General features: G+C 63.7%; 421 protein-coding genes, 1 tRNA gene and 8 pseudogenes (2 of these 430 cut by a window edge). 191 read left to right on the top strand and 239 right to left on the bottom strand.

The window, feature by feature from the left end:
* Positions 1-1,292: the 5' portion of a peptide ABC transporter substrate-binding protein gene (locus AB7G19_RS09005; protein ID WP_063981449.1), read on the bottom strand. Its footprint begins 400 nt before the window's first position; the window shows 1,292 of its 1,692 coding nt (coding positions 1-1,292); it begins with the start codon at positions 1,290-1,292; the stop codon falls past the left edge of the window.
* Positions 1,293-1,495: 203 nt separating this feature from the next.
* Between AB7G19_RS09005 and AB7G19_RS09000 the strand changes: the two genes are divergently transcribed.
* The 3 genes from AB7G19_RS09000 (at position 1,496) to AB7G19_RS08990 (ending at position 4,924) form a co-directional block, all read left to right on the top strand.
* Complete coding sequence (locus AB7G19_RS09000; RefSeq protein WP_063981448.1) at positions 1,496-2,128, top strand: cupin domain-containing protein; 633 nt, start codon at positions 1,496-1,498, stop codon at positions 2,126-2,128.
* Between the two features lie 134 nt (positions 2,129-2,262).
* The gene (locus tag AB7G19_RS08995) at positions 2,263-4,113 is read left to right on the top strand and encodes an ATP-binding protein (RefSeq protein WP_441267755.1); all 1,851 of its coding nucleotides are present in this window, start codon (positions 2,263-2,265) and stop codon (positions 4,111-4,113) included.
* 163 nt (positions 4,114-4,276) lie between these two features.
* Positions 4,277-4,924 carry a hypothetical protein gene (locus AB7G19_RS08990; RefSeq protein WP_187387948.1) on the top strand — a complete coding sequence of 216 codons (648 nt, stop codon included), beginning with the start codon at positions 4,277-4,279 and terminating at the stop codon, positions 4,922-4,924.
* Positions 4,925-4,987: 63 nt separating this feature from the next.
* On the opposite strand, the gene AB7G19_RS08985 is transcribed toward AB7G19_RS08990, so the two are convergent.
* Positions 4,988-6,013: an AraC family transcriptional regulator gene (locus AB7G19_RS08985; RefSeq protein WP_084795337.1), complete on the bottom strand. Its 1,026-nt coding sequence runs from the start codon at positions 6,011-6,013 to the stop codon at positions 4,988-4,990.
* A 186-nt stretch (positions 6,014-6,199) separates the two neighbouring features.
* Here AB7G19_RS08985 and AB7G19_RS08980 point away from each other — a divergent pair, with 186 nt between their 5' ends.
* The 4 genes from AB7G19_RS08980 (at position 6,200) to AB7G19_RS08965 (ending at position 10,527) form a co-directional block, all read left to right on the top strand.
* Positions 6,200-6,649, top strand: coding sequence for a cupin domain-containing protein (locus AB7G19_RS08980; RefSeq protein ID WP_063981444.1), 450 nt, complete (start codon positions 6,200-6,202; stop codon positions 6,647-6,649).
* Between the two features lie 88 nt (positions 6,650-6,737).
* Positions 6,738-8,249 carry a flavin-containing monooxygenase gene (locus AB7G19_RS08975; RefSeq protein WP_187387947.1) on the top strand — a complete coding sequence of 504 codons (1,512 nt, stop codon included), beginning with the start codon at positions 6,738-6,740 and terminating at the stop codon, positions 8,247-8,249.
* Between the two features lie 102 nt (positions 8,250-8,351).
* A complete protein-coding gene (locus AB7G19_RS08970; protein WP_063981442.1) occupies positions 8,352-9,425 on the top strand; it encodes a hypothetical protein in 1,074 nt (357 codons plus the stop codon).
* Between the two features lie 319 nt (positions 9,426-9,744).
* Complete coding sequence (locus AB7G19_RS08965; protein WP_063981441.1) at positions 9,745-10,527, top strand: hypothetical protein; 783 nt, start codon at positions 9,745-9,747, stop codon at positions 10,525-10,527.
* A 113-nt stretch (positions 10,528-10,640) separates the two neighbouring features.
* On the opposite strand, the gene AB7G19_RS08960 is transcribed toward AB7G19_RS08965, so the two are convergent.
* Positions 10,641-11,984, bottom strand: coding sequence for a cytochrome-c peroxidase (locus AB7G19_RS08960; RefSeq protein ID WP_063981440.1), 1,344 nt, complete (start codon positions 11,982-11,984; stop codon positions 10,641-10,643).
* A gap of 16 nt (positions 11,985-12,000) precedes the next feature.
* Positions 12,001-13,740, bottom strand: coding sequence for a phospholipase C (locus AB7G19_RS08955; protein WP_166102303.1), 1,740 nt, complete (start codon positions 13,738-13,740; stop codon positions 12,001-12,003).
* A 270-nt stretch (positions 13,741-14,010) separates the two neighbouring features.
* Between AB7G19_RS08955 and AB7G19_RS08950 the strand changes: the two genes are divergently transcribed.
* Positions 14,011-15,186, top strand: a complete 1,176-nt coding sequence (locus tag AB7G19_RS08950; protein WP_063981439.1) for a beta-propeller fold lactonase family protein — start codon at positions 14,011-14,013, stop codon at positions 15,184-15,186.
* A 39-nt stretch (positions 15,187-15,225) separates the two neighbouring features.
* On the opposite strand, the gene AB7G19_RS08945 is transcribed toward AB7G19_RS08950, so the two are convergent.
* Both AB7G19_RS08945 and AB7G19_RS08940 read right to left on the bottom strand, forming a co-directional pair.
* Positions 15,226-15,714, bottom strand: coding sequence for a GNAT family N-acetyltransferase (locus AB7G19_RS08945; RefSeq protein WP_441267754.1), 489 nt, complete (start codon positions 15,712-15,714; stop codon positions 15,226-15,228).
* Between the two features lie 43 nt (positions 15,715-15,757).
* Positions 15,758-16,549 carry an ABC transporter substrate-binding protein gene (locus tag AB7G19_RS08940; RefSeq protein ID WP_283017518.1) on the bottom strand — a complete coding sequence of 264 codons (792 nt, stop codon included), beginning with the start codon at positions 16,547-16,549 and terminating at the stop codon, positions 15,758-15,760.
* Between the two features lie 240 nt (positions 16,550-16,789).
* Here AB7G19_RS08940 and AB7G19_RS08935 point away from each other — a divergent pair, with 240 nt between their 5' ends.
* The gene (locus AB7G19_RS08935; RefSeq protein WP_063981436.1) at positions 16,790-17,983 is read left to right on the top strand and encodes an efflux RND transporter periplasmic adaptor subunit; all 1,194 of its coding nucleotides are present in this window, start codon (positions 16,790-16,792) and stop codon (positions 17,981-17,983) included.
* Positions 17,984-17,996: 13 nt separating this feature from the next.
* Entirely contained in the window at positions 17,997-21,155 is a 3,159-nt protein-coding gene (locus tag AB7G19_RS08930; protein WP_283017519.1) for an efflux RND transporter permease subunit, read from the top strand.
* 280 nt (positions 21,156-21,435) lie between these two features.
* Here AB7G19_RS08930 and AB7G19_RS08925 read toward each other — a convergent pair whose 3' ends face one another.
* A complete protein-coding gene (locus tag AB7G19_RS08925; protein ID WP_063981434.1) occupies positions 21,436-22,608 on the bottom strand; it encodes an MFS transporter in 1,173 nt (390 codons plus the stop codon).
* Positions 22,609-22,659: 51 nt separating this feature from the next.
* On the opposite strand from AB7G19_RS08925, the gene AB7G19_RS08920 reads away from it, so the two are divergent.
* From AB7G19_RS08920 to AB7G19_RS08905, 4 genes are all read left to right on the top strand, one after another.
* Positions 22,660-23,466, top strand: coding sequence for an AraC family transcriptional regulator (locus AB7G19_RS08920; protein ID WP_371497412.1), 807 nt, complete (start codon positions 22,660-22,662; stop codon positions 23,464-23,466).
* Between the two features lie 268 nt (positions 23,467-23,734).
* Positions 23,735-25,087: a malonyl-CoA decarboxylase gene (locus tag AB7G19_RS08915; RefSeq protein ID WP_063981433.1), complete on the top strand. Its 1,353-nt coding sequence runs from the start codon at positions 23,735-23,737 to the stop codon at positions 25,085-25,087.
* A 208-nt stretch (positions 25,088-25,295) separates the two neighbouring features.
* Positions 25,296-26,744 (top strand): MmgE/PrpD family protein, encoded by a 1,449-nt coding sequence (locus AB7G19_RS08910; RefSeq protein ID WP_063986129.1) that lies wholly within the window; start codon positions 25,296-25,298, stop codon positions 26,742-26,744.
* A gap of 189 nt (positions 26,745-26,933) precedes the next feature.
* Entirely contained in the window at positions 26,934-28,079 is a 1,146-nt protein-coding gene (locus AB7G19_RS08905; RefSeq protein ID WP_063981432.1) for a DUF418 domain-containing protein, read from the top strand.
* A 147-nt stretch (positions 28,080-28,226) separates the two neighbouring features.
* Here the strand turns inward: AB7G19_RS08905 and AB7G19_RS08900 are convergent, their stop codons facing one another.
* The 6 genes from AB7G19_RS08900 to AB7G19_RS08875 form a co-directional block, all read right to left on the bottom strand.
* On the bottom strand, positions 28,227-28,427 hold the full coding sequence (locus AB7G19_RS08900) for a hypothetical protein (protein WP_371498107.1): 201 nt from the start codon (positions 28,425-28,427) through the stop codon (positions 28,227-28,229).
* Positions 28,428-28,462: 35 nt separating this feature from the next.
* Entirely contained in the window at positions 28,463-29,632 is a 1,170-nt protein-coding gene (tarD, locus tag AB7G19_RS08895; protein WP_063981430.1) for a D(-)-tartrate dehydratase, read from the bottom strand.
* Positions 29,633-29,828: 196 nt separating this feature from the next.
* On the bottom strand, positions 29,829-30,086 hold the full coding sequence (locus tag AB7G19_RS08890) for a DUF3297 family protein (RefSeq protein ID WP_015684132.1): 258 nt from the start codon (positions 30,084-30,086) through the stop codon (positions 29,829-29,831).
* Positions 30,083-30,559, bottom strand: coding sequence for a glutathione peroxidase (locus AB7G19_RS08885; RefSeq protein ID WP_063981429.1), 477 nt, complete (start codon positions 30,557-30,559; stop codon positions 30,083-30,085). The genes AB7G19_RS08890 and AB7G19_RS08885 overlap by 4 nt, the downstream gene beginning before the upstream one ends.
* Positions 30,560-30,561: 2 nt before the next feature.
* A complete protein-coding gene (locus tag AB7G19_RS08880) occupies positions 30,562-31,962 on the bottom strand; it encodes an amidase family protein (protein ID WP_063981428.1) in 1,401 nt (466 codons plus the stop codon).
* A 212-nt stretch (positions 31,963-32,174) separates the two neighbouring features.
* On the bottom strand, positions 32,175-32,432 hold the full coding sequence (locus tag AB7G19_RS08875; protein WP_063981427.1) for a DUF6894 family protein: 258 nt from the start codon (positions 32,430-32,432) through the stop codon (positions 32,175-32,177).
* Between the two features lie 248 nt (positions 32,433-32,680).
* Between AB7G19_RS08875 and pqqA the strand changes: the two genes are divergently transcribed.
* From pqqA to AB7G19_RS08825, 10 genes are all read left to right on the top strand, one after another.
* Positions 32,681-32,761, top strand: a complete 81-nt coding sequence (gene pqqA / locus AB7G19_RS08870; RefSeq protein ID WP_007595659.1) for a pyrroloquinoline quinone precursor peptide PqqA — start codon at positions 32,681-32,683, stop codon at positions 32,759-32,761.
* 124 nt (positions 32,762-32,885) lie between these two features.
* Entirely contained in the window at positions 32,886-33,815 is a 930-nt protein-coding gene (gene pqqB / locus AB7G19_RS08865) for a pyrroloquinoline quinone biosynthesis protein PqqB (protein ID WP_063981426.1), read from the top strand.
* 20 nt (positions 33,816-33,835) lie between these two features.
* Complete coding sequence (gene pqqC, locus AB7G19_RS08860; RefSeq protein WP_175618535.1) at positions 33,836-34,591, top strand: pyrroloquinoline-quinone synthase PqqC; 756 nt, start codon at positions 33,836-33,838, stop codon at positions 34,589-34,591.
* A gap of 12 nt (positions 34,592-34,603) precedes the next feature.
* A complete protein-coding gene (pqqD, locus tag AB7G19_RS08855) occupies positions 34,604-34,915 on the top strand; it encodes a pyrroloquinoline quinone biosynthesis peptide chaperone PqqD (RefSeq protein ID WP_028147039.1) in 312 nt (103 codons plus the stop codon).
* Entirely contained in the window at positions 34,912-36,105 is a 1,194-nt protein-coding gene (pqqE, locus tag AB7G19_RS08850; protein WP_063981424.1) for a pyrroloquinoline quinone biosynthesis protein PqqE, read from the top strand. Before pqqD ends, pqqE begins: the two co-directional genes overlap by 4 nt.
* Entirely contained in the window at positions 36,095-37,081 is a 987-nt protein-coding gene (pip, locus tag AB7G19_RS08845; protein WP_063981423.1) for a prolyl aminopeptidase, read from the top strand. The genes pqqE and pip overlap by 11 nt, the downstream gene beginning before the upstream one ends.
* A gap of 143 nt (positions 37,082-37,224) precedes the next feature.
* A complete protein-coding gene (locus AB7G19_RS08840; RefSeq protein ID WP_063981422.1) occupies positions 37,225-37,902 on the top strand; it encodes a DUF4286 family protein in 678 nt (225 codons plus the stop codon).
* Positions 37,903-38,137: 235 nt separating this feature from the next.
* On the top strand, positions 38,138-39,937 hold the full coding sequence (locus tag AB7G19_RS08835; protein ID WP_063981421.1) for an FAD-dependent oxidoreductase: 1,800 nt from the start codon (positions 38,138-38,140) through the stop codon (positions 39,935-39,937).
* Positions 39,907-41,754, top strand: a complete 1,848-nt coding sequence (locus AB7G19_RS08830) for a 2-oxoacid:acceptor oxidoreductase subunit alpha (RefSeq protein ID WP_441267753.1) — start codon at positions 39,907-39,909, stop codon at positions 41,752-41,754. Before AB7G19_RS08835 ends, AB7G19_RS08830 begins: the two co-directional genes overlap by 31 nt.
* Positions 41,751-42,806, top strand: a complete 1,056-nt coding sequence (locus AB7G19_RS08825) for a 2-oxoacid:ferredoxin oxidoreductase subunit beta (protein WP_063981419.1) — start codon at positions 41,751-41,753, stop codon at positions 42,804-42,806. The genes AB7G19_RS08830 and AB7G19_RS08825 overlap by 4 nt, the downstream gene beginning before the upstream one ends.
* On the opposite strand, the gene AB7G19_RS08820 is transcribed toward AB7G19_RS08825, so the two are convergent.
* From AB7G19_RS08820 to AB7G19_RS08810, 3 genes are all read right to left on the bottom strand, one after another.
* Positions 42,807-43,253, bottom strand: a complete 447-nt coding sequence (locus AB7G19_RS08820; RefSeq protein ID WP_063981418.1) for a DUF4399 domain-containing protein — start codon at positions 43,251-43,253, stop codon at positions 42,807-42,809.
* Positions 43,254-43,270: 17 nt separating this feature from the next.
* Positions 43,271-44,887 carry an SUMF1/EgtB/PvdO family nonheme iron enzyme gene (locus AB7G19_RS08815; protein WP_063981417.1) on the bottom strand — a complete coding sequence of 539 codons (1,617 nt, stop codon included), beginning with the start codon at positions 44,885-44,887 and terminating at the stop codon, positions 43,271-43,273.
* 262 nt (positions 44,888-45,149) lie between these two features.
* Positions 45,150-45,734: an STM3941 family protein gene (locus tag AB7G19_RS08810; protein ID WP_063981416.1), complete on the bottom strand. Its 585-nt coding sequence runs from the start codon at positions 45,732-45,734 to the stop codon at positions 45,150-45,152.
* 209 nt (positions 45,735-45,943) lie between these two features.
* On the opposite strand from AB7G19_RS08810, the gene AB7G19_RS08805 reads away from it, so the two are divergent.
* The 6 genes from AB7G19_RS08805 to AB7G19_RS08780 all read left to right on the top strand — a co-directional run bounded on the left by AB7G19_RS08805 (position 45,944) and on the right by AB7G19_RS08780 (position 48,598).
* Positions 45,944-46,564, top strand: a complete 621-nt coding sequence (locus AB7G19_RS08805; RefSeq protein ID WP_063986128.1) for a hypothetical protein — start codon at positions 45,944-45,946, stop codon at positions 46,562-46,564.
* A 39-nt stretch (positions 46,565-46,603) separates the two neighbouring features.
* Positions 46,604-47,053 carry a DsrE family protein gene (locus AB7G19_RS08800; protein WP_063981415.1) on the top strand — a complete coding sequence of 150 codons (450 nt, stop codon included), beginning with the start codon at positions 46,604-46,606 and terminating at the stop codon, positions 47,051-47,053.
* Between the two features lie 87 nt (positions 47,054-47,140).
* Positions 47,141-47,464, top strand: coding sequence for an ArsR/SmtB family transcription factor (locus AB7G19_RS08795; RefSeq protein ID WP_028147048.1), 324 nt, complete (start codon positions 47,141-47,143; stop codon positions 47,462-47,464).
* Positions 47,461-47,892 (top strand): SRPBCC family protein, encoded by a 432-nt coding sequence (locus AB7G19_RS08790; protein WP_063981414.1) that lies wholly within the window; start codon positions 47,461-47,463, stop codon positions 47,890-47,892. Before AB7G19_RS08795 ends, AB7G19_RS08790 begins: the two co-directional genes overlap by 4 nt.
* A gap of 44 nt (positions 47,893-47,936) precedes the next feature.
* Positions 47,937-48,155: a hypothetical protein gene (locus AB7G19_RS08785; protein WP_063981413.1), complete on the top strand. Its 219-nt coding sequence runs from the start codon at positions 47,937-47,939 to the stop codon at positions 48,153-48,155.
* 2 nt (positions 48,156-48,157) lie between these two features.
* Positions 48,158-48,598: a DUF1801 domain-containing protein gene (locus AB7G19_RS08780; protein WP_063986127.1), complete on the top strand. Its 441-nt coding sequence runs from the start codon at positions 48,158-48,160 to the stop codon at positions 48,596-48,598.
* A 231-nt stretch (positions 48,599-48,829) separates the two neighbouring features.
* On the opposite strand, the gene AB7G19_RS08775 is transcribed toward AB7G19_RS08780, so the two are convergent.
* The 4 genes from AB7G19_RS08775 to AB7G19_RS08760 form a co-directional block, all read right to left on the bottom strand.
* On the bottom strand, positions 48,830-50,365 hold the full coding sequence (locus AB7G19_RS08775; protein ID WP_028147051.1) for a SpoVR family protein: 1,536 nt from the start codon (positions 50,363-50,365) through the stop codon (positions 48,830-48,832).
* A complete protein-coding gene (locus AB7G19_RS08770) occupies positions 50,362-51,645 on the bottom strand; it encodes a YeaH/YhbH family protein (protein WP_063981412.1) in 1,284 nt (427 codons plus the stop codon). Before AB7G19_RS08770 ends, AB7G19_RS08775 begins: the two co-directional genes overlap by 4 nt.
* A 22-nt stretch (positions 51,646-51,667) precedes the next feature.
* Positions 51,668-53,611, bottom strand: coding sequence for a PrkA family serine protein kinase (locus AB7G19_RS08765; protein WP_063981411.1), 1,944 nt, complete (start codon positions 53,609-53,611; stop codon positions 51,668-51,670).
* Positions 53,612-53,910: 299 nt separating this feature from the next.
* Entirely contained in the window at positions 53,911-54,585 is a 675-nt protein-coding gene (locus AB7G19_RS08760; RefSeq protein WP_283017522.1) for an STM3941 family protein, read from the bottom strand.
* 302 nt (positions 54,586-54,887) lie between these two features.
* On the opposite strand from AB7G19_RS08760, the gene AB7G19_RS08755 reads away from it, so the two are divergent.
* The 6 genes from AB7G19_RS08755 to AB7G19_RS08730 are packed head-to-tail and all read left to right on the top strand — an operon-like array spanning position 54,888 to position 62,411.
* Positions 54,888-57,737, top strand: coding sequence for a bifunctional transaldolase/phosoglucose isomerase (locus AB7G19_RS08755; RefSeq protein ID WP_063981409.1), 2,850 nt, complete (start codon positions 54,888-54,890; stop codon positions 57,735-57,737).
* Between the two features lie 12 nt (positions 57,738-57,749).
* The gene (gnd, locus tag AB7G19_RS08750; RefSeq protein ID WP_028160653.1) at positions 57,750-58,748 is read left to right on the top strand and encodes a phosphogluconate dehydrogenase (NAD(+)-dependent, decarboxylating); all 999 of its coding nucleotides are present in this window, start codon (positions 57,750-57,752) and stop codon (positions 58,746-58,748) included.
* Between the two features lie 47 nt (positions 58,749-58,795).
* Entirely contained in the window at positions 58,796-60,307 is a 1,512-nt protein-coding gene (gene zwf, locus AB7G19_RS08745; RefSeq protein WP_063981408.1) for a glucose-6-phosphate dehydrogenase, read from the top strand.
* Complete coding sequence (gene pgl, locus AB7G19_RS08740; RefSeq protein WP_063981407.1) at positions 60,307-61,056, top strand: 6-phosphogluconolactonase; 750 nt, start codon at positions 60,307-60,309, stop codon at positions 61,054-61,056. The genes zwf and pgl overlap by 1 nt, the downstream gene beginning before the upstream one ends.
* On the top strand, positions 61,043-61,573 hold the full coding sequence (locus AB7G19_RS08735) for a gluconokinase (RefSeq protein ID WP_014492792.1): 531 nt from the start codon (positions 61,043-61,045) through the stop codon (positions 61,571-61,573). Before pgl ends, AB7G19_RS08735 begins: the two co-directional genes overlap by 14 nt.
* Positions 61,574-61,598: 25 nt before the next feature.
* Positions 61,599-62,411 (top strand): Cof-type HAD-IIB family hydrolase, encoded by an 813-nt coding sequence (locus tag AB7G19_RS08730; protein WP_063981406.1) that lies wholly within the window; start codon positions 61,599-61,601, stop codon positions 62,409-62,411.
* Positions 62,412-62,466: 55 nt separating this feature from the next.
* On the opposite strand, the gene AB7G19_RS08725 is transcribed toward AB7G19_RS08730, so the two are convergent.
* Positions 62,467-64,269: a glycoside hydrolase family 15 protein gene (locus AB7G19_RS08725; RefSeq protein WP_063981405.1), complete on the bottom strand. Its 1,803-nt coding sequence runs from the start codon at positions 64,267-64,269 to the stop codon at positions 62,467-62,469.
* A 30-nt stretch (positions 64,270-64,299) separates the two neighbouring features.
* Positions 64,300-66,261 (bottom strand): 4-alpha-glucanotransferase, encoded by a 1,962-nt coding sequence (gene malQ, locus AB7G19_RS08720; protein WP_063981404.1) that lies wholly within the window; start codon positions 66,259-66,261, stop codon positions 64,300-64,302.
* Between the two features lie 204 nt (positions 66,262-66,465).
* On the opposite strand from malQ, the gene AB7G19_RS08715 reads away from it, so the two are divergent.
* Genes AB7G19_RS08715 through treY form a run of 6 tightly spaced genes read left to right on the top strand, consistent with a single transcriptional unit; the run spans position 66,466 to position 80,474 of the window.
* A complete protein-coding gene (locus AB7G19_RS08715) occupies positions 66,466-68,412 on the top strand; it encodes a maltotransferase domain-containing protein (protein ID WP_063981403.1) in 1,947 nt (648 codons plus the stop codon).
* A 10-nt stretch (positions 68,413-68,422) separates the two neighbouring features.
* Positions 68,423-71,713 (top strand): maltose alpha-D-glucosyltransferase, encoded by a 3,291-nt coding sequence (gene treS / locus AB7G19_RS08710; protein ID WP_063981402.1) that lies wholly within the window; start codon positions 68,423-68,425, stop codon positions 71,711-71,713.
* Positions 71,706-73,853 carry a 1,4-alpha-glucan branching protein GlgB gene (gene glgB, locus AB7G19_RS08705; protein ID WP_063981401.1) on the top strand — a complete coding sequence of 716 codons (2,148 nt, stop codon included), beginning with the start codon at positions 71,706-71,708 and terminating at the stop codon, positions 73,851-73,853. Before treS ends, glgB begins: the two co-directional genes overlap by 8 nt.
* A gap of 3 nt (positions 73,854-73,856) precedes the next feature.
* Positions 73,857-75,935 (top strand): glycogen debranching protein GlgX, encoded by a 2,079-nt coding sequence (glgX, locus tag AB7G19_RS08700; RefSeq protein ID WP_063981400.1) that lies wholly within the window; start codon positions 73,857-73,859, stop codon positions 75,933-75,935.
* The gene (gene treZ / locus AB7G19_RS08695; protein ID WP_085405233.1) at positions 75,932-77,686 is read left to right on the top strand and encodes a malto-oligosyltrehalose trehalohydrolase; all 1,755 of its coding nucleotides are present in this window, start codon (positions 75,932-75,934) and stop codon (positions 77,684-77,686) included. The genes glgX and treZ overlap by 4 nt, the downstream gene beginning before the upstream one ends.
* Position 77,687: 1 nt before the next feature.
* Positions 77,688-80,474, top strand: a complete 2,787-nt coding sequence (gene treY, locus AB7G19_RS08690) for a malto-oligosyltrehalose synthase (protein ID WP_085405234.1) — start codon at positions 77,688-77,690, stop codon at positions 80,472-80,474.
* Between the two features lie 3 nt (positions 80,475-80,477).
* Here treY and AB7G19_RS08685 read toward each other — a convergent pair whose 3' ends face one another.
* Positions 80,478-80,795, bottom strand: a complete 318-nt coding sequence (locus AB7G19_RS08685) for a polyhydroxyalkanoic acid system family protein (protein ID WP_085405235.1) — start codon at positions 80,793-80,795, stop codon at positions 80,478-80,480.
* Between the two features lie 182 nt (positions 80,796-80,977).
* On the opposite strand from AB7G19_RS08685, the gene AB7G19_RS08680 reads away from it, so the two are divergent.
* Positions 80,978-81,142 (top strand): DUF3309 family protein, encoded by a 165-nt coding sequence (locus tag AB7G19_RS08680; RefSeq protein ID WP_007595743.1) that lies wholly within the window; start codon positions 80,978-80,980, stop codon positions 81,140-81,142.
* 106 nt (positions 81,143-81,248) lie between these two features.
* Here AB7G19_RS08680 and ligD read toward each other — a convergent pair whose 3' ends face one another.
* Positions 81,249-83,915 (bottom strand): DNA ligase D, encoded by a 2,667-nt coding sequence (gene ligD, locus AB7G19_RS08675; RefSeq protein ID WP_354078001.1) that lies wholly within the window; start codon positions 83,913-83,915, stop codon positions 81,249-81,251.
* 117 nt (positions 83,916-84,032) lie between these two features.
* Between ligD and ku the strand changes: the two genes are divergently transcribed.
* Positions 84,033-84,917 (top strand): non-homologous end joining protein Ku, encoded by an 885-nt coding sequence (gene ku, locus AB7G19_RS08670; RefSeq protein WP_085405237.1) that lies wholly within the window; start codon positions 84,033-84,035, stop codon positions 84,915-84,917.
* A gap of 140 nt (positions 84,918-85,057) precedes the next feature.
* On the opposite strand, the gene AB7G19_RS08665 is transcribed toward ku, so the two are convergent.
* The 6 genes from AB7G19_RS08665 to AB7G19_RS08640 all read right to left on the bottom strand — a co-directional run bounded on the left by AB7G19_RS08665 (position 85,058) and on the right by AB7G19_RS08640 (position 93,209).
* A complete protein-coding gene (locus tag AB7G19_RS08665; protein ID WP_028147071.1) occupies positions 85,058-85,747 on the bottom strand; it encodes a response regulator in 690 nt (229 codons plus the stop codon).
* Positions 85,744-88,467 (bottom strand): sensor histidine kinase, encoded by a 2,724-nt coding sequence (locus AB7G19_RS08660; protein ID WP_085405238.1) that lies wholly within the window; start codon positions 88,465-88,467, stop codon positions 85,744-85,746. Before AB7G19_RS08660 ends, AB7G19_RS08665 begins: the two co-directional genes overlap by 4 nt.
* A gap of 40 nt (positions 88,468-88,507) precedes the next feature.
* On the bottom strand, positions 88,508-89,113 hold the full coding sequence (locus AB7G19_RS08655) for a K(+)-transporting ATPase subunit C (RefSeq protein ID WP_085405239.1): 606 nt from the start codon (positions 89,111-89,113) through the stop codon (positions 88,508-88,510).
* Between the two features lie 57 nt (positions 89,114-89,170).
* Complete coding sequence (kdpB, locus tag AB7G19_RS08650; protein ID WP_085405240.1) at positions 89,171-91,285, bottom strand: potassium-transporting ATPase subunit KdpB; 2,115 nt, start codon at positions 91,283-91,285, stop codon at positions 89,171-89,173.
* An 18-nt stretch (positions 91,286-91,303) separates the two neighbouring features.
* Positions 91,304-93,007, bottom strand: coding sequence for a potassium-transporting ATPase subunit KdpA (gene kdpA / locus AB7G19_RS08645; RefSeq protein ID WP_085405241.1), 1,704 nt, complete (start codon positions 93,005-93,007; stop codon positions 91,304-91,306).
* A 112-nt stretch (positions 93,008-93,119) separates the two neighbouring features.
* Positions 93,120-93,209, bottom strand: coding sequence for a K(+)-transporting ATPase subunit F (locus tag AB7G19_RS08640; RefSeq protein ID WP_041953522.1), 90 nt, complete (start codon positions 93,207-93,209; stop codon positions 93,120-93,122).
* Between the two features lie 615 nt (positions 93,210-93,824).
* Here AB7G19_RS08640 and AB7G19_RS08635 point away from each other — a divergent pair.
* From AB7G19_RS08635 to dapA, 4 genes are all read left to right on the top strand, one after another.
* The gene (locus AB7G19_RS08635; RefSeq protein ID WP_085405242.1) at positions 93,825-94,292 is read left to right on the top strand and encodes a hypothetical protein; all 468 of its coding nucleotides are present in this window, start codon (positions 93,825-93,827) and stop codon (positions 94,290-94,292) included.
* A 20-nt stretch (positions 94,293-94,312) separates the two neighbouring features.
* Positions 94,313-94,591, top strand: a complete 279-nt coding sequence (locus AB7G19_RS08630; RefSeq protein WP_081369150.1) for a hypothetical protein — start codon at positions 94,313-94,315, stop codon at positions 94,589-94,591.
* A gap of 133 nt (positions 94,592-94,724) precedes the next feature.
* Positions 94,725-94,979: a hypothetical protein gene (locus tag AB7G19_RS08625; protein ID WP_063981387.1), complete on the top strand. Its 255-nt coding sequence runs from the start codon at positions 94,725-94,727 to the stop codon at positions 94,977-94,979.
* 17 nt (positions 94,980-94,996) lie between these two features.
* Positions 94,997-95,914, top strand: coding sequence for a 4-hydroxy-tetrahydrodipicolinate synthase (dapA, locus tag AB7G19_RS08620; protein ID WP_135214836.1), 918 nt, complete (start codon positions 94,997-94,999; stop codon positions 95,912-95,914).
* 36 nt (positions 95,915-95,950) lie between these two features.
* Here the strand turns inward: dapA and AB7G19_RS08615 are convergent, their stop codons facing one another.
* A complete protein-coding gene (locus tag AB7G19_RS08615; RefSeq protein WP_161495938.1) occupies positions 95,951-96,244 on the bottom strand; it encodes a hypothetical protein in 294 nt (97 codons plus the stop codon).
* 201 nt (positions 96,245-96,445) lie between these two features.
* On the opposite strand from AB7G19_RS08615, the gene AB7G19_RS08610 reads away from it, so the two are divergent.
* The 5 genes from AB7G19_RS08610 to AB7G19_RS08590 all read left to right on the top strand — a co-directional run bounded on the left by AB7G19_RS08610 (position 96,446) and on the right by AB7G19_RS08590 (position 99,671).
* Positions 96,446-96,637: a hypothetical protein gene (locus AB7G19_RS08610; protein ID WP_085405245.1), complete on the top strand. Its 192-nt coding sequence runs from the start codon at positions 96,446-96,448 to the stop codon at positions 96,635-96,637.
* Between the two features lie 17 nt (positions 96,638-96,654).
* Entirely contained in the window at positions 96,655-97,053 is a 399-nt protein-coding gene (locus AB7G19_RS08605) for a hypothetical protein (protein ID WP_085405246.1), read from the top strand.
* A gap of 90 nt (positions 97,054-97,143) precedes the next feature.
* Positions 97,144-97,272: a hypothetical protein gene (locus tag AB7G19_RS08600; RefSeq protein WP_256478590.1), complete on the top strand. Its 129-nt coding sequence runs from the start codon at positions 97,144-97,146 to the stop codon at positions 97,270-97,272.
* Positions 97,273-97,430: 158 nt separating this feature from the next.
* The gene (gene upp / locus AB7G19_RS08595) at positions 97,431-98,066 is read left to right on the top strand and encodes a uracil phosphoribosyltransferase (RefSeq protein WP_085405247.1); all 636 of its coding nucleotides are present in this window, start codon (positions 97,431-97,433) and stop codon (positions 98,064-98,066) included.
* A gap of 33 nt (positions 98,067-98,099) precedes the next feature.
* The gene (locus AB7G19_RS08590) at positions 98,100-99,671 is read left to right on the top strand and encodes an AMP-binding protein (RefSeq protein WP_085405248.1); all 1,572 of its coding nucleotides are present in this window, start codon (positions 98,100-98,102) and stop codon (positions 99,669-99,671) included.
* A gap of 30 nt (positions 99,672-99,701) precedes the next feature.
* Here AB7G19_RS08590 and AB7G19_RS08585 read toward each other — a convergent pair whose 3' ends face one another.
* From AB7G19_RS08585 to AB7G19_RS08565, 5 genes are read right to left on the bottom strand one after another with little or no spacing between them, the layout of a single operon-like run.
* Positions 99,702-100,934 (bottom strand): acetyl-CoA hydrolase/transferase family protein, encoded by a 1,233-nt coding sequence (locus tag AB7G19_RS08585; protein WP_085405249.1) that lies wholly within the window; start codon positions 100,932-100,934, stop codon positions 99,702-99,704.
* Between the two features lie 31 nt (positions 100,935-100,965).
* Positions 100,966-102,132: an acyl-CoA dehydrogenase family protein gene (locus AB7G19_RS08580; RefSeq protein WP_071910096.1), complete on the bottom strand. Its 1,167-nt coding sequence runs from the start codon at positions 102,130-102,132 to the stop codon at positions 100,966-100,968.
* Positions 102,133-102,161: 29 nt separating this feature from the next.
* Positions 102,162-103,451, bottom strand: coding sequence for a TRAP transporter large permease (locus AB7G19_RS08575; RefSeq protein ID WP_071910094.1), 1,290 nt, complete (start codon positions 103,449-103,451; stop codon positions 102,162-102,164).
* Positions 103,452-103,465: 14 nt separating this feature from the next.
* Positions 103,466-104,020, bottom strand: coding sequence for a TRAP transporter small permease (locus tag AB7G19_RS08570; protein ID WP_028147088.1), 555 nt, complete (start codon positions 104,018-104,020; stop codon positions 103,466-103,468).
* Between the two features lie 40 nt (positions 104,021-104,060).
* Positions 104,061-105,089, bottom strand: coding sequence for a TRAP transporter substrate-binding protein (locus AB7G19_RS08565; RefSeq protein WP_085405250.1), 1,029 nt, complete (start codon positions 105,087-105,089; stop codon positions 104,061-104,063).
* A 225-nt stretch (positions 105,090-105,314) separates the two neighbouring features.
* On the opposite strand from AB7G19_RS08565, the gene AB7G19_RS08560 reads away from it, so the two are divergent.
* The 4 genes and pseudogenes from AB7G19_RS08560 to AB7G19_RS08545 all read left to right on the top strand — a co-directional run bounded on the left by AB7G19_RS08560 (position 105,315) and on the right by AB7G19_RS08545 (position 108,627).
* The gene (locus AB7G19_RS08560) at positions 105,315-106,517 is read left to right on the top strand and encodes a CaiB/BaiF CoA transferase family protein (RefSeq protein WP_085405251.1); all 1,203 of its coding nucleotides are present in this window, start codon (positions 105,315-105,317) and stop codon (positions 106,515-106,517) included.
* A 30-nt stretch (positions 106,518-106,547) separates the two neighbouring features.
* Positions 106,548-107,015 (top strand): annotated as a pseudogene (locus AB7G19_RS08555) (MaoC family dehydratase); the annotation flags it as partial.
* Positions 107,015-107,866 (top strand): HpcH/HpaI aldolase/citrate lyase family protein, encoded by an 852-nt coding sequence (locus AB7G19_RS08550; RefSeq protein WP_085405322.1) that lies wholly within the window; start codon positions 107,015-107,017, stop codon positions 107,864-107,866. The pseudogene AB7G19_RS08555 and the gene AB7G19_RS08550, both read left to right, overlap by 1 nt.
* Before the next feature lie 17 nt (positions 107,867-107,883).
* Positions 107,884-108,627, top strand: coding sequence for an IclR family transcriptional regulator (locus tag AB7G19_RS08545; protein ID WP_063981375.1), 744 nt, complete (start codon positions 107,884-107,886; stop codon positions 108,625-108,627).
* Between the two features lie 10 nt (positions 108,628-108,637).
* On the opposite strand, the gene AB7G19_RS08540 is transcribed toward AB7G19_RS08545, so the two are convergent.
* The 10 genes from AB7G19_RS08540 to AB7G19_RS08495 all read right to left on the bottom strand — a co-directional run bounded on the left by AB7G19_RS08540 (position 108,638) and on the right by AB7G19_RS08495 (position 118,816).
* Positions 108,638-109,060 (bottom strand): hypothetical protein, encoded by a 423-nt coding sequence (locus AB7G19_RS08540; protein ID WP_135214837.1) that lies wholly within the window; start codon positions 109,058-109,060, stop codon positions 108,638-108,640.
* A 144-nt stretch (positions 109,061-109,204) separates the two neighbouring features.
* The gene (locus tag AB7G19_RS08535; RefSeq protein WP_085405253.1) at positions 109,205-109,996 is read right to left on the bottom strand and encodes a transporter substrate-binding domain-containing protein; all 792 of its coding nucleotides are present in this window, start codon (positions 109,994-109,996) and stop codon (positions 109,205-109,207) included.
* Between the two features lie 83 nt (positions 109,997-110,079).
* Complete coding sequence (locus AB7G19_RS08530; protein ID WP_085405254.1) at positions 110,080-110,871, bottom strand: fumarylacetoacetate hydrolase family protein; 792 nt, start codon at positions 110,869-110,871, stop codon at positions 110,080-110,082.
* A gap of 88 nt (positions 110,872-110,959) precedes the next feature.
* Positions 110,960-111,778 carry an alpha/beta fold hydrolase gene (locus tag AB7G19_RS08525; RefSeq protein WP_085405255.1) on the bottom strand — a complete coding sequence of 273 codons (819 nt, stop codon included), beginning with the start codon at positions 111,776-111,778 and terminating at the stop codon, positions 110,960-110,962.
* Positions 111,778-112,566, bottom strand: coding sequence for an SDR family NAD(P)-dependent oxidoreductase (locus tag AB7G19_RS08520; RefSeq protein ID WP_085405256.1), 789 nt, complete (start codon positions 112,564-112,566; stop codon positions 111,778-111,780). Before AB7G19_RS08520 ends, AB7G19_RS08525 begins: the two co-directional genes overlap by 1 nt.
* 9 nt (positions 112,567-112,575) lie before the next feature.
* Positions 112,576-113,547, bottom strand: a complete 972-nt coding sequence (locus AB7G19_RS08515; protein WP_441267752.1) for a Bug family tripartite tricarboxylate transporter substrate binding protein — start codon at positions 113,545-113,547, stop codon at positions 112,576-112,578.
* Between the two features lie 40 nt (positions 113,548-113,587).
* Complete coding sequence (locus tag AB7G19_RS08510) at positions 113,588-115,024, bottom strand: MmgE/PrpD family protein (protein ID WP_441267751.1); 1,437 nt, start codon at positions 115,022-115,024, stop codon at positions 113,588-113,590.
* Positions 115,025-115,041: 17 nt separating this feature from the next.
* Positions 115,042-116,496, bottom strand: coding sequence for an MmgE/PrpD family protein (locus AB7G19_RS08505; RefSeq protein WP_063981368.1), 1,455 nt, complete (start codon positions 116,494-116,496; stop codon positions 115,042-115,044).
* Positions 116,486-117,520, bottom strand: a complete 1,035-nt coding sequence (locus tag AB7G19_RS08500) for a PdxA family dehydrogenase (RefSeq protein WP_441267750.1) — start codon at positions 117,518-117,520, stop codon at positions 116,486-116,488. The genes AB7G19_RS08505 and AB7G19_RS08500 overlap by 11 nt, the downstream gene beginning before the upstream one ends.
* An 18-nt stretch (positions 117,521-117,538) precedes the next feature.
* The gene (locus AB7G19_RS08495) at positions 117,539-118,816 is read right to left on the bottom strand and encodes a cation:dicarboxylate symporter family transporter (protein ID WP_245344272.1); all 1,278 of its coding nucleotides are present in this window, start codon (positions 118,814-118,816) and stop codon (positions 117,539-117,541) included.
* A gap of 167 nt (positions 118,817-118,983) precedes the next feature.
* Here AB7G19_RS08495 and AB7G19_RS08490 point away from each other — a divergent pair, with 167 nt between their 5' ends.
* Both AB7G19_RS08490 and AB7G19_RS08485 read left to right on the top strand, forming a co-directional pair.
* On the top strand, positions 118,984-119,952 hold the full coding sequence (locus AB7G19_RS08490; RefSeq protein ID WP_085405262.1) for a LysR family transcriptional regulator: 969 nt from the start codon (positions 118,984-118,986) through the stop codon (positions 119,950-119,952).
* Positions 119,949-121,487 carry a hypothetical protein gene (locus AB7G19_RS08485; RefSeq protein WP_085405263.1) on the top strand — a complete coding sequence of 513 codons (1,539 nt, stop codon included), beginning with the start codon at positions 119,949-119,951 and terminating at the stop codon, positions 121,485-121,487. The genes AB7G19_RS08490 and AB7G19_RS08485 overlap by 4 nt, the downstream gene beginning before the upstream one ends.
* Before the next feature lie 6 nt (positions 121,488-121,493).
* Here the strand turns inward: AB7G19_RS08485 and AB7G19_RS08480 are convergent, their stop codons facing one another.
* On the bottom strand, positions 121,494-122,795 hold the full coding sequence (locus AB7G19_RS08480; protein ID WP_085405264.1) for an MFS transporter: 1,302 nt from the start codon (positions 122,793-122,795) through the stop codon (positions 121,494-121,496).
* A 375-nt stretch (positions 122,796-123,170) separates the two neighbouring features.
* Here AB7G19_RS08480 and AB7G19_RS08475 point away from each other — a divergent pair, with 375 nt between their 5' ends.
* The 3 genes from AB7G19_RS08475 to AB7G19_RS08465 are packed head-to-tail and all read left to right on the top strand — an operon-like array spanning position 123,171 to position 126,940.
* A complete protein-coding gene (locus tag AB7G19_RS08475) occupies positions 123,171-124,385 on the top strand; it encodes an ABC transporter substrate-binding protein (protein WP_135214840.1) in 1,215 nt (404 codons plus the stop codon).
* A gap of 7 nt (positions 124,386-124,392) precedes the next feature.
* The gene (locus AB7G19_RS08470; protein WP_085405266.1) at positions 124,393-126,126 is read left to right on the top strand and encodes an FAD-dependent oxidoreductase; all 1,734 of its coding nucleotides are present in this window, start codon (positions 124,393-124,395) and stop codon (positions 126,124-126,126) included.
* A 19-nt stretch (positions 126,127-126,145) separates the two neighbouring features.
* Complete coding sequence (locus AB7G19_RS08465; RefSeq protein ID WP_085405267.1) at positions 126,146-126,940, top strand: IclR family transcriptional regulator; 795 nt, start codon at positions 126,146-126,148, stop codon at positions 126,938-126,940.
* Positions 126,941-126,946: 6 nt separating this feature from the next.
* Here the strand turns inward: AB7G19_RS08465 and AB7G19_RS08460 are convergent, their stop codons facing one another.
* Positions 126,947-129,097 (bottom strand): ADP-ribosylglycohydrolase family protein, encoded by a 2,151-nt coding sequence (locus AB7G19_RS08460; RefSeq protein WP_135214841.1) that lies wholly within the window; start codon positions 129,095-129,097, stop codon positions 126,947-126,949.
* Positions 129,098-129,133: 36 nt separating this feature from the next.
* Positions 129,134-130,189 carry a LacI family DNA-binding transcriptional regulator gene (locus AB7G19_RS08455; protein ID WP_085405269.1) on the bottom strand — a complete coding sequence of 352 codons (1,056 nt, stop codon included), beginning with the start codon at positions 130,187-130,189 and terminating at the stop codon, positions 129,134-129,136.
* A gap of 77 nt (positions 130,190-130,266) precedes the next feature.
* Here AB7G19_RS08455 and AB7G19_RS08450 point away from each other — a divergent pair, with 77 nt between their 5' ends.
* From AB7G19_RS08450 to AB7G19_RS08440, 3 genes are read left to right on the top strand one after another with little or no spacing between them, the layout of a single operon-like run.
* Entirely contained in the window at positions 130,267-131,607 is a 1,341-nt protein-coding gene (locus AB7G19_RS08450; protein WP_063981357.1) for an ABC transporter substrate-binding protein, read from the top strand.
* A gap of 6 nt (positions 131,608-131,613) precedes the next feature.
* Positions 131,614-132,462, top strand: coding sequence for a carbohydrate ABC transporter permease (locus tag AB7G19_RS08445; RefSeq protein WP_085405270.1), 849 nt, complete (start codon positions 131,614-131,616; stop codon positions 132,460-132,462).
* Entirely contained in the window at positions 132,459-133,286 is an 828-nt protein-coding gene (locus tag AB7G19_RS08440) for a carbohydrate ABC transporter permease (RefSeq protein ID WP_081369148.1), read from the top strand. The genes AB7G19_RS08445 and AB7G19_RS08440 overlap by 4 nt, the downstream gene beginning before the upstream one ends.
* A 4-nt stretch (positions 133,287-133,290) precedes the next feature.
* On the opposite strand, the gene AB7G19_RS08435 is transcribed toward AB7G19_RS08440, so the two are convergent.
* The 10 genes from AB7G19_RS08435 to AB7G19_RS08390 all read right to left on the bottom strand — a co-directional run bounded on the left by AB7G19_RS08435 (position 133,291) and on the right by AB7G19_RS08390 (position 142,604).
* Positions 133,291-134,070, bottom strand: a complete 780-nt coding sequence (locus tag AB7G19_RS08435; RefSeq protein WP_038934859.1) for an SDR family NAD(P)-dependent oxidoreductase — start codon at positions 134,068-134,070, stop codon at positions 133,291-133,293.
* A 57-nt stretch (positions 134,071-134,127) separates the two neighbouring features.
* Positions 134,128-134,718 carry a thiamine pyrophosphate-dependent enzyme gene (locus AB7G19_RS08430; RefSeq protein ID WP_071910051.1) on the bottom strand — a complete coding sequence of 197 codons (591 nt, stop codon included), beginning with the start codon at positions 134,716-134,718 and terminating at the stop codon, positions 134,128-134,130.
* Positions 134,718-135,260 (bottom strand): thiamine pyrophosphate-binding protein, encoded by a 543-nt coding sequence (locus tag AB7G19_RS08425; protein ID WP_063981353.1) that lies wholly within the window; start codon positions 135,258-135,260, stop codon positions 134,718-134,720. Before AB7G19_RS08425 ends, AB7G19_RS08430 begins: the two co-directional genes overlap by 1 nt.
* A 326-nt stretch (positions 135,261-135,586) precedes the next feature.
* A complete protein-coding gene (locus AB7G19_RS08420) occupies positions 135,587-136,279 on the bottom strand; it encodes a GntR family transcriptional regulator (RefSeq protein WP_225005418.1) in 693 nt (230 codons plus the stop codon).
* A gap of 120 nt (positions 136,280-136,399) precedes the next feature.
* Positions 136,400-137,143, bottom strand: coding sequence for an aspartate/glutamate racemase family protein (locus tag AB7G19_RS08415; protein WP_071910045.1), 744 nt, complete (start codon positions 137,141-137,143; stop codon positions 136,400-136,402).
* A 9-nt stretch (positions 137,144-137,152) separates the two neighbouring features.
* Complete coding sequence (locus AB7G19_RS08410; RefSeq protein WP_085405271.1) at positions 137,153-138,418, bottom strand: NAD(P)/FAD-dependent oxidoreductase; 1,266 nt, start codon at positions 138,416-138,418, stop codon at positions 137,153-137,155.
* A gap of 3 nt (positions 138,419-138,421) precedes the next feature.
* Entirely contained in the window at positions 138,422-140,083 is a 1,662-nt protein-coding gene (locus AB7G19_RS08405) for a thiamine pyrophosphate-binding protein (protein WP_085405272.1), read from the bottom strand.
* Positions 140,080-141,306, bottom strand: a complete 1,227-nt coding sequence (locus AB7G19_RS08400) for a pyridoxal phosphate-dependent aminotransferase (RefSeq protein WP_085405273.1) — start codon at positions 141,304-141,306, stop codon at positions 140,080-140,082. Before AB7G19_RS08400 ends, AB7G19_RS08405 begins: the two co-directional genes overlap by 4 nt.
* A gap of 9 nt (positions 141,307-141,315) precedes the next feature.
* The gene (locus AB7G19_RS08395; protein WP_085405274.1) at positions 141,316-141,669 is read right to left on the bottom strand and encodes a RidA family protein; all 354 of its coding nucleotides are present in this window, start codon (positions 141,667-141,669) and stop codon (positions 141,316-141,318) included.
* A 17-nt stretch (positions 141,670-141,686) separates the two neighbouring features.
* Positions 141,687-142,604 (bottom strand): NAD(P)-dependent oxidoreductase, encoded by a 918-nt coding sequence (locus AB7G19_RS08390; protein ID WP_085405275.1) that lies wholly within the window; start codon positions 142,602-142,604, stop codon positions 141,687-141,689.
* 237 nt (positions 142,605-142,841) lie between these two features.
* On the opposite strand from AB7G19_RS08390, the gene AB7G19_RS08385 reads away from it, so the two are divergent.
* From AB7G19_RS08385 to AB7G19_RS08370, 4 genes are read left to right on the top strand one after another with little or no spacing between them, the layout of a single operon-like run.
* A complete protein-coding gene (locus AB7G19_RS08385; protein WP_135216109.1) occupies positions 142,842-143,678 on the top strand; it encodes a transporter substrate-binding domain-containing protein in 837 nt (278 codons plus the stop codon).
* Positions 143,679-143,688: 10 nt separating this feature from the next.
* Positions 143,689-144,351: an amino acid ABC transporter permease gene (locus AB7G19_RS08380; protein ID WP_085405276.1), complete on the top strand. Its 663-nt coding sequence runs from the start codon at positions 143,689-143,691 to the stop codon at positions 144,349-144,351.
* The gene (locus AB7G19_RS08375) at positions 144,348-145,106 is read left to right on the top strand and encodes an amino acid ABC transporter ATP-binding protein (protein ID WP_441267749.1); all 759 of its coding nucleotides are present in this window, start codon (positions 144,348-144,350) and stop codon (positions 145,104-145,106) included. The genes AB7G19_RS08380 and AB7G19_RS08375 overlap by 4 nt, the downstream gene beginning before the upstream one ends.
* 39 nt (positions 145,107-145,145) lie before the next feature.
* Entirely contained in the window at positions 145,146-145,874 is a 729-nt protein-coding gene (locus AB7G19_RS08370; protein ID WP_085405278.1) for an aspartate/glutamate racemase family protein, read from the top strand.
* Between the two features lie 16 nt (positions 145,875-145,890).
* On the opposite strand, the gene AB7G19_RS08365 is transcribed toward AB7G19_RS08370, so the two are convergent.
* Positions 145,891-146,109, bottom strand: a complete 219-nt coding sequence (locus AB7G19_RS08365) for a hypothetical protein (RefSeq protein WP_135216107.1) — start codon at positions 146,107-146,109, stop codon at positions 145,891-145,893.
* Between AB7G19_RS08365 and AB7G19_RS08360 the strand changes: the two genes are divergently transcribed.
* From AB7G19_RS08360 to AB7G19_RS08350, 3 genes are read left to right on the top strand one after another with little or no spacing between them, the layout of a single operon-like run.
* Positions 146,108-146,569, top strand: coding sequence for a (2Fe-2S)-binding protein (locus tag AB7G19_RS08360; RefSeq protein ID WP_167768222.1), 462 nt, complete (start codon positions 146,108-146,110; stop codon positions 146,567-146,569). The two genes, AB7G19_RS08365 and AB7G19_RS08360, sit on opposite strands and share 2 nt — an antisense overlap.
* Before the next feature lies 1 nt (position 146,570).
* Positions 146,571-148,820 carry a xanthine dehydrogenase family protein molybdopterin-binding subunit gene (locus tag AB7G19_RS08355; protein WP_085405279.1) on the top strand — a complete coding sequence of 750 codons (2,250 nt, stop codon included), beginning with the start codon at positions 146,571-146,573 and terminating at the stop codon, positions 148,818-148,820.
* 8 nt (positions 148,821-148,828) lie between these two features.
* Positions 148,829-149,461, top strand: coding sequence for a hypothetical protein (locus tag AB7G19_RS08350; protein ID WP_028160721.1), 633 nt, complete (start codon positions 148,829-148,831; stop codon positions 149,459-149,461).
* A 15-nt stretch (positions 149,462-149,476) separates the two neighbouring features.
* Here the strand turns inward: AB7G19_RS08350 and AB7G19_RS08345 are convergent, their stop codons facing one another.
* Positions 149,477-150,229, bottom strand: coding sequence for a metallophosphoesterase family protein (locus AB7G19_RS08345; RefSeq protein WP_085405280.1), 753 nt, complete (start codon positions 150,227-150,229; stop codon positions 149,477-149,479).
* Positions 150,230-150,491: 262 nt separating this feature from the next.
* On the opposite strand from AB7G19_RS08345, the gene AB7G19_RS08340 reads away from it, so the two are divergent.
* Both AB7G19_RS08340 and AB7G19_RS08335 read left to right on the top strand, forming a co-directional pair.
* The gene (locus AB7G19_RS08340; protein ID WP_085405281.1) at positions 150,492-152,189 is read left to right on the top strand and encodes a GMC family oxidoreductase; all 1,698 of its coding nucleotides are present in this window, start codon (positions 150,492-150,494) and stop codon (positions 152,187-152,189) included.
* Between the two features lie 21 nt (positions 152,190-152,210).
* On the top strand, positions 152,211-152,684 hold the full coding sequence (locus AB7G19_RS08335; protein ID WP_321576295.1) for a GNAT family N-acetyltransferase: 474 nt from the start codon (positions 152,211-152,213) through the stop codon (positions 152,682-152,684).
* Here the strand turns inward: AB7G19_RS08335 and AB7G19_RS08330 are convergent.
* Positions 152,677-153,285, bottom strand: coding sequence for a TetR/AcrR family transcriptional regulator (locus AB7G19_RS08330; RefSeq protein WP_085405324.1), 609 nt, complete (start codon positions 153,283-153,285; stop codon positions 152,677-152,679). The genes AB7G19_RS08335 and AB7G19_RS08330 overlap by 8 nt on opposite strands.
* Positions 153,286-153,364: 79 nt before the next feature.
* On the opposite strand from AB7G19_RS08330, the gene AB7G19_RS08325 reads away from it, so the two are divergent.
* Positions 153,365-154,264: an NmrA family NAD(P)-binding protein gene (locus tag AB7G19_RS08325; RefSeq protein WP_085405282.1), complete on the top strand. Its 900-nt coding sequence runs from the start codon at positions 153,365-153,367 to the stop codon at positions 154,262-154,264.
* 18 nt (positions 154,265-154,282) lie between these two features.
* On the opposite strand, the gene AB7G19_RS08320 is transcribed toward AB7G19_RS08325, so the two are convergent.
* Together AB7G19_RS08320 and AB7G19_RS08315 are read right to left on the bottom strand one after the other, a co-directional pair.
* Positions 154,283-155,776 carry a carboxylesterase family protein gene (locus AB7G19_RS08320; RefSeq protein WP_085405325.1) on the bottom strand — a complete coding sequence of 498 codons (1,494 nt, stop codon included), beginning with the start codon at positions 155,774-155,776 and terminating at the stop codon, positions 154,283-154,285.
* A 21-nt stretch (positions 155,777-155,797) separates the two neighbouring features.
* Positions 155,798-157,138, bottom strand: a complete 1,341-nt coding sequence (locus AB7G19_RS08315; RefSeq protein ID WP_085405283.1) for an MFS transporter — start codon at positions 157,136-157,138, stop codon at positions 155,798-155,800.
* 208 nt (positions 157,139-157,346) lie between these two features.
* Between AB7G19_RS08315 and AB7G19_RS08310 the strand changes: the two genes are divergently transcribed.
* Complete coding sequence (locus AB7G19_RS08310) at positions 157,347-157,997, top strand: TetR/AcrR family transcriptional regulator (RefSeq protein ID WP_085405284.1); 651 nt, start codon at positions 157,347-157,349, stop codon at positions 157,995-157,997.
* Between the two features lie 198 nt (positions 157,998-158,195).
* On the opposite strand, the gene AB7G19_RS08305 is transcribed toward AB7G19_RS08310, so the two are convergent.
* From AB7G19_RS08305 to AB7G19_RS08280, 6 genes are read right to left on the bottom strand one after another with little or no spacing between them, the layout of a single operon-like run.
* Entirely contained in the window at positions 158,196-158,981 is a 786-nt protein-coding gene (locus tag AB7G19_RS08305; protein ID WP_085405285.1) for an ABC transporter permease, read from the bottom strand.
* Positions 158,978-159,835, bottom strand: coding sequence for an ABC transporter permease (locus AB7G19_RS08300; protein ID WP_244623317.1), 858 nt, complete (start codon positions 159,833-159,835; stop codon positions 158,978-158,980). The genes AB7G19_RS08305 and AB7G19_RS08300 overlap by 4 nt, the downstream gene beginning before the upstream one ends.
* A 24-nt stretch (positions 159,836-159,859) precedes the next feature.
* The gene (locus AB7G19_RS08295; RefSeq protein WP_167768221.1) at positions 159,860-160,906 is read right to left on the bottom strand and encodes an ABC transporter substrate-binding protein; all 1,047 of its coding nucleotides are present in this window, start codon (positions 160,904-160,906) and stop codon (positions 159,860-159,862) included.
* Between the two features lie 27 nt (positions 160,907-160,933).
* Positions 160,934-162,241, bottom strand: a complete 1,308-nt coding sequence (locus AB7G19_RS08290; RefSeq protein WP_085405327.1) for an NAD(P)/FAD-dependent oxidoreductase — start codon at positions 162,239-162,241, stop codon at positions 160,934-160,936.
* Between the two features lie 15 nt (positions 162,242-162,256).
* A complete protein-coding gene (locus tag AB7G19_RS08285) occupies positions 162,257-162,970 on the bottom strand; it encodes an HAD family hydrolase (protein ID WP_085405287.1) in 714 nt (237 codons plus the stop codon).
* 36 nt (positions 162,971-163,006) lie between these two features.
* The gene (locus AB7G19_RS08280; RefSeq protein ID WP_085405288.1) at positions 163,007-164,089 is read right to left on the bottom strand and encodes an ABC transporter ATP-binding protein; all 1,083 of its coding nucleotides are present in this window, start codon (positions 164,087-164,089) and stop codon (positions 163,007-163,009) included.
* Positions 164,090-164,301: 212 nt separating this feature from the next.
* Here AB7G19_RS08280 and AB7G19_RS08275 point away from each other — a divergent pair, with 212 nt between their 5' ends.
* Entirely contained in the window at positions 164,302-165,240 is a 939-nt protein-coding gene (locus AB7G19_RS08275) for a LysR family transcriptional regulator (protein WP_085405289.1), read from the top strand.
* Positions 165,241-165,260: 20 nt separating this feature from the next.
* Here the strand turns inward: AB7G19_RS08275 and AB7G19_RS08270 are convergent, their stop codons facing one another.
* From AB7G19_RS08270 to AB7G19_RS08240, 7 genes are all read right to left on the bottom strand, one after another.
* Positions 165,261-166,412 (bottom strand): alpha-hydroxy acid oxidase, encoded by a 1,152-nt coding sequence (locus AB7G19_RS08270; RefSeq protein WP_063981332.1) that lies wholly within the window; start codon positions 166,410-166,412, stop codon positions 165,261-165,263.
* A gap of 114 nt (positions 166,413-166,526) precedes the next feature.
* Positions 166,527-167,717, bottom strand: coding sequence for a mannonate dehydratase (gene uxuA / locus AB7G19_RS08265; protein ID WP_085405290.1), 1,191 nt, complete (start codon positions 167,715-167,717; stop codon positions 166,527-166,529).
* Between the two features lie 72 nt (positions 167,718-167,789).
* Positions 167,790-168,839, bottom strand: coding sequence for an L-idonate 5-dehydrogenase (locus tag AB7G19_RS08260; protein ID WP_085405291.1), 1,050 nt, complete (start codon positions 168,837-168,839; stop codon positions 167,790-167,792).
* Positions 168,836-170,242: a TRAP transporter large permease gene (locus AB7G19_RS08255; RefSeq protein ID WP_085405292.1), complete on the bottom strand. Its 1,407-nt coding sequence runs from the start codon at positions 170,240-170,242 to the stop codon at positions 168,836-168,838. Before AB7G19_RS08255 ends, AB7G19_RS08260 begins: the two co-directional genes overlap by 4 nt.
* Before the next feature lie 4 nt (positions 170,243-170,246).
* Entirely contained in the window at positions 170,247-170,825 is a 579-nt protein-coding gene (locus tag AB7G19_RS08250) for a TRAP transporter small permease (RefSeq protein ID WP_085405293.1), read from the bottom strand.
* Between the two features lie 233 nt (positions 170,826-171,058).
* The gene (locus tag AB7G19_RS08245) at positions 171,059-172,018 is read right to left on the bottom strand and encodes a sialic acid TRAP transporter substrate-binding protein SiaP (RefSeq protein ID WP_071917185.1); all 960 of its coding nucleotides are present in this window, start codon (positions 172,016-172,018) and stop codon (positions 171,059-171,061) included.
* 89 nt (positions 172,019-172,107) lie between these two features.
* Positions 172,108-172,917, bottom strand: a complete 810-nt coding sequence (locus AB7G19_RS08240) for a FadR/GntR family transcriptional regulator (RefSeq protein ID WP_441267748.1) — start codon at positions 172,915-172,917, stop codon at positions 172,108-172,110.
* A 146-nt stretch (positions 172,918-173,063) separates the two neighbouring features.
* Between AB7G19_RS08240 and AB7G19_RS08235 the strand changes: the two genes are divergently transcribed.
* Positions 173,064-174,548: a mannitol dehydrogenase family protein gene (locus AB7G19_RS08235; RefSeq protein ID WP_441267747.1), complete on the top strand. Its 1,485-nt coding sequence runs from the start codon at positions 173,064-173,066 to the stop codon at positions 174,546-174,548.
* Positions 174,549-174,646: 98 nt separating this feature from the next.
* Positions 174,647-175,054: a nuclear transport factor 2 family protein gene (locus AB7G19_RS08230; RefSeq protein WP_085405295.1), complete on the top strand. Its 408-nt coding sequence runs from the start codon at positions 174,647-174,649 to the stop codon at positions 175,052-175,054.
* Positions 175,055-175,078: 24 nt separating this feature from the next.
* Here AB7G19_RS08230 and AB7G19_RS08225 read toward each other — a convergent pair whose 3' ends face one another.
* A complete protein-coding gene (locus AB7G19_RS08225; protein WP_085405296.1) occupies positions 175,079-175,834 on the bottom strand; it encodes an HAD family hydrolase in 756 nt (251 codons plus the stop codon).
* 143 nt (positions 175,835-175,977) lie between these two features.
* On the opposite strand from AB7G19_RS08225, the gene AB7G19_RS08220 reads away from it, so the two are divergent.
* Both AB7G19_RS08220 and AB7G19_RS08215 read left to right on the top strand, forming a co-directional pair.
* Positions 175,978-176,826, top strand: a complete 849-nt coding sequence (locus tag AB7G19_RS08220; protein WP_085405297.1) for an NAD-dependent epimerase/dehydratase family protein — start codon at positions 175,978-175,980, stop codon at positions 176,824-176,826.
* A gap of 121 nt (positions 176,827-176,947) precedes the next feature.
* Complete coding sequence (locus tag AB7G19_RS08215) at positions 176,948-178,216, top strand: serine hydrolase domain-containing protein (protein ID WP_085405298.1); 1,269 nt, start codon at positions 176,948-176,950, stop codon at positions 178,214-178,216.
* A 58-nt stretch (positions 178,217-178,274) separates the two neighbouring features.
* On the opposite strand, the gene AB7G19_RS08210 is transcribed toward AB7G19_RS08215, so the two are convergent.
* Complete coding sequence (locus tag AB7G19_RS08210; protein WP_085405299.1) at positions 178,275-179,162, bottom strand: dienelactone hydrolase family protein; 888 nt, start codon at positions 179,160-179,162, stop codon at positions 178,275-178,277.
* Positions 179,163-179,263: 101 nt separating this feature from the next.
* A complete protein-coding gene (locus AB7G19_RS08205; RefSeq protein ID WP_244623319.1) occupies positions 179,264-180,490 on the bottom strand; it encodes an MFS transporter in 1,227 nt (408 codons plus the stop codon).
* Between the two features lie 545 nt (positions 180,491-181,035).
* Here AB7G19_RS08205 and AB7G19_RS08200 point away from each other — a divergent pair.
* Positions 181,036-181,617, top strand: coding sequence for a MarR family winged helix-turn-helix transcriptional regulator (locus AB7G19_RS08200; protein ID WP_028147146.1), 582 nt, complete (start codon positions 181,036-181,038; stop codon positions 181,615-181,617).
* A 14-nt stretch (positions 181,618-181,631) separates the two neighbouring features.
* Here AB7G19_RS08200 and AB7G19_RS08195 read toward each other — a convergent pair whose 3' ends face one another.
* Complete coding sequence (locus AB7G19_RS08195) at positions 181,632-182,564, bottom strand: hypothetical protein (RefSeq protein ID WP_071909990.1); 933 nt, start codon at positions 182,562-182,564, stop codon at positions 181,632-181,634.
* Between the two features lie 817 nt (positions 182,565-183,381).
* Here AB7G19_RS08195 and AB7G19_RS08190 point away from each other — a divergent pair.
* Positions 183,382-184,152, top strand: a complete 771-nt coding sequence (locus AB7G19_RS08190; RefSeq protein ID WP_028147148.1) for a response regulator transcription factor — start codon at positions 183,382-183,384, stop codon at positions 184,150-184,152.
* Between the two features lie 122 nt (positions 184,153-184,274).
* On the opposite strand, the gene AB7G19_RS08185 is transcribed toward AB7G19_RS08190, so the two are convergent.
* The 38 genes from AB7G19_RS08185 to motA all read right to left on the bottom strand — a co-directional run bounded on the left by AB7G19_RS08185 (position 184,275) and on the right by motA (position 216,180).
* Positions 184,275-184,733, bottom strand: coding sequence for a hypothetical protein (locus tag AB7G19_RS08185; RefSeq protein WP_014492689.1), 459 nt, complete (start codon positions 184,731-184,733; stop codon positions 184,275-184,277).
* On the bottom strand, positions 184,730-185,242 hold the full coding sequence (locus AB7G19_RS08180; protein ID WP_063981320.1) for a hypothetical protein: 513 nt from the start codon (positions 185,240-185,242) through the stop codon (positions 184,730-184,732). The genes AB7G19_RS08185 and AB7G19_RS08180 overlap by 4 nt, the downstream gene beginning before the upstream one ends.
* Positions 185,243-185,281: 39 nt before the next feature.
* On the bottom strand, positions 185,282-185,767 hold the full coding sequence (locus AB7G19_RS08175; RefSeq protein WP_085405301.1) for a rod-binding protein: 486 nt from the start codon (positions 185,765-185,767) through the stop codon (positions 185,282-185,284).
* Complete coding sequence (locus AB7G19_RS08170; protein ID WP_085405329.1) at positions 185,764-186,183, bottom strand: hypothetical protein; 420 nt, start codon at positions 186,181-186,183, stop codon at positions 185,764-185,766. Before AB7G19_RS08170 ends, AB7G19_RS08175 begins: the two co-directional genes overlap by 4 nt.
* Before the next feature lie 5 nt (positions 186,184-186,188).
* Positions 186,189-186,941 carry a flagellar biosynthesis protein FliR gene (fliR, locus tag AB7G19_RS08165; RefSeq protein ID WP_063981318.1) on the bottom strand — a complete coding sequence of 251 codons (753 nt, stop codon included), beginning with the start codon at positions 186,939-186,941 and terminating at the stop codon, positions 186,189-186,191.
* Positions 186,938-189,019, bottom strand: coding sequence for a flagellar biosynthesis protein FlhA (gene flhA, locus AB7G19_RS08160; protein WP_071909981.1), 2,082 nt, complete (start codon positions 189,017-189,019; stop codon positions 186,938-186,940). Before flhA ends, fliR begins: the two co-directional genes overlap by 4 nt.
* A 76-nt stretch (positions 189,020-189,095) precedes the next feature.
* A complete protein-coding gene (fliQ, locus tag AB7G19_RS08155) occupies positions 189,096-189,362 on the bottom strand; it encodes a flagellar biosynthesis protein FliQ (RefSeq protein ID WP_014492683.1) in 267 nt (88 codons plus the stop codon).
* Positions 189,359-189,778, bottom strand: coding sequence for a flagellar hook assembly protein FlgD (flgD, locus tag AB7G19_RS08150; protein ID WP_071909979.1), 420 nt, complete (start codon positions 189,776-189,778; stop codon positions 189,359-189,361). The genes fliQ and flgD overlap by 4 nt, the downstream gene beginning before the upstream one ends.
* A 15-nt stretch (positions 189,779-189,793) precedes the next feature.
* Positions 189,794-190,213, bottom strand: a complete 420-nt coding sequence (flbT, locus tag AB7G19_RS08145; protein ID WP_063981315.1) for a flagellar biosynthesis repressor FlbT — start codon at positions 190,211-190,213, stop codon at positions 189,794-189,796.
* Positions 190,213-190,557: a flagellar biosynthesis regulator FlaF gene (gene flaF, locus AB7G19_RS08140; protein WP_063981314.1), complete on the bottom strand. Its 345-nt coding sequence runs from the start codon at positions 190,555-190,557 to the stop codon at positions 190,213-190,215. Before flaF ends, flbT begins: the two co-directional genes overlap by 1 nt.
* A 54-nt stretch (positions 190,558-190,611) precedes the next feature.
* The gene (locus tag AB7G19_RS08135) at positions 190,612-191,658 is read right to left on the bottom strand and encodes a flagellar hook-associated family protein (protein WP_085405302.1); all 1,047 of its coding nucleotides are present in this window, start codon (positions 191,656-191,658) and stop codon (positions 190,612-190,614) included.
* 3 nt (positions 191,659-191,661) lie between these two features.
* Positions 191,662-193,137: a flagellar hook-associated protein FlgK gene (flgK, locus tag AB7G19_RS08130; protein ID WP_085405303.1), complete on the bottom strand. Its 1,476-nt coding sequence runs from the start codon at positions 193,135-193,137 to the stop codon at positions 191,662-191,664.
* A gap of 34 nt (positions 193,138-193,171) precedes the next feature.
* The gene (locus tag AB7G19_RS08125; RefSeq protein WP_063981311.1) at positions 193,172-194,404 is read right to left on the bottom strand and encodes a flagellar hook protein FlgE; all 1,233 of its coding nucleotides are present in this window, start codon (positions 194,402-194,404) and stop codon (positions 193,172-193,174) included.
* Between the two features lie 97 nt (positions 194,405-194,501).
* Positions 194,502-195,083, bottom strand: a complete 582-nt coding sequence (locus tag AB7G19_RS08120) for a transglycosylase SLT domain-containing protein (RefSeq protein ID WP_085405304.1) — start codon at positions 195,081-195,083, stop codon at positions 194,502-194,504.
* On the bottom strand, positions 195,034-196,359 hold the full coding sequence (gene fliK / locus AB7G19_RS08115) for a flagellar hook-length control protein FliK (protein ID WP_085405305.1): 1,326 nt from the start codon (positions 196,357-196,359) through the stop codon (positions 195,034-195,036). The genes AB7G19_RS08120 and fliK overlap by 50 nt, the downstream gene beginning before the upstream one ends.
* Positions 196,356-197,543 carry a chemotaxis protein gene (locus AB7G19_RS08110; RefSeq protein WP_085405306.1) on the bottom strand — a complete coding sequence of 396 codons (1,188 nt, stop codon included), beginning with the start codon at positions 197,541-197,543 and terminating at the stop codon, positions 196,356-196,358. Before AB7G19_RS08110 ends, fliK begins: the two co-directional genes overlap by 4 nt.
* Positions 197,540-198,880, bottom strand: a complete 1,341-nt coding sequence (locus AB7G19_RS08105) for a MotB family protein (protein ID WP_085405307.1) — start codon at positions 198,878-198,880, stop codon at positions 197,540-197,542. Before AB7G19_RS08105 ends, AB7G19_RS08110 begins: the two co-directional genes overlap by 4 nt.
* A 6-nt stretch (positions 198,881-198,886) precedes the next feature.
* Entirely contained in the window at positions 198,887-199,588 is a 702-nt protein-coding gene (locus AB7G19_RS08100; RefSeq protein ID WP_085405308.1) for a hypothetical protein, read from the bottom strand.
* Positions 199,585-201,213, bottom strand: coding sequence for a flagellar basal-body MS-ring/collar protein FliF (gene fliF, locus AB7G19_RS08095; RefSeq protein ID WP_063981305.1), 1,629 nt, complete (start codon positions 201,211-201,213; stop codon positions 199,585-199,587). The genes AB7G19_RS08100 and fliF (AB7G19_RS08095) overlap by 4 nt, the downstream gene beginning before the upstream one ends.
* 309 nt (positions 201,214-201,522) lie before the next feature.
* Positions 201,523-202,431: a flagellin N-terminal helical domain-containing protein gene (locus AB7G19_RS08090; RefSeq protein ID WP_063981304.1), complete on the bottom strand. Its 909-nt coding sequence runs from the start codon at positions 202,429-202,431 to the stop codon at positions 201,523-201,525.
* 272 nt (positions 202,432-202,703) lie between these two features.
* Positions 202,704-203,615 carry a flagellin N-terminal helical domain-containing protein gene (locus AB7G19_RS08085; protein ID WP_063981303.1) on the bottom strand — a complete coding sequence of 304 codons (912 nt, stop codon included), beginning with the start codon at positions 203,613-203,615 and terminating at the stop codon, positions 202,704-202,706.
* Positions 203,616-203,883: 268 nt separating this feature from the next.
* A complete protein-coding gene (locus AB7G19_RS08080) occupies positions 203,884-204,789 on the bottom strand; it encodes a flagellin N-terminal helical domain-containing protein (RefSeq protein WP_071909957.1) in 906 nt (301 codons plus the stop codon).
* A 261-nt stretch (positions 204,790-205,050) separates the two neighbouring features.
* Positions 205,051-205,791 (bottom strand): flagellar type III secretion system pore protein FliP, encoded by a 741-nt coding sequence (gene fliP / locus AB7G19_RS08075; RefSeq protein WP_071909955.1) that lies wholly within the window; start codon positions 205,789-205,791, stop codon positions 205,051-205,053.
* Complete coding sequence (locus AB7G19_RS08070) at positions 205,788-206,231, bottom strand: flagellar basal body-associated FliL family protein (RefSeq protein ID WP_085405330.1); 444 nt, start codon at positions 206,229-206,231, stop codon at positions 205,788-205,790. Before AB7G19_RS08070 ends, fliP begins: the two co-directional genes overlap by 4 nt.
* A 42-nt stretch (positions 206,232-206,273) precedes the next feature.
* Positions 206,274-206,969, bottom strand: a complete 696-nt coding sequence (gene flgH / locus AB7G19_RS08065) for a flagellar basal body L-ring protein FlgH (RefSeq protein ID WP_028153467.1) — start codon at positions 206,967-206,969, stop codon at positions 206,274-206,276.
* The gene (locus tag AB7G19_RS08060) at positions 206,970-207,740 is read right to left on the bottom strand and encodes a MotE family protein (RefSeq protein WP_063981300.1); all 771 of its coding nucleotides are present in this window, start codon (positions 207,738-207,740) and stop codon (positions 206,970-206,972) included. It lies immediately after the preceding gene.
* A gap of 67 nt (positions 207,741-207,807) precedes the next feature.
* Entirely contained in the window at positions 207,808-208,938 is a 1,131-nt protein-coding gene (gene flgI / locus AB7G19_RS08055; protein ID WP_063981299.1) for a flagellar basal body P-ring protein FlgI, read from the bottom strand.
* On the bottom strand, positions 208,935-209,390 hold the full coding sequence (flgA, locus tag AB7G19_RS08050) for a flagellar basal body P-ring formation chaperone FlgA (protein WP_063986113.1): 456 nt from the start codon (positions 209,388-209,390) through the stop codon (positions 208,935-208,937). Before flgA ends, flgI begins: the two co-directional genes overlap by 4 nt.
* Positions 209,391-209,425: 35 nt before the next feature.
* On the bottom strand, positions 209,426-210,214 hold the full coding sequence (flgG, locus tag AB7G19_RS08045; protein ID WP_085405310.1) for a flagellar basal-body rod protein FlgG: 789 nt from the start codon (positions 210,212-210,214) through the stop codon (positions 209,426-209,428).
* A 17-nt stretch (positions 210,215-210,231) separates the two neighbouring features.
* On the bottom strand, positions 210,232-210,561 hold the full coding sequence (locus tag AB7G19_RS08040; protein WP_085405311.1) for a flagellar hook-basal body complex protein FliE: 330 nt from the start codon (positions 210,559-210,561) through the stop codon (positions 210,232-210,234).
* A gap of 2 nt (positions 210,562-210,563) precedes the next feature.
* Positions 210,564-210,980 (bottom strand): flagellar basal body rod protein FlgC, encoded by a 417-nt coding sequence (flgC, locus tag AB7G19_RS08035; protein ID WP_014492659.1) that lies wholly within the window; start codon positions 210,978-210,980, stop codon positions 210,564-210,566.
* 11 nt (positions 210,981-210,991) lie between these two features.
* On the bottom strand, positions 210,992-211,372 hold the full coding sequence (flgB, locus tag AB7G19_RS08030) for a flagellar basal body rod protein FlgB (protein WP_014492658.1): 381 nt from the start codon (positions 211,370-211,372) through the stop codon (positions 210,992-210,994).
* 85 nt (positions 211,373-211,457) lie between these two features.
* On the bottom strand, positions 211,458-212,543 hold the full coding sequence (flhB, locus tag AB7G19_RS08025; protein WP_039153365.1) for a flagellar biosynthesis protein FlhB: 1,086 nt from the start codon (positions 212,541-212,543) through the stop codon (positions 211,458-211,460).
* Positions 212,544-212,556: 13 nt separating this feature from the next.
* The gene (locus AB7G19_RS08020) at positions 212,557-213,597 is read right to left on the bottom strand and encodes a flagellar motor switch protein FliG (RefSeq protein ID WP_014492656.1); all 1,041 of its coding nucleotides are present in this window, start codon (positions 213,595-213,597) and stop codon (positions 212,557-212,559) included.
* A 2-nt stretch (positions 213,598-213,599) separates the two neighbouring features.
* A complete protein-coding gene (gene fliN / locus AB7G19_RS08015) occupies positions 213,600-213,974 on the bottom strand; it encodes a flagellar motor switch protein FliN (RefSeq protein WP_063981297.1) in 375 nt (124 codons plus the stop codon).
* A gap of 76 nt (positions 213,975-214,050) precedes the next feature.
* The gene (locus AB7G19_RS08010) at positions 214,051-214,365 is read right to left on the bottom strand and encodes a hypothetical protein (RefSeq protein WP_063981296.1); all 315 of its coding nucleotides are present in this window, start codon (positions 214,363-214,365) and stop codon (positions 214,051-214,053) included.
* On the bottom strand, positions 214,346-215,287 hold the full coding sequence (locus AB7G19_RS08005; RefSeq protein WP_028153460.1) for a flagellar motor switch protein FliM: 942 nt from the start codon (positions 215,285-215,287) through the stop codon (positions 214,346-214,348). Before AB7G19_RS08005 ends, AB7G19_RS08010 begins: the two co-directional genes overlap by 20 nt.
* Entirely contained in the window at positions 215,284-216,180 is an 897-nt protein-coding gene (gene motA, locus AB7G19_RS08000) for a flagellar motor stator protein MotA (RefSeq protein ID WP_085405312.1), read from the bottom strand. The genes AB7G19_RS08005 and motA overlap by 4 nt, the downstream gene beginning before the upstream one ends.
* 142 nt (positions 216,181-216,322) lie before the next feature.
* Here motA and AB7G19_RS07995 point away from each other — a divergent pair, with 142 nt between their 5' ends.
* From AB7G19_RS07995 to AB7G19_RS07965, 7 genes are all read left to right on the top strand, one after another.
* Positions 216,323-217,123, top strand: a complete 801-nt coding sequence (locus AB7G19_RS07995; protein ID WP_085405313.1) for a DUF1217 domain-containing protein — start codon at positions 216,323-216,325, stop codon at positions 217,121-217,123.
* Positions 217,124-217,126: 3 nt separating this feature from the next.
* Positions 217,127-217,855, top strand: a complete 729-nt coding sequence (flgF, locus tag AB7G19_RS07990) for a flagellar basal-body rod protein FlgF (RefSeq protein WP_071909949.1) — start codon at positions 217,127-217,129, stop codon at positions 217,853-217,855.
* 36 nt (positions 217,856-217,891) lie between these two features.
* Positions 217,892-219,217, top strand: a complete 1,326-nt coding sequence (gene fliI, locus AB7G19_RS07985) for a flagellar protein export ATPase FliI (RefSeq protein WP_063981292.1) — start codon at positions 217,892-217,894, stop codon at positions 219,215-219,217.
* 849 nt (positions 219,218-220,066) lie between these two features.
* Positions 220,067-220,702, top strand: coding sequence for a MarR family winged helix-turn-helix transcriptional regulator (locus tag AB7G19_RS07980; protein WP_028153455.1), 636 nt, complete (start codon positions 220,067-220,069; stop codon positions 220,700-220,702).
* Positions 220,703-222,062: 1,360 nt separating this feature from the next.
* Positions 222,063-223,127, top strand: coding sequence for a ketopantoate reductase family protein (locus AB7G19_RS07975; RefSeq protein WP_085399601.1), 1,065 nt, complete (start codon positions 222,063-222,065; stop codon positions 223,125-223,127).
* Positions 223,128-223,369: 242 nt separating this feature from the next.
* Complete coding sequence (locus AB7G19_RS07970) at positions 223,370-224,188, top strand: YkgJ family cysteine cluster protein (protein WP_063981257.1); 819 nt, start codon at positions 223,370-223,372, stop codon at positions 224,186-224,188.
* Between the two features lie 105 nt (positions 224,189-224,293).
* Positions 224,294-225,805, top strand: a complete 1,512-nt coding sequence (locus tag AB7G19_RS07965; protein ID WP_028154285.1) for an ATP-binding protein — start codon at positions 224,294-224,296, stop codon at positions 225,803-225,805.
* A gap of 6 nt (positions 225,806-225,811) precedes the next feature.
* On the opposite strand, the gene AB7G19_RS07960 is transcribed toward AB7G19_RS07965, so the two are convergent.
* From AB7G19_RS07960 to AB7G19_RS07915, 10 genes are all read right to left on the bottom strand, one after another.
* On the bottom strand, positions 225,812-228,127 hold the full coding sequence (locus tag AB7G19_RS07960) for a TonB-dependent receptor (RefSeq protein WP_085399606.1): 2,316 nt from the start codon (positions 228,125-228,127) through the stop codon (positions 225,812-225,814).
* Positions 228,108-229,181, bottom strand: coding sequence for a HoxN/HupN/NixA family nickel/cobalt transporter (locus AB7G19_RS07955; protein WP_085399600.1), 1,074 nt, complete (start codon positions 229,179-229,181; stop codon positions 228,108-228,110). The genes AB7G19_RS07960 and AB7G19_RS07955 overlap by 20 nt, the downstream gene beginning before the upstream one ends.
* A 254-nt stretch (positions 229,182-229,435) precedes the next feature.
* Complete coding sequence (locus AB7G19_RS07950; protein WP_063981254.1) at positions 229,436-230,176, bottom strand: ABC transporter ATP-binding protein; 741 nt, start codon at positions 230,174-230,176, stop codon at positions 229,436-229,438.
* Complete coding sequence (locus AB7G19_RS07945) at positions 230,173-231,021, bottom strand: ABC transporter ATP-binding protein (protein WP_085399599.1); 849 nt, start codon at positions 231,019-231,021, stop codon at positions 230,173-230,175. The genes AB7G19_RS07950 and AB7G19_RS07945 overlap by 4 nt, the downstream gene beginning before the upstream one ends.
* The gene (locus AB7G19_RS07940; RefSeq protein WP_085399598.1) at positions 231,018-232,841 is read right to left on the bottom strand and encodes an ABC transporter permease; all 1,824 of its coding nucleotides are present in this window, start codon (positions 232,839-232,841) and stop codon (positions 231,018-231,020) included. Before AB7G19_RS07940 ends, AB7G19_RS07945 begins: the two co-directional genes overlap by 4 nt.
* Before the next feature lie 56 nt (positions 232,842-232,897).
* A complete protein-coding gene (locus tag AB7G19_RS07935; RefSeq protein ID WP_085399597.1) occupies positions 232,898-234,055 on the bottom strand; it encodes an ABC transporter substrate-binding protein in 1,158 nt (385 codons plus the stop codon).
* Positions 234,056-234,114: 59 nt separating this feature from the next.
* A complete protein-coding gene (locus tag AB7G19_RS07930) occupies positions 234,115-234,699 on the bottom strand; it encodes an alkylhydroperoxidase domain protein (protein ID WP_085399596.1) in 585 nt (194 codons plus the stop codon).
* Between the two features lie 12 nt (positions 234,700-234,711).
* A complete protein-coding gene (locus AB7G19_RS07925; RefSeq protein WP_085399595.1) occupies positions 234,712-235,335 on the bottom strand; it encodes a CMD domain protein in 624 nt (207 codons plus the stop codon).
* A 37-nt stretch (positions 235,336-235,372) separates the two neighbouring features.
* Positions 235,373-236,407 (bottom strand): putative FMN-dependent luciferase-like monooxygenase, encoded by a 1,035-nt coding sequence (locus AB7G19_RS07920; RefSeq protein WP_085399594.1) that lies wholly within the window; start codon positions 236,405-236,407, stop codon positions 235,373-235,375.
* 123 nt (positions 236,408-236,530) lie between these two features.
* Positions 236,531-237,313: a MetQ/NlpA family ABC transporter substrate-binding protein gene (locus AB7G19_RS07915; protein WP_038944047.1), complete on the bottom strand. Its 783-nt coding sequence runs from the start codon at positions 237,311-237,313 to the stop codon at positions 236,531-236,533.
* A gap of 170 nt (positions 237,314-237,483) precedes the next feature.
* Between AB7G19_RS07915 and AB7G19_RS07910 the strand changes: the two genes are divergently transcribed.
* Positions 237,484-237,762, top strand: a complete 279-nt coding sequence (locus AB7G19_RS07910; RefSeq protein WP_085399593.1) for a hypothetical protein — start codon at positions 237,484-237,486, stop codon at positions 237,760-237,762.
* Here AB7G19_RS07910 and AB7G19_RS07905 read toward each other — a convergent pair.
* A complete protein-coding gene (locus AB7G19_RS07905; protein ID WP_085399592.1) occupies positions 237,736-239,181 on the bottom strand; it encodes an MATE family efflux transporter in 1,446 nt (481 codons plus the stop codon). The two genes, AB7G19_RS07910 and AB7G19_RS07905, sit on opposite strands and share 27 nt — an antisense overlap.
* A 143-nt stretch (positions 239,182-239,324) precedes the next feature.
* Between AB7G19_RS07905 and AB7G19_RS07900 the strand changes: the two genes are divergently transcribed.
* A complete protein-coding gene (locus AB7G19_RS07900) occupies positions 239,325-239,903 on the top strand; it encodes a TetR family transcriptional regulator (protein ID WP_085399591.1) in 579 nt (192 codons plus the stop codon).
* A gap of 58 nt (positions 239,904-239,961) precedes the next feature.
* On the opposite strand, the gene AB7G19_RS07895 is transcribed toward AB7G19_RS07900, so the two are convergent.
* Positions 239,962-240,516 (bottom strand): hypothetical protein, encoded by a 555-nt coding sequence (locus AB7G19_RS07895; RefSeq protein ID WP_144030657.1) that lies wholly within the window; start codon positions 240,514-240,516, stop codon positions 239,962-239,964.
* 261 nt (positions 240,517-240,777) lie between these two features.
* On the opposite strand from AB7G19_RS07895, the gene AB7G19_RS07890 reads away from it, so the two are divergent.
* Positions 240,778-242,565 carry a peptide ABC transporter substrate-binding protein gene (locus AB7G19_RS07890; RefSeq protein ID WP_085399589.1) on the top strand — a complete coding sequence of 596 codons (1,788 nt, stop codon included), beginning with the start codon at positions 240,778-240,780 and terminating at the stop codon, positions 242,563-242,565.
* Here the strand turns inward: AB7G19_RS07890 and AB7G19_RS07885 are convergent.
* Positions 242,528-243,505 carry an AraC family transcriptional regulator gene (locus AB7G19_RS07885; protein WP_161495777.1) on the bottom strand — a complete coding sequence of 326 codons (978 nt, stop codon included), beginning with the start codon at positions 243,503-243,505 and terminating at the stop codon, positions 242,528-242,530. The two genes, AB7G19_RS07890 and AB7G19_RS07885, sit on opposite strands and share 38 nt — an antisense overlap.
* 221 nt (positions 243,506-243,726) lie before the next feature.
* Here AB7G19_RS07885 and soxC point away from each other — a divergent pair, with 221 nt between their 5' ends.
* The 6 genes from soxC (at position 243,727) to AB7G19_RS07855 (ending at position 249,639) form a co-directional block, all read left to right on the top strand.
* Positions 243,727-244,998: a sulfite dehydrogenase gene (gene soxC, locus AB7G19_RS07880; protein WP_085399587.1), complete on the top strand. Its 1,272-nt coding sequence runs from the start codon at positions 243,727-243,729 to the stop codon at positions 244,996-244,998.
* The gene (locus tag AB7G19_RS07875; RefSeq protein ID WP_085399586.1) at positions 244,985-245,533 is read left to right on the top strand and encodes a c-type cytochrome; all 549 of its coding nucleotides are present in this window, start codon (positions 244,985-244,987) and stop codon (positions 245,531-245,533) included. The genes soxC and AB7G19_RS07875 overlap by 14 nt, the downstream gene beginning before the upstream one ends.
* Before the next feature lie 10 nt (positions 245,534-245,543).
* Positions 245,544-246,011, top strand: a complete 468-nt coding sequence (locus tag AB7G19_RS07870; protein WP_085399585.1) for a DUF302 domain-containing protein — start codon at positions 245,544-245,546, stop codon at positions 246,009-246,011.
* Between the two features lie 34 nt (positions 246,012-246,045).
* Positions 246,046-246,363, top strand: a complete 318-nt coding sequence (locus AB7G19_RS07865) for a hypothetical protein (RefSeq protein ID WP_085399584.1) — start codon at positions 246,046-246,048, stop codon at positions 246,361-246,363.
* 142 nt (positions 246,364-246,505) lie between these two features.
* Positions 246,506-246,856, top strand: a complete 351-nt coding sequence (locus AB7G19_RS07860; protein ID WP_144030656.1) for a hypothetical protein — start codon at positions 246,506-246,508, stop codon at positions 246,854-246,856.
* Between the two features lie 857 nt (positions 246,857-247,713).
* Complete coding sequence (locus tag AB7G19_RS07855) at positions 247,714-249,639, top strand: sigma-54-dependent Fis family transcriptional regulator (protein ID WP_085399582.1); 1,926 nt, start codon at positions 247,714-247,716, stop codon at positions 249,637-249,639.
* A 94-nt stretch (positions 249,640-249,733) separates the two neighbouring features.
* Here the strand turns inward: AB7G19_RS07855 and AB7G19_RS07850 are convergent, their stop codons facing one another.
* The 10 genes from AB7G19_RS07850 to AB7G19_RS07805 all read right to left on the bottom strand — a co-directional run bounded on the left by AB7G19_RS07850 (position 249,734) and on the right by AB7G19_RS07805 (position 259,313).
* Positions 249,734-251,362: a molecular chaperone GroEL gene (locus tag AB7G19_RS07850; protein ID WP_354080098.1), complete on the bottom strand. Its 1,629-nt coding sequence runs from the start codon at positions 251,360-251,362 to the stop codon at positions 249,734-249,736.
* 78 nt (positions 251,363-251,440) lie between these two features.
* The gene (locus AB7G19_RS07845; protein WP_283808548.1) at positions 251,441-252,229 is read right to left on the bottom strand and encodes a metal-sulfur cluster assembly factor; all 789 of its coding nucleotides are present in this window, start codon (positions 252,227-252,229) and stop codon (positions 251,441-251,443) included.
* 5 nt (positions 252,230-252,234) lie between these two features.
* On the bottom strand, positions 252,235-253,278 hold the full coding sequence (locus AB7G19_RS07840) for an amidohydrolase family protein (RefSeq protein ID WP_085399580.1): 1,044 nt from the start codon (positions 253,276-253,278) through the stop codon (positions 252,235-252,237).
* Positions 253,279-253,387: 109 nt separating this feature from the next.
* Positions 253,388-253,744 carry an MmoB/DmpM family protein gene (locus AB7G19_RS07835; protein WP_028150059.1) on the bottom strand — a complete coding sequence of 119 codons (357 nt, stop codon included), beginning with the start codon at positions 253,742-253,744 and terminating at the stop codon, positions 253,388-253,390.
* A gap of 46 nt (positions 253,745-253,790) precedes the next feature.
* Positions 253,791-254,894 carry an aromatic/alkene monooxygenase hydroxylase subunit beta gene (locus AB7G19_RS07830; protein WP_063981232.1) on the bottom strand — a complete coding sequence of 368 codons (1,104 nt, stop codon included), beginning with the start codon at positions 254,892-254,894 and terminating at the stop codon, positions 253,791-253,793.
* A 49-nt stretch (positions 254,895-254,943) separates the two neighbouring features.
* Positions 254,944-255,984 carry a 2Fe-2S iron-sulfur cluster-binding protein gene (locus AB7G19_RS07825; RefSeq protein WP_085399579.1) on the bottom strand — a complete coding sequence of 347 codons (1,041 nt, stop codon included), beginning with the start codon at positions 255,982-255,984 and terminating at the stop codon, positions 254,944-254,946.
* A 102-nt stretch (positions 255,985-256,086) separates the two neighbouring features.
* On the bottom strand, positions 256,087-257,757 hold the full coding sequence (locus AB7G19_RS07820; RefSeq protein WP_028156528.1) for an aromatic/alkene/methane monooxygenase hydroxylase/oxygenase subunit alpha: 1,671 nt from the start codon (positions 257,755-257,757) through the stop codon (positions 256,087-256,089).
* Between the two features lie 150 nt (positions 257,758-257,907).
* Positions 257,908-258,105, bottom strand: coding sequence for a hypothetical protein (locus AB7G19_RS07815; protein WP_049807666.1), 198 nt, complete (start codon positions 258,103-258,105; stop codon positions 257,908-257,910).
* A 68-nt stretch (positions 258,106-258,173) separates the two neighbouring features.
* Positions 258,174-258,545, bottom strand: coding sequence for a hypothetical protein (locus AB7G19_RS07810; RefSeq protein WP_094183935.1), 372 nt, complete (start codon positions 258,543-258,545; stop codon positions 258,174-258,176).
* Positions 258,546-258,602: 57 nt separating this feature from the next.
* The gene (locus AB7G19_RS07805; RefSeq protein WP_441267746.1) at positions 258,603-259,313 is read right to left on the bottom strand and encodes a zinc-binding dehydrogenase; all 711 of its coding nucleotides are present in this window, start codon (positions 259,311-259,313) and stop codon (positions 258,603-258,605) included.
* Positions 259,314-259,369: 56 nt separating this feature from the next.
* On the opposite strand from AB7G19_RS07805, the gene AB7G19_RS07800 reads away from it, so the two are divergent.
* From AB7G19_RS07800 to AB7G19_RS07755, 10 genes and pseudogenes are all read left to right on the top strand, one after another.
* The gene (locus AB7G19_RS07800; protein WP_441267745.1) at positions 259,370-259,504 is read left to right on the top strand and encodes an alcohol dehydrogenase catalytic domain-containing protein; all 135 of its coding nucleotides are present in this window, start codon (positions 259,370-259,372) and stop codon (positions 259,502-259,504) included.
* A 353-nt stretch (positions 259,505-259,857) separates the two neighbouring features.
* Entirely contained in the window at positions 259,858-261,735 is a 1,878-nt protein-coding gene (locus tag AB7G19_RS07795) for a sigma-54-dependent Fis family transcriptional regulator (RefSeq protein ID WP_085399604.1), read from the top strand.
* Positions 261,736-261,833: 98 nt separating this feature from the next.
* Positions 261,834-262,256: an SseB family protein gene (locus tag AB7G19_RS07790; RefSeq protein ID WP_085399577.1), complete on the top strand. Its 423-nt coding sequence runs from the start codon at positions 261,834-261,836 to the stop codon at positions 262,254-262,256.
* Between the two features lie 137 nt (positions 262,257-262,393).
* Positions 262,394-262,994, top strand: a pseudogene (locus tag AB7G19_RS07785) (transposase); the annotation flags it as partial.
* A gap of 286 nt (positions 262,995-263,280) precedes the next feature.
* A complete protein-coding gene (locus tag AB7G19_RS07780; protein ID WP_028150067.1) occupies positions 263,281-264,282 on the top strand; it encodes an autoinducer 2 ABC transporter substrate-binding protein in 1,002 nt (333 codons plus the stop codon).
* Between the two features lie 112 nt (positions 264,283-264,394).
* Entirely contained in the window at positions 264,395-265,879 is a 1,485-nt protein-coding gene (locus AB7G19_RS07775) for a sugar ABC transporter ATP-binding protein (RefSeq protein ID WP_085399576.1), read from the top strand.
* Positions 265,872-266,876: an ABC transporter permease gene (locus AB7G19_RS07770; protein ID WP_085399603.1), complete on the top strand. Its 1,005-nt coding sequence runs from the start codon at positions 265,872-265,874 to the stop codon at positions 266,874-266,876. Before AB7G19_RS07775 ends, AB7G19_RS07770 begins: the two co-directional genes overlap by 8 nt.
* The gene (locus AB7G19_RS07765) at positions 266,873-267,880 is read left to right on the top strand and encodes an ABC transporter permease (protein WP_028150070.1); all 1,008 of its coding nucleotides are present in this window, start codon (positions 266,873-266,875) and stop codon (positions 267,878-267,880) included. The genes AB7G19_RS07770 and AB7G19_RS07765 overlap by 4 nt, the downstream gene beginning before the upstream one ends.
* A gap of 6 nt (positions 267,881-267,886) precedes the next feature.
* Positions 267,887-269,302: an FGGY-family carbohydrate kinase gene (locus AB7G19_RS07760; protein ID WP_085399575.1), complete on the top strand. Its 1,416-nt coding sequence runs from the start codon at positions 267,887-267,889 to the stop codon at positions 269,300-269,302.
* Entirely contained in the window at positions 269,299-270,012 is a 714-nt protein-coding gene (locus AB7G19_RS07755) for a class II aldolase/adducin family protein (RefSeq protein WP_085399574.1), read from the top strand. The genes AB7G19_RS07760 and AB7G19_RS07755 overlap by 4 nt, the downstream gene beginning before the upstream one ends.
* Before the next feature lie 90 nt (positions 270,013-270,102).
* Here AB7G19_RS07755 and AB7G19_RS07750 read toward each other — a convergent pair whose 3' ends face one another.
* From AB7G19_RS07750 to AB7G19_RS07740, 3 genes are all read right to left on the bottom strand, one after another.
* Entirely contained in the window at positions 270,103-270,279 is a 177-nt protein-coding gene (locus tag AB7G19_RS07750; protein WP_166102911.1) for a hypothetical protein, read from the bottom strand.
* Between the two features lie 428 nt (positions 270,280-270,707).
* A complete protein-coding gene (locus AB7G19_RS07745; RefSeq protein WP_085399573.1) occupies positions 270,708-271,547 on the bottom strand; it encodes a DUF1194 domain-containing protein in 840 nt (279 codons plus the stop codon).
* A 24-nt stretch (positions 271,548-271,571) separates the two neighbouring features.
* Positions 271,572-272,348 (bottom strand): hypothetical protein, encoded by a 777-nt coding sequence (locus tag AB7G19_RS07740; protein ID WP_085399572.1) that lies wholly within the window; start codon positions 272,346-272,348, stop codon positions 271,572-271,574.
* 264 nt (positions 272,349-272,612) lie between these two features.
* On the opposite strand from AB7G19_RS07740, the gene AB7G19_RS07735 reads away from it, so the two are divergent.
* Positions 272,613-274,244: a winged helix-turn-helix domain-containing tetratricopeptide repeat protein gene (locus AB7G19_RS07735; RefSeq protein ID WP_161495776.1), complete on the top strand. Its 1,632-nt coding sequence runs from the start codon at positions 272,613-272,615 to the stop codon at positions 274,242-274,244.
* Between the two features lie 2,243 nt (positions 274,245-276,487).
* Here the strand turns inward: AB7G19_RS07735 and AB7G19_RS07730 are convergent.
* Entirely contained in the window at positions 276,488-276,739 is a 252-nt protein-coding gene (locus AB7G19_RS07730; protein ID WP_135215647.1) for a hypothetical protein, read from the bottom strand.
* A gap of 839 nt (positions 276,740-277,578) precedes the next feature.
* On the opposite strand from AB7G19_RS07730, the gene AB7G19_RS07725 reads away from it, so the two are divergent.
* Positions 277,579-277,770, top strand: a complete 192-nt coding sequence (locus tag AB7G19_RS07725) for a hypothetical protein (protein ID WP_028150075.1) — start codon at positions 277,579-277,581, stop codon at positions 277,768-277,770.
* 517 nt (positions 277,771-278,287) lie between these two features.
* Here AB7G19_RS07725 and AB7G19_RS07720 read toward each other — a convergent pair.
* The 15 genes from AB7G19_RS07720 to AB7G19_RS07650 all read right to left on the bottom strand — a co-directional run bounded on the left by AB7G19_RS07720 (position 278,288) and on the right by AB7G19_RS07650 (position 292,601).
* Positions 278,288-278,476 (bottom strand): hypothetical protein, encoded by a 189-nt coding sequence (locus AB7G19_RS07720; RefSeq protein WP_223153873.1) that lies wholly within the window; start codon positions 278,474-278,476, stop codon positions 278,288-278,290.
* Between the two features lie 359 nt (positions 278,477-278,835).
* A complete protein-coding gene (locus AB7G19_RS07715; protein WP_028150077.1) occupies positions 278,836-279,366 on the bottom strand; it encodes a DUF1269 domain-containing protein in 531 nt (176 codons plus the stop codon).
* Positions 279,367-279,627: 261 nt separating this feature from the next.
* Positions 279,628-280,617 (bottom strand): dihydroxyacetone kinase subunit DhaK, encoded by a 990-nt coding sequence (gene dhaK, locus AB7G19_RS07710; RefSeq protein WP_085400593.1) that lies wholly within the window; start codon positions 280,615-280,617, stop codon positions 279,628-279,630.
* Between the two features lie 39 nt (positions 280,618-280,656).
* Complete coding sequence (locus tag AB7G19_RS07705) at positions 280,657-281,082, bottom strand: hypothetical protein (protein ID WP_038932448.1); 426 nt, start codon at positions 281,080-281,082, stop codon at positions 280,657-280,659.
* Positions 281,079-282,677: a phosphoenolpyruvate--protein phosphotransferase gene (gene ptsP, locus AB7G19_RS07700; protein WP_063981219.1), complete on the bottom strand. Its 1,599-nt coding sequence runs from the start codon at positions 282,675-282,677 to the stop codon at positions 281,079-281,081. Before ptsP ends, AB7G19_RS07705 begins: the two co-directional genes overlap by 4 nt.
* A gap of 5 nt (positions 282,678-282,682) precedes the next feature.
* Positions 282,683-282,997, bottom strand: coding sequence for an HPr family phosphocarrier protein (locus AB7G19_RS07695; protein ID WP_028150081.1), 315 nt, complete (start codon positions 282,995-282,997; stop codon positions 282,683-282,685).
* Positions 282,990-283,391: a dihydroxyacetone kinase phosphoryl donor subunit DhaM gene (gene dhaM / locus AB7G19_RS07690; protein WP_028150082.1), complete on the bottom strand. Its 402-nt coding sequence runs from the start codon at positions 283,389-283,391 to the stop codon at positions 282,990-282,992. The genes AB7G19_RS07695 and dhaM overlap by 8 nt, the downstream gene beginning before the upstream one ends.
* Positions 283,388-284,002 (bottom strand): dihydroxyacetone kinase subunit DhaL, encoded by a 615-nt coding sequence (dhaL, locus tag AB7G19_RS07685; protein WP_063981217.1) that lies wholly within the window; start codon positions 284,000-284,002, stop codon positions 283,388-283,390. The genes dhaM and dhaL overlap by 4 nt, the downstream gene beginning before the upstream one ends.
* Entirely contained in the window at positions 283,999-285,006 is a 1,008-nt protein-coding gene (locus AB7G19_RS07680; protein ID WP_354080112.1) for an ABC transporter ATP-binding protein, read from the bottom strand. Before AB7G19_RS07680 ends, dhaL begins: the two co-directional genes overlap by 4 nt.
* Entirely contained in the window at positions 284,999-286,096 is a 1,098-nt protein-coding gene (locus AB7G19_RS07675; RefSeq protein ID WP_063981215.1) for an ABC transporter ATP-binding protein, read from the bottom strand. Before AB7G19_RS07675 ends, AB7G19_RS07680 begins: the two co-directional genes overlap by 8 nt.
* Before the next feature lie 6 nt (positions 286,097-286,102).
* Positions 286,103-286,315 (bottom strand): hypothetical protein, encoded by a 213-nt coding sequence (locus AB7G19_RS07670; RefSeq protein ID WP_085400589.1) that lies wholly within the window; start codon positions 286,313-286,315, stop codon positions 286,103-286,105.
* Positions 286,312-287,265 carry a carbohydrate ABC transporter permease gene (locus AB7G19_RS07665; RefSeq protein WP_028150087.1) on the bottom strand — a complete coding sequence of 318 codons (954 nt, stop codon included), beginning with the start codon at positions 287,263-287,265 and terminating at the stop codon, positions 286,312-286,314. Before AB7G19_RS07665 ends, AB7G19_RS07670 begins: the two co-directional genes overlap by 4 nt.
* Complete coding sequence (locus tag AB7G19_RS07660; RefSeq protein WP_014492573.1) at positions 287,262-288,221, bottom strand: carbohydrate ABC transporter permease; 960 nt, start codon at positions 288,219-288,221, stop codon at positions 287,262-287,264. The genes AB7G19_RS07665 and AB7G19_RS07660 overlap by 4 nt, the downstream gene beginning before the upstream one ends.
* A 103-nt stretch (positions 288,222-288,324) precedes the next feature.
* Positions 288,325-289,671, bottom strand: a complete 1,347-nt coding sequence (locus tag AB7G19_RS07655) for an ABC transporter substrate-binding protein (RefSeq protein ID WP_063981213.1) — start codon at positions 289,669-289,671, stop codon at positions 288,325-288,327.
* A 359-nt stretch (positions 289,672-290,030) separates the two neighbouring features.
* Entirely contained in the window at positions 290,031-292,601 is a 2,571-nt protein-coding gene (locus AB7G19_RS07650; protein ID WP_085400586.1) for an ATP-binding protein, read from the bottom strand.
* A 785-nt stretch (positions 292,602-293,386) separates the two neighbouring features.
* Between AB7G19_RS07650 and AB7G19_RS07645 the strand changes: the two genes are divergently transcribed.
* Positions 293,387-293,809, top strand: a complete 423-nt coding sequence (locus AB7G19_RS07645; RefSeq protein ID WP_080586612.1) for a hypothetical protein — start codon at positions 293,387-293,389, stop codon at positions 293,807-293,809.
* A gap of 364 nt (positions 293,810-294,173) precedes the next feature.
* Here AB7G19_RS07645 and AB7G19_RS07640 read toward each other — a convergent pair whose 3' ends face one another.
* Positions 294,174-294,389: a hypothetical protein gene (locus AB7G19_RS07640; protein ID WP_085400585.1), complete on the bottom strand. Its 216-nt coding sequence runs from the start codon at positions 294,387-294,389 to the stop codon at positions 294,174-294,176.
* A 191-nt stretch (positions 294,390-294,580) separates the two neighbouring features.
* Here AB7G19_RS07640 and AB7G19_RS07635 point away from each other — a divergent pair, with 191 nt between their 5' ends.
* On the top strand, positions 294,581-294,868 hold the full coding sequence (locus tag AB7G19_RS07635) for a PilZ domain-containing protein (protein WP_085400583.1): 288 nt from the start codon (positions 294,581-294,583) through the stop codon (positions 294,866-294,868).
* 549 nt (positions 294,869-295,417) lie between these two features.
* On the opposite strand, the gene AB7G19_RS07630 is transcribed toward AB7G19_RS07635, so the two are convergent.
* Positions 295,418-295,795 (bottom strand): hypothetical protein, encoded by a 378-nt coding sequence (locus AB7G19_RS07630; protein ID WP_201266162.1) that lies wholly within the window; start codon positions 295,793-295,795, stop codon positions 295,418-295,420.
* A 373-nt stretch (positions 295,796-296,168) separates the two neighbouring features.
* On the opposite strand from AB7G19_RS07630, the gene AB7G19_RS07625 reads away from it, so the two are divergent.
* Positions 296,169-297,965 carry a flavin-containing monooxygenase gene (locus AB7G19_RS07625; protein ID WP_085400579.1) on the top strand — a complete coding sequence of 599 codons (1,797 nt, stop codon included), beginning with the start codon at positions 296,169-296,171 and terminating at the stop codon, positions 297,963-297,965.
* A gap of 222 nt (positions 297,966-298,187) precedes the next feature.
* On the opposite strand, the gene AB7G19_RS07620 is transcribed toward AB7G19_RS07625, so the two are convergent.
* Complete coding sequence (locus AB7G19_RS07620; RefSeq protein WP_201266161.1) at positions 298,188-298,649, bottom strand: hypothetical protein; 462 nt, start codon at positions 298,647-298,649, stop codon at positions 298,188-298,190.
* 50 nt (positions 298,650-298,699) lie between these two features.
* On the opposite strand from AB7G19_RS07620, the gene AB7G19_RS07615 reads away from it, so the two are divergent.
* Both AB7G19_RS07615 and AB7G19_RS07610 read left to right on the top strand, forming a co-directional pair.
* Positions 298,700-299,725, top strand: a complete 1,026-nt coding sequence (locus AB7G19_RS07615; RefSeq protein ID WP_085400578.1) for an RES family NAD+ phosphorylase — start codon at positions 298,700-298,702, stop codon at positions 299,723-299,725.
* A 52-nt stretch (positions 299,726-299,777) separates the two neighbouring features.
* Entirely contained in the window at positions 299,778-300,944 is a 1,167-nt protein-coding gene (locus AB7G19_RS07610; RefSeq protein ID WP_085400576.1) for an MFS transporter, read from the top strand.
* A gap of 410 nt (positions 300,945-301,354) precedes the next feature.
* Here the strand turns inward: AB7G19_RS07610 and istB are convergent, their stop codons facing one another.
* Both istB and istA read right to left on the bottom strand, forming a co-directional pair.
* The gene (gene istB / locus AB7G19_RS07605; protein WP_441253413.1) at positions 301,355-302,218 is read right to left on the bottom strand and encodes an IS21-like element helper ATPase IstB; all 864 of its coding nucleotides are present in this window, start codon (positions 302,216-302,218) and stop codon (positions 301,355-301,357) included.
* An 8-nt stretch (positions 302,219-302,226) separates the two neighbouring features.
* Positions 302,227-303,717, bottom strand: a pseudogene (istA, locus tag AB7G19_RS07600) (IS21 family transposase); the annotation flags it as partial.
* A 196-nt stretch (positions 303,718-303,913) separates the two neighbouring features.
* Between istA and AB7G19_RS07595 the strand changes: the two are divergent.
* Both AB7G19_RS07595 and AB7G19_RS07590 read left to right on the top strand, forming a co-directional pair.
* The gene (locus tag AB7G19_RS07595; RefSeq protein WP_144030628.1) at positions 303,914-306,898 is read left to right on the top strand and encodes a WD40/YVTN/BNR-like repeat-containing protein; all 2,985 of its coding nucleotides are present in this window, start codon (positions 303,914-303,916) and stop codon (positions 306,896-306,898) included.
* 57 nt (positions 306,899-306,955) lie between these two features.
* Positions 306,956-307,340: pseudogene (locus AB7G19_RS07590) on the top strand (transposase); the annotation flags it as partial.
* 204 nt (positions 307,341-307,544) lie between these two features.
* Here the strand turns inward: AB7G19_RS07590 and AB7G19_RS07585 are convergent.
* Positions 307,545-307,874, bottom strand: a pseudogene (locus AB7G19_RS07585) (transglutaminase-like domain-containing protein); the annotation flags it as partial.
* A 521-nt stretch (positions 307,875-308,395) separates the two neighbouring features.
* Between AB7G19_RS07585 and AB7G19_RS07580 the strand changes: the two are divergent.
* Positions 308,396-308,728 (top strand): annotated as a pseudogene (locus tag AB7G19_RS07580) (ATP-dependent DNA ligase); the annotation flags it as partial.
* 695 nt (positions 308,729-309,423) lie between these two features.
* Here AB7G19_RS07580 and AB7G19_RS07575 read toward each other — a convergent pair.
* Positions 309,424-310,647 carry an OpgC family protein gene (locus AB7G19_RS07575; protein WP_085399135.1) on the bottom strand — a complete coding sequence of 408 codons (1,224 nt, stop codon included), beginning with the start codon at positions 310,645-310,647 and terminating at the stop codon, positions 309,424-309,426.
* Between the two features lie 848 nt (positions 310,648-311,495).
* Between AB7G19_RS07575 and AB7G19_RS07570 the strand changes: the two genes are divergently transcribed.
* Complete coding sequence (locus tag AB7G19_RS07570) at positions 311,496-312,473, top strand: AraC family transcriptional regulator (protein ID WP_085399136.1); 978 nt, start codon at positions 311,496-311,498, stop codon at positions 312,471-312,473.
* 770 nt (positions 312,474-313,243) lie between these two features.
* Here the strand turns inward: AB7G19_RS07570 and AB7G19_RS07565 are convergent.
* Both AB7G19_RS07565 and AB7G19_RS07560 read right to left on the bottom strand, forming a co-directional pair.
* A complete protein-coding gene (locus tag AB7G19_RS07565) occupies positions 313,244-314,062 on the bottom strand; it encodes a BA14K family protein (protein WP_161495760.1) in 819 nt (272 codons plus the stop codon).
* A gap of 251 nt (positions 314,063-314,313) precedes the next feature.
* Positions 314,314-315,108 (bottom strand): class I SAM-dependent methyltransferase, encoded by a 795-nt coding sequence (locus AB7G19_RS07560; protein WP_014493350.1) that lies wholly within the window; start codon positions 315,106-315,108, stop codon positions 314,314-314,316.
* Positions 315,109-316,215: 1,107 nt separating this feature from the next.
* Between AB7G19_RS07560 and AB7G19_RS07555 the strand changes: the two genes are divergently transcribed.
* The 3 genes from AB7G19_RS07555 (at position 316,216) to AB7G19_RS07545 (ending at position 318,364) form a co-directional block, all read left to right on the top strand.
* Complete coding sequence (locus AB7G19_RS07555; protein WP_081369135.1) at positions 316,216-317,229, top strand: helix-turn-helix transcriptional regulator; 1,014 nt, start codon at positions 316,216-316,218, stop codon at positions 317,227-317,229.
* A gap of 199 nt (positions 317,230-317,428) precedes the next feature.
* The gene (locus tag AB7G19_RS07550) at positions 317,429-317,749 is read left to right on the top strand and encodes a hypothetical protein (protein WP_085399139.1); all 321 of its coding nucleotides are present in this window, start codon (positions 317,429-317,431) and stop codon (positions 317,747-317,749) included.
* A 36-nt stretch (positions 317,750-317,785) separates the two neighbouring features.
* Positions 317,786-318,364 carry a hypothetical protein gene (locus tag AB7G19_RS07545; RefSeq protein WP_085399140.1) on the top strand — a complete coding sequence of 193 codons (579 nt, stop codon included), beginning with the start codon at positions 317,786-317,788 and terminating at the stop codon, positions 318,362-318,364.
* Positions 318,365-318,681: 317 nt separating this feature from the next.
* On the opposite strand, the gene AB7G19_RS07540 is transcribed toward AB7G19_RS07545, so the two are convergent.
* The 4 genes from AB7G19_RS07540 to mnmA all read right to left on the bottom strand — a co-directional run bounded on the left by AB7G19_RS07540 (position 318,682) and on the right by mnmA (position 321,359).
* A tRNA-Met gene (locus AB7G19_RS07540) sits at positions 318,682-318,758 on the bottom strand.
* Between the two features lie 242 nt (positions 318,759-319,000).
* Entirely contained in the window at positions 319,001-319,363 is a 363-nt protein-coding gene (locus tag AB7G19_RS07535) for a hypothetical protein (RefSeq protein ID WP_085399141.1), read from the bottom strand.
* Positions 319,364-319,517: 154 nt separating this feature from the next.
* A complete protein-coding gene (locus AB7G19_RS07530; RefSeq protein WP_063981205.1) occupies positions 319,518-320,156 on the bottom strand; it encodes a class I SAM-dependent methyltransferase in 639 nt (212 codons plus the stop codon).
* A gap of 21 nt (positions 320,157-320,177) precedes the next feature.
* Positions 320,178-321,359, bottom strand: a complete 1,182-nt coding sequence (gene mnmA, locus AB7G19_RS07525; protein WP_085399142.1) for a tRNA 2-thiouridine(34) synthase MnmA — start codon at positions 321,357-321,359, stop codon at positions 320,178-320,180.
* Positions 321,360-321,714: 355 nt separating this feature from the next.
* On the opposite strand from mnmA, the gene AB7G19_RS07520 reads away from it, so the two are divergent.
* The 9 genes from AB7G19_RS07520 to AB7G19_RS07480 all read left to right on the top strand — a co-directional run bounded on the left by AB7G19_RS07520 (position 321,715) and on the right by AB7G19_RS07480 (position 331,391).
* On the top strand, positions 321,715-323,280 hold the full coding sequence (locus AB7G19_RS07520; protein WP_085399143.1) for a flagellar hook-length control protein FliK: 1,566 nt from the start codon (positions 321,715-321,717) through the stop codon (positions 323,278-323,280).
* Between the two features lie 13 nt (positions 323,281-323,293).
* Positions 323,294-324,001, top strand: coding sequence for a flagellar hook assembly protein FlgD (locus AB7G19_RS07515; RefSeq protein WP_085399144.1), 708 nt, complete (start codon positions 323,294-323,296; stop codon positions 323,999-324,001).
* A gap of 389 nt (positions 324,002-324,390) precedes the next feature.
* Positions 324,391-324,666, top strand: a complete 276-nt coding sequence (sciP, locus tag AB7G19_RS07510; RefSeq protein WP_002714638.1) for a CtrA inhibitor SciP — start codon at positions 324,391-324,393, stop codon at positions 324,664-324,666.
* A gap of 188 nt (positions 324,667-324,854) precedes the next feature.
* Positions 324,855-326,465 carry a flagellar basal-body MS-ring/collar protein FliF gene (fliF, locus tag AB7G19_RS07505; protein WP_028153249.1) on the top strand — a complete coding sequence of 537 codons (1,611 nt, stop codon included), beginning with the start codon at positions 324,855-324,857 and terminating at the stop codon, positions 326,463-326,465.
* A gap of 17 nt (positions 326,466-326,482) precedes the next feature.
* Positions 326,483-327,574: a flagellar motor switch protein FliG gene (gene fliG, locus AB7G19_RS07500; protein ID WP_028153248.1), complete on the top strand. Its 1,092-nt coding sequence runs from the start codon at positions 326,483-326,485 to the stop codon at positions 327,572-327,574.
* Positions 327,574-328,197 (top strand): FliH/SctL family protein, encoded by a 624-nt coding sequence (locus AB7G19_RS07495; RefSeq protein ID WP_085399145.1) that lies wholly within the window; start codon positions 327,574-327,576, stop codon positions 328,195-328,197. The genes fliG and AB7G19_RS07495 overlap by 1 nt, the downstream gene beginning before the upstream one ends.
* A gap of 3 nt (positions 328,198-328,200) precedes the next feature.
* A complete protein-coding gene (fliN, locus tag AB7G19_RS07490; RefSeq protein ID WP_018318401.1) occupies positions 328,201-328,551 on the top strand; it encodes a flagellar motor switch protein FliN in 351 nt (116 codons plus the stop codon).
* Between the two features lie 51 nt (positions 328,552-328,602).
* A complete protein-coding gene (gene flbD, locus AB7G19_RS07485; RefSeq protein WP_085399146.1) occupies positions 328,603-329,988 on the top strand; it encodes a sigma-54-dependent transcriptional regulator FlbD in 1,386 nt (461 codons plus the stop codon).
* A gap of 254 nt (positions 329,989-330,242) precedes the next feature.
* Positions 330,243-331,391: a M20 family metallopeptidase gene (locus tag AB7G19_RS07480; protein WP_085399147.1), complete on the top strand. Its 1,149-nt coding sequence runs from the start codon at positions 330,243-330,245 to the stop codon at positions 331,389-331,391.
* Between the two features lie 152 nt (positions 331,392-331,543).
* On the opposite strand, the gene AB7G19_RS07475 is transcribed toward AB7G19_RS07480, so the two are convergent.
* From AB7G19_RS07475 to AB7G19_RS07435, 9 genes are all read right to left on the bottom strand, one after another.
* Entirely contained in the window at positions 331,544-331,699 is a 156-nt protein-coding gene (locus AB7G19_RS07475) for a hypothetical protein (RefSeq protein WP_028160973.1), read from the bottom strand.
* A gap of 97 nt (positions 331,700-331,796) precedes the next feature.
* On the bottom strand, positions 331,797-332,378 hold the full coding sequence (locus tag AB7G19_RS07470) for a flavin reductase family protein (RefSeq protein ID WP_354080758.1): 582 nt from the start codon (positions 332,376-332,378) through the stop codon (positions 331,797-331,799).
* A gap of 32 nt (positions 332,379-332,410) precedes the next feature.
* The gene (locus AB7G19_RS07465; RefSeq protein WP_063981197.1) at positions 332,411-333,247 is read right to left on the bottom strand and encodes an ATP-binding cassette domain-containing protein; all 837 of its coding nucleotides are present in this window, start codon (positions 333,245-333,247) and stop codon (positions 332,411-332,413) included.
* A 7-nt stretch (positions 333,248-333,254) separates the two neighbouring features.
* Positions 333,255-334,061: an ABC transporter permease subunit gene (locus tag AB7G19_RS07460; RefSeq protein WP_085399149.1), complete on the bottom strand. Its 807-nt coding sequence runs from the start codon at positions 334,059-334,061 to the stop codon at positions 333,255-333,257.
* Entirely contained in the window at positions 334,058-335,224 is a 1,167-nt protein-coding gene (gene ssuD, locus AB7G19_RS07455) for an FMNH2-dependent alkanesulfonate monooxygenase (protein WP_085399160.1), read from the bottom strand. Before ssuD ends, AB7G19_RS07460 begins: the two co-directional genes overlap by 4 nt.
* 8 nt (positions 335,225-335,232) lie before the next feature.
* A complete protein-coding gene (locus AB7G19_RS07450; protein WP_085399150.1) occupies positions 335,233-336,195 on the bottom strand; it encodes a sulfonate ABC transporter substrate-binding protein in 963 nt (320 codons plus the stop codon).
* 38 nt (positions 336,196-336,233) lie between these two features.
* Complete coding sequence (locus AB7G19_RS07445) at positions 336,234-337,184, bottom strand: aliphatic sulfonate ABC transporter substrate-binding protein (protein WP_085399151.1); 951 nt, start codon at positions 337,182-337,184, stop codon at positions 336,234-336,236.
* Between the two features lie 376 nt (positions 337,185-337,560).
* Positions 337,561-338,019 (bottom strand): hypothetical protein, encoded by a 459-nt coding sequence (locus tag AB7G19_RS07440; protein ID WP_245343970.1) that lies wholly within the window; start codon positions 338,017-338,019, stop codon positions 337,561-337,563.
* Between the two features lie 81 nt (positions 338,020-338,100).
* Positions 338,101-339,267 (bottom strand): cytochrome P450, encoded by a 1,167-nt coding sequence (locus AB7G19_RS07435; protein WP_085399152.1) that lies wholly within the window; start codon positions 339,265-339,267, stop codon positions 338,101-338,103.
* A 568-nt stretch (positions 339,268-339,835) separates the two neighbouring features.
* Here AB7G19_RS07435 and AB7G19_RS07430 point away from each other — a divergent pair.
* Positions 339,836-340,087 (top strand): hypothetical protein, encoded by a 252-nt coding sequence (locus AB7G19_RS07430; RefSeq protein ID WP_085399154.1) that lies wholly within the window; start codon positions 339,836-339,838, stop codon positions 340,085-340,087.
* A gap of 383 nt (positions 340,088-340,470) precedes the next feature.
* On the opposite strand, the gene AB7G19_RS07425 is transcribed toward AB7G19_RS07430, so the two are convergent.
* The 6 genes from AB7G19_RS07425 to AB7G19_RS07400 form a co-directional block, all read right to left on the bottom strand.
* Complete coding sequence (locus AB7G19_RS07425; RefSeq protein WP_085399162.1) at positions 340,471-341,352, bottom strand: L,D-transpeptidase; 882 nt, start codon at positions 341,350-341,352, stop codon at positions 340,471-340,473.
* Positions 341,353-341,697: 345 nt separating this feature from the next.
* On the bottom strand, positions 341,698-342,438 hold the full coding sequence (locus AB7G19_RS07420; RefSeq protein WP_354134714.1) for a dienelactone hydrolase family protein: 741 nt from the start codon (positions 342,436-342,438) through the stop codon (positions 341,698-341,700).
* A 331-nt stretch (positions 342,439-342,769) separates the two neighbouring features.
* On the bottom strand, positions 342,770-343,558 hold the full coding sequence (locus AB7G19_RS07415) for a helix-turn-helix transcriptional regulator (RefSeq protein WP_063981189.1): 789 nt from the start codon (positions 343,556-343,558) through the stop codon (positions 342,770-342,772).
* A gap of 269 nt (positions 343,559-343,827) precedes the next feature.
* Positions 343,828-345,033: an LLM class flavin-dependent oxidoreductase gene (locus AB7G19_RS07410; RefSeq protein WP_085399156.1), complete on the bottom strand. Its 1,206-nt coding sequence runs from the start codon at positions 345,031-345,033 to the stop codon at positions 343,828-343,830.
* 56 nt (positions 345,034-345,089) lie between these two features.
* Complete coding sequence (locus AB7G19_RS07405) at positions 345,090-346,328, bottom strand: acyltransferase family protein (protein ID WP_085399157.1); 1,239 nt, start codon at positions 346,326-346,328, stop codon at positions 345,090-345,092.
* A gap of 125 nt (positions 346,329-346,453) precedes the next feature.
* Entirely contained in the window at positions 346,454-347,317 is an 864-nt protein-coding gene (locus AB7G19_RS07400) for a transglutaminase family protein (RefSeq protein WP_085399158.1), read from the bottom strand.
* Between the two features lie 329 nt (positions 347,318-347,646).
* Between AB7G19_RS07400 and napE the strand changes: the two genes are divergently transcribed.
* The 6 genes from napE to AB7G19_RS07370 all read left to right on the top strand — a co-directional run bounded on the left by napE (position 347,647) and on the right by AB7G19_RS07370 (position 353,026).
* A complete protein-coding gene (napE, locus tag AB7G19_RS07395; RefSeq protein ID WP_027532529.1) occupies positions 347,647-347,832 on the top strand; it encodes a periplasmic nitrate reductase, NapE protein in 186 nt (61 codons plus the stop codon).
* Positions 347,833-347,858: 26 nt separating this feature from the next.
* The gene (locus tag AB7G19_RS07390; RefSeq protein WP_354080745.1) at positions 347,859-348,173 is read left to right on the top strand and encodes a chaperone NapD; all 315 of its coding nucleotides are present in this window, start codon (positions 347,859-347,861) and stop codon (positions 348,171-348,173) included.
* A 17-nt stretch (positions 348,174-348,190) separates the two neighbouring features.
* Positions 348,191-350,704 (top strand): nitrate reductase catalytic subunit NapA, encoded by a 2,514-nt coding sequence (napA, locus tag AB7G19_RS07385; protein ID WP_354080743.1) that lies wholly within the window; start codon positions 348,191-348,193, stop codon positions 350,702-350,704.
* Positions 350,701-351,171: a nitrate reductase cytochrome c-type subunit gene (locus AB7G19_RS07380; protein WP_028151035.1), complete on the top strand. Its 471-nt coding sequence runs from the start codon at positions 350,701-350,703 to the stop codon at positions 351,169-351,171. The genes napA and AB7G19_RS07380 overlap by 4 nt, the downstream gene beginning before the upstream one ends.
* Positions 351,168-351,821 (top strand): NapC/NirT family cytochrome c, encoded by a 654-nt coding sequence (locus AB7G19_RS07375; protein ID WP_085398940.1) that lies wholly within the window; start codon positions 351,168-351,170, stop codon positions 351,819-351,821. The genes AB7G19_RS07380 and AB7G19_RS07375 overlap by 4 nt, the downstream gene beginning before the upstream one ends.
* A gap of 89 nt (positions 351,822-351,910) precedes the next feature.
* On the top strand, positions 351,911-353,026 hold the full coding sequence (locus tag AB7G19_RS07370) for an ATP-dependent DNA helicase (protein ID WP_085398960.1): 1,116 nt from the start codon (positions 351,911-351,913) through the stop codon (positions 353,024-353,026).
* A 177-nt stretch (positions 353,027-353,203) separates the two neighbouring features.
* On the opposite strand, the pseudogene AB7G19_RS07365 reads toward AB7G19_RS07370, so the two are convergent.
* Positions 353,204-354,849 (bottom strand): annotated as a pseudogene (locus AB7G19_RS07365) (tetratricopeptide repeat protein).
* 244 nt (positions 354,850-355,093) lie between these two features.
* Between AB7G19_RS07365 and msrA the strand changes: the two are divergent.
* From msrA to AB7G19_RS07345, 4 genes are all read left to right on the top strand, one after another.
* Positions 355,094-355,798, top strand: a complete 705-nt coding sequence (gene msrA / locus AB7G19_RS07360; RefSeq protein ID WP_063981177.1) for a peptide-methionine (S)-S-oxide reductase MsrA — start codon at positions 355,094-355,096, stop codon at positions 355,796-355,798.
* A 45-nt stretch (positions 355,799-355,843) separates the two neighbouring features.
* Positions 355,844-356,263, top strand: a complete 420-nt coding sequence (gene msrB / locus AB7G19_RS07355; protein ID WP_085398941.1) for a peptide-methionine (R)-S-oxide reductase MsrB — start codon at positions 355,844-355,846, stop codon at positions 356,261-356,263.
* Positions 356,264-356,370: 107 nt separating this feature from the next.
* Positions 356,371-356,535 carry a DUF3309 family protein gene (locus AB7G19_RS07350; RefSeq protein ID WP_014492503.1) on the top strand — a complete coding sequence of 55 codons (165 nt, stop codon included), beginning with the start codon at positions 356,371-356,373 and terminating at the stop codon, positions 356,533-356,535.
* Between the two features lie 214 nt (positions 356,536-356,749).
* Complete coding sequence (locus AB7G19_RS07345; RefSeq protein WP_063981175.1) at positions 356,750-357,043, top strand: hypothetical protein; 294 nt, start codon at positions 356,750-356,752, stop codon at positions 357,041-357,043.
* Positions 357,044-357,170: 127 nt separating this feature from the next.
* Here the strand turns inward: AB7G19_RS07345 and AB7G19_RS07340 are convergent, their stop codons facing one another.
* Both AB7G19_RS07340 and AB7G19_RS07335 read right to left on the bottom strand, forming a co-directional pair.
* Positions 357,171-357,713, bottom strand: a complete 543-nt coding sequence (locus AB7G19_RS07340; protein WP_081369133.1) for a DUF4112 domain-containing protein — start codon at positions 357,711-357,713, stop codon at positions 357,171-357,173.
* A 67-nt stretch (positions 357,714-357,780) separates the two neighbouring features.
* The gene (locus AB7G19_RS07335; protein WP_085398942.1) at positions 357,781-358,200 is read right to left on the bottom strand and encodes a DUF5413 family protein; all 420 of its coding nucleotides are present in this window, start codon (positions 358,198-358,200) and stop codon (positions 357,781-357,783) included.
* Between the two features lie 149 nt (positions 358,201-358,349).
* On the opposite strand from AB7G19_RS07335, the gene AB7G19_RS07330 reads away from it, so the two are divergent.
* From AB7G19_RS07330 to AB7G19_RS07320, 3 genes are all read left to right on the top strand, one after another.
* Positions 358,350-358,595 (top strand): cysteine rich repeat-containing protein, encoded by a 246-nt coding sequence (locus AB7G19_RS07330; protein WP_071909803.1) that lies wholly within the window; start codon positions 358,350-358,352, stop codon positions 358,593-358,595.
* A gap of 37 nt (positions 358,596-358,632) precedes the next feature.
* The gene (locus AB7G19_RS07325) at positions 358,633-358,863 is read left to right on the top strand and encodes a hypothetical protein (protein WP_071909802.1); all 231 of its coding nucleotides are present in this window, start codon (positions 358,633-358,635) and stop codon (positions 358,861-358,863) included.
* 256 nt (positions 358,864-359,119) lie between these two features.
* The gene (locus AB7G19_RS07320; protein WP_245343952.1) at positions 359,120-359,386 is read left to right on the top strand and encodes a hypothetical protein; all 267 of its coding nucleotides are present in this window, start codon (positions 359,120-359,122) and stop codon (positions 359,384-359,386) included.
* A 185-nt stretch (positions 359,387-359,571) separates the two neighbouring features.
* Here AB7G19_RS07320 and AB7G19_RS07315 read toward each other — a convergent pair whose 3' ends face one another.
* Both AB7G19_RS07315 and AB7G19_RS07310 read right to left on the bottom strand, forming a co-directional pair.
* Positions 359,572-361,197 carry a hypothetical protein gene (locus AB7G19_RS07315; protein ID WP_085398943.1) on the bottom strand — a complete coding sequence of 542 codons (1,626 nt, stop codon included), beginning with the start codon at positions 361,195-361,197 and terminating at the stop codon, positions 359,572-359,574.
* Positions 361,198-361,233: 36 nt separating this feature from the next.
* Positions 361,234-362,526: an adenylosuccinate synthase gene (locus AB7G19_RS07310; RefSeq protein WP_085398944.1), complete on the bottom strand. Its 1,293-nt coding sequence runs from the start codon at positions 362,524-362,526 to the stop codon at positions 361,234-361,236.
* Positions 362,527-362,892: 366 nt separating this feature from the next.
* On the opposite strand from AB7G19_RS07310, the gene AB7G19_RS07305 reads away from it, so the two are divergent.
* Positions 362,893-363,825, top strand: coding sequence for a DMT family transporter (locus tag AB7G19_RS07305; RefSeq protein ID WP_085398945.1), 933 nt, complete (start codon positions 362,893-362,895; stop codon positions 363,823-363,825).
* Between the two features lie 179 nt (positions 363,826-364,004).
* Here AB7G19_RS07305 and AB7G19_RS07300 read toward each other — a convergent pair whose 3' ends face one another.
* Positions 364,005-364,394, bottom strand: coding sequence for a DUF1330 domain-containing protein (locus AB7G19_RS07300; RefSeq protein ID WP_201266125.1), 390 nt, complete (start codon positions 364,392-364,394; stop codon positions 364,005-364,007).
* A 105-nt stretch (positions 364,395-364,499) separates the two neighbouring features.
* On the opposite strand from AB7G19_RS07300, the gene AB7G19_RS07295 reads away from it, so the two are divergent.
* A complete protein-coding gene (locus AB7G19_RS07295) occupies positions 364,500-365,435 on the top strand; it encodes a DMT family transporter (RefSeq protein WP_085398946.1) in 936 nt (311 codons plus the stop codon).
* Between the two features lie 90 nt (positions 365,436-365,525).
* Positions 365,526-366,503, top strand: coding sequence for a Bug family tripartite tricarboxylate transporter substrate binding protein (locus tag AB7G19_RS07290; RefSeq protein ID WP_028161006.1), 978 nt, complete (start codon positions 365,526-365,528; stop codon positions 366,501-366,503).
* A gap of 215 nt (positions 366,504-366,718) precedes the next feature.
* Here the strand turns inward: AB7G19_RS07290 and AB7G19_RS07285 are convergent, their stop codons facing one another.
* A complete protein-coding gene (locus tag AB7G19_RS07285) occupies positions 366,719-368,404 on the bottom strand; it encodes a methyl-accepting chemotaxis protein (RefSeq protein WP_071909796.1) in 1,686 nt (561 codons plus the stop codon).
* Positions 368,405-368,665: 261 nt separating this feature from the next.
* Here AB7G19_RS07285 and AB7G19_RS07280 point away from each other — a divergent pair, with 261 nt between their 5' ends.
* From AB7G19_RS07280 to AB7G19_RS07265, 4 genes are all read left to right on the top strand, one after another.
* On the top strand, positions 368,666-369,709 hold the full coding sequence (locus AB7G19_RS07280) for a C-terminal binding protein (RefSeq protein ID WP_028151051.1): 1,044 nt from the start codon (positions 368,666-368,668) through the stop codon (positions 369,707-369,709).
* A gap of 86 nt (positions 369,710-369,795) precedes the next feature.
* Positions 369,796-371,139, top strand: coding sequence for an ABC transporter substrate-binding protein (locus AB7G19_RS07275; protein WP_085398947.1), 1,344 nt, complete (start codon positions 369,796-369,798; stop codon positions 371,137-371,139).
* Positions 371,140-371,307: 168 nt separating this feature from the next.
* Positions 371,308-372,264, top strand: a complete 957-nt coding sequence (locus AB7G19_RS07270; protein WP_063981164.1) for a carbohydrate ABC transporter permease — start codon at positions 371,308-371,310, stop codon at positions 372,262-372,264.
* Positions 372,257-373,156 (top strand): carbohydrate ABC transporter permease, encoded by a 900-nt coding sequence (locus tag AB7G19_RS07265; protein ID WP_085398948.1) that lies wholly within the window; start codon positions 372,257-372,259, stop codon positions 373,154-373,156. The genes AB7G19_RS07270 and AB7G19_RS07265 overlap by 8 nt, the downstream gene beginning before the upstream one ends.
* A gap of 6 nt (positions 373,157-373,162) precedes the next feature.
* Here the strand turns inward: AB7G19_RS07265 and AB7G19_RS07260 are convergent, their stop codons facing one another.
* A complete protein-coding gene (locus AB7G19_RS07260) occupies positions 373,163-374,056 on the bottom strand; it encodes a LysR family transcriptional regulator (RefSeq protein ID WP_085398962.1) in 894 nt (297 codons plus the stop codon).
* A gap of 141 nt (positions 374,057-374,197) precedes the next feature.
* Here AB7G19_RS07260 and AB7G19_RS07255 point away from each other — a divergent pair, with 141 nt between their 5' ends.
* From AB7G19_RS07255 to AB7G19_RS07240, 4 genes are all read left to right on the top strand, one after another.
* Positions 374,198-375,169: an MBL fold metallo-hydrolase gene (locus tag AB7G19_RS07255; RefSeq protein WP_085398949.1), complete on the top strand. Its 972-nt coding sequence runs from the start codon at positions 374,198-374,200 to the stop codon at positions 375,167-375,169.
* A 54-nt stretch (positions 375,170-375,223) separates the two neighbouring features.
* The gene (locus tag AB7G19_RS07250) at positions 375,224-376,231 is read left to right on the top strand and encodes an alpha/beta fold hydrolase (protein ID WP_085398950.1); all 1,008 of its coding nucleotides are present in this window, start codon (positions 375,224-375,226) and stop codon (positions 376,229-376,231) included.
* Positions 376,232-376,250: 19 nt separating this feature from the next.
* A complete protein-coding gene (locus tag AB7G19_RS07245; RefSeq protein WP_085398951.1) occupies positions 376,251-376,709 on the top strand; it encodes a DUF6130 family protein in 459 nt (152 codons plus the stop codon).
* 80 nt (positions 376,710-376,789) lie between these two features.
* Positions 376,790-378,145 (top strand): esterase-like activity of phytase family protein, encoded by a 1,356-nt coding sequence (locus AB7G19_RS07240; protein ID WP_085398952.1) that lies wholly within the window; start codon positions 376,790-376,792, stop codon positions 378,143-378,145.
* 177 nt (positions 378,146-378,322) lie between these two features.
* Here AB7G19_RS07240 and AB7G19_RS07235 read toward each other — a convergent pair whose 3' ends face one another.
* The 6 genes from AB7G19_RS07235 to AB7G19_RS07210 all read right to left on the bottom strand — a co-directional run bounded on the left by AB7G19_RS07235 (position 378,323) and on the right by AB7G19_RS07210 (position 383,818).
* Complete coding sequence (locus AB7G19_RS07235; protein WP_085398953.1) at positions 378,323-379,150, bottom strand: TonB family protein; 828 nt, start codon at positions 379,148-379,150, stop codon at positions 378,323-378,325.
* On the bottom strand, positions 379,150-379,596 hold the full coding sequence (gene exbD / locus AB7G19_RS07230; protein WP_063981157.1) for a TonB system transport protein ExbD: 447 nt from the start codon (positions 379,594-379,596) through the stop codon (positions 379,150-379,152). The genes AB7G19_RS07235 and exbD overlap by 1 nt, the downstream gene beginning before the upstream one ends.
* A gap of 3 nt (positions 379,597-379,599) precedes the next feature.
* On the bottom strand, positions 379,600-380,376 hold the full coding sequence (exbB, locus tag AB7G19_RS07225; RefSeq protein WP_085398954.1) for a tonB-system energizer ExbB: 777 nt from the start codon (positions 380,374-380,376) through the stop codon (positions 379,600-379,602).
* A gap of 27 nt (positions 380,377-380,403) precedes the next feature.
* Positions 380,404-380,919: a heme utilization cystosolic carrier protein HutX gene (gene hutX, locus AB7G19_RS07220; RefSeq protein WP_085398955.1), complete on the bottom strand. Its 516-nt coding sequence runs from the start codon at positions 380,917-380,919 to the stop codon at positions 380,404-380,406.
* Positions 380,920-380,949: 30 nt separating this feature from the next.
* Positions 380,950-381,285 (bottom strand): antibiotic biosynthesis monooxygenase family protein, encoded by a 336-nt coding sequence (locus AB7G19_RS07215; RefSeq protein ID WP_028151060.1) that lies wholly within the window; start codon positions 381,283-381,285, stop codon positions 380,950-380,952.
* Positions 381,286-381,421: 136 nt separating this feature from the next.
* Positions 381,422-383,818: a TonB-dependent hemoglobin/transferrin/lactoferrin family receptor gene (locus AB7G19_RS07210; RefSeq protein WP_085398956.1), complete on the bottom strand. Its 2,397-nt coding sequence runs from the start codon at positions 383,816-383,818 to the stop codon at positions 381,422-381,424.
* A gap of 249 nt (positions 383,819-384,067) precedes the next feature.
* Between AB7G19_RS07210 and AB7G19_RS07205 the strand changes: the two genes are divergently transcribed.
* From AB7G19_RS07205 to AB7G19_RS07190, 4 genes are read left to right on the top strand one after another with little or no spacing between them, the layout of a single operon-like run.
* Positions 384,068-384,274 carry a hemin uptake protein HemP gene (locus AB7G19_RS07205; RefSeq protein WP_063981151.1) on the top strand — a complete coding sequence of 69 codons (207 nt, stop codon included), beginning with the start codon at positions 384,068-384,070 and terminating at the stop codon, positions 384,272-384,274.
* 6 nt (positions 384,275-384,280) lie between these two features.
* Positions 384,281-385,231: a heme/hemin ABC transporter substrate-binding protein gene (locus tag AB7G19_RS07200; protein WP_085398957.1), complete on the top strand. Its 951-nt coding sequence runs from the start codon at positions 384,281-384,283 to the stop codon at positions 385,229-385,231.
* Positions 385,228-386,322: a FecCD family ABC transporter permease gene (locus AB7G19_RS07195; protein WP_085398958.1), complete on the top strand. Its 1,095-nt coding sequence runs from the start codon at positions 385,228-385,230 to the stop codon at positions 386,320-386,322. Before AB7G19_RS07200 ends, AB7G19_RS07195 begins: the two co-directional genes overlap by 4 nt.
* Positions 386,319-387,134, top strand: coding sequence for a heme ABC transporter ATP-binding protein (locus AB7G19_RS07190; protein ID WP_085398959.1), 816 nt, complete (start codon positions 386,319-386,321; stop codon positions 387,132-387,134). Before AB7G19_RS07195 ends, AB7G19_RS07190 begins: the two co-directional genes overlap by 4 nt.
* A gap of 174 nt (positions 387,135-387,308) precedes the next feature.
* Here AB7G19_RS07190 and AB7G19_RS07185 read toward each other — a convergent pair whose 3' ends face one another.
* Positions 387,309-388,985, bottom strand: a complete 1,677-nt coding sequence (locus tag AB7G19_RS07185) for a mucoidy inhibitor MuiA family protein (protein ID WP_085400855.1) — start codon at positions 388,983-388,985, stop codon at positions 387,309-387,311.
* A gap of 185 nt (positions 388,986-389,170) precedes the next feature.
* Positions 389,171-389,791 carry a response regulator transcription factor gene (locus tag AB7G19_RS07180; RefSeq protein WP_063986095.1) on the bottom strand — a complete coding sequence of 207 codons (621 nt, stop codon included), beginning with the start codon at positions 389,789-389,791 and terminating at the stop codon, positions 389,171-389,173.
* Between the two features lie 202 nt (positions 389,792-389,993).
* Here AB7G19_RS07180 and AB7G19_RS07175 point away from each other — a divergent pair, with 202 nt between their 5' ends.
* Complete coding sequence (locus AB7G19_RS07175; protein ID WP_085400778.1) at positions 389,994-391,031, top strand: AraC family transcriptional regulator; 1,038 nt, start codon at positions 389,994-389,996, stop codon at positions 391,029-391,031.
* 2 nt (positions 391,032-391,033) lie between these two features.
* Here the strand turns inward: AB7G19_RS07175 and AB7G19_RS07170 are convergent, their stop codons facing one another.
* Positions 391,034-392,245: an NnrS family protein gene (locus AB7G19_RS07170; RefSeq protein WP_085400780.1), complete on the bottom strand. Its 1,212-nt coding sequence runs from the start codon at positions 392,243-392,245 to the stop codon at positions 391,034-391,036.
* A 141-nt stretch (positions 392,246-392,386) separates the two neighbouring features.
* Here AB7G19_RS07170 and AB7G19_RS07165 point away from each other — a divergent pair, with 141 nt between their 5' ends.
* On the top strand, positions 392,387-393,097 hold the full coding sequence (locus AB7G19_RS07165; protein ID WP_071909780.1) for a Crp/Fnr family transcriptional regulator: 711 nt from the start codon (positions 392,387-392,389) through the stop codon (positions 393,095-393,097).
* An 86-nt stretch (positions 393,098-393,183) separates the two neighbouring features.
* Here AB7G19_RS07165 and AB7G19_RS07160 read toward each other — a convergent pair whose 3' ends face one another.
* Both AB7G19_RS07160 and hemN read right to left on the bottom strand, forming a co-directional pair.
* Complete coding sequence (locus AB7G19_RS07160) at positions 393,184-393,381, bottom strand: DUF1858 domain-containing protein (RefSeq protein WP_074119546.1); 198 nt, start codon at positions 393,379-393,381, stop codon at positions 393,184-393,186.
* Between the two features lie 339 nt (positions 393,382-393,720).
* Positions 393,721-395,073, bottom strand: a complete 1,353-nt coding sequence (gene hemN / locus AB7G19_RS07155) for an oxygen-independent coproporphyrinogen III oxidase (RefSeq protein WP_085400782.1) — start codon at positions 395,071-395,073, stop codon at positions 393,721-393,723.
* A gap of 159 nt (positions 395,074-395,232) precedes the next feature.
* On the opposite strand from hemN, the gene AB7G19_RS07150 reads away from it, so the two are divergent.
* The 3 genes from AB7G19_RS07150 (at position 395,233) to AB7G19_RS07140 (ending at position 397,705) form a co-directional block, all read left to right on the top strand.
* A complete protein-coding gene (locus AB7G19_RS07150; RefSeq protein ID WP_085400783.1) occupies positions 395,233-395,439 on the top strand; it encodes a hypothetical protein in 207 nt (68 codons plus the stop codon).
* 237 nt (positions 395,440-395,676) lie between these two features.
* Positions 395,677-396,774, top strand: a complete 1,098-nt coding sequence (nirK, locus tag AB7G19_RS07145) for a copper-containing nitrite reductase (protein ID WP_063986094.1) — start codon at positions 395,677-395,679, stop codon at positions 396,772-396,774.
* 52 nt (positions 396,775-396,826) lie between these two features.
* The gene (locus AB7G19_RS07140; RefSeq protein ID WP_085400785.1) at positions 396,827-397,705 is read left to right on the top strand and encodes an SUMF1/EgtB/PvdO family nonheme iron enzyme; all 879 of its coding nucleotides are present in this window, start codon (positions 396,827-396,829) and stop codon (positions 397,703-397,705) included.
* A 98-nt stretch (positions 397,706-397,803) separates the two neighbouring features.
* On the opposite strand, the gene AB7G19_RS07135 is transcribed toward AB7G19_RS07140, so the two are convergent.
* The 3 genes from AB7G19_RS07135 to AB7G19_RS07125 are packed head-to-tail and all read right to left on the bottom strand — an operon-like array spanning position 397,804 to position 399,835.
* Positions 397,804-398,439 (bottom strand): GNAT family N-acetyltransferase, encoded by a 636-nt coding sequence (locus tag AB7G19_RS07135; RefSeq protein WP_085400787.1) that lies wholly within the window; start codon positions 398,437-398,439, stop codon positions 397,804-397,806.
* A 22-nt stretch (positions 398,440-398,461) separates the two neighbouring features.
* Positions 398,462-399,112, bottom strand: a complete 651-nt coding sequence (locus AB7G19_RS07130) for a 3-oxoacid CoA-transferase subunit B (RefSeq protein WP_085400788.1) — start codon at positions 399,110-399,112, stop codon at positions 398,462-398,464.
* Positions 399,113-399,127: 15 nt separating this feature from the next.
* Positions 399,128-399,835: a CoA transferase subunit A gene (locus AB7G19_RS07125; protein WP_028151658.1), complete on the bottom strand. Its 708-nt coding sequence runs from the start codon at positions 399,833-399,835 to the stop codon at positions 399,128-399,130.
* A 271-nt stretch (positions 399,836-400,106) separates the two neighbouring features.
* On the opposite strand from AB7G19_RS07125, the gene AB7G19_RS07120 reads away from it, so the two are divergent.
* The 6 genes from AB7G19_RS07120 to AB7G19_RS07095 all read left to right on the top strand — a co-directional run bounded on the left by AB7G19_RS07120 (position 400,107) and on the right by AB7G19_RS07095 (position 406,627).
* Positions 400,107-401,996, top strand: coding sequence for an AsmA family protein (locus AB7G19_RS07120; RefSeq protein WP_085400790.1), 1,890 nt, complete (start codon positions 400,107-400,109; stop codon positions 401,994-401,996).
* Positions 401,997-402,204: 208 nt separating this feature from the next.
* A complete protein-coding gene (locus tag AB7G19_RS07115) occupies positions 402,205-403,590 on the top strand; it encodes an ABC transporter substrate-binding protein (protein WP_028151660.1) in 1,386 nt (461 codons plus the stop codon).
* 97 nt (positions 403,591-403,687) lie between these two features.
* On the top strand, positions 403,688-404,560 hold the full coding sequence (locus AB7G19_RS07110; RefSeq protein ID WP_028151661.1) for a carbohydrate ABC transporter permease: 873 nt from the start codon (positions 403,688-403,690) through the stop codon (positions 404,558-404,560).
* Positions 404,557-405,423 (top strand): carbohydrate ABC transporter permease, encoded by an 867-nt coding sequence (locus tag AB7G19_RS07105; protein WP_028151662.1) that lies wholly within the window; start codon positions 404,557-404,559, stop codon positions 405,421-405,423. The genes AB7G19_RS07110 and AB7G19_RS07105 overlap by 4 nt, the downstream gene beginning before the upstream one ends.
* A 211-nt stretch (positions 405,424-405,634) precedes the next feature.
* The gene (locus AB7G19_RS07100; RefSeq protein ID WP_245344055.1) at positions 405,635-406,309 is read left to right on the top strand and encodes a hypothetical protein; all 675 of its coding nucleotides are present in this window, start codon (positions 405,635-405,637) and stop codon (positions 406,307-406,309) included.
* Between the two features lie 66 nt (positions 406,310-406,375).
* Positions 406,376-406,627, top strand: coding sequence for a hypothetical protein (locus AB7G19_RS07095; RefSeq protein WP_245344056.1), 252 nt, complete (start codon positions 406,376-406,378; stop codon positions 406,625-406,627).
* Here AB7G19_RS07095 and AB7G19_RS07090 read toward each other — a convergent pair whose 3' ends face one another.
* The 6 genes from AB7G19_RS07090 to AB7G19_RS07065 all read right to left on the bottom strand — a co-directional run bounded on the left by AB7G19_RS07090 (position 406,628) and on the right by AB7G19_RS07065 (position 414,375).
* Entirely contained in the window at positions 406,628-407,125 is a 498-nt protein-coding gene (locus AB7G19_RS07090; protein ID WP_085400792.1) for a DUF6622 family protein, read from the bottom strand. It abuts the gene before it with no gap.
* Between the two features lie 13 nt (positions 407,126-407,138).
* Complete coding sequence (locus tag AB7G19_RS07085) at positions 407,139-407,951, bottom strand: ABC transporter permease (RefSeq protein WP_085400794.1); 813 nt, start codon at positions 407,949-407,951, stop codon at positions 407,139-407,141.
* A gap of 4 nt (positions 407,952-407,955) precedes the next feature.
* Positions 407,956-408,870 carry an ABC transporter permease gene (locus AB7G19_RS07080; protein ID WP_085400796.1) on the bottom strand — a complete coding sequence of 305 codons (915 nt, stop codon included), beginning with the start codon at positions 408,868-408,870 and terminating at the stop codon, positions 407,956-407,958.
* Positions 408,867-410,024, bottom strand: a complete 1,158-nt coding sequence (locus AB7G19_RS07075; RefSeq protein ID WP_085400798.1) for an ABC transporter ATP-binding protein — start codon at positions 410,022-410,024, stop codon at positions 408,867-408,869. Before AB7G19_RS07075 ends, AB7G19_RS07080 begins: the two co-directional genes overlap by 4 nt.
* Positions 410,025-410,099: 75 nt before the next feature.
* Positions 410,100-411,560 (bottom strand): glycerol-3-phosphate dehydrogenase, encoded by a 1,461-nt coding sequence (locus AB7G19_RS07070; RefSeq protein WP_085400800.1) that lies wholly within the window; start codon positions 411,558-411,560, stop codon positions 410,100-410,102.
* Positions 411,561-411,696: 136 nt separating this feature from the next.
* Entirely contained in the window at positions 411,697-414,375 is a 2,679-nt protein-coding gene (locus AB7G19_RS07065) for a sensor domain-containing protein (protein ID WP_063981130.1), read from the bottom strand.
* Positions 414,376-414,577: 202 nt separating this feature from the next.
* On the opposite strand from AB7G19_RS07065, the gene AB7G19_RS07060 reads away from it, so the two are divergent.
* Positions 414,578-415,681, top strand: coding sequence for an NAD(P)/FAD-dependent oxidoreductase (locus AB7G19_RS07060; RefSeq protein ID WP_085400801.1), 1,104 nt, complete (start codon positions 414,578-414,580; stop codon positions 415,679-415,681).
* Positions 415,682-415,822: 141 nt separating this feature from the next.
* Here AB7G19_RS07060 and AB7G19_RS07055 read toward each other — a convergent pair whose 3' ends face one another.
* Complete coding sequence (locus AB7G19_RS07055; protein WP_008131172.1) at positions 415,823-416,005, bottom strand: YdcH family protein; 183 nt, start codon at positions 416,003-416,005, stop codon at positions 415,823-415,825.
* 329 nt (positions 416,006-416,334) lie between these two features.
* On the opposite strand from AB7G19_RS07055, the gene AB7G19_RS07050 reads away from it, so the two are divergent.
* The 3 genes from AB7G19_RS07050 to AB7G19_RS07040 all read left to right on the top strand — a co-directional run bounded on the left by AB7G19_RS07050 (position 416,335) and on the right by AB7G19_RS07040 (position 417,160).
* On the top strand, positions 416,335-416,541 hold the full coding sequence (locus tag AB7G19_RS07050; RefSeq protein ID WP_063986093.1) for a YdcH family protein: 207 nt from the start codon (positions 416,335-416,337) through the stop codon (positions 416,539-416,541).
* A gap of 127 nt (positions 416,542-416,668) precedes the next feature.
* Entirely contained in the window at positions 416,669-416,887 is a 219-nt protein-coding gene (locus AB7G19_RS07045) for a hypothetical protein (RefSeq protein WP_014492449.1), read from the top strand.
* Between the two features lie 21 nt (positions 416,888-416,908).
* Positions 416,909-417,160 carry a hypothetical protein gene (locus tag AB7G19_RS07040; protein ID WP_063981128.1) on the top strand — a complete coding sequence of 84 codons (252 nt, stop codon included), beginning with the start codon at positions 416,909-416,911 and terminating at the stop codon, positions 417,158-417,160.
* Positions 417,161-417,222: 62 nt separating this feature from the next.
* Here AB7G19_RS07040 and AB7G19_RS07035 read toward each other — a convergent pair whose 3' ends face one another.
* The gene (locus tag AB7G19_RS07035; protein WP_354134106.1) at positions 417,223-417,849 is read right to left on the bottom strand and encodes a GGDEF domain-containing protein; all 627 of its coding nucleotides are present in this window, start codon (positions 417,847-417,849) and stop codon (positions 417,223-417,225) included.
* Between AB7G19_RS07035 and AB7G19_RS07030 the strand changes: the two genes are divergently transcribed.
* From AB7G19_RS07030 to AB7G19_RS07020, 3 genes are all read left to right on the top strand, one after another.
* Positions 417,782-417,985 (top strand): hypothetical protein, encoded by a 204-nt coding sequence (locus AB7G19_RS07030; protein WP_259261251.1) that lies wholly within the window; start codon positions 417,782-417,784, stop codon positions 417,983-417,985. The two genes, AB7G19_RS07035 and AB7G19_RS07030, sit on opposite strands and share 68 nt — an antisense overlap.
* A 92-nt stretch (positions 417,986-418,077) precedes the next feature.
* Positions 418,078-418,566: a 5-(carboxyamino)imidazole ribonucleotide mutase gene (gene purE / locus AB7G19_RS07025; RefSeq protein ID WP_071909766.1), complete on the top strand. Its 489-nt coding sequence runs from the start codon at positions 418,078-418,080 to the stop codon at positions 418,564-418,566.
* Complete coding sequence (locus AB7G19_RS07020) at positions 418,563-419,669, top strand: 5-(carboxyamino)imidazole ribonucleotide synthase (RefSeq protein WP_085400805.1); 1,107 nt, start codon at positions 418,563-418,565, stop codon at positions 419,667-419,669. Before purE ends, AB7G19_RS07020 begins: the two co-directional genes overlap by 4 nt.
* Before the next feature lie 36 nt (positions 419,670-419,705).
* On the opposite strand, the gene aqpZ is transcribed toward AB7G19_RS07020, so the two are convergent.
* A complete protein-coding gene (aqpZ, locus tag AB7G19_RS07015; protein ID WP_071909765.1) occupies positions 419,706-420,428 on the bottom strand; it encodes an aquaporin Z in 723 nt (240 codons plus the stop codon).
* Positions 420,429-420,692: 264 nt separating this feature from the next.
* Here aqpZ and rpsU point away from each other — a divergent pair, with 264 nt between their 5' ends.
* Entirely contained in the window at positions 420,693-420,995 is a 303-nt protein-coding gene (gene rpsU, locus AB7G19_RS07010) for a 30S ribosomal protein S21 (RefSeq protein WP_071909764.1), read from the top strand.
* 144 nt (positions 420,996-421,139) lie between these two features.
* Positions 421,140-421,793 carry a tetratricopeptide repeat protein gene (locus tag AB7G19_RS07005; protein ID WP_085400807.1) on the top strand — a complete coding sequence of 218 codons (654 nt, stop codon included), beginning with the start codon at positions 421,140-421,142 and terminating at the stop codon, positions 421,791-421,793.
* 86 nt (positions 421,794-421,879) lie between these two features.
* Here AB7G19_RS07005 and AB7G19_RS07000 read toward each other — a convergent pair whose 3' ends face one another.
* The 11 genes from AB7G19_RS07000 to AB7G19_RS06950 all read right to left on the bottom strand — a co-directional run bounded on the left by AB7G19_RS07000 (position 421,880) and on the right by AB7G19_RS06950 (position 433,846).
* Complete coding sequence (locus AB7G19_RS07000; RefSeq protein ID WP_085400808.1) at positions 421,880-422,839, bottom strand: hypothetical protein; 960 nt, start codon at positions 422,837-422,839, stop codon at positions 421,880-421,882.
* A 93-nt stretch (positions 422,840-422,932) separates the two neighbouring features.
* Entirely contained in the window at positions 422,933-423,217 is a 285-nt protein-coding gene (locus tag AB7G19_RS06995) for a cupin domain-containing protein (protein ID WP_014492439.1), read from the bottom strand.
* Between the two features lie 13 nt (positions 423,218-423,230).
* Positions 423,231-424,328, bottom strand: coding sequence for a calcium:proton antiporter (locus AB7G19_RS06990; protein WP_063981119.1), 1,098 nt, complete (start codon positions 424,326-424,328; stop codon positions 423,231-423,233).
* A gap of 60 nt (positions 424,329-424,388) precedes the next feature.
* On the bottom strand, positions 424,389-425,189 hold the full coding sequence (locus AB7G19_RS06985; protein WP_085400810.1) for an alpha/beta hydrolase: 801 nt from the start codon (positions 425,187-425,189) through the stop codon (positions 424,389-424,391).
* Between the two features lie 21 nt (positions 425,190-425,210).
* The gene (locus AB7G19_RS06980) at positions 425,211-425,381 is read right to left on the bottom strand and encodes a hypothetical protein (protein WP_201266166.1); all 171 of its coding nucleotides are present in this window, start codon (positions 425,379-425,381) and stop codon (positions 425,211-425,213) included.
* Positions 425,382-425,401: 20 nt separating this feature from the next.
* Complete coding sequence (locus AB7G19_RS06975) at positions 425,402-426,799, bottom strand: NAD(P)(+) transhydrogenase (Re/Si-specific) subunit beta (protein ID WP_085400812.1); 1,398 nt, start codon at positions 426,797-426,799, stop codon at positions 425,402-425,404.
* 39 nt (positions 426,800-426,838) lie between these two features.
* On the bottom strand, positions 426,839-427,156 hold the full coding sequence (locus tag AB7G19_RS06970) for a proton-translocating transhydrogenase family protein (protein WP_014492434.1): 318 nt from the start codon (positions 427,154-427,156) through the stop codon (positions 426,839-426,841).
* Positions 427,157-427,167: 11 nt separating this feature from the next.
* Positions 427,168-428,295, bottom strand: a complete 1,128-nt coding sequence (locus tag AB7G19_RS06965) for a Re/Si-specific NAD(P)(+) transhydrogenase subunit alpha (RefSeq protein WP_085400814.1) — start codon at positions 428,293-428,295, stop codon at positions 427,168-427,170.
* 138 nt (positions 428,296-428,433) lie between these two features.
* Complete coding sequence (locus AB7G19_RS06960; protein ID WP_008136857.1) at positions 428,434-428,586, bottom strand: aa3-type cytochrome c oxidase subunit IV; 153 nt, start codon at positions 428,584-428,586, stop codon at positions 428,434-428,436.
* Positions 428,587-428,726: 140 nt separating this feature from the next.
* A complete protein-coding gene (locus tag AB7G19_RS06955) occupies positions 428,727-431,714 on the bottom strand; it encodes a cell division protein (protein WP_441267744.1) in 2,988 nt (995 codons plus the stop codon).
* A 224-nt stretch (positions 431,715-431,938) separates the two neighbouring features.
* Complete coding sequence (locus tag AB7G19_RS06950) at positions 431,939-433,846, bottom strand: M3 family oligoendopeptidase (protein ID WP_085400817.1); 1,908 nt, start codon at positions 433,844-433,846, stop codon at positions 431,939-431,941.
* 127 nt (positions 433,847-433,973) lie between these two features.
* Here AB7G19_RS06950 and AB7G19_RS06945 point away from each other — a divergent pair, with 127 nt between their 5' ends.
* The 3 genes from AB7G19_RS06945 to AB7G19_RS06935 all read left to right on the top strand — a co-directional run bounded on the left by AB7G19_RS06945 (position 433,974) and on the right by AB7G19_RS06935 (position 439,984).
* The gene (locus AB7G19_RS06945) at positions 433,974-435,470 is read left to right on the top strand and encodes a sigma-54-dependent transcriptional regulator (RefSeq protein WP_085400819.1); all 1,497 of its coding nucleotides are present in this window, start codon (positions 433,974-433,976) and stop codon (positions 435,468-435,470) included.
* A 366-nt stretch (positions 435,471-435,836) separates the two neighbouring features.
* A complete protein-coding gene (locus AB7G19_RS06940) occupies positions 435,837-438,092 on the top strand; it encodes a L,D-transpeptidase family protein (RefSeq protein WP_085400821.1) in 2,256 nt (751 codons plus the stop codon).
* Between the two features lie 284 nt (positions 438,093-438,376).
* Entirely contained in the window at positions 438,377-439,984 is a 1,608-nt protein-coding gene (locus tag AB7G19_RS06935; RefSeq protein ID WP_245344057.1) for a DUF882 domain-containing protein, read from the top strand.
* Positions 439,985-440,963: 979 nt separating this feature from the next.
* Here AB7G19_RS06935 and AB7G19_RS06930 read toward each other — a convergent pair.
* The 3 genes from AB7G19_RS06930 to AB7G19_RS06920 all read right to left on the bottom strand — a co-directional run bounded on the left by AB7G19_RS06930 (position 440,964) and on the right by AB7G19_RS06920 (position 442,317).
* Positions 440,964-441,389 (bottom strand): DUF1801 domain-containing protein, encoded by a 426-nt coding sequence (locus AB7G19_RS06930; protein WP_085400827.1) that lies wholly within the window; start codon positions 441,387-441,389, stop codon positions 440,964-440,966.
* A gap of 154 nt (positions 441,390-441,543) precedes the next feature.
* Positions 441,544-441,816, bottom strand: coding sequence for a DUF2312 domain-containing protein (locus AB7G19_RS06925; RefSeq protein WP_014492426.1), 273 nt, complete (start codon positions 441,814-441,816; stop codon positions 441,544-441,546).
* A 198-nt stretch (positions 441,817-442,014) separates the two neighbouring features.
* Positions 442,015-442,317, bottom strand: coding sequence for a DUF1244 domain-containing protein (locus AB7G19_RS06920; RefSeq protein ID WP_085400829.1), 303 nt, complete (start codon positions 442,315-442,317; stop codon positions 442,015-442,017).
* A 180-nt stretch (positions 442,318-442,497) separates the two neighbouring features.
* On the opposite strand from AB7G19_RS06920, the gene AB7G19_RS06915 reads away from it, so the two are divergent.
* Both AB7G19_RS06915 and pyk read left to right on the top strand, forming a co-directional pair.
* A complete protein-coding gene (locus AB7G19_RS06915) occupies positions 442,498-443,097 on the top strand; it encodes a DUF1036 domain-containing protein (RefSeq protein ID WP_085400831.1) in 600 nt (199 codons plus the stop codon).
* The gene (pyk, locus tag AB7G19_RS06910) at positions 443,094-444,530 is read left to right on the top strand and encodes a pyruvate kinase (RefSeq protein WP_085400833.1); all 1,437 of its coding nucleotides are present in this window, start codon (positions 443,094-443,096) and stop codon (positions 444,528-444,530) included. The genes AB7G19_RS06915 and pyk overlap by 4 nt, the downstream gene beginning before the upstream one ends.
* A 151-nt stretch (positions 444,531-444,681) precedes the next feature.
* Here the strand turns inward: pyk and AB7G19_RS06905 are convergent, their stop codons facing one another.
* Positions 444,682-445,362, bottom strand: coding sequence for a TetR family transcriptional regulator (locus AB7G19_RS06905; RefSeq protein WP_063981105.1), 681 nt, complete (start codon positions 445,360-445,362; stop codon positions 444,682-444,684).
* A gap of 447 nt (positions 445,363-445,809) precedes the next feature.
* Entirely contained in the window at positions 445,810-445,974 is a 165-nt protein-coding gene (locus tag AB7G19_RS06900) for a Flp family type IVb pilin (RefSeq protein ID WP_014492421.1), read from the bottom strand.
* A gap of 399 nt (positions 445,975-446,373) precedes the next feature.
* Between AB7G19_RS06900 and AB7G19_RS06895 the strand changes: the two genes are divergently transcribed.
* Both AB7G19_RS06895 and AB7G19_RS06890 read left to right on the top strand, forming a co-directional pair.
* Complete coding sequence (locus AB7G19_RS06895; RefSeq protein WP_085400834.1) at positions 446,374-447,861, top strand: hypothetical protein; 1,488 nt, start codon at positions 446,374-446,376, stop codon at positions 447,859-447,861.
* A 237-nt stretch (positions 447,862-448,098) separates the two neighbouring features.
* A complete protein-coding gene (locus tag AB7G19_RS06890; RefSeq protein ID WP_085400836.1) occupies positions 448,099-448,377 on the top strand; it encodes a hypothetical protein in 279 nt (92 codons plus the stop codon).
* Between the two features lie 234 nt (positions 448,378-448,611).
* On the opposite strand, the gene AB7G19_RS06885 is transcribed toward AB7G19_RS06890, so the two are convergent.
* Together AB7G19_RS06885 and AB7G19_RS06880 are read right to left on the bottom strand one after the other, a co-directional pair.
* On the bottom strand, positions 448,612-449,259 hold the full coding sequence (locus tag AB7G19_RS06885) for an HAD family hydrolase (RefSeq protein WP_085400838.1): 648 nt from the start codon (positions 449,257-449,259) through the stop codon (positions 448,612-448,614).
* A 485-nt stretch (positions 449,260-449,744) separates the two neighbouring features.
* A complete protein-coding gene (locus tag AB7G19_RS06880; protein WP_063984876.1) occupies positions 449,745-451,133 on the bottom strand; it encodes a hypothetical protein in 1,389 nt (462 codons plus the stop codon).
* Positions 451,134-451,546: 413 nt separating this feature from the next.
* Here AB7G19_RS06880 and AB7G19_RS06875 point away from each other — a divergent pair, with 413 nt between their 5' ends.
* Positions 451,547-452,212 (top strand): CPBP family intramembrane glutamic endopeptidase, encoded by a 666-nt coding sequence (locus AB7G19_RS06875; RefSeq protein WP_085400840.1) that lies wholly within the window; start codon positions 451,547-451,549, stop codon positions 452,210-452,212.
* Positions 452,213-452,405: 193 nt separating this feature from the next.
* On the opposite strand, the gene AB7G19_RS06870 is transcribed toward AB7G19_RS06875, so the two are convergent.
* Positions 452,406-452,855 (bottom strand): MaoC/PaaZ C-terminal domain-containing protein, encoded by a 450-nt coding sequence (locus AB7G19_RS06870; RefSeq protein ID WP_063981102.1) that lies wholly within the window; start codon positions 452,853-452,855, stop codon positions 452,406-452,408.
* Between the two features lie 367 nt (positions 452,856-453,222).
* On the opposite strand from AB7G19_RS06870, the gene AB7G19_RS06865 reads away from it, so the two are divergent.
* Together AB7G19_RS06865 and AB7G19_RS06860 are read left to right on the top strand one after the other, a co-directional pair.
* Complete coding sequence (locus AB7G19_RS06865) at positions 453,223-455,709, top strand: arylsulfatase (protein ID WP_201266167.1); 2,487 nt, start codon at positions 453,223-453,225, stop codon at positions 455,707-455,709.
* Positions 455,710-455,979: 270 nt separating this feature from the next.
* Positions 455,980-456,747 (top strand): annotated as a pseudogene (locus AB7G19_RS06860) (adenylate/guanylate cyclase domain-containing protein) (it continues 1,011 nt past the right edge of the window).

Raw genomic sequence — 456,747 nt, 5'->3', positions numbered from 1 at the left:
TTGACCCGCATCGCCGCGCCGATCGCGCGCCAGTCCTGGATCAGGAGCTGCTGGGTTTGCTCGCGCACCGCATTGCCCGACGTCGTCGAGTTGGTGAATTCGAGCTTGACCCCACCCTTCTCGCGGATGCCGCCGGAGCCCCGGGTCCATCCGGCCGCGTCGAGCAACGCGTTGGCCTTGGCCGGATCGTATTTGTGTTGCGGCAGGCCCTGCTGGAACGACCAGGCCTGTTGCGGCACGAAGCTCTCGGTCTGCGTCGGCAGGCCGTAGTTCAGCGCATCGATGATCGCCTGCTTGTTGATGGCAAGGTAGAGCGCCTCGCGCACCGCGCGATCGGCGAAGGGGCCGAATTCGAGATTGGGCGCGACGTGCTCCACCGACGACGTCGCGGAGACGAAGATCTTGCGGCCCTTCAGCGTCTTCGCCTCCTGCACGAAATTCGGCAAAATGCCTTGCAGGCCGGTGTAGTCGACCTGCCCCGTGCGGAACTGGGTGTAGAGGACGGTGAGGTCGGGGATGTATTTGAAGACCACGCGTTCGACGTAAGGTCCCTTGCCGTGGTAGCCGGCGTGGGCATTCAATTGAATGTGGTCGCCGGGCACGCGCTCGCCCCAGCGGAACGGCCCGGTGCCGACAGGCGCATTGTGGAACGGCGAGGCGTTCGGATCCGACAGCTTCTCCAGGATGTGCTTCGGCACGATGAAGGTGAGCGACAGGATCGACATGTAGGGCGAATAGGGAGCCTCCATCCGCCAGTGGATCTCGTCGGGCGCGACGACCTTGATGTCCTTGACGAGGTTGTGGCCGACGCGGTTGCGGACGCGGAAGTCGGGATTGTTGATCAGGTCCAGCGAGAACTTCACGTCCTCGGCCGTGAACGGCGTGCCGTCATGCCACTTCACGTCGCTGCGCAGCTTGATCTTCCAGGTCAGGCCATCGGCCGACAGGCCGCCATTCTCGATGGTCGGGACTTCGCGCGCGAGGTCGGGAACGAACTTGCCATCGGGCTCGATGAACCAGAGCGGCGAGAACACCTGCCACCAGATGCCCTGATCGACCTCGATGCCAGGCATCAGCGGATGGAAGACGGTCGGCTCCTGCGACAGCGCCGCGATCACCTGCCCGCGCGGCTTGTCCGGCGGATTGGTCGGGCGTTCGCTCTGCGCAAAGGCGTTGCCTGCAAGGGTCCATCCCGCCGCGGCACCCGCGCCGAGCTGGAAGAATTGTCGGCGATTCGGAATGCCGAGATGACGCAGTCCGCCAACGCCGAACTTGCCGGTGCTGTCTGCCATGACCAGTCTCCGTTCCCGCACACGGCACCGTCTCCCGCGCCCCCGAGACCCGGCAAAGGGACAGGAGTGGGCTTTAGTGCTTCTAAATTTTTCAGTCAAAAGTTCATCATGACTAAATACAGCTGTCAATCACATTGCTAGGATGCGCGACCTTTTCACGCCGCCGGCCATTCCGGCGGCGAGGCAATGCATGGGAGAGCGACATGGATGGTCGCGGCGAGACCAACAGCCCGAAGGACGCCCCGGCGATCGAGGCTGACGATGCGGTCGACCAGCGGCTCGGCGAAACCGTGCGGCTGCTGCGGCAGCGCGCCGGCCTCTCGATCCAGGACGTCGCCACCAAGACCGGGCTCTCCAACGGCATGATCAGCCAGCTCGAACGCGCGCGGGCCATGCCGTCGATACGGACGCTGCGCCTGCTCAGCATCGCGCTCGACGTTCCCATCTCCTATTTCTTCGAGACCACCGATCCCGCCGACGTGCAGCGCTACATCGTGCGCAAGAACAGCCGGCGCCTGTTGCGGCTCACCGCCAGCGGCGTCGTCAAGGAAGCGCTGACGCCGGCAGACGAGGGCCAGCTCGAACTCTACGAGCTGACGCTCAACCCCGGCGCCTCGTCCGGCACCGACTTCTTGCAGCACACCGGCGAGAAGGCCGGGTACATCCTGTCCGGCAGCCTGCGGCTGTGGCTCGACAACCAGGCTCATCTGCTCGAGGCCGGCGACAGTTTCCGCTTTCCGAGCATCGTGCCGCACATGTTCGACAACCCGACCCAGCAGGCCGCGCGTGTGATCTGGGTCACGACGCTGCGCCAGACCGATTCGCCGGCAGGTTGAGCGCGAGGAACGCCGGCGCCCCGCCGGAAATTGCCCCTCGACGCAGGCTCGCGGAGCCTGTAGCTGACGTGAAGCCGGAGCAATCTACAGCGCGAACGCGAGGGTCCCGCGATTGACGTCGCTGGTGTGAGACCATGAAACTCAGACCGCTTCTGACACTCGCGATGGCCGCGCAGGTCGCCGTGACCGCCGCGGCCCTCCTCGCCTCCTATGCCGGGACCGGGTTCGGCTTGGCCCAGGTCGTCGCTTTGCTGGTAAGCGGCGCCGTCGCGGTCCTGCTCGCACGGCTGTGCACGCGCGCGATCGAAACGGCGCAGGACAAACGCGCCGCCGCGCAACTGGCCGAGCAGGCCCAGGCCAGCGCACAGATGAACCAGGCCGTCATCAAGACCGCGCTCGACGCTTTCGTTCAGACCGATGCGAACGGCATCGTCCTGGAATGGAGTGTCCAGGCCGAGGCCCTCACCGGATGGACGCGCAAGGAGGCGCTCGGCGCCGACGTCGTCAACCTCCTCATCGCCGAGTCGCTCCGCGACGGCTTCAGGCAACGCATGATGCGGCTTTTGCCGGAACTGTCGGATACGCCGATCGGCATCCGGTTCGAAGCGACGCTGCTGCATCGGAACGGCGACCAGATCCTGATCGAGGCGTCGAGCACGGCGCTCCAGCTCGGCGGGCGCACCATCATCAACAATTTCGTCAAGGACGTCACCCAGAAGCGCGCCGCCGAGGAGCAGCTGATCCAGGCCCAGAAGATGGAGGCGGTCGGCCAGCTCACCGGCGGCATCGCGCACGAATTCAACAACATGCTCACCGTGATCACGGGGACGATCGAGATCCTCGCCGACGCCGTGAAGGACGACCCGCCGCTTGCGACCATCACCAAGCTGATCAGCGAAGCGGCCGATCGCGGCGCCGCGCTGACGTCGAGCCTGTTGTCCTTTGCCCGCAAGCAGGCGCTCCAGCCGGCCGAGATCGACGTCAACGAGCTGCTCGAAGAGGTGGCAAAGCTGCTGCTGGCGACCTTCGACAAGAAGATCGAGATCGTGTCCAGGCTTGACCGCAACGTCTGGCTGGCTTTCGCCGACCGCGGCCAACTGAGCGCGGCGCTGCTCAACCTCGCGATCAACGCACGCGACGCGATGCTGGATGGCGGCAAGCTCACGCTGACGACGCGCAACGTGGTGTTCGGCGTGCGCGAGGCCGTCGCGGTGGGCGCCGGCTATGCCGGCGACTATGTCGAGATCGAGATCGCCGATACCGGCACGGGCATTCCGCAAGCCATTCTCGAACGCATCTTCGATCCGTTCTTCTCGACCAAGGATGTCGGCAAGGGCACCGGGCTCGGCCTCAGCATGGTGTTCGGTTTCGTCAAGCAGTCCGGCGGCGGCATCAAGGTCACGTCCGAAGAAGGCCGCGGCACGATTTTCACGATCTACCTGCCGAAGGCCGAGACCAGTACGCTCCGTCCGGCCGGCTATGACGAGCGCAAGGTCGTGGGCGGCACGGAAACCATCCTTTGCGTCGAGGACGATCGCGACGTCCGCCAATATGTCACCGTCCAGCTCGAAAGCCTCGGCTACAAGGTCATCTCCGCCGCCAACGCGACCGAAGCGCTCGCCATCGTGGCCGACGGCGCGCCGTTTGATCTGCTCTTCACCGACATCGTGATGGCCGGCGGCGTCAACGGACGCGAGCTCGCCGAACAGATGGTGGCCGCGCGGCCCTCGCTGCGGGTGCTGTTGACGTCGGGTTATGCCTACGATTCGCTGCACGCGCAGGGGCGTGCCACCATGGGCGCGCCGCTTCTGGCAAAGCCGTACCGAAAAGCCGAGCTCGCGCGCATGCTGCGCCGCTCCCTCGACACCGCCGTTGACGCCGCGGGCGATCCGATCCCGACGCCGTACTCGGTGCAGGCGGATGTTGAGGGCTTTTTACGCAGGCAGGCATTGGAAGACGGCGCGACTCGATCGCGGAAGACGTAGGTTTCCGCTGGCCGGCCGGACCGAGCCAACGATGGCTTATGCACAATTCTCTTGCAACCTGTGCGGGCGGCCGGAATATTGTCTGCCCCGGACAACCTACCATTTCAGACGCCAGACGTTTTGAAGACCTAAGCCCTACTTGACATCATTCGAGGACCAGCCCATGGCGGACGTCGCAAATCAACAATTCAAAGAGCAAACGCCGAACACCTATAAGTGGGCACTGGGAGCAAGCGGTGTGGTCGCGGTCGCGACGACAGCGGCATTGTCGATAGCCCCCGAAGTCGCAGGTTACGCTATGGCTGGCCTGATGTTCTTCATTTTGCTGATGTTCATCGTCGTCAACTTAGAGATTGGGACGACTGCCAACGCCAATCCTCTTGCGCAAAATGCGCGGCTCCAGGTGAAGGTCTTGTCCTGGTTTGCAACCGTCGCTCTCATCCTGGGAGCGACATCGATCATGTCGTCGATCCTGCTTGGATGGCCACTACAAATATCAATTGCCCAAGACACGGGATCGAAGAAATACCTCGATTCCATCAAGCGCTATGACCTCCCGAAAAGCACCATCGAGCGAATTGCAGCCGGCGTCTGGCAAGAAAGGCTTCTGAGGGATAACTCAGCTCTCTATACATATACGGAGACGAGCTTCACACCGCACTTCCTGACATTGTGGGACGACAAGCGAAACGTGACTGTGCGAATTCCAACGCGGGGCGGCATGCTGGAATGGTCCATCAATGACAAGTTCAAGGACTGCGACGGCGAGTATTGCTGGGGTGACGTCAACCAGGCGACGATGTTTAGATGATGATGCATTGTCCTTGTCGCTCGCTTTTCGACAAAGGTTGATCGGGAAGCGCGGCGCTTTTCGCTAGCTCATCCTTCGCCGCAGCGTTGCCGACGGCGTCTCACCGAATTTTTCGCGGTAGGCACCCGCCATGCGGCCGAGATGGGTGAAGCCGAGATCGAAGGCGATCTCGGTGATGGAGACATCTGGCGAAGCCTGCGCGAGCCGGGCGTGCAGAGCAGCGAGGCGCATGTCGAGCAGCATCTCCGAGATCGACACGCCGAAGTGGCGGCGGAAGCCGAGCTGGAGCGCGCGGACGCCGATCCCGGACGCGCAGGCGAGCTGCGCGAGGTCGAGCGGCTCACCGGCATTTTCCGCAAGATGGTCCCGCGCGGCGCGCAGTGCACGCGGCAAACGCTCGGCTTGCCCCGAGAACCTCCTGATGGCATCCGACAGGCCATGGCGCTGGCCATTGAGGAGATGATCGAGCAGCACCTCGCGCCAATCGGCCATCGCGACCGGTGAAAGCCTGCCGGACGGCCCGAGACGCTCGGCGAGCAGCATCAGCTCGGCAAGGCTGGTCTGCAGGGCCTGCCCCGCCGGTGCGTCGAGGTCGATCGCGGCATCAAACTCGACCGGGCCGGCCGCCCTGCCCGACAGCGACGCAGCGCGTTGCTCGACCATGCGACGGTCGAGCAGCAGGATCGCCTGCGCACAGTCGCTCCACATCATCCGGGTCGGGATGGTCGGCGACAGCAGCGACGCCGTCCGGCCCGGCGCAGCATCGATTTCGCTGACGCCGGCACGAATGCGGGCGGTGCCGGTGAGCGGGACCTGCACCAGGAAGAAGCGCTCGAGGCAGCCGGGATCGATGCTCACCGACCCGCCATAGGCGACATAGTTGATGGAGAAGCCGTCGAACGCCGCGCAATTGTGCCGGGCGGAGAAACCGGGTCCGCGCGGCCGTACCGGCTCGAGATTGTGCGGGCAGAAGATGCGTCCGATCTGCTCTGCCGCTTCGTCGACATCGTCCGTGGTGACGCGGGCGAAGTCCGCAAGCCGTTCGGCTGCAGACGTTCTTGCGGTCATTTCCAGCACGGCTGCGGACATCATCGACCACGCTTCGCGTCACGGAATTGCTTTAAGCCTATAATGGTTCCTCGAACGCGGAAAGGGCCGCGTCGCAAAATCATCATGCTGCACGGCAACAGTCGCGTCCGGATTCGTTTAGCGGATAGACACCGACCGTCGACGGGTCGAAACTCCATCCTCGCCGGAATCCATGAGGAGCGAGCCATGACTGCACTCGAAAAGGGCATAACCGCTGTTGGCACGGGCTATGGTGGCAAGAGCTGGAACATCCTTGGTCAGGTCTATTTTCCCAAGGCCGTCACAGATTCCACCTTCGCGTTCGAGACCAACAGCGAGCCCGGCCAGTTCGTGCCGGTGCACATCCATCCGACCCAGGACGAGTTCATCCTGGTGCAGGAAGGCACGCTCGACCTCAAGCTCGACGGCCAATGGGTCAAGGCCCATGCCGGGGATCTGGTGCGCATGCCGCGCGGCATACCGCACGGCTATTTCAACAAGTCCGACAAGCCGTGCCGCGCGCTGTTCTGGGTCTCGCCGATGCAGAAGCTGGAGGCGCTGTTCAACCAGCTCCACAATCTGACCGACCCCGCCGAGGTCGTGCGCATCTCGGCGCTGCACGAGGTCGACTTCCTGCCGCCCGAGGCCAACGACTAGGCAGCGGCCTCCCCGTCCACTTTCATCTGCTTGCAGGTCCGCCGGCCGCGCATCGCGGCCGAACGTGGCCGCTTGCGCCCGAAACACATTGATCGCGAGGAATCCCATGGTCAGCCCCAAGCATGTCTGCGTGATCGGCGCCGGCGTCTCAGGCCTCGCCGCCGCAAAGGCGTTCTCCAGCCACGGCCACCGCGTCACCATCGTCGAGCGCAGTGCCGATCTCGGCGGCGTCTGGGAGCCGGCCCGCTCCTATCCTGACGTGCAGACCCAGAGCCCGAAGGAGCTCTACCGCTACACCGATCGCGCCATGCCGGACAGTTATCCGGAATGGCCCACCGGGCCGCAGGTCCATGCCTATCTCTGCGACTATGCGAAAAACTTTGGCCTCGATCACATGCTGCGCCTCAACACTGGGGTCGCCGGCATGGAGCGCCGCGCCGATGGCAAACCGGGCTGGACGCTCACGCTATCAGGCAAGGACGGCGCGACCACGAACGAGAATTTCGATTTCGTCGCGGTCTGCACCGGGCAGTTCAACGAGCCGCGCGAGCTGCATTGCCCGGGCGAGGACGGCTTTCTGGCGCAGGGCGGCCAGATCCTGCATTCGTCGACATACAGCGATCCGACGCTGGCGAAAGGGCGGCGCGTCGTCGTGCTCGGCGGCTCGAAGTCGGCGACCGACATCGCCGTGAACGCGGTGAAATCGGGCGCGCGCGAAGTCACCATCGTGATGCGCGAGCCGGTGTGGCGCATTCCCTATTTCATCGGCGGGCTCGTGAACTTCAAGCGCATCCTTTACATCCGCGCGCAGGAGGAGATGTTTCCGGGCTGGGGCGCGAGCTCCATGGCACGGCTCGCGCACCGCATCGCCGCGCCGCTGATCTGGGCGAACTGGCGCGGGCTGGAGAGCCTGCTGAAGGCGCAGCTCAAGCTGAACCGGTGCAAGATGGTGCCGAAGGAGCGGATCGAGGACGGCGTCAACTGCTCGGTGCCGATCGCAACGCCGGACTTCTACCCGATGGTCGCCGACGGCCGCATCAAGGCGGTGTTCGGCAGCTTCGACCACTATGAAGGCGACAGCATCGTGATGAGCGGCGGCGAGCGCGTCGCGACCGACGTCGCCGTGCTCGCGATCGGCTACAAGCTCGGCGTGCCGTTCCTGCCCGAGGCCTATCGGCAGAAACTTGTCGATGCGGACGGGCAGTACCGGCTCTACCGCCTGATCGCCAACCCTGATCTGCCGGAGATGGGCTTCGTCGGCTTCAACTCGTCGTTCTGCACCGTTCTCTGTGCTGATCTGGCGGCGAACTGGCTGGTGCGCTATGCCGACGGACAGCTCGCGAACCAGCCGACGGCGCAAGCGATGCGCGACAATGTCGAGATGATGCTGCACTTCAAGCGGGTCGAACGGCCGGCCGCCGGCGTCTATGGCGGCCTCTGCGTCGCGCCCTATCACTATCGCCATTTCGACGAGCTCATGGCCGATATCGGCGCCAAGAACCAGAAACGCGGCGGGCTCGCCGGACACTTCCAGCCGCCGGATGCGGATGCCTATGCGAAGTTCCTGGCGACGGCGCCGGAGTACCGGGCCACAGCGTAAGGTCGGAGAACCCGGACTGTGCGTGATTTGCAACTCGCCAGTCCGCGCGTTTGATGTTTACGATCCCGTGACCGACGAATCTCCGGCACATGGGAACCGGCCATGGGACGACGATGTCACGCCGCCATAGCCCTGGCGGTGCTTGGGCTGATCCTCACGACGTTCACAGTCAGCCACGCACAAACGCCTAACGCGAAGCAATCGGAGGCGCTCGCCACCTATGATCGCGCGCTCGGCGATTTCAAATCCATCCTTGCCGAGCGGCGCCGACACATCGAGGCGAAGGAACCGCTGCCGAACCTGCCGGGACAGGCGCTCTATCTGGCGCGCGTCGCTGTCATCAGTGCTTACAAGGATCTCACCGACGCCATGCCGTCGCGGATCGGCAAGCCCAACAAGTTCGAGATACCACCGGCCTATTTCGACGCCGACATCGAGCCGCTGATCGACGAATATTCAAAGCTGTTCGACGTCATGGAGGCGCCGCCCGCGGGCGCGCAGAACTCGGCGACGCCGTTCAAGGACGTCGTCGATCTCGCCACAGCGATCGCGCGCGCCAAGGGGCTTGCACCGGCTCACGCCGAAGCTGCGGGCCGGATCAGCCTCGGGCTGTTCTTCGCCGAGACCAACGGCAAGCAGAATGTCCGCAACGGGCGCTCGAACACCTATATGGGCAGCTTCCAGACCGGCCCGTCCGAGGACCGCAACGGCCGCAGAAAATGGGAGGCCATCAAGGGAGACATCGCGGCGGCCGACCCCGAATTGAGCGCCCGCGACGACAAGGAAGAGGCGCGCGCCCGCGGCACGGACTATCGCTTCAACCACTGGACCAACGTGCGCGACGGCCTGATGAACGCGCATGCGGAGGTCTTCCCGGAGATTCCGGGAATCGTGAAGACACTGCCCGACCCGATCGACCAGATGAAGCTGTTCGAGCTGATCCAGATCGTGCCGACCCCGACGCGGTCCGCGCTCAAGTCCGGCGATCTCCTGAATTACAGGGTGTCCAGTCCAACGATTATGAAGCACCTGCGCAACAACAGCATCTTCGCGTTTGGACAGGCCGACCGGGCGCGCAACTCGGCCAGCTTCCGGGAGATCCTCGCTGCGATGTGGCTGTTCAACCGCAAGTTCGAGCGCGCGATGGTGAAATATTCGGAGATCAAGGGGCGCTGAGGACATACAGAAGGGCGACGCCCCGCGAGACTCAGCACAATTATAGATAGAGTGTGAGCTAGTTCATATCAGCGACCCCATGCCGGGCGTAGTTTTGCAAGGAGATGTCTCGCGTCCCGGCGCCAAAGCGTTGCGGGTTTCCGGACGTCAAGCCGAGCGAACATCTGTCAATCCATAGGAGGACAGGCCATGAAGTTCGCAGCACTGCTTTTTGTTTTCACTCTCGCCGCACTCACGACGACTGTTCCTGCAGATTCGGCCAACGCGTGCGCGCGCCCCTGCGGACACTATTGTTGCGGATAATCGGCGGAGAATTCCAATGCGCCCATTGGTCAAGTGGGGGGCATTAGTCGCGATCGTGAGCATCGCACCACTGGCATCCGTGGCCGCGATACATCTACGCACGCCCCCAAATAAGCTCAACGAAGCAATCACCGCTATCGGCTTTCACCCGATAACGCCACCGGTCCTCCTGCGCGCTCCAGGCTCCATCTATCATGTCTCTCCGAACGGCCAGGATTACGACATGCTGTGCGAAGTCTCGCCGGATCGGCTGGTCGGCGTCACTCGTACTTCATCTTCAGCGACCCAGGTCACTTCGGAGCTACGAAAGACACAGTATTCGCTCGACTCAAAAGTCGTGCGTTCGATTCAGTCACATACCGATGCAAAATTGGCAGAAGCTGTAAAGCTCGAGCTTGATGACGTTCAGGTGTTGGAAATCTCACTTGAAGATCTATCAATCATCGCGGAGGAGCTGTTCCGCCGCGAGTCCTGCGATCGGGAAGTGAAACGTTATCTGGAAAACGGGGAATACGTTTGCCAGGGACAGCGGGTTCTCAAGGCGTCGACGAAATACGTCGCGGCCTATGACAATTCAGCGGCAGGCTCCGTGGAGCAAACGACGGACTTGATAAGGAATAATTTCGATCCGACTGTCAGCATACAGGGCGGTCAGAGCCTCTCTGGAGCGAACCTCTATTATGGAATGAGACTGGCACCGCGGTGCCTGTCCCTCCAGGATGCCAAAAGGCAGCCACGGCCGCCGTCCTCGCTCTGGGACAGACTGGTCAATCACTTTCCTTCGCTTGAGTTCTTTTGAATACGGCCACGCGATCCGACACGGCGGCAGGAGTGTTCATGCAGGCGATGACTGACTTTTTCGCCGCATCCGCATCCCGGAATCATGCGTCGACACTCTAATTCGTCGGCACTCTAATTCTCCGGCTTGTAGCCGTCCGTCAGTGTCTTCAGAAACGCGATGATGTCGGCTTCGTCCTGCTCCGTCATTGCCGGCTTGTCGCCGGGGTGGCGATCGAAGGGCGGATCGGTGACGTCGACATTGGCATGATATTTTTGCGGCAGGTCGTCGTATTTCCGCACCGCGCCGTCGGCGCCGCGCGGAAAAACCTTTTCCGGATTGGTGTCGCGAAAATTGTAGAAATCCAGGACCTGCTCGAGGGTACTGAAGACGCCGTTATGGAAGAAGGCGTGGCGCGTCGCCGTGTTGCGCAGCGTCGGCGTCAGGAACATGCCGCAATATTGCGTCTGCTCGGGAATGTCGGTGCGCTGCGGGCCGCAGACGCCGAGATCGAAATGGTTGGGATCGCGGTTGCCGGCGAGCGCGGCATTGCGCGGCGCGCCGAGCGCCTCGTATTGGTGGTCGGTGAACAGCGGCGGCAGGCCGTCGCGGGTCGGCGCCGAGGTGTGACAGCCGGCGCAATTGGCCTTGTCGGGGTCGTTGAACATCTGCAGGCCGCGCAGCTCGCTTTCGGACAGCCGCGCCTTGCCCTCGAGCCAGTAGTCGTACTTGCTGGTGTAGGGATGGAAGCTGACTTCCTCCACCTGATAGCGCGCAACCGCGAACATCGCCTCCGCGATCAGGAGTCGCTGATTTCCGAGCACGCCGGCGCCGAACAGCTCGACGAAGCGATTGGCGTAAGGCGCACGGCGCAGCTTGTCCGCGACGATCTCGGCACTGCCGCCGTCCATCTCGTTGGGGTCGAGCAGCGGGAACAGCGCCTGGTCCTGGAGCGTGTCGGCGCGGCCGTCCCAGAACAGGCCGCCTTGCGGCACGATGTTCGCCGATGCGCCGCTGCCGCCGGCCGTCTTCGTCGTCCGCGCAGCCTGCTGGCCGATTGCAGCCATCTGCGCGAGATCGATGACGTTGTCGTCGTCGCCCTTGTCGGGGCCGATGCTGAAATTGGGGTGGCGATCGAGATAGGTCAGCGACGGCACCGCGCGCGCGCCTTGCCGCGACAGGGCGGCGCCGCCGAGCATCACCGGCCCGTCGTTGGGCGGGCCGTAGGCGTGATCCGGGCTGTGGCAGGATGCGCAGGACAGCGCGCCGGACGACGACAGAGAGGCGTCGTAGAAGATCTCCTTGCCGAGCTGCGCCATCGCGGACAATGGCGCGACGGGCGGGCGCATGGGGCGAACCGGATTCGGGTTCGCGCCGAGCTGGCTCGTCTCCGCAAGTCCCTGCGTCCCGGCCGCAAAGACGGCGCCGGCCAGACAAAGCAGGCCGGCGCCGAGGAGCCACATGGTGCGGCTGTTCATCAAGCGTCCCGTTGGACTAGTGGTGGTGGTGCTCGTCCGGCGGGCTGGTGATCGCCGTGCCGGAGGTCGGATCGAGGAACAGCGCGTCGGTCCGGTAGTCATGGCTGTGATCCTGATCGAAGTCGAACAGGTCCATGATCGAGCCGGAGCTGGCGTCGAACGAGCCGCCACCGATACGCTGGCCGCGCAGCCAGTTGTCCTCGATGAACCGCACCACGGACGCCTGCGAGATGTAGGTGCTGCTCACGTGGTTGGTCCTGGCGTAGGGCGAGACCACGATGAACGGAATGCGCGTGCCGGGACCGCAGCGGCCGTTCACCGGCTTGCCGGAGAGACCCTTCGGTGCCGGCTGCTTCTGCGGGCCGAGGCCGCACAGGCCCGGACCGTTGACCTGATCGGCGGTCGGATCGTAAGAGGCGGTCTTCGGCGCAACGTACTGGTGGTCGTACCAGCCGTCGGAGTCGTCATAGGTGATGATGACCGCGGTTTCGCGCCACTCCGGCTGCTTCTGGAGGAAGTTGATCAGCTCGACATTGCCGACCTGCTCGTCGAGCGGATCGGAGTTGCCGGCGTGACCGTCCTGGTAGGCCGACATCTTGATGTAGGAGACGGCCGGGAAATTGCCGGCCTTCACGGCGGCGTAGAAGTCCTCGAGGTCGTAGGCGTGGTTGGCCGGATCGACGGTCTTGCCGCCCTTCTCGTAGGTGTGGCCGATCGCATCGACCGAACTCGGCCGCGCATGGGTCGGGTTGGCGGTCGACTTGTAGTACTGGAACCAGGCGTGGTGCGGGCTGTAGTCCACGATCGTGCCGTTCACGTTGCTGGAGAACGTGGTGCGCGCGCAGCCGGTGGTGCCGTTGGCATTCTTGAGCGTCAGGTCAAAGCCGCCCATGAAGCTGCCCCAGCTGATGCGCTCGTCGTTGAGCAGGTCGCCGATGTTCTTGCCTGTCATCAGCACGGTGCTGCTCGTGCTCGAGCAGGAATCGTAGGCCGGGTCGGTGTCGCCGATCAGCGTCAGGCCGCCCTGGCCGTCGGCGATCGACGCCGAGGTGCCGACGATGTTCTGCGCGCCATTGGTCTGGCCGGAAATCACCGCGAGCGCGCCCTGCGTCGACGGACCGAAAGTGTCGGTCCAGGCATTGTCGCTCATGGCGAAGTGCTGGGCGTAGTTCCAGAAGGCGGTGGTGGTGTTGCCGTCGAAATAGCCCATGACCTGACCGTTGGTGCCGAACGCACCGGCGCCGCCGGCGGTGCCGCGGCCGGTGAATTTCGGAAACAGGTCTTCCTTGCCGTTGTCCACGGCCTGTTGCTCGGGCGTGTAGGAGTGGTTCTGCGAGCGCGTGTTGGCCTGAGTGCGGTCGAGGCGGAACGGATCCGTCGCGCCGGTGCCGTTGGCCGCGCTGTTGTTCGGATTGTTCACCAGCAAATGCGCGTTGGCGAGATTGTTGACCTTCGGCGTATGCGGCTTCGGCACGAAGGGGATCGAGCCCGACGGATTGGCCGCGTTCGGATAGGTCGCGAAGTAATGATCGAACGAGCGGTTCTCGTTGAAGATGATCACGAGATGCTTGATCGGCGTCTCGGTGTGGATGTCATGCGGATGACGGTGATGATCACGGTCGTGATCGTTGTCGCGACCTTGATCATGCCCGTGATCGCGGTCACGGCCGAAGTCGTCCGCAAGGACGGGAAGAGTGCACGCGAGCGCGCTCGCGGCCGCGACAATCGCAGCCGTCGTCAGTAGTCTCGATTTCATTTTTTTTGACGCCCCGGAAATGAGGATGTTTACGATCAGAAATGTTCTAAACATCGCGAGTGACAGAGCCGTGTCAGTTTGACGCACGAGACACTTTGCGCAGTGGTCGAGGCATAATTTTTTATGCAGCCACCCGCTTCGGCCGTACCGAAGCGCGTCTTGCCGTTTTATTCCAAGGGCGAAGGCAAAAATGATCGCGTTCAGATTGTTGCGCAATGCCCCCGGTTGCATTTAGCTTTGCCGGACAAGAACAAAGTCTCAGGGGGAAACATGAAAGCCGCTGTTCACAGGCGCACGCGCGATGTCGCGTCGGCTCTGGTCGCAACGTCCTTTGCCGGCTTTGCAAATTTCGCCGCTCATGCCGAGATCGTCGTCACCGCCAATGACGGCAAGATGATGCTGGAGAACGGCAATGCCGTGGTGCGCAAGCAGCCGCTGCCGGACACGGTCAGCGTCATCGATCTCGCCGATGGCGCGCTGAAGCTTTTGGGCGAGGTCCCGGCACCCGCCAGCGTAGTCGGGCCGCCGCCGAGCGTCGCGATTGCGCCGGACGGCTCGCTTGCGCTGGTCACGGGTGCGATGAAGCTCGATCCCGCGGACACGACCAAGACGGTCCCCGACGACAAGCTCTCGGTGATCGACCTCAAATCCACCCCGCCAAAGGTGCTCGCGACATTGCAGGCCGGCCCAGGCGCCGCCGGCGTCTCGATCAACCGTGCCGGCACGCTGGCGCTGGTTGCCAACCGCAGCGAAGGCACCGTCTCGGTCTTCGCGATCAGCGGCAATACGCTGACCGCAGGCGGGAAGATTCAACTCGGCGATGCCAAGTCCGGCCCCAGCCATGTAGTGTTCTCCCGCGACGGAGCCACCGCGCTGGTCACCCGCGACGGCGACAGCAAGATCTCGCTTCTGAGCGTGGACGGGACCAAGGTCGAATACACCAAGCGCGACCTCTCCGCCGGCATCCGCCCCTACGACATCGACCTCACCGGCAGCGCGGTGGCCGTCGTCGGCAATGTCGGTGCCAGCAGCGGCGACAGTGACACGATCAGTCTGATCGACATGACCGCCAAGCCGATCCGCGTCGTCACGACGGTTACCGTTGGACAGACACCTGAGGCCGTGAAGATGTCGCCGGACGGCAGCCATGTCGCCGTCACCGTCATGAACGGCTCGAACAAGCCATCGGCCTCGCCCTTCTTCAACGATTTCGGCCTGCTCAAAGTCTACAAGATCTCGGGCACCGACCTCACGCCGGTGGCGGAGGCCAAGATCGGCCATTGGTGTCAGGGCATGGTGTGGTCAAAGGACTCAAAACATGTCGTGGCGCAGTGCATGGTCGAGAACGAGCTGATCGCGTTCTCGTTCGACGGCAAGGCGCTGACCAGGACGTCCACACTCAAGCTGCAGGTGAGCCCCGCAGGCATTCGCACCGCGGAGCCGTGAGGCCAGTCGTAACAGCAGGCGAAGAGCCTGGAATGGCCGTCAGAGCCGCTTGGTGAAATGGTAGCGACGAATGCCGCCGCCCAATGTCTTGTTGCTGGCGGCATCGGCGATCTCCTCGCGCACCTTCTCGTATCCTGCGTTTCGATACAGCGCCAGCGCATCCTGCTGAAGCTCGGACGTGCTCAGCTGCAATTGCGGACGATTGCGGCGGCGGCACTCCTCTTCCGCAAACGCCAGCATCTTTCGCGCGATACCCCGGCGCCGCGCGCCGGGAGCAACGTACATGCGCCGTAACTCCATCGCGCGTTCGCCAGAGGCCTCCAGTCCAAACATGCCGACGATTTCATCGTCATCGACGGCGACCCAGAAACCGCCGCTCCGACCCGAATAATAATCGGCGAGACGATCTATCTCCTCCGCGAGGGAGCGGGTGATGTATCCTTCAAACGCCTCCGCCAAATGCACCGGCGCCAACAGGCGATTGACCTGGATGAACAGCTCGCGCACGGCGGCCGCATCGGCCAGCAAGAAAGCGCGGATCTGAATCTCGCTTGCCATGGAGCCGCTGCCGCTACTCCGTCCGGATCGGCGTGTCCTTCAGGCCATTGTTGTCATAGGCCTTGCGCAAGGCGCCGTTCGTCACCGCCTCGTTCATGAACTTGGTGACGAACGCCAGCGCTTGGCTGTGACCGAGCGGCACGGCCACCGCCGTCACCGTTTTCTTGAAGGTCTCGTCCAGCACCTTCGTGCCCGGGATCTTCTGCGCCATCTTGTTGAGCTGGTCGCGCGACAGCGCGAAGGCGTCGATCTCGCCGCTCTTCAGGAGGCCGAAGATCTCGTCATAGGTCTGATAGCCCGTGGCTTTCGCATTCTTCAGATGCGCGATCGCGCCGCGCATGGTCGTGGTGGCGTTGACGGCCGCGACCTTGATGCCGGGTTGATCGAGGCTGGCGAAGTTGGTGATGGCTGAGCCGGGCTTGACGATGTAGGTGGCATCCGCGACCTCGTAGATCGGGCCGAACATCATTTTGGTCTCGCGCTCGGGATCTTTTGGCAGCCAGGTGACGTCCCAGGTCCCCTTCGACGCCGCGTCGGTGATCTGCCCGGAATTCTGGTGCACGACATATTCGACGGGTACGCCGAGCTGGCCGGCCATCTCCTTGCCGAGGTCGACCGGCACGCCGGCATAGCCGGCTTCGGTCTTGGTCGACCAGAACGCGCCGCCCGCCGGGCTGATCGCGATCGCGACCCGCAGCTTGCCGGTCGGCGCGATCTCGTCCTTCAGGCCATCGGCTAGCGCGGGCATGGCGACTGCCGCTGCGAAAACGAGGCCGGCAAGGGCCGCCTGGAGCGACGTGGGCATGTCATGTTCTCCTCACCTTTTCTTCTCTGCTTCTCGACCGTTTCGTTTCCGTCACTCGGCCTTTGACACAATTCTGGTCGATCATGCACCCGATGAAGAGCGGTTTGCCATGACAAACCTGTCAAAGGCCACTGCGCCGTTTACAGTGTAAGGCTGGTGACCGCCATGGCTATGGTGTTCCACGGCCGGGCATTTGTTGGTAGCCTGCCACACCGACAGACAATAATCGGGGGCCACCGAATGACCTGCGCGAATCCCGCTGATCTCGCACAACGGAACGGAGCGTGGAGACATGTCGGGCGGGCACTCGTTGCCGCGGCGGCCGTGGTGGCGCTCGCCGGCTGCGAGGACAAGAACACGTTCGTGGCGCCGCCGCCGCCGAAGGTGGACGTCGCCACGCCGGTACAGCGGGCCGTGACGCGCTATGTCGAAGCCACCGGCAACACCGCGCCGGTCAAGAGCGTCGATCTGGTGGCGCGCGTGCAGGGCTTCCTGCAATCGATCGACTATCAGGACGGCAGCTTCGTCAAGCAGGGCACCCAGCTTTTCTTAATCGAGCCTGAGACCTACAAGCTCAAGCTCGAGCAGGCGCAGGCGGCCGAGGTCGGTGCGCAGGCCACGCTCAAGCAGGCCGAGGCCGATTTCAAGCGGCAGGTCGACCTCGTGCAGCGCCAGGCTGTCTCGCAGGCGACGCTCGACACCTCGACATCCACCCGCGACAACGCCCAGGCCAGTCTCCAGCAGGCCCAGGTCAATACGAGGCTCGCCGAGGTCAATTACGGCTACACCAAGGTGAGCGCGCCGTTCGACGGCATCGTCAGCGCGCACCTGGTCTCGATCGGCGAGCTCGTCGGCGTCTCCTCCCCGACCCAGCTCGCAACCATCGTCGCGCTGGATCCGATCTGGGTGAACTTCACGGTCAGTGAGCAGGACGTCCTTCGCATCCGCGCCGAAGCGGCCCGTCGCGGGCTGACCGTGGCCGACCTCAAACAGTTGCCGATCCAGGTGGGCCTCCAGACCGAGACCGGCTATCCGCATGAAGGCCACCTCGACTACGTCTCGCCGACCCTCAATACATCAACGGGCACGCTCGCGGTACGCGGCGTCTTGCCCAACGACAAGCGAGCGCTGCTGCCCGGCTATTTCGTCCGGGTCCGGGTGCCCTTCGACCAGGACAAGAACGCCCTCCTCGTCCCCGACACCGCGCTCGGCAGCGACCAGGGCGGCCGCTATCTCCTGGTGGTCAATAGCGACAACATTGTCGAGCAGCGCAAGGTGCAGATCGGTCAGGTCGACAACGGCCTGCGCGTGATCGAAAGCGGCTTGAAGCCGGACGACCGCGTGGTGATCGCGGGGCTGCTGCGCGTGATCCCGGGTCAGAAGATCGATCCGCAACTGACGAAGATCGAGCAGCCGCAGGCGTCTGCCAAGTGAGGGGGCGCCAGCCATGATCTCGAAATTCTTCATCGAGCGGCCGGTCCTCTCGAACGTCATCGCGCTTCTGATGATCCTGATCGGCGGCGTCGCGCTGTTCAACCTCGCGGTCGCGCAATATCCCGACGTGGTGCCGCCGACGGTGCAGGTCACCACGCGCTATCCGGGCGCCAGCGCCAAGACCGTGATCGACACCGTCGCGCTGCCGATCGAGCAGCAGGTCAACGGCGTCGAGGACATGCTCTACATGCAGTCCTACAGCGGCTCCGACGGCACCTATACGCTGACCGTGACCTTCAAGATCGGCACCGACCTCAACTTCGCACAGGTGCTGGTGCAGAACCGCGTCTCCAGCGCGCTGTCGCAACTGCCATCCTCCGTGCAGAACCAGGGCGTCACCGTCCAGAAGAAGTCGACCTCGATCCTGCTGTTCGTGACGCTGACCTCGCCGGACAAGACGTTCGACAGCCTTTATCTGAGCAACTACGCCACCATCAACATCCGCGACGAGCTTTCGCGCCTGCCCGGCGTCGGCAACGTCACGGTGTTCGGCGCCGGCCAGTATTCGATGCGGGTGTGGCTCGATCCGAACAAGCTCCAGGTCCGCGGACTGATGCCGTCGGACGTCGTCACGGCGATCCAGCAGCAGAGCCAGCAGGTCTCGGCCGGCCAGGTCGGCGCGCCGCCGACGCCGCCGGGACAGGCGTTCCAGTACACGCTCAACGTCAACGGCCGGCTCGACGACACCACCCAGTTCGAGAACATCATCGTCAAGACCGGCACCAGTGGCGACGTCACGCGCGTGCGCGACGTCGGCTGGGTCGAATTGGGCGCGCAGACCTACAGCCAGATCTTCTCGCTGAACAATCAGCCGGCCACCGGCATCGGCGTGTTCCAGTCGCCGGGCGCCAACGCGCTCCAGGTCGAGCAGGCCGTCGAGAAGAAGATGGCGGAGCTTGCAAAGCGATTCCCCGAAGGCATCAAATACGACACGCCGTTCGACACCACCAAATTCGTCGAAGCCTCGGTGCACGAGGTCTACATGACGCTGATCGAGGCCGGCCTGCTGGTGCTGGTCGTGATCCTGGTGTTCTTGCAGGACTGGCGCGCAATGCTGGTGCCGGCGACCACCGTGCCCGTCACCATCATCGGCGCGTTCGCGGCGATGGCGGCGCTCGGCTTCACCATCAACATGTCGACGCTGTTCGCGATCGTGCTCGCGATCGGCATCGTCGTCGACGATGCCATCGTCGTGGTCGAAGGCGCCGCGCACAACATCGAGCAGGGCATGAACGGCCACGACGCCGCGATCAGGGCAATGGACCAGCTGTTCGCGCCGATCGTCGGCATCACCCTGGTGCTGATCTCGGTGTTCCTGCCGGCCTCGTTCCTCGCCGGCCTCACCGGGCGCATCTATTCGCAATTCGCGCTGGTGATCGCGGCGACCGCGCTGCTATCCGCCATCAACGCGGCCACGCTGAAGCCGACGCAATGCGCGCTCTGGCTGCGGCCCACGGTGCCGCCGGAGCAGCGCAACTTCTTCTACCGCGGCTTCAACGCCGTCTATAACCGTGTCGAGCGGGGCTACACGCGCCTCATCGGCGTGCTGTGCAGGAACAGCACGATCTCGGTCGCATTCGCACTGGTGCTGATCGGGATCGGCGGCTACGGCCTGTCGCGGGTGCCGACCGGCTTCCTGCCGATCGAGGACCAGGGCTATTTGATCGCCGCCGTGCAACTGCCCGACGGCGCCGCGCTGGAGCGGACCCAGACGGTGCTCGACAGAGCGAGCGAGCTGATCAAGGACACGCCTGGTGTCCAGCAGGTCATCACCATCGCCGGCATCTCCGCGCTCGACAACAGCGCCAGCCTCGCCAATGCCGGCGTCGCCTACATCATCCTGAAGGACTGGTCGGCGCGCAAAGGGCCCGGCGAAGATCTGCGTTCGCTGGTCTACGGGCTGAACGACAAGCTCGCGACCATCATGGAGGCACGCACCCTGGTGTTGCCGCCGCCGCCGATCCAGGGCATCGGCAACGCGGCCGGCTTCTCGATGCAGGTCGAGCTGCGCGACGGCAACAGCGATTTTGCAAAGCTCCAGGCCATCACCGGCGCGATGGTTTCCAACGCCCAGAGCCAGAGCGCGCTGCAGCGCGTATCGTCTTCGTTCCGCTCGTCGGTGCCGCAGTTCAACGTCGAGATCGACCGCATCAAGACCCAGACGCTGCACGTCACCACCGATCAGGTGTTCGCGGCGCTGTCGACCTATCTCGGCTCGTCCTACGTCAATCAGTTCAACAAGTTCGGACGCGTGTTCCAGGTCTATACCCAGGCCGATCCGGCATTCCGCGTCACCGAGCGCGACATCGCCAACATGCAGGTACGCAACTCGAACGGCGACATGATCCCGATCGGCACCGTCGCCACGATCACGCCGGCCACCGGTCCGTCGCTGATCAGCCTCTACAACCTCTACCCTTCCTCGACCATCGTCGGCCTGCCGGCGCAGGGCTACTCGTCCGGCCAGTCGCTGAAGCTGATGGAGGAGATCGCGGACAAGACGCTGCCGCCGGGCACGGGCTATGAGTGGACCGCGATGTCCTATCAGGAGAAGGCCGTCTCGAACCAGATCTACTGGGTGTTTGGCCTTGCCATGCTGCTGGTCTATCTCGTGCTCGCCGGCCAGTACGAGAGCTGGTACGCGCCGATCTCGGTGATCCTCGCGGTGCCGCTATCGCTGATCGGGCCCATGCTCGTCCTCAACGCCTTGAAGATCGACAACAACCTCTATTGCCAGATCGGCCTGATCCTGCTGATCGCGCTGTCGGCCAAGAACGCGATCCTGATCGTCGAGGTCGGGCTCGAGCTGCATAACCGCGACGGCAAGCCGGTGCTGGAATCCGCGATCGAGGCGGCGCGCGCCCGCTTCCGGCCGATCCTGATGACGTCGTTCGCCTTCATCCTCGGCGTGGTGCCGCTGGTGATCGCGACCGGCGCCGGCGCCAGCGCGCGCAAGTCGATCGGCATCACCGTGTTCTCGGGCATGCTGGCCTCGACCTGCCTTGCGGTGCTGTTCGTGCCGGCCTTCTTCGTGGTGGTGCAGCGCTTCGAGAACTGGCGCACGTCGAAGAAGGCGCCGAAGGCAAAGACGGCGGCCGAGGTGAAACCGTAGTTTTTCCGCGGAGGCGGGCTGCCGACAAACAAAAAAGTCGAAAACAACCCCATGCACAGTAGAACGGCGTTGATGGCATTTGAGCGTTCCGGTGCTTTGACCCGTCGGGCAAAACACCGGCAGAATGGCATTGTGGGCGGGGTGCACGATGCGCCGGTCCATCCCCCGTCATTGCGAGCGCAGCGAAGCAATCCAGAGTCCCTCCGCGGAAAGATTCTGGATTGCTTCGCTACGCTCGCAATGACGATGGGGCGAGAGGCGCCCGTCTCTCGGCAATCCCTCACGCCGGCTGCGGCGTCCTGATCTCGCGCGGCAGGATGATCGCGGCGGCGATCGCGAGCAGGCACAGGGCAGCGAAGGCGTGCAGCATGGTGACGAAGCCGCCCTGCTCATAGAGCCAGGCGACCAGGCCGACGGAGGCGCCCGCGGCGGTGAAGCCGATGAAATAGCGCACGGCATAGGCGCGCGAGCGCCATTCCTCGCTGGTGTATTTGCCGACCATGGCATCGTTCACCGTGACCTGCCCGAACGCGCCCATGACGATGCCGATCGAGACCAGGATCAGCGGCAGATTGGACAGGTTCGCGGCGAGATACAGGAACGGCGCCAGCATGAAGGACAGCGGCAGCGCCACCGTCTTCAGCGAGTAGCGGTCGAGCAGCCGGCCGATCGTGTACTGGGTCATCGCGCCGAACACGTAGACGCAGGCCGCGATGACGCCGAGCAGCGCCGGGCTTTTTGTCAAATCCGCGAGCCGCTCGGCAAACAGCTTCGGCAGCGCGACGGTAACCGCGTTGAACGTCGTCGAGATCGCGATCACGACGATCAGCAGCGACAGGATCACGCGCCACATGTCTTTCTTCGCCACGCGCGCTTGAGCTGCCGCCTGCTTCGAGCCCTTGCGGTCCTCATGCACGACCATCATCGCAAAGGCGATGCCGATCAGGATGGTGACGACACCGGGCACGATGAAGGCAAAACGCCAGCCGAGATACTGGCCGATCACGCCGGTCACCAGCGCGGAGGAGGCAACGCCGAGATTGCCCCAGACGCCGTTGATCCCCATCTCGCGGCCGAGCCGGTCGGCATAGGACACGATCATCGCGGTGCCGACGGGGTGATAGATCGAGGCAAAAATGCCGATCGCGAACAGCGCCGCGCCGAGCTGTGCCGGGGTCTGCACGAAGCCGACCGAGATCATGGAAGCACCGATGCCGACGAAGAAGATCAGCATCATGTGGCGGCGGCTCCAGCGGTCCCCGAGCCAGCCGGTGAGCAGCGAGCCGGCGCCGAAGGCGACGAAGCCCGGCGTCGCATAGGGCAGAAGTTCCGAATAGGCCATGCCGAGCGCCGGCCCCATGATGATCACGGCGGCGGCGAAAATCAGCATCGCATAATGGTCGATGAAATGGCCTGCGTTGACGAAACTGATCACCCGGCTGGGACTATTCATTCCGAATCCTCTCCTGCTCCGAAATGGGTTATATGTCGGAGCCATGACGGGATGCTGCCAATGACTGTCTTGGAAACGCCAATCCTGCGGGAGGTCCGGAGCAACCATCGCTCGCCAGCGGGTGTGCACCTCGTCGCCCGCGACTATCCCAAGGGCATGCGGATCGATCTGCACATGCACCGCGAGGCGCAGCTGATCTATGCCGCCAAGGGCACGATGCAGGTGACGACGCCCGCGGGGCGCTGGCTGGTGCCGCCGGACCGCGCCGTCTGGGTGCCGGCCGGGCTCGAGCATGCCCTCGACCTGCTCGCCGACATCGAGATGCGCACGCTGTATTTCGACCTGCCCTGGCTCAAGCGCGAACAACGCTATGAGGGGCTGACCAAGGAATTCGTGGTGCGGGTATCGCCGCTGCTCAACCAGGCGATCCTCGCGCTGTTCGACGCGCGCAACACCGAGGAGCGCACCGAGCTGCTGGTCCGCCTGGTGATGCTGGAATTGCACCAGGCGGAGGATTCCGCGACCTTCGTGCCGCTGCCGCATGAGCCGCGCTGCCGGCGCGCCGCGATGATCGTGCTCGACGATCCCACCGGCCTGCACGACATCGACACGCTGGCGCGTGAGGTCGGAACCTCCGCGCGTACGTTGTCGCGGCTGTTTTCGACCGAGACGCAATTGAGCTTCAAGAGCTGGTGCCAGCGCGCAAGGGTTGCGGCAGCGATCCAGCGGCTGTCGACCGACCCCAATGTGTCGGTGAAGCAGCTCGCCACCCAGCTCGGCTATGCCAGCGTGCCGGCGTTTTCGGCAGCATTCCGTCAGGTGACTGGGCGGACGCCGACGGAGTTTGCGGGGAAATAGTCACGGTGTCGTCGCCCGGCTTGACCGGGCGACCCAGTATTCCAGAGACGGCCGTGATTGAGCCGAGAGGCCGCGGCGTACTGGATGCCCCGGTCAAGCCGGGGCATGACAGCTTTGGTGGCACTCTCGGCCTCGCGGGGCATGACAGCTTTCCTGGTGGCGCATGGCACCACGAAAGATACAAAATTCCCCTGCTTGATTGTGATCGGCTTCCGCCTAAATCCCGTGTAAGCTTCCGCAGCGCACAAACCGGAATCGAAACGACCAGATGGCCAACGCCTTCTTCTCAGACCTGCTCGCCACCATCTCCGATCGCGGCCGCACGCTGCTGCGCCGCGGGGATTCCGCCGACGCCAAGCACGATGCCGACGGGCTGATCGAGCTCTGCGGTGCGCTGCTGTCCGGTCGTGGCGAAGCTTCGGGCACCGCCATGGCGCGTGAGGTGCTCGACATCTACCAGGAGTTGGATGCGGCAGGACGCCGCGCCTTCTTCGAAGCCCTGGTGCGCGATTTCGGCCCCGATCGCGAACGCCTGTCCAAGGCGATCGAAAAATGGCGCGCCAGTCCCAGTGACGAAGACGCGAGCTCGCTGCATTTCGCCTCCGAGCCGCGCCGGCAGGAGCTGATCCGCCGCCTCAACCGCGCGCCGGGCGGCACCGGCGATCTCGTCAACATGCGCGCCGATCTGCTCGGCATGATGAACGGTCACACCGATCTCGCCGCGCTCGATCGCGACGTCTCGCACCTTCTCTCGTCGTGGTTCAACAGGGGGTTTCTCGTGCTGCGCCGGATTGACTGGTCGACCCCGGCCAACATCCTCGAAAAGATCATCCGTTACGAAGCCGTGCACGAGATCAGCGACTGGGACGACCTGCGCCGCCGCATCGATCCGGTCGACCGGCGCTGCTACGCCTTCTTCCATCCCGCCATGGTTGACGAGCCCCTGATCTTCGTCGAGGTGGCGCTGACCGAGACGATCCCCGGTGCGATCGCGCCGCTGCTGGCGGTCGACCGCCAGCATCTGCCGATCGAGCGTGCGCGCACCGCGGTGTTCTATTCGATCTCCAACACCCAGCGCGGGCTTGGCGGCATCTCCTTCGGCAGCTTCCTGATCAAACAGGTGGTCGAAGAGCTGCGCCGCGAGACGCCAAAACTCGACACCTTCGTGACGCTGTCGCCGGTGCCGGGCTTCATGCAATGGGTGAAGCAGGACAGGGACCTGCCGCTCTCGGACGAGGACCGCGAGGTGCTGAAGCGCCTCGACGATCCCAAATGGTTCGAGAACCCCGAGACGACGACGCTGCTCCGCACCGTGATCGAGCCGCTCGCGGCCTATTACTTCCTGAAAGCGCGCACGCCGAAGGGCAAGCTGATCGATTCCGTCGCCCGCTTCCATCTCGGCAACGGCGCACGGCTCGAGCGCATCAACTGGCTCGGCGACCTCTCGCCGAAAGGCGCGCGCGAGTCCGCCGGCGTGATGGTCAACTACCTCTACCGCCTCGACGACATCGAGAAGAACCACGAAGCCTACGCCAATGACGGCGAGGTCGTGGCGTCGAGCGCGGTGAAGAAGCTGCTGAAGGGCGAGGGGCGCAGGCTGCTGGACATGCGGCTGTCGTAGGGACAATTGCGGTGTCATCGTCCGCGAAGGCGGACGATCCAGTATTCCAGAGGCCGGCGTTGGAGAAACTCGCTCTGACCACATCCGCCGCGGCGTACTGGATGCCCCGCCTGCGCGGGGCATGACAGCGGAGCGCGGCGGCTACTGGACATACCGCTATCCCAGGCGCTATCCGTTTCATCAGTTCCTGCACCAAAGACGGGACACCATGAAACGACGCGACTTTCTCAGCCTGACCGCAGCGGCGGCAACCGGCCTCTCGCTTTCGCCCGCGCGCAGTTTCGCGGAGGGATCTGGCTCCGGGCCAGAAATGACGGCGCTGTGCGACTACATGAGCGCTGCGAAAACCCGCGCGCTGCCGCCCGAAGTCGTCGAACAAGCAAAGCACCACATCCTCGACACGCTGGCGTCGATGATATCAGGATCGGAGCTGCCGCCCGGTCAGGCGGCGCAGCGCTACATTCGCGCCAATGCTGCGCAGGGGACATCGACCATTGCCGGCACATCGCTCACCGCGTCGCCAGTCGAAGCTGCGCTTGCCAACGGCGTTATGGCGCATGCCGACGAGACCGACGATTCGCACAGCCCGTCGCGCTCGCATCCCGGCAGTTCGACTGTGCCCGCGGCACTTGCGCTCGGCGAACACCTCGGAATCGACGGCGCCCATTTTCTGCGTGCGGTGACGCTCGGCTATGACGTCGGCACGCGCGTGGTGATGGCGATGGGCGGGGCCGATTTCAGCTATGAAAGCGTGCTGAGCACGCACAGCATTTCCGGTACGTTCTGCGCTTCCGCTGCGGCGGCTAGCGTCGCCGGCTTCGACGCGCACCGGATGCGCTGGGTGCTCGACTATGCCGCGCAGCAATCCTCCGGCTTCATCGTGTGGCGGCGCGACGTCGACCATATCGAGAAGGGGTTTGTGTTCGCCGGCATGCCGGCCCGAAACGGCGTGACGTCGGCACTGCTGGTGCGTTCGGACTGGAACGGCGTCGACGACGTGTTCTCAGGGCCAGACAATTACTTCCTGGCCTATGCGCCGAAGGCAGCGACCGGAAAACTCGTGGAGAAGCTTGGCGAGCGTTACGAGATCGCAGGCACCGACATCAAGAAATGGACGGTGGGTTCACCGATCCAGGGACCGCTCGATGCGGTCTACGCCATCCGCAGCAAGCAGGCGTTCGAGGCCGGAGAGGTCAAGCGCGTCACCGTACGTCTTGCGCCGTCGGTCGCCGAGGTCGTGGACAACCGCGACATCCCCGACATCTGTCTCCAGCACATGGTCGCCGTGATGCTGCTCGACAAGACCGCCTCGTTCCACGCCGCGCACGACAAGCCGCGCTTGCAGGACGCGGCGGTTTTGAAGGAGCGCGCCAAGGTGAATTTGGTGCGCGACGAGGAGCTGGCCAAACTATTGCCGGTGCGCGTCGCCGTCGTCGAGATAGAGCTCACTGATGGAAGCCGCCTCTCCGAGCGCGTCACCGCCGTGCGCGGCACGCCGCGCAACCCGATGACGCGCGACGAGGTCATCGACAAGGCGCGCGATCTGATTGCCCCAGTGGTCGGCGGCGAGAAGGCCGAGCGGTTGATCAAGTCGGTGTATGAGATTGAGGCTGTGACCGACATCCGCAGCTTGCGGCCGCTGCTGCAACGCGTGTGAGGAGCGAAATTTCGTAAGGGATGGCAGACTTTCGCCACATCGTCATTGCGAGGAGCTCTTGCGAAGAAACAATCCAGACTGCCTCCACAGAGAGATTCTGGATTGCTTCGCTGCGCTCGCAATGACGGAGCGTGTGGCAGGCATCTCGCCCCGCGCCACGCATCGTCGAGCTACAATTGGAATTCTTCCATGACATCCGATGGTGCCGCATCTCCTCGGCCAATAAGCCCCTCGGACCGGATCGACGCCATCGACGTGCTGCGGGGCATTGCCCTGTTCGGCGTCATGGCCATCAACGTGGTCATGGAATTTCGCATTTCGATCTTCGAGCAGTTTCTTGGTGCCAGGACGCTTGCTTCGCCGGTTGATCGCGCCGTCGAAACGATCCTGACGCAGGCCGTGGAGCTCAAGGCGTTTGCGCTGTTCTCGCTGCTGTTCGGCGCAGGCCTTGCCATTCAATTCGACCGGCTCGCGAACAGCGAGCGCCGCACTTTCCTGCTCCTGCGGCGGCTCGCTGTGCTGCTGGTGTTCGGCGTCATTCATTTGTGCCTGATCTGGAACGGCGATATCCTCACCGAATATGCACTGGCGGGATTCATCGTGCTGCCGTTCCTGTTTGGCCCGCGCTGGTTGCTGACGCTCGCCGCGCTGGCGTCTCTCGCGCTGTATCTGGCCATGCAGGCCTTTCCGCCCGCGGGGTTGTTTCCCGGCAGGACCGCGATCTGGCGGGACGTCATGGATGCAAATCGCATCTATGCGACGGGCGGCTTCCTCGACGTGCTGGCGTTTCGTCTCCGCGAAATTCCTCTCATCGCGTCCCTGCACGCGTTCGTCTTCTTGCGCACGATCGGGCTGTTTCTCGTCGGAGCGCTGGCCTGGCGGAGCGGCATTCTGCAAAATGCCCGCGGCCTGCTCGTCATCGCGCTTCCGGCTATCTGTCTCGGCGCGGCCTTGCTTTACGTCGGCATCGAGCCGCTCGGCAACATCCTGCTGGCGCTGGGCTATGGTGCCGCCATCCTCTTCATCGCCAGTTTCGGACGCGGCAAGAGGCTGCTCGGCTGGGCCGCGCCGCTCGGCCGGATGGCATTCACCAACTACGTCGCACAATCGCTCATCTTCGGCTGGATCTTCTACGGCTACGGCCTTGGCCTGTTCGGACGGCTCGGCATCACCCAGGCCCTCGCTATCGGCATCGCCGTCTACGTCGGACAGGTGCTGTTCAGCGCATGGTGGCTGCGCCACTGCCGATACGGCCCGATCGAATGGCTGTGGCGCACGCTGATGTATGGTGCACTGCAGCCGATGTTGTTGTCACGGGTGGAGGGCGTGCAGTGACCAAGGTCCCTCCGCCGTCATTGCGAGGAGCACATGCGACGAAGCAATCCAGACTGCCTCCGCGGAAAGATTCTGGATTGCTTCGCTACGCTCGCAATGACGGGATGAGTGGCGCCCTCTCGCCTACTACCGCCACTCCCCCTGTCGTCAGATCAGCGTCTCGTAGAGATCCGTCCAGTCCGGATTGGCGCTCTCGATCAGCGCAAGCTTCTTCGCTCTGCTGCCACCCTTGATCTGCTTCTCACGTACAATCGCATCGGTCATTGTCGCGTGCAGTTCGTACCAGACGAGAAGCTTGCAGCCGTGCCTCTGCGAAAAGACTCTGGATTGCTTCGCTGCGCTCGCAATGACGGAGAGTGTCGGCGCGGCCGTCGAGCCCAATCCTACTCCGCCAGCGCCTTCATTTCCTTGTAGAGATCGAACTTGCCTTCGAAGCCGATGCCCGGCAGGTCGGGCATGGTGATGTGGCCGTTCTCGACGCGCACACCATCCGGGAAGCCGCCGTAGGGCTGGAACAGGTCGGGATAGCTCTCGTTGCCGCCGAGGCCGAGGCCGGCTGCGATGTTGAGGGACATCTGGTGGCCGCCGTGGGGGATGCAGCGGCTCGGCGACCAGCCGTAGGTTTTCAGGACCTCCAGCGTGCGCTGGTATTCGCAGAGGCCATAGGACAGCGCGCAGTCGAATTGCAGCCAGTCGCGATCCGGGCGCATGCCGCCGTAGCGGATGAGGTTGCGCGCGTCCTGGTGGCTGAACAGGTTTTCGCCCGTGGCCATCGGGCCCGGATAGAATTCGGCGAGCGCGGCCTGCAGCGCGTAGTCGAGGGGATCGCCGACTTCCTCGTACCAGAACAGCGGATAGTCCCGCAGCATTTTTGCGTAGGCGATGCCGGTCTCGAGATCGAAGCGGCCGTTGGCATCGACCGCGAGCTGCGCGTCCTTGCCGATCTCCTTCAGCACCGCCTCGATGCGGGTGCGGTCGTCCTCGATCGACGCGCCGCCGATCTTCATCTTCACGACGTTGTAGCCGCGATCGAGATAGCCGCGCATCTCGCCGCGCAGCATCGAGAGATCCTTGCCGGGATAGTAATAGCCGCCGGCGGCGTAGACGAACACGCGCGGATTTGCTTTCACGCCGTGCCGTTCGGCGAGCAGGCGGAACAGCGGCTTGCCTGCGATCTTCGCCACCGCGTCCCACACCGCCATGTCGATGGTGCCGACCGCGACCGAGCGCTCGCCATGGCCGCCCGGCTTCTCGTTGGTCATCATCGCGCCCCAGACCTTGTCGGGGTCGAGATTGTCACCAGCCGCATTCAGCAGCGACTTCGGATCGGCCTCCAGGATGCGCGAGGCAAAGCGCTCGCGGATCAGGCCGCCCTGCCCGTAGCGGCCGTTGGAATTGAAGCCGTAGCCGACGACGCGCTTGCCGTCGCGGACGACGTCAGTGACGACGGCGACGAGGCTCGTCGTCATCTTGGTGAAGTCGATATAGGCGTTGCGGATCGGCGAAGAGATCGGCTTCGTGATCTCGCGGACGTCAACGATGCGGACGGACATGGGGTTGGCCTTTTACTTTCGACATTGCGAGGAGCGAAGCGACGAGGCAATCCAGACTGTCACGGCGGAAAGATTCTGGATTGCTTCGCTTCCGCCGTCGCTCTTCGAGCTATGGCGGACAAGTCGCTCGCAATGACGTGGAGAGAGTGTGCGCTCCTCGCAATGACGGGTGGAGAGAGCACGGCGCGCTTAGAAACTATTTCTTATCCCTGAAATACGGCTCGACCGGACCATGCACCTTGATCGTCAGCGGATTGCCGTGGCGGTCCTTGGCGTTGCCGGCGGTGACGCGGACCCAGCCTTCGCTGATGCAGTACTCCTCGACATTGGTCTTCTCGACACCCTTGAAGCGGATGCCGACGTCGCGCGAGAGAATATCCGCGTTGTAATAGGGGCTGTTCGGGTCGACCGACAGGCGGTCCGGAAATTCGTCGCTCATGATTGTCTCGCTCATAACAGGGTCTCGATTTGATTCCGCAGTCCTTCCGGCCGTGCGGTCGGCGCGTAGCGCGCGATCACCTTGCCGGCACGGTCCACGAGAAATTTGGTGAAATTCCATTTGATGGAGGCGCCCAGCAGGCCGGATTGCTGGCGTTTCAGGTACTCATACAGAGGGTGCGCATGGGCGCCGTTGACGTCGATCTTCTCGAACAGGGGAAAGGTGACGTCGTAGTTGGTCGAGCAGAAGGACTGGATCTCGCTCGCCGGCCCCGGCTCCTGCGCGCCGAACTGGTTGCAGGGAAAGCCGAGCACCGAGAAGCCGCGCGGCGAGAGGTCGCGATAGAGATCCTCGAGCCCGCGATATTGCGGTGTGAAGCCGCATTTGCTCGCGGTGTTGACGATCAAGAGCACCTGCCCTTCGAAACGGCGCATGGGCACCTCCTCGCCGAGAAGCGAGTTGGCCTTGAAGTCGTAGATCACAGACATCGCTAACCCACGGGATCGATCGGCGACGGCGGCACGCCGCCCGCCTCGATCGCTTCGCCTGCGAGCAGACACAGATCCTCGCGATAGCGGCCGGACACGATGTGCACGCCGACCGGCGCCTTGCCAACCAGACCGGTGGAGACCACCAGGCCCGGCAGTCCCATGAACGGGGTCGCGATTTGCGGCATCTGCGCCTCCCAGACGCGCTCGAAGGATTCGTTGTCCTTGCGGTCGAGATGATCCGGGAACGGCAACTCGCCGGACACCGGCGTGAGCACCACGGCATATTTTTCGAAGAACAGCATCCAGTCGCGGGTCAGCGTGGCGCGGCGCGTGAGCGCCTTGGCGTAGTCCGCCTGGTCCATCGGCGTGACCTTGGCGCGATTGCCGCGCAGGCAGGCCAGCGCACCGGGATCGCCTTCGCGCTCAGCCATCTCCAGCTGCGCCTCATAGCCGTCGCCAAGCCAGAGTTTTCTCTGCCACTCGACCGCCTCGCGCATCGGCGGCGTGTTCTCGATGACCTCGACAGTCCAGCCGGCGCGCTCCAGCCGCTTGCCGGCGTCGGTCACCGCGGCCTTCACCTCCGGTTTGGTCGCAAGCCCGTCCGGGTTGAGGCAGAGCGCGGCGCGCTTCGGCCGCGCGGGGCCCTCCAGCGGCGCCGGCACGAACCAGGGGTCGCGGATGTCGCGGGCCGACATGGCTTCGAGCGAGATCCTGAGATCGTTGACCGTGCGCGCCAGGGGGCCCGAGACGGCCATGATCTGCGGCCCGATCGGACGCTCCGGCAGCGCCGGGTTGAAGGCCGGGATGCGGCCGAGCGTCGGGCGCAGGCCGTGCACGCCGCAGGCATAGGCGGGATAGCGGATCGAGCCGGCGATGTCGGTGCCGTGGGCGATATGGCCGATGCCGGCCGCGACCGCCGAGCCGGCGCCGCCGGACGAGCCGCCCGGGGTCAGCGAGGCATCGCGGGGGTTCTTGGTGTCGCCATGGACCAGATTGGTGGTGAACCAGCGATAGGAGAAGGCCGGGCAATTGGTGCGGCCAAGCAGGATGGCGCCCGCTTTGCGGAAATTGGCGACCACCGGATTGTCCTCGCGCGCGATCAGGTCGCGCTGGAGTTTCAGGCCGTTGGTGGTGGCAAAGCCTTCCTGGTCGACATTGGCCTTGATGGTGACGGGCACGCCGGCGAGCACACCGGGATCGTCTCCCCTGGCGATGGCGGCATCGACGGCATCAGCCTGCTTGAGCACGTCCTCCGGCCGGTGGTCGATCACCGCGTTGAGCTGGGGATTGACGGCGTCCAGGCGGGCCAGACCGGCCTTGGCCGCCTCCCTGGCGGAGACCTTTTTGGATTTGACGAGGGTAGCGAGGTCGGCGGCCGACAGGCGCCAGAGATCTTGCATGGTTTGCTCCGTTTAACCGGCGTCTTTTAGCGCCGGGAACGCGGCAAAGCCATGCGGATTTCGCGGGGAGGAAGAGCGGGCTTGGCGCCGGGTGGTGCCTCATTCCCGGTCATTGCGAGCGCAGCGAAGCAATCCAGAATCCCTCCGCGGAGACAATCTGGATTGCTTCGTCGCAAGGGCTCCTCGCAATGACAGGGGAGCGCGCGGGGGCCTCAATGCCTGGTCGCGGACTGATCCGGGATGTCCAGCAGGGCCTCGGTGAAGGGGAATTCGAGCACGATCTCCCCGTCGTCGTCGGTCACCTCGATGACGGCCTCCATGAGCGCCGGCTGGGCGCCCTCCGACTTCACCACCTCCAGGATCATCTGGCGGGCGACCTCCCAGGCGCGATCGGGGTTACGCAGGTCCTCTCCGTCGGGATCCACGATCAATTCGTCGCCGATGCGGGTGTTGAAGAAGTATCTGGGCATCACGAGAGTCCAAATTGGGAGGCCTGTACCGGATTGAAAGCTGCACTGCACTCACAACTGCTTTATCAGGACAGGGTTCGCGACCGAATGCGCCACGCGCAAGGCAGCATCACGGGAAGTGATGTTCCACCATCATTTTCGCGGCGCAACATGGCTTTCTCGGGAAGATTTCACTAGCGAAGTTTTCCGCTCGCATTACTTTAACCGTTGGGCGGATACGTCCGAATTCGTGAAAATGGAGAGCCAAAATGGCTTGGAAAGCCCCGAAGATCGTCGAAGTGCCCTGTGGCATGGAAATCAACATGTATGTGAGCGCCACCCGCAAGTAAGCGGTTGGTGGTTTCTGCGCAGGTGGATCTTTCGGTCACGATCGGTTTCCGGAAGACACGAACTTTGTCGGCATCCGTGTCGGCCTGAGATCCACCTCGCGACGTTCCCTCCAGGAGACGTATTATGCTTCGCGTCGTCGTCCTGGGCGCCGGGGCCGGCGGCGGAGTCCCGCAATGGAACTGCGGGTGTGAGGGCTGCCGGGCGGCCCGTGAAAATGGCCAGGAGCTTCAGAGAACCCAAGCCTCGGTCGCTTTCAGTGGCGACGGCGAGCACTGGTTCCTGATCAACGCCTCCCCCGATCTTCGCCAGCAATTGAACGCCACGCCGCAGCTGCATCCCAAGGCCGGCGCGCTGCGCCATACACCTGTTGCAGGCGTGATCCTGACCAACAGCGAGGTGGATGCGGTCGCGGGCCTGCTGTCGATGCGCGAGGGCTCACCCTTCACGGTCTATGCGCATCAGAAGGTGCTGGCGATCCTGAAGAGCAACAGCATCTTCAACGTCCTGAACGAGAAGAACGTACAGCGCCAGCCGATTTCCATCCACGAGCCGTTCGAGCCGCGGCTGCCTGATGGCGCGCGCTCAGGACTTGAGGTGCTGCCCTTCGCGGTGCCCGGCAAGTCGGCCTGGTATCTGGAAGGTAAGGCGCATCCCGGCGGCGAGACCGGCGACGGCGATACGCTGGGACTCAAGATCACGGACAAATCAACCGGCAAGTGCTTCTACTTCATCGCCGCCTGCGCCGAGGTGACCGATGCGCTCAAGGCCGAGATCGATGGCGCAGCACTGGTGTTCTTTGACGGCACGGTCTGGCAGGATGACGAGATGATCAAGGCCGGGCTCGGCCACAAGACCGGCAAGAGCATGGGCCATGTCGCGATGTCCGGTCACGATGGCGCGATCGCGCGCCTCGCCGACCTCACTCTCGACAGGAAGATGTTTCTGCATATCAATAACTCGAATCCGGCGCTGCTGCCCGATACGCCGGAGCGTAAAGCGCTTGAGGCCGCGGGCTGGCGGATACCCGCCGACGGAACGGAGATCGTGCTGTGAATGCCGCGTCACTGACTGGAATGACCGCGCTCTCTGTTGGCAAGGACATCAGGCTCAACTCGGCCGAGGAGCTTGAGGCGACGCTGCGCCATATCGGGGCTACGCGCTATCACAGCCTGCATCCGTTCCATAAGCTGCTGCACGGCGGCAAGCTGAACAAGGGCCAGGTGCAGGCCTGGGCGCTGAACCGCTACTATTACCAGAGCACGATCCCGATCAAGGACGCCGTGGTGATCTCGCGCTTCCGCGACCGCGCTACGCGGCTGGAATGGCGCCACCGCATCGAGGACCATGACGGCGACGTCGGCAGCGAGGGCGGTATCGAGCGCTGGCTGAAGCTGACCGAAGGCCTCGGCCTCGACACGGCCTATGTGGAATCGACCGAAGGCATCTTGCCGGCGACGCGCTTCGCGGTCGAAGCCTATGTCCATTACTGCCGCGAGAAGAGCCCGCTGGAGGCGATCGCCTCCTCGCTCACCGAATTGTTCGCGCCGAACCTGCACGAGGAGCGCATCTCCGGCATGCTGGAGCACTACGACTTCGTCAATCCCGACATCATGAGCTACTTCAAGCGACGCTTAGCGCAGGCGCCGCGCGATGCCGGTTTCGCGCTCGACTACGTCAAGGCGCATGCCACGACGCCGGAGCAGCGCGCCTCCGTCTGCAACGCGCTGATCTTCAAGACCAACGTGCTGTGGGTGCAGCTCGATGCGCTCCAGCACGCCTATGTCGAGGGCCACATTCCGCCGGGCGCCTTCGTGCCCAAAGCGAGCTGAGGGATCAGAGCAATGGCCGGGCCGCGGAACATCAGCGTCAGCGAGGCAAGCCGCCCGGTGCTGCCGCGGCATGCCAAGCTGAAATATGACGAGACGCGCAAGGTCTGGGTGATCCTGGCGCCGGAACGGGTGCTGGCGCCCGACGAGATCGCGGTCGAGGTCTTGCAGCTCTGCGATGGCGAGCGCAATGTCGGCGACGTCGCCGACCAGCTGGCCGCGAAATACGCCGCGCCGCGCGAAGCGATCCTGGCGGACGTCATCGTCATGCTGCAGGATCTCGCCGACAAGGGCTTCCTCACCGAGGCCCGGGAGAAGACGTCATGAGCGACCTGCTCGGCAATCTTCCGCCCGACATCAGCGACAGCCTCGCGGTGCTGGAGAAGCAACGCTCGACAGCGGAGACGTTCGGCATTCCGCTCGCCGTATTGCTCGAGATCACGCATCGCTGCCCGCTGCAATGCCCCTATTGCTCCAATCCGGTCGAGCTCGACCGCTCCGGCAAGGAACTGACGACCGAGGAGTGGAAGAAGGTCTTGAGCGAGCTCGCCGAGATCGGCGTGCTCCAGGTGCATTTCTCCGGCGGCGAGCCGACGGCGCGGAAGGACCTCGTCGAGCTGGTCAAGCATGCCAGCGACGTCGGCCTCTATACCAATCTGATCACCTCGGCCGTGCTGCTGACGCGCGAGCGGCTGAGCGAGCTGGCGGATGCCGGGCTCTGCCATGTGCAGATCAGTTTCCAGGGCGTTGAAGAAGGTCTCGCCGACCGCGTCGCCGGCTACAAGAACGGGCATCGCAAGAAGCTCGAAGTGGCGAAATGGACGCGCGAGCTCGATCTGCCGCTCACCGTGAACGCGGTGATGCACCGGCAGAACCTGCACCAGCTCCCCGACATCATCCAGATGTCGATCGATCTCGATGCCGACCGGCTCGAGGTCGCCAATGTCCAATATTACGGCTGGGCGCTGAAGAACCGCGCCGCGCTGATGCCGACCGTGGCGCAGTTAGACGAATGCACCCGCATCGTCGAGGAGGCGCGCGAGCGGCTGAAGGGCACGCTCGCCATCGACTACGTCGTTCCCGATTATTACGCGCTGCGGCCGAAGAAATGCATGGGCGGCTGGGGCCGGCAGTTCTTCAACATCTCGCCGGCCGGCAAGGTGCTGCCCTGCCACGCCGCCGAGAGCATCACCGGGCTCGACTTCGAATCCGTGCGCTCCAATCATTCGATCGCCTGGATCTGGCAGAACTCGGACGCCTTCAACCGCTATCGCGGCACCGGTTGGATGAAGGAGCCGTGCAAGACCTGCGAATTCCGCGAGATCGATTTCGGCGGCTGCCGCTGCCAGGCCTTTGCGCTGACGGGCGACGCCGCCAACACCGATCCCGCCTGCGCGCTGTCGCCGCTGCACGAGACCATCTTCAAGCAGGCCGAGCGCGAGGCCGAGGGCGAGACCAACCGCTTCCTCTATCGCAATTTCGCCGGCGGCACTCTGGAATCCGGGAATGATGCCTGACGCCGACGCGGCCGCATCCGCCAAACGTGCCGATCCCTTTGCGCCGCTGACCTCCGACATGCTCGACGTCGGCGACGGCCACGAGCTCTATGTCGAGAGCGTCGGCCGCGCTGACGGCATCCCCGCCATCTATCTGCATGGCGGGCCCGGCAGCGGCTGCCAACCCGACCATCGCAAGCTGTTCGATCCCGAACGCTTCTGCGCGGTGCTGTTCGACCAGCGCGGCTGCGGCCGCAGCCGTCCCAAGGGATCGCGGGAAAATAACACGACGGCGCATCTGATCGCGGACATGGAGAAGATCCGCGAGAAATTCGGCTTCGACCGCTGGATGGTGGTCGGCGGCTCCTGGGGCGCGACGCTGGCGCTGGCCTATGCCGAGGCCCATCCCGACCGCATCTCCGGCATTGCGCTCCGCGCAACCTTCCTGGGCACCCGTGCCGAGGTCGAAACCGCTTTCACGTCGCGCCTGTCGCAATTCTATCCAGCGCTCCACGAGGATTTTCTCAGCGTGCTGCCGCCCGATGAGCGCGCACACCCGGTGGACGCCTATTGGCGCCGCATCCTCGATGCCGATCCGGCCCTGCATGGTCCCGCCGCGCGGGCCTGGCACGACACCGAACGCGTCCTGTCTGAGCACAAGGCGGCCAAGACGGGGCTGGACCTCGCATCGCTGAACGTGTGGCGCACGCTGCCTGCGACGCCATTCATGGAGGCACATTATTTCGTCCACGACAGCTTCATGACGGACGACCAGCTGTTGCGGAACGCCGGCAAGCTCGCTGGCATTCCCGGCATCATCGTGCAGGGCCGCTACGATCTGTTGTGCCCTCCTGAGACATCCGAGCGGCTTGCGAAAGTTTGGCCGGGTTCCGAGATTCGGATCGTGGAAGAAGCCGGACATTCGCTCTATGATGCCGGCGTGCGGGACGCGGTCATGAAGTCGATCGCCGATCTCGCGTCGAAAGCCGCGCGCTAGATCGATCTCCTCATCCTGAGGAGCGCTCCAAAAGGAACGCGTCTCGAAGGATAAGGCCCGGATCTAGCAGTGGGGCCTTCATGGTTCGCGACGCCACTTCGTGGCTCCTCGCCATGAGGGTCTGAATGGGAAGGACAAGAACAATGCCGCTCGCCGGGCAAGGCATGCTGCTGACGTCGATGAACATCGACGTTCCAGATGAGGCCGATTTCAATCGCTGGTACGATCGCGAGCATCTGGAAGAGCGCGTCGCGATCGAGGGTTTCCTGGAGGCGCGGCGCTATGTCGCGCATGCTGCCAATCCCAAATATCTCTCGCTGTACTCGACCGCGACGCTCGACGTGCTCGACAGTCCCGCCTACCGGGCCCGCCTCGCCAACCAGACCGAATGGTCGCGGCGGACCATGGCGCATTTCAAGAACATGCTGCGCGTGGTCGCGCGCATCACCATCAGCAAGGGCACCGGTCGCGGCGCAGCACTCGGGCTGGTGCGGCTGCGGCCGAGCGCCGACAATGCCGGGACATGGCGTGATGCACTGCACGAAAAGCTGACGCCCGGGGAGCGCGAGGGCATCATCTCGATGCATCTGCTCGAAAGCGAGCCGGAATTGTCGGGCGCGACCGCAGACATTCCAGCGGTGCGCAATGAGGGCGCGCGCGACTGGTTCGTGCTGATCGACGGCACGCATGTCGGCGCGGTCTCCGCGGTCATTGCCGAACGCTTCACCGGCCCCGCCGCATCGCCCTTCCCGCTTCCTGTCTCCGTCGGCACTTACAGCCTGATGTGGGATCTCGCGAAGAGCGATATCGCGTCCGGCTAGCGGCCATCCGCAACGCAACATATTGCACCGCACGCACCTTGCGTGCGGCCGTTAATGCTGAGCGCGCGCAGCACCTATGAAAGCAGGTGATCGCATAAATTTGCCGTTGTACTTCGGAATGATTCTAATAAGCTAACCCAATGACGTCATTCATAAACCAGATCGACGCGCATTAGCGTTCGCCAAGCTCAAGAAAAGGCCGCCGGGTCTTTGGGCCTGTGCGGACAGGGTAGGAATGAAACCGACCGACATCGCGGCCCCCGACTACTTTCACAAAGTGGTCGATTGCCAGTGGGCCTGTCCTGCACACACCCCGGTTCCCGAATACATCCGACTGATCGCACAAGGCCGCTACAGCGACGCCTACATGATCAATTGGAAATCGAACGTGTTTCCCGGAATTCTGGGACGCACCTGCGATCGTCCATGCGAGCCGGCGTGCCGTCGCGGACGCGTCGAGGAAACGCCGGTGGCGATCTGCCGCCTCAAGCGCGTCGCCGCCGACTTCAAGGACGACATCAGGCAGCGCCTGCCGCGTCCGTCGCCGAAGAACGGCAAGCGCGTTGCGTTCGTCGGCGGTGGCCCCGCCTCGCTGACGGTGGCGCGCGATCTTGCCCCGCTCGGCTATCACTGCACCGTGTTCGACGGCGATCCCGAGGCCGGCGGCATGATGCGCACGCAAATCCCGAAATTCCGCCTGCCCAATTCGGTCATTGACGAGGAGACCGGCTACATCCTCGATCTCGGCGTCGAATTCAAAGGCGGCCACCGCATCGAGAGCATGAAGGCGCTGCTCGCGGAGAAATACGACGCGATCTTCGTCGGCTCCGGCGCACCGCGCGGACGCGAGCTCGATGTTCCGGGCCGGAAAGAGGCTGCCGCCAACATCCATATCGGCATCGATTGGCTGTCTTCGGTGTCATTCGGCCATATCGACAAGATCGGCAAGCGCGTGATCGTGCTCGGCGGCGGCAACACCGCGATGGATTGCTGCCGCACCGCGCGCCGCCTCGGCGGCGCAGACGTGAAAGTCATTGTGCGCTCCGGCTTCGAGGAGATGAAGGCCTCGCCCTGGGAGAAGGAAGACGCGATCCACGAGGACATTCCGATCCTCAACTACATGGTGCCGGTGGCATTCAAGCATGTCGCCGGCAAGCTCATCGGCGTCACCTTCCAGCACGTCAAAGCCGAATACGACGCCAAAGGCCGCCGCAATCTGGTGCCTTCGGGCGACCCCGATCAAACCATTCCCTGCGACGACGTGCTGGTCGCGGTCGGCCAGGAGAACGCCTTCCCCTGGATCGAGCAGGATTGCGGCATCGAGTTCGACAAATGGCACATGCCCAAGGTCGATCCGAAGACCTTCGTCTCGACCAATCCGAAAGTGTTCTTCGGCGGCGACGCCGCGTTCGGCCCGAAGAACATCATCTGGGCCGTGGCGCAGGGCCACGACGCCGCGCTGTCGATCCACAAGATGCTCTCGGGCGATGACATCACCGAACGGCCGCTGCCGGAGGTGCAAATCTCCTCGCAGAAGATGGGCATCCACGAATGGAGCTATGACAACGACATCTCCAACGACAAGCGCTTCAAGGTTCCGCATCGCGACAAGGTGATTGCGCTGAAGGACATCCGAACCGAGGTCGAGCTCGGCTACGACGTCAAGCTGGCGCTGGGCGAAGCCGAGCGCTGCCTGAACTGCGACGTCCAGACCGTGTTCTCGACCTCGCTCTGCATCGAGTGCGACGCCTGCGTCGATATCTGCCCGATGGACTGCATCACCTTCACTGATAATGGCGAGGAAAGTGACCTACGCCAGCGCCTGAAGGCGCCCTCGCCACATCCCGACCAGGACCTTTACGTCTCCAGCGACCTCAAGACCGGGCGCGTGATGGTCAAGGACGAGGACGTCTGCCTGCATTGCGGGCTGTGCGCCGAGCGCTGTCCCACCGGAGCCTGGGACATGCAGAAATATTTCATCGAGATGACTTACGCAGGTTCGACATGTCCGACAAAAAGCCGCTCAGCAGCGTAAACGACTTCGTCGTCCGCTTCGCCAACGTCAACGGCTCGGGCTCGGCCAGCGCCAACGAGATGTTCGCGCGCGCGATCCTGCGTCACGGCGTTCCGGTCTCCCCCCGCAACATCTTCCCCTCCAACATCCAGGGCCTGCCGACCTGGTACGAGGTGCGGGTGACGGAAGACGGCCATCTCGGCGCCCGTGGCGGCGTCGACATGATGGTGGCGATGAACCCGCAGACCTGGGACAAGGACATCGCCGGCATCGAGCCCGGCGGCTATCTGTTCTACGATTCCACCAAGCCGATGCCGTCGACCAAATTCCGCGACGACATCACTGTGATCGGCGTGCCGCTCACCGCGATCACCAACTCGACCTACACCGATCCGCGCCAGCGCCAGCTGTTCAAGAACATCATCTATCTGGGCAGCCTCTCGGCGCTGCTCGACATGGACCCGAAGCTGATCGAACAGCTGATCGGCGAGCAGTACAAGGGCAAGGAGAAGCTGCTCTCCTCCAACGTCCATGCGCTGCATCTCGGCCGCGACTGGGCGCTGCAGAATTTGAAATGCCCGATCGGGCTGCGGGTGAAGAAAACCGACAAGGTCGGCGACCGCATCTTCATCGAGGGCAACAGCGCCGCCGCGCTCGGCGCGGTCTATGGCGGCGCCACCGTGTGCGCCTGGTATCCGATCACGCCGTCCTCGTCGGTGGCGGAGGCTTTCACCGCCCACTGCAAGAAGTATCGGCACGATCCTGAAACGGGCAAGGCGAAATACGCCATCGTGCAGGGCGAGGACGAGCTGGCTTCGATCGGTATCGTCATCGGCGCCTCCTGGAACGGCGCCCGCGCCTTCACCGCGACCTCCGGCCCCGGCATCTCCTTGATGACCGAGTTCATCGGCCTCTCCTATTTCGCCGAGATTCCGGCCGTGATCATGAACATCCAGCGCGCCGGTCCCTCGACCGGCATGCCGACCCGCACCCAGCAATGCGACATCATCGCCTGCGCCTATGCCTCGCATGGCGACACCAAGCACGTGCTGCTGTTCCCGGAAGATCCGGCCGAGGCCTTCGAGTTCGCGGCGGCCGCGTTCGATCTTGCCGAGCGGCTCCAGACCACGATCTTCCTGATGCTCGACCTCGACATCGGGATGAACCACCGTCTCTGCCGCCCGCTGAAGTGGGACGACGCGAAACAGTATGACCGCGGCAAGGTGATGACCACGGAGATGCTGGAGGAAGGCCGCGACTTCGGCCGCTATCTCGACGTCGACGGCGACGGCATTCCCTACCGCACCTATCCCGGCACGCATCCGACCAAGGGCTCCTATTTCACCCGCGGCACCTCGCGCGACCGCTATGCGCGCTACTCCGAGGAAGGCTCGGTCTATGCCGACAACATGCAGCGTCTGGTGCGCAAGTTCGAGACCGCGCAGGACCTGGTCCCGCGCCCGCTCCAGGCCAACGCGGAACGGCCGACCAAATATGGCGTGATCTATTTCGGCTCGACCTCGCCCGCGATGGACGAGGCGATCAGCCTGCTGGAGGCGCGCGGACATCAGCTCGACCGCCTGCGCATCCGCGCCTTCCCGTTCCACTCGAGCGTGGCGAGCTTCCTTGCCGAGCACGACTTCGTCTACGTGGTCGAGCAGAACCGCGACGCCCAGCTCCGCCAGCTCATCGTCAACGAGAACGGCATCGACCCGGTGCGCCTGGTGCCGATCGTGCATTACGACGGCACACCGATCACCGCCCGTTTCATCGCAAAAGCCATTGGCGACCACCAGGATCACCTCAAGGTGACCCCGCTCCGCAAGGCCGTGTCATGACCTATATTGCCAAGCCGAAGTTCCATCATCCGGGCCTCAAGAAGAACGAGCTCGGGTACACGCACCGCGACTACGAGGGCAAGATCTCGACCCTGTGCGCCGGCTGCGGCCATGACTCGATCACGGCCTCGATCATCGAGGCCTGCTACGAGCTCTCGATCGAGCCGCATCGGGTTGCGAAAATCTCCGGCATCGGCTGCTCCTCGAAGACGCCGGACTATTTTCTGGGCAATTCGCACGGCTTCAACTCCGTGCACGGCCGCATGCCGTCGGTCTTGACCGGCGCCAACCTCGCCAACCGCGATCTGATCTATCTCGGCGTCTCCGGCGACGGCGATTCCGCCTCGATCGGCTTCGGCCAGTTCGCTCATTCGATCCGGCGCGGCGTCAACATGACCTATATCGTCGAGAACAACGGCGTTTACGGCCTGACCAAGGGCCAGTTCTCGGCCACCGCCGACCGCGGCTCGAAGTCCAAGAAGGGCGTCACCAACACCGACAACGCGATCGACCTCGTCGCGATCGCGCTGCAGCTAGGGGCCACCTTCGTCGCGCGCTCGTTCTCCGGCGACAAGAGCCAGCTGGTGCCGCTGATCGCGGCCGCGATCGGCCACAAGGGCGCATCCTTCATCGACGTCATCAGCCCCTGCATCGCCTTCAACAACCACGCCGGCTCGACCAAGAGCTTCGACTATGTGCGGGAGCACAATGACGCCGTGAACCGGCTCGACGTGCTGGTCGGCCGCGATCCCATCGCCGTCGAGTATGCGCCGGGAACGGTGCAGGTGGTCGAGCAGCACGACGGCAGCAAGATCGCGCTGCGCAAGATCGACGCGGATTACGACCCGCACGACCGCCTCGGCGCCCAGACCTTCCTCCAGAAGCACGCCGCCAAGGGCCAGATCGTCACCGGTCTGCTCTACGTCGATCCCGATGCGGAAGACCTGCACACGCATCTCAACACGGTCGAGACGCCGCTCAATACGCTGGAGGCGGACACGCTGTGCCCGGGCTCGGCTGCGCTGGACAAGTTCAACGCCAGCCTGCGGTGATCATCGACCGCGCTCGACCGGCTGCCTGACACGTATGGTGATCTTCTCCGATACGACAGGCGGCTCGAACGGATAGTGCTTCGCGTCGCCCAGCACCAGTTGCAGCGTGTGCATCCCGGGTGGAAGTTCGAGCAGGGTTTCGGTCTGCCCCGCCCCGAAGTGCAGATGCGACTTGTCCTGCGGGATCGGCTCCTTGGGATCGATGGGATCGTTGACGTCGACCAGCAAATGATGATGGCCGGCGTTCTGGTACTCGTCGCCGGCGTGCGTCACGCCCATATTGCGCAAGCCGAACCGGACCCAGAACCCGCCCCGAACCTTCTGCCCGTCACGCGGGGTGATGAAATAGAGCTTGGCATCCTTGGGAGCGGTCTTGCCCTGCGGATAGGCGACGCCTGGGAGTAATGCGAGCGCCGCCGCCAGGGCGGCGCAACGAATGATCTGCATCGAAATGACTCCACCACTTAAGGACTTAGCGCAACGCGGAATCCATGCGTCGGATAACGAACATTGGTATCGTAGCCATCGCGGTTGGACGGCCTCACATATCTCGAATCGTTCTTCCATGAACCCGAGCGCAGGACATGCGACGAGCAGTCCCCGCCGGTCCATGCCGAGCCGTCACCGGGTGCGCCCTGATAGGTCCTGCGCCAGCAGTCCTCGACCCACTGATCGACACCGCCACCCATGTCGTGGAGGCCGAACGGATTCGGCTTGAAGCTGCCGACCTTCGCCGGCTGCTCGGCCGCGAGGTCACCGCAATCCTTGCATCCCGCCATGCCCGGCTGGAGCTTGTCGCCCCACCAATATTTCGTCTGCGTCCCGCCGCGCGCGGCGTATTCCCATTCGGCTTCGCTCGGAAGCCGATACGACTTCTTCGTGGTCCGCGCGAGCCAGGCCGCATATTGCTGCGCGTCGGTCCAACTCACATTGGTGATCGGCGCATCGTCCTTGCCGATGGCGGTGAAGCCGCACGCCTTTGCAGCCGCGCATTCGTTCCATTCCCGCACGGTCACCGGATACTTTCCGATCGAGAACGGCTTGACCGTGACCTGGTGGACGGGACGTTCGGTCGGATCGTCATTGCTTCCCATCGCGAAACTGCCGCCGCGAATGGCGATCATCTCGGGTTCGCGGAGCGACGTGGCCGATGGGCTTGGTGCTGGACTCGACGTCGAAGCACTTGACGTCGAAGCACTTGGCGCGGAAGCACTTGGCGCCGGAGCACTTGACGCTGAAGCACTTGGCGCCGGAGCGGGCGATGGAGACGATGCCGCCAATGAAGGAGACGGCTGCGGCGTTTGTGTCGCGGCTTCTCGCGGTGCAGGTTGCGGGCTCGGCGATGCGACCGGAGCAGCAGTCGGCGCGGCGGCCTGCTCCCTCACCCTGCCCGACGGCTGCGCCAGCAGATACCACAACACACCGGAAGCGATCACGAGGAGCGTGACGCCCAGAAGGAAGATCAGGGTATTCTCGCGCCGGCCTCGCGTCCTCCCAACCGCATCTGCGTCCGGCAGCACGCGATAGACGCGCACCGGATCGGTGATGTTCTTGACCTTGCGGTCGCCGAGCGACTCATAGCCGCATACCACCTTGTGCTTGATCTGCTCGTAGATCGCGCCCGAGATATAGACCTGACCGGGCTCGGCGATACCCTCGATGCGCGTGGCGATGTTGACGCCGTCGCCGTAGACATCGTCCGGCTCTACGATCACATCACCGAGATTGACGCCAATCCGATATTCGATCCGGGAGTCCTTCGGAAGCGAAGCGTTGCGCCCGACGAGATTCTGCTGGATGACGATGCTGCAGCGAACGGCCTCGACGGGACTGTCGAAGATCGCGATGAAGCCGTCTCCCGTCGTCTTCACCAACGTTCCATGGTGTTCGACGATGCTGGGCTCGATGAGATCCCGCTCGATCCGCTTAACGCGAACATGCGTGCCTTCCTCGTCGGCCTGCATCAAGCGGCTGTAGGAAGCGATGTCACCGACGATGATTGCGGCGAGACGACGCGGCATCGAGCCGTGTGGAGGCGGCTCGTCATGATTTCCGGATCTGAAGTTACGAATCTCGCCCATTGCGGGGAACTCCACAAACGCGGGTGAGCTTACGACATCGAATTTCAGCTGTCTGTGAAGACTATCACATTGATGATCCGCGACAATCTCGCAGAAATCAGCGGCGCCGAGTTCCCGGGCAGAAGCGCCGCAAGGATTGAACCTTCTCGGACCGACGGCGGACTAAGGCTCGCGCGACCACTCGGCAACGCAGCCTATGCCTGCTTCGACCGCCGCTGCGATGCGCGGCATCTTACCCGATGCAGGCGAATCCTCGCCCGCTTCAGCTGACAGCCTCGGGCTCCGGTTCAGGCTCCGGCACGGAGTGGTCCGAAGGGGCCGGTCGTCCGGCACCCCAATATTGCTTGCAGGTCTCGAGCAATGTCTTGACGTCCATGGTCAGGCCGCCCGCATTGACGATCACGCTGTCAGCGCCAAGCGTCTTGTTCATCAGCGACAAGGCACGCCTCAGGAAGCCCCCGGAGAATCGCCCGGCGACAAGGGGATCGAGCTTGAGCACCACGAACTTCTGCAGGCGCTGCTCCCAGATCTGTATCTTCCGCACGGAGCTCCAAGCGATGGTCTCGTCGGCGAGCCTGAGGTCGCGAATGCCGACACGGCTGATGAAGACGACCGGCGACCTGGCCGAGATCAACCTCCAGAGCATCCTGAAGGTGGCGAGGCCGAAAAACACCGCACCGACATAGCAGGCGGCGACCTCGAACGTGGTGATGTTCTTGCCTTGCTGCCACATGAATGCGAGCGCAGCGCAGAGCAGCGACAGCAGCAGACCGGCGCCGAAAAACACCAGCAGCCGTCCCCGGGAATAGCCGATCGTAATGTTGGGCAAGTTCTGACCTACGGACATGTTCGACCGCCACCAGCCTTTTGCAGCAACCCTGGGTTTACGAACGCCCCTTCTCCCGAGTTATTAGGACTGGAACCTTGCGCGAGGCTGCCCACGGGAATGCAAGGCATCGGCACTTGAACGCGCGGCGTCCGGCTTGCGACTAACCGCCAGTCGGCTCTCACCCCCCTCCGATGCGGCCGTCAATGGTTCGCGCGCCCGGTGCGATCATGAGGCTTGCCCTGCTCCTTCCGCTTGTCCTTGCCGCCTTCGTCGGCGCCGCACGCGCCGAGGAGGCCGACGATATCCGCGAGGCGACCAAGGCCGAGGCCGAAACCTTCAACACGCGCATGTATGCCGGGACACCCGGCAGCAAGGCCTATGCCTGCTTCGTCCGCCGCTACGATGCCGCACATCTGGCGCGGCATCCGAAGCAGAAGGTCGCCTCGATGAAGCTGCTGGTCTCGGCGGAATTGGACAAGGAGGACAAGGAGCTCCACAACTCCTTCCGGCTCGGCTTCAGATACCGCCATCGCTCCGGCGATTTCGACTCCAGTGGCTCCTGTAACCACGCTGTTTTCACCAAGGACGGCACCGAGATCCGGCTCGGCTGCGGTGTCGACTGCGAAGGCGGCGGTATCGGCGTTGCGCTCTCCAGGGACGACAAGTCGGCGATCGTACGGCTGGCGCGGGTCAGGGTCTGGCAGAACAACAAGCCGGACGACGAAGCCGAGCAATCGCTGGTCGCTGGTGCCGACGACGGCATTTTCCGCCTCGACCGCACCGACAACCGCGAATGCGCCTCGCTGGTGACGGACCGCAAGGAACTCGCCGCGCTGCGTCACAAGTGATAGGCCTCGGCGAAATCAGGCCAGTCGAGGGAGATCGCCATGAACCGCCGGAGCATCTTGTGGAGCGCCGTCTCGGCCCTGGGCGCGGCGCTTGGCGGCTCCAGCGCGAAGGCCGCGACGGAAGTCGGCGCGGGCAACAAGCTCAAGGTCGTCTATCACCTGAGCGACGCCGAGAAGGTCAATTTCGTGCTCGGCAACATCCAGAACCACGTTGACGGCGTCGGCGGTCCCCAACACGTCACCATCGCGCTGGTGATTCACGGGCCGGCGCTGAAGGCGTTTCACCGGGCACAGGCCAACCCCGACGTCGGCAAGCGCGTCGGCGATTTCTCCAAGGACGGTGTCGAGCTCGCGGCGTGCGCCAACACTATGAAGGCGCAGAACGTCACGCTGACGGGTTTGCTGCCGGGCTTCGTCAGCGCGGAGAAGGGCGGCGTGGTCCGTTTGGCCGAGCTCCAGTCGCAGGGTTATCTCTACCTGCGGCCTTAGGCGTCGAAGTCTTCCATTCTCCGGCTTGACTTATCCATAACTCTACGGTTATGAGTTAATCCATAACTTATGGGTTATGGATTTCACATGTCCGCCGCGCACGATCTTCTGTTCAGGACGCTCGCCGATCCGACCCGGAGGGCGATCTTCGAGCGGCTATGCCGGGAGGGCGAGCAGACGGTCGGGGCACTGACGGCGACGTCAGGCGTTTCCCAGCCGGCGGTCTCAAAACATCTCGGCGCGCTGAAGCAGGCCGGGCTGGTGCGCGACCGCCATGCAGGACGCCAGACCCATTACAGCGCGCAGCCCGGCGCGCTCAATCCGCTGATCGACTGGACCGGCCAGATGGCCGGCTTCTGGCAGAACCGGCTCGATGCTCTCGACGATCTCCTGAAGAGGATGGACCAATGACCGAAGCTGCCGCCGAGATGCGCTCCGTGGTGATCGAGCGCGAATTTTCCTTCCCGGCCGAGCGGATCTGGCGCGCGCTGACGCAGCCGCATCTGATCGAGGAATGGCTGATGAAGAACGACTTCAAGCCGGTCGTGGGACATCGCTTCAATCTTCGCGGCGAATGGGGCGGCGTGCTGGACTGCGAGGTCCTCACCATCGAGCCGCAGCGCGCGCTCGCCTATACCTGGAATTTCTCGCATGAGAACGCGGCGTTCGATCTGAAAAGCGTGGTGACCTTCACGCTGACGCCGACGAACGCGGGCACGCATTTGCGCGTCGAGCAGGCGGGCTTCAGCCCGACCCAGAAGCAGGCCTATGGCGGCGCGCATGCCGGCTGGAAGCAGTTTTTCGCCAAGCTGGACGAGGTGCTGGCGCGAGCTGACTAGGTCCGTCGCCGGCCTTTATTCGATCATCTCAAGAGGAGGTTTCATTGACCGGGAATATGTGGGTTCGGCAGATCCATCGCTGGCTGTCCATCGCTTTCACGCTCGCCGTGATCGCGAACATTGTTGCCCTGACGCTGCAAATCCAGGCCACGTGGATCGGGCTGCTGGCATTCGTCCCACTGATTCCATTGCTCGCGACCGGGCTCTACATGTTCGCGCTGCCCTATGTCGGCCGCCGCGGCGGCGCGCGGCAAGAGGCGTGATCATGAAGAGGGCTGTGACCGCGAAGACAAGCAGCGCGACCAAGACGGACGGCGCTTCGCCCTCCAGGATGATCGACGGCAGGATCAAGGAGCTCGGCGACTGGCGCGGCGAGATGCTGGGGCGAATCCGCAGCCTGATCAAGCAGGCCGATCCTGACGTCGTCGAGGAATGGAAATGGCGCGGCGTTCCCGTGTGGGAGCACGACGGCATCATCTGCACCGGCGAGACCTACAAGGCCGTCGTGAAGCTGACTTTTGCCAAGGGCGCGGCGCTGGACGACCCGGCCGGCCTGTTCAATTCCAGCCTCGACGGAAACGTGCGCCGCGCGATCGACATTCGCGAAGGCGAAAAGATCAACGAGAAGGCGTTGAAAGCGCTGATCCGCGCGGCGGTGGAGCTGAATGGGTCCAAGAAGAAGCCGGCGAAGAAGCGATCGGCTTAGACCACGTCAAGTCGATGCAAATTCCTGGTGACGGCCAGAGCAAGCGCCTCGTCCTTCGAGACGACCGCTCCGCGGTCTCCTCAGGATGAGGCTAAGCAGAAGCGCTGTCTGTCGACATAGCTCCCGCACACTCCGTCCTCATCCTGAGGGCCCGCCAGAGGCGGGCGTCTCGAAGGATTGGCCGCGGGCGAGCTACCGCCACGTCGATGTTCCAGCAGCTTGCCAGCCGCGTCAGGCCGCCGCCGGGATCGGGCGCGGGCTTACGACATATTCGCGCAGGACCTTGTCGTTGGCATCGACCTCGATCAGTGAGACGTCGTAAGTCCAGAGATCGGCGAGGTGCTGGAGCACGCGCTTGGCGTCGGTCTCGTTGAGCTGCGAGCCCTTGATGACGTGGTGATGCAGGATCAGCCGGCGGTCGCCGGAGAGATCGACGTCGACCACTTCGATATTGGCGTCGATGAAGCCGACATCATGCTGCCGTGCCAGCTCGCGCCGCACCCGGCGGAAGCCGCGATCGTCGTGGATGGCATCGACCCGGATGCCGGCACGCTCCTCGGGATCGTCGTGCAGGTGGAACATGCGGAAGTGCCGCATCAGCTTCGGGCTCAGGAACTGCGCGATGAAGCTTTCATCGCGGTAGTTGGCCCAGACGTCGCGCAGCACGCCCATCACGTCGTTCTTGCCGGCAATGTCGGGGAACCACTCGCGATCCTCGTCTTCCGGCCTGGTGACGATGCGCTCGATGTCCTGCATCACGGCAAAGCCGAGCGCATAGGGATTGAAGCCGGAGAAGCGCGGATCGTCGAATTCGGGCTGGAACACCACGTTGGTGTGCGACTGCAGGAATTCGAGGAAGTTGCCGTCGGAGATGCGGCCTTGCTGATGCAGCTTGGTCATGATGCGATAGTGGACGTAGGTCGCGGTCCCCTCGTTCATCACCTTGGTCTGGCTCTGCGGATAGAAATATTGCGCGATGTGGCGGACGATGCGCAAAAGCTCGCGCTGCCAGGGCGCCAGCCGCGGCGCGCTCTTCTCCAGGAAGTAGAGCAGGTTTTCCTGCGGCAGGCCGAGCAGCTTGCGGCGGCGTTCGATGCTGAGCGCCGAGCGGGTCTTCGACGCCCCCTTCGGCACGGTGCGCCAGAGGTCGTTGAAGACTTCCTCCTCGTGCTGACGGCGGCGCCCTGCCCGCTTCTCCTCGGCGCGCAGATCCAGCTTCTTCTTGCCGGGATAGCGGTCGATGCCGTGCGACATCAGCGCATGCGCGGCATCCAGGGTGCGCTCGACCTCGACGCGGCCGTAGCGCTCCTCGCAGGTCATCACGTAGTTCTTGGCAAAGTCGAGATAGTCCAGAATGCCGTCGGCGTCGGTCCACTGCTTGAACAGATAGTTGTTCTTGAAGAAGTGGTTGTGGCCGAAGGCGGCGTGGGCGATCACCAGCGTCTGCATCGTCGCCGTGTTCTCCTCCATCAGATAGGAGATGCAGGGCGAGGAGTTGATCACGATCTCATAGGCAAGCCCCATCAGGCCCTTGCGGTACGAGGCCTCGTGGAACGCGAAGTGCTTGCCGAACGACCAGTGCTTGTAGAACAGCGGCATGCCGACGGACGAGTAGGCATCCAGCATCTGCTCGGCGGTGATGACCTCGATCTGGTTCGGATAGACGTCGAGCCCGAGATCCTTCGTCGCCACCTCCTCGCAGGCATCGGTGATGCGCTGCAAGGTGTGGAAATCCCAATCGGCGCCTTCGAACAAGCGTTCCGTCATGGAGCGGCTTTCTCCTGGGAAGTTTCGCGGCGCTGGAACAGATCGTGGAACACCGGGAAGATCTCGCTGCGCTCGCTGACCTTGCGCATCGAGAGCGGTGCGCCGCTGTTGCGCAGGCGGTCGTAGAGGGTCCAGAGCGAGGAGTCGGAGAGATCGAAGGCGCTGCCGCCGGACTCCCCGACCTCGAGATAGGCAAAGAACTGGCAGACCGGCAGGATCTTGTCGGTCAGCAGCATGCCCGTGAGCTCGCCGTCGGAATAGGAATTGTCGCCGTCGGAGGCTTGCGCGGCGTAGATGTTCCAGTCCGCCGGATTGAAACGCTCGCGCACGATCTCGTGCATGGCGTGGAGCGCGCTCGAGACCAGCGTGCCGCCCGAGGCCGGACCGTAGAAGAAGGTCTGCTCGTCCACCTCCTCGGCGCGGTCGGTGTGGCGGATGAAGACGATCTCGACATGCTTGTAGCGCCGCTTCAGGAACACGTAGAGCAGCATGTAGAAGCGCTTGGCGAGATCCTTCATGTGCTCGGACATCGAGCCGGAGACGTCCATCAGGCAGAACATCACCGCCTGCGCCACCGGCCGCGGCACCTTCTCGTAGCGGCGGTAGCGGATATCGAGCGGATCGACGAAGGGAATGCGCTTGGTTCTCGCCTTCAGCCTTTCGAGCTCGGCGAGCAGCAGCACACGCTCGTCCTCGTTGGTGCATGCCGCGATCGCGGCTTCCAGCTCCTCGATCTCCTCCTTGCGGGGACGCTTGAGCGCGATGCGCCGCGCCAGCGCGAGCTTCACCGTCCGGCTGACCGAGATGTTGGCGGGCGAGCCGGACGTGGTGTAGCCGGCGCGCTGGATGCCCTCGCTCTCGGTCTGCGCGATCTTGCGCTTGGCAAGATCCGGCAGCTCGAGGTCGTCGAGGAACAGATCCACGAACTCGTCGCGGGAGAGGACGAAGCGGAACGCGTCCTCGCTGTCGCCTTCGCCGGGACCGGAATCCTTGGCGCTGCCCTGGCCGGATCGCTGGAGGTAATCGCCCTCGATGAACTTCTTGTTCCCGGGCAAAACCATGTCGCGCGTTCCGCCTTCACGGCGGAAACGCGGCTCGTGCATGCCGTCGAGCGGTATCGTGACCTCACCACCCTCCAGGACGTCCTTGATGTCGCGTTCCTGCGAGGTCTTCTTGACGGCGCCCTGCACCAGGGATTTGGCCCGACGCAAGAACCGCTGCCGGTTCTCAAGACTCTTGCCGCCTGGATTCAGGCGCCTGTCAATAATGTGAATGGGCACTTTTCCATCCGCTCCATCCGCCTCAACCGGCCTGCTTCACACGCATGTACCATTCGACGAGCCGGCGAACCTGACGCTCGGTGTAGCCGCGCTCCACCATGCGTGCGACGAACTCGCCGTGCTTCTTCTCCGTCTCGCCGTCCTTCTTCGACCCGAAGGAGATGACCGGAAGCAGGTCCTCGACCTGCGAGAATATCCGCTTTTCGATCACGTCGCGAATCTTCTCGTAGGAAATCCAGGTCGGATTCTTGCCTCCGTTCTGGGCCCGCGACCGTAACGAGAATTTGACCACCTCGTTGCGGAAGTCCTTCGGGTTGGCGATACCCGCCGGCTTCTCGATTTTGGTCAGTTCCTGGTTCAAAAGCTCGCGATCGAGCAGCTGGCCGGTGTCGGCATCCTTGAAGTCCTGATCCTCGATCCAGGCGTCGGCGTAGTCGACGTAGCGATCGAACAGGTTCTGGCCATAATCCGAGTAGGATTCGAGATAGGCTTTCTGGATCTCGTTGCCGATGAACTCGGCGTAGCGCGGCGCCAGGTCCGCCTTGATGAATTCGAGGTAGCGCTTCTCGACTTCCTCAGGGAGCTGCTCGCGGCGGATCGACTGCTCCAGCGCGTACATCAGATGCACGGCGTCGGCGGCGACTTCCTGCGGATCGTGGTTGAAGGTCGCAGCCAGGATCTTGAAGGCGAAGCGGGTGGAGACGCCGTCCATGCCCTCGTCGACGCCGGCGGCATCGCGATATTCCTGGACGCTCCGTGCCTTCGGATCGGATTCCTTCAGGCTCTCGCCGTCATAGACCCGCATCTTGCCGAACAACGTGGAATTCTCGTGCTTGCGCAGGCGCGACATCACCGAGAACCGCGCCAACGTCTCCAGGGTCGACGGTGCGCACGGCGCGGCCGCCAGCTCCGAGCCCTGGATCAGCTTTTCGTAGATCTTCTGCTCTTCGGTGGCCCGGAGGCAGTACGGCACCTTGATCACGCAGATGCGGTCGATGAAGGCCTCGTTGTTCTTGTTGGCCTTGAAGCTCGACCACTCGGCTTCGTTCGAGTGCGCGAGGATCACGCCGGTGAACGGGATCGCGCCGATATTCTCGGTGCCGATGTAGTTGCCCTCCTGCGTTGCGGTGAGCAGCGGGTGCAGCATCTTGATCGGCGCCTTGAACATCTCGACGAATTCAAGGATGCCCTGGTTGGCGCGGTTGAGGCCGCCCGAATAGCTGTAGGCGTCGGGATCGTTCTGCGCGTAGGTCTCGAGCTTGCGGATATCGACCTTGCCGACCAGCGAGGAGATGTCCTGGTTGTTCTCGTCACCAGGCTCGGTCTTGGAGACCGCGATCTGGCGCAGCCGCGACGGCTGGATTTTTGCGACTCTGAACTGAGAAATGTCACCGCCGAAGGCTTCCAGCCGCTTGTAGCACCACGGGCTCATCAGGCCGGTGAGGCGACGGCGCGGAATGCCGTACTTCTCTTCCAGCATCGGTCCGAGATGATCGGGATCGAACAGGCTGAGCGGGCTTTCAAACACCGGGCTCAATTCATCGCCGGCTTTGAGCACGTAGATCGGCTGCACTTCCATCAGCGACTTGAGCCGCTCGGCGAGCGAGGATTTGCCGCCGCCGACCGGGCCGAGCAGATAGAGGATCTGCTTGCGCTCTTCGAGCCCCTGCGCCGCGTGGCGGAAGAAACCGACGATGCGCTCGATGGTTTCTTCCATGCCGTAGAAGCCGGCGAAGGCCGGATAGGTCCGGATGGTGCGGTTCAAAAAAATACGGCCAAGGCGTGGGTCCTTGGCCGTGTCAATCGTCTGGGGCTCACCGATGGCTGCTAGCAGTCGCTCGGCCGCGTTCGCGTATTTCATGGGATCGCTTCGACACGATTCCAGATATTCCGCCATCGACATGTCGTGTTGGCTTCTCGCCTCGAACGACTTAGCGAAAGCGTTGAATAGAGAATCGTTATACATGATCCCTCTCCGCGTGAGTTCCGCCACAAGCTGAAACGAAAGCAGTTACCGGACCGTTCCTCAGGCCATTTCGAATCAGCGTGAGCACATGACGATCATTGGACACCCGGGTGCCGACACGACGCAACGCACAACGTAGGCACTCGTTGAGTTACGAACAGGCACATGCCTGTAATTTGTGCGAATCTGTATCTATCTTCGCTCATTTCCAGAAAATGTCACTTGGTCGCAACATCCGGGCATTACCGGGGATGAGCCCATCCGGCACTGCAACATGGAGCGATCTGCGAGCGGCAATCTTATGACGCTTGTACGGCGAAGCCTTGCGTGCCGCGTTCATCTTCCTGCTGCAATGCGGTGCGCGCAACGCTCGCAGCATGACAATCGCGGCAAGCGCGCAGCAGTGTATCAAAATCGGTCGCCAACCCCTCGGAGGGGATGACAATCCGTTCATTCTGCCGTTCATTCTGCCGTTCATTCTGCGCGCGGGGCGCCAAGGTGCTGATGGTGCAGAGCTGCCGCTGCAAGGCCGGCGTCAGCGTCAGCACGATCGCCTTGTGGCCGCGGCCTTCCTCAGTCGAAACCTCCGCAATCGAGTCCCACAGCAGAAATTCATTGCCGATGCGGAGGTCGCGGATGCCATAGGGGGTGACGATCACCACCGGTCCCCGCTCGGCGGGCAGCAGCCAGATCAGCCGGCCGGTCACCAGGCCGAACAGCACGACGCCGGCATAGCCGACCGTCGTATCGTAGTCGCCCAGACCGTCCCACCAGTCGAAGGCAAGGGTCGCGCTGAACAGGGTCAATGCGAAGCCCGCCGCGACCAGCAGCCGCAGTTGGGTCGTACATGGGCTGATTTCGAGATCGTGGGTCGCATCGATGCATGCGGCCGGCGCGACCGATTGCGGGCTGTCGGCAACAGCGAGCGTCAGGCGGTCATGATGTGCGTGCATGCTCTTCCCCAGCATGGCCATTCGCGGCCGAGCGACGATCTATCAGGCGGACCGTAATCCGCTGATGACACTCCACGCAGACTGGGCTGACGAGACGAAGCGGCTACGTTGGTAACGAGCCCTTGGCCATTGTTCCGGCCGACGACTTTTTACGCAACACAGCTACTTCCGCCTGGATCGCCATGATCGCGACGGAGTTACACTGGAGGGTAGACGCCTATCCCCTTGATTGGTTCCCTCCCGGGAGCATGTAGGCTAGAGGATAGCGCGTCAGGACCGGCGCGGAAACCCCTCGCCCGCAGGCTTGGAGATAAATAAACATCATGAATCCCGTCAAAGAACTGGAAAAGCACGGACAAGCCGTCTGGCTGGACTTCCTGGCCCGTGGCTTCATCGCCAAGGGCGACCTGAAGCGGCTGATCGACACCGACGGTGTCAAGGGCGTCACCTCCAACCCGTCGATCTTCGAGAAGGCGATCGGCAGTTCGGACGAGTATGACGCCCCGATCGGCAAGGCGCTGAAGCGCGGCGACCGGACCGTGGCCGACCTGTTCGAGGCCGTCGCGATCGAGGACATCCAGAACGCCGCGGACGTGCTCCGCCCGGTCTATGACCGCCTGAGGGCCGGCGACGGCTATGTCAGCCTGGAAGTTTCGCCCTATCTGGCGATGGACACCGCCGGCACGGTCGCCGAGGCGCGGCGGCTCTGGAAGGATGTCGACCGCAAGAACCTGATGGTGAAGGTGCCGGCGACGCCGGAGGGCCTGCCGGCGATCGAGACGCTGATCGGCGACGGCATCAGCATCAACATCACGCTGTTGTTCGCCAGGGACGTCTACCTCCAGGTTGCCGAGGCCTATCTCGCCGGTCTGGAAAAATACGTCGCCGGCGGCGGCGACCCGTCGCACGTGGCGAGCGTCGCGAGCTTCTTCGTCAGCCGCATCGACTCGGTCGTCGACAAGCAGCTCGACGAGAAGATCGCCCGCGCCAACGATCCATCCGAGAAGGAGCGGCTCGCCGCGCTGAAGGGCAAGGTCGCGATCGCCAACGCCAAGGTCGCCTACCAGGATTACAAGCGCCTGTTTTCCGGCCCGCGCTGGGACAAGCTCGCCGCCAAGGGCGCCAAGCCGCAGCGGATGCTGTGGGCCTCCACCGGCACCAAGAACAAGGACTACAGCGACGTCCTCTATGTCGAGGAGCTGATCGGCCCCGACACCATCAATACCGTGCCGCCGGCGACGCTCGACGCGTTCCGCGACCACGGCAAGCCGCGCGACAGCCTGGAAGAGAACGTCGACGACGCCCGCCGCGTGCTGGAAGAACTGGAACGCTCCGGCGTCTCGCTCGAGGCGATCACCGAGGAGCTCGTCAAGGACGGCGTCAAGCAGTTCGCCGATGCCGCCGACAAGCTCTATGGCGCCGTCGCCCACAAGCGGGCAACCGTGCTCGGGCCTGCGATCGACCACCAGCTTCTCTCGCTCGGCGACGGCCTCGGCAAGGCGGTGGCCAAGACCACCGAGGAATGGCGCGCCTCGGCAAAGATCCGCAGGTTGTGGCAGCGCGACAAATCGGTCTGGACCGGCACCGACGAGGACAAATGGCTCGGCTGGCTCGACAGCGCGGCGAAGGCCGACGTCGCCGACTACGAGGACTATGCGAGCCGCGTGAAGGGCCAAAAGTTCTCCGATGCCGTCGTGCTCGGCATGGGTGGATCGAGCCTTGGCCCCGAGGTGTTGGCCGAGACTTTTGCGCGGAAGTCCGGCTTCCCGAAATTGCACGTGCTGGATTCCACCGATCCGGCACAGGTCCGGGCAATGGAGGCCAGGATCGACATCGCCAACACCGTGTTCATCGTGTCCAGCAAATCCGGCGGGACCACCGAGCCGAACGCGATGAAGGATTATTTCCACGAACGCGTCGCACAGGCGGTCGGGCCGAAAGTGAAGACCGGCCATCGCTTCATCGCGGTGACCGATCCCGGCTCGTCGCTGGAGAAGGCGGCGAAGAGCCTCAACTACGCCCGCATCTTCCATGGGGAACCCTCGATCGGCGGCCGCTATTCGGTGCTCTCGCCGTTCGGCCTGGTGCCGGCGGCGACCGCGGGCATCGACGTCAATACGCTGATCAAGCACGCGCTCTCCATGGCCCGCTCCTGCGGACCCGACGTGCCGCCAGGTGAGAACCCGGGCGTCCAGCTCGGCCTTGCCATGGGCCTCGCCGGCCTCGAAGGGCGCGACAAGGTGACGATCCTGTCGTCGAAGAAGATCGCCGATTTCGGCGCCTGGGCCGAACAGCTGATCGCGGAATCGACCGGCAAGGAAGGCAAGGGCCTGATCCCGATCGCCGGCGAACCACTCGGCGAGCCCGCGCTCTACGGCAACGACCGCTTCTTCATCGACATTCGCACCGAAGGCGAAGCGGACGCCGCGCATGACTCCAAGCTCGCCGCGGTCGAAGCCGCCGGCCATCCCGTCGTGCGCATCGTGATGAAGTCGATCGACCATCTCGGTCAGGAGTTCTTCCGCTTCGAGATGGCGACGGCGGTCGCTGGCAGCATCCTCGGCATCAACCCGTTCGACCAGCCGGACGTGGAAGCGGCCAAGATCAAGACCCGCGAGCTCACCGCGTCGTTCGAGAAGACCGGTGCATTGCCGGCCGAACAGCCGGTGGTCAGCACCGACGAGGCCGATCTCTACACCGACGAGGCCAACGCCACGGCGCTGCGCGCCGCTGGCGCCAACGGCGACCTCACCTCGTGGCTGAAGGCGCATCTCTCCCGCTCGGGCCGTGGCGACTATGTCGCCCTGCTCGGCTACATCGCGCGCGACAAGGCGACGATCGACGCACTCCAGACGATGCGTCTCGAAGTGCGCGAGAAGCGTCACGTCGCGACCTGCGCCGAGTTCGGGCCGCGCTTCCTGCATTCGACCGGGCAGGCCTACAAGGGCGGGCCCGACAGCGGCGTGTTTCTCCAGATCACGGCCGACGATGCCAAGGACTTGTCGGTGCCGGGCCAGAAGGCGAGCTTCGGCGTGATCAAGGCCGCGCAGGCGCGCGGCGACTTCGACGTGCTCACCGAGCGCGGCCGGCGCGCGCTCCGGGTCCACCTCAAGGGCGGGCTCAAGAAAGGTCTCGCGGCGCTCAACGCGGCGCTTAACGATGCGCTGAACTAAGGGAATCTCTCGATGCAACTCGGCATGATCGGCCTCGGCCGGATGGGCGGCAACATCGTTCGCCGCCTGATGCGCCACGGTCATACGACCGTGGTCTACGACAAGGACGCCAAGGCCGTCGCGGGTCTCGCCGCAGACGGCGCACAGGGCTCGGCGACGCTGGAGGAGTTCGTCGCCAAACTGGAGCGGCCGCGCGCGGCCTGGGTGATGCTGCCGGCCGGCCACATCACCGAGACGACGATCGACACGATCGCGGCCGTGATGCAGGCCGGCGACGTCATCATCGACGGCGGCAACACGTTCTGGCAGGACGACGTCCGCCGCGGCAAGGCGCTGAAGGAGCGCGGCATCCATTATGTCGACGTCGGCACCTCAGGCGGCGTCTGGGGGCTCGACCGCGGCTATTGCATGATGATCGGCGGCGAGAAGCAGGTGGTCGACCGGCTCGATCCGATCTTCGCCGCGCTTGCGCCCGGCGCCGGCGACATTCCGCGCACGGAGGGACGTGAGGGGCGCGATCCCCGCATCGAGCAGGGCTACATCCATGCAGGCCCCGTGGGCGCCGGCCATTTCGTCAAGATGATCCACAACGGCATCGAATACGGCCTGATGCAGGCCTATGCCGAAGGTTTCGACATCCTCAAGAATGCCAACATCGAGGCGTTGCCGGCGGATCATCGCTACGATTTCGACCTTGCCGACATCGCCGAGGTGTGGCGGCGCGGCAGCGTGATCCCATCCTGGCTGCTCGACCTCACCTCGACGGCGCTCGCCGACAGCCCTGCACTTGCGGAATATTCCGGCTTCGTCGAGGATTCCGGCGAAGGGCGCTGGACCGTGAATGCGGCGATCGACGAGGCCGTACCGGCCGAAGTTTTGACCGCGGCCCTCTACACACGTTTCCGTTCCCGCAAGGAACACACCTTCGCCGAAAAAATTCTCTCCGCGATGCGCGCGGGTTTCGGCGGCCACAAGGAGCCGAAGCAGCCGGGCGCTTCGAAACCCAAATAAGAGCCGAAGTAAGAAGTAACAAGTAACAGAGCGAAGGCCGATCATTCGTGACAAAAGACCCGCAGGCCAAGCCCAAGCCCGAAAATTGCGCCTTCGTCATCTTTGGCGCGACCGGTGACCTTACCCATCGGCTGGTGATGCCGTCGCTCTACAATCTGGCCGCCGAGCACCTGTTGCCGGAGAAGTTCTGCGTCGTCGGCGTGGCCCGCAACCGCCAGTCGGATGACGAGCTGCGCGACAGCCTGTTGAAGGGCCTGCGCCAGTTCGCAACCCGTCCCGTGGACGACGACATTGCCCGGAAACTGCTGGAATGCGTGACCTTCGTCGAGGCCGATCCGAAGGATCCCCCCTCCTTCGACCGCTTGCGCGCGCATCTGGATTCGCTGGAATGCGCGCAGGACACCGGCGGCAACCGACTGTTCTATCTGGCAACGCCGCCTGCCGCGTTCGCGCCGACTGCGCGCGAGCTCGGCCGCACCGGCATGATGAAGGAGAACGGCGCCTGGCGTCGGCTCGTAATCGAAAAGCCGTTCGGCACCGATCTCGCGTCAGCCAAGGCGCTGAATGCCGATCTCTTGAAGATCATGGACGAGCACCAGATCTACCGGATCGATCATTATCTCGGCAAGGAGACGGTGCAGAACATCCTGGTGCTGCGCTTTGCCAACGGCATGTTCGAGCCGATCTGGAATCGCAACCATATCGACCACATCCAGATCACCGTGGAGGAGAAGCTCGGCGTCGGCCATCGCGGCGGCTTCTACGATGCCACCGGCGCACTGCGCGACATGGTGCCGAACCATCTGTTCCAGCTGATGTCGCTGGTCGCGATGGAGCCGCCGGCGCGGTTCGATGCGCATTCCGTGCGCTCCGAAAAGGCCGACGTGCTGACGTCGATCCAGGAGCCGACCCGGGAAGAGGCGCTGAAGAATTCGGTGCGCGCGCAATATCTCGCCGGCCGCATCGGCGACGACGAGATCACGGACTATCGCAAGACCGAGGACGTCAAGCCCGGCAGCACCACCGAGACCTTCGTCGCGCTGAAGCTGATGATCGACAATTGGCGCTGGGCCGGCGTGCCGTTCTATCTGCGCACCGGCAAGGCGCTCGGCCACAAACGCACGGAAGTGGCGATCAAGTTCAAGCAGGCGCCGCTGTCGATGTTCTCAGGCACGGATGTCGACCGCCTGTCGCAGAACTTCCTCACCATCGGCATCGCGCCGACCGAAACCATCGAGCTGCAGTTCAACGCCAAGATCCCGGGGCCGAGCATCACCATCGACGGCGTCGAGATGAAGTTCAAGTACGGCGACTATTTCCGCGCCGATCCCTCGACCGGCTACGAGACTCTGATCTACGACTGCATGATCGGCGACAACATCCTGTTCCAGCGCGCAGACGGCATCGAGGCCGGATGGCAGGCGGTGCAGCCGTTCCTGGACGCCTGGAAAAGTGAAGGCACCAACGGCATCGAGACCTATCCCGCCGGCAGCGACGGCCCCGCCTGCGCCGATGAGCTGCTCCGGCGCGACGGGCGAAGCTGGCGGAAGTTTACGTGATGGCAGCGGCCGACCAGCCGAAGCTGATCGTCGAGGCCGATGCCGAGGCGCTGGCGCAGGCCGCAGCCGAACGGGTGATGGCGCGGATATCAGCCAATCCCGGGCGGATTGCGATCTGCCTCACCGGCGGCTCCAGCCCGAAGAAGCTCTATCAATTGCTCGGCAGCGAGGCGTATCGCGGCAAGATCCCGTGGGACCGCGTGCACTGGTTCATCGGTGACGAGCGTTTCGTGCCTTCGAGCGATCCCCTCAACAACATGGCAGTCGCGCGCGCGACCTTTCTCGACCGCAATGCGCCGTCCGGGCATATTCACCCGATCCCCACCACGGCTGAAAGCCCCGAAGCGGGTGCCGAGGCCTATGCGCGCGAGCTTCAGTCCTTCTACGGCGCCGAAAACCTCGATCCGGCACGGCCGCTGTTCGACATGGTCCTGATGGGCGCGGGCCCGGACGGCCACACCGCCTCGCTCTTCCCCGGCTACCCCGCGATCGAGGAGACCACACGCTGGGTGGTCGGCGTCCCCAAGGCCAATGTCGCGCCGTTCGTGCCGCGGGTGTCGCTGACCCTGCCCGCCTTGGCCTCCTGCCGCGAAATGCTGTTCGAGATTGCCGGGCACGACAAGCAGCCGATCTTGACGCGCCTGCTCAATGGCGAGACTCTGCCGGCTGTACGCGCGCGCTCGAATGGTGAGACCGTCTGGCTGGTCGACCAGGCCGCGCTTCCGGAGGGAATTCGTGGCGGGCGTTGAAGCACCTTGTGCGTTGATCGTGATGGGCGTGTCGGGTTCAGGCAAGAGTACGGTTGCGGAGGCGCTCGGGCAGCGGCTCGGCTGGCGTTTCGAGGACGGCGACAGCTTTCACCCAGCCAGCAATGTCGAGAAGATGCGAGCCGGCCACCCCCTCACCGACGAGGACCGCTGGCCCTGGCTCAACGCCATCGCCGACGAGATTGCGCGGGTTTGCGATAAAGGCGAGCACGTGATCATCGCCTGCTCGGCGCTGAAGCACACCTATCGCGACGTGCTTCTGCGCGGACGCGACGACGTCCGCTTCGTCTTCCTGAGGGGCACTAGGGAGCTGATCGCCGCCCGCCTCGCGCAACGCAAGGGCCATTTCATGCCGCCCGAACTGCTGACGAGCCAATTCACGACGCTGGAGCCGCCCGAGGCTGGCGAGCACGTCGTCACCGTCTCGATCGATGAATCCGTCGAGGCGATCGTTGACGGCGTGGTCCGGCAATTAAAGCTGAGCGGGGCGAAACGCTGAGGCCGACAAACCCTGAGGTCCTGCCATGACGAAAATCTCACTGGTCGTCTCCGACGTCGACGGCACGCTGCTGACCAAGGACAAGACGCTGACGGAGCGCGCGCAGTCCGCGGTCCAGCGACTGCACAAGGCCGGCATCGGCTTCACCATCACCTCCAGCCGCCCAGCGATCGGCATGCGGTTCCTGGTCGAGCCGCTGGCGCTCTGGCTGCCGATCGGTCCGTTCAACGGCTCCTCGATCGTCGATCCCGAGATGCATCCGGTCGAGCAGCACCTGATCCCGGCGAACGCCGCCGAACGATCGTTGCAGATCCTCCGGGAGTTCGGCGCCGACATCTGGCTCTTCACCACCGACAAATGGCTGATCGACAACCCTGATGGTAAATACGTCGCGCACGAGCAGCACACGATCCGCTCCGATCCCACCATCGTGACGGATTTCTCGCCGTACCTTGCGAACGCCTGCAAGATCGTCGGCGCCAGCGCCGATGCCGCCGGCCTCGAGCGTTGCGAGAAGGCGATGCAGGAGGCGCTGGGCAGCGCGGCCACCGCGGTGCGCTCGCAGACCTATTATCTCGACATCACCCCGCCCGGCTTCGACAAGGGCACCTTCGTGCAGGCCATGGCCAAGCGCCTTGGTATTTCCACCGACGCGGTCGCCACCATCGGCGACATGCAGAACGACCTTGCGATGTTCCGCGTCAGCGGCACCTCGATCGCCATGGGCAATGCCACCGACAGCGTCAAGGACCAGGCCACCCACGTCACCGCAACCAACGAACAGGACGGCTTTGCGGAGGCGATGGAGGTGATCTTGAAGCGGAACGGGGTGGGCTGAGATCTGATGAGATGAGACTCGACTGGCGCCGCGACGGAGGTGCGCTCCCTCCCCCTTACTTCGACCGCTGAACCGCCGGCTTCTCGCTCTCCTGCCTCGCGGCCGAGAGATTGTGCGCGGTGTTGATCAGCGCGATGTGGGTCAAGGCCTGCGGGAAATTGCCGGTCTGGCGTTGGGCGCCTGAATCATATTCTTCGGCCAAGAGGCCGACGTCGTTCGCGATGCCGACCACGCGATCGAGCAACACTTGAGCCTTGTCGAGATCGCCGGCCAGCACATGCGCATCGGCCAGCCACAGGCTGCACGCCAGGAACGCGCCCTCGATCGGCTGCGTCTCCTCGGACACTTCGCGGGGATCGTGGCGCAGCACAAAACCGTCGCGCATCATGTGTTTCTCGACGGCGGCGATGGTGCCCCCAATGCGCGGGTCCGATGGCGGCAGAAAGCCGACGGCCGGCAGCAGTAGCACGCTGGCATCGAGCAGTTTTGAACCATAGAAGTCGACGAAGGCATTCTCCTCCGCGTCAAATCCCTTGTTGCAGACATCGCGATGAATGGCTTCGCGCAGGGCACGCCAATGCAGCAGCGGCGCCTTGAAGCCAAAGGTCTCGGCGCTCTTGATGCCGCGGTCGAAGGCGACCCAGGTCATGACCTTGGAGAACACGTAGTGCCTGGGCTGTCCACGCAGCTCCCAGATGCCGTTATCGGGACGGTCCCAGACCTCGGCGAGATGGTTGAGCACGGCGCATTCCAGCGCCCAGGTCGTCTCGTCGTCGAGCTTCAGCTTCGCCATGCGCGACTGGTGGAAGGCGTCGATCAGTTCGCCGTAGACGTCGAGCTGGAGCTGCGCATGCGCGGCGTTGCCGACGCGCACCGGTTGGGCGCCCTCATAACCGTCGAGCCAGCCCGCTTCCCATTCCAGCAGACGCCGCTGGCCCCAGATGCCGTACATGATCTGCATGTCCGCCGGCGAGCCTGCCGCCGCGCGCAGCAGCCAATTGTGCCAGGCCAACGCTTCCTCGGTGTAACCCGAGTTCATCAGCGCCAGCAGCGTGAAGGTCGCATCGCGCAGCCAGCAGAAGCGGTAATCCCAGTTCCTGGCGCCGCCGAGCTTTTCCGGCAACGAGGTGGTGGGCGCCGCGACGATGCCGCCGGTGGGGGCGAAGGTCAGCGCCTTCAGCGTGATCAGCGAGCGTACGATCAGATCGTGATATTCGCCGTCGCGGGTGCAGCGGCTGCACCATTCGTTCCAGAATTTCTCGGTCTCCTGGAAGGCGATCTCCGGATCGATCGGCGCGGGCGGATCGAGATGCGAGGGGCCGTAGGTCAGCACGAACGGCACGGTCTCACCCGCCTTCACGTCGAAGTCGGAGACCGTGGTGAGATCCTCGCCGCGGGTCTCCACCGGGGTGCGCAGCACCGTCATGTCCTGGCCGGCGATCGCCAGCAGCGAATGGTCGATGCGTCGCACCCAGGGAATGTCGACGCCGAAGCCGAAGCGGATGACAAGCTCCATCCGCATCTTCACCGTGCCCGTGAGGCCGCGGACCAGCCGCACGATGTCGGAGGCCTTGCCGCGCGGCGGCATGAAGTCGATCAGCGCAACGGTGCCGCTCCTGGTCTCGAAGCGCGTTTCGAGGATGAGGGTGTTGCCGAGATAGCGGCGCGAGATGGAGGTCGTGTCCTCGCTTGGCGCGATCAGCCAGCGGCCGTTCTTGTGCGTACCGAGGATCGCGGCAAAGCAGGCATCTGAATCGAAGGCCGGCCAGCACAGCCAGTCGATCGAGCCGTCGCGCCCGACCAGCGCTGCGGTCTCGCAATCGCCGATCAGCGCATAGTCCTCGATCCTCTGAGCCAATGTGTCACGAGCCCCGGAAAATCCGCCGTTTCAACTCCCGCCGGTCAACGAGCGTTCCCGCGTCGCCGCCTTCAAGGCCGTAACATCGACCTTGGCGGCGATCTTGTCGAGCGCCACCGGCAGCCGCTGGCGCCAGTTCGGATGCTCATCGATCGTACCGGGAATGTTGGGCTGGTCAATTACGCCGAGCAGATCCTCCAGCGACACCGCCAGCAGACGCGACGGCGTCCGCGACAGGAAGGCGAGCACCGAATAGAGATCGTTGGCGTTGATGCCGTTCTGGCGCAGGATCTCGTCGAGCCTGCCGAGCGCATCCCAGCGCGCCTGGTCGTTCTCGCCAGGGTCGAGCCCGAGCGAGCGCTTCATCTTGAGATCGCTGAAGGAGCGCCAGCCGGCATAGGTGCACAGATCATGCGTGTTCAGCGTGACCAGCGCGTTGGGCCGGTAATGGTCGGCATTGCGGAAGCGGCCGGCATCGTCGCGCTCGAACATCATGACCAGGTAGGACCAGATGCCGAAATCCTGCATGGTCTCGCGGAAACCTTCCGGCACGGTGCCGAGGTCCTCGCCGATCACGATGCATTTGTGCGCCGCGCTCTCGCGCACCACGGCGCCGAGCAGCGCCTCGAACGGCATCTGCACGTAGGCGCCGTTGTCCGGCTTGAAGCCGCGCGGCACCAGATACAGCCGTTTCAAGCCCAGCACGTGATCGAGCCGGATCGCGCCGGCATGGCGCATCGAGGCGGCCAGCATGTCGGCGAACGGCACGAAGGATTGCGCCTCCAGACCACCGGCATTGAAGCCGGCAAGGCCCCAATCCTGTCCGACGGTGTTGAGCACGTCGGGCGGCGCGCCGACGGCGAGATGGCGCGAAATCGCCATCTGCTCGTTCCAGGCGTCGAAGCCGTTGGACTGCACGCCGACGGCGACGTCGAGATAGAGCCCGACGCGCATGCCGAGCTGGCCGGCCAATTCCTTGGCGGACTGCAATTGGCTATCGGCCGTCCATTGCACGAATTCGACGAACTCGACCTCGCGCTTGTCGGGACCGTTGCGGAGCTCGGCGCATTTGGCTTCATCCGGCTGCTGCCACTCTTGCGGCCACTCCCACCAAGGCCCGGAGAAGCGATGCCGCAGCACCTCGAAGCAGGCAAAGCGGGACAACAGCGGCGCGCGGTCCGCGCGGAAGGCGTCGAATTCATTGCGGCGCGCCTCGCTCGCGCTCGTCACGAAACTGTTGTAGGCGGCGCGCAGGCCGAGCCATTTCAGCGCCGCCATGTCCGCATAGGGCACACGGTCGCCTTCGCGCAGCCGCGCGGCGGTCGCCGCCGCGTCGGGGACGAGGTCGGCGGCAAACTCCGGGATCGCCTCGACGTCGATATAGAGCGGGTTGAGAAACAGCCGGCTGTTCGGCGAATAGGGGCTGCAATCGGCGGGGTGGTTGTCGAACAGAACATGCAGCGGATTGAGCCCGACGCCATCGGCGCCGAGCTGCCTGGCGAGCCGGACGAGATCGGCGAGGTCGGTGAAATCGCCAATGCCCCAATTGCGGTCCGAGCGGACGCTGTAGAGCTGAACGGCAAGCAGCCAGCCACGGGCGAAATCGCCGCCGAAGGCGCGTTCGGGCGCCACGATCATCGGCACCTCTTCCGCAACACCCTTGGCATCGGTCAGCGTCAACCGATGATAACCGAGCGGCAGGCCGGCGGGCCAGGCGATCACGGGCTCGTGGGTCTCGCCTTGCGCGATCACATTGCCGTTTGCGCGCAATGTCCATTGCAGCGGCGGCGCGCCGATTGTCGTCAATTCGGTGCGCGGATGTCCCAGGGCGCGCACCACCACGGGCCCGCCGACGAAGCGGTAAACCCGCTTCTCCGGCAGGGCCTCGAGGATGGATTTGAGGGCCACGGGATCGGTGACCCGCAGCTTTCCGAGGGCATCGACGAATTCGGACTGAACGCCCTTGATCCGGGCTTGAGCTAAAAGATCCATTCGGCACGCAGCTTGCAGGCCGTCATCCGGCCGGGGGCAGGGAATTTAACGAGGTCGTGGAAGAGGTTAGTCAGGGCTAACTCGCAGACCGTGCCTGCCGTTCCCAAGGGAACCAATGACACACAAGCGGCTTTCTATATTGGTATCAAGCGTAGGTTCCCGACAAGGGAAACGGGCTCCTGCTTTCTTGTCAATGGCATCACCGTGAACAAGACAATTCAAACTGTCGAGAGTGCCGCAGCCGGCAGCGCTTTCCTCATCGAAGATATCTATCCCTCGATCGACAGCGGCCGTTTCGCGGTGAAGCGGATTGCGGGCGAACGGGTCGACGTCTGGGCGGACATTTATCGCGGCGGCCACGCGGTGATCGGTGCCGCGCTGATCTGGCGAGGAGAACAGGACCGGGAATGGCGGAGCGAGCCGATGATCCATCACGGCAATGACCGCTGGTCCGGCGCCTTCACCCCCGGCGAGCCCGGCCAATATGTCTATGCGATCGAAGCGTGGACCGACGAGTTCGCCACCTGGTCGCACGGGGTTGAGCGCAAGCGGCGCGCCGGTGCGGACGTCAGCCTCGACGCGATCGAGGGCGCCGGCCTCCTGACCAAGGCACATGGCGCCCGGCAGGACGCCGCGGCGGTCATCGTGAAGCAATGCGAGGATTATCTTCAGACCGGCGACGTCGGCTCGCTGCTGGCAGCCGATCTCGGCGCGGCCATGGCTGAGAGCCAGTCGCGGCCCGACCTGACCCGCTCGCAGAACTTCCCGCTGATCGTCGACCGCGACAGAGCGCGCTTCGGCGGCTGGTATCAGATGATGCCGCGCAGCCAGGGCCAGAGCCCCGGCCAGCATGGCACGCTCCGTGACTGCATCGCGCGCGTGCCCGACATCGCCGCGATGGGATTTGACGTGCTCTACTTCACGCCCATCCACCCCATTGGCCGCACCCGCCGCAAGGGCCGCAACAATGCGCCGGTGGCGACCGAAGGCGATCCCGGCTCGCCCTATGCGATCGGCACGACCGAGGGCGGGCACGATGCACTGCATCCTGAGCTCGGCACGATCGAGGATTTCCGCGCGCTGGTCGCGACCTGTCTCGAATACGGCCTCGAGCTCGCGCTCGACTTCGCCGTGCAATGCTCGCCGGACCATCCCTGGCTGAGGCAGCATCCGGAATGGTTCAAATGGCGGCCGGACCGCTCGGTGCGGACGGCGGATGATCCCTATTCGGACATCGTCATCCCCGATTTCGCCTCCGTCGACAGGGCCGGGCTGTGGAACGCGTTTCGCGATGCCATGCTGTTCTGGATCGACCACGGCGTCACCATCTTCGCCATCGACAATCACGACACCGCGCCGCTTCCGTTCTGGGAGTGGCTGATCAGCGACATCCGCCGCCGCCATCCCGAGGTGATCCTGTTCTCCAAGACCTTTGCACGGCCGAAGCTGATGCAGGGCCTCGCCAAGCTCGGCTTTGCACAGTCCTTCAGCTATTTCCCCTGGCGCACCGCGAAATGGGAGCTGGAGCAATATCTGGGCGAGCTGACCCGCTATCCCGAGCGGGATTTCTACCGGGCGAACCTGTTCGTGAGCACGCCCGACCTGCTGCCCTATCATCTCCAGGGTGGCGAGCCCTGGGCGTTCAAGTCGCGAGCCGCGCTGGCCGCGACGCTGTCCGGCAGTTACGGCATCTACAGCGGGTTCGAGCTGCTGGAGCATGACGCGATTCCCGGCCGCGAAGAATATCTCGATTCCGAGAAATACCAGATCAAGCAGCGCGACTGGGACCGGCCCGGCAACATCAAGCCCTACATCGCCGCGCTCAATCGCATCCGCAACGATAACGCCGCACTTCAACAAATGGAGAATTTGCGCTTCCTCGGCGTCGAGGACGGCGAGACGATCGCCTTTGCCAAGGAGGCGGCCGATCCAGCCAACACTGTCGTCGCGGTCATCGCCCTCTCGCGCCATGTCCGCGAAGTCTGGTTGCCGCTCGGCGACCTCACCATCGACGCCGGCGGCGCACGCCGCCACGTCACCGCACTCGAAAATCTCATCACAGGCGAACTGTCCCGCATCGAATGGGGCGGGATCAGATTATATATCGATCCCGACCGCGACCCGGCGCTGCTGTTCCGCTGCCTGGCGTAAGGATCACGCCATGAATGTTTTGTCTTCCGTCGACACCCAAAAAGCCGAGGCAGCCGAGATCGTGGATGAACTCTGGTACAAGGACGCCATCATCTACCAGCTCCACGTCAAGGCGTTTGCCGACAGCAACCATGACGGCATCGGCGATTTCGCCGGACTGACCGAGAAGCTGCCCTATCTCCAGGAGCTCGGCGTCACCGCGCTGTGGCTGCTGCCGTTCTATCCATCGCCAGGACGCGACGACGGCTACGACATCGCCGACTACGGCTCGGTCAATCCTGATTTCGGGACGATGAAGGACTTCAAGCGCTTCATCCAGGAAGCGCAGAAGCGCGGCCTGCGCGTCATCACCGAGCTCGTCGTCAATCACACCTCCGACCAGCACAAATGGTTCAAGCGCGCGCGCCGCAGCCATCCGGGCTCGAGCGCCCGCAACTGGTATGTCTGGAGCGACACCGACCAGAAATACCAGGGCACGCGGATCATCTTCACCGACACCGAGAAGTCGAACTGGACCTGGGACCACGAAGCCGGGGCGTTCTACTGGCACCGCTTCTTCTCGCACCAGCCGGACCTCAATTTCGACAATCCGCGCGTGGTCAGCGCCCTGATCCAGGTGATGAAGCGCTGGCTGGATGCCGGCGTCGACGGATTCCGCCTCGACGCCATCCCCTATCTCTGCGAACGCGACGGCACCAACAACGAGAACCTCCCCGAGACGCATGCGATCATCAAGCGCCTGCGCCAGGAACTGGACTCCTACTCCAAGGGCAAGCTGCTGCTGGCCGAGGCCAATCAATGGCCGGAGGACGTGCAGGAATATTTCGGCCGCGGCGACGAGTGCCACATGGCCTACCACTTCCCGCTGATGCCGCGCATCTACATGGCGATCGCGCAGGAAGACCGCTTTCCGATCACCGACATCTTGCGCCAGACGCCGGACATTCCCGCAAGCTGCCAATGGGCGCTGTTCCTGCGCAACCATGACGAGCTGACGCTGGAGATGGTCACCGACGTCGAGCGCGACTATCTCTGGACCACCTACGCCAACGATCCCCGCGCCCGCATCAATGTCGGCATCCGCCGGCGGCTGGCGCCGCTGATGGACAATGACCGCCGCAAGATCGAGCTCATGAACTCGCTGCTGCTGTCCTTTCCCGGCACGCCGATCATCTATTACGGCGACGAGATCGGCATGGGCGACAACATCTATCTCGGCGACCGCAACGGCGTGCGCACGCCGATGCAGTGGAGCCCGGACCGCAATGGCGGCTTTTCCCGCTGCGATCCCGCCCGTCTCTACGCGCCGCTGATCATGGACCCCGTCTACGGCTACGAGTCGGTGAACGTGGAGGCGCAGTCGCGCAGCCTGTCCTCGCTGCTCAGCGCCACCAAGCGCCTGATCTCGGTACGCAAATCGACCCTCGCCTTCGGCCGCGGCACCATGACCTTCATCCGCCCGGCCAACCGCGCCGTGCTGGCCTATGTCCGGCAGTACAACGACGAGGTGATCCTGTGCGTCGCCAACCTCTCGCGCGCAGCCCAGGCGACCGAGCTCGATCTGTCGCCGTGGAAGGACCGCATTCCGCAGGAGATGCTCGGACGCACGCGTTTTCCGCCGATCGGCGAGGTGCCCTACATGATCACGCTGGGGCCTTACGGCTTCTACTGGTTCCAGCTCACCGAGCGCAACAAGTCCGAGCCGGTGACGCCGCGCGCGGTGCCTGAGTTCGAGACGCTGGTGGTGCCGGTCAATTCGACCTGGGTGTCGCTGGCGCGCGAGCGCGGCGTGTTCGAGCACGAGGTGCTGCCAGGCTTCCTGTCGCGCACGCGCTGGTATCCCGAGCAAGATCCCAAGCAGATCAAGCCGACGCTGACCTCGGCGGTGCCGTTCTGCGACATCGGCGACAACAGGCCCTGGATCGCGATCTTCGAAACCCCGCAACAGGATGCCACGGCGCGCTACGTGCTGGCGATGCAGATCGAATGGGTGCGCTTCGACCGCGAACGCTTCAACCCGAAGGCGCTCGCCGCCGTGCGTCAGGGCGCGCGCGAGGGTACGTTGCTCGACGTCGCGACCGAGCAGATCTTCATCGGCCTGTTCCTGCGCAATCTGTCGCAGAACCTGGTGGTGGAAGAGAACAATCTGCGCCTGGAGTTCAAGGCGACCAGCCGGTTCGCCGATTACATCATCAAGGAGCCCGAACGCATCCGCGCCATCGAGCAGTCGAACAGCACGGCGCTGGTCGACAACCAGTACGTCGCCAAGATTTATCGCCAGCTCGAAGGCGGCATCAATCCCGAGATCGAGATCGGCTCCTACCTCACTGACGTCGCGCACTTTGCCAATACGCCGGCGTTGCTCGGCAGTGTCGAGCTGGTCGAAGGCGATCGAAGCAGCGCGGTCGGCGTGCTGCACGCCTATGTCGAGAACCAGGGCGACGGCTGGACCGTCACCACGGGTTATCTCGACCGCTATATCGACGAGCAGCGGTTGGCGCCGATGAGCGAAGCGCCCCGAGAGACCCAGGAGCAGGCGCCTTATCTGCACTTCATGGCGCAGATCGGCCGGCGGCTCGCCGAGCTGCATGTCGCTCTCGCCGCCGCAAGGCCCGATGATCTCGCGCCGGAGCCGATCGGCCCCGCGCATGTCGAGCGCTGGGCATCCGAGCTCAAGGCACGGGCCGAGCGGATCTTCGAACGGCTGGCCGACAGCCGCGACGGCCTGCGCGAGGCCGACCGGCCTCTGATCGACCAGCTCGTCGCGGTGCGCACGACCCTGCCCGACCACCTCTATGCACTCTTGCCATCCGACATCGGCGGGTTGAACATCCGTCATCATGGCGACTTCCGCCTCGGGCAAATCCTGATCGTGAAGGACGATATCTTCATCATCGACTTCGACGGCAATCCGCATCTCGCGCTGGCCGACAAGCGGCGCAAGGCACCGGCCGCACGCGACGTCGCCGGCCTGATCCGCTCGATTGAGCTTTCGGTTAACACAGCGCTCGGCCGCGCGCTGACGGGCGCATCCGACGAGCAGGACCGGCTCACGACCGCACTCGGCGAATGGCGCGAACGCGCCGCCGCGACATTCCTTAACGCTTACCGCGAAGCCATGACCGATCGCCGGCTGTGGCCGGAAGATCGGCAATCCGCGGAAGGCCTGTTAAGGTTTTTCCTGCTTGATCAAGCCTTCGACGAAGTAGAGTACGAGCTGTCCCACCGGCCTGAGGGGCTCCGCGCGCCGCTGACCGGACTGCTTCGCATTCTGTCCAATGAGAGCGAAGCCCATGCCTAAACTGCCAGCCGAGGCCTACGCGATCATCGAGGGCCGCCACTCCGACCCCTTCCATTATCTCGGGTTGCATCCCGAGGGCGGCAAGAGCGTGGTGCGCGCGTTCCTCCCCGAGGCCACCAATGTCGAGGCGGTGGGCGAACATGGCGAGGTGGCGAAGCTCGATCGCGTCCACGCTTCGGGCCTGTTCATCGGCGCCTTGCCGAACGGCTCGAAGCGCTATCAGCTCCGCGCCAGGTTCGGCGACAACATCGTCGAGTTCGAGGACGCCTATCGCTTCCCGCCGATCCTGACCGATTTCGATCTCTATCTGCTCGGCGAAGGCACCCATCAGCGCCTCTACGACAAGCTCGGCGCGCATCCGATGCGGCTCGAAGGCATCGACGGCATCGGCTTCGTCGTGCTGGCGCCGAATGCGCGGCGCGTATCCGTGGTCGGCGATTTCAATTTCTGGGACGCGCGGCGCCATCCGATGCGGGTCCGCGGTGCCGGTTATTGGGAGCTGTTCATCCCGCACGCCAAGGCCGGCGACCACTACAAGTTCGATATCATCGGGCCGCACGGCCATCAGGTGCCGCTGAAGTCCGATCCCATGGCCTTTGCGAGCGAGGTGCGGCCGAAGACGGCTTCCATCGTGTTCGACGAGGCACATCTCGCACGCCCGCGCCCGGCGCCGGATGGCATCAACGCGCTCTCGGCGCCGATGTCGATCTACGAGGTCCATCTCGGCTCCTGGCGGCGCAAGAACGGCGGCGAATGGCTCACCTATCGCGAGCTGGCCGAGCAGCTGCCGGCCTATGCCCGCGACATGGGCTTTACCCATCTCGAATTCCTGCCCGTCAGCGAGCATCCATTCGACGGCTCCTGGGGCTATCAGCCGACCGGCCTCTATGCGCCGACCAGCCGCTTCGGCGGGCCTGAGGATTTTGCCGCGCTGGTCGACGCCTGCCATCGCGAGGGCGTCGGCGTGCTGCTCGACTGGGTGCCCGGCCATTTCCCCGACGATCCGCACGGGCTCGGCAGCTTTGACGGCACCTCGCTCTACGAGCATGCCAATCCGCTCCAGGGCCGCCACCTCGACTGGGGCACGCTGATCTACAATTACGGCCGCACCGAAGTGACGAACTTCCTGGTGTCGAATGCGCTGTTCTGGCTCGAGCGTTACGCGATCGACGGCCTGCGCGTCGATGCGGTCGCCTCCATGCTCTATCTCGACTACAGCCGCCCGCCGGGCGCCTGGATTCCGAACCAGTATGGCGGCCGCGAGAACATCGAAGCGATCGCGTTCCTGCGCCGCTTCAACACCGAATTGTACGCGCGCTTCCCGCAGGTGACCACGGCGGCCGAGGAATCCACCGCGTGGCCGCAGGTCTCGCGCCCGGTCGAATTCGGCGGGCTCGGCTTCGGCTACAAGTGGAACATGGGCTGGATGCACGACACGCTGAACTACATCAGCAAGGATCCGATCCACCGCAAGCATCATCACGGCGATATCCTGTTCGGCCTGCACTACGCCTTCTCGGAGAACTTCATCCTGCCGCTGTCGCATGACGAGGTCGTGCACGGCAAACGTTCGATCCTTGGCCGCATGCCCGGCGACGAATGGCAGCGCTTTGCGAATTTGCGCGCCTATTACAGCTTCATGTTCGGCCACCCCGGCAAGAAGCTACTGTTCATGGGCGCGGAGATCGCGCAAAGCCGCGAATGGAATCACGACCAGTCGCTCGACTGGCACCTGCTCGAATACAAGTACCATTCCGGCATCCAGGCGCTGATCCGCGACCTCAACCGGCTCTATCGCGCGGTGCCGGCGCTGCACCAGATGGATTGCGAACAGGGCGGATTCGAATGGCTGATCACGGATGACGCCAACCGCAACGTGTTCGCCTGGCTGCGCAAGGGATTCGACGAGCACGCACGGTGTCTCGTGATCATCAACTTCTCGCCCAACGTCTATCGCAACTATCGCGTCCCCGTGCCCTTCGCCGGCAAGTGGAAAGAGGTGTTCAATTCGGACTCCGCCCATTACGGCGGCACCAATGTCGGAAACATCGGCGAGGTTCATGCCGCTGGCGGCAAGGTGCCCGAGCTTCGCCTCACCATTCCGCCGCTCGCCGCGATCTTTCTCGTTCCGGAAAGCTGACCGATGCGCCTGACTGCTGGATCGCCCGCACGCCTTGGCGCAAGCTGGGACGGACGCGGCACCAATTTCGCGTTGTTCTCCGCCAATGCGCAGAAGGTCGAGCTGTGCCTGTTCGACACGCAAGGAAGGCGCGAACTCGAGCGTGTCGAGCTGCCCGAGCGGACCGAGGACGTCTGGCACGGCTATCTCAATGACATCTCGCCGGGCCAGCTCTACGGCTATCGCGTGCACGGCCCCTACGAGCCCGAGCACGGCCACCGCTTCAACGCCAACAAGCTGCTGCTCGACCCCTACGCCAAACGGCTCGCCGGGCGGCTGGTCTGGAGCGATGCCCATTTCGCCTATCGCACCGGTTCGCCGCGCGAGGACCTCTCCTTCGACCGGCGCGACAACGCGCGCGGCATGCCCAAGGCGGTCGTCGTCGACGAGACCTTCAACTGGGGCCGTCGCGAGATCCGGCCCAACATCCCCTGGGAAGACACCATCATCTACGAGGCCCACGTCAAGGGTCTGACGCAGAAGCGCGACGACGTGCCGCCGAATTTGCGCGGCACCTATGGCGGCCTGTCGTCGCCGGCGATGATCGAGCATTTGAAAACGCTCGGCGTCACCACCGTCGAGCTGCTTCCGATCCACAGCTTCATCGACGACCGCATTCTGGTCGAGAAGAAGCTCGTCAACTACTGGGGCTACAACACGCTGTCCTTCTTTGCGCCCGAACCGCGCTACGCCCAGGACAATGCGCTCGATTCCTTCCGCACCACGGTCGCGCGCCTGCACGATGCCGGCATCGAGGTGATGCTCGACGTCGTCTACAACCACACGGCCGAAGGCAATCACCTCGGTCCGACCCTGTGCTACCGCGGCATCGACAATGCCTCCTATTACTGGCTGAACCGCGAGAACCCGCGCTATTACGACGACTTCACCGGCTGCGGCTCGTCGGTGAACCTCACCCATCCGCGCGTGCTCCAGATGGTGATGGATTCGCTGCGCTACTGGGTCGAGGTCTGCCATGTCGACGGCTTCCGCTTCGACCTCGCCACCACGCTCGCGCGCGGACCGAACGGCTATGATCGCGGCAGCTCGTTCCTGACGGCGATCCGGCAGGACCCGGTGCTGGCGGCGGTGAAGCTCGTCGCCGAACCCTGGGATCTCGGGCTCGGCGGCTACCAGGTCGGCGCATTCCCTTCCCAATGGTCGGAGTGGAACGATCGGTATCGCAGCGCCATGCGCCGCTACTGGAGCGGCGAAGGCAGCCTGATTGGCGACATCTCCAGCCGCATGACAGCCTCATCCGACCTGTTCAACCATGACGGACGGCGACCGCGCGCCGGCATCAACCACATCACGGTGCATGACGGCTTCACGCTCGCCGACCTCTTCAGCTACAACGAGAAGCACAACGAGGCCAATGGCGAGGACAATCGCGACGGCTCCAGCGACAACCACAGCAACAATTGCGGTGTCGAGGGTCCGACCGACGATCCCGAGATTCTCGGGCTGCGGCGGCAGCTTCGCAAGAACGTGCTGGCCTGCCTGATGCTGGCGCAGGGCGTTCCGCTGATCCTGGCCGGCGACGAGGTCGGCAATTCGCAGTCCGGCAACAACAACGCCTATTGCCAGGACAACGAGGTCGGCTGGGTCGGCTGGGACAATCTCGGCAAGGACGGCGACGACATGGTCGATTTCGTCGCCGGGCTCGCCGAGATCCGCCGCCGGTTCTCGCAGCTTCGCAGCCATCGCTGGCTCGACGGCCGGCCCAAGGACGGCGTCTCCTACGGCGCGCTGTGGCTGACGCCTGCCGGCGACGAGATGACGGAGAACGACTGGAAATTCCCGGAAGGGCGGTTCCTCTCGTATGTGATGGGGCCGATGGAACCGGGGAGCGCCGCGATCTTTATCGTACTGAACGCCGCCCCCGAAGAGATCGCATTCAAATTGCCCAAAATGGCCGAGTACAAAAGCTGGCAGCAGATCCTGAACACCACTGATGCCAGGCCGAACAGTGTTGATCTGCAGCCCGGAAGCGACAGCAAGGCGCCGCCGCGCTCCGTGCTCGCCTTCGCGGGGGCGCTATGAGACCATCCTTCGGGGCGAGGCCGACCAAGGACGGCGTGTCGTTCCGGCTGTGGGCGCCCGGTGCTCGCCGAGTCGATCTCCTGCTCGACAGACGGCACGCGATGCAGCGCCGGCAGGATGGCTGGTATGTCGCCGAGATTGCCGGCCTGCCCGTCGGCAGTCCCTACCAGTTCAGGATCGACGACGAGATCGACGTGCCCGATCCCGCATCGGCCTTCCAGCCGGAGGACGTTTTTGGCCCGAGCGAAGTCGTCGATCATGATGCCTTCGCGTGGCGCGCGCGCGATTGGCGCGGACGTCCCTGGGAAGAGACGGTGCTGATCGAGACCCATGTCGGCACCTTCACGCCTGAGGGCACCTACCGCGCCATGATCGACAAGCTCGATCATCTCGTTGCGACCGGGATCACCGCGCTGGAATTGATGCCGCTGGCCGATTTCGCCGGCCGCCGCGGCTGGGGCTATGACGGCGTGCTGTGGTACGCGCCCGACAGCGCCTATGGCCGGCCCGAGGACCTGAAGACACTGATCGACGAGGCGCATCTGCGCGGGCTGATGGTGTTCCTCGACGTCGTCTACAATCATTTCGGCCCCGAGGGGAATTATCTCGGCCGCTATGCGCCGGCCTTCTTCACCGATGCGCATACGCCATGGGGCAGCGCGATCGATTATCGCGTGCCGCAGGTCCGGGCCTTCGCGGTCGAGAACGCGCTGTCCTGGCTCACCGACTACCGCTTCGATGGCCTGAGACTGGATGCCGCCAATCACATCATGGCGATCCCGGGCGAGCAGTCGATGTTGCAGGATCTCAGCGTCGCCGCCGGCGAGCTTGCCAAGGCCACCGGACGGCATATCCATCTCGTGCTGGAGAACGGCGACAACCGCGCCAGCCTGCTCGATGCCGCGCAGGATCCGCCCAACGGCAAATATCGCGCGCAGTGGAACGACGATTATCACCACGTCTGGCACGTGATGCTGACCGGCGAGCTCGCGGGCTATTACGCCGACTACCAGACGCCGCGCATGGATCTTGCGCGCGCGCTCGCCTCGGGCTTCGTCTACCAGGGCGAGACCTCGGAGTTCTGGGGCAAGAAGCCGCGCGGCGAGGCGAGCGGCGAGCTGCCGCCGGCGACCTTCGTCAACTTCCTGCAAAACCACGACCAGATCGGCAATCGCCCATTGGGGGACCGGCTCGAGAGCCTGGCATCACCGCGGCAGATCGAAGCCGCGCTCGTGGTGACCCTGCTCGCACCGATGGTGCCGATGCTGTTCCAGGGCGAGGAATGGGGCTCCACGGTGCCCTTCCCGTTCTTCTGCGATTTCCAGGGTGGCCTTGCCGATGCCGTGCGCAAGGGCCGCAAGCAGGAATATGCCTGGGCCTACGAGAAATACGGCGACGAGGTCCCCGATCCGCTCGATCCCAAAACGCTGCAATCGGCCGTGCTGGATTGGACCGGCCACACGCCGGGGCAGGATGCGCGGCTGGCGCTGGTGCGGGAGCTGCTCGCGCTGCGTCACAAGGAGATCGCACCGCGCCTGAAGGGTGCGAGGTTCGGCGATGCCGCGACGGCCGATAGCGGCCTGCTCACCGCACATTGGCGCATGGGCGACGGCGCGAGGTTGCGCCTGACCGCCAATCTCTCGGACAAGGACATCGCACGTCCCAGCGACGCGACAGGCACGCCGATCTGGGGCTCCGTCAGCGGCGATCGGCTCCCACCCTGGTCGGTGATCTGGCATCTCGGAGGTTAGCATGCCTCCTGCCATTCCTCTTGCGACCTATCGGCTTCAGCTCACCGCGGATTTCGACTTCGACAAGGCCGCCGCGGTCGTGCCTTACCTCAAGGCACTCGGGATCACGCATCTCTACGCCTCGCCGGTGATGAAGGCGCGCAAGGGCTCGACCCACGGCTACGACACCGTCGACCACAGCCAGTTCAATCCCGAGCTCGGCGGCGAGGCCGGCTTTGCTCGATTGAGCGATGCCCTCACGCAGCACGACCTCGGCCTCATCATCGACTTCGTGCCGAACCATGTCGGCGTGCACTTTGCCGACAATCCCTGGTGGCTCGACGTGCTGGAATGGGGCCAGGCCTCGCCGCATGCGGTTTCCTTCGACATCGACTGGGATCAACTGGCCTATCGCGCCCGGGGCGGCGTGCTGCTGCCGATCCTCGGCTCGCCCTATGGCGAGGCGCTGGAGCGCGGCGACATCGAGCTGCGCTACGATGCCGATGAAGGCAGTTTTTCCGCCTGGTATTTCGAGCATCGCCTGCCGATCGCACCGGAACGCTATGGCGAAATGCTGCGCGTGATCGTGAAGGAAGCCGACGCCGCCGAGACCGAGGCCGGCAAGCGCCTGCTCGCGCTCGCGGCCCGCTACACGGGGTTGCGTCGTCCCAACCGCAGGGAAGCGCCCGGCTTCAAGGCGGAGCTCAAGGAGATCGCCGGCAGCGCCGACATCATCGAGCGCGGCCTCCCCGCCTATCGTTCCGCCAAGGATCGTCCGGCGCAGACGCTGGCGCTGCATCATCTGCTGGAGCGCCAGCACTACAAGCTCGGGCACTGGCGGCTTGCCTCCAGCGACATCAACTATCGCCGCTTCTTCGACGTCAACGGGCTTGCGGGCCTGCGCGTCGAGGACGCGAGCACGTTCGCCGCCACGCACCGGCTGGTGAAGCAGCTCATTGCCGACGGCAAGCTGCAAGGCATCCGCCTCGATCACATCGACGGCCTGCGCGATCCTGCACAATATTGTCAGCGGCTGCGCCGGCTGGTGCGCGACGCGCAAGGCAACACAAAGCCGTTCTATACCGTGATTGAGAAGATCCTGTGCGAGCACGAGCGCCTGCCGCATTTTGCCGGCGTTCAGGGCACCACGGGCTATGAGTGGATGAATGTCATCACTCAGGTTCTGGTCGACGCGAAAGGGCTGGAGGCGCTGAACGAGACCTGGCGGCAGATCAGCAACCGTCCGCCGCGGCTGGCTCCTTACGTCAAGGACGCCAAGCGGCGCGTGCTGGAGACGCTGCTGACCAGCGAATTCACCGTGCTGACCCGCCTGCTCGCGCGCATCGCCAACGGGCATTACTCGACCCGCGACTTCTCCGCCGACAGCCTGCGGCAGGCACTCGAATTGTACGTGCTGCACTTCCCGGTCTATCGCACCTATTTGACGCATAGCGGCCCGACCGCGCTCGACCGCAAGCTGATCGACGACACCATCGAGCGGGCCCGCGCGGAATGGTTCGCCGCGGATGAAGGCATCTTCGACTTCCTGCGCGACGCGCTGACCATGGACCTGCTCAAACCCGGCCGTCCCCCGCACAGCGCCCCGCGGGTGCGCCGTTTCGCGCTGAAGGTGCAGCAGTTCACGGGACCGATGATGGCGAAGTCGCTGGAGGACACCGCGTTCTATCAATTCCACCGGCTGCTCGCCCTGAACGAGGTCGGCGGCGACCCCGCGAGCAATGGCCTCACGATACCTGCCTTCCATGAGGCCATGCGCGCGCGTGCCAACGAATGGCCGCAAGGGATGACGGCGACCGCGACCCACGACACCAAGCGCGGCGAGGATGCCCGCGCGCGCATCGCGGCGCTCAGCGAGATTCCCGGCGAATGGACCAGCGCGGTGGCACGCTGGAAGGTGCTGAACGCGCCGCACCTCGCGCTCGACGGCAATCTGCGCGCGCCGTCGGCGACGTTCGAATACATGCTCTATCAGACCCTGCTCGGCGCCTGGCCGCTTGAGGAGACAGCCGATGCCGGCTTCGTCGAGCGCATCCAGGCCTATGCGCTCAAGGCCGCGCGCGAGGGCAAGGAGGAGACCAGCTGGCTCAACCCGCACGAGGCCTATGAGAACGGCGTCGCGAGCTTCATCGGGAAGATCCTCGATCCAGCGCAGTCCAGCGAGTTCCCGGAGGCGCTGCAAACCCTGGCACGCCGTGTCGCGCTGCTCGGCGCCTTGGATTCGCTGAGCCAGCTCACGCTCAAGGCGATGCTGCCCGGCGTGCCGGACTTCTACCAGGGCACCGAATACTGGGACCTGTCGCTGGTCGATCCCGACAACCGCCGCCCGGTGGACTTTGCCGCGCGGCAGACGGCGCTGACGTCACTGGATGCGCCGGACTGGCGCGGGCTGATCAAGACCTGGCCGAATGGCCAGCTCAAGCTGGCCTGGACGCGGCACCTGCTCAAACTGCGCAACGAACTCGCCGATGTGTTCGCGCAGGGCGAGTATCAGCCACTGCAGGTCCAGGGCGCGCACGCACACCACGTCATTGCCTTTGTCCGCCGACACGGCCGCACGGCTGCGATCGTCGTGGTCGGGCGCCAGTTTGCGCCGTTCACGCAAGAGGGCCGACAATGGCCCGCGTTCGAGGGTGTTGACGCGACGATCGACATCACCGGCTACACCGGGCCGGGCTTTGCCGGCAATCAATTGCCGCTTGCGCAAGCCTTCCGGGATATTCCCGCTGCGGTCATCGAAGCACGCGCCGCAAGCACGGCGAGACCCAGGCAACAGCGCGCTCGTAGCTGACGGCTACTTGCCCCCGTCCTTGGTCAGCAGCAGCTGCCCGCGCTTGCGGATGGTCGCCTGCGCCATCTCGGCGAAGCGCTGCAACAGCCACGGCAGCACCACCTCAACCTTGACGTGGTCGTCGGCGACATCGACCTGACCGCTCGCGATCTGCCCGAGCGCGCGGATGCGAAAATTCATGCTGTCGCCGTTCCAGCGCTCCTCCTCGACCTGCATCACGGGAATGCTGGCTGCGGCGCGGCCGAGCCCGGTCTTGAGCCGGCGCACGGCTTCCTCGCGGCCGAGACGATGCGGAATGGAGACGACAAGCGGTGCTGACATGGCGCTGCCCTGTGGTGACTGATCCTCACATAGTCATGCCGCCTGGACTGGCAAAGGTTCCATGCAAGTTGGCCCCGTTCGCCGTGTTTCATCGTGGGAACTATAGAACCTGCGGCAAGTTGCCCTCGCACCACGGGACAGGTGCAAACGACCCTTTCAACAAAGGGCTGGAGGAGACTAGCATGTCTATCGGTACGATCATTCTGATCATTTTGGTCATCGCGCTGCTCGGCGGCTTCAGCGGCATCGGCGGCGGCCCGTTCTACGGCACCGGCTATTACGGCGGCGGCGGCCTCGGGCTCGTCATCGTCATCCTGCTGATCCTGCTGTTGCTCGGACGGATCTAGCGCAAGGAGCTGTAGCGGCCTCGTAGGGTGGGCAAAGGCGCAACGCGCCGTGCCCACCTCTTCGCCGCAATAAGAAAGCTGGTGGGCACGCTTCGCTTTGCCCACCCTACTTCTTCTTCCCCGCGAGCTTCTTCGCCGCCGCAGTGATCGATGTGGCCGCGTCGTCATAGCCATCCCAGGCCTTCGAGCGCGCCAGCAGACCCGGCACCGTCCGCACCGTGTACCGCTTCGGATCGAGATCGCCCTTCACCTGCGCCCACGTCACAGGCATCGACACGGTCGCGCCATCGCGCGCACGGGGTGACAGCGGAGCTACCGCCGTCGACAGGCGATCGTTGCGCAAATAATCCAGGAAGATCTTTCCGTTGCGCAGCTTCTTCGACATGTTGAGCAGATAGCGCTCGGGATCGTCGTCGGCCATCCACTGGCAAACGCCTTGCGCGAACGCCTTGGCCTCCTTCCAGCTCACCTTGTCGCGCGCGCCATGGAGCAGCGGCACCACCACGTGCAGGCCCTTGCCGCCGGTGGTCTTGCAAAAGCTCTCCATGCCGACGTCGGTGAGGCGCTGCCGCATCTCCTTGGCGGCGTCCACGACATCGGCGAATTTGACGTCCGGCGCGGGATCGAGATCGAACACCAGCCGGCCCGGCGTATCGTAGGCGTCCGGGGCACAATTCCAGGGATGCAGCTCGACGCCGCCGATCTGCGCGACCGCGGCGAGCCCCTCGACGCGATCGATCTGCAGGTACGGCTTGCGATCGCCCGAGACCTTTGCGAGCTCCAGCAGGTTCGACGTGCCCTGCATGGCATGGCGCTGGAAGAATTTTTCGCCGCCGATGCCGTCAGGCGCACGCACGATCGAACAGGGCCGGCCCTTGATGTGCTCGATCATCCAGGCGCCGACGGCCTCGAAATAGCGCGCGAGATCGAGCTTTGTGACGCCCGCGCCGTCGCCGCCATCCGGCCACAGCTCCTTGTCCGGCTTCGAGATGACGACACCGATCACCTCGGCCGTACCGGCATCCTTCCGCTTGCCTGCCTTCGGCACAGCAGGCTTCCTGGTCGAGGGTTTTGCGAGTTCGGTATCGACGGGTGTTTCCGCCTCGACCTCCTCGGCCGGCTTGTCCTGCCGCAGGCCCTTGAAGGCGGCCTGGCGGATATTGCCGTCGGCGGTGAACCCGGCGAACTCGATCTCGGCGACGAGCTCCGGCTTCAGCCAGTGCACGTCGCGCGTCTTTTTCGGCGCGTTCTTGCCGCCGAAGGGGCTTTGCCTGGCCTCCATGGCTTTCAAGGACGGCATGATGCGCCTGACCGTGTCCGCGCCGAAGCCGGTGCCGACCATGCCGACGAAGGCAAGATGATCGCCGCGGTGCACGCCGGCCATCAGCGAGCGGAATTTGCCGTTGGTGGTCTTCCAGCCGCCGATCACGACCTCATGGCCGGCGCGGCATTTGGCCTTGGTCCAGCTTTCCGTTCGCCCCGACCGGTAAGGCGCATCGAGCTTCTTCGACACCACGCCTTCGAGCTCGAGCTTGCAGGCCGATTGCAGCACGGCATCGCCGCTGCTCTCGAAATGCTCGACATAGCGGATTTGGCTCGATTTCTTCTTGCCTGCTTCCAGGAGTTGCCTGAGGCGGTCCTTGCGCTCGCCAAGTGGCAGGCGCCGGCAATCGAGCCCCTCGGCGAACAGGAGGTCGAAGGCAAAGAAGATCAGGTCCTCGGTCTTGCCGTCCGACAGCGCGGCCTGGAGCGAGGAGAAATTCGGTGCGCCGTTGTGATCGAGCGCGACGATCTCGCCGTCAATCATGGCGTCGGGAAGCTCGCCCGCCTCCTTCGCGATGGCTGCGAACTTGTCGGTCCAGTCGAGGCCCTTGCGCGTCTTCAGCGTCGCCTCGCCGTCCTCGACGCGGAGCTGGACGCGATAGCCGTCGAACTTGATCTCGTGGCACCAGCCGTCGGCCGCCGGCGGCCGCTCGACCGGGGTGCAGAGCTGCGGCGCGACGAAGTCCGGCATCTCTGAGACTCTTTTCGCGCTTGTCGCGGTCGTCGCTTTCGTCTTTGCGCCCGTCCCGCGCTTCAACGCCGCACCGGGCGCCGGCCTGACGGTGCGCCCTTTCGGCTCCTCGACACGATTGGACTGCCAGACCGCATCGGCCTTGACCTTGGCACCCTTCGCCAACATGAACGGTTTTGGCGCGCGACCCTTGCCATCGGCGATCTCTGCCATCGCGCGGCCGGAGGCCACCGACTTGTCCTCGCTGAGAATGTCGTCGCTCTCGCTGGCATATTCGTCGCGATGCTTGATCAGGAGCCAGTTGGTGCGCTTGCCGCCGGTGCGGTCATGCCTCATCCGCACCAGCACCCAGCTTCCATGCAGCTTGTCGCCGTGGAGCGTGAACTTGAGGTCGCCCTTTTGGAAGCCGCGCTCGGGATCCTCGGACTCCCAGGTGCCGCGGTCCCAGAGCATGACCGTGCCGCCGCCATACTGCCCGTCCGGAATCGTGCCTTCGAAATCGCCATAGTCGAGCGGATGGTCCTCGACCTCGACCGCCAGCCGCTTGTCATGCGGATCGAGCGAGGGTCCCTTGGTGACCGCCCACGACTTGAACACGCCGTCGAACTCGAGCCGCAGATCATAGTGCAGTCGCGTCGCATCGTGCTTCTGGATCACGAAGCGCCGCTGCGCCGATGGCGCCACCGCGGTCTTGCCCGACGGCTCCGGTGTCTTCTCGAAATCGCGTTTCTGTCGGTAGGTGGAGAGTTTTCGCAGCACGACCGGTCCCGCATTCTCTTTCGGCGTTGAAGCCTATCACGGCGGAAGTCCCACCCGGAACCAAAACCCGATGGGGCTGTTGGGGTTCCAAAATGCCTTGAAACGCTGGAGAACGGAATGGCCCCGCGCGCCTATTGGAAGGGAACGTTAAAGCTCTCGCTGGTCAGTTGCCCGGTCGCGCTTTATCCGGCGACCACCGCGGCCGAGAAGACGCGGTTTCACATGATCAACCGCGAGACCGGAAACCGGCTCAAGCAGCAGATGGTGGACTCCGGGACCGGCGACGTGGTCGAGAGCGGCCAGAAGGGGCGCGGCTATGAGCTGCGCAAGGGCAAATATGTCGAGATCGAGCCGGAGGAGCTCGAGGCGGTCCAGATCGAAAGCAACCACACCATCGACATCGAGAGTTTCGTGCCGAGCGACGAGATCGACCAGCGCTATCTCAATCATCCCTATTATATCGCGCCCGACGGCAAGGCTGCGGTCGATGCCTTCGCCGTGATCCGCGACGCCATGAAGGACCAGGACCGCGTGGCGCTCGCCAAGATCGTGCTCACCAACCGCGAGCACATCATCGCGATCGAACCGCTCGGCAAGGGCCTGCTCGGCACCACGTTGCGCTTCCCCTATGAGCTTCGCGACGAGGACCAGTTCTTCGACGGCATCAAGAGCCCCAAGATCACCAAGGACATGGTCGAGCTCGCCGGCCACATCCTGCAGACCAAGGCCGCGCATTTCGACCCGAGCAAGTTCAAGGATGAGTACGAGACCGCGCTGAAGGCGCTGGTGAAGCGCAAGGCCAGCGGCAAGACAATCGAGCTGCCGGAGCGCGACGAGCGCCCGAGCAACGTCGTCAGCTTGATGGACGCGCTGAAGCAGAGCCTGAAGGGACGCGGTGGGAAGAAGGCGGTGGCGAAGTCCCATGCGCGTCGTGCCACCGGCCGCCCGCGCAACGCGAAGAAGACGCAGCGCTCGACGACGCGGCAGAGGAAGGCGGGGTGATTTCGCCGCGCGCCCCACTCTCTGCCCTCATGGTGAGGAGGCGCGAAGCGCCGTCTCGAACCATGCAGGCCTCGCTGCCGCAGCCGGGCCTTCATCCTTCGAGACGCTCGTTCCGCGCTCCTCAGGATGAGGATCGAAAGCTAATCCCCCGCCTTCAGCCGGTACCCGATCCCGGTCTCCGTCAGCACATATTGCGGGCGTTCGGGATCGGCTTCGATCTTCTGGCGGAGCTGGCGGACATAGACGCGCAGATATTGCGCGTCGGTGAGCTCGTCCCAGAGCTCCTTGAGCAGGAAACGATGGGTCAGCACCTTGCCGGCGTGCTGCACCAGCACGCGCAAGAGATCGTACTCCTTCGGTGACAGCTTTATCTCGCGCTCGCCGACCTTGACGATGCGGCGCACGAGATCAACCGAGAGATCGCCGGTGCGGAACACCGGACGCTCGCCCTTGACCTGGAGCTGGTGCCGCAGCGCCGCACGCAGGCGCGCCAACAGCTCGTCCATGCCGAACGGCTTTGTCAGGTAATCGTCGGCGCCGAGATCGAGCGCCTGCACCTTGCCGGCCTCGTCGCCGCGGCTCGACAGCACCACGATCGGCACGCCTTCGTTGCGGCCGCGGATGGTGCGCAGCAATTCGTGGCCCTGGATGTCCGGCAGGCCGAGATCGAGAATGATCAGCGCGGGTTCTTCCGCGAGCTTCTCGAGCGCGGTCTTTCCGTTCGACGCTTCCAGGATCTCGTAGCCCTGCGTCGAGAGTCCCATCCGCAGCAATTTTCGGATTGGCGGCTCGTCGTCGATGACCAGAACCTTGATCGGGGCGGCACTCATGCGGCTGTATCCAATGCGTGGGTCCGTGCCGGAACGGGCAGCCGGATGGTGAGGATCGCGCCGCTGCGGTCGCCGCGGTTGGCGGCCGAGATCGTGCCCTGCATCGCCTCGACGAAGCCGCGGGAGATGGCGAGCCCCAGCCCGGTGCCGGGACGGACATGGTCGCCCTTCTGCACGCGATAGAACTTGTCGAACACGCTCTCGAGCTCGTCAGGCGGAATGCCGCCACCCTGATCGGCGATTTCTAGCACAACATGATTTCCCTCGCGCCGGCTGCGGATCGAGATCGTTGTATCGGGCAGCGAATATTTCGCGGCATTGTCGAGCAGATTGAACAGCACTTGCTCGAACAGCACGGCATCGAGCTGAAGCATCGGCAGATCGGCGGCCAGCACCAGCTCCACTTTGTGCGCCGTCAATATCTTGCTCGCACGCCGCAGCGCGCTGCCGACGATCTCGCCGAGATCGTGCAGTGCCGCGTTGGGCACGATGGCGCCGGATTCGAGCTTTGTCATGTCGAGCAGATTGGCGATGAAGCGGTTGAGGCGCTCGGACTCGTCGATCACGGTGGCGAGCAGATCGCGCTTCTCGGTGTCGGACAAGGCACCGGCGAGATCGCGCATGGTCGAGGCCGCGCCGAGCACGGAGGCCAGCGGCGTCTTGAGATCGTGCGAGATCGATGTCAGCAGCGCGGAGCGCAACCGCTCGGATTCGACGGTGCGCTTGACGCGATCCACGTCCTCGACCAGCAGCACGCGCTCGATTGCCAGTGCGCCCTGGTCGACGAGTGCATCGAGCAGCCGGCGCTGGTCCGGGGTCAGCAGCGGACCGGTGCGATCATTGTCGATACCGATGACGCCGATCGGACCACGCCCGGTGCGCATCGGCAGGAACAGCCGTTTGGCACCGGGCAGCGTGTCCGAGCCGCGGCCGGCGGGACGATCATTGCTCCAGGCCCAATTGGCGGCGGCGAGATCGGCCTGGTCGATCTGGTCCTCGGGCGGATAGCCGGACTTCACCGTGAGCAGGCCTTCCTCCGGCAGCAGCAGGACCACGCGAACCTTCAGCATCAGCGCAGTTTGATAGGCAGTTGCCCAGAGCACGTCGTCGAGCGTCCCGGTGCCCGTGAGCTTGCGGCTGAACGCATAGAGCTGCTCGGTCGTGCGGATGCGGCCGAGCGCGGTGTCCGCCTGCGTGCGCACCCGCCCGGCGACGTTCGACACCACGAACGCGATCAACATGAAAAAGAAGAACGCCGCGACATTGGTCGGGTCGGTAATCGTGAAAGTGTAGACCGGCGGCAGGAAGAAGAAGTTGTACGCCAGCGACGCCGCGACGCTCGCAAGGAGCGACGGCCACAACCCGTAGCGAACAGCCACGGCGACAACCGCGGTCAGGAACATCAGGTCGACGTTTTCGATGCCGAAATACGGCTTGATGGCCACCGCTGCGGCAAGGCCGAGCGCGGTGATCCCGAGCGCCTTCAAGTAGGGACGTGCATCAAACGCCTCTGCCCGTGCCGCCGTCTGAACCGCCGTCTTCGGCGCCGGCTCGGCCGCGAGCTCATCGCCGGGAATGACGTGAACGCTGATATTGCCGGAACTGCGCACGAGATCATGCACGACGGAGCCGCGCGTCAGTTCGAACCACCGCGAGCGCGTCGATTTCCCGATCACGATCTGGGTGACGTTGTTGCCTTGCGCGAAGTTGATGACGTCGTCGGCGATGCGGCGGCCGACAGCGGGGATGGTCAGCGCTTCACCGCCCAGCGATTCGGCAAGCCGCAGCGTATCGGCGAGACGATCGCGCTCCTCGTCCGAAAGCTGGAGCGACCGCCGGGTCTCGATCGAGATCGCGGTGAATTGCGCATGCAGCCGGTCGGCTAGCCGCTTGGTGTAGCGGACGAGCCCGGCCGCGCGCGGATCCTCGCTGATGCAGACGAGGATGCGCTCGCCCGCGGCCCAGGGGCCGGCGATGGCATTCGCCTGCATGTGATTGAGAAGCTGCTCGTCGACCCGCTCGGCCGTACGCCGCAGCGCCAGTTCGCGCAGCGCGGTCAGATTGCCCGGCGAGAAATAGTGCTCCAGCGCCCGCTCGGCCTGCTTGGGCACATAGACCTTGCCCTCCCGCAGCCGCTGGATCAAATCGTCGGGCGTGAGGTCGATCAGCTCGATCGCATCGGCGCGGTCGAATACCGAGTCGGGCACGGTCTCGCGCACCCGCACATGGGTGATCTGGGCGACGACGTCGTTCAGGCTCTCGATATGCTGGATGTTGACGGCGGTGTAGACGTCGATGCCGTGGGACAACAGCTCCTCGACGTCGAGATAGCGCTTGGGATGGCGGCTGCCGGCGGCATTCGTGTGAGCGAGCTCGTCAACCAGCGCGATTCGAGGGCGGCGCTCGATCACGGCATCGAGGTCCATCTCCTCGACGCTCTGGCCGCGGTAGTCGAACCTCTTGCGCGGCACCACCTCGAGCCCGCGCACCAGCGCCTCGGTCTCGGCGCGGCCATGGGTCTCGACAAAGCCGACCACCACGTCGATGCCCGCCTTGCGCCTGGCATGGGCGCTTTGCAGCATCTCGTAGGTCTTGCCGACGCCGGGGGCGGCGCCGACGAAGATCTTCAGCTTGCCGCTCGCGCTCTCCTCCCGGCGCGCGGCTTCAAGCAGCGCCTCAGGGGACGGACGTTGTTCGGGATCGCGGCGCTCTCGGACCATCAGGCCAATATAATCATCCGCCCGCCCCCAGCCTAGACCGCTACTTCGCGGTGGCGCGATCGAGCGCGAGGTTCAGTGCCAGAACGTTAACCCGCGGTTCGCCAATCAGGCCGAGCAAACGGCCCTGGGTGTTGGAGGCCACGAGCTGCTTGACCTGAGCGTCCGGCAGATTCCGCGCCTTCGCCACCCGCGGCACCTGAAATTCAGCCGCTTCCGGCGAGATGTCCGGGTCGAGGCCGCTGGCCGAGGTGGTGACCAGGTCGACCGGCACGGCGGCGTTCGGATTTTCAGCCTTCAACTTGTCCACATCCTCCTTGAGCCGGTCGGCCAGCGCCTTGCTGGTCGGGCCAAGGTTGGAGCCGCCCGAGTTGGCCGCGTTGTAGGGCGCCGACACCGTCTTGGTCGAATCATTCGGGTCCGGCGCCAAAGTCGCCGAAAGGCGGCCGTGGAAATATTTGTCCTCCTTGAACTCCTGCCCGATCAGGGCGGAGCCGATCACCTTGCCGTCCCGCTCGATCAGGCTGCCCTGCGCCTGTGAGGGGAAGATCGCACCGGCAATAGCGGTCATTGCGAGCGGATAGGCCAGGCCGGTGATGGCGGTGAGCACCAGCAGCAGGACGATGGCGGGGCGAATTTCTCTGAGCATGTTAGGTCTCCAAATCTTTCGTCACTGCGCGGGGCGCGGTGCGCCCCGCGGCGACGATCAAGCCAGATGCAAGGCGGTGACGACGAGGTCGATCGCCTTGATGCCGATGAAGGGAATCACGATGCCGCCGAGGCCGTAGATCAGGAGGTTGCGCCTCAGCAATGCGCCGGCACCGACCGCGCGATAGGCCACGCCCTTCAGCGCCAGCGGGATCAGCGCGATGATGACCAGCGCGTTGAAGATGATCGCCGACAGGATGGCGCTCTGCGGGCTCGACAGGTTCATGACGTTGAGCACGTTGAGCTGCGGGTAGAACGCCAGGAACATCGCCGGGATGATCGCAAAATACTTTGCGACGTCGTTGGCGATCGAGAACGTGGTCAGCGCGCCGCGCGTCATCAGCAGCTGCTTGCCGATCTCGACCACCTCGATCAGCTTGGTCGGGTTGGAATCGAGGTCGACCATGTTGCCGGCCTCGCGGGCGGCCTGGGTGCCGGTGTTCATGGCGACGCCGACGTCGGCCTGGGCGAGCGCGGGCGCGTCGTTGGTGCCGTCGCCGCACATGGCGACCAGCTTGCCCTTGGCCTGCTCGTCGCGGATCAGCTTCAGCTTGTCCTCGGGCGTTGCCTGCGCGAGGAAGTCATCGACGCCCGCCTCCGCCGCGATCGCAGCGGCTGTCATCGGGTTGTCGCCGGTGATCATGATGGTGCGGATGCCCATGCGGCGCAGTTCTGCGAAGCGCTCGCGGATGCCGCCCTTGACGATGTCCTTGAGCTGGATGACGCCGAGCAGCTTGCCGTCCTTGGCGACCGCAAGCGGCGTTCCGCCTGCTTTCGAGATCTCGTCGGCAATGGTCTGGACTTCACGGCCGGCGTCGGAAAGCACTGCAGGCTGGATGGCGCGCGCGGTGTTGCCGGAGGCAACGGCCAGCGGCGCACCGCCGCCGACATAGTTGAGCATGGCATCGACCGCGCCCTTGCGCACCGACGAGCCGCCGGCATCGACACCGCTCATGCGGGTTTGTGCCGTGAACGGAATGAAGGTGGCGCCAAGCTCGGCCATATCCCGGCTGCGAATAGAATACTTCTCCTTCGCCAGCACGACGATGGAGCGGCCTTCCGGGGTCTCGTCGGCGAGCGAGGCGAGCTGGGCTGCGTCCGCGAGCTCCTGCTCGGTGACGCCGCGCACAGGACGGAACGCGGTGGCCTGACGGTTGCCGAGCGTGATCGTACCGGTCTTGTCGAGCAGCAGCGTGTCGACGTCACCGGCAGCCTCGACCGCGCGGCCGGACATCGCCAGCACGTTGAAGCGGACCAGGCGGTCCATGCCGGCGATACCGATCGCCGACAGCAGCGCGCCGATCGTGGTCGGGATCAGCGTCACGAACAGTGCGACCAGCACGACCACCGAGATCGAGCCGCCGGCATAAGCCGCATAGCTCGGAATGGTGACGGTGGCGAACACGAAGATGATGGTGAGGCCGGCGAGCAGGATGTTGAGCGCGATCTCGTTCGGCGTCTTCTGCCGCTCGGCGCCCTCGACCAGCTTGATCATGCGGTCGATGAAGGTCGAGCCTTGCGCGGCCGTAATGCGGACGCGGATCCAGTCGGACTGCACCTGCGTGCCGCCGGTCACCGCCGACCGGTCGCCGCCGGACTCGCGGATCACCGGCGCGGACTCGCCGGTGATGGCGGCTTCGTTGACGGAGGCCACGCCCTCGATCACCTCGCCGTCGGATGGGATGACGTCACCTGCCTCGACCAACACGATGTCGCCGACCTTCAGGCTGGTGCCCGGCACCAGCGTGAAGGCCTGGCCCGCGCCGCTCAGGAGCTTGGCCTGGCTCTCGGTGCGGGTCTTGCGCAACGATTCGGCCTGTGCCTTGCCGCGGCCTTCGGCCACCGCTTCGGCGAAATTGGCGAACAGCACCGTGAACCAGAGCCAGAGGATGATCTGGAAGGTGAAGCCGAGATTCTCGCCGCCGGCGACGAGGTCGCGCAGGAAGATCACCGTGGTGAGCGCGGCCACGATCTCGACCACGAACATCACGGGGTTCTTGATCATCAGCCGCGGGTCGAGCTTGGTGAAGGACGCGCTGATCGCGGGCAGAACGATCTTGGGATCGAGCATTGCCGACATCGGGGCACGTTTTTGCAGTTTCATCGTATCCATGGAGGTCACTCCAAACAATCAGAAGACGTTGCCGGCGTTCATCGCGAGTTGCTCGACGATCGGGCCGAGCGCGAGTGCCGGGAAGAAGGTCAGGCCGCCGATGATCAGGATCACGCCCACGACGAGGCCGACGAACAGCCCACCCGTGGTCGGGAACGTGCCCGCCGACGGCGGGATCGACTTCTTGGCGGCCAGCGAGCCCGCAATCGCCATCGCCGGAACGATCATGAAGAACCGGCCGACGAACATCGCGGATGCGAGCGTGAGGTTGTAGAACAGCGTGTTGCCGGTGAGGCCCGCGAAGGCCGAGCCGTTGTTGCCGGTCGCCGAGGTGAAGGCGTAGAGCACCTCGGTGAAGCCATGCGGGCCGGCATTCGCCATGGAGGCGACCGCCGCCGGATAGACCACGCCGACCGCGGTCCAGCCGAGATACATCAGCGGCAGCACCAGGATCGCGAGCATCGCCATCTTGACCTCGCGCGCCTCGATCTTCTTGCCGACATATTCCGGTGTGCGGCCGACCATCAGGCCGGCGACGAAGATCGCGAGCACGACGAACAGCAGCATGCCATAGAGGCCGGCGCCGACGCCGCCGATGATGACTTCGCCGAGCTGCATGTTGATCAGCGGGATCATGCCGCCGAGCGCGGTGAAACTGTCATGCATGGCGTTGACCGCGCCGCAGGAGGCAGCCGTGGTCACCACGGCGAACAGCGAGGATGCGACGATGCCGAAGCGGACTTCCTTGCCCTCCATGTTGCCGCCGGTGAGGCCGAGCGCATGCATCATCGAGGTGCCGTTGGCTTCCGCCCAGTAGGTGATGGAGACACCGGCGATGAACAGCACGCCCATCACCGCGAAGATCGCCCAGCCCTGGCGCTGGTTGCCGACCATGCGGCCGAACACATTGGTCATGGCCGCGCCGATCAGGAAGATCGAGAGCATCTGCACAAGATTCGACAGCGCGGTCGGGTTCTCGAAGGGATGGGCGGCGTTGGCATTGAAGAAGCCGCCGCCATTGGTGCCGAGCATCTTGATCGCGACCTGCGAGGCCACCGGGCCGACCGCGATGGTCTGCTTGGCGCCTTCGAGCGTCGTAGCCTCGACGTAATCACCGAGCGTCTGCGGGATGCCCTGCCAGACCAGGAACAGCGTGTAGACGACGCAGATCGGCAGCAGCACGTAAAGTGTCGTGCGGGTGACGTCGACCCAGAAATTGCCGACCGTGCGCATCGAGGCGCGCGAGAATCCGCGGATCATGGCCACCGCGAGCGCGATGCCGGTCGCCGCCGACAGGAAATTCTGGTGTGTCAGGCCGAGCATCTGCACGAGATAGGATACCGTGCTCTCGCCGCTGTAATTCTGCCAGTTGGTGTTGGTGATGAAGGAAATCGCGGTGTTGAAGGAGAGATCCTGGGCGACCGCGCCCTGCCCGGCCGGGTTGAAGGGCAACACCGCCTGAAGCCGCATCACGCCGTAGATGATGAGGAAGCCGCCGACATGGAACAGCAGCATCGAGACCGTGTAGGTCAGCCAATGCTGCTCGCGCCTCTCTTCGACGCCGGAAAACCAGTAGATGCCGGCCTCGATCGGCCGCAGCACCGGCGACAGGAACGTCCGCTCGCCGTTGAACACAGCCGTCATGTATCCGCCGAGCGGTTTTGTCAGCGCGACGATAATCGCGCAAAAGAGAATGATCTGGAGCCAACCGATCATAGTCATGGCATCAACCCTTTAGGACGTTTGACCTGCGCAGGAGCGGCAGGATCAGGGCAAGCAGGCACGCCACCAGCGCGGCGTCCGCGAGCAGCAATTCGAGAAGCAGCAGCACGGGTCAGAACCGCTCGGGCCGCAGCAGCGCATAAGTGAGGTAGAACAGGAGACCGAGCGAGACGACGGCGGCGAGCGAATAATCGAAGGTCATGGTCCGCTCCCTCACAGCCGTTCGCAGGCGTAGGTGTAGCCGATCGCGAGCGCGAAGAAGCCAAAGCCCAGCGCCAGCATCAGAATGTCCATCATGGGAATGCTCCTCGTTGGGCTTTATGTCGGACGCAACCGTTTCTCAGGCGTCCGGCGAGCGCGTGGAACGAAGGAAATGCAAAGCATTTCCACGGCACCAGCCGGGACTTTTGACCGTGTTGAAGTGCCACCACCGGCATAGGTTTTCGAGATGAGGCCTATGGCGAAGTTATATGAATTCCATAAAGGCCGGCACGTCGTGGCTGTCCGCCATGTGGCACCGACACTGTATTCCGGGCGGCCGTTCCGAGCAGGCAGCGCAGCGACACAAGCCACCGTTGCTTTCACTACCGTTGTTAAGGCAGGCCATGGCCAGGGTCTTTTCAAAAAGCCCTGCTTCTATAAGCCTCGACCTTCGGCGGCGACGGCGGCCGAGGATCTGTCGCTCTTATCCGGAAGATTCCGTGCACTTATGAAATCCTTATATCTCCCGTCCCGTCCCCATCTCGTTTTCAAATGCGCTTCCAGCCATCTTGGAGAGGCCGGCCGACTGACCGACGCCAATTCCAGGAGGCCAGACATGACCGCCGTTCTCCGACGCCTTGCCCCACCTTCCCTCAACCAACTGCTTCGCGCGGCACCGGCAATGACGCGTCCGCTGATGCTCGACATCATCGATCAGGCCTGCCGGCGCTTCCCGTCGCGCGGGCGGAGCGAGCGCAGTGCGCGCATCATGCGCCTGGTCGATGCCGAGGCCTGGACCGACGCCGCGCTGGCGCTGATCGAGTTCGAGCTGCCGCTGTGGCAGGTCCGCCGCATCGCCTATGACGAGGGCGAGTGGCATTGCGCGCTGTCGCGCGAGCGCGAATTGCCGGACTGGCTCGACGCCGCTGTCGAAGCCCGGCATGCCGATCTCGCACTTGCCTTGCTGTCGGCCTTCATCGAAGTACAGGCATTGGCCGTGGAGGTATCGCGGCCGAGCGTTCCCACCGTGCGCCCCGCCCCGGACCCGCTCTATCAGCCGGTCGCTTGCGAGAATTTCAGCTAGGCCAAGCGGAGGTTCGCGCCTTGCCGCAATCTTCAGACATGTCGCGGGGCCTCAGCCCGACGCGGTTGATCGCGCGCTTTGCCGTCCGCATCGCACTGCTCGTCGCCTTTGCAGCCTTCGGCAGCGTCGGCTTTGCACGCAGCCTCTCCGCCCTGCTCTGGATGTCGATCATCCTGTGCGCCCTCGCCGGCCTCGTCAGGCGCGAGCCGCTGTTCGGTGCCGTCCTCAATCATTGGGACGAGGGCGTTGCCTTCGGCGCCCTGTTCGCGCTGGTTCAGGTCGTCAACGAGCTGGCCTGAACATCGGGCTTTATGACCTTCCTATGAGATCGTCGCGCAGCCTCACTCGAAATCATATTCGCTTGAAAAGATATTGATCGGGTGGTCGCGGGACACGCACCCGCCGCCCGCGTCAATCGGAAGGAATACGAAAGTGAAACTCGTCGAACCTCCCTCGTGCAGCTCTCCCTCGACCATCGTCTTCATCGGCCGCAACCACAGGGGACAGTGGGTCGCCCAGCAGCAGAACGGCCTCTACGGTGGCCTCTTCGTCAACCGCGCCCAGGCCATCAAATATGCGCTGTTCGAAAACGGACAGCATCCCGAGACCATCATCGAGCTGCCACGCGAGATCGAGCTCGACATGGGCAGCAGGCCCGATGCCGCCGCTCCCAAGCGCGCCGCCTGAGTTCCTCGGCAAAAACCATGTTCATCCCACCCTCCGCCTGGTTCACCGGGTTCATACCGGACCTGCCGACGCCGTTCGATTCGGCCGACGCGATCGACCTGAAGGCGTTCGCCGCGCTCTGCGAGCGTCAGATCGCAGCCGGCGTACCCGCGCTGGTGGTGTGTGAGACCGCCGGCGAGGCACCGACGCTCTCGCCGGCCGAGCAGGCGCTGATCATTCGCACCGCGGTCGATGTCGCGCGTGGCCGCGTGCGGATCATCGCCGGCGCCGTGTCGAATTCAACGAGCCACGCCATCGAACTCGCGCGGCGCGCGGAGGCCGCCGGCGCCGATGCCGTGATGTCGGTGGTGCCCGCCTACAACAAGCCGATGCAGGACGGAATGCTCGCGCACTTCCGCGCCATTGCCGGCGCGATCGGCCTGCCCGTGATCCTGCACGACGTACCCTCCCGCACGCTGCGGCCGCTCGCCGACGAGACGCTTCTGCGCCTCGTCGAATCGCGCCAGTTCGTCGGCCTGCGCGATGCGACCGGCGACATCACCCGCCCGATGCGCCTGTCCCGCCGCCTGCCTGCCGGCTTCCGCTGTCTATCCGGCGACGACACCACCGCATTCGGCTTCATCGCGGACGGCGGCGATGGCGCGATCTCGGAGGTCGCCAACATCGCGCCGGATCTCTGCCGCACGATTTTTTCACATGTCAGGCAGGGCCGGCTGCAATCCGCCCGGTACCTGCACAGGCGCCTGATCCCCTTGATCGCCTGCCTCGGGAAGGAGAGCCCGGCCGCACTTAAATGTGCACTCGGCGTGCTTGGCCTGATGTCGCCCGCCACAAGGCTTCCGATCGTTCCGCTGGACGCAGCCGCGCAGAGGGAAGTGGTACGCGCATTCGCCGCGATCGCCGACGAGGAGCTGATCGACCGCGTCGGCGCCTGAGGCGTCGCACGGCATCCGGGTATCCCCATGCGGCAATCAATCGAAAGGCCTCACAGGCTGCTCCGCGCCTGGCAGCTCGCGCTGCTGCGATTTGCCGTGACGCTCGATGAGTCCGACAGGCTTAATGTCGCCGCGCTCGCGGCGGACCTCGATCATCTGGGCGGCGGCGCCAGGGACTCCCTCCACTTCTTTCGGCGGACCAGCTCGCAACTCTGTGCGGCCATCAGCGGGCAGCGGCAGAGTGTGGAAGCGACGCTGGAATGCTTCTGCAAGCAGATCGATGAACCGCGGCTGCGGAACGCCTTTGCCGCAGCGATCGGGATGACGCATTTGGATCCTGCGCCGTCTCAGGCCCGGCCGAAGCGGAACCCCGGTCTCTTCAGAGGGCTGCCGGCGCGACGGTCGGCATCATTATAGCATTCCTATACTGGTGCCTCGGCGCTCATCTCGCAATCCTACGCAACGATGGACATCATACGAGGCAGATTGCGGCGGCCTCGGCCACCGCCACGCTGACGAAGGAATGCAGACATGTCGATGCTGACACATGGCGCTGAGCGCTCCCTTGGCTGGGCCGAACGCCCCGCACGGATCTCGCCGGAGCGCAAGGCACAGCTCAAGCGCCTCGCGCTCAGCGCGCTGACCCTGCTCTCGATGGGCAGCGTGCTCGCAGCGCTGATCGCGCTGAAGACCGCGATCTATGTCTGGCACCTCCACGCCTGACGGCATGGGAGACCATCATGACCTTGCAGATGTGTGAGGAAGCCGCCATGGCCGCGATCGCCCTTCAAGCCGCGCGTCGCCAGCCCGAGCGACCGACAATCGCCGCGTCCGCGGCGTGCCTTGGACCGATCGACCCGGATGTCATCAGCACCGCCATCCCCGCCTTCTTCATCGGGCGCAACGGCGCCGGCCTCTGGGTCGCGCGCGAGGCGCATGGACGCATCGGCGGTCTCTTCCTGTTCAAGAGCTCCGCGGTCGACTTCGCCAACCGGCAGAGTGGGCCCGCAAGATGCGCGCTGGTGTTTCCCGCCGAGACCTTCGAGCTCGATATCGAGAACCGCGGCAATCCGCTGATTGCGCTGGCGGAGGGCGCGAGGCGGCTCCTGGCCCGCGCGGCGGCAAGGCTGCGGACATGATCGAGCTCAAGATCGCCATCCTGGTTGCGGTGATGGGTGCATTGCTGCTCGGCCTGCGCATCGGCGTCGCGCCTGCCACGGACAAGTAGCATGCAGCTCCTCAAGGGAAATCTGGAGCAGGCGGTCACGACAACGATCCTGACCATGACGCTGAGCCTGATCTGGGGCGCGGTCCTGACAATCGTGATCACGCTCGTGGCACGCGGGCTGGGAGTTTAGAACCCGGCACATCGATGGACCGTGAATTGACCATGGCTGCCTACGAGGCGAGCAGCTGGGTACGTAGCGCCGTCGCGATGCCCGCGTGAGGCCGCGTATCCCCGCGAAAAGATCTGGCCGATCTGGCGCTATTTCACGGAACCGTGTAGATCGGTTTCATGAGCACAAGCAGCGTCAACGTCGTCGCCCACCCCCTGGTCCAGCACAAGCTCTCCCTCATGCGGGAGAAGGACCGCTCGACCAAGAGTTTTCGCGAGATCCTGAACGAGATCGGGATGCTGCTCGGCTACGAGGTGACGCGCGATCTGCCTTTGGAGCTGGTGGAGATCGAGACGCCGATCTCGCCGATGCGGGCACCGAAGATTGCCGGCAAGAAGCTCACGCTGGCGCCGATCCTGCGCGCCGGCGTCGGCTTCCTCGACGGCATGCTGGCGCTGATGCCCTCGGCGCGCATCGCCCATATCGGGCTCTACCGCGACCCCGAGACATTGCAGGCCGTGGAATATTACTTCAAGGCGCCGCAGGACCTGTCCGACCGCACCGTGATCCTGATGGACCCGATGCTGGCGACCGGCAACTCGGCCTGCGCCGGCGCCTCCCTGCTCAAGGCGCGCGGCGCCCGCGACATCCGCTTCGTCTGCCTTCTGGCCGCGCCCGAAGGCATCGCGCAGTTCCAGAGCGAGCATCCCGACGTGCCGATCTGGACCGCCGCGATCGACGAGCGGCTCAACGACCACGGCTACATCGTGCCGGGCCTGGGCGATGCCGGCGACCGGATGTTCGGCACCAAGTAGACAGGTCTGCGCGATCGGGTTAGTCCGGTTGCCATGAGCGTCAACCAATTTTCGCTTCAATCGCTGATCGGCACCGAAGGCGCCGAGCCCGCCTTCGTGTTTGACGGCAGGCCGGTCTCGCGCGCGGAATTCTCCGGGAAGGTCGAGCAGACCGCCGCATGGCTTGCCGCGCAAGGCATCGGCCGGGGCGACGTGGTCGCGGTCTGGCTGGTCAACCGGGTCGAATGGATCGCACTGCTGTTCGCCGCCGCCCGCTGCGGTGCGATCGTCGCCTCGGTCAATACCCGCTACCGCAGCGCGGAAGTCGGCCATCTGCTCAAGGTGTCCGGCGCCAGGCTGATGGTGGTCGAGGCCGCGTTCCGCTCGATCGATTTTGCCGCCATCCTCGCCGGGGTCACCAGGGACGAAGTGCCCGCGCTGCAAAGGCTCGCGGTGGTTGGCGGGGATGCGATCCCCGCACACTGGCCCTGTGTGCGCTTCGATGCGTTCGAGACGTCCTATCCGCCAGCACCGCCGGCGCGGGACGAGGTCGATCTGCCGGTGCTGCTCTACACGACATCGGGCACGACCAAGGGACCGAAGCTCGTCGCGCATTCGCAGCGGACGCTCGCCACGCACGCCGCCTCCGTCGCCAAGGCGCTGAAACTCTCGCCACAGCGCCATTCGCTGCTGGCCATGCTGCCGTTCTGCGGCACCTTTGGCATGACCAGCCTGCTCGGCTTCATCGCAGCCGGCGCGACCATCCATGTGCTCGATGCTTTCGAGGCGGCATCAGCGTCGAAGGTCCTTGGCGAACACAAGATCACGCACGCCTTCGGCTCCGACGAGATGTTCCGCCGCATCCTCGCGCTCGCCGACACACCACGGCCATTCCCGCATCTCGAAGTCTGCGGCTTCGCCGCGTTCCAGCCCGGCTGGCGTGAACTCGCCGCGGAGGCCGAGGCGCGCGGCATGCCGCTGTTCGGCCTCTACGGTTCGAGCGAGGTGCAGGCGCTGTTCTCGATCGCCCGCTCCGGTGATGCCTTCGCCGCTCGCATCGAAGGCGGCGGCTGGCCGATGTCTCCCGACGCGAAGGTGCGCGTGCGCGACACTGAGACCGGGGAGCTGGCGGCGCAAGGCGTCTCCGGCGAGATCGAGATCAGCGCGCCCTCGCGCTTCCTCGGCTATTTCAACAACCCGGATGCGACGCACGACGCGATCACCGCGGACGGCTTCTTCCGCACCGGCGACATCGGCCGGATGCGCAGCGACGGCGCCTTCGTCTACGAGACCCGCGCGGGCGATGCGATGCGGCTCGGCGGCTTCCTGGTTGCGCCCGGCGAGATCGAGGACGAGCTCAAAGCCTGCACGGGGGTTGCCGACGCCCAGGTTGTCGCGGTCGATCTTAGGGGTCAGGCGCGCTGCGTCGCCTTTGTGATTCCGGCCGAGGAGCCGCCGCAGCAGGAGATGCTGGTGGCCCGCCTGCGCGAGCGGCTGGCCGGCTATAAGGTGCCGGCACGAATCTATATCGTCGACGCTTTCCCCGTCACCGACAGCGCCAACGGTGTGAAAATCCAGCGCGCCCGGCTTCGCGCCATGGCAATGGAACGGATCGCCGCCGAATAGGCCCGCCTGTTTCAGATGGCTCGCCAGATTCTAGCGCGCGGCGCGAAGTTGTGCCGACAGCGCATCGCGGTGCCCGGGCGCCGCGATCGCGACCATGCGGCGCGCGCGCTCGGCAAGTCCGCAACCACGCAGCTCTGCAACGCCCCATTCGGTCACGATGGCATCGACATCGGCGCGCGGCGTCGTCACGGTCTCCACATGGACGACAATGCGGCTGGTCCCGTCGGACGCCGTCGCCGGCAGCGCGATGATCGCCCTGCCCCCGGGCGATGCATTGGCACCGCGCACGAAATCGAGCTGCCCGCCGATGGCGCCGATCGCGACGCCGTTAAGCGTTTCGGAGTTGACGCTGCCATCGAGCCCGACCTGGAGCGCCGAGTTGATCGCGACCAGCCGGTTGATCCACGCCAGCACATTCTGGCCGTGCGTATATGACGTCGGCCGCACCGAAACCGCCTTGTTCTCGTGCACGAAGCGATAGAGCCGCTTCGTGCCGATCACCTGGTTCGTCACCGTGGTCCCGGCATCGATTCCCTTCTCTGCATTCGTCACCGCGCCGCGCTCGATCAGGTCGACAACGGCGTCATTGATCAGGCCGGAATGGATGCCGAGATTGCGGGCATGGGAGAGCGAGGACAGGATCGCGTCCGGAATGCGTCCCACACCGAACTGAAGCGTACTGCCGTCGGCGATCAGGCTCGCCGCATGCGCGGCGATCAGCCGGGAGATGTCATCGATCGGGGGCGAGGCCAATTCCACCGGCGGGCGCCGGGCCGGCACACGCAAATGGATCGGCACGTCCTCGGGCCATTCCGCCCCGAACGTAAGGGGCGCATCCGGATTGATCTCGGCGATGACCACTCGCGCGCCCCGTGCGGCATCGATGACATAATCGTTGGAGAGGCTTGCGCTCAATCGACCATCGCCGGACTCGGCGAGTTGCACCAGCACCACATCCGCACGATGGCGCCGTGAGGCGAAATCGGCGCAGAAGGCGCTGTAGTTGCTCGGGATCACGTCGAGCCGTCCCGCTTTCGCGAGCCGCCGCGCATTCCCGATCACGCCATAGCTCTGGAACGAGATGTTGGGCGCGCACGCGGCGGAAAACGTGTCGGAGAATATTGGACCGACCATCATGCGGAACGCCGGCAGATGCCCGGCTTGCGCGACCAGCGCTTCGGTCAGGGTGACCGGCTCAGCCGTTGCCTGCCCGCACACGACACGGTCGCCCTCCCGGATCAGGCCGGAGAAGTCGAGGTTCATTGGCGTCCCCGCTAAGCGATCCGCGCGAAGACTAGTAAGACTTCGCCAGCCCGAGCACCTTTTCCGCGATGAAGCTGAGCGCGAGCTGCGGGCTGACCGGCGCGATGCGCGGGATCAGGACCTCGCGCAGATAACGCTCGACGTGGAATTCCTTGGCATAGCCGAAGCCGCCATGGGTCATCACTGCCTGCTCGCAGGCATGGTAGCCGGCTTCGCCTGCGAAATATTTCGCGGCGTTCGCGCCAGCGCCGCAAGGCAAGCCCTTGTCGTATTGCCAGGCTGCCTGCATCACCATCAGCCAGGCCGCCTCGAGCTCGACCCAGTTCACCGCGAGCGGATGCTGGATGCCCTGGTTCTTGCCGATCGGACGGTTGAACACCACGCGCGTCTTGGCGTATTCGGTCGCGCGCGACAGCGCGAGCTTGCCGAGGCCGACCGCTTCCGCCGCGATCAGGATACGCTCGGGGTTCATGCCTTCGAGGATGTACTGAAAACCCTTGCCCTCTTCGCCGATGCGGTCCTCCATCGGGATCTCGAAATCCTCGAAGAACAGCTCGTTGGAATCGACGATCTTGCGGCCCATCTTCTCGATCTCGTGGACCTTGATCTTCTTGCGGTCGAAATCCGTGTAGAAGAGGCTGAGGCCATGGGTCGGCGACCGCACGTCCTCCAGCGGCGTGGTGCGCGCCAGCAGCAGGATCTTGTGCGCGACCTGCGCGGTGGAGATCCACACCTTCTGGCCGTTGACGATGTAGCGGTCGTTCTTGGCGACGGCACGGGTCTTGAGTTGCGTGGTGTTGAGGCCGGTGTTGGGCTCGGTGACGGCGAAGCACGCCTTCTCGCGGCCCTCGACCATCGGCGGCAGCATGCGCTTGCGCTGCTCCTCGGTGCCGAACACCACGACGGGGTTGAGCCCGAAGACGTTGATGTGCACCGCGGAGGCGCCGGACATGCCGGCGCCGGATTCCGCGATGGCGCGCATCATGATCGCGGCCTCGGTGATGCCGAGCCCGGAGCCGCCATATTCCTCCGGCACGCAGATGCCGAGCCAGCCGGCATCGGCCATCGCCTTGTGGAAGTCGTGCGGGAAGCCGCCGTCGTGGTCCTTCTTCAGCCAATAGGCGTCGGGAAAGTCCTCGCAAACTTTTGCGACGGCGGCACGAATGGCTTCCTGCTGATCGGTGAGCGCGAAATCCATGATGGTCTCCTTATGGAGGCTCGTTGGGCCTAGCGCCCCATCTGCGAGGGCAGCCAGAGAATGATCGAGGGAAACGCCACCAGGATCGCGATTGCGATCAGGTGCGCGATGAAGTGCGGGAAGGTGCCGTGGAACACTTCCGCCACCGGCCGCTTGGCATAGCGAGCAACGATGAAGCAGTTGAGCCCGACCGGCGGCGTGATCATGCCGACTTCTGCGGTGACGATTTTGATGACGCCGAACCAGATCGGATCAAAGCCCAGCGTCTTGATCAGCGGCAGCACGATCGGCACGGTCAGCACCAGGATCGCGATCTGGTCCATGAACGAGCCGAGCACGATGTAGCCGCACAGGATCAATGTAATGATCACCCAGCGCGAGGCCGGAAGGCTGCCGATCCAGGCGACGAGGTCCTGCGTGACATGGGTCAGCGTGAAGAAATAGCCGAAGATCGAGGCACCGACCAGGATCATGATGATCATGCAGGTGCCGTGGCAGGCGCGCAGCAGCGTCGCATAGAGCGAGGACGGCGTGATCTTGCCCTTGACGATGGCGAGCAGGAAGGCGCCGAACGCGCCGAAGGCGGAGGCTTCCGTCGGCGTTGCGACGCCGAGATAGATCGTGCCTGTCACGATCGAGAACAGCACCACCATCGGCGAGACCTGCCACAGCAGCGCAAACTTCTCGCGCCACGGTACAGACTTCGCGGCCGGTGCGCGCGAAGGATCCTGCCAGACCAGGAAGTAGATCGTGGCCATGATGGTGAACGTGACCAGGATCGCCGGGATGATGCCGCTGATCAGCAGCTTGCCGATGTTTACCTCCGCCAGCAGGCCGAAGATGACGAGCGCAACGCTGGTCGGCAGCAGCATCGACAACGTGCCCGAGATCGCAACGACGCCGGCCGCCATCTTCGGCTCGTAGCCCTGGCGGATCATCGCCGGCAGGCTGGTCGAGGACAGCGTCGCGGCGGAAGCGGTCGAGGTGCCGCAGATCGCGCCAAAACCGGCGCCGGCGAGCGCGGTTGCCATGCCGAGGCCGCCGGGAATGCGGCCGACCCAGGCCGAAGCGGTCTTGAACAGATCGTCCGCGACACCCGACAGCAGCACGAGGTCTGCCATCAAGAGAAACATCGGAATGGTGATCAGCTCGTAGGCCGAGACGGTCGAGAGCGGCGCTGTCTGCAGGATGCCGAACAGCGTGGGCCATCCGCCAACCATGACGAGGCCGACCGAGCCGGAGAAAGCCATGGCAAAGCCGACGGGCGTGCCGAGGGCAAGCAGGCCGAACAGCAGGGCGAGAACGATGAAAGGTGTCATGGGGATATCGCCCGTTACTCGAAGCCGCGTGCTTCGCCGACGCCGGTCACCGGCGGCAGCGGATAGAGGTCGCGGCCGCTGACGAGACTCAGCACATTGCCGACGAGCTGCAGCGCCAGCCGCAGCACCAGCACGCCGCAGCCGAACGGCACCAGCGCCGCCGAAATCCAGGTCGGCCAGGGGATCGCGCCGGAGAGCACGTCGTGCTGCTCGTAATTCTCCAGCGCGCGCTCGAACCCGACCTTGCAGATCAGGATGAATACGAACAGGCCGGCGAGCGCCGTGACGATCTCGGACAACCGTCGCCCCGTCAGCGAGAAGCGCGACAAGAGGATGTCCACGCCGACATGGACATGCTCACGCAGCGCGTCCGACAGCGTGAAGAAGAACACGCCAGCGAGGAGATAGAGCCCGATCAGATCATAGGTGAAGGAGAAAGGGCTGTTCAGCGCGTAACGCATGAACACGTCGGTCACCACCAGCAGCATGATCACGAACATGAACACCACCGCGATCACCGTCAGCGCGCGCTCCAGCGCGCCGAGCACATCTCCTGCCCGTTTGATCACCTCTAGCGCCTCCCTGTTGGATGTCGGACTACCTGGCGCTCTACTTGGCGCCGCCCGCGGCGAGCAGATCGTCGAACTCCTTCAGCGCGGCAGACGCCTGCTTGCCGCGGCTGTCGAGCCCGCTCGCCCACTCCTTGCCGACGCCCTTGAGCTTGTCCTTGATCTCGGTGCGCGTCGCCTCCGGCAGCGGATCGAAGCTGATGCCTTCGTCCTGCATTTGCTTCCTGGTGACTTCGCCTTCCTTTTCGACGCCGGCGCAGGCTTGCGGCGTAATCGCCTCCGAAGCCTCGTTCATCGCCTTCTTCACGTCGTCGGGTAGCTTGTCCCAGACCGACTGGTTGATGGAGTAGGCAACGATGAAGCTGCCGAAGCTGACGCCTTCGGTGGCGTGCTTGACCAGCTTGTCGAGGCCGTATGAGACGACGCTGTCGAGCGGGAACAGCAGGCCGTCCATGGTGCCGCGCGACAGCGACTCATAGGCATCGGGCGCAGCCATGCGCACCGGCACGGCGTTGAGCGCACGCAGCGTCAGGTCCTGCGCGCCGCCGGTGGTGCGCAGCTTCAGGCCCTGCATGTCCTTGGTGGTTTCCACCTTCGACTTGACGGTCCACACCTGGTAGGGCGGCAGCACTACGGCGAGCAGCAGCTTGATCTTGTTCGGCGCGTATTCCTGCTTGGCCAGAATGCCTTCGCGCGCAGCCTTCCAATAAGCCATCGTGCCCTGGCACGCAGTCTCGAACGCACCCGGCAATTGCGCGACCTCCGACAGCGGCATCTTGTCGGAGACGTAGGACGGTCCGATGTAGCCGATATCGACCACGCCGGACTGGGTGAGCCGCAGCATGTCCGCCGCCTTGCCGATCTGCTGGTTCGGATAATAGGTGAAGGTCACCGCACCGTTGGTGCGCCTTGTGACGTCGTCCATCCAGGGCTTCAGCATCAGGCGGACGAGATAGTGACCGGCGGGGAAGCTATCGGCGACCTTCAGCTCCAGGGCCTGCGCCTGCAGCGTCGAGACCGGCAGCGAGAGAGCGAGCACTGCTGCAGCCCGGACCAGATTCTTCTTCATGTCGTTCTCCTTGACGCGTCCCCACGCCGAACGCGGCAGCGAATTGCTGCGGCGCCGTCCGGCCCTCGCTCTATTTCTTGCTTGAAAATGTACATATAGGTGAATTTATCTGTCAAGTATATGAATTATTCATGGAGCCATGCGCCGTAAACTGGAGTCGCCGAATTGACACCGCTATTTTATGAACTCTAACTTCACGTATATGAATTTATCCAACGAGGCCTCATGGGACCGCTCGCCGGCTTCACCATTCTCGACCTGACCTCGGTGCTGATGGGCCCCTACGGCACCCAGGTGCTGGCGGACATGGGCGCCGACGTGATCAAGGTCGAAAGCCCTGAGGGCGACATCGTTCGCCAGATCGGTCCCGGCCGCACGCCCGGCATGGGCGGGATGTTCCTCAATGCCAATCGCGGCAAGCGCAGCATCGTGCTCGACCTGAAGAAGACGGAAGGCCGCGACACCTTGCTGCGGCTGGCGAAGCACGCCAACGCGCTCGTCTACAACGTGCGCCCACAGGCAATGGCGCGGCTCGGCCTCGACTACGAGACACTTCGCGAGATCAACCCCGCGCTCATCTATGTCGGCGCGTTCGGCTACGGCCAGTCCGGGCCCTATGCCGCAAAGCCCGCCTATGACGATCTCATCCAGGGCGCCGCCACGATTCCGACGCTGCTTGCGGCGGCCGGCGACGGCACGCCGCGCTACGTCCCCGTCACCATCGCCGACCGCATCGTCGGCCTGATGTTGGTCAATGCGATCATGGGCGGGCTGATGCATCAGAGCCGCACCGGCGTTGGCCAACGCATCGACGTGCCGATGTTCGAATCGATGACGGAGTTCGTGCTGGTCGATCATCTGGGCGGCCTCACCTACGATCCGCCGCTCGACCATGGCGGCTATGCCCGCCTGCTGTCGCGCTATCGCCGCCCCTACAAGACCAGTGACGGCTATCTCTGCGTCCTCATCTACAACGACAAGCACTGGCGCAGCTTCTTCGAGGCGATCGGACAGCCGCATTTCCTCGATCAGCCGCGCTTCGCCAACCACGCCGCGCGGACGAAGCACATCGACGAGATCTACGAGGAGATCGGCCACATCTTCCTCACACGCACCACCGCAGAATGGCGCGATCTGCTCGAGCGCGCCGACATTCCGGTGATGCCGATGCACACGCTGGAGACGATCCTCGACGATCCGCATCTCAATGCGATCGACTTCTTCAGGACGGTGGATCATCCCGTGGAAGGCCGGATCCGCCAGATGCGCGTGCCCTCCACCTGGAGCGTAACCCAGCCGGAAGCCGCCGGCCCCGCACCGACGCTCGGCCAGCATGGCCGCGACATTTTGCGCGAGGCCGGCTTCTCGACCGACGAGATCGAGCAGCTCGCAGAGCAAAAAGCAGTTCACCTGGCCGCGCCGCCCTAACGGCAGCGCTGGCCAGAATCGCAGCTATACAGGGAGGAAACCGCGATGGCCGGGCTTTATTTCGAGGACTTTTCTGTGGGCCAGGAGTTCAGGCATCCGCTGACCCGGACCGTCACGGAGATGGACAACACCATGTTCAGCCTGCTGACGCTCAACCCGCAGCCGCTGCATATCGACGCGCATTTCGCTGAAAAGACCGAGTTCGGCCAGCGCATTTTCAACAGCCTTTACACCCTCGGCATCATGATCGGCATGACGGTCTATGATACGACCATGGGGACCACTGTTGCCAATCTCGGCATGACCGACGTCACGTTTCCAAAACCGGTCTTCCATGGCGACACCTTGCGGGCGACGACGAAGGTGCTTTCGTTGAGGGAATCCAAATCGCGCCCGAGAGCGGGTATCGTCGAGTTCGAGCACCACGCCTTGAACCAGAACGACGAGATCGTCGGCAAATGCCGCCGCATGGCGATGATGCACAAGAGGCCGGTCTGATGCGTTCGATGCTGTTCGTGCCGGGGGATTCCCCGCGCAAATTCGAGAAGGCGAGCGAAGGCAAGGCCGACGCGCTGATCATCGATCTCGAGGATTCCGTCGTCACCGACAAGAAGCCGGAGGCGCGCACCCTGACGCTTGCGATGCTGAAGGGCCGCCCCGGCCCGCATCAGCTCTATGTCCGCGTCAACGCGCTCGACACCGGCCTGACGCTCACCGATCTCGCCGCGGTGATGCCCGGCAAGCCCGACGGCATCGTTCTGCCGAAATCGCAAGGCGGCGATGACGTGCGCCAGGTTGCAACCTGGCTCGAAGCCTTGGAAGCCGCGGCCGGCATCACCGTCGGCGCGACGCGCATCGTCTGCGTCGCGACGGAGACAGCCAGCTCGATCTTCGGCCTCGGCAGCTACAAGGGCTGCTCCCCCCGCCTCGCCGGATTGATGTGGGGTGCGGAGGATCTCTCGGCTTCGCTCGGCGCCACGGAAAAGGCCGCAGGCGGCGTGTTCCACAGCCCCTACCGCCTCGCGCGCGATCTTTGCCTGATGGCCGCGGCCGCGGCCGAGGTCGCGCCGATCGACACCGTCTATACTGACATCGACAATCTCGCCGGCCTCGAGCAGGAAACGCGCGCCGCGCGGCGCGACGGGTTTTCGGCGAAGGCGCTGATCCACCCGAAACATGTCGACGTCGTCAACGCGGCGTTCGAGCCGACCGAGGCTGAGCGCACCTGGGCGGAAAAAGTGATCGCCGCATTCGCGAGCAATCCGAACTCCGGCACGCTGCGGCTCGACGGCCAGATGATCGACAAGCCGCATCTTCGCGCCGCGAAGAAGATCCTCGGCCAGACCTAGATCGGAACGCCGCCACCATGATCGTTCGCCAAGCCGCAAACGTCCTGGAGATCATGGAATTCTTCGCGCAAACGAGGAAGCCGGCGACGCTTGCTGAGATCGCCGATCATTTCGGCTGGCCGCGCTCGTCGACCTTCAACCTGCTCGCGACGCTGTCGGAGAAGGGGTACCTCTATGAGCCGCGGCCGCGCGCCGGTTTCTATCCGACGCCGCGCTGGCTGGCGATGGCGCGGATGATCTCCGAGGTCGAGCCGCTGCCGCCGTGGACGCATCAGCTGATCGCAGATCTCTCGGCGGAGACCGGCGAGACCGCATCGATTGTGGCGCCGGCGGGCGTCATGGCGGTGTTCATCGACGTCGTCGAATCCCAGGCCGCGATCCGCTATTTCGCGACCATCGGGCACCGCGTTCCGATCCACGCCACCGCCAGCGGCCGCGCGCTGCTGCTGCAATATTCACAGGAAGAGCGCGACTCCGTCTATCGTAAGATCGAGTTCAAGCAATACGGCCCGTCGACGCCGATCAGCATCGAGGCCGTCGAGATCGAGCTGCGCAATTCGATCGCGCGCGGCTATTGCCAGAGCTTTGCCGATTACAGCCGCGATCTCGCCGGCGCGGCGATCCCGCTGCCGATCGGTGATCGCCGGCTCTCGGTCGTCGTCGCAGGGCCGGAATTTCGCATTGGTCCAAAAGTGCCGGAGGTGGCCGCGCTGATCGCACGGACCGTCGACCGGCTGCGGCCGAAGACGACCGCGGCCTAAAGCCGGAGCCTCATTCGAGTCCCTGAACGGGCGGGGTCGAAGTCTCCGCCGGCGGAGCCGGGGCAGCTTGAACTGGCTGCACCGGAGGCGCGGCTTGAGCCGGCGGATTCGGATTGCTGGCGGCTCTGATCTGGCCGTTGGCATTCATCGCCTCACGTGCGCTCGGCGGAGCGCCGGTTGCGGCTGCGCGGTACGCCTCGCGGCGTGGCGGCTGCTGGTGTCTTGCCGACCGCGAACCTCTCACGCCCCATGACCTCGCGATTGAAGGACCGGCGGTATAGCCAATCACTGCACCCGCGACCGCACCGACCGGACCGAGCACGACGGCCCCGGACACGGCGCCTATCGCCGCAGCACCAGCGCGCTCCTGCGCAACGGCGCTCGCAGGCACGCCAGCCAGCAGCACGACCGCAGTGATCAGAACTTTCTTCATCGCAAGCGCCTCCCTCTCGGGAGATCACTCTTACTCAAATATGGCCGCACGAGGTTTGTTCGTTGCCCAACACGGGGCAATGGCCGATGGAACTCCGGCAATTCAAAGACCTCCGCCGCCACTCGCGGTTCCAGCGGGGCCAGATCACGGCGCGATCTTGTCGCTGGTAAATCCATTACCATCGAGCGCACGACGCACGGTGCCGTCTATCTTGGCTTCATCCAGGAAGCGCGCCGCCCAGGTCTTCGCCACGGCCTTGCCCTTGGGAACGACCACGACCACGCCGGTCGACTGGATCACCTCATCCAGCACCTTGGTTCCGGGCAGCTTTCGCGAAAGGTCTTCCAAGGCTCCCATTCCCATGGCGAGAGCATCGAGCTGCCCCTTGCCGATCAATTCGGCCGCCTCTTCCGGCTTCACGAACTTTGTCAGCTTCGCCTGCTTCAAGGATTTTTCGACCGTGCGTGACGTCGATGTCCCTTCGATACAGCCGACCCGCATGCCGGCGCGATCGACATCCGCAACGATCCGGATGTCCGATCCGGCGCGGGTGAGATAGCCGCTCATATAGGCGACGTAAGCGGGCCCTTGGTCCACGAACTGCTCGCGCTTGACGTCCGCCGGCATGAAAGAGAGATCCCAGACGTCCTTGCTGCCGGCGGCGGCGATCTCGTCGGAGCTCGGGTATTCGACGAGCTGAAGCGGAACGTGCAGCTTGTCAGCGGCAGCCTTGGCGAGTTCGACCGTAACGCCGCGCGGTTTTCCGGTCGATGGATCGCGCGTCGTCCAGAACGCCGACGCGGCCGGGCCGACGGCCACCGCCACGCGGAGCGCTCCCGTCGGCGCGATGTCGACGGGGCCTTCGGCTTTCGAGCTGGGAATGGAGGTCATGATGAAGACCAAGCCCAACGCAGCAATCAGACCACGCCGCAACATTTAGCGCCTCCAAGATTGGACAATCCGTCGACAAGCTGACGGCGCGCTCCCTCGCCCCCGTTCTTACGGGGAGAGGTAAAGAACTACACGATCTTGATCGACATATCCGGCAGGCCCTCGAGCTTGCACAGCAGAACGTCGCCCTTCACCACCGGGCCGACATTCTCCGGCGTGCCGGAATAGATGACGTCGCCGGCCTTCAGCTCGAACGCTTCGGAGAGCTTTGCGATCTGCTCGGCAACGCTCCAGATCATCTTGCTGAGATCCGAGTTCTGTTTCACCGTGCCGTTGATCGCGAGCGAAATGGCGCCCTTCTCGAAGTGGCCGGTTTTGCTCACGGGGTGGATAGGGCCGATCACCGCGGCGTGGTCAAAGCTCTTGCCGATCTCCCAGGGCTTCTTCTCCGCGGCCATGCCGTTCTGGAGATCGCGCCGGGTCATGTCGAGGCCGAGCGCGTAGCCATAGACGTGATCGAGCGCCTTGTCGGCCGGGATGCTGATGCCTCCCGATTTCAGCGCGGCGACCAGCTCGACCTCGTGATGATAGTTCTTGGTCAGCGACGGATAGGGGTGGTCGGCAACCTCGCCGATCGCGACGTTCTGGATCGCGTCCGTCGGCTTCTGGAAGAAGAAGGGTGGCTCGCGGTTCGGATCCGACCCGCGCTCGATCGCGTGCGCGGCATAGTTGCGGCCGATGCAGTAGATGCGGCGGACCTGGAACACCTGGGTCTCGCCGACGATCGGAATCGTGACCATCGGCACCGGGAAGATCGGCTTCGGTCCGGCCTGCGCGGCGGCCGGCGCCGCCTCAGTAAGGCCTGCCGCTGTCATCGCGGCTGCGGCCGTGAGCACGCTGCGTCGCGTGGTTTTTGTCATGGCTTCACTCCCTGATATTTGCCGTTTCTTGTCGAACGGTAGTCTTAGAGCCAAATGCGGGGCGGGCCAATGGCCCGCCCTGTACGTCTTAAGTCGCGACGCGATCGAAGAACGCGCGAACTTTTTGCGCGCACGCGTCCGGGTCAGTCGCGGCGACGTGATAGGAATCGCCCGGTAGCACTTCCAGCTTCGAGCCTGGAATCGTTTCCTGCCATGCCTTCACGGAGGCGACGTCGCCGAGACCGGAGCCGGTCGTGGTGATCACCAGCGCCGGGCGCTTGATGGACGGAAGCTCGCCGGTGACATCGACCGTCGGCACCATCTGCAAAAACGCCTCCAGCGTCGAAGCCTTGGTCTTCGACATCAGCTTGATCCACCAGTCCAGCGCCGCCGGCGGCAGCGACGAGCCGAGCCGGCCGGCCGTGGTCTCGCGCACCCAGGGCTCGACGCCCTGCTCGCGGATCTGCTTGCGCCAGGTCGGCGCCCGCTCGTTGAACGAGGTGAGCGAGGCCGGCGCACCGACCGCGGCGACTGCGATCACGCGATCCGGGTGTTTTGCGGTCAGGTGCATCGCCAGGGTGCCGCCGATCTTGCCGCCAACCAGGAAAACGCGATCGAGCTTCAGCACGTCCAGCATCCGGATGATGTCGTCGCCAAGGCCTGCGAAGCGATAGACATAATCGCCCTGCATCGGCGTCGAATCGCCGTAGCCGCGCAGATCCGGGCGCACCACGAGGTGATGCGTGGCGAAATAGGGCACCCAGCGCCGGAACGCCTCGCCGCTCTCGGCGAGCCCGTGCAGCATCACGACCGGCGGTTTGACGTCCCATGGCAGCAGATAATCATCGATGCGAACCGCAAGCTCGCAATCCTCGCTGACACCGATCTTCCGCAGTTCGCTACCCATCAGATACACCTCGTTCCGCCGCCATCGACATTGATGCAGGTACCAGTAATGAAGGACGCGCGGTCTGAACAGAGGAACGCGACGATGCCGGACACCTCGTGCGGCTGCCCGACGCGGCCGAGCGGAACCGAGGCGATCGCCGCAGCATTGGTCGCGCCCTGATCTTGCCCGGCGATCGCCGCACCTTGAGAGATGAGGCTGTCCCAGCGGTCGGTCTGCACCGGTCCGGGATTGACGCCGGTGACCAGCACATTGTCGGGCGCGCATTCCTCGGCGAGCGCCAGCGTGAAGTTCAGCAGCGCCGCGTTGACCGCGCCGCCCGCCATATAGGCCGCGCGCGGCTGGTGGCCGCTGCGGCCGATGATGTTGATGACGCGGCCCCAGCGGCGGTCGCGCATTTCCGGCAGGACATTGCGCGCACAGCGCATGTAGCCGAGCAGCTTCAGCTCGATCGATTTGGCCCAGGTCGCATCCGGCGTCTCCGCGATCCGGCCCATCGGAGAGGCGCCGGCGTTGTTGACGAGGATATCGATGCGGCCGAAGGCCTCGCGCGCGGTGGTCATCGCTCGCGCGATGTCGTCGGGCTTGGTCATGTCGCCGGCACAGGCGATCACACGCCGGCCGGTGTCCCGCGACATTTCCTGTGCTGACGCCGAAAGCCGCTCGGCATCGCGGGCGACGATGACGACATGCGCCTGCTCGCGCGCGAGTTCGGCGGCGATCGCGCGGCCGATACCGATGCTGCCGCCGGTAACGACGGCAACCTTGCCGCCCAGATTGAGATCCATGACGCTACCCTAATCCACTGTGGCGCCGGACGCCTTGACGAGCTTGCCCCACTTCGTGGTTTCGTCCGCCATGAACTGCCCGAACGCCGGCCCAAACACCGTGCCGGGCTCGGCGCCAAGCTCGGCAAGCCGCTTCTTGACGTCGGGCATCTTCAGAATGGTCTCGAGCTCGCCGCTCAGCTTGGCGAGCGCGGGTGCTGGCGTCTTGGCCGGCGCCACCAGCCCAAACCAGGACGAAGCCTCGAAGCCGGGAATGGTGTCGGCCACGGTCGGCACGTCGGGCAGTGCTTCCGCACGCTTGGTACCGGCAACCGCGATCGCATTGATGGCCTTGCCCTGCACCTGCGGCAGCACCGCGGGCATGTTGTCGAACATGAAGGGGATCTGGCCCGCGAGCAGGTCGTTCATCGCCGGCGCCGCGCCACGATAGGGCACGTGGACGATGTCGACGCCGGCCATGCTCTTGAGCAATTCGCCCGCCAAATGATTCGTCGAGCCGATGCCGGACGAGCCGAAATTCAGCGAGCCCGGCTTGGCCTTGGCCAGCGCGATCAGTTCGCCGACGTTCTTCGCCTGCACCGACGGATTGACAACCAGCACGATCGGCACCGAGGCGATCAGCGCCACCGGCGCAAAGGCTTTTGCAGGATCGAACGGCAGCTTCTTGTAGAGCGAGCCGTTGATCGTCAGCGGAGGCGGCGCGGTCAGCAGCAAGGTGTAGCCGTCGGGCTCTGCGCTCGCGACCGTCTCGGCACCGATATTGCCACCGGCGCCGCCGCGGTTCTCAACGAGGAAGGTCTGGCCGTTCCGCTCAGTCAGCTTCTGCGCGACGATGCGGGCGATGATGTCGTTGGACCCGCCGGCCGGGAACGGCACGATGATCTTGACGGGTCGGGAGGGATAATCCTGCGCTACCGCGAAGCCGGAGAACAGAACGGCCGCACAGGCGGCCACAAAGGTGCGTCGCATAACCCCGCGCATGGGCACTTCCTTGATGTTTGTCTTGTTGTTGATTGATTCATCACGCCGTCAGCAATGGCCTCAACTTGCCGACGTCGTCAAGCCGTTCGAGATGACCAATCTGGTCGATCAGCTTCTCGGCCCTGTCACTGCCCAATACCGGTGCAATCAGATCCCGCGTCTTGGCCGCCACGGCTTCCGTACTCAGCGGATTCTCCTTGGTGCCCGGCGGATATTTCGTGAAGTGCTCGACCTTCTTGCCATCGGTCAATGTCACTTCGACGACAGCGCCGCGCGGCGCTACCGGGTCCATCAGTGCCTTGTCGTCGGCCAGCGTCACCTTGGCGCGCTGTTCGAGGATCTTGGGGTCGTGCATCAGCGCGACGTCGTGACTGTCGTTGAACGACACGGCGCCCTTGACCAGCGCGACAGCCACGAGATGCTGGCAGTTGACGTCTGGCATCGCGCTCTCGCCCACAATTCCCATCGCATCGGTCGGCAGCTTGACCAGGATGCTACGCACGTTGTCTGGCGCGAGGCTGTGCTGCTTGCGCAGCGTCAACATCGCATCCAGCGGCGACTGGATGGGATAGCCGACCGAAAATGTCTTGATTGCGGTCTCCGTGACGTAGAAGCGACTGCCAAGCTCTTTCACCATCTCTTCCGGCTTCGGATCGCTCGACAGTGCAATGAAGAGATTATGCGTGCCGTCGAGCACGTCGTCGACGCCTGTTAAGCCATTCTTCACCATGTCGACGGCCATCACGCCGTTGCGTGCGCCCATGCCGGCGAAGTCGAAGGCCTTCTCGATATGGTCCTTGTCCTTGACCCAGCTCCAGAGGCCGGACACCTGCTGCGACGAATAGGAGATCGCGTAGCGCGTCCCCTTCTCGTCGAGCTGAGCCAGCGATGCGGCGGCGCCGAGCGCGCCAAATGTCGACGACGTTCCCTCCGCGCTCCGATGCGAGCCGCGCACGAGATCCGGGCCCAGCGCCATCAGCAGCCGGCAGGTCAGGTCGTAGCCGAGCGTAACGGCGCGAATGAAATCCTGTCCGCTGCGATGCTCGCGCTCGCCAATCGCGAGTGCAGCCGGCACGACCGAACACCCAGGATGCGCCTTGGTGACGGGCTCGAAATCGTCGGTCTCGTCGGCATGCGCACACATCGCGTTGGCCAATGCCGCGTTGACCGCCGTGGTGCGGAAATCGGAACCGATCACGGATGCCTGCTCATCACCGCCGAGCGTGCGAATATATTTCAATGCCATCTCGCCCGGCCGCATGCGTGAGCCCGACACCATCGCACCGAGCGTATCGAGAATGCGATGCTTGCATTCACGCAGCACCTGCTCCGGCAGCTCCTGGTCGCGCGCGACGACCATGTAGCGGGCGAGACGCTCGGTGACACCTGGGCTCGCCGCGAGAGCCGCACGGCCGCCGGTGGCGACCAAGGCGGCAACCGAACCGGCGGACTGCAGGAAACGGCGGCGTGACGGCATGCTGTTCTCCTCCGCGGTCAGGTTGCGACCGACATCCTTGCGATCTCCGCCGCGTTCGGCAAGTTCTCGACATTCCAGCAGGCGTCCATCACGCGCCGGATCGTCGCACCAGGGATGATACCCTCGGCAAGGTCCGAGAACTTGGTTTCGAGCTGCTTGTCGGTCATCGGCACCTCGACGCTGCCGATCGCATGCTCGATGTAGCGGTTGAGCTTGCGGCCGTCCTTCAGCATGATGGTGAGATCGACCTGCTCCGGCTTGATGCCTGATGTTATGACCGGGTTCACCTTGCCGCGCAGCGCGACGACGGTCGGATCGGTCACGGCCCGGTCGCTGAACTGCTTCTCGCCGCCGGCGCCCTCGACGATGGCGACCGCGACCGCGTGATAGATGCTGAACTTGCCTTCGAGGCCCGCCTTCGGCGTCTTCTTGCCGGTGAGTTCCAGCACCAGGGGATGGACCTTGAGGTCGACGCGCTCGATCTGGTCCGCAGTCACCTTGCTCTCGTTGCGGAGCTGGATCGCGGCGTCGATCGCCGGGTGCATGACGATGCCGCAGGCGAATGGCTTGTAGGTATTGAGCGCGGCCTCATAGCGTTTGCCGAGGTCGCCGAGGATCTCGTTGTAGTCCTGCTTGGTGCTGATCGTGTTGGCCCAGCCGCGCTTGGCCTCGATCATGGCGTCGGACGAGGTGAAATTCTTCGAGGCCAGGATCGCCGCAAAAATGCCGCTTGATGCGGCACGGCCTGGATTGAAGCTCTTGTTCATCGAGCCGAAGGACTCGCGCAGGCCCACCGGCTGCGAGGCGGCAAGGCCGAGCGCCCATGTCATCTGCTGCTCGTTCAGCTTCAACAGCTTGCCGACGGCCGCGGCCGAGCCGAACACACCGGCGGTGCCGGTGATGTGCCAGCCGACATCGTAGTGGTTCGGATAGACCGAGTTGCCGATCCGGCACTCGGTCTCGACGCCGAGCACCAGCGCGTTCAGGAATTCCTTGCCCGATACCGGCTGCATTTCCGACAGCGCGAGAATGGCCGAGGCCACGGGACCGGCAGGATGGATGATCGTCTTCAGGTGGGTGTCGTCATAGTCGAAGATATGGCTCGACACACCGTTGATGAAGGCCGCGTTCATGATGTCGAACCGCTCGCGCCGCCCGAACAGCGAGGCCTGCTGCGGCCCGGAGAACGGACCGAGCGCGGAGACCGCGATATCGACCGTCTCGTGATGCGATCCGCCAATGGCGACGCCGACCCAGTTCAGCAGCGTGCGCACGCCTTCCTTGCGTACATTGGCCGGCAGGTCGTCATAACTCGCGGTCACGAGATAATGCGCCAGCGCACGCGTCACCTCCTTGGGTGGCGCTGCTGCGGGAGCTGCGGTGGGTGCCTGCGCGAATGCCGCGTTGGCGCCGACGGTTGCAAGCGGCAGCGCGGCCGCCGCCTGGAGCAGGGTCCTGCGATCAGTTTGCATGGGCAGCCTCCTTGACCTTGATCGATACCAGTTGCGCTGCAAGGCGGACCGCGCTTTCGAGCGCGCCGGTCTTGGCGACGCCCGTGCCGACGATGTCGAACGCGGTGCCATGCGATGGCGTGGTGAAGACGGTCTCGAGACCCGCGGTGACGGTGACGCCGCGGTTGAAGCCGCGCAGCTTGGTCGCGATCTGGCCCTGGTCGTGATACATCGCGACTACGCTGTCGAATTCGCCGGCGAAGGCGCGGATATAGACGGTGTCGGCGGGATAAGGCCCGGTGCAGGCGATGCCGGTCTTCGCGGCGGCCTCGACCGTCGGGCGGATCATCTCGATCTCGTCGCGGCCGAACAGGCCATTCTCGCCGGCATGCGGATTGAGGGCGGCGACCGCGATGCGCGGCTTGGCGACGCCGGCCTTGCGCATCATGCGGTCGACCAGTTCGATCGAGTCGGTGATGCTCGCCGGATTGATGCCGTCGAGCGCCTCGCGCAGCGACTGATGCCCGGTCACGCGCGACATCCATTGCCCGTCGAGCACGTTCATCTCGGAGAAATAGGTCTTATGCCCGAGCAGGCTTGCGAACATCTTGTGCTCGTCGGGGAACTTCCATCCGCCGTCGAACATCGCGCGCTTGTTGAGCGGCGCAAACGTGATCGCGTCGACCTCGCCCGCCTTGGCGAAATCGATCGCACGCGACAGCGTCTCGCCGGTCAGCCGGCCCGATTCCGCGCTGGCCTTGCCGATCGGGAATTTGGCGGGATCGGTGTTGCCGAGGTCGACGAGCTGCACCGTGCCGCGGCCCCAATTGGCCGCCTTGGGCGAGGCAATCCGCTCGACCTTCAGGTTCACGCCGGCATGCGCCATGCCCATCTCGAGCACGCGGGCATCGCCGACAACGACGAGGCGGGCTGCGTCAGCAAGCCGGTCGTCGGAGAGGATGCGCGCGATCTGTTCGGGGCCAATGCCGGTACAGTCGCCAGGGGTCAGCGCAATGACGGGCAGTTCGTTGGTGTTGGTAGCCATATTGAAAGCCTTGGATCCTTACTTCACTGCTTGGATTTGAGCGGCGGACTGGGCCCAGTCCTCGCGGTTGAATTCTCCATCCCACTTCGCGACCACGATGGCGGCGACCGCGTTGCCGATGGTGTTGGTGATGGCGCGCGCCAGCGACATGAAGCGGTCGATGCCGAGCAGCAGCGCCAGTCCCTCCGCCGGCAACCCCGCGGCGATCACCGTCGCGGCGAGCGCGGCGAAAGCGCCGCCGGTGACGCCCGCGGCGCCTTTGCTGGTGAACAGCATCACCACGAACAGGCTCAATTGCTGGCCGGCCGACAATTCGATGCCGTAGACCTGGGCGACGAACATCGTGGAGAGCGGCAGCGTCAGCGCGACACCATCGAGATTGAAGGAATAGCCGGAGGGAATGACGAGGCCAGCGACTGCCCGCCCCACACCCGCCTTCGGCAGCTTCTCCATCATGCCGGGGATGGCAGTCTCCGACGAGGAGGTGCCGAGCACGACGAGCAGCTCGTTGCGCAAGAGGCGCAACAGGTCCATCAGGCGGATGCCGGCGAGACGGCAGATCACGTTGAGAATGACGAAGATGAAGAACGCCATCATCGCCCAGGCGGTGCCGACCAATAGCGCCAGCGCATAGAGCGTGGCGGCGCCGAACTTCGCCACGGTGAAAGCCATGGCACCAAAGGCGCCGATCGGCGCCAAGGCCACCACGACATGCACGACGCTGAAGACGAGTTCGGTGATCCGCTCAAGGCCCGTCCGCAGCGGAGCAGCCTTTTCGCCGAGCAGCAGCAAGCCGATGCCGCACAGAAGCGCGAGCACGAGAACCTGGAGCACGTCGCCGGCCGCGAACGCGCCGACAAAACTCTCCGGGATCATGTGCTGGATGTAGGCTGACAGCGACCCGACATGAGCCTGCGAATAGCGCGCGACGGTCTCGGCCTGCTGCGCGGTGGCATGCGCCACGCCGGCGCCGGGCTGCACCCAGCGCACCACCACGAAGCTGATCAACAGGCAGATCGTCGTCACGGCCTCGAAATAGGCAAAGGCCTTGAGGCCGATTCGGCCAACCGCCTTCATGTCACCGACCTGCGCGATGCCGGTGACCACCACCAGGAAAATCAGCGGCGCGATCGTCATCTTGATCAGCGAGATGAAGGCATCGCCGAGCGGCTTGAGTTCGACCGCGAAGGCCGGAAACAGAGCGCCGAGCAGCGCACACAGCGCGGCGCCGGCGACCACCAGAACATACTGCTCGCGCCAGAGCGGCTTGCGGCGCCGTTCGGAAACCGGGCTCAATATAGGCTCCGACAGCGGAGTTGCGGCGATCTGCAATTGATTTCCTCCAACGCATCGTCGCGCCATGCGTAGTGGCGCCTTGTTCTGGTTTTGCGCTGTTTACATTGGACCAGCAGCGCCCGAGGCGCTAATGCCGTATCGGTATGATTTGAGGACAAAACCGCATCATGGACCTGGTCTGGCTGGAGGATTTCCTTGCCATCGCCGAGGAAGGCGGGTTCTCGCGCGCGGCCCAGCGACGGCATGTGACCCAGCCGGCGCTGAGCCGCCGCATCAGGTCGCTCGAGGAGTGGCTGGGAACACCGCTGTTCGAACGTTCGACCCACACGATCACGCTGACGCCGGCCGGCGAGAGTTTTCGCCCCGTCGCGGAGGACGTGCTGCGCCGGGTCCTGGTCGGACGCGAGGAAGCGCTCGAAGTGGCGCGGCTGAAGGCCGAGACCATCACCTTTGCCGCCACGCATTCACTGTCGCAGACCTTCTTTCCGGAATGGATTCGCAACTCCGACAGCGCGCGGGCCGACTCGGCCGTTCAGCTCGTCGCTTCGAATTTCGCCGGCTGCGAGAAGCTACTTCTGGATGCGCAGGCCCATTTCATGCTGGCGCACTACCATCCGACGCTGGTGAGCCGGCTCGACATGGACCGCTTCCAGCGCGTCGATCTCGCGACCGACGTGCTGATCCCGATCAGCGCGCCGGCCGCAAAACCGGGCCGCGGTGGACGCAGCAGCAAAAAGGCACAGCCTCGTTATGCCCTGCCCGGCGCATCGGGCGCGCCGCTGCCCTATCTCGCCTATCACCCCGGCTCGGGCGTGGGGCGGCTCGTCACCTCGTTCCTGGCCGCGAAGGATTCGACGGCGTGGCTGGCGCCCGGCTTCGCCGCGCCGGTCATGCTGCTGGTCGACATGGCGCGCGAAGGGCGCGGCGTGACGTGGGCTCCGATGAGCCTCGTCCGCGCCGATCTCGACAGCGGCCGCCTGTTGCGCGCCGGCGGCGCGGATTGGGACATTCCGATCAGCGTCTCGCTGTTCCGCACGCGGGCCCGCATGACCCGGGCGGCCGAGAATTTCTGGAATTCGGTGCGCAAGGGCCGGCCGGGAGGGAAATCCATCGCCCCCGCGCCGCGGACCAGATGACCGTGTCGCGGATCAAGTCGGCCTTCGGACTGCTTCGGCCGCAGATGCTGCTGATGAGCCTGCTCGCTGCCACAACGTTAGACGCGGCGCACGCCGGCGGCGCCTCCATCGCACCCGCCGAGCTGAAGGCGATCGGGACGATCGATGCGCGCTTTCAATCCTACAATATCGAGATGGTGGAGGTAACCGGCGGCTGGTTCTGGAAGCCTTATCCGCGAACAATGCGCGCGCTCGATGAGCGGGATCGTTACGGCGAGAGGCCGCCGATCGATCTTGCCAATGCGCGGCTGCGCAAGCTCGCCGCCGCTTTGGCGCCGGCCTATCTGCGCGTGAGCGGCACCTGGGCCAATGCGACGTTCTTTGCCGACACGGACCATGCGCCAGCCAAGCCCCCGCCGGGATTCAATGACGTGCTCAGCCGCAACCGATGGCGCGACGTCATCGACTTCGCGCGCGCAGTCGACGCGGAGATCGTCACCTCCTTCGCGATCAGTCCGGGCAGCCGCGATGCGGATGGCGTGTGGAAGACCGATCAGGCGCAGCGCCTGATCGACGCGACGCGTTCGCTGGGTGGCCACATCGCGGCGGTGGAATTCATGAACGAGCCGACGCTTGCGGCGACGAACGGCGCACCGCCGGGATATGATGCGGCCGCTTATGGCCGGGACTTCAGGATCTTTCGCGAATGGATGCAACGCGCGGCGCCCGAGACGTTGATCGTCGGTCCGGGTTCAACCGGCGACGCGCCGTTGCCATCCGGGTCGGGCATCACCACGCGCGATCTGCTGGCCGCATCCGCCCCCGGCATCGATCGCTTCTCCTATCATCACTACAACACGCTCTCGCCGCGCTGCGGCGGCCGCGACGATCCGGCGCAGGCGCTCTCCGCGGACTGGCTGGCACGCACCGACGCGACGTTCGCGACCTATCGGGCCCTGCGCGACGCATTCGAGCCGGGCAAGCCGATCTGGCTGACGGAGACGGCAAACGCCGCCTGCGGCGGCAATCCATCGGACAAGACCTTTCTCGACACATTCCGCTATCTCGACCAGCACGGACGCCTGGCGAGGGCCGGCGTCCAGGTGGTGATGCACAACACGCTGGCCGCCAGCGACTACGGCCTGCTCGACGAGGGAACGTTCCGTCCGCGGCCGAGCTACTGGGCTGCGCTGCTCTGGCATCGGCTGATGGGAACGATCGTGCTCGACGCGAACCCGGTCGCCGCGCCAGATCTCCATCTCTACGCGCATTGCCATCCGGGCATGCGGGGCGCCGTGTCCATGCTCGCAATCAACGCGTCGCGGCACGCATCATTGACCCTGACGCTGTCACACCCCGCCGAGCGTTACACGATACATGCGAGGCGGCTGCAAGACGCGACAGTTCAGCTGAACGGCAAGACGCTCGCGCTGAGTGCCGACGACGAACTGCCCCGACTTGAGCCGCGCGCAACACCTGCGGGGGCGATCCGGCTAGTGCCGGCGACCGTCACCTTCCTGGCGTTTCCGGACGCAGCAAACCCCGCCTGCCGGTGACGGCCCTTACGACTTCAGCGCGTCGCGCGCCGTCTCCGGCGCCATCAGCGTCGCGATGATCGTGATGACCGACAGCGCGATGATGTAGACCGACACCGGCCAGTAGGCGCCGGCCCATGCGAGCAGCGCCGTTGCGATCAGCGGCGAGAAGCCGCCGCTCAGCGCCGCCGCGACATTGGCGCCCAGCGAGGCGCCGCTGTAGCGCACCTGGGTGCGGAACAGTTCCGGCATGAACGCCGCCTTCGGCCCGAACAGCAGGGCGTGCGTCAGCGTCATCGTGACGACGAGCGCGAACGTGATCAGCGCCGGCTCCCTGGTGTCGAGGAACCAGAACAGCGGAAACGCCAGCGCCACCGAGAACACCCCGCCGGCGAGATACAGCGCCCTGCGGCCGAAGATATCGGAGAGCCAGCCGGCGAGCGGCAGCGTCGCGAACTCGACGAGCGCGGCATAGACCACCGCGTTCAGGATCACCTGGCGAGGCAGGCCGAGTTTCGTCGTCGCATAGACCACGGTGAAGACGGTGAGGAGATAGGCGAGCCCGACCTCCGACACCGTGATGCCGATCGCGAGCAGAAAACTGCGCCAGTCGCGGCGCAGCACCTCCAGCACCGGCTGCGCCAGCACTTCCTTGCGCTCGACGACTTCCTTGAAATGCGGCGTTTCCGCGAGCTTGAGCCGCACGATGAAGCCGACGCCGACGAGCAGGATGCTGATCAGGAACGGCACGCGCCAGCCCCAGCTCAAAAAGTCCGCCTCGGGCAGTTGCGTCATCAGGCCGAAGATACCGGTTGAGGCGGCGACGCCGACCGGAAAGCCGATCTGAACTAGGCTGCCGTAGAAGCCGCGGCGATCACCGGCGTGCTCGATCACCATCACGACCGCGCCGCTCCATTCGCCCCCGAGCCCGATGCCCTGGACGAAGCGCAGGATGATGAGCAGGATCGGCGCCCAGACGCCGATCTGGCTGTAAGTCGGCAGGCAGCCGATCAGGAAGGTGCCGAGCCCCATCGCGATCATGGTCGCGACCAGCATGGTCTTGCGGCCGAGCCGGTCGCCGTAATGCCCGATGATCGCGCCGCCGATCGGACGCGCCACGAAGCCAACCGCATAGGTCGAGAACGCCACCAGCGTTCCGACGAAGGGATCGAAGCTCGGAAAGAACAGCTTGTTGAAGACAAGTGCAGCTGCCGTGCCGTAGATCAGGAAATCGTACCACTCGATCGCGGTGCCGAGTGCGCTCGCCCACACCACATGCGCCGTCGTCGATCTCTCCGTCGCCGCGGAGACCCCCGTTGCTGCCGTCATGCCCTGCCCCAAAAGATTCCTGGCGGCATCATGGCTAATCGCGATGGCGGTTGCAACCTGCGGAGGTGTGATCTCTGTGCGAGACTACGATGCGAGATTTTGCGCGTCGCTGCTCCCGCACTCCGTCATTGCGAGGAGCTCTTGCGACGAAGCAATCCAGGCTGCCTCCGCGGAGAAAGTCTGGATTGCTTCGCTGCGCTCGCAATGACGGGTGTGGCGGCAGTTGCGCGCACGCCTCCGGCAATGTCTCCCGGGCGACCATGGAACTCATCGACCCCCCTAATTCGCCATTGACAAACTCATTCGTTAATATCTAACTAACCGCCAACTGATAACCGGCCGCGCCAAGCGGCTCATAAAAGAGAGGGATCGACGATGAGAGGGCTTTTGGCCTGCACCTTGCTCGCGGCCATGACTTCGGCTGCCATGACCACGGCGGCGCGCGCGCAAGTCTCCGACGACGCGGTGCGGATCGGCGTGCTGACGGATCTGTCGAGCTGGGGCCGTGACAACAGCGGGCCGGGGTCGGTCGAAGCCGCCAAGATGGCGGTCGAGGAATTCGGGCCGACCGTACTCGGCAAACCGATCGAGATCATCAGCGCCGACCACCAGATGAAAACCGACGTCGGCGTACAGATCGTGCGCGGCTGGTTCGACAACGGCAAGGTCGACGCCGTCGTCGACATCCCCAACTCCGGCATCGCGATCGCCGTGCACAACATGGTGCGCGAGCGCAACAAGATCGCGCTGCTCTCCGGCCCCGGCGCGAGCTCGCTCACCGACGAGCTGTGCAGCCCGAACACCGTGCACTTCACCTACGATACCTACGCGCTGTCCAAGGTGACGGCCTCCGCCGTGATCAAGGAAGGCGGCAAGTCCTGGTACTTCATCACCGCGGACTACGCTTTCGGCCAGCAGCTCGAAAAGGACGCCACGCGGTTCATCAACGAGATGGGCGGCAAGGTGCTGGGCGGCGTGAAGCATCCGACCAACACAGCCGACTTCTCCTCCTTTGCGCTCCAGGCGCAGAGTTCGAAGGCCGACGTGGTGGCGTTCGCCAATGCCGGCCAGGACACCGACAACGCCATCAAGCAGTCCGGCGAGTTCGGCCTGGTACAGGGCGGCCAGAAGCTGGTCGGTCTCCTGATGTTCGACACCGACGTGCATGCGGTCGGCCTGAAGGCCGCGCAGGGCACCTACATGACAACGGCGTCCTACTGGAACATGGACGAGGCGACGCGCGCCTGGTCGAAGAAATTCTACGAGCGCACCAAGGTGATGCCGACCATGATCCAGACCGGCGTCTACGGTTCGGTGCTGCATTATCTGAAGGGCATCAAGGCCGCCGGCACCGACGACCCCGCCAAGGTGATGGCAAAGATGCGCGAGCTGCCGATCGAGGATACCTTCGTCCATGGCGGAAAATTGCGCGAGGACGGCCGCGTCATCCGCGACATGTATCTCGCCAAGGTGAAATCGCCCGAGCAGTCCAAGGAGCCGTGGGACTATCTGGAGATCGTCAAGACCGTGAAGGGTGAGGACGCCTTCCGCCCGGTCTCCGAATCCAAATGTCCGCTGCTGAAGAAATGAGGCCCGCATGACCGGCAACGAGCGCAACGCAATTGAGACTTACGAGTGCGATGTGCTCGTGGCCGGATCGGGTGCCTCCGGCATGTCGGCCGCGATCACCGCGGGTTATCGCGGCCTCGACGTGCTGATCGTCGAGAAGGAGCCGCGCTTCGGCGGCACCACCGCCCGCTCCGGCGGCTGGCTCTGGATCCCCGGCACCTCGCTGGCGAAGGCCTACGGCATCGAGGAGACGCCGGAGCAGGCCCGCACCTACTTGCGGCACGAAGCCGGCAACAACTTCGATGCCGCGCGGGTCGATGCATTCCTGAGTGCGGGTCCGGAAGCGGTCGATTTCTTCACCACCAGGACCGCGCTGCGCTTCGACATGCCGCTGGTGTTTCCCGACTATCACGCCGAAGCGCCGGGCGGCGCGCAGGGCGGCCGCTCCATGGTGACGCGCCCGTTCGACGGCCGCGAGCTCGGTGACCAGATCAAGACGCTGGGTATGCCGCTGCCCGAGCTGACCGTGTTCGGCATGATGCTCGGCTCCGGCAAGGAGATCATCCATTTCATGCGCGTGACGAAGTCGCTGACCTCGGCGGTATACGTCGCCAAGCGCCTGTCACGGCACCTGATAGACGTGCTGCGGTATGGCCGCGGCATGACCTTGACCAACGGCAACGCGCTCGCCGGGCGCCTCGCAAAATCCGCGCAGGATCTGAAGATTCCGATGTGGCTGTCCTCGCCGGTGCGCGAGCTCATAGTCGAGAACGGCGCGGTCACTGGCGCCATTGTGACTCGCGAAGGACGCGAGATCCGCATTCGCGCGCGCCAAGGCGTCGTTCTCGCTTGCGGCGGCTTCCCGCATGACGTCGAACGCCGCAAGAAGATGTTTCCACACGCACCGACCGGCCATGAGCACTATTCGCCGGGACCGACCGGCAACACCGGCGACGGCCTGCGCCTTGCAGAGAGCGCTGGCGGGCACGTCGAGGATCGCCTGCCGAACGCGGCGGCCTGGGTGCCGGTGTCGGTGACCAAACGCAAGGATGGTTCGAGCGGCGTGATGCCGCATTTCATCGACCGCGCCAAACCTGGCGTGATCGCGGTGATGCGGGACGGCAAGCGCTTTGCCAATGAGGGCAATTCCTATCACGACTTCGTCCAGGCCATGATCAAGGCCGCGAAGCCCGGCGAGGAGATTGCGGCGTATCTCGTCTGCGATCACCCGACGCTGCGCAAATACGGCCTCGGCTGCGTGCCGCCGTTCCCGATGCCGCTCGGTCATCACCTCGATACCGGCTATCTCATGCGTGGCGACACGCTGGAGGCGCTCGCGGCAAAGGCCGGCATCGATGCGACGGCGTTCACCGAGACGGTCAGGCAGTTCAATGCGACTGCGCCGCAAGGGCACGACGCCGCCTTCGGCAAAGGTTCAAAAGCCTATAACCGCTACCAGGGCGACGCCATGCACGGCCCGAATCCCTGCATCGCACCGATCAAGAACGGCCCGTTCTACGCCATCAAGATGGTGATCGGCGATCTCGGCACCTATGCCGGCATCGTCACCGACGAGAACGCGCGGGCGCTGGACGCCGAAGGCCGGGTGATTCCCGGGCTCTATGCCGCGGGCAACGACATGGCGAGCATCATGGGCGGCAATTATCCCGGTGCCGGCATCACGCTTGGGCCGGCGCTGACCTTCGGCTACATTGCCGGCCGTCATCTCGCCGACAGCGCCGCCAAGCGCAACGCGGCGTAAGCCACGCGCCAGGAGACGCATGAAGAGAGAAAGCCGCGGCATCCAGTCGATCGAGGTCGGCGGAGAATTGCTTCGCGCGCTCGCGAGATGCGGCGAGCCGATGATGCTGCGCGATCTCGCGCGCGAGGCCGGCATGACGCCGGCCAAGGCGCATCCCTATCTCGCCAGCTTCTCCCGCATCGGGCTGATCGAGCAGGACGAGACCACCGGCCGCTACGAGATCGGCGCGCTGGCGCTGGAGCTCGGCCTGATCAGCCTGCGCCGCCTCTCCGGCGTGCGGATCGCGCGTCCGAAGATCGCAGGCCTCGCGAGCCAGATCGGCCATGCCGTCTCGCTCGCGGTCTGGGGCACCCACGGCCCGACCGTGGTGCAACTGGAGGAGCCCGGCCAGCCCGTGCACATCGTGATGCGCGCTGGTTCGGTCATGGCGCTGCTGGAGACGGCTACAGGCCGGGCGTTTGCTGCCTTCCTACCGGAGAAGACGATCAACGCCGCGCTCGAGAGCGGCCTCGACCGTCATGGCGTCGGCTACAATCCGAAGCGGGCGGTGAAGGGCGCGAAGGTCGCCGAGATGCTCACGGAGGTCCGCAAGCACGGCCTCGCCCGCGCGCTCGGCGATCCCCTGCCCGGCGTCAATGCATTCTCGGCACCGGTATTCGACCATTCCGGCCATGTCGCGCTGGTGATCACCGCGATGGGGCCGGAAGGCACTTTTGATGCGCGCTGGGACAGCCCCATTGCCCATGCCCTGCGCGACTGCGCCGGTGGGATCTCGAAGCGGCTGGGCTACGGGATGACGATCGCGGCGGAGTGAGGCCTGTTAGGCCGGCGACACGCGCACCTCCTCCGCGGAGATCGATCCGCTGTCGACGACGAGCGCGACGGCGCCGCTGGTCAATGGGAGATCGCCCGTGTCCTGAACGCTGAAGAGTTTTTTACCATCGACATGGGCTTCGATGTCGGTTCCGGCCACGCGCAGCTCAATCCGATATCTCCGGTCGAGCTGCCAGTCGAAGCGTTCGCTGGCGAGCACGAGTTCGTCATGCACGCGCTTGACCAAACGGACGCGGCCGCCCTCGGCACGGTCGAACATCAGCGCGTAATAGCGCTCGCGTCCCTGCACCCGCGCCGCGAGGCCCCAGGCGTTCGCCAGCAGCGGCATGATCTCGGACGTTACGCGATAATCCTTCCAGTCGCGCGTACCTTGCGCGATGAAGCCAAGCCCGTCGCCATTGGTAACGCGCAGGCCCTCCCAGCGGGTCTGGAACTGGCTGACATTGTTGACCCAGGCGTGCTTCCACATCGTGCTCAGATTGTTGTCCGGCCGTTTCAGCACGGTGTCAGGCGCGCCACCCCAGGTCAGATAGTCGAGATAGAGCGTGCCATCGACGCCGAGCGGATCGCGCGTTTCGATCTCCACCCCGATCTCGAAGATCGGATAGGCATGGGTCTCCGGCACCTCCCAGCTCAGCACGGCGTGACAGCCGCCGGTCAGTTCCTGCGCATCGCCGTAGATCTGGATCAGCTCGTCGTGCTCGTCATAGACGCTGGAAAACAGTCGCACCGCCACGGTGCCGCTATCCGCTTCCGATTCAATCCGGCACTCCACCCGTTGCCCCGAATACAGCGTCGGACAGGCCACAAGCTGGTAGGTCGGCATCGTAAACACCTCCTTGTCGAAGAAGGTGGGGCTCGCAACGCGTGCCACGCGTCCGGGCGCCAGACGGCGGAAGTCGATCGCCAGACTCCGCTCCCCAGTGCGGCTGTGGCCGGCGACATTGCTGAGCTCGACCTCGTGGAGCCGTGCGGGCGAGCCGCCCTTCACGTGGAAGCCCTGCAGGCTGCCCGGAAAGTTGAAGTTGAAGCGCGCGCCGTCCTTGGCGACCGCCAGCGCCGGCGCACCGGCGAGCGCAAGCCCGGCCGCGACCAGCGACTGCGTCTCGATCACGGCGTCGGAGATCGCAGCGCCACCATCGGCCGTCGAGATGTACATGCGGTCGGCGATGGGGGTGCGGAAGTCCGGCCCGGCGTCGAGGCCGGCAAGTCCGGTGCGGATGCCGAACAGGCAGCCGACATTGCCGGCATTGCAGTCGGTATCCCAGCCGGCCGTGTTGGCGATGCGCATCGCCTCCTGAAAGCTGTTCCCGCCGTAGAGCGTCGCCAGAATGATCAGCGCGTGGTTGGGCACGACATGGCAATTGCCGAGGAATTTGTCGTAGCCGTAACGTTCGGCGATCAGCGCACGGGTCCGTTCCCAGTCGTTGCCGTTGTCGCCGGCGTGCCATTCCCGGACGTCGTTGACGACGCGCCGGATCAGCGCGTCCTTCGGCACGAAGCCGAGCCCGACATCGATCAGCTTCTGCACGTCGTGCTCGACGAAGGCCAGCGCCTCCATCGCCGCGAGCAGTTTTGCGGCATGCACGGATTCACCATCATGGCTCACGCGCCCGGCCTGCTCGGCCAGATAAGCGGCCTGCTCCGGATTACCCGGGCTCACCATCGCCCAGCCGTCGATGAAGATTTGCGCACCGATCTGCTCGGCTACGGTCGTGCCGTTCAGCGCAATCGAGCCGCTCTGCGGCGCCGGGATACCGGACTTCAGCCGCAGATAGGCGGTGTGCTCGGTGGAATTGCCGATGCCACCCCACCACAGGATGGCGCGCTCCTCGACGATGTAGTTCAGCCAGGCTTGCCCGATCTGCCTCGAGGTGAGACGCTTCGGATAGCCATTGTCGGCAAGCGCGCGGGGAAACGCAAACGTGCCGGAGACGTCGTCGTCGGTGACGACGAGATGATGGGATCGCAACGCGACGTCACGACGCTCGTTGACATAGTAGTTGATCGGCCCGAGCTCCTTCATGATACGCTCATAGGTCCAGCCCTCGAAGGGCCGGCCGAGGTAGACACCGATGAGCTTGCCAAGCACGCCGGCATAGACCCGCTCCGCGTAGTCATGAGGAATAGCTGTCACGAGTTCACTCCCATATCCAATTGCTTGGCCCGCGGGTCAGACCGACGAGCGCTTCATGATCTCGAATTTCAATTCATGGCTCTGGCCCGGCGCCGCGAGCCCGCCCGGTTGCAACCGCTTGACCAGCGTCTCCGCCGCAAGCGCGCCGAGATCGAACTCCGGTTGCCGCACCGTGGTGAGCCCGAGCAGCTTTGCGACCGGGATATCGTCGAAGCCGGCGATTGCAATGTCGCTGGGGATCGAGAGCCCGGCTGCACGCGCCGCCTCCATCGCACCGAGCGCCAGCACGTCGCTCGCGCCGAACACGGCGGTCGGGCGATCGCCCTTTCTTTCGAGCAGCCGCTTCATCGCCCGCGCGCCGGATTCCTCGGAATAGGCGCTATCGGTAATGAAATCTGGCGCAAGTCCTGCTTCCCGCATCACCGCGCCGTAACCCTGCGCGCGCCGCTGACTCGGGCCGAACTCGGCCTGGATCATGGCAATGCGCCGATGCCCGCGCGCAATCAGAAGTCGCGTCATTTCCGCGGCCGCTTCGGCATTGTCGATATAGACGCTGTCGATCGCGAGCGGTCCGTCCGGCTTGTGCTGGCTCTCCAGCCGCACCAGCGGGATGCCCTTACGCGCGAGCACGGCGAGCTGGGGCGCCCGCAGATGAAAGAACGTTGCGACGACGCCGTCGGCCCGTCCCTGGAGCAGCCAGTCGATGGCGCGGGCCTCGCCTTCCGGCCGCCCGTCGGTGTCGAAGATCAGGACGTCATAGCCAGCCGGCGCCGCGACCGTCTGCAATCCCCGGACGAGGCCTGGATAGAACGGATTGGTGATATCTGGAATGACACAGGCAAACGTCATGGTCCGCGCGCTGCGCAGCATCCGCGCCGGATGGTTCGGCTGATAACCCAGCTCCTGTGCGACCTGAAGAATGCGCGTGCGCGTCGCAGGCGGAACGGACGGCGTCTCCGTCTTGTTCAGGACAAGCGACACCGCGGCCTGCGAAACACCGGCCGCGAGCGCGATATCCTTCTGCGTGGGGCGGGCTGGCGCCTGTTTGTCGCGCCCCTTCCCCCGCTTCGTCCTCGTTGTTGACGTCGCCATTTGGCTTAGTTATACGTATTACTAAAGGAAAATCAACAATCACCGCCAATGACCTGAGGAAACCGAGGTTCATCGCCATGACCATGACCCGACGCCAGCTTGTTGCCGCCATCCCCGCTGCCGCGCTTGCCGTTAGCTTGCCGCGCGACGTTCGCGCCGAGGACGGGCGCAAGGTCGTGACTTTCTGGTTCGGCCAGGCGAATTCGGACGGCCAGGCCGCGCTGCGCAACGATTTGGTCGAGGCGTTCAACGCCTCGCAGGACAAATATCTGCTCCAGCTCGAGGTGAAGGGCGCCGCCGTCAACAACCTCCTGAAGGTCGCACTCGTCGCCGGTAACGGCCCGGACATCGTGCAGACAGCGGGTCCCGCCTATCTCACCGCGATCGCGAATGCCGGCCAGGTGCTGCCGCTCGACGATTTCGCCGAGAAGTACAAGTGGAAGGATCGCTTCCTGGCACCGCTGCTCAACACCAGCGTCTACGGCGGCAAGCTCTACGCGCTGCCGCGCGACTACGAGTCGATGCACCTGTTCTATAACAAGGAGCTGTTCAAGCAGAACGGCTGGAAGCAGCCGACCAACCGGCAGGAGATGGAGGCGATCGCAGACGCAGCGCTCGCCAAAGGCATCATCCCCTTCGGCGCCGGCAATGCCGACTGGAAGGGCGTGAACGAGTGGCTGATGACGGTGTTCTTCAACAACGTCGCTGGCCCCGACAACGTGCGCAAGGCACTTGCCGGCGAACTGCCCTGGACCGCGCCGCCGTTCGTCGAGGCGGTCGAACTGTCAAAGGCGTGGTACAACAAGGGCTATTTCGGCAAGAACTATTTCTCGCTGACCATCGAGCAGAGCTTCCTCCAGGTCGTCAACGCCAAGGCGGCGATGGCGTTCAGCGGCACCTGGTCGTTCGGCACCAAATCCTACGGCATGTCGAAGCCCGATACCGTGATGGACGTCATGCCGACGCCGACCCTCGGCTCGGCCTTCACGGGATCACTGGTACATCTCGCCTGCGGCGCGACGCTGTCGATCGCCAAGAACTCGCAGAATGCGGAAGGCGCAGCCGCAGTGTTCGAGTTCATGCTGACGCGCAAGTTCTACGAGACCATGAACCGCGACTGGCCCGGCAAATGGGCACTCCCGGTGAAGGACCTGCCGCCGGACATGCTCCAGGGCATCGGCTATCCCCTATTCGAGAAGACGATCGCGAATCTGCACGAAGCGTTCAGCAAGGGGCAGTACGGCTTCACCACCTGGACGTTCTGGCCCGGCGCCACCAACTCCTATCTGATCGAAGGCATCGAGCAGGTCTGGCTCAACAAGATTACGCCGGACGCTTACCTCACGCGGATGCAGACGCTCTTCAGCCAGGAAGCAAAGGAAGGCAAGGTGCCGCCGCTGCCGCCGCGGACGGCCTGACGCACGATGTGGCTCTTCGCGCTTCCAGCGCTCCTGATTAACGTCTGCATCATCCTGGTTCCCGCCGTGCTGACATTCACGGCGGCGTTCTTCATGTGGGACGGTGTCGGAAAGCCGGCGTGGGCGGGACTGGCCAACTTCCAGAACATGTTCGCCGATCCCGTGTTCTGGTCGGCGCTGACAAATAACTTCATCTGGACGGCGATCTTCCTCACCGTGCCGGTCTGCCTCGCGCTCGTGATGGCAGCCGCGCTGCTGATGGCGCCGAAGGCGCGCATCGTGGTCCAGTCCATCATCTTCCTGCCGCGCATCATCGCTGTCGCAGTCACGGGCCGCATCTTTCAGGGCATGATCTTCAGCCCCGCGACCGGCGTCGTCGCCTGGTTGAACGAGCACGGCTTTTCGATCTCCGATCCCCTCGCCGATCCCGACCGCTCGCTCTATGCTGTGGCCGCGGTCGACATCTGGCACTGGTGGGGATTTCTCGCGGTCGTGTTCCTGTCGGCGATGCGGCAGATCAGCATCGACCAGATCGAAGCCGCGCGGCTCGACGGAGCCGGCTTCTTTGCTTTGTTCCGCTACGTTCTGATCCCGGGCATCCGCCCGACCCTGACCTTGATGCTGATCCTGACCGTGATCTGGTCGTTCCAGGTCTTCGAATTCATCTTCATCGTCACCCGCGGCGGCCCCGCCTATGGCAGCGAGGTGCTGGCGACGTTTGCCTACCGCCACGCCTTCTTCGAAGGCGACGTCGGCCAGGCTGCAGCCGCCGCCTGCGTCATGAGCCTGTTCGGCCTGTGTGCCACCGCCGTCTATCTCTGGCTCCAGATCACCGACGACGCGCAATCGACATGATCGGGGATCGCTGGAGCAGGACATTCAGCCTCGGGCTGATCGGCATCGCATCGTTCAGCTCGCTGCTGCCGATCGTGCTCGCCGTGATGAACGCACTGAAGACGACGGTCGAGATCGGCAGCAATCCGCTCGCGCTGCCGACCCAGTTGCACTGGGAGAATTTTTCCTCCGCCTGGCGCAACGCCCAACTCGGCCCGAGCCTGCTGCACAGTGCCGAAGTCGCGATCCTGACCATTCTGATGGTGTGCGTCACCGCGACGCCCTGCGCCTATGTGCTTGCGCGGCAGAAGGGAAAATTCTGGCGCTTCATCACCTTCTACTTCATGGCCACGATCACCGTGCCCGTGCAGCTCTATCTCTACCCGCTCTACTTCATCTTCGCGAAGCTCGGGCTGGTCAATTCGATCCCCGCGGTGGCGCTGATCTACACGGCGATGTTCTCGCCGTTTGCGATTTTCCTCTTGCGCACCTACGCGCTCGCGATTCCCGTCGCGCTCGAGGAAGCAGCCCAAGTTGACGGCGCAAAGCCGTGGCAGACCTTCTGGTACGTGATCCTGCCGATGATGCGGCCCGGGCTGCTCACGGTCGCCATCATCGTCGGGCTGAACGCCTGGAACGAGTTCGTCATCGCCGTGACGTTCCTGCAGAACGACAGCAACGTCACCGCGATCGTGCGCTTCTACAATCTGACCGGCCAGTATTCGACCGACTGGGGCGAGATGCTGGCCGCAGCCGTCACCATCGTGCTGCCGATCGTTGCGATCTTCGTGCTGCTGCAGCGTCAGTTCATCGACGGCATGACGTCGGGCGCGGTGAAGTCTTGAAGCCCTACTTCTCCTTCACCGGCACCGTGTAGTTCAGGATCAACCGCCCGCCATCCGGATAGATCGTCTGCCCGGTGATGTAAGACGCATCATCACTCGCCAGGAACGCCACGACGGAGGCCACCTCGCTCGGCTCACCGCCGCGACCCGCCGGCGTGCGTGACATCACCGTCTTGCGGGCATCCTCCGAGGTGTAGATGGACGACGCCACCATGTCGGTCAAAATCGTGCCCGGCCCGACCGCCACGACGCGGATGTTGTGCGGAGCGAGCGCGACGGCGGCGACCGAGGTCAGCTGCTTCATGCCGCCCTTGGAGATGGCGTAGGTCGCAAGCGTCGGGATCGCCAGCAGCGCGTTCACCGAGGACATGTTGATGATGACCCCGCCGCCGCCCTGCGCGATCATCTGCTTGGCCGCCGCCTGGACGCCGAAGAACGCGCCCTTCAGATTGATGCCGATGATTTCGTCGAATTCCTCTTCCGAAATCTCCAGGATGTCGCGGTTGCGGGCGACGCCGGCATTGTTGACCATGATGTCGAGCCGGCCGAATTCCCTGACCGCGGTCGCCACCGCGCGATCGACGTCCGCACGCCGCGCGACGTGACATGGCACGGCATACAATTCCTTGGGCTTGCCCAGCTCGTTGACCGTCTTCTCGAGCTCATCCGTATCGACGTCCGAGATGACGACCTTGACGCCGTCGTCGAGGAACCGCTTTGCGCACGCCTTGCCGATGCCGCGCGCTGCGCCGGTGATGACGGCGACCTTGCCGGATAGTTTCATGGGTCTCACTCCAGGATAGCTGCTTGGGCAGCGAGCTATCCCGGAGAGGACCCCGGTTCAAGCCGCCGCGAAGCCGAGATGAGCACGGAACCGGTTCTTGATAAAGACGGCATCGCGCGAGGGCAGCGAGCGCGGCGGATTTTCCGCCAGAACCTTGATGACAAAAAGCCGCGGGCCGTCGGCCGGTCCGGCGATCTGCGCGGCGAGGCGCTGCACCTCCTCGAGCGTCCGCACGGTCCCGGTCGCGGCGAAGCCGCAGGCGGCGGCAATTGCCGTGAGATCGACGCCGCGGCCGGTGTGGCTCGCCTGCATGCCGGTCTCGCCAAAATGCTGATTGTCGATCACGACGATGTCGAGATTGCGCGGACGCGCGACGCCGATGGTGGCGATGCCGCCGAGACCCATCAACTGCTCGCCATCGCCCGTCAACGCAAGGACGCGCTTGCCCGGCTGCGCCTGCGCGAGCCCAAGCGCGATCAACGCGGCACCACCCATTGCGCCCCAGAGATAAAAATTGCCGTCGTGATCCCCCACGGAATGCAGGTCGTAGGTGGGCGAGCCGAGACCGGAGACGACCAGCGTGTCCTTGCGGTCCTTCAGGAGCGCGGCGACAGCGGCGCGACGATCGAGTTGAGCTTGCATCGGCATCACCACTTCTTCTTGCCGATCAGGCGCTGCCCGATCAGGACCGCAATCTGCTGATCGGACTCGTAGGCGAGCGATGCCGCCGATTCGACGGTCTCGACCAGATCCTCCGCCGTCTCCGCGCGCATCACTTTCAGGCCGATCGCTTCCAGCGACGGCTGCGTCGCCCGGCTCATCGGCACCTGCCACGGATTGAATTCGGCCCATTCGCCGCGCATGGTCACCAGCATCAGCAGCGGAAAGCGCCCGATCGCCGACAGCGACAGCATGTTGATGCAATTGCCGACGCCGCTCGACTGCATCAGCAGCACGCTGCGCTGACCGCCGAGCCAGGCGCCGGCGGCGATGGCGATGCCCTCCTCCTCGGTCGTCAGCACGTTGGTGGTGACGTCGCGGTCGGCCGAGAACATGCGGATGAGCTGGCTGTGGCCGGCATCCGGCACGTAGGACATCTGCCTGACGTCGGCGGCTTTGAGGATACGATAGAGCTCGGACGGCCAGTCGTCGCTGCTGCGCGTTTCAGGATTCGGTTGAGGGCTGTGCACCGCGAGGTCTCCGTGAAATTCGAGCGGACCCTAGCGATTATTCCGCGCGACGGCTCTGACCGTCTGGCACGATCAGGTATTGAAGGATTGTATAGCTGCCTTTTCCGTTGTCGCCTGGACCAGAGCACGATGCGCATGACTGCGCCCTCTCCCCTTGTGGGAGAGGGCATCACCGCAGGAAGATACAAACTCATTGGGGTGAGGGGTATCTCTCGGCGCATTCATATGCATCGATATGCGCGGAGAGATACCCCTCATCCGGCGCTTCGCGCCACCTTCTCCCACAAGGGGAGAAGGGAAGAGACACTGTCGCTTGGACTAGCGACTCAATTCGCCGCAGACCTCGCCGCAGCCGGCATGTAGATCTGCGCGTAGCCTTCCTTGATCGCCGAGGTGATGCGATCCAATCGGCGGTCGATGTGCTTCTCCAGCACCGAGACGCAGGCCTCTTCGTCGCGCGCTTTCAGTCCTTCGACGACAGCGCGGTGCTCGGCCTGGGTGTTGGAGCGGTTGATGCGGTCCATGTCGATCCAGCGCACGAAGCGGATGCGGGCGTTGACGTTGCGCAGCACGCGCAGCATCTCGGCGTTGTTCGACATCCCCATCAGCCGCTCGTGAAAGGTCTCGTCGAGTTCGACCAGCTCCACCGACGAACGCTCGCCGGGATCGGGACCGGTGGCTTCGAGGAATTTCAGGAGCGCGTCGATGTCCTCGTCCCTGGCGCGCTTGATGGCAAGGCGGATCGAGGCGACCTCGATCGACTTGCGCAGCTCGTAGAGATCGAAGATCTCGTGCGCGTCGAGCTCGCGGCAGAAGAAGCCCTTGCCCGGCGTGAAGCGCAGGAAGCCTTCGGTGTTGAGACGGTTGAGCGCTTCGCGCAGCGGCGTGCGGCTGACGCCGAGGCGTTTTGCCAGCTCGCCCTCGTTGAGCCGTTCGCCCGGCTTGAACTCATAGCTCACGGCCATCGCCTTGAGCTGTTCATAGACGCGATCGACGATACTATCGGAAGCCAGTTCCACGTTGCTCTTCATAAGCTGCATTCATGCCCGAACACAGCCCAATATACCGGGGCTGCATGGACGATTGCAATCCAAACAGCTGCCTAGCACATCTTGTGCATAGCTTTGCGACAGCCGGGCTCAGGCAAACGCGCGCGGGCGCAGTCCAGCATGAAACCAGGTGATCATGGAATAGATGTCGTAGACCGGCAGGCCAACTTCGGCCTGCAGAGCTGCCGCATAAGGCGGCATGTTGGTGCATTCGAGCACGATGGCGCCGACATCCGGATTTTTCGCGACCAGCTCCTTGCCCGCCTCGACCACGTCACGCTCGGCCTGGGCCACATCCATGTCATCCTTCTCGGCCTTGATCAGGACGCGAAAGAATTCCTTGCCGTGCTCGGTGCCGACCAGTGGCGTATCGAGCGGCACGCCGGCGCCTTCGAGATGGGCCGGCGTCAAGGTCGAACCTGATACCGTGACGAGGCCGACGCGCTTGCCTGGCGGCAAGGTCGCCTGCACCCACGGCACCTGCATCAGCGACGAGGTCGCAACGGGAACGCCGACGGCGGCCGCGATCTCCTTCTGAAACAGCGAGAGGAAGCCGCAATTGGTGGTGATGGCTTCCGCGCCCAACCGGACCAGATCCTTCGCCGCCTCGATGAAATCCGGCAGCAGGCCGGCGGCGCCCTTCAGCACCACCTTCTCCGGCGACGCGCCGCTCACCACGCGATAGAGCACGGGGAACGGCCAGGTCGTGCCGTTGCCCATGTCGCCGGGAATGCGGGGAAAGCGCGCTTCCAGCATCAAAATGCCGAGCGGCGCGCCATAGATGGCCTTGCCGCCGCGGGCGATGCGAGAGGACGAGTTGGCTGGATAGGTCATGGTGCGTTCTCAGAGGAAGCGAGTGGGCGCGAACGGCGCAAGCGGGATCTCCGGCTGCTTGCCGCTCAGGAGCTGGGCGACCAGACGGCCGGTGCGCGCCGATCCGACCAGGCCGACATGGCCATGGCCGAAGGCGTAGACGATATCGCACGAGGCACGCGCATGGCCGATGCAGGGCAGCCCATCCGGCATGCTCGGCCGATGGCCGAACCAGGTTTTGATGCGCGAATCTGGAATATCCTTCGGCAGTTTCGGGAACATGCTGAAGAGGTTGTTGCGCAGGATTTCGGCGCGCTTCCAGTTCGGCGCGGCCTCGAGGCCCGCGATCTCGACCGTGCCGGCGGCGCGCAGGCCCTTGTCGGTCCAGTTCACCACCATGCTGACGTCGGACGCCATCATCGAGCTGCGCGGACCCGATTCCGGGTTCTCGATCATGACGTGATAGCCGCGCTCGGTTTCGAGCGGCAAGGGATCGCCGACGGATGCGGTGAGCTGTTTTGACCGCGCGCCGGCGGCGACCACCGCGGCATCGCAAGCAATCTCACCGGTCTCGGTGAGAACGGCAACGAGCTTGTTGCCTGAAAGCTTCAGACCGGTCGCCCTGGCATGAACGAGCTTGGCACCGCTCGCGAGCGCATGCTGGGCCAGCGCCGCAACGTAAGCGCCGGGATCACGGCAGCGTCCGGCCTCCTCCACCACCACGCCAAAGGTGTAGCGCGGATGCAGATCCGGCTCGCGCTGACGCATCTCGTCGGCGTTCAGCTCCATCCATTCGACGCCGACTTTCTTGCGCAGGCGCCAGCCGAGATTGCTGTCGAAATTGCCGCGCGACGGGAATACGTGCATCACGCCGTTGCGCTCGACCAACTCGGGCACGCCCGCTTCTTCCGCGAGCTTCTTGTGCAGCAGCGGCGCGTCCTTCAGCAGATCGCGCAGCGCAAACGCCGTCTTCTCGACCCGTGCCTCGGTCCAGCCGGAGAGCAAATACTTGACCAGCCAGGGCAGCGCCTTCGGCAAGTAAGACCAGCGGATCGCGAGCGGGCCGAGCGGGTCCATCAGATAACCCGGCACCTTCTTCCAGAGGCCCGGCTCGGCCGGCGGAATCACCGAATGGGAGGAGAGCCAGCCGGCATTGCCGTAGCTCGCCGCCTGTTCGCCACCGGGCTCGCCTGCGTCGATCAGCGTGACGCGATGCCCCTCGCGCAGCGCCTCGATGGCGCTGATCACGCCGACCGCGCCGGCTCCGATGATAGCGACGTGGCGGCCTTCCGACATCGGCTACGCCTTCACCGCCGGCGCGAAATCCTTGCCGACCGAGATCGCGCGCGGATCGATGATGCAGTGGAGGATCGACGGCTTGCCCGAAGCGAGCGCGCGCTCGAACGCCGGCGCAAACTCTTCGGTGCGCTCGACGCGCTCGCCATGGCCACCGAATGCCTTCGCATACATCGCAAAGTCAGGGTTCTTGAGCTGAGTTCCGACCACGCGGCCAGGATAATCACGCTCCTGGTGCATACGGATGGTGCCGTATTGCGAGTTGTCGACGACGATGACCACCAGCGGCGCGTCGTACTGCACGGCGGTCGCGAATTCCTGGCCATTCATCAGGAAGCAGCCATCACCGGCAAAGGCGACGACGACGCGATCCGGATATTGCCGCTTTGCAAGCACCGCAGCCGGCACGCCATATCCCATCGAGCCCGAAGTCGGCGCGAGCTGGGCGGCAAAGCTGTGGAAACGGTGATGGCGATGGATCCAGCCGGCATAGTTGCCGGCGCCGTTGCAGACGATCGCGTCCTTCGGCAGGCGGTCGCGGAGCCAGGTCATGACCTGGCCGTACTGGAATGTGCCCGGCAGCTCACGCGCCTTGTCGGTCCAGGCGAGGTAATCGGCATGCGCCTTGGCGGCCTCGCCCTTCCAGGCAACGGCGCCAGCGGGCTTCAGCGTCTCGACGGCGGCCGCGAACGCGGCAGGCGTCGCCTGGATCGCGAGCTCAGGCTGGTAGATGCGCCCGAGCTCTTCCGAGCCCGGATGCACGTGGATCAGCTTCTGCTTCGGCGTCGGGATATCGAACAGCGTGTAGGACGAGGACGGCATCTCCGACATGCGGCCGCCGATCAGGAGAATGACGTCGGCGTTGTCGATGCGCGCCTTCAGGCCCGGGCTCGGCCCGATGCCGAGATCGCCGGCATAATGCGAATGATCGGCATCGATCAGCGAGGCCCGGCGGAACGAGGTCGCGACCGGCAGGTCGAACCGTTCGGCGAAGCGCGCGATGCTCTTGGTCGCCTCATCCGTCCAGCGCGAGCCGCCGAGGATGACGAGCGGCGCCTTGGCGCTCGCGAGCATGGCGCCGACGCGCTCGAGATCTGATGGTGCCGGCCAGCTCACGGCCGGCTCGATGCGCATGGCGTCGGCAACGGCCGCCGTCTCGGTCAGCATGTTCTCCGGCAGCGCGATCACCACGGGGCCCGGACGGCCCTGCATGGCGACGCGGAAGGCACGCGCGACCAGCTCCGGAATGCGATCGGGGCGATCGATCTCGACGGCCCATTTCGCCATGGTGCCGAACACCGCCTTGTAGTCGAGCTCCTGGAACGCCTCGCGCTCGCGCATGCCGGTGTCGACCTGTCCGACGAACAGGATCATCGGCGTCGAATCCTGCATCGCGATGTGGACGCCGTGGCTGGCATTGGTGGCACCGGGGCCGCGGGTGACGAAGCAGATTCCGGGACGGCCGGTGAGCTTGCCATAGGCTTCCGCCATCATCGCAGCACCACCCTCGGCGCGGCAGATCACGACGTCGATCGGGCTGTCATGCAGCGCGTCGAGTGCCGCGAGGTAGCTCTCGCCCGGCACGCAGGTGACGCGCTCGACGCCTTGGGCGACGAGCTGATCGATCAGGATCTGGCCCCCGGTGCGGGTGTTGCGAATGGTCATGACAGCTCCCTGCAGGCTTTGGCGATGCGCATCACGGCCTCGCGCAAGTTTTGTTCCGAGGTGGCGTAGGACAGGCGGAAATAAGGTGCAAGGCCGAAACAGCTGCCCGGCACCACGGCCACGTCATGCCTCTCCAGCAGGAAGCGGCAGAACGCGGCGTCGCTATCGATAACGGTCCCATCCGGCGTGCGGCGGCCGATCAGGCCGGCGCAGCTCGCATAGGTATAGAACGCCCCTTCCGGCCGGCGGCAGCTGACGCCGTCGATGGCGTTGAGCGCATCGACCACGATGTCTCGGCGGCGCTGGAACGCGGCACGGCGCTCGATCAGCACGTCCTGCGGGCCGGTCAGCGCGGCGATCGCAGCGGCCTGGCTCACCGAGGAGGGATTGGTCGTGCTCTGGCTCTGCACCACCGCCATCGCTGCGATCAATTCGCGCGGGCCGCCGCCATAGCCGACGCGCCAGCCGGTCATGGCGTAGGCCTTGGAAACACCATTCACGGTCAGCGTGCGTGATTTCAGGCTCGGCTCGAGCGCCGCTGCGGTCACGAACGGCATGCCGTCATAGATCAGGTGCTCGTAGATATCGTCCGCCATCAACCAGACATGCGGATGGCGCTTGAGCACATCCAGGATCGGGCGAAGCTGCGCGGCCGAATAGGCGGCTCCGGTCGGATTGGACGGCGAGTTCAGCAGCAGCCAGCGCGTCTTCGGCGTGATCGCGCGTTCGAGATCGGCGGCGTCGAGGCGAAACCCGTTCTCCTCGCGGCAGAGCACGTCCACCGGCGTGCCGTCGGCGATGCGCACCATGTCGGCATAGCTGGTCCAATAGGGCGCGGCGAGGATGACCTCGTCCCCGGGGCTGAGCGTCGCCATGAAGGCGTTGTGGATCACCTGCTTGGCGCCGGCGCCTGCGGTGATCTCGTCGGCGGCATAGACGAGATCGTTCTCGCGGCGGAATTTCTCGGCGATCGCCGCCTTCAATTCCACGGTGCCGTCGAGGATGGTGTATTTGGTCTGGCCGGCGCGGATGGCGCGCTCGGCCGCGTCCTTGGCATGATCAGGCGTATCGAAGTCAGGCTCGCCGGCGCCCAGCACGATCACCGGTCGCCCCTCACGCTTCAGCCGCTGCGCGACCGCGCCGATCTTGAGGATCTCGGAGACGCCGATCGCGCTGATGCGCTGGGCGGGACGGAAGGTCGATGCGGGCGCCTGGACAGTCACGGCCGAGCCTCAACTGCGCGCGGCGATCGCGATCACCTCGATACGGAAGGCGGGATCGGCAAGCTCGACCTTGCCGCAAGCGCGGGTCGGCGTGTTGCCGGGCACGACCCAGGCATCATAGACCGCATTCATGGCGTCGAAATCGTCCATGTTCTTGAGCCAGACCTGCACGCTGAGCAGGCGGGACTTGTCGGTGCCGGCGCGCGCCAGCATGTCGTCGACCTTCGCCAGCGCCTCTTTCGTTTGCTGGGTGATATCAGCGGCCTTGGTATCCGCCACCTGACCTGCGAGGAAGACGAGATCGCCGAACACGGAAGCGCGGCTGCGGCGGGCGTTCTGGTCGATGCGAGTGATATCCGACATGGGATGTCCTTATGTCTTTACTTGCCGGTGGCGATGATGCGGCGGCAGTGGTCGAGCGCCGCGCCGATGAGATTGTCACTCGCCTCGGGCGTGCGGAACGCCGAATGCGCCGATAGCGTCACGTTCGGCAGCTTGGTCACGGGATGACCGGCGGGAAGCGGCTCGACGGTGAAGACGTCGAGGCCGGCATGGGCGATGTGGCCGGAGCGCAGCGCATCCAGCATTGCGTCTTCATCGACCACAGCGCCGCGCGCCGTGTTGATCAGAATGCTGCCGGGGCGCATCTGCGCGATGCGCTCGCGCGACAGGAAACCCTTGGTCTCGTCGTTGAGCAAGAGATGCAGCGAGACGACGTGGCTCTCGGCGAGCAGCTTCTGCAGCGAGACGAACTCGACGCCGGGATGGGTCTTCGGCGTCCTGTTCCAGGCGATCACCTTCATGCCGCAGCCCGCCGCCATGCGCGCGGCTTCCGCCGCGATGCCGCCGAAGCCGATCAGGCCGAGCGTCTTGCCGGTGAGCTGCATCGCGTCACGGCGCAGCCAGTTGCCCTCGCGCATGCCGCGGTCCATCTCGCCAAAATTTCGCGCAGACGCCCACATCAGCGCGATCGCGCATTCGGCAACGGCCGTATCGCCATAACCCTTGATGGTGTGGACGGAGACGCCGCGCTCAGCGAGCTCTTCCGGATTCATGTAGCTGCGCGCGCCGGTGCCGAGGAAGACGACGTGCTTCAGCTTCGCGCATTTCTCGGCAATCGCTGATGGCACCGCCGTGTGGTCGACGATCATGATCTCGGCATCGCCGAGCAGGCCGGGCAGATCGTCGGGCTTGATCGAGGGATTGCGGTTGATGCTGACCGGCAGCTTCTGCGAGGCCAGCAGCTTGTCGGTCACCGCCGCCAGGGTCTCGTTCGCATCGACGAATAGGGCGCGCACAGGCCTCTCCTTCAGCTCACTTCCGTATTGCGTTCAGTCTTGTATTCAGACTTAAATGCAATTTACAACCCCTCCCCATCAGGAATTTTGCGCAATCCTGCCAAGATATTGGGCTCATTTCTGCCTTGCCGCCCAAATGGCCAGCAAGTCGAAATACCGTATTGCATTTTATCCTGAATACAGAAATAGTCCAGAGGCCGGACACGATCCGACCCAGATTCCAGGGAGACAGAGACCATGAATCGCAGGGATGCTCTCACCACAGTCGCGCTGGCAGGCGCAGCGATCGCCGCCGCGAGCGGCTCGGCCAAGGCCGATGCGCCGGCCTCCACGCTCGACCGCATCAAGAAGAATGGCGTGCTGCGCGTCGCCGTCATCGTCGGCCAGGAGCCCTATTTCCATAAGGACCTCGCCACCAACGAATGGTCGGGCGCCTGCATCGACATGGCCAAGGACATCGCCGGCAAGCTGGGCGCCAAGGTCGAGACGCTGGAATCGACCTGGGGCAACCAGATCCTCGATCTCCAGGCCGACAAGGTCGACCTCGCCTTCGCCGTGAACCCGACGCCGGAGCGCGCGCTCGTCATCGACTTCTCGACGCCGATCCTGGTGCACTCCTTCACCGTCATCACCAAGAAGGGCTTTGCCAAGCCGCAGACCTGGGCCGAGCTCAACAAGCCCGAGGTCAAGATCGCCGTCGATATCGGCTCGACCCACGAGACGATCGCGCGCCGCTACTGCCCGAAGGCGACCATCCTCGGCTTCAAGAACCGCGACGAGGCGATCCTGGCGGTTGCGACCGGCCGCGCCGACTGCAACGTCTCGCTGGCGGTGCTTTCGGTCTCGACGCTGAAGAAGAACCCGAACCTCGGCGATCTCGCCATTCCGCGCCCGCTGCTGACGCTGCCGACCAACATGGGCATCCGCGCCGAGAGCGACCGCCGCTACAAGGATTTCCTCAGCGCCTGGGCCGACTACAACCGCGCGATGGGCCAGACCCGCGAATGGATGCTCAAGGGTTTTGAGGCGGTCGGCCTCACCGCCGACGATCTCCCGCCCGAAGTGCAGTTCTGACGGTCGATCGATGTACGTCTGGGACTTCGCGGCGCTCAAGCCGTATTGGGGCCTGATCTGCCAAGGGCTCCTGGTCACCGTGTATTACACGGTGACCACGGTGGTCGCGGGTCTCGCCATCGGACTGTTCGTCGGCATCCTGCGCACGACGGCACCGCGCTGGGTCACGGTGCCGTTGCGTCTCTATATCGAGGTGTTCCGCTGCACGCCGCTGCTGGTGCAGCTGATCTGGGTCTACTACGCCCTGCCCGTGCTGATCGGCGTCGACATGTCGCCGGCGATGGCCTGCTTCATCGCGCTGTCGCTCTATGCCGGCTCGTTCTATGCGGAAATCTTCCGTGGCGGCATCGAGGCCGTCGACACCGGCCAGTGGGAGGCCGGCCGCGCCATCGGCATGCGCCGCGGCAAGATCTTTCGCCGCATCGTGCTGCCGCAGGCGACGCAGGTGATGATCCCCTCCTTCATCAACCAGACCATCATGCAGCTCAAGAACACCTCGCTGGTGTCGGTGGTCGCGGTCGGTGACCTGCTTTACCAGGGCACTGTCATCACGGCGTCGAGCTACAAGCCGCTCGAGGTCTACACCACGATCGCCGTGCTCTATTTCGTCGTGCTGTTCCCGCTGACGCTGGTCGCTGATAGGGTCGAGCTGAGGATGGGAGCGCACCGATGAGTGCTCTGATCGCTGACAACATCCACAAGGCGTTCGGCGACCACGAGGTGCTCAAGGGCGTCTCGCTCTCGGTCGCACGCGGCGAGGTCGTCACCCTGATCGGCGCCTCCGGCTCCGGCAAGTCCACCTTCCTGCGCTGCCTGAACCTCCTGGAAATGCCGCAGCAGGGCGAGCTTACGATCGGCACGCACAAATTCGCCTTCGGCAAAGGCATGCGCGCCGCCGGCGATGCGCAGCTCGCGCTGCTTCGGCGCAGCGTCGGCATGGTGTTCCAGCATTTCAACCTGTTCCCGCACATGTCGGTGCTCGCAAACGTCACAGAGGGGCCGGTGCAGGTGAAGGGCATGGCGCGAAACGAAGCCGATGCGCTCGGCCGCGATCTGCTCGCCAAGGTCGGCCTCGCCGACAAGGCCGATGCCTTTCCGAGCCGCCTGTCCGGCGGCCAGAAGCAGCGCGTCGCGATCGCGCGCGCGCTCGCCATGAAGCCGGACGTGATGCTGTTCGACGAGCCGACCTCGGCGCTCGATCCCGAGCTTGTCGGCGAAGTCCTCTCCGTCATCCGCAGCCTTGCGAGCGAAGGCATGACCATGGTGCTGGTGACGCACGAGATGGCCTTCGCCGCCGACGTCTCCACCCGCGTCGGCTTCATGAACGACGGCATCATGGCCGAGATCGGCACGCCCGAAGAGACCATCCGCCAGCCCCGCAGCGAACGGCTGAAGTCCTTCCTCAGCCGGTTTCACGAGACGCATTAGACTGCCTGGCACGACCTTTCCGAATCGGTGGGGACACCCATGAAACTCCGCGGCGGCTTCACGAATTACGGCGAGACGATCGGCATCCTGATGCTCGATACCCGCTTCCCGCGCCCGCGCGGCGACATCGGCAATGCGCTCTCCTATGATTTCCCGGTGCGCTACAAGATCGTGCGCGGCGCACACGCCACAAGGATCATGGGCGACCATCCCGATCCCGCCCTGCTCGAGCCGTTCATCGCGGCGGCCCGCGAGCTGGAAGCCGACGGCGTCAAGGCGATCACGACGAGCTGTGGCTTCCTCGCGCCATTCCAGAAACAACTCGCGGCCGCCGTGAACATCCCGGTCTTCACCTCGAGCCTGATCCAGGCACCGTTGATCCATGCCATGCTGCCGCCGGGCAAGGTCATCGGCATCTTCACCGAACGCGGCCACCACATGAACGAGGGGCATTTCCGCGGTGTCGGCTGGTCGCCGGACGAGATCCCCGTCCAGATCCAGGGCATGAAGCCCGATGCGCAGTTTCCCGCAACCTACATTCTCGGCCGCGAGGAACTGGACACCGACGTCCTCCGCGCCGAGATGATCGAGATGACGGAAGCCTTCATGGCGTCCTGCAAAAACCCGGGTGCGATCCTGTTCGAATGCACCAACATGTGCCCGTTCTCGCGGGACGTCGCCGAAGTCTCGGGCCTTCCGGTGTTCGACATCAACACGTTGATCAACTTCTTCTATCGCGCGGCCCATCCCGTGCCATTCTTGCGCTGATCGCCCTTCCAGACGATCAGCGGCAATTGAATCGATTGTCAATCGCGCCAAAGGCGCGGCAAAAATTCACACCATACTCTTCGTGCGAATTCGCAAATGCTGCGGGGTCGTCGTTTGACAGCATCGGCGCTTGCGCGGCACGCTGACCACGCCGGTCCAACCTTCGACGACGCTCGCTGGAGCGTGCCTGTTCGACCTCACGTCCCGCGAGGACGCGCGAAAGGAACATCGACATGATCGAGCTCACGGTCAACGGGACCAAGCGCCAGGTCGACGTCGTTCCCGAGATGCCCCTGCTCTGGGTGCTCCGCGACGAGCTCGGCATCACCAGTCCGAAATATGGCTGCGGCGTCGCGCAATGCGGTGCCTGCACCGTCCAGATCGACGGAGCCGCCGTGCGATCCTGCCAGGCCCGCATCGGCGATCTCGCCGGCAAGTCGGTCGTCACGCTCGAAGGATTGGACAACAGGGAGCAGCATCCCGTTCTGCAGGCCTGGATCGAGCATCAGGTTCCGCAATGCGGCTACTGCCAGACCGGCCAGATCATGCAGGCCATCTCGCTGCTTGGATTGATCGACAAGCCGACGGACGAGGACATCAACGAGGTGATGTCCGGCAACCTCTGCCGTTGCGGCACCTACCCGCGCATTCGCACCGCGATCCACGCGGCTGCCGCAAAGATGGTGGGGAAGTGAAATGGGACACCAGACGCTTTCCCGCCGCGCCTTCGTTTTCGGCTCTGCCGCCGTGGCTGGCGGCATCGCATTCGGCGCCTACAGCGACATCGCGCAAGCCGCGACTGCCAGCGAAAATCCACTGACCGCGGGCCTTGCGCCGAATTCCGTGACCTTCAATCCCTGGGTCGAGATCAGCCCCGAAAAAATCACGCTGATCGCCCAGCACGCCGATATCGGCCAGGGCGTCGGCTCGGTGCAGCCGATCATGATCGCCGAAGAGATGGACCTCGAGCCCGGCCAGTTCGAAGTCCGATTTGCAGGCCCGAGCCCGGCGTATTTCAACACCGGCTTCGCCGACGAGTTCGCGCCGTTCGTGGCCGCGGACCAAAGTCCCGCCGCCGAGGAAGCGCGCGCCAAGACGCTCGAATGGCTGAGAGAGTCCGGCCTGCAGATGACCGGCGGGTCGAGTACGCTGCCGGACACCTATGAAAAGCTGCGCGTTGCCGGCGCGGTCGCGCGCGAGACGTTGAAGGCCGCCGCTGCCAAGCGTTCGGGTGTCGCCGTGGCCGACCTGCGCACCCAATCAGGCCATGTGATCCTGCCCAACGGCACCAAGATCGCCTACGTCGATCTCTCCGCGGACGCCGCAAAGATTCCGCCGGTGCTCGATGCCAAGCCGCGCGATCCGTCGAAATGGCGCATGCTGGGCAAGCCGATGATGCGCCTCGACGTTCGCGCGAAGGTCTTGGGCGAGCTGAAGTTCGGCATCGACCAGAAGATGGACGGCATGCTGTATGCCGCCGTCAAGCTGAACCCTGGCAAGGGCCAGCCCCTGAAGTCATACGACGCCGGCAAGGCGCGATCGATGCCGGGGGTCAAGAAGATCCTGGAAATCAAGAATGGCGTCGCGGTGATCGCCACGAACAGCTGGTACGCGATGAAGGCGGTCGACGCCGTCACTTGCGAGTGGGCGCCCTCGGCCTATCCCGCCGAGCAGGCGGATCATTGGAAGGTTCTTGAATCCTCGTTCAAGCCTGAATTCCTGGGCAAGGAGTGGCGGAAGATCGGCGATATCGAAGCCGGGCTGAAGACGGGCAAGCTTGTCGAGGCCGAATATCGCGCGCCCTATGTGGGGCATCAGCCGCTCGAGCCGTTGAACGGGATCGGCCTCGTCACCGACAAGGGGATGGAGATCTGGGTCGGCCATCAGAGCCCCCGTTTCGTGCAATATGTCGCGGCGACGGCGATTGGCCTCAAGCCGGAACAGATCACCTTCCACAATCAGTGGACGGGTGGAAGCTTTGGCCACCGTCTCGAGTACGAGAACGTCCGCGTTCTCGCCGAGATCGCCAATCAGATGAAGGGAACGCCGATCAAGCTGGTGTTCTCGCGCGAGGAGGATTTCCTCCAGGACATTCCGCGGCAGATTGCGATCGCCCGGCACCGAGGCAGCATCGACAAGAGCAAGATCGTCGCAGCCGATCTGCAACTGGCCTCGACTGCTCCGCTCAAGGGGCTGCTCGAGCGTTCGGGCACACCCTCGAAGGATCCCGATGGGCAATTGGCTGCCGGCCTGTGGAATGTCTATTACGACATCCCCAATTTCCGGGCCACAAGCTACGAGGCGCAAGGACTTTCGCCTAGCACCACGTGGCGGTCGGTCGGCGCCTCGACATCGGGCTTCTTCACCGAAAGCTTCATCGACGAGCTGATCCACGCGGCGGGTCTCGATCCCATGAAGGCGCGCATCGCGATGTGCACCGTGCCGCATTATCGCAAGGTGCTGGAAACGGTCGCGGAGATGTCGGACTGGAAGGGACCACTCGGAAACGGCAGGGGCCGCGGCGTCGCGTTCGTTGAATCCTTCGGCACGCCGACAGCCGAAGTCGTCGAAGTCACGAAGACGGAGCGAGGCATCAGGATCGACAAGGTCTGGGTCGCTGTCGACGTCGGCAAGGTGGTCGATCCCGTCAACTTCGAGAACCAGGTGCAGGGCGGCGTCATCTGGGGCCTCGGCCACGCCATCAATTGCGAGCTCACCTACGCCAAGGGCGCGGTGCAGCAGACCAACTACAATCATCACGAAGCGATGCGGATCTACCAATGCCCCGTCATCGAAGTTCGCGGGCTCGAGAACGATCCCAAGGTGAGAGGCGTCGGAGAGCCGCCTGTTCCGCCAGCCGCCCCTGCACTCGCCAACGCTATCTTCGCCGCGACCGGGCAGCGCATCCGCGAAATGCCTTTCAACAAGTTCATCGATTTCGTGTGAGACGAGCCATGAAGAGTTCTCTCATTGCACTCGCTTTCGCCGCTTCGACAATTGCGGCTCTCACGGGGATTGTCGCGGCCAAGGACGAGGCGAACAAGGATGCTTTGCCGCCGGGCAGCGTCAGCCGCGCCGAAGGTCTGGAGGCCTGGAAGCGGATCGAAGCCGTGGTGACCCATCCGCGCTGTGCCAACTGCCACGTCGACGCCAAGGCCATACCGATCTGGACGCCGGCAGGCGAAACCAGGCCGCGCGTGCACGGCATGAACATCCACGGCGGCGACAGCCGCATCGGGGCCGAGAAGGTCGCCTGCTCGACCTGTCACATGACCTCCACCCAGGCGAACGACCCGGCGCCGTCACCGCCGCGTGCCGGCATCGACTGGCAGCTGGCGCCGGTCGAGTTCATCTGGTTCGGCAAGAGCGGCGCCGAGATCTGTACGCAGCTGAAGGACCCCAAGCGCAATGGCGGCCGCGACGCCGTAGGCCTGCTGGCGCATTTGCGGCACGACGCATCGTTGAACGGCTTCATCCCGCGCGGATGGGCGCCCGGAGCCGGCCGCACGACCCCACCGGGCACCTTCGAGGACCACGTCAAGGACATGGCCCTGTGGGGCGCTGCGGGACAACCGTGTCCGAACTGACGGTCTTGCTGTTGCCTAGCGGCAGGCCTGCTCGCGCTGAACCCAACCCGTCGCAATCGCGCTTGCCCAGTTGAGCATGCCTTTGCTGCGCGCCAGTGCGGCCATGGCCGCGGTGTCATAGGGCACGTAGCGGATCGTCGCGGACCAGCCTGCGCCGGCATGCTCCAGAATCGCGTAGCACGCATGCGGCGTACCGACCTCGACCACGTAGGGAACGGGCACCTTCCCGTCATAACCGGGCAAGCCGACGCTGCCGGGATTCACGACCAGCCGGCCATCCCTCAGGCGGACCACGCGCGGAATGTGCGTGTGGGCGCACAGGATGATCTCGGCGTCGATCCCCTCAGCTTCAGCCTCGATCGCGTCGATGCCGCTCGGGCGCGGGCAGCCGTCGTCCGCGATGTGGTCGAGCCAGAACGCAGCGTCATCCCTTGGCGATCCATGGCACAGGAACACCCGTCCCTTATAGGTGAGCGTGGACGGCATGCTCGCCATCCAGTCGAAATGCTTGCGCGCGAGCTCACGGAAATCGCTGCGAGGGGAGCCGCCGGCCTCCCAGAGCTCGACGAGGATTCGATCCTGATCGCCCCGTATCGACGGAAAGCCTCGCGCCATCAACAGATCCGCGGTCCTGGCTGCCTCGAGCGGGCCACTGACGTGGTCGCCGAGGTTCACGACCTCGTCGAGGCCGAGCATGGCAATGTCCGCAAGGACGGCTTCAAGTGCCGGACGATTCCCATGCACGTCCGCGATGGCAGCAAATCTCATTTGGCCCCTTCCATTCGGAATGGCCGATTGTTCTCGCTATGCGGGGGATGCAGGACTGGCTAGTCAATTTAGCTACGTCTCTTTAGCTGCATTTGTAGAAGCGCCCGCAAGCTGAGGATCAAATCGGCGCTGGCAGAAGAATTACACGATCGTGGTTGCCAGGCAAGCAATGCGAGTTACGAACTGTCGCGGCAATGCCGACGTGACCTCGGGAAAATAACGCGCTACGTTTCCCGGACAAGACCAAGAGGAAACGCCAATCGTGTACGACTTCATTATCGTCGGCGGCGGCTCGGCGGGGTCCGTGCTGGCCCACCGGCTCTCCGCAAAGAGCGCCAACAAGGTCCTGCTGTGCGAGGCCGGACAGGACACACCGCCCGGCAACGAGCCCGCCGAGATCAGGGACAGCTATCCGGGCACGGCCTATTTCGATCCCCGCTTCCACTGGACCGAACTCAAGGTCACGACCCAGATCGTCAGCCACAACAATCCGAACGAAGCGCGTCCTCCCCTGCGCAAATACGAGCAGGCGCGCGTGCTGGGCGGCGGCTCGTCGATCAACGGCCAGATGGCCAACCGCGGCGCACCGACCGACTACGATGAATGGGACGCGCGGGGCGCCGACGGCTGGAGCTGGAACGACGTGCTGCCTTTCTTCAAGAAGGTCGAGCGCGACCTCGATTTCGACGGCCCGTACCACGGCAAGGACGGCCGAATTCCGGTGCGCAGAATTCCGCGTGAACACTGGACTCGGCATTCGCAGGCGTTCGCCGACGCCTTCCAGCAGGCCGGCCATCAGTTCGTGCCTGACCAGAACGGCGAGTTCGTCGACGGCTATTTTCCGGTGACGCATTCCAATCAGGCCGAGCAACGTGTCTCGGCCGCGATGGGTTATCTCGATCGTGACACGCGCAAGCGCGCCAATCTCACCATCTCCACCAACACGCAGGTCAAGGAGCTGCTGTTCGAAGGCACGCAATGCGTCGGCGTGAAGGCGATGGTCGACGGACAGGAACAGGAATTCCGCGGCCGCGAGATCATCCTGTCCAGCGGCGCGATCCATTCGCCGGCGCATCTCCTGCGCGCCGGCATCGGCCCGGTCGGTCATCTCAAGGATATGGGCATTCCGGTCCTGATGGGGCTGGCAGGTGTCGGTCAGCGCCTGATGGATCATCCTTCGATTTCGCTGTCGTCCTTTGTCCGCCGCGGCGCGCGCATGAACGAGCACACCAGGCGCCACATGCAGCTTGGCCTGCGTTATTCATCCGGGCTGTCGGGCGTACCGAAGGGCGACATGTTCGTCGTCCTGCTCAGCAAATCGGCCTGGCACGCGGTCGGCGAGCAGATCGGCTCGCTGCTGACCTTCGTCAACAAGACCTATTCCGAGACCGGACAGGTCAAGCTCGCCTCGCGCGATCCCGCTGCCGAGCCGATTGTCGAGTTCAATCTGCTGTCCGACCGCCGCGACCTCGATCGCCTGATGAGCGGCTTCCGCAAGATGGCGGCCGTGCAGATGAGCGACGTGGTGAAAGCGGTGACGGACAAGCCGTTTCCGGCCGCCTATACGGACAAGGTGCGCAAGATCGGCGTGGTCAATACCAAAAACAGGATCCTGACCAAGATCGCCGCGACCTTGATGGACGGGCCGGCGGCGCTGCGCCACTACCTGATCGATAATTTCGTCGTCGAAGGTTTCACCTTCGACCAGGTGATGAACGACGACGATGCGCTGGAAGCCTTCGTCCGCAAGGCGACCATCGGGGTGTGGCACGCCTCGTGCTCATGCCGCATGGGCCGGGCCGACGATCCGATGGCGGTGGTCGATAATCAAGGCCGCGTCAAAGGCGTTCAGGGCCTGCGCGTCGTCGACGCCTCGATCTTCCCCGTGGTGCCGTGCGCCAACACCAATTTTCCGGTGCTGATGTCGGCGGAGAAGATCGCTGCGTCGATAATGCAGTGAGGGCTAGCGACTGCCGGGCGGGTGGAGGGATCAATAGATTGCAGCATCCGCCCGGCGCGCGAAGAGGATAGCGGCGAAATCAGCGCCGTCATTCTGCGCGCACCGCGCGAGACAAATGCCAGGGATTACACAGACAAAATCATCGAGCGGGTCGAGCATAGCTTCAGCCCGACCGCCGTTCTGGAGCTGATCCGCAAACGCACGGTCCTTGTTGCCGCCCTTGGCGGCCGCGTCGTTGGAACGGCGAGCCTTGACGGAAGCGTCGTCCGCACGGTCTTCGTGGCTCCCGACGTTCAGGCGCAGGGGATCGGCAAGTTCCTGATGGCCGAGATCGAACGCATCGCGCGCGAGCGAAACATCGCTTTTTTGACCGTCCCATCTTCAGTCACCGCCGAATCCTTCTACGCCCGGCTCGGGTTCAAGGCCGTGCGCGACAGCTACTATGGCGATGAGCGCACGATCATCATGGAGCGATCGCCCGCTGCCCCTATGTAGGCTTGGATTGGCTCGCGGGCGGGAGGAACGGCCATGCCAACATTGCAAGTTCTACGACACCGCGAAGCTCGCCGACAGTCGCGCCGGCTTGCGGCAAATTCATTATCGCCTGCAACACACCAAGGTAGTGCCACGCCAATCCCTCGATGTCCGCTGTCGCCGCCAATTCTCCACTTGCGACCGCCTCGCGTAAAATGCCGCCGAGGATCGCGCGCTGCCGCGTAAGTCCCTGCCGCGCGACCGACTGGCCTGCCGGAGGCAGGTCCACCATCTCAGCGCACGATCGGGCCAGCATGCATCCAGCGGGCCGCGCCGTCTTGCCCGCTCTGGGCAAGAATTCGTGCAACAGCGCTTCAAGCTGTTGGCGCTTCGTCTCGCCTCGAACGGCGCTCATGCGCCGCTCGACGCGCTCGACGTAAGCCGAAAGGACCTCCCCGAATAGGCCGTCCTTGTCTTGGAATCGCTTGTACATGCTGGACCGCGACAAGCCCATCGCCGTCGTCAGTTGATCGATCGACGAGGCCGAATAGCCGTGACGCCAAAACACATCCATCGCGGAGTTGATCACGGCATCGTCATCGAATTGGGGTTTTCCACTCATGCCATTCTCACTTGACATCATGGAACGATCGTTCCAAGTATTTTGAACTGATCGTTCCAAGATACGAAAGGTTATCCGGATGTTCAACCCCTCCCAGCGTAGCGCCGCCCGTACGCGCATTGCGGTGGCGGGAGCCACAGGTCGCGTGGGCTCCGCCTTGATTTCGAAACTGTTCACGGAACCGGTTGAGATTGTGGCATTGACCCGCACGTCGGATGCTGGACGTCTGCCGTCCGGAGTTTCGCCTGCGACCGTGGACTTCGATGCGCGATCGACTTTGGACAACGCGCTGCGCGGAGTTGACCGTCTGTTCCTCGCCCACGGCACGTCCCCCCGGCAAGTCGCCAATGAAATTGCGCTGATCGACGTAGCCGTGGCCGCCGGCGTAGGCCACATCGTCAAATTGTCCGTGTTGGGACCACCGTCTCGGCTACATCCGTTCGACTGGCATGCGCAAATTGAGGCGCATCTTGCGGCCTGCGACGTAGGCTTCACGGTTTTGCGGCCATCGAGTTTCGTCGATATCCTGGCACGGGCTGGCGCTCCAGTCGCCAATGACGCATGGGGCGGGGCAGCCGGCGATGGATTGGTCAACTTGATCGACGCACGCGATGTGGCGGACTCGGCTTTCGCTGTCCTTCTCGACGACGCGCACGTAACTTCTCAGCGCGCCTATCACCTGACCGGGCCAACCGCAGTCAGCATGCCTGAGATAGCAAGTGAAATGTCCAGACTGCTTGGACGTGTCGTCACATATCAGCACCGAAGCCCTGCGGAGCAGCGTGAGAAGCTGATGGCGTCTGGACTCAACGAATTTGTCGCCGACCTGCTGCTCGGTCTGGATCGCCTTTTCTACGAATCGGTCCTCGCAGAAACCACGTCAACTGTTCGCGAGTTGACCGGCCACGCTCCGCGCCCGGTAACCGATTGGCTAAGCGACAACATCTCGGTGTTTCAGGCGACGCATCATGGAGTCTAATCTCATGGTGCTGCCTTGCTACATCGCAGTCACAGCTTGCGCTGCTCCGGACTGCGCCGATAGCTCCGCCCATACGCGGAAGCGCGCGCCGTTGTTGAGCGGCACGATGTGAAACGGCTGGCCGAAGATCGCGAGCGGCTCATGGCCCGGCTCGAACTGCGGCCAGGCTTGCGCGACGTCCGGCATGCCGGTCGTGACGAAGCGCAAGACGCTCGCCTGAAACCGCGCCGCGACATCAATGTCGGCCGGGGTCATCGGCCCGCCCTTGCGCCTGAGGATCGGCCGATCGATGAAATCAGGCAGATGCGCCCACAGGCAGGCATTGTCCGCGCCATGGGTTGGTCCCTGCGACAGGAACGGCTCCAGCGCCGGGCGATGATCGAACCGGCTCAACCACACCGCGCCGCCTGCCGCAGCATGACGCCGCGCGAGATCGGCCATGGGGCGATGCCAGAACGCATCCGACAACAGCGCCTCGTACGGATCCTCGTCGAGGCGCGCGTTGGCGCGATAATACGATAGCAGCCGGCACCAGCCGGCATCGCCGAACGTCGCGCGCACTTGTCGCTCGGTGGTGCGGATCATCGCGGCCGGCGGCATGCTCTTCAGGAACATCACCATCTCGTCGCGGCAGGAGCCGAGCCAGAGCGGAATGTCGCGCAAAGTTTCGTCGGCGAAGACGTCGCGCGGCTCGCACGCGATCACGGTCCCGTCGAGCACCGGACCGAACACGGTGCCTGCGTCCGTCTCGTCCGCGAGCCTGCGTCCGACGCGCTCTACCGCCGCGAACAGCTTTGGCAGCGGCACGGACGCAATCGCGCTGGGATCGCGCGCAAGCTCGAGCTCCTCGAGCACGTGGCGCGCGACATCGTCGGCGTGCCCCGCACTCATGATGTTGCGCCCAGGCGCGCTCAGCGCGAGGGCACGGATAAACTTGCTTCGTGCATGCGGCAGGGTTGCGAGCGCGATCACCATGGAGGCGCCGGCGGATTGTCCCGACAGCGTAATCGCATCCGGATCGCCGCCGAAATTCGCGATGTTGGCACGGACCCAATCGAGCGCCGCGAGCGTATCCTGGAGCGCGAGGTTGTTGGCTTCGGTGAGGCCGTAGCGATGCAGTTGCAGAAAGCCGAGCGGCCCGAGCCGGTAGTTGATGGTGACAATGACGGCCGGACCGTGGGCGGCGAGGAAGGAGCCGTCATAATCGGCGCCGCCGCCGGTGACGAAGGCGCCGCCATGGATGAAGAACTTGACCGGCAGCGGGTGATCCGCCGCCGGCGCCCAGATGTTCAGGCTGAGACAGGATTCCTCGTCAGCATGATCGAGGTGGCCGGGCTGCGGCGCGTAAGCGCCGTAGTCCGTGCATCGGCGCGGCTCCGTCCACGCGAGCGGCGGTGTCGCCCTGGCAAAACGCCGCGCGGTCGCGAACGGCACGCCCTTGAACACGCGTAAGCCGTTCTGCTCGGCGCCGATGATCGGCCCGCTCGTGGTCGAAACTGCGTTGGTCAACATGCGACTTTCACTCATCCCGACTCAGGCGTGCCGCTTGCCGAGATCGGCGATGTCGACATTGAGGGTTTCGCGCGCGGTTGCCGCAGATGCCGCCGAGATCACGCAGCAGCAGGCAACGAAGATTGCCACGGGGATCCAGCCGTTCGGCCCCTCGCCGACCAGGCTCGCACTCACCAGCGGCGTGAAGCCGGCGGCGAGGAAGCCGAGCTGCGTGCCGATCGCCGTGCCGGAGTAACGCACGCGCGCGTCGAACATCTCCGCATAGAACGACGGCCAGATCGCGTTCGGCGCGGCGTAGATGACACCCGAGAGGATCATCGCCGCGGCGAAGATCGCCGGCGTATTCCCCGATGTCACCAGCATGAAATACGGGAACACCAGCACCGCACAGCCGAGCACGCCACCGATGAACACCGGCTTGCGGCCGATCCTGTCGGCCAGCAGCGCCCACAGCGGCTGGGTGATCAGCGCGGTGACATTGCCGAGCACGCCGGCCCACAGCATGGTCGGGCGGGCGACGCCGAACTTGCTGGTGGCATAGCCGAGCGCGAATACCGCGGTCATCGTGCTCACGGTCGCGATCAGCGCGCAGACGATGACGCGCAGCACGTCCGGCCAGTAGTCGCGCATGAGCGTAACGACGGGGAAGCGCGCCACCTGCGCCTTGTCCTTGATGTCTTCGAAGACGGGCGTTTCCGGCATGGTCCTCCGCACCAGGTAGGCGACCAGCAGCACGAGCGCGGAGAGCAGGAACGGAATGCGCCAGCCCCAGCTCAACAACTGGTCTTCCGGCAGACTCGACACCGGGATGAACACCAGTGTTGCAAGGATCGCGCCGGCCTGGGTGCCGCTCAAGGTCCAGCTCGTGAAGAAGGCGCGGTTCGAATTGGCGGAATGCTCCAGCGTCAGCGAGTTGGCTCCGCTCTGCTCGCCGGCAGCCGACAGGCCCTGCAACAGGCGGAGCAGCGTCAGGATGACAGGCGCGGCGTTGCCGATCGTCTTGGCATCCGGCAACAGGCCGATCGCCAGCGTCGAGCCGCCCATCAGAACCAGCGTGAACAAGAGCACCGTCTTGCGGCCAATACGGTCGCCGAAATGGCCGAGGATGACGGCGCCCACGGGCCGGGCGATATAGCCGATGCCGAAGGAGAGCAACGCGAGCAGCGTCGCGGTCGAGGGATCGACATTGGCGAAGAACACTTTTGGAAAGATCAGCGCCGCCGCGGTGCCGTAGATGAAGAAGTCGTAGTATTCGAGCATGCTGCCGACGAAGCTGACCAGCGCGGCGCGCTTCGGCAGCTTGTTCGGCGTGGCTTCCGCGCTGGATGATGCGCGCAGCGGTGCGGTTGACGTCAACGTCATTGAAAGCTCCTCCCCATGTGGCCGGTGCGGTTCGCGTCAGGCAGATCGCCTCGCGCGCGTTTTCTGGTTCTGGTTGCCGCAACTTTGGTCTGGAGCGATGATGTACGAACTAGTACGTTTATGCAATACGCATTGGATCAGTGCCCAGACGGGTGAAATTTGCCTTCACCTTCAAGGTGATCCGTGGAAACTGGCGGGAGAAACAGTGATGCTCGAGCGTATGCCGCCCCCATCGAAGCGCACCAACGACCCCGAGCGCACCAAGCGCGACATCCTCGAAGTGGCGATGGCCGAATTCGCCTCGGAGGGCTATTCCGGCGCCCGCGTCGATGCGATCGCGGCGCGCACGCGCACATCCAAGCGGATGATCTATTACTATTTCGGCGGCAAGGAGCAGCTCTACCTCGCGGTGCTGGAGGAGGCCTATCGCAGCATCCGCGCGCTGGAAGACCAGCTCGACATCGAAAGCTGCGACGCCCGCGAAGGACTGCGCCGGCTGATCGAGGCCACCTTCGACCATGACGAGCGCAATCCGAACTTCATCCGCCTCGTCAGCATCGAGAACATCCACCACGGCAAGCACCTGAAGCAGAATTTGCAACTGCGCCAGCTCAACGCCAGCGTGATCGCGACGCTCGACGGCATCCTCGAGCGCGGACGCGGCGAAGGCGTCTTCCGCGACGACGTCGACGCCATCGACCTTCACCTCGCCATCTCTTCCTACTGCTTCTTCCGCGTCGCCAACCGCCACACCTTCGGCGCCCTGTTCGACCGCGACCTCAGCGAGCCCAGGGTGCTGGCAAAGAGCCGGACGCAGATCGTGGAGATGATCCTGGCGTGGCTGGGAGCGAAGGCTTAGCCGCACACTTGCTGTCATTCCCCGCGACCCGGCTACGCCAAGGCTTCGCCGGGGCTGCGGTCCAGGGGCGCCGAAGCTTTAGCGTAGGCGGCAGGCGGGGAATCCAGTACGCTGCGGCCTATCGAGGAACCACTACCGTCTCTGGAATACTGAATCACCCGCTTTCGCGGGTGATGACGGCGGAGGCCGGAGCCCCCCTCACCCGCCCTTCTTGCCCCGCGTGCTCGCCAGCAGCACCAGCATGAACGACGCCACCGTCATCAGCGTCGAGATCGCGGCGATGGTCGGGTCGATCTCGTCACGCAGCGCGGTGAACATGCGCTTGGTCAGCGGCTGATACTGGCCGCCGGAGATGAACAGCGCGACGATGGTCTCGTCCATCGCCGAGATGAAGGCGAAGATGCCGCCCGCGACCACGCTGGACTTGATCTGCGGCAGCGTCACCGCGAAGAAGCTGCGCAGGCGGTTCATGCCGAGGCTGCGCGCCACCATCTCCTGCGCCGGATCGAAGCTCTGCAAGCCCGCGAGCACCGAGATGACGACGTAGGGCAGGCCCAGCATCACATTCGCCAGCACGAGGCCGGGCATGGTCGCGACCAGGCCGACCTTTGCATAGACGAAGAAGATGCCGACCGCAGTGATGATGATCGGCACCACCAGCGGCAGCAGCAGCGCCATGTGGATGATGCGCATGATGCGCAGCTTCGACTGGCTGATCGCGTAGGCCGCCGCGACCCCGCACGGCGTTGCGATCAGGACCGTGAAGAACGCGACCGTCAGCGTCACCCGCGTCGCCTGCATCCAGGCCGGATTGGCGAAATATTGCTGGTACCAGCGCAGCGAGAACGACGGCGGCGGGAACGTCAGGAAGCGCGCACTGGAAAACGAGATCGGCGCGATGATCAGCACGGGCAGGATCAGATAGACCAGCACCAGCGCGCTGATCACGTAGAGGACAATCCGTGCGGGCGAAGTGCGCGTCATTTCTGCCCCAACACGCGATCGAGCGAGATGAAGCGGCTGACGGCGAAGAAGATCAGGAGCACGCTGAGGAGCAGCACCACGGCGACCGCGCTCGCGGCGCCGAACTGGTTGTAGAGCTCGACATTGCGGCTCACCAGCATCGACACCATCACGGTGCGGCCGCCGCCGAGCAATTCCGGCGTGATGTAGAAGCCGAGGCAGAGCACGAACACCATGGTGCAGCCGGCGAGCACGCCCGGCAGCGACAGCGGCAGGAACACCCGGAAGAAGGTGAGCGACGGGCTCGCCCCCAGGCTCGCGCCGGCCTGCATCAAATCACCGGGGATCTTCTGCATGGTGGCATAGAGCGGCAGCACCATGAACGGCAGCAGGATGTGCACGGTCGCAACCACCGTGCCGAACGTGTTATGCACCAGCGCGAGCGGCTCGGAGATGACATCGAGATAGCGCAGGAGCTGGTTGATCACGCCGGTGCGCTGGAGCAGCGCCAGCCAGGCATAGGCGCGGACCAGCACGGACGTCCAGAACGGCAGCACCACCAGCGACAGGATCAGGATGCTCCACCCTTTCGGCACTGCGTTGGCGAGATAGGCCACGGGATAGCCGAGCAGCAGCGCGATCACGGTGACGGCGAGGCTGATCTCGAAGGTCAGCGCAAAGCTGCGCCAGTAGATGTCTTCGGTGAAGACCCGGCGATAGTTCTCCAGCGTGAAGCCGTCATGGTAGATCGACTGCCAGGCGAGCCAGCCGACCGGCAGTACGATCAGGAGAAGAATCACGAGCAGCGCCGGCGACACCAATGCCAGCATCAGCGCATGCTCGCGGCGCTGATGCTTTTGGGAGGAATCTGGCATGGATGTCGCCAAGGCTGACCTCGCTCACTTCTGCATGAACGACGCCCAGCGCTTCTCGGCGGCCTCGCCCGCGGGCGAGGACCACCAGGCGTAGGACATCAGCGCCTGCTTGGCCGCATTCGCCGGCTCGCTCGGCAGTTGCGCGGCGCGCTCGGGCTTGATCACGCCGGTCTCGAACGCCTTCGGATTGCCCGGACCGTAGTCGATGTGGAGCGGCAGATTGGCCTGGTGCACGGGATCGACGGCCTCGTTGACGAATTTGACTGCCGTCTCCAGATTCGGCGCGCCCTTGAGGATGCAGAGCGAGGTGCTCTGAAGGACGCCCTGGTTGTAGGTGAAGGAGACCTTTGCACCCTCCTTGGCCACCGCGCTGACGCGGCCGTTCCAGGCCATCTCCATGTCGACCTCGCCGTCATTGAGGAGCTGCGCCGACTGCGCGCCTGAGGTCCACCACACGGTGATGTGCGGCTTGATCTCTTCCAGCTTCTTGAAGGCGCGGTCGACGTCGAGCGGGTAGAGCTTGTCGGGCGCAACGCCATCGGCCATCAGCGCGGCCTCGAGCGTCGCGAACGGATGGTTGCGCAGCGCGCGGCGGCCGGGAAATTTCTTCACGTCCCAGAAATCGGCCCAACTGTTCGGCGCGTCCTTCGGGAAGGTCTTCTGGCTGTAGGACAGCACGCTGGAATAGAACTCGTACGACACCGAATAGGGACTGCGATAGGCCTCCGGCATCGCCGCGCCGTTTGGAATCTTCGAAAAGTCGAGCTTCTCGATCAGCCCCTGCTCGCCGCCGCGCAGGCAGTTGCCGGTCGGGGTGTCGACGACGTCCCAGATCGGCTTGCCGCTGCCGACCTGCGTCTTGATCGCGGGCCAGGCGTCCGGGATGGAGTCCTGGTTGATGGTGATGCCGAGCTTCTTGGCGGAGGGATCGAGGATCGCCACCGTCTGCGCCGCCTGATAGGCGCCGCCTTGCGAGACGAAGGTGATCTGCTCGGCGGCGCTCGCCGCAGTGGTAAATCCGATTGCGCCCAGCATTGCACAGCCCAATCCAAAATTGCGTGTCGTCATCATCCTCGCCTCCTCCATCACCAAATAATCTCACTGACCGATCGCATCGAGAAACTGGTACCAGCCGGCGACCATGCGCACGGCGGGCTCGCGCAGCGGATAGAACGGGATCGTCTTCATGCGCCTGATATCGAGCAGCCCGACCTCGGGCGTCTCGCCGCGCACGAAGGCGGCGAGATAGCGGCCCATCAGGCTCGACATCGCAACACCCGCGCCGTTGTAGCCCATCGAGACCAGCGTGCGGTCGTCGAGCCGGCCGATATGCGGCACCGAGTCCAGCGTCATCGCGACGAGGCCCGACCATTTGTAGGCGAGCGGCACATCGGCAAGATCCGGGAAGATGCCGACCATCGCCTTGCGCAAGGCGTCGAAGGCAGCTTGCGAGTCCTGCTTGCCGAAAGCACCGCGCCCGCCGAAGATGACGCGATTGTCGACCATGCGGAACCAGCGCATCATGCGCTTGGTCTCGGTGTAGGTCCGACCCGTCGGCATCAGCTTGCCCGCGAGATTGCGCGGCAGCTGCTCGGTCGCGACCAGGGCGCTGCGGAACGGGATCAGCGTGCGCTGCATGTGCGCGGTCGCGCTGGTGAGATCGGAGTAGCTGTTGGTGGCGATGATCGCCTGTTTCGCGCGCACCGCGCCTTGCGGCGTCTCGGCGACGATGCCGCCGTTCTCACGCCGGAGTTTGACCACCGGCGACTCCTGGAAGATCGGAACACCACGGCGCGCGACGCCATCGGCGAGCCCGCGCAGATAGTTCAGCGGATGAATGCCGCCGGAGCCGGGATTGAGCACGCCGCCGACGAAAATGTCCGAGCCGGTCTCGTCGCGTACGCCATGTTTGTCGAGGATGCGGACCTCGGCGGAGCCCATCTCGCGCGTCATCCAGTTGGCTTCGTCGATCGCGGCTTTCAGCGTCGTCTCGTTATGCGCGGCCTTGACCTGGCCCGTGCGCGTCAGCGCCGCGCTGGCGATGCCGAATTCGGACACCAGCTCCTCGACCATGTCAGTCGATTCATGCGCGATCTCGTACATGCGCTGCGCCATGGCGCGGCCATGGGCGGCGTCGATCTCGCGGAACGACAGGCGGAATTTTGCGGTGATCACCCCGCCGTTGCGGCCGCTTGCGCCCCAGCCGGGACGGTTCGCCTCCAGCACGACCGGCGACAGGCCGCTCTTGGCGATGTGGTGCGCGGCGGACAGGCCCGTGTAGCCTGCACCGATGATCACCACATCCGCCTGTTGCTCGCCCGACAGCACGGGAAACGCGCGCGCCGGCTCCGCCGTGGCTTCCCACAGCGAGTTGGCCGATGGCAATGCGCTCCAGTCCCGTGTCATGCCGCCGCTCATGCCTTACGCCGGCCCGATCGCCGCGTCCGCCAGCGCCTTCAGCGTCGGGAAGTGGAAGTCCGGCTTGGTCAGCGTCTCCACCGCCGGCGTGCCGCCAAACCCGCCGATGCCCTGGCGGCGCTCGATCCAGCACACCTTGTAGCCGAGCTTTCGCGCGATCCCGATGTCGTGGTACTGGCTCTGCGCGACGTGCAGGATGTCGGACTGCTTGTAGCCGAAAGCTGACTGGCGTCCCTTGTTGTAGGCGAAGAACTCCGGGTTCGGCTTGGCAACGCCGGTATCGTCGGCGCAGACGGTGTCGTCGAAGGGATTGCCGAGCGCGTGCGCGTAGCAGGAGAGCGCGACGCGGTCGGCATTGGTCATCGCGACCAGCCGGAATTTCGTGCGCAGGCGCTTCAGCGCCTCGACCGAATCCGCGAACGGCCCCCAGCGCAGCACCGAAAGCTGGAACACATCGCAGGACGCATCGTCGGAGGGAAGCCCGAGCTCCTTGGCGAGATGGCGATAGACGTGGAACATCGCCTCGCTCGAGCGCTCATAATGCTTGTCGCGGCCGCGCTTGTAGGGCTCGAAGATCTGCTCGTCGCTGAGCTCGGCCGGCGACTTGCCGGAGATCTTGCGCACCGCGGAGAGCACGCCGGTCTCGAAATCGATCAAGGTGCCGACGACGTCGAAGGTGAGAACCTTGAAATTGCTGAACGAGGCTGCTGACGACATCTTTGGTTTCTTCTCTCGGTTGAACAGGGCTTGAGTTCAGTCCCCCGCCCTGGGGACAACGATGGTGTCCTCGGGGTGAAGGGTCACGGTGAGGCTGCCGCCGAGCGGCGGGATGCGGCTGTAGGCCTGGTGATAGCTCGGCTGGCGCAGGCTGAGCGCGATGCCATCGGTGAGCGCCAGGAAGATGCGCAGGCTCTCGCCCTGGTAGACGATGTCGGTGACCGTTCCGGTCAGCCGGTTGCAGGCGGCATCCTGCGCGCCGTCGTCGATCAGGAGCTTTTCGCTGTGCACGGCCAGCATCAAGGCATCGCCATCGGGAATGGCACGGGCGCTGCGCAGCAGCGCATTGCCGAGCGCGACGCTGGAGGCATCGACGCGGCGAACCGGCAGCATCGTCGCTTCCCCGATGAAGCTCGCGACGAAGGAATCCGCGGGATGATCGTGCAGCCGCTCGGGCGCGTCGATCTGGATCAGCCGGCCGTCCTTCATCACGGCGACGCGGTCGCTCATGGTCAGCGCCTCGCGCTGGTCGTGGGTAACGTAGATGATGGTGGCGCCGATGCGCCGGTGCAGCGCGCGCAGCTCGATCTGCATGGATTCGCGGAGCTGCTTGTCGAGCGCAGAGAGCGGCTCGTCCATCAGGATCAGGCGCGGCTCGAAGATCATCGCACGCGCCAGCGCCACGCGCTGGCGCTGGCCGCCGGAGAGCTGCGCGATGCCGCGCTCTTCATAGCCGGCGAGACCGACCATCGCGAGCGCCGCGCGCACCTTGTCGGGCCAGCTCGCTTGCGGCAGGCGCCGTGCGCGCAGGGGAAAGGCGACGTTCTCGCCGACGCTCATATGCGGGAACAGCGCGTAGTTCTGGAACACCACGCCGATGTCGCGCTTGTGCGGCGGCATCCAGGTGACGTCACGACCGCCGAACAGGATGGTTCCGCTCGATGGCAGGATGAAGCCGCCGAGAATTCCAAGCAGCGTGGTCTTGCCGGAGCCGGAGGGCCCGAGCAGCGAGACGAATTCGCCGGCGCCGACATTGAGCGAAACGTCGTCGAGAGCGCGAACGGGGCCATACGCCTTGCTCGCGGACCTGATCTCGACGCTTTCCGCTCGTTTGTCCAACGATCGACCTCGCCTCGTTCCCTGCAATGGCGTGCCTCACTGCGCGCCATAAGCCTGCTTTATAGACAGGAATTTTGAGCACTCACGGCCGAAGCGTGCACCGCACCAAATCTTCGTTCGCAAGCCCTGTCTTTAGGCTGTGATGCCAATGACACCAGACTTGGCAAAACTCGGCAATTGCCAAATTCTCACCGCGTCCATAACATGGCGTTATGCCCGAGCTACGCCGGATGCTGCCCTCCAGTAACGCCCTGTTCGTCTTCGACGCAGCGGCGCGCAATGGCAGTTTCACGGCGGCAGCAGCCGAGCTCAACGTCACGCAGCCGGCGGTAAGCCGCATGCTCGGACAGTTCGAGGAGCATCTCGGCGTCCGCCTGTTCGACCGCACTGCGGGGCGCGCGGTGCTCACCGAGGAAGGCGAGCTGCTTTATCGCCGCGTGCTCGAAGGCTTTCGCAGCATCGAGACCGGGCTCGTCGAGATCGAGCGGCGCCGCAAGGGCACCGAGACGGTGACGCTGTCGGTCTCCTCCGCCTTCACCACGCATTGGCTGATGCCGCGCATCGACAAGCTCCAGAAGCAGTTTCCCGAGGTCGATCTGCGCTTCCAGCTGATCTCCGGCGCGCTACGCGGGCCGGTGGAGAATGTCGACCTCGGCATGCGATTCCGTGACCGCGACGAGCCGTCATCCGGCGGCACGCTGGTGATGAAGGAAGTCATGCTGCCGATGTGCAGCCCTGGCTATCTCGGCGAGACCGATCCCGCTGAAGGCAACACCATCATTCGCCTCGCCGAGACGCCGGGCGATTGGGCGGCGGATTACACCTCGCTTCTGACCGGCCGCCGCGGCGCGGCCAAGGCGCTGAGCTTCACCGATTATGCCGTCGTGATGCAGGCCGCCCTGCTGGGCCAGGGCATCGCACTCGGCTGGCTGACGGTGGCCTCGCACTGGCTCCTGACCGGCGCGCTCGTGCCGGCCTCCGAGACGCTCACCACCACGCGGCGCATCTGCGAATTCCTGCCGCCGCGCAACCGTCCGATGCGCCCCATCGCCGCCGAGATCCGCGACTGGATCATCGCGCAGATGAAAAGCGAGATCGCCGCGATCGACCTGCTCTATCCGAAGCTCGGCGCGATGGCTGCCTGCTATTGAGGCCGAACGATCACCGCGCGCTACCCCGGCCGAAAGCGCAGATTGGCGCGCGATAGCTGGCTGATCGACGTACATCCCATCAGCTTCATATCGCGCACGAGCTCGGCCCGCAGCAGGCCGAGGGCCCGTTCGACGCCGGGCCGGCCGGCGGCGGCGAGCGGATAGAGATAGTATCGTCCAAGCCCGACCGCCTTGGCCCCGAGCGACAGCGCTTTCAGGATATGGGTTCCGCGCTGGATGCCACCGTCCATCATCACGTCGATGCGGTCGCCCACGGCATCGACGATTTCGGCGAGTTGATCGAAAGCCGAGCGGGAGCCGTCGAGCTGGCGGCCGCCATGATTGGAAAGGACGATCCCGGCACAGCCGATATCGACCGCGCGGCGCGCGTCTTCCACCGACATGATCCCCTTCAGGCAGAACGGGCCGTTCCAGGTCCGCACCATCTCCGCGACATCGTCCCAATTCATCGCGGGATCCAGCATTTCCGTGAAGTAGCGGCCGATCGACATGGCGCCGCCGCTCATGTCGACGTGCTCCTCCAGTTGCGGGAGCCTGAATTTTTCGTGGCTGACATACTGGATACCCCACATCGGCTTGATCGCGAACTGCAACATGCCCGCAGGCGTCAGACGGAAGGGAATGCTGAAGCCGGTGCGCAGATCGCGCTCGCGATTTCCCCCGGTGATGCTGTCGACCGTCAGCATCATCACCTCGACGCCCGCGTCCCTGGCGCGCTGCATCATGGCGCGGTTGAGACCGCGATCCCTGTGGAAATAGAATTGATAGACCTGCGGCGTGTCGTGGGCCTTGCGCAATTCCTCGAGCGACACCGTGCCCAGCGAGGAGACGCCGAACATGGTGCCGTAGCTCGCCGCGGCAGCGGCGACGGCACGCTCGCCTTCATGATGGAACAGGCGCTGCAGGGCGGTCGGCGAGCAGTAGAACGGCAGCGCGAGCTTCTGGCCCATGATGGTGACCGAGAGATCGACGTCCTGCACGCCGCGCAGCACGTTGGGCAGAAGGTCGCAATGCTCGAAGCTCGCGCTGTTGCGGCGATGGGTGGTCTCATCGTCGGCCGCGCCGTCGATATAGTCGAAGATCGGACCGGGCAGTCGGCGGCGCGCCAGCCGCCGGAAATCGTGGAAATTATGACACTGTGTCAGGCGCATTTCTCAACTCCGCTCGCGGCATGCTCTGCGCGACGATCATCTTGCCATCGCGCCGCTGATGCTGTCAGCGGCCGCCATCGCGGCGATCTCTCGCCTGATGGCGCCGCCGGTCTCCTATCGATGCTCGATCGCCCTGATCGCGCCGCGGAGTTCGGCGAGGCCGCGCAGGCGGCCGATCGCGGTGTAGCCGGGATTGGTGCGCTTGGTGGCGGCGAGATCGTCGAGCATACGATGGCCGTGGTCGGGACGGAACACGATTCTCTTGTCGGGCGAACGCCGCGCGTTCTCCTTTAACAGCGCCTTCAGCACCGCGACCATGTCGACGTCACCGTCGAGATGGTCGGACTCGTAGAAGGACAGGCCGTCGGCCTCGCGCTTGGTCGCGCGCAGATGCGCAAACGCAATGCGCGGGCCGAAGCGCTCGGCCATCGCGGGCAGATCGTTCCCGGCGCGCACGCCGAGCGAGCCGGTGCACAGGCAGATGCCGTTGGCCTTGGATGGCACGGCATCGAACAGCGCCTGATAGTCGTCGGCGGTCGAGGCAATGCGCGGCAGGCCGAACAGCGGGCGCGGCGGATCGTCCGGGTGCAGCGTCAGGGAGACGCCAAGTTGCTCGGCGACCGGCGTGACGCGGCCCAGGAACTCGGCGAGATGCCGGCGCAGGATCTTTGGCGTGATGTCGCGATAGGTCTCCAGCCGGTCGCGGAATTGCGGGATGGTCATCGGCTCGGTGGTCGAGCCCGGCAGCGCGCTAGCGATGACCATGACGAGGTAGTCGATATCGGCCTGGCTCATCTTCTCGAACAGCTTTTTGGCGCGAGCCTGCTGCTCGGGCGAATACTCCTGAACGGCGGCGGGACGCTTCAGGATATGCAGCTCGAACGCGGCAAAGCGGTCCTGGTCGAAGCGCATGGCGCGGGCGCCGTTCGGCAGCTCCCACTCCAGATCGGTGCGGCACCAGTCCACCACCGGCATGAAATTGTAGCAGATGATCTTGATGCCGGCCGCGGCCACCGCTTCGAGGCTCGCGATCCACGCCTCGATCGAGGCCGTCGCGTTGGCCCCGAGCCGCTTGACGTCGTCGGGGATCGGAATCGACTCCACCACCGACCAGGTCAGTTGCGAGCGGCCGGGCTGGCCATGCTCGATGAAGTTCTTGCGCTCCTCGACCGCCTTGCGTGTCCAGGCTTCGCCGATCGGCACCTGATGCAGCGCCGAGACGATATCCGTCGCCCCGGCCTGCCTGACATCGTCCAAAGACACCGGATCATCCGGACCGTACCAGCGCCATCCCTCGAGCATCATCGAAATTCTCCTAAAGCGTTTTCGAGCGAAGTGGATACCGGTTCGCGTGAAGAAACGCGTCAAAACAAAGAATCAGTTCGCGGTCAGCACGACCTTGACGCTCTGCGAGCGGTCGAGCGCCAGCCGCAGTGCGTCCGGCGCGGTCGACAGCGGCCGCTCGGCGGTGACCAGCGACAGCACGTCGACGCTGCCGGCGCCGATCAGTTCCACTGCGGTCATGAACTCGAAGCCGAAGCGGAACGAGCCGCGCAGGTCGATCTCCTTGGCCATCACCGCATTCGACGGCGTCGGAATCTGGCCGCCCGGCAGATTGCCGATCTGCACCACAATGCCGCCGCGCCTGACAATGCCGATCGCGCTGGCAAGGCCCGCGGCGGTGCCCGAGACCTCGAACGCGACGTCATAGGGACGCGATGCGGCCTGTGCCTTCAGTCCTTCCTCGCCGCTCGAGACGTTCTCGACGTGAGAGGCGCCGAGCCGGGTCGCAAAGGCGAGCGGCGCCGGCGCGATGTCCGCCACCGTGATGTCGGCCATACCGGCGCGGTGTGCGGCGAGCATGGTCAAAAGCCCGATCGGGCCGGCACCGAAGATGATGCCGCGCTTGCCCTCGATGTTGCCGGCGCGCGCCACCGCATGCAGGCAGACCGCGAGCGGCTCGGCCAGCGCCGCGGCCTGATAGGAGACGTGGTCGGGGATCTTCACGCATTGCGCGGGGACCGCGTCGAAATAATTGGCGAAGCCGCCCTGCATGTGCGGCGTCTTCGAGGCCGAGCCCATGAAGTAGATGTTCTCGCAGAGATTGGGCCGTCCCTCGCGGCAGGCGACGCAATGGCCGCACCAGCGCGACGGATTGACGGCGACACGGTCGCCGACCTTCAGGTTCGCTGCGGAACCTGCGATCTCCGCGACCTCGCCGGAGATCTCGTGGCCGAGCACGAGTGGCGACTTCACGACGAAATCGCCGGTCCGGGCATGACGGAAATAATGCATGTCGGAGCCGCAGATGCCGCCGGCGCCGAAGCGGATGCGCACCATGCCATCAGCGAGCTTGTCGAGCGGATGCTCGATCATGCGCAGATCTTCGGGGCCGAACAGGGTTGCGGCGAGAGCGGTGGAGGTCATTTGGAGAGTCCCATGTATTTAGGCAGCCAGAGGGTCAGTTCGGGAATGTAGGTGATCGCGATCAGCGCGACCATCAGCGGCACCAGCCAGGGCAGGATCGCGACCGTCGTGCGCTCGACCGAGAGCTTGGCCACGCGGGCGAGCACGAACAGCACCATGCCGAGCGGCGGATGCAACAGGCCGATCATCAGGTTCAGCGTCATGATCAGGCCGAAATGGATCGGATCGATGCCGAGCTTGAGCACGATCGGCAGCAGGATCGGCACCAGGATGGTGATCGCCGCGGTGGTGTCGATGAAGCAGCCGACGAACAGGATCAGGACGTTGGCGAGCGCCAGGAACACCCATTTGTTGTGGGTGATGCTGAGCATCCAGTCCGAGAGCATTTGGGCTGCCTGCGACACCGTCAGCAGCCAGGCGAAGATCGAGGCTGCCGTGACGATGAACAGCACCGAGGCCGTGGTCTCGATGGTGTCGAAGGTCGCCTTCGCCACGGTCTTCAAGGTCATCGTGCGGTAGCGGACGAGGCCGAGGAACAGCGACCAGATCACGGCGGCGACCGCGGCCTCGGTCGGCGTGAACCAGCCGAGCGTCATGCCGCCGATCAGGATGACCGGCGCCATCAGCGCCATCACCGCAGAGAAGTCGAAGTACCAGTCGATCGCGAGCAGCGCGCCGAGGCCGATGACAACGGCCATGTTGGTCGACATGCCGGCCAGCACCATCAGCCAGATCGCGAGCGGGAAAGCCAGCACGATGGCGATCTCGAGGCCGGCCGAGCCGAGCTGCGGCCAGGAGAACGGCGTGTCGCTGCCCCATTTGTTCTTGTGCGCGAAATAGGTGACCGTGGCCATCATCAGCAGCGTCATGACGATGCCGGGAATGACACCGCCCAGGAACAGCGCACCGATCGAGACGTTCGCCATCATGCCGTAGATCACGAAGGGCAGCGACGGCGGGATGATGGGCCCGAGCGTGGCTGAGGCCGCGGTGACGCCGACGGAGAACTCGGTGGAATAGCCGTGGTCCTTCATCGCCTTGATCTCGATGGTGCCGAGACCGGCGGCATCCGCGATCGCGGTGCCGGACATGCCGGAGAAGATCACCGAGCCGATGATGTTGACGTGACCAAGGCCGCCGCGCATCCAGCCGACCAGCGCGACCGCGAATTTGTAGATGCGGCCGGTCACACCGGCGATGTTCATGAGATTGCCGGCCAGGATGAAGAACGGCACCGCGAGCAGCGGAAAGCTCTCGACGCCGGCGATCATGCGCTGCGCCAGCGTGACATCGGGCGTCACGCCGCTGACCAGGATGTAGAGCAGCGACGACGCGGCCATGGCGATCGCCACGGGAACGCCGAGCAGCATCAGGACGAGGAAGCCTCCAAGCAACAGCAACATAACTTTACCCCTCAAAACCGTCGTAGGCGCCGGGACGTTCGAGGATCGAATAGCCCTGTCGCGAATGTTGGATGGCCACCTGCACCGAGCGCACGAACATCAGCACGAAGCCCGCCAGCACGGCGTAATAGACGTAGTCCTTGGGCAGATTGATCGTGGTCATCGACTCGTCGCCGATGATCTGGATGTAGACCCAGACCAGCTTGATGGCGTAGCCGAAGAAGGCGATCCGGATCAGGTCGATCGCGGTCGCCAGCGCGCGCGCCACGACATGCGGCAGATAGCGGTAGATCAGATCGACCTGGATGTGCCGCGACAGCCGCACGCACATCGAGGAGCCGATGAAGACCACGCCGATCAGGCAGTAGGTCGCGATCTCCTCGGTCCAGGCATAGCTGTCGTTGAGGACGTAGCGGGTGAAGAACTGGAGGAAGACAGCAAGCGCCATCACCCAGAAGATCACCAGCGCCACCCAGTCCTCGAAAGCGTAGACGCCGAGATCGACCTTCGGCACCGCCTCTTCCTCGAAGGTGTGGGCGATCTCGTCCCCGGTGATCTGCCGGTGTATTTCGGCGGTGGACATGGGGTTACTCCTCAACCTCTTAATCGTCATTCCGGGGTGACTCGAAGAGCCGAACCCGGAACGACGACTTAATTCTACGAACTCCGCTCCTCATCCTGAGGAGCTTGCGAAGCAAGCGTCTCGAAGGATGGCCTCGGGCGACGCCCGAGCGACATCCGGGCCTTCATGGTTCGCCCGGCGATGCGAAGCATCGTCCGGAGCGCGCTTCGCGCTCCTCACCATGAGGGTCTCGGTTATTTCACCGCCTGAATGCGTTCCCAGTCGGCCTTGCGATAACCGAAGGTCTCGAACGCAACGTTCTTCAGCACGATGTCGCGGAACTCGTTCTTGTCGACCTCGGTCACGGTCAGTCCCTTCTCCTTGAAGAAGGAAACCAGCTTGGCCTCGTTCTGCTTGATCTCAGCGGTCGCTTTCGCAGCCGCCTCCTGGGCGACGTCGGTGAAGATCTTCTTGTCCTCGTCGCTGAGCTTCTTCCAGAGCGCGCCCGCCACCACCGTGTTGAGGTGGTCGACGATGTGGCCGGTCAGCACGATATGTTTCTGCACTTCGTAGAACTTCTTGGCCTCGATCGTGGTCAGCGGGTTCTCCTGCGCCTCGACGGTGCCGTTCTGAAGCGCGAGATAGACTTCGGCGAACGCGATCGGCGCGGTGTTGGCGCCGCAGGCGCGCGGCATGGCGAGATAGGCCGGAACGTCGGGCACGCGCATCTTCAGGCCCTTGAGATCGGCGCAGGTCTTGATCGGCTTGTTCGACGAGGTCTGGCGCACGCCGTAATAGGTGACCGCGACGATGTGGTGGCCGCTCTTGTCCTCATAGCCCTTGGCGAGCTCCTTGAAGATGTCGCTCTTGGTGTAGGCAAGGAGATGGTCGGCGTCGCGGAAGGTGTAGGGATAGTAGGTCACGCCGATCGGCGGGAAGCTCTTGGCCGCGAAGCTCGAACCGGAGATGATGATGTCGACCGAGCCGAGCGAGAGGCCCTGGTTGATGTCGGCTTCCTTGCCGAGCTGCGACGCCGGATAGACGTCGACGGTATAGCGCCCGTTGGTGCGCTTGCCGATCTCCTGCGCGGCCCAGACCGAGGCGGTGTGGAACGGCTCCGAGGTCTCGTAGACATGGGCCCATTTGAGCTTGGTCTGCGCCATGCCGGGATTGGTCGCCGCGAACATTGCCGCGACCGAAGTCGCCAGCACCATCGTCATCTTCTTCAACACTGACTTATCCTCCACTGACTAAAGTCTGCTTCTTGTTTGCCCGCCCCAAACCCGGGACGAGCCGCCCAATCTCATCGTCGCCGCACGCTGCCGCTTTTGGCCTGCGTCTTCGCGCGTTTTGGTTTTGCCGGTTTCGCCGGCGTGCGCGCGACCCGGCCTCGCTCCGCGGGCGATCCCGCGGCGGTCTCGGCACCAAAGTTCTGCGCAAAGCGCTCCTGCGAGCGCGCTAGATGCTTGCGCATGGCCTCGCGCGCGGCGTCCGGATCATGCGCCGCAATCGCGTCACGCACGGCGCAATGCTCGTCGAGCGCGGTGCGCCAGGTGCCCGGGCTTTCGAAGTAATGCGCAAGCTGCGCGAAATAGGGATTGAGGCGCTGGTCGAACAGCTCGCCGACCAGGCGCACCAGCACGGCATTGCCGAGACTGCCGGCGATCGCGACGTGGAAGGCACGATCGTGCACCATCGAGGCCTCGCCGGGATGCTCGACATTCTCCATGGCGACAAGCGACGCATTGATGCGGTCGATATCGTCCTTGGTCGCCACGCGCGCGGCCTGCTCGGCGATCGCGCTTTCCAGGAATTCGCGGGCGCGCAAGAGCTCGAACGGGCCTTCGATGCCGGCGGCCGGAAGCGCAGGCGCGGCGTCCGCCGGCTCGGTCACATAGATGCCGGAGCCGACGCGGATGCGGACGCGGCCCTCGACCTCGAGCGCGATCAGGGCCTCGCGCACCGTCGGCCGCGAGATCCTGAGCTGTTCGGCGAGTTCGCGCTCGGTCGGCAAGCGGCTGCCGACCGCGTACTCGCCGCTGTCGATCAGGCTTCGCAATTGATCGGCGACCTGGCGGTAAAGCCGTCTCGCCTCCACAGCTTCCAGCGGCACGCTGGCCTCCCCGAAAGGGTCTCGCCGGGAAGCATCGCGTCCCGGCGGCCCGCCAATTTTGGAAAATTGGTCTTACCAATTGACCGGAGCATTGACCGAGGACAGGCGCCATGTCAAGCAGCGGCCAAACACAGGGAGAGACGACCATGCGCCATAGTTCAACGCGTCTTGGCCGCGCCAATCTCGACCGGCTGCCGTCCGCCATCCGCCGCCCGGCCTATGACCGCTCGCGCGTTACGCCCGGCATCGTGCATCTGGGCCTGGGCGCCTTTCATCGCGCGCACCAAGCCGTCGTCATCGACGACTGCCTTGCCGCAGGCAACTCGTCCTGGGGTATCGTCGGCGCGAGCCTGCGCAGCCCGGATACGCGCGACGCCCTCGCCCCGCAGGATCATCTCTACACTGTGGCCGTACGTGCCGCCGAAGGCACCGAACACCGCGTCATCGGCGCGCTGCTCGACAGCGTCGTCGCGCGCGAGAAGCCGGCAGCACTGGTCGATCGGATGGCCGATCCCGCCATTCGCATCGTCTCGCTGACGGTCACCGAAAAGGGCTATTGCCACACGCCGCAGACCGGCGATCTCGACGAGCGGCATCCGGATGTCGTGCACGATCTCAACAATTTTGACGCGCCGCGCTCGGCGCCCGGCTTCATCGTGGCCGCACTGGCGCGCCGGCGCGCACAGGGGCTGGCGTCCTTCACCGTGCTCTGCTGCGACAATCTCGCCGCCAACGGCCACACCGTGCAGCGGATCGTGACGCAGTTCGCCGCGCTCCGGTCGAAGGACCTCGGCAAGTGGATCGCCGATAGCACCGCCTTCCCGTCGACCATGGTCGACCGCATCGTGCCGGAGACGACGGACGCCGACCGGGATGCGATCTCGAACGCGCTCGGCATGCGCGACGCCTGGCCTGTGATGACCGAGCCGTTCACGCAATGGGTGGTCGAGGACCGCTTCACGGCGGGGCGGCCCGATTTCGCCGCCGCCGGTGTCGAGCTCGTCACCGACGTCAAGCCGTTCGAGCTGATGAAGCTGCGGCTGCTCAACGCCAGCCATTCGGCGCTGGCCTATCTCGGTTATCTCGCGGGCTACGAGACCATCGCCGACACCATGCTGGATCCGCATTTCGCCCGTCTCGCCGCGCAGGTGATGGAAGAGGCCGCGGTGACGCTGACGATGCCTGTTGGCACCGATCTCGCCGCCTATCGCGCCTCGCTGCTCAAGCGCTTCGCCAACCCCGCGCTGCATCACCGTACCTGGCAGATCGCGATGGACGGCTCGCAAAAGCTTCCGCAGCGCCTGCTCGGCGCGATGCAGGATCGCCTGCGCAAAGACCTGCCGATCGCGACGCATGCGCTCGCGGTGGCCGGCTGGATGCGTTACGTCACCGCACGCGACGAGCAGGGCCGCGCCATCGACGTTCGCGATCCGCTCGCCGCCGAGTTCGCCGCGCTGGCGCGCGAGGCGGGTCCCGTCGCTGAACGGCTTGCGCAGGCATTGCTCGGGGTCGAGAAAGTGTTCGGACCGCTGGGCACTGAGCCGCGCCTGCGCGAGGCCGTGACCATGGCGCTCAGCCGTCTCTATAAGGACGGCGCGCGGCGGGCGGTGGAGACACTTGTCTCGGCGTGACCACAAAGCAGGCAATGCTGCACTGCGGTCCAAATCGAACGCAAAGTCGGACGGAAGTCGCGCTTGATTTTTGCCTGCCATTGCCCCACCCGAGAGGCATGGCAAAGGACAAAAAGGTCATCGCCGCGAACGCGGCCTTCTACGCCGCCTTTTCAACGGGCGACTTCGACGAAATGGAGCGGATGTGGGCGGATGACGACGCCATTTCCTGCATCCATCCCGGCTGGCCGGCCATCATCGGCCGGGCCACGGTGATCGGCAGCTGGCGCGACATCCTGCAAAATCCGGAGCGGCCGCAGATCGTTTGCGCCGAACCGCAGGCGATCGTCGACGGCGACAGCGCGCGCGTGCTCTGCATCGAGATCGTCGACGGCACCGCTTTGGCCGCTGCCAACCATTTTCGGCGTGTCGGCGACGGCTGGCGGCTGGTGCACCACCAGTCGAGCCCAATCGCGCAGATTGTCGAGCAGACTGAAGACGATAGAACGAGCCACCGCGTCCACTGACCGCCGCGAGCCGGCCGGCGCTTACTACTGTGCATGGGGTTGTTTTTCAGTTTTTTGTCTTGAGCCCCCGAATTCCGACAAATCGTCCAGCACGACCTGCGCCGCACTGAAATCATCGTCCCGAAAGAACATGCTTCTGGTGATGAGCACCGGAATGTTCGCCCGCGAGGCCGCGATCAGACCGTTGCGGGAATCCTCGATCGCGACGCAGTCGGCTGCGCCCAGCTTCAGCCGCGCCAGGGTTTCCAGATAGACATCCGGCGCCGGCTTCTTGTGGCGGACATCGTCGCCGGCGACGACCGCATCAAAATCCGCCGCCCAGCGCGTTCCCAGCGCTTGCGACAGCAGCGCATCGATATTGCCGTGCGAGGTGGTGGTCGCGATCGCGAGCCGCTGGCCGCGGGCCTTCGCGGCAGTGAGAAGATCCGCCACGCCGGGCCTTAAGGGACAGCAGCCGGTTTCGATCAGCTCGGCGTAATGCGCGGTCTTGCTGCGGTGGAGGGCTGCGATATCGGCATCCGGCAATGGCGGCGCGACCTGCAGCCTCGCGTGAAAGGCGCGCATGCGCTCCTTGCCGCCGGTGACACGCAGCAGCTCCTTGTAGACGGCCCGGTCCCACTGCCAGTCGAGACCGTGGCGAACGAAGGCGTGGTTGAAGGCCTGCCGATGCAGCTCCTCGGTTTCGGCCAGCGTGCCGTCGACATCGAAGATCAGCGCGGCGGCGCGCCCGATCAACTCCGCGGCACCGCATGGCACTGCGGCCGGCGCTTCTGCCTGCATGACCGAGGCCTCCCTCCTGACAAGCGAGCATCGCCTGCCCTGGCCGGCGAGTAAAATTGCAATATCTTTTGCCGGACCCAAAAATCCCTTATGAGCGAACGGCGCGCAGCTCGCGCGAGCGGGAACTCCAGCACGGCAGGCGCATGCGGCTCTTCATCCTCGGCCTCGGCTACAGTGCCCGGCATTTCGTCGGCCAATTCGGCGGCGCATTCTCGCATATCGCCGGCACCGTGCGCGATCCCGGGAAGCGAAACGACCTTGCCGGCATCGAGGTGCATGCCTTTTCCGGCAGCAGTCCGGCCCGCGAGGTGGTCGAGCGAGTCCGCGACGCCGATGTCCTTCTCATATCGATCCCGCCCGGCAGCGCGGGCGACCCGGCAGCTACGGCCTTTGGCGACGCGCTCGCGCGCCGGCGGCGGAAGATCGTCTATCTCTCCACCATCGGCGTCTATGGCGATCACGCAGGCCGCTGGGTGGACGAGAGCACGCCGCCGCAGGCCACCCTCGACCGCACGCGAACGCGCGTTGCGGCGGAGCAAGCCTGGACCGCCGCGGCGCGCGGCGACGTCGCGATCCTGCGGCTTGCGGGCATCTACGGGCCCGGCCGCAACGCACTGATGACGCTGCGGGCGGGGACGGCCCGGCGCATCGTCAAGCCGGGACAGGTCTTCAACCGCATCCACGCCGACGACATCGCGAGCGCGATCATGGCCGCGGTGAAGCACAGTGACGGCGGCACCTGGAACGTCTGCGACGACGAGCCGGCGCCGCCGCAGGATGTGATCGCTTATGCGGCGAAGCTGATGGACCTTGCGCCGCCGCCCGAAGAGCCGTTCGAGACGGCCAAGATGTCGGCGATGGCCCGCAGCTTCTATGCCAGCAGTGCCCGGGTCTCCAACGCGAAACTGAAGCACGAGCTCGGTGTCACGCTTGCCCATCCGACCTATCGGCATGGCCTGGATGCATTGTGGCGCACCGGGCAAGGGCGATAGGTTCCGGTTATCTCCGACGCGTCCCAGACATGCCCCACCCGCGCTTGACTTCGCTCAGGCGCAGCCGTGATCTAGCCGCTCGGCGAGCCACCACAGAACGAGCTCGCCTTGGGAGGATGCAATGAACAAGACGATCGCCATGATCGCGGCGGCGGCTGCCGTCATCACGTTCGGTGCGGCGCGCGCCGCACCACTGCCCGAAGCCAACCCTGATGACGCCGGTTTCTCGAAGCAGGGTCTCGCGCGGCTCGACAGCTTCTTCGCGCGCGAGATCGCCGCCAAGCGCGTTCCCGGCGCCGTCGTCGCGGTGGCGCGGGACGGCAAGCTCGTGCACTACAAGGCTTACGGCATGCTCGATCCGGACAAGGGCACGCCGATGCCGGTCGACGCGATCTTCGCGCTGGCCTCGATGACCAAGCCGATGGCGGCGGTCGCCGGCCTGACGCTGATGGAGAAAGGCCAGTTGCCGCTCCAGGCCAAGCTGTCCGACTACTATCCCGGCTTTGCCGACATGAAGGTCGGCGCGACCGGGGCCGATGGCTCGCTCAAGCTCGAACCGCAGGCGTCCCCGATCTTCGTCCACGATCTCTACCGGCATACGTCCGGATTGATGTATGGCGGCCGCCCCGACTCATCGAGTCCGGTAGCGCGGCAATACCCCGATGGCGTCGCGCCGGCGGTGGAAGGCGACACTGAGGCCTTCATCGGCCGCATCACAAAACTGCCGCTGGCGCATCAGCCCTCGACCGAGTTCGAATACGGTTTTTCGATCGACGTGCTCGGCGCCGTCGTCGAGAAGGTGAGCGAGCAGAGGCTCGGCGACTATCTCGCCGCCAATGTGTGGCAGCCGCTCGGCATGAAGGACGCGACCTTCCACCCGACCGACGCGCAGCGCCCTCGCCTCGCCCGCCCGTTCGCCAACGATCCGCTGACCGGCAAGCCGCAAGCCATCAAGCTGCTGGACACCCCGACCAAGTTCGATTGCGGCGGCGCCTGCTCATTCGCGACGATGGGCGATTACATCCGCTTCGGCCAGATGCTGCTCAACGGCGGCGAGCTCGACGGCCAGCGCATTCTTTCCCCGAAGACCGTGCATCACATGACGACCAACCACCTCGGTCCCGAGATCAAGAACAATGTGGCCAACATCGAGCCGCATCGCGCCGGCTTCGGCTTTGGTCTCGCGGTCGCGGTCCGGACCAGCGAAGGGCAGTCGTCGGTCCCCGGCAATCCCGGCGAGTTCACCTGGAATGGCGCCTACGGGACGCAGTTCTTCTGCGATCCCAAGGAGCGTCTCGTCGTGGTGGTGGGAACGGCGGCGCCGGGCGAGCTCAGGAAATACTATCGCGAGCAGGTGCAGGACATCGTCTATGGCGCGATGGTGAAGTAAGACCGGCGCGCTGGAATAGAAAGGGCGGCCGCTCAGGCCGCCCTTTGCGAATCTGGCGTCAGCTCAACACGCCGTACCTCTTGAACCAGGCCTGGGCCTGCTTCCAGGCGTCTTCCGCCGCATCCTTGCGATAGCTGCCGCGATAGTCGGCATGGAAGCCGTGCGGCGCCTGCGGATAGATCTTGAATTCGGCGATCTTCTTGTCCTGCTCGAGCGTCGCCTTGAACTGCTCGACCTGGGCCACGGGAATGCCGGTATCAGCGCCGCCATAGAGGCCGAGCACCGGCGCCTTCATCTCGGGGGCGAGCTGAAGCGGACTCTTCGGCCACACCGGATTGGCGGGATCGACCGGCGCACCGTAGAACGCGACACCGGCCTTGAGGGTGCCACTGTGGGCAGCGTATTCCCAGACATTGCGGCCACCCCGGCAGAAGCCGATGATGCCGAGCTTCGTGGTGTCGCCGCCTTGCGATCCCGCCCACGCCACCGTCGCATCGAGATCGGACAGCAGCTCGGCGTCCGGCTTGGCATTAACGACCGGCAGCAGATCCTTGATGTCGGTGACCTTGGTGAGGTCGACACCCTTGCGGAAGTAATAGTCGGGCGCGACCGCGAATGCGCCGAGCTTGGCGAGGCGCCGTGTCACGTCCTTGATGTATTCGTGCAGGCCGAAAATCTCCATCGCCACGATGATCACCGGCGCCTTGGTGTTGCCGGCCGGGCGCGCGAAATAGGCCGGCATCTCTTCGGACCCGACCTTGATCCTGGCGTCGCCAGCCTGGAGGCCGCCGGTATCTGTCGTGATGATTTCGGCGCGGACCGGACCGGCCGCAAGCGTGTAGCCGGCAGCGACGGCCGCGGTGGCGCTCATGAATCCGCGGCGCGAGACCGGGGCGACTTTCGTCAGCCCGACGACGTCGGATGTCATGGTGGTTTCGAAGCTCATCGGTCGATCCTTCCTGATGCTTGGCCCTGATTCCTCAGGCGGCGCATTCGCCGATAATTGCCGGCGAAACGCAAATCACCAGCCTGCGAGCATGTTCGCGTTCAGGCCAAGCCCTGACGTCTTTTCAGCGGCGCCGTTTCGGGCATCAGGCTCATTGCGACAAGTCCGACGATCGCCGCAAGCAGGAGGTACCAGGCCGGTGCCAGCGGATTGCCGGTGACGTGGAGGAGCCAGGTGACCACGAGCTGCGCCGTACCTCCGAAGCTCGCGATCGCCACCGCGTAGACGGTCGCGAACACGCCTCCGCGGATGTTCTGGGGCAGCGCTTCGGTGAAGGTCGCATAGAACGCCGTGAACGGCAGCGAGCCGATGATCGATAGCACGCCGAAGCCGATCAGGAGCGACAGCGCGCCCGGTGCATGGACGATCCACAGGAAGGTCGGATAGGTGAGCAGGAGGGTTGCGAGCTGAGGCCAGATCATGATCGGCTTGCGGCCGAGACGATCGGCGAGCCATCCGCCGGCCAGTGCACCGACGAACTGAATGCCGTTGCTGACGAGCGACACGGCGAAAGCCAGTGTCGACGACACGTGCAGGGTATTCTGCGCATAGGTCGTCATGTATTGCGTGACATAGGTCGAGATCGTGCCGCTGGCCAGGATCATCAAGGCCAGCGCGATGATGCCGAGGTGACGCCGGACCTGCGAGAGGTGACCCGTGCGCTCTTTCGCTGCGACACCGGCATCGGCATGCGGAATCGTCTCGGGCAGTGTCCGCCGCATCCAGAGCCCGAACGGCAGGCAGACGGCCCCGATCAGGAACGCCACCCGCCAGCCGTAGGAGTCCAGCATCTCCGGCGCCATGGTCGTGCTCAGGATGACACCGACCAGCGCGCCGGCGGTCGCCGCGATCTCCTGGCTCGCCGGCTGCCATGCCACGACCAGCGCCCGATGCTCGGGCGGCGCAATCTCGAGGAGATAGGCGGTCGTCGGTCCGACCTCGCCGCCGAGGGCGAAGCCCTGCACCATGCGCGCCGCAATCACGATGATGGGCGCGGCGACGCCGATCATGCGATAGGACGGCGTGAGCGCGATGGTCAGGATAGCAGCTCCCATCAACGCAAAGCTCAGCAGCATGGCGGGCCGCCGGCCGATCCGGTCGGAATAGATGCCGAGCACGATCCCGCCGATCGGCCGCGTCACGAAGCCGGCCCCGAACGTCGCCAGCGACAGCATCAGGCTGCCGTACTCGCTTCCGGTCGGGAAGAAGGTATGGCCGATCTGGATGGCGAAGAAGCTGTAGGTAATGAAGTCGTAGAATTCGAGCATGTTGCCGATGGTGGCTGCGAATGCTGCTCGTTTGACGTTGAACGGCGCCGCTTGCTCAATTCCCAACGACACTTTGACTCCCTGGATTCGCTCGTTTGCCGGACTTAACCGTCTGGCTGCATTGCGTCGCAACATCCATTAACCGAAAGAGAGGGTTCTCTCCCGGCCAGCCACACCGCCAAGCGTTACCGGTGATGCGCCCTTTTGCGTATTCGAAACTCCAGGCCGCAACAAATGGGCCTCGCAGTGGCGACAATGACACATCATGTTGCTCAGGCGTCGCACATCACCGTCAATTCACGCGCAAGCTCTCGTGATTTGATTGAAATTTTCAGAAGAGTTGAGCCGTGCGATTTACTCGAACTTTCTGTGTGACGCTCTAGTTCCACGGCCGGAAGTTCCATCTGCAGAACGGATGCAACTTCCCGAGCGCGGTCCTTCCATCCGGCAACGGAGGAAGAATCGCCCGAGAACTTCATTCTCGTCCACCCAGATTGCGCTACCAAAGGCTCAATTGAATAAAGCTTGTCCGACCTGGAACTGAAATGATTTTAGCTCGCGAAGCGATTGAATTGTTGGGACAGATGGCTCGCATCCTGTGGTTCGAAGGCACCAAGCATGGCTTGCGCGACCGCGAATGGATGGCCCTGCGCTTTCTCTCCCGCGCCAACCGTTTCTCGCGGACGCCCTCGGCGCTCGCGAGCTACGTCGGCACCACGCGCGGCACCGCCTCTTTCATTATCGGCGAACTCGAGCGGCTCGGATATCTGGAGCGAAAGCGCTCCGCGACGGACAAGCGATCGGTGACGCTGAGCGTGACGCAGCAGGGCAAGAAGTTCCTGGTGCGCGACCCCATCAGCGTTCTCCTCGAACCGATCGCCGTCCTCGACGACGAGGCCAAGATCCGCTTTCGCGACACGCTCCGGCACGTGCTCGATCAGGCGGACGCGGCCGAGCAGCGGCACCATACCGACGTCTGCAAGCGATGCATCTTCCTGCGCGAAGATCGCACCGCCACGGACGGCAAGCCCGGCGCCGCCGAGTTCAGCTGCCGCCTGTTTCGCGCGCCGATCGCCGAGGCGGAGATCGATCTGCTATGCACCAGCTTCGAGCATCATCGCCAATAGGAGGCGGCCCTCGATCACGGCGTCGCCTTGCGTGACGAGTAGATGACGCCGCCGCTGGACTCCACGACCAGACGGCCGTTCTCGTTCTTGATCTCTTCGATGCGGCCAAGCCCGGGTACCTGCTGTCCAAGCACGGCCTCGATGACGCCGTTCGGACCTTGCAGGATCGCAATTCCCTCATAGGCCTGGCGGACCGACCAGCCCTTGACCACCTTGCGCGGCGCCGACGGAGGAACCGAACCCGTGATCTCGGGCGCGGCAACCGAGGCCATCATCGGCATCGTCTGCGAGGGCGGCTGCGAGGCGACGGCCGCCGGCGCCGGCGCTTGCGCCTGAGCCTGGGCGAGCTTGTCCAGCTTCACCGTCGAGGACGAACTCACCCGCTCGATACGGTCCAGATTCTCGGCGAACCTGCCGAAGCGATCGTTGGTCGCCTTGCTCGACTGATCGACCGCGGTGCGCAGGCCGTCGAGATTTTCGGACACGCCCGACACCTGCTTGCGCAGCAGCGCGACAGTCTCGCGCAGATTCCTGATCTCCGTATTGGCGGCCACGTTGCTTTGGGCCGGCTGCGTGGTGAGATAGGCGATCACGCCGGTGCAGGCGCAGACCACCAGGATCGCAGCGACCGCCAGTGTTGCGAGCGGCGCGACCCATGTCGGACGCGGCGGCGGCGGCTTGGCCACGATCACGGCCGGCTTCATCACGGTCGGCGCAGGCTTCGGTATCGCCATCTTGTCGAGGCGCGCCTTGGCGCGAATACGCTTCAGCCCCTCGAGCGCCTCTTTCGCCAGGGTCTCGTCGTTCGCCGCAGCCGACACACGCTTCGCGCTTGCAGCGGGCTTGGCCGTCTGTGTCGTGCTTGTATCGCGCGCATCCGGAGCCGGCTTCGCCGCCGCGGAAACATCAGCGGTCGCGTTGGGACGAGCTTGTCCATCGGACAACATGTGAAAATGCTCCGTTCGGTTCGATCTATCGAACGGTGAAGTTATTTGCCGAAGCTTGCCTGAAACGTGCGCAGCGAAAACTTTTCATCGCGCCCGATGCGACGTCGCATGAGTCAAAAGCGTCATGGACGTGGCGAGAGTGCGACTCGAAAGACACACACTCGCCAAGATTTCGCCAAGCTGGAGTCGCCTCGCCATACATGAGTCGAATTGTCGCATGGGGAAACACCAGCAGGAGAGTCAATCCCGGGTTGAAAACCCCGCTATGCGCATGACCCGCAGCACCGCGCAAAACAGCTGTGATTACGCGGGGATGCGGAACTTTAGAAACGCTACGGTGCAAAACTAGTTCGATCACCAAATCAACTGATGCGATCGAACATACAAAGAAACAACCAGAAACGAATCAACAGCATCAAACACGCATAGCAACCGCTTTGCTGCGCGCGCTTGATCGGAAATCGGCAATTGTTACGGTCCTACTCAAGTGATTCTCGCCAGTTGGCGAGGAGATCGACACAGTTCAGGTGCGTTCGGACGCAATCGGCAAGTTGGCGCAACTGTTCTAGGTCTGTCTCAATCCGCTCCGCGAGGTGATCCGTAAGACACCCGCCGAGCCTCACGCAGTAAGCGTTCAGTATCGAGTCGAAGTAGCAGGCCTGCACACGCAGGCACTGAATGCGTAGGGCTGCCCGCGAATATCGAAACCATAATAACGGTTCGCGGGATGGAAATATCGTCAAACAGCATGGTTGCCGAGCCGGGCATCACAACAACCATCCGGCCGCAACAAGTGCGAAACAGGGGCGAAAGACTAATGTATATTATCGTTGATGATCGCGAGAGCGTCACGAACAGCTACGTTGGAGGGCTCGTTCGCGAAGGTGTATCGTCGATCGGCTTCTCTTCCGGAGAATTCTGGGACTGGCTGCAATCTGCGAGCGAACCGGATCTGGCGGCGGTCGACGCCTTTCTCCTCGGGGACTGCGATGCCCGCGGAAGCCTGCCACGGGCGATGCGGAAGCGCTCCTCGGCGCCCATCATCGCCATGAGCGGCCAGAAGATGCTCAAGAACACGCTTGAGCTGTTCGAATCGGGCGTCGACGACGTCGTCCACGTACCGATTCACCTGCGCGAGATCCTCGCCCGAACGGCCGCAATCGCGCGCCGCCGGGTGGGCGAGCTGCCGAGGCCCTGCGAGACCAGGATCCAGGTCTTCTTCAACGGACGTGACCCCGAGATCGCGGGCCACGCTCTCACCCTGCCCCGCCGCGAGCTGCGCATTCTCGAGTATATGGTCAGCAACCACGGCAAGTGGATCACCAAGACGCAGATCTTCAACGCGGTCTACGGCATCTTCGAGTCGACCTTCGACGAGAGCGTGATCGAGAGCCACGTCAGCAAGCTGCGCAAGAAACTCCGCGACCGCCTCGGCTTCGACGCGATCGTGGCCCGGCGCTACGTCGGATACCGCCTCAACATCCCTGCCGGCGAGACCATCGACGTGCCGATGCAGGAACTCGACGAGGTCGGCATCCTCCTGAACAGGGCACATGCCGCCCCGGCGGCGTACCCGGCCGGAAACTGACGCGGCAGGGCACCGCCACGAAAACGACAACGGCCTCTGCGGAGTACCCTTCGCAGAGGCCGTTGCACTTTCAGCGGCAGAGATGGCGGAGCAGCGATCTCGCGATGCCGGCGCCGCGACAGCTACGGCTTCTGCTGGAATTCTTCCTTCGAAACATAGTTGAAGTCCTCGACCAGGACGTCCTGGACGACGTCGGCCTGCATCCGCTCGTTGACGCGCTGCTTGATGGCCGTCGTGAGGATGGAAAGGTCGTAACGGGCGAGCTTCCTGAAATCGAGGCGGTCGTCGGCATAGATCCTGCGGAAGGCCTCGTCGACGACGAACGGCTCCGGCGGGACGTTGAGCTGGTGCATGATCCGCGCCTCAACGGTGTAGACGAAGCGCGCCACGATGTAGCCCTGCACGCTGCCGCCCTCGACCATTGGCACGCTCAGCGCCCGCGTCTTCTGGTATTGAAGGCCGTCGAGATATTCGTCCTTCGCCGGCAGCAGGCTGCCGTTTTCCTTCCAATAGGCCACGGCATAGCTCGTGCCCGCGGTGAGGATGCATACCCAGAGCCCGGCCAGCACGAGTCTGATCATTTTCCGTCCTGTGCTGTGCGGCCGGTATAGGTGCCATCCGACTCGGCTTCCTTGATCGCCTTGACGATGATGGCCGCGACCTCACGCACCGCATCGTAATGCATTTCGAGGATGGAACGGTTTCGCTCGAGCTTCTCGCGCAACCGCTGGATCTCCTCGGTGATCTCGACCTCGTTGCCGAGATGCATCCGTGCCCGCATCAAGCGGACGAATTCGAGCATGCTCCGGCTCTTCCGGGCACTGAAGTCGTCGAAATCGATCTTCTTGCCCGTCGAGAGCGCGACCGTCTCCTCCTCGACGATGTTCTCGAGCCGGCGGATCGCAGACAGCAGGCCACGCACCTCGTCCGATCTCGCCGCGTCGGTGCCGTCGTTCACCACGTCACCGCCGAGATTCGGCAGCAGCGCAGGCAAGAACGCATCGCCTTCTGCCGCTTCCAGCGTCATCGCCTCGGCGTCCACGACCGGCTGCTCCACCACCAGGACCGCCGCACCTTCTTGTGCTTGCATAGGAAATTCACCCCTCAACTTCTGTCACCCATTCCCGGATCATGATCCGGTCTTTTCCGTAACGCCGGGCCCCGCCGGTTGCGCAGCGGCGAGTTGCTTGGCAATGCCAATGCCCTTGCCCTTTGCCAGCTGAGCACCAAGCTGCTCCGCCAGCATCGACTTCCAGACGCCGCCGGCCGTGCCCTTGCCGAAGACTTCCTCCGACTCCTTCGGCAGCATCGTCTCGACGAAGGTCTGGAGAATGAACGCCTCGAACTTCCGGTACACCTCGCCGGATGCGGGCGCCTTGATCACCCGCACCGGCGGCCCGTTCACCACACCCGGCTGCTGCGCTTCGGCAGCCTGCGCCGCGGATTGATCGGCAGTCGCCGCCTTGGCCTTGCCGACCTCCGCGTCCATGGTGGCGGCGAAATCGGCGTCCGATGATTTCAGTGCATCGAGCTTCGCGGTCGCCGCCCGCTGCGTCACGGGGTCGGCGGCATCGAGGACATCGAGAACGAGGTCGGGCGTCGCTGTCACGATCATGTCTTGTTCCGGCTGGCTGGCCGTGGCGTCCAGTCACGCACGGCGGGGCGTATTCCCGTCATCTCTTCGAGCGAGCGCGCCTCCGCGTCGCGAAGTTTGTCTGCGAGCGCGGCCTTCGCGACCTGCTCGAGCTGTTTCACACGGCGGGTGTCCGCGCGGACCTGGTCGAGCTGCTGCGACGCCTGCGCCTGGACCGCGCGCGCACCGGCGCTCGTCCTGTTCAGGCGCCGCGCGATTGAATCGCTCGACGAGCCCGCCGGCGGTTTGCCCTCGTTGAGGGTTCCTACCAGCCATTCCTGCTCGTCCTGCAAGCTGCGCTCCTGCTGCCGCAGATGCGCGAGCTGCCATTCGGACAGCCGGAGCTGAAGCTTCACGAGCGAGACCATCCGGCCGAGCTTGTCCGCGCGCGACGTCATGACCATCACTCCGCCAGCCACGACGAGACGCCGAGCATGAATTGCGTCAAGAGCTCGTCGCTGGTGAGGTAGAGCAGCAGGAAGCCGCCGAACAGCACGAAGGGCACCGAGATGAAATAGACCGGGATCGCCGGCGTCAGCTTGTTGATCAGGCCGACCGCGAGATTGACGATGACCGAATAGACGATGAAAGGGCTGGTGATCCGCAGCGTCAGCACGAACGCCTCGGACAGGCGGCTGACGAGCTGCTCGAGCGCCATGCTGCCGCCGATCCTGTTGCCGGGCTGCCAGACGTCGTAGGAGTTCATCAGCCCGCGCAGGACCTGCCAGTGCTGGTCGGTCATGAAGAACAATGTGGTGACGGCTGCCATGATCAGCGGCACCAGGGCCGGCGCCGGATCGGTGTCGCCGACCGGCGTTCCCGGGATGTTGCTCAGCCCGATCGCGCCCGCCATCACGGTCGCCATGGTCTGCAGCGCGAGGAAGAACACCCGCCCGCCAAGCCCGATGACGCTGCCGACCACAAGCTCGGAGCAGATCAGAAGCGCAAGCGTCAGCGGCGCGGCGTTGTCGGTGAGAGGTTTCAGGACCGAGATCAGGATCGGCGTCAGCGCAAACGTCGTGACGAGCGCGACGAACAGGCGAACCTGGGCCGGAACGTTGACGCTGGAATAGCCGGGCACGAGCATCAGGCAGGCGCCGATGCGGCAGAACACGATGAACGTGACCAGCACGCTGTCGGCGAGGCCGCTGATCACGATATGGCTCCCAGCGCCCTGATCTCGGCGCTGCGCGCGACCTCGACATGCGACAGGACCGGCAAGGTCGGGAACACCCGCTCCAGGATCATCCGGACATAGGGGCGGGCTTCCGGGGTGACCGCCAGAACCACGCTGGTGCCGTTCTCGGTGAATTTTCGGATCGCGGCGCTAGCTTCGGTTGCGAACTGCTCGATCAGGCGAGGATCGGCGTCGAATTCGAAGACTTCGCCCTTGGCGTCGCGCTTCAGGCTCTGGTGGAACGCCAGGTCCCAGCGATTGCCAAGGCGGACGACGTTCAGCACACCGTTGTCGGAAAGGTCGCCGCAGATCTGCTGGGCAAGTCGGGTCCGCACATGCTCCGCGACCTGCTCGGAGCGCCGCACATGGGGTGCGATCTCGGCAATGGCCTCCAGGATCAAATGGAGATTGCGGATCGACACGCGCTCGGCCAGCAGGATCTTCAGGATCGCCAGCAGGCCCGAATAGGAGATCTGCGACGGGCAGAGATCCTCGACCAGGCGCTTGTATTCGGGATCGAGACGGTCGAGCAGCCCGCGCATGTCCTTGTAGGACAGCAGCTGCGCGAGATTTGCCCTGAGCACTTCGCTTAAGTGCGTGAGCAGCACCGACAGGTTGTCGACCGGCTTGCAGCCCTGACGCTTGACCTCGTCGGTGAACGCCTCCGTCACCCACAGCGCCTTCATGCCGAAAGCGGGTTCGATCACCTCTTCGCCGGGCACGTCGGGCTTGCCGTCCTTGTCGACGAGCACCAGCACCTCGCCGAGCCGCAGCTCGCCATGGGCGATACGCGTGTCGTGGATCCGGATCTGGTATCCCTTGGGATCGATCGACAGATTGTCGCTGAGCTTGATCTCCGGAATGACGAAGCCGTATTGCTTGGCAAACTTCTTGCGGAGCTTGCTGACCCGGTGCCCAAGCTCGGTACGCGCGCCCAGCAAATGGACCGACAGATGGCCGCCGAGCGACACCTCGATCTCTGCGGTCTTGAGCGATTCCTTGACGGATTCCTTGGCATCGGCCTGGGCGCGCTCGTCGGCCTTGCGCGCATGCTCTTTCTTCTCCCGCGCCGCCTGCCGCCGCGGCAGCGAGTAGCCGACAAAGGCCATGGCACCGCCGAGCAGCACGAAGGGTGCCATCGGTAGCCCAGGCATCAAGGCGAGCACGAACATCATCAACGACGCCGCCGACACCGCGCGCGGGTAGCCACCGAGCTGCCTCAGCACGGCCTGCTCCGCCGACCCCCTGGTGCCGCCCTTGGAGACCAGGAGGCCCGCCGACAGCGACACGATCAGTGCCGGCATCTGCGTTACCAGACCGTCGCCGACGGAGAGTTTGGTGTAGACGTCGGCGGCGCGCGACAGCGTCAGCCCGTGATGCGTCACGCCGATGATGATGCCGCCGAAGATGTTGATCGCCGTGATGATCAGGCCGGCGATTGCGTCGCCGCGGACGAATTTCGAAGCACCGTCCATTGCGCCGAAGAACGCGCTTTCCTCTTCGAGCTCGCGGCGCCGGCGCTGGGCCTCCTTGTCGTCGATGAGGCCCGCGGAGAGGTCGGCGTCGATCGCCATCTGCTTGCCCGGGATGGCGTCCAGGGTGAAGCGGGCACCGACTTCGGCGATACGCGTTGCGCCCTTGGTGATCACGACGAAATTCACCGTCACCAGGATCGCGAAGATGATCAGACCGATGACGAAGTCGCCGCCCATGACGAACTTCGAGAAGCCGGCAACGACGTGACCCGCGGCTTGTTCGCCCTCCCCGCCCCGCGACAGGATCAGACGGGTGGTCGCAACGTTGAGCGCCAGCCGCAGGATCGTCGCGATCAGCAGCACGGTCGGGAAGGCGGAGAAATCGAGCGGCCGCTGGATCCACAGCGCGACCATCAGGATCAGCGCGGACAGCGCGATCGAGAAGGCGAGGCCGAGGTCGATCAGGATCGGCGGTATGGGCAGGAACAGGATCGTGAGCATGGCCACGATACCGCCCGCGAAAAAGGCGTCGGCCCCCAATCGTCGCGGGGTCGGCAGGCTAGCAGCTAATGTATCGGCCATGGGTCACCGGCAGAGGGTCCGCCCCGCAATCTGCCGTGCAAAGCTTACGCGAGGGTGGTGGCCGGGCTCTCGCGGATCAGAAGCCGTGCTCGATCCGCGAATAGACCATCTCGGTGAAGGTGGAGAGATGGGCACCGATGAAGGAGCCGGAAACGGCAACGACCAGGAGGATGACGATGATCTTCGGCACGAAGGTCAGCGTCACCTCCTGGACCTGGGTCAGCGCCTGGATCAGCGCAATGGCGGTGCCGACAAGCATCGCGGCGCCGACGGCGGGGCCGGAGGCGACGATGATGGTCCAGATCGCCGCCTGGACGATGTCGAGGGCGTCCCGCTCGTTCATGACTGGCTGATTGTAAGGCCGGGCCCGACCGCGACCTTCGTGCCGTTCTCGAGGGTTGCGATGGAGCCGTCGTTGTTGATGGAGATCGAAACGACCTTGCCGCTGAAGGTTGCGCCGGTCGCGTCGGTGAAGCTGACGGTCTTTCCGATCAGCCCGTTGGCCTGCGACAGCGACTGCGACGACAGCAGCGCATCCAGCTTCGAATTGGTCTGCATGGCCTGCTCGACCGTCGAGAGCTGGGCGAACTGACTCATGTACTGCGAGGTATCCATCGGATTGGTGGGATCCTGGTTCTTCATCTCGGCGACGAGGAGCTGAAGAAAGGTATTGTAGTCGACGGTGTTGCTCGCCGTGTTCTTTGTGGAACTGGTCGCGTTGGACTTGCTGGTGCTGTCGGTCGCGCTGTTGACGTTCATGTAGCCTCTCCGCTGTCAGGCAGCCTCGAATGGGATCTCGGTGGCGACGCCGGCCAGGCCGGCCAGGATTGCGTCCTCTACCGGGAACAGTCCCCGGATCCGCTTGAGCGCCTCGAAATAGCGGGTCGTGCGGACCAGCTCGTGGATCGTGGCGAGCCCGTCGAGCATCTCACGGCTCTCGCAAACCGCGAGCAGGGCCGCGTGATGCTCCCCGTAGAGCGCGACTGCGGCGCCGATATCCGTCGGGTTCATCAGCATGAGCTGGACGATGAAATAGAGCTGCCGCATCGCCGTAGTGGCGTCGGAAGCCTGCATGACCTGCCCTTCGAGCAGGAACATCACGTCGTTGACGAGCTCGACGGAGACCTTGCGGTCCACGCGCAGCACTGCGCCGTTGACGTAGATCCGCTCACCCGCCCGCAAGGATATTTTCATCAGAGCGCGTCTCGGATCAGGCGGTTGATTTCGATGAGCTGCATCACGTCGTTCGACTTCTCCTCGCGAAGCCGATCGGCTTCCTTGACGACCCACAGGCCGATCGAGATGATATCGGCGCGCAGCTTTTCCGGGAGTGCGTTTTCCGGATGGGCGAGATCCTCGATGAAGATCGTCCACAGCCGCCGCACGTAGAGCAGGCTCTCGACCAGATCTTCGAAGCTGAAGCGCCCGCCCTGGACCCGCTCGAGCCGGTCGATGCCGAGGCTGAGCGCCTGCCGCTCGCGGCCCCGCGCCTCAGAGGCGCTATCATCGACGACCACTTCATAGGCTTCAAACGTCATCAGAACCACTCTGCGCAGGAGACCGAACAACAAGACAAAGTTACAGACCCCGGCTCAGAGATAGTTGATCAGGCTGATCTGCTGGAGCTGCGACGTCAGCGACAGCGCCGTCTTGATCTGGGTCTGCAGGGTGTTGACCCGGACCGAGGCCTCCGTCGGGTCGACGGCCTCCATCTTGACGATCTGATTGTTCAGAATGTCCTGCTGCGTCTTGAGCTTTTCGGTGGCGCCGGTGACCCGCTGCTGGACCGTGCCGACGCCGCCGCCGAGCGTAGCGAGGTCAGTGATGGCGTTACCGACGAGGCCGATGGCCTTGTCCACGACGACCTGGAACGTGTCCTGGCTCAGGTTCGCGTTCCCAAGATCCGCCATCATGGTGTAGGCCTCGGCGAGCCTACGGAAGCCGATCTGGTTGGCGCTAACGGACGTATCGGCGATCTCGGTCGTGGAGATACGGCTTTGCATGGTCTGGTCGGTGGCCGTTGACCAATTGGTGTTCCAGGCCGGGCTCGCGAACTCGGCATCGAAGGTGGTGTTGAGGAAGGTCTGCATTTGGGCCGGGGTAATGGTGCTCACGCTGGCCGAGGATTGCGAGAAGCCGAAGGTCGCAAGGAAATCGGCATCGACCTGGTTCTTGCTGGCCGAACCCGCGGTGTAAGCCGTGATCGGCGTGTTCTGCGTGTTGACCCCCGAGAAGAGATACGAGCCATTATAGGAGACGTTCAGCGCGCCGATCAGATCCTGGAGGTTGGCGGACGCAGGCGGCAGGATGATCCGCCCGCCGCCGTCGGTGCTACGGGCCGCGATCAGGTCCTTGAGGAAAGAGGTTGCGGTTGCGCCCAGCTGGGTGATCCGGTTCTGCGTCGTGTCCAGGCGCCCCGAGACGAGCCCGTTGGTATCGACGAGCTGATCGGCGAAGCTCAGGTCCGCCCGCAGGGTGATGTCGCTTCCCGTCGTGGCACCAAGCTCGAGGCCAACATCGGCGAAGCGGCCGGTGGTGGCTTCCTTCGAGGCCTTGGTCAGCGCGGCCTGATTGTTCGTGATCGAGGACCTCAACGACGAAGACAGCATCAAGGTCGAGATGTAGTTGGCGCTCATCATGACTTAATTCCCCACGGCAGCCAGCAGGCTCTGCAACATTTGGTCGACGGTCGAGATGATCTTCGACGACGCCGAATAGGTACGTTCGACCTGAAGCATCAAGGACATCTCGTCGTCCATGTTGACGCCGCTGACGTTCGACAGCGCCGCGGTGCTGCGATCGAGCAGCGTGTTCTGGTAGGTGGCGCTGTCGTCCGCGGCCTTGCGTTGGTTTTCGATCCAGCTCGTCGACGACGCCGCGAAGTCGATCAAGCTGCCGCTCGGCTTGCCTTGCGTGGTTGCATCGAACGGCTGCGACGCATCCATGTTGCCGATCAGCTGCTGCAGCCTGGTCGAGTAGCCGGCATTGCCGGTGGTGTTGTATCTGTAGGCGACGTTGCCGCTGATCGCGCCATCACGCAGCAGGTTGGGATTGCCGCCCTGGGCCGGGTCGACCGACGCGGCAACGCTGATCGAGCCGGCCAGGCCGACCGAGACGGTCGCGCTTGCGGGCATCGCGGGTGAGCCGGGATAGGTGAAGAGGCCGGGCCGGTCGGGCAGCGCGGCGCCGGACTGGTCGACCTCCTTGAAGGATTCGACAAGGCCGCGTGCGACCTCGTCGAGCTGGCTCTGATACGTGACCGTGGCGTTGTCGCGCAATTGGGCGAGGCCAGCGAGCTTGCCGGTCTTGATCGGCATCACGGAATTGGCGCCGGTGACCGGGACACCGTCGATATAGACAGCATTCCCGGTGGTCCCGGGCGTATAGATGTTGGTCGCCGCGAAGCTGACCGCGCGCGCCGTCTTGTCGAACAGCACGACACCGCTGTCGGTGTAGAGCGCCGCGTCGCCGTTGGCGCGCAGCGTCATCGAGACGCCGACCTCCTGCGACATCTTCGAGACGATGTTGTCGCGCTGGTCGAGATAATCGGTGACGTCGTCGCCGGCGATCGTCCCCTTCACGATCGCGGTGTTGACCTTATCGAACTGGGTCAGGAGCTGATTGATATTCCCGACCGAAGTCGCCATGTCGGCGTCCGCTCCCTGGCGCACCGTCTGCACGGTCTTGGTGGCCTGGTTGAGCGCGGTCGCCATGTCCTTGGCGGACGTGACCGCCGCCTGCGCCAGCGTGGTGTTGTCCGGAGCGTTGGCATATTGCTGGAGCGCCTGCTTCAGCTTGTTGAGCTGGGCGGCCGGCGACTGCCCAAGTTCGGGATCGTCCACAGTCGAGGCCGATATCTTCTGAAGACCGTCCAGGATCGCATTCTGCTTGGCGGACCCAGACGTCGCGATCAGGACGTTATTATAGAGACCCGAGCTGGCGGCGCGCTGGATCGCCGCCACATAGACGCCGGCCCCGGGGAGATTGTCCAGCACGGCGATCTTGCGCGAATAGCCGGCGGCGCTGGCACCGGCTATGTTGCGCGAGATCGTCGACGACTGGATACCCGACGCCATGAGCGACGCACGAGCGGAGTCGAGAGCGGCGGTAAGGGACATGATCTGCTCTTGCCCGGAATGAGCGCTTGAGGATTCAGCGCTTCAGGTTGACGACGACGTCGAGAAGATCGGCGCCGGTCTGGAACGATTTCGAATTCGCAGTGAAGCCGCGCTGCGCCTCGATCATCCCGGTGAGTTCGTCCGCGAGGTCGACGTTGGAGTCCTCCAGCGCGCCCGACTGGACAGTGCCGAGACCGCCGGTACCGGCATTCCCGGCCTGCGCGTTGCCGGAATTCATGTTGGTCGAATAGACGTTGCCGGGCTCCGGCGTCAGGTTGTCGGGGCTCGCGACGTCGGCGAGCATGATGGTGTAGAGCGTCAGCTGCTGACCGTTCTTGAGGATCGCCGTCACGAAGCCCGAATCGTCGACATCGACTTTGTCGATGGCCGATGGAACGCTGCCATTGACAGTCGCCTTGAAGCTGAAGTCGGTTCCGACCTGCGTCATGTTCGACAGGTCCAGGCTCATCGCCGCACCGCCGGGAACGGTGAGGGCGAGAGTCGTCGGGCTCGCCGCGGCCAGCGTGCCTTTGCCGGCTGCGGTCGTATCGAAGGTGAAAGTGGTGGCGGCACCGACCGACGCACCTGTCGCGGAGTTGTAAGCCTGAAGCTGCCAGGTGTCAGAGCCGGCGGCCGTCGCCGTGTGGGACATGTAGACGTCGAGCGTAACGGCCTGGCCGATATTGTTGTAGGCCACGATCGAGCTCTTCGACGAATATGACGCCGGCCCGGGCGGACCGGCGATCACAGCCGCTTTCGGATCCAGATTGCCGGTCGTGAGCGTTCCCGCCGTCGACGGCACGGGCACTTGCGAAACCTGGGCAATGTTGACGATCTGCATGCCGGACAGGCTGTTCTGCGAGAAATTGGTCACCTTACCGGGCTGGCCCAGGAGGTAGTAGCCGGCCGCGTTGACCAGATTGCCCTGGGCGTCCGGCACGAACGAGCCGGCGCGCGTCAGATATTGCTGCGTGTTGGCGGCGTTCGACACCACGAAGAAGCCGTTGCCCTGCACGGCGAGGTCCGTGGTCGACGTGGTGAACTGCGTGTGTCCCGCGTCGCTGATGGCGTAGCGAACCGTCGTCTCGACGGCGCCGGAGTCGTAATTGCCGGAGCCGCTCTTCAGGATCAGTGACGAGAATTCCGTCGAAGCCCGCTTGTAACCGGTCGTGTTGACGTTCGCGATGTTGTCCGAAACCGTCGACAGCTTGTTGGACTGCGCGCTCATTCCGGAAACGCCGGTGCGCATAACACCATACAGGCTCATGAAGTAGGCTCCTTTGTCAGGTTGTATCTACAATGCGGGTTCTTGCTTGCGCGGAGCTGATGATTGGGATCCGTGCACAACTTTCAGGTTGTAGCGGTCATGTCGTCTTCGGCTGACAGAACGAGCGCGCCTTGTCGGTCCACGCGCCGAAGCCGCTGGAGACGAGATGCGCGACGATGTGACAGACGTAGCGCTTCTGCGCGGGCTGATTGTTGGGGCCTGCGTTGTAGCGCGCGACCGCCATGGTCCAGCTGCCCTCGCGCTGCTTCAGCTCTTTCAGGAAGCGCGCGGCGTATTCAACGTTCTTCGCGGGATCGAACATCGCGCGCACCGACGTGAACTTGTCGCCGTGATAATAATGGTTGATCTGCATGCAGCCGAGGTCGATCAGCTTGATGCCCTTGCTGCGCATCGTCTCGAAGTTCGCGATCGCGTCGTTCATGTCCTTGGCGAACACGGTCTGGCCGTCGGCGCCGAGCGCGTAAGGGTGGAGCGAACCGCGCCGTCCGGTCTCGGTGAGGCCGACCGCATAGAGAATGCCGAGCGGAATCCCATGCTGCTGGGACGCGCGCGCCATCTCGCGCTCGCAAGGGCGCGCGTTGTCGGTCGCCGCTGCCGCGGCGCCCGCGCTACAGATAAACAGGGCCGCGGCGAGTATGCGGCCCCACGTCCTGGTCATGACGCGTCTCCTCGTTGGACTGGCGCTCCTGCCGGGCCTGCTTCGCACCGCTGTCCGATTGCCCGGACGACGTGCCGGCGCCGCCGAACGTGCCTTGCGACTGCGACGATGGCTGTTGCTGGCCGGAGAGCTGCGGCTGCGGCTGGCCGGAGCCGCTCTGGAATCCGTCCAGCGAGCCGTGCTGCACGGGCGCGACGTCGGCGACATAGCCCGCCGACTGCATGAGATCGCGGATCGAGTCGCGCTGCTGATCCAGCATCAGGCTGGTGTCCTTGCGCGCGGCCGCGAGGTGAACTGAAACCTCCGAGCCGACGAGGCGAAGGCGTACCGTGACGTTGCCGAGCGCCGGCGGTTCGAGATTGATCGTCAGGATCTTGAGCGGCTCAGGCGCATTGGTCTGCGACGTCGCGAGATCGGGGGCGGTGGACGCCGTCGGAGCCGGCGATTCCTTCAGCTCGGCGACGACTGCGTTGGCGACTTGCTGCGGGGCGCTGAACTGCGCCGGTGGCAGATGGGTCTCCTGCTGGACCACGGTAACCTTGGTCGCTTCGGGCAATGCGTCCCGCGCCGAGGCTTTGACGGCGCGCTCGACATTGGCCGTGACGGCCTCGAAGCCTTGCGTCGCGGGCATTGGCTTCGACGACACATCGCTGCCTTGTTGCGCGGCTGCCGCCGCCTGCGAAGGCGCGGCCTGCGAGCGCGTGCCCGTTGAAGCGGCAGCGGGCGGCGCGGGCTCGGCAGAGGTGACCTTCGCGGTGCCCTGGACCTCACGCTTCGTCGTGGCAGAGCGCTCGTCGCGCGCAGGCGCGTCCTTCTTGTCGCCCGCCGGCGATTGCAGCAGCGGCTTCACGGCCGGCACGGCGGCGAACTGCTGTTCGACGACCGCCGGAATGCTCGATCGGGCCGAAACATCGGTCTTCGCGCCGTGGTCGACCGGAGTTTGCGTCTCCGGCGATCTTTCAGTTTTCTCGTCGGACGATTTGCGAATGGGTTCGGACTCGTCGTCGGCCTCGGTGCGTTCGCGCGCCGTCTTGTCCTTGTCGGCCGGGCGCGCGAGGTGCGTGCGCAACGATCCGGCCTTCGCGCTCGTGTTGCCGCCCTCGTCGTTGAGCGCCCGCTTCGCGAGATTCGAGACGGTGTGCAGCAGATCGTTGAACGACGAATCTGCCGGCGATTTCGTTCCGGCGGATTTTCCCGAGCGCGATGCGCCGCGCACGTTGAGGCTTTCGGCGAGACCCGAAAAGACCTGTCCGGAGGTTCCACTGAGCTTCGTCATGGGCGATCCCTGGTAAGGCGTTCGAGTTCGCCGAGCTGCTTCCGCGCGCGTGCAAGCGTCTCGGTCGACGCGGCGAGATCGAGACGCGCCGGCGTGACCGGAGGCTTGTCGGCGGCGGCGGTGGATCCGCCCGCGAACGGCTTGCGGACATCGAGTGCGAGCTGCAACGTCGCATTTAGCAACGGAACGTCGCGCTCGGGCAACTTCGAGCGGTCGAGGGCCTTCAACTCGGCCACACCGCCGTCATACTCGTCAGTGAGCGCCCGCGAGACGCCGCGGAAGAAATGCGCGCGCTCGCGATCCTCCGACGCGTCGGCGCTAAGCGTCAGCGCACGCTCGCCTGCAAGCCGGGTCACCGCCAGCCGTCCATGCACCATCGCGGTGCGCGCGATCACGAGATAAAGCTTGAGGCGGCTCGCGCGGTCGATCTGCTCCAGCAGAGTGACGATCCGCGCAAAGCGGCGCTCGTCGAGAGCAATGCTCGATTGCGTCAGGCCGGAGGCGAAGCGCTGCCAGAAGTCCCCGGCATAGACCGAGTTGCGGTAATGGCGGATATAGGCGAGCGTCAGGAACTCGAACTTGTCGAAATCCTCGGCCTGCCCGACCAGCAGGATCTCGCGCCGCAGTGCCGCCTCCTCCACCAGCGTGCCCGGCAACAGCAGCCGCGCGTCGTCCAGGCGCTCGATCGCGAGCGATGCCTCGGCGCGCGCGAACAGCGCGCCCTGGACCAGCGCGACCTGTCCGCCCAGGCCTGTTGGCAGCGTGCGCGGCTTGACGTCCTTGAGCAGTTCGCGCGCTTCGTCCTGGCGGCCTTCGACATAGGCCAGCGCACCATTGAACAGCCGCTCGTCGACGTTCAGCTTGTCGCGCGGCAGCTTTCGGACGACCTGCGGCCCGCCGCCGCTGAGCAAGTAGATGATGACGGCCTGGCCGTTCTGCGCGTTGCCCCACACGCCCGGATCGGCGGCGAGGAACTTTTCGCCGACCTGCCGGGTCAGCGCGATGTGGCTGCCATGCGCAGCGGTGTCGCCACGGGCAATGCCATCCTGCACCGTCTGCAAGGTGCGCACGAGCTCATAGGGCTCGCCCGAGGTTGATGCCGGGGACGGTGCCGGATCGGCAAACGCGCACACCGTCGTGAACGGCAGCAGCAGCAGCGCGGCGCGCAGGAGCGGCCTGATCAAGGGCGCTTCTCCCGGATCAGGATCTCGATCCGGCGGTTCTGAGCGGCAGCAGGATCATTCGTGAGTTTCGGCCGCCGATCGGCGTAGCCTTCGACATGCTCGATCCGCTGCGCATCGACACCGGAGCGAACCAGCATGTAGTAAGCCATCTGCGCGCGCGCGGTCGACAGCCGCCAATTGTCGTAATTCTCGGACTTGTACGGCCGATTGTCGGTGTGGCCGCGGACGATGATCATGCCCTGGCGCTTCGTCAGTAGCGGCCCGATCTTGTCGATCACGCGAATCAGCTCAGGCCGCGGCTCGGCCGAGCCGACCGCGAACATCCCGAAGCTCGCATCGTCGGTCAGGCTGATCAGAAGGCCTTCCTCGACCTGGCGCACCTCGGCCACCGGGCCCGCACCGGCCTTGATGTCCGATAGTGCATCCGCGATCGCGGACTGTAGTTGCTTGACGGTCGGCTGCTGGGTCTGTGCCGCATCGCGCGATTCGGAATTCTTCGCTTGATCGCCGGGGCGTGGCTGCGCGGCGGCATTGGCTTGAGCGCCAGCCTGGGCGCCCGGTTGCGGCGCATTTGCCTGGGCACTGCCATCGCGTTGAGCCTGCGAAGGCGCAGGCCCCGGCGGCAGCAGGGGCGACAGGCTTGCAGACGACGCGTCCGCGTTCGGCGCCACGCTTCCGCCGGCATCGTCCTGCTTGGCACGTTGCGCCTGCGGCTCGCCCTGACCTGTCCCGGACGCGTTGTCGCGCGCGGACGCGTTCGGCTTTGGCTCGCTGTCGACGAAGTGATCCGCATCCTTGGACGTCTGCGGCGTCAACTTCCAATAGCCGGGATCGAAGGGATCGCGGTAGGCATCGCCGCCCTTGAGGCCGTCCTCTTCGGCGGAGGTCAGCGCGCCGGCACGGCGCTGGCCCGAGGCCTGGTTCGCGCTGTTGGCGATCTCGGCAAGCGTCGCATAGGGATCGCGGAACAGAACCTTCTCTTCGAAGGAGGCAGGCTTCTCCGCCGTCGGCGAGTCTCCGCGACGTTCTTCGTTCGGCCCGGCCGGCTGACGCTTGCCGTCCTGGCCTTCGAACTGCGTCGGCTCCTTCTTGCTGAGATCCTTGAGGCCCTTCGGAGCGGGTGCGTTCTCCGCGAGCTTGATCGGGTTGAAATAGCTCGCGACCACCTGCTTCTGGTCCTGGTTGAGCGCATTGAGCAGCCACATGACCAGAAAGAACGCCATCATCGCGGTCATGAAGTCCGCATACGCGATCTTCCAGACGCCACCGTGATGCGCCTCCTCGGCGAAGGCGCTGCGCCTGCGGATGATCACCAGCTCGTGCTTGACTTCTTCCATGGCGGACTACCGGCGCGCCTCGTTCAGACGTTCGCTCCACGCCGCAATCTGCGTCTCGATCACGGTCTGGTCGGCGACAACACGGACCTCGAAAGTGTCGGCGGCTTCGTATTCAATCCCGGTTCGCCGGGCCGTCTGGAGCTGCGAGCGCACCAGATCGAGCAATTCGCCCGGGCCGGTGATCTTGAACACCGGCACCGGCGAATTGCCGGTCAGCGCTGCGATCTGCTCGACCAGCGATCCGATCGCCTTGTCACGGACGGCGTCGGCGAGGAAAGGCAGCAATATCCGCGCAACCGAGCTTGCGATGTTGGTTTCGATCTCGCGGCAGGCCGTCTCGAAGCCGCCCACGATCGTGGCCGCCTGCTGGTCGGACCATTTGGCCCGCTCCTCGCCGAGCCGGATCGCGCTGCGAACGCGCTCCTCGGCGACCCTGGCATCGCCTTCCGCGACACCGGCGGCGTGACCGCGACGATAGGCATCTTCGAGAAGATTGGCCGACGGAGCTTCCGCCTCGGGCGCCGGAAGCGGCGATTGAAGCTGCGGCTGCGATTGGACCTGACGCGGCGGCTGAGGCTGAGGCTCGCGCCGCACCTCCATCGGCCTTGTCAGCACATCCTGGATCTTGGGGGGCGGAGGCGGCGGCGGAGACTTGGCCCGCCCATTCGCGTCGAACTGCGTCAGGAGTTTTCCGATAGCCGCGTTCATGCTGCCTCCTCGCGTCGCATCCAGTCTTTAAGGATTGCTGCCGCCTGCATCTGATCGAGCCGGACGATCTGCTCCAGCCGCTTCTGCGGCGTCCGCTGCATCTTGCCTTCGAGATCCTCGACGAGGTTGAGCTCGGGGTCCTGACTGTCGGCCAGTGCAAGGGCCGTTGCAGCCTCGAGCTCGGCGGCCTCGGCCGCCTCGGTCTGCTCCTGCGCTGCGCGATGCGTCAGAATGCCGTTGACCGCGGGGCGAAGGCCGAACCAGACCAGCATCGAGGCAACGGCCAGGATGGTGACCGCATTGATGACGCTGCCGAGCTGCTTGTTGATCATCTCGACGAAGCTGATCGGCGGCACCGGCGCCAGTTCGCGCGAGCCTTCGATGAAGTCGACGGCCGTGACCTGGATCTGGTCGCCGCGCTGCTTGTCCAGTCCGCCTGCCGTCGCCGCGAGCTGGCTGATCTCGGCGAGCTTGCTGTCGACGATCGCCTGGTTGCTCTTGTCGCCGAGATCGGCGACGAGCCGCGCGCGATTGACCAGCACGGCGATGAAGAGTTTCTTGACCAAATAGCCGTCGCTCACCGTCGTCGTTGTCTTGGACGATACCTCGAAATTGGTGACGTCCTCGCGGCGGGTCTTGTCCTCGCTGGAATTCTTCGTGCCGCCGCTATTCACCTGCTGGTCCGGCAGGTTCTGCTGCACCGTGGTCGGCGTCGAACGGTCCGCATTCTGCGACGATTCCTTCTCGCGCACGTTCCGGACCGAACGCTCGGCGCGGCTCTCCGGGTCGTAGACCGTCTCGTTGGTCTGCCGCTTGTCGGTGGAGAGCTGCGGCGCGACGCTCACCTCGAAATTGTCCAGACCGAGATATGGCGTCAACGCCTTGCGGATGTTCTCCTGCACCATCCCGCCGACCGTCTTCTGGAGGCTCGCCATCTTGGTCGGGGCCGCGCTGGCTTCGTCCTCTTCGGCGAGCAGCATCGAACCATCGGCATCCAGCACCGTCACCTTGTCGCGGCTCATGCCGGGAATGGCCGCCGCGACGAGGTGGCGGATCGACTGCGCCGTGCGCGCCTCGATCGCGCCGTCGGTGCGCAGTACGACCGACGCCGAAGGCGGCTGCTGCGTCGCCCGGAACGAGCCGCGCACCGGCATCACGATATGCACCCGCGCCGCCTTGACGCCCTTCATCAACTGCACGGTGCGCGCGATCTCGCCTTCCAGCGCCCGCAGCTTGGTCACTTCCTGCATGAACGAGGTCAGGCCGAGCGAGCCGATCTTGTCGAACAGCTCGTAGCCGGAATTGGCGCTGGTCGGCAGCCCCTTCTCGGCAAGCAGCATCCGCGCCTGCATGGTCTGGCTCGGGCGCACCGAGATGGCGTCGCCGGCCGTATTGACGTCGAATGTGATATTCTGCTCGCGCAGCGCGGCGCCGATGCGCGTCACGTCTTCGCGATTCAGGCCTGTATAGAGCGTTTCGAACTCAGGCCGGCTCAGATAATAGGCGCCGCCGACGACGGTGACGAGAACGGCAAAGCCGATCAGTCCCAAGGCCATCAGGCGTCGCGGCCCAAGCTCCAGCAGATTGTTGAGCAGTTGCTGTACCTGCGCACGACTGAGCAGCATGTGACCTCGTACCAATGCGAACGTATGGGACACTCCGCTGCCAACCTTGTCTGAAGGTTGCGCGAGGAGGCGAATGTGTCGGTTCGCGGGCGAGGCGTTGCAATTTTACAAGGGTCCTGGACGACGCGATCAACTCAGCAGCAACAAGCGGGCGCACGGGCGCATGGCAGCGCAATCGGCTGCGGCGTGTTGCATGACGTCTGGCGTCGGAAGAACTTCCATTACGGGCACATCTTGTGCCGCCACACCCGCCGGTCATGGCAGGGACCGTGCTCCCGGGGGGAGCACGGTTGTTTCCAAAGCCGAAGCTTACTTGAACAGCGACAGGATGCTCTGGCTGTTCTGGTTGGCAATCGAGAGCGCCTGAACGCCGAGCTGCTGCTGAGTCTGAAGGGCCTGAAGGCGGGTCGATTCAGCATTCATGTCGGCGTCGACGAGTTGACCGACACCGCGATCCACCGAGTCCATCAGGGTCTTGACGAACTCCGTGTTGGTCGAGATGCGGTTCTTGACGGCGCCGAGGTCGGCGGCGGCCGAGGACACCGAGTTGATCGCAGTGGTGAGCTGCGTGATGTACCCATCGAGCGTGGTCTGGTCAGCCGTCGAGTCGGTCAGCGCGGAGATGTTGATCGTGTTGACCGACGCCGGGCCGCTCACCTTGTCCAGGATACCGGTCTGGGTCGCGGTATAGAGCGAGTAGTTGGCGATCGTCAGGGTGATGGACCCGATCGTCGGCGTGCCGCCCACGCGCGAGAACGACGACACCAGGTTGAAGGTCGCCGGGGTGGCGGCGGTCGTGCTCAGCCAGTTCACGCCGTTGAAGGTTGCCGCATCGGCGGTACCCTTCATCTGCTGCTGGATCTGGGTGATGTCGGCCTGGATCTTGGTGCGGTCGATACCAGCGGTCTTGGCTTCGACCAGCAGCGCCTGCAGCTTGGTCAGGCCGCCGGTCTTGTCGCCGACAACCGCGGTCAGAGCGGTGTATTCGGTGTCGACGGTCGCAGCCGACAGACCGAGCGAGTCGGAGACGGCGGAGAGCGCGGCGTTGTCGGCGCGCATCGACGTCGCGATCGACCAGTAGGCGGCGTTGTCGGAAGCAGTGGCCACGCGCTGGCCGGTCGAGATCCGGTTCTGCGTGGTCGCGAGCTGCGAGCTGACGCTCCGGAGGGTCTGGAGCGCGGTCATTGCAGCGGAGTTGGTAAGCAGGCTCGAGGCCATTCTTGACGTCCCTTTGAAACGGATTGAATTGATTTTGGGGACATACCGGGCTTGCACCGGTACGGCGGGGCGGCATCATGCCTTTGGGCGGCCGAAGAGCGGGCCCAACCTGTCGTAGCGGCGACGATAGCGCGCGAAGTTTGTGCGAGGCTTGTGGCGACGTGGCTGGACCGCAACACGTGAGCCAGGAGGTCACGACGCGTGACGAGCGTACGCCAAATGAAAAGGCCGCGCTTCGCGAGAAGCGCGGCCTTCCCGGATGGTTTTGAGGCTTAGCCGCGGAACAGCGACAGGATGCTCTGGCTGTTCTGGTTGGCGATCGAGAGCGCCTGAACGCCGAGCTGCTGCTGGGTCTGCAAGGCCTGAAGGCGGGTCGATTCCGCATTCATGTCGGCATCGACGAGTTGACCGACACCGCGATCCACCGAGTCCATCAGGGTCTTGACGAACTCCGTGTTGGTCGAGATGCGGTTCTTGACGGCGCCGAGATCGGCAGCGGCCGAGGCCACCGAGTTGATCCCGGCCGTGACCTGCGCAATGTAGCCATCGAGCGTGGTCATGTCAGCCGTCGAGTCGGTCAGCGCCGCGATGCTGATCGTGTCGATCGATGCAGCGCCGCTCACCTTGTCCAGGATGCCGCCCTGGGTCGCGGTATAGAGCGAGTAGTTGGCGATCGTCAGGGTGATGGACCCGATCGTCGGCGTGCCGCCGACGCGCGAGAACGACGACACCAGGTTGAAGGTCGCCGGCGTGGTCGCGGTCGTGCTCAGCCAGTTCACGCCGTTGAAGGTCGCCGCATTGGCGGTACCCTTCATCTGCTGCTGGATCTGGGTGATGTCGGCCTGGATCTTGGTGCGGTCGATACCAGCAGTCTTGGCTTCGACCAGCAGCGCCTGCAGCTTGGTCAGGCCGCCGGTCTTGTCGCCGACAACCGCGGTCAGAGCGGTGTATTCGGTGTCGACGGTCGCAGCCGACAGACCGAGCGAGTCGGAGACGGCGGAGAGCGCGGCGTTGTCGGCGCGCATCGACGTCGCGATCGACCAGTAGGCGGCGTTGTCGGAAGCAGTGGCCACGCGCTGGCCGGTCGAGATCCGGTTCTGCGTGGTCGCGAGCTGCGAGCTGACATTGCGGAGGGTCTGCAGCGCAGTCATTGCAGACGAGTTGGTGAGCAGACTTGAACCCATTTTTGATGTCCCTTTGAAGATTGAACTGTTTTTGGGGACATACCGGGCTTGCACCGGTACGACAGGGCGGCGTCATGCCTTTGGGCGGCGAAAAAGCAGGCCCAACCTGTCGTAGCGGCGACGATAGCGCGCGAAGCTTGTGCGAGGCTTGTGGCTCTGTGCCCGGACTGCAACAGGGCAGCCGAATTTGCGGCGTGCGCGCGGCAACACACCAAACGAAAGGGCCGCGCTTCGCGAGAAGCGCGGCCCTCCCCAGATGGTCTAAGGCTTAGCGGAACAGCGACAGGATGCTCTGGCTGCTGTTGTTGGCGATCGAGAGCGCCTGCACGCCGAGCTGCTGCTGGACCTGGAGGGCCGCCAGGCGGGTGGACTCCTGGTTCATGTCGGCGTCGACGAGCTGGCCGATACCGCGATCAACCGAGTCCATCAGCGACTTCACGAAGTCCGTGTTGGTCGAGATACGGGTCTTGACGGCGCCGAGGTCGGCGGCGGCCGAGGCCACCGAGTTGATCCCGGCCGTGACCTGCGCGATGTAGCCATCGAGCGTGGTCTGGTCAGCCGCGGAGTCGGTCAGCGCCGCGATGCTGAGCGTGTCGATCGACGCCGCGCCGCTCACCTTGTCCAGGAAGCCGCCCTGGGTCGCGGTGTAGAGCGAGTAGTTGGCGGTGGTCAGGGTGATCGAGCCCGTGGTCGGCGTGCTGCCGACGCGGGAGAACGACGACACCAGGTTCACGGTCGCCGGGGTAGTGGCGGTCGTGCTCAGCCAGTTCACGCCGTTGAAGGTCGCCGCATTGGCTGTCGCCTTCATCTGCTGCTGGATCTGGGTGACGTCCGCCTGGATCTTGGTGCGGTCGATACCAGCGGTCTTGGCTTCGACCAGCAGCGCCTGCAGCTTGGTCAGGCCGGAGTCCTTGTTGCCGATAACCGTGGTCAGAGCGGTATATTCGGTGTCGACCGTCGCAGCCGACAGACCGAGCGAGTCGGAGACGGCGGAGAGCGCGGCGTTGTCGGCGCGCATCGACGTTGCGATCGACCAGTAGGCGGCGTTGTCGGAAGCGGTGGCCACGCGCTGGCCGGTCGAGATCCGGTTCTGCGTGGTGGAGAGTTGCGAGCTGACAGACCGCAGGGTCTGGAGCGCGGTCATGGCGGTCGAGTTCGTAAGCAGGCTTGACATTGCGAATGTCCCTTTGATGTACGCGTTACATTTTCACGAGGGGACATACCGGGCTTTCACCGGTACGGAGGGGCGGCATCATGCCTTTGGACTGATGTGGGTGGGGTCCAACCCGCCGTGCCGCATTGCTAGCACGTCGAATCTTGCGCCGAGATTAAGATCGGCTTGAATTTCGCTGTAATATCATATAGTTAACATTACCCTCTGCTAACCATAGACCGGCACTTTTCGCTAACCATAACCGGCCGGCGATCGCGGTCGCTACGAGAACGACCGCACCAGTCCGGAGGCCAGCAGGTTCCAGCCGTCGATCAACACGAAGAACAGCATTTTGAACGGCAGCGCGATGATCGTCGGCGGCATCATCATCATGCCCATCGACATGGTAAGCGTCGCCACGATCATGTCGATGACCAGGAACGGCAGGATGATGAGGAATCCGATCTCGAACGAACGCCTGAGCTCGGAGATCATGAAGGCCGGAATGATGACGCGCATGTCGATGCGCTTGTCGTCGAACTTCTTGCGGAAGCTCTCCGCGGCGAGTGCCTCGAAGGTCTGGAGATCCTTGTCGCGGACATGGGCCAGCATGAACTCGCGGAACGGATCGGTGATCTTCAGATAAGCTTCTTCCTCCGAGATCTCGTTCTTCATCAGCGGCTGGACGCCGGTTTCCCAGGCGCGGTCGAAGGTCGGCGCCATCACGTAGAAGGTCATGAACAGCGCGAGGCTGATCAGCACCAGATTGGCCGGCGTGGTCTGAAGGCCGAGACCGGAGCGCAGGAACGACAGCGCCACCGCAAATCGCGTGAAGCTCGTCACCATGATCAGCAGTCCCGGCGCCACCGACATCACCGTGATCACCGCCATCAGCTGGATGATGCGGCCGCTGGTGGAGCCGTTGCCCGGCGGCAGCAGCGAGTTGAGGTCCGGAATCTGGGCCAGCGCCACCTCGGGCAGCACGACCAGAACCAACGCGAGCAGCAGGACTCTCACTCTCACTGAATCACCAAGGTCTCAATGATCAATTCGCGGATCTTGCCCGACGAGCGGATATTGGCGCGCTCCGTCAGGTCGTCGCGCAGATGCTGAAGACCCCGCGATCCCTCGAACTGGCCAACCGATGCCGACCGCAGATAGGTCACGATGTCCTCGCTGATATGGGCGGCCAGGATGCCGGCATCCTCGTCGCTCATGCTCTCGGTCACCATGGAGGCTTCGACACGGGCCCAGTTGTTGGCCGGCGCGGCGAGATTGGTCACGATCGGGGACAGCTTTCTCAGCCGTGCACTGCCGGCGTAGCTCGTGGCAAGGGGCGGCGGCGTGGCGCTCTTCTTCGCGTCGGCGGCGCGCTCCGCGGCCGCGAACAGCTGCAGGCCGGCAACCGCGCCCGCACCGATCGCGATCAGGGTCAGCACCACAATGGCCGCAATCAGGCGCATCACGTCCCCTGCCCTCGCGGCGCGGCGCGGTCGGCGCGATTCTCAGAATGGTGCCACGGCGTCATAGATCCGATGTCCCCATCCAGGCTGCTGCACGTCAGACAGATTTCCGCGACCGCCATAAGCCACGCGTGCCTCAGCGATCTTCTCGTAGGAGATCGTGTTGGTGCGCGAGATATCGCGCGGACGCACGATGCCGCCGACGTTGAGCACGCGCATCTCGGTATTGACCTTGAACTCCTGCGAGCCGCTGATCATCATATTGCCGTTGGGCAACACGTCGGTGACGATGGCGGCAATCGACAGCTTGATGTCTTCGGTACGATCGATCTGACCGTTCCCCTTGATCTGGGTGTTGGTGTTCAGATTGGCGCTGGTCGAGCCCTTGTCCTGCCATCCGGCGACGTCCATCAGCCAATCCAGCCCGAACTTGATTTGCGAATCGCGCGAACGATCGGTCTTGTTGTCGAGCTTGGCCTTGTCCTGCATCGAGATGATGACGGTCACGACGTCGCCGGTGCGCCGGGCACGGGGATCGCGATAGAGATCCGTGCCGTCGTCCCAGGTCGAGCGATAGCTGACGGGCGTACGCATGCGGGGCGTCACCGGAATCGGATCGGCCTGTGTCCTCAGGCCGGTGCCGACCGGCGACAGTCGCGGACCGGTCAGCACTTCCGCGGGATCGCCGATGCACCCGGTCAGCATCAGGAGCGGCAGGATGAGGATCAGATTCTTCATCTATTTGGTCTTTCCGTCATCCACGCGACGCATTCCGCCGAGCAGATCGGCAAGGTGCGCCGCGCGTGCCGTCTCCATCTCGTTGAAGATCGCGCTCGAGCTCCTCGGACTGAGTTTTGCAAGCACGGCGGCGGCGGTCTCGTCCGCCATCCCGGCGATCTGGGTCGCCGCGGCATCCGGCTTCATGCGCGAATAGATCTCGACGACGCTGGCTTCGGCCTTCTTCAGGAAGTCGTCACGCAGCGCCATCCACTTCTCGTATTCGGCGCGCTTGGCCTCGACCTCGGCGATCCGCTCCCGGAGCTGGGTCTCGGCCTTCTCCAGCTCCCTGAGCTGCCAGGCCAGCCGCGCATCGACGGCGGGGTCGGCGACATTGCTGCAGAACAGGGCGACCTCATTGTCCGCAGGTACGGCAGCCTGTGCCGGTGCGGGCTTCGGCGGCGCCGTGACGCTGCCCGGCTTGGCCGGGCGCGCGGGCGCGACTGCGGGCGCTGGCGCGGGCTTCTCGGGAGCCGGCACGGCCCCCGTGATCGCAGGTCCGGAATCTTCGGCGGCCCACGCCGTCGCCCGGAACGACGCATTGTCGCCCGGTATCGACGAGGCCGCCGGATACGGCTTCTGCGGTCCGGGCGCGCGGGCACGCGCGAACGACAGCAGGTTGAGCGGCTTCGACGGCTTGGCCTCATCCAGCGCCAGAACGGGCGAAGCGCATCCGAGCGCGCAGGCCGCGACCAGGAGGAGGAGTTTGGCTTTGTGATCCAGCTTCAGCATCGGGCCGCGTGCGATTCTCGGTCGAGACCTGAGCATTGAGCGACCAAGCTTGCACGACGCTTGTGCATCATTGCACGATGACGTCGGCCTGGAGTGCGCCGGCCGTTTTGATCGCCTGGAGGATCGCGATGATGCCCGACGGCTTCAAGCCGATCTGGTTCAGCCCGCGCACCAGGCGCTGGAGGTCGACGCCGCTCAGGATCGCCACCTGCGATCCGGCCTCGTTGGCCTCGACCACCGTCTGGGGAACGACCACCGTCTGCCCTCGCGAGAACGGCGCCGGCTGCGACACCACGGGAAGCTCGGTGACACGAACCGTCAGGTTGCCATGCGTCACGGCGACGGTCGATATGCGCACGTCGCGCCCGATCACCACCGTACCGGTCCGCTCGTTGATCACCACTCGCGCCGGCGTGTCCGGCTCGACCGTCAACTCGCCGATTTCGGCGAGGAAGCGGACGGGGCCGATATGGCGCGGCTTCGACAGCACGATGGTGCGGTAGTCGCGCTCGAAGGCGATCTGCGCGCGGTAGCGGCCACCGGCGTAACCGTTGATGGCGTCGAGAATGCGTGTCGCGGTGACGAAATCAGGGTTCTTGAGCTCCAGCACCAGGAACTCCATCTCGTGGAGGCTTCCCTGCACCTCGCGCTCGACCAGCGCACCGTTCGGGATGCGGCCCGCCGTCGGCGTGCCCTGGCTGACGTTCTGTGCCTGCCCTCCCACACTGTAACCGGCGACCGTGACCGCGCCTTGCGCCACCGCATAGACCGCGCCGTCCGCCGCCCGCAGCGACGTCATCACCAGCGTGCCGCCGAGCAGCGAGGTCGCATCGCCGAGCGACGATACGGTCACGTCCATGCGCTCGCCCGCCCCGATCGAGGGCGCCAAATCCGCGGTCACCATGACGGCTGCGACGTTGCGTGTGCGCAGCGTCGTCGGACGCGGGGGATTGTTGGTGCTCGTGGTTTCGTTCCTGACGTTGATGCCCATGTTCTCGAGCATCGATTGCAGGGACTGCTCCGTGAACGGAGCGTTGCGGAGCGTGTCGCCGGTGCCGTTCAGGCCGATGACGAGGCCGTAACCGACGATCTGGTTTTCGCGCAATCCCTTGATGTCCGCGATGTCCTTGATGCGGACGGCCGCCTGGGCGCTGGCGGCGGAAACGAGCAGGATGAGCGCAAGCAGGAATCTGGTCATGATCCATCCACGACCTTGACGGTGCCGTCCGGCTGGACGACGCCTCTGATGATCACGCCGGTGTCGGTGTTTCGCACCGGGATGAGCGCGCCGGTCGCGCCCGACTGCATCGCCGCGCCGTAGGTGACGATCGACAGGCCGCTGTCTTCCACCACGACCTTGACCATGGCGCCGCGGGCAATCGTCCAGGGATCCTCCACCGAATTGGTCGGAATCGGCTGGCCCGGCAGCAGCGCGCGCCGTGCCATGCGTCCGACCAGGATCTGGCGTCCTTCGATGAACATGGCAACGCCGAGCACATTCGGCGCGAAGGCACGTTCCGTGATCATGTCGTCCCGGATCAGCTCGCCGGCGCGGATCGACACGGCCGGCACGGGAAGCCGCTTCTCCTCGGCCGCAGCGAGGCGCGCCGAGACGAGAACCAGCAGCACGGCGGCCAACCCGCGCACCATCAAGCCCACCCTGTTCGACATCGAGAACACCGGAACTAGCGCATGCCCTTCGAGACCGTCTGGGCCATTTCATCCGAGGCCTGGATGACCTTGGCGTTCATTTCGTAGGCGCGCTGCGCCGAGATCAACTCGGTGATTTCCTTGACCGGGTCGACGTTCGAGGCTTCGAGATATTGCTGGTTGAGCTTGCCGTATCCGGAATCGCCCGGCAGTCCGACGACCGGCGTGCCGGACGCCGTGGTCTCGCGATAGAGGTTGCTGCCGAGCGGCTCGAGGCCCGCTTCGTTGGCGAAATTGGCGAGGTTGAGCTGGCCGATCTGCCGCGGGTTCACTTCCGTATCCAGCTTGGCAAACACCTGTCCGGTCTGGTTGACGACGACCTGAACCGTTCCCTGCGGTATCGTGATTGCGGGATCCAGCAGATAGCCGTCGGTGGTGACGAGCTGGCCGTTGGCGTTGGGGCTGAACGAGCCGGCGCGGGTGTATTGCACCTCGTTGTTCGGGCCGAGCACCTGAAACCAGCCGCGGCCGTTGATCGCGAGGTCGTAGGGGTTGCCGGTCTGCGTGAGCGCGCCCTGGATGTGCAGCTTGCGGATGGCCGTCGACTTGACGCCGAGGCCGAGATTGGAGCCTTCCGGGATCGGCGAGGAGCCATTGACGTTCGCGACGCCCTGCATGCGGTCCATCTGGTAGAACAGATCGGTGAATTCCGCGCGCGCACGCTTGTACGACGTCGAATTGATGTTGGCGATGTTGTTCGCGATGACTTCGATGTTGGTCTGCTGGGCGTTCATGCCCGTGGCCGCAATGGCGAGCGATTTCACAGCTTCATTCCCTCAGATCAAATCGACATCCGGACGACTTCTTGGTAGGCCTGCACGATCTTGTCGCGAACCGCGACCGCGGTCTGCAAGGCCTGCTCGGCCGACATCAGCGCCTCCACGACCTTCCGGGTCGATTCCTTGCCCTGCATCGCCGAGATCGACGCCGCTTCGCCCGCCTTCAGCGTCCCGATCGCGTCCGTCGTCACCTGCTTCATCACCGATTCGAATCCGACATCGTCGGTGGACTGAATGGCGGTCGGTGCCGCCGGCGCGATGGCCTGCGTCTCGGTCGCGCGGCTCGCCGCTTGCCCGGCGGAAATCGCGGTGGATGAAATTGCCTCAAGCATTGTCAGCTCCTCAGCAGGTCGATGGTCATGCCCAGCATCGACCGCACCTGTTTCACGACCTGGAGATTGGCTTCATAGGATCGGTTGACTTCCCGCATGTCGGCCATCTCGATCATCATGTTGACGTTCGGCAGCTTGACGTAACCGGCCTTGTCGGCGGCGGGATGTCCCGGCTCGTACTCCACGCGGTACGGCGTGGTGTCGACCCCGATCTCCTTGACCTTCGCAAGCTGCGCGCCCGAGGCGCGGTCCATGGCGGCATCGAAGGTGATGGTCTTGCGCTGATACGGATCGGCGCCGGCCGTGCGCCCCGTCGAGGTCGCGTTGGCAAGGTTTTCCGAAACGATGCGCATGCGCGTCGACTGCGCTTCGAGCCCGGAGCTCGCGACTGTCAATGACGCTTGCAGTGAGTCCAGCATGTCAATTCACCTCAGCTCTTCGCGCTCGACAGCAGCATGCGGTGGAACGACCGCACGACCGCCGAGTTCATCGAGTAGTCGCGACTGACGTCGCTGCCCTTGATCATTTCCTGCTCGAGGCTGACGGAGTTGCCGGAGTGAACCACTTCCCAGCTGTCCTTCTTCGCGGTCTTCCGCGTATCGGTCTCGGCCGCGGACAATTGCATGTGCGAGGGCGACGTCGTCGCGAGCCTGACCGGCGTGGCGTCGAGCACCTTGTTGAAGGGCTCGACGTCGCGCGCCTTGAAGCCCGGCGTATTGGCGTTGGCGACGTTGGTCGCGATGGTCGACTGGCGGAGCTCGAGGTACCGCGCCTGCGACGATGCGAGTTCGAAGAGATAAAGCGGTCCCACGACGGCCCCATGCTGATTTCTTAAGATTAAGTTTAGGGCCGCAAGCTTTCGTCAGGCTGATGCAGCCGACGCTATGCTCGGAAATCTACTGAACCTTCTCGGTCCGCGGCGCCTGCTTGGACTGCAGGAAGTAGATGATCTCGGCGACCGGCCGGAAGAATTCCGCCGGAATCACCTGGTCGACCTGAACCGCCTCATAGAGCGCGCGCGCCAGCGCCTTGTTCTCGATCACCGGGATCCGGTTCTGCTCCGCGACTTCGCGGATCTTCAGCGCGATCACGTCCATGCCCTTGGCGACGACCATGGGCGCTGCATTTTCCTCGCGCTTGTAGCGCAGGGCGATCGCGAAGTGCGTCGGGTTCGCGATCACCAGCGTCGCGCGCGAGGCGGACGCGATCATGCGTTGGCGCGACCGGTCGCGCGCCAGCGAGCGCAGGCGCGCCTTGATCAGAGGATCGCCTTCCGCCTGCTTGTGTTCGTCCTTGATCTCCTGCTTGGTCATGCGCAGCTCGCGCCGCCAGTGGAAGCGCGCCCAGGCGAGATCGATCGCGACCAAGACGATGGTGGCGATGCAGATCGCCGAGACGATCCGCATCGCGATGTTGAGAATCATCTCCGGCAGCGCGACCGGATCCGTGTACATCGCCTCGAACGCCCTGGCTTCGGACGAGCGCAGCACGAACACGACGACGACCGTCACCGAGACGAGCTTGAACAGCGACTTGGCGAATTCGACGAGGCCCTGCGTTCCGAACAGCCGGCTCCAGCCGCTGATCGGGGAGATTCGCGACAGCTGCGGCTTGATGCGCTCCAGCACCAGGCGCGGCGCATTCTGCAGCAACGATGCGGCGAGGCCGAACACCGCCAGGGTGACGACCAGCGGCACCAGGAATCGCAACGCCTCGAGGCCCACCACCGTGAGCAGGTTGCGCGCGTCCGCGCCGTTGCTGAGAGGGAAGCCTTCGGGATCGTCGAGCAGGCTCTTCAGCGTCGGCGTCAATTGCTGTACGCCCTGGCCGATCAGGAACGCCTGGATCACCATCAGCGCGGCCATCGAGGCGAAGATAGAAGCCTCCCGAGAGACCGGGATTTTGCCCTGTTCGAGCGAATCGCGGACTTTCTTCTCGGTCGGCTCTTCTGTCTTGCTCTCCTGATCGGATGTTTCTGCCATGCCCGTTCAGCGGTCAGCGGAAGACCAGCTCGTCCTCCTGCTCGGGGTTGAGCTCGATTTCGCCCTTTTCCGCCAGGTCGAGTGCAAGGTCGGTGATGACGCGACGCGCCTCCAGCACATCGCGCTGGTTCGACGGCTCGCCGATGGCGAGTTCGTGCTCGACGACGCGGCGGACGCGCGAGGCAACCGAGGACAGGATGAGTTCGCGGAAATGCTTGTCCGTGCCTTTCAGCGCGATAACGATGCGATCGGTCGGCACCTGGTCGAAGATCATGGTGCGCGCCTTCGGGGTCAAATTGACCACGTCGTCGAAGGTGAACAGCAGTTCCTTCAGAACTTCGGCCGACTTCGGACGCTTCTCCGACAAGCTCTTCAGCATGTCTTCGATATGGCCGCGCTCCATCTTGTTGATGATGTCCGCGACGCGCGCGTAGGTGTCGGCGCCGAGGTTGCGGGCGAAATTGAGCGTCAGGTCCTCGTGCAAGGTCTTCTCGAGGACTTTCATGGCGTCGTCGACGATCGGCTTGAGGCTGAGGACGCGCCGCATCAGCTCATTGCGCAGGCTCGACGGCAGCTGGCTCATCACCTTGGCGGCGCAGGACGGCTTGACCTTGGACAGGATCAGCGCCGCGGTTTGCGGATGCTCCTTGGAGAGGTACGTCGCCAGCGAGTTTTCCGACACCGACGAGACGCGGTCCCACACCGACCGGCTCGAATTGCCGAGCAGGTCCGACATGATTGCCGAGACCTGGTCGGCCGGCAGCACGTCGCCCAGCACGGCTTCGAGACCGCCGATGGTGCCGAGAATGTTGGCGCCCATCGAGAACTGCTGAGCGAACTCCTCGACGATCGACTCGAGCTCCTGCGCGGTGATCGGCCGCAGCTCGGCCGCGGCCTTGGTGACGATGCGGATATCCTGCGGCTCGAACTGCGAGAGCACGCTCGCGGCCGCCTGCCGGCCCATGGCCAGCAGGAGTGCCGCGACCTTTTCCGTTCCGCCTAGCGTGGCAACGCCTCGCTGCTTGATAGGAGCGACGCCGACCTGTGCCGCCATGATCAGGTATCACCCTGCCCCAGCGGTCCGACGATCTCTGTGAGCGAGACGCCGAAGCGGGAATTGTCCTCTTCGACGACGACCACTTCGCCGCGGGCAACGACGCGGCCATTGACCACGACGTCGACGGGCTCGCCGACGCGGTGATCGAGTGGAACCACCGCGCCGCGGCCGAGCTTCATCAGGTTCGCGACCGGAATGGTCGCTGATCCCAGCACCACCTGCATCGTGACGGGAATGCGCAGGATGGCATCGACATTGGCGAATTTGCCGGTTTCCTCCGCCGTGCGCGCGGCGATCTCCGCCAGCCGCTCCAGCGGAGACGCATCGGTCTCTCCCGATGCCGATGCAGACTCATAGTCGAAAGATTGCGCCATTTGGTATCGCCTCTTGGTATTTCCGCTCCCGGAGCGCCGCGACGGTCCGATCGCACGTGTTCTGCAAGTCCCGAATTCAATGCTTGTTCGCCTCGGCGCCGCTCACGGTTGAGGCCGGTTGGAGCCCGCTCCGCGCGTCGAGCGCCGCAATCGCCTCGTGGGCCTGATCTATCTTCGTGCTCAGCACATTGGCGAGCCGGCCGAGATTTGCAGTGGAATCATGCGCGGCGGTGATGACGGTGTCGAAGGCGCCCGCCGTCTCGTGGACGATGGTCGAGAACTCGCCCTGGTAACTGCGCAGCCGCGCCAATTCGCGGTGCATCCGGGTCACCCTCATGCTGGTGAACGCCAGCGCGATCAGCAGCACGGCATCAACGAGATAGGATATCATCGACGAACTCCCGCTTCTGATCGACGGGATCCGCCACCTGCATGGCGTAATAGCCATCGAGCTGGCCGATCTGACACCAGAACAGCACCTGGTTGTTGCTCTCGAGCCGGGCCAGCGTGCGTGGCGTGGCCTCGAGCTCCAGAACCTGCCCCACCTTGAATTGCACGACGTCCTCGAGGGAAATCATCTTCTCGTCGAGCACCGCGCTCAGCGTCACTTCGGTACGGTGAACCTCGCTCTCCATCTGCTCGCGCCAGCGCGGATCAGCCGCGCGGCCGTCGCTGACGACGACGTGGGCGAGCTTCTGCCTGAGCGGATTGAGCGCGGAGTGCGGAATGATCAGGAACATCTGGCCGCCGCGATAGAGCGCCTGCACCATCATGTTCGCGCAGATCGACATATTGCTGGCGCGCCCAATCGCGAGCGACGCCATCGCCGTCTCGACTCGCTCGACACGGAAGGTGACATTGGAGGTGCCGGCGAAGGCGCCCTGCAGCGCCTTGGCGAACCGCTCAAACAGTGCCTGGACCAGCCGGATCTCGATGTTCGAGAAGGTGCGTTCGACGTCGAGCGGCGGTTCGGCGCCGTCGGAGCCGAACATCGCCTCGACCATGGTGAATACGAAGTCGCGATCCAGCATGATGATGACGCGCGAGTCCCACTGCTCGGCATAGAGCACGGCGGCAACCGCGTTGCCCTCATAGTCCTTGATGATGTCGCCGAGCGGGTCGTTGGTGATGCCGTTGACGGAGAAGTAGCACGGCGTTCCGGCCATCGGCTGCAGGCTGTCGGTGCACGACGCCGCCATGCGATCGAAGATCACATTGAGCATCGGCATGCGTTCGATCGATATGCCGGCGGCGTCCAGCAGGTAGTTCGGCAACTGCTTCCGCTGATCGACGTCGAGGTCTTCCGTCATCATGCGCGGGCAGCCTTCGGTTCAGTCTCGGTCGCGACGGCCTTGGGACCTGCAATCGTCTCGTTCTCGACCACGTCGATCGACGGCCGCTCGCCACTCGCGATCATCTTGCGACCGTGCTCGACTGCGATCTGCGGCATGGCGCCGTTCATGAACGCCAGCAGCGTCTGCTTGACGATGATATAGGGCCGGCAGCGCTTCTCTCGCGTCATCTTGATCTTGATCGCGAAGGGCGAGAGGACGCCGTAGGACAGGAAGATGCCGGCGAAGGTGCCGACGAGCGCCGCGCCGATGAAGCCGCCAAGGAGCTTCGGCGACTGGTCGAGCGCGCCCATGGCCTTGATGACGCCGAGCACGGCGGCGACGATGCCGAGCGCCGGCAGCGCCTCGGACACGACCACCATCGAATTGTAGGGCGCCAGCTTGGCCTTCACGATGGTGTGGATCTCTTCGTCCATCAGCGCTTCAATCTCGTGCGTGCGCGCATTGCCCATGATGATGAGGCGGACATAGTCGCAGATGAACTGCAGCAACGGCGGATCACCGAGGACGCTCGGGAACGCCTTGAAGATCTCCGAGGACGCGGGATCGTCGATATGCGCCTCGACCTCGTTGCGGCCCTTGCCCCGGAGCTCCCGCATCAGGGCATGGAGCGCCCCGAGCAGATCGAGGTAATAGCGCTCGCTCGGCACCGCGCCGGTGATGGCCTGCATGCAGGCCACGCCGGTATCAACGACCGTTTTCCACGGATTGGCGACGATGAAGGTGCCGATCGCGGTGCCCAGGATGATCACGAATTCCCACGGCTGCATGAGCACGGCCAGATGCCCGCCCATGGCGGCAAATCCGCCGAGCAGTGCCGCTACCGTGATGAAAATCCCCACGAAACTGAGCAACGCGCCACTCCATCGCCGATCCCATCGGGAATATCTAGTCGGCGACGCTTGCGCGAGGCTGGCTTCGTGGTCGCCAGCCCCGCGCAAGCAATTGGCGGCAGCTTGAGACGAAGTCGCAACGGCGGCCAGAGGGGCGCGTGCCATGCTATCCACGATCGCGGACTACACCAGACTGACCAAGGACATGGGTAAATCGCTGACGCAGGTCGCGGCCCAGCCGGACGTCAGCCGCGACACCGATTATTTTCTCAGCCATATCGGCAATGTGAAGACGATCGACGACTTCCTGAAGGACTATCGCCTCTACTCCTACGCGATGAAGGCCTTTGGTCTCAGCGACATGACCTATGCCAAGGCGTTCATGCGCAAGGTGCTGACCGAGGGTGTCTCCGACTCCAAGAGCTTCGCCAACAAGCTGACCGACACCCGCTACCGGCAGTTCGCCGCCGCCTTCAATTTCGCCGCCCTCGGCGACAAAGCGACCCAGACCGCCGCCGCCACGACCGGTACGGCGACCCAATACGTCACGCAGACGATGGAGGAGAAGGCCGGCGACCAGAACGAGGGTCTGCGGCTGGCGCTCTATTTCACCCGCAAGGCCTCCACCATCAGCACCTCCTACCAGATCCTCGCCGACAAGGCGATGACGCAGGTGGTCCAGACCGCGCTTGGCCTGCCGTCGACCATCAGCGCGGCAAACATCGACGCCCAGGCCAAGTTGATCACGAGCAAGATCGACCTCACCGATTTCCAGGACCCGGCCAAGGTCACCAAGTTCGTGCAGCGCTTCGCCGCGATGTGGGATGCGACCCAGGCCCAGAACGACATCAACAATGGCAACTCGACCAACTCCGCGCTGGTCCTGATCGGCGGCGCGTCGTCGATGGCCGGCCTGGATACCGACATGCTCGCGAAGCTTCAGTCCATCCGGTTCGGAAAGTAAGTCATGCAATCGGCCCTCTATGTGGGATTGTCGGCGCAGGTCGCCCTCGAAAAGCGCCTCCAGACGATCGCCAACAACGTCGCCAACGTCAACACGGCGGCTTTCCGCACCGACGTCGTAAAGTTCGAGACCGTGCTGTCGAAGGCCGGCGCGAACCCGGTCGCCTTCTCCTCGCCCGGCGACAACATCATCTCGCGCGAGATGGGCAGCATCACCGAGAGCGGCAACCCGCTCGACGTCGCCGTGGTCGGACAGGGCTGGATCGCCTTCGCCGGCCCGAACGGCACGGTCTATACGCGGGACGGCCGCCTCCAGCTCGCCCCCAACGGCGACCTTCAGACCGTGTCCGGCTTCCCCGTGATCGATGCCGGCGGCGCGCAGATCACGCTCGACCCGAACGGCGGACCGATCGCGATCGCCCGCAGCGGCGCGATCACCCAGGACAACAACGAGATCGGCTCCATCGGCCTGTTCAACATTCCCGCCGATGCCAATCTCGAGCGCTACGGCAATTCCGGCGTCACGCCGGACCGGCCCGCGACCGCCATCGCCGATTTCTCCCGCGACGGCTTCAAGCAGGGCTATGTCGAGGGCTCCAGCGCCAATCCGATGATGGAATTGACCAAGCTGATCGCGGCTTCGCGCGCCTTCGACGGCACCAATTCGATGATCGAGGGCACCGAGAGCTCGCTCCAGAACGCAATCCGGACGCTGGGCGAGCCGGGCAAATAGACTGCGCTACATGCGCATTGAGGGTGGACGGTTTCCTTGAACGCTCTTCGGCAACTCGAGTGGGCGCTGCTGGAGCTTCAGCAGAGCACTCCCCTGGCCAGCGTCAGCGGCGCGATCTCCGAGATCGCTCCGACGCATTTCCGCGTCTCCGGCCTGTCGCGCTTCGTCAGGCTTGGTGAATTGATCGGCGTCAACTCCGGCGGCAAGCCCCAGATCGGCGAGGTGGTGCGGATCGACAGCGAGGGCATCATCGCCAAGCCGTTCGACCGGCAGTTCGCCGGCGGCCTCGGCTCGGTCGCCTACCGGATGCCGCCACTGTCCTTCGCGCCCGATCCGAGCTGGAAGGGCCGCGTCATCAACGCGCTCGGCGCGCCGCTCGACGGACAAGGTCCCCTCACCCCGGGATCGCGCACCGTCTCGGCGGAAGCCGAGGCGCCGGCGGCCATGAAGCGGGCGCGCGTCCACAAGCCGCTGCACACCGGCGTGCGCGTCATCGACCTGTTCGCCCCGATCTGCGCCGGCCAGCGCGTCGGCATCTTTGCCGGCTCCGGTGTCGGCAAATCGACGCTGCTGGCGATGCTGGCCCGCAGCCAGGGCTTTGACACCGTCGTGCTGGCGCTCGTCGGCGAACGCGGCCGCGAGGTGCGCGAATTCATCGAGGACGTGCTCGGCGCCAACCGCAGCCGCGCCATCACCATCGTATCGACGGGAGATGAAAGCCCGATGATGCGGCGGCTGGCACCGAAGACCGCCATGGCGGTCGCCGAATATTTCCGCGACCGGGGCGAATCGGTCCTGCTGGTGGTCGATTCGATCACCCGTTTTGCCCATGCCGCCCGCGAGGTCGCCCTCGCCGCCGGAGAGCCTGCGGTCGCACGCGGTTACGCACCGACGGTCTTCACCGACCTGCCCCGCCTGCTGGAGCGCGCCGGCCCCGGCGAGGAGGGATCCGGGACGATAACAGGCATTTTCTCCGTGCTGGTCGACGGCGACGATCACAACGAGCCGATCGCCGACACCATCCGCAGCACCCTCGACGGCCACATCGTGCTCTCCAGGCACATCGCCGACCAGGCGCGCTATCCCGCCGTCGACGTTCTGGCCTCGGTCTCCCGCCTCGCCCACAACGTCTGGGACCCCGAGGAGCGCGAATTGGTGAGCAAGCTGCGCACCATGATCGCCAAATACGAGGACACGCGCGATCTTCGCCTGATGGGCGGATATCAGACGGGGCGTGATTCGGGTCTCGACCAGGCCGTCGACATGGTTCCGAAGATCTACAGCGCCATGCGGCAGGACGCCTCGGCAGGGCCGAGCGCCGATCCATTCCGCGAGCTGCGAGACATGCTCAAGGGCGACTAGCCGGGCGCGGCCGGCGCGCCCGTCGTCGTCGTCCTGCTCATTATCGCGACAGTCGATCACGCATACCGCTGCGCCTCCGGCGCATGCGCACCCGTCGCCGACTGCCGCTTTCCGTCGCGCGCTAGCATCGGCCGTTCGGTGGAGATCGCGCCGCCGAGGCGAAAGCGATCCGGCGAACCCGTCTCGCTGTCATTATCACAACAACCGCTGCGTGCAATCCCTACGAGTTCCATTGCCGATTCTGTGACGGATCGCGCAAGTTGTGGATGACGCGCCGCTGCGCGTCACCGTCATGCACAAGCTTCCATCAATTTGCATCAACGGCGGACAGCAACAGGCGTGCAATCAAACCGTCGCACATTTGCGTGCAAGTAGCTTGTTACACTGCGTATTACGATCACCATCATGTGTCCTGACGAACGAGATTGTCTTGAACGTTACAATCGCTTCGAGCGACAGCCAGTCTTCGGGAGCGTCTCTACTTGATTTTGTTGAGAAGCTCATTCATCGTTTCGATGGAATACAAGAAACGTCTGCGTGTGACTTGAACTTCAGGGGCTACGGTTGAACAATACCGATCCATCGTCCGGCTGTGACGGCAACTCGGGCTTTCGTTCGACGACGCCACGATTGGCACACCATCATCGACACAGCTTCTCGCGCCGTATCTCGCAGGGTCCATCTGTCGAGTTCGGCGGCAGAACAGTCCGTGCTTTCGCGCGAGAGCCTGGCTCTGCGCATGTGTCGGATGTTGTGGTTGGTACGGCTTCTCGCGAAGGACTGGTGCGCAACGACGGAAGGCGGCTCCGGGGCGCCGCAGACGTGATATCCGGGGCAAGGTAGGAATTTATGCCGTTGGCACGCGAGGCCGTCGAGCTGCTGGTTCAGGCGGCCAGAGCCTGGTATTTCGAAGGCAATCAGCACGGGTTGCGCGACCGGGAATGGATGGCGCTGCGCTTTCTTCACCGCGCCAACAGGTTCTCGCGCACGCCGTCCGCGCTGGCCGGCTTCATCGGCGCGACCCGGGCCACGGCATCGCAGATCGTGAAGACGCTGGAAGCCAAGTCCTTCCTGGTGCGAAAGCCGTCGCACGAGGACAAGCGGTCCGTCGTGCTGCACGTCACCGCGCAAGGCGAGAAATGCCTGAGCCAGCACGACCCGATCAATCACGTGGTGAACGCGGTCACGTCTCTCGGCACCGACGAATGCGTCAGGCTGCGCGACTCGCTGCGCGAGATCCTCAATCATCTCGACGCGGCCCATCAGCGGCTCGATGCCAGCATCTGCCGCGACTGCATGTTTCTCGCCGAACGCAGTCCCGGCACGGGCAAGGGACGCGCGAGCGCCGAATTCATGTGCCGGCTGTACCGCGCCCCGGTTTCCCTCGAGGAGACCGAGCTCCTCTGCACCAGCTTCGAGCGCACCCGCGACCGCCCGAAGATCGAGGGGCATCTCGACCGCGCGCGCATGGCGAGCCAGGGATGAGGCGGGAGTTCGCGACGTGATGGAACGCGCAAGTTTCGGGCGGATGCGATCGCCGGCGCTTGCGTAAAGTTTCTCAGCGGTATCGTTCTTTGAAACACTCGTTTCCTCCGGTCTCCCGGATGCGCTGACCAGGCACGGGAACATAGTGGCGCACACTCCCTCCGCAACGTTATTGCGAGCGCAGCAAAGCAATGACGGAGTAGGAGGCATCGCCGTCGTCCTCCAGGTACCACTGTCATTCCCCGCGACCCGGCTACGCCAAGGCTTCGCCGGGGCTGAGGTCCAGGGCCGCCGAAGCTTTAGCGTAGGCGGCAAGCGGGGAATCCAGTACGCCGCGGCCTCTCGGCTCAATCACAGCCGTCTCTGGAATGCTGGATCGTCCGGTCAAGCCGGGCGACGACAGCGAGTGCCTGGTCGCAGACGCACCATCGCCTTCTCGCGGCGCATCTCGCCCGAGCTTTGCTTGATCTCTCCACCCTCGAAGCCAAGAGGGCGCAGGGAAGGCCGGGTGCTGACCTCGCACCCGCGGTCCGCTGCGCGAAAGGTAGCGCAAGGAAACCGCACAGCAGCATACAGGTGGTGCCAATCACTCGGCCTTCCCTGCGCGATGGTTGGACGGCTTATGCCGTGCTCTCCCGGGAGCCGAGTTCCTTCTGGCCTCCCTCACGCTTGCGAAAGTCACCGACACCGCGCCGGTTGACGCGACTGCCGCATTCGCAAAGCACTTGACCGTAGCAACGACGGCCAGGACCACACGGTTTTGCCGTACGCACGGCCCGCCATTTCGCCGCAGTTTTTCCAGCCCTGTCGACGGAGCCGGAAACTTACAGACGAGACGAACCTGACAGCGCCGCTCATCCGGCACGAAGTCTTGGGCTCACGGAGAGCAATCCGCCCTACCCGCACTTCTCGCGCCCAACGCTGCCGCGTCCACCGCAACCCGGCTCGCGACAGTGACGACACAAGATCGCCCCTCTTGGTGAGCCGGGATGGGCAGCATATGCGCCAATTCCGAATTTCGGTATTTTCGCCCGCGCGGCTTGACGCCCTCTCGGGTGTTTTGCCCGTCGGGCAACGAGAGCCCCGTCGCCCGGATGGAGCCAACGGGTCGACGCGAAGCGCCGCCCGATGACAGGCTCCGCGCAATCCGGGAAAGGCGTGGGCGCCGGACGAGCGGTCCCGGATCGGGCTGCGCTCCATCCGGGCGACCGATCACCCGCGCCCGCCCGGCAGTCCGCCTTCCGCCTTGTATGCATTATCCCAGTTGCCATCCCCGCGGACTTCGCTTTACATGCCGGCAACTCGCCCGCGGATGACGGCCGGGGCTCAAAAATCCCACACATTTTCAAAGGGACGGAATATGGCGCGTAACATCCTGATTCTCGGGGCTTCCTACGGTTCCCTGCTGGGCACGAAGCTGCTGATGGCGGGCCATAACGTGTCCCTGGTCTGCCGCGCCAAGACCGCTGAGCTGATCAACCGTGACGGTACCGAGGTGCGCATCAAGCTGCGTGACGAGGCGGTGCACCGGGCGATCTTCTCGCGCGACCTGCCCGGCAAGCTCGACGCGGTGACGCCGGGCAATGTCGACCTCTCGCGCTACGACATGGTCGGCCTGGCAATGCAGGAGCCGCAATACACCAACCACACGGTCCGCGTTCTCATGGTCAAGATCGCCGCGGCGAAGCTGCCGTGCCTGTCGATCATGAACATGCCGCCGCTGCCCTACCTGAAGCGGATCCCGTCGCTTGCCGACATGGATCTCGAGGAGGCCTACACCAATGCGCAGGTGTGGGAGCGCTTCGAGCCCGGCCTGGTGACGCTGTGCTCGCCCGACCCGCAGGCCTTCCGTCCGCCGGAAGAAGCCGCCAACGTGCTTCATGTCGGCCTGCCGACGAATTTCAAGGCATCGGCCTTCGCCGACGAGAAGCACAACAAGGTGCTGCGCGAGCTCGAAGCCGACATCGACGCGGTGACGCTCGACGGTCACGACGTGCCGGTGAAGCTGAAAGTGTTCTCTTCGCTGTTCGTGCCGCTGGCGAAATGGTCGATGCTGCTGACCGGCAACTATCGCTGCATCACGCCGCACGAGCCGCAGTCGATCCGCGACGCCGTGCACGGCGATCTCAAGCGTTCGCAGACGATCTACGATCATGTCGACGCGATCGCCCGCCGTCTCGGCGCCGATCCGCAGGACCAGGTGCCGTTCGCGAAATACGCCAAGGCCGCCGAAAGCCTGCTCAAGCCGTCATCGGCCGCGCGCGCGGTCGCGAGCGGCGCGCCCTTCATCGAGCGCGTCGACCTGCTGGTGAAGCTGATCTCGCATCAGCTCGGCGCCCCCAATGCCGAGATCGACCGCACGGTCGAGACCGTGGACCTGAAGCTGAACGAGAAGATCGTGCAGGGCGGATCTGGCGCGCAGTAGCAGCGTGCCGGCGCTGCCGTCATAGGTCGCGCCGGCCTGCACTGATCGAATTGTCGATGCAGATCGGATCGCCCCTGAGCATGGGCTTACAATTTGGCCCAATACGGGCGATCCTGCTCAGCAGTCCGTTTGCGTAAATCCCGCATACATGCGACTGCTAGCCGTCACGCGAGCGCCGATTTCCGCAGGTTCCGGGGCAGCGCGATGGCCGGATCGAAGGGCTGAAGAACAAGTAGAAGACGATGGATCAGACGGCGTTGCAGGTCGCTCGCGCGGTGGAGGCCGGCGCGACGACGATGAAGGGGATCGTTGACGCGACCGGATTGTCCCGCCTCAAGGTCGAGCGCGCGCTGAGCACGCTGGAGAAGCAAAAGCTCCTGGTCCGCGACGGCCAGGGTTTTCGCGCGACCGGCCTGCCGAAAACGGCGCCGCTGACCCGGCAGTGCGGATCGTGCAACGCCTGCTGCGATATCCTTGAAGTGGCCGCCGTCGACAAGCCGGTGAACCAGCTGTGCAGACACTGGCAGACGGGAACCGGGTGCACCATCTACGACCGCCGCCCGCAGATGTGCCGGTCGTTCGTCTGCGCCTGGCTGCAAGGTCATCTCGATGATGCGTGGTTTCCGGCGACGTCCGGCATCATCGTGCATTTCAGCCAGGACGCGGTCAACGTGACGGTCGACGACCACTGCCCCGATCGCTGGCGCGAGGAGCCTTATTTCAGCAAGCTCGTCGAATGGTCGCTGAACGGGATCAGGCGGATCGGTAACCGCGGCTACGCGACCCTCGTGGTCTCCGGCGAGAACCGGTTCCTGCTGCTCGGACGCACCATCGTTCCCGAGCCGACGCTGTTCGGAACGGCGTTCCTGCCGCTCACCACCGACACCTTCCGGTTCTGGCGCGCGACATCGCCCGAGCATCTGCAGCGGCTGCACGAGCGCATCGCCGAGATCGAGCGTATCCGGCAGGAATTCGGCTCCTGTGCGATCCCCGAGAACGAGGACGACGATCCGCAGGCGCCCTATCGGCCCGCACTTTTACGGCAATCGAATCACGCCTGAACTCCGCCGTGGGCAACACCGCATGATTCGCACGGTGCCGCTCGACGCGCCCCGGCCGGGTTGATAAGCCCCACTCCGCGAATGATGGGGACTTGAGTCGGGGACATGACAGTTGCGATCGAGATGGGGCAGACCACGGCAGGCGCCGCGGCCGCCATGGACCTCGAGGAACTGCTGGCGACCCGGCTCCTGGTGCAGGGCAATTCGGGCTCCGGCAAGTCGCATCTGTTGCGGCGGCTGCTCGAACAGAGCGCGCCCTGGGTGCAGCAGGCCATCATCGACCCCGAAGGCGACTTCGTCACGCTGGCCGAGCAATTCGGTCATCTGGTGATCGAGGCCGAGGATCACACCGAGCGCGGCCTTCAGGTCGCCGGCGAGCGCGCGCGGCTGCATCGCGTCTCCACCGTGCTCAATCTCGAAGGGCTGGACGCCGAGAACCAGATGCGGCGTGCCGCGGCGTTCCTCGGCGGCCTGTTCGACGTCGACCGCGATCACTGGTACCCGATGCTGGTGGTGGTCGACGAGGCGCAGCTGTTCGCGCCGGCGGTCGCCGGCGAGGTCTCGGACGAGGCGCGCAAGCTCTCTCTCGGCGCGATGACCAATCTGATGTGCCGCGGCCGCAAGCGTGGCCTCGCCGGCATCATCGCGACCCAGCGCCTGGCAAAACTCGCCAAGAACGTCGCGGCGGAAGCCTCCAATTTCCTGATGGGCCGGACCTTCCTCGACATCGACATGGCGCGCGCCGCCGACCTGCTCGGCATGGAGCGGCGGCAGGCCGAATCCTTTCGCGATCTCGAGCGCGGACAGTTCATGGCGCTCGGCCCGGCGTTGTCGCGACGCCCCCTGCGTTTGCATATCGGCCCGACCGACACCCACGCGCGCAATTCCACGCCGCGGCTGATGCCGATGCCGGAAGCCGCACTCGAGGATATGCGCGCCGTCATCCTGGCCGCACCGCCGCCCGATGCCAGCCGCCCGCAGCGCCGGCCCGCGCCTGATCTGCTCGAGCAGCTCCGCGCCGCGAAGGCGGCCGCGCCGGAGATCCGGCCTGAGGTGGCCGAGGTGCCGATCAGCGCCGAGGAGCTCGCCGAGCGGCGCGAGCGCGTCGATCGTACGCTTCGCGCCGTGCTCGCCGAGCCCGATGCCGGCTTCCGCGCCGTCGGCGTGCTCTATCAGGAGTTCGTGGTTCGCTGCCGCATCGAGGGCCTCGGCTCCGCGGTGCCTGATCTGAACGAATTCCGCCGCATGCTGACGCGCGCGCGCGCCGGGCTCGGCGCCGAGCATGCCGAGGACGATGTCTGGCAGGACGTGTCGCTGCGCGCCTCGATCCTGCCCGACGACATGCAGGGCGTGTTCATGATGATCGCACGCGCGGCGAAGGAAGGCTGGCCCTGCCCCGGCGATGCCGCGATCGCGCGTGCCTACGGCTCGCATTCGCTGCGCCGCGCCCAGCGCCTGCTCGGCTACATGGAGGAGCAGGGCCTGATCGTCTGCCAGCTCGACGGCGCCGGCCGCCGGATCGTGACGCTGGTGGAGCTGGCCTGGGCCACCGCGCCGGGCGATCCCAACGGCGACGATCTGCCGGCGGAGCCGGTTCCGAGCGCGGCCTCGGCTTGAGATCGCCTAGAACGTCCCGGCGACAGTCAGGCGAAAGCTCAGCGGCTCGACCGGGTGCAGCACGTAATCCATCACGCCGTTCTGGCAGACCGCCGTCGGCGCGACGCCGCCGGTGCAGAGATTGTACAGCGTGTCGGTCTTGAGCAGCGAACCGTAGGCATAAGTGATCTGGTTCGCCTGCGTGTTGAAGAGATTGAGCACGTCGAGCTGGATGCGCCAGCCGTTGTCGATGCGATAGCCGAGGCGGCTGTTGAAGATGCTGGTCGCGGACGAGCGGAACGCATTGTCTTCCGTCAGCGGGCTCGACGCCAGATAGCGCCAGCGCAAAGCCCCAAACCAGCCGGTCTTCTCGCCGAGCGTGATGCCGACTGATGCCACCATCGCCGGCGCGTTCGGAATGTAGTTGCCGGGCGCGTTGCCGATCTGCGCTTCGGGATAGCCCGCGAGCGAGGCGTAGACCTCCGCCTGCTCGCTGTCAGTGCCGCGGAAGCGCGCATGCGTCATGGCGAGATCGGCATCGATGTCGATCCACGAGCGCGGGCGGTAATGATTGGTCCACTCGAAACCGTAGCGGCGGCTGGCGCGGGTCGCCGAGGTATCGCCGGCATCGCCGGAGAACAGGATCTCGGAATCCTGATCGAGGATGAAGAGGCTGAACGAGGTGTCGAGGCCGGGCACGATCTTGCTGCGGACGCCAACCTCCGCGCCCCTGGTACGCACCAGCAGCGGCGACGGCGTCAGTCGCGTGGCGGGATCGCTCGGATCTTCCGTCGTGGTCGCGCCGCGCGCGTCGTTCGAGTGCATGCCGGTGCCGGCGCCGAGGAAGAATTCGGTCTGGTTGAACGGGCCGAGCGCCACGCGGAATTTCGGGCTGCCGAGCGCGGCGTCAGTGCGGCCGGAATTGTTGGCATTGAACAGCGAGGTGACGTCGGCCGCATAGTAGTCGCCGCGCAGGCCGACAGTGGTCCTCAGCCAATCAGTCCAGCGCACGGTGTTCTCGGCGAAGACACCGACGCTGCCCTCGCCGACCTTGTCGCTGCGAATGCTTGAGAGGAAGCCGCGCTGGAACGTGTTGCTCAGCGCCAGATCGATCGAATCATAGCGCGATTGCAGGCCGATCGTGGTCTGCATCGGCAGGCCGGCGAACGAGCCGTTCAGCGTGCGCGAGATGTTGGCGCCCGCCATCAGGCGGTCGTCGTGCTGGTGGAACTGGTCGCCGAGCACGGGATCGCTGAGGAAATAGGTGAAATTGTTGAAGAGGTCGAGCTGGCTCTTCACGACGTAGGCGTTGGCCTTCCACGACCCCACATCGTCGCTCTGCGCGATGCGGCCGGAGAGCGCAAAGCGGTTGGTGTTGCCGCCGTCGCTCGGATCTTCCGAGCCGAAGCGGTCGATAAAACCGGCGGTGATCGCACGCTGCGGCACCTGGTCGGTCGAATTCCATTTGTTGGCATAGGCCATGCCGGCGATGGTCAGGCCATCCGTCGCGGTGCCCCGGCTGTAGCGCACGAGACCGTTCAGCTTGCGCACGTTGTCCGGATTGTCCCAGGGGCCATTGTAGGTGCCGATCTCGCCGGCGACGAGCAGCGAACCGTCACCGACTTTCGCTGAGTCCATGCCGAGAAGACGACGATAGCCAAAGCTGCCGGCGGTCACCTGCGCGAGGCCCTTTTCGGTACGGTCGATCAGGCCGATGCGCACGCTGCCGACAGAGGCGAAATCGCTCTCGTCGGCGAAGTACGGCCCCTTGCGCGCATCCATCGCGCTGATGGTTTCCGGGATCAGCCAGTTGAGATCGGCATAGCCCTGGCCATGCGCGTGGGTGCGCATGTTGACGGGGACGTCATCGACATAGATGGCGAGATCGGTGCCGTGGTCGAGATTGTAGCCGCGCAGAAAATACTGGTTGGCTTTGCCTTCGCCGGAATGCTGGGTGACGATCAGCCCCGGCACGGCTTCGAGCACCTCGCCCGGCCGGGCGAAAGGACGCGCATTGATCTCATCGCCGGAGACGGTGATCTCGCTCGCCATGCCTGGCGGGCCCTTTGCGCCGGAGGCGACGCTGCGGGCGTCCGAGGCCGGAGCCTGCGTCGGCTGAGCCACGTGACGGCGATTGGCCAGGACCGGCTTGCTGGCTCGCCGCGATGCGGGCAGTCTCTTGTGAGGCGTCGTCTCGCCGCCGGAGACCTCGATCGGCGGCAGTTCGCGCGAGGCGCTACTGCTCTGCGCGAACGCGCTGCCGTCATCCGCGAGAAGCATGATGGCCGAAAATGCCGTCAACGCTCCGCAACGACGGCCGAGCTCAGGCCGCCTCGGTCGCATCGGCGCCCCGAAGTACATTCGCGCGGGACGCGGCGCCCGCAAACATGCGGCGATAGAGCACGACCGAAACGAGCCAGGCGATCGCAAACAGCGCGATCACGGCGAAGCCGACATTGGCGAGCGACTCGTTGAGGCCGTCGACCAGCGTCCACACCCCGCCGGTTAGACCAAGCCGGTCGGCGATCAGGCCGAGCGCCTCGATGCCGCCGATCAACAGCGCCACCGCGACGGAGGCGCCGGTGATGGTGAGGTTGTACCAGAGCTTTCGCAGGGGATCGACGAAGGCCCAGCGATAGGCGCTGACCATCAGCGCCGAGTCGGCGGTGTCGACCAGCGCCATGCCCGACGCGAACAGCGCGGGAAAGACCATGACGTCGACGAGCGAAGCGCCGCGCGCGGCTTCCGTCGCGGAGATGCTGAGCAGGCCGATCTCGGTCGCGGTGTCGAAGCCGAGCCCGAACAGGAACCCGAGCGGGAGCATGTGCCAGGGCTTTGTCACCAGGCGGAACATCGGGCCGAGCAGGCGCGCCAGGAATCCGCGGCTCGCCAGCAGCGCGTCGAGCTGCGCGGCGTCGTGGATGCCCTGCGCGCGCGCGATGCGAAACGTCCGCCACAGGCCGACGAAGATGGCGAGATTGATGGCCGCGATCACGAGCAGGAACAGCGCCGACACCGATGTGCCGATGAGGCCGCCGATATCCCTGAGCAGGCTGTCGCCGCCGAGGCTTACCACCCCGAGTGCCAGCAGCATGGTCGCGACCACGACCACGGTGGAATGGCCGAGGGCGAAATAGAGGCCGACGCTGCGCGGCGCACCGCCCGCATGCATCAGCTTGCGCACGACATTGTCGATGGCGGCGATGTGGTCGGCATCGACGGCATGGCGGAGGCCAAACACCCAGGCCAGCAGCGCGGTCGCCATCACCGTCGGCCGGTCACCGAACGCCGCGAAGGCCCAGGCCCATGCGGCGACGTTGGCGGCGATGAGCCCGCCGAACAGCAACACGGTGGCGGGCTCCACCGCCCGTAGGGACCATTTCGTCACGACAATCATTCCGTTCGCACGCCCCTTCGCGGCAACGGTATGATCTTTTCATAGAATGATCACACTAACCAATGCAATTCCAGGGGGCCGCTTTGCAGGAATGCTTGTAACCATCCTTCGAGACGCCCACTGCGCGGGGTCCTCAGGATGAGGCCTGGATTCGCGGCCACGTTGCGAGCAGACCCTCATGGTGAGGAGCCCGCGCAGCGGGCGTCCGGACGATGCTCTGCATCGCCGGGCGAACCATGCAGGCCGAGATGGTGCTACGCGGCCTCGGAACCACCAAGATAGGCATCGCGGATGCGGGGGTCGTCCTTCAGCGCCCGCGCCGGGCCTGAGAGCACGATCTTGCCGGTCTGGAGCACATAGGCCTCGTGCGCGATCTCGAGCGCGAGGCTGGCGTTCTGTTCGACCATGAAGACCGACACGCCTTCCTGGTTGATGGTGCGGATCAACTCCAGCACGCGGTCGACATAGAGCGGCGACAGGCCCATGGTCGGCTCGTCCATCACGATCATCCTCGGACGGCTCATCAGCGCGCGCGCCATCGCGACCATCTGCTGCTCGCCGCCGGAGAGCGAACCGGCACGCTGCGACAGCCGCTGACCAAGCTTCGGGAACAGCGTCAGCATCTTGTCGAGATCCTGCGCCACCGCATCGCGGTCGTTGCGCACGAAGGCCCCCATCAGGATGTTTTCGCGCACGCTCATGTCCGCGAACAACCGCCGCGCCTCGGGAACAGATGCGATACCACGGCGGACGATCTGCGGCGTGGTGAGCCCGAGCAGCGAGGCACCGTCGAAGGTCACGTCACCCGAGCGCGGTTTCACCAGGCCCAAGATGATCTTCATCGTGGTCGACTTGCCGCTGGCATTGCCGCCGAGCAGGCAGACGATATGGCCGCGGCCGACCGTGATCGACAGGTCGAAATGCACCTGCGCCTGGCCGTAGAAAGTGTTGACGTTCGAGAGCGCCAGCAGCGGCTCGGATGCGCCAGTCGTCATACCACGCTCTCCCGCTCCGGCGTCTCCGACAGGCCATGGCCGAGATAGGCCTCGATCACCTTGGGATCGCCACGCACCACTTCACCCGGCCCTTCCGCAATCTTCTTGCCCTCGTCCATGACGATGACGCGGTCGGAGAGGCGCATCACCATTTCAAGCTTGTGCTCGATCAGGAGGATGGTCAGCCCCTCGGCCTTCAGCTCGGCGACGAGGCCCTGCATCTCCGCGGTCTCGGTCGGGTTCATGCCGGCGGTCGGCTCGTCGAGCAGCAACAGGCGCGGCTTCAGCGCAAGCGCGCGCGCGATCTCGACGCGGCGGCGGTTGGCATAGGACAGGCTGTAGGCCGGCTGGTCGATCCGCGGCAGCAACCGCTCGCCGAAGCGTGCGAGAATAGTCTTCATCTCCTCGCGCAGCCGTTCCTCTTCGTCCCTGACGCTGGCCGGACGCAACAGCGCCAGCCCCAACTCCAGCAGCGGGCCGATCACAGGCACTGCGGGCTTCACCGCGCGCAGCCGCGTATGCGCGCCGATCAGGACGTTGTCCATGACGCTGAGATTGCCGAAGACGCGACCGAGCTGGAACGTGCGCGCGATACCTCCAGCAGCGAGCCGTTCGGGCGACAGACCCGTGATGTCCTGACCTTCAAAGCCGACATTGCCGGCATCGGGCCGATCGAGCCCGGTCACGAGGTTGAACAGCGTCGTCTTGCCGGCACCGTTCGGGCCGATGATGCTGATGAGCTCACCCCTGGCGAGATCGAGGTCGATGGCGTCCACGGCCGTGAGGCCGCCGAAACGGCGCGTCAATCCGCGCAGGGACAGCATGGGCGCGTGCTCCGCCATCATATCGTGCCCAACAGGCCCTGCGGCCTGAACCGCACGAGCAGCAGCAGCACGATGCCGTAGATCAGGATGCGATACTCCGCCGCGATCCGGAACACCTCCGGCAAGCCGACCAGCGCGACCGCTCCGACGATGGCGCCGACGACGTTGCCGAGGCCGCCGAGGATCACGACGGTCAGCGCCAGGATGGATTGCTGCGTGTTGAAGGTCTCGTGGTTGATGTAGGAATAGAGATGCGCGGCGATGCCGCCGCTGACGCCGGCGGCGAAGCCGCCGAAGATGAAGGCCAGCGACTTGTAGCGGTTCAGGCTGAGGCCATAGGCGCGCGCGGCGATGTCGTCGTCGCGGATGGCGCGGAAGCTGCGGCCGAGATGCGAGCCGAGCAGCCGCCCCTGCAGCAGCGCCAGCACGACCATCACGACAAAGCTGAACCAGTAGATCGAGGTCGGGCTGACCAAATCGTAGCCAAACAGCGACAGCGGCGGAATGCCGGAGATGCCGATCGGGCCGCGGGTGACGCTCTCCCAGTTCAAAATCACCAGCGACACGATCTCGCCGATGGCCAGCGTCGCGATCGACACATAATGCCCGCGCAGACGGAACGACGGCGAGATCAATGCCGTGCCGAGCGCGGCGCTCATCAGGCCGCCGGCGATGATGGCGAGGCCGACGGGGACGGAGAAATTCAGCGACAGCAGCGCCGAGGTGTAGGCGCCGATCGCGAGCAGCGCGGCATGTCCGAGCGAAACCTGTCCCACCGTGCCCGCAACCAGCGTCAGGCTGAGCGCGAGCATGCCGAGCAGCCAGGCGTTGATCAGGGTCTGGAGCACATAGAAGGACACCGGGAAGAACGGCAGGATCGCGAACACGCCGGCGGCAACCAGCAGCGCCCAACGCGGAATCCGCACCGGGCGGCTCGGCGCGATGAAGGTGCCGGTGAGCGGCTCGGGTGGCGCCTGCCGCGCGCTGGCGAACAGGCCGTTCGGACGCAGCACGAGCACGACGACCAGCAGCAGGAACGCGAACAGATTGCGGTAGCTCGTGCCGAACACGGCGACGCCGTAGCTCTCGACCAGCCCGAGCAACAAGCTGCCGATCACGGCGCCCGGCACGTTGCCGGCACCCCCGACCACTTCCGCAACGACGCCCTTCAGCGTTGCCTGCAGGCTCATCGCGGTGTCGATCTGGTTGTAGTACATGCCGACCAGCAGGCCGGAGACGCCACCGAGCGCCGCCGCAATGCCAAACACGGCCTGATTAACCCGGTTGACGTCGACGCCCATCTGCATCGCGGCATCGCGGTCCTGCGCGGTCGCGCGCACCGCCCAGCCGAGCTTGCTGTAGCGCAGGAACACGAACAGCAGCAGCGCGCTGGTGAGGCCGACGCCGGCGATCAGCAGATCAAGCGGTCCGATCGTGCCGCCACCGACCTGGAAACGCACGTCGGGCAGCTGGCTCGGCAGCGCGCGCGGGTTGGGCGAGAAGGTCAGCATCACCAGCTGATCGAGCACGAAGCTGATACCGATGGTCGCGAGCAACGGCGCGATGCGCACGGAATTCTGGAGCGGACGCAGGCCGAACCGTTCGATGATCAGTCCGACGATCGCGGCCGCCACCGCCACCACGATGATGGTGAGCGGCAGCGGCGTATGCAGCTGCACCACCGCGACCCAGCCGATATAGGCGCCGACGAGATAGATCGAGCCCTGGGCAAAGTTGATCAGCCGGCTGACGCCGAAGATCAGCGCAAGCCCGACTGCAACGAGCGCGTAGACATTGCCGACGATCAGCCCGTTGATCGTGTAGTCGAGCCAGGAAGACACGCTGATATCACCGCGTAGAGAGGAAAGCGGCCGGAGCCCCCGCTCCGGCCATCATGTCAGGTCGGCTTGCCGTCCCAGAGCGCGAACTGGCCCTTGCGCACGACCAGCTCGGCGTTCATGGCGCCCTTGACGCGGCGAGTCGCGACGTCGAACGTCGCGGCGCCGAAGATGACGCTAGGGACGTCCTTGACCTTGGTGAAGGCGTCGCGGACCGCCTTGCGGTCGGTGCCGCCGATCTTCACCACGGCAGCCGCCATGTTCATCGCATCATAGGCGTAGGCGTTGAAGGCGTCTGGCTCCAGACCGTTGTACTTCTTCTTGAAGCCGGCGATAAATTTCTGCACCTCGGGCCGCGGGTCTTCCGGGAAGTAGCGCGTGCCGACATGGACCTCTTCGACGGCCTCGCCGCCCAGCTCCAGGAATTTCGGCGAGTAGACCGAGCTTGCCGCACAGATCACCTGCTTTAGCCCGACCTGCCGCGCCTGACGTGCGATCAGCGCACCGTCGGAGTAGTAGGAGATCAGGATCAACCCGTCCGGATTGGCATCGCGCACGCGCACCAGGGTGGAGCGGAAGTCGCGCTCCTCCGCGATATAACCCTCGGTGACCGCGATCTCCGCGCCATATTCCTTTGCAGCATTGACGAAATAGTCGCGGCTGGTGCGGCCCCAATCCGTGTTGAGGTGCAGCACCGCGAGCTTCTTCAGGCCGAGGCGCTTCACGGCATAGGACGCCAGCAGCGGCTGCTCGTCGGCCTGGCTGACCGAGGTGCTCCACATGAAGTCGCCACCCTTGGTGAAGTCAGGGTGCGAATTGGTGAAGCCGAACTGCACCAGGCCCGCGCGCTGATAGATCGGCGAAGCCGCCATCGAGGCGGGGCTGGAGAAATCGCCGAGCTCCAGGACGACGCGGGGATCGGAGACGAATTTCTGCGCGATCGCCACCGACTGGCGCGGATCGCTCTGGCTGTCCTCGAAATTGTAGGTGAGCTTGCGGCCGTTGATGCCGCCAGCCGCCTGGATCTCGTCCAGCGCGAGGTCGAAGCCCTGCTTCCACTGCGTGCCATATTGCGCGTTCGGCCCGGTCAGGGGGCCGCTGACGCCGAGCAGGATCGGCTCGGCGGATTGCGCAAAGGCGCCGCGCGAACCGGCTGCTCCCGCCATCATGGCGGCGAGCGAGCCCTTGACCAGGGTACGACGATCGATGTTGCTCATGCACGGCTCCATCCAGATAGTGTTGAAACAAACAGCAATTCTTGTGCCGGTGAGATTGCCTATTTCGAGGGCTCACCGAGTGACAGCATCAGCCGGTTCGCCCAGTTGAAGAACGAGGCGCCGTTGATGACGTCGACGATCTCGGCATCGTCGAGGCCGGCGCGGCGCAGCTCCTCGACATTCTCAGGGCCGAACGCGATCGGCGTCGCGGCCAGCGCGACCGAGGCCTTGACCACCGCGTTCCAGCGCTCGCCGAGGTCGGCCTGGACGCCTTCGTCGAGCAGCCGCTGCACGTCGTCGCGGCGCTTGGAATAGGTGCTGGCGAAACGCGCATGCACCGAAGCGCAGTAGATGCAGCCGTTATAGCGCGAGGTCGCGGCCGCCGCGAGCTCACGTTCGGCGCGCGGCAGGCCGTCGGCGACGTTGTAGAAGATGTCCTTGTCGGTCTTGGTGCGGGCTTCCAGCACCTCGGGATCGCGCACGAGAAGGCGGAAGTATTCGGACTTGGCACGGGAGCGATCGACCAGGCCCGCGAAATGCCGCTCGGTCAATTCGGCCTCGGGCAGCGGATCGATCCACGACACCCAGCCGAGTTCGTCCTGGGTGAAGACGACGGGCGGATTGACGTTGTTTGCAGCGCTCATGATGCAGTCTCCTTACGCGCCGGCCGCAGCGCTTGCGGTGCCCAGCGAGGCGCCGAGCACGCGCAGGCCCGTGACGACGCGCACCTGGAACGACAGGAACGCGACGAGCTGAGAGAAGGTGACGATGCCGGTGTCCGACCAGCCGGCGGCCAGCAGCGCCTTCATGTCGGCGGACGCGGCATCGCGCGGGCGGAACACCAGCAGATGCGCATGCTCCAGCGCCGCGGCGAGCCTGGCGCCAAGGACGGACCTGCCCTCCGCGCTCACGCGATAGATCAGGCCGGCCGTGTTCTCGACTGACAGCGGTCCGGCCGGATACGCACCGTACGGGCCTGACGTCTCGCCGCGCGCGATTTCGACCTCGATCGCCTCGGCCAGGCGCGCACCATCGGCGGTCGCCGCGAGCTTCGCCCGGTAGAAGGCGGCCACATTGGGCTCGCGGTGAAGGCCGATCACGAAGAGCGCGACCGCGGCGCGCTCCACAAGCGAAAAGTCGCCGGCGTCGATTGGCTCGAACAGCGAGAGATAGCTCTTCTGCGCGTTCTCGCGCGCCTGCAGGCGGCGTGCGCGAATGCCATTCAGAGCCGTGCCCGGTTCGATCCCGGCGAGCGTGTCGATGATATCTTTCGTAGCCATCAGTCAGCCTCGTGCAACGCGATCATTTTCACTCCGATCAGCCCGCCAGAGCCACGTCAGCTGCCGTCCGGGTCCAGCCCAGCGCCGGCGCGACCTTCTCCGCGACAAGCTCGATCGAGCGCAGGATATGGGGATGCGGCGCGTCCACCGAATGCGCCTGGAAGACGAGGTCGGTCACCCGCTCCAGCGTGGCATCGGCGCGGAGCGAGGCGATGACGTCGTCGGCCGCACCGACATGGGTGTCGAATGCGATGATCATCTCCTCCAGCGTCTCGCCAGGCCTGGCATGACCGCCCTTGAGGAACTGCGGCAGCGCGCGCCGCAGCCCGATATCGGCAAGGCGCATCGCTTCAGTCCGGTCGTCGGCGACGAAGACGCTGCGTGAGGCCATGATCCGGGGCTCGCATCCCGGCGGCAGCGCTTCAAGATAGGCATCGATGACCGGATTCTGGATCTCGGCGAGCGTGGCCTTCGGCGCCTCCTTGGTCCGGGGCTGGGTGCGCGACAGCAGCAGGCCATCGCCGGCCTTGCCCGCGCGCGCACCACCGGCGACCGAGAACGTCGCCTGCCAGATCCGCTTGTCCAATTGGGGCCGTTGCGGATAGAGCGTATCGCCACCAGTGAGCGGCTTGCCGACCAGGGCGGTGCGGACCACGTCAAGATTGCGGGCAAAGATCTCGTTGCGCTGGGCACTGTCGAGGCCGAAGGCGGCAAAGGCCGACGGATTGCCGCCAGTGCCGACGCCGAGCTCGAAGCGGCCGTTGCAGAGCAGATCGAGCACCGCGGCATCTTCCGCAACGCGGACCGCATTCTCCAGCGGCAGGGTGACGATGCCGGTGCCGAGACGGATGCGCGAGGTTTGCGCCGCGACGTAGCCGAGGAAGGTGAAGGGCGACGGCAGGCCGCCCTCGCGCTCGTGAAAATGATGCTGCGCGATCCACGCGGAATCGAGGCCTGCTTTCTCAGCGCGCACGATCTGCTCGGCGGCGAAGCGATAGCGCTCCGCTGGCGGGGCTTCATCGAGGAGCCGCGTGAAGAACCCCAGTCGTTTCAGGTTTGCAAAGCGTTTCATACGACCCCTGTCGGGCGAGGATGGGCCCCGATGATGTCGGTTGCCGCAGCTCCAGACAAGCGGGCATTGCGCAAGGCTGCCCGCCGGATCGCCCCCGCGCTGGACCTTGGTTAGGCAGATTGCCTACCAGCTCGGCAGCACCGCGCCCTTGAACTTGGTCAGGACGAACTCCTTCACCTCGGGCGTGTGGTAGCTGTCGACGAGGATCTTGACCCAGGGCTTGTCCTTGTCGGCGGCACGTACCGCGATCAGGTTGACGTAGGGTCCCTTCGGGTCCTCGCGCAGGATCGGATCCTTGACGGGATCGAGGCCCGCCTGGGTTGCATAATTGGTGTTGATCGCGGCAGCATCGACATCGTCGAGCGCGCGCGGCGCCTGCGCCGCATCGACCTCGATGAATTTCAGCTTCTTGGGATTCTCGGTGACGTCGAGCACCGTCGGCTTGAAGCCCGTGCCGTCCTTCAGCTTGATCACACCCTTGTCGCGCAGCAGCAGCAGCACGCGGCCGCCATTGGTCGGATCGTTCGGGATCGAGACCTTGCCGCCTTCAGGGATGTCGGCGAAGGCCTTGTGCTTCTTCGAATAGACGCCGATCGGGAAGTTCACGGTCAGCCCGACGGATTCGATCTTGTAGCCGCGGTCGGCCTTCTGGTTGTCGAGATAAGGCTGGTTCTGGAACGAATTGGCCTGGATCTCACCGGCATCGAGCGCGGCATTCGGCACGACGTAGTCGGAGAACTCGATCAGCTGGATGTCGAGGCCCTGCTTGGCGGCGATCGGCTTCACCGCCTCGAAGATCTGCGCATGCGGGCCCGGCGTCACACCGATCTTGATGGTCTCGGCGGTTGCTGCGGCCGACCAGGCGGCAAGCGCGGTTGCGAGGATCAAGGGGAGGCGAAACGACATCTTGGTCTCCAAAACTCAGCGAAAATGATTGGAACCGTATTCGCTTCTCCGCGAGGCGAAATCAATGAAATGGAAATCCATATTGCCGGCCTGTTGCGAGGAACACCTTCTCCATTCGGCGCAAAATAGGAAAGGAATTCGCAGTTACGACGGCGCGTTCCGTAAGCGTGATGGGCATCACGGCAAAGTGTCACCCCGGATGCGAGATTAGCAGCAAGGCCAGCAAGGAGCTTAGCCATGACCGCCCTCGCCGCCCCGAAGTTCGCCAGCCGGAAGCGCCTCGGAGCCTCTATGCCCTGCTCCAGGGCGTGCCGTTCAATTCCGGCGTCGCGCTGACGATGAAGCTGATCAGCGCGTCGTCGCTCAAGCTGCTGAGCAATTTGCTGCTGCTGTCGGCGCTGCCGGCATCCAGTGATGCCTGTTTACTCGGAGCGCCACGTCCACGGTGACAGCATGATCAGGACACAGATCGCGGCATAGACGGCGAGCGACAGCGTGACCATGGTGGCGAGACCCGCCATGCCCGCGCCAAAGCTCGCCACCGCGATCCAGCCGCCGCCAGCCGCGATCAGGATGCGCGCGAAGGACGAAGCGAGCGGCCCCATCGCTCGGCCGGTGCCTTGCACCGCGAACGAACTGACAAAACCGAAGCCGAGCGCGGCATAGGCGGGCGCGACGATGCGCAAATAGGTCATGCCCTCGCTGACGACGTCCGCGTCATGGCTGAAGAGGTGCAGCCAGGCTGTCGGGAAGATCGCAACCAGCAAGCCGATCGTGCCGGTCATGATCATGCCGACCACGCCGCTGATCCAGCCAATCTTTCGTGCCCGCGCGGTCTGGTCCGCGCCCATGTTGACGCCGACCATGGTCAGCGTCGCCGTGCTGATCCCGAACAGCAGCGGGATCATGATGTAGTCCAGCCGCGAGGCAATGCCGTAGCCGGCGAGAGCGGACGTGCCGAACAGCCCGACCGCACCGGTGACGAGGATGACGGTGAGGTTGGTCAGCACCGCGTTGAACGCGGTGGGGATGCCGACCTTCAGCATGTCGCCGAAGATCTTTGCGCGCAACGGCACGATGTGCAGCTTCAGGCCAGTCGCGCCCGTCGACATGTAGTGCAGCAGGAACAGCATCGCCGCGCCGTAATAGAGGCCGAAGGCTATGCCGGCGCCGCCGATGCCGAGCCGCGGGATCGGCCCGAACCCGAAGATCAGTGCCGGCGAGACCGGAATGGTCACGATGGCGCCGACCAGAGTCACCAGGGCCGGCACTTTGACGTTGCCGGCGCCGCGCAGCGCGGCAGCCTGGAGGTTGACGATCCACACCGGGATGGCGCCGGCGAACAGATAGTTGGAATAGGTGGTGGCAGCGGCGAGCGCACCGTCGGTGCCGCCGAGGGCGCGATAGAGATGCGGACCACCGAGGACGACGCCGAGCGTGAACACGCCGCCGGCAATGATCGCGAGCACCACCGCATGAAACAGCGCCGCCTCGGCATCGGCGCGGCGGCCGGCTCCAACCGCGCGCGCCACCGAGGACGCAACGCCGGAGCCGAACCCGCCGTTCGACATCATGGTCATCAGCATGAAGATCGGGAACACCAGCGCGGCGCCGGCGAGCGCATCGGTGCCGAGATAGCCGACATAATAGGCCTCCGCGATGTTGACCGCGGTCTGTGCCACCAGGACGGTGACGGTCGGTAGCGCGAGCTTGAGTAGCGTGGGCAAGATCGGCGCGGTCAGGAGCGCGGCGCGTCTTTGCTCAGCTGCGCCTGGGGCCGGCGTAGCCGCCTGGCGAAGCGGGGCCGCGGTGTGGGCCACGAATGGCGCGGCGGACAAGGCCGGCGCGGCGGCATCTTCGACGGACATGGGTTCGATCCTGTGGTTCCCTCGGACCGCCCGGTCGGCCGCCCATTGCATTATGGTAATAATGTATTAGTATGACCGTAATGCAATAGGACAGACCTCACGATTTTGTGGCATAGGGGGCGGCGGGTTCGCAGGAGGCGGAATTGGCGCGCTACGACAAGGGACACAGGGACACGACACGGCGGCACATTCTCGATGTCGCATCATCGCAGTTCCGCGAGAGCGGCATCGCCGCAGTCGGCCTCGCCGGCATCATGGCGGAGGCGGGCCTGACCAACGGCGCTTTCTACACGCACTTCGCCTCCAAGGAAGATCTGGTGCGCGCGGTGCTGCTCGACGCGCTGGAGCGGCGCGAGCAGCGGCACAGGGACAATCTCGAAAACGGCGTCGCGCTCGAGACCGTGATCCGCGACTATCTCTCGCCCAAGCATCGCGATCGCGCGGCGACCGGTTGCCCGACCGCGGCCCTCGTCTCCGAGATCGCGCGGCATCCGAAGGCAACGCGCGAGGCCTTCACCGGCAAGATGTCCGACATCCTCGCGCTGATGGCGGCGCAAATGCCTGGGGGCACCCCGGCGGAACGGCGCCGCCGCGCCATCGCGGCCTACGCCACCATGGTCGGCGCGCTGCAATTGTCGCGCGCGGTGAGCGACAGGCAATTGTCGGAGGAGATTCTCGAAAACGCGGTGGAAGCTGCGCTGGCGCTCGCGAAGGGGTGCTAGTGCATTCGCCCCTCTGCTCGCACCGGATCGTCCTAGCTCAGGGCGGCCTGCGTGTTGCTCAGCTCCTCGCGTCGAGCTGGCTGCTGCGGCCGGACGAACTTGCTTGCGAGGCATAAGCGGAAGCCGCGGCCGAGGCCGGCGAATAGTGCGACAGCGATTCGGCGAGTTCTTCGGCGGCCTCGGTGAGCTCCTTCAGGACGGCGTCGCTGTCCGTGGCGTGGCCGCCGGAGGAATGCAGCACCTCGAACGAGATTCCGTTCGGAAGATCGACATTAACCTTGTCGATCCCGACGGCGTCGGGCGTGTCGCCGTTCTGCGACTGGTCGGCGCCGGACGCCGGATCACCAGAAATCTGCTGGCTCGCGAGCTTCTGCACGAAATCCTCGATGGACTTGAGCGCGCTGCTGTCGAAGCCGCCGCCACCGAAATGGACGATGCCGATCGACATACCGTTCGGCAGGCTCACCTTGACCTCGTCGTAGGGCGTGCCGCTCTCCAGCAGAGACGAGAACATCGAGGCGCCGTCTTGTGAACCCGCTGATTTCGACTGGCTGGTGGATGAAGGCGACCCCGCCGCGCTTCCACCGATGCTGCTCATGCTGCTGACGCTCATACCGCACTCCACTGTCATTGCGAACGCACGCTTTGCGTGCAATGCGCATGCCAGATGAGAGCCTCATTGCCATCAAGGGCTTATCGCGAAATCCGGCCGGCATCCCCTTCACGCCGGCAACAATGTCCCGGCAGAAGCTGCCCACCTCCACTTCGCCATTTCGTCGCAGGGCCTTGCGGCCTCGCCGGCATTGCCGCCTCGTGCATGATGCAACATGATGGGGTGCCGAAGACGATTTTTCTTCGAGGTGGGGGTCATTCGATGAACGAAGACGAGATACGCAAGTCCATCGCGGAGGTGAAGCAAGGCACGCTGTCGCGACGCTCGTTCATCCGGACCATGGCTGCGGCCGGGATCGCCGCGCCGGTCGCGAGCCAGATCCTGCTCTGGAACGACGTCGCGATGGCGGATGCCACGCTGCAATACAAGCCGACCAAGGCCGGCGGCGGCGGCCCGCTCAAGATCCTGCTGTGGCAGGCCCCCACCCTGCTCAATCCGCATTTCGCGATCGGCACCAAGGATCAGGTCGCCTCGCGCATCTTCTTCGAGCCGCTGGCCGGCTGGGACAAGGACGGCAACCTCATCCCCTGCCTCGCCGCCGAGATTCCGACCAAGGCGAACGGCAGCCTCGCGGCCGACGGCATGAGCGTCATCTGGAAGCTGAAGCAGGGCGTGAAGTGGCATGACGGCAAGCCCTTCACCGCCGACGACGTCGTCTTCACCTGGGCCTACGCAGCGGACCTCGCGACCGCCGCCTACAGCACGGGATCCTACAAGGACATCACCGTCGAGAAGATCGACGACCACACCGTCAAGGTGCTGTTCAAGGCCCCCACCCCGTTCTGGGCCGACCCCTTCGTCGGCTCGGTCGGCCAGATCCTGCCGAAGCATCATTTCGGCGACTATGCCGGCGCGAAGTCGCGCGAGGCGCCGGGTAATCTGAAGCCGGTCGGCACCGGCCCGTACAAATTCGTCGAGTTCAAGCCGGGCGACCTGATCCGGGCCGAACGCAACCCCGACTATCACGTCAAGAACCAGCCGCATTTCGACACGCTCGAGGTCAAGGGCGGCGGCGACGCGGTCTCCGCGGCGCGCACCGTGCTCCAGACCGCCGAGTACGACTATGCCTGGAACCTGCTGGTGGAGGAGGAGGTCCTCAAGCGCATGGAGGCCAGCGGCAAAGGCAGGGTCGACATCACGCCGTCCGGCAACGTCGAGTTCATCATCCTCAACACGACGGACCCCTGGACCGAGGTCGACGGCGAGCGCTCCAGCGTCAAGACCAAGCACCCGACGCTGTCCGATCCGGTCGTCCGCCAGGCGTTCAACCTCTTGATCGATCGCGAGGCGATCCAGAAATTCATCTATGGCCGCGGCGGCATCGCCACGGCGAGCTTCGTCAACCAGCCCCAGCAGTTCAAGTCGGGCAAGCTGACCTACGCGTTCGACGTCGACAAGGCGAACAAAATCCTCGACGAGGCCGGCTGGAAGCGGGGCGCGGACGGCATCCGCGAGAAGGACGGCAAGAAGCTCAAATACGTGTTCCAGACCTCGATCAACGGCCCGCGCCAGAAGACGCAGGCCATCATCAAGCAGGCCTGCCAGAAGGCCGGCATCGACATCGAGCTGAAGTCGGTCACCGCATCGGTGTTCTTCTCGTCTGACGTCGGCAACCCCGACACCTACTCAAAACTCTATTGCGACATGGAGATGTACAACACGACGCAGCCGCAGCCCGATCCGGAGCGGTTCTTGAACCAGTGCGTCTCCTGGGAGATCGCCAACAAGGAGAACAAGTGGCTCGGCCGAAACATCTCGCGCTGGTCCGATCCCGAGGCCGACAAGGCCTACAAGACCGCGCAGCAGGAGCTCGATCCGGTCAAGCGCGCCGCGCTCCTGATCAAGGTCAACGAGATCTTCTGCGAAGCCAATATTCTCGTGCCGCTGCTCTCCCGCAACATCGTTGGCGCCGGCGTCAATAGCCTCATGGCCGACATCTCGGGCTGGGACGTCACGACCTGGAATCTGGGGAGCTGGTATCGGGTTTGACAACCGGCGCCTGAGGACCCGGCTCCCTCAAAGCGCCGGGCCGCATGCCGTATCTGCGCATGATCGCTTTGCTCAGCGCGCCCTCGGACGCATACCCGACCTCGCCGGCGATCTTGGCGATCGGATCGGAGGTGCCGGCCAGCCGCTTGCGCGCGACCGTCAATCGCAGATCGGACAGGAACGTCATGGGCGCGACCCCCGCGCGCTTTTGAAAAGCGCGCACCAGCGTCGCACGCGAGGCGATCGCCACCGCCGCCATGTCGTCGAGCGTCCAGTCCCGGGCAAGATCGTTGAGGATCGCCGACACCACACGGGCCGTCATGCGGTCGCGCAACAGCGACACCGTCCCATTCCCGGAGGCATCGTCCGAAAGATGATCGCGGAGCATCATCACGAACAACGCTCTCGCGAGGTCGGCCGCGACCACCTCCGATCCAACCCGTCCCGCGTCCAGCTCTTCGCGGATGTCGATCAGCAGGCGCCGAAACCGTTCCAGCAGCGGCTCCTCCGCCGTGCGCAGGATGATCTCGTCTGGAACCGCGGCGATCAGCGGATTCTCATCCGACGTCTCGAACAGGAAACGGCCGCACAGCAGTTCGGTATCGACCTCGGCCTCGACCGTCGCGCGCTGGCGGACGCCATTTCGGACCTCGGTCGTAACACGCCCGATAGCGCCGCCAGTCCGGCTGCGAACCGCGTGACTGTCGCCGTGCGGCAGCAGGAGGATATCTCCGGCTTCCAGCCGCTGCGGACCCAGGCCCGGCCGCTCGACCACGCAAGCGCCGCGTGTGACCATGTGGAACTGCGCCCATCCCTTGCCGTTCGGCGCGTGTAGCGACTCCCAGCTGCCGCCGAACTTGCAGGAATCCTCGAATATTGGACGGATCCTGAACAGCGGCACCATCGCCTTCAACAATTCCGCCGCGTCCGCCTCCGACATCCCTCTCCCCTTGATCCGCCCGGACATGTCTCCGAGCCGCCCGGCCATTCCATGGAACAGCCAAGCGCATCTAACGTATGAGCGGGCCGTCCCGCGCATGAGTGGACCAGTACTCATGGCTTTTAACATATCCTAACGAGCAATCCTCACGGCGTTCGGTAATGTCACGGCATGAAGGCGGCAGGGATTTCCAAAAAACAGGGTTATCAAGGGGAGATCATATGACGTCCAAGACGCCAGTCGAGTTGTTGCCACGGCCTGCGAATGTGTCGCGCCGCGGCTTCGTGGGAGGCCTGTCGGCGGGCATCCTTGGCGCGGTGGCGTCCGAGGCGGCGGGCGCCGAGACGCTCGCCGACGTCCCCGATCGCGGGCCCGGCGCCGATCTCAGCGCGCACAGCGAACGCTCCCGGTTTGCAAAACTCGATCGCATCCCCGAGGCGACACCGGGCAAGCGCAACGTCGATCCCGGCGATGCCATCAATTCCAAGACGCCGCATCAGAAGCTCGTCGGTAACATCACGCCGACCGATCTACATTACGAGCGCAGCCATTCCGGCGTGCCCGATATCGATCCCGCGCAGCACCGGCTGCTCATCCACGGCATGGTCGGCAAGCCGCTGGTGCTCAACGTCGAGGACTTGAAGCGGATGCCGTCGGTGACGCGCGTCGTGTTCATCGAATGCACCGGCAACGGATGGGAGAACTGGAAAAAGGCCGATCCTGACGTGACGGTGCAGAACACGCATGGCCTCGTCAGCACCAATGAATGGACCGGCGTTCCGCTCAAATTCCTGATCGACCTCGTCGCCAAGGACAAGGGCTCGAACTGGATGCTGGCGGAGGGCGGCGACGGCGCGGGCGTCGATCGCAGCATTCCCCTCACCGACGAGATCGTGAACGAGGCTTTCGTCGCCTACGGCCAGAACGGCGAGCCGCTGCGGCCCGCGCACGGCTTTCCGATGCGGCTGGTGATGCCGGGCTTCGAAGGCAACCTCAACATCAAATGGCTGCGCCGCCTCAAGTTCGGCAGCGAGCCATGGATGACGCGCTGGGAGACGGCCCGCTACACGCAGCTGCTGGCCAACGGCAAGGCGCGGCAGTTTCAGCTGCGGATGGAAACCAACTCCGTCATCACCCAGCCCTCCGGCATGATGCAGATCCAGCCCGGCTATAACCGCATCTCGGGTCTTGCCTGGAGCGGGCATGGCAAGATCGCCAAGGTCGAGATCTCCACCGACGGCGCCAGGACCTGGAAGCCCGCGCAGCTGAGCCAGCCGGTGCTGTCCAAGGCGCAGGTGCGCTTCCAGATGGATTGGGTCTGGGACGGCAAGCCGACAAAAATCGTGAGCCGCTCGACCGACGACCACGGCAACGTTCAGCCGGACCGGCAGTCCTTCATCGCCGCGATGGGGACCAACGCGCTGTTTCACTACAACGCCCAGCAGACCTGGAGCATCGACGAAGCCGGGAGGGTCCGCAATGTCCTCGCATGACAAGCTGTTTCTCGCCGGCATCCTCACCGCCGGCCTGCTCGCCGCGCCCGCGCTGGCGTTCGATTTCGGCCGTCCGGCAACGCCGCAGGAAATCAAGCTGTGGGACATCGACATCGGTCCCGACGGCAAGGGTCTGCCCGACGGCAGCGGCACGGCGGTGCAGGGCAAGCAGATTTTTGCCGACAATTGCGCGGCCTGTCATGGCGACAACGGCCAGGGCGGCATCAAGGATCGTCTCGCCGGCGGACAGGGCACGCTCGCCTCCAATATGCCGGTCAAGACCGTCGGCAGCTTCTGGCCCTATGCGACGACCCTGTTCGACTACATTCATCGCGCGATGCCATATCCGACGCCGGGCTCGCTCAGCACCGACGAGACCTATGCCGTCACCGCCTACATCTTGAGCCTCAACGGCATCGTTCCCGCCGACGGCAAGGTCGACAAGGAGTCCTTGCCGAAGATCAGGATGCCCAATCGCGACGGCTTCATTCCGGAGCCGGAATTCGACCCGGCGCGATTATTCCGCAAGAAGTGAGCCTGACATCATGAGGCTCTTCACACTGGTCCGGATCTTCGCACTGGTCGCGACATGTTTCTGGGAGACACAGGCAATGGCTACAGACGGACTTATCACCATCAAGAGCAATTTTGGCCCGCAGGACACGATGACGCGGCTCGAGACCGAGGTGAAGGCCAAAGGCCTCACCGTGTTTGCCCATGTCGATCACGCCGCGGGCGCTGCCGCCGTCGGCATGACTCTGCGGCCGACTGATCTGCTCATCTTCGGCAACGCCAAGGGCGGGACGCCGTTGATGCAGCAGGCGCAGACCGCCGGCATCGACCTGCCGCTGAAGGCGCTGGTCTGGCAGGACGAGCAAGGCGCGACCTGGCTGTCGTACAACGATCCGGCCTATCTCGCCGGCCGTCACGGCGTCGGCGAGCCGGCCAAGACCGCCATCGGCGCGATGACCGCCGCACTGCATGCGATCGCGACCAAGGCCACTGCACCGTAAGCGCGACGCGACGGCCGCGCGAGGAGAGAGGTTCATGAACGTGACCAGCGGGCAACCGGCGCCGCCCGAGGCGCAAGACAGCAAGCTCGCCCGATGGCTGGTCATCGCGGCGTTGTGCGCGATGCTCGTCGCCGCGAGCGTTCTCGGCTATCTCGGCTGGACCAGCACGGATACCAGCGTGCCGGCGTCCGGCTATGTCGCGCTGGTGCTCGGCGTCGTGTTCTCGCTGGTCGTCGGCGTCGGCCTGATGGCACTGGTGTTTTACAGCAGCCGCAAGGGATATGACGAGCCGGTGGTGCTGATCCGAGAGCCGGAGAGCGATCCGGACGATGGACAGAGCGGCCCGCGCTGACGGCGCAACATCGACCTGTCAGACAGCAGTCTTGCAGGATGGGTAGAGCGCAGCGAAACCCAACTGAGTTTGCCCGACGATGAAGCATGATAGGTTTCGCAAGTGCTCTACCCTACGTACAATGTACTTCTGGAGTTCTGCCGTGAAGTCGCCGTTCGTTCTATCGATCGCCCTCGCCATCTCAATCCCCGTCCAGGCAGAGACAATCATCCCCACTCCGCTACAAGAGACGCAACGGGCCGCGGCTAGTGCCGGCAAGACCTGCGAGGGCTACGAACACATTCGCTCGCTCTGCCTGCCAAAGGGCTATGAAATGCCGACGTTCGAGCAACGTCATCCCGAGATGGCCAGAACCGCGGCGAAACTCAAAGCCGACTATCCGCAATTCTGGCAACTCGGTGCGCGACAGGGCATCGCACAGGTCAACAAGGTCGCAGCCGAACGGCAAGGGCTTGAGTTGATCTGCAAGCGCTACGCTACCAAAAGCCAGTAGCGGTTACCGGCAACCTTCGTCGCGCCGTTCAAGCGATGCTACCGCGGCCAGAGGTCCGCGTCGGACGTAAAGCCTTTGCAGGTACCAACATTGCACGATGTTCGCTTGAAGAAATGATTGGCAGCGGGAGAGCGCTATCGCCTTCCCCCACACGACGCAAATCTGCGATATTTCCTCCGGTCGTCCGCCTAGACTCAGAAGCGTGTCGAGCGGTAGGTTCAAATCGGGGACGTGCAACCACCGATACCGACATTCGGTCCAGGTTGCGATTTGACTGACGCCACCACTTTTGACTGACGTAACCCCTGGATTCTGAACGCAAGTCACTTTCGACGGCATTCTGTCCGCTGCCGTTGTCTCCCGGTTGCCCCTCTGGATCGCCTCCACGCTTGATCGGATGCGGCCCCCGATGTCCATAGCTGCGGCCCGTGTGGATGGCCGAAGATACTAGCCCGCACCGCCCAATTCCCTGATGCTGCGCCGCACTACTGCGCGCCTAGCCTAGATTTTCGAACAGATCGAGCCGCGGCCCAGCGGAACTTCGATCGCTACCTTTGCTAGAACCATTCAAAATGTATAGGCTGATCCGGTCAACGGGCTTGAGAGAAAGGCCCGGGACGTTCGGGACGTGAGACGCTGAAGGGGTTGCTTGATCGGAAGGCGCGGTCGTCTTCACGGCGGGTGCGACGGATATGGAATCCGATTCAGACGGCCGTCACGGCGGCCTGGAAGGGTCTTACCGTCGGACTTTTGCGTGAGCGAACCGGCAGTTGCGGCAGGCACTCCCCCGCATTCAGGTGAATGATCGCAGGGCCCGTCATGAGCGGTCCAGCACCTTTCACGTCGGAGGAGCCGGGATGGACCAACGAGAAGTGCTGGCGGCGTGGGAGAAGTTCGTCGAGCGCGGAGCGTTGTCATCCGACTTGAGATCATCGGTCGCAGCGTCGTGGCAGCGATCCAGGAACCATCACGTCACCGTCGACCGTGCGCGAGCGCCGCTCGTCGCGGACGCCGAGTTGTTTCGTCATCGCTCCAAATACGCGTCGCTCCGTCATGCCGCCCGCTGCGCTCTCGAGAACTCAAAAACATTTCTGCGCGATGCAAACTCAATCATGATCCTCACCGATCCGAGTGGGCTGATCATCGATACGCAGGGCGACGACAGGGTCATCGACGCCGGCCGCGCAGTCCATCTCGAACACGGAGGACGCTGGAGCGAGGCCGACATCGGCACCAACGCGATCGGCGCCGCGATAGCGGAATCGAAACCTGTCCAAATTCACGGTACAGAGCATTTCTGCTCGGAGGTGCAGCGGTGGACTTGCGCTGCCGTCCCGGTTCATGACCCGACCGATGGCGAACTGCTTGGCGTGGTCGACATCTCGGGTCCTGCAAGCACCTTCAATCCGCAGAGCCTGGCTTTGGCCGTCGCGGTCGGCCATCACGTGGAAAGCGTTCTGGCCCAATCGGTCCGACAGGAACACGAGGAGTTGCTGTGCCGCTTTCTCGGCAGGAGATCGCAATGGGCGAACGATGAATGCATCGTGCTCGATCGTCGTGGCATGATCCTCCACGCCACCGAGCGTGCTCTGAACGCACTCCAGCATGATCGCCACGGCATTCACAACGACGCGCCAACCCGCTTTTTGAAGACGGTTCCCTTCGATGAGTGGCCGAGCAGGCTGAAGGAGCTGCTTCCCAACGCGAGCTTCAACTTCGTCGAGAACGAACGCTCCGGCATCGGCGCCATCGTGGTGCTGCACGCGCGACGACGCCAGTTGATCACGCATCGCGATGTCCAGAAATCGAGATCCGAATCTGACGGTCGCGAGACCGCGAGCTCATCATCTGCCCGAAAGGATTCAAAGCCGGAACCACGGTCTCTTCAGAGCATGGCCGCCGGCTTCGTTGCGGACGACCCCGCGGTCCGAGCCATCGTCCGTCAAGTCGAGACCGCGGCAGCACGCAAGATGCCCATCCTCATCCGAGGCGAGACCGGAACCGGCAAGGAACAGCTTGCCCGCCACGCCCATATGGCGAGTGGGCGGACCGGCGCGTTCGTTCCAGTGAATTGCGCCGCCCTGCCGGAAAGCCTGATCGAGAGCGAGCTGTTTGGCTATGCCGCCGGAGCATTCACCGGGGCGCGGCGCGGCGGCGCGATTGGACTGGTCAAGGAGGCCGACGGCGGCACGCTGTTCCTTGACGAGATCGGCGACATGCCCGTCGCGCTGCAGGCGGTGCTTCTGCGCCTGCTCGACGACTGGACCGTGCGCCCCGTCGGCGGCGTCAGATCGAAGGTCGATGTCTTTCTCATCTCCGCCACCAACGCCAGGTTGGACAAGGCCATCGCCGAAGCCCGGTTCCGATCCGACCTGCTCTATCGTCTCAATACGCTCGAGGTCAACCTGCCACCGCTCCGGGATCGCAACGACTTTGATGCCATCGTTCGCCATCTGCTCAATGCGATCGACCCGAATTGCGAGATCACGCGGACGGACATTGCGCATCTCGCCGCACGTCCCTGGCCTGGCAACGTCCGCGAGCTCCGCAACGTTCTGGCGCGATTCACCCTTGCCGCTGCGGACGGCTCTATCAACGAAGCCAGCGCGGAGAGCATCGTTCAACACTCCGGAGCGGAGTCCGGATCGCTCCACGACATCCACCGCGCGCGAATCCTTGTTGTGTATGCCGAGACCGCCGGAAACGTCAGCGAAACCGCGCGACGCCTCGGCGTCTCAAGAAACACCATCTATCGCGCACTGGGGCAGAAGAAGCCCGAGTGATGCCATAGTGCCTCGAAGCGCCGATGCTGCGAGTATCGCAGCATGCCCTACTATGGACAGAGCGCCGGTCGCTTCGAACCGATGATTGTTCCGTTCAAAGCAGCTCAGCGCCACCACCTCGGGCCGGGCCGGCGGTCGGATCGTAGTCATCCGGCTTCTTGGCGATCAAGGTCTGAGTCGTCAGGATCAGTCCGGCCACCGATGCCGCATTGCGAACCGCGCTGTAGCAAACCTTGACCGGGTCGATAATGCCAGCTTCGACAAGATCGACCGCCGAACCATTGCGCACGTCGAGCCCGTGGCCATTCGTGGCCTTGGCAATTCTCGCAACTTCCGCCTCTCCGTTCAGACCGGCATTGGCGGCAATGTAGAAAAGCGGCCGACTGAGCGCGCGTTGCAGCAGCTCGGCGCCCTGCCTGGCGCCTCCGTCCAGACGACTGATCAATTCGTCGAGCCTTGCAGCGATCCTGAGCAAGGCCACTCCCCCGCCCGGCACAATGCCTTCTTCGATCGCGGCGCGGGTCGCGTTGATCGCATCCTCGATCAACTGGGTCCGGCGTTTTTGCTCGACCGGCGTCGCGCCGCCGGCAAGAATCATCGCTGTGCCGCCGGACAGTTTTGCGATGCGCTCCTGGAACTTGTCCCGCTCAATATTTTCGGGAGCGGCATCGTATTGGCGCAACACCTGCTCGCGTCGCGCCGCGATGGCCTTCTGATCGCCACTTCCCGCCGTGATCAGGGTCTTCGAGGCGGAAATGCGCACTTGGCGCGCGGACCCAAGGTCGTGCAGCTCCACCTTCTCGAGCCTTCCGCCTAGATCCGCCGAGATAACGCGCCCTCCGGTCGTGATCGCGATATCCTCGAGCATCGCCTTGCGCCAATGGCCGAACTCCGGCGGATGAATCGCGGCGACCTTGAAATTGGATTTCTCCCGACGCGCCAGCAATTGCATGATGACCGATGGCGCCACTTCCTCGGCGATGATCAGCAAAGGTCGCCCGCTCTTCTCGATGAGCGAGATCACACCAGCCAGTTGCTCCCCGGTCTGGATCTTGAGATCGGTCATGACGATGAACGGACTGTCGAGAACCACCTGCATTTTCTCGACATCGGTGACCATATGATGTGAAAGATAGCCGCGATCGAAGGCCATGCCTTCAACGATTTCCAGCGTCGTCTCGACCGTGTTGCCAAATTCCACCGCGACGATTCCGTGATTGCCGGCGCGCTCGAAGGCTTCGCCGACCATGTCGCCAAGCGCTGTGTCGTTGGCGGCAATGCTCGCAACAGCCCGCAGGCCAGCAGGCCCCTGCAGCGGTCTCGCCGACCGTCGTAACGCCGTAATGGTCTCACTAACCGCCAGCTCCAGCCCTTGAACCAGCTCGACCGGATTGGCGCCGGCCGCTAAACATTTCAGGCCTTCCTGCACAAGAACATCCGCCAGCACGGTCGCCGTGGTGGTGCCGTCCCCCGCCACCTCATTGGTTCGCGCTGAAACCTCACGCAACACCTGCGCGCCCATATTCTCAAACGGGCATTCAAGTTCGATTTCGCTGGCAATGCTGACGCCATCGCGCGACACGATCGGTGTGCCGATCGGTCGGTCCATGATCGCGTTCATACCCCTCGGACCCAGCGTTCCGCGTACCGCCTTGGCGAGCTTGGCGACGCCCCGGCCCAGCGCGGCCCGCGCAGCTTCATCGTGCAACATGATCTTCGGCATTCTATATCCCCGACTTTGCCTTGAGGTCGTCTGGTCTGGACTTGTTGTCGATGCTGCGCACCCGCATCACGGCACCTGTTACGTGTCCGGCGACGCCGGCATCGTCCTCGATTTCGGTACGAACGGTGTATCGAGGTCGAACCGCGCGGCAAGCAGGCCGCGGCACAGTGCGCCGTTGAATTCAGCATTGATGCCCACGCGCCGTAGATTCGACAGGTATGCGGCAAGGCCGTCGGCTTTCAGCCGCGCTCCGTTCGCATCGACAAAGGCGGGTTCACCACCGCTTGCCGGACCTACGACGGCACGTCGCTCGAGATAGCGCTGAATCAGCGCCTCACCTGCATCGTCGAGCGGCAGGCAACCGAGCTCCGTCAACGTCAGGCTCACGATCTCTGCCGGCGATTGCCCCAGCGCGATGAGGTGACTGAGTAGCGCAACCTGCCGGCGCTGGAACGCCTTGACGAGGAATGTCTGACGCAGATCATCGAGGCTGCCATCGGCCTCGGCGCCGAACGTTTCCTGGAACGAGCGCCCCAGCGCGAGGCCCGCATTGATCTTGTCGGCATACATGTGCTCACCCAAGACCACGCTGACGCCCTTGACCCAGTCCAACGCGCTGATGGACCGGCGCATGTCGTCCGCCATCAGGAACGAAAAATTGGCAGCGCACCAATAGGTCGGCAAGCGGAACTCGATGTGGACCCGATCCTTCGCGTCGACATCGGCCCTGGTCACGAAATTCAGGTCGATGACGGACTCGTCGAGTTCCGGGTCCATCACGTCTCGCAGGCAGGCCCATATCTGCGCCTGCCTGTCATCTGACGAGCGGCTTCTCGGCCGCTCCCTCCCCTCAACGCCACGCTTCATGGCCATCACCTCGGCGCGTGAACGGCTTCGGGCAAGTGGGCATAACCGCCGCCCGCCTGGATCTTCTTCTTTTGCGCTTCGACATCGATGCCATAGATGCGCGCGGCATTGAGACCGAGGATCTTGGTCTTCGTTTCCATCGACAGCACCGAACCGGTCTCCTTGGTGACGTCGGCCGGGATTTCAAATGCCATGAACTTGTCGATCAGCCATTTCGGCGTCCAGATGCCATAATCGCTACCGTAAAGGATCTTGTCCGGTCCGACCCAGAATAGCAGTTCGGAAATGACGTGGGCGAAGTACCCCGGCCGCGAATGGATGAAGGGCAACGCCACCGCGAGGCCGGCATAGACGTTGGTTTCCTGGGTCGCGATCCAGCAGAAATCGTCAAGGCGCGGCAAGCCACAATGCTCGACGATGAAGTTTAAATCCTGGAACGAGGTGGCGACGTCATCGATATCGGCGACATCGAACGCATCCCGGTTCAGCGGGATGATCGTTGGCCCCTTGTGGACGTGGATGTTCTTGATCCCGAGCTTCTGCGCCGCCTCGAGATACTGGTAGGACGCCTTGTCGGTGAGCTTGTAGCCCTTCGACTCGCCACGCCATTCGGCGGTGTAAAGCTTGACGCCCTTCAGCTTGTGCTTCTCGGAGAGCGCATGAAGGTCTTCGATGCCCTTGGTACCGTCACGCGGATCAAAGGCGCCGTTCAGGATGAAGCGGTCCGGATGGCTCTTCTTCATCGTCGAGTTTCGTTCGGTGGTATTGAAGCCGTTCTTGTAAAAATCGGTGAGATAGGTCGGCTGAAGGATCGCCATGTCGTCGTAACCGGTGACGAACAGGTCGTCGAACATCGTCTTGGCGTCGTACTTCTCGAACTTCTCCTTCTCCCATTTCTCCGACGGCGGGCTCAGATTCGAGTGATAGGCGTAGAAGCACTCGATGAACTGCTTGCCGTGGATGTTCTTCTGGTTGGCCGGGCTACCATCCCAGAAATGGGTATGCCCATCGATGACAAAAATCTCTTCACCCTTGGCCGTCCTGTACATGGCGTTACTCCCGCTCCGCTGGATATTGCGTATTGTTGTGAGGCGCGATTGATGTCGTCGATTGAGCCCGGCCGGCGCTGTGCCGGCCAGGCTGGTTCGCTGGCGATCATTAAACGATGTATTTCATCATCTCGTTCATGTCGCCGAACAGCATGACGGTGTTGTCGTCCGTCATGACCATGCGGCCGTAATGCGTCGAGGTTGAAATCTCGAAGAGATGCGGGGTCATGACGCGGCCCAACTCTTCGGAAATCTCATCCATCTTGAATTCCATCTTGCCGTCGCCATCGATACGGATCATCGCCGGCATGTAGGTCACCTTGATGTGTTCATGACGGCTCATGACTTCGGCGATAGCGCGCGCCTCGACGCTATCGTTCATTGTCACTCCGCATTGATGCGACACCGTGTCCTCGAACGTGATGTCTTTCATCGATTTGAAGATGTTGTCATTCTCGTGCAGCATGTCGGTCTCCAGAAGGATTGAGTGTAAGGGCGTGAAGCGATGCCGATTACGACGCCAGTCCGGCCGGAACCGTCAGGCCAAGCTCGGCGGCGATACCCCTGATACGATTCTTCGCGTGCGCCATGGCATCGGCGAAAGCCGCGACCTTGACCCGAGGCTGCGACCAGATGGGCTGCAAATGATTGGCGGCATCGAGCGCGAGATCGGCATGATTGGCCAACCATTTGTTGAACAACGCAAGGTTCTGCGCCCCGAAGGTCGGATCAGTGCCGAGGATGTGGAACAGCTCGACGGTGTTGGCGAGATTGCGCTCATAGTCGGCCTCCGCAGCGGAGACGACAGCCGGAGTGATGAAGTCGTTCTGCGCAGACGCCGCCTGCATCAGGAAGCCTGAGCGGAAGAGTTCGCCGACCAGCGGCTCGAACACCGCATTGGTCGCAAAATATTGCTCGAGATAGTCGTTTGAACCCATCACTGATTCAACCGACTTGCGCACGCCTTGCCAGATCGGATCTTCCAGCCAGTGCTTCTTGCCGGCGGCAATGTCGAAGCCTGGAAGGTCGAGGCCGATTTCGCTCAGATAAAGGGTGATGTCCTGCGCGAAGCGAAGCTTGTAGGACGAGTTGGTCAAGATCGCATTGTTGACCATCTGCGTGTAGCCGTAACGTTGCGCCTGCATCGTCGAGGTGCCGAGACCGAACTCGGCATGCTTGTAGGCTCCGAGATGGTTCTGCAATATCTTCACCCAAGCGGGATCGAAGCGGGTCGGCGCGCCCGATTTCCGGCCATTCTCGATCGTGTTCTGCACCATGCCGCAGATCGTCGACTGGCGCTGGTAATGGGTACGCTCCCACTCCTGGTCGACAGCGCGGAATTTGTGCCAGTTCGAGCTCTTTGCCGCCGTCCAGTCCTTGGAATAGGTCGGCGTTCCGTCAGGGAACGAGATGATCCAATCCTGCAGCAGATAGCGCTCCGGATCGGGTTGAACATCGACCGTCATGTCTTCGTAATGGGTCGCCTTGCGCCCCTTCGGTTCGAAGTAGTTGTACTTGCGGCTGTCGGAGCCCGGGAAAACCGCTGCCCCCGCGGCTCCGGATTTGACGATCGCCGCAGGCTTGGTCGCTGCTGCTCTGCTCGTTTGCGCGCTCATTGCTTACTCCCTTTCTGCCATTCTGTTCTGCGACGAACCTCGAACGCCGTCATCGCACCGCCGGCGTAAACTTGTCGAAATAGATGTGGTCCGGCTCGACGCCGTTCATTTGCAGCACGGGCAATACGGCGTCGATCATCGGCGTCGGCCCGCACGCGTAGGCGTCGATGGCGCCGCTCAGCTTCTCCTCGCGCAGATGGCGCAGCACGACCTCGTGGATCAGTCCGGTCTCGCCGTCCCAGCCGTCACCCGTCTCCGCATGCGACAGTGCCGGCACGAATTTGAAATCGTTCAGCCGCGCCGCGATGGCCGCGAGTTCATCGAGGTAGAACAAGTCGGCGCGGGTACGCGCTCCGTAGAAAAACCGGACCGGTCTCTGCTCGCCACTCCCGATGTGATCGGCCAGGATCGACCACAACGGCGACATGCCCGAGCCGCCGCCGATCAGCAGCATCGGCCCCGGACGTTCTTCGCGCCGGAAGCAGGTGCCATACGGCCCCTTGGCGATCACGGCGTCGCCGACGGCCAACTTCCCATCAAGCTGGGACGAAAACGCCCCGTTCGGATATTTCTTGATGATGAAGCGGAGATTGATGCCTTCTCCGGGCGGGTTCGCCATCGAAAAGGCGCGGGTGATGGTGCCATCCTGAAGCGTCAGATCGACGTACTGGCCGGCCCAGAACTTCATCGGCCTCTCAATCTCGATCTCCAGCAATCTGATGTCTGACGTCAGCGCGCTAATCCCTGCCACGCGGCCGGAAAATGCCTTCACCGCGATCGAACGGCTAAGCAGGTCTTCGTCATAGTTGAGTAATTCAACACCGATGTCGCTGTAGACATGCGTCCGGCACAGCAGGACGTGGCCGGTCTCGCTCTCGTAATCCGGCAGAGCGAAGGTCGAGTATTTCAGAAGCTCGATGTCCCCCTCGACCAGCCTTGATTTGCAGCTGCCGCACTGACCTTCCTTGCAGCCATGCATCAGCGAGATGCCCTGACGAAACGCGGCATCGAGGACGGTCTCGCCCTCTTCGACTTCCATCTCGATACCCACTGGCTCGAAACGAACCTTGTGAACCCGCACGTCCGTCATTATCCCGGCCCTGTCGTCGTGGCAGTTGTACAGAACGATCGGCAAACCGTTTGCCGGTCCCGGCAAGAGGGGCCGCCGAAAGCGGCCCCCCTCATCATCTCTTTAGTGGCAGGGATTGATCTTGAAGCCCTTACGGTATTCGGCCGTCGCCACCTCGCGCTCGATCGGCGAAAGCGCTCTGAAGCCACGCAACGGACTGCCAAGCGTGTGTCCGCGCACGTGATCGAGCGTCCACATGTCCTTGGAGTCGAAGCGCAGATGCGGTTGCGCGATCATCGTCTTGCCGTCGGGCCGGACAAAACCGAGATCCTTGATCGCGTCGGCGACGTCCCAGCCGTGATAGCAGTCCTCCCATTCACGGCGACCGCTGAAGCGGCCCATTGCCGGCGTCGCGCGGCCCTCGTATTCCGCGGCGAACGCCACCTTGTGGGTCCAACGGCAACCTTCGGAGCAGTAAGTGTAGATCTTGCCGTCGACCTCGTCGCAGACGAAGTCCTCGCGGATCAGGCAAGGGACCATGCAGCTCCAGCAGCGATGCGGGTATGAATAGCCCACCTCGCTGTTGAAGAGGATGTTGGTCTCGCCGGGCACGCTGAGCTTGGCGTGCCATTTCCAGAAATCGCCGAATTCGGCGTACCAACCCGGATATTTGTGCTCGAACCACTCGAAATCACGCTCGGTCTGGGCCTCGATACGCCAGAAGTTCACCGACCATCCAACCGTGAAGAACTGCGCGGTCTTGTGGACATAGTTCTTCTTGACGATCCGATCCCAGGCGGCGGCGACGTCATCGTGATGGATCTTGATGCCGTACTTCTCGAGCGGCAGCATGTAAGTCCGGTAATAGTCTTCGTAGATCCAGCGATGCCAGAGCTCGGCGTAGGACTCCTTGTTCTTGTCGCGGTTGGTCGTGCCGTACTCGATGAACGTCCCGATCGCGGCATCGACAATCGCGTGATTCTGCCAGAAGGCGTATTTCAGATCGCGCTCCAGCAACTGGTGGTTCGACGGATCGTTGATCATCGCCATCAGCATCGAGTGACCGTTGCCGATATGACGGGATTCGTCCGACTGGACCGACAGGAACACGGTTGGCAATGCATAGTCGCCGTTGCGCGCCGCTTCCGACGGCATCGCCACGAACAGGGTATTGGTGAAGGCGGTTTCGGCGACGACCGTCAGATAGACGTTGGCCGCGGTGATTGCGTCACCGGTCAGGAAGCCCTCGGCGAACTGGCGGCCGATCGTGGTCGCATAGCATTTGCCGAACGCGGCTTCCGTGATGTCGAACCCGGCTGGATCGATGTAATTCTCCATGTACCACTTCTTGAGGTTCATCTGGATCGTCGAGTGCCGGAACTCGTCGACCATCTGCATGGTGAAGCCGGTGCGCAATTCCTCGCCGGGCGCCAACCGCCCGACCATCGCCATCGAACGCGCCGCCGAGATCTCCGGGAACGGGATGATCGCCAGGAACAGCTTCATCCACTCGACCCATCGCGGCTCGACATTGCGGAACATGTCGCCGCGCAACGCCGCATCCAGCGCGCCATAGACGCGGTTGTCTTTCTCTTCCTGCATCGGGAAATATGACCGCAGGACCTGCTTCATCGGGTCGCGCGGTGTCTTCGAGATCTTGTAGTCGGTTGGGAAAGTCATCGCCTCCTGCACGTAGCTTGGCGTCCAACCAAGGTCCGCGACGCGATTGGCCGCTTCAGCGATGCTGATCCCCTTCTGCGCGGTGATCTTGTTCAGTGTCAGACTTGCAGACATTTCCAGCTCCTTTGAACGTTGCGTTATCTTCGGCATTCTCGCTTCGGTTCCGGGTCAAACCCCTGGATCGCTTTGTTGAAATTCTCAGCTGCAAAACACACTTTGAGTCCGTTAAATGGATTGATTGATCTGCTGACTCATCGTTTCGCGTCAGCCCGGTTTCTCGGCGCTGACGGTCTCGTCACCTCCGTTGGCTCGTTTGATGAGAGGTTTGCCTTCGGCGACGAATTTCGCCGAGAGGACCAGCGCTCCAGTAGCGAAATCCCTGCCGTGCGCGGCGATCATGGCCTCCGCGATCTCGGCCAGCTGAATGAAGAAGGCGTCTTTCGACCCGGCTTCCTCGCTCATGTCCGGTTGCGGAGACGGCATTTGTGCCTGTTGCTTTGATGCAATCATGGTTGCGTTGTTCCTGCTCATCATGCGTGCCCCGAACGTTGGTGGTCGCCGGACGAAGGACCGTTGTCGATCTCCAGCAGGGACGTGTCGAGCCATTCACGCTCGGCCACCAGGCGTCGATGCTCCTCCCGGAGCATCTCCAGGCGCGCGATCGCTCGCTCCAGTTCGGCACGCGCGTCGCTTCCGGCGTCGGCGCGCGCCGCGCCACGCACGGCGCACGCGAGTTCGATTTCGGCTCCGCCGCGCGCGTACTCATTCTTGATTTGCATCTCGTTGTTATCGACCATCTCGTCGATCAGCCTGTCCCGGGCAATCATCCGATCACGGGCGCGCTGCAATTCAGCGGCTTCCTCGCTGGTGATCGGTGGCCGGCATCGGCTGTCCTTTGTCACTCGCGCCACTCTCGTTCGATGATCTGGACCGAGGCTTTGCATGTCGCGGCACATGCCCTACGGGATCAGGACCGCGCGGCCATGAATGCGTCCATGATGCAGATCGTGAAGCGCGTCATTGGCCTGGCTCAGCCTGTATTCCTTGGTGTGGAGTTCGACGAGGCCGCGATCCGCGAGCGCCATCAGCTCCACCAGCTCGGCGTATGTGCCGACCAGGTTGCCGACGATGGTCTTTTCCGATGTGATCATGTCGATGGTCGGGATATCGATCTTCCCACCATACCCGACGATGTAGTAGTAGCCGGCGTTCGCCGTCATCGACAGGCCCTTGGCGATAGCGTCACCCTCGCCAACAAAATCGATCACGGCCTCCGCGCCGCGCCCGTCGGTCAGCGCCAGCACCGCCTCGACTTCGTTGCCGTCTGCCTTCACGACATGATGTGCACCGCACTTCTTGGCGAGTTCGAGAGACTGTTCGGCGCGATCGACCACGATGATTTCTGCCGCGCAGAGCGCGGCGAGAACCTGGATGCCGATATGGCCCAGCCCACCGGCGCCGATCACCGCGACATGTTCGCCGGGCAACAGATGACGGGATGCCTTCTTCGCGGCGCGATAAGCCGTCAGCCCGGCATCGGTGTAGGGAGCAACATCCTTCGGTGCGAGCGACTTCGGCAGCTTGATCAGGGAGCGCTGCCCCGTCAGCAGATACTGCGCATAGCCGCCATTGGCATTGATGCCGGGAAACGAGCTGTCCAGCGCATGCATGTCGTCGCCGCGCCGGCATCTGGCGCAGCAAGGTCGACGTCAAGCTTCCATACATCATGGGCCACGAGAACGCCGGCTGGGTCGAAGCGATCGGCCCGGGTGTCGAAGGGATCAAGGTTGGCGACAGCGTAATTTGTCATCCCCTGGTGACCAGCGGGCATTGTCTCGCGTGCTTCTCGTCGAACTCATGAAGCACCGCCGCTTTCATTAAACGCCTCCCCGGCAAAATTATTATTCTGTCGATCTGACGCGATCGCCATCTTGCTGAACAGTTGAGCAAGGGCTGTGCCAAGCGCACAACGGCCTGATCTTTCTATTGTTCTTGCGATCTCGGGAGTGCTCGCGCCGATCCGCCTCGGAGCAGACTTTGCGCGCGACTGTTCCGAGACGGAACAGTTCGACGGCAGCAACAGCGGGTGAGCAGAAATTTGGATTTTTGATTGTTTGATCTATGATCGTGAGAACCGCGCCACACGCGAGAACGACCCGAACCGGGCTACGACCAAGAGGAAATCGCCAAGCAGCGACTCCCGGAGGAGCTATGATGCTGACCGCCAGCCGACGCATGGACAATGCTTGGATGACGCTCGATCAGCGCGGCGCGCCGCCGGCAGAGCTGCTATCGGCCGATATCTACGACAGCTGGATGCGCTGCATTTCGCTTGGTCTCGATACATTGCGCCCTCCTTCGCCTGAGTTCGTGAGCACCGCCGTTTTGCGCCAGGAGCAGCAGCGCTGCTCACTGATTCGCGGCCTGGCGCTCGCGGAGATGCACACGCTGCATCAGCAGATTGCCGGCTCCAATTTCATGATCGCCTTTGCAAATGCCAACGGCCTGCTGCTCGACATCATCTCGGACTCGAGCTTCAGTGATGCCTCGAACGCAGCTAGCATTCGGCCCGGCACTATCTGGACTGAAGCCATTTGCGGCACCAACGGCCTCGGCACCGCCGCGTATCTCAAGCGGGCCATCGTCGTTCACGGGGGCGAGCACTTTTTCTCGCGCTACCACAATCTTACTTGCATCGCGGCGCCAATCTTCGCGCCCGATGGCGAACTGGCCGGAATACTGGATGCGTCATCGGATTGCATGTCGAGGCAGGCGCATACCCAGGCGCTCGTCGCGATGGCGGCAACCCAGATCGAGAATGGTCTGTTCCGCGAACATCACCGCGGAAACATCCTGATCGCTTTCCATAGCCGCGGCGAATATCTGCATACGTTGAGCGCGGGCCTGCTGGCCGTCGACAACGAGGGCAGGATCCTTGCAGCCAACAGGGCCGCAAGCGTCCTGCTGCATGGCCTGCCAGCCTTGCCGGGTCGTCGCTTCGCCGACGTCTTTCGTACGAAATTCAACGCCTTTGTCGATGAAGGCCGGCGCAAGGAACGCCAGCGCCTCGAGGACGAGGTCGGTAGCCAGTTCGTCGCAACAATCGAGAACGCGCGCCAGTTCTCGATGATGCAAGCCATCTCGCGGCCTCGGCCGTCGACGCCCAAGGACGTCCCCACCCAGTTCGTCTCCGCCGATCCGGCGATCGCTTCCGTTGTCCAACGGGTGGGAGTCGCGGCGGTCCGCAAGATGCCGATCCTGATCCGTGGCGAAACCGGCACCGGCAAGGAGCAACTCGCCCGCCATGCTCATACCGCCAGTGGACGGGCCGGCGCTTTCGTCCCGGTGAATTGCGCAGCGCTCCCTGACAGCCTGATCGAGGCGGAGCTGTTCGGCTATGCCGAAGGCGCTTTCACGGGAGCAAAAAAGGGCGGGGCTGCGGGACTGTTCAAGGAAGCGGACGGCGGAACGCTCTTCCTCGACGAGATCGGCGACATGCCGGTGACGTTGCAGGCCGTGCTGCTGCGCTTTCTGGACGATTGGACTGTCCGGCCGGTCGGTGGCACCAAACGTCAGGTCGACGTTCTCCTGGTGTCTGCCACCAATGCCAATCTCGACGACTCGATTGCGAAGGGCCGGTTCCGATCCGATTTGCTGTTTCGCCTCAACACGCTGGAGGTGACGTTACCGCCTTTGCGCGAGCGTTCCGATTTCGCCGAGATCGCGCGCCATTTGATCCACAAGATCGACCCCTTGATGGATTTGACCGCAGGGGCGATCGATCGTTTGGCCGAACTCGATTGGGATGGAAACATCCGCGAACTGCGCAACGTGCTTTCCCGATTGTCGCTGGCCGAGCCGGGAGATCTGATCGACGAGACATCGGTCGAGTCCGTACTTGCACATTCAGGCGGCGAGCGCCTGACCGGCAAGGCGGTGGGTGGTGGGCTCAAGGCCAATCTGCATGAGATTCAGCGCTCGCATGTGCTGACCGCGTATGCGGAAACGGGCAACAACATCAGCAAGACCGCGCGCCGCCTGGGCGTGTCGCGCAATACGATCTATCGTGCCCTGCGCGGCAACAAGGATTAGCACAATCGTGGCGAAGGCTCTGCGGCGGCAGCGCGATCCGGCTGTAACTGGAGGCGCTGAAGCCCAGCCCCTCGTCGGGTTCAATTGGGAGTGTCGCCATGTTTGAACCGGAAAACGGTCTCGAAGCCCTGATGCAGGCTGCCGCAAGGGACGCCAGCATCGTTCCAGCATTCTATCGCGCGTTGCTCGAGACGGAGATCTACATTCTGACGCCGGAAGCGCCGATGAAACCTGGACGCCGTCGCTCGCTCAAATTTCAGGAGGAGATCAACGTTGCAACGGTCGACTTCCAGAACATGAAATGGCACCCCACCTTCACCTCAAAGAAGCGCATCTACGACTATATAAAGCAGCCTGAGGTGTGCCTTGGCGCCGCCGCGCGCAATCTGTTCGAAATGTTGCCTGACTCTAATTTCTGGCTCAATCCGTTGTCCGAATGTCAGAAGCCGCTGCCCGCCGCCGAGATCGCCCTCCTCATGAGTGGCGAGATCTTTCACATGCCGATTAAGTCCGCGCGATAGGCGCAGACTTCCTGCCAGATGCTGTCGGCCAAGCCGAATTATTTCGAAAAACGGCGCAGCGACATCAGTTCACTAGACCATCTGCCTGATTTCCTGAAGTGTGCCCGCAAGGCTCGTGGCGAGCCGGACGGATGGGAATTCGCCAGGCCGAGGTCGGAGCGGCGAGGACAATGATCGAATGAACAGAGGAGCGCTTTGGTATCAAGCCGGAGCGGCTTGCCGGGGATACCGCTTACGGGGCTGCTCCGATGCTGAACTGGCTGGTCGAGGCGAAGGGCATCGCACCACATATCCCCGTGTTCGACAAGTCGAAGCGAGATGACGGTACCTTCTCGCGCAGCGACTTTCGATATGATCCGACCAGCGACGTTTACCACTGCCCCGGCCGGAAAGCGGCTCGGGACGAGCGGCACCGTGCACGGGGGCAAAACGCTTTTGTATCGTGCGAGCAAGCTCGACTGCGACGCATGCCCGCTTAAACCGCAGTGCTGTCCAAAAGAACCATCGCGCAAGATCCCGCGCAACATACATGAGCACGCCCGGGACGTCGCCCGGTCGTTCGCTGGCACCGAGGGATTCGAGACGTCGCGACGTCAGCGCAAGAAGATCGAGATGCGGTTTGCGCACCTGAAGCGCATCCTGAGGCTTGGTCGGCTTCGGCTTCGTGGCCCACGGGGCGCCCAGGACGAGTTTGTTCTTGCTGCAATCGCTCAAAATCTGAGGCGCCTCGCGCGTTAGGGTCGGCGGATCAAAGCCGGTCGGCCTTACCGAATGGCCGAAAGACATCCGTCGGTTACAGCCGACTTTTGCGACAAAATCGGCCATGCCCGGACATCGCCACAGGCGGGGCTGGCTGACATGTCGCTTGCTTGACACCTCTCGTAGCGTTGGTCTCTAATCCCCAGGCAAGTCCTGAGGCTGGAGGCGAAATTTTCGCCGCCAATCAAGAATAAGGCCAACTGCTCCGCCAGGCGAGTGCCGGGTAAAGGAGCAGAGGCTAAAAATAGCTTCCTGGGAGGGAACAATGGACAGACGCCAGACAATCAAAATGCTTGGTGGTGCGGCGGCGATCGCCGGTACCGGTTTTCCGGGGTTTGCTTTTGCGCAGGCTCAAAAGGAAATGGTCACGGTCGTGAAGATCGCCGGCATTCCGTGGTTCAACGCTCTTGAAAAGGGAATCCAGAAGGGCGCCAAGGACTTCAGCATCAATGCCACCATGGTTGGACCGGCGAACGTCGATCCGGCACAACAGGTAAAGCTGCTCGATGACCTGATCGCCAAAAAGGTCAACGTGATCGGCTTGGTGCCGCTGGACGTCAAAGTGTGCGAGCCGGTGCTCAAGCGCGCCCAGGCGGCCGGCATCAAAGTCATCACCCATGAGGGCCCCGAACAAGAAGGCCGTGACTGGAATGTCGAATTGATCGATTCCGTTCGCTTCGGTGAAGTGCAGATGGAGCGTCTCGCCAAGGACATGGGCGGCGAAGGCGATTACGTGGTTTATGTCGGGACGTTGACGACGCCGCTTCACAACAAATGGGCCGACGCCGCGATTGCCTATCAGCAGAAGAATTTCCCGAAAATGAAGCTCGTCGCCGACCGTTTCCCCGGCGCCGACGAGATCGATACCAGCCAGCGCACGACGCTTGACGTGATCAAGGCCTATCCGAACCTGCGCGGCATTCTCGGCTTCGGCTCGAATGGGCCGATCGGGGCCGGCAATGCGGTGCGTCAGCAACGCCTTGGCAAGAAGATCGCCGTGGTCGGCACGGTGCTGCCGAGCCAGGCGAAATCGCTCATCGCGGATGATACCATCCGCGAAGGTTTCCTGTGGAATCCCACCGATGCAGGTTACGCCATGGTTGCAGTTGCCAAGCTCGTGCTTGATGGCAAGCCAATCACGGATGGCGTCGATGTTCCCGGCCTCGGCAAGGCTGCGGTCGATGTGGCCGGCAAGCAGATCAAGGTCGACAAGATCATGCGGATCAACAAAGAAACCATCGACGGACTGATCGCCGGAGGACTCTAGAACTACACCAGTCCCAGCCGCCTCGTCGCGCTGCATTCCCGGCTTTCCGGCCGGGAATGCGATCCGCGTCGAGGCGATCGCTTGACAAGCGGTCCCATTACAGGACGAAGCCTTGACGACTTTCCTGGAGATGTCCGGCATATCAAAGCGTTTCGGCGGCGTGCATGCGCTTCGCGACGTCGATCTGACGCTGGAGGTCGGAGAGGTGCATTGCCTTGTCGGCGAAAACGGATCCGGCAAGTCGACGCTGATCAAGATCATTTCCGGCGTCGAGGCGCCGGAACCAGGAGGCCGGATCGTCATTTCCGGCAAGGAGTACCCAAAACTAAGCCCGGTCTACTCCACCCATTGCGGCATTCAGGTCATCTATCAGGATCTATCGCTATTCTCCAACCTCACCGTCGTCGAGAACATCGCCATGGCGCACCATCTTGGCGGCGTCCACACGGTGAACTGGTCCTCTATGCGGGCCATCGCCATGGCCACAATGGCGAAGGTCGGCATTGAGGTCGATCCAGAAACAAAAGTCTCCGAACTCAGCATTGCCGGACGCCAGCTGGTCGCGATCTGCCGGGCCTTGGCGGCGGATGCCAAACTTCTTATCATGGATGAGCCGACGGCGTCGCTGACCCGCCACGAGGTCAACACCTTGATCAAGCTCGTCAGCGACCTGAAAAGAAGCGGTATCTGCGTCGTATTCGTGAGCCATCGCCTCGACGAGGTGCTTGAGATTGCCGAACGCGTGACGGTGTTGCGGGACGGCGCCAAGGTAGGCACCTTTGCCGCAGCGACCATCGACGGCAGCAAACTCAGTCACCTGATGACCGGGAAGGCTTTCGAGTATCAGAAACAGGTGCCCGACCTTGCCGTGGGTGCCGTTGTTCTCGAAGTCCAGGGCCTTACCCGCGATGGTGACTACGACGATGTGAGCTTGCAATTACGCGCCGGAGAAGTCGTGGGCCTTACCGGATTGCTTGGATCGGGCCGAACCGAGCTCGCACTGTCGCTGTTCGGCATGAACCCACCCGATCGAGGCACCATGGCGCTTGACGGCCACCGCATCGCGCTGAACACGAATGCAGACGCGATCCGTCGAGGCATCGCCTACGTATCTGAGGACAGGCTTACACTTGGCCTCATCCTTGACCAGTCGATCACCTCGAACGTCACGCTGACTGTGTTGGAACGTCTCGCTGGCGCGTTCGGCCTGATTGGCGCACGCGCGCGGCAAAGCCATGTTGCGCGATGGGTCGCCGAACTCGGAATCAAGGTCTCTGATCCCAACAACCCGGTCAAGACGCTCTCCGGCGGCAATCAGCAGCGGATCGTGCTCGCCAAATGGATGGCGACCAACCCGCGGGTGCTTATCCTCGATAGCCCAACGGTCGGTGTCGACATCCGCGCCAAGGATGGGATTTATGAGATCATCCGGCGGCTGGCCCGCGAGGGCGTCGCAGTGCTGATGATATCAGACGAAATCCCCGAGGTGCTTTATCACAGCCATCGCGTGCTGGTGATGCGCGAAGGGCGTTTGACTACTGACGTGATGGCCGCAGACACCTCCGAAGATGCGCTTCGGCAGGCAGTCAATGCCTGAATCGCGGTTTGCTTCATTTGGCAGGTTTCGGCGCAGCCATGAGTTCTGGCTGTTGATCGTGATCCTCGTGCTCTGCGCCAGCCTGGGCGCGGCGAACGGCCAGTTCCTGACCATGCAGAATCTGTTCGACCTGCTGACCTCCTACGCATTCGTAGGCATCCTCGCCCTCGGGCTGCTCGTGGTGCTGATCGCCGGCGGAATCGACATCTCCTTCACGGCGACGGCATCGGTGGCGCAATATGTCACGCTTACGGTGGCGAACGCATACGGCGCGAACTGGATCTGCGTTTTTGCGATCGCGATCGGCATTGGCGGTGCGCTCGGCGCCCTCAACGCGATCTTCATCCAGAAGCTTCGGATACCATCAATCATCGTGTCCGTCGCAACGTTGAACATTTTCTATGGGCTGCTGATTTTCTTCACGGGCGGTAAATATATCTATTCGTTACCCGACTGGTTCGCGACCGGGATATTCTGGTTCGAGTTCGATTGGGGCAAGGATACGTCCTACGGCGTCAACCTGCAGATCCTCGCGCTCGGGTTCTCATTTCTCTTCACCTGGCTCCTGCTCAATCGTAGCAATATCGGTCGTCAAATCTACGCCATGGGGGGCAATACCGATGCCGCGCAGCGACTCGGCTTCCATGTCTTCGGCCTCAACATGCTGGTCTATTGCTACATGGGGGTCATGGCCGGTATCGCCTCACTGGTCCAGGCGCAGCTTGCACAGTCCGTCGCTCCGACGGTGCTGGTGGGCAAGGAGCTCGATGTGGTTGCAGCCGTCGTGCTCGGCGGCGCCAGCCTGATGGGCGGCGTCGGCACCGTTCTCGGCACGTTTCTGGGGTTGGCACTGCTCGCCATCCTGCAGAATGGAATCATTTTGCTGGGCGTTTCGTCCTACTGGTCGCCATTTTTTGTCGGGTTGGTCATTCTGATCTCGGTCTCGGCAACAGCCTGGTCGCAGCGAGAACGGCGGCCCCGGAGCGCGCGGCCATGAGAAATGAGTCCACCCTCGCCCTTCGCGGACGCCTGATCCGTTTTGCCGGCAGCGGGACGATCGCAACCCTGATGCTGTTGTTGGTCGCGCTCTGGTTGGTGTTCGCCATTACCATCGGCGACCGGTTTTTCTCCGTCAACACGCTGCAATCGATGGCCTTCCAGATGCCGGAGCTCGGCATCCTTTCGCTTGCGATGATGCTGGCCTTGTTATCTGGCGGCCTCAACCTTTCCATCATCGCCACCGCTAATCTCTCCGGACTGACCATTGCCTTCCTGCTGACGCACTACATTCCGGGCACTCAGGGCATTGCCTGGGCCGGCGTACAGGTGCTGGCGATTGCGGCAGGGTTTGCCGTCGCGGCGCTGGTCGGCCTTGTCAACGGATTTGTCATCGCCTATCTCGGCGTTTCGCCGATCCTCGCAACCCTCGGCACCATGACACTCTGCAAGGGACTTGCGATCGGCCTGACGCGCGGCAATGTCATCTCCGGATTTCCGGAGCCCATTGTTTTCATCGGCAATGGAACGGTTCTCGGGGTGCCTTTTGCCCTGATCGTGCTGGCGCTCTGTGCGTTGCCGGTCGCGCTCATGCTAAACGCAACGCCCTTCGGGGCAAGGGTTTACATGATCGGCTCGAACGAGAAGGCAACCCGCTACTCCGGCGTCGATACCCGCGCCGTCCTGCTCAAGCTATATGTCCTCTCGAGCCTGCTCGCCGGTGTCGCAGCGGTCGTCATGCTGGCACGTTTCAATTCAGCCAACGCGGCATATGGCGAGAGCTATCTGCTCGTCACCATTCTTGCAGCAGTGCTCGGTGGCGTCGATCCATTTGGCGGCTTTGGCAAAGTCGGCGGATTGCTGCTTGCGCTGATAATCCTTCAGGTGATCTCCTCGGCGTTCAACCTCCTCAATCTCAGCCAGTTCCTCACTCTGGCGATCTGGGGTGGCATCCTGATTGCCGTTGCTGCGGTTCCTCATCTGGGCGGCAAAGCGCCCCGGTAGACAACGATGACAAGATCGGAAGCCTCTCCCCGGATCGCGGTTCTCGACATTGGCAAGACGAATCTGAAACTGCTGGTCGCGAGTGAGGACGGCTGGCCGCTCGAAACACTTTCGATCCCGAATGTGCCGACCACGGCAGGACCATACCTCGCCTATGATCTTGCCGGGCTGGAAGAGTGGTTCCTCGACACTTTGGCCGTGGTGACGCAACGCCACACCATCGGCGCGGTGATCGCGACCGCGCATGGGTGTGGCGCCGTTCTTGTCGAAGGTGACGAGCCAGTGCTGCCGATGATGGACTATGATGCGGTCTCGCCGCCTGAGATCGACCAGGCCTACGCCCGGATTGCGCCTGCCTATGATGAAGTGTTTTGCGGTATCAGCGGCGCGATGCGGCTCGGCAAGCAATTGCTCTGGCAGGAAAGCGCATATCCCGCCGAATTCGCCCGCGCGAAAATCTATCTTACGACTGCGCAGTATTTCGCCTTGCGGCTCGGCGGGTGTGCTGCAAGTGAAATTTCACAGCTCGCGGCTCAGAGCCATATCTGGGACCTTTGCCACCATCAGCCTTCCTCCCTGATGCGCAAGCGCGGCTGGGACCGTCTTCTGCCGGAGCGGGCATCCGCCGGTGCGGTGCTAGGGAGGGTTTCGGAGGCCGTAGCCAAGCGTACCGGCCTGGCGCGCTCGACCGAAATCCTCTGCGGCGTGCATGATTCCAACGCCAACCTGTTCCGCTACAAGGCCGCCGGCATGGCCGATACCTCGATCCTATCAACCGGCACCTGGATGATCGGCTTTCAGCGCGGCCTCGCGCTAGACAAGCTCGACGCCACACGCGGCATGGTGCTCAATATCGATGTCGACGGTGAGAACGTACCCTCCACGCTGATCGCGACAGGCCGCGAATACGACTTGATCAGCAGAGACCACGACGCTTCTGATGCAGCCGTCCTCACCGCATTGCCGAGTCTACTGGCCCTTGGAACCCTGGCACTCCCCTCCTTCGTTGGGGATGACGGACTGTTCCCCGGTGCAGCTCACCGCGGACGCATTATCGGACCGCGGCCCGAGACGCCAGCCGAATGGCAGGGGTTGGCAGTCCTCTACGCCGCATTCAGTGCAAACCGCTGTCTAGATGCGCTTGGCAGCTCGAAACACATCGTCATCGACGGTGGCTTCGCCGCCAACCTGCCCTTCGCGCGCGCTCTGGCCGCGTTGCGGCCATCGCAGAGCGTCTCGGTGAGCCAATCTCGGGATGGAACGGCGCTCGGCGCGGCGCTGCTGTGGCGGAGATTTTCGCGTACGATTCCGGTTTCGAGCGTGGTGCTTGAAGCTGTCACGCCGCTCGGCGAGGATGAGTGCAAACGCACCCTTTCCGCCGCCTATCAATCCTGGATTTCTTTTTCGGAGCACCCATCATGACAGACCGCAATCATGCCGATCTCCGCCAGGGCATCGTCGATACCTGCAAGGAGATGAACCGAAACGGTCTCAACCAAGGGACTTCCGGCAATCTTTCGCACCGGATTCCAAACGGCATGCTAATCACACCGACAAGCTTGCCCTACGAGCACATGCGGCCAGAAGACATTGTCGCGATGGATTTTGCCGCGAATTACCAGGGCAACCATCGCCCTTCTTCAGAATGGCGTTTTCATCGCGATATTCTGCGAGCGCGGGACGACATAAACGTCGTGCTTCATACGCATTCCACCTTCAGCACCATTCTCGCCGTGCACGAGCGTGGCATTCCCTGCTTCCACTACATGGTCGCGGTAGCCGGTGGCAACGATATCCGTTGTTCGCCTTATGCCTGCTTCGGCACACAAGCGCTGTCGGATTATGCCGTCGATGCGCTCGAAGGACGAAATGCCTGCTTGCTCGGCCATCATGGCTTGATCGTAACGGCGCAGACATTTGAAAAGGCGCTTTGGCTTGCCGTGGAGGTGGAGACCCTGGCGAAGATGTATGTCCACGCGCTGGCGATCGGCGAACCTCCGCGCCTCAGCGAGACCGAAATGGCACAGGTCCACGAACAGATGAAACGCATGGGCTACGGCCAGGCGCCCGATCTTGACGACGTCGGTGATGTTCCACGCGCCATGCCTCAGTCGAAACTGGCGCCACATTGACTCAGAGTGTCGTTGAACGCGGCTAGTCTTCTCTTCGCTAAGGAAACTTGCAAGCAACTCTACCAGCCGCTGGTGATCAAGCGAAAATTGTCAGACAGCGAGCCAATATCCCTTGTGAATATCGAACTTCACGGCGCCGTCGTCACGCATCTTCAACAAGAGCGATTGGCAATCGTCCTCATGCTTTATGTTCACGCGCTTCATGATTTCGAAAACCTTCAGAGGCTTTTCGCCAAGGGCAATCAGAATCTTTTCTCGATCAGTCATTGGGGCTCCTTGTATCGGCATCGGCGACGGTACGCGCTGTACCGATCGTCTGCAACGGCCGCGTTCGCTTGACGAGGTCCGTTCCGGGTCACCAGGCCCGAAGCTGCCGCGCCAATACAACAGCACGGAGCGTGCTTCGCTACCCCCAGCGCGACGACCACACCGGATACGTGCTCTTTTCGTTCGTGCACGGCCCGCGAGGGTGTCAGGCAAGCTCGCCTGCTGATGAGTGGGAGGTGACAGCATCCACGATCCTTGCCTTTCCGGTCGACGGAAGCGGTTTCCGCATTTGATGATGAAGTCGGACATCTCCGGTAAAGCGGAAGTCAGCCATAACGCCAATTATGTCGGCTGAGGGCCATGAGCAGACGTACTACGCTCGTTCAACGCGGATCGAACTGTGCGCCTTCCAAAAGGTACCGAAGCGCTCACCACCGGCTTCGTTTCGCCCATATTGCCTCACCAATAAGGCAGGATATTCGCGGCTCCCTTTCGGTCACCGAAACGATCCGGTCCCTGGGCACGCCGCCGGCAACCTCGAGCACGAGCTTTGTTCGGATCGCCTCCTTGAACCCATCACGGCTTCTGATCGTCACCATAAACGAGCCTGACCCGCCAATCACACAATCCTCGTAATAGAGATCGAGGTCGTCGATGTCCATTTGCGACGGAAGCCTTCCTTCGAGCATGATCGGCAATCCGTTGATGGTAATGCCCCTTGCCAGCGCCGCATCACGTGCGATGGTAACTGGGCTTCCGTCGTTGTTCACGCCATCGCCGGAAACGTCGATCACACGCCGCAGTCCACGATACGGATCCGCATCGAACAGCGGCAATGCGAAATTTATCGCGCCAGAGATCGAGGTGCGTGAGCCCGTGCGAACCGGCGCTTTCGCGATTTCCGCCGCCACCACAGCTGCAGATTCGCGGCTGTCGATCAATCTCCACGGCACGATGATTTTCTGATCGTTCGGTCCAGACCATTCCACATAGACCAGGGCCAACCTTCGGTTCGGCCCGGCCTTGAGCGCCTGGAGAAATTCGTTGGAAACGATAGCCTCCGCGTAACCCTCGCGCTGAAGCAAAAGCTCGCCAGGATCCATTGAATAGGAGACATCAACAGCAAGAACGAGTTCGACATCAACCGATGGCTGCTCGCTGCCGGCAACCACTCGGTACCCCGAATTGAGGGCGGCCGTGTTGGCGACTTCACCTCCGGCGATCACTCCGGCGATCAATGCCGCTGCGATGGAGACACGATGAAGCATGGTGGCCTCGCTGCTGGTTCCTCTTCATGGTGGCAGAAACGCCGCTGCCTGATCGATCGGTCCAGTGCCGGGTGCGGATTGATGCGAGCGCGCGAAGACGAACCGAGATGTCACATGTATTTCGGAGGCGGCTTTGCCGTCCTGGCCGATGAGGATCAATCCGGCGCCGCCATTTGCTACATTCAGAACCATCGGCTCGCCACTCCACGTCTTGATTGGCTCCATTCCGATGATGAGAAATTCGCCGATAGGCTGGTCAAGATATTGGATGCGCAATTGCGGACCGACTTCGGCTGCCGCGAGTTCGAAGCCGAGCTGTCGAGCACGCGCGTAAACATCGGCCAAGGTCACAGTATCGGACGTGAATCCAAGCTGGGCTGGCGATACGAGGACAAGCTCCACGTCTGTCGTGCGAGAGCCAAGCATGAATGTCGGTCGAGCAAGTATTTCAGCGGCCTGCCCACCGATACCGCAGCCCATGCCGTCCAGTTTATTGCGCAGTCCAAGCGGATCAGCGAAGGTACCAATGGTGATGGTCTTCCATGTCGCCACATCGCGGCCGGACTGAATGAGTTGCTGGGACACTTCGGCGGGGCGCGTCTTGAGCTTCAGCTGGTTTTGCAAGACATCGCGAGCCGTGCATTGAGCCCGCGCTGGATTGGTTGCGAACTGAACGATGCAGGCCGCGCACAGTATCGCCACAACGAAGTAACGGCTGCCCCGGCGCGCGCGCGAATGACGGTCGACTCCGCCGCAATGCGCCCTTCCCGCTGTGATGGCTATCGAAAACCTCTTCCGCATTTGCAATCTCGCGAGAAGAAAGAGACCACCGTTTACTGTTGCGCACTGGACACACACTTCGCGCCCTGTGAGCGCGGTGCAGCTTTCTCGGCATCGCGTTATTCGGTTACCGCGGGCTCAGGGCAGCGGCTCTCCGGTTGTCAACGTAGTGCAGGTCTGCGGGAAAACCGTACGAAAAGGCACGATAAAGGACGAAATCGGGCTCTGCCGCTGCCTTGAGACGCACTTTCCGGTCCGCTAAGATCAATGGCGGGAGGTGTGCGCATGACCTGCCTGCGGCTGAACGGATACACGCTCAATTTGGATCAGGCGCAGTTATTTGACCGGCACGGCCAGGCCGTTGAGCTGCGGCCTCAGGCTCTGGCAGTGTTGCTTGAATTGGGGCGCCGTCCCGGAGAGCTGGTTACAAAACTCGATCTCGGTGCGCGAGTGTGGCCGGGCGTTTCGGTCACCGACGACTCGCTCGTGCAATGCGTGGTCGAGATCCGGCGCGCGCTCGGTGACAGCCGGCAGCAAGTCGTGCGGACGATGCCACGACGTGGTTACCTTCTGATCGTTGACGCAGCCGACACGGCGCCGCGCGATGTGCGAAGATTCTATCGCCTGGCCGCCGCTCTTGCGATGGTGGCAGTCGCGATCGTGCTGGTCTGGCAACTTCTACTGCTCGGCGCCGGCTCCGGGCCCCCCAAGGTACACAACAGGATGGTGGCCGACGTTGCGGTTCTACCCCTGCGCGTACTCAACACCTCTCAGGAAGGCAGTCCGGACGGCAACGGATTAGCCTACATGATTGCCTCCGAACTTGCGCGCAACCCCGACCTGCACATCGTCTCAACCCTCGCCACAGCCGAGCTTAGCGGCAAGAACCTGTCGCCGGCCCAGATCGCCGCGATGACCCGCGCTCGCTACCTTGTGGATGGCAGCGCAGAGAGACGCGGCGACCGGCTGCAGCTCCACGTGCAATTGATCGATTCCGGCAACAACCGCATCGTCTGGAGCGGCCGGTTCGAGCCCACTGCGCAGGACCTGCCCGACGTTACTGAAACGTTGATCTCTCGGATCAGCGCCTCGCTTGGTGCAACCGTGCGCGAGTCGGACCGGGCGGCGTTACGGAGCCGCGCGCCGGCCTCGCTTGATGTGCATGCGCGCGTGCTGCGCACGCTTGCGCTGACCATGGCACCAAGTTCCGAGAGCCTCCGCCAAGCGCGGCAGGAACTCGAACTGGCGGTCCGCCTTGATCCGAACTACGCGCCCGCGTGGACGGGACTCGGACTGGTGAAGAAGATGCTGATTTTTGGCCATCACGATCCTGGGCTCAGTCATCAGGACTTGCCGCAGGCGATCGCCGACGTCAGGCGCGCGATTGCGCTGGACCCGCTGCGTGCCAGTTCGTGGCGAGTGCTTTCCTTAGTAACCGACGCAGGTCAGGACCCTGAGTCAGCGGTGAGCGCGGCCGAGCGGGCGATCGAGCTCGGCCCTGGCGATCCGGACAACTGGGTCGTCCTTGCCGGTGCATTGCATTATGCCGGTCGAACCCAGGCAGCGATTGAAGCCTTCGAGAAGGCGATCTCCTGGAACCCGGTACGCCCAGCACACTACGCGCTCTACGGGGCAAGGCTGCGCTATTCCGTGCAGGATTACGAGGATGCGCTGCGTTTCGCCCGCGAATGTATGGATCGAACACCTGCGATAGGTGTCTGCAAGGCGGTCTGGCTATCGTCGCTTATTCGTACCGGCCATGCCGCCGACGCCGAGGCGGCGTGGCCCGCTTTGGTCGCGGCCGCACCCTCTTTGCAGACGTACCGGATGACGCCGCGGAATACGCCGATGGCTCTGGCGGTTGATGAGGACCTCGACAGACTTCGCAAGAGCAACACCTCGGCAATGGCCCAGTAAAGCTTCAGGCGCGTGAACCTGATGTGATCATTCCAAGTTGGCCTTTTTCGGCGCAGAAGAGGCTTCGAGGCTGTTCCGGATGGAGTGATCCGCGTCGCTTTGCCGTTTGAGGCCGGTGTCAGCTCGTTCTAAGGGCCGCCAACAGGCGACGTCCAGAAGCTACCAACTGAAGTGGCCTTTATTCAACTGTCTCTCTTCAATTTCGACATGACATCATCTCCGCCCGTGAGAACGTATCGAAGCGCGTACCCGATCAGCCAAGACGCCGCCGCTAGGCCCAGGCCAACCATTGCTAGATAGATGTTGATTCGATCCCAGGCGAAGCCAGCCGCAATAAGCGTCATCCATGCTTGCTCTACCGCCCAGAAAAACCTGTAGAGGACATCCCCAAGTGTAGTTGCCAAAATCACCTCCTGCAGGAGTATGAGTCCGAAGCAGTCTTCATTTTGTGGCAGCTTTCTTTCGGCGAGGTCGGCTTAGGCTCCGCCATTCGCGTACACTCTAGCTAAAGGTAAACTCGCTAAATTGTAGTATCAGACAAAGTTCAATTTCCTCGTTTGCGGTTCGGACACGGATCGACTTCCTGCTCGCCGAGAGGTCAGGAAAGTATTCGTTGCCGAAAACCGTGCCGCCGCTCGCCGGCACCGACCTGCCGCCGGTGCATGCCGCGCCTGCGCGCGCCCAGGTGCTCTTGGCGGCCGAGGGGATGCGACGCAGATCGCGCGCTGCTCGAACTGTGGCTGGACGATGCGGTAGCCTGATGAGGCGTTCGCGAATTTGTGTGCGTGTCAGTCGCGGAGCTCGCCATCAATATCTGGACTCTCCGGTTCCACGCGCCATAATGAGGCGATGGACGGGATATCTAAAACCTTAAATTGTGCGCGTTGCGGCAAGCCGCTAGTCCTGATAGCGCGACCGGATGGCAAGGGCCCACTCCGGCCGACATGCTTGCATTGCGAGGAAGCCGATCCGATCACGTCGCCCGAGGTCGCCAGGTGGTTTGCTGGGGAATTGCAGCCGCCGAAGGGATAGGCCGTGAGGATCGCTGCCATGGCCGCGACTGCCGCAGAGTGCCGAGCTTGAGATGCTCGGGGACGACCGTCGTTGGCCTCAATTGTGTCGACAAATTACGGTACTGATTCGCCAGTGAGCCAGCGTCTCGCAATCGGTTGGTCCTTTGGCCTCTGAATTCACAAGTCACCGACGCGAGTGGCGTGCAATGGGGCCCGGCCCAGCCGGGCCTTTTGTCCTTTGTGAATTATGTGCACTCACTGCACCCTGGGCCCACCGCGCCGCATCGCGACCAAGGACCCTCGTTGGCGCGAACTCACAAATATTTGGCCTGAACTGCCAAGATACAAACTGCCCTTTTTACTATGGCGACCCAGTTGGCCCAACGCACGGGGTGCACTTCGACCGGGGATCGATGACCAATGCGTGTCTTTTTTAGTTGCTTGTTTTGCGGGGCGCTTCACAGCGCTATCCAAATAAGGCGGCCGGTCGTGGCAAGCGGGCGCTTCGATTGCAAAGCGTGCGGGCAGACACTGCATCGATGGTGGGCCGTATACGACTTTACAGATTGGAAGGGGCCGTTCGACCAGTAGCGGGCGCGGCCAATCCGGGTCGCCGCACCTTGCCGGCCCCGCTTAAATGCGCCTATGCCCGTCCTCACCCGCCGGCGCGATCCGCACCGCAGCGATTGCTGGCACATCCACTCTGACGACATCACGTCGGCAGCATAGCAAAGCCGTCGGAAACCCCAGACTCGTCCGAGGTTTGGCAATGGCAGTGCGGCTTCTATCCCGGCTCGAAGCCCGGCGAGCACTGCAAAGGCTCGGCGCCGTCGTTCGAGGCGGCTCCCGTGCGGCGTTCGAGGTGGCATGGAGCGAATATCTGCCCAAAAGCACAGAGGCCAATTTCCGGGCCTCGCGCGTTCATGAGGCGTGGACTCGCGAGAAATACGCGCGCTTTGATTGCGGCGAACGGATACCGTCGGACTGGCGTCAGCATGGCTGAATCCGATGGTTGCTTACGCCGCTTTGACACTCGGATCGTGCTGCCCAGCGGCACCGAGCTCATCACGTTGCCCGATGCGATCCGGCACTTCAGCGAGACGGTGCCAAAACGCGAGCACAAGCACCCGCGCGTACTTCTCGCCGCCACCGCGCTGACCGACGCCGCCGAGGGCCGAACCGCGCAGCGATTGCCTCGGATACCGCTGCGCACCTCCTATCGTCCGCATCTCAACATATCCTCGGATTGTCGCCATTGTCGCAAATGCGACCGGGCACGCCCCGGACCGACGGACCGAACCATATTGGAATGCCCTCCCAGACAATCCAGCAGCCGCCGGGGCCGGTATTGAATATATGACAGGGCTTGCCGTACACCGTGATGCGCGTTGGCCCGGCTGCGAATTTCTCGCGAGCCACGGCGGTCGTTGTAAGGACGGTGATCGCGATCAATCCAGTCGCCAAGAACTTGATTGTGGTCATCGAGCTTGTCCTTTTGACCCTTGATGGGGGCTGCGACCTTAGCCTGTTTCCTGGGCCAGTGGAGGACCGGATGCGCTTGCTCGTTCGCATCCTGCCTGACGAAGCTCACAGTAGGTAACGGCAAGGACCTATTTGCCCAATCGTCGCAAAGAGTGGCGTTTGGCGCCGGAACGAGGACAAGAGCAAGACGCCCCGGCTCTGTGATTTATTGGGCCTCAAGCGCTTCACGCCGCACGATCTCCGCCGAACGGCGCGCGTCGGCGGTCAAGGCGTCAAGTAAAGCGCGAGCCACGCCAGTCGATTAGACTATTAGGCTCGTAAAGAAGGGCTTGGTTATCTCGACGACCGAGGGTTCTCTCTCATCAGGAGTGGCGGCGGTGACAAACTCGCTTTTGCAGTTAAAGCAGCGCCAAAGGTCATGGATTTCTTGGGCATTGACGCGCTCACGCCACTCTAGATGGACCAACCCAGAACCACATTGAGGGCATTTTTCTGGATGGGGCGTCGAGAAGATTGATGCCATGTGGAACCTCCCTCGTTTTCGGCGCAGCGTACGACTGTCTGGGCACCTTGGAATTGATCCACAACAAACAATTTGCCCATTTGTCATCGCCGGGCGGCTTCCAGGTCCGGGACCGTCGAGTGCTGGCGCGCGCCCTCCGCAATCGGGCCTTGCCAGTTGGTACCTTGCCAGTTGGTACACAAAGGGCGGCGATGTGGCGCATGTCGAATACGGAAGCCGTGATCTTCATGGGTTGGAACGCCCAGAGCCCGCAAAAGGTTAGATAGATTGCGCACCATCGCGGCGGCCTGGCCGCACGCTGGATTGGAGGCAGCACATGAAAATCGTGGACGAAGACGGCGAGATCATCGCAACAGCATCCGATGACCATACTTTAATCGGCGGCCACCACCGCCTCGCAGTGGCGGCCAGCCTCGGTAAAAGACTGTTCTGGCGAGATACCGGCGAACCAGTGAAGCTTGATAACTTCTTCAAGCATTATGGAAGTTCTCTTCGACATACAGCCTGAGCCGCTCGCCGAGCGTACGTTGTTCGGCGCATCGCAACAACGCCAACGAGGATTTTTGCCATCGCGCATTCCTGGTTTAATTTTTATGCGGTCCCGTACACAAAGGCGGCGCGCGATGTGGCGCAAGTGCGACAATCGATCACCCCCGGTTTGGCCCTGGTCTCCGAGGGACCCCGGAAAGCAAATAGGGGCATCGTTGGTTCGCGTCTGACCGCTCTTGCCATCAGCCCCGCTCCATTTAAGCTCTCCCTCCCTTTCCCACGCGCCGCTGGCGTGATCGAGGCGGTCGAGGCGGTGCGGCCGGCGGCACTGGCGCAGAGGCGATGCCGCAACGAAGGTTCGAGCGAAAGAAATCAACTGCGACATCTGTCGCAGTTGGGAAGCGCACGGGCAAGAATGGTAACGCCCGCAAGGTGCCGGTCGAGCGGCGCGCCTTGGCCGCCTGGGTCGAGCCTGTGTCACGTCGCGAGATCTGGTCACTTCAAATGACCAATTGCGCGGGCCCGCCGCCGATCTATCAGGTCTGCCTCTTCACGATTTCAAATCCGTTTGCGTGCAATTCCAGCAGTATGCCCTGTGCCAAGTGCGTGCACTCTTCAGACTTGATCCAGTGCGGACTTCTCCAATCCGGGTCGTCTTCCTTTGGGTAACTGGTGAAGGCGGAGCGAATGGCGGCTTCGATCACGTCGATGGGATTGTCCGACATCTGCATCCCTCACGCATTTGGCGAAATAGATCAAAATCCTGGGAATTAAAGAACAAGCCCAGCCGAACACTCACCCGGCGGCCCTCTCCGTTCAGAAGAACGTCACCGCCATCAATGGTTTGATCTAGGTCAACGCTGTGCCTCGGGCTCAGGCACGTGAACGGATCGCACTAAATTTAACGCGGTATGATGAATTGCAAATATATTCATACGGCGCGGTCGCGCGGTCCCGGCACTTGCCTCTGGCCCTCACAAAGGACCCGGAACTGCACCAATGACCGCACCCGGCGCGGCGTCACTGGGCCAGAGAGGGCTGCGGTAATGCCGAGAGCGGTCGTCGGCAGGCGGTCGCCATCGTTTCAAGCGCCCGGCAAATCAGGAGGCGAAGCCGCCGGTACCGCCGCTTTGACCTCCGCCAGCGCCGCTTGCAAGGCGGCTTCCTTAGTGTGGTCGAGAGAAGTCTTTAGCACCGTGCCGCCTTCGCCTTTTAGCCTCTCAAGAACCTTGTCTGCCGTGACTTTGCGCACCAGTACGAAGAGCGCTGCGGTTCCGGGTTGAACGGCGGCAGCGGTCTCTTTCATCCATTTATCGTTGATGCCGACATCCGTTAAATATCCGCTGAGTGTGCCGGACGCGACGCCAAGGGCAGCACCAGCAAGCGGCATCAAAAAGATCAGGCCAATCAGCGTGCCCCAAAAGGCGCCAGTAGCCGCACCAGCAGCCGTGGTATTGATCAGTTGATTTAGTTTGATGTTTCCGTTGCTGTCTTTCACCGCGATCACGGCATCGCCGAGTTCGATCAAATACTCCTTCTGCATGGCCAGCAATTTTTGACGAACTTCCTCCGCCTTCGCCTCGGTTGGAAATGCAATTACGACAAGGTCGCTCATCTGTTCTGCTCCTCTACTCGAACGATTGCTGCCCATGCGAGAGAGGATGCGCCCGGTCGCGCGGGACAGGCAAGCCGCTACGGATAGCGGATGACGGCGCTCCGGGCACAACGGGAGGCGGCGGGCACACCCGGCACGGGCGGACCGGCTCGCGAGAACCGACAAGATGAGGCGTCAGGGTACGAGTCAGGAGACCGCTAACGCCTCTCCCCACACGACGCAGATTTGCGATTGCAGCAAAAAATGAGCCGCGCGCGGAAATCAGACGCCCCAACGCAGAGCTGCGGTCTGCACCGGGGCATCCCATAATGCCGTGGCTTTGCGATCGAGCACAGATACGGTGATCGAGACACCGGCCATGTCGAGGGATGTGACGTAGGAACCGGTCAGGAAGCGCGTCACCGTGATCCCCGCGCGATCCAGAGTCCGCTTTGCGGCATTGACCATCAGATAGAGTTCGATCAGAGGCGTCGCACCAAATCCGTTAATGAGAAGCAGCACTTCACTGCCCTTGCTCGGCGCAAGATCCTTCAGGATCGCGTCGAGCACCTCGGCGGCGATCGCATCGGCGGAAGCCAACGGTACCCTGCGCCGGCCAGGCTCGCCATGAATGCCGACGCCCATTTCCATTTCATCGTCGGCCAACGTGAAATTTGGCCGTCCGGCGGCCGGCACAGTGCATGGCAATAGAGCTACACCCATCGAGCGCGTACGCCGGTTGACTTCATCGCCGAGCGCCTTGAGCGCGGCAAGCGGCATTCCGGTCTCGGCAGCGGCGCCGACCATTTTCTCCACGATCAACGTTCCAGCGACACCGCGACGACCGGTCGTGTAGGTCGACTTTTCGACCGCCACGTCGTCGTTCGTCACCACGCTTGCGACTTCTCGGCCGGCCATCTCGGCTGCCATGGTGAAATTCATCACATCGCCTTCGTAGTTTTTGACGATGAACAGCACACCTGCGCCGGTGTCGACGGCCTCCGCAGCCTCGATCATCTGATCTGGCGTCGGCGAGGTGAAGACCTGGCCAGGACAAGCCGCGTCGAGCATGCCCAGGCCGACAAAGCCCGCATGCAGCGGCTCATGTCCCGAGCCGCCTCCCGAAATCAGCGCGACCTTGCCCGGTTTCAACGTGCGACGGCGCACAAATTTGCGCTCGGCGCCGAGAAGCAGGATATCCGCGTGCGCTGCGGCGAGGCCGTCAAGACTTTCTTCGAGTACAGTATCGGCGCTGTTGATCAGCTTTTTCATGAGCGTTCTCCCAGTCCGGTCTAAAGTTCGATTCAATGGCTAACCGACGCTTTCCGCAAAGCGCGCGAGCTGCGCGGCTAAATCCACGATGAGCTGCTCGAGCGCACGATTCTTCTTGTCGTCACCAAGTTCAGGAACGGTCACGGTAATGACACGCGTGCGCGCTTCGCGGTGGGGTGCGCGCAGTCTTCCGGGGTGCGCGCGGCCATACGCATCGAGAAATGCCGCACGCTCGGCGCTGGACGGATGGCAGACGTCGAAGATGACCGCGACATGCTTCGCCGGGATCGGCACCAGATAAGCCGGATTCGTGATTTGACTCACGAACGAACGATTCTTGCCCAGCGCCGCCGCAAGCTTCAGGCGCGTCCCCGAGGGCCGATTGTCGAGTACCTTTCGCAGGATTATTTTGTATTCTGCGACATTCTTGTCACCGGGCGTGTCCTTGCCGACATCGTCCTTCATGAACTCACCTTTGCGATTGCGGCCTTGAGCCGTGCGACGGCAATCGGCGACACAGACAGAGTTGTCAATCCGGTCGCGAGCAGCGCCGCCGTCAGGTGAGTGTTGGCCGCGGCGTCGCCACAGAGCGAAACCTCGACGCCACGCTTTAGCCCAGCCTCGACGGTCGCGGCTATCAGTGCCAGCACAGCCGGATTGCTGGTATCATTGAGGTCAGCGACTGCGCCGATGTCGCGCGCCGCCGCCATGGTGTACTGGGTTAGATCGTTCGAACCGATGGAATAAAATGCAGCGCCAAAATCCGCTGCACAGAGCGCCGCCGCTGGAACCTCGACCATAATGCCGAGCGGCGGGCGAGCACAGGCAACTCCTTTCGCTTGGAGGGCTGTGAACTCCGCGTCAAGTATTTCGTTCGCGCGGTCCAATTCCGACGGGACCGCAACCATGGGCAACATCACTTTCAGCGTGCCATGGACAGCCGCACGGCAGAGCGCGCGGAGCTGCATGCGAAACACCTCCGGCCGCGCGAGCGAGAGGCGGATACCGCGGAGGCCGAGAAACGGATTGCTCTCACCTTCGACCGTCAAACCGGGAACCTGCTTGTCTCCGCCTGCATCCAAGGTCCGGATCGTCACCGGCTTATCTTGGGCCCAGACGAGAATGTCTCGATAGACCCTGTATTGCGTTTCCTCGTCCGGCAGGCCGTGGGCCGCCTCGAACAGGAATTCCGTGCGTACAAGGCCGATGCCGTCGCAAATTGCGGAATCAAGGTTTGCAAGGTCTTCAGGCCCGGCGACATTGAGCAGAACCGCTATCCGCCGACCATTGGCGACGAAGGCAGGCGCAAGGCTGGTCTCCTCGGCGACAGCCAGTTCGGCCTTCGCAGCCGCCATACGCAGCTCAAAGAGACGGATGGTCTCCGGCTCCGGATCGAAGATGACCCTTCCGGCGTCGCCGTCTACCAGCGCCAAGACTGGTGGCTGTCCATGCCACGACAACGGACCTAATCCAACGACCATCGGCGCCCCGCGCGCACGCGCCAACATGGCGACATGCGAGGAAGGTGAGCCACTGGCCAGCGCGATCGCGCCGCCTTGCGACCAGTCAGTCGCAAGAAAGGTCGAAGGCGTGATATCTTCAGCCGCAACAATCGAACCGCCCGCGATTCCGGCGACAACATCCACACCGCCCAGATGCGCAAGCACGCGATCGCGGATGTCAACGATATCAACGGCCCGGGCACGGAAATATTCATCTTCAGCCGCGCGATAGCCGGCGATCTCTAGGTCGAGCGCCCGGCGCCAGGCATGGTCGGCAGCGATCCCGATCGCGATAAGTTCATATGCCGTATCTGTGAGTGCATCGTCTTCCAACATGGCGGCCTGGAACTCCAGAATGTCTGCCGCCTCACTCTGAATCGTCTTGATCTGCTCGGCGAGTTGCGCCCTCGCCCCCCCAATCGCCGCCCGCAGCGCTGCAGCCTCCTGCTCCGGATCCTCGCTCGCCATTCGCCCCGCCACGGCCGCAGTCAGCACGGCGACCGGCCCGAACGCGAGGCCCGGCGATGCGGCACGGCCGATAAGTTGGATCTCTGCCACTGCCGTTAAGCCTCACCAAAACCGTCATGCACAAGCGCAAGCATGGCAGCAAGCGCCACCTCTCCGTCCGGTCCGGCGACCCGGAAATGCAGCGTCGCCCCCTGCGGAGCTTTTACACGCATCACCTTCACCGGACTCTTGGCATCCGTCCAAGGCCCGTCTCCAGAGAGGGCGAGTTCGATCTTTGCGGCAAACCTCTTCGCACACTGCGTGAGCTTGACCGACGGCCGCGCATGAAGTCCGACCTTGTTGACGAGAACCGCCGAGGCGGTCAGCGGCACCGACGTCTCACCTGCCCGGCTGGCGTGGGCATCATGCATAGAATTCCTCCGCGCTACGCTTGACGGCTGCGAGCGATGAGCCACCCGAGGATTCCGTCGCTGCAATCACCGCTCCTTCGACCACCGGAGCATTGCAGACGACGACGCGCGCCCTTCGATCTTCAGCCAACATTTCCACCGCCATCTCGGAATTTGTCTCCGCTCCACCGAGATCAACGAGCACAGCCACACCTGCTGCGGACCACGCCGCCTCGATCGCCTCCAGGATTCCAGCAACATTCGTGCCGAGCCCTCCATCGACATCGCCGCCGGTCCAGGCGAGCGGCACCGCATTGCCCACCATCTGGCGCACCATATCTGCCGCGCCTTCCGCTATCTTGGGGGAATGTGAAACGATAACGATTCCGACATTGCCGCCATTTGGATTGTTCATGACCTTGCCTCGAATTCCAATACTTTGACTGCAGCCCCGATCAACAGGGACGTTGAGCGCGAACCGGGGTCCATGTGACCAATGGAGCGTTCGCCGAGAAAAGAAGCCCTGCCGCGAATAGCGAGCATCGGCGTCGTGCGATCGGCCGCCTGCACCGCTTCTAACGCAATCGCCCGCGCATCGCCGCCTGCAGCCAATACCGCTTGCACGGGCACCAGGACATCCAGCAAGGTTTTCTGTCCTGCCTCCGAGCGTCCGCGCGCCTTTACGGCATTGATTGCCATATCCGTAGCCGCGACAAACTCCGCGCGTGTTGGCTGCTCTGGAAGCGCCTTGCCCAACTCCATGAAGAAGGTGCCAACCAGCGGCCCAGAAGCTCCGCCAACCTTCATGACCAGCGTCATTCCGATCGACTTCAGCATTTCTGGCAGAGACTTGTCCGCAAGGCCGGGCAACGTCGCGAGCACGGCCTCGAAGCCGCGTTTCATGTTCAGCCCATGATCGCCGTCACCGATCGCCTGGTCGAGGCTGGTCAGTTCGTCGGCGTGCTGGATCACCGATTCCGCAAGCGCCCGCACCAGATTCTCCCTAGAGGTCCGATCGAGACTCATGCCGCGACCCTCCCGCCGGCCGCATCGAAGAACAGCGGCCTGTTAAGGCGTAGCGACACGACGTCGCCGACGTCTAACCTCGCCTCAGGGTCCGCCAACGTCACGACAGGTTGGCCACCGAGATCGAGATGGACATGGCTCTGGTCGCCGAGATGTTCGACCCGCGTGACGGTGGCCGACACGTCCCCGCCGCTGCGTGCGATCGCCAGGTGCTCGGTACGAGCGCCAATCGTCTTAACGCCGGGCGGAACGCCGGCAAATAGAGTTGCCGGCAGCAGGTTGATCATCGGCTGGCCGAGCCGGGCAGCGACATAGGCGTTGACCGGGTTCTCGTAAATTTCGCGCGGCGTGCCGATCTGCATCAGCCGCCCGGCCTCCATCACGCCGATGCGCGATGCCATGGTCATAGCCTCGGTTTGATCGTGGGTGACGTAGAGGATCGTCGCGCCGAGATCGATCTGGATGCGCTTAAGCTCCAGGCGCATTTCACCGCGCAGCTTGGCATCGAGCGAAGAAAGCGGCTCGTCCATCAGGTAGATCGAGGGCGAGCGCACCAGAGCGCGGCCAATCGCAACGCGCTGCATCTGCCCGCCCGACAACTGGGTCGCCTTGCTGTGGAGCTTGGCCTCGATATGGAGAAGACGCGCAACCTGTTCAACCTTTGCGCGAATTTCGGCCTCCGGCAGGCGCCGAGTCGGCGCGCGTAGCGCAAAGGCCATGTTCTCGAACACGGTCAGATGCGGGTACAACGAATATTGCTGGAATACGAAGGCGACGTCACGATCCGCCGGCGCATCACTGGTCACATCGCGTCCGTCGATGCGGACCGAGCCGCTGTCGGGCGCCTCTAATCCGGCAACGAGACGCAGCGTCGTTGTCTTGCCGGCGCCGGTCGGCCCCAGCAACGCAACGAATTCGCCATCTCCAATGGTGAGGGACAGATCGACGACGGCTTGCGTCTTGCCAAACGCCTTGGAGACCGCCCCGATCTCGACGTCAGCCATGCTTGCCTCCCTCGTGCAATGCGGTGCGTATTGCCCGTCCCGACCCCTGGTCGAAGAGCGACAACGTATCGGGCCGAAAATCGAGCCCGACATTCATCCCAATCCGAAAGGGCATGCTGGCGGGCGAGCGGGCCTTGAGAGCGCCGTAAGGCGTCGTCACCGTCACGATCTGCGTCGTGCCGAGATATTCCGACCCATAGATCTCGCCCCGCACCATGCCGCTATCGGAAAAACGCACATGCTCGGGTCTGACGCCCAGGACAAGGTCGCTCTCCACCAGAGCCTCGCGTGCGGTGGGTATCGCAACGTCGCGATCCCCGAGCCGGATCGCCTGCGCCCCGGCTTGCAGGCTGCCGCGAAACGGCAGGAAATTCATCGCTGGAGAACCGATAAAGTCCGCGACGAAGAGCGAAACAGGCCGGTCATAAATGTCGCGCGGACTCGCAATCTGCTCGACCACGCCGTTGTTCATCACCGCAATCAGGTCCGCCATTGCCATGGCCTCCAGTTGATCATGCGTGACGTAAACGGTGGTCGCGCCAAGCCGGTCATGCAGCGCGCGCAATTCCTGGATCATCGCCTCGCGCATCTCGGTATCGAGCGCTCCGAGCGGCTCGTCCATCAGGAAGCACTTCGGCTTGCGGACGATCGCCCGCCCAAGCGCGACGCGCTGACGGTCGCCGCCGGTGAGGGTCGAAACCGACCGATCAAGGAGGTGGGAGATACGCAGGATCCGAGCGGCCTCCACCACGCGCCGGTCGCACTCCGCGGCTCCGATGCCCTCGCATTTAAGCGGAAAGCCGATATTGCGCCGGACATTCATGTGCGGATAGAGCGCAAATAGCTGGAAGACGAAGGCGATATCTCGCGCCGAGGCACGGTTCATCGTCACGTCCTCACCGTCGAGCCTGATCGTGCCGGATGTCGGCAATTCCAGTCCTGCAATCATCCGTAGCGTTGTCGTTTTGCCGCAGCCGGACGGCCCAAGCAGACAAAGGAACTGTCCGTCATCCACCGTAAAGCTCGCGCCCTTGACTGCGTGAAACTCTCCAAAGGATTTGTTGAGCGCTTCGACCCTGATCTGTGCCATCGAGCGCTACTCCCGGACCTTCGAGACGATCATGAACATCACCGTCCCAAAGAGAGTGACCGCGAAAGACCAGGAATAAAGCGTTAGAAAAAACGGCTGCATCAGCATGACCACGCCTGCGGCAATGATCGCCGTCGCGATGGCCTCGAGCGGACCGCGCCGCAACATTCTGCTCGTCAGGCTGGCGTGCGGCGTTGACGTGTTCACATCAAGGTTCATTTGCGAACGGCCCCAAAGGTAATCCCGCGCAGAAGATGCTTGCGAAGCAGCACCGTGAACACGACGATCGGCACAAGAAAGATCGTCGTGCCGGCGGCTACGGCCGGCCAATCCTGGCCGCCTTCGCCAATGATGATCGGAATGAATGGGGGCGCGGTCTGAGCGTTGCCAGAGGTCAGAAGCACAGCAAAGGCGTATTCGTTCCACGCAAAAATAAGGCAGAAAATCGCCGTCGCCGCGATCCCCGTCGTCGCCTGCGGTAGAACCACCTTCACGAACGCCTGAAAGCGCGTATAGCCATCGATCATTGCCGCTTCTTCGTATTCACGCGGGATTTCGTCGATGAAGCCCTTGAGTAGCCAGACAGCGAGCGAGACGTTCACCGAAGTGTAGAGCAGGATCATCCCGAGACGGGTATCCGATAGCCCGACGGTCCGGTACATCAGGTAGATCGGGATCGCGACCGCGATTGGCGGCATCATTCTGGTCGACAGAATGAAGAACAGGAGGTCGTCCTTGAGAGGCACGCGGAAGCGCGAAAAACCATAAGCCGAGAGCGTACCGAGCGCGACGGCAAGCACCGTCGAGCCAAAGGCGATGATCAGCGAGTTGATGAAGCGCGGCACGTAGTTCGACGGCCCGGCGACAACCATGTTGCGGCTGCGCGCGATGTTGTCACAAAGCCCCTGCGGCGGCCCCAGCGTCTGGATAAACTCCTGAGTTTGACGCGAGCGTGTTGTGAAGACATTGCAATAGCCTTCAAGGGAGGGCTTGAAGAGGACCTTCGGCGGATAGGAGATCGCATCGTCAGGCGACTTGAACGAGGTGAGCACGATCCATATCAGCGGAACCATCGTTATGATGGCATAGAGTATGACGAGCAGGCCGGCAAAGCGGCGAGTGCCGGTCGACGGTTCGACGACTGAGTGGGCTGCATTTGAGGCGCTCATCTGCTTTTCACCCGGTTCAGCGCCTTGACGTAGATGTTGGCAAGGCCAAACACTGTCACGAACAGAATGATCGCGAAGGCCGAGGAATAGCCGGTTCGCCAACTCTCAAAGGCTGCGCGCTTCAGTGTGATCGAAGCGACTTCCGTGGTCGAGCCCGGCCCTCCTCCGGTCAGGAGGTTGACCATGTCGAACATCTTGAAATTCTCGATCCCGCGAAAGAGCACCGCGAGCATGATGAACGGCAGAGCCATCGGCAGCGTGATCGACCAGAACTGCCGCCAATTCGACGCGCGGTCGACCTCCGCTGCCTCATAAATGTAATCCGGGATCGACCGCAGCCCCGCCAGGCAAATCAGCATCACGTAAGGCGTCCACATCCAGGCGTCGACGATGACGATGGCCCACGGGCTGAGGGTCACGTCTCCCAGCATCTGGAACGACGAAGCGCCGCGCCCCGTGAAGAAGGCGACCACGTAGTTGAACAGCCCGATCTGCGGCTGATAGAGGAAGGTCCAGAAATTGCCGACAACCGCTGGTGAGAGCATCATCGGCAACAGAATGATCGTGGTCCACAGGCCATGGCCACGGAATTTCTTGTCGATCAGGAACGCAAGGCCGAATCCGAGCACAGTCTCGATCAGCACGGTCCAAACCACGAAATGCGCCGTGACCTGCATTGCCGCCCAGATATCCGGATCGGTCAGGATCGACTGGTACCAATCGGTCCCCAGCCATAGCGTCGGCGCGTTCGGCCGATTGGCGCGGTAGTTGGTAAATGACAGGTAGATCGTCCATACCAGCGGGAAGATATTGATCGCCAGCAGCAGCACGATCGTCGGTGTGATGAAGAGCCATGCGAGCGCCTGGTCCGAAAGGCCGCGGATACGACGTATCACGCCTGGTCGGATCGGGACGGCCCGGTAGGTGATCTGCGACGAAGTGCTCAAATCGTTCATGGCCTTGGTCAATCCTGGCGTCGCGATTGTCGACTATGCGACGCCTACGGGTTCTACCGAAGAGAGCCTGGAGCGCGCTCGGCGTGCGCTCCAGGCGTTTGCCCTAGAACTTCTTGCCTTCTTCCTTGAAGATCGCCTTCCAGTCCTTGACCAGGCCATCGAGCGCTTCCTGCGCGGTGCCCTTGTCCGCCACCACGTAGTCATGCACGCGCTTCTGTTCGGCTTGCAGGAGTTGGGCATAGGAAGGCTCGGCCCAGAAGTCGACGACCATTCCCATCGACTTCAAAAACTCGCCGGCAAACGGCGCGCTGTTCGGGAAGCCCGGATCGTTCAACACTGACTTGGCGCAGGAATAGCCGCCCAGCGCCCACCACTTCTTCTGCACATCTCCACCGGAGAACCATTTGATATATTGCAGCGCCTCGGCCTGGTTCTTGGAATAAGAAACGACCGAGATGCCCTGCCCGCCGAGTTGCGTCGCCCGGGTCGCGGGGCCGGCGGGATTGCTGAAGAAGCCGATCTTGTCCCCACCGACGTTCGGATCCTTGTAGAGGCCCGGGAAGAAGGCGAAGAAGTTCATCTGCAGCGCGACTTGCCCCGACTTGAACGCATCAAGCCCTTCGGACATGTAGGAGTTGGAGGCGCCGGGGGGCGTACAGCACTTGTAGAGCTCCTTGTAGGCCTCGAGCCCCTTCACGGCGCCGGGCGAGTTGACGAACCCGTCCATTGAATACGGCTTCTTCGGATCCTGATACTGGAAGCCGTAATCATAGAGGTAGTTCGACACGCCCATGGTGATGCCTTCCGAGCCCCGCTCGGTATAGATCGAAGCGCCATAGACCTTCTTGCCGTCGATCTCGCGGCCCTGGAAGAATTTTGCGATGTCGCGCAGTTCATCGAGCGTCTTCGGCACGGCGAGATCGCGGCCGTACTTGGCCTTGAAATCCGCCTGGATCTCAGGCCGCGCAAACCAGTCTTTGCGATAGGTCCAGCCCACCGCGTCACCCATGGCGGGCAGCGCCCAATAGTTCGGGCTGTTCTTCGGCCACTCGGAATAGCCGACCACTGTCGCCGGCATGTAGTCGTCCATGCTGATTCCTTCCTTTGTGAAGAAATCGTTGAGCTTGACGTACTGACCGTTCTCGGCGGCGCCCCCGATCCATTGCGAATCCCCGATGATGAGATCGCACAGCGAGCCATGCGAATTGAGCTCGTTCAGGAAGCGGTCGGCATAGTTGGTCCACGGCACGAACTCGAACTTCATGCCGACGCCGGTCTTGGCGGTGAAATCCTTCGACAGTTCGACCAAGGCGTTGGCAGGATCCCACGCGGCCCAGCACAGCGTGATGGTCTTGGCCTGCGCATGCGCAGGAGTAGTCCCCACTCCGACACCGAGCGCGGATGCGAGAACTCCGAACGTAGTAAGAAGCGCCTTTACTGTCTGTTTCATAACGCTTTCCCTCCCAGTGGGGCCGGCCATCGACATGGCGCGACTCTCCAACCCGCTCGAATGCTTCGAGCAGAGCGATACAGTCCTTCACGGGCTGAACGACTAAACGGACGTTTCCTCGCGCCTGCCTGGATTCTTAGGGATTCAGCCAAGCTCGATTTGTTTAGTGAAACACTATATACTAAACATTGCAAGCACGCTCTTAAGTCCCTCGGTCTTGGTGCCCCTCGCGACGTCAGGGACTTTGCGTTCGAGCACGGCTGCCTCGACCTGATCCGCAAGAACCGTGAGATGGCTGGCTCTAGAGACGAATACGCATTGTCGCTATGGACGGCGATGCCGTCTGGCTTCGTGCCTGCCTAAACATCTTCTTTCTGAAGAAGAGAATGCAGACGTTGAGCGAGTTCGGACACGCCAAAGGGCTTGTGAATAATCGGGAACTCGTCTGTCGCCCCGTGACGCGCGAGCACGTCTCCCACGTAGCCCGACGTAAGTAATATCTTGATCCTGCTGTTCCGCCGCTTTGCTTCGCGAGCAAGCTCGACGCCATTGGGACCATTCGGCATGACGACATCGCTGAACAGAAGATCGAACCCCTGATCGCTGTCGAGAATTCGGATGGCTTCGGTACCGTTGTGAGCAAGGCGAATCCGATAGCCAAAGCTCGTCAGCATTGCAGACACGACTTCCAACAGATCTTCATTGTCCTCGACCAAAAGAATTCGCTCGGAACCTCCCGGCATAGCCCGGGTCTGTTCAGTTTCCACCTCGTCGCGAGCCTCCTGATTGGCTCTCGGCAGGTACAGCGAGATCGTGGTGCCGGCGTTAGGGGCACTTTCGACTGAAATATAGCCACCGGATTGCCGGACAAAGCCATACACCATGCTGAGACCGAGGCCAGTGCCCTTGCCAACTTCCTTGGTAGTGAAGAAGGGCTCGAAAATCCGGTCTCGCACCTCGGGAGACATCCCCTGCCCCGTATCCGAGACGGACAGCCTCACATATGATCCGGCCGGACATCCAGCGACGACTTCCCCATCCAGAACGACGTTCCGCGCCTCGATCTCGAGCACTCCGCCGCCCGGCATCGCATCGCGGCCGTTCAGCGCTAGATTGAGAAGGGCAGTCTCCAGCAGGGATGGATCCACCTGACAGAGCCACAATCGCTCGTCGATCTTCAGCCTAACCTCGCATTCTGCGCCGACCGCCTGACGGACGAGCCCCTGGAAGTTGGAGATCAGCTCGTTGGCATTAATCAGTTTAGGGTTGAGCTTTTGCCGTCGAGAGAAAGCGAGGAGCTGTGCGGTGAGCTTCGCCCCCCGGTCGGCGGCACGCCGCGCAGTCGCGGCGAAGCGCCGGATCTTGCCGTCATTTGCCGCGCGCTCGATGAGATCAAGGTTTCCCGAAACGACGGCAAGCAGGTTGTTGAAGTCATGGGCAACACCGCCCGTGAGCTGTCCGACGGACTCCATCTTCTGGCTCTGATGAAGCTGCTCCTCGATGCGCTGGCGCGCCTCCACAGCATGCTTTTGCTCGGTGACGTCTCGAAAGAAGATCGCGATCCCTTCGCCAGAAGGAAACGCGTTGATCGCATACCATGCGGCACGACGAGGACAGTGCGCTTCGAACGAAACCGGACGGCGGTCCGACATGACTTCCCGAAGCTGCTCGACGATTCCCGTATCGGCGGCATCCAGAAGCGACGCCTGCAGGTGCATTCCAATCAGATCACGCCCCTGAGCGATCTGAGACCAGGCCCTCTGGTTGAAGAAGCTGATCCGCCAATCGTGGTCGACGATCACGACGCTGTCTGTCGTGCTTTCGAAGAGCATCGTAAGCCGGGCCGCGGCGTCCTCGGCCTTCTCTTTTGCGTCGGACAATTCCTGCTCGCGGCGATCCAGCGCATCGGCCATGGTGTTGAAGGCGCCGGCTACGCCTGCGATTTCAGAACTGCCGCGGATGTTCACACGGCGAGCATAGTCGCCGAGGCGCCATCGGTTCGCGGCGTCAACTAATAGTCCGAGCGGCCGATGGATGAATTGCCGGGCGCCGAGCAGCGTCAGGCCCAGCACCATCATAGCGCTGAGGGCGATGAGGAAGATGTCGTGTCGGGTCCGGCTCTGGATCTCGGCAAAGGCGTTCGCCTTGTCGAGGCCGAAGCTGACCCGAAGTCCCCCAGAATCGGGCCCAAGAGCCGAGAAACCCACGATCCTCTCGACGCCGTCGACATCTACCAGGTCGGCTGCGAGACCGTCGCCATACTGCCTCTCATCACCAGCGCGAACCAATTTCTGACCGACAAATCGGTCATTGTCCGGATAGCGGGCAAGGTAGGTGCCGTTGCGATCGGTGATGGCCAGCGCGTCTCCCGCCGGAACACCCGCGCGCGCGATGTAGTCCGCTAACCAGTCCAGGCCGAGAGGCGCAATGATGACGCCCCCTGGCTGACCATCATCTCCGTAGAAAGGCAGCGCAAACTGAATGAGTTTCCGATCGACGGACAGACCGATCGAGAATTGTCCCACCGTAAACGCACCCGTCTTCAACGCATCCGCAAAGTAGGGACGCCCGGAGACATTCACCGGCTTGCGATCTGTGTTTGTATCGCAGAAGGGCTGGCCACTCAGATCGGTAGCGACGAAAGTGAGGAAAGCCGGAAACCGGGACCTCATCCCTGCCATCGCCGCATTGCACCCCTTGCTATCTTTCGCCTTTATCGCAGGGAGTTCGGACAGCGCAATCAGGACCTGCCGAATGCCCTGAACGATCTGTTGCTGCTGTTCGGCGGCGAGCTTAGCGAGACCGAGCGCCTGATTCTGTACGTCCACCTGGCGCGCGCGTCGAAGGTTAACTTCGTTGTACGCCTGAATCGAGATAGCGGGCAATAACGCGACTGCGACAAGCGCCAACAGGCGCGACAAGATGGTCATTCTCTGCCGTATTCAAATCGTCCCGGAGCTTGCTGTGCATTTCAATCCCAATGGGGATACGCTTATAGGCGTTCGTCATTCCAATCACGATCGTGAGAACCACGAGTGACCGCTCGTTGAACATGCGCGGCGGCGCGAGCTTCATCCGCGCCCGCTTTCAAATGACACTTGTTGCATCTTCGCCCCTGCAATCCCGCCCTACTCGCGAGCGCCATGACATCGCGCGGTGGTACAGCCAAAATCGACAATCTTGGTACTGTTTTTTTGAGCGGGCATCGCGCATCTATCTGCCAAGACCAACGGCAACTCGGATGTAACTTCGACCTGTGGCACGACGATTCGAATGCGTCGGGCGCGATCGCGCCACGGCGTCGGAATATTGCGTCGGTAATTTAGACCAAACCTACTTTGCTTAAAGCACCACCTTGCTTCATGATCGCTCATGAAATGCCAGGCGATCACAGATCCGATCTGGACCGCGGCAGCGATACCGGCAAGCGCCGGTACTTCATGGCCCAACCATCCTGGAAAAGCTGGCGGTGATGGAGTTATGGTCTAACGAAGCGGCGGATGTGTTTCGGTAACGGAAGGAGCCACCTGGATCGATTCCGTTACAAGCGCCTTTATCTCGTCGAAGTCTGCCTTTGACCCTCCAGGCACGGTTAACCTTGGCGGTTAGGCTTACCGAGCAAGCATCTCCGCGAGAAGCTTGACGGCCGATCTATGAGCCGTTGGCCAGAACCGATAGATTGCAAGGATTGAGTCGTTGCGTTCGAGTGGCGCGCGTGAGTTTTCAGCTTTCCATTTTGAAGATTTTGGCAGGGCAGCCAGACGGCCGGGGAAACCTTGAGCTTATCAAGCTGCATCTCGCGGTTTTCTATACGAGCGGCCCTGAATGGACGTTGCGTATGAAGCGTCTCGCTGAACTTGCGCCGGATCTTGATGCGTTCAGCCAAGGACTCATCACTCGTGAACGCGGCGCATGGACTATCACGAACCAAGGACGCGACTTCCTTGCCAAACTCGAGGAGGCTGCCTTGGGTGCAACGCCGGCCATACGGCCCCCCGACCCAGCCGAGCCGGTTGAGGTCGAGCAAGCCTCGCCAATAGCTCCTCCAGCGGCGGCTTCTCTGCCGAAAGTACTGGAGCGATCGCACGGGCGCCCCCAAGGCAAACACCGCAAGAACCATCGCAAACGATCGGCTTAAGTCGCGTAATTGCGCGAGTGTTGTTCGGACACCTTTGTGGGCGAACCTAAGAACCAAATCACCAGATCGGCGTTATCCCGGCACTATGGAGCCGTTTCGCGGAGGTCTAATGATGGACCCGAATCGAGCAGCTTTACTCCTATCTGCTATCGCTCTGGCCATCGCCATTGGATCGGCAATCACGTCAGAGCGCCTCGATACTCGTACGGCCAGCAACGACGCAGCTCCCGGAACGGTAGGCCTCGCTAGGCCACACCCGCCGCTGGACCGTGCGGCAGGTGAACCGATACAAATGGTAGGCGGGCCGCCTGGCGCGAGTATTCGGCAGCGTCCCTGACCGAACACTGGCCACCCAGCGAGAGCGCTACCGAAGCTCCTTGATGTGGCCGGTGCTGTCGACGATGAGCGACCGCTCCGTACCCTCCTTGATTGCTCGGTAGGTCTTGATCTTGCCGCTCGGGACCTCCTGAATCTGCGAATAGCCCGCGGCAGGTAGCTTGGCCTCAATCTCCCCCTGCGTCAGGGCGAACACAGGCGAGGACGCCCCCACCGTTACAACAATGGCAATGACTGATCGCATCGTTCGCCTCCTGGCACCGCCAGAGGATGCGATGGCTCCGACCGTTTTTGGCGGCACGCACTGTCTCACTGAAGTTCGCCAATTTTCGCTAGCGATTAGTCGAGCTGCAAAGCGCGAATCGCTAACCCTTGTTAATCATTGGGGCACACGCTCTACGTCAGATATTTCATACTTCTATTTTTTTGCCGCGCATGGCCTTTGGTCGAAGAAAATCGGACCGTGTTCAATTTGCCCATCAGCACGCCGTCAACTTGATGGCTGTGGATGGCACTTGGAGCCGAGTCTGCGTTCTCAAAGACATTTCAGTAACGGGGGCAAAGCTAGAGGTTGAGGGCTCGACTGACGTCCTAACCTCGCGAAAGTTCTTCCTAGTTCTATCGTCAACGGGCCTCGCATTTCGTCGCTGTCAGTCGGTCTGGTTGGATCGACCAGCCGCTGGCGTGCATTTCATCCACGATAAGAGGAAGTCTGCGTCGTGAGCGCCATGCAAAACATGGAGCTGATCGTCCAGCGCAGCTTGCCTACTCTTGACGTAGAGTCCCTTGAATGTTGTGAGGCGAAAGAAGCACTTTTCCGAAGCAAAGACGGCTTTATGCTCTATCTAACAGATGGAGCCCCACCGCCTCTTGGTAGGGAGCGACTGGTCCCATTGAGTCTTCGTCAGGCACTCCTCTGGCTAAACGAAAACCAACTCTCCGAGGCTGGGTCTTTCTGGGCATAGCGGAGAGCAGCTTAGCTGCAATACCGACAAAACCAAGTTTGCGTCTGGGCCCAACCCGCTTAAGCAGCTCGCGGAGTTGCGGATGGAGCATCCCCGCGCGAGACCGCAATCGCATTGAGGCCACTCCGGATCCTGCCTTCAAATCACTTCCGCCGATGCTGTTGGCTTACGTTCTCAACCAGGCCCTGATCACGATCCGCCACCGGGTGCTGTTCTGGGAGCGTCTCGGACGGGTTGGGGCACGCTTATTGCTCCCCGCCCTCACGCGACGCGCATCAACTCGGCGTCACGCCAATGCTCGACCCACCTACTTGATCGTCGCGTGCACTGTGATGACCGACGTGCCAGAAGCCTTCGGCCCCTTGCCGGTTGCTTTGATGGCAAAGGTGTCACTTCCTTTGTATCTCGCCTTCGTCCTGTACTCGTAAGTCGCAACGTTGAGCTTCTTCAGTTTGCCGTGTGCTGGCTTTTGCGAGATTTCCGAGCTACTCGCCGCGCCGCGCAACGTGATCGGGAAGATGCAACTGTCCCCAGACGCGACGCTGATGTCGCCGGTCGAGTTCTCGCCCCAATCCGCCAATTCCATTGATCTGGAACATTCCGAAGCCGCCAGGACGATAGAAACATAAGTTGGGCTGGAAGCTCCCGCGACAAGCGCCAAAGTGGCAAGGCTAGACAATCGCATCGTTGATCTCCCGGATCATACCGCAGCTTAGCGCGAATCGGTGAGCAGTAGTTTCGTTGATTTCAGTGGGGGACTGGCATCGGGTTGCAGTCCGCCGAATCATGGCGATCGTGAGCTGTCCGGGGTAGTGGACATGCTCTGCCCCTCCGTTACAGGAGCCTGCGGGCCAAATTCCGGACGCATGCACCGCAGCAAATAGAGCTCTTAGTCTACCCCATCGTCGGTGGGCGAAGCGGCGTTGTTGCAGGCGAGCGCTGAGAGGCGCTGAAGCCGACCGGGAACCCTGCCGCGCGAGTCTGGATTCCCGCGATGGTTGGAGTAAGGTCGTGCGAGCCTGCGCGGAACAATTGCAAACGACATCCGGGAGGAAGTGATGCTCGACACCACGCTTAGCGCGCGCGTCCAGGTTTTCCTCGACAAGTTTGAAGCCGCGCTTGCGGCGGGCGATCTCGACGCCGCCGTAGGGATGTTCGCTCCGGAATGCTACTGGCGCGACCTCGTTACCTTCACCTGGAACATCAAGACCATGGAAGGCCGCGATCAGGTCCGCGACATGCTCGCGCATTGCCTCGCGCATGTGAAGCCGCGCAGCTGGAAAATCGCCGAGGGTGAAACGCCAACCGAGGCCGGCGGCGTGACCGAATCTTGGATCACGTTCGAGACCGAGGTCGCGCGCGGATATGGACTCATCCGCCTGCAGAACGGTCAGATCTGGACGCTCTTGACGACCATGGCCGAACTGAAGGCCCATGAGGAAAAGGCTGGCTTCAGCCGACCGCTCGGCGCCAGGCATGGCGTCAATCCCGGCGCCAAGACCTGGAAGGAACTGCGTGACGAGGAAGTAGAGCAACTTGGCTTCAAGAGCCAGCCCTACGTGCTTGTCATCGGCGGCGGGCAGGGAGGCATTGCGCTCGGGGCCCGGCTGCGCCAACTCGGTGTGCCGACGATCATCGTCGAAAAGAACGCACGCGCCGGCGATTCCTGGCGCAACCGCTACAAGTCGCTCTGCCTGCACGACCCCGTCTGGTACGATCACTTGCCCTACATCGATTTCCCCAAGAACTGGCCTGTGTTCTCGCCCAAGGACAAAATCGGCGATTGGCTGGAAATGTACACCAAGGTCATGGAGCTGAACTACTGGACGAACACCACGGCCAAACGCGCCAGTTGGGACGACACCAAGAAGGAATGGACCGTCATCGTCGAACGCGATGGCAAGGAGATTACTCTGCGGCCCAGGCAGCTTGTGTTCGCGACCGGCATGTCGGCCAAGCCGAACATGCCGAAAATCAAAGGCATGGAAACGTTCAAGGGCGAGCAACACCATTCCTCACGCCATCCCGGCTCAGGCGGCTACAAAGGCAAGAAGGTGGTGGTGATCGGCTCGAACAATTCGGCCCATGACATCTGCGCTGCGCTGTACGAGGCCGGCATCGACGTAACGATGGTGCAGCGCTCGACGACCCACATTGTGCGCTCGGATTCGCTGATGGAGAGTATCGGCGATCTTTATTCCGAACGCGCCGTCCGCGGCGGAATGACGACGGCAAAGGCCGATCTGATCTTCGCTTCACTGCCCTACCGGATATTGAATCAGTTTCAAAAGCCGGTCTACGACAAGATCCGTCAGGACGACGCCGCTTTCTATGCCGGGCTGGAGAAGGCCGGCTTCAGGCTCGACTTCGGTGACGACGATTCCGGGCTATTCATGAAATATCTGCGCCGCGGCTCGGGCTATTACATCGACGTCGGCGCCTCACAGCTTATCATTGACGGCAAAATCAAACTGTTCGCTGGACAGGTCGAGGAAATCACGCCCAACGGCGTCAGGCTCGACAACGGCAAGGAATTGCCGGCGGACGTGATCGTCTATGCCACCGGCTACAGCTCGATGAACGGCTTTGTCGCCGATCTCGTGAGTCCGGAAATGGCCGACAAAGTCGGCAAGGTCTGGGGCCTCGGCTCGAGTACGACAAAGGACCCCGGCCCATGGGAAGGTGAGCAGCGCAACATGTGGAAGCCGACGCAGCAGGAAGGCCTATGGTTCCACGGCGGCAATCTGCATCAGTCGCGACATTACTCGCAATTCCTTTCCCTGCAGTTGAAGGCGCGCTACGAGAGCATCCCGACGCCGGTCTACGGCCTGCAGACTGTCCATCACAAGGCCTGAAATTGCCGAGGGCACAGCGGGGCTCGCGGATTGCGAGCCCCATGCCATTTCCGGGTCTCCGCACTCGCCGGCGCAATGGCCGCCTTGTCAGCGCGCAGCAGAAAGGGCTCGGGAATGGTTAGGCCAAGTGCCTTCGCACTCTCCGGGTGTCATCGAAGCTGGTGACAGGGAGGTCACCGGTTCTGAGAGAATTCCCCTCGCCAGTGGAATTGGACCTTCTATTTAGACACGGTTGAGAGCGCAGTTCTCAGTGGTTTGCGGGCTGAATTGAGCGCGCCGAAAGTTATTGCGGAGTACGTGCGTACTTATCTCGAAGAGCGAAAGCGCCTCGCAATCACATCGAATGGAAAAAGGCAGCGTCTCGAACAACAGCTTAGACAGTTGAATCGAGAAATCGAACGACTGGTGGATGCGATCGCAAAAGGGCACGGCGATCCATCCATTCTCGGTCCGCGATCGACCGCCCTCGGCGCCGAACGCGAGCGAATAAAAGACGCATATTGCCGCTTCGGCCCAGCAATCTGCCCCACTCGCGAGCGCCGTGCCATCGCGCGGTGGTACAGCCAGAATCAACGATCTTGGTACTGTTTTAAGAGCGCGCATCGCGCATCTATCCGTCATGACCAACGGCAGATGCAACTTCGACCCGTGGCACGACGGTTCTAAAGCGGTGGGCGTGATCACGTCAGCCGTCTTTGCTCGGCCAAGGCGCGGTACTTCTCAGGAGAACACGAATGACTCTAGGTACGGGATGGCGCAGCTTGGCGAATTTACTCAAAGCTGAGGCGCGCTTATTCAGCCCGAAAGCAGCGGAAAATCTCGCATCGTTCTTCGATTGCATAGGCGAACTGGAAGCGCGCGAAGGCCACCCGCTCATCTTGGATGCTGGTCCTCGAACGGATTTCCCTACCCTTTATCGCGCCCGGGTCTTTCAATCTGACGACAAGCTAAAAGCAGCCCTCACCAGGCCAGACATCCACCTCGGCTCACCGCCAGTGCCCTCAGCGGCGGCCGGTCGCATGAATGCGCGCGGTATCTTGGCTTTCTACGGTGCAAACAATCAGAAAGTGGCTGTAGCCGAGGTGCGGCCACCTGTTGGTAGTCGGATCGCGGTGGCTCAATTCGAGATCATCAGAACGCTTCGACTGCTCGACGTGACCGCCCTCGGTGACGTCCGCATCACTGAAGGCCTTGCTGATTGCGGGCTGGCTGGGAGGATGGAGGGCGCCGTTTTTCTGAAGTTGCTAAGGTCACGTCTCACGCGGCCGGCAATACCCGATGACGATGGGTCTGAGTATCTCGCAACGGAAGCCATGGCCCATTTTCTTGCGACAGAGGCCTCGGCGCCTATTGATGGCATCATCTTTCCATCAGTACAGGCGGTCGGAGACGCTTTTAATATCGTCCTTTTTTACGGGGCGGCCCGTGTTGAGCCCATGAACGTGCCAGAGGGGGCAGAGATCAGCGCGAGCACGGGCCGTTGGGCAGAGGATGGCTGGGTGGACGACTACGAGGTGCTTGAGAAAGTTCCGTCAACTCAGGGGGACGTTGATAACAACGAGCAAGAGCCGACATGCCCCGCCGTTACAACCGCGAAAGCTGCGCCGGCTGCCCCTCGCGATGCTAATTGGCGCGACTATAGTCTACGCATCATGCCCGAAAGCGTGCGGGTGCATCGCGTAAGGAGCGCGGAATTCGCCACGGACAAATTCGCGGTGAAACGACGGCGTCAGGAAAAGCACGGCAGCATCGATATTTAGGCGGATCGAGGCAATCGTAGAACACACGTGTTCCAATGTACGAGGGCTCGGTGTGCCTGGATCGCTAAACTCACTGCTCTGGTTGACACTCGGCGCTTTCGCGATCGGAACCGAAGGCTTCATGATTGCCGGACTGTTGCCACGCTTGGCGCGAGACCTGGATGTCACCCTGCCCGCCACCGGCCACCTGGTCACCGCCTTCTCCCTCGCTTACGCCATAGGCGCCCCCACGATAGCCATGCTGACCGCCGGACTGGAACGGCGGCGCTTGCTCGCCATCGCCATGGCAGGGTTCAGCATTGCGAATCTGCTCGCCGCATTGGCACCGAGCTACGCCGAACTGCTGATAGCTCGGTTGCTGCTGGCCCTATCTGCCGCCAGCTTCATGCCGGCCGCCGGCGGATATGCAGCCGCACTGGGTGGACCGGAGCGGCGGGGTCGGGCTTTGTCAATGGTCACCAACGGGCTGACCTTGGCAATCATCGCCGGCGTGCCGCTCGGAGTGCTGGTCGGAGAAAGCTTCGGCTGGCGCGCGACCTTTCTCAGCGTCGCAGGGCTGGCGACACTCTCGCTGCTCGGGACCCTCGTGGGAATGCCGAGTCAGCCGCCCGTTTCCACTGCGGGTCTCGGAGGGCGTTGGGCACTAGCCAAGCGCCCCGACATGATGGCGATCCTGGCGACCAGCGTGCTGACGGTCTCTGCAACCTTCACGCTTTATACGTACCTGGGCGTCTTCCTCGCAGATGTCGCCGGGATCAGACCTCAGGGCCTGGCTCTGGTGTTATTCGGCTTCGGAGTCGCCAGCGCGGCCGGTACCCGGCTCGGTGGCACCGCGGCGGACCACTGGGGTGCGGACAATGCAGTGATCGTGGGCGGTGGCCTTACTGCTTATCCTGTCCTCTCGCTGGGCGCGGCGCTCGAGCCTGCGCGAGCCATGCTCGTTATCTTACCAGCCATTCCGCTCTGGGGCTTGGCCAGCTGGGGCCTGATGACGGCACAGCAGGCGCGGCTGGTCGCGCTAAGCCCAGCTCTGGCCGCGGTCAGTCTGTCGCTGAACTCGTCGGCCATTTATCTAGGCAGCGCTACAGGCGCGGCCATTGGCGCGCTGGTCATCGCCCATGGCGGAGTGGATTGGCTCGGCTGGGTGGCGGCGGCGTTCGGCGTGGCCGCACTGCTGTCGGTGCTGGCTAGCGGCCGCGCCTCCCCACCCCGAGGTTGAGACGTTGGATATCGGCTGGAGCGGCGTCTTCTGGCCTTTAGTAGACACGCTGCGCTCGAAACGGTCGACCTCTGACCCTGGCTGTCCGAAAACGCCGCGCTTGATCGTATTCAAACAGGCGCCCTTGTCCTCAAGCAACCATCCACCCCACTATCACACACCGGATTTGATTGATCTCGGATCCGTGCAATCCATGCTCGGACGTACGAAGGCTCACCCTGCTTTTAAACTGTAGAGTTGAATGGGCTCTTTGTAGCCTCGAAGCCGATGCTTGCCTTCACTCGTGAAAGCTTTGGCGAGGTCGAAGCTACCCTCCGCAAGAAGACATCGTATAAAATCGCCAGTGACGAGCACCGTCGCATCAAGAACCCGGCAGTAAGCTTCGACACGGCTCGCGATGTTCACAGCTGTCAATCGGCCTGTAAATTTGACCCCTCATCGGCGTCCAATTGTGACCCCTTCGTGCGCCGCGGTTTGACGGTAGCGCTCGGCTCGTTGGAGCTGGCCGGGATAGCGGAGACGAGACGAGCGCGGGTGGCGTGATCGTCGTCGCGGCTTTTGAAGCGCCAGCTGTCATTGCCGGTCTCGACGATGTCACAGTGATGGGTCAACCGATCGAGCAGCGCGGTGGTCATTTTGGCGTCGCCGAACACGCTCGGCCATTCGCCGAAGGCGAGATTGGTGGTCACGATGACGGAGGCGCGCTCATAGAGCCGGCTGACGAGGTGGAAGAGAAGCTGGCCACCGGACTGGGCGAAGGGCAAATAGCCGAGTTCATCCAGCACAATGAAGTCCATCCGGGTCAGATGCTCGGCGAGCCGTCCTTGCCGTCCGTTGCGGGTCTCGGTCTCGAGGCGATTGACGAGGTCGACTACGTTGAAGAAGCGGCCGCGGGCACCGGATCGGATGCAGCTTCTGGCGATGGCAATGGCCAGGTGGGTTTTGCCTGTGCCGGTGCCGCCAACCAGCACGACGTTGCGTTGTTGGGCGATGAAGCCGCCGCCAGCAAGATCATTGACGAGAGTCTGATTGATCGGCGTGCCGTCGAACTGGAAGTCGGCGATGTCCTTGGCAAGCGGAAGCTTGGCAATGGTGAGCTGGTATTTGATCGACCTGGCTTGCTTCTCGTTGATCTCGGCGTTGAGCAGGTCGCCGACAATGCGCTGAGGTTCGTGCTGGCGCTTGACGGCAGTTGCCATGATCTCGTCGAAGGCAGCCTTCATGCCGTAGAGCTTGAGTTCGCCCATGAGGTCGAAGATTTGGGTTCGTTCCATCAGATGGTCCTCCGGAGGTTGTCGTAGCGGGCACAATCGGCGATCGGTGCATGACGGAGCGTCAGTGCGGCCGGCGTCATGATGTTGGCCGGTGGGGCGGGTTCACGTTGACGGGCCAGGATATTGAGAACGACATCGGCCGAATGGACGCTGTGACTGAGCGCTTCGGCACAGGCCGCTTCCACCGCGGGCAGACCGTCAGTCAGCACCGCGTTGAGGATGTCGACCATCTGCCGATTGCCGTCGTCGGTGCTGGCAAGCTTGCGCCGGATCCGCTCGATCGCGGCTGGCAGCACCCAGTCTTTGAAGGGAGCACCGTTGCGCAAGGCGCCGGGTTTGCGGGCGAGCACCGGCACATAATGCCAGGGGTCGTAGACGGTATCGCCGCGGCCAAAGGATCGCGGGTGCTCGGCAACGATGCGTCCATCCTGACGGATCACGATGCGATCGGCATAGGCTTGAACCTCGACCGGTCGTCCGACTGCGCTGGCTGCGACCGAGTACTTGTTGTTGTCGAAGCGCACCAGGCAGGTCTTCGAGACCGATGCCGTCACCGCATGGAAGCCGTCGAAGCGGCCGGCATAGGGAACGAGTTTGGGGCGTTCGGCTTCGAACACTTCCCAGATCGTCTGATCGACCAGCTCCGGATGGCGATGAACCTTGGCGTAGGCGATGCATTTGTCGAGCAGCCAGGCGTTTAACTCGTCGAGGTTTTTGAACCGCAGCCGCGGCGTGAAGAAGCGTTCCCTGACCAGCCCGACCTGGTTCTCGACCTGCCCCTTCTCCCAGCCCGACGCTGGCGTGCAGGCGACCGGATCGACCAGATAGTGGCTGCACATCTGCAGGAAGCGGCGATTGTAGAGACGCCCTTTACCGACGAAGATCGTCTCTACGGCGGTCTTCATGTTGTCGTAGATGCCGCGGGTGCAGGTGCCTTTGAACAGGGCGAACGCCCGGTCGTGGGCGTCGAACACCATCTCCTGCGTCTCCCGCGGATAGGCCCGCACGAACAGCATGCGGCTGTGACAGAGCCGGACATGGGCGGCCTTCACCATCACCGTGGTGCCGCTCAGCAAGACCACCTCGTGGCTCCAGTCGAACTGGTAGGCTTCGCCTGGGGCAAAGCTTAGCGGGACATAAGCAGCCGCGGTCGATTGCCCGCGTTCCTTGCTCCACCGCCTGGCGTAACGCCGCACCGCATCGTAGCCGCCGTCATAGCCACGGCTGCGCAGCTCTTCGAAGATCCGGATTAACGTCAGCTGTTCACGAGCCGGTTTGGCCGCGTTCGCCGCCAGCAGTCCGTCGAGCTCTACTGCCCATCGTCCCAGCTTTGGCCGCGGCTGCACTTGCCGCTCGTACTCGAAGGAGGTCTCTCCTGACCTCAGCACCTTCCGGACCGTGTTCCGCGACACCTTCAGGTCACGGGCAATCTCCTTGATCGTCTTGCCCTTGATGAAGTGCTCGCGCCGAATCCGCGCAATCGTCTCCACGATCAGCATCCTCGACCACCTGCTTCATTCCAAAGCAGGCAGCGCAACAGACCAACCTATAGGGGGTCAATTTTGGACGCCGATCCCCCGGCTTAGGGGGTCAATATTGCAGGCCGAATGACAGAAAGTGCCCCCTGCGCCCGGATTTATCGGGCTGTTGCGGGGGCGTTATCGTCCTTAATCCTTCGGGCAAATGGAGGGAAAAATGAAATGCCAGATGTACTCGGCACTTTTCCTTGCAGTTGTAGGATTCGCGCTTCCCGCGCAGTCTCAGCCATCACCAATCGATTGGACACTCGAAGAATTTCAGCCCAACGTACCCTACGGTGGACGAGCCGACACGATCGCGGTCAACCCCTCCGACAACCGCATTATGTTTGTGGCTTCGGAATCGGGTGGCCTCTTCAAGACTACCGACGGCGGAACGCATTGGAGCCATGTGGATACGCTTGGCGCCTATTACACATCGGCCGTCGCGTATGTGACATCAGACATTCTTCTGGCAACAGCGACGGATCGGTTCAGCGTAGGGAACGAAGGAGGCGGCATCTGGCGAAGTTCCGATGGCGGCGTTACTTGGTCGCACATCCCCAGCCCCTCTCTCGGCGGTCCTAGGGATCTCCGCTTTGATGCAAGGGAAATTTCCATTGCACCGGACACTGGCGATATTTTTGTTGCGACGAGCTACGGTGTGGCCAAGAGCAGCGACCAAGGCGCAAGCTGGATTGTCAGGGGCCCCATCAACTTTGCGGCAATCTCTGTGTCGGCCCAATCCGGTAATCTTGTGATTGCTGGCTCAAATGATTCAAGATTCTCCACCAAGGTCGTTCGCTCGGACGATGGTGGCGCAACTTGGGCCGCCACAAATTTTCCGGTCCCTGTCAGTTTTCCGGTCCCTGTCTTCGACTTGCACGCGCTTGCCGCCTCGCCCCTCGACGCCAATACCTTCTACGCCTATGGCGATCCAGACTTTTTCGTCAGTGAGGATGGCGGAGTGAGCTGGTCGAAGATCGTCCCGACGTTTTCACGTGGCCCGCAAGACTTTTGCGGCGGAATTGGATTCGTCAAACCTTTGGCGACGCCCACAGGCCTGACTTTGTGGTTGGGGAACCGCTGCACCGTTGCGAAGCTTGTAGCTCCGCAGATTCCGGGAACATCTCGTTTCGACTATAGCGGCCCGGTGATCCAGTCGACCGCCGATCACTGGGATACGCGCGATATGGCATTTCGCACGCAGGGGCCGGACACGGGCGCGCCGCTTCTACTGGCTACCGATGGAGGCGTGCATCGCACATTGGACGGTGGCGTCAACTGGACGCTCACAGGCTCGGGCCCGAACGGCTACAACGCGTTGCAAATTACTGAAGTGAAAGGTCAATGGATCGATAACCTGGCAAAGTACGATCTCTACATAGCGGTCCAGGACAACGGCATTTGGGCCTCCGGGGATGGAGGCTTGACTTGGCCGCCCCCTAATGCTGGTCCCGAGGGCCTCAACATCGAGATGCAAAAGCACTTCCGGTCGCCGGCCGACAGCGTGGTCACCGTGACTGCGTGTGGTCCTTGCACAAATAAAGTAGGCGGAAGGGTGTTTTCCCAAACATATGGAGCGGCGTTTTCCGGACTGCATCAATGGCCCGATCCTCCCGGCCCGGTCGTTGGACATCCGACCTCTATTTTCAAGTCGTTCCATAACCAGGGGGTCGACGACACACCAGGCAAATTCTTAAAGGGGTTTGCTGCGACTCACGATCTGGGCTCGAGTTGGACCCAATATGCCGTCGTACCGGCAGACCGCCGGGACATTCCGAAGCTCAGCGCGATTCGCGTTGCGCACCGTCAACTGCCGGTGCAGTACCAAGCGATCAGGACCGGATTCGACGCAACCCGAAATTTCGAGATCGTACATCTCGTGAGGTTGACGATGTCCCCCCCAAGCACGATGGCAAGCGTGTATTTCCCGGCAATGAATGGGTTTGGAGGCATTGGCATCTCTCCCCCCGATTGGGACTGGCATCATGTTTTTGGAGTTGACCCTAAAGACAGCCAGCATCTGATTGCGCCCGATGTCATCAATGGAAAGATAATGGAATCGCACGATGGCGGCGACAACTGGAGCGAAATTCCGGGGCTCACGTCTCTTGTAACCGATGCGGGTCGATTCCGGTCTGGCGCGGGGGCCAGCCCGTTCAACGTCGGGATTTTCCCAGCCTTCCCGTTCGACGTTGGGCACTTCCCGTTCGCCTCGCACGTTTCATTCTCCGGCGATGATCCCAACAGCGTTGCCATTGGCACTCAACAGAACGGCCTCTTTGTCTCCAGGGACAGGGGCGCTACTTGGATCAAGGTACCGAATTCGGAGCGCGCTACGGCCATCACCTCCATCGACTGGATGTCCCCGACGGATGCCTTTGTCTCAACCCTGGGCCGTGGCCTTTGGAAGCTGACCGGCAGTCAGGTCGTTACGAGCGTACGCCCGCTTTGCGTCATCCAATCCTGCCGCATTAAATATATCTTTAAAGGTGATCCCTCACCCGATCGATTCAAACGCGGTATTGTTGTGTTCGAAGGAGAGATCATGGGCGCCCGCGTAGAAGCCGGAGCGCTTCGTGAATTGTCAGTTACGCCGCAAACCTCGCTTGCGTTTGTCGGCGCTCCTGTAAAACTCGCCATACGGTACACGAACCGGCGTATCGGAATCATCGGGATAGAAACTAACAAGACCTTTGCACTGCCCTCCGGCAGGTTGCTGACCGGACTTGCGCTGGACGAACGCGGTGGGCTATTTGGAGCGCTTTACACGAGCGGGAGAATTCCGCTCTCTGATAAATCCGCGACGCGACAGGACGTGAGAACCGCTGACGCGCGCTTTGTTCTGCAGCAAAATCGCTCTCCGACCTTATCGAAGCCGTACATTTCGCTTTCGGCGACGGGCAAGGGAATGGACAACGTCGAACCGGAAGATCCGCTGACGCTGACAGGCGAACGAATGCCCAGCGGCGCAGTACTGGAAATCGTTTTGGATGGAAGTGCTATAGGAAAGACCGAGGGCGACCGCAGCGGTTTTCTGAAGACTATTATCAAAGCCCCCCGAGAACTTGGGCCTCACACGCTGATCGTACGTGACGCCAATACGAAGCGAACGATCGACGGAGCGAGTTTCGTCGTCCGTCATCGGGATGCTGAGTGACAATAGTTCCTCCTTTGAAACACATCCAACTCGCCCGACGAGCGCTTTGTTGAAGGATTGGATCGCGGCCAGAGCACACTGTTTCCGGCATCGCTCGACGACTATGTGACCGAGGATAACCCCGGTGCGAGCGGTCGACGTGTTTGTTGACGGTATCGATCTCGACAAGCTCGGATTTTTCGGTGTCCAGCCGCTCGACACCGGCCGACCCAGCTATCACCCCGGTGTTATGCTCAAGCTCTGCATCTACGGCTGCCTCAATCGCGTGCCGTCGAACCGACGCCTGGAGCGAGAATGGCAGCGTAATATCGAGATGATCTGGTTGACTGGGCAGTTGGCGCCGGACTTCAAGACCATCGCAGATTTCTGCAAGGACAATGGCAAGGCCATTCGTGAGGTCTGCCGCGAGTTCGTAGCGCTGCGCCGCAAGCTTGATCTGTTTGTTGCAGCGAGGCGGATTGCTGGAGGCGATGCAGGCCTGAGGCCAGCCTCTGCGTGACCAAATCAGCGCCTACATAAAGCTCCCCGGTTGCCACCCAGGGTGAACACCACTCAAGTGGTTTCAGAAAACCTCAAGTGAAGCGACGGGAAAGGATCGGCTTTACCTAGCTTGTCGTTCCCAAACTCAGGCGTGGCCTCGAATTGCTCAAGCACGTTGCCGTTTGGCAATCTGCTGCGATGCATCGCCATTCGGCTGAAGCGAAACCGCATCGTCGACCAACACTTCTTCAGTCATTACGTTGAAGCGTACCACCTTCGTCGGGCCAAACGCAGTTGAGATAGCGACGTCAGCAGCATCTCTTCCGCGAGCGATGACGATGCGGCCGATGCGGGGATGGTTGTGCCTCGCGTCGAACGTATACCACTTCCCGCCAATGTACGCTTCAAACCAGGCGCTAAAATCCATCGGCGCTGGATTTCGCGGGACGCCAATATCGCCGAGATAGCCTGCACAATAGCGGGCTGGGATGTTCATGCCCGCGCGTTGAGAAGGTCAAGCACGTCGTTCAGATCGAACGTTGGCGTTTCGACTACATGTTCGGTATCGATGAAACGAGCCACCGAACCGGTCCTTATTACGATATCCGACACATTCAGTTTGCAGGGCCTATTCTCGAACCGAAGGGCGTGTTGAAGGCCACTCACGGCGAGGTCATCTGCTTCCCTGACAACCGTCTGATTGGAGCATCAGAGCAGCCGATCCGAAAGTTTGGGGACAGGCTCGGCTCTCGCCTACAACGAAAGCGGCAAGCGATTGAGGAAAATTGAAGTCACCGTGGAAGACCTCTACGGCCTCGACCCCGAAGCGCCTGAGCCAGAACCTCCTTCATCGCCAGTAAAGTCCGGCAAAGTTCTGCCGTTCAAAAAGGGTTAGATCTGCTGATCAGGGCGCCCTTCTGGCAGTTCCGCTGCGGCCCACTCAAGGGTGAGCTTACAGGCAGGGCTCCGGTCGATTGTGCCAGATACCGGGAACTCCACGGCCGGAAGCCGGTCTGGGCCGTGGTGCTTGGCGTGGACGGCGTCTCAGACTTCAACGCCCTGCACTCCCGCCGGCACGATGACGAGGTTCAGCTCTATGCATTCGACAATCTGGCGCTCGGCGGCGAGGATCTGCGCCAGCTGCCGTTGACGATGCGCAAGACCAACCTAACCCGCTTGTTACGTGGCCGTCCGGATGGCATCTTTGTCGCACCGTTTGAGGGCGGGCGAATTGGGCCGGACCTATTCAAGGCAGCCTGTGGCATGGGCCTTGAGGGATTGGTCTCGAAACGTCGCGATCGCCGCTACATCGCGGGCCGCACGAAGGAATGGATCAACGTGAAGAATTGAACCCACCCGGCTAAGTCCAGGGAGTTTTGATACGAATGTCGGATTGGGCAGTCACCAGGTTTTCGCGTGCTGTCCGTATTTAACCACCCGATGTCCTAATTGATTGAATGACGTGAAATAGGCCGCCAATTTATTTTATAGGAGGAGCCCCGCATGTGGACCTTGGTTTTCATCACGGCTTTGGTGGGAGTCCCCCCGACCAACGGAGTTCACTCTACGGTCACAACCTTCAAGTTCGACACGCAAGAACAATGCGATGTTGCGGCTAAACAATTGAACATCCCGAAGCCGTATCTGACTCAGCGGTCTGCGGCGATCATCGTGTCGACTGAGTGCATTGTGGGCGCGAAGTAGGACACTCCACGTTTCAGCTTGGAATGCTGACGCCTAAATACGGACAGTACCTATGGGAAGCGCCAGCTAGGCGATCTCAAGCCGCTTACGAACCGCCTCGACCAGCGCATATCCCGCGGCCGTCAGATGAATGCCATCAGGGAGGAAATAGGCACGCGTCGGAATGCTGCGGGCGCTGAACCACGGCAAGCCGGGGCCGTTCAGGAAGAGGACCGCGCGCGCCTATCGGGTGATCCAGTAGATCTCTACATCCGCCAGACGGTCGCCTCCTCGTGCGTCCACGCTGCGTAGAGTGCGCGGATCGCCTTCAGGCGGTCATGGTAGCCGGGCGGTTACGTCAGCTAAGGGCCAAGAGCTTCCCTGCGCGCTCCATCCGCAACCTGCCAGCTAGAGAATACGGACCCGATCTTCTCGGTCGATTGCGTCCACCCGGGGTAATGACCGCGTCTGACGCTGATCCGGTTCAGCAGCATCGCGACGACGATCATCGCCAGGATTCCAGCAAGACTGAGCACGATCTGCATCGCAGGCCGGTCCGAAATGTCAAGCAGCGTCCGGTGGCTGGCCAGCGCCAGGAGGACGCCGAGACAGTAGATTGGCAGCGAATTCTCGCCACAGCACCTAGCGCAGCGCATGACTGGTGTCGCTAGCCCTCGCCAATCCCGAGGAATGAACCATAGCACCACAGTTGCAATAGCCAAGAAATGCAGCAGCCGGAACGGACTGAGATTCGATTTATCTAGCGGGAAGAGCAGGTTCGTCAAATTTTGCGGGACCAGCGGTTTGCCGCTGCAACTCAGCGTCAGGACCAGGCCAAAAACCAGATAGACAACAGCAAGAGTAAGCGTCGTGCGCGACGTCACCCAGGGCCAGACCCTCTCCCCTCCGATGACGCACCAGGCGCCCAGCACGATCAAAAGCTGCCAAGCCAACGGGTTGAAGAACCAGGCGCCGCTGGGCCAGGCTGGAACGCTCCAGCCGAAGATGTGCACGAGCGCATAAAGCAACAGCGAAACACCAAGCGTAACGTTTGGTGCACGCAGCAGCAGCCACAACAGCGGCGCGAACAACACGTGAAAGATGACGAAAGTCGGCAAGACGTCGGTGTTGACAGGGCGATATTGCAGGATTGCGGCATGCGCAAGCGTCGCGCCCGGATGATCGAGCAGAATCCGCGTATTGCTCTCGTCGGCAAGCCGATCGTTGCCCGCGAGGTAGACGAGGACGGTGCAAGCGAGCGTGAGCAGCAGAAACGCGGCATAGATGTCCCATCCCCGCCGCAGCGAACGACCAATCATGCCGCTCCAGCCCTCGCGCTGACGTGCCCTGCCGTAGGCCAGCGCGCAGGTCACGCCCGAAATGAACATGAATATTTCGGCGGCATCGCAGAAGCCGTAGTTGCGCGGTGTCAGCCAGCTTCCGATGTTGTTGGGAACATGATCAAGAAAGATCCACCATAGCGCGATCCCTCGACAGACATCGATGCGCAGGTCGCGGCCAGCCCCCCGGAACTCCGGCGGAGTTTCGCCGATCAATCGCTTCGAGGTGTGAGTTCGATCGTGCATCTGTTTGACCTGCCGGCGTGCTCGCACATCGGTCGATGAGAGGCTCCGCTGCTCCGGGCTGGGGGTGTTGCCGAGCGGGGTATCCGACCAAACGATGCGGTTACGAGCCTGAGCTACCTGATGGTTGGAGGCTCTTTCGTTCGCCAACCGGCGCTTTGATTGCCTGGGCCGGAAGCTTCGCCGTCCTCCCAAAACGTTTGCAATATGTCGTCGCTGGCAACCGGTATCAGAAGCTGCTTCCGCATTTCGGCGAGGCGGGCACGGCAATACTCACGGTAAAACATCTCGACTAGGGTGGACATGATCGAACCCTCGCTTGATCATCACCATTGACGATAGATTTCGACCATTTCAACCGGCGGTAAATATCAACGGCGCCGGAGTAGTTTGTGTCCGACGAACTCGGATGACGACGATGTGGCCGACGAGGCGCGACACAAAATCGGTATCAGAGAACGTCTAGTGCTGCAGGACAGTCTGTCCGCGGATCGTTGAGTTCGATCAATCGCGAGAATCATAGAAGCGGAGCTTACGGGTTCACCCCGCCAAGGATATCTAAACTAGATCCGATAACGGCAATCAGAAATAGAGCCATCACGACCGCCTCCTCTTAAAGGAGATTTTTTGACGCCACGGCCTTCGCAATCACTATAAACCTAATTTCCGGCCGCTAAGTGAACGAGTTCACATCAGCATTGAACTTAGCTGAGCGAGACTAGCAGGCCAATGGCGTAGCTTCTTGGACTCTTGCGCACAGATCAAACAAGTTCGGTGCGCCAACTGCAAAATGCAGATACCGGTGAGTTTGTCGCATTTGATCCCGATGTCCAACAAGGCTGGAGGTCCCCATGTCTATGGACGCAGCCGAATTTGTATCACATCGTTTCTCGACTCGGGAGTTTCCGGAGCGGATGCGAATCCCGCTATGGTGCGAGGACTTTGGGCGAGGCATAGTCCACGCTGATATTGAGCCGCTATCGAACGCACCGTTTCAGGCCTACGCAACGCTGCAAGCGATCCGAGGTTTGCGCAGGCTCGCGCTCAAAGGCTCCCCTATGCGTTTCAAGCGCTTGCAGGCGAGCATCGCTGATGGTGATGACTCGATCGGAGTCATCCTCTGTTCTCCCGGCAAAAGTCAACTATCGCAGCGCTGTCAAGAAATCGAGCTTCACGCCAGCGACGCCATCGCAATTCTGCATTCCGAACCGGTCACCGTCACCTATGTCGACGGATTGCTATTCGGTCTTGCCGTACCGCGCGACGCGCTTGCACAGCGCGTGACGAACGTCGAAAGCCGCGCCATGCGGCCGATTTCTCACCGAAGTGAAGCGCTCCGACTTCTCATGGCTTATCTCAAGTCGGCATTTACTGAGAGCGTTCTGGCCACCCCGATGCTGCGAGATGCGGTCGTGGCTCACATCCACGATCTCCTGGCGCTCGCAATCGGCGAGTGCGCTCCCTTGGGCGAGAGCAGTGCGAGCGCTGTCGTGACTGCGCGCCACGACGCCGCCCTCGATTACATCGAGACACACTTTCAAGAACCAGGGCTCAGCGTCGAGATGGTAGCTCGTTGCCAAGGCATCTCACCTCGCTATCTGCAGCGCCTGATGGCATCATCAGGATCATCGTTCACCGGGCACGTGAATGAGTTACGCCTCCAACGAGCGCTCAAACTGCTGACCGAGCCCAGCGCCAGCGCGCGGCTGATTTCCGATATCGCCCTAGAGGTCGGCTTCTCGGATGTTTCGCATTTCAATCGCTTGTTCCGAGCTCGCTTCGGCGATTCGCCGCGTGGCGTTCGTTGCGCCCGAAGGGATCCCAGCTGATCCATCTGCCCCAGATTGGCGCGTGCGCGTGACGGTCACCAATGAAGGCCGCCAATTCGTTCGCAGCTTTTGCGCCGCACGATACTGCAGGCTGTCCTCGCCCCGGCAAAGCTGGCTGCTCTCGGGCGCGTCAATGCCCCAGAGCCGGATGCGCGCTCCGTGGATTTCAAGAGTGTCGCCGTCGATGATGCTGGCTTGGCCGATTAGGTCAACAGTGAAAGCTGCGCTCGTACACGCCACGAGCGACAACAAGGCGGCGGCGCAATATCGGAAGGCCGCTAGGCACAAATCCAAATGATCACCAGCGTTATCGGCAGGCTGATACCTAATGTGCCACCAATCATCAACGCGAACGCAGAAAGCAAATTCCCATCAGGCTTTGCTGCTCGGTCGGACATAGCCCGTTACTCCATCGAGCTGCCCCGAGAGGAGGCTGAACGGTTATGGTTAAGGAAAGGTTAATTCGCCTTTTTTCTTAGCGAATGCTGGGGCTTATGCGGCAGCGCGATTTTCCTTATCCTCACCCCGCATCACGATCTTAAGCGTGTTGTCCGGCAATGGCCGCTGCAACGCCTTGGCCTCATCCCACGGCGCGCGCATCCAGACATCGCGTTCCTCATCGGTGGTCAGGATCAGGCCTTCGCATGGATCGACAAGACGACACGTTCGGTGACGTCGTCAGGAAGCCGCAGCAGACGAGTGAGGGCGGCTGCATCTCGCTGCCATAGCGGCAGGTCAGCTAGACTTGTTGCCGAAACACCGCCCCGCACTTATGGGCAGGAACGCCGCCGTCCGTCATAGCCGATGTAAGTCCCGGAAGCCGGATCGTAGGTCTGAAAGTGCTGGCAGCCGTAGCCCCCGCGCGGTTTGTGTTCAACGCGAGCTGATTCGCCTGGTCTAATTGCCGATTTGCTGTTCTCCGTGGCCACGTCCGGTTGACCTGCGGTCTGGGCGGGGTTCACGAAGGCGGCGTAGCTGTTTGCCCAGGCAGGCAAGGAGACACCGGGCCTCTCTTCCACAACGGCAGGTTTCTGTTCCATGGAGCGCCGCGCGTCCGCCAGTTCGGTTGCAAGCGCTTCGGCCCTGTCGTGCTCCTGCTGCAGAGACTGCCACAGTACCGCCGTCGCGCTGTCGACCGCTTGGCTGAACTGGTGCGCCTCGCCGTTGGGCACCGACAGCAGTTTCCCGACGTACCGCCATGCCTTCACAAGTTCTTTTTCGAGCGCCTCAGCCCTGGCGTGCTCTTGCTGCAGAGACTGCCGCAGTTCCGCTGTCGCGCTGTCGACCGCCTGCTTGAGCTGCGCCGCCTCGTCGCCCTTCGAGAATGGCGTCTGTTGCGCCATGACCGGCGGGACGATCGTGATGAGCTTAGATAACTCCTGCTGAGTGGCGTATCGTGCCACATAGGCGACGACGTCGGCGTTGAGACAGAACCCGATGAGTGCCGCCGCGACGAGGGTTCGGGCGATCCAGGAAATTGCAAATCCCCGCCGCGCGTGTGACGCCTCGAGGATGACGACGTTTGGTGCGGTCTTAATCGTATGGCGCATGTAAACCACCGCCGGGTTATCAGGCCATTGCTTCTTCACTTCGCCGGAAGCCTAACCCCACCCGTTGTGCGCCTCAAGTTTGGTGTTACTCCTCGGTGATAGCTCCGGTTGCGCGGCGATGCGCCGCCCCGAGCGGGAGAGGCAAGCCGCTACCGATTGCGGTGGACAACGTGCCGGACACAACGGAGGCCCCCGCGTTGACGCGCTCGCGTCGAGGTCGATGATGGGACGCTTGGTCCACTGCGGATGCGTTTCCCAGGATGGCTGATGGGCACGCAGTGCCGGGTGCGTTATTTTCGAGTTCCAATCGTACAGAGATAGTCGCGCGGCATGGCTAACCCGACCGGCGAGCGGTGCTTCTCATGCATCGCGATGAAGTCTCGCTGAAGTGCCGTGCGCCTTTCAGGGTCGAGCGACGCAGCCAGCGTTTTTGTTGGACCATAGCCAGTCACAAATATGTCCCATACCGTTTGGCCGCTCGGCATGCGGAGTACCGTGGTGCCAGGTTCAAAGGCCAGATCGAATGTATCGCCAAGCAATTCCCGAACGCGGCCTTCCCGGCCCCACGCGAATGGCGAAGGAGGAGGATTGTCAGGCGGTGGCGGCATGTATGGCCGCATTGTCTGGAATATTTCTTCAACCGCGCTGCCAGGCAGCCAAGTGACCAACCCCAGTCGCCCGCCCTTGCGCGTGACACGTGCCAACTCGGCAGCTGCAGCCTCGGGGCGCGAGACAAACATGACACCGAACGTCGAAGTCACACAGTCAAAGCTTTGATCCGGAAATTCCAGCGCTTCGGCATCGCCGACCTTGAAGTCGATCTCCGGTGCAATCAGTTTCGCCGCCTCGATAACGCCTTCACCAATATCGATACCAGTCACCTTTGCGCCTCGATTAGATAACCGCCGCGCAGTCCAGCCCGTGCCTGTCGCAACGTCAAGGATGCGCTCTCCCGGTTGCGGCCAGATTCGATTCACGACGTGATCAATGGCGTCTGCTATACTTTGGCTCACGGTATCGTAGGACGCGCCGCCGGAACCCCAAGTCGCGGCGGGTTTGAGGTTATGAGCAAGAATTTGCGCCATGAAATTTACTCCTCGATCTCGATGGAATAATCAGCTCAGTCGCTTGAGCCCGGCGTGATGAGAACATTGGCACGCAAGACGAACCTCAACCACAGTTTACAAATCGGTTGCGGCACAATGTCTCAGTTCAAGGTAGACCGCCTAGCGCGATGATGAGCGCGCGTCCGAAACAGATGCATGTCCTCTGCAACTGCAACCACGGATTTTCTCGCGCCAGATAATCTCGATAGGTTCGGCCGCACGGTCCCCGCGCTTTTCGTCGCCCTCCATAGGACCCTCGACCATCCTGTCGTGTCCGTGCGATGCACGACGTGGAAGCTATCGCGTCCTGCGAGGACATCAGTTTTGACGCATCCGCTAAATTGGGTCTGGATCGCTGCTACATGCCAAATTGATTATAGCTGCGCACGCGCGCGTCATTGGTTGTGAGGGGTTCAAATCATGACGAAGCACTTTTCGAGGCCATCATGACTGATGTGCTCGTAGTCCTAGTATCTGTAGTGATGATCACGATTGCAGTGACATTTTTGGGCGATCCCATTCGGGCCCGCATCGCTGCTTCTATCCCAACCCCATTCGATCTTGCGATGGTCAAGACACTCGCAACCGCTGAACCGAGCAAACTGAGTCTTCCGCGCGCGCAACCGAGTTGCCGGCTTCGTTCCGCTCCTCTGCAATGGAACGTAGACTGGCTTTTCCGGCCGCCCGCAGCTCGCGGATGATGTGGGCTTGCTAAAGAAGCAAGCCGTCTCGGTTGGCGGCCTTTAGGCACGACGCTTTCTTCACCTTTTGAGGAGTGACGCCAGTCGTATCGGCTGTGGATCACACATGCGCATCCTGAACGTTGCTCACGCAAATTCTTCGTGCCCTTGCGGCATTTCGCGCATCATAGCAACCTCGATGCGAACCGTGTCGGCATCGAAAGCCTGACGGGAAATTCCTCATCATTTTCTTGAGGTCCCTACCTCCATTTGTAATCCACCTCACACCTGCAGCGAAGCTGCGGTCCGATATTGTCTCAGTCTTGGCGTCATTCGAGGAATTTACAGATTTCGTTCGGGCGCTCAGTCGTTCTTGCGTGGTTGGGCACTGAAACGGGAGGCCGGCATGCCAACGTCATCTCCCCTTGTGCGATGGTCGACTGAGATGCTGCCGGAGCGAACAAGGTTCTCCACGTTCCGTGAAGAGTTTACGCGGCTGAACCTCGCCTTGGACGTGATAGATCACAGCGGCGGCCGCCCGCGTATCAATGTCACCTACTTGCCGCTCGGCCCGGTTGGCGTTTGTAGCATTGTCACCACGCCGGTGGAGTTTATCCGTCACAAACGCCACCTCAAGGATAGCCGTGACCAATTCGGACTTAACATCGTCGAAGCTGGCCCGGTCCAATTTGCAAATGCTGGCCAAGAACATGTCTATGATGCCGGCGCCGCTTGTTTGGTTGACCGGGGAAGGCTGCTGCGAGTATTTGGGTCGCGTGGCGCCAGCGTCAAATTCGTGACCGTGCCGGCTGCCGCCCTTAGGTCGCTGGTTGCACAGCCGGAAGATCTATCAGGTCGGCCGGTGCGTCCTGGACCGGCGCTTCGCCTGCTCCACCTCTACCTGCAATCGCTCGCATCCTTCAAAGAACCTCCGTCATCAAAACTCGCCTCCACCGTCGGCACACATCTCCTCGATCTTGTGGCCGCGACGCTCGGGCCGACCGTCGAAGCTGCAAACCTCGTTACGGAGCGTGGTGTGAAGGCCGCCAAGCTGCAGGCGATCCTGGCGGAGGTCGCGCAACGCTTCGGCGATCCCAATGTCGATCTGAACAATGTTGCTGGAGCGCTCGGTATGTCGCGGCGATACGTGCAAAAGTTGCTCGAAGAGACCGGAAAGTCGTTCACCGAGCACCTTGCAGCGTGTCGGCTTGAGCGTGCCTTCGCGATGTTGACTGACCCGCACCATCTGCATTTGGCCATCATCGATATCGCGTTTGCAGTCGGCTTTGGTGATGTTTCTCATTTCAATCGCTCGTTCCGCCGACACTTCGGCGAGACGCCATCAGGCGTGCGCGCCGCATCGATGGTGCGGCAGAAGTCATCCTGCGCCTCCTCACAATGCGCGGGCGAAGGCCGCTGAAAACGCGGACAGTTCGACCTCGCGGGACGGCAGGCAGCGCGCACCGGGCTACAGGGCTGAAAGAGTTCCTTCACCTTGATCTATGGAATACGCGAACTGGCCATAACCGGGACCGCATCGCGTTGAAGAATGAGACCGTCGCTGCTGGGGGCCAAACGGAGACAATCCGATGAACACTCGGACACTTGGTGCAGCGCTCGTGGGAGCAACTCTGTTCGGCCTTACCGCTGCGCAGGCCGCGCCGAAGCCCAAGGCGAAACAGGCGGGCGCGGTCACGGTCACGGTCACCGTGACGAACTCGCGCAAAGCGGATCTAGTCCAGCTGGAGGCGGCCAAGTCCGGGTCGCCAGACTGGAAGGAAGTACTCGGCCCGCTGAAATCCGGCAAGCAAGCGTCGGCTAAACTGCCACAGGCCAGCGATTGCCGCTTCGATCTGCGCGGGACGTTCGACGACGGCCAGTCGACGGATGCCTCCGGCATCAACGTCTGCGCCGATAAGACGCTCAACCTGACCGATTGACACAGGCTCTTTTATCGCGCTCCGCATCAGCACGACGTGGCAGACGGCAGGCGCAAGTGGCTCCGGAGAGAAGAGCACGTCTTTGGTGCTCTCGAGATCAGCCACTATCGACCGAAAGAGCGTCCGAACAGCGTGCGCATCGTCCATCCAAAGAATGACGAGGAAGCCTGGTGGCCGCTTTTCGATGAGACCGGCTCGACCTTGTTCCCGGAGCTGATGGCCGAGCTGAATGAAATCAAGCAGACGACCGTGTCCGGCCTGGTCTTTCGACGCGACCATTCGCACCGGAGGTCACCTACCCCGCTGCCATGGATCACAGCCAAGCAGGATCTTCGCTACCTGCGCGGGGTCGTGAAAAAGATCGTTCACGCTGCCGATCTTCGGGAAGAACTGTCCTTTACATCATTCCGCCACGGCGGGTTCACCGAGGGCGTTGACAGCGATCTGACGGACGCTGAGCTCAGGGCCGCGGGCCGCCATCGCTCATCGCGGCAGTTGCCGACCTATGCAAAGCGCACACGGAAACAGCTAATTTCCGGCACGAAGAAACGGCGTGAAGAAAAGTACAAAGACAGCCGGTTTGTCGGAATAGCCATGACCCGTCTGTCGGAATGACGACCGTGACAAACCCCTAAGCTATTGAAAAGCTTGGTGGGCGCACCACGGCTCGAACCTGGGAATCGGCAGCCGGACAACCACAAAGCATCGCACGGCGCTTCTGTTCCCTGCTCGATCTCACGACAACGATTAGGCGAATCCTTCATGCGCTAGGCGAACGAAAGAGAGCCCGTCCAGCCCGTCGTAGTTGCAGACACCACTTTTCAGCAAGGATTCGATTGCCGTCGGGTCGGGGATGCGTGCTACCGATTTGCTACGAGACCGTTCGCGAGTTTTCTCGCGCAGCCTAACTGCCTGATACTACGATGGAATCGTGGTAGCGGGAGAGGGACTCGAACCCCCGACCCCAGGATTATGATTCCCGTGCTCTAACCAGCTGAGCTACCCCGCCACAGGGTCGCGAGCGGCGGAACGGCCGATCTCGCGAACGCGCGGCATATAAGGAAGGGGGCGGCGGGCTGTCAATCCGCCTTCGCTAAAGCTTTGGCGGGACAAGGCCGTTTGTGCCGAATTTGGCACCAGAATCTGCGATTTTTCGGCACCGGACTCGTGGGGAGTCCCCCTCACCCGGATCGCACCTTCGATGCGCTCCGGCCTCTCCCCGCAAGCGGGAGGGGCGAAGGAAGAATCAGCCTATTTCGGCCTGACCGTCGGGTCGCCGCCGGGGCTGCCGGGGGGCGGGATGACCGGCATGGCACCGTCCGTAGAGGGGGCCGGAGCGTGCATGTCGGGGTCGACGCCGGAGGGCGGGCAGAGCACGCCGTCGGATTTGGCCAGTTTGTCGCCGAGCGGTTCCCGGGACTGGCCGGTGGTGGTGCCGTCGGGCGTGGTGGCGCGGTTCGGGCGGTCCTGCGGCATGCAATTGGCGGCGTGCTGGGCCGACGGCGGCGCGGTCGCTTGCGGCGGCGTTGCAGGTCGCGGCGGGGCCTGCGCGATCGCGGCGCCTGAGGCGGCGATCAGGAGGCTGGCCAGGATGATGTTTGATGTCGTGCGCATGGGAGGGAAACGTCTCCGGCCATGCGGAGGTTCCGGCCGACGCACGGCGAATTGAAGCGCGGGAAGTTGGCTGGCGGTTTCCTCGCGGCCGATCCTTCGAGACGCCTTGCGCGGCAACAGTGCTGGCCGACGGCGCGATCCCGGCAAATCGCTCTCACGATTTGACGTAGCGGATCAGCGAGAAGTGCCCCATCGGCGGCATCGGACGGCGCTCGGCGAGCGTGACGCCGCGGTGCCTGGCGGCCCAGTTGACGAGGCGGTCCCACGGGAATTCCGGGCGCCAGCCGAGGCGGCGGGCGATGGGCGCGAAGGCGAGCTCGAACAGCTTGCGCGGGCCGCTCTCGGCGCCGATGTGGTTGACCAGGATCAGCTCGCCGCCGGGCTTGAGCACGCGTACGAACTCGTCGAGCGTACCTTCGGGATCGGGCACGGCGGTGATGACATATTGCGCGACCACCGCATCGAAAAAGTTTTCGGGGAAGGCGAGATTCTTCGCGTCCATCACCGAGAGCACTTCGACATTGCTAAGCCGCAGCGCGCGCACGCGCGCCTGCGCCTTGCGCAGCATCGGCTCGGAGATGTCGACGCCGCAAATCTTCGTGGTGCGCGAATAATCGGAGAGTGAAAGCCCGGTGCCGACGCCGACGTCGAGGATGCGGCCGCCGATCCGGTCGGCCTCGGCGATGGTCGACTGCCGTCCGGCGTCAAAAACCTTGCCGAACACGAGATCGTAGACCGGCGCCCAGCGGCCATAGGCCTTCTCGACCCCGGCCCGCGAGATGTCTGCTGCCATGCCCCCTGCCCCGGAAATTTTCTAGCCGCGTACCGCTTCCACCAGCGGCCTCGCAGTGCTCGTTGCGACTTTCGCGGCGGCGCTCTGGATGAAGCCGCCGCCGAGCACGCGCGCCTGGCCCGAAGGCGCGTCGTAGAACACGCAGGCCTGGCCGGGCGAGACGCCCTCCTCGCCGGCGACGAGCTCGACTTCGTAATGGCCATTGCCGCCGCGCAGCCAGGCCGGCTGCGGGCTGCGGGTCGAGCGGACGCGCACGAACATCTCGAGGCCGGCGCCGATGGCGCGGTCGATGTCGCCGTCGCCGATCCAGTTGACGTCGCGCAGCACGATGCGGTGCATCTTCAGCGCATCGCGCGGGCCGACGACGACGCGGCGGCCCGGAGCATCCAGCCGCACCACGAACAGCGGCGCGTGAGCGGCGATGCCGAGGCCGCGGCGCTGGCCGACGGTGAAATTGGCGATGCCGTTGTGCCGGCCGAGCACGCGTCCCTCGAGATCGACGATGTCGCCGGGGTCCATCGCGTTCGGACGCAGGCGGGTGATGATGTCGGTGTAGCGGCCGGTCGGCACGAAGCAGATGTCCTGGCTGTCGTGCTTGTCGGCAACCGCAAGACCGAAGCGGCGCGCGAGCTCGCGCGTCTCGGGCTTGGTCATGTCACCGAGCGGGAAGCGCAGGAAGTCGAGCTGCTCCTGCGTGGTCGCGAACAGGAAGTAGCTCTGGTCGCGGTCGCTGTCGGCCGCGCAGACCAGCGCGCGCGAGCCGTCGTCGCGGCGGCGCGAGGCGACGTAATGGCCGGTGGCGAGCGCCTGCGCGCCGAGCTCGCGCGCGGTCTTCAGGAGGTCGCGGAACTTGACCGAGCGGTTGCACTCGATGCACGGCACCGGCGTCTCGCCGAGCGCGTAAGAGTCGGCGAAATTGTCGATGACGGACTCGCGAAAGCGATCCTCGTAGTCGAGCACGTAATGGGGGATGCCGAGCTTGGCGGCGACGTCGCGGGCGTCGTGGATGTCCTGGCCGGCGCAGCAGGCGCCCTTGCGATGGGTCGCCGCGCCATGGTCGTAGAGCTGCAGCGTGATGCCGACGACGTCATAGCCCTCGGCCTTGAGCAGCGCAGCCGTCGTCGAGGAATCGACGCCGCCCGACATGGCAACGACGACCCTGGTGTCCTCAGGACGGCCTTCGAGATCCAGACTGTTCAGCATGGGCCTTAAAGCGTTGTGACGGCGGCGTTCGCGATCCGCGATGACTTGGACATTTCGGCTTCCGGCGGGACATCGACGCTCCCCGGGAACTTTGGTTCCCCCGGGGGCACGACTGCCCGGTCGAAAGCGGCTGAGAGCAGCTCTTTAATATAGGCCGCATTCCGGTGAAGCAATCACGCGGGCGGCCGCTTAGGGCAATTCTTGCCGGGGAGGCAGAAATGGTGGGGCTTTGGCGCCCCTCGCGGCGAGGGCGAAAATCACACAAGATTTTGATTTTACTTGATAAAGAAGCTCTTCAGGAAGCTGGCCCGCTCCTTGCTACCCCTATGCCGAAGATGTTGCCAAGAGGTTTTCCGTGGTCGGTCGGGCGTCAGACGTAGCAGCCAGCGTGCAAGTCCAGAGCGCGCCGCAAAAGCCTGCCCGGTCGCAGAGCTCCAAAGACACGTCCACCAACGACTCCTTCGGCTCGCTGGTCGACAGCAACACCCAGGCGATCAGCAACAACGCGCCGTCGCAGGACACCGCGCCGCGGCGGACCGAGTCGTCGTCATCCGCCCCGGACAAGGGCCCGCGCGATACCGCCGCGACCGACCAGCCCTCGCAGAGCAAGGCGAACGACGACACCGACACATCGGCCCCCACCGCGAGCGACGCGACGGCCGATCCGGCCAAGCCGACCAAGGACAAGTCCGAGGCCTCCGACGCCAAATCGTCGGATAAATCCGACAACACCAAGGGCGACAAGACCGACGGCACCGTTGCCGCCACCGCCGATGCCGCCGTGCAGCCCGACGCAGCGCAGGTCGCTATGCCCGATCCGAACGCCATAGTGGTGGCCCCGCCCGTGGTGCCGGTCGATCCGAACGCAGCCGCGAGCCAGGCCGGCGACGCCGCCGCCTCGCCGCTGACGATTGCGGCCGCCGGCATCGCCGCCAGCGCCTCGACCGCGGCGCAGATCGCAGGCGGCAAGACCGACACCGCCACGGCGAGCGACAAGGGCGCCAAGACCGCGGGTGCCAAGGTCGATGCCGACACCACGACGACGCTGGGCGATGCCGCCACCGGCACGACCGACGGCACCGCGACCGATGCCAAGACCAATGGCGGCTTGGTCACCGCCGTGGACCAGGGCACGCCGAAGCCTTCGTTCAAGGCCGTCGCGACCGCGCAACGCGAGAGCGACGTCTCCAATATCGGCCAGGACGCGGGCAAGGCGAACGCCACGCAAACCGCGGCGACGACCGCGCATGCGCAAGCCGCCAAGCCGCAGGCCGAGGCGAACCCGACCGACGCGAAGGCCGGCGCCTCCGACCGCTCCGATGCGACGCCGGTGACGGCAACCACGCACGCGCATGCGGGCACGCAGGCCGCAGTGCCCACGACCGACACCGGCGCGCAGGCCGCCTCCGCCATCCAGGCGCCGCTGACCAATACGACGTCGGCCGCCACCGCATCGACTGCGACGCTCACCGCGACCGCGGCAAATTCCACACCCGTGCCGATCAGCGGCGTGCCGGTCGAGATCGCGGCGGCCGCGCGGGCCGGCAAGACGCGCTTCGACATCAGCCTCGATCCGATCGACCTCGGCCGCATCGACGTCCGCATCAATGTCGACCGCAACGGCCAGGTCACCTCGCATCTCACCGTCGAGAAGCCGGAGACGCTGCAGATGCTGCGGCAGGACGCACCGCAATTGCAGCGCGCGCTCGACGATGCCGGCCTCAAGACCGGCAGCAACGGGCTGTCCTTCAGCCTGCGCGACCAGAATTCATCGGGCCAGAATTCCGGCCAGAACAACGACAATGGCGGCAATGCCCGCCGGCTGATCATCAGCGAAGACGACACCGTTGCTGCGGCGCCCGTCGGGCGCGGCTACGGCCGCATGCTCGGATCGAGCAGCGGCGTCGACATCAGAGTGTGAGGAGTATTCGAACATGACCACCACGAATGCCGCCACCGCCCCGACGCCCGTCTCCGGGACCACCGACGTCCCGAAGTCGTCCTCGTCGAACTCGCTGAGCTCGAACACGGGCGCGACGCTCGCCGGCAACTTCCAGACCTTCCTGACGCTGCTGACGACGCAGCTGCAGAACCAGAACCCGCTCGATCCGCTCGACACCAACCAGTTCACCCAGCAGCTCGTGCAGTTCGCCGGCGTCGAGCAGCAGCTCAAGACCAACGATTCACTGTCCCAGCTCGTCACCCTGCAACAGACCACGCAGGCGACTCAGGCACTGGGCTTCGTCGGCAAGACCGCGCTGGTCGACGGCTCGACCGCGACCATGACGAACTCGTCGGCGACCTGGCATCTCAACGTGCCGACCGACTCGACCGTGGACATCACCGTTGCCAATTCCACCGGCCAGACGGTGTTCACCGGTAAATATACCGCCGCTGCCGGCACCGACATTCCCTTCACCTGGAGCGGAATGGGCAATGACGGCACGCAATGGCCGGACGGCAAGTACACGATCACGGCGACGGGTAAGGACGTGGCGAACAACAATGTCGGCATCGCCGCGCAGGTGCAGGGCGTGGTGTCGTCCGTCGACCTGACCCAGTCGCCGCCGCTGCTCACCATCGACGGCGCCAGCTACACCCTGAGCCAGGTGAAGAGCATCATCGCCACCAGCAGCAACTAAAGGCGCGCGCCTCGCCACACACGAGATGTGATCCCCGCCTAGTGCGCAACTGCGCACGGCGCGGGGATCCATCACCACAGGACGTCGTTTTCGCGTGAGACCGTAACCCCGAGTCGTCGTCAAACTACTCACTGGGGTTATGGGTCCCGGGCTCGCGCTACGCGCGCCCCGGGACGACAGTTGGGGCTTCGCCGGCTCCATTCGTTAGTAAAGTATTTACGAAGACCCTGCTCGGACGGCTCGGATCATGGTGTCCAGCCCTCCGGGCCGGCTGTGTTCCAGCCATTTTCAACGAGAATTGTATTGAAGCCTTAGGCTTAGCGGATTTTTAAGCCCGCACGCGTAGGGTTACGGCGTGAGTTCAGTGGTTGAGAGTTTGTGAGTACGCCATGACAGAACCCCATCGCCCGAGGGTAAAATACGTCATCGGGCCGGACGGCAGTCCGCTGACGATCGCAGATCTGCCCGCACCCGGCACCAAACGCTGGGTCATCCGCCGCAAGGCCGAAGTCGTCGCCGCTGTGCGTGGCGGACTTCTCTCCCTCGAGGAGGCCTGCAGCCGTTATACCCTGACGGTCGACGAATTCCTCTCCTGGCAGTTTTCCATCGACCAGCACGGTCTGGCGGGTCTTCGCACCACCCGCATCCAGCAATATCGCCAGTAAGCGATCCGGAAATCTGCAGCTTTTGACGAAAATCGGCCTCGCACCGCGAGGCCGATTTTTTTCATGTTTCCTTTTGGCGCGACTTTTGTCCCAGCTCTTAACCTTCGTTAACCATATCGAAACCATCACCTAGGCAATAATTGCCCAGTCGACCGCTCGGTTGCGGGTCGAAGCTTCGGGGCGGTTGCTTGCAAGGTCTTGCGGACTTTTTGAAGGGTATCGGCGCCGCCCGGTTCGGGGCGATGATCGCGGTCACCGCCGCGCTCATCGGCTTCTTCGCGTTCGTCATCATGCGCGTGACCACGCCGCAGATGACGACGCTGTTCACCGACCTCTCGGTCGAGGATTCTTCGGGCATTATCAAGGATTTGGAGCGACAGGGCATCCAGTTCGAGCTGCGCAATGAAGGCAGCATCATCATGGTGCCCAAGGACAAGGTCACCCGCCTGCGGATGAAGCTCGCCGAGGGCGGCCTGCCAAAGGGCGGCGGCGTCGGCTACGAAGTGTTCGACAAGTCGGATGCGCTCGGCACCACCTCTTTCGTCCAGAACATCAATCATCTCCGCGCACTCGAAGGCGAGCTCGCCCGCACCATCCGCGCCATCGACCGCATCCAGGCCGCCCGCGTCCACCTCGTGCTGCCCGAGCGCCCGCTGTTCTCGCGCGAGGCGCCGGAGCCGTCGGCCTCGATCGTGGTGCGGGTCCGCGGCTCGCTCGAGGCCCAGCAGATCCGTGCCATCCGTCACCTCGTCGCCTCCGCCGTCAACGGGCTGAAGCCGCAGCGGGTCTCGATCGTCGACGAGGCCGGCTCGTTGCTCGCCGACGGCGCCGCGACCGATCCGGAGCAGGCGGTCGGCGACGAGCGCCGCACCGCCTTCGAGAAGCGGATGCGCAAGCAGGTCGAGGACATCGTCTCCTCCGTGGTCGGCTCCGGCCGCGCCCGCGTCCAGCTCTCCGCCGATTTCGACTTCAACAAGATCACCCAGACCTCGGACAAGTTCGATCCCGAGGGCCGCGTGCTGCGCTCGAGCCAGACCCGGGAAGAGAGCAGCCTCACCGCCGACAACAACGGCCAGGTCACCGTCAACAACGAGCTGCCCGGCAACCAGCAGAACAGCGGTCCGACGGCGAAGGACCAGAGCAAGAAGACCGAAGAGACCAACAATTACGAGATCTCCCGCACCACCAAGACCGAGGTGACCGAGGCCGGCCGGGTCAACCGCATCTCGGTCGCGGTGCTGGTCGACGGCATCTATTCCAAGAACGACAAGGGCGAGCTCGCCTACACGGACCGCACCAAGGAACAGCTCGACCGCATCGCCACCCTGGTGCGCTCGGCGATCGGCTTCGACCAGAAGCGCGGCGACCAGGTCGAGGTCGTCAACCTGCGCTTTGCCGACGCCCCCTCCACCGCCCCGATCGCCGAGCCCTCCGGTTTCCTTGGCATGCTCCAGTTCACCAAGGACGACGTCATGTACTTCGTCGAGCTCGGCGTGATGATGCTGCTCGGCCTGGTCGTGCTGTTCCTGGTGATCCGGCCGCTGGTCAAGCGCATCCTCGCCTCCGAGGAGGTCGCCGCCGCGATCTCCGGCGCCCTCGCCGGCCCCGCCGCTTCGGAGGAGGCAGCGCCTGCCGGGCAGGCGCTGCTGCCGGGCGGCGCCGCGAGCGCGATCGACGTCGCCACCATTCAGGGCCAGGTCCATGCCCAGTCCGTTCATCGCGTCGGCGAGCTCGCCGAGCGCAACCCCAACGAAACCGTCGCCATCATCCGCCAATGGCTGACCGAACCCGCGAAATAATCGAGAAGTGAACTGACATGGCCGGCAACCTGCAAAACGCCAACTCCAACGACATCACCAGCGTGATCTCGACGCTCGGTGCCCGCCAGGGCAGCCGCGCGGGCGGCAAGACCGAAGCGGTGACGGGACCCAAGCGCGCCGCGATCCTGATGCTGGCGCTGGGCGAGCAATATGGCGGCAAGATCTGGTCGATGCTCGACGACGACGAGGTGCGCCAGCTCTCGCTGGAAATGTCGACGCTCGGCACCGTCGAGGTCGACACGGTCGAGGACATGCTGCTCGAATTCGTCTCGCGCATGTCGGCTTCCGGCGCGCTGATGGGCAATTTCGACGCCACCGAGCGGCTGCTGCAGCAGTACCTGCCGCCGGAGCGCGTCAACGGCATCATGGACGAGATCCGCGGCCCCGCCGGCCGCAACATGTGGGAAAAGCTCTCCAACGTGCAGGAAGAGGTCCTCGCCAACTACCTCAAGAACGAATATCCGCAGACCATCGCAGTCGTGCTGTCGAAGCTGAAGCCGGAACACGCCGCGCGCGTGCTCGGCATCTTCCCCGAGGAGCTCGCGCTCGACGTCGTCAACCGCATGCTGAAGATGGAAGCGGTGCAGAAGGAGGTGATCGAGAGCGTAGAGAAGACGCTGCGCACCGAATTCATGTCCAACCTGTCACAGACCCGCCGCCGCGACGCCCACGAGGTGATGGCGGAAATCTTCAACAATTTCGACCGCCAGACCGAAACCCGCTTCATCACCTCGCTGGAGGAGGACAACCGCGAATCGGCAGAGCGCATCAAGGCGCTGATGTTCACCTTCGACGACCTCGTGAAGCTGGATTCCGGCTCGGCCCAGACCCTGATGCGCAATGTCGACAAGGACAAGCTCGGCGTCGCGCTCAAGAGCGCCAACGAGGACGTCCGCAACTTCTTCTTCGGCAACATGTCCTCGCGCGCGGCCAAGATGCTCCAGGACGACATGGCGGCGATGGGCCCGGTCCGCTTGCGCGACGTCGACGAGGCCCAGGCGCTGCTGGTCAACCTCGCCAAGGACCTCGCCGCCAAGGGCGAGATCATGCTGACCAAGAACCGCGCCGACGACGAGCTGGTGTACTGATGGGCGCCCCGGCAAAATTCCTGTTCGACACCGACTTCGCGGCGCCCGAGCGGTCGCCGCGCGAGAAGGCTGCGACCGCCGCCGAGATCGCCCAGAAGATCGCGGAAGCCGAGGCACGCGCCTATCAGGACGGCTTTGCCGCCGGCCAGCGCGAAGCCAAGGCCGAGAGCGACCGCCGCGTCGCGCTCGCCATGGAAGAGATCAACATCAGTGTCCGCGGCGTCGCCGCCGGCATCGGCAACATCGAGACCAAGATGGAGACCGAGGCGGTCGACGTGGCGGTGGCGGTGGCGCGCAAGCTGTGCGCCGATCTGGTCGCTGCCGAACCGCTCGGCGAGATCATGGCGCTGGTCAAGGACTGCTTCTCGCACCTTGTCGCGACGCCGCATCTCGTCGTGCGCATCAACGACGCGCTCTACGACAGCGCGCGCGAGAAGATGGAGCGGCTCGCCAAGCAGAGCGGCTTCGAGGGCCGGCTGGTGATCCTGGCCGAGCCCGATATCGCCACCGGCGACTGCCGGATCGAATGGGCCGACGGCGGCGTCGTGCTGGAACGCGGCGCCATCGCGGCCAAGATCGACGAAATGGTCGGACGCTATATCGCGTCCCGCAGGGGGAGCTAAGCCATGAGCGACACCGACGGACAGGTCCCGCTGCCCGATCTCAACGGCCCGATGCCGCCGACCGGTACGGACGTCGGCTACAACGAGGACGAATATGCTGCGCGCGCCGCCGCCGACCTCGAGGCCGTGTTCGACGTGCCGGTGCAGGTCTCGGCCGTGCTCGGCCGCTCCAAGATGGACGTCAGCGAGCTGTTGAAGCTCGGGCCCGGCACCGTGCTCGAGCTCGACCGGCGCGTCGGCGAGGCCATCGACATCTACGTCAACAACAAGCTGGTCGCCCGCGGTGAAGTCGTCCTGGTCGAGGACAAGCTCGGCGTGACCATGACCGAAATCATCAAGACCGAACGCAGCTAGTAGCGCAAGGAATGACGCGCGGCAGCGCGACCAGACGGACAGGAGACTGACATGCGGCTTCTCATCGTTGGCACATTGAAGGGCCAGCTCACCACCGCCACCAAGATCGCGATGGAGAACGGCGCCACCGTGACCCATGCCGAGGATCACGAGCAGGCGATGCGCGTGCTGCGCGGCGGCAAGGGCGCCGACCTCCTGCTGGTCGACGTCGCCCTCGACATCCGCGACCTCGTGATGCGGCTCGAGGCCGAGCACATCCACGCGCCGATCGTCGCCTGCGGCATCACCAACGACGCCCGCGCCGCGGTCGCGGCGATCCACGCCGGCGCCAAGGAATACATTCCGCTGCCGCCGGATCCGGAGCTGATCGCCGCGGTGCTGGCCGCGGTCGCCAACGATTCCCGCGAGCTGGTCTATCGCGACGAAGCCATGGCCAAGGTGATCAAGCTCGCCCAGCAGATCGCGGGCTCCGACGCCTCGGTGATGGTCACCGGCGAATCCGGCACCGGCAAGGAAGTGCTGGCCCGCTACGTCCACACCCGCTCGGCCCGCGCCAAGCGTCCCTTCATCTCGATCAACTGCGCCGCGATCCCGGAGCATCTGCTGGAATCCGAACTGTTCGGCCACGAGAAGGGCGCCTTCACCGGCGCGATCGCGCGCCGCATCGGCAAGTTCGAGGAAGCGACCGGCGGCACGCTGCTGCTCGACGAAATCTCGGAGATGGACGTCCGCCTGCAATCAAAACTGCTGCGCGCCATCCAGGAGCGCGTGATCGACCGCGTCGGCGGCACCAAGCCGGTGCCAGTGGACATCCGCATCATCGCGACCTCGAACCGCAACCTGGCGGAAGCCGTGCGCGAAGGCACGTTCCGCGAGGATCTGCTGTTCCGCCTCAACGTCGTGAATTTGAAGATCCCGCCGCTGCGCGAGCGTCCCCTCGACATCCTCGAGCTCGCCCAGCACTTCGTGAAGAAATATGCCGACGCCAACGGCGTACCGGTGCGCCCGATCTCCGCGGACGCGCGCCGCGTGCTCTCCACCAACCGCTGGCAGGGCAACGTCCGCGAGCTCGAAAACACCATGCACCGCTCGGTGCTGATGGCGCAGGGCGACGAGATCGGCCCCGACGCGATCCTCACACCCGACGGCGACCGCCTCGACCTCGCCAAGACCGCGCCGGCCGTGGCGCATGCGACCATGGCCGCCGAGCAGGTGACGCGGGCGCTTGTGGGACGCACCGTCGCTGACGTCGAACGCGACCTGATCCTGGAGACGCTGAAGCACTGCCTCGGCAACCGGACCCATGCCGCCAACATCCTCGGCATCTCGATCCGCACGCTGCGCAACAAGCTCAACGAATATTCCGACGGCGGCATCCCGATCACGCCGGCGGGAACGCCGGGCGAATATCCGCGGATGCCGATGGTGGGGGCGTAAGTCTCTCCCCCTACTGAAAGAATGCAGATGCCCGGGCTGGTCCCGGGCATTTTTTTGGATGCCGGCTGCCAACCTCGTCATTGCGAGCGCAGCGAAGCAATCCAGAATTCCTCCGCGGTGATAGCTGGATTGCTTCGCTACGCTCGCAATGACGGCGTTGAGAGCGCTCCTCGCATAACGGGACCGCGCTAGCCGACTAGGCCATGGCGACGTCAGGCCCTATAACCCCGCGTGAGAACAACGCGAGGATACACATGTCGGAAGCTCAAATCACGGACTGGCTGGCGTCGCAGCGGCAGGCGATGATCGATCTGCTGCGCGATGTCGTGAACATCGATTCCGGATCCTATGACAAGGAAGGCGTCGATGCGGTCGGTGCGCGGTTCGAGCGGCATTTTGCCGAGCACGGCATTTTGTTCCGGCGCGAGAGCAACGCCACCTTCGGCGATGCGATCCATGCCGAGATCGCCAAACCCGGCAGCAACGAGAAGCCGGTGCTGTTGATGGGCCATCGCGACACCGTGTTCGGCAAGGGCGAGGCCGGACGGCGTCCGTTCACGATTGAGGGCAAGCGCGCCTATGGACCCGGCGTTGCCGACATGAAGTCCGGCGTCGTAATGAACATCTTCGTGGCGACCGCCTTCCACAAGTTCGGCGGCAGCCCGCATCCGATCAAGGTGCTGATCACCTCGGACGAGGAGATCGGCTCGCCCTCCTCGCGCCCGGTGATCGAGCGCGAGGGACGCGCCGCACGCGCCGTGTTCAATTCCGAGCCGGGACGGCCGACCGGCAACATCGTCACCGGCCGCAAGGGCGGCATCTTCATGCACTTTGCCATCACCGGCAAAGCCGCGCATTCCGGCGCCAATTTCGCCGCGGGCGTCAGCGCGATCGGCGAGCTCGCGCACAAGATCGTCCATATCCACGCGCTGACCGATCTCGACAAGGGCATCACGCTGAATGTCGGTCTCGTCTCGGGCGGACAGTCGGTGAACACCACGGCGCCCTCAGCCGAGGGCCAGATCGACCTGCGTTACGTCGATCCGGCGGATCGTGCGAGGATCATGGCGGCGATCGAGAAGATCATCGCGACACCTTACGTGCCCGGCACCAGCGCGACGCTGACCGTCAAGGGCGAGTTCGTGCCCGTGGTGCAGAGCGCGGAGTCGAAGGCGCTGTTCGAAGGCTATCAAGCCGCCGCGAAGCAGGTCGGCCTCACCACGCTCCAAGGCGAGTTTTCAGGCGGCTGCGCCGATTCCGGCTTCACGGCGGCAGTCGGCACACCGACCATCTGCGGCCTCGGGCCGGTCGGCGGGCTCGCGCACACGCCGGAGGAATATCTCGAACTCGACAGCATCGTGCCGCGCGCCCAGGCGCTGGCGCTGGCGATTTTGCGGGGGTGAACGAAGGTGCCGTAGGGTGGGCAAAGCGAAGCGTGCCCACCAATTCGGTCGCCGCGGATAGATGGTGGGCACGGCGCAAGAGCGCCTTTGCCCACCCTACGAGACTCGTACGTGGATGGCCGGGTCGAGCCCGGCCATGACGAGGAGAGAGACTACGAATAACTCGGCGCGTCCGGCTTGCGGAAGATGTGGATGGGGTCGCCCGGCACGATCGGCTGGCCGCTGAACATCGCATAGGCGTAGAGCGCGAGGTAGCCGATCGCGAGCGCGCCGATGGCGTAGAAGGCCCAGGTCGCGACGCGCTTCATCGTTCCGCTCCATTGCCGTCCCGGACGGGACGGCTAAGGGCGCTTCTAGAGCGATGACGGGGAAAAGGCCAGCCTGCGGGCCGCCCTAGCGCAGCGATCAAACGCCGCGCAGGCCGCGGGCGGGAACGCTGACCTCGGCGAGCCTCGCCGCGTCTTCGTCCTGGTCGACCGCCACATACTGGCCGTGCCAATAGGCCAATGCAGCATTGCGGGTCGAATTCCTGACGCTGCTGACGCGCCCGATGACGATGCCGTGCGAGTGGCGCTCGACGATCTCCTCGACCTCGCAATCGACCGCGGACAATGCACCGACCAGCAGCGGAACGCCCGAGACCGCGGTGACCCACTGGCTGCCCGCAAAGCGATCGGCCCCCTTCAGCCCGCCCTTGCCGGCAAAACGCTCGGCGACGTCCAGCTGGTCAGCCGCGAGGATGTTGACGCCGAAGGCGCCGTAGCGGCGGATCAGCGGGAAGGACGAGGCATCGCGGTTGATGCTGACCAGCAGCGTCGGCGGTTCGACCGCCAGCGAGGTCACCGAGGTCACCGTCATGCCGGTGATGTCCTTGCCCCGCCCGGCGGTGATGACGCTGACACCGCCGGTGAGGTGGCGCATGGCGCCGCGGAAATCGGCGGACGAGACGGCAGTTTCAGTCATGAGATCGCGAGGCACTACATTCATGGCATGGTCCCCGAAGCGGGGTTCCCCTGTATTTAGGTACGATCGTCCGCCGACAAAAGATGGCTCAGGATCGAGCCTTCGAGGCTTGCGAGCTCGGCGGAGCCGCGTTCGCGCGGCCGGGCGGTGTTAACCGTAACATCGTGGGCAATCCGGCCCTCGTCGATCACCAGGACCCGGTCGGCCAGCGCGACGGCCTCGGCGACGTCATGGGTCACCAGGATCGCGGTAAAGCCCTGGTCGCGCCAGACCCGCTCCAGCAGCCGCTGCATCGAGATCCGGGTAAGCGCGTCCAGCGCGCCGAGCGGCTCGTCGAAGGCGAGCACACGCGGATGGGAGACCAGCGCACGGGCGAGCGCAACGCGCTGCTTTTGGCCGCCCGACAGCACCGACGGCCACTGATCACGCTTGTCGGTCAGCCCAACCTCGGTCAGCGCCTTCTCGGCGCGCGCATGCGCATCACTGGATGAGCGATTACGGCCGAGACCGACCTCGACATTGGAGAGCACCCGCGCCCAGGGCAGCAGCCGTGGCTCCTGGAACATCACGCGGATGTCCTCGGGCTGGACATCCTGGCCGAAGCTGATGCTGCCGGCCTCGAACTTTTCCAGGCCGGCGATCAGCCGCAACAGCGTGCTCTTGCCGCAACCGCTCTTGCCGACGATGGCGACGAACTGGCCGGCGGGAATGTGCAGGTCGATGCCGCGCAGCACCTCGTTGTCGCCGTAGGATTTGCGCAAGCCACGGATGCTGAGCGGCAGGCCTGTCGTCTGCGCCGGGCGCTCCTCGCGCACGACGCGTGCCTGCGGCACGAAATTGGCGCGGCTGGCGAGCTCGGTTTCGGGAAGGGCCGTACGAAGAGCTGTCTGCATGTCACTCTCAGCGTTTCTGGAAGGCGGGGTGCCAGGAGAGCGTCAGGCGCTCCAGCACGCGGGAGGCGCTGTCGGCGAGCTTGCCGAGCAGGGCGTAGATCAGGATCGAGAGCACGACGACGTCGATCAGCATGAACTCGCGCGCCTGCATCGCCATGTAGCCGAGGCCTGAAGACGCCGCGATGGTCTCGGCGACGATCAGGGTGAGCCACATGATGCCGAGCGCAAAGCGGATGCCGACGAAGATCGAGGGCAACGCGCCGGGGAAGATCACGCGGCGGAACAGCTCGCTGTCGGTCATGCCGTAGATGCGGCCCATCTCGATCAGCTGCGGATCGACGGTACGGATGCCGTGCAGCGTGTTGAGGTAGATCGGGAAGAACACGCCGAGCGCCACCAGGAACAGTTTTGCGCTCTCGTCGATGCCGAACCACAGAATGACCAGCGGGATCAGCGCCAGATGCGGCACGTTGCGCACCATCTGTAACGTCGTGTCGGTGAGCTTGGCCGAGAGCTGCGACAGGCCGTTGGCGAGCCCGAACGCGAAACCGATGCCGCCGCCGATCAGGAAGCCGATCGAGGCGCGCCAGAACGACACCCAGATGTTGCGGACGAGCTCGCCGGAGAGCAGCAGCTTCCAGCCGGCGAGCACGACATCGCTCGGCGCCGGCAGCACGCGAACCGGCACGAAGCCGGTGACGCTCGCGACCTGCCAGATCGCGATGATGGCGAGCGGCACGACCCACTGGATCAGGCCGTCAACCCGCGGCAGGCGGAAGCTGCGCGGAAGTGAAACGCTGTCGATCAGGCTCATGACTCGGACACTCGCTGCTGCGGACGGTAATCGCTGCCGACGGTCTCGCCAAAGGGACCGCTATTGAAGTGCAGTTTGGTCACGTTGCTCGGCTGCTCCAGCGAGAGCAGCGGGAACACCAGCTCGGCGAAGCGATAGGCTTCCTCCAGATGCGGATAGCCCGACATGATGAAGGTATCGATGCCGATGTCCTGATACTCCCTGATGCGGGCCGCCACCGTCTGGGCGTCGCCGACCAGCGCCGTGCCGGCGCCGCCGCGCACGAGACCGACACCGGCCCACAGGTTCGGGGCGATCTCGAGCTTGTCGCGCTTGCCGCCATGGAGCTGCGCCATGCGCTGCTGGCCGACGGAGTCCATGCGGGCAAAGTTCTTCTGCGCCAGCGCGATGGTCTCGTCGCTGACATGCCTGATCAGCTCGTTCGCGGCGCGCCAGGCCTCGTCATTGGTCTCGCGGACGATCACATGAAGCCGAATGCCGAAGGAGAGCTTGCGGCCGCGCGCAGCTGCGACCTCCCTCACCTTCGCGATCTTCTCGGCAACCAGAGCCGGCGGCTCACCCCAGGTGAGATATTTGTCGACGGCGTCGACGGCGACGTCGATGCCGGCATCGGACGAACCGCCGAAATAGAGCGGCGGCCGCGGCGACTGCACCGGCGGAAACAGCAACTTGCCACCCTCGACATGGATGTGCTTGCCCTCGACATTGACGGTCTTGCCGGCGAGCAGGTCGCTATAGACGTTGAGGAATTCGCGGGTGACCTCGTAGCGCTCGTCATGGCCGAGGAAGATACCGTCGCCCTTGTTCTCGACGGGATCGCCGCCGGTGACGACGTTGACGAGAAGCCGACCATTGGTGACGCGGTCGAGCGTCGCGGTCATGCGCGCCGCCACGCTCGGCGATTGCAGGCCGGGACGGACAGCCACCAGATAGCGCAGCCGCTCAGTGAACGGCGCGACCGAGGAAGCGACGATCCAGGAATCCTCGCAAGACCGCCCGGTCGGCAGCAGCACGCCGTAATAGCCGAGCTGGTCGGCGGCCTGCGCGATCTGGCGCAGATAGTCGAAGTTGACCTCGCGGCCGCCGATTCCCGTACCGAGATAACGGCCATCGCCGTGGGTCGGCAGGAACCAGAGGATGTTGGCGTTGGACTGCTTACTCATGTGCTTGCTCACGATCCTGGTTTCCGAGCCACGTCGGAAATCTTGATGGATTTGGGGATCAGGTTGAGCGCGAAGAACGCATCCGCAACCTGCTGCTGATCGGCGATGACGGCATCGGTGATCGGCTTGATGCCGTAGGCCTGCCGCTTCAGCGCCACCTCGACCACCGGGACGGACAGGCCGATCGCCGGCGCGAGCTGCTCGGCAACCGCGTGGATGTCGCCCTTGGCCCAATCGTCGACCGAACTCAGCTCAGCCAGCACGGCGTCGACGATCTTCGGGTTGGCTTCGAGGAATTTCTTCGAGGCGAAATAGAACTGGTAGTTGGCGACGATGCCGGTGCCGTCGGCGAGCGTGCGCGCGCCGGTGGCGGCTTCCGCCGCGGCCTGGAACGGATCCCAGATCACCCAGGCATCGACCGCGCCGCGCTCGAAGGCGGCGCGCGCATCGGCCGGCGCCAGGAACACCGGCTCGATCTCGGAATATTTGACGCCCGCCTTCTCCAGCGCCTTGACCAGGAGATAGTGGACGTTGGAGCCCTTGTTGAGCGCGACCTTCTTGCCCTTGAGATCGGCGACCGATTTCAGCGGGCTGTCCTTCGGCACCAGGATCGCCTCGCCCTTCGGCGCTGGCGGCTCGTAGGCGACGTACTGGATCGGCGCGCCGGCGGCCTGCGCGAAGATCGGCGGGGCTTCACCGGTGTTGCCGAAATCGATCGCGCCGACATTGAGCGCTTCGAGCAGCGGCGGGCCGGACGGGAATTCGGTCCACACCACCTTGTACCCGTCGGCGGCGAGCTTCGGCTCCAGCGTGCCCTTGCTCTTGAGCAGCACCAGCTTGCCGTACTTTTGGTAGCCGATGCGGACCACCTTCTCTTGTTTGTCCTGGCCGTAGGACGTGCCGACCGCGGCGGCGACGATGCCGATCGACAGAACGATGGCCGCGATCAGACGCTGAATGATACGCCTCATGTTCAAACCCTTGTGCGTGGGAAGAGTAGTCGGCACGATCAGGCTGCCGGGTTTCGCCAGACGATGTCGCGAATGACGACCGGCTTCGGGATCAGGCCGAGCTTGTAGAAGCGGTCGGCGACGCCCTGCTGGGTCGTGACGATGTCGTCGGTGACGGGGCCAACCACGAAGTTCGCGCGGTCGGCCGCAACCGTCTGGATGTCCAGCGGGACGCCGGTGACGGCGGCGAGCGATCTGGCGACCTCACCGCGGTGCTGTTCGGCCCATTTGCCGGTCGCGGTCGTGACGTCGACGATCTGCTGCAGGATGGAGCCGTAGGTCTTCGCGAACTCGCGGTTGGCGATGTAGAAGGAATTGGTCTTGGTGACTTCGCGCGCATTGATCAGGATGCGGCCGCCCTGCTTGGTCTCACCGATCGCGAAATAGGGATCCCAGATCGCCCAGGCCTCGATGCTGCCATTGGCGAAGGCGGGACCGGCATCGGGCGGCGTCAGATAGACCGGCGTGATGTCGGCATAGGTGAGCCCGGCCTTCTCCAGCGTCTGCACCACGACATTGTGGGCGCTGGACCCCTTGGTGAAACCGATACGCTTGCCCTTCAGGTCGGCGATCGAGCGGATCGGCGAATCCTTCGGCACCAGGATGCCCTGGCCGTTGGTGATGGGCTGGCCCGCGGCATAGACGATCGCGGCACCCGCGGCCTGGGCGAACACCGGCGGGGAATCGCCGACAGAACCGAAGTCGACACTACCGACGTTCATCGCCTCCATCATCGGCGGGCCCGAGGAGAACTCGACCCATTTCACGTCGATGCCTTGCGGATTGAAATGCTTTTCCAAGGAAGCCTGCTGGCGCGTGATAACCAGCACGCCTGTCTTCTGGTAGCCGATACGAATTTCCTTCACCACGCCTTGCGCGTTCGCGCGGGAGGTGAACGCCGCCGCGACTGCGGTTCCAGCGGACAATTTCAAGAAGTCACGACGCTGCATTCCAGACTCCCGGCCACACGCGGCCGTCATTCATTCAGGTCTGGGGAATGATGGTGCGGGGAGGGAAAGGTGTCGAGACGCGCGGGAAAATAGCGATGCGAGCACTACGCGTGTGGCGGAGCGCATGATTAATCTTTCAATCGGCGGAGCGAATGAAGATGGAATTTTTCTGCACGCGGATGTGAAGGCCGCGCGCGTTCGATCTCATGACTGGCGGCCGGAACCAAAAACCGCGAAAACAACCCCATGCACAGTAGCCGGGGCGTGCGAAAATAGTTACTTACGTATTATCCGAAGTTCGTTTGACACGTCGGGCAAAACAGGAGCATGATGGCATCATGGCAGTGTGTGGATCGGGGCCTCCGACAAGGCGCGGTCAGTGCTCGCGCACCCAGGGATCGGACGAGAAATAGCAATTCTCGAGCACCATGCGATCCCTGGCGCGGAAACTGACGCGACATCGACGCCACACCTTTGTCTGATGCTTGCCGTCGTCTGACGTATCGACGTCGGAGATCCACACGATCGGCCGTCGCCAGCGGTAACGTCCGTCCCGATCCCAACCGTCGCAACCGCCGCGGCCGCATGCGATGTGGACACTGGTCATCGTCCCATCTGGCCTGAAGCACCAGGTCCGCGAACCCCACTCCTTGCCGGGCGGCGTCTGGGCGTAAGGCACAAGCGAGGTCTGCGTCCAGCAGCCGGAAATGGAGGACGGTCCGGCGGCGCGCGCCGGCACGACGACCAGCAACGCGATCAGCGCCGACGCGGCAGCCAGAGACGATTCAAGCCACGGCTTGGGCCAGAACTGGATGGACATGACGCCAATGGACATGACGTCATGTGTGTCGCCGGGGAACGATGCGGTTCAATCGTCCGACGACACGAGTTCGCCGTCACGGCGACCGTCGTCTGGTCAGTGCACCCACCTCACCGGCAGGTTCAGCAGGCCGCGGAACGCCCAGCCTCCGATCCGCACAGGCTCATCGTCGGCAAGTTCGAGACGGCTCGCCCTCGCGAACACCGTCGGCAGCGCGACGTCCGCGATCATCGCGCGCGAGGCCCAGGCGCCGGCACAGAAATGCGGGCCGGCGCCGAAGGCGACGCTCTTGGTGGTATCACGCCGCACGTCGAACTCGTCGGCGCGCTCAAAATGCTTCTCGTCGCGATTGGCGGAGCCGAACATCAGGAACACGCGCTCATCTAGCTCGAAAGACACGTCGCGGATCGTCCACGGCTTTGCGATGCGCCGCGGCGACATGCCGATCGGCGAGATCCAGCGGGCATATTCCTCGAACGCCTCGAGCCAGGTCACCTCGCCCTTGCGCACGAGATCGAGTTGCTCGGGATGGGAGAGCAGCGCCCACACCGTGCCGGCGATCGCCTTGCGCGGCTCGTTCTGGCCGCCAGAGATCGCGAGTTTTACATTTGCGCGCACGCTCTCCATCGGCATGCCCGCAGCGAGGAGTACGCCGAGGATACTTTGATCGGGATGCTTGCGCATCACGGGCAGAATGTCGTCGATCGCAGCATCGATGCCCGACGTCGCGGCATGGCAGCGCGCCTCGACGGCGGGATCGCCGCCATAGTTCGCGATCCCCTCGATCATGCCTTGCGACCACGCGTCCATGTCCTGGAAGCCGATGTTGGTGAGGCCGGTGATCGACTTCAGGCATTCGCCGGAAAACGGCAGCGCGAAGTCGCGCATGAAATCGATCCGCCCCGGCTCGATCGCACCGATGATGCGGTCGGCATGGGCCTGGAACAGCGCGGTCCAGTGCGCCTTCACTGTCCTCGGCGACACCGTCGGAAACATCGCGCGCCGCTCGATTTGATGCGCCTCGCCGTCCTTGCGCATCATGTTGTGCCCCATCAGCCGGTTCATCAGGCCGGCGGGCTGGTGCGAGGAGAACACGTCGATCTGCTTCTCGGAGATCGAGATGTCGTCGCGGCTCGTCAGCAGCGTCGAGCCGAGCTGCGGCACGAAGGCGATCGGCGCTTCCTTCCGCATCTTCGCGAGCATCGGATAGGGATCGGCCCAGAACGAAGCAGGGTCGATGTCGATGCGCGGCGCGGTGCTCAAGGCGGTCTCCCCTGGATTCTCGTGTGCTTCAGGACAGACTATCGAAATCTGGCGCCGGCGTCTGTCCCCAGCGATAGGGACAGACGCCATCAGGGCGTGTCGTCACGAGCCGGATGACACGCGGCCGCGATAGCGGAGTCCGCATGGCCCACAACGGCGGACATCGACAAACGCGTGAGCGGACGTTTGTTAAGGGCAATTCCGCCCGTCCGCCGCCGATAGCCCCGAGCAACGATCTATTAATCGTGAGCGCGCGCTTCACGTGCGACTTGATCGATTATCGCTTAGGTTGCAATCGATATGTTTGAAAGCTTTGGTGCAAATCGCATGCAAACATACGATTGGGCTGTTGTCCTGTACTACATGTGGCCAGTCATCTTGATACCTGCGGGATGGATCCTGTTAGGGCGATTGTGCCGGGAACGTGCAGCTTCCGGCGCATCGATGATTGAGTTGCGGGAGCAGCACCTCACAGAAACATATCGGACGAGCGCTGCGATGGAGAGGATCGCAGCTGTTCTCGAGAAAAACCGCAGGAACTGATCAGAGTTGCTTTAGGAGGTTGTGGATGACTGTGGTCGATATACTGCTTGCGATGTACTCTTGGTGGCCGTTCATCCTGATAGTGGGTGGATCGACCTTAGCAATGCGTGTGATGCGCCAACGCACTTCGTCGGGCGCCACGATGATTGATCTATATGAGCAGCAGATTGCCGAAACGCGCAGAACGAACGCAGGCTTGGAGCGGATCGCTGCAGCGCTTGAGCTTGGGATTGGCAGAGCACAATCCCAGGTCGATGGAAGTGGCGAAACCGCTTGAATTCGCAAAGTATCGGCGAGACGACATCGATGGTACGGCGGTGAAGCACCCCAATTCAAGGAAGCATCGATCCATTCGGCGACTCTACTGGAGTCCGGATCGCGCGGGCATTGCATGGATGATGGTGTCAGTAGTTGTCGCGGTCACCATCTTTGCGGCAGTTGTAGTTTACTATCCTTTCCTACCACAGCGGAACGCCAGTGCGGGCTTTGGATCCGACTGGGATTGCACACCTCACCCGCGCGGCGAACCCACTTGCATCAAGAAGATCGGTCGGTAAATCAGCTATACCCGCGGCTCGCCTAGGGCCCGCAACTGACTTAAACGCGACGACTTGAATTGCCTCCTTGTCCTCAGTTGCAGACCGGGGACAGAGGACTGACTTACCGAGCTTCGGCGATCTTCGGTCCGGATGACAACATCTGCGCGTTAGCCGCCAGGGGCCGCTTCGACGGCGATGCCGGGTCCGGCAACCGGAAAGCGGCGTCGGCTGGCGCTCCCTGGGAGGGCCTGCGGGCGGCGGTTGCCGGAAGCACGATCACTTTCGCTCCGACTTTCACCCGCTCATAGAGGTCCGTGACGTCGTCATTGGTCAGCCGGATGCAGCCGGACGAAACCTTCTTCCCGATCGTATCGGGGTTGTTGGTGCCGTGAATGCGATATTCGGTCTCGCCGAGATACATCGCCCGGGCGCCGAGCGGATTGCCGGGACCGCCCGCCATGAACCGCGGCAGATAGGGCTGACGCGAGACCATCTCCACAGGCGGATGCCAATCCGGCCATTCTGCCTTACGGGCCACAGTCTGCTCACCGGACCATGTGAAACCCTCGCGGCCGACACCGATGCCGTAGCGCATCGCCTGCCTGTCGTTCAGAACGAAATAGAGGAATGTGTTTCCGGTATCGATGATCACCGTGCCCGGCGCCTGACGGCTGGCGTAGTCAACCACCTGCCGGACAAGTGCTCCGGGAACGCCAGCGTCGGCTTTGGGTGGTTCGACCAGAGGCGCCGGGGCCGGGATCGGAGCCGGGACCGGAATCGCAGCCGGAGCTGGCGCTGATGCACGAACTGGAGTCGACACGTAAACCGGAGTTGACGACGCCTGGGCCTGCTGTGCGGACGGTTTTCGTATCGGTTGCACGTCCGCCGGGCTAGACAGCAAGCTATACCCCACCACGGCGACGGCCACGGCGCCAATCGCAACTCTCGCGGCCATGGGTATTGCGAGGGCCTCTGCCTTCTTACGTTTGGCCCGCTTACTCATGTCGTTCCCCAGGTCACCATGCCCCAGAGAGGTACCCGGCAAGATTTAAGAAACTTCGAAGCGATGTCGCACGGACTGGAACCGTTAGTCGTGGTTAACGCCGAACTCTTGTTCGGCAACATAAAATTGGGCGTACCGCTCGATATTCAGGTCGTGACGAGGACGACGCGCTTCTCATCGCGGAACGAGTCGGGGTCTGAATCGCCGGGCAGAGCGAACGCGCTCCGCTCCTTCATTGACGGCGGCTTCGGGCCACGAGCGGAAGTCGTTCAGGCGGACTTCCCGCATCTATCCGCCGCCATTCGGCCGTCGTCGCATACCTACAGGCTGTGCGACTCCGCGCGGTCAGTTTTCCGCTTTCTTGGCCTCGTTCAACGCACTAATGATTGCCTTGATGGTGCCTTCCGCAGCCGCGGCATTGTATCCGACATGGTAGCCATGGAAAACGTGGATTGGCTCGTGATCTTCGAAGCTGTGGTTCGCCCCCTTCCACAGCACCGTCTTCACGGGAATCGACCGCTTGCTCTCGGCCATCTGGCCGCAGAGGATGGGGCTGGTCGCCTCGTCCTTCTCTGCTAGGAAGAGATGGACCGGGGCGTAGAACTCGACGTTCTTCATCAAATAACAGGACGGCTGCATCGCGAAGCCGCCCGCGAACATGTGCTCGTGCAGGTCGCCGATCGCCCGGTTCATGATGATCAAGGTCGTGGTCGCACCGTTGCTGCGGCCAAGGACGTAGACCCGCTTGGGATCGGCGATCTTCTGTCCGATGAGCCAGTCCAGCGCCGCATACGCATCGTCAGCCCGGCGCCGCGCCCAAGTCAACTGGCTGGGATCCGAGCAGACGCCGTCGGGTCCCAATCCCCGGCTGCCGAAGCTGTCGAGCAGGAGAACACCATAGCCTGCTCCGACCAATCTGCCGCCGTAGTCACCCCCCCATTTCCTCTCGACCCGGCCGAACCCGTCGCAGCCGTGCAGCATGATCACGAAGGGGATTGGTCCCTTGGCGCCCTGCGGCCGCATAATGTCCGCCGACAGTTCGCCCTCGGCCTTTACCTTACCCTTTTCCTCGACGGTGCCGTCCATGAAGTTTTTCGACCTGCCGTCGATGTATTCGTTGCCGGGAATCCAAGGCAAGGACTGCGCTGAAGTATGCCAAGGTATCTTGACCATCTCAGCACGCGCAGATGAGAACGACAAAACAGCGACTATTGAGAGTATGATTTGCCTCATTGGAAATTGCACCTTTGCCCCTTGATTCTGGTCAACACCATATCCGACTTGGGAAAGCGTAAGTATCCTTGAAGAGGATTCGCGCCGCGGATGTCGGCCTTGGGTCAAAAGGCGACGATCCCGGAGGGCCGGCTGCGTGTCGGCTTTGCTCTCGGAAGCAGATATCGAGGATCTAGAGTCCCCTTTAGTTCAGGTGGCCCGGCCCCGAGAGCAAGCCCAGCACGATCGCAAACAACTCGTTCTGCGAGGAGATGCCGAGCCGCTCATAGGCGCGCTTGCGGTAGGTCAGGGTCGAATGCAGGCTGATGCCCAGCGCTTGCGAGATCGCCTCGGAGCTGAAACCGAGCAGGATGCGGCGGCAGACGTCCTGCTCGCGCGGCGTCAGTGCGGAGAGGGGCGCGCGCGTTGCGAACAACGCGGCGAGGTTCTGGTCGGGCGTCGCGGTGGCCGCCTGCTGGAAATGACGCGCAACGCTGGCGCCGATCGCAGGCGCAATAACCTGGAGCCGCGCACGCTCGACGTCGCCAAAGCAGCCCTGGGCGGTGATGCGGTAGAAATTGACATAAAAGCAGGTGTCGCCGACCCAGATCGCCGTCGCATATTTGTCGACGATATCAGAGTCGTTGAAGAAGATTTTCCGGTAGCGCGCGCCATACATGCGCGGCGCGAACGACGGCAGCATGATCGGCGCGCTGCCCTCGCCTTCGAACAGCGCATCACGATTGGGATCGGATTCGTGGAACTGACCGGCATAGGCCGCGCCGAGATCGCTGCCGATCGGGATGTTGCCGGCGTCGAGCAGACAGCTCGCCGCGCCGGTGCGTGTCAGCGCGAACACCATGCAATGGCCGACGCCGGCCTGCCGGCGCAACGTGTCGATCAGGACATTCGGGAAATCAGGTCGGCCGATGGCGAGCACCGCCGGCGCGATGTCGTTCGCCGCTGGAGTTGAGGCCATGCCGTGGGGCCGCATTGGTTCCTCCGCAAAAGTTCTTTTGGCGGAAGATATCAGCAGCCGGGTTTGACCGAAAGTCGGAGACGGCGGCCTATGCCGCTTCCGGGTCCCGGCTCTGCGCAGCAGCGTTGCACTCTGCAGCGCGTCCGGGACACGAGAGTCTTGCTGGCCGATGCGGAAAAGGTCTCGTGCCCCGGACGCAGCGCAGCGTGACATAAGCGCGTTTACGCGCGTCTTCGACGCGCTATGGCGCTGCTAAGCCGGGGCCCATGCCGGATGCAGCTCCCCTACCCCGCGGCGGCCTTCGCCGGCGCGACGTTGATCGCGAGCTTGCCGTAGCGATCCGTAAACGCCTCGGTGTCGATCTCTTCCAGCTTGATCTCGCCGCTCATGACGCCCTGCTTCCACGCCGCCTGGGCCGGATCGTTCTGGAACTCCGGCATCACCTCGCGGCCGAACAGCTCCAGCGATTCGCAGATGTGCTCGTGGCTGTTCTTGCCGGCCTGGTTGAGCAGGATGACCTGGTCGATATGGGAGGACTGGAAGCGCTTCAGCTTCCTGCGGATCGTCTCGGGCGAGCCGATCAGGCCGCCGCGCAGCGCCGCCTCTTGTGCTTCCGGATTGTCGCGCTTCCACTTGTTGTACTCGTCCCACATGTTGACGGTGTAGGGCGCGGGACGCTGGCGATTCTGCGAGGCGCCGTAGAAGCGCAGCGCGAACTGGAAGAAGGTGGCGCCGTCGGCGCGCGCACGCGCCTCCTCGTCGGTCTTGGCGCACATGAAGAACGAGACCAGCGCCATGTTTGGGTTGATCTCGTAGTCGGCGAGCTTGTGCAATCGCTTGGTCATTGCATTGTAATAGGCGTGCACCCAGGCATGCGCGGCATCCGCGCTGACGAACTGAAAGCCCAGGGCGCCAAAGCCGTGGCGTCCGGCGCGTTCGATGGTCGGCAGCTGCGAGCAGGCCATCCACAGCGGCGGATGCGGTTTCTGCACCGGTTTCGGCACAACATTGCGCAAGGGAATGTCGAAATATTTGCCGTGGTGCTCGCTCCCTGCATCCTTGAACATCGGGAAGATCGCCTGCACCGCCTCCTCAAAGACCTCCTTCTTGGTCTCCATGTCGCGGCCGAACGGCGTCAGCTCGGTGATGGAGGCGCTCTCCCCCATGCCGAATTCGCAACGGCCGTTGGAGAGCAGGTCGAGCACCGCGACGCGCTCGGCGACGCGCGCCGGGTGGTTCGTCGTGAGCTGGAGGATACCGTGGCCAAGCCTGATGTTTTTCGTGCGCTGGCTGGCGGCGGCGAGGAACGATTCCGGCGAGGGTGAGTGCGAGTACTCTTCGAGGAAGTGATGCTCGACGACCCAGGCATGGTCGTAACCGAGCCTATCGGCAAGTTCCATCTGCGAGAGCGCGTTCTGGTAGAGCTTCAGCTCGTCGCCGGCCACCCAGGGCCGTGGCAGCTGCAGCTCATAGAAGATGCCGAACTTCATGACGCCTCTCCCGCTTATTCTTGTTGCGCTCATCTTAATGAGCGGGGAGGCGCTGTCTACGCGGTCGCAATTCCGCCGCGCGGGAGAACGCGCTTTTCGGCGCGGCGGCCATTCAGCACCGCGCCGATGAAGGTGAAGCGCACCAGCAGATGATAGCTCGCCAACATCGGGAGAATCGCGACGACGAGAATGATGGCGAACTTGATCGGCCCGGGCCAGTCGAGCTGCGACAGCACGACCTGTAGCGCCATCACGATCGGCATGTGGATCAGATAGAGCCAGTAGGACGCATCGGCGAGGTAGCGCCGGATCGGGCTGAAGCCGGACATGAAGCGAAGTGCGAGGCCGAGGACCGCGAAGGTCGAGATCCATATCGCCGGTGCATACAGGATGGCGGAGACAAGCCTGAGCGTGGCGAAACTAACCGGCAGTTTCGGCGCACCCGGCACGGACATCATCACCCCGACAAGCACGAAACTGATCAGAATGAGGCCGAGCGCCGGCAAGAGATTCCACAGCCAGCGTCGCTCCAAAATCCGCAGTAGATCGGTCTGCCGATGCAGCAACCAACCGAAGCCGAAGGCGGTGCCGAAGCCGACCCACGCCTGGAGGTTCGTGACGAGCGATTGATCCGGCGTCCTCACGCCCATCACATTGATCCATCTTTGATCGAGGCAGAAAGCGATGCCGATCGGGATCGCCAGAACCAGGGGCGCCAGCGGATTTCGCATAATCTGCGCAAAGAGGCGGTCGACAACCGTTCGCAGCGTGCCTGATACATCGAGCCAGACAATTGCGCCGCGCAGCAGGAGCATGGCGACATATAGCTCCAGCAGCACATAGAGAAACCAGAGATGGGTCAGCGGGAAATTCGGCAGCACCGGCGGCCAGCGAGGTGCGCCGGGGATCGGGCCGCCGTTCGGAAAGCCCGCGGCCCATATGACCACCAGGGCCATCGGCGTAAACACGATCGGCCAGCCGACCACTAGCGGCAGTCCGATCCTCTGCAACCTGTCCGTGACGAAGCCCCAGATTCCCCGGCGATGAAAGCTCATGCGAGCGAAGAAACCCGCCATCAGGAAGAAGGTCGTCATCCGGAAGACGTGGATGACGAAGAACAGCAGGCCCAGGGCCAGGCTTTGATGGGTATCCTGTATGATCCAGATCCTGGTCGGGGCCGGCACGAACGACAGGGTTGCGTGCAGGACGATGCCGAGCAACAGGGCAAAACCCCTGACCGCGTCGAGCGCGTGCAGCCGTTCCGATGCGGGGGCGATGGCGGTCGATCGGGACATGGACGGACTCGCTTGCTGGTGAAAGGCTTGTTTCCGGCAATCTGCCCGATCAAGACGGGCGAGGGATCAAGGACACACCGACTGGCCGCCAACCCGCGCTTGCCGTGATCGACCGTGGACTACGATCATGGCGATGCTGGTATTGATATGACTTGCACCGAGACGTTCATCCGGCTGAATGCATCCGCCGGACCATCCCACGTCCCGGAAAGCGGAGAGGCCCTTTCCTGTTCGCGCGTCACGGCGACGGGTATGTGTTCGCTGCCGACGATCTTGTTGTTGGTGGGATCATAGCCGCGCCACCCGGCTCCGGGGATATAGATCTCGGTCCAGGCGTGCGTGGCGCCGTGTTGTCCCTCGGACATCTGGATGTAGCCGGTGACAAAGCGCGCACCAAATCCCCAGTAGCGGGCAGCTTCCATCATGAACACCGCATAGTCGCGACAGGTCCCGCTGCCGAGCCGCAGCGTTTCGTTGGGTGATTGAACCCCGTGAGCCTCGCGGGAAACGTATTTGAACGATCGGTAGATGTGAGTATTCAAATTGTTCAGAAGGTCCAGCGTGCCGATCAACTGACCGGGTTTGTAGAGATCGCGCAACCATTCGAGCAGGGCGGTGGCGTCGTAGAGATAGCTCGGGAGACGATACACCGTCAGCTCAAGCTGCTCCTCCGGGGGATATTGGAAGGGAAATGAACTGGCGAATGGCGCAATCCGCCATTCAATGGGGTCGTCGTGGTAAAGGTCGACGTCGACCTCGCTTGCGATCCTGAGCGTGTCGGATAATTCCAAAAAGGTCACGACTGCGATGGCATTGTCGTAATTGTCGCGCAACCAGCGAACTTCGGCGTTCGGCTCGATATCGACCGACCCTCTCACGATGTGGACGTCATGTCCCTCGCGAGGCCGCATCATGGCTCGATGAGTGCCGAAGGTGACCGGCTGACTGTAAAAATATTCGGTCTTATGAATGATTCGGATTCGCCTCATATGTAGCTCCCGCCAAGTAGCAGCGATGGATGTTGCGGCGCCCGCTACCACTGGTAGTAGGTCGCGGGCATTTCCGAGGCAAGAGAAGATGTATGCGGCCTGACCCCCGAGCCGCAAAGCATCTTCGCTTTTGGGTAACGATCGTTGCCGCTTGCTTCTCTCGCGCGCACGGAGCGCCGCGGCTCGGTCCGTTGGCCGCGCCGCGACATCCGGTCAAGTCGACGGGTTGATCCAGATCAACGCGTTAGCAGCCCTGCTCCATTTAAAGTGCAGCAAGGCAACGGCCCGGATGCCGTCCCGATTCCAGCACCATTTCAGAGAGACCGAATATGTCGGCCCCTGACGACACGACTTCGCGCGTGCGCCGTAAGCGCATGGAGATTTTCGCTTTCCTGTTCCTGACCGCGGTCGTGATGCCCGTCCTCGCGGTCGGAACGGTCGGCTCATACGGGCTCGGCGTCTGGATCTACCAGATGTTCGCCGGCCCTCCCGGCCCGCCACCCTCCCCGCATTGACCTCCGAACAGCGAAAGACAGGCATCATGGCCCAATCCACACTCAACCGCCGCGCATTGATCACCGGCCGGGTGCTCACCGCCGACCGCGTCGTCGCGCCGCCAGGTTGCGAGATCGCCAGCATCATCGTGCAGGCCCGCCCCGAGCGCCTGGACGAACTGGAAGCCGAGATCGCCGCGATGCCCGGCTGCGAGATTCACGGCCGAGACCCGCGCGGAAAACTCGTTGTCGTGACCGAAGCGCCGGATGCCGGCAGCCTCGGCACCCTGCTCAACACCATCCAGTCGCTGCCCAACGTCTATTCCGCGGCGCTGGTCTTCCACGCCATCGAAACCGCCTAACGGCCGGGAGAGCCATCATGACATCGCCGAAGCTCGACCGCCGCCAGATGCTGAAGCTCGAGGCCGCCGCGATCGCGGCCGCCGCCGCAGGCATGCCGGCACCCGCGCTCGCCGCCAATCTCGTCGCCGAGCGCGACAACAGCGAACTGAAATGGGACAAGGCCGCCTGCCGCTTCTGCGGCACCGGCTGCTCCGTGATGGTCGCGACCAAGGACAACCGCGTCGTCGCCACCCACGGCGACATCAAGGCCGAGGTCAATCGCGGCCTCAACTGCGTCAAGGGCTACTTCCTCTCCAAGATCATGTACGGCCACGACCGGCTGACGCAGCCGATGCTGCGCAAGACCGGCGGCAAGTACGACAAGAACGGCGAGTTCACGCCAATCAGCTGGACCGAAGCCTTCGACATCATGGAGGTGAAGTGGAAGGAAACGCTGAAGAAGCGCGGGCCCAACGGTCTCGCCATGTTCGGCTCCGGCCAGTGGACGATCTGGGAAGGTTACGCCGCCTCGAAGCTCTACAAGGCCGGCTTCCGCACCAACAACATCGACCCCAATGCGCGCCACTGCATGGCCTCCGCCGTCGCCGGCATGATGCGCACCTTCGGCATCGACGAGCCGGCCGGCTGCTATGACGACATCGAGGCCACCGACGCCTTCGTGCTGTGGGGCTCCAACATGGCGGAGATGCATCCCATTTTGTGGACGCGGCTGGCCGACCGCCGGCTGTCCGCGCCGCATGTCCGTGTCGCCGTGCTCTCGACCTTCGAGCACCGCTCGTTCGACCTCGCCGACATCGGCATGGTGTTCAAGCCGCAGACCGACCTCTACATCCTCAACGCCATCGCCAACCACATCATCAAGACCGGACGCGTCAACAAGGATTTCGTCGCTGCGCATACGATCTTCCGGCGCGGGCAGACCGACATCGGCTATGGATTGCGGCCCGAGCATCCGCTCCAGAAAAAAGCAACCGGTGCGGCCAAGGCCAACGACTCCACCGACATGAGCTATGACGAATTCGTCAAATTCGTCTCGGACTACACGCTGGAGAAGGCGGCCGAGATGTCCGGCGTGCCGATGAACCGGCTCGAGGCGCTCGCCGAGCTCTACGCCGATCCGAAGACAAAAGTGGTCTCGTTCTGGACCATGGGCTTCAACCAGCACACCCGCGGCGTCTGGTGCAACAACCTCGTCTACAACATCCATCTGCTGACCGGAAAGATCTCCTCGCCCGGCAACAGCCCGTTCTCGCTGACCGGCCAGCCCTCGGCCTGCGGCACCGCGCGCGAGGTCGGCACCTTCTCGCACCGCCTGCCGGCCGACATGGTCGTCACCAACAAGGCGCATCGCGACAAGGCCGAGCATCTCTGGCTGCTGCCGGAAGGCACCATTCCCGACAAGAACGGCGCCCACGCCGTGCTGCAGAGCCGGATGCTGAAGGACGGCCTGATCAACGCCTATTGGGTGCAGGTCAACAACAACCTCCAGGCCGGTCCCAACGCCAACGAGGAGACCTATCCGGGCTTCCGCAATCCCGACAATTTCATCGTGGTCTCGGACGCCTATCCGTCGGTGACGGCGCTGGCCGCCGATCTGATCCTGCCGACCGCGATGTGGGTGGAGAAGGAAGGCGCCTACGGCAATGCCGAGCGGCGCACGCAGTTCTGGCACCAGCTCGTCAACGCGCCCGGCGAGGCCAAGTCCGACCTCTGGCAGCTCATGGAGTTCTCCAAGCGCTTCAAGATCGAGGAAGTCTGGCCGGAGGAGTTGATCGCCAAGAAGCCGGAGGTTCGCGGCAAGACGCTGTTCGACGTGCTCTACAAGAACGGCCAGGTCGACAAGTTTCCGACCTCGGAGATCGAGGAAGGCTACGCCAACACGGAATCCAAGGCGTTCGGCTTCTATGTTCAGAAGGGGCTCTTTGAAGAGTACGCCTCGTTCGGCCGCGGCCACGGTCACGACCTCGCGCCGTTCGAGGCCTATCACCGCGAGCGCGGGCTGCGCTGGCCCGTCGTCAACGGCCAGGAAACCAAATGGCGTTTCCGCGAGGGCAGCGACCCCTATGTCAAGCAGGGCACCGACGTGCAGTTCTACGGCTATCCCGACGGCAGGGCGCGCATCTTCGCCCTGCCCTACGAGCCGCCGGCGGAATCGCCCGACAGCGAATATCCGTTCTGGCTCTCGACCGGCCGCGTGCTGGAGCACTGGCATTCCGGCACCATGACGCGCCGCGTGCCCGAGCTCTACAAGGCGTTCCCCGAGGCGGTCTGCTTCATGCATCCCGACGATGCGTCGGAAGCAAAACTCCGGCGCGGCGACGAGGTGAAGGTGGAATCCCGCCGCGGCTTCATCCGCGCCCGCGTCGAGACGCGCGGCCGCGACCGGCCGCCGCGTGGCCTCGTGTTCGTGCCGTGGTTCGACGAATCCAAGATGATCAACAAGGTGACGCTGGACGCGACCGATCCGATCTCGCTGCAGACCGATTACAAGAAATGCGCCGTGCGCATCGAGCGGGTGAACCTGTCATGATGAAACGATTTGGCATAGCCCTGCTCGCGGTCGCGATCGCAGCGGGCGCGAGCTCTCTCACCGCGCAGACGGTAACGTCAGGCCTGCGCGGACCGGCCCCGCTCAATGACGAGGGCGCGGCGCCGCCAATGCTGCCGAACCGCAATACGTCCGAGAGAGAGGTGCGCAACTATCCGGAGCAGCCGCCGGTGATCCCGCACACCATCGACGGCTACCAGATCGACCTCAACGGCAACAAATGCCTGTCCTGCCATGCGCGGGCACGCATCGCGGAATCGCAGGCGCCGATGGTCTCGATCACGCATTTCATGGACCGCGACGGCCAGTTCCTGGCCTCGATTTCGCCGCGGCGCTTCTTCTGTACGGAATGCCACGTGCCGCAGAACACCGCGACGCCGCCGGTGAGCAACGATTTCATCGACATCGACACGCTGCTCTCGCGCGCCAGCCCCGGTGGCCGCCGATGACGACGGCCGCTGACGAGCCCAAGGGAAAGGTGGAAGCCAAGCGTAGCTTTATGCTGCGCTGCTGGGACTTCGCGCGCGAGCTCTGGCAGGTGCTGATCCGGCCGAGCTCGGTGTTCGGGCTCGGCGTGCTGGTGCTCGCGGGCTTTGCGGCGGGCGTGATCTTCTGGGGTGGCTTCAACACCGCGCTGGAACTGACCAACACCGAGAAGTTCTGCACCGGCTGTCACGAGATGCGCGAAAACGTCTTCGCCGAGCTGAAGTCGACCATCCACTTCACCAACCGCTCCGGCGTGCGCGCGACCTGCCCGGACTGCCACGTCCCGCACAACTGGACCGACAAGATCGCGCGCAAGATGCAGGCCTCCAAGGAGGTCTGGGGCAAGATCTTCGGCACGATCGACACCCGCGAGAAATTCTTGGACCACCGGCTCGAGCTCGCCGCACACGAATGGGCGCGTTTCAAGGCCAACGATTCCCTGGAATGCCGCAACTGCCACAGCGCCGATTCCATGGACATCACCAAGCAGTCGCCACGGGCCTCGGTGGCGCACCAGCGCTTCCTGTTCACGAAGGAAAAGACCTGCATCGACTGCCACAAGGGCATCGCCCACCACCTGCCCGACATGCGCGGCGTTCCCGGCTGGCAATAGGGGCGGCTGGGCCGCTTGAACCCTTGGGCCGAATGGTTAGTTTCGAGGGATGGCGAATCGCCTCGATTCTGCCCTTCCTCAAGACAGACATGGCCACTTTCACCCCGCATCAGGATGCCGCGCTCAAAGCCGTTGCCGACTGGCTCAAGGCAAAACCCGGCCGCAACGGCACGCCGCCGGTGTTCCGCCTGTTTGGCTTTGCCGGCACCGGCAAGACCACGCTGGCGCGGCACATCGCCGAAGGCGTCGACGGCGAGGTGAAGTTCGCCGCCTTCACCGGCAAGGCCGCGCTGGTCATGCGCAACAAGGGTTGCGACGAGGCCTCCACCATTCACTCGCTGATCTACCGCGCCCGCGAATCCGGCGAGGAGCAGCCGAGCTTCGAGCTGTGGGACGACGCGCCGGCCTCCAAGGCCAAGCTGATCGTGATCGACGAATGCTCGATGGTCGACGCCGAATTGGGCCGTGACCTGATGTCGTTCGATTGCCCGCTGCTGGTGCTGGGCGACCCCGCGCAGCTGCCGCCGATCCAGGGCGGCGGCTTCTTCACCAACACCGAGCCGGACGCGATGCTGACCGAAGTGCATCGCCAGGCCCAGGACGATCCGATCGTGCGGATGTCGATGGACGTCCGCGAGGGCCGCGAGCTCGACATCGGCCGTTACGGCGAGAGCGAGGTGGTGTCGCGGAAAGAGCTCGACCCGGACCGCGTCATGGGCGCCGACCAGGTGCTGGTCGGCCGCAACAACACGCGCCGCGCCTACAACATGCGGGTGCGCCAGCGCCAGAACATCGAGGATGTCTTCCCGGTCGCCGGCGACAAGCTGGTGTGCCTGCGCAACAACCGCAAGAAGGGCCTGTTCAACGGCGGCCTGTGGCGCGTGAAGTCGCGCAACACCTCGCGCTCGAAATCGCGCATCCTCAGCATGCGGCTGTCGCCGGATGAAGACTTCGGTCACAAGGTGATAAAGGTCTCGGTGCGCGCCGATTGCTTCGAGGGCGGCGTCGAGGCGATTGCCTGGGAGCAGCGCAAGCCGTATGACGAGTTCGACTACGGCTATGTGCTGACCGTGCACAAATCGCAGGGCTCGCAATGGGACGACGTCGTGCTGTTCGACGAGAGCTTTGCGTTTCAGGATAGCCGGGCGCGGTGGCTGTATACGGGGATTACGCGGGCGGCGAAGCGGTTGAGCATCGTTGTTTGACGCTGCCGTAGGGTGGGCAAAGGCGCAACGCGCCGTGCCCACCATTTCTCCAAACATTCAATAAGAATGGTGGGCACGCTTCCGCCTTCGCTCTTCGAGCTACGGCGGACAAGTCGCTTTTCCCACCCTACGACACGGCGAATGAGGCGCGGCTTTCCCGTCTCACACCGGCAGCCCTCACTTCCCCGCCACGAAATAAAAATCCTCGCGTCCCGGCGGCGAGCCGTATGAAAACGGCTGCTGCTCGTGCTTGGTGGCGGACCAGACGTCATCGCGGACGATGTCGAACAGTTTCCGGATCTCGACCTTCGGCACCTTGATCTCGCGGGCGAGCGCGGTGGCGAAGGGGCTGTCGGCGCCGCCATCACCGTCCAGCGCGGTCTCGCCGTGCTTGGCGGCGTAGACCACCATGAAGCCGGCGCCGGGCTCGATGTTGGAAAAGCCCTTGTCCACCAGCTTGAGCGACAGCGTGCGCTGCATGGCCGGCGCAAAGGGATTGTCGCGGCAGGCATCCAGCATCACCAGACGCACTTTTCTCGCAGCGCCCACCGCTGCGATCACCTGCTCCAGCGCGACCGCCTGGGTCTCGGCGTCCCTGTCGGCGGCAAGCTTGGCGTCAACAGGGACGAGATAGTTGACGCCGCCGATCTCGAAACCGTGGCCGGCGTAATAGACCACCGCCCAATCCGCATTCTCCGCTTCGGTGGCAAACGTCTGCAGCGCCTCGAAGAACTTGTCGCGGGAGAGGTCGCTGACGGAGATCACGGTCTGGAAGCCGACATCGCGCAGCACGTTTGCAATCATTTTCGCGTCGCGCGGCGGATTGGGGGCGCCACGCGGCGCCCGGTGGACCCGGCCGGCGCCTGCGGGGTCAGTGCGGCCAGGCGCTCCTGCGCGATGGCGCGGGCGCGCGCGACGTCGGGCTCGTCGAACCTCGTCAGCGAATAGGCCGCCGCGCGGTAGTCGGCGCGGGCCTGGGCGAGATCCTTCCTGCGCTCGTAGATCTGGCCGCGGCCGGAATGGGCGCGCACACTGTTCGGATTGAGCTGGATGACCGTGTTGTAGTCCTTCAGCGCGGCGTCGAGGTCGCCCTTCATCACGTTGACCTCGGCGCGATTGTTGATCGCGAAGGTATTCCTGGGCTGCTTCTGGATCAGGCCGTCGCAGTCGGCGAAAGCCTGGTCGTACTTGCCCATCATGCCGTAGGTGATGCAGCGGTTGCCGGCGATCTGCGGCGCGGCCGGGTCGATCTTCTCGGCTGCCGCAAAGTCGGCAATCGCGCCGTCGAAATCCTTGTTCAGCGTGCGCATGCGGGCACGATTGGTCCAGCCGAGCAGGAACGTCGGCGTGTATTTGATCGACAGGTTGAAGTCGTCGAGCGCGCTTTGCAGCGCGCCCCGGCGCAGATGGATGGTGCCGCGATTGTTGTAGGCATAGCCGAAATTCGCGCGCTTCTGGATGGCGAGATTGTAGTCGGCCATGGCGAGATCGTCCTCGCCCTTGCGCTCATGGGAGAGCCCGCGCAGGTTGATGGCGCCGACATTGTCCGGATCGAGATCGATGGCGGACGACAACGCCTCGATGGCGCGGTCATAGTCGCGCTTGTTGATCAGCGCATTGCCACGCACGACGAGCGCGAGCGACTTGTCCTTGCCGCCGAGCTTATCGGCTTTCAACAAATTGTCGCAGGCCGTCGCGCGGACCTGGGCCTCCGCCTGGCGGTCGCGACAGGTGGCGAGGTCCTCGCCGGCTTGCGGCTCGGCCGCGGCGATCGCGGCATTTGAGATCATGATGGCGAGGGTCAGGGGAATGACACGCAGCATGTTGTCAGGTCAGCTCCAGCCACCACATGATTGAGTCGAGCGCGATCGCGCGCGTTCATCTAGCCCGGAGTTCCCGGCCTCGCCAAGCCGCGCCGTCTGAGGCTATTTTTCACAGACTCGTGTCCGTTTCCCCGTAACAATCGCCGTCTGCGCCCGTATCTCAGATGTCCGAAAACGCGGCCAAACAGGCTGTTCGCCCGTCCCCGGCCGCCCTACACTGTCAGACCTTCCGAAGAGGATCGCCATGCGCCGCACCGCCCTCGCCTCGCTGCTCGCCGCCACCACCGCACTGACGCTGGCCTTCGCCGTGCCGTCCAGGGCCGCGGAGGATGCCGTCGTGATCCCCGCGCCCACCGTGGATGCGTCGCCCGCAACCGGGATCCAGACCGCCGTCATCGCCGGCGGCTGCTTCTGGGGCGTCCAGGGCGTCTTCCAGCACACCGCCGGCGTCGTCAACGCAGTCTCCGGCTATGCCGGCGGCACCAAGGCGACGGCCGATTACCAGACGGTCTCGAGCGGCCGGACCGGCCATGCCGAGTCGGTCGAGATCAAGTTCGACCCGAAGAAGATCTCCTACGGCAAGATCCTCCAGATCTACTTCTCGGTGGCCCACGACCCGACCCAGCTCAACCGCCAGGGCCCCGACTCCGGCACGCAATATCGCTCTGCGATCTTCACCACCTCCGACGAGCAGAAGAAGGTGGCGGACGCCTATATCGCCCAGCTCAACGGCGCCAAGGTATTCAGCAAGCCGATCGTGACCAAGGTCGGCGCGCTGGAAGCGTTCTACCCGGCGGAGGCCTATCACCAGGACTATCTGACGCTGCACCCGAACCAGCCCTACATCGCCTACAACGACATTCCGAAGGTCGAGAACCTGAAAAAGCTGTTCGCGGATAACTACATTGAAAAGCCGACGCTGGTGAGCGCCAGCAAGGCCACCAACTGATCGCAAGATCACCGAAAACAAGTTCACCAAACAAACGGGAGACCCATGCCCGACACCAAGACGAAAACCACCGACGACAAGGTCATCAAGAGCGAAGAGCAGTGGCGCAGCGAATTGTCGCCGATGCAGTACGCGGTGCTGCGCGAGAAGGCGACCGAGCGTCCCTTCTCCGGCGAATATGAGCACGACCACCGCGCCGGCACCTATGTCTGCGCCGGCTGCGGCAATGTGCTGTTCGAGTCCGATGCCAAGTTCGATTCCGGCTGCGGGTGGCCGAGCTTCACCCAGCCCGCGGTCGATAGCCATGTCGACGAGGAGCACGATGCCAGCCACGGCATGGTCCGCACCGAGGTGCTGTGCTCCAAGTGCAGCGGCCATCTCGGCCACGTCTTCCCCGACGGCCCCGGCCCGACCGGCCTGCGCTACTGCATCAACTCGGCCGCGCTGAAGCTCGAGCCCAAATAACATTGCGCGCCGCCCGGTTCCGTCATGGAACCCGGCGGCGCGATGTGCTTTTCTCTTCTGGCGGTGCGGCCGATGCGCGCAATCCGGCAGCCGCCAGGGAGGATGCCATGACGCTTGGGACCATCCTGATCATCCTGGTGATCATCTATCTGCTGGGCGGCATGTCCGGCCGGTTCGGTGGTTACGGCTATGGCATGGGCCATTCCGGCATGGGGATCGGCGGCGTCGTGCTGGTGGTCCTGGTCGTGCTGCTGCTGCTTGGCAAACTGTAAACCATCTAACATATTGAAATTATTTGGTTTACGGCGCTCGCGGAGCTGCCATGCGCGGATTCATCATCTCCCATCGCGGGGGTCGCATTTCTGTCAAAACAGCCTATATTAGAGGGCGAAAATGACATGTGCGGCGGGCCCACTCGATGGTGGCCCCTGCCTTTCAAAACCCCACGCGCTTAAAGCCCCAGACAAGATCACGAGGTCTTTGACCATGCGTCCACTGCGTCCGTTCAACTTCAACACTTCTGCCGAGCTCTTCCCCGCCGCGATCCGCAAGAAGAAGCGTGCAGGCTTCACCTATCGCCGGTTCGGCACCGCGGCCGAAGCCGTGCAGTTCGCGATGGAGCAGTTGCCGACGGATTCGCTGAACGGCGCCTATCTTCAGGTCGAGGAAGCGCGCTTCGACCAGAACGGCATCCGCTCGCTCTATGAGAGCGAAGCTTTCCCGCTGCCCCGCCGTCCCCGGCCGGCGCCGGCCCCCGAGACTGACGCCGACGCGGCGTAAGTTTTCGCTCAACCCGATTTGCGTTGAAAGCGCGATGGCCGAAAGGCCGTCGCGCTTTTTGCTTTTTGGAAGCTATGTCTTCTCCCTCTCCCCGCAAGCCGGGAGAGGCGAAGAAAGAAGCGCCACGCTAAATCCGTGGCTGCTTGTCGAGCCAGCGGCGCAGCAGGCGGACATTGCGCATGTTGGCGCGGAACATGACGTCGAAGGCATCGCCCGCGAACGGCACCATGCCGACCACGCCGTCGACCGCGACATTGCCGAGCATGCGCGCGGTGAGATACCACGGCGCGCCCAGCGCGCGGGCCTCGCGCACCAGCCACAGCGAGATCGCGGTGGTGATGATGTCGCCGACGATCGGGATCAGCCCGATCAGGCCGTCGATGCCATAGCGGATATTCGTGCCGGGCAGGATGAAGGCGACATCGAGCAGCTTTGCGATCGCCTCGATCCGCGCCACCCGCTGTTCCCGCGTCAGATCGCCGAACGGGTTTCCCTGGCCGAACTCGAAGCGAAACTCGCGAAACCCCTGCTCCAGTGTTTCGGGACGGATCTCATGGCCGTCCTGGTCGATGATCGGCCCGCGCGCTTCGGTGCCCGAAAAACTCCCGCGCGCGCGGGACCCGGAACGGGGTCTGAGCGGAGCAAGAATATCGTCGTCGGACATGGTCATGGCCTTTGGAGAACGCACTGGTGTGGCGGAAGTTGCCGCGCCGCGCCCGAACGTCGCGCGTTCAGGTCTAAGCCGCAGCCGGCTGCGGCTCCTCGACATATCTATGCACGAGCCAGGATGAAAGCACCGCCGGCACGAATCCGACGAGGCCGTACAGGATGAATTGCACCGTGCCCGAATCCGGCCCGCGCGAGCTGTAGGTCAGCGACGCCAGCACGAAGGCGAACAGGCCGACCAGGATCATCCGCAGCACCGGGCCGATCCGGCGGACATGGATCAGGATGTCGTCGACCGCACCGATCATCAGCGAGGGCAGGAAGCCGAACAGATAGCTGTATTGCAGCGATTTGAAGAACACCGCGAACAGCTTTCCGACCTCGCCGAGATTGGTCTGGGCCCAATAACCGGACTGATAGGTCGTCGTCAGCAGCAGCAGGAACCCGCCGACGAACGGACCGACCAGCGCAAACACCAGATAGCGTTTCATCAAGTATCCTCATCCTTCGCCGCTGTTATAGCAGCGACGCGGGAACCTTGAATAGCGGGGCGCCGGCCCGTCCGGACGGGAACAAGCGGCAAGGCGACGAGTTCAGACAGGACTGAAATTCATACCTGCAGTCAGATTGGAGTTTGTCGATGTCCCGGAAATCCGTCCTTATGGCGACGCTCGCCCTGACAGCCCTGAGCGGCATGTCGATCACGCCTGCTCTCGCGCAGGGCCACATGGGTACGCCGCAGGAGCAGAACGCCTGCTCGCGTGACGCCTCGCGGTTCTGCCGGAAGGACCTCGGCAATGACGGCGCTGTGCAGGCGTGCCTGCAGGCCAACCGGGCCAAGCTGTCGAAGTCCTGCAGCAAGGTGTTTCAGAGCCACGGCATGTAAGGCCGGGAACGATCCCCGGCGCACGGAGAGTGAAGCCATGTTGCGCGAGGAACAGCTCTCGATCCTGCGGGACATCAGCCAGTCGGTCGCCTTTGCCGACGACCGGCACGGCAAGATCGGCGAGCTGATCGCCGACGGCTACGTGATGAAGGACGGCGATCTGTTCGAGCTCACTGCGAAAGGCGTCACGGCCGTCGAGGAACACCCCGCAGCATCAGGCGCGAGCGATGCGGAAGAAGCGAACGCGTCGTCCGATCGGTTGATCTGATCTCGCGCCGCATGCTGCGTGACGGACACGCAACAATTGCGAATTCATTCGAGCGGACCATTGCAGCCCTGTGACAATCGCGCATACTCGAATCGGGCGGCGCAGCACTTTTCGATTCGAACACCACGAGAGATCGAGCGACCACATGCGGGACCAAAGTTCCCGGCGTGAAGGCTGTGACATGCGGCAGATCAAGCCGCGTGCGGCGCCCCAAAACCAAGTGGTTCAAACCACGGAACTCGGGGACGCATTCGTCATGACACACTACACGACCATCGTTTCGCTCTTCGCTTTCGCAACCACCGCCATCGTACTCCAGACATCGCCCGCACTCGCCTTCTCGTCCGAAGCACAGCAGATGTGCACAGGTGATGCGATGCGGCTGTGCTCCAGTGAGATTCCCGACATCTCGCGCGTCAGGGCCTGCATGGTGCAGAAGAAGGCGCAGGTCAGCCCCGGCTGCCGCGCCGTGATGGACCGCGAGCACGCGGCCGCGCGCAAGCGGGAGGCCGCGGCGCAATAGGTCGATTCAATCCCGATCGGATCGCTTGAGAGTTCGATTCACCTCTCTCGTCGGGAGAGGTGAAGATCGGTCACGCGCCGGCCCTAGAGCCTTTCCCGTTCCGATGGAATCGGAACGGGGCTCTAGATTCTTGTTTTGACGCGTTTTCTTGACGCGAACCGGTATCCACTTCGCTCGAAAACGCTCTAGTCGCCCCACTGCGCGAACGCATCGTTGAAGGCGCGCTCGCCGGGTGCGCCCTTCTCGATGGCGATGATGGCGCGGCGCTGGTTGGCGTAGACCAGCGGCACGTCGAACCATGAGCGCTCTTTCAGGAGCTGGACGTTACGGGCGCGGTCGGCGTCGACATTGGAGAGGCCGACCAGGAAGAAGCCGTCGGTGACCTTGACCGCGAGACCCGCGAGCGGCGTGCCGCGCGCCTGCTCGTTCGACTTCATCAGGATGCCCGGCACGTTGGAGATGCTGCCGCCCGGAAAGTCCGGCGGCAGGATGAAGGTCAATTCCGCGGTGTGGCTCGCCGGCAGCGACGAGTCGGTGTTGCGGCGGAACGACATCGTCATCTTGAACTTGCGGTCGGGGATCTCGATGTCGGCGCGCACGGCGACGTCGGCCTTCTGGTTGCCCGAGGCCTTGATCGGCTCGAGCCGCCACACCACCGAGCCGACATATTGCTTGCCCTTCGGGTCGGACGGATCCTCGTCATAGAGCACGACCTTCTGCGCCACCGGCGCGACCGGCTGGTCGCTGGCCGAAGGCTGGCCGACGCGATCCGGAATCTTGGGCTTGCTCTGCGGCTGGGCCGGATCCTTCGGCGCCTCCACCACCTGGGTCGGCGAGGACTTGAACAGACCGCTCACCGTCTGGATCAGCGGCTTGCCCCAGAGGATGCCGGCGCCGACCAGGATGAGCACGATGCCGACGGCGATCGCGCTCTTGAACGGGAAGGCGGAGCCGGTGCGGGCGCGCTTCTTGGCTTCGCGCTCGGGCGCGACGCGCGGACGCGACGATGGCGGCTGCGGCGTGTAGCGCTCGGCCTCCTCGATCGACTCGTCGTAGGAATAGGGCGCGTCCTGCTCGCCGGCGCGGTTTTCCAGGCTCGGCTCCAGCCGGTCGAACTCCGGCGACGGCGAGGGCACATTGGCGTAGGTGCGACGCGCGGCGCGGTTGGCCTGCGCGGCAGCGCCGCCGAGGTCGTTCACGTCGGCGGTGATGTCGCGAAAACCGCGTACGCCCGGTGCCGGCGGCTGAGGCGGTGGCGGCCCGATGTCGGGCGGACGGCGCCCGGGCGGGCGATCACGTCCGGCCGGCGGAGCAGCCGGCGGCTCCGGCATCGGCGGCGCTGCCGGGGGACCCGGCTGGCGCGGTGCGTCGAAACGCGGGGCCCGCGGCGCACGCGGGGCGTCGCCCTGGTCATCGACATTGAAGGACGGTCGGTCGGCACGCGGCGGCGGTGGAGCCGGACGGGTGCGTGGAGCGGCCGGCTGAGACGGCGGCGGGTTGCCCTCGGCGGCGCGGGTGCTGGCCCGGCGGAAGGCGTCCCCGCTGCCGCCGCTGCGGGCGCCGCCACCGGGACCGGGGCGCGAGGCCTCCCGGGCGCGCTGGGCGGCCTCCGATTCGACCTTGCGGACGGCCTCTTCCAGCGACAGCCGTTCGCGGGTGATCTCGGATTCGGAGAGCGGCGGCTGCACGCTGCGGAGCTGCGCGATCAGGGCCGTGCGCGCGCGCTCATAGAGCGCGCGACGGCTTTCGCCGGGAGCGTTGGGGTCCAGGGCGGAAATAGCGCGGGCGATCAGCGGATAGTAATCAGCCATTTCAACTCAACTAGCGCACGTCCCGGTAAGATATCGTTAAGCCTCAAACGGATTTTGCACCAGAATAGTATCCTCGCGTTCCGGGCTGGTGGAAAGCAGTGCGACCGGGCACCCCACCAATTCCTCGATCCGGCGGACATATTTGATGGCCTGGGCCGGCAGGTCCGCCCAGGAGCGGGCATTGGCGGTCGGCTCCTTCCAGCCCTCGATGGTCTCGTAGATCGGCTCGACCCGGGCCTGGGCGCCCTCGCCGGCCGGGAAGTGGTCGATCTCCTTGCCGTCGAGCTTGTAGCCGGTGCAGACCTCGATCGTGTCGAAGCCGTCGAGGATGTCGAGCTTGGTCAGCGCCAGGCCGTTGATGCCGCAGGTCCGGACCGCCTGGCGGACCAGCACGGCGTCGAACCAGCCGCAGCGGCGCGGACGGCCGGTGTTGGTGCCGAACTCGCGGCCACGCTCGCCGATCTTGCGGCCGGTCTCGTTGTCCTGCTCGGTCGGGAACGGGCCCTGGCCGACCCGGGTCGTATAGGCCTTGCACAGGCCGAGCACATAGCCGACCGCACCGGGGCCGAGGCCCGAGCCGGTCGCGGCCTGCGCCGCCACCGTGTTGGACGAGGTGACGTAGGGATAGGTGCCGTGGTCGACGTCGAGCAGCGCGCCTTGTGCGCCCTCGAACAGCATGCGCTTGCCTTCGCGCCGCTTGATGTCGAGCAGCCGCCACACCGTCTCGGCATAAGGCAGCAGCTCCGGCGCCAGCGCGGTCAATTCCTTCAGGATCACCTTGCCGTCGAACTCCGGCAGGTTGAGGCCGCGGCGCAGCGCATTGTGATGCGCCAGCAGCCGGTCGATCTTGTGCGGGAGGGTGTCGAGATCGGCGAGGTCCATCAGGCGGATGGCGCGGCGGCCGACCTTGTCTTCATAGGCAGGTCCGATGCCACGGCGGGTGGTGCCGATCGCGGTTGCCGCATTGGCGGATTCGCGGTGCGCGTCGAGCTCACGGTGCAGCGGCAGGATCAGGGTGACGTTCTCGGCGACGCGAAGATTGTCCGGCGAGATCGCGACGCCCTGCGAGCGCAGCTTGGTGACCTCGTCGAGGAAGGCCTGCGGATCGAACACCACGCCGTTGCCGATCACCGACAGCTTCTGGTCGCGCAGCACACCGGAGGGCAGCAGCGCGAGCTTGTAGGTCTTGCCGTTGATGACGAGCGTGTGGCCGGCGTTATGACCGCCCTGGAAGCGGACGACGATGTCCGCCTGCTCCGACAACCAGTCGACGATCTTGCCCTTCCCTTCGTCGCCCCACTGGGCTCCGACGACGACAACGTTGGCCATTCGCGGGTAATCCTCTGAAGATTTTAGATGCGCCAGCCCAGCTGACGGCCGGAGCCGTTCGCACGCGAGGCAGCCAACCGGATAAAGGAAGCAGCCTCTCTAGGCAAGCAAGAACGGGGCTTTTTCGGGGCTCAAGACGCACTTTAACCCTTTGATATCCCCGTAAAATCCAGAAGCCTTCCATGGCCATTTCGTAAGCTTCGGCCAAAGCGCGAGGCTGATCCGCCGCTGCATGGTCGCGATGCGTCCGCCCCCCGTTGATGCCACTTCGATTTCCGTGTCTTTGGGCATGCCGGGCTATCAGCCGGCCCGAGCTTGCCGGGCCGGTGCCTCGGCGTACTCCACGCGGGGGCCATAACAACCACAATGTCCGCCACCGGCCAGACCACGAGCACCGAATCATCCAGTCACGGCTGGATCGCCAACCAGCCATATCTCCTGCTCAGCATCACCGCGATGTGCTGGGCCGGCAACGCCATTGTCGGGCGGCTGGCCGCCGGCCACATCCCGCCGGTGACGCTGTCGTTCCTGCGCTGGACCTTCGCCTTCCTGCTGGTGCTGCCGTTCGCCTGGAAACATCTCGCCCAGGACTGGCCCGCGATCCGCAGCAGGCTCGGCCTGATGATCGTGCTGTCGATCACCGGCATCGGCGCCTTCAACACGCTGCAATATTGGGCGCTGGAACATACCCAGGCACTCAACACGCTGCTGCTCCAGTCGGCCGCGCCGCTGGTCGTGGGACTGTGGTCGCTGGCGATCCTCGGCGTCCGCCTCACCGCGGCACAGGCGTTCGGCGTGGCCCTCTCGATGTGCGGCGTGCTGACGATCCTGCTGCACGGCGATTTCACCACGCTGTCGAACATCGCGTTCAACAAGGGCGACCTCATCTTCATCGTCGCGCTGATCATCTTCGCGCTGTATTCGGTGCTGACCCTGAAGCGGCCGCCGATGCACGGCCTGTCGTTCCTCGCCTTCACCTTCGGCGCCGGCGCCGCCTGTCTCATCCCGCTCGAGATCTGGGAATTGTCCGTGCGTCCGGTGATGAAGCTCGACGGGCCGAACCTGCTGACGCTGTTCTATGTCGCGGTGTTCCCGTCGACGCTCGCCTATCTCTGCTTCAATCGCGGCGTGCGCCTGATCGGCGCCAACCGCGCCGCGCCGTTCTTCCACGTCGTGCCGGTGTTCGGCTCGATCATGGCGATGGCGTTCCTCGGCGAACACCCGCAGGCGTTCCACTTCATCGGCTTCGCGCTGGTGCTGGCCGGCGTATTCGTGGCGTCGCGGAAGCAGGCGACGTAGCTTCTTCCTTCTCCCCTTGTGGGAGAAGGTGGCGCGAAGCGCCGGATGAGGGGTTGCTCCCGCAGACTCAAATCGAGAGGCGGACTCGCGGAGAGAGACCCCTCACCCGTCTCGCCGCTGTCGCGGCGAGCCACCCTCTCCCACAAGGGGAGAGGGGAAGAGCTTGCCGCGCGACAGCGCTACTTCATCCTGAACTTGCTGTACGCTTCGTTCGTCGCGATGATCACGTGCTCGGCGCAGCCGTTGACGCGATGCGGATCGGCCTGCGTCTCGTAGGCCTCCGACGTCATCATGTCGATGAAAGCCGTAACCGTCGGGTAATAGACCAGCGCGACGAAATCCCAGCCGTTGCCATCGTGCGGGCCGAGCGCGACCGCCTTGGCTTCGCCGGTCCACAGCAGCGTGCCGCCGCGCGCCCTGATCATGGGCACTGTGATCGCACTGTAACGAAGATATGCGTCCCAGCCCGAACCGTCGCCGTCGCGCGAGCGCTGGTGAAAACGCATCAGGTTCAGCATCACCACCGGCGCATTTGCATCGAGCCGCTCCAGGCCCTCGATGTTCAACATATTAACCGCCAATGACACCTCCTCAAGCCATGCCTGCATTGTAGCCTTGCGGCCGCGAGACTTGTGTCACAACAAGAATCCGGCGCAAGGTCGCATCCAACGCCAATGACGATTGCTTCGCCCGCGCCAAAGGCCTCGAATCCGGCCAGTTGGCTCAACAACCAGCCTTACCTGCTGCTCAGCCTGAGCTCGCTGTTCTGGGCGGGCAACATCGTGCTCGCGCGCCATGTCGGCGCGCATGTGCCGCCGCTGACGGTGACCACAATCCGCTGGTTCGGCGTGTTCCTGATCCTGTTGCCGTTCGCCTGGCCGCATCTGAAGCGCGACTGGCCGAATTTGCGCAAAAGCCTGCCGCTGATGCTGTTCCTGTCGCTGGTCGGCTTTGCCTTCAACAACGCGATCTCGTACTGGGCGATGCAATACACGGAGGCGCTGAACGCGCTGCTGATCCAGTCGGCCGGACCGCTGTTCGTGGCGCTGTGGTCGCTGGTGCTGTTCGGCGTGCGGCTGACGGGTGCGCAGCTCGCCGGCATCGCGATCTCGCTTCTCGGCGTGCTGATCATCATCCTGCGCGGCGATCTCGCCGCGCTCGCGAGCATCAGCTTCAACAGGGGCGACATCATGTTCGCCTCTTCGCTGGTGGCGTTCGGGCTCTACTCCGCCTTCATCCCGCGGCGGCCGAAGATCCACCAGCTCTCGTTTCTCTCCTTCACCACCTTCTGTGGCGCGACGATGCTGCTGCCCGCCGCGATCTGGGAAACCCTCAGCGGCCGTGTCCTGCAACTCGACGGGGTGACGCTGGCGACGCTGGGTTATATCCTGATCTTTCCATCGACGCTGGCCTATCTCTTCTTCAACCGCGGCGTGGCGCTGATCGGCCCGAACCGCGCCGCGCCGTTCTTCCATCTGGTCCCGGTGTTCGGCTCGGCGATGGCGATCGTCCTGCTCGGCGAAAAACTCCAGCCGTTTCATTTGATCGGCTATGCGCTCGTGCTCGCCGGCGTCGTGTTCGCCTCGCGCCAGGGTTCTGCGGTGAAATAATTCCGCGAGGTGGGCCGCAAACTCCCGTCTTCCGATTTTTGCGAAGAGAAGCTAGGTTCCCCGCCAACGAAAAAGAGGGAACGTCCAGACATGCTGTCATCACTGATCCGCGCTCTGCGCACGGCCGGCGCAGCCGCACTTTGTCTCGCCGCCGCATCCGCCGCGCAGGCCGACAATTATCCGAGCCGCAACATCACGCTGGTGCTGCCGTTCGCAGCCGGCAGCGGCACCGACACCACGACGCGGCTGATCTCGCAGCATTTGTCGCAGGCACTCGGCGTCGGCATCGTGATCGAGAACAAGGCGGGCGCCAACGGCATGATCGCCGCGACCTATGTCGCGCGCGCCGCCCCCGACGGCTACACGCTGCTGGTGACGACCAACACCACGCATTCGGCCAATCCCTACCTGCTCAAGAGCCTGACCTACGATCCCGTCAAGGATTTTACTCCGATCGCGCGGACCGGCGACCTGCCCTTCATGCTGGTGGTTCATCCGGAGGTGCCGGCCAAGACCGTCGGCGAGCTCGTCGCCTACGGCAAGGCCAATCCGGGCAAGCTGAGCTACGCGTCGGGCTCGTCATCGGCGATCGTGTCGGGTGCGACCTTTGCGCACAATGCCGGGCTCGATCTCCTGCACGTGCCCTACAAGAGCTCGCCGCCGGCGCTCAACGACGTCATGGGCGGCCGCGTCTCGATGATGTTCGTCGACATCCTGACCGGCCTGCCCCACGTCAACGGCAACGCGCTGCGCGCGCTCGCCGTCACCACCAAGGACCGCTCGCCGCTGGTGCCGAACCTGCCCTCGATGCAGGAGGCCGGCGTGCCGGATTTCGACATCTCGTCGTGGCAGGGCTATTTCGGCCCCGCCGGCATGCCCAAGGAGATCGTGACCAGACTCAACGCCGAGATCAGGAAGATCGTCGAGAAGCCGGAGATCAAGGCCCAGCTCGCCACGCTCGGCATGGACGCCTTCTCCGGCACGCCGGAGCAGCTCGGCACGTTCGTGAACGAGCAGCTGGTGCTGTGGGAGAAGCTGATCACGAACGCGAAGATCGAGAAGCAGTAGGGGGTCTAGGAAGGTGTCATCGCCCGCCTTGTGCGCAATTGCGCACTGGGGCGGGCGATCCAGTATTCCGAGACGTTGGTGATTGACCCGATGGGCCGCGGCGTACTGGATGCCCCGCCTTCGCGGGGCATGACAGCCGAACAGTTGAAAAAGCAAAAAGGTGGGCACGGCGCTTGCGCGCCTTTGCCCACCCTACGAATTCCGTGCGTTCGGCTTTACGCCGCGCGGACCTTGGCGAGGAAGCCGTCGACCGCGCTGCGCAGCGCGCCGGACTGGCTGTCCAGCTCGCGGGCGTTGGTGAGCACGTCGGTGGCAGCAGAGCCGGTCGCTTCCGCGGCCGAGGTGACGCTGCCGATATTGGCGTTGATCTCGTTCGAGCCGGCCGCGACCGACTGGATGTTGCGGGCGATCTCGCGGGTCGCTTCGCCCTGCTGCTCGATCGAGGCGGAAATGCCGGCAGTGATCTCGCTCATCTCGGCGATGGTCTGGGTGATGCCGGAGATCGCCGTGACCGCGTCGCTGGTCGAGGTCTGCATCGCCGCGACCTGGGCGGAGATTTCCTCGGTCGCCTTCGCGGTCTGGTTCGCCAGCGCCTTGACCTCGGAGGCCACGACCGCGAAGCCCCGGCCGGACTCGCCGGCGCGCGCCGCTTCGATGGTGGCGTTGAGCGCGAGCAGGTTGGTCTGCGCCGCAATCGAGTGGATCAGCTTGACGACCTCGCCGATCTTCTCGGCGCCGGTCGAGAGCACCTGCACGGTGGCGTTGGTGCGCTCGGCATCGCTGACGGCCCGGCTCGCGACTTCGGTCGAACGCGTGACCTGGCGGGAGATTTCCGCAACCGAGCTCGACAATTCTTCGGCGGCCGCGGCAACCGTGCCGACATTGCCGGAGGCTTTTTGCGAGGCGGCGCCGACCGTCGCCGCACGCGACGAGGCGTCGCTGGCCGTCGCGGTCATCGACTGCGCCGTGCTCTGCATGCCGGCGGCGGCCGAGGAGACCGAGCGGACGATGCCATTGACGCTGCGTTCGAAATCGCTGGCGATGCCCTCCATCGCGCTGCGACGTTCCGCCGCGGCACGCTCCTTGGCATCGGCCTCGGTCTTCTCGAGGCCGCGGATGCGGACCGCGTTGTCCTTGAAGATCTGGACGGTCGAGGCCATCGCGCCGACCTCGTCGCCGCGACCAACCCCGGGAATCTCACCCTCGAGCTTGCCGTCGGCGAGATCCTTCATGCGGGCGCCGAGCAGCTCCAGCGGGCGACTGATGCCGCGGCTGATCAGCCAGGCAACGCCGCCGGCGACGATGACGATGCCGAGCATGGCAAGACCTAGCAGCCAGTAGACCGGGCCCATCTTGGCGTCGATGTCGCTGAGATAGGCGCCGGTGCCGAGATACATGTCGAAACCGGGCACCGCGACGGCGTAACCGATCTTGCTGATCGGCGTCTCCTGGCCGGGCTTCACGTAATCATAATAGAGCAGGATCGAGCCGTTGGCCTTGACGCCGTCCATCAGCTCGACGGAGAGCTTGCGGCCGTTGGTCACGACATCCATGCGGTTGGTGCCGATCTGCTTCGGATCGGGCGCGAGCTGGGTGATGCCGTCATAGGACGTGCCGAACAAATAGCCCGAGCCGTTGTCATAGGTCATCGCGTTGCCGTAGCGGCGAAGGTCGGCCAGCGCCGCATCCTTGGTCAGCTCGCCGGCATCGACGCGTTTCTTCAGCGCCGCGGCGTAGTTGCGACCCAGGTCGACGATCGACTTGGCCTGGTCGATGCGCGCATTCACCATCTCGCGCTTCATCAGATAGCCGGCGAGAACACCGGAGAGGCAAAGGCCGAACAGGGTGACGCCGACAAGGATACCGAGCTTGGGGGCGATCTTCAGATTGCTCAACTTCACGGGACAGCTCCGGCAACAATGGGATACGGGCGCGCAAGGGAATCGATAAATTTGATTCAACTTTTAGTGTGTGACCTCTTATCAACCTGTTACGGGCGGCTCCGTAGAAGCCCGGACGGAAGGCCGAAACAGTCGAATAAATCGCCGCAGCGGCAACCGACGATTGTACGCGACCGCTCCGATTTCGCGTAAAAGACGCAAAGGCCCGCCCACAAGGTGCGGGTCACAACAAGAACCGACAGACCAAATCGGGAGCAGGAAATGCCGAAATACAGGGTGGTGACGCCGAAGGGCGCGAGCTTCACGGTCGCAGGCAGCGACTATTCCTTCGAGCGCGAGGCGCTCGATCCGATCGATGCCGAGATCGTCGAAGCCCCCGCCAATGAGGCCGAGTTCATCGCCGCCGCGAAAAACGCCGATGCCATCTACGCCAAGGGCATCCCCATCACCAAGTCGATCATCGACGCACTTGATAGCTGCAAGGTGATCACGCTCGGCTCGGTCGGCGTCGACAGCGTCGACGTGAAGGCCGCGACCGCCCGCGGCATTCCCGTCACCAACATTCCCGACACCTTCATCGAGGAGGTCGCCGACCACGCCATGATGCTGCTGCTCGCCGGCTTCCGCCGCCTGGTCGAGCAGGACAGGATGGTGCGCGACGGGCGCTGGGCCGAAGGCCGGCCAGCGCTGTTGAAGATCCCACGGCTGATGGGCCAGACGCTCGGCTTCATCTCGTTCGGCCGCGTCGCGCGTGCAGTTGCGAAGCGCGCCGCCCCGTTCGGCCTGCGCATGATGGCCTACGATCCCTTCATCCAGGAAACGCTGATGTACGACCATGGCGTGATCCCGGCGACGCTGAACGAGGTGCTGTCGCAATCGGACTTCGTCTCGATGCACGCCCCGGCAAGGCCCGAGGTGCATCACATGCTCACCGAGAAGCACTTCCGGCAGATGAAGAAAGGCTCGGTCTTCATCAATACCGGCCGCGGCGCCACCGTTGACGAGGAAAGCCTGATCAAGGCGCTCCAGGAGGGCTGGATTGCGCATGCCGCCCTCGACGTGCTGGAGAAGGAGCCGCCGTCGCACAACAATCCCATCCTCAGCATGGAGAACGTGACGCTGACCGCCCATGTCGCCTCGGCCTCGGCACGGTTCGACGAGGCGCGCAAGCGCCGGGTGGGCTACGAATTGTCACTGGTGCTTCAGGGCATGTGGCCGGTAAGCTGCGTCAATCCGTCGGTGCTGCAGAACACCGCGCTTCGCCGCTGGCAACCCGTCAGCATGGATCGCGGACCGAACAGCTAGGCGGCCGGCGCCAAGCGCGCCGGGAATCGGAACGGCCCTTCACCGGCGATCAACGCCGGGAAGGGAGACATCATAGGGAGGAACTGATGAGGAACGACATCACGCGTCGTGATGCCTTGGTGCTGGGCCTATCTGCTACGGCGCTCGCGGCAACCGGTGTTGCAGCGCACGCCCAATCCGCGATCAAGGCCGCGGACGTCCCCGCCCCAAAATTGCCGATCGAGAAGGGCGCGTCCTTGCGCATGCTGCGGCCGGTGCGCTTCGTCCAGGCCGACGAAGACGTATTCCGCGCCAACGCAGCCAAATTCACCAAGGAAACCGGGGTCGAGGTCAAGGTCGACTTCGTCGGCTGGGAAGACATCAACCAGCAGACCGCGGTGACCTCGAATTCCGGCGCCGGCCCCGACATCATCATCGGCTTCTCCGACGCGCCGCACATCTATGTTGACAAGCTGATCGAGCTGACCGACGTCGCCGACTATCTCGGCAAGAAGTATGGCGGCTGGCAGAACCTTGCGAAGGCCTACGGCAAAAAGGCCAAGAGCGATACCTGGATCGGGCTGCCGTTCGGGGCCACCGCCGGTCCCCTGATCTATCGCAAGTCCATCCTCAAATCCGTCGGGTTCGACAAGGCGCCGGACGATCATGCCGGGCTCCTGGACCTCTGCAAGAAGCTGCAGAAGGCCGGCAAGCCCGCTGGCTTTGCGCTGGGCAATGCCGTCGGCGACGGCAACGGCTTTGCGGACTGGATGATGTGGTCGCACAATGCCTCGCTGCTGGATGAGGAAGGCAATGTCACCATCAACAGCAAGGAGACCATCGCGGCGCTGAATTTCGTGAAGGAGCTCTACCCGACCTTCATCGCCGGTACGCCGTCCTGGAACGACGTCAGCAACAATCGCGCCTATTCCTCGCAGGAAATCGGGCTGACGGCGAACGGCGTCTCGCTGTATTTCTCCCTGAAGAACGATCCGGCGACCGCGGCGATCGCCGAGGATTCCGAACATCAGCTGCTGCCGAAGGGCCTTGCACCGATCTCACCGATGTCGGGACTGACGCTGAACGCCATGGTGTTCAAGCACAGCCAGTATCCGAACGCGGCGAAGGCCTTCCTGCAGTTCATGCTGGAGAAGGACCAGTACGAGCCGTGGCTCAACGCCAACAGCGGTTACTGGTCGCAACCGCTTGCGGCTTACGCCGATGCGGCGGTGTGGAAGGGCGATCCCAAGGTCGCGATCTTCAGGGACACCATGAACAGCACGTATTACGCCGGCTACAAGGGTCCGATTTCGACCGCCACAGGTGCGGTGCGTGCGGACTATGTGACGGTGCAGATGTTCGCCTCGGTCGCGACCGGTGCGGCGACGCCCGAAGCCGCGGCTGCGGAAGCGGAACAGCGCTGCAAGCGGTACTTCCGCAGGCAGAGGTAGCGCCGACGACAACGCGGCCGTCATTGCGAGGACCGACGCGACGAAGCAATCCAGACTGCAACTGCGGAGGCAGACTGGATTGCTTCCGCCTTCGCCAAGGCTACGGCGGACAAGTCGCTTCGCTCGCAATGACGGTGTGGTAACAGCCTAGAACAGGACAACGACCCGATGTCCGTGACCACCCTCTCCTCCCCCGTACTGGCGCACCGGCAGCAATCCTGGCTGGTGCGGCTGTTCGACTACAAGCCGTTCCTGATCGTGATGTGCCTCGCGCCTGCGATCGGGCTGCTCGCCGTCTTCCTCACCTACCCGCTCGGTCTCGGCATCTGGCTCGCCTTCACCGACACCACGATCGGCCGACGTGGCGTCTTCGTGGGCCTTGAGAATTTCCAGTATCTGCTCACCGATCCCCTCTGGTGGGGCGCGGTGTTCTACAGCGTGTTCTATACGGCGGTCGCGACCTTCGGAAAGTTCGCGCTCGGCTTCTGGCTCGCGCTGCTGCTCAACAACCATTTTCCGTTCAAGAGCCTGCTCCGCGCCATCGTGCTGCTGCCCTGGATCGTGCCGACGGTGCTCTCGGCGCTGGCGTTCTGGTGGATCTACGATCCGCAATTCTCGATCATCTCCTATTTGCTGGTCGACGTGCTGCATTGGCGCACCACCAACATCGACTTCCTCGGCGCGCCCTGGCCGGCGCGCTTCTCGCTAATCGCGGCGAATATCTGGCGCGGCATTCCCTTCGTCGCGATCTCGCTGCTCGCGGGCCTGCAGACCATTTCGCCCTCGCTCTACGAGGCCGCGATGCTCGACGGCGCCAGCGCCTGGCAGCGCTTCCGCTACATCACCTTCCCGATGATGATGCCGATCCTCGCCATCGTCATGACCTTCTCGATCATCTTCACCTTCACGGACTTCCAGCTCGTCTACGCCATCACCCGCGGCGGCCCGGTGAACTCGACCCATTTGCTGGCGACGCTCGCGTTCCAGCGCGGCATTGCCGGCGGCGAGCTCGGCGAAGGTGCCGCGATCGCGGTGTCGATGATCCCGTTCCTGGTGTTCGCGACGCTGTTCTCATATTTCGGCCTGGCGCGCCGCAAGTGGCAGCAGGGAGAGAGCAATGACTGATACCGTCGCCCAAACTGCCGTGGCCGACGCGAAGGCGGCGCCCGATACCATGGCCTGGGATTCCGGGCTGCGGCGGCTGATGATGATCTACCTGCCGCTCGGCTGCTTCGTGCTGATCCTGCTGTTTCCGTTCTACTGGATGGCGATCACGTCGTTCAAGCCGAACGCCGAGCTGATGAACTTCAAGGATCACAACCCGTTCTGGATCACCTCGCCGACGCTGGCGCACGTCAAGCACCTGCTGTTCGACACCGCCTATCCGCGCTGGCTGTGGACAACGATGATCGTTGCGATCGGCTCGACCACGCTGTCGCTGATCGCGAGCACGCTCGCCGCCTACGCCATCGAGCGGCTGCGCTTCCGCGGCAGTCCCTATGTCGGCCTCGGCATTTATCTCGCCTATCTCGTGCCACCGTCGATCCTGTTCATTCCGCTCGCCACCGTCGTGGTGCAGTTCGGCCTGTTCGACTCACCGATGGCGCTGATCCTGGTCTATCCGACCTTCCTGGTGCCGTTCTGCACCTGGCTCCTGATCGGCTATTTCAAGTCGATTCCCTACGAGCTCGAGGAATGCGCGCTGGTCGACGGCGCGACGCGCCTCCAGATCCTGCGTCGGATCACGCTGCCGCTGGCGGTGCCCGGGCTGATCTCGGCCGGCATCTTCTCCTTCACGCTGTCCTGGAACGAGTTCATCTACGCGCTCGCCTTCATCCAGAGCGGCGCCAACAAGACCGTGCCGGTCGCGATCCTGACCGAGCTCGTCACCGGCGACGTCTACCAGTGGGGCGCGCTGATGGCCGGCTCGCTGCTCGGCTCGCTGCCGGTTGCGATCTTCTATTCGCTGTTCGTCGATTACTACGTGTCCTCGCTGACCGGCGCGGTGAAGGAGTAACACGAGCTAAGCAAGCCGCTCCTTAAGGCGCGGCGTGGCCCAGTCGAGAAAAGATCGGAGCTTGAGCGGCTCGGGCTTGCGCTCCGCATAGACGATATGCACCGGCCATGGCGCCTGTTCGAATGGCTCCAGCATCAAAACGAGCTTTCCTGCGCGCCGTGCGGCTTCCATCTTGTACGACATGACGCGAGTGATGCCGGCACCCGCGATCGCGGCTTCGACCGCAGCCTCGGAGTCGCTCAAAGTCAATCTCGACCGGATCGGCACCGCTACTTCGCGGCCGTCGATGACGAACTTCCAGTTCCGCTGAGCCGCGAGGCTGTCGATACTGATACAGTCATGAGCAGCCAGATCGGCAGGCACCTTCGGTTGGCCGTGCTTGGCAACATAACCGGGACTCGCACAGAGCACGAACCGGACCGAGCCGACTCGGGTCGCGATCAGGTTGCTGTCCGGGAGGTTGCCGATGCGAACCGAAATGTCGATATTCTCCTCGGCCGTGTTGACAATGCGGTCGGTCAGGACGAGCCGCAGCGCGATGTCTGGAAAGGCATCCATGAATTCGAGCGCGATCGGCAACAGGTGCATGTGTCCGAGCCCCCAGGGCGACGTGACCGCGAGATCTCCTTTCGGAATCCTGTACTCGCCGGAGACCTCGCGCTCCGCGTCGTCTACCTGCCCGATAATGCGCTTGCAGGCTTCGATGTAGGATCGTCCGACATCGGTCAGCTTCATCTGGCGCGAGGATCGCTGAAATAGTTGGGCCTTCAACCGCGCCTCCAGCTCGGCGACCGTGCGGCTGACTGTCGCGACCGGCGTGTTGAGGCGCCGCGAAGCGGCTGAAAAGCTTCCTGTCTCAGTGACCGCGACGATCACCGACATTGCCTCCAACCGGTCCATCGGATACGCTTTCCATATCTTGAGAAGGTGCTTCTCAAGCATACCGTCTGCTCCCCACAGCGACAATCGGCTACGCGGTGGATATGCGCAAAGCCGCCGTGCGTTTTGAATGCCGTCGCCCGGCCGTCAATCGAGGACGCTATGGAGTTAGAGACCAGAGCCCTGCTGTCGCGCCGCAATTTCTGTCTCTGCTGCCTGAGCGGTGCGGCGATTGCCGCTACTAACGGTTGGCTTTCGCCGCGGCAGGCCTACGCTGAAGCGCGAGGCCTTGTCAGCCTGATCAAGGACAGTGCGGCGACATCGCCGATCACCACGCACAAACTCCGAGGCAACATAGCCGTGCTCGAAGGCTCCGGCGGAAATGTCGCGGTCCTGACCGGTCCCGACGGCAAGGTTTTAGTCGATGCCGGCATCCGCGTCTCGCGTCCCCAGCTCACCAAAGCGATGGCCGATCTCGGCGCCGATCCCGTCACCCATCTCGTCAACACCCACTGGCATTTCGATCACGCCGATGGCAACGAATGGCTCCATTCCGCTGGCGCCAGGATCATCGCGCAGGAGAACACGCGAAAGTACCTCCTCGAAGTTCAGCGCGTAGAGGACTGGGACTACAATTTCCTTCCGCTGGGACCAGGCGGCATCCCCAGCGACGTATTTTCCAGCTCCTATGAGCTCAGACTCAACGGAACCTCGATCGGCCTGAAATATTACGGGCCCGCGCATACCGACAGCGACATCTCCGTCACCTTTGCAGAAGCCAACGTCGTTCATGTCGGCGATACCTTCTGGAACGGCATCTATCCGTTCATCGATTACTCGACCGGCGGCAGCATCAACGGGATGATCGCGGCTTCCGAAGCCAATCTCGCAGCGACCGGACAGGATACGATCGTGATCTCCGGTCACGGCAAGCCGGTTGGCAACAGAGCCGAACTCCAGGCGTTTCGCGACATGCTGGTGACGATCCGCGACAACGTCGCCCGTCTCAAGAGCCAGGGACGAACGCGGGACGAAGCCGTGGCCGCCAAACCGACCGCGGCCTTCGATGCGATATGGGGGCAGTTCGTGATCGACCCCGGCTTCTTCACCCGGCTTGTCTACCAAGGCGTTTGAAGCCGCGGACGACTGACGTCCGCAAAGCCACCGATTCTGGACAGGGAGATCGACATGAAAAGTGCAGAGGTCATGCCGCCACAAACCCGTATCGATCGTCGTTGCCTGGTCGTTGGATTGTCCGGATTGGCCGTTGCCACTGCTTCACCGGATGCATCGGCGAAACCGCAGCGCGACAGCCGCGGCACCACCGGTTCTTATCCGGTCGTCTACCATCGAACCAAATCCGTCGACGGGATCAAGATCTTCTACCGCGAAGCGGGGCCCAAGGATGCACCGGTGGTGCTACTGCTCCACGGCTTTCCGACCTCCTCGCACATGTTTCGCAACCTGATCCCGGCTCTGGCGGACCGCTATCACGTGATCGCTCCCGACTACCCCGGCTACGGCCAGAGCGACATGCCACCGCGCACATCGTTCAAATACACCTTCGATCGCTTCGGCGAACTCGTTGACGGCCTGCTCGGCCAGCTCGGTGTCACCCGCTATGCGATGTACGTCATGGATTACGGCGCCCCGGTCGGCTGGCGGCTGGCGCTCAAGCATCCCGAGCGCGTCAGCGGCCTGATCGTGCAGAACGGCAACGCCTATGACGAAGGGCTGAAGGAGTTCTGGAATCCGATCAAGCAATACTGGGCCGACGGGTCCGATACCAGCCGACAGGCATTGATGAAGCTGGTCACGCTGGAAACGACGAAATTCCAGTACACCGACGGCATGTCGGACGTGAGTCGGATTTCACCCGACAATTGGGTACAAGATCAGGCGCTGCTCGACCGGCCCGGCAACAGCGATATCCAGATGGACCTGTTCTACGATTACCGGACCAATCTGCCGCTGTATCCCGCGGTGCAAGCCTACTTCCGCAAGTACAAGCCGCCGACGCTGATCGTCTGGGGCAAGAACGATTTCATCTTCCCGGCCGACGGCGCCCATCCCTACAAGCGCGACCTGCCGCAAGTGGAGTTTCACCTGATCAACACCGGTCATTTCGCGCTCGAGGACAGGTTCGACGAGATGGTTCCGCTGATCCGCGACTTCCTCGCCCGCAAGATCGCCTGATAACCTGGAAGGAACGAACATGAACGCGGCCCTCCACGTCGTGGCCGCTCTGGCGGTCTCCACAATGTTTGCGGCAGCCGCCGTCGCCCAAAGCGCCCGCGACGTGCGCGGGCCCTCTCCGCTAGTTGCCATCGACAAGCAGGCGCCCGCCCGCCTGATAGTCGATCCACCGCTGGCCGAACAACTGGCGCAGGGCCTCGTCTTCATCCAGTACACCACGGAAAATCTCCGGATCGTGCCGGTGTTCGGCAAGGGCGCGCTCGACGTGTCGCCGCGCATCGGTCACGTCCACATCACGGTCGATGATGCGCCCTGGCATTTTGTCGATGCCAGTGGCGAGACCGTGATCGTGGTCGGACTGCCTCCGGGCCCGCACAAGGTACTGTTCGAGTTGGCCGATCCCACGCACCGCGTGATCGACAGCAAGACCATCAGCTTCGAGATTCCGGCGCGCTCTCCGGCACCGCCGAAACAATAGCTGCTGCGGCGTTTGGCCCGCTTTCACAAAACTGCAACATGCGATCCGCATAAGGCGTCGTCCACTAACAGGAGACGCACATGCGCGCGACTTTTCTCAGCACCGTCGCAACGATCATTCTCACCGCGAGCACCGCGCTTGCACAGAACGAGGGTGAATTCCCGGCGAAGCTCGCCGGCCACGTGGTGATGCCGGCCGCAACGTTCATCGACGCGCCGGCTGACGCCCCTGCCGATCTCAAGACCTCGGGCAAGTACACCACCGGCAAGCGCGTCGACGCGCTCGGCACCGTGATGGGCAAGTCCTATGAGCGGGCGACCGGCGTCTCGCTGCCCTTCAAGGGCCAGCCGCTGCAGGGCCATTCCGGCATCAAGCACATGTCCGACGGCAGCTACTGGGTCATCACCGACAACGGCATGGGCGCGCGCGCCAACTCGCCGGATTCGATGCTGTACCTGAACCGCTACAAGATGGATTGGGCCAGCGGCAAGATCGAGCGCCAGGAAACCATCTTCCTGCACGATCCCGACAAGAAGGTGCCGTTCCGCATCGTGCATGAGGACACCCAGAAGCGTTATCTCACCGGCTCCGATTTCGACACCGAGGGTTTCCAGATCATCGGCGACACCTTCTGGATCGGCGACGAGTTCGGCCCCTATATCCTGAAGGCCGACAAATCAGGCAAGATCCTCGGCGTGTTCGAGACGGTTGCCGACGGCAAGCCGGTGCGCTCGCCGGACAACTGGGCCGTGGCGACGCCGGGCGCGCCGGGCGCGACCTACACCAACGTCAACCTCCGCCGCTCCAAGGGCTATGAGGGCTTTGCGTCGTCCAAGGACGGCAAGTTCCTCTACGGCCTGCTCGAGGGCCCGCTGTGGGACGCCGACAAGAAGGACTGGGAGAAGGTCGACGGCAAGGAAGCCTCCCGCATCCTCGAATTCGACGTCGCCGCCGAAAAGTTCACCGGCCGCTACTGGCAGTATGTGTTCGAGCAGAACGGCAACGCCATCGGCGACTTCAACATGATCGATCAGGCCTCCGGCCTCATCATCGAGCGCGACAACGGCGAAGGCACCGCCGACAAGGCCTGCCCGCAAGGCACCCGCGGCGAGAACTGCTTCCCCGACATCGCCAAGTTCAAGCGCGTCTACAAGATCGAGCTGACCGACGCCAATGTCGGCAAGCCCGTGCGCAAGATCGGCTATATCGACCTCATGAAGATCCAGGACCCCGACAAGAAGGCGCGCAAGCCGCTCAATGACGGCGTCTACACCCTCCCGTTCTTCACCATCGAGAACGTCGATCGCGTCGACGAGACCCACATCATCGTCGGCAACGACAACAACCTGCCGTTCTCGTCCAGCCGCGATCCCAACAAGGCCGACGACGACGAGTTCATGCTGCTCGAAGTCTCGGATTTCCTGAAGGCGAAGTAAGCCGACGCTCTCTCCTCTCCCTCTTCCCGTTCTTACGGGGAGAGGGCTGGGGTGAGGGGCTCCATCCACGAAGGCGGTGGGAGTGCGACTCGCGGAGAGTCCCCCTCACCCGGAATCCGCGCTTTCAGCGCGCATTCCGACCTCTCCCCGCACGCGGGGCGAGGTAGAAAGAGCGGGCTACCTCACGATAAAGTCCACCGGAACAGTAAAGCTCATCGAGCTGTTCTTGATCTCCGCCGGGATCGGCGGGAACGGCGAGGCCTGGTGGATCATCGACGTGGCCTTGGCATCGAACGCGGCAACGCCGGACGAAGCGATGCGGCTGGACGTGACCTGGCCGTTACGGCCGATCGTGAAACTCACCCGGACCAGCCCGCGCTGACCGTTGCCGCCGGACGGATAGGAGTGAAGGCGCATCAGATGCGCACGGACGCGCTGATTGTAACTCGCAACCAGCGATGCGACCGCGCCCGCGCTCATGGCGGACGCTGCAGGTGCCTCCCGCTCGGCGCGCGGTGGCGCACTGGTGCGAGGCGCGGGGGGCGCCTCTGACGGCTTCTTTGCCTCCGGACGAACTACTTTCGGCTTTTCGGGCGCCGGCTTTTCCTGCGGCACGATTTTCGCGGGCTCCGGCTTGGCCGGTGTCGGCTCGAGCTTCTGCTCCGGCGGCGCCACCACGTCGGGCTTCTCCTGCGGCGGTGTCGGCGCGATGGTCTCCTCGACCGCCTGCCGCTGCATCGGCTCCGGCGGTGAGGCATCGGCCTCCTTCATCACCGGCCCCGGCACGACGTCGTCCGGCGTCGCCTCGGGCGCCGACGTGATCGGCGCCATGTCGATCATGATCGCAGGCAGGGTGACGCCCTGCTCCGGTTGCGACCGCACCCAATTCATCGCGATCACCGCAGCGATGACATGCAACGCCACGATCACCGCGCCCGATGCACCCCAGCGCGCGGTTTCGCGCTCGCCGAGCGGTTCATGCAGGGCAAAAGCGCTCGCCGACATCAGCTGCGTCCGTCAAGGCCGACCAGGGCGACCTTGAGATAGCCGCCATTGCGCAAGGTGTTCATCACTTCCATCAGGTCGCCATAAGAGACAGCCTTGTCTGCGCGCAGATAGATGCGCTCGTCCTTGCGGCCCTTGGTGGCGGCATCGAGCGCCGTGACGAGGCCTTCGCGCGCCATTGTCTCCTCGCCGACGGCCACCGTGAGATCCGGCTTCACCGTCACGAAGGTGGGCTTGTCCGGCCGCGGCGCGGGCTCGGCGGCGGTGGCCGGCAGCTCGACGCCGATGTCGACGGTGGCAAGCGGGGCCGCCACCATGAAGATGATCAGCAGCACCAGCATCACGTCGATGAACGGCGTGACGTTAATCTCATGGGTGACGTCGAGATCGCCGGGGTCGCCGCGCCTCAGCGGCGATCCCCCGCGTGCGCCGAGTTTCGCGGCCATGGCCTACTCCGCCGCCCGCGCCAGGCGGAACTCTCTGTTGTCGCGCTGCCGGCTGACCAACAGCATGAGCTGCGCCGAGGCGTCGCCGAGCAGCGCGCGGTAATTGGCGATGCCGCGGACGAGATGGTTGTAAATCACCACCGCCGGAATAGCCGCGACGAGTCCGAGCGCTGTCGCAAGCAGCGCCTCGGCGATGCCGGGCGCGACCACTGCAAGGCTCGTGGTGTGGCTCTCGGAGATGCCGATGAAGGAATTCATGATGCCCCAGACCGTGCCGAACAGCCCGACGAACGGCGCGGTGGCGCCGATGGTCGCGAGCACGCCGGTGCCGCGCGCGATCTGCCTGGACATCGCCGCCTCGACCCGTTCCAGCCGCAGCGCCACGCGCTCCTGGAGGCCGTCATCGACAATGCCGCCGGAGAGCTCCGCCTCCTTCGCGCAGGACTGGATGAGCTGGGCGACCGCATCATGCGCGTCGCCGGTCCGCTCCGCCGCCTCCGCCAGCTTCATCCTGCCCTCGAGCGCGCGCGTCCGCTGCACGGCGAGCGCGCTCTTGCGGCGCAGCTCGATGGTCTTGGCGAGCCACACCGTCCACGTCACCAGCGAAGCGACGGCGAGCCCGACCATCACCACCTTCACGATGATGTCGGCACCGAGGAACATGCCCCAGGGCGACAGATTGCGCGGCAACAGCGCTTCGTCGATCGCGAAGGCCGGGGCCGGCGCGAGCACCAGCCCAATTGTTAGGATCACATGCCGAAGCCCGAAATTGCTCTGCATCCTGATCTCCCGATCGGCAGAAGGAAATTATGCCACGCCCTGCGCCGCGATCCGGTCCGCCAGCTGACGGAACCGCACGAGCTGATCCGCCCGCAGCGCCCGGGTCTCGTCGCGACCGACAAAGACCTTGAACATGATGCCGCCGTCGGCATTGACGAAGGCGACGAAAGCCGAGGTCTTGCCCATGAAGGGACGCTCGACGAAGGCCAAGGCCGCGCAGCGCTCGTGGCGGAGGTGGCCGTGCAATCCCTTCGGCTGCATCAGGTTGAAATAGCCGCGGCCGACCTCGCCCGCCGGGACCGCGCCCGTGAACTCGAAGATCGCGTCATCCGTGTGCACGATGAGCGTGACCTCGCCCCACGCCGCGATGTCCTGCATGGCGGCGGCGAAATGCTCGCCGCCACCAACGCGCACCATGGACGACGGCAGCGCCTCGATCACCGCGCGCGGAGTGACCTTGCGCTCGCGCGCAACGTCCTCGATCACCGCGCCGGGATTGTCAGCCATATACGCCTTGAGATCGGCGAGATCGGTGCTCAGCATGTCCGGCTCCCTTTCGTGATCCGCCGCGATCTAGGCGGCCGCGTTCGTCTTGCGCTCGGTCATGATGACCTCGAACCCTTCGAACTTGGGATGGCCGAGATAGAGGCTTTCGCCGGTCTTGTTGTCGGCGCGCGCGTGAGCGCGACGGAATTCGTCCGACCGCGTCCAGGCCTCGAACGCCGCCTTGTCGACCCAGACCGTGTGCGAGGAATACAGCGTGTGGTCCTCAAGCAGCGGCCCCTTGAGCAGGTGGAATTCGACGAAGCCGGCCATGCTGCCGAGATAGGATTCGCGGGTGCGCCAGACGGTCTCGAAAGCAGCTTCCGAGCCGAGCTTCACCTGGAAACGATTCATGGCGATGAACATAAGATTTTTCTCCTGTCAGTCTTGTTGATCGGCGAATGCCGAGCGGATGTTTCAGAACGTGCCGAAGCCACGCTGGGACATCAGCGTGGCTCTGGCGGTCAATACGGCGTCCCGTTTGCTGTCGTCGGCGTACTCCTTAGATGCCGCCGAAGTGGTACTTCAGGCCTCCCTTGACCACGAGCCCGGGGCCGGCGCTCGCCCATTTCACGTCGTTTTGCGTATCGCCCGTGCTGCCGACCGGAATGGCGTAAGGCCGGTAGTACTGGTTGAGAAGATTTTCGACCGAGAAGTTCAGCGTGAGATCGGGCCGCGGCTGATACTGGGCGTAGAGGTTGACGAGATCGTACGACGTCGCCGGCGTATAGGTCGGCGGAATGTCGGTGTTCGCGATCACCGACGTCCACATCACCGAGAGGATCAGGGTCCGGTCCAGCAACCGCACGCCGGCGGTCGTCGTGACCTTCTGCGGCGGAACGCTGTACAGGCCAAATCCCGTCTGAAGGTTTTTGCCGTTCTGGTAACTGCCGGAGAGGCCGAAGAACCAGGTGTTCGCGTCGTACATCGCCTCGGCCTCGAGACCCTGGATGCGGGCGGACGCGACGTTCTGATATTGCAGGAACGGAAGCACGGTGATGGAGGGCGCCGGCGGCGGGCCGGTGGGGACCACCAGCGGATTTCCATAGGCGACCTGATCGATGAAGTCGGAGATGTCGTTGCGGAACACGTTGATCTTGCCGCGCAGCGTATCGCCCGCCGTGAACAGATCGTTCTTCTTGATGTTGAAGCCGATCTCCTTGTTCTTGCCGACCTCGGGCCGCAGATTCGGATTCGGGACGAAGCAGAAGGTCGAATCCGCGCCCGGACCCGGCGTGCCCGACGGACAGCGGAAGAACGAGTCGTTGACCGTCGCGCCCGAATGCGGACCGCTGACCAGCGTTTCCGTGATCGACGGCGCGCGATAACCTTCGGCGTAGCTGACATAGGGCGTCACGACCGCCGTGGGAACGAGCCCTACGGTGATCTTCGGCGACAAACGGTCGCCGCCGGACGACGAGGATGCCGAGGAGAGCTGATAATTGTCGTAACGAAGCGCGCCGATCACCTCGAGCATGGAGGTGTAATTGGCCTTCCACTGCACAAAACCGCCGGACACCGTGCGCTGACCGCCAGGCGTCGTCACTTCCGACGTGCCGGTCCTGTCCTGCGTCGACACCTTGTCCTGGAACGCGTCCAGTCCGTAGGTCACCGCGTGACGCCAGCTGCCGGTATCGAAGCGCGTGGTGTTGTACACGTCGACGCCGACCGTATCGAGCAGATATCCGCGGTTGCTGCCGATACAGCCGGACACGGCATTGCCGGGCACGCCGCCGCAGAAGACCGACGGCGTCGTGCTGGTATGCGCGGTCTTGACCTGGTCGTTCTCGGTGCGATTCCAGTAGACCTTCGCATCCCAGTCGAACCACTGGTCATCCGGCTGCGAATATTTCCAGCCGAGCGTCGTGGTGTAGTTCTTGACGTCGGACCTGTAGATCGACGTGCCGCTCAGGTTGTTGGCGCCGTTCGCATTGGTCGAGTTGGGATCGCCGGCACGGCGTGGCGGCTGACCCACGCTGTAGATGTCCTCCTGGAAGATGGTGCCGAGCTTGATCTCGTGCCCGTCGGCCGGGCGCACCGTCAGCTTAGCGATACCGCTGGTGAGCCGGTTGCCGGTATTGGCGACCTCGAAGCCAGTGCCGTCTTTGTAGCTCTCCTGCGTCGAATAGGTGCCGCCCGCGAACACGTCCACATTCGGATTGACGTGAACACCGCCGAAGGCCGAACCGAGCGCGCGTCCGTAATTGCTGCCAAGGATGGTCTTGACGTCGACGCCCCAGCGCTCGCCGGCACGCACGACGTCCTCGATATCCTTGGTGCGGAACGACGCCACGCCGCCGATCGCACCTGAGCCGTAGATGTTGGCGGTCGGACCACGAACGATGTCGATGCCGCTGATCAGCTCGGGGTTGAGAAAGAACGAGCCGTTGGCGAAATGGCCCGTGCGCTGATAGTTCTGCCGCGCGCCGTCGACGACGACGGCGACCCGGCCGAAATCCTGCAGGCCGCGGATATTGATCGAGGTCGACGGCTCGTCACCGCGGTTCTGAACCCATACGCCCGGCACATTATAGATGAGATCGCCGACCGTGCTGGCCTGGCGACTTTGGATCTGCGACGACGTCACGACGCTGACCGGTGCGAGCGCATCGACCGCGCGCTCTTCGGTCTTGGACGCCGCGGCCGTGATGGTGTCGAGCGCCTGGACGCCGACGATCGCCTGCGCGCGCGCATCCCACACGCTGGTGCTGGCCTGCTGCGGCTGAACAGCTTGCGGCTTGGCCGGATTGCGCTTGGCCTGCTTGGGCTTCGCCGGCTTGGATGATTGCGCGGTTTGATCTGCGGTCTGCGCAAAGCTGCTCACCGGCGACACCGCCGCAATTGAAACCACCGACGCGCCCAAAATCAGCGCGCGCGAATACCTAGCCCCGTCAGCCATACACCCAACCCAATCATGATATGTCTTGTTTGGCTGGCGTGCGCTCGCGCGGCGAGCGACTGGCTGGCTATTCTCTGGTGCAGGCCCCCCGGCCCGCATTGTTCCATTTGGTTACGTGGCAACACCCTGACGGTCAATGTCATCGGGTTGCAGTTTATATCGATTGTAAATTGCCGCCGTTGGAATGCGCCTGATGCCGCTTATACAAACAAGACGCATCTGAAATCTCGAAAGCGCATCACACCTACCATGTCAGCAACGTCCGGAGACAATAGCGGCGATGCGGCAGGGCCGACACAAAGCCCTTCTGCAACAACGAGAAGTTTGACCATACGCGGGAGCCGGATCGACAGCCGCGAGCTGTTTGCGGCGGAGCGCGAGATCATCATCGCGCATGGCGAGGACGCCTATCGCCTTCGCCTGACCTCGCAGAACAAGCTGATCCTGACGAAGTAACCTGCAATGACATTTTGTCGCACCCTCGCAAACCTCATGTTCACCGGCACCATCGCGCTCGCCTCGACCGCGCACGCCGCCGGTATCACGGTGCATGATGCGCGCAATCGCGATGTCGCCGTTGCCGACTTCGCCCGCACGGTCTCGATCGGCGGCGCCATCACCGAGATCCTCTATGCGCTCGGGCTGGAGAGCCGCCTGGTCGGCGTCGACACCACGAGCCTCTATCCGGCGGCGGCGCTGCACGACAAACCCAATGTCGGCTACATGCGCCAGATTTCGGCCGAGGGCGTGCTGGGCCTCAACCCGACCCTGATCCTGGCGATCCAGGGATCGGGCCCGCGCGAGACCATGGACCTCCTGGAGACGGCGAAGGTGCCGCTGGTGCTGGTGCCCGAGACCTTCTCGGAGGAAGGCCTGATCGAGAAGATCAAGCTGGTCGGCCATGCCATGGGCGTCGATGCGCGCGCCGAATGCCTGAGCACCGCAGTGGCTACGGATCTTGCGCAGCTGCGCGCACTGCGTGCCAAGGTCACGAAGCCGGTCCGCGTGATGTTCGTGATGTCGCTCCTGAACGGACGGGCGATGGTCGCCGGTCACAAGACCGCCGCCGACGAGATCATCCAGCTTGCAGGCGCCACCAACGCGGTCGAGGATTACGACGGCTACAAGAACATCGGCGACGAGGCGATCGTCGCGGCAAAACCCGACGTCGTGCTGTCGATCGAGCGCGGCAAGGATTCACTGCAGGCCGACGCGGTCTACGCCCATCCCGGCTTCGCCCTGACGCCGGTCGCGGCCAACAAGAGCTTCATCACGATGGACGGGCTCTATCTGCTCGGCTTCGGCCCGCGCACGGCCGCGGCGGCCCGCGATCTCTCCGTCAAACTCTATCCGGCATTGGCTAACGGCGGCGCCTTCACGTCGGCTCTGTCGGCGGCGAACTGCCGGCAATGAGCGTGGCGATCGGGACGGACTCGCGGAGCCCGCGGCGCGCGGGCGCAGGACGGCGATTTACGTCGGTTGCCATTCCCCTGCTCCTGGTGATCCTCGCGGCCACCGCCATCGTCGCGCTGACCGTGGGCGCAGCCGGCATTCCCCTCTCCCGCCTGCCCGCTGCGCTCGGCCTTGCCGGCAACTCCGCCGCCGATGCCATGACGGCGCGCGACCAGCTCGTGCTGTGGTCGATCCGGATTCCCCGGATCGCGGCGACCGCGATGGTCGGCGGCCTGCTCGCCGCGGCCGGCGCCATCATGCAAGGACTGTTTCGTAACCCGCTCGCCGATCCCGCGCTGGTCGGCGTCTCCAGCGGCGGCGCGCTCGCGGCGGCAAGCGCGATCGTGTTCACGGACTCGCGCTTCGGCGAGACGCTGCGTTTCCTTCAAACCGAGCTGTTGCCGCTCGCGGCCTTCGCGGGCTCGCTGGCCACGACCGCGATCCTTTACGGCATCTCCAGCCGCGCGGGGCGGACCTCGATCGCGATCTTCCTGCTCGCCGGCGTCGCCATCACCGCCATCACTAATGCCGGCATCGGGCTTCTGGTGTTCATCGCCGACGACCGCCAGCTTCGCGACATTACATTCTGGCTGCTGGGGTCGATGAGCGGCGCGACCTGGACCAAGGCCGCCGTGCTCGCGCCGATCCTCATCATCGGGCTCGGCGCCTGCGCGTATATTGCGCGCGGCCTCGACCTGCTGGTGCTCGGCGAGGCCGACGCGTTTCACGGCGGCGTCGACGTCGAGCGCCTCAAGCGGATCTCGATCGTCATGGTCTCCGCCATGACCGGGGTCGCGGTGTCGATCAGCGGCGTCATCGGCTTCGTCGGCATCGTCGTACCGCATCTGCTCCGTCTCGTTATTGGACCTGCGCATCGCCTGCTGCTGCCGGCCTCGGTGCTGCTCGGCGCGATCCTGATGGTCGGCGCCGACACGCTGGCGCGCACGATCGTGGCGCCCGCGGAGATGCCGATCGGCATCTTGACCGCCGCGGTCGGCGCGCCTGTCTTCCTCGGCATCCTGCTGCGCCAGCGCGGGCTCGCCTCGCTATGAGCGCCGTGATCGAGGCGCGATCTCTCAGCAAGCGCGCCGGCCGCGCCACGCTGCTCGATGGCGTCGGCCTGTCGGTTGAAGCCGGCGAGATGGTCGCGATCATCGGCCCGAACGGCGCCGGCAAGTCGACGCTGCTGCGGCTGCTCTCCGGCGATCTCCGCCCGAGCGAGGGCGAGGTGCACCTGAAGCAGCGCGACATCAGCAGTTATACGCCGCGCGAGCTTGCCGCGCGCCGCGCGATGCTGTCCCAGCACATCAACGTCACCTTCCCGTTCACGGTCGAGGAGATCGTGCTGATGGGTGCGGGCGACCGCAGCCTGCGCGATGCCGTGTCGCTCGTCGACGCCGCGCTGGACGAGGTTGGCCTCGCACATTTCCGCGCACGGCAATTGCCGACGCTATCGGGCGGCGAGCAGCAGCGCACCCATTTCGCCCGCGTTCTGGTGCAGCTCGCCTGCGGCGAATCGGAACACGGTCCGGGGCTCCTGTTGCTGGACGAGCCGACATCGAGCCTCGATCTGCGTCACCAGATCGACCTCGTCGAAGCCGCGCGCCGCCGCGCCGCAGGCGGCACGGCTGTCATCGCGATCCTGCACGACCTCAACCTCGCGATCCGCTTCGCCGACCGGCTGATCGTCCTGAACGGCGGCAGGCTCGCCGCCGACGGCCCGCGTGCCGATGTCGTTACACGGGAGACCATCCGCGACATCTTCGAGATCGACGCCGTCGTCCATCAGGCCGACGACGGCGTGCCCTACGTGCTGCCGCAATCGATGCGGCCGGCGGCGCGAGCCGAACTGCCTCCGCGGTGAAGCTGCGCTCCCTCGCCCCGCTTGCGGGGAGAGGGTTGGGGTGAGGGGGAGTCTCCGCGGGGACGGTGAAAGTTGAATTCGCGGAGAGTCCCCCTCACCCGGATTGCATCTTCGATGCAATCCGACCTCTCCCCGCAAGCGGGGCGAGGTAAGAGGGCGTCACGCCTCAGGCTCCTAACCCGCCGGCACGATCACCATGCCCTTGTCCTTGGGCCAGCGGACGCGCCAGGCGAACTTGATCTCCTTGATCTCGCCGGGTTTTGCGTCGAACGCCCATTCCAGCACGCCGCGCTTGTCGCGCAGATTGGTGGTCGTGGGCGGCGTGGTCGAGGACAGCATCTCGACGCCAATATCCTCGTTCTCGCTGACCGGAAGTTGATCCTCGATCGCGATGCGGATCGGGAAGTCGTGCCCGTTGCGGACGACGGTGCGGAACGAACGCGTGTCGGTCTTGGAGGACGAGATCACGCCGGCCGTGCCTTCGTTCTGCCTGATGACGGTGCGCTCGATCTTGATCTTGTCGTCGGCGCCGAAGCCGAGCCGGATCGCGTCGTTCCGCGCGGCGGTCGAAAATTTGCTGCGACCGACGAACGTGCCGTCGCGGAAGATCGCGACCTTACCGGGCAGCAGATTGGTATCCTCGGCAAGCTTGAATGACGCCTCGAGGTAAGCGGTGGGATCCGCGACCGGGGCGGCGCGGATGGCGAGGTCGGGCGTCACTGTCATGGAGGAGATGAGCAGGCTCTTGGCGCCCTCATTGGCGCCAAGACTGACGCGGCCGCTGATCTGATACACGGCCTGGAAATCACCGATCTCGGCGTTGGCCTGCTGCTCGTCCGCGCGCTCACGCAGTTCGGGCTCCGCCGCTTTCGCCATCGCCGGAGATTGCGCCTGCCGCGTCATCGGCTGCGCGGGCATCGCCATGTCCGACGCCGCGCCCAATGCCAGCGGCTTCGGCAGTTGCGGATACCTCACCACCAGCGAATTCAGCTCCGGCGCGCTACCGCCGCGGCTGACGCGAACGGTGGAAACGCCGAGGCTGACATTCGACCAGTCTTCGCCGGTCGACTGTGTAACCTCGGCGCGGCGAACCAGCTCGAGCTGCGGCTTGCGGTCCTTGGCACCGGTGTCGAGCCGGGCGTCATACAGCGGCAGCCAGCGCGCATTGCGGACTGCATAAGTCACCCGCAACGTCGCCTTCGTCGCGGCGGCGGAAGCGACATCGATGCGAACCTCGAGCTTGCTCGGCGGCTTGGCCGAACGCTCCGCTTCAAGTTGCGCGAGCTGCCGATCGATCTCGCGCTGCTTTCGCGTGGCGTCGCGGATCGCTGTGTCGGCGGTCGCGATCTCCTCGGCGACCGCGGTAAAGGCTGCGCGCCATTCGGTGATCGGCCGAGCCTCCCCCTTCTCGCCAAGGCCGGCGGGAGAAGCCTCGGCAAAGTGCTGCGCGAATTTGCGCCGGGCGTTGGCCGCGTCGATGTCGCCTTGCAGATCGGCGCGCTGATCCTTCAACGCCTCGATGCGCTTATCGAGCTCGGGCAGATTCGCGGGTTGTGCCGCGCGCGGCGGCCGCGCGTCGATGGTCCCGATGGTCAGTTTTGCGCCCGCCTCGCCCTCGACACGGAGGGAGGACGGATCGAGCGAGAGCGGAAAGTCCTTGGCGACCAGCGTGCTGTCGCCGGAGGCGAGGTCCAGCGCGATGATACGGGTGACGGTGGCGCCGTCCGGATAGACCGTGACGGTGTCGATGGCCGATGTGGCGTCCACATCGGCGGCCCATGATGGCGACGCGGCCGCCATGGTCACCAGAACCAGGCTCGTCGTTGCCAAACATCTTGCGGTGATGCGCATAAAGTCCCTCCTGCCGTATCGCCGCGCCGCCAGCCGGACGCGTGCGATCGAATGCCTCGCCAACATGGTTGGACGCGGCAGGGAAGGAACTGGTTCGATTGGGGTTTCCTTGGGGCGCCGCCGCGGCCGCACCAAGGCCGCGGAACGTGTCGTCGACTCGCGGCGAAGCCGTTAAACCTAGGTCCTTAAACCGGGGTGGGCGAACCCTGGCCGAAGATGCGGCGGAGCAGATCGGTCACGTTGCGGGCGCCGGCCTTCTTCAGGATGCCTGCGCGGTAGCCTTCGACCGTCCGCGCACTCAGATGTATGCGCCGGGCGATCTCCTTGTTGGTCAGGCCGGCAGCAAGGTGCTCGAGCACATCGACTTCGCGCCCGGTCAGGGGCTCGCAGCCGGGCAGCCAGCGTTGCCGGTTTGAACCCGGCTGCGCGAACTCGTCGATGGCAGCATCGATCCGGTCGACGATGTCGCGGGTGCGGAACGGCTTCTCGATGAAGTCGGCCGCGCCGCTCTTGATCGCGTCGACCGCCATGGCGATGCTGCCGTTCGCCGAGGTCACCAGAACCGGCGCCATGCAGTTCTCCTCGCGCAGGCGCTTGAGCACGTCGAGGGCGGAACGATCCGGCGGCATCTCCAGCAGCACGCAGGCCGGCATCCGCGCCTTTGCTTCCGAGAGCAGCGACGCGCCGTCGGCAAAGCAGATTACGTCATAAGCGCTCTGTTGAAGCGCCATTGAAAGTTGTTCGCGGGAGGCCGCGTCAGTTTCAATGACGAATACCTCACCCTTGGAAAGCATGTTTCCCGGCATCATCCCGATCCAGCAATGTCTTGGTCAAATGGCCCGAGACGGCAGCGGGGCTTCGTCGCGCCGCGTCGTCACACGCACGGCATTCACGCCCGTGCTTCGGTTTCCCTTATGTATGTTCCATCCTGTTCCCGGATTTGACGGATCGGGACAGAAACTTTACATTTCGGGACATCTGCGGGAATGGCTGACAGGAACGGGTCGCATGACCGACCTCATGCGCAGCGCAGGCTTGAGCTACTACCCGGATGTCGCCCGGTCGGTCGGACTCGACCCCAAACAGATGATGCGCAAGGTCAGGCTGCCGCTGGCCGTGCTCGACAAGCCCGATACCCCCATTGCCGTGACCAGCCTGCGCCGGCTGCTCGAATTGTCGGCAGAGGCATCGGGTGCCGAAGATTTCGGCTTGCGGCTCGCCGAGCGTGGCGGGCTCACCAATTTCGGCGCGGTCGGTTTGATCGTGCGCGAACAGGCGACCGTCAGCGAGGCGATCGAAGCGTTCTCGCGCTTCATCCACGTTCATCACGACGGCATGAAGCTTGAGGTCACGCGCGACAAGCAGACCGTGACGGTCACGCTGCATCTGCGCGGCCGGCAGCCGACCGCGCCGCGCCAGTCGATCGACATGGCGCTCGGCAGCGTCCACCGCATCATCCAGTCGCTGTTCAGCAGCGATTGGCGGCCGCTCGAGGTGCATCTGCATTATCCGCCGCCACACGACCGCAAGCGCTACCGCGATTTCTTCGGTTGCCGCGTTACCTTCAATGCCGATGACGATGCGATCCTGTTGTCGGCGCATGACATGGAGCGGCGGATCCCGAGCGCGCATCCGCTGATCGCGAGCTATTTGCGCAAACGGATCGAGGCGATCGAGACGCGGCCGGCAAGCTGGGAGGAGAAGGTCAACGAGGTGGTACGCATCCTGCTCGCAAGCGGCGACTGCACGGTCGAGCGCGTGGCTGAGCATCTCGCCTGCACCCGCCGCACCATCCATCGGCACCTCGCCGCATCAGGCACCAGCTTCTCGGCGATCCTCGACGCGCAGCGCGCCGATCTCGTGACCCAGCTGATCGACGACCCCGGCCGGCCGCTGGCCGACATCGCCACCCAGCTCGGCTTCTCCGCGCAGAGCGCGATGGCGCGCTGGTTCCGTGGCCGCTTCGGCTGCACCATCACCGCATGGCGCAAGGGCGTGCGGCCGCTGGCCAAACGCCCCGGCGTTCCCTCGGCGTCCACGGCCTAGGCTCAGCGTGCCGGAGCGGGCACGCCCATGATGGCAAGGGCGCGCCGGGGGCTGCCGGCGAGCAGCGGCCCGAACGCAATCGCAAAGCCGAGGAACGCGACGACCCACCCGCAGGCGGCGATGTGCAGCAGGATATCGCCATGCGCAGGCAACACCACGGCAGCGACCCGCGCCAGCGCCGCGACGATGATCGCAGCGTAAATCCCCTGCGTCGCGGGCGAGGCCGTCAACGCCTGTCCGGTATGCCCGAGGCTCGCGCGCGTCATCACCGCAAGCGTCATGGTTCCGGCCGCGCCAGCCATCCAGGCGTGAATTCCCGCGCTCGGCGGCAGCGCCCCGAAGACAGCCAGGGCATGCAGCAGGAAGCCCAGCGGCACGAAGACATAACCGACATGGAGGATCAGCAGCAGCCGCTCGCGCGTGGTGCGATCGCCAGCCCAGCGCGCGAACCGCACCAAATGAAGCACACCGACGAGCGCCATCACCGCGCCGGTGATCATGTTCAGCGGCGCCACGATCCATGCGATCAGCGCGAGCGCGCTCAATCCGATCACCGCGCCGTCAAAACGCCCGAACGGCACCGGCAGGCGACCGGGATTGAACTTGACCAGCCAGTTGCGGGTGAAGCTCGGGATGATGCGGCCGCCGATCAGCGAGATCAGCAGCACGACCACGCCGATGCCGACGCGGATGCTGACATCGGCCGCGCCCTCGAAGTGCGCTTCGAGATGGAAGGCGACGTTACCGGCGAGCAGCACCAGCACGAGCACCACCACCGGCAGATTGCGCCAATTGCCGCCCGCGATGATCTCGCGCGTGGCCGCAGCAACAACCAATGCCAGGAAGGCGGCATCGACGACGAGCGCGAACGCCCAACCGATATCGGCGGACAGGGTCACTGCAAAACGTCCGGCCAGCCAGACGACCAGCAGCGCGCCCAGCGACGTCCCCTGGATCGGCAGCCGCCCGGTCCAGTTCGGGATCGCCGTGAACAGGAATCCCGTGATCACCGCCGGCAGGAAGCCATAGAGCATTTCGTGGACGTGCCAGTCGCGCGGCGCGAACGCGGAACTGACCGACAATTCGCCGTAGAACATCGGCAGCCACGCCAGGATCGACAGCCCCGCCTGGATCGCGGCGAGCAGGAAAAACGGCCGAAAGCTGTTCGCAAACAGCGGCCAGCCCTCAAAGTTACGGGATCGGGCGCCAGCCATGGGGGCAACTCCTGTGAATTCGGACGGTCACTTGGATCGTCATTTGGAAAAATACTGCCGTCCGGCCGGCCCGTTTTGCGCTATCGCAAACTGCCTGACGAATACAGGTGCCATCACACTCCCTGATGCCAAGGAGGCAGAATGGCCAAGGTCGACACATCGCTGGTTGCGCATTTGCCGCTGTTTTCAGGCGTCAAGCCGGACGACCTCGAGGAAATCCTGCGCGAGGCCCGCTCGGCGCGGTACCCCAGGAACACCGCCATTTTCGAGCAGGGCGCCGACGCGCAATCGTTCTTCCTGCTGCTGCACGGCCACGTCCGCGCGGCCAAGACCACCCCGACCGGCGAGCAGATCGTGGTGCGCTACGTCGCCCCCGGCGAGACCTTCGGGCTCGCGATGGCGATTGGAGCCGCGCACTATCCGGCGACCGCGATGGCGGTCGACGACAGCGTGGTGCTGATCTGGCCGAATTCGGCCTGGCCGCGGCTGATCGAGCGGTTTCCGGCGATTGCCGCCAACACGCTGCAAACCGTCGGCGCGCGGCTGCAGGAGAGCCACACCCGCATCCTCGAAATGTCGACCCAGCAGGTCGAGCAGCGCGTCGCGCATGCGCTGCTGCGGCTCGCAAAACAGTCCGGCAAGAAGCTCGACCACGGCATCGAGATCGACTTCCCGATCAGCCGCCAGGACATCGCGCAGATGACCGGCACCACGCTGCACACCGTCAGCCGCATCCTGAGCGGCTGGGAGAGCCAGGGCCTCGTCGAGAGTGGCCGCCAGCGCATCATCCTGCGCGATCCGCACAAGATAGTCGTACTGGCGGAGCGTACGGCGGACGGCAATTCTGCGTAAGATAGGGGTGAGGGCGCTCCCGCTTACGGCGCAAGCCCGCCCTCACCCGGGAATCCGCACGCGACCCGTGCGAACTCCAACCCGCCTCACGCCGGCACGCATTCGCACAGCGCAGCGAGGAATTTGTCGCGATCGATGCCATGCTCGCGGCAGGCGTCTTCCACGGTATGGAAGGTCGCGATCGGACAGCCGACGCAAGCCATCCTGAAGGCGAGGAACACGCGGATCGTGTGCGGCGCCGTACGCATGATGTCATCGACCAGATCGTCGGATCGGAAGGGCATGGACAACTCCGTTCCGAAGTGACGATAGCGGGGTGGGTCCGAGCTTCTTTGTTGAAGCGCAAGCTGGTGGTTGCTTCTCCCTCTCCCCGCAAGCCGCAGGGCTATCGCATATGAGAAAACGTGGCGGGAAGCTCGCCTGCGGCCATCCTTCGAGACGCCCGCCTCCGGCGGGCCCTCAGGATGAGGACGGAGTACGTGGCCGCTATTTCGACAGGCAAAGCTGCTGCTCAGCCTTATCCTGAAGAGACCGCGGAGCGGTCGTCTCGAAGGACGAGGCGCTCGCTCAGACCCCGCCAAGCTCATATGCAAAATTCCCTGCCGTAGGCGGCGCGAGGTGAATTACACCGCCCTGCTGTGCAACTGCTTCGCCGGGTCCAGATGAGCATCGAACGCCGCGGCGACGCTGCGGACCAGAAAGCGCGAGTCGCTTGCGACCGCGAGACGGTCGCCGTCGAGCCTGACGATGCCGTCCGAGATCAACGGCTTCAGGCGCGCGGCCGACTTCAGCATCGCTTCGGGTTCCGCACCATGGCGCGCACAGATGTCGCCGAGATCGGCGCTGAACTCGCACATGATGCGTTCGATGATGTCGGCGCGGAGCCGGTCGTCGTCGGTGAGCCCGTAGCCCTTCGCGGTGGCGAGGCGGCCGGCGGCGACGCTCTGGGCGTAGGCGCCGATCTGCACCTGGTTCTGCACATAGCCCTGCGGCAGATGCCCGATCGCGCTCGCGCCGAAACCAAGCAGGACTTCGCCCTTGTCGGTGGTGTAGCCTTGGAAATTGCGCCGCAGCGTCCGTTCCTCGAAGGCCACGGCCATCGCGTCGTCGGGGCGCGCGAAATGGTCGAGCCCGATCTGGACGTAGCCGGCCTCCTTCAACGCATTGGCGATCGCGCAGGCCTGGTCATGACGCGCGAGGCCGTCGGGCAGCACGGCCTCGTTGATCATGCGCTGGTGCTTCTTGAAGTCAGGCACGTGCGCATAGCCGAACACCGAGAAACGATCGGGCCCGAGCTCGAGGCTGCGCCGAACAGTGTCCAGGCAGGACGCGACGGTCTGGTGCGGCAGCCCATAGATGAGGTCGAAGTTGATCCCGTTGATGCCGGCGCGATGCAGCCTATCGACGACGGAGGCCGTCTGCTCATAGCTCTGCACGCGATTGATCGCGCGCTGCACGACCGGATCGAAGCTCTGCACGCCCAGGCTGGCGCGGTTGACGCCGGAGAGCCGCATGGCCTCCACCATCTCGGCAGTCAATGTGCGGGGATCGATCTCGACCGCTATCTCGGCCGAGGGCAGCACGAAGAACGAATGGCGCATCGCCGCCATCAACTCGGCAAAAGCCTCCGGCGCCATGATGGTCGGCGTGCCGCCGCCGAAATGGATGTGCTCGACCTTGATGCGGCGGCCGATGGTCTCAGACACCTGCGCGATCTCGCTGCGCAGCGTCCGCTGATAGGATGCGATCAGCCCGTCGCGGCGAACGATCTGGGTATGGCAGCCGCAATACCAGCACATCTCGCGGCAGAACGGCACGTGCAGATAGAGTGACGCGCTGGCGCCTGCCGGGAGCCCGGCGAGCCATTCGGCATAAGTATCCGGGCCGACCGCCGGCGAAAAATGCGGCGCGGTCGGATAGCTCGTGTACCGCGGCAATCTCTCTTCGCCGTAGCTCGCTGCGAGATCGGTCCTCATATCTTACCCATTCGTAAATCGATGCCGCGCGGTGGCGCGGCAAATCCCAGATGGCATTGGATGACCCGTTTTCGGGCGAACCACCTTGCGCTCGCTCAAAGTCCGAGCGCCGGATCGGAGCCAAGATCACGTTCAATCATGACTCACTGGAGATAGGCCATGGCGTCGCTCGCGCTCGATCTCGTTCTCTGGCTCACCGGCGTTCGCGGTCATATCCCGCGCTTCGACGATTTTCGTCCCGTCCCCGCGGCACCCTCCGTCGGCGCAGGTTATCTCGTGCGGGTGCTGGCGATCACGGCCGCCATCTTTGCTGCGCTGTCGCTCGCGGTCTGGGGCACGGTCTGGATTGCGATTCAGCTTCTCTGATCGATAACCAAACATTCACAGTCGAGCGTCGTTGAACATGCGAACGATTTGCCGCTGGCGCAACTGGCGCCGCGCGACGTCGTGCGCTTCGCACGGCCGATACGCGCTTCGGCAAACCTCTTAAGGATTTTACCGGAGGCGAATTCGGCAAAAGCTTGTCGCAGCGCAAACACTCTTGCCGTAACAGGCGCAGACTGCATCCGTCATCAAAACCCTTTCAGATGAAGGATGCTTCCGATGTTCACCCGCAGAGCCGCATTGATCAGCGCCGCCGCGACCGCCCTGATGCTCGCGACACCCACGTTCGCCGCCGGCGACCTCAAGCTGCCGCGACAGAAGGTCGAGCTGGTCGCCCCGCCCTTCGTGCACGCGCACGAGCAAGCGACGACGCAGGGGCCCAAGATCGTCGAGTTCAAGCTCAACATCGAGGAGAAGAAGGTCGTCATCGACGACAAGGGCACCACGTTCCAGGCCATGACCTTCAACGGCTCGATGCCGGGCCCGCTGATGGTCGTGCATGAAGGCGACTACGTCGAGGTGACGCTGGTCAATCCCGCGACCAACACCATGCCGCACAACATCGACTTCCACTCCGCGACCGGCGCCCTCGGCGGCGCTGAGCTCACGCTGGTCAATCCCGGCGAGCAGGTCGTGCTGCGCTGGAAGGCAACGCGGACCGGCGTGTTCGTCTATCACTGCGCCCCGGGCGGCCCGATGATCCCCTGGCATGTCGTCTCCGGCATGAACGGCGCGGTGATGGTGCTGCCGCGCGACGGTCTGAATGACGGCAAGGGCCACGCGCTGAAATACGACAAGGTCTACTATGTCGGCGAGCAGGACATGTATGTGCCGCGCGACGAGAAGGGCAACTTCAAGTCCTATGATTCGCCGGGCGAAGCCTTCACCGAGACCGAAGAGGTGATGAAGAAGCTGATACCCTCCCACGTCGTGTTCAACGGCAAGGTCGGTGCGCTCACCGGCAAGAACGCGCTGACGGCCAAGGTCGGCGAGAACGTGCTGATCGTGCATTCGCAGGCCAATCGCGACAGCCGTCCGCACCTGATCGGTGGCCATGGCGACTATGTCTGGGAGACCGGAAAATTCTCCAACGCGCCGGAGACCGGGCTCGAGACCTGGTTCATCCGCGGCGGCTCGGCGGGCGCTGCGCTCTACAAGTTCCTGCAGCCCGGCATCTACGCCTATGTCACGCATAATCTGATCGAGGCAGCCGACCTCGGCGCCACCGCGCACTTCAAGGTCGAAGGCAAGTGGAACGACGATCTGATGACCCAGGTGAAGGCGCCCGCGGAGATACCGGCTCCCAACACCAATTAGACGCGACAGGGGGCCGGTCATCGCCGGCCCCTTCCTTCTTCGGGGGACGACCATGCTGATCGCATTCAAGCTGAAACTGCTGCTCGCCTGCGCCGCAGGGCTCGCAGGGCCGATCGCGGTGGCGCCGCTGGTCTCGGACATGGCGGTCCATCGCGCGGCGACGGAGCCTGCCATCGTCAGGGTCGCGCCGGGCAATCTCTCCTATCGCGAGGCCGGCGATTTCACCCGCGCGGGGCTGCAGGCCGAAGTGCCGCTGCGCGCGATGCGCTTCAACCGGCCGCTGCAGATCATGCGGCACCAGGTCTCGTCATCCGACTATCAGCTTTGCGTGCAGGATAGCGCGTGCCGCGCGCTCGATCGCGGCGTCGCGATTGCGTCCGATCGTCCCGCGGTCCAGGTGAGCTGGCACGATGCGCAGGCCTATGCGGGCTGGCTGTCGCGCAAGACCGGCCACACCTATCGCCTGCCGAGCGACGCGGAATGGGCCTTTGCGGCCGGCTCCCGGTTCAGGGACGACGGCGCGCCTGTGGACGCAGACGATCCTTCAAAGCGCTGGATCAGCCGTTACGAGCGTGAATCCGAGCGCGACCTCTCCGACACGACGGCCTATCCGTTCGGCAAGTTCGGCACCAACGAGCACGGTATCGAAGATCTCGCCGGCAATGTCTGGGAATGGACCTCGACCTGCTTCGTGCGCTCGCGGATCGACGCAGCCGGCAATGCCGGCCGCCCCACCGTGAATTGCGGCGTGCGCGTCGCCGAGGGTGCGCACCGCGCCTACGTCACCGACTTCATCCGCGACGCCCGCGCCGGTGGCTGCGCACAGGGCGTGCCGCCCGCCAATCTCGGTTTCCGCCTGGTGCGCGAGGAGCCGTCATGGGTCGCAAGCGTGTCGGCGCGGTGGGGCAAGGTGTGGGCGGCAAGGTCGTAGGTATCGCCGAGTAGCCCGGATGGAGCGCAGCGCAATCCGGGATCGGACCATCCACGAGCACCCCGGATTTCGCTACGCTCCATCCGGGCTACGGCGCATCACATCGTTCGCGCGAACATGCGAAATCCGGGCGCGCCGATGATCGCCTCGAACGCGGGATCGCGCTTCTCTTCGGCGAAGACAAATCCTGCCTTGGCGTAGGCGCGTTCGGCCGGCTGATTGCCGATCAGGAACGATATCGTCGCGCGGGCAAATCCGGCCGCTCGTCCCTTATCCAGTGCGTGCGCAAGCAACGCCTGCACGAGGCCGCGACCGCCATAGGCGGGATCGGTCGCGACGTGCTCGATCATCCAGTCGCCCTCGCCACCCTGAACCCAGCAGGCGCGCGTGTAGGTGCCGCGTCGGCGGATGGCTTCCAGCTCCGGCGCGGCCAGCCCGGTCGCGGCACCGACCTCCTCGATGGCTCGCCAGGCCGCAGGTCCCGTGCCGGCCGCCGGCAGTGCGCACAACGCGGCAGCAGGCTTGCCATCGATCTCGGCGATCAGGAATTGCGAGACATGCCACATCGACACCGCGTGTGCGGTCGTGATGCGCGCGATGAAATCGCGGCACTGTGCCTGGGGCCAGCCGAGCGTGACGTCGAACCAACCGCGCGGCCGATAGCCGCGCTGCGACGACAGGATGGTTTGTGCGATGAAATCGGCGTCTTCGGGACGCGCAGACCGTATCGTCATGCGCGCCCCCGTTGCGACGACCTTACGTGTTCTTCAGCGCGACGCGGAATTCGGCCTCGGTCTTGGCCTTGACCTCGTCGAGCGAGACGCCGTCGGCGAGCTCGATCAGCGCCATGCCGCCGTCGCCATGCTTGTCGATGGTGAAGACGGCGAGATCGGTGACGACCATGTCGACCACGCGCTCGCCGGTCAGCGGCAGATTGCACTTCTTCAGCAGCTTCGAGCCGTCCTTGGCCGAATGCTCCATCACGACGACGACGCGCTTGACGCCGGCGACGAGATCCATCGCGCCGCCCATGCCCTTGACCATCTTGCCGGGGATCATCCAATTGGCGAGATCGCCGTTCTGGGCCACCTGCATGGCGCCGAGGATCGACAGGTCCATGTGGCCGCCGCGGATCATCCCGAACGAATCCGCGCTCGAGAAATACGAGGTCGACGGCAGCTCGCTCACGGTCTGCTTGCCGGCATTGATGAGGTCGGCATCCACCTCGTCCTCATAGGGGAACGGGCCCATGCCGAGCATGCCGTTCTCGCTCTGGAGGCTGACATCGACGCCAACGGGGATGAAGTTCGAGACCAGCGTCGGGATGCCGATGCCGAGATTGACGTAGTAGCCGTCGCGCAGTTCCTTGGCGGCGCGCGCAGCCATCTGTTCACGGGTCCAGGCCATCTTAGTCTCCTGATCTCAAGCTGCCGTGCGCGGGCGGGTGTTGCGGAATTCGATGCGCTTCTTGGCCGTGCCGACCTCGACGATGCGCTTCACGAAGATGCCGGGCGTGTGGATGTGGTCGGGATTGAGTTCACCGGCCGGAACCAGATGCTCGACCTCGGCGACCGTGATCTTGGCGGCGGTCGCCATCATCGGATTAAAGTTACGCGCGGTCTTGCGGTAGATGAGGTTGCCGGCGGTGTCGCCCTTCCAGGCGTGCACGATGGCGAGGTCGGCGAACAGGCCGCGCTCCATCAGGTACTTCTCGCCGTCGAACTCCTTCACTTCCTTGCCTTCGGCGATCAGCGTGCCGACGCCGGTCTTGGTGTAGAAGGCCGGGATACCGGCGCCGCCGGCGCGGATGCGCTCGGCCAGCGTGCCCTGCGGATTGAATTCGAGTTCCAGCTCGCCGGCCAGGAATTGCTGGGCGAACAGCTTGTTCTCGCCGACATAGGACGAGATCATCTTCTTGATCTGGCGGGTTTCGAGCAGGCGGCTGAGGCCGATACCGTCGACGCCGGCATTGTTGGAGACGACCGTCAGGCCCTTGACGCCGGACTCGCGGATTGCGTCCGACAGCTCCTCGGCGATGCCGCAGAGGCCGAAGCCGCCCGACATGATCATCATGTTGTCTTTCAGAACGCCTTCGAGAGCCGACTTGGCGTCGGGATAGACCTTGTTCATGCAAATAACCTTCGGGTGAACCTTCGGCTGGCAGGCGTCGCGCCTCATTGGCGGCGATTATTAGGCGAAATCGTCCAAAGCCGTCAATGATACGGGGTTCTCCGTTCCGTCCTCCGGTGATAGAAGCTGCCCACGCCGTGGGCAGACCCGTCCGCGGCCTTGAAAGCGACAAGAAAACCCATCAAGTTGCGGGGGTTGGGCGTGGGCACGCAGGTTTCCGGTCCGCCCTTCTGGCTCCCGCGACCAACCCGATCAGGACATGCCATTGACCATGGCCCAAGGAATGAAGCGCCTCGGGACGCCGATCGCGGCGCTGCTCGGCCTCGCGCTGATCGCCCTGATCGCGACCTCCTGGCTCATCAACCGCGACGCGCTGCGCAAGGCGGTGGAAACGCAGATCCGCGACGTCACCGGGCTCGAGCTCAGCGTGGCAGGCAGCATCGACATTTCGCTGCTGCCGGCGAGCTACATTTCCTTCCATGACGTCGGCCTGAAGGGCGGCGGCACCAGCGATCCCGCGCTCCATGTCGACGTGCTCACCGCCAATCTCCGGCTGCTGCCGCTGCTGCTGCAGCGGTTCGAGATCGCCGACCTGACCCTGCTGCGGCCGCGCATCCATGTCAGCCTGAAGCAGGATGGCGAAAGCAACTGGACGCCCTTCATCCAGACCATTGCGCGCACCATGAAGCCGGGCGCCGAGAACCAGGTGTCGTTCTCCGAGATCAGGATCCAGGACGGTGTGCTCAATTACGAGGACGCCACCACCCACGCCGCCGAGAAGTTCGAGGACATCGACCTGTCGCTGGCCTGGCCCTCGATCTCGCGGTCCTTCGCCGCGACCGGACAATTCGACTGGCGCGGCGAGCGCGTCGACGGCTCGATCAGCTTCGCCGATTTCGTCGCCGCCCTCTCCGGCGACCGCTCCGGGCTGAAGGCGCGGATCGCCAGCGCCCCGCTCAAGCTCGCCTTCGACGGCAGCGTCGCCAACCGCACCAGCCCGATGATGGAAGGCACGCTCACCATCGACAGCCCGTCCTTGCGCAATGCGCTGCGCTGGACCGGTCAGCCGCAGCCCGGCAGCGGCGGCTTCGGCCGCTTCGCGCTGAAGGCGCGCGCCAATGTCGTCGGCGCCTCGATCGCGCTCACCAACGTCAATGTCGAGCTCGACGGCAACACCGCCGAGGGCGTGATGACCTACGCCAATAACGGCCGGCAGACGCTGCAAGCGACGCTTGCCGCCGACGCGCTCGACTTCACACCTTATATCTCGACCTTCCGCCTGCTCGCCAGCGGCGCCCGCGACTGGAACAGGCAGCTGTTCGATCTCAACGGGCTTTCGACCACCGACCTCGACATGCGCCTGTCGGCAGCCAGGCTGACAGTCGGGTCGTCGAAGCTCGGCCGCACCGCGATCGGCGCCAATCTGCGCAACGGCACGCTGGCGCTCTCGGTCGGCGAAGCCCAGGTCTATGGCGGCATCGCCAAGGGCTCGTTCGGGATCGCGCGCTCCGACACCGTCGCCGACGTCAAGGCGCAATTCCAGTTCACCGATGTCGATCTCCAGGCCTGCGCCTCCGAATTGTTCGGCCTCAACAAGCTGTCCGGCCGCGGCAACATCAACGTCTCGCTGCTGGCCTCCGGCTCCAGCCCGTTCGGCCTCGTGCAGTCGCTCGACGGCACTGCCACCGTGACCGGGCACGACGGTGCGATCTCGGGCTTCAACGCCGAGCAGCTCCTGAAGCGGCTGGAGCGGCGGCCGCTGTCGGGTGGCGGCAATTTCCGCAACGGCTCGACCCCTTATGACACTCTCACCGTCGCGGTGAAGTTCTCCGATGGGATCGCCACTGCCGAGGACATCCGCATCGAGGGGCCGGCTGCGAAGATCACGCTGACGGGCACTGCCTCGGTGCCGACGCGCGAATACGACATGAAGGGCGTGGCGAGCCTCAACACGACGTCCGGCTTTCAATTGCCCTTCATGGTGCAGGGTCCCTGGGACGATCCCCTGATCTTCCCCGACCCCGAAAGCCTGATCCGCCAGTCGCCTGCGGCGTCCCCCTTCCTGGACCTCCTGAAGCGGCGCATCACCGGCGAGAAGCACCCTGCACCGACAGATTCGCCGACGGCCGAGAACGCCAAGGGCAACGCGAAGTCCAACTGAGGACGGCGATCGTCCGGCGCTGCCGGACCATCGCGAATTGATCCGGCCGAATTGATGCGGCGATTGGATCGATGCGCGGATTAAGCATCTCCGCTGGCCCGACACCCCACGACCTATGTCTGACAAGATGCCGCTAGATCGGCTGACGGCCATGCGCTAGTGTTTTATACGACCGGTTAAAAACACCGGCCGTTTGAGGGAGAAAAACGTGAGATCCAAGGTTATTGGCGCAGTTTCATTGGCGGTCGCTGCGGTTGGGCTTTTTGCGGCCACTGCACCCGCCTTTGCGCAGCAGAAAACGATCACGGTCTGGTGGGGCAAGGGCTTCTATCGGTCCGAAGACGACGCGCTGATCGAGACGATCAAGAAGTTCGAAGCCAAGACCGGCATCAAGGTCGAATTGTCGCAGTACGCGATCCAGGACATGATTCCGAAGACGGTCGCCGCGCTCGATGCCGGCACCGTGCCCGATGTCGCCTATTCCGATTCCTACGACGTGCAGGCGCAGGGCAAGTGGGCCTATGAGGGCAAGCTCGAGGACCTCACGGACGTCATGGAGCCGATCAAGGGCCGGTTCGTGCAGAACACGCTGGACGCGTCGATCCTCTATAACGACGTCACCAAGAAGAAGGCCTATTACGGCTTCCCGCTGAAGCAGCAGAGCATGCATGTCGAGATCTGGAACGACATGCTGGAGAAGGCCGGCTTCAAGCTGAGCGACATCCCGACCGACTGGGCGGGCTACTGGACGTTCTGGTGCGACAAGGTGCAGCCGGGTATCCGTAAAGCCACCGGCCAGCGCATCTACGGCGTCGGCCAGCCGATGGGCGTGGAATCCACCGACGCCTTCCAGTCGTTCTACACGTTCATGGACGCCTACCACGTCAAGCTGGTCGACGACGACGGCAAGCTCCTGGTCGACGATCCCAAGGTGCGCGAGAATCTGATCAGCGCGCTGAAGGATTACACCGACACCTATATCAAGGGCTGCACGCCGCCCTCTTCCACAACCTGGAAGGACCCCGACAACAACGTCGCCTTCCACAACAAGACCATCGTGATGACCCACAACTTCACGATCTCGATCGCGGCGAAGTGGTTCGAGGACTCGCAGAACCAGGCTCTCACGCAGGAGCAGCGCGACGCCGGCAAGAAGGCCTATGAGCAGGACATCGTCACGGCGTCCTTCCCGAAGGCGCCCGACGGTTCGACCATCCGCTACCGCTCCGACGTCAAGACCGGGCTGGTGTTCACCGCGGCCAAGAACAAGGCCGAGGCCAAGCAGTTCATCAGCTTCCTGCTCCAGGAAGAAAATGTTCGCCCCTATATCGAGGGCGCGCTCGGCCGCTGGTTCCCGGTGACCAAAGAAAGCCAGGCCAGCCCGTTCTGGCAGGCCGACAAGCACCGCAAGGCGGTCTACGCCCAGTTCACCGGCGGCACCGCCGCGTTCGACTTCACCAAGAACTGGAAGTTCACGATCCTCAACAACGAGAACGTCTGGGCCAAGGCGATGAACCGGGTCGTCAGCGAAAAGGTCCCGGTCGACAAGGCCGTCGACGAGCTGATCGTCCGCATCAAGCAGGTTGCAGGCTAAATCTTCTTTCTTCCTCTCCCCGCTGGCGCGGGGAGAGGCGAAACGCTAATACCGGCCGCCTCGTGCGGCCGGAAGTCCTTTCAAAGAGTCCTGAAGAATGGCGATTACGCTCTCTGGCGATCAGTCGATGCCCGCTCCGCCCTTGTCGTCGCGGCTGACCCCGGCGCAGGTCTGGGGCATCGTGCTGCTCGCGCCCTATCTGCTCGTCTTCCTCGCCTTCGTCGTATATCCCGTCTGCTACGGGCTGTGGCTGGCGCGGGCCCCGTCGAATTATGTCGCGCTGTTTCACGATCCGATCTTCGCGCGCGCCGCGGTCAACACGCTCATCTTCCTGGTCATCGGCATCAACATCAAGATGCTGATCGCGTTGTTCCTGTCCGGCTTCTTCGCGCAGCAGCGCACCTGGATCAAATGGCTCTCGGTGATCTTCATCCTGCCCTGGGCGGTGCCGTCGATCCCGACCATCCTGTCGGTGCGCTTCATGTTCAATCCCGAATGGGGCGTGGTCAACCACCTCATCTTCTCCCTCACCGGCGATGACGGCCCGAACTGGCTGAACGACCCCGCCGTGGCGCTGAGCATGGCGATCGGCGTGCACATCTGGAAATCACTGCCGTTCTGGACGCTGATCCTGATCACCGGACGCCTTGCGATCGCGCACGATCTGTTCGAGGCCGCCGAGGTCGATGGTGCGAGCTGGTGGCAGAAATTCCGCTACATCACCTGGCCGTCGATGCAGACGCTCTACATCACCTGCACACTGCTCTCGATGATCTGGACGCTCGGCGATTTCAACAGCGTCTATCTGCTCACCGGCGGTGGCCCGGCTGACCTCACGCACGTGCTGGCGACGCTCGGTATCCGCTATCTCCGGCTCGACCAGCTCTCGCTCGCGATGGCCTCCATCGTCTGCGCGATGCCGTTCGTCCTGCCGCTCGTGTACTTTATGATGAAACGGTTGTCGCGATGAAGCTTCCCGGCGTAAGCGAATTTTCCTGGCGCGACGTCGCGATCGAAGCGCGGCTGCTGCTGATCGGTATTCCTGTCTTCCTGTGGACGATGATTCCGATCTACCACATGTTCCTGTTCGCGATCTCCCCGAAGGAGGACGCGTTCTCGGGCAAGCTGTGGCCGGATCATCCGACGCTCCACAACTTCGAGATCGTGTTCAAGCAGCAGCACTACTTCCTGCGCGACTTCTACATCCAGTTCTGGAACTCGACGGTGATCGCAGTCTCCGTCGGCGTGCTGACGCTGTTCATCGCCACCGCCGCGGCGTTCGCGATCTCGCGATTGAAGGTGCCGGGCGGCCGCACCGTGTTGAACCTCGCGCTCTTCACCTATTTCATCCCCGCGGCGTTCCTCGCCGTGCCGATGTACCGCACCATGGGCAATTACGGCCTGCTCAACAATCACTGGTCGCTGATCCTGGCCATGGTGACGATTGCCAGCCCCTACGCGATCTGGGTGCTCAAGCAGGCCTCCGACAAGCTGCCTGTCGAGCTGGATGAAGCCGCGGTGATGGACGGCGCCACGACGCTCCAGATCTTCCGCCTGGTCTACCTGCCGCTGATGATGCCCTCGCTGGTCGCGATCGGCACCTATGCGGTGCTGCTCGCCTGGAACGAATATCTCTACGCGTTCCTGCTTCTGTCCAACGACCGCGAGATCACCCTCCCCGTCGCGCTCGGCAACTTCCTCGCTGCCGACGATTCGCCCTGGGAGCTGTTGATGACCACCGGCTTCATTTACGCGCTGCCGCCGGCCGCGGTCTACTACGCCTTCCGCCGCTACATGGTGGGCGGGCTCACGGCAGGCGCAGTGAAGTCCTGACAATCGAGAGCCTCGTTCCGATGGAATCGGAACGGGGCTCTCGATTCTTGTTTTGACGCGTTTTCCTTACGCGAACCGGTATCCACCTCGCTCGAAATCGCTCCCGGACGCATCGCGTCGCCGCAAGCAGGGCGTTCGAGCGACGACGTGGACAATTGCGGGTTGTCCACGCCTGCTCTAACCTCGCAGCCCTGTCACGGGGCACGTCACCATGCGCGGCAACGACGCGATCCATCTCGGCCTGATGCTGCTGGCGTTCGCGGCGTCCTATCTGGTGCCGTTCGAGCTACTGCTGCTGGCCTATGTCGTGCTTGGCCCGGCGCACTACTTCACCGAGATCTCGTGGCTGCACGATCGCAGCTATTATCTGCCCCACCGCGGGATCGCGGCGGTCCTCGCGATCATCGCCGTGGTCGCGGCGCTGATCGACAACGCCTCATGGTTCGGCCTTGCGAAGTGGGGCGCGCTGGTCGTCTGCGCCATGCTGGCAGCCACGACCTCCGCGATCGAGAGCATGCTGCTGTTCATGGTGGCGATCGTCCTGTCCGCGATCATGTATTCGAGCGGATCGTCGCTTGCGGTCATCGGCATCCTGATTCCGACCCTGATCCACGTCTCGCTGTTCACGCTGGTCTTCATGGTGCTCGGCGCGCACCGGTCGGGCAGCCGCGTGCAGGCTGCGCTGGTGGTCGTCTATGTGCTTGCGGTCGCCACGATCCTGTTGCTGCCGCCAACGGCCGAAATCCGGATCTCGAGCTTTGCCCGGGTCGGACAGGACTATTTCGGCAATGTCGGTCCAGCGCTGGGCCGGCTGTTCGGAGTCCCCGGCCTCGTCCTCGACACCCGGCTGACGAGCCTGCTCGCTTTCGTCTATACCTACCACTAGCTCAACTGGTTCATCAAAGCCGACGTCATCCGCTGGACTGAGGTGCCCAAACGGCGACTGGCGGCGATGGCCGCCGCAAGCGCCGCCTCCACCGCGCTGTACTTCTACGACTACGCTTTCGGCTTCACCTTCCTGCTGGCGCTGAGCCTGATCCACATCCTGCTCGAGTTTCCGCTCGACAGCCTCGCGCTGCGGCAGCTCGGTGCCGCGATGCAGGGCGCGGTGCGCGCGCGATACGTGGGGCCCATCTCGGCCTCCGCGACGCGGTCGCGTTCTACGGGCACCAAGGCCGCGAAACGCGCAACCCGGTCACGCTGATCATCTCTCCGCGCTCTTGCGTCGATACGTGACCAGCAGGGCGATCGTCGAGCCGATGAAGTAGCCGGCGGTCGCGCCCGAGATGGCGCGGCCGGCGACGATCGCCAGCGCGCGATCGCCCGCATCGATCGCCGAGATCACGCCGACCGCATATTGCGAGGCGAAGACAATCAGGTTGCGGACCAGACCAAATGGGCTGCCCGGACGGATGATCTGCCCGGTCATGTGATCGACGTCGAACGGGCGCGGCGTCAGCACGCCAAGCGGCAGCAGCACCAGCGCGGCCGCGATCCATGCGACCAGCGGCCAAACGCTGTCTTGGTGGCCGAAGCCGAGCCGCGAAATCCCCCAGACGATGAACACGACCGGCACGATCAGCGCGCGCCAGATCGGCGTCGTGCGCGGCTGCATCGCCTGAACGCCCTGCCACACCAGAAAAGCGAGCAGCATCCAGACCCAGACCGGCGTGTGGATCAGGATCTGGTAGGCGAATGTCATGATTGCTCCTCGCCTACAGCGGCGCCGCGCTCTCGCCCTGCGAGTTCGAGAGTTTCGAGGCAAGCGAGGCGATGACGATAACCACCGCGATCAGGGCGATCACCAGCGTGCAGATCGCGTTGATCTCGGGCTTCACGCCGAGCCGCACCTCCGAGTAGATCCGGATCGGCAGCGTCGCCGAGCCGGGGCCGGTGGTGAAACTCGCGATCACGAGATCGTCGAGCGACAGCGTGAAGGCCAGCATCCAGCCCGCCACGATCGCGGGCGCGATCAGCGGCAGCGTCACGGCGACGAAGGCGCGAGCCGGGTTGCAGCCGAGATCCATCGCCGCCTCCTCCAGCGAACGGTCGAGCGAGCCGAGGCGGGACTGCACGACCACCGCGACGAAGCACATCGTCAGCGTGGTGTGGGCGATCGTCACCGTCCAGAAGCCGCGCTCGGCGTTGAGCGCGACGAACAGCAGCAGCAGCGACAATCCGGTGATCACCTCCGGCACCACCAGCGGCGCGTAGAGCATGCCCGAGAACAGCGTGCGGCCGCGAAAGCGCTCGCCGCGCGACAGCGCAACGGCTGCGAGCGTGCCGAGCAGCGTGGCGATGGTCGCTGAGGAGACCGCGACCCGCAGGCTCATCCAGGCCGCCTCGATCATGGCGCGGTCATTGAAGAACTCGTGGTACCAGCGCAGCGACCAGCCGCCCCACACCGTCACCAGCCGCGAGGCATTGAAGGAGTAGATGACGAGGATGAGGATCGGCAGATAGAGGAATGCCAGGCCCAATGCGAGCGAGGCGATGTTGAAGCGGGACAGGCGGGAGACCTCGCGCATCGCTTCAGCGCCCCTGTTCCAGCTGCCGCTTCTGCAGCCGCTCGTACAGCAGCAGCGGCACCAGCAGCACCACCAGCAGCACGATCGCCGCAGCGGAGGCCACCGGCCAGTCCTTGTTGGTGAAGAATTCGAGCCACAGGGTCTGGCCGATCATCAGCGAATTGGAGCCGGCCAGAAGGTCCGGGATCACGAACTCGCCCACGATGGGGATGAAGCACAGCAGCACGCCCGCGCCGACGCCGGGCAGCGACAGCGGAAAGGTGATGAGCCAGAACACCTGCCAGGGCGGCGCGCCGAGATCAGAGGCCGCCTCCTCCAGCACCGGCTCCATTTTCGCGAGCGTGGCGTAGAGCGGCAGGATCATGAACGGCAGATAGGAATAGACAATGCCGATATACATCGCGGTGTCGGTCGAGAGCCACACCACCGGCTGGCTGACCAGATGCAGCGCGAGCAGGATCTGGTTCAGCAGGCCGTCATGCTGGAGGATGTTGATCCAGGCATAGATGCGGATCAGGAACGAGGTCCAGAACGGCACGATCACCAGCACCATCGCCACCGCTTGCCAGCGCTTCGGCAACCGCGCCATGCCGTAGGCGATGGGATAGCCGATCACGAGCAACAGCGCAGTCGCGGTGACGGCGACGGTGAGGCTGCGCACATAGGCGAACACGTAGATGTCGTCTGAGGCGAGCAGCTTGAAATTGTCGATCGACAGCGCAGCGAACGCTGCCTTGAGCGCCTCCCATCCCGCCATCAGGTCGAACACCGGCTCGTAGGGCGGCTGCGCGATCGCCGTCTGCGACAGGCTGATCTTGAGCACGAAGCCGAACGGCACCAGGAAGAACAGCAGCATCCAGACGTAGGGCGCGATCGCGGCAAAGCGCGCGGGTCTTGCGAAGATGCGGCGCGAGCTCATGATTGCAGCACCACGCAGTCGTCGGGCGTGAACCAGGCGACGACACGCTGGTTCAGGCTGTAGGCGTCGACGTCGAGGCGCGCGCTGTTGGGGACCGACGCCTGCACGATTCCGCCGGCATCGAGCTTCACCTTGTAGGTGGTGGTGCCGCCGAGATAGCAGATGTCGGCGACCACGCCGTCCAGGCTGTTGATCGCCGTCTCACGACCAGCCTCGCTCACCGGCCCGCGGCGCGAGAGCTTGACCTTCTCGGGGCGGATCGCGACCGACAATTTTCCCGCGCCGACGCCTTCGCGCGGCTCGGCCACCACCAGCGCACCCGCATCGCGCGTGCCGATGATCAGACGATGGCCGTCGCGCAATTTGGACTCGCCGTCGAACAGATTGATGTCGCCGACGAACTCCGCGATCCAGCGCGAGCGCGGCGCTTCATAGAGCTCGCGGGGGCTCGCGATCTGGGCGAGCTTGCCGGCCCTCATCACGCCGATCCGGCTCGCCATTGTCATGGCTTCCTCCTGATCGTGGGTGACGATGATAAAAGTCATGCCGAGCCGGCGCTGCAGCTCCATCAGCTCGCCCTGCGTGCTCTCGCGCAGCTTCTTGTCCAGCGCGGCCAGCGGCTCGTCGAGCAGCAGAAGCTGCGGCCGGCGCGCCAATGCACGCGCCAGCGCCACGCGCTGACGCTGACCGCCGGAGAGCTGGTCGGGCCTGCGTTTCTCCAGCCCCTCGAGCTTCACCAGCGCAATCATTTCCGCCACGCGCGTGGCGATGTCGGCGCGCGCCATGCCGGCCCGCTTCAGGCCGAAGGCGATGTTGTCGCGCACGGAGAGATGCGGAAACAGCGCGTAGTTCTGGAACATCATGTTGATCGGCCGCTCATGCGGCAGCGCCTGCGCGATGTCCCGGCTGCCGAGCAGGATGCGCCCCTCGTCCGGCGCCTCGAACCCGGCGAGCATGCGCAGCAGCGTGGTCTTGCCGCAGCCGCTGGGCCCGAGCAGCGCGAAGAACTCGCCGGCCTTGATGTCGAGCGACACGCCGTCCACGGCCCGGAACGTCCCGAACGTCTTGGCGACGCCCTCGATGCGCAGCAGCGGCTGCCCCGCCGCAGGAAGCGCATCCGCGCCGGCGTCTATCTTGGGCAATTCGTCCGTCATGGTCCCTGCCAACCCCGATTCCGCCGCACGCTAGCGGCCGATCGTCCCCAGCTCAACCGGTTCGGGGCGCGTCGTTCACATCACATTCGCCATGAACGCGGCCAGCGCGTCACTGTCCGCCGCGGGTATCGTCAGGCCGAGCTTGGAACGCCGCCACAAGATATCCTCGGGAAAACGGGCCCATTCCCGGGTCATCAGATAGCGCACTTCGGCGCCGGTCAGTTCGGGACCGAAGGCGGGGCCGAGCTCGTCGCGGGCCTTCGCCTCGCCGAGCACGGCCGGCAAGCGCGAGCCATAGGCCGCGACCAGACGCTGAGCCTGCGTCTCCGACAGAAAGCGCCAGCGGTCGCGGGCGAGGTCGACTTCGGTGTCGAAACGATCCCAGGCAAAATCTCCGCCGGGCAGCGCGGCGCCGGCGGTCCAGGGCGGCGACATCGGATAGAACGGCGTCAGCTTCGTCACGGCCCGCTCGGCGCGCAGGCGCGCGGTGGTGACGTCGCCGCCGAACATCGTGATCAGCGGCGCCTTGCGCCGGCGCGCGTGGAACAGCGTCGTCCCGTCGCGCCGCCGCACGGACGCCAGCGTCAGGTTGACGCCGGAGACCGCGCGCACCACGTCGGTGGGCGCGACGCGCTCGCGGAAATAGCGGCTGGCGGCCTCGCAGAGATAGCTGACGTCAGCCCCAGGCATCGCCACGATCGCGGGATCACCGGTGAAATCACGAGTGACCGTACCGATCAGCGTAAAATCGCGCTCAAAGGGACTCGCGAAGATCAGCCGCCCGTCGCTGTTCTGGAAGACGTAGACGTTGTCGGACTCGAACAGCCGCGGCACGATGATCTGGCTCATCTGCATGGCCGCCATGGTGGGCTGCGGCTGGCGCAGCACGGTCTCTGCGACGATCGACGTCCAGCCGCCGGTGGCATTGGCCAGCGCCCGGGCCGTGACCACGCGGCGATGGCCACGATCGACCACCGCGAGGCGCCATGTGTCGGTTCGATCGGCGCGGACACAGCGCGCCCCGGTCCGGATCGCAGCGCCACGTTCGGCGGCGTCCAGCGCCGTCAGCACCACCAGGCGGGAATCATCGACGACGCAGTCCGAATATTCGAAAGCCGTTCCAAACGGGCGCTTCAGCGCGTTGCCGACCGGATGATGCGTGATGTCGAGGGTCGTCGCGGCAGGCAGGCCGCTCCGACCGGTGAGGCCGTCATAGAGGTACAAGCCGGCGCGCAGCAGCCAGGGTGGACGCTCCTCGGAATGGGCCGGGATCACGAAGCGCATCGGCCGGACCAGATGCGGCGCGATGGCAAGCCACGTCCGGCGCTCGGCCAAAGCCCGGCGCACCCGCCAAAAACCGCGGCGTTCCAGCACCGACAGATCGCCATGGATCAGCCGCGGCGTCGCGGATGACGCCGCGCCGCCGAGATCGCCCTGCTCCAGCAGAATGACCCGCAGGCCGCGGCCGGCCGCATCGCGGGCGAGGCTGACACCGTTCAGGCCGCCGCCGATGATCGCAAGGTCGTAATCCGCCATGAAGCCGTCGAATGGGAGCTAGCGCCCGCCATCACTAGAGCCATTTCCATTCCGATGAAATCGGAACGAGGCTTTGGATTCTTGTTTTGACGCGTTTTCTTTGCGCGAACCGGTATCCGCTTGGCTCGATAACGCTCTAGCCGGTCTTGAGCGCAAGCTCCATGGTCTCGGCGCGGCCGACGAGGCCGGCATATTTGCCGATCGGCAGCGGCTTGCCGAGCAGGTAGCCCTGCACGCCGTCGCAGCCCTCCTTGGCAAGAAAGACGAGCTGATCGAGGGTCTCGACGCCCTCGGCGATGATCGACATTTCGAGGCCGTGGCCGAGATCGATCACGGCGCGGACGATAGCCGCCGATTGCGGGTTGCGGCCGAGATTCATGATGAAGGCGCGGTCGATCTTGATCTTGTCGAACGGGAACGCCTGGAGATAGCTCAGCGAAGAGTAACCGCTGCCGAAATCATCCATGGAGATGCGCACGCCGAGCGCCTTCAGCCGGCGCAGCAATGCAAGACCCCGATCAAAGTCCTCGATGAGCACGCCCTCGGTGATTTCCAGCTCGAGCCGGCCGGGTGCGAGGCCCGTCTCGATCAGGATTGAATGGACCAGCCCGACCACGTCGCCGTGCATGAACTGCGCCGGCGACAAATTGACCGCGACCTGGAGCGGCTTCGGCCAGGACGCCGCCTCGCGGCAGGCCTCGCGCAGGATCCACTCGCCCATCTCGACGATCAGGCCGCTCTCCTCCGCGATCGGGATGAACTCGGCCGGCGAGACTTGGCCGCGCACCGGATGCTGCCAGCGCGCCAGCGCTTCGAAGCCGATAATCTCGCTCTCGGCGACGCTGTGGCGCGCGATGCCCTGCGGCTGGAACGCGAGCGACAATTCGCCGTTCTTGATCGCTTTCGACAGGTCCTGGTGCAGCACGCGGCGGTCGCGGATCTGCTGGTCCATCTCCGGCTGGTAAAGGCCGATCGTGCCGCGCGACTTCTGCTTGGCGCGGAACAGCGCCGCGCCGGCATTGGCCAGCAGCGATGCGCCGTCGGCACCATTATGCGGGAAGATCGACATGCCGGTGGTGACGCCGGCGCGGACCGCCCGGCCGTCGATCTGAAATTCCTGGGCAACGGCCTCGCCGAGCTGCTGCGCCAGCGCAAGGCCCGCCTCCGGCTGCTTGCCGTCGATGATGAGGCCGAACTCGTCGCCGGACAGGCGCGCCACCACGCCGCCGCGCGCGGAATCCTGAAGCCGCTGGGCCACCTCGATCAAGAGCTTGTCGCCGAGCGCATGACCGAAGACGTCGTTGACCTCCTTGAGGCCGTCGAGGTCGAGGCAGAGCACGGCGAACTCCTCGCTGGTGCCTTCGCAGGCCTCGATCATCTGGGTCAGCGCCTGGAGGAAGGCGGCGCGGTTCGGCAGATCGGTCAGGCCGTCGTGATAGGCCATGTGCGCCATGCGCGACTCGGTCTGCCGGCGGTCGGTGACGTCTTCGTGGGTCTTGATCAGATATTGCGGCTCGCCGGCATCGCTGAGCACGGTCGCCCGCCGGGTCAGGAACAGCCGCAGGCCGTCCTTGGTGGAGATCGGGTGCTCCTCGGTAATCATCCCGCGCTTCTTGATCGCGGCCTCGTCGCGCGCGATGATCAGCTTGGCTTCCTTGGGATTGAAGATGTCGGAGGCGGTCAGGCCCGTGGCCTCTTCGCGCCGGCGGTTGAGGATCGTCTCCGCGCTGCGATTGGCGAGCAGGTAGCGGCCGTCCTTGACCTGCTCCACGATCAGCGCCACCGGAATGTTGTCGACCACAAGCTCCAGGAACTTCTTCGTGCTCTCCAGCTCCTGCGACAGCGAGCGGCGGTCGGTGATATCCTCGAACACGAGCATCAGGAATTCGGGCTTGTTGCTCTCGTCGCGGACCACGATCCGGATCGAGGCAACCATGCGCCGTTCACCGGCGCGGTCGACCTCGAATTCATTGCGGAACTGGCCGTCCGGCGAATTCAGTGCCGCCTTGTCGGCCGCCTCGATGCTGGCCGTCGAGATGGGCGCGAACAGCTCCCGCGCATTCTTGCCGACGGCGTGGTCGCGCGAGAACCCCCAGAACCGTTCATAGGCGCTGTTGGCGAAGATGTAGCGACCGTCCTCGATATTCTTCGCGGCGACGCAGGCCGGCACGTGGTCCAGCACGGTTTCCAGGAATTGCTTGGTGGAGGCGAGCTGCCGTGACAGCTTGCGCTGATCGCTGACGTCCAGATGCGTCGCGACCGAGCCGCCGTTCGGCAACACGAAATATTTCACCAGGATGGCGCGGCCATCAGGCAGTTCGGTGATCAGGCCGTTGGGGCTCGCCGCCTTCTCGTAGAACTCATCGTCGGAGACACCGCCGAGGACGTCGCGCTTGCGCCTGAGTTCGAGGATGTCGTAGCCGGTCATCCCGGTCCACAGATCCGAGCGCGCCAGGCCGTAGATCTCGAGATAGCGGTCGTTGCAGAACATGATGCGTCGTTGCGCATCCGTCATCACCACGCCCTGGTTGAGATTGTTCATGGCGGAGGAGACGAAGGCGTTGCGCCGCAGCTGCAAGCGCTTGGTGCGGCGCAGCGAGGAATGGATCCACAGCGCGATGGCGGCCAGGAACGCACAGACGACGATGCCGCCGATCAGCGCTTCCCAGACCAAATTGGGATCGAGCTTGCCTGGTGGCGCGAAGCTGTCCGAGAGCGCAAAGGCGCGCGCAGGCGCGACCGCGCTGCCCAGGCACACGACGGCCTGCACAGCAATCGGAAGCGTGCTGCCCACGTGCCAGTTCTTCTCAGCCATCAGCCACCCGCGCTTTCAACGTCGGATTGTCTGGCTTCACGGGTTTGGATCGGGTAAACGCCTGTACGCGCAACAGAAAAATGTGACGCCAAATACGGCAATTGCCCTGACATGATAAATGCTTCCTTAATGGAAAACGGCCCGGTGCCGTGGTTCTCAGGCCTGATGCCACCGATACTTTCAATGGATACACTGCACAACCATGGATAGGGTCGACTGCGTCGTCATCGGAGCCGGCGTGGTCGGGCTCGCGGTGGCTCGAAAGCTTGCCCAGACCGGGCGCGAGGTGATCGTGCTCGAGGAAGCCGAGGCCATCGGCACCATCACCTCCTCGCGCAACAGCGAGGTGATCCATGCCGGGATCTATTACCGCGCCGGGAGCTGGATGGCGCGCATGTGCGTCAGCGGCAAGCATGCGCTGTATCGCTACTGCGGCGAGCGCGGCATCCCGCACAAGAATTGCGGCAAGCTGATCGTCGCGACCAGCGCCAAGGAGACCGAGAAGCTGCAATCGATCAAGGCGCATGCCGAGGCCAATGGCGTGCTCGACATGCAGCTGCTCACTGGCGAGGCCGCGCGCGCGCTGGAGCCGGCGCTCGCCTGCGACGCCGCGCTGCTCTCGCCATCGACCGGCATCATCGACAGCCACGCCTACATGCTCTCGCTGCGCGGCGAGGCCGAGGCAGCCGGCGCGGCCTTTGCATTTCACACCCCGCTGGTCCGCGCCAAGGCAGCCGGCGATGTGATCGAGATCGAGGCCGGCGGCGAAGCGCCGATGACGCTGCAATGCGGCCTGCTCGTCAACGCCGCCGGGCTCTCGGCGACAACGGTCGCACGCCACATCGACGGCATGCCGATCGACCGGATTCCACCGGCCTATCTCGCCAAGGGAAACTATTTCAGCTGCAACGCCAGGGCACCGTTCTCGCACCTGATCTATCCGGTGCCCGAGCCTGGCGGGCTCGGCGTGCACCTGACGCTGGACATGGCCGGGCAGGCACGCTTCGGCCCCGACGTCGAGTGGATCGAGACGATCAATTACGAGGTCGATCCATCACGCGCCGAGCGCTTCTATCCGGCGATCCGGAGATACTGGCCGACGCTGCCCGACGGCGCGCTGATGCCGAGCTATTCAGGCATTCGCCCGAAGATCGTGCCGCCGGCGGTGGCCACGCAGGATTTTCTGATGCAGGGCCCGCGCGATCACGGCGTCGAAGGCCTGATCAACCTGTTCGGCATCGAATCGCCGGGACTGACGTCATCGCTCGCGATCGCGGATCACGTCGCTGAGCTCGCAGGCATCTAGGGGATTTTCCATCGGAGCGGAAAGGCTCCAAGCGCCGCGCAAATAACTTTGCACGCTGCGCACCTTCATGCAGGGATGAGCACAATAGCTCTCACCCCTGCATGAAAGGGTAAGTTCAACTCTACACTGTTACAGGGGTTACTAGTGGAGCGTGTCGCCGGTGTGCTTCAAACGCTCGATCTGGTCCTTGACCATCAACTTCCGTCGCTTCAACTCAACAATTTGCAGGTCGTCTGTTGAAAGGTGCACGAGAGCTTCGTGCAATTCGTTTTCGAGCGTTTTGTGCTTCCGTTCCAATTCAACCAGATGTGCCTGAATTGTCATTCGAAACCTCCTCGGTAGGGGGAAACCTTGGATTCGATCCGGACAAACAAGTGTACATCACCGATTCGTTCTGTCGATATGTATCCGTCGTCGCAGCGTCATTTTTGAAAATTCATATGTAACGAATCGTGAGTAAGGAACCACGCTGGAAAAATCCATGATATCAATGTGCTTGCGCAACGCCGCAACGAATCGTCGAAATATCTTGCGAGAGTTCGGTGAGCGGCGGCCCGAGATCGCTTGCGATCACGGCGCGCAAGGACGATAATTTCCACAGGGCATCCACAGCCTTGAATCTCACGCCCATCGGGTTTTCGGCCACCGCGAACATGACCAATGAAGACGAGCGTGAGCTCGAAGCCGAGCTCACCCGGTTGCAGCAAGAACACCGAGATCTCGACGCCGCGATCGATGCGATGCATCAATCGCCTGCCCCCGACCTGTTGCGGTTACAACGGTTGAAGAAGCGCAAGCTGTTGTTGCGCGACCGTATCGCGTTCATCGAAGACCAGATCACGCCGGACATCATCGCCTGATCCGCGAGGCCCTTTTCGTGGCAGCTCGCCGCATCCGAATCCGCTTGACTCGAAAAGAACAAAATAGGAACATTTGGGCATCCCACCGCCCCAGGAAACGCCCAGGAAACCCCCGAGGACAACGCAGATGTCGGCAACCGCCCTTCTCGACAACAGCCATTATGAACAGGCCTGCGACCAGGCGATCGCGATGTGCGACGGCAATCTGCGCAGCACCATCAAGGCGCTGATCATGGCCAACGAATATCTGGAAGCAGAGCTGGAAGAATTACAGGCGGCGATTTCAGCCGGCTGCATTCCCGAGACCGCACGCAGCAAGGTGCGGAGCAACAGCAGCGCCGCCTGAGTTCAACATCGGAGCAACGCCATGTCGGATGTGACCTACTACGTTGCAATGCCCTTCCTGATCGATGCCGACGGATCGCCTGTCGCGGGCGCCGCGGAGGAATGCCAGAGCTCGGCGGCCGCGTTGCGGCGCGCCGAGATCCTGGCGCACGGTGCCGGCCATATCGGCGCGGTTGCGTTCAGCCGCAGCGGCGATCCCATGACCGGCGAATTCGGCGACGCCACGCTGCTGCGCAAATTCGGCAACGTGCCGGAAGATCTGGCCACGCTGTAAGGGTTGTTGCTTGAGCATGATCTCCGCGCAACGCGGTCCGCATTTGTCGCGAAGATCGTGCCCTAGTTGCTGACCAGCCTGATCAGCGGCTCGTGCCGCCGGTGCGCCTTGCGCACATACATGGCGGCATCAGCCTCCTCCAGCGCGCGGCCTGCATCGGACTGCGCCCCCAGCAGCGCGACACCTGCGGAGGCGCCCGCGGTCACGCGCTGACCGCGAAAGGCAAACGACAATTCGTCGATCGCCTGCTCGAAGGTCGCGGCCTTCGCCTTGGCGTCGGTCTCGCTGAGATTCCAGAGCAGCAGCGCGAACTCGTCGCCGCCAAGCCGGCCGACCACGTCCGAGGCGCGGACCTGCCGCGTCAGGGTGGCCGCAATCGCCTTGAGCACCTCGTCTCCGGCGGCATGGCCGAAGGAATCGTTGATCGGCTTCAGGCGATCGACGTCGAGGACGATCAGCGCGCCGCTGGCGCGGTAGCGCTTCATGTAGGCGATGGCGCGCGCGAGCTCGCGCTCGAAGCCGCGCCGGTTCGGAATCTCGAGCAGGAAATCGGTGTCGGCCGCAGCTTCCAGTTCCACAACCCGCCGCTCCGCCTCCTTGAGCTTGCTCCGCAAGCCGCGGATGGTCGCCCTGGTGTCGTCGGCGGCCGACGCTCCGCGCCGCGCCGGCTTGGCCGAGCGCTTCGCCAGCCGCCTGGGGGCGGCTTTGGAGCGGCTGGCGCTGGCTTTCCGGCCCTTTTTGGCCTTCGCAGCGCTTGCCCTTTTTGGTTTCTTCATGGGCATCCTGCTCAATGAAGGCTTGCGGGGATTCACCAAGACAGGATAGTGCATTCCCTTCTCCTTGCCACCGCCTTGCGAGCCACCGGCCGGAACCGTTAATCTGGCCTATCTTTCTGTTTTCCGAGCACAATTGACGTCATGACCGCGCCGATCGCCATCATCATGGGAAGCCAGTCGGACTGGGAGACGATGCGGCATGCCGCCGACACGCTCGCAGCGCTCGGCGTTGCCGCCGATACCCGCATCGTTTCGGCACACCGCACCCCCGACCGGCTGTTTGCATTCGCCAAGGGTGCCAAGGCGGCAGGCTACAAGGTCATCATCGCCGGCGCGGGTGGCGCTGCGCATCTGCCCGGCATGGCGGCGGCGCTGACGGAACTGCCCGTGTTCGGCGTTCCCGTCGAATCCAGGACGCTCAAGGGCATCGATTCGCTCTATTCGATCGTGCAGATGCCCGCGGGCATCCCGGTCGGCACCCTCGCCATCGGCAAGGCCGGCGCGATCAACGCGGCGCTGCTTGCAGCTTCAGTGCTCGCATTGTCCGACCCGGCCCTGTCCGACCGCCTCGCCGCCTGGCGCAAGGCACAGACCGAGGCGGTTGCGGAGCGCCCGGAGGACAAGGCGTGACTGACGCAAAGCAGGTGAAGCTGAAGCCCGGCGACACCATCGGAATCCTCGGCGGCGGACAATTGGGGCGGATGCTGGCCATGGCTGCGGCGCGACTCGGCCTGCGCTGCCAGGTATTCTCGCCCGATCCGGACTCGCCCGCCTTCGACGTCGTGCTGAACGCGACCTGCGCCGAATATGCCGACGTCGAAGCGCTCGAGCTGTTCGCCAACGACGTCGACGTCATCACCTACGAATTCGAGAACGTGCCGTCTGCCGCCGCGATGGTGCTGGACGCGCGCCGCCCGGTGCTGCCCAACCGCAAGATCCTCGAGACCACCCAGGACCGGCTCGCCGAGAAGGATTTCGTGACGAAGCTCGGCATCGGCACCGCAGCCTATGCCGACGTCACCTCGGTCTCCTCGCTGCGCGAGGCGATCGTCAGGATCGGCCTCCCTGCGGTGCTGAAAACCCGCCGCTTCGGCTACGACGGCAAGGGCCAGGCCATCATCCGCGAGGGCGACGACATCGCCAAGGTGTGGACCAGCCTCGCCACCAAATCGGCGATCCTCGAAGCCTTCATCCCGTACGAGCGCGAGATCTCCGTGATCGCCGCGCGCTCGGCGACGGGCCAGGTCGAGTGCTTCGACGTCACCGAGAACGAGCACCGCGACCACATTCTGAAGATATCCCGCGCCCCCGCACAGATTCCGGATGCGCTCGCGGAAGAAGCGCGCAGCATCGCCGGCAAGATCGCCGGCGCGCTCGATTATGTCGGCGTGCTCGCGGTGGAGATGTTCGTGCTCGCCAACGGCACCGGGCCGAAGGTGCTGGTCAACGAGATCGCCCCGCGCGTGCACAATTCCGGACACTGGACGCTCGACGGCGCCTCGGTCTCGCAGTTCGAGCAGCACATCCGCGCCATTGCCGGCTGGCCGCTCGGCAAGGCCGTGCGCCACGGCGAAATCGTCACCATGACCAATCTGATCGGCGACGAGATCAACGATTACGAGAAGTGGCTGAGCGTGCCGGGCGCGACCGTGCACATCTACGGCAAGGGCGCACCGCGCCCCGGCCGCAAGATGGGCCACGTCACCGAAGTCAGGCCGACGAAGGGCAAGTAGCGGGACCGCGGCGCATGCCGCAATCCCGCCTTTCGATCAGGCCGTCTTCACGCCCGCGACGACGCCAGAGGGCTCCTCGCTGAGCCAGCGATAGAGCACCCCGCCCAGCGCGCCGCCGATCAGCGGCGCGACCCAGAACAGCCAGAGCTGCGCCAGTGCCCAGCCGCCGACGAACAGTGCGGGCCCCGTGCTGCGCGCCGGGTTCACCGACGTATTGGTGACGGGGATGCTGACGAGATGGATCATCACCAGCGCGAGCCCGATCGCGAGCGGGGCGAAGCCTGCGGGCGCGCGGCCATGGGTGGCGCCCATGATGACGAACAGGAACATCATGGTCATCACCACCTCGGTGACGAAGCAGGCGATCAGGCTGTACTGGCCGGGCGAATGCGCGTCGTAGCCGTTCGACGCAAAACCCTTGCTGACGTCGAATCCGGGAGCACCGCTGGCGATTATGTAAAGCAGCTGGGCGGCAACGATCGCGCCGCAGACCTGTGCGATCACGTAAGGCAGGATCTGTCCCGCCGGGAAGCGTCCTCCGGCGGCAAGCCCGACGGTGACGGCCGGGTTGAGGTGGCAGCCCGAGATGTGCCCGATCGCATAGGCCATGGTGACGACGCTTAAGCCGAACGCAAGGGACACGCCGACCAGGCCGATTCCGACCTGCGGAAAGCCGGCGGCGATCACCGCGCTGCCGCAGCCTGCGAATGTGAGCCAGAATGTGCCGATCGCCTCGGCAGCGTATTTCTTCATATCCATGTGACGTCTCCCCTAATTCCAGGAATTTCCGGAGCAAAGCTCCGGGAACTGCCCCACCCTTGGCGCCGAATCACCCAAATCGGGGCCGCACGGAGGTATTTTCGCCTTATTTAATGGCTGAACTTGGCCCGAAAACCTGCTTGGCAGGTGGACATCGCGGGTTTTGTCTGATACATCCGCGCCCTCAAGGTTAAGGGCTTGTGCGTTTCGCCATCCCCTTTGACTTACCAGAATTCAAATCCGATCCACTGAAGAGGATGCCGCGTGCAGGTTCTCGTTCGCGATAACAATGTCGATCAAGCCCTCAAGGCGCTGAAGAAGAAGATGCAGCGCGAGGGAATTTTCCGCGAGATGAAGCTCCGCGGTCATTACGAGAAGCCCTCCGAGAAGAAGGCCCGTGAAAAGGCCGAGGCCGTGCGCCGCGCGCGCAAGCTGGCTCGCAAGAAGCTGCAGCGCGAAGGCCTGCTGCCGATGAAGCCGAAGCCGGTGTTCGGCGCCGGTCCCGGCGGTGATCGTGGCGGCCGCAGCGGCCCGGGTGCAGGTGCAGGTCCGCGCGGACCGCGCTGATTCCGCCTGACTTGCAAGACTTCAGTTTTCCAAGACTTCAGTTTTCGATGACGCGGGCCCTTGGCCCGCGTTATTGTTTTGTGAGCGGTGCCTTCTCTGGGACGGGGGCACTACCGATGCGGCACCAGCGCGAGCGAACCGTAGATGGCCTCCCCTTTCCCCGAACGCCGCTTGGCGCGGCTACGCCAGATCTGGCGACAGCCGTTCGCGCTCGGCTTGATGGGGATCGTGCTGTGCGGCTGCTCCTTCGACCTCGGCTCCATGATGCCCGAGAAGGAGAAGCCGCAGGAGGCGCCCAAGGCGGCTGCGACGGCCGCCGACAGCGCGGTCAGCGCCGGCAATGTCAGCGAGGCCCAGGCTCACACCGCAAAAGGCCAGACCCTGGCAAAGGCGGGGGAGACGGCTGGCGCGCTGGACGAGTTCAACCGGGCCGTCGCACTCGATCCCTACAACGCACAGGCACTTTATGGTCGCGCCCTGATCTATCAGGGCAACAACGAGCATAATTTCGCCATCGCCGATTTCAGCGCCGCCAACGGGCTCAATCCGCAAAAGGTCGAGCCGTTGCTCGGCCGCGCCATCAGCTATCTCGCCATCGGCAAGGTCAAGGAAGCGGCGGCCGATCTCGATGAGGCCTCCGAGGTCGATCCGCACAACGCGCAGGTGTGGACCACGCGCGGACAGGCCTATGAGCGGCTGGGTGACAAGGCCAAGGCGGCCACATCCTACAACAAGGCGGTCGCGCTACGTCCACGCGACGATACCGCCCGCAGCGGTCTCGCCCGCGTCGGCGGCTGACAGCGCGGCTAGAGCTGCTCGTTTTGACGCGTTTTCTTCACGCGAAGCGATGTCCACGTCGCTCGAAGACGCTCCCAGCCACCGCCTTAATCGGGGGTGGCGCTCTTCGGCAGGACGGAGTGGAACATCGACTTCATGCCCGACAGCATCTCGTCGGCGACATTGGTCTTCTTCGGCCGCGGCATGGTCGCGCCGGCATCGGCACGCAGGTCGAGTGGCGGCGCGATCACCGGCACCGGAATGTCGGCCGGCGGCGTCATCCGGTTCGGATCGTCGTTGCCGATCGAGGCGGTGTAGGGCGGATTGACCGGCGACGCGCCGCCATTGCCATAGGCTTCGGACGAAGGCGTCGACACCGTGATCGGCGGCGGCAGCGGACGGAGCGCGGACGGCTCAGCAGGAATGACGCGCGGGGCTTCCGGGGTGCGGGAGGCTTCCCGAACCGCAGGCTCCAGCGATCTCTCGACCGACTTGGTTTCAGCCGGCCGGGCTTCGGAAGGCTTGCTCTCGGAAGACTTGGTTTCGGAAGATCTGGCCTCGGCGGCCTTGCCCTCAGGCGACTTGCGCAGGCGCTCGATCGCGGCGCGCGCGAGATCGTTGGCGTCGGGCGTCGCAGCCGGGGACGCCGGTGCCGAATTGGCCTCGACCACCGGGGTGGTGGCGGGAGCCGTGACAGCCGGAGCGGACTTGGCGGCCGCCTTCTCACGCGCCGGGTTGCGGCCGCGCGGGCCGGCCTCGGCGGGAGCAACGTCCGCGGCCTTGGTCTCGGCCGGGTGTTCGCCGGATTTGTCGGCCGGCTTCTCGGCCGCCGCCTTGTCGGTCACGCTCTTCTCGGAGACGCCTTTGGCCTTGACGCCGGGCGCCGGGAGGTTGGCCACATCGGAGGGCTTGCCGCTCTTGCCGGCATCGGCAGGCGCCACCACGGCCGCGGGGGCATCGGCCGCCGGCTTGGCGTTGATGTAGTGGTTAACGATGTACGCCCCGATGATCGTCGCGAGCACCGAGGGGAGAATATCCATCGAGATTTTAGCGAGGTATTTCAGCATTTCTCGGCCACTCCCCGCGCGATCAGATGCGGGAACTTTGGGGCATTGTAAGGGATCAACTGCGACGGATCGATGGCAAAGGGTTCGCCCGCCTTACGGCTTCAGCTCGATCTCAAGGAACACGATCTCGGTTGAGGTTTCGTTAAGTACGTCGTGTTGGACGCCGGCCTTGCGAAAGTAAGATTTTCCGGCCGCGAGCTGCGCCTTGGAACGCTCGCCGCCGGGCGCCACGATGGTCATCTCGCCGGCGACGACGGGAACAATGACATAGTCCATGCCGTGGGTGTGATGCCCGGTCGCGCTGCCCGGGGCGAGCCGCCACTCGGTCACCCGGACCTGCTCGTTGTCGACCTGAACCTCGGATTTGGCGGCAAGCATCGGGAATTTCCTTCTACGGCACGAAAACCATGAACACGTAGACGGCAAATACCACCATATGGACCAGCCCGAACAGGACATTGGTCCTGCCGGTGCCGAAGGTCAGCATGCTCAACAAGAATGTCAGGAACAGGAGTGCGGTGTTCGCCGGGTTCAGGCCCAGCACGAGCGGCTGGTCGAGCAGGTAGGTGGCGATCCCGACCGCCGGAATGGTCAGGCCGATGGTTGCGAGCGAGGACCCGAGCGCCAGGTTGATGCTCTTCTGGAGGTCGTTCTTGCGCGCCGCCGCAATCGCCGAGACACCCTCCGGCATCAGGATCAGGAGGGCGACGAGGAGGCCCGCGAACGCCGGCGGGGCGCCGATCTGAACGGCGACCGCGTCCACCACCAGCGAGAACTTCTTGGCGAGGAGGACGACCGCCAGCAGCGAGATCAGCAGCAGCACGATGCTGAGCACCAGCATTCTGCCCGACAAATGCGCCTCCCCGCCCTCGCCGTCCGCCCTCTCGTGGACGAAGTAGTCCTTGTGCAGGACGGTCTGGGTGTAGAGGAACACGCCGTAGAGCACGATCGTTGCGAGATCGACGAAGCCGAGCTGGAGCGTCGAATAGATCGGGCCCGGCGTCGTCAGCGTGTAGTTGGGCATGATCAGGGTGATGGTTGCCATCGCAATCAGCACGCTGAGATAGACGTTGGCGCCCGAAACCTGAAAGCCCTGCTCGCGATAGCGCATGCCGCCGATGAAGACGCAGAGGCCGACGAGGCCGTTGCAGACGATCATCACGACGGCGAACACGGTATCGCGGGCGAGCTCCGGAGCCGGCTTGTCGCCCAGCATGATCGTGGTGATCAGCGCGACCTCGATGATGGTCACCGCCAGCGTGAGCAGCAGCGTGCCGTAGGGCTCGCCGATGCGCTCCGCGATCACCTCGGAATGATGAACGGCCGCGAACACGGTGCCGAACAGGATCACCAGCAGCACGATCGCGAACAGGGCTCCGCCCGCCGTTAGCGTAAAGCTGTAGCCGGTCGCGGTCACGATCAGGAACAGCAGCACCGCAAGAGCGGGGAAGATCCAGGACGACCGCGGCATCGGTCCGTGTGCGCTCATGCTGGCGATTCCTTCAAATGGGAGACCGATTATGCGCGAGAAGATCGCGTCCGTCAGCCCTCAGGACCCATTGATGAAGTTTCGCGCGATCTCGATGGCGCCAAAGCTGCCGAGATCGTCGTGCCCGCCGCCGGGAATGCGGACGAACTGCTTCGGCTCGCGGGCCAGCGCAAACAATTTCTCGCCGAATGCGATCGGGATGGTCTGGTCCTGCGCGCCATGCATGATCAGGAGCGGCGCCGTGACGCGTGCGATGCGCTCATCCGAGTGGAAGGGGTCGCGGATCAGGAGGCGAACCGGAGCGAACCAGAAATGCGCGGCGGCGACGTCGGCGATCGACGTATAGGGCGCCTCGAGGATCAGCTTCCCAACCGGATGTTCGGAGGCGATGGCGACTGCAACGCCGGTCCCGAGCGAGAAGCCCCAGGCGACGAGGCGCCGGGCGTCATAACGCGCCGTCGCGAACGCGTACGCAGCCGCGCCATCGCGCAGCAGGCCATCTTCGCCCGGTGCGCCGCTGGAGCCCGCGTAACCGCGATAGGACAGCGCGACAAGACCGGTGCCGTCAGCCGTGATCGCCTTGAAGCGGCCGGCAAGGCCGGCGAGAGAATCGCCGTTGCCGTGGAAGAACAACACCACGGCACGGCCAGGCTTTGGCGGCACGTGCCAGACGATGACCTTCTCGCCGTCAGACGTCGTCAGGACATGCTCTTCGGCGTCTGGAAGTCCCGCGGCAGCGGGCGCCGTGCGCTCGGCCGTCGGTATCGGAAACAGCATGGCGCGCTGTTTGGCAAACAGCAGGACGAGACCGGCGAGGTAGCCGGCCGCAAGGATGGTGGCGGTCCATTTCAGGAATGTCATCGCGGCCCGCCATTCCGGAGTTCAGGACTTGCGGCGGCTCTTGAGCAGCTTGAGGACGTTCGGCCGGATGCCCAAGGGAATCTCGCGGCAGCCGCACGCCGCCGCATGGGCGACGTGCCATGCGACACGCTGCTCGCGTGTCGCCTTCGGTGGCATGCGATGGGACCGGTGCCACTCCTTGTTCAGGGCCACGGTCCGCTCGCCTTCCCGCGCTACATCGCCTTGACGATGTTCTCGGTGACCTTCTTGGCGTCGCCGAGCAGCATCATGGTGTTGTCGCGATAGAACAGCGGATTGTCGATACCGGCATAGCCCGAGGCGAGCGAGCGCTTGATGAACATCACGGTGCCGGCCTTCCAGACCTGGAGGACGGGCATGCCGTAGATCGGCGAGGTCTTGTCCTCTTCGGCCGCCGGGTTGGTGACGTCGTTGGCGCCGATCACGAAGGCGATGTCGGCCTGCGCGAATTCGGAATTGATGTCCTCAAGCTCGAACACCTCGTCGTAGGGGACGTTGGCCTCGGCGAGCAGCACGTTCATGTGGCCGGGCATGCGGCCCGCGACCGGATGAATGGCGTACTTCACCTCGACGCCTTCCTTCTTCAGGATGTCGCCCATTTCGCGCAGCGCGTGCTGGGCCTGCGCCACTGCCATGCCGTAGCCGGGCACGATGATGACCTTCTGCGCGTTCTTCATGATGAAGGCGGCGTCGTCGGCCGAACCGAGCTTGGCGGGCTTCTGCTCGCCGCCGCCAGCGCCGGCCGCGGCGGTCTCGCCGCCGAAGCCGCCGAGGATGACCGAGATGAAGGACCGGTTCATCGCGTGGCACATGATGTAGGACAGGATCGCACCCGACGAGCCGACCAGCGCGCCGGTGATGATCAGCGCGGAATTGCCCAGCGTGAAGCCGATGCCGGCCGCGGCCCAGCCGGAATAGGAGTTCAGCATCGAGATCACGACCGGCATGTCGGCGCCGCCGATCGGGATGATCATGAGCACGCCGAGCGCCAGCGCGATGATGACGATCAGCCAGAAGTCCAGCGCGCTGCCCGACATCACCAGCCCGACGATGAAGACGACGAGCAGAACTGCGAGCACGATATTGATGGCGTGGCGGAACGGCAGGATGATCGGCGCGCCGCTCATGCGCGCGGACAGCTTCAGGAACGCGATCACCGAGCCGGTGAAGGTCAGCGCGCCGATGGCGACGCCGAGCGACATCTCGACCAGGCTCTGCGGATGGATGTTGCCGGGGGTGCCGATGTCGAAGGCTTCCGGCGCGTAGAACGCACCGGCGGCGACCAGCACCGCGGCCATGCCGACCAGCGAGTGGAAGGCGGCGACCAGTTCCGGCATCGAGGTCATCGGCACGCGGCGGGCAATCACCGCACCGATCGCGGCACCGATGGCGATGCCGACGATGACGAGCACCCAGGCGAGGCCGTCTGCCGGCGGATGGTTGGCGAGCGTGGTGGCGACCGCGATCGCCATGCCGATCATGCCGAACAGATTGCCCTGGCGCGACGAAGCCGGGCTCGACAGCCCGCGTAGCGACAGGATGAACAGCACTCCCGCCACGAGATACAAAAATGCAGAGAGGTTGGCGCTCATCTCAGGTCCCCATTGATCCCATCAGCCCGAGGTGGCCGCTTACTTCGACTTCTTCTTGTACATCGCCAGCATGCGCTGGGTGACAAGGAAGCCGCCGAAGATGTTGATGCAGGCGAAGATCAGCGCGACGAAGCCGAAGGCGCGTGCCCAGCCCGAGCCGCTCGAGACATTGGCGACGCCGCCGGCGAGCAGCGCGCCGACCACGATCACCGAGGAGATCGCGTTGGTCACGCTCATCAGCGGCGTGTGCAGCGCCGGCGTCACCGACCACACCACGAAATAACCGACGAAGACGGCGAGGACGAAGATCGACAGCCGAAAGATGAAGGGGTCGACGACCTGTGCTGCATGCTCCATGGCGGCTCTCCTTAAACCTTCGGCTGGAAGTTCGGGTGGATCACCGCGCCGTCCTTGGTCAGGGCGGTGGCCTTGACGAGCTCGTCGTCCCAGTTCACGGCGAGCTTCTTCTCTGTCTTGTCGACCATGGTCTCGATGAAATTGAACAAATTGCGCGCGTAGAGGCTGGAGGCCGAGGCCGCGACGCGGCCGGCGACGTTGGTGTAGCCGACGATCTTGATGCCATCGACGTCGGCGACCTCGCCCGGCCTTGCGCCCTCGACATTGCCGCCGCGCTCGACGGCGAGATCGACCAGCACCGACCCCGGCTTCATCGACTTGACCATTTCAGCACTGATGAGCTTCGGCGCCGGCCGGCCCGGAATGAGCGCAGTGGTGATGACGATGTCCTGCTTCTTGATGTGCTCGGCGGTGAGCGCGGCCTGCTTGGCCTGGTACTCCTTGGACATTTCCTTGGCGTAGCCGCCGGCGGTCTGCGCGTTCTTGAACTCCTCGTCCTCGACGGCGAGGAACTTCGCACCGAGCGATTCCACCTGCTCTTTCGTCGCGGGCCGCACGTCGGTCGCGGTGACGATGGCGCCGAGACGGCGCGCGGTCGCGATCGCCTGGAGGCCGGCAACGCCGACGCCCATCACGAACACCTTTGCGGCGGGCACGGTGCCGGCGGCGGTCATCATCATCGGGAAGGCGCGGCCGAAGGCCTCGGCCCCCTCGATCACGGCGCGGTAGCCGGCAAGGTTCGCCTGCGACGACAGCACGTCCATCACCTGCGCACGGGTGATGCGCGGCATCAGTTCCATCGCGAAGGCGGAGACGCCGGAATCGGCGATCGTCTTCAGCGCGGCCTCGTTGCCGTAGGGGTCCATGATGGCGATGACGAGCGCACCGCGCTTGTACTGTGCGAGCTCGGAGGCTTCGGGACGCTTCACCTTGATGATGATGTCGGCGTCCTTCAGCGCATCGGCGCTGACGGTGGCGCCCACGGCGGTGAATTCGGAATCCGGCAGGCCCGATTTGAGGCCGGCGCCCGGCTCGACGGCGATCTCGGCGCCCAACGCCTTGAACTTCTTCACCGTATCAGGCGAAGCGGCAACACGCGGCTCCGACGGATCGATTTCCTTGGCAACGGCGATCTTCATAGGCCCTCCGGCGACGCGGGACAGCGCGCGCGCAAACTTAAGCGTTACTCCCGCAGCGTTCGATACCGGTTTTGAGACCGGCTTGGATGCAAGTTTTGTAGGCGGCAGCTGCTGCTGACGTGTGCAGCTGCCGATAGGTCAGGTCAGGAAGATCGCCATCAGGATCACGATGAGCGCGACCGAGGCCGTGCCGTACTTCACCAGCTTGATGAAGCCCTCATAGGTCTGCTCGTGGGCAACGTAGTCGTTGCCGTCGGCGGTGGTGTACGCCACTTCGCTATGGTCAGCCATGTATTGTCCCCAGTCGAAAGTCGAATTCTTGGGCTGGGATACCGCAAACCTTCGGGCAGGGCAACGGCACCGATGGCCGGTTTTCGGGCAAATCAGGTGATTTGGAATTCCGATTGCCGGGAATCCGGCTGTCGCGCTGCTCAGCCCTGATCGATCATCGTGGCGGTGACGCTCGCAGTTTGCCGCCGAGGTACCGGAAGACCGAGCGCCTCGCGGACCGCGTCGATCGCCGGCTCGCCCGCTTCAGTGAATCGGGCCATATGCGGATCGACGCCGGCCCCGACCGCGACCGGATTGTCCCCGGACAGGAAACCGTGCGCCATGTGGAAGCCCAGCGCGCGGTAGACCTCGAACTGCTCCTCCGAGAAGAACTGGTCACCCGTGGTCTCGTGCGGGAAGCGGTCGTTTCGCCGCGCGTAGTCCCGGATGTAGTCGTTCTCGTCGCCATTGAGCGACGATTTGACGTAAACGAGATAACCCTGCTCGTCGCCTCCATAGTCGATGGTGCCGATCGCGACGTGGACGTGGTCTCGGGCAATGTCGTCGCGCTCGTCGGCCGCGCCGGGATCACCCGCCTTGTCGGCATTGCGCGCCATCAGCGCACGCGTGCGCTCGCGAATCGGCGTCCATGGCAGGTCGATGCGGACGCCGAGATCGATGCGGGCGTAACGCTGCAACGTCATCAGGGAACCGAAATTCATCGGCGCATCGGCTTCCGCATCGACCGCGATGATCACCTTGCAGCGGCGGCGCAACAGCTCGTAGACGCCGAGATTCTCGATATGACCGCCGTCCGTCAGATAGACGCTGTCGCTGTTCTCGTACAGGCGCCCCGAGATCTCCGACCAGAAATAGATCGGCGTGGAGCGGCGCTGCGGCCGGACACGCTCATCGACGTAACGCGGGTTCTTCAGCCAATAGCCGAGCCGGACGTTGAGGAGCGCAAGCGTGGGCGTCAGCGCCTTGATCGAGCTCGAACCCATGTTCGAGGAGGCCGCGGCTCCGGAAATCGCCATTGCGGTGGCGAGATCGAGACTTTGCTCGTCGTCCTGCACCAGAGCGGTGGGCGCATAGCCCGTCGCCTCGCTGCCGACGTTCAGGGCGGAGAACACGAAGAAGTCCGCGTTGCGTCCGCGCCGGTTGGCAAAGTCGGAGCCTTGAATATTCAGCGCCGTATTGATGAGCTGATAGGGCGCGTGCAGCTTCGGCTTAGCCGGCTGCCCTGGAGTCCGGGCCGTCGCGGCCGGAGCCGCGTAGAGATCCGTCAGCTTCATGCGGTCGAGCGCCTTGAAATCGCGCCCCTGGTCGAGACTGGCTTCGACGGGCGCGACGCGCCCGTCGGCCGAACGCGTCGGATCGAACAGGAAGGCCTTGCTCAGGCGATCGCGATAGAGCCGGTGCAACGAGTTCGCATTCGGCGTCAGGCAGAACGAGATGGCGAACAGCAGCACGCCGGCGAACGTGTAGAGGATCACCATGTGCAGACTGTAGGAGTAGGCGAGCTCCGAAGCGTTCCCTTGGAACAGGCTGGGAAAACGCACCTGAACCACCTGCCCCGCTTTCTGAGCCAGAAACAGGAGCCAGGCGGGCGTGTGCCAGGTCGGCGTCAACTGCTCGGCATCTGCCACGACCTGCGGTGCGGCTTTCGGCGTGATTTCCGCCGACAAGGTCCCCTTGCTGACATCGAACTGAATCCTGCCTGCGAGGCTTCCGGACGGCGCGTTCGATTTGGCATTGACCAGGCACTCTCGCTGGGAGGTTGCGCCCATGACGGACGGACACCTCTCGAACAGGTCGTTGGCGATGCCCCAATAGGACAGATAGAGGTATGCGACCCAGATGACGAGCGGAAGCGCAAGACCCGCGATCCATAGCGCGACCTTGGCGACGACCGCGAGCACAAGCGAACCCCATTGCGAGGATGCGCTGTTGCCCTTCAGCAATTCCACGAATTGCTGCCTGAACGCGGTGACGAAGACGCCGATTGGCGCAGCCACCGCCGCGAGCGACTTGATCCAGGTGATCGCAACCGCAGCAGCCGGTCCACCGATTGCGCTGCTCTCGGCGACATCGAACATCTGCTCCAGCATGAAGGGTTGAAACTCGAAGAAGGCGATCACCGCCAGCAGCACCAGGAAGGTCGCGCCCATGCTCGGCCAGTGCGAACGGAACTCCTGCCGCTTGCCGGGGCTCGCGAGCGACTGCTTGAGCGCCCATCCGAAGAACAGGACGCCGCCGATGATTGCGATCGACAGGCTCAGCGCAAAATGCTGGACCTTGAGAAACCTCGCGAAGTCGCACGCGACGCCCAGCAACAGCGCGATCCCGCCAATATAGGCGAACACGACACTGGGACCGCTGCCGCGGACCGAGCGGGAGGTGAAATAGGCGAGCCCGCTGCAAGCGAACATCACCAGCGCGACGACCAGGCCGAATGTGCTGAAACCGTAACGATCGATGTCGCTGAAATCATGCAGCTCGCACAACGACCTGTTGTTGAGACTGATGCCGAAGATGTTCGCATCCGTCAGGCAGCTCCGTAGCGGCGTCGACCAGATGGTGACGGCGGCAAGCAGCAGCACGATGGGTAACGTCAACCCGATATTGGCGACCAGTCCCCGCACGACGATCGCAACTCCGGTCAGAAGATCGCGGGCACCGGCGGGGATCAGATAGTTGGAATAGTTGCGCAGGTGTCCGACCGACGGCGTATCGCTGATCTCGGCGGACGTGACGGTTCCGCCGGCGGGTCTCTCGCCGAACACAAAGCGCCGTGCGGTTGTCATGGTGGCGCTGAGCGAGGTGCCGATATAGCCGCCGCCCGACACGGTGGAGAGATAGTCGATCCGGCCGATCAGGTTGTGGTGGTTCAGTGCCTGGAGCACGCCGAGGCAAACGGCCGACGAGCGAATGCCACCGCCGGACAACGCAAGCCCTGTGACGTCGAGCAACTGGCAGGGTTGCAGGCCATCGGCATCGAGGCGCCGTTCCGGCTCGCGGCGGGTGTTGATCGCCTCGATCTCATCGCAGACGATCTGATGGTGCTTCTCGCACCAGGGCGTTTCCTGATCGACGGCGGCAGCATTTCTCGCCATCGGAACCGGCGTGGCGGGCCCTTGATGGAGCATGGGTGCCTCCCCAGGGAGAAACCGATCAATCCACAATCAATAGTAGAAAATCATCTTTCGAGTATCTGTTGAGTTAGTCTTGCGGGCCGCGCGAACGTTCAATCGCACGTAGCAAATTGCCGGCCTCCGCCGCGAAGGTCGCCCGCGCGCATGGATGGAACTGGGGGCCACAAAAACTTGCGACACCCGCATTCCGTGCGCCGGGAAGGAACTCGCGCTTCGCCTCAGCCCATCGCCTCGAGCTCGTCGATCATCCCGGCGATGACCGAGAGACCGCCGTCCCAGAATTTGGGATCCTTGGCATCGAGTCCGAACGGTCGCAGCAGCTCGGAATAATGCTTGGTGCCGCCGGCGGCGAGCATGTCGAGGTAGCGCTCGGCAAAGCCCTCGGCCGCATTCTCGTAGACGGCGTAGAGCGAGTTCACGAGACAATCACCGAAGGCATAGGCGTAGACGTAGAACGGCGAGTGGATGAAGTGCGGGATGTACATCCAGTAGTTCTCGTAGCCCGCCTTGATCTCGATCGCCGGCCCGAGGCTCTCGCCCTGCACCGACAGCCAGATCTCGCCGAGCCGCGTCGCGGTGAGCTCGCCGTTCTTGCGCTCGGTGTGGACCGCGCGCTCGAACGAATAGAACGCGATCTGCCGCACCACGGTGTTGATCATGTCCTCGACCTTGCCGGCGAGCAGCGCCTGGCGCTGCCGGGCGCTCTTGGTCTGCGCCAGCAGCCGCCGGAAGGTCAGCATCTCGCCGAACACGCTCGCGGTCTCGGCCAGCGTCAGCGGCGTCGGCGCCATCAGCGCGCCGTTCTTCGCGGCCAGCACCTGGTGCACGCCATGGCCGAGCTCATGCGCGAGCGTCATCACGTCGCGCGGCTTGCCCTGGTAGTTCATCAGCACGTAAGGATGCGCCGACGGCGTGGTCGGATGCGAGAACGCGCCCGGCGCCTTGCCCGGACGCACCGGCGCGTCGATCCAGCGATCGGTGAAGAAGCGCTCGGCGATATCGGCCATTTTTGGCGAGAAGCCGCGATAGGCCGTCAGCACCATGTTGCGCGCATCGGGCCAGCCGATGACGCCGGTCGCGGCGAACGGCAGCGGCGCGTTGCGGTCCCAATAAGCCAGCCGCTTCTTGCCGAACCACTTCGCCTTCAACGCATAGTAGCGATGCGACAGCTTTGGATAGGCCGCGCGCACCGAGGCGACCAGCGCGTCCACCACCTCGCGCTCGACGCGATTGCTCAGATGCCGAGAATCCGCGACGTCCTTGAACCCGCGCCAATTGTCGGAGATGTCCTTGTCCTTGGCGAGCGTGTTGGTGATCAGCGCAAAGGTGCGTTCATTGGCCTTGAAGGTTTTGGCCAGCGCTTCGGCCGCAGCCTTGCGCTTTGTGCCGTCACGGTCCTGCAGGAAATTGAGCGTCGGCTCGATCGCGAGCTCTTTGGCGCCGACCTTGAAGCGCAGGCCCGAGATGGTCTGATCGAACAGCCGGTTGAAGGCGGAATAGCCGGTTTGCGACTTCTCCAGGAAGAGCTGCTCGAGCTTGTCGTCGAGCTGGTACGGCTTCTCCTTGCGCAGATCCTCGATCCAGGGGCGGTAATGCGCGAGCTCGGCGGCCTGCATCGCGCGGTTCAAAATATCGTCATCGACGCGGTTGAGCTCGAGCGCGAAGAACAGGAGATGCGTGGACGCCGCCGTCAGCCGCTCCGAGACATCGCCGTAAAACTTTGAAATCTTGGGATCAACGCTGTCGCCGGCATGGACGAGGCCGGCATAGGAGCCGAGACGGCCGGCGAGATCGTCGATCGCCTCATAGCGTCGCACCGCCTCGGCGAGCCATTTTCCGCCATCTTCGTTTGCTGTCCCTGTGGCGAGCTTGCCCCTGTAGTCGGTCTCGAACGCGACGCAATCGGCGTCCATCCTTTCGAGATCGCGCGCCACTTCCGGCGCATCGATCCCGGAATAGAGGTCGGCGAGGTTCCACTCCGGAAGCCTGCCGGTCTTGCCCGCAGGCTTTGCGGGCAAAGATTTGGAGGACTTTGCCTTGGCGGCGGATTTCCTGGTGCTTGGCTTGCGGAGAGCGGGCTTGCTGGAGGCAGATTTCTTGAGAGCAGATTTGGAGCGCGAATTCATTGTGTGGGAAACCTGTGTTCAACAAGCGCAACGGCGGGCGGGGGCATCAAGGTTTAAGAGTGCGTTAATCGGCTTCGGCCAGAGTGACCCGATTCGAGACAGATAGTAGTAGCGTGCGGGGAACACCATGGCTGCCTGTATTTTGATCGCCGACGACGACGCAGTAGCCCGCCGGCTGGTCGAGAACATGGTGCAGAAATGCGGCTATGAGACGGTCGTCGTGGACTCCGGCGACGCCGCGATCGCCGCCCTCACCGCCCCCGATGCACCGGCGATCGACGCCGTCATCCTCGATCTCGTGATGCCCGGCCTCGACGGCATGGGCGTGCTGGCGAAAATCCGCGAGGCCGGCCTCGGCGTCCCCGTCATCGTGCAGACCGCCCATGGCGGCATCGACAACGTGATCTCGGCGATGCGCGCGGGCGCGGCCGATTTCGTCGTCAAGCCGGTTGGCTTGGAGCGGCTCCAGGTCTCTCTGCGCAACGCACTCAATGCCTCCGCGCTCAAGGGCGAGTTGCAGCGCATCCGTCACAGCCGCGAGGGCCGGCTGACTTTCTCCGACATCATCACCCGCGCCGAGGCGATGGCGGCCGTGATGCGCGCCGCGCAGAAGGCCGCGGGCTCGTCGATCCCTGTGCTAATCGAGGGCGAGTCCGGCGTCGGCAAGGAGATGTTCGCACGCGCCATCCATGGCAGCGGCGAGCGCAAGGCGAAGCCGTTCGTCGCGGTCAATTGCGGCGCGATCCCCGACAATCTGGTCGAGTCGATCCTGTTCGGCCACGAGAAGGGCGCCTTCACCGGCGCCACCGAACGGCACACCGGCAAGTTCGTCGAGGCTCATGGCGGCACGCTGTTCCTGGACGAGGTCAGCGAGCTGCCGCTCACCGCACAGGTCAAGCTGCTGCGCGCACTTCAGGAAGGCGCGGTCGAAGCGGTCGGCGGACGCAAGCCGTTGAAGGTCGACGTCCGGATCATCTCCGCGACCAACCGCAGGCTGCTGGAGCGGGTGAAGCAGGGCCATTTCCGCGAAGATCTGTTCTATCGCCTCCACGTGCTGCCGCTGACGATCCCCTCGCTGCGGGCGCGGCGTGAGGACATCCCGTATCTGCTCCGGCATTTCCTGGCGCGCTTTGCCGCCGAGGAGAATCGCCTCATCACCGGCATCAGCGGCGAGGCCGTGGCGCACCTCGCCCAGCTCGACTGGCCCGGCAACATCCGCCAGCTCGAAAACGCGGTCTACCGCGCGGTGGTGATGAGCGAGGGCGACCAGCTTGACCTTGCCGACTTCCCCCTGCTCACCTCGCAGCCGCATCTCGAGACCGACATCCCGACCGCGCCGCTGATGCTCGAGCCGATCGCGGCGCCCTCGGTGGTGTCGGGTGGTGAAATACCGATCGCGCCGCTGCCGCTGGCGGGGGCCCTTTCCATGCTGACCCCCACCGGCGACGTCCGCCCGCTGGACGACATGGAGAACGAGATCATCCGCTTCGCGATCTCGCATTATCGGGGGCAGATGTCCGAGGTCGCCCGCCGCCTCAAGATCGGCCGGTCCACGCTCTACCGCAAGCTCGACGAAGCCGGGGTTCCCGGACATGGCGGCAAAAGCGGTGAGGAGACGCCCTGAGCCTCATGCGAACGGAGGTTTGCCTGGCGTCGCGATGACGCCGCAAGCCCTTCGCATTACGGCAAAATCCGGCTGCGGCGTGAACCGTGACTTGGAAGTGACAGACACATGGAAAAGCGTCTGCCAAAGCCGCACAATCCGTTGCAAACGGGCTTTCTTGAAGTCAGTTTGTCGTGAGTTGTCCCGGGTAGCGCTGGCCGCCCAAACGGGGCCTGTATATCGTCTGCGTAGGATTCGTTCGTCCGCGTATGAATTGTTGCGTGCAGGCGTGCAACTTTCGAGCGGCCGGCGCAGTTTAGCCCGAAGCTCATTAGGCGATAATGAAGCTGTTCCACGAGGGACAGTTCACCCGAGGGGTGCGACACAATGCGTGACTGTTTGAACCACCGTGCGGGCTTTGACCGCGTCTTGATGACGGTCGCGGCGACCTTCCTCACGGTATCGGCCAGCTCGGCTCTGGCGCAGGATCAGGCGCGCAGCAGCGCCGCCGAACTCGCGATCGAAGCCGCGATCCCGCGCCCCGAGCCCGCAAACGTCCCGCCCCCGACCGCATCCGATATCAAGCTCGACACCACGGCGACGGTTCAGGACTCCGCAAAGGAGCCGGCCAAGGAACCGGTGAAGGCCGAAGCCGCACCGGCCCCCGACAAGGTCGAGACCAAGCCTTCCGACGTCGCCACCACGCCTGCAGCTGAGGCGCCGAAGAGCGAAACCGCCAAGATCGAGCCCGCCAAGACCGAGCCCGCGAAGTCCGAGGCCGCCAAGTCCGAGGCCGCGAAGACCGAGCCTGCCAAATCCGAACCGGCAAAGGCCGACACCGCGACGGCAACGCCGGCCGCGCCTGCGGCCCCCGCTGCGGCTCCGGCCGCCGAGCCGGTGAAGGCCGCGAGCAACGTTCCCGCCGCCGACCAGCCGGTCGCCGACAAGCTGAAGGACATCATCGGCGCCAAGACCTCGCGCCATTTCGACCGCAAGAACGAGCGCGCCGCGATCGAGAAGTTTTACGGTGCACGCGACTTCGCGCCGGTCTGGACCCAGGCCGGCAGCCTGACCGCTGCGGCCAAGGGCGTGATCACGCGGCTGAAGGATGCGGCCTCCGATGGCCTCAATCCCGCCGACTACCCGGTGCCGGATTTCGCCGCCGCCACGACGCCCGATGCGCTCGCTGATGCCGAGCTGAAGCTCACCGCCAGCATGTTTGACTATGCGCGCCAGGCCCAGAGCGGCCGCATGCACTGGTCGCAGGTCAGCGGCGACATCCTCTATCCCGAGCATCCGGTCGATCCGAGCGAGGTGCTCGCCAAGGTCACGACCGCAGCCGACGCCTCCGCAGCGCTCGACGGCTACAACCCGCCGCAGAAGCTCTACAAGGAGCTGAAGGCCAAGCTCGCCGAGCTGCGCGGCCAGGGCAGCGGCCCGGTGATCGAGATCGCCGACGGTCCGGCGCTGAAATACACCCCGGCCGGCAAGAAGCAGGCTGAAATCGTCGTTGACGATCCGCGCGTGCCGCAGCTCCGCGCCAAGCTCGGTCTCGCCGAGAACGCCAGCGACACCCGCTATGACGCCACCGTCGCCGAAGCCGTGCGCAAATTCCAGAGCGGCGCCGAAATGAAGGTAACAGGCATCCTCGACGACAAGACCGTCAAGGCGATCAACACGCCGAAGCGCGACAAGCAGATCGACGTTGTGCTGGTGAACATGGAGCGCTGGCGCTGGCTGCCGCGCGACCTCGGCGTCCCCTCGCTGGGCGATGCCTATGTCATCCTCAATATTCCTGACTACACACTGAAGGTGATGCAGCGTGGCCAGCAGGTCTGGACCACTCGCGTCGTCACCGGCAAGCCGGGCACGCATGCGACCCCGCTGCTCACCGAGACGATGAAATACATCACGGTCAATCCGACCTGGAACGTGCCGCCGTCGATCGTCTACAACGAATACCTGCCGGCGCTTCAGCAGGACCCGACCGTGCTCCAGCGCATGGGCCTCAAGCTCGAGCAGAACCGCGACGGCTCCGTGCACATCTCGCAGCCGCCCGGTGAAGCCAACGCGCTCGGCCGCATCCGCTTCAACTTCCCGAACAAGTTCCTGGTCTATCAGCACGACACGCCGGACAAGAACCTGTTCGCCAGGGACGATCGCGCCTTCAGCCATGGCTGCATGCGCGTGCAGAATCCGGATCAGTACGCCTCCGTGCTGCTCAACATCGCCATGCCGAACGAGAAGTACACGCCGGAGCGCGTGCGCAGCATGTACGGCAAGAGCGAGATCGACCTGAAATTCCCGACGCCGATCCCGGTCAACATCACCTATCAGACCGCGTTCGTGGACGATGGCGGCAAGCTGCAAATCCGCAAGGACGTCTATGGCCGTGACGCGACCATGATCAACATCCTGAAGAACAGCCGCGGCAAGGATCTCGAGAACGTCGTCGCACACTCCCAGCCGAGCTATTCGCGCCCGGCGACGACGCTGCCCTCGGGCGTTGCGGTCGCCAACAACGGTGGCAGCAGCTTCGGCTCGTCGGGTCCGAACTTCTTCGAGCGCCTGTTCGGGGCCCCGACCCCGCCGCCGGCTCCGGTCGGCCGCCGGCCGCAGCAGCAGCGGGTGTTTACCCGCTGAGGCCTCCCGACAGGGCTTTGCCGGAAATTCTCTAGTAAGATCAGCGACCTCATCCCCCTGGATGGGGTCGTTTAACGTTAACCATTCTCCACCCGAACTCCGGCAGCGGGCGTTTTTTTGCCACACTGAACCGCTTAGGTTCGTATTGTGACTTGGTTTGGGGTCGGGAAGGTCAACCTCGAATTAACCTTCTCGCTTTAAGAAAGCGTTCATCCTCTTTCGCGCGCTAACGGGGTTGCCGGGAGAGTCCATTTTGAACGCTCGTCGACTGGGTGGGCTCATTCGTGCTGACTGGTCTCGCACGCAAATTCGCAGTGCTGTCGTTGTCCCATGCGGGAGTGAAGGCCGGATCCCGGATCGGCCTCGCTTCCGCACTGCTGCTTGCTGCCGCGGGCTCGGTCCATGACGCCGCTGCGCTGAACGAGACCAAGACGCTCTCGTTCCACCACACCCATTCCGGCGAAGACCTCACCGTCACCTTCAAGCGCGACGGCCGCTTCGACGAGGCCGCGCTGAAGCAGCTCAACCACTTCCTGCGCGACTGGCGGACCCAGGACGAGACGGTCATGGACCGCCGCCTGTTCGACATCCTCTGGGAAGTCTATCGCGACGTCGACGGCAAGCAGCCGATCCAGATCATCTCCTCCTACCGCTCCCCCGCCACCAACGCGATGCTCCGCCGCCGCTCTTCGGGTGTGGCGCGCTTCAGCCAGCACATGCTGGGGCATGCGATGGACTTCCACATTCCGGGCGTGCCGCTGGAGCAGATCCGCTTCGCCGGCCTGCGCCTGCAGCGCGGCGGCGTCGGCTTCTATCCGACCTCCGGCTCGCCCTTCGTCCATCTGGATACCGGCAGCATCCGGCACTGGCCGCGCATGACGCATGACCAGCTCGCCCGCGTGTTCCCGGATGGCCGCACGGTCCACGTTCCGACCGACGGCACGCCGCTGAAGGGCTATGAGCTGGCCAAGGCCGACATCGAGCGCCGCGGCACCGGCGACGATTCCGGCAGCAAGCCGAGTTTCTTTGCCGCTCTGTTCAAGAGCAAGTCGGCTCCCGCCGCCACGAGCAGCGACGAGGATGACGAGGGCGCGCCCGCCCCGGCCGCGAAGCCTGTTGCGCCGACCGTGGTTGCCGCCGCGGCCAAACCGGCCGATCCGGTGCCGACACCGCGCGCCAAGCCGCAGATCGCCGCTGCGATCCAGCTCGCTTCGGCCGATGCGCAGCTCGTTGCACCGCCCAAGCCGAAGCCCGCGCCCGTGGCTGACAAGCCGGCAGCCGGCAAGCCCGAGACCCCGGCCGACATCATCAATGCCCGCGGCTTCTGGGATACCCCTGCGACCCCGCAGCAGGCGACGCCAGCTCAAGTGGCTGCGCTGAAGGCCCGCCAGGCGCTCGCCGCCGCCACCGAGCCGCAAGCGACCGCGAGCGTCTCCAGCGCGGCCTATCAGGCGCTGGCCTATGCGCCGGCGTCCGCCTCCCCGGTCGACCGCGCCAACGTCGTCGCCGCCTCCGCGCCGATCCCGCGCACAGGCCGCCCCGTTGCCGCGACGCGCGGCCTTGCGCCCGCGACCGAGATCAACACGGTGGTCGGCAAGAGCATCGACGGCAGGATCGCAACCGCGACCCGCCTCTCCGCCGCCAGGGGCGAGAGCATCTGGCTCAAGATCGTGATGCTGTCGCCGAGCGCCAGCCGCGCGATGTCGGTGACGCTGATGGGCGAGCTCGATACCGTTGCCCTGCGCGGCTATTTCGTCAAACCGCAGGCCGTAATCGCGATGGGCTTTGCCGACGATCCGATGCAGGGCCTGTCCTGCGACAGTTTTACGGGCAGCGCGACCGCGAAGCTCGAGACGACGTCGTTCGTGGTGCGCACCGCCGCGCTGCGCTGAGATCTTTCCCCTCACGCCGTTCGGTAGTCCCGCAAGCCGGGATGAAGCCAACGGGTCGGCGCGAAGCGCCGCCCGATGACAGGCTCCGCGCAATCCTGGGGCACGACAGCGCCACACGCTCAAGTGTCGTCCCGGCCTGGTGCGCATCTGCACTAAGGGAGATTCCCCCACTTCCAACGGGTAATCCACCCGGTATCGCTACGCATTCCAAACGCGCATTGTGGCAATGCGCCCAGAACGGACGCGATGACAAAGTCCGAGGACGCGATTGCGTTAGCCTTGGTGTTCCGCGTTTCCGCAGCGGCGCCGCATAAAGGGAAGTCGCCACAGCGAAGTAGGAGCATGCGATGTCAGTTCCATGCAAGTCTGAGCTCAGCCTTCTGAACCACGACGAGCGCGAAGTCATATTGAGTACGCACCATCCCGTGGTCGGAGAGATGGAGCGCGATGGACTTGAGAGCCTTCGCGCCCGACTTCGGGATCTGCGCGACAGGGAGCGTACATTGTCGCGGCATCGACGCCGCGAAACAAAGGGAACAGCCGACCCGCGCGGCAAGAGTTTCTCCGGCACGGCAGAGCATGCAAACCGGCGCCAATCGGTTTTCGCTGCCGCCATCAAGCGCGTCAAGAACGAGCTGAGGCGCATCCGGAAGTTTGAAGCACGACGGGAGCTCGGGGAAGCGGCGCGACGGGCGTTAGCACTCCGTCGGGCGCGTCAGTTTTCTCGCCCGCGGACGACCCCAACTTCGCATGACGGCATGCGGTCCATCCCAAGCCGTCGCCGGCTCAAGAAACTCCCACCGGAAAAAATCGGAAGAGTCTCGCAGGCCAACAAGCGGGCGCAGGCCCGACGAGACGCCAAACGCGGACGCGGCAATTGAGACCGAGACCGACAATCTTGCGGATCGAGGCTGCGTGCCGGACCGGCGCAATGGCGTCCTCGCCACTTCCAAGACTACAGTGTCGAAGCCTGCAGCTTCTATCTCGCTTTCCTGACCCGCCGATCCAGATGATATGTCAACGCCAGCGAGAGGCAGACGGTGAGCTCCTGCTTCGGCAGCGCGCCGGATAGGGGCAACAGCAAAGCCCTGGTCTGCCGATATTCGAACTCATCGGGAAAGCGCTCGCGGAACGTATCGACCAGCGTCGTCTTGCAGTTGAACAAAATGGCGGCGTGCTCGGAGTCCTTGAGGCGGCCGAGCCGGATCGTGCTGCCGCTGCCGGTCTCATCGGTCAGGTAAGCCGGCTCGCCCCATTTCAGGGTCTCGGTGAGCTTGCCGACATCGTGATGTGCCGCAGCGGTCGCGAAGATCAGCTCACGTACCTGGAGCAAGCGCTTGCCGATCGGCGCCGGAAGGGCGCGGAAGGCACGGTCCACCTCGCGCGGCAGCGGCGGCGCAGTCACAGCGGTCTCCGTTCACAAACGAAGTGCAACACGCCACGCTTGTAGCCCGGATGGAGCGAAAGCGTAATCCGGGGAATGCTTCCATACTGCGAGAACCCGGATTTCGCTGCGCTCCATCCGGGCTACGGCAGCAGTGCTTGAGGCGCAAGACGCCTCAGAGCATTCCCAGCGCCTGCATATAGGTCTCGAGGATCGTCTCGGCCTCGGCGCGCTCGTTCGGGTCCTGCTTGCGCATGCGCACGATGGTGCGCAGCGCCTTGACGTCGTAGCCATTGCCCTTGCTCTCGGCATAGACGTCGCGGATGTCGTCGGAGATCGCCTTCTTCTCTTCCTCCAGCCGCTCGATGCGCTCGATGATGGATTTGAGCTGGTCCTTGGCAAATTTCGTCGCGGGCTCGTCGTCGCGGACGGCGGCGGAGGTGGCCATCTTGGTACTCCCAATGGAACTGGCAAAACGAGGTGACGCCGGCATCCTCACCGCGCGTGCTGGTTGACCCTTAGGGTTCGCCGCTCTCGCGTTCAAGGCAGCATCGCGCTCGTCCACAGCGCGCCCACACCTTCCTGCGGCGAGGCCAAGAAAGAAGTTGTGTGGTGCGACTCACCGCCAGACTGCCGGCGAGGCCGTTCAGTGCCCGGGATGGACCTTCTTCATCGCCTCGATCTGCTCGGGCGTGGCCGTGCCCTGGTGCTTCGCCTTCCAGGTCTCGTAGGGCATGCCGTAGACGGCCTCGCGGCTCTCGTCCTTGCTTAAGCTCACGCCCTGGGCGTCGGCGGCGTCCTTGAGCCAGTTGGACAGGCAGTTGCGGCAGAAGCCGGCCAGATTCATCAGATCGATGTTCTGGACGTCGGTCCGCGTCTTCAGATGATCGACCAGGCGCCGGAAAGCGGCCGCCTCGAGCTCCGTTCTGGTTTTGTCGTCGATTGCCATGGCTGGATCCCTTCGGCCTGAATTGGTTCTGCCCCCGATGGGGGTCACCCTTACGGGATCAGGTGGGCCCTTGTCACAGATTTTGCCATATCACGGCGCAAACGGCGCCAGAGCCAACCCGAAGGCCGGTTCCCCGGCCCTACGCCAAATCGTCAATCATCTGGTATACGTTCCGCGACAATGATCGCCGAATCTCCCCGCGTCCCCCTTCGCCTGCTCGCCCGGTTGGTCCCGGTGCTGGTGGTTGGCCTGCTGTGCCTGTGGGCCAGCCCGGCCTCCGCCGACTTCCGGCTTTGCAACAACACCTCGAGCCGGGTCGGCATTGCGCTCGGCTACAAGGACGCCGAGGGCTGGACCACCGAGGGCTGGTGGAACATCTCGTCCCGCTCCTGCGAGACCCTGCTGCGGGGAACGCTGGTCGCCCGCTACTATTACATCTACGCGATCGACTACGACCGCGGCGGCGAATGGTCGGGCCAGGCCTTCATGTGCTCGCGCGACAAGGAATTCACCATCCGCGGCACCGAGGATTGCCTCGCGCGCGGCTACGACCGGACCGGCTATTTCGAGGTCGATACCGGCGAGCAGCGGGCCTGGACGGTTCAGCTCACCGACGCCAACGAGCAGCCGTCACAGCAGCAGCGCGTGCCCGGCCTGCCGGGCCCGGTCGGCCCGGGTGGCGGCGTTCCGGGTTTGCCCAATAGTCCGCCCGGTGGTACGCCCCCCGCCGCGCCTGGCCTTCCGCCAGCCCCCTCGCCACCGTCTGGAAATAAGCCATGAGGCGTCTTCGCCGTATCAAGATTCTCGCGACCCTGGGACCTGCCTCTTCGGACCTCGCGATGATCCGCCGCCTGTTCGAGGCCGGCGCCGATCTGTTCCGCATCAATATGAGCCACACCCCGCATGACAAGATGCGGGAGCTGGTCGCGACGATCCGCAACGTCGAGAGCAGTTATGGCCGGCCGATCGGCATCCTGGTCGATCTCCAGGGCCCGAAGCTCAGGCTCGGCGCCTTCGCGGAAGGCGCGGTCCAGCTCCAGAACGGCCAGATCTTCACGCTCGATTCCAACAAGGCGCCGGGCGATGCCACGCGCGTCAATCTCCCGCATCCGGAGATCCTGGCAGCACTCAGGCCCGGCCATGCGCTGCTGCTCGACGACGGCAAGGTGCGGCTGATGGCCGAAGAGACCTCGAAAGAGCACGCGGTGACCCGCGTCGTGGTCGGCGGCCGGATGTCCGACCGCAAGGGCGTCAGCCTGCCGGATACGGACCTGCCGGTCTCGGCGATGACGCCGAAGGACCGCGCCGACCTCGAGGCCGCGCTGGTCACCGGCGTCGACTGGATCGCTCTATCTTTCGTGCAGCGCGCCGACGACGTCATCGAGGCCAAGAAGATGATCCGCGGCCGCGCCGCCGTGATGGCCAAGATCGAGAAGCCGCAGGCGATCGACCGCCTCGCCGAGATCATCGAGGCCTCCGACGCGCTGATGGTGGCGCGCGGCGATCTCGGCGTCGAGCTGCCGCTGGAGCGTGTGCCGAGCCTCCAGAAGCAGATGACGCGCATGGCGCGCCGCGCCGGCAAGCCGGTGGTGATCGCAACCCAAATGCTGGAATCGATGATCCAGTCGCCGGTGCCGACCCGCGCCGAAGTCTCGGACGTCGCCACCGCCGTCTATGAAGGCGCCGACGCCATCATGCTGTCGGCGGAATCGGCGGCCGGCAAATTCCCGGTCGAGGCGGTCTCGACCATGAACCGCATCGGCGAAGAGGTCGAGCGCGACCCGATTTATCGTTCCGTGCTCACCGCGCAGCGCCCCGCGCCAGAATCCACCGCCGGCGACGCCATCGCGGACGCCGCCCGCCAGATCGCCGAGACGCTCGATCTGCCGGCCCTGATCTGCTGGACCAGCTCGGGCTCGACCGCGGTGCGCGTCGCGCGCGAGCGGCCGAAGCCGCCGATCGTGGCGATCACGCCCAACATCGCGGCCGGACGCCGGCTGGCGGTGGTCTGGGGCGTGCATTGTGTGGTGGCGGAAGACGCGCGCGACCAGGACGACATGGTAAGCCGCGCCGGCCAGATCGCCTTCCGCGACGGTTTTGTCCGCGCCGGCCAGCGCGTGATCATCGTCGCCGGCGTGCCGCTCGGCATTCCCGGCACCACCAACATGGTACGCATCGCCTCGGTCGGCCCTGAGGGCGGCGCGGATATCTAGTCCGCGGGAGCCCGGCAAACAAAAAAAGACGAAAACAACCCCATGCACAGTAGCCGGCGTTGCCGGCGAAGGTGCTCGGGTTTTGTGGAAAGGCGCGCTCGGGCAATGACCTGAGCGGAATCAGGTCTCGGCCCCGGCCGCGACCTGCTCTTCAGGCCCCGACCAGCGCTTTCGCGGTCGGCAGCAGCGTCTGCTGCACCACCAGACCGCGGGCGCGGGCGTCCATCACACCGACTGCGCGCAGGGCCAGCAGCGTCACGGTCTGCACCGCATCGCGCATCCTGGCGGGATCGTCGAGATTATCGGGCGCGAGCGGCCCGACCAGAGCCTCATGCAGCGCCCCCAACAGCGCGGTGGCGGCCAGCGCGGTATCCTGCGCAGGCAAATGGCCGGCCCGCACGGCGGCGTCGATCCGCGCGGCCATCTCGCCGGCGATCTCGCGGCGGCTGGCGAGGCGGGACGCGCTGACATCGACGTCGACCGGCTCGGCCAGGATGCCCCAGGCCAACCTGCGCTGCGACAGCGTGTGGACCGCCACGGTGGTGACGGCCGCCGCCAGCGCCGAGGATGGGCCGGGCGCGGCATCGGCCGCCCGGCGGATCGCCGCGAGCTCGTCGCGCGACACCTCGGCTATCAATTCGGAGATCAGCTCGGACTTGGACGGGAAGTAGCGGTAGACCGTTCCGGCCGCGACACTGGCCCGGACAGCAACCGGCGCGATCTGCACCGCAGCCATCCCGCCTTCCGCCGCAGCTTCCCGCGCCGCAGCAAGGATCGCACTGCGCCTGGCCGCAAGGCGCTTCACCACTTGATGCGTTCGCCGATAAACCATGGCGCGCTTCCTGTCCCACACGCCAGCCGCACGCCCCGCGCGGCCGAACGCGTCGTCCCTGCAATAGATGCAAATCGTCCCGCAAGGACTGAACAACTATTCAAAGTGAATGACAAGATGCAAATGCGTAGAACGTCACGCCGGACGGACGGGAGCCCCAGCCTGGTGACGCCGGCTGGAGGGCTTTGAAGAAGAACGTGCGGGGAAGCTTGCCTGCGGGCCCATCCTTCGAGACGCCCGCCTACGGCGTGCCCTCAGGATGAGGTCGCGTTTCGCGGCAAGATATCAGACCCTCTTGGTGAGGAGCCCACCAAAGCGGGCATCTCCGGACGATGCTCCGCATCGCCGGGCGAACCATGCAGGCCGAGCAGCCTCCGGCTCACCACCCCGCAAAAGAAAAGAGCCCCGTCCGGGACGGGGCTCTCGAAACTCTCAGATCGTCCGGTCTTACTTGAGGCTGGACGAGATCGAGCCGAACTTGGTGTTCAGCGAGCTGCCGAGGTTGTTGACGACGGTGATGATCGCGAGCGCGATGCCGGCAGCGATCAGGCCGTATTCAATGGCGGTGGCGCCGGATTCGTCCTTCACGAAACGCGAAACGAGGTTCTTCATAGACTGCTCCCAAAGAGTACACGTGGCTTACAAATGGTCTGGTCTTCTCGGCTTCCCAGCGCCGCCCGACCATGGAACCGAACCTAGAGGCAAAGAATTGCGCCGCAGTTAATTCGACTGCGGAAACACGAAGCGGATTGCACGTATTCGACGATGGTAAAGGAGAATTGAAAACAATCCGTTAAATCGCAGCTATCCGCGGCAATGCCGCGGAGGCGCGATTTACCCGAAGTTATGACCGCGCATGGTCCAATGCCGCCCGCTCGGCCTGAAGCACGACGAGATGAATCGTTCATCGCGCTTCAGGTTATTGTTTGAGCATGATCTTCTCGGAAAACCGCTACACACTTTTCCGGATCATGCTCCGGCCGACAAGAACAAGCAGGACGACGAGGCGGCATGTCACTTTCCTTTGCCAACAGCATTGCGGTGCAGAGCCGCGCGCGAGCACTGCTGCCGCTCTGCGTCGGTGCCGGCACCTATCTGTTCTTCCTCTTCGTCGGCGACACGCTGCTTCAGGACTCCGACTCGTTCTGGCAGATCAGGATCGGGCAATGGATCCTCGATCACGGCGCCCTGCCCTACACCGACTTCTATTCCTTCACGCGCCCAGGAGAATCCTGGATCTCGACGTCGTGGCTGTCGCAGGTGCTGTTCGCTTTCTCCTACGCGCAATGGGGCTGGGCAGGTCCGGTCATCCTCACCGCGACCGGGATGGCGCTCACCGCTGCAGTCTTCGTCTATCTGCTCGACGCGCAGATCGAGGCGCCGCGCGCGGTGCTGTTCGCGATGCTGGCGTTGCTGCTGTCGATCCATCACGTGCTGGCGCGTCCGCATATTCTGGCGCTGCCCGTCATGGTGGCGTGGGTCGGCCTGCTGATGGCGGCTGCCGACCGCAGAAGCGCGCCGTCCTGGACTTGGCTGCCGCTGATAGCGCTCTGGGCGAATTTACATGGCGGCTTCGTGCTGGGCCTCGCACTGATCGGTCCGATCTCGCTCGAAGCGGTCGAGCATGCCGAGAAGGGACAGCGGCTGAAGCTGTTCATGCGCTGGGTGCTGTTCGGCGTCGGCGCGCTGATCGCTGCCTGCTGCACGCCGTACGGCTGGCGGACGCTGATGGGCGCAACCAACATCCTCAGCCTCGGCGAATTGCTGTCACTGATCTTCGAATGGATGCCGGCGAACTTTGCCACCTTCACCGGGTTCGAAGGCGCACTGCTCGGCCTGATCGCGCTCGGCTATTATCGCGGCCTCGTGCTGTCGGCGCCGCGGATCTTCCTGATCCTGTTCCTGACCTGGAGCGCGCTGACCCATGTCAGGAATATCGAGGCCTTCGCCTTCCTGGTGCCGCTGGTGCTGGCAAAGCCGCTCGGCGAGATGTTCGCGCGCCCGCCAGCGGACACAGCCGGCGCCGACCGCTGGCCGGCCCGCTATGTCACCGCGCTCGGTGCGCTCATGATCGTGGCCGCGAGTTGGACCTCGACCTCGCTCTACATGGGACACCATCGCTTCACGTTCACGATGGCCCAGACGCCGGTTGCGGCGGTCGACCTGCTCGAAAAACTCAGGGTGCAGCGCATCTTCAACGCCTATCAGTTCGGCGGCTATCTGATCTCGCGCGACGTCCCTGTTTACGTCGACGGCCGCGCCGAGCTCTATGGCGAAAAGTTCGTCATGGACTTCTTCAAGGCGACGGAAGGCAAGAAGCCCGAGCTGCTGCCGCGCCTGCTCGACCAGTACAAGATCGACGCGACGCTATTGGTCGCCGATGCGCCGGGCCCGCAAATCCTCGACCAGCTCAAGGGCTGGAAGCGGATCTATACGGATGACATCGCGGTGATCCATGTGCGGGACAATGCTGACGGAGCTGCGGTGCCGTCGAAGTGAGGACGTAGCTTCAGGCGTGTCCTCTCAGATGCGACGTTCGCTAAAAGATGTGAAGCGGACTTAGGCACGCACTCCGGCCATTTCGCCGTTTGACCCAAGGCGGTCGTCAAGCGGCAATGTCAATTGCTGTTATTCGACTGATGCGCCCGGAGTCAAGATAGCAGCGATGACAAAGGCTCGCGCGGTTCTCGTGTGAGTTTCAACCATCTGCCTCGTGTCAACGACCAAGAGCCATTCATGTTCGACAATCTGATGACCCTCTTGGTTATTCTGTCCTTCGGCTTTCCCGCCGTGCCGTGGTTTTTGGGTGCGCGATGGGGGTCGAGAGGAGTTTGGCTCAGTACAGGATTTGCCGTAGTCATCCTGCTATGTTTGTTTCCAATATTGTTTTGGGTTGCATGCGGTGCCTGTGGGCAGGGCGCGATAGCCATCTTTGTGCTGGGGCCGATCTGGATCGCCTCGGCATTGCTTACGGTCACTTCGGCGGCGTTCGCTTACTACAAATTCGCGCGCTGATTTCCGCAAGACCGCGAAGGCGCCGGGGGTAACGATACCGCCCACGCTGGGCATCGCAGATGAAGTGATTGAGTAAAGCATCAGCGATGTCAGCTTGTGGCCCATCAGCGAAATGGCGACACCTTTCATTGAGGTCCGCTTGGTGGCGTAGAGCGGACTGACTTTACTCACTCTGCGTTCTTCGCATTTTGACCCAAGGCGGAAAAACCGCACAGTTTGGGATCGCCTGATGGTTCAATTCGTTTGTTGCAGCAAACTCGGAAGTTCACTCATCCGATGAAAGGTTTTCCCGCAGACCCCGCGCAATTCGATTTCAGCGCTCGGATCGCCGCCGGTAAAGCCCAGAACTTGCATTCCCGCAGCCTTTGCTGCGTAAGCCCCCGACAAACCGTCTTCGATGACGATGCAGCGTGACGGATGAACGTTCAAGGTTTGCGCCGCATGAAGGAATAAGCCCGGCTCTGGCTTCCATGAACCCACTTCGTACGCGCTGAATATACGTCCCTCGAAATGATCTAGGAGCTTCGTCAATCCGAGCGTGTGTGTCAGCTTTGACATGGGCCCGTTAGACGCCACACAGGTAGGAATAGCTATTTCAGCTAACGCCGCATGAATTCCTTCGACGGGCTTCAGTTCGGCATCAAATGCTGACGCCGTAGCTCGTCTAAGGTCCGCAACGAAGGTGTCCGAAACGCTGCGACCTAACCTGCGCTCAATTTCATGCACGCAGTCGGCCATTTTTCGCCCGCGGAAAAGCTTGATTGCTTCCTCCACGCCAATCCCAGCTCCTTCCTGCGATGCTGCGCGGGCTAAGACGGCCAGCGCGATTGTTTCACTATCGACCAAGACGCCATCCGCGTCGAAAATGATGAGTTCAATCACGGTGGGGTCATTAGAAGCACGATCACGTTAGGAACGGACGTAGTTAGGTTAGAAGCTTACCCGTTCCGACGATACAGAGGGAGCACTTTGTCTGCTTCTGGCCCGTATGAGACCTGGCGAGGGGTACTAAAGATGTCCGCTCACTGGGGCTGACCGGAAGTCGTCTCGGGAGAACCAAACCGACGCGATTGACCCAAAGCCGACCTCTGCTGAGATCCGCTATTGCGCCGCTATCAGGGGCACAGCGGACCTCATACGCGCCCTGACTGCCGGGCGTTCTGCGAGTACAAGCCTCGGTGCGCCTCGTGAAACCGGCTCAAGAACCTTCAGCCGTTTCGCTGCGCGGCTGGCGGATGGTTTCCTCGGGCGTGCCGATCCTCGGCCATGATGCCGGCATTCATGAAGCCGACGCAGGTCGAGACATCGGAAGAAGGCCATCTCGTGCGTGACCAGCATGATGATGCCTTCGGCGCTTCTGGCCCCGGTCACCCCTTGGCAGCAACGTACCCATAAAAATTCATAAGAAAGTCCCGAACGGCGAGGGGCTTGACGGCACCGGTTTTTTCCTGCGGATGCGGTATCACGTAGTCTCCATCGCCATATGAGAAGACCTTCGCCTTCACGTACCCGTTCATCACTTGTATCTTCTCGCGCAGCACGACCCAGTGCATTGTAAACGCGGAGCCTTTATCGGACTGGTCGTCATAGTCGATCATATTGGCGCTTATGAAAAGACATACGCGATATCCGCTGTCGAGCAGCCGGTTGGCTTCGTTTACATCGTCGATGTCTTTGTTGTATCGCGAAATGTTGGTATTCTCCCGCACGTCCCGGTATCCTGCCTTGCGAAACCATTGCTCCATTTCGCTCGGCAGGGTGACACCCGCAAGATCGCTGATCTTGCCTGTGTCGTCGAAATCGAGGAACCAGTTCTCCGAATCGCGTATGGAGGCGCATGTCAGCCAATCGACGTGGTCCAGCGACCAGGGTGGCGTGAAGTTCCTCACATCCTTTCCCGGCTTGATCAGCAGGCGGCCAAGGTTCGCCTGCCCCTTCTGATAGAGATCGATCGCGAACCGCGCGTAAGACCCTGGCTTGTCGGACGCGTAGCCGAACATCAGGGCGGATGGCCCGCACAGACTTCCCTGATCTTGATTGATGAGGCTCGGCTTCGCAATGCGCCTGAGAATACCTATGCCGACGCGGTGTGGGTCGAGCTTCGGAAAGAACGTCGTCCTCGTGTTTTTCAGGAAATCGCAGACCATTTCCGCGGCTAGTTTTTTCTGGTCGGAATTGAGGTCGTACGGTCCGATCCCGCGCTTCTCCTTGTATTCTTCTCCGACGAAGAGCGTGATGAGCTTTTTCGAGGTGGGGGAGAGCGTTCTGGAGGTGTTCGCAATGGTGGTCAGGTCGTCCAGCTCGAATGCGGTGACCATGCCGTCTGCGACGGTAGCCCGGATGATGTCAACGATCTCTGCGTAGTCCAGCTTTGAATCGTCGATGAGGCCTTTGCGAAGTGCAGCATCGACGGAAGGAGTCGCGATTGCGTCCCATTGGCCCTTTGGCAGGGCGGGCTTGGCAGCCGCCTTCGTCGACAGTTCAACGAGCCGACTGAATGTCGGGCCGGCAGGCCGAACATAGCCGTCAGGCGTGCCGGGAAAGTTCTTCTTTTGGAAGTACAGAATCGAGTTGTAAAGGCCGTCGCTGGCGTAACCGGTCACGACCATCTGTGGTTTAAGCGTGTTCTCGGCGCCGCCGTCGGAAATGGCGATCTTGTTGAGCAGCGAAATGACCAGCTCCTGATCCTTTTTCCAGTTTTGGCAGCTGCGCCCTGTCGTCGCGAACCGTCCGACCTTGTCTTTCAACTGCAGCATATCGCGCCTCCCCGGAACGGGAATGCTGCCTCGAACGTCCTGACATGCAGCCGAGGCAGGCGCTGTGGCAAGTCTTCCCGCTGTAGGGTTGGTCGCCCCTGCCGTCCCTTGTGTTCATTCGCAAGGACAGCGGTCGCCCTGTGGCGAGGTTCACGAATGCGTTATGTCTGCCTATCGGGGTAGACCGGAATTCGTCGGCGCACCGCTAGAATGTCGCGAATGGCCCATCAGCGAAGTGGCGACACCTTTCATTGAGGTCCGCTTGGTGGCGTAGAGCGGACTGACTTTACTCACTCTGCGTTCTTCGCATTTTGACCCTAAGCGGTCATCAGAGGCGGACAACCAACGATACCGGCATGGACGCTTCGTTCCAACTGTCTTAGGTTCAAGCCGCAGGTAATCTACAGGCGAGCATGGAAGAACGCTCCTCCGGCAATTCTAAAGAGCGCGCGAATAATCGCTCCATTACGCAACCGTTAATATGGTGGTTCGTTCTAGCCCTTATGGCGCTAGTTGCGTCACAAGTCATGCGGCTGCATCAACATCAAGCGCTAAGTTGGCTTCTCTGGGACTATGCGGGTCGGATCACTGCTCTCACCATTTTGGCGGCAGTGCCTTCTGCTCGAATCGCTGCATTTCCAACAGGTGAACGTCAAATTTCACTTTTTGAGATTGTCCTTTGGATCGTCGGAATTTGCTTGCTAGATCGCTTTGTCCAGTTGCCGCAATCTCTCCTCAATGCGGCATTCCCTACAACCGTTCTCGGCGCATATCCGCACCCGACCGGATGGCTAAAAGCGTTCGATCTTTTTTTTGGCTTAGCCTTGGTAGCTATCAGCGAGGAAGTCATATTTCGCCGATACATCCGGCTAGCATTCCGGCCTTATCTGGGTGACGGCATCCTTGCCGTTCTCACTACGTCAGTTTTGTTCGGCGCAATTCATTGGTGGGCCGGCCTTGGTAATGTCCTTTCTGCGGCTACTGTTGGCCTTTTCCTCATGTTAATGCTGCGGCGGTCGGGTGTGCTATGGCCGGTGGCACTCGCGCATTACCTGCTAGATTTGATCAATTTCGCCTAACGCGCCTTGCAGGTTCGGAAGTCTTACGACTGCTCCTGGCCCATCAGCGAAGTGGCGACACCTCTCATTGGGGTCCGCTTGGTGGGGTAGAGCGGACTGACTTTGCTCACTCTGCGTTCTTCGCATTTTGACCCATAGCGGACGTGAACATTTTGCGTTGGCAAGCGCCGCCAAGACGGACGGTGGCTCGTTGCTATGGACCCGCTCGTCTCGCAACGAGAATATTGGCTATACACTGCAAGACGATTTCGTTTTGTTGATTGCGCACTCGGATTTGGTTGCGCACGATGCCTCGATCAGGTTTCGACTTAGACTCCCGCTTCTCCAGAACAATCATTTCAAGATCGAGTTCATCTCCTGGGCGTACCGGGTTCGGCAGCCTTAACTCATCCCAACCCATTCCGGCGAGGACATGGAGCCGAGGCTGGAGCTTCGGCGTGAGCGAGATGAAGATCGAAAACGTATGGGCGCTCGATGCGGTTAGTCCTCCAAAAATTGAACGTGCTGCTGCCTCCTCATCGAGGTGACGGGGCGCTGGATCATATTGCTTGGCGAACTGGACGATCTCTTCCTTCGAGACCAGATAAGGACCAGCCTTGCTAGTCATACCAATTTCGGCATCTTCAAAATACAGCTGGGTCATGGCTTCGTCCTCTGCGGATGAAGTAAATCAGGCACGGCTCAACGCGGCGGGATTATAACCCTTTTCAAGCATCAATTTCTGTTCTTGTCCGGCTAACCCGCACGTCGTTCAGGCCATTCGCACCAATTTCCAAGGCAGACTTTCCCGGATGAGCAAACACTAAAGGTCATCATCCGAAAATCAGCTTGTGGCCCATCAGCGAAATGGCGACACCTTTCATTGAGGTCCGCTTGGTGGCGTAGAGCGGACTGACTTTGCTCGCTCTGCGTTCTTCGCATTCTGACCCGTAGCGGTCTTCCATTGATCTAGATCAACGTGAGGTACATCCAGGAAGTTTGGTTCAATCGTCGAACAAGAGAGGACGCTTATGAGCGATCATCCAGAAGACGGTCCCCCGAACGAATCCTCCTCAAACGCATTCGAAAAAAAGAGGCGCGGCAATGACGGCATGCAACGACGCGACCTTTTGCTGGGTGGTTCGTCGCTCGCTGCGATGACGGCTTTGGCGGCGACGGCGCCAGCGACCGCTCAAGTGCAACAGGCTGCACCGGCACCTGCAGCGGCACCCGCATCGACGGGGCCGAAGCTTGGCGAGATCCTGCCGTTTCCGCAGCCGCCGCGTCCTGTCATCACCGAGCCGGATTGGCGCAAGGTGCCGCAGCCGAAGCCAGTGTCGATCCGGCCGCCGAAGGGCGCCCCCAACATCCTGGTCATTCTTCAAGACCAGACTTCCTATGCGGACCCATCGACCTTCGGCGGACCGATCAACTTCCCGACCATGGATCGTCTCGCCAAAGAGGGGCTGACCTACACGAACTTTCACGTCAACAGTCTGTGTTCGCCGAGCCGCACCGCGCTATTGACCGGACGCAATCAACATCAAAATAGCCAAGCCGCTGTAGTTGACGGTGCGACCTCATATCCCGGCGACACCGGCATGCGGCCAAAGAGCGTTGCGCCCATCGCTGAAATTCTTCGACAGTGGGGCTATTGCACGTCGATGTTCGGCAAAAGCCACGAGACGCCGCCGTGGGAAACCAGCATGAGCGGCCCGTTCGACCGCTGGCCAGCGCGACAGGGCTTTGAAAAATTCTATGGCTTCATTGGCGGCGAGAAGAACTTGTTCCGGCCCTACCTCGTGGATGGCACTACCGAACTCGGCGTGCCGCGCGACCCAAACTATCATTTCAACGTCGATATCACGGACAAGGCGATAGGCTGGATACGTGGTACGCGCTCGCTGACCCCGGATCGTCCGTTCTTTATGTATTACGCCACGGGCGGCGCGCATCCGCCTCACACGCCGCCGAAAGAATGGCTCGATGTCTACAAGGGGAAATTTGATCAGGGGTGGGACAAGCTACGCGGGGAAATTCTTGCGCGTCAGATAAAGATGGGCCTGATGCCTCCGGGCACCAAGATTGCTGAAAACCCTCCTGAAATTCCAAAATGGGACGCCCTTTCGGACGACGCGAAGAAGGTGCTTTCGCGACAAATGGAAGTCTATGCAGGCTATGCCGAGCATACCGACCGCGAGATCGGGCGTTTGATCGATGCCATCGGGGATCTCGGCGAACTCGACAACACCATCGTGATCTATATCGCCGGCGACAATGGCGGCACCGCGATCGGTGGTCTAAACGGAACCTACAATGAATGGTCCAACCTCAACGACGCCCCCGAAGACATCCCGTATCTCAAGACCCGAATGGACGAGTATGGCGGACCGAACTCTTACCCCAACTATTCGGTGGCCTGGGCAATGGCCGGCTCCACGCCGGCAACCTGGTGCATCAATGCCTGTCAGGGCGGCGGCCAGAATCAGGGCATGGTCATTCGCTGGCCCGGCGGCATCAAATCGAAAGGGGAAATCCGCAGGCAATATACCCACCTGATCGACGTTGGCCCCACCATCCTTGAAGCCGTCGGCATCCCCGAGCCAAAGATAGTCAACGGCGTCGAGCAAATTCCGATGGCCGGCACCAGCATGATCTACTCGTTCGACGATGCGGCGGCAAAGGATCGCCACACCGTCCAGTACAATGAGTGCAGCGGCAATCGCAGCATCTACAAGGACGGCTGGATGGCCTGCGTGATGCACCGCGCGCCATGGGAGAGCAGCCCCCGCGTCGATGACTACGCCAAGGACAAATGGGAGCTTTACAATGTGGCCGTGGACTTCGGACAGGCCACCGACCTCGCCGCGCAAAATCCCGCGAAGCTGAAAGAACTGCAGGATCTATTCCATCAGGAGGCGATCAAGTTCGGCGTTTATCCGATGGATGACCGCTCCTTCGCACGGTTGAATGCGACCAATGCCGGACGGCCCGACATCATGGCTGGCCGTACCGAGGTGACCTACTACGCCGGGATGACCGGCATGGCTGAAAATGTCTTCATCGACACGCTCAGCCGTTCCTATGTTGTCACCGCCGACCTGGTCATTCCCAAAGGCGGCGCCAACGGCGTCGTGGTCTCGCAGGGTGGCCTGTTCGGCGGCTGGAGTCTTTACGTCAAGGATGGAAGACCCAAGCTCGCCTACAACTGGCTGGCGCGGGAGAAATACTTCATCGAAGGCAAGGAGGCTCTACCGGAAGGCAAGGTCACGCTGGTCTATGATTTCACCTATGACGGCGGCGGCCTGCACAAGGGCGGCACCGGCGTGCTGTCGATCAACGGCAGGAAAGTCGGCGAAGGCCGCATCAATAAGACGCAGGGTGCGGTGTGGTCGCTGGCCGGTGAGACCGCCGACATCGGCATGGATGCCTACTCCCCAGTGTGCGATGACTACGATCCTTGGGAAAACGCCTTCACCGGCACCATCAACACCGTGAAGATCAAACACAAGGCTTGAGCGCAAGACTTGGCCTTTCCCCGTTACGCGAGGAGGGCTCTCTTTGTGTCCCGCGCCAACACCAGTCCGCTCCTGGCCCATCAGCGAAGTGGCGACACCTTTCATTGAGGTCCGCTTGGTGGGGTGGAGCGGACTGACTTTGCCCGCTCTGAGTTCTTCGCATTTTGACCCTGACCTGACATTGACCCTAGCCCAAAAGGAACACCCTGTGCTTTGATACGTGGGACGGAATCTACCGATCTCGCGGGGGCCGTTTTGGCCGACAATTGCGTGGAACGGAGGCTTGCGGCAATTCTGGCGGCGGATGTTGCCGGATACAGCCGCATGATGGGTATGGACGAAGAAGACGTGCTGGCTCGCCTCAAGGCCGCCAGAAAGTCTCTTTTCGATCCCTCCATCGCCGCGCATCGCGGACGGATCGTCAAGACGACCGGCGACGGCATGCTGGTCGAGTTCGCCAGCGCCGTCGATGCAGCGCGATGCGCCATCGAGGTGCAGCGCGGCATGGTTGAGCGAAATGCCGCGGTGCCGCAGGCCAAGCGGATCGAATTTCGCGTCGGCATCCACGTCGGCGACATCATAAGCGACGAAAATGATATCTTCGGGGACGGCGTCAATATCGCCGCCCGCCTTGAAGGCATCGCGCAACCCGGCGGCATCTGCATCTCCGAGGACACGCAACGTCAAATCCGCGGCAAGATCGATATCGCCTTCGAGGACATGGGTCCGCAGAACCTGAAGAACATTGTTGAGCCGATGCGCGCGTGGCGATTGAGAATAAACGCGGACGGTTCTGCGGCAATCTCGAAAAGGTCGCCTGTCGAGACCACCCAGGCTCTGGCGCTGCCCGACAAGCCGTCAATCGCCGTGCTGCCGTTCCAGAACATGTCGGGCGATCCCGAACAGGAATACTTCGCGGACGGAATAGCGGAGGACATCATCACCGCGCTGTCCCGTTTCAAGGCGCTGTTCGTCATCGCCCGCAATTCGAGCTTCACGTACAAGGGACGCGCTGTCGACATCAAGCAAGTGGGGCGC

The organism is Bradyrhizobium sp. 215_C5_N1_1 (assembly GCF_052075935.1).
Lineage (GTDB): Bacteria > Pseudomonadota > Alphaproteobacteria > Rhizobiales > Xanthobacteraceae > Bradyrhizobium > Bradyrhizobium barranii.
The sequence above is the reverse complement of the archived record's forward strand: the minus strand, read 5'-3'. Positions and strand labels throughout refer to the sequence as shown.

Excerpts from the sequence above, each read along its gene's own strand:
- AB7G19_RS07930 (WP_085399596.1), bottom strand. The coding sequence starts at position 234,699 with ATGAGCGCTGCAAACAACGTCAATCCGCCCGTCGTCTTCACCCAGGAC.
- gnd (WP_028160653.1), top strand. The coding sequence starts at position 57,750 with ATGCAACTCGGCATGATCGGCCTCGGCCGGATGGGCGGCAACATCGTT.
- AB7G19_RS08455 (WP_085405269.1), bottom strand. The coding sequence starts at position 130,189 with ATGGCGACGTCAACAACGAGGACGAAGCGGGGGAAGGGGCGCGACAAA.
- AB7G19_RS08565 (WP_085405250.1), bottom strand. The coding sequence starts at position 105,089 with ATGAAGAAGAATCTGGTCCGGGCTGCAGCAGTGCTCGCTCTCTCGCTG.
- AB7G19_RS08815 (WP_063981417.1), bottom strand. The coding sequence starts at position 44,887 with ATGGGCGAGATTCGTAACTTCAGATCCGGAAATCATGACGAGCCGCCT.
- exbB (WP_085398954.1), bottom strand. The coding sequence starts at position 380,376 with ATGCAGAGCAATTTCGGGCTTCGGCATGTGATCCTAACAATTGGGCTG.
- AB7G19_RS07970 (WP_063981257.1), top strand. The coding sequence starts at position 223,370 with ATGGATCAGACGGCGTTGCAGGTCGCTCGCGCGGTGGAGGCCGGCGCG.
- AB7G19_RS08365 (WP_135216107.1), bottom strand. The coding sequence starts at position 146,109 with ATGTCGATGTTCCTTTCGCGCGTCCTCGCGGGACGTGAGGTCGAACAG.
- treZ (WP_085405233.1), top strand. The coding sequence starts at position 75,932 with ATGAGACCATCCTTCGGGGCGAGGCCGACCAAGGACGGCGTGTCGTTC.
- AB7G19_RS07665 (WP_028150087.1), bottom strand. The coding sequence starts at position 287,265 with ATGAGCGCCTCAAATGCAGCCCACTCAGTCGTCGAACCGTCGACCGGC.
- AB7G19_RS07445 (WP_085399151.1), bottom strand. The coding sequence starts at position 337,184 with ATGCAGCGTCGTGACTTCTTGAAATTGTCCGCTGGAACCGCAGTCGCG.
- AB7G19_RS07945 (WP_085399599.1), bottom strand. The coding sequence starts at position 231,021 with ATGATGGCGGAGCACGCGCCCATGCTGTCCCTGCGCGGATTGACGCGC.
- AB7G19_RS08610 (WP_085405245.1), top strand. The coding sequence starts at position 96,446 with ATGTCGATGCTGACACATGGCGCTGAGCGCTCCCTTGGCTGGGCCGAA.
- AB7G19_RS08310 (WP_085405284.1), top strand. The coding sequence starts at position 157,347 with ATGCTCGAGCGTATGCCGCCCCCATCGAAGCGCACCAACGACCCCGAG.
- AB7G19_RS07755 (WP_085399574.1), top strand. The coding sequence starts at position 269,299 with ATGACAGACCGCAATCATGCCGATCTCCGCCAGGGCATCGTCGATACC.
- AB7G19_RS08580 (WP_071910096.1), bottom strand. The coding sequence starts at position 102,132 with ATGGATTTCGCGCTCACCGATCAGCAGGAAGCCATTCGTGCCGCCGTC.
- AB7G19_RS07325 (WP_071909802.1), top strand. The coding sequence starts at position 358,633 with ATGTTGCGCGAGGAACAGCTCTCGATCCTGCGGGACATCAGCCAGTCG.
- AB7G19_RS08965 (WP_063981441.1), top strand. The coding sequence starts at position 9,745 with ATGCGCCCATTGGTCAAGTGGGGGGCATTAGTCGCGATCGTGAGCATC.
- msrA (WP_063981177.1), top strand. The coding sequence starts at position 355,094 with ATGCGCCGCACCGCCCTCGCCTCGCTGCTCGCCGCCACCACCGCACTG.
- AB7G19_RS08040 (WP_085405311.1), bottom strand. The coding sequence starts at position 210,561 with ATGCTTGAGGCAATTTCATCCACCGCGATTTCCGCCGGGCAAGCGGCG.
- AB7G19_RS07770 (WP_085399603.1), top strand. The coding sequence starts at position 265,872 with ATGCCTGAATCGCGGTTTGCTTCATTTGGCAGGTTTCGGCGCAGCCAT.
- AB7G19_RS08210 (WP_085405299.1), bottom strand. The coding sequence starts at position 179,162 with ATGAGCTTCGAAACCACCATGACATCCGACGTCGTCGGGCTGACGAAA.
- AB7G19_RS07815 (WP_049807666.1), bottom strand. The coding sequence starts at position 258,105 with ATGAGCGAGGAAGCCGGGTCGAAAGACGCCTTCTTCATTCAGCTGGCC.
- AB7G19_RS08070 (WP_085405330.1), bottom strand. The coding sequence starts at position 206,231 with ATGCGCCTGATTGCGGCCATTGTGGTGCTGACCCTGATCGCGATCGGT.
- fliN (WP_063981297.1), bottom strand. The coding sequence starts at position 213,974 with ATGGCGCAATCTTTCGACTATGAGTCTGCATCGGCATCGGGAGAGACC.
- AB7G19_RS07405 (WP_085399157.1), bottom strand. The coding sequence starts at position 346,328 with ATGTCCCGATCGACCGCCATCGCCCCCGCATCGGAACGGCTGCACGCG.
- AB7G19_RS07050 (WP_063986093.1), top strand. The coding sequence starts at position 416,335 with ATGACCAATGAAGACGAGCGTGAGCTCGAAGCCGAGCTCACCCGGTTG.
- AB7G19_RS08445 (WP_085405270.1), top strand. The coding sequence starts at position 131,614 with ATGTGGCTCTTCGCGCTTCCAGCGCTCCTGATTAACGTCTGCATCATC.
- pqqB (WP_063981426.1), top strand. The coding sequence starts at position 32,886 with ATGCTTCGCGTCGTCGTCCTGGGCGCCGGGGCCGGCGGCGGAGTCCCG.
- AB7G19_RS07295 (WP_085398946.1), top strand. The coding sequence starts at position 364,500 with ATGACGATTGCTTCGCCCGCGCCAAAGGCCTCGAATCCGGCCAGTTGG.
- AB7G19_RS08660 (WP_085405238.1), bottom strand. The coding sequence starts at position 88,467 with ATGGTCCGAGAGCGCCGCGATCCCGAACAACGTCCGTCCCCTGAGGCG.
- AB7G19_RS08435 (WP_038934859.1), bottom strand. The coding sequence starts at position 134,070 with ATGAAACTATCCGGCAAGGTCGCCGTCATCACCGGCGCAGCGCGCGGC.
- AB7G19_RS07825 (WP_085399579.1), bottom strand. The coding sequence starts at position 255,984 with ATGACGGACGTGCGGGTTCACAAGGTTCGTTTCGAGCCAGTGGGTATC.
- AB7G19_RS07955 (WP_085399600.1), bottom strand. The coding sequence starts at position 229,181 with ATGATTGTCGTGACGAAATGGTCCCTACGGGCGGTGGAGCCCGCCACC.
- AB7G19_RS07085 (WP_085400794.1), bottom strand. The coding sequence starts at position 407,951 with ATGCGCGAGGTCTCCCGCCTGTCCCGCTTCAACATCGCCTCGCTCGCA.
- flbT (WP_063981315.1), bottom strand. The coding sequence starts at position 190,213 with ATGAAAATATCCTTGCGGGCGGGTGAGCGGATCTACGTCAACGGCGCA.
- AB7G19_RS08905 (WP_063981432.1), top strand. The coding sequence starts at position 26,934 with ATGACATCCGATGGTGCCGCATCTCCTCGGCCAATAAGCCCCTCGGAC.
- AB7G19_RS07030 (WP_259261251.1), top strand. The coding sequence starts at position 417,782 with ATGGTCGCCCTGGTGTCGTCGGCGGCCGACGCTCCGCGCCGCGCCGGC.
- ku (WP_085405237.1), top strand. The coding sequence starts at position 84,033 with ATGGCCCCGCGCGCCTATTGGAAGGGAACGTTAAAGCTCTCGCTGGTC.
- AB7G19_RS07210 (WP_085398956.1), bottom strand. The coding sequence starts at position 383,818 with ATGGCTGACGGGGCTAGGTATTCGCGCGCGCTGATTTTGGGCGCGTCG.
- AB7G19_RS07800 (WP_441267745.1), top strand. The coding sequence starts at position 259,370 with ATGGGCCACGAGAACGCCGGCTGGGTCGAAGCGATCGGCCCGGGTGTC.
- AB7G19_RS08795 (WP_028147048.1), top strand. The coding sequence starts at position 47,141 with ATGTCCGCCGCGCACGATCTTCTGTTCAGGACGCTCGCCGATCCGACC.
- AB7G19_RS06970 (WP_014492434.1), bottom strand. The coding sequence starts at position 427,156 with ATGGAGCATGCAGCACAGGTCGTCGACCCCTTCATCTTTCGGCTGTCG.
- AB7G19_RS08485 (WP_085405263.1), top strand. The coding sequence starts at position 119,949 with ATGACCGTGTCGCGGATCAAGTCGGCCTTCGGACTGCTTCGGCCGCAG.
- AB7G19_RS08020 (WP_014492656.1), bottom strand. The coding sequence starts at position 213,597 with ATGGCGGCACAGGTCGGCGTCGCTCCTATCAAGCAGCGAGGCGTTGCC.
- AB7G19_RS07105 (WP_028151662.1), top strand. The coding sequence starts at position 404,557 with ATGAAGCTTCCCGGCGTAAGCGAATTTTCCTGGCGCGACGTCGCGATC.
- AB7G19_RS07245 (WP_085398951.1), top strand. The coding sequence starts at position 376,251 with ATGAACGCGGCCCTCCACGTCGTGGCCGCTCTGGCGGTCTCCACAATG.
- AB7G19_RS07870 (WP_085399585.1), top strand. The coding sequence starts at position 245,544 with ATGAGGCTCTTCACACTGGTCCGGATCTTCGCACTGGTCGCGACATGT.
- AB7G19_RS08295 (WP_167768221.1), bottom strand. The coding sequence starts at position 160,906 with ATGATGACGACACGCAATTTTGGATTGGGCTGTGCAATGCTGGGCGCA.
- AB7G19_RS08680 (WP_007595743.1), top strand. The coding sequence starts at position 80,978 with ATGTCTATCGGTACGATCATTCTGATCATTTTGGTCATCGCGCTGCTC.
- AB7G19_RS07740 (WP_085399572.1), bottom strand. The coding sequence starts at position 272,348 with ATGCGGAAGAGGTTTTCGATAGCCATCACAGCGGGAAGGGCGCATTGC.
- AB7G19_RS07095 (WP_245344056.1), top strand. The coding sequence starts at position 406,376 with ATGGCCGCCGCAAGCGCCGCCTCCACCGCGCTGTACTTCTACGACTAC.
- AB7G19_RS08060 (WP_063981300.1), bottom strand. The coding sequence starts at position 207,740 with ATGCTGAAGCTGGATCACAAAGCCAAACTCCTCCTCCTGGTCGCGGCC.
- AB7G19_RS08640 (WP_041953522.1), bottom strand. The coding sequence starts at position 93,209 with ATGACCTTCGATTATTCGCTCGCCGCCGTCGTCTCGCTCGGTCTCCTG.
- AB7G19_RS07215 (WP_028151060.1), bottom strand. The coding sequence starts at position 381,285 with ATGTTCATCGCCATGAATCGTTTCCAGGTGAAGCTCGGCTCGGAAGCT.
- AB7G19_RS07835 (WP_028150059.1), bottom strand. The coding sequence starts at position 253,744 with ATGCTGCACGAGAATGACAACATCTTCAAATCGATGAAAGACATCACG.
- AB7G19_RS07705 (WP_038932448.1), bottom strand. The coding sequence starts at position 281,082 with ATGAAGGACGATGTCGGCAAGGACACGCCCGGTGACAAGAATGTCGCA.
- AB7G19_RS07250 (WP_085398950.1), top strand. The coding sequence starts at position 375,224 with ATGAAAAGTGCAGAGGTCATGCCGCCACAAACCCGTATCGATCGTCGT.
- AB7G19_RS08925 (WP_063981434.1), bottom strand. The coding sequence starts at position 22,608 with ATGAATAGTCCCAGCCGGGTGATCAGTTTCGTCAACGCAGGCCATTTC.
- flgF (WP_071909949.1), top strand. The coding sequence starts at position 217,127 with ATGCAATCGGCCCTCTATGTGGGATTGTCGGCGCAGGTCGCCCTCGAA.
- AB7G19_RS08940 (WP_283017518.1), bottom strand. The coding sequence starts at position 16,549 with ATGCCCACGTCGCTCCAGGCGGCCCTTGCCGGCCTCGTTTTCGCAGCG.
- AB7G19_RS07420 (WP_354134714.1), bottom strand. The coding sequence starts at position 342,438 with ATGGACGGCACCGTCGAGGAAAAGGGTAAGGTAAAGGCCGAGGGCGAA.
- AB7G19_RS08880 (WP_063981428.1), bottom strand. The coding sequence starts at position 31,962 with ATGCAAGATCTCTGGCGCCTGTCGGCCGCCGACCTCGCTACCCTCGTC.
- pqqA (WP_007595659.1), top strand. The coding sequence starts at position 32,681 with ATGGCTTGGAAAGCCCCGAAGATCGTCGAAGTGCCCTGTGGCATGGAA.
- AB7G19_RS08090 (WP_063981304.1), bottom strand. The coding sequence starts at position 202,431 with ATGGCCTCGAGCCTGCTTACCAACTCCGCTGCAATGACCGCGCTCCAG.
- AB7G19_RS08370 (WP_085405278.1), top strand. The coding sequence starts at position 145,146 with ATGAAACTCCGCGGCGGCTTCACGAATTACGGCGAGACGATCGGCATC.
- AB7G19_RS06895 (WP_085400834.1), top strand. The coding sequence starts at position 446,374 with ATGTCACTTTCCTTTGCCAACAGCATTGCGGTGCAGAGCCGCGCGCGA.
- AB7G19_RS07375 (WP_085398940.1), top strand. The coding sequence starts at position 351,168 with ATGACGACGGCCGCTGACGAGCCCAAGGGAAAGGTGGAAGCCAAGCGT.
- AB7G19_RS08200 (WP_028147146.1), top strand. The coding sequence starts at position 181,036 with ATGATTTTAGCTCGCGAAGCGATTGAATTGTTGGGACAGATGGCTCGC.
- AB7G19_RS07995 (WP_085405313.1), top strand. The coding sequence starts at position 216,323 with ATGCTATCCACGATCGCGGACTACACCAGACTGACCAAGGACATGGGT.
- AB7G19_RS07675 (WP_063981215.1), bottom strand. The coding sequence starts at position 286,096 with ATGGCACAGATCAGGGTCGAAGCGCTCAACAAATCCTTTGGAGAGTTT.
- AB7G19_RS08520 (WP_085405256.1), bottom strand. The coding sequence starts at position 112,566 with ATGGATCTCAATCTGGGCGGCAAGGTTGCCGTCGTTACCGGCGGCAGC.
- AB7G19_RS07730 (WP_135215647.1), bottom strand. The coding sequence starts at position 276,739 with ATGACCACAATCAAGTTCTTGGCGACTGGATTGATCGCGATCACCGTC.
- AB7G19_RS07300 (WP_201266125.1), bottom strand. The coding sequence starts at position 364,394 with ATGTTGAACATCGAGGGCCTGGAGCGGCTCGATGCAAATGCGCCGGTG.
- AB7G19_RS07055 (WP_008131172.1), bottom strand. The coding sequence starts at position 416,005 with ATGACAATTCAGGCACATCTGGTTGAATTGGAACGGAAGCACAAAACG.
- AB7G19_RS08275 (WP_085405289.1), top strand. The coding sequence starts at position 164,302 with ATGCCCGAGCTACGCCGGATGCTGCCCTCCAGTAACGCCCTGTTCGTC.
- AB7G19_RS07475 (WP_028160973.1), bottom strand. The coding sequence starts at position 331,699 with ATGAAGCGCGTCGCGACCTGGGCCTTCTACGCCATCGGCGCGCTCGCG.
- AB7G19_RS08440 (WP_081369148.1), top strand. The coding sequence starts at position 132,459 with ATGATCGGGGATCGCTGGAGCAGGACATTCAGCCTCGGGCTGATCGGC.
- AB7G19_RS07890 (WP_085399589.1), top strand. The coding sequence starts at position 240,778 with ATGAACGAAGACGAGATACGCAAGTCCATCGCGGAGGTGAAGCAAGGC.
- AB7G19_RS07920 (WP_085399594.1), bottom strand. The coding sequence starts at position 236,407 with ATGAAACGCTTTGCAAACCTGAAACGACTGGGGTTCTTCACGCGGCTC.
- AB7G19_RS08315 (WP_085405283.1), bottom strand. The coding sequence starts at position 157,138 with ATGACGTTGACGTCAACCGCACCGCTGCGCGCATCATCCAGCGCGGAA.
- AB7G19_RS08010 (WP_063981296.1), bottom strand. The coding sequence starts at position 214,365 with ATGATATCCTATCTCGTTGATGCCGTGCTGCTGATCGCGCTGGCGTTC.
- fliN (WP_018318401.1), top strand. The coding sequence starts at position 328,201 with ATGAGCGACACCGACGGACAGGTCCCGCTGCCCGATCTCAACGGCCCG.
- AB7G19_RS08290 (WP_085405327.1), bottom strand. The coding sequence starts at position 162,241 with ATGACACGGGACTGGAGCGCATTGCCATCGGCCAACTCGCTGTGGGAA.
- AB7G19_RS08135 (WP_085405302.1), bottom strand. The coding sequence starts at position 191,658 with ATGATGAGCGCCAACTACATCTCGACCTTGATGCTGTCTTCGTCGTTG.
- AB7G19_RS06940 (WP_085400821.1), top strand. The coding sequence starts at position 435,837 with ATGCGTGACTGTTTGAACCACCGTGCGGGCTTTGACCGCGTCTTGATG.
- AB7G19_RS06985 (WP_085400810.1), bottom strand. The coding sequence starts at position 425,189 with ATGACATTCCTGAAATGGACCGCCACCATCCTTGCGGCCGGCTACCTC.
- flgI (WP_063981299.1), bottom strand. The coding sequence starts at position 208,938 with ATGACCAGATTCCTGCTTGCGCTCATCCTGCTCGTTTCCGCCGCCAGC.
- AB7G19_RS08525 (WP_085405255.1), bottom strand. The coding sequence starts at position 111,778 with ATGGGTAGCGAACTGCGGAAGATCGGTGTCAGCGAGGATTGCGAGCTT.
- AB7G19_RS07410 (WP_085399156.1), bottom strand. The coding sequence starts at position 345,033 with ATGAAGTTCGGCATCTTCTATGAGCTGCAGCTGCCACGGCCCTGGGTG.
- malQ (WP_063981404.1), bottom strand. The coding sequence starts at position 66,261 with ATGGATCTTTTAGCTCAAGCCCGGATCAAGGGCGTTCAGTCCGAATTC.
- AB7G19_RS08350 (WP_028160721.1), top strand. The coding sequence starts at position 148,829 with ATGAAGAGTTCTCTCATTGCACTCGCTTTCGCCGCTTCGACAATTGCG.
- AB7G19_RS08910 (WP_063986129.1), top strand. The coding sequence starts at position 25,296 with ATGAAACGACGCGACTTTCTCAGCCTGACCGCAGCGGCGGCAACCGGC.
- AB7G19_RS07180 (WP_063986095.1), bottom strand. The coding sequence starts at position 389,791 with ATGCCGGGAAACATGCTTTCCAAGGGTGAGGTATTCGTCATTGAAACT.
- AB7G19_RS07290 (WP_028161006.1), top strand. The coding sequence starts at position 365,526 with ATGCTGTCATCACTGATCCGCGCTCTGCGCACGGCCGGCGCAGCCGCA.
- AB7G19_RS08760 (WP_283017522.1), bottom strand. The coding sequence starts at position 54,585 with ATGGCCATGCTGGGGAAGAGCATGCACGCACATCATGACCGCCTGACG.
- AB7G19_RS08765 (WP_063981411.1), bottom strand. The coding sequence starts at position 53,611 with ATGTATAACGATTCTCTATTCAACGCTTTCGCTAAGTCGTTCGAGGCG.
- AB7G19_RS08960 (WP_063981440.1), bottom strand. The coding sequence starts at position 11,984 with ATGAACAGCCGCACCATGTGGCTCCTCGGCGCCGGCCTGCTTTGTCTG.
- AB7G19_RS08505 (WP_063981368.1), bottom strand. The coding sequence starts at position 116,496 with ATGCAAACTGATCGCAGGACCCTGCTCCAGGCGGCGGCCGCGCTGCCG.
- AB7G19_RS06915 (WP_085400831.1), top strand. The coding sequence starts at position 442,498 with ATGATCGCCGAATCTCCCCGCGTCCCCCTTCGCCTGCTCGCCCGGTTG.
- treY (WP_085405234.1), top strand. The coding sequence starts at position 77,688 with ATGCCTCCTGCCATTCCTCTTGCGACCTATCGGCTTCAGCTCACCGCG.
- AB7G19_RS08830 (WP_441267753.1), top strand. The coding sequence starts at position 39,907 with ATGTCCGACAAAAAGCCGCTCAGCAGCGTAAACGACTTCGTCGTCCGC.
- AB7G19_RS07275 (WP_085398947.1), top strand. The coding sequence starts at position 369,796 with ATGAGGAACGACATCACGCGTCGTGATGCCTTGGTGCTGGGCCTATCT.
- AB7G19_RS07440 (WP_245343970.1), bottom strand. The coding sequence starts at position 338,019 with ATGTCCATTGGCGTCATGTCCATCCAGTTCTGGCCCAAGCCGTGGCTT.
- AB7G19_RS08590 (WP_085405248.1), top strand. The coding sequence starts at position 98,100 with ATGAGCGTCAACCAATTTTCGCTTCAATCGCTGATCGGCACCGAAGGC.
- AB7G19_RS07595 (WP_144030628.1), top strand. The coding sequence starts at position 303,914 with ATGAAATGCCAGATGTACTCGGCACTTTTCCTTGCAGTTGTAGGATTC.
- AB7G19_RS08790 (WP_063981414.1), top strand. The coding sequence starts at position 47,461 with ATGACCGAAGCTGCCGCCGAGATGCGCTCCGTGGTGATCGAGCGCGAA.
- AB7G19_RS07460 (WP_085399149.1), bottom strand. The coding sequence starts at position 334,061 with ATGAGCCTGATCGACAGCGTTTCACTTCCGCGCAGCTTCCGCCTGCCG.
- AB7G19_RS07465 (WP_063981197.1), bottom strand. The coding sequence starts at position 333,247 with ATGCAGACAGCTCTTCGTACGGCCCTTCCCGAAACCGAGCTCGCCAGC.
- AB7G19_RS07515 (WP_085399144.1), top strand. The coding sequence starts at position 323,294 with ATGACCACCACGAATGCCGCCACCGCCCCGACGCCCGTCTCCGGGACC.
- AB7G19_RS08185 (WP_014492689.1), bottom strand. The coding sequence starts at position 184,733 with ATGATCAGACTCGTGCTGGCCGGGCTCTGGGTATGCATCCTCACCGCG.
- AB7G19_RS07350 (WP_014492503.1), top strand. The coding sequence starts at position 356,371 with ATGACGCTTGGGACCATCCTGATCATCCTGGTGATCATCTATCTGCTG.
- AB7G19_RS08575 (WP_071910094.1), bottom strand. The coding sequence starts at position 103,451 with ATGACACCTTTCATCGTTCTCGCCCTGCTGTTCGGCCTGCTTGCCCTC.
- AB7G19_RS06900 (WP_014492421.1), bottom strand. The coding sequence starts at position 445,974 with ATGAAGAACCTCGTTTCGCGTTTCGTGAAGGACGAATCCGGCGCCACC.
- AB7G19_RS08475 (WP_135214840.1), top strand. The coding sequence starts at position 123,171 with ATGAGAGGGCTTTTGGCCTGCACCTTGCTCGCGGCCATGACTTCGGCT.
- AB7G19_RS07075 (WP_085400798.1), bottom strand. The coding sequence starts at position 410,024 with ATGACGGACGAATTGCCCAAGATAGACGCCGGCGCGGATGCGCTTCCT.
- AB7G19_RS07100 (WP_245344055.1), top strand. The coding sequence starts at position 405,635 with ATGCGCGGCAACGACGCGATCCATCTCGGCCTGATGCTGCTGGCGTTC.
- soxC (WP_085399587.1), top strand. The coding sequence starts at position 243,727 with ATGACGTCCAAGACGCCAGTCGAGTTGTTGCCACGGCCTGCGAATGTG.
- AB7G19_RS08305 (WP_085405285.1), bottom strand. The coding sequence starts at position 158,981 with ATGACGCGCACTTCGCCCGCACGGATTGTCCTCTACGTGATCAGCGCG.
- dhaL (WP_063981217.1), bottom strand. The coding sequence starts at position 284,002 with ATGAGTCTCGATCGGACCTCTAGGGAGAATCTGGTGCGGGCGCTTGCG.
- AB7G19_RS08810 (WP_063981416.1), bottom strand. The coding sequence starts at position 45,734 with ATGTCCGTAGGTCAGAACTTGCCCAACATTACGATCGGCTATTCCCGG.
- pqqC (WP_175618535.1), top strand. The coding sequence starts at position 33,836 with ATGACCGCGCTCTCTGTTGGCAAGGACATCAGGCTCAACTCGGCCGAG.
- flgK (WP_085405303.1), bottom strand. The coding sequence starts at position 193,137 with ATGTCCCTTACCGCCGCTCTCGACTCCGCTCGTGCGTCGCTCATGGCG.
- AB7G19_RS08375 (WP_441267749.1), top strand. The coding sequence starts at position 144,348 with ATGAGTGCTCTGATCGCTGACAACATCCACAAGGCGTTCGGCGACCAC.
- AB7G19_RS08600 (WP_256478590.1), top strand. The coding sequence starts at position 97,144 with ATGCAGCTCCTCAAGGGAAATCTGGAGCAGGCGGTCACGACAACGATC.
- AB7G19_RS09000 (WP_063981448.1), top strand. The coding sequence starts at position 1,496 with ATGGATGGTCGCGGCGAGACCAACAGCCCGAAGGACGCCCCGGCGATC.
- AB7G19_RS08215 (WP_085405298.1), top strand. The coding sequence starts at position 176,948 with ATGAACAAGACGATCGCCATGATCGCGGCGGCGGCTGCCGTCATCACG.
- fliK (WP_085405305.1), bottom strand. The coding sequence starts at position 196,359 with ATGACGAAGCTCAGTGGAACCTCCGGACAGGTCTTTTCGGGTCTCGCC.
- AB7G19_RS07060 (WP_085400801.1), top strand. The coding sequence starts at position 414,578 with ATGGATAGGGTCGACTGCGTCGTCATCGGAGCCGGCGTGGTCGGGCTC.
- AB7G19_RS07760 (WP_085399575.1), top strand. The coding sequence starts at position 267,887 with ATGACAAGATCGGAAGCCTCTCCCCGGATCGCGGTTCTCGACATTGGC.
- AB7G19_RS06870 (WP_063981102.1), bottom strand. The coding sequence starts at position 452,855 with ATGACCCAGCTGTATTTTGAAGATGCCGAAATTGGTATGACTAGCAAG.
- AB7G19_RS08545 (WP_063981375.1), top strand. The coding sequence starts at position 107,884 with ATGATCGTTCGCCAAGCCGCAAACGTCCTGGAGATCATGGAATTCTTC.
- AB7G19_RS07390 (WP_354080745.1), top strand. The coding sequence starts at position 347,859 with ATGGCCCAATCCACACTCAACCGCCGCGCATTGATCACCGGCCGGGTG.
- AB7G19_RS07850 (WP_354080098.1), bottom strand. The coding sequence starts at position 251,362 with ATGCCGAAGATCATGTTGCACGATGAAGCTGCGCGGGCCGCGCTGGGC.
- AB7G19_RS08985 (WP_084795337.1), bottom strand. The coding sequence starts at position 6,013 with ATGTCCGCAGCCGTGCTGGAAATGACCGCAAGAACGTCTGCAGCCGAA.
- AB7G19_RS08915 (WP_063981433.1), top strand. The coding sequence starts at position 23,735 with ATGGCCAACGCCTTCTTCTCAGACCTGCTCGCCACCATCTCCGATCGC.
- AB7G19_RS07470 (WP_354080758.1), bottom strand. The coding sequence starts at position 332,378 with ATGAATGTAGTGCCTCGCGATCTCATGACTGAAACTGCCGTCTCGTCC.
- AB7G19_RS08285 (WP_085405287.1), bottom strand. The coding sequence starts at position 162,970 with ATGTCGTCAGCAGCCTCGTTCAGCAATTTCAAGGTTCTCACCTTCGAC.
- napA (WP_354080743.1), top strand. The coding sequence starts at position 348,191 with ATGACATCGCCGAAGCTCGACCGCCGCCAGATGCTGAAGCTCGAGGCC.
- AB7G19_RS07430 (WP_085399154.1), top strand. The coding sequence starts at position 339,836 with ATGACTGTGGTCGATATACTGCTTGCGATGTACTCTTGGTGGCCGTTC.
- AB7G19_RS07660 (WP_014492573.1), bottom strand. The coding sequence starts at position 288,221 with ATGAACGATTTGAGCACTTCGTCGCAGATCACCTACCGGGCCGTCCCG.
- AB7G19_RS08170 (WP_085405329.1), bottom strand. The coding sequence starts at position 186,183 with ATGACGTCGCGCGCGGACAAGCTCGGCCGGATGGTCTCGCTCGTGAAG.
- AB7G19_RS08385 (WP_135216109.1), top strand. The coding sequence starts at position 142,842 with ATGAATCGCAGGGATGCTCTCACCACAGTCGCGCTGGCAGGCGCAGCG.
- AB7G19_RS08220 (WP_085405297.1), top strand. The coding sequence starts at position 175,978 with ATGCGGCTCTTCATCCTCGGCCTCGGCTACAGTGCCCGGCATTTCGTC.
- AB7G19_RS08235 (WP_441267747.1), top strand. The coding sequence starts at position 173,064 with ATGCGCCATAGTTCAACGCGTCTTGGCCGCGCCAATCTCGACCGGCTG.
- AB7G19_RS06905 (WP_063981105.1), bottom strand. The coding sequence starts at position 445,362 with ATGGTTTATCGGCGAACGCATCAAGTGGTGAAGCGCCTTGCGGCCAGG.
- AB7G19_RS08325 (WP_085405282.1), top strand. The coding sequence starts at position 153,365 with ATGTTCAACCCCTCCCAGCGTAGCGCCGCCCGTACGCGCATTGCGGTG.
- AB7G19_RS07805 (WP_441267746.1), bottom strand. The coding sequence starts at position 259,313 with ATGCATGCGCTGGACAGCTCGTTTCCCGGCATCAATGCCAATGGCGGC.
- AB7G19_RS07750 (WP_166102911.1), bottom strand. The coding sequence starts at position 270,279 with ATGACTGATCGAGAAAAGATTCTGATTGCCCTTGGCGAAAAGCCTCTG.
- AB7G19_RS07175 (WP_085400778.1), top strand. The coding sequence starts at position 389,994 with ATGACCGACCTCATGCGCAGCGCAGGCTTGAGCTACTACCCGGATGTC.
- flbD (WP_085399146.1), top strand. The coding sequence starts at position 328,603 with ATGCGGCTTCTCATCGTTGGCACATTGAAGGGCCAGCTCACCACCGCC.
- pip (WP_063981423.1), top strand. The coding sequence starts at position 36,095 with ATGATGCCTGACGCCGACGCGGCCGCATCCGCCAAACGTGCCGATCCC.
- hutX (WP_085398955.1), bottom strand. The coding sequence starts at position 380,919 with ATGCTGAGCACCGATCTCGCCGATCTCAAGGCGTATATGGCTGACAAT.
- glgX (WP_063981400.1), top strand. The coding sequence starts at position 73,857 with ATGCGCCTGACTGCTGGATCGCCCGCACGCCTTGGCGCAAGCTGGGAC.
- AB7G19_RS07255 (WP_085398949.1), top strand. The coding sequence starts at position 374,198 with ATGGAGTTAGAGACCAGAGCCCTGCTGTCGCGCCGCAATTTCTGTCTC.
- AB7G19_RS07855 (WP_085399582.1), top strand. The coding sequence starts at position 247,714 with ATGGACCAACGAGAAGTGCTGGCGGCGTGGGAGAAGTTCGTCGAGCGC.
- AB7G19_RS08300 (WP_244623317.1), bottom strand. The coding sequence starts at position 159,835 with ATGCCAGATTCCTCCCAAAAGCATCAGCGCCGCGAGCATGCGCTGATG.
- AB7G19_RS07725 (WP_028150075.1), top strand. The coding sequence starts at position 277,579 with ATGAAAATCGTGGACGAAGACGGCGAGATCATCGCAACAGCATCCGAT.
- AB7G19_RS07330 (WP_071909803.1), top strand. The coding sequence starts at position 358,350 with ATGTCCCGGAAATCCGTCCTTATGGCGACGCTCGCCCTGACAGCCCTG.
- AB7G19_RS08990 (WP_187387948.1), top strand. The coding sequence starts at position 4,277 with ATGGCGGACGTCGCAAATCAACAATTCAAAGAGCAAACGCCGAACACC.
- AB7G19_RS07045 (WP_014492449.1), top strand. The coding sequence starts at position 416,669 with ATGTCGGCAACCGCCCTTCTCGACAACAGCCATTATGAACAGGCCTGC.
- AB7G19_RS07450 (WP_085399150.1), bottom strand. The coding sequence starts at position 336,195 with ATGAGGCGTATCATTCAGCGTCTGATCGCGGCCATCGTTCTGTCGATC.
- AB7G19_RS08800 (WP_063981415.1), top strand. The coding sequence starts at position 46,604 with ATGAACCGCCGGAGCATCTTGTGGAGCGCCGTCTCGGCCCTGGGCGCG.
- AB7G19_RS08995 (WP_441267755.1), top strand. The coding sequence starts at position 2,263 with ATGAAACTCAGACCGCTTCTGACACTCGCGATGGCCGCGCAGGTCGCC.
- napE (WP_027532529.1), top strand. The coding sequence starts at position 347,647 with ATGTCGGCCCCTGACGACACGACTTCGCGCGTGCGCCGTAAGCGCATG.
- kdpB (WP_085405240.1), bottom strand. The coding sequence starts at position 91,285 with ATGGATACGATGAAACTGCAAAAACGTGCCCCGATGTCGGCAATGCTC.
- AB7G19_RS08775 (WP_028147051.1), bottom strand. The coding sequence starts at position 50,365 with ATGACGGAACGCTTGTTCGAAGGCGCCGATTGGGATTTCCACACCTTG.
- AB7G19_RS07670 (WP_085400589.1), bottom strand. The coding sequence starts at position 286,315 with ATGAACCTTGATGTGAACACGTCAACGCCGCACGCCAGCCTGACGAGC.
- AB7G19_RS08430 (WP_071910051.1), bottom strand. The coding sequence starts at position 134,718 with ATGCCGATGCAAGCTCAACTCGATCGTCGCGCCGCTGTCGCCGCGCTC.
- AB7G19_RS07380 (WP_028151035.1), top strand. The coding sequence starts at position 350,701 with ATGATGAAACGATTTGGCATAGCCCTGCTCGCGGTCGCGATCGCAGCG.
- AB7G19_RS07000 (WP_085400808.1), bottom strand. The coding sequence starts at position 422,839 with ATGCTGAAATACCTCGCTAAAATCTCGATGGATATTCTCCCCTCGGTG.
- AB7G19_RS08730 (WP_063981406.1), top strand. The coding sequence starts at position 61,599 with ATGACGAAAATCTCACTGGTCGTCTCCGACGTCGACGGCACGCTGCTG.
- AB7G19_RS08585 (WP_085405249.1), bottom strand. The coding sequence starts at position 100,934 with ATGAACCTCGACTTCTCCGGCCTGATCCGGGAGGGCGACCGTGTCGTG.
- AB7G19_RS08835 (WP_063981421.1), top strand. The coding sequence starts at position 38,138 with ATGAAACCGACCGACATCGCGGCCCCCGACTACTTTCACAAAGTGGTC.
- AB7G19_RS07715 (WP_028150077.1), bottom strand. The coding sequence starts at position 279,366 with ATGAGCGACCTTGTCGTAATTGCATTTCCAACCGAGGCGAAGGCGGAG.
- AB7G19_RS08755 (WP_063981409.1), top strand. The coding sequence starts at position 54,888 with ATGAATCCCGTCAAAGAACTGGAAAAGCACGGACAAGCCGTCTGGCTG.
- flhA (WP_071909981.1), bottom strand. The coding sequence starts at position 189,019 with ATGGCCGATACATTAGCTGCTAGCCTGCCGACCCCGCGACGATTGGGG.
- AB7G19_RS08410 (WP_085405271.1), bottom strand. The coding sequence starts at position 138,418 with ATGTCGGAAGGCCGCCACGTCGCTATCATCGGAGCCGGCGCGGTCGGC.
- AB7G19_RS08380 (WP_085405276.1), top strand. The coding sequence starts at position 143,689 with ATGTACGTCTGGGACTTCGCGGCGCTCAAGCCGTATTGGGGCCTGATC.
- AB7G19_RS08840 (WP_063981422.1), top strand. The coding sequence starts at position 37,225 with ATGCCGCTCGCCGGGCAAGGCATGCTGCTGACGTCGATGAACATCGAC.
- AB7G19_RS06865 (WP_201266167.1), top strand. The coding sequence starts at position 453,223 with ATGAGCGATCATCCAGAAGACGGTCCCCCGAACGAATCCTCCTCAAAC.
- flaF (WP_063981314.1), bottom strand. The coding sequence starts at position 190,557 with ATGACGTTTGAAGCCTATGAAGTGGTCGTCGATGATAGCGCCTCTGAG.
- AB7G19_RS07400 (WP_085399158.1), bottom strand. The coding sequence starts at position 347,317 with ATGAGGCGAATCCGAATCATTCATAAGACCGAATATTTTTACAGTCAG.
- AB7G19_RS07915 (WP_038944047.1), bottom strand. The coding sequence starts at position 237,313 with ATGTCGTTTCGCCTCCCCTTGATCCTCGCAACCGCGCTTGCCGCCTGG.
- aqpZ (WP_071909765.1), bottom strand. The coding sequence starts at position 420,428 with ATGGATATGAAGAAATACGCTGCCGAGGCGATCGGCACATTCTGGCTC.
- AB7G19_RS07905 (WP_085399592.1), bottom strand. The coding sequence starts at position 239,181 with ATGTCCGTCGAAGATGCCGCCGCGCCGGCCTTGTCCGCCGCGCCATTC.
- AB7G19_RS07310 (WP_085398944.1), bottom strand. The coding sequence starts at position 362,526 with ATGGCCAACGTTGTCGTCGTCGGAGCCCAGTGGGGCGACGAAGGGAAG.
- AB7G19_RS07910 (WP_085399593.1), top strand. The coding sequence starts at position 237,484 with ATGGGCATCACGGCAAAGTGTCACCCCGGATGCGAGATTAGCAGCAAG.
- AB7G19_RS07830 (WP_063981232.1), bottom strand. The coding sequence starts at position 254,894 with ATGAGCGCGCAAACGAGCAGAGCAGCAGCGACCAAGCCTGCGGCGATC.
- pyk (WP_085400833.1), top strand. The coding sequence starts at position 443,094 with ATGAGGCGTCTTCGCCGTATCAAGATTCTCGCGACCCTGGGACCTGCC.
- AB7G19_RS08205 (WP_244623319.1), bottom strand. The coding sequence starts at position 180,490 with ATGCTCGAATTCTACGACTTCATTACCTACAGCTTCTTCGCCATCCAG.
- AB7G19_RS06975 (WP_085400812.1), bottom strand. The coding sequence starts at position 426,799 with ATGAGCGCCAACCTCTCTGCATTTTTGTATCTCGTGGCGGGAGTGCTG.
- AB7G19_RS06875 (WP_085400840.1), top strand. The coding sequence starts at position 451,547 with ATGGAAGAACGCTCCTCCGGCAATTCTAAAGAGCGCGCGAATAATCGC.
- uxuA (WP_085405290.1), bottom strand. The coding sequence starts at position 167,717 with ATGATGCTCGAGGGATGGCGCTGGTACGGTCCGGATGATCCGGTGTCT.
- AB7G19_RS07315 (WP_085398943.1), bottom strand. The coding sequence starts at position 361,197 with ATGGCTGATTACTATCCGCTGATCGCCCGCGCTATTTCCGCCCTGGAC.
- AB7G19_RS07205 (WP_063981151.1), top strand. The coding sequence starts at position 384,068 with ATGTCAGCAACGTCCGGAGACAATAGCGGCGATGCGGCAGGGCCGACA.
- AB7G19_RS08255 (WP_085405292.1), bottom strand. The coding sequence starts at position 170,242 with ATGTTGCTGTTGCTTGGAGGCTTCCTCGTCCTGATGCTGCTCGGCGTT.
- AB7G19_RS07240 (WP_085398952.1), top strand. The coding sequence starts at position 376,790 with ATGCGCGCGACTTTTCTCAGCACCGTCGCAACGATCATTCTCACCGCG.
- AB7G19_RS08225 (WP_085405296.1), bottom strand. The coding sequence starts at position 175,834 with ATGCAGGCAGAAGCGCCGGCCGCAGTGCCATGCGGTGCCGCGGAGTTG.
- AB7G19_RS08780 (WP_063986127.1), top strand. The coding sequence starts at position 48,158 with ATGAAGAGGGCTGTGACCGCGAAGACAAGCAGCGCGACCAAGACGGAC.
- AB7G19_RS07005 (WP_085400807.1), top strand. The coding sequence starts at position 421,140 with ATGGCCTCCCCTTTCCCCGAACGCCGCTTGGCGCGGCTACGCCAGATC.
- AB7G19_RS07110 (WP_028151661.1), top strand. The coding sequence starts at position 403,688 with ATGGCGATTACGCTCTCTGGCGATCAGTCGATGCCCGCTCCGCCCTTG.
- AB7G19_RS07570 (WP_085399136.1), top strand. The coding sequence starts at position 311,496 with ATGTCTATGGACGCAGCCGAATTTGTATCACATCGTTTCTCGACTCGG.
- AB7G19_RS07305 (WP_085398945.1), top strand. The coding sequence starts at position 362,893 with ATGTCCGCCACCGGCCAGACCACGAGCACCGAATCATCCAGTCACGGC.
- kdpA (WP_085405241.1), bottom strand. The coding sequence starts at position 93,007 with ATGACTATGATCGGTTGGCTCCAGATCATTCTCTTTTGCGCGATTATC.
- AB7G19_RS08270 (WP_063981332.1), bottom strand. The coding sequence starts at position 166,412 with ATGCGCCTGACACAGTGTCATAATTTCCACGATTTCCGGCGGCTGGCG.
- AB7G19_RS07980 (WP_028153455.1), top strand. The coding sequence starts at position 220,067 with ATGCCGTTGGCACGCGAGGCCGTCGAGCTGCTGGTTCAGGCGGCCAGA.
- flgA (WP_063986113.1), bottom strand. The coding sequence starts at position 209,390 with ATGGTGCGCGGGTTGGCCGCCGTGCTGCTGGTTCTCGTCTCGGCGCGC.
- AB7G19_RS07270 (WP_063981164.1), top strand. The coding sequence starts at position 371,308 with ATGTCCGTGACCACCCTCTCCTCCCCCGTACTGGCGCACCGGCAGCAA.
- flhB (WP_039153365.1), bottom strand. The coding sequence starts at position 212,543 with ATGGCAGAAACATCCGATCAGGAGAGCAAGACAGAAGAGCCGACCGAG.
- nirK (WP_063986094.1), top strand. The coding sequence starts at position 395,677 with ATGTTCACCCGCAGAGCCGCATTGATCAGCGCCGCCGCGACCGCCCTG.
- flgC (WP_014492659.1), bottom strand. The coding sequence starts at position 210,980 with ATGCTGGACTCACTGCAAGCGTCATTGACAGTCGCGAGCTCCGGGCTC.
- AB7G19_RS06945 (WP_085400819.1), top strand. The coding sequence starts at position 433,974 with ATGGCTGCCTGTATTTTGATCGCCGACGACGACGCAGTAGCCCGCCGG.
- AB7G19_RS07070 (WP_085400800.1), bottom strand. The coding sequence starts at position 411,560 with ATGGCGGATTACGACCTTGCGATCATCGGCGGCGGCCTGAACGGTGTC.
- msrB (WP_085398941.1), top strand. The coding sequence starts at position 355,844 with ATGCCCGACACCAAGACGAAAACCACCGACGACAAGGTCATCAAGAGC.
- AB7G19_RS08500 (WP_441267750.1), bottom strand. The coding sequence starts at position 117,520 with ATGGCTACCAACACCAACGAACTGCCCGTCATTGCGCTGACCCCTGGC.
- AB7G19_RS07185 (WP_085400855.1), bottom strand. The coding sequence starts at position 388,985 with ATGCGCATCACCGCAAGATGTTTGGCAACGACGAGCCTGGTTCTGGTG.
- AB7G19_RS06995 (WP_014492439.1), bottom strand. The coding sequence starts at position 423,217 with ATGCTTGCCGCCAAATCCGAGGTTCAGGTCGACAACGAGCAGGTCCGG.
- dhaK (WP_085400593.1), bottom strand. The coding sequence starts at position 280,617 with ATGAAAAAGCTGATCAACAGCGCCGATACTGTACTCGAAGAAAGTCTT.
- AB7G19_RS08655 (WP_085405239.1), bottom strand. The coding sequence starts at position 89,113 with ATGCTCAGAGAAATTCGCCCCGCCATCGTCCTGCTGCTGGTGCTCACC.
- flgD (WP_071909979.1), bottom strand. The coding sequence starts at position 189,778 with ATGAACGTCAACAGCGCGACCGACAGCACCAGCAAGTCCAACGCGACC.
- AB7G19_RS08105 (WP_085405307.1), bottom strand. The coding sequence starts at position 198,880 with ATGGAAGAAGTCAAGCACGAGCTGGTGATCATCCGCAGGCGCAGCGCC.
- AB7G19_RS06955 (WP_441267744.1), bottom strand. The coding sequence starts at position 431,714 with ATGCTCCATCAAGGGCCCGCCACGCCGGTTCCGATGGCGAGAAATGCT.
- AB7G19_RS08805 (WP_063986128.1), top strand. The coding sequence starts at position 45,944 with ATGAGGCTTGCCCTGCTCCTTCCGCTTGTCCTTGCCGCCTTCGTCGGC.
- AB7G19_RS08360 (WP_167768222.1), top strand. The coding sequence starts at position 146,108 with ATGATCGAGCTCACGGTCAACGGGACCAAGCGCCAGGTCGACGTCGTT.
- AB7G19_RS07735 (WP_161495776.1), top strand. The coding sequence starts at position 272,613 with ATGACCTGCCTGCGGCTGAACGGATACACGCTCAATTTGGATCAGGCG.
- sciP (WP_002714638.1), top strand. The coding sequence starts at position 324,391 with ATGACAGAACCCCATCGCCCGAGGGTAAAATACGTCATCGGGCCGGAC.
- AB7G19_RS08330 (WP_085405324.1), bottom strand. The coding sequence starts at position 153,285 with ATGAGTGGAAAACCCCAATTCGATGACGATGCCGTGATCAACTCCGCG.
- AB7G19_RS07125 (WP_028151658.1), bottom strand. The coding sequence starts at position 399,835 with ATGAACAAGGTCTATCCCGACGCCAAGTCGGCTCTCGAAGGCGTTCTG.
- AB7G19_RS07840 (WP_085399580.1), bottom strand. The coding sequence starts at position 253,278 with ATGTACAGGACGGCCAAGGGTGAAGAGATTTTTGTCATCGATGGGCAT.
- AB7G19_RS06990 (WP_063981119.1), bottom strand. The coding sequence starts at position 424,328 with ATGAGCGCACACGGACCGATGCCGCGGTCGTCCTGGATCTTCCCCGCT.
- purE (WP_071909766.1), top strand. The coding sequence starts at position 418,078 with ATGACCGCGCCGATCGCCATCATCATGGGAAGCCAGTCGGACTGGGAG.
- AB7G19_RS08930 (WP_283017519.1), top strand. The coding sequence starts at position 17,997 with ATGATCTCGAAATTCTTCATCGAGCGGCCGGTCCTCTCGAACGTCATC.
- AB7G19_RS08175 (WP_085405301.1), bottom strand. The coding sequence starts at position 185,767 with ATGATCGTGACAGCGACGCCCGACCTCGTTCTCGATGTCCTCGATGCC.
- AB7G19_RS08005 (WP_028153460.1), bottom strand. The coding sequence starts at position 215,287 with ATGATGACGGAAGACCTCGACGTCGATCAGCGGAAGCAGTTGCCGAAC.
- AB7G19_RS08875 (WP_063981427.1), bottom strand. The coding sequence starts at position 32,432 with ATGCCCAGATACTTCTTCAACACCCGCATCGGCGACGAATTGATCGTG.
- AB7G19_RS07720 (WP_223153873.1), bottom strand. The coding sequence starts at position 278,476 with ATGTCGGACAATCCCATCGACGTGATCGAAGCCGCCATTCGCTCCGCC.
- AB7G19_RS08195 (WP_071909990.1), bottom strand. The coding sequence starts at position 182,564 with ATGTTGTCCGATGGACAAGCTCGTCCCAACGCGACCGCTGATGTTTCC.
- AB7G19_RS08345 (WP_085405280.1), bottom strand. The coding sequence starts at position 150,229 with ATGAGATTTGCTGCCATCGCGGACGTGCATGGGAATCGTCCGGCACTT.
- AB7G19_RS06950 (WP_085400817.1), bottom strand. The coding sequence starts at position 433,846 with ATGAATTCGCGCTCCAAATCTGCTCTCAAGAAATCTGCCTCCAGCAAG.
- AB7G19_RS08635 (WP_085405242.1), top strand. The coding sequence starts at position 93,825 with ATGACCGCCGTTCTCCGACGCCTTGCCCCACCTTCCCTCAACCAACTG.
- AB7G19_RS08950 (WP_063981439.1), top strand. The coding sequence starts at position 14,011 with ATGAAAGCCGCTGTTCACAGGCGCACGCGCGATGTCGCGTCGGCTCTG.
- AB7G19_RS06965 (WP_085400814.1), bottom strand. The coding sequence starts at position 428,295 with ATGAAGATCGCCGTTGCCAAGGAAATCGATCCGTCGGAGCCGCGTGTT.
- AB7G19_RS07765 (WP_028150070.1), top strand. The coding sequence starts at position 266,873 with ATGAGAAATGAGTCCACCCTCGCCCTTCGCGGACGCCTGATCCGTTTT.
- AB7G19_RS08560 (WP_085405251.1), top strand. The coding sequence starts at position 105,315 with ATGGGACCGCTCGCCGGCTTCACCATTCTCGACCTGACCTCGGTGCTG.
- AB7G19_RS08825 (WP_063981419.1), top strand. The coding sequence starts at position 41,751 with ATGACCTATATTGCCAAGCCGAAGTTCCATCATCCGGGCCTCAAGAAG.
- AB7G19_RS07065 (WP_063981130.1), bottom strand. The coding sequence starts at position 414,375 with ATGGCTGAGAAGAACTGGCACGTGGGCAGCACGCTTCCGATTGCTGTG.
- AB7G19_RS07845 (WP_283808548.1), bottom strand. The coding sequence starts at position 252,229 with ATGAAGCGTGGCGTTGAGGGGAGGGAGCGGCCGAGAAGCCGCTCGTCA.
- pqqE (WP_063981424.1), top strand. The coding sequence starts at position 34,912 with ATGAGCGACCTGCTCGGCAATCTTCCGCCCGACATCAGCGACAGCCTC.
- AB7G19_RS08190 (WP_028147148.1), top strand. The coding sequence starts at position 183,382 with ATGTATATTATCGTTGATGATCGCGAGAGCGTCACGAACAGCTACGTT.
- AB7G19_RS08980 (WP_063981444.1), top strand. The coding sequence starts at position 6,200 with ATGACTGCACTCGAAAAGGGCATAACCGCTGTTGGCACGGGCTATGGT.
- AB7G19_RS07635 (WP_085400583.1), top strand. The coding sequence starts at position 294,581 with ATGGCCTTTGGTCGAAGAAAATCGGACCGTGTTCAATTTGCCCATCAG.
- AB7G19_RS08080 (WP_071909957.1), bottom strand. The coding sequence starts at position 204,789 with ATGTCAAGCCTGCTTACGAACTCGACCGCCATGACCGCGCTCCAGACC.
- AB7G19_RS07695 (WP_028150081.1), bottom strand. The coding sequence starts at position 282,997 with ATGCATGATGCCCACGCCAGCCGGGCAGGTGAGACGTCGGTGCCGCTG.
- AB7G19_RS08250 (WP_085405293.1), bottom strand. The coding sequence starts at position 170,825 with ATGTCCACCGCCGAAATACACCGGCAGATCACCGGGGACGAGATCGCC.
- AB7G19_RS08510 (WP_441267751.1), bottom strand. The coding sequence starts at position 115,024 with ATGCCGTCACGCCGCCGTTTCCTGCAGTCCGCCGGTTCGGTTGCCGCC.
- AB7G19_RS07650 (WP_085400586.1), bottom strand. The coding sequence starts at position 292,601 with ATGACCATCTTGTCGCGCCTGTTGGCGCTTGTCGCAGTCGCGTTATTG.
- AB7G19_RS07575 (WP_085399135.1), bottom strand. The coding sequence starts at position 310,647 with ATGCACGATCGAACTCACACCTCGAAGCGATTGATCGGCGAAACTCCG.
- AB7G19_RS07340 (WP_081369133.1), bottom strand. The coding sequence starts at position 357,713 with ATGACCATGTCCGACGACGATATTCTTGCTCCGCTCAGACCCCGTTCC.
- AB7G19_RS08120 (WP_085405304.1), bottom strand. The coding sequence starts at position 195,083 with ATGACCAGGACGTGGGGCCGCATACTCGCCGCGGCCCTGTTTATCTGT.
- AB7G19_RS07615 (WP_085400578.1), top strand. The coding sequence starts at position 298,700 with ATGACTCTAGGTACGGGATGGCGCAGCTTGGCGAATTTACTCAAAGCT.
- AB7G19_RS07555 (WP_081369135.1), top strand. The coding sequence starts at position 316,216 with ATGCCAACGTCATCTCCCCTTGTGCGATGGTCGACTGAGATGCTGCCG.
- AB7G19_RS07925 (WP_085399595.1), bottom strand. The coding sequence starts at position 235,335 with ATGGCTACGAAAGATATCATCGACACGCTCGCCGGGATCGAACCGGGC.
- AB7G19_RS07655 (WP_063981213.1), bottom strand. The coding sequence starts at position 289,671 with ATGAAACAGACAGTAAAGGCGCTTCTTACTACGTTCGGAGTTCTCGCA.
- AB7G19_RS08665 (WP_028147071.1), bottom strand. The coding sequence starts at position 85,747 with ATGAGTGCCGCCCCGATCAAGGTTCTGGTCATCGACGACGAGCCGCCA.
- AB7G19_RS07370 (WP_085398960.1), top strand. The coding sequence starts at position 351,911 with ATGGCCACTTTCACCCCGCATCAGGATGCCGCGCTCAAAGCCGTTGCC.
- AB7G19_RS07935 (WP_085399597.1), bottom strand. The coding sequence starts at position 234,055 with ATGAGCAACATCGATCGTCGTACCCTGGTCAAGGGCTCGCTCGCCGCC.
- AB7G19_RS07480 (WP_085399147.1), top strand. The coding sequence starts at position 330,243 with ATGTCGGAAGCTCAAATCACGGACTGGCTGGCGTCGCAGCGGCAGGCG.
- AB7G19_RS08230 (WP_085405295.1), top strand. The coding sequence starts at position 174,647 with ATGGCAAAGGACAAAAAGGTCATCGCCGCGAACGCGGCCTTCTACGCC.
- exbD (WP_063981157.1), bottom strand. The coding sequence starts at position 379,596 with ATGGCCGCGAAACTCGGCGCACGCGGGGGATCGCCGCTGAGGCGCGGC.
- AB7G19_RS08125 (WP_063981311.1), bottom strand. The coding sequence starts at position 194,404 with ATGAGCCTGTATGGTGTTATGCGCACCGGCGTTTCCGGAATGAGCGCG.
- AB7G19_RS07130 (WP_085400788.1), bottom strand. The coding sequence starts at position 399,112 with ATGGCCTGGACCCGTGAACAGATGGCTGCGCGCGCCGCCAAGGAACTG.
- AB7G19_RS07265 (WP_085398948.1), top strand. The coding sequence starts at position 372,257 with ATGACTGATACCGTCGCCCAAACTGCCGTGGCCGACGCGAAGGCGGCG.
- AB7G19_RS07795 (WP_085399604.1), top strand. The coding sequence starts at position 259,858 with ATGCTGACCGCCAGCCGACGCATGGACAATGCTTGGATGACGCTCGAT.
- AB7G19_RS07090 (WP_085400792.1), bottom strand. The coding sequence starts at position 407,125 with ATGACATTCGCCTACCAGATCCTGATCCACACGCCGGTCTGGGTCTGG.
- AB7G19_RS08515 (WP_441267752.1), bottom strand. The coding sequence starts at position 113,547 with ATGCGCGGGGTTATGCGACGCACCTTTGTGGCCGCCTGTGCGGCCGTT.
- AB7G19_RS08820 (WP_063981418.1), bottom strand. The coding sequence starts at position 43,253 with ATGCAGATCATTCGTTGCGCCGCCCTGGCGGCGGCGCTCGCATTACTC.
- AB7G19_RS07895 (WP_144030657.1), bottom strand. The coding sequence starts at position 240,516 with ATGAGCGTCAGCAGCATGAGCAGCATCGGTGGAAGCGCGGCGGGGTCG.
- AB7G19_RS08935 (WP_063981436.1), top strand. The coding sequence starts at position 16,790 with ATGACCTGCGCGAATCCCGCTGATCTCGCACAACGGAACGGAGCGTGG.
- dapA (WP_135214836.1), top strand. The coding sequence starts at position 94,997 with ATGTTCATCCCACCCTCCGCCTGGTTCACCGGGTTCATACCGGACCTG.
- AB7G19_RS08470 (WP_085405266.1), top strand. The coding sequence starts at position 124,393 with ATGACCGGCAACGAGCGCAACGCAATTGAGACTTACGAGTGCGATGTG.
- fliG (WP_028153248.1), top strand. The coding sequence starts at position 326,483 with ATGGCCGGCAACCTGCAAAACGCCAACTCCAACGACATCACCAGCGTG.
- AB7G19_RS08890 (WP_015684132.1), bottom strand. The coding sequence starts at position 30,086 with ATGAGCGAGACAATCATGAGCGACGAATTTCCGGACCGCCTGTCGGTC.
- AB7G19_RS08920 (WP_371497412.1), top strand. The coding sequence starts at position 22,660 with ATGCTGCCAATGACTGTCTTGGAAACGCCAATCCTGCGGGAGGTCCGG.
- AB7G19_RS07530 (WP_063981205.1), bottom strand. The coding sequence starts at position 320,156 with ATGGCAGCAGACATCTCGCGGGCCGGGGTCGAGAAGGCCTATGGCCGC.
- AB7G19_RS07165 (WP_071909780.1), top strand. The coding sequence starts at position 392,387 with ATGGCCAAGGTCGACACATCGCTGGTTGCGCATTTGCCGCTGTTTTCA.
- AB7G19_RS07950 (WP_063981254.1), bottom strand. The coding sequence starts at position 230,176 with ATGACGACTGGCGCATCCGAGCCGCTGCTGGCGCTCTCGAACGTCAAC.
- AB7G19_RS07170 (WP_085400780.1), bottom strand. The coding sequence starts at position 392,245 with ATGGCTGGCGCCCGATCCCGTAACTTTGAGGGCTGGCCGCTGTTTGCG.
- AB7G19_RS07425 (WP_085399162.1), bottom strand. The coding sequence starts at position 341,352 with ATGAGTAAGCGGGCCAAACGTAAGAAGGCAGAGGCCCTCGCAATACCC.
- AB7G19_RS08685 (WP_085405235.1), bottom strand. The coding sequence starts at position 80,795 with ATGTCAGCACCGCTTGTCGTCTCCATTCCGCATCGTCTCGGCCGCGAG.
- ssuD (WP_085399160.1), bottom strand. The coding sequence starts at position 335,224 with ATGAGTAAGCAGTCCAACGCCAACATCCTCTGGTTCCTGCCGACCCAC.
- AB7G19_RS08970 (WP_063981442.1), top strand. The coding sequence starts at position 8,352 with ATGGGACGACGATGTCACGCCGCCATAGCCCTGGCGGTGCTTGGGCTG.
- AB7G19_RS08615 (WP_161495938.1), bottom strand. The coding sequence starts at position 96,244 with ATGCGTCATCCCGATCGCTGCGGCAAAGGCGTTCCGCAGCCGCGGTTC.
- AB7G19_RS07495 (WP_085399145.1), top strand. The coding sequence starts at position 327,574 with ATGGGCGCCCCGGCAAAATTCCTGTTCGACACCGACTTCGCGGCGCCC.
- AB7G19_RS08355 (WP_085405279.1), top strand. The coding sequence starts at position 146,571 with ATGGGACACCAGACGCTTTCCCGCCGCGCCTTCGTTTTCGGCTCTGCC.
- AB7G19_RS08530 (WP_085405254.1), bottom strand. The coding sequence starts at position 110,871 with ATGACAAAAACCACGCGACGCAGCGTGCTCACGGCCGCAGCCGCGATG.
- AB7G19_RS07790 (WP_085399577.1), top strand. The coding sequence starts at position 261,834 with ATGTTTGAACCGGAAAACGGTCTCGAAGCCCTGATGCAGGCTGCCGCA.
- AB7G19_RS07200 (WP_085398957.1), top strand. The coding sequence starts at position 384,281 with ATGACATTTTGTCGCACCCTCGCAAACCTCATGTTCACCGGCACCATC.
- AB7G19_RS08100 (WP_085405308.1), bottom strand. The coding sequence starts at position 199,588 with ATGAACGCGGCTATCGGAAAACTCCTGACGCAGTTCGACGCGAATGGG.
- AB7G19_RS07625 (WP_085400579.1), top strand. The coding sequence starts at position 296,169 with ATGCTCGACACCACGCTTAGCGCGCGCGTCCAGGTTTTCCTCGACAAG.
- hemN (WP_085400782.1), bottom strand. The coding sequence starts at position 395,073 with ATGAGGACCGATCTCGCAGCGAGCTACGGCGAAGAGAGATTGCCGCGG.
- AB7G19_RS07140 (WP_085400785.1), top strand. The coding sequence starts at position 396,827 with ATGCTGATCGCATTCAAGCTGAAACTGCTGCTCGCCTGCGCCGCAGGG.
- AB7G19_RS08320 (WP_085405325.1), bottom strand. The coding sequence starts at position 155,776 with ATGTTGACCAACGCAGTTTCGACCACGAGCGGGCCGATCATCGGCGCC.
- AB7G19_RS08085 (WP_063981303.1), bottom strand. The coding sequence starts at position 203,615 with ATGGGTTCAAGTCTGCTCACCAACTCGTCTGCAATGACTGCGCTGCAG.
- AB7G19_RS07680 (WP_354080112.1), bottom strand. The coding sequence starts at position 285,006 with ATGGCTGACGTCGAGATCGGGGCGGTCTCCAAGGCGTTTGGCAAGACG.
- AB7G19_RS08450 (WP_063981357.1), top strand. The coding sequence starts at position 130,267 with ATGACCATGACCCGACGCCAGCTTGTTGCCGCCATCCCCGCTGCCGCG.
- AB7G19_RS07345 (WP_063981175.1), top strand. The coding sequence starts at position 356,750 with ATGCGTCCACTGCGTCCGTTCAACTTCAACACTTCTGCCGAGCTCTTC.
- mnmA (WP_085399142.1), bottom strand. The coding sequence starts at position 321,359 with ATGCTGAACAGTCTGGATCTCGAAGGCCGTCCTGAGGACACCAGGGTC.
- AB7G19_RS08405 (WP_085405272.1), bottom strand. The coding sequence starts at position 140,083 with ATGACCATTCGCAACACCCGCACCGGGGGCCAGATCCTGATCGATCAG.
- AB7G19_RS07535 (WP_085399141.1), bottom strand. The coding sequence starts at position 319,363 with ATGCGCACGACATCAAACATCATCCTGGCCAGCCTCCTGATCGCCGCC.
- AB7G19_RS07335 (WP_085398942.1), bottom strand. The coding sequence starts at position 358,200 with ATGAAACGCTATCTGGTGTTTGCGCTGGTCGGTCCGTTCGTCGGCGGG.
- AB7G19_RS07865 (WP_085399584.1), top strand. The coding sequence starts at position 246,046 with ATGAACGTGACCAGCGGGCAACCGGCGCCGCCCGAGGCGCAAGACAGC.
- AB7G19_RS07080 (WP_085400796.1), bottom strand. The coding sequence starts at position 408,870 with ATGAGCTCGCGCCGCATCTTCGCAAGACCCGCGCGCTTTGCCGCGATC.
- flgH (WP_028153467.1), bottom strand. The coding sequence starts at position 206,969 with ATGAAGAATCTGATCCTCATCCTGCCGCTCCTGATGCTGACCGGGTGC.
- AB7G19_RS08955 (WP_166102303.1), bottom strand. The coding sequence starts at position 13,740 with ATGAAATCGAGACTACTGACGACGGCTGCGATTGTCGCGGCCGCGAGC.
- AB7G19_RS07780 (WP_028150067.1), top strand. The coding sequence starts at position 263,281 with ATGGACAGACGCCAGACAATCAAAATGCTTGGTGGTGCGGCGGCGATC.
- AB7G19_RS08550 (WP_085405322.1), top strand. The coding sequence starts at position 107,015 with ATGCGTTCGATGCTGTTCGTGCCGGGGGATTCCCCGCGCAAATTCGAG.
- AB7G19_RS07745 (WP_085399573.1), bottom strand. The coding sequence starts at position 271,547 with ATGCTTCATCGTGTCTCCATCGCAGCGGCATTGATCGCCGGAGTGATC.
- AB7G19_RS07195 (WP_085398958.1), top strand. The coding sequence starts at position 385,228 with ATGAGCGTGGCGATCGGGACGGACTCGCGGAGCCCGCGGCGCGCGGGC.
- AB7G19_RS07960 (WP_085399606.1), bottom strand. The coding sequence starts at position 228,127 with ATGCGACCGAGGCGGCCTGAGCTCGGCCGTCGTTGCGGAGCGTTGACG.
- AB7G19_RS07965 (WP_028154285.1), top strand. The coding sequence starts at position 224,294 with ATGACAGTTGCGATCGAGATGGGGCAGACCACGGCAGGCGCCGCGGCC.
- AB7G19_RS07135 (WP_085400787.1), bottom strand. The coding sequence starts at position 398,439 with ATGACGATACGGTCTGCGCGTCCCGAAGACGCCGATTTCATCGCACAA.
- AB7G19_RS07975 (WP_085399601.1), top strand. The coding sequence starts at position 222,063 with ATGGCGCGTAACATCCTGATTCTCGGGGCTTCCTACGGTTCCCTGCTG.
- AB7G19_RS07040 (WP_063981128.1), top strand. The coding sequence starts at position 416,909 with ATGTCGGATGTGACCTACTACGTTGCAATGCCCTTCCTGATCGATGCC.
- AB7G19_RS08415 (WP_071910045.1), bottom strand. The coding sequence starts at position 137,143 with ATGACCTATCCAGCCAACTCGTCCTCTCGCATCGCCCGCGGCGGCAAG.
- AB7G19_RS07415 (WP_063981189.1), bottom strand. The coding sequence starts at position 343,558 with ATGCGGCCCCACGGCATGGCCTCAACTCCAGCGGCGAACGACATCGCG.
- AB7G19_RS06920 (WP_085400829.1), bottom strand. The coding sequence starts at position 442,317 with ATGGCAATCGACGACAAAACCAGAACGGAGCTCGAGGCGGCCGCTTTC.
- pqqD (WP_028147039.1), top strand. The coding sequence starts at position 34,604 with ATGGCCGGGCCGCGGAACATCAGCGTCAGCGAGGCAAGCCGCCCGGTG.
- AB7G19_RS06880 (WP_063984876.1), bottom strand. The coding sequence starts at position 451,133 with ATGCTGCAGTTGAAAGACAAGGTCGGACGGTTCGCGACGACAGGGCGC.
- AB7G19_RS07120 (WP_085400790.1), top strand. The coding sequence starts at position 400,107 with ATGGCCCAAGGAATGAAGCGCCTCGGGACGCCGATCGCGGCGCTGCTC.
- AB7G19_RS08180 (WP_063981320.1), bottom strand. The coding sequence starts at position 185,242 with ATGCAAGCACAAGAAGGTGCGGCGGTCCTGGTGGTGGAGCAGCCGGTC.
- AB7G19_RS08490 (WP_085405262.1), top strand. The coding sequence starts at position 118,984 with ATGGACCTGGTCTGGCTGGAGGATTTCCTTGCCATCGCCGAGGAAGGC.
- AB7G19_RS06960 (WP_008136857.1), bottom strand. The coding sequence starts at position 428,586 with ATGGCTGACCATAGCGAAGTGGCGTACACCACCGCCGACGGCAACGAC.
- AB7G19_RS07160 (WP_074119546.1), bottom strand. The coding sequence starts at position 393,381 with ATGCCCTTCCGATCCGACGATCTGGTCGATGACATCATGCGTACGGCG.
- tarD (WP_063981430.1), bottom strand. The coding sequence starts at position 29,632 with ATGTCCGTCCGCATCGTTGACGTCCGCGAGATCACGAAGCCGATCTCT.
- AB7G19_RS07260 (WP_085398962.1), bottom strand. The coding sequence starts at position 374,056 with ATGGACCGGTTGGAGGCAATGTCGGTGATCGTCGCGGTCACTGAGACA.
- AB7G19_RS07280 (WP_028151051.1), top strand. The coding sequence starts at position 368,666 with ATGCCGAAATACAGGGTGGTGACGCCGAAGGGCGCGAGCTTCACGGTC.
- AB7G19_RS08605 (WP_085405246.1), top strand. The coding sequence starts at position 96,655 with ATGACCTTGCAGATGTGTGAGGAAGCCGCCATGGCCGCGATCGCCCTT.
- AB7G19_RS08465 (WP_085405267.1), top strand. The coding sequence starts at position 126,146 with ATGAAGAGAGAAAGCCGCGGCATCCAGTCGATCGAGGTCGGCGGAGAA.
- dhaM (WP_028150082.1), bottom strand. The coding sequence starts at position 283,391 with ATGAACAATCCAAATGGCGGCAATGTCGGAATCGTTATCGTTTCACAT.
- AB7G19_RS06925 (WP_014492426.1), bottom strand. The coding sequence starts at position 441,816 with ATGGCCACCTCCGCCGCCGTCCGCGACGACGAGCCCGCGACGAAATTT.
- AB7G19_RS08480 (WP_085405264.1), bottom strand. The coding sequence starts at position 122,795 with ATGACGGCAGCAACGGGGGTCTCCGCGGCGACGGAGAGATCGACGACG.
- AB7G19_RS08395 (WP_085405274.1), bottom strand. The coding sequence starts at position 141,669 with ATGTCGGATATCACTCGCATCGACCAGAACGCCCGCCGCAGCCGCGCT.
- AB7G19_RS07235 (WP_085398953.1), bottom strand. The coding sequence starts at position 379,150 with ATGTCGGCGAGCGCTTTTGCCCTGCATGAACCGCTCGGCGAGCGCGAA.
- AB7G19_RS07630 (WP_201266162.1), bottom strand. The coding sequence starts at position 295,795 with ATGCGATTGTCTAGCCTTGCCACTTTGGCGCTTGTCGCGGGAGCTTCC.
- AB7G19_RS07640 (WP_085400585.1), bottom strand. The coding sequence starts at position 294,389 with ATGCGATCAGTCATTGCCATTGTTGTAACGGTGGGGGCGTCCTCGCCT.
- AB7G19_RS07190 (WP_085398959.1), top strand. The coding sequence starts at position 386,319 with ATGAGCGCCGTGATCGAGGCGCGATCTCTCAGCAAGCGCGCCGGCCGC.
- AB7G19_RS08885 (WP_063981429.1), bottom strand. The coding sequence starts at position 30,559 with ATGTCTGTGATCTACGACTTCAAGGCCAACTCGCTTCTCGGCGAGGAG.
- AB7G19_RS07885 (WP_161495777.1), bottom strand. The coding sequence starts at position 243,505 with ATGTCGGAGGCGGACGCGGCGGAATTGTTGAAGGCGATGGTGCCGCTG.
- AB7G19_RS07820 (WP_028156528.1), bottom strand. The coding sequence starts at position 257,757 with ATGTCTGCAAGTCTGACACTGAACAAGATCACCGCGCAGAAGGGGATC.
- AB7G19_RS07150 (WP_085400783.1), top strand. The coding sequence starts at position 395,233 with ATGGCGTCGCTCGCGCTCGATCTCGTTCTCTGGCTCACCGGCGTTCGC.
- AB7G19_RS08245 (WP_071917185.1), bottom strand. The coding sequence starts at position 172,018 with ATGGTGCTGGCGACTTCGGTCGCGGCAATGTTCGCGGCGACCAATCCC.
- upp (WP_085405247.1), top strand. The coding sequence starts at position 97,431 with ATGAGCACAAGCAGCGTCAACGTCGTCGCCCACCCCCTGGTCCAGCAC.
- treS (WP_063981402.1), top strand. The coding sequence starts at position 68,423 with ATGAATGTTTTGTCTTCCGTCGACACCCAAAAAGCCGAGGCAGCCGAG.
- AB7G19_RS07875 (WP_085399586.1), top strand. The coding sequence starts at position 244,985 with ATGTCCTCGCATGACAAGCTGTTTCTCGCCGGCATCCTCACCGCCGGC.
- AB7G19_RS08535 (WP_085405253.1), bottom strand. The coding sequence starts at position 109,996 with ATGTTGCGGCGTGGTCTGATTGCTGCGTTGGGCTTGGTCTTCATCATG.
- glgB (WP_063981401.1), top strand. The coding sequence starts at position 71,706 with ATGCCTAAACTGCCAGCCGAGGCCTACGCGATCATCGAGGGCCGCCAC.
- fliQ (WP_014492683.1), bottom strand. The coding sequence starts at position 189,362 with ATGAACGAGCGGGACGCCCTCGACATCGTCCAGGCGGCGATCTGGACC.
- AB7G19_RS08260 (WP_085405291.1), bottom strand. The coding sequence starts at position 168,839 with ATGACCTCCACCGCTCTCGCCGCAACCCTGTTCGGCCCCGAAGATCTG.
- AB7G19_RS06890 (WP_085400836.1), top strand. The coding sequence starts at position 448,099 with ATGTTCGACAATCTGATGACCCTCTTGGTTATTCTGTCCTTCGGCTTT.
- istB (WP_441253413.1), bottom strand. The coding sequence starts at position 302,218 with ATGGAACGAACCCAAATCTTCGACCTCATGGGCGAACTCAAGCTCTAC.
- fliF (WP_063981305.1), bottom strand. The coding sequence starts at position 201,213 with ATGCTGCTCAGTCGTGCGCAGGTACAGCAACTGCTCAACAATCTGCTG.
- AB7G19_RS07560 (WP_014493350.1), bottom strand. The coding sequence starts at position 315,108 with ATGGCGCAAATTCTTGCTCATAACCTCAAACCCGCCGCGACTTGGGGT.
- AB7G19_RS07320 (WP_245343952.1), top strand. The coding sequence starts at position 359,120 with ATGACACACTACACGACCATCGTTTCGCTCTTCGCTTTCGCAACCACC.
- AB7G19_RS08540 (WP_135214837.1), bottom strand. The coding sequence starts at position 109,060 with ATGAAGAAAGTTCTGATCACTGCGGTCGTGCTGCTGGCTGGCGTGCCT.
- pgl (WP_063981407.1), top strand. The coding sequence starts at position 60,307 with ATGGCAGCGGCCGACCAGCCGAAGCTGATCGTCGAGGCCGATGCCGAG.